The 344,596-nt window shown below is 47.9% G+C and carries 305 protein-coding genes, 7 tRNA genes, 2 pseudogenes, 3 riboswitches and 2 other annotated features; of the genes and pseudogenes, 103 read left to right on the top strand and 211 right to left on the bottom strand.

Annotation, left to right across the window (positions count from 1 at the left end; all coding sequences use genetic code 11):
• Positions 1-352 precede the first annotated feature (352 nt).
• Entirely contained in the window at positions 353-1,681 is a 1,329-nt protein-coding gene (locus tag AXX12_RS13960; RefSeq protein ID WP_066243888.1) for an aspartate aminotransferase family protein, read from the bottom strand.
• Positions 1,682-1,843: 162 nt separating this feature from the next.
• Between AXX12_RS13960 and AXX12_RS13955 the strand changes: the two genes are divergently transcribed.
• On the top strand, positions 1,844-2,722 hold the full coding sequence (locus tag AXX12_RS13955) for a LysR family transcriptional regulator (RefSeq protein ID WP_066243885.1): 879 nt from the start codon (positions 1,844-1,846) through the stop codon (positions 2,720-2,722).
• Positions 2,723-2,733: 11 nt separating this feature from the next.
• Here the strand turns inward: AXX12_RS13955 and AXX12_RS13950 are convergent, their stop codons facing one another.
• The 12 genes from AXX12_RS13950 to ric all read right to left on the bottom strand — a co-directional run bounded on the left by AXX12_RS13950 (position 2,734) and on the right by ric (position 17,146).
• On the bottom strand, positions 2,734-3,723 hold the full coding sequence (locus AXX12_RS13950; protein ID WP_066243883.1) for a LysR family transcriptional regulator: 990 nt from the start codon (positions 3,721-3,723) through the stop codon (positions 2,734-2,736).
• A 167-nt stretch (positions 3,724-3,890) separates the two neighbouring features.
• Positions 3,891-4,622, bottom strand: a complete 732-nt coding sequence (locus tag AXX12_RS13945; protein ID WP_066243880.1) for a FadR/GntR family transcriptional regulator — start codon at positions 4,620-4,622, stop codon at positions 3,891-3,893.
• A gap of 92 nt (positions 4,623-4,714) precedes the next feature.
• Positions 4,715-5,983, bottom strand: a complete 1,269-nt coding sequence (locus tag AXX12_RS13940; protein ID WP_066243879.1) for a nickel pincer cofactor-dependent isomerase, group 22 — start codon at positions 5,981-5,983, stop codon at positions 4,715-4,717.
• 29 nt (positions 5,984-6,012) lie between these two features.
• Positions 6,013-7,185 carry a UxaA family hydrolase gene (locus tag AXX12_RS13935; RefSeq protein WP_066243877.1) on the bottom strand — a complete coding sequence of 391 codons (1,173 nt, stop codon included), beginning with the start codon at positions 7,183-7,185 and terminating at the stop codon, positions 6,013-6,015.
• Positions 7,185-7,499 carry a UxaA family hydrolase gene (locus AXX12_RS13930; RefSeq protein ID WP_082816879.1) on the bottom strand — a complete coding sequence of 105 codons (315 nt, stop codon included), beginning with the start codon at positions 7,497-7,499 and terminating at the stop codon, positions 7,185-7,187. Before AXX12_RS13930 ends, AXX12_RS13935 begins: the two co-directional genes overlap by 1 nt.
• A 77-nt stretch (positions 7,500-7,576) precedes the next feature.
• Complete coding sequence (locus AXX12_RS13925; RefSeq protein ID WP_066243876.1) at positions 7,577-8,365, bottom strand: SDR family oxidoreductase; 789 nt, start codon at positions 8,363-8,365, stop codon at positions 7,577-7,579.
• A gap of 141 nt (positions 8,366-8,506) precedes the next feature.
• Positions 8,507-9,388 (bottom strand): fumarylacetoacetate hydrolase family protein, encoded by an 882-nt coding sequence (locus AXX12_RS13920; protein ID WP_066243869.1) that lies wholly within the window; start codon positions 9,386-9,388, stop codon positions 8,507-8,509.
• A gap of 715 nt (positions 9,389-10,103) precedes the next feature.
• On the bottom strand, positions 10,104-11,774 hold the full coding sequence (gene ilvD, locus AXX12_RS13915; RefSeq protein ID WP_156478670.1) for a dihydroxy-acid dehydratase: 1,671 nt from the start codon (positions 11,772-11,774) through the stop codon (positions 10,104-10,106).
• Between the two features lie 52 nt (positions 11,775-11,826).
• On the bottom strand, positions 11,827-13,230 hold the full coding sequence (locus AXX12_RS13910) for an anion permease (protein WP_066243867.1): 1,404 nt from the start codon (positions 13,228-13,230) through the stop codon (positions 11,827-11,829).
• A 62-nt stretch (positions 13,231-13,292) separates the two neighbouring features.
• The gene (locus tag AXX12_RS13905) at positions 13,293-14,552 is read right to left on the bottom strand and encodes a nickel pincer cofactor-dependent isomerase, group 22 (RefSeq protein ID WP_066243862.1); all 1,260 of its coding nucleotides are present in this window, start codon (positions 14,550-14,552) and stop codon (positions 13,293-13,295) included.
• A gap of 414 nt (positions 14,553-14,966) precedes the next feature.
• Positions 14,967-16,157, bottom strand: coding sequence for an anaerobic nitric oxide reductase flavorubredoxin (locus tag AXX12_RS13900; RefSeq protein WP_066243861.1), 1,191 nt, complete (start codon positions 16,155-16,157; stop codon positions 14,967-14,969).
• A 284-nt stretch (positions 16,158-16,441) separates the two neighbouring features.
• Positions 16,442-17,146, bottom strand: a complete 705-nt coding sequence (gene ric / locus AXX12_RS13895; protein ID WP_066243858.1) for an iron-sulfur cluster repair di-iron protein — start codon at positions 17,144-17,146, stop codon at positions 16,442-16,444.
• Positions 17,147-17,615: 469 nt separating this feature from the next.
• On the opposite strand from ric, the gene AXX12_RS13890 reads away from it, so the two are divergent.
• The gene (locus AXX12_RS13890) at positions 17,616-17,927 is read left to right on the top strand and encodes a YtxH domain-containing protein (protein ID WP_066243855.1); all 312 of its coding nucleotides are present in this window, start codon (positions 17,616-17,618) and stop codon (positions 17,925-17,927) included.
• A 73-nt stretch (positions 17,928-18,000) separates the two neighbouring features.
• A complete protein-coding gene (locus AXX12_RS13885; protein WP_066243854.1) occupies positions 18,001-18,360 on the top strand; it encodes a hypothetical protein in 360 nt (119 codons plus the stop codon).
• Between the two features lie 13 nt (positions 18,361-18,373).
• On the opposite strand, the gene AXX12_RS20030 is transcribed toward AXX12_RS13885, so the two are convergent.
• Positions 18,374-19,558, bottom strand: a complete 1,185-nt coding sequence (locus AXX12_RS20030) for a methyl-accepting chemotaxis protein (protein ID WP_066243852.1) — start codon at positions 19,556-19,558, stop codon at positions 18,374-18,376.
• A 296-nt stretch (positions 19,559-19,854) separates the two neighbouring features.
• Here AXX12_RS20030 and AXX12_RS13875 point away from each other — a divergent pair, with 296 nt between their 5' ends.
• Entirely contained in the window at positions 19,855-20,556 is a 702-nt protein-coding gene (locus AXX12_RS13875; protein WP_066243849.1) for an MBL fold metallo-hydrolase, read from the top strand.
• A gap of 226 nt (positions 20,557-20,782) precedes the next feature.
• On the opposite strand, the gene AXX12_RS13870 is transcribed toward AXX12_RS13875, so the two are convergent.
• Positions 20,783-23,185 (bottom strand): sensor domain-containing protein, encoded by a 2,403-nt coding sequence (locus AXX12_RS13870; RefSeq protein ID WP_082816878.1) that lies wholly within the window; start codon positions 23,183-23,185, stop codon positions 20,783-20,785.
• A 514-nt stretch (positions 23,186-23,699) separates the two neighbouring features.
• Here AXX12_RS13870 and AXX12_RS13865 point away from each other — a divergent pair.
• The 4 genes from AXX12_RS13865 (at position 23,700) to panD (ending at position 27,062) form a co-directional block, all read left to right on the top strand.
• Positions 23,700-24,572 carry a Rossmann-like and DUF2520 domain-containing protein gene (locus tag AXX12_RS13865; RefSeq protein ID WP_066243845.1) on the top strand — a complete coding sequence of 291 codons (873 nt, stop codon included), beginning with the start codon at positions 23,700-23,702 and terminating at the stop codon, positions 24,570-24,572.
• Between the two features lie 179 nt (positions 24,573-24,751).
• Entirely contained in the window at positions 24,752-25,588 is an 837-nt protein-coding gene (gene panB, locus AXX12_RS13860; protein WP_066243841.1) for a 3-methyl-2-oxobutanoate hydroxymethyltransferase, read from the top strand.
• 240 nt (positions 25,589-25,828) lie between these two features.
• Positions 25,829-26,698: a pantoate--beta-alanine ligase gene (panC, locus tag AXX12_RS13855; protein WP_066243837.1), complete on the top strand. Its 870-nt coding sequence runs from the start codon at positions 25,829-25,831 to the stop codon at positions 26,696-26,698.
• A complete protein-coding gene (gene panD, locus AXX12_RS13850) occupies positions 26,679-27,062 on the top strand; it encodes an aspartate 1-decarboxylase (protein WP_066243835.1) in 384 nt (127 codons plus the stop codon). Before panC ends, panD begins: the two co-directional genes overlap by 20 nt.
• A gap of 215 nt (positions 27,063-27,277) precedes the next feature.
• Here panD and AXX12_RS13845 read toward each other — a convergent pair whose 3' ends face one another.
• Positions 27,278-28,264: an asparaginase gene (locus AXX12_RS13845; protein WP_066243832.1), complete on the bottom strand. Its 987-nt coding sequence runs from the start codon at positions 28,262-28,264 to the stop codon at positions 27,278-27,280.
• A gap of 32 nt (positions 28,265-28,296) precedes the next feature.
• Positions 28,297-29,184, bottom strand: coding sequence for a LysR family transcriptional regulator (locus AXX12_RS13840; protein ID WP_066243830.1), 888 nt, complete (start codon positions 29,182-29,184; stop codon positions 28,297-28,299).
• Positions 29,185-29,662: 478 nt separating this feature from the next.
• Here AXX12_RS13840 and pxpB (AXX12_RS13835) point away from each other — a divergent pair, with 478 nt between their 5' ends.
• The 15 genes from pxpB (AXX12_RS13835) to AXX12_RS13765 all read left to right on the top strand — a co-directional run bounded on the left by pxpB (AXX12_RS13835) (position 29,663) and on the right by AXX12_RS13765 (position 48,339).
• Positions 29,663-30,406 carry a 5-oxoprolinase subunit PxpB gene (gene pxpB / locus AXX12_RS13835; RefSeq protein WP_066243827.1) on the top strand — a complete coding sequence of 248 codons (744 nt, stop codon included), beginning with the start codon at positions 29,663-29,665 and terminating at the stop codon, positions 30,404-30,406.
• A gap of 411 nt (positions 30,407-30,817) precedes the next feature.
• Positions 30,818-31,609 (top strand): putative hydro-lyase, encoded by a 792-nt coding sequence (locus AXX12_RS13830; RefSeq protein ID WP_156478669.1) that lies wholly within the window; start codon positions 30,818-30,820, stop codon positions 31,607-31,609.
• A 213-nt stretch (positions 31,610-31,822) separates the two neighbouring features.
• Complete coding sequence (locus AXX12_RS13825) at positions 31,823-33,046, top strand: NRAMP family divalent metal transporter (RefSeq protein WP_066243820.1); 1,224 nt, start codon at positions 31,823-31,825, stop codon at positions 33,044-33,046.
• A gap of 172 nt (positions 33,047-33,218) precedes the next feature.
• Positions 33,219-33,968: a 5-oxoprolinase subunit PxpB gene (pxpB, locus tag AXX12_RS13820; RefSeq protein WP_066243816.1), complete on the top strand. Its 750-nt coding sequence runs from the start codon at positions 33,219-33,221 to the stop codon at positions 33,966-33,968.
• Between the two features lie 5 nt (positions 33,969-33,973).
• Positions 33,974-35,005 (top strand): 5-oxoprolinase subunit C family protein, encoded by a 1,032-nt coding sequence (locus AXX12_RS13815; RefSeq protein ID WP_066243813.1) that lies wholly within the window; start codon positions 33,974-33,976, stop codon positions 35,003-35,005.
• Positions 35,006-35,018: 13 nt separating this feature from the next.
• Positions 35,019-35,780 carry a LamB/YcsF family protein gene (locus tag AXX12_RS13810; protein ID WP_066243810.1) on the top strand — a complete coding sequence of 254 codons (762 nt, stop codon included), beginning with the start codon at positions 35,019-35,021 and terminating at the stop codon, positions 35,778-35,780.
• Positions 35,781-36,042: 262 nt separating this feature from the next.
• Positions 36,043-37,737, top strand: a complete 1,695-nt coding sequence (locus AXX12_RS13805; protein WP_066243809.1) for a LytS/YhcK type 5TM receptor domain-containing protein — start codon at positions 36,043-36,045, stop codon at positions 37,735-37,737.
• Complete coding sequence (locus AXX12_RS13800; RefSeq protein WP_066243806.1) at positions 37,727-38,455, top strand: LytR/AlgR family response regulator transcription factor; 729 nt, start codon at positions 37,727-37,729, stop codon at positions 38,453-38,455. Before AXX12_RS13805 ends, AXX12_RS13800 begins: the two co-directional genes overlap by 11 nt.
• Positions 38,456-38,753: 298 nt before the next feature.
• Positions 38,754-40,253 carry a DASS family sodium-coupled anion symporter gene (locus tag AXX12_RS13795; RefSeq protein ID WP_066243804.1) on the top strand — a complete coding sequence of 500 codons (1,500 nt, stop codon included), beginning with the start codon at positions 38,754-38,756 and terminating at the stop codon, positions 40,251-40,253.
• Between the two features lie 666 nt (positions 40,254-40,919).
• Positions 40,920-41,942: a 3-oxoacyl-ACP synthase gene (locus AXX12_RS13790; protein WP_066243800.1), complete on the top strand. Its 1,023-nt coding sequence runs from the start codon at positions 40,920-40,922 to the stop codon at positions 41,940-41,942.
• 30 nt (positions 41,943-41,972) lie between these two features.
• Positions 41,973-43,268 carry an acetyl-CoA hydrolase/transferase family protein gene (locus AXX12_RS13785; RefSeq protein WP_066243798.1) on the top strand — a complete coding sequence of 432 codons (1,296 nt, stop codon included), beginning with the start codon at positions 41,973-41,975 and terminating at the stop codon, positions 43,266-43,268.
• Between the two features lie 27 nt (positions 43,269-43,295).
• Positions 43,296-44,567, top strand: a complete 1,272-nt coding sequence (locus AXX12_RS13780) for an MFS transporter (RefSeq protein ID WP_082816876.1) — start codon at positions 43,296-43,298, stop codon at positions 44,565-44,567.
• Between the two features lie 79 nt (positions 44,568-44,646).
• Entirely contained in the window at positions 44,647-46,044 is a 1,398-nt protein-coding gene (locus AXX12_RS13775) for a sigma-54 interaction domain-containing protein (RefSeq protein ID WP_066243791.1), read from the top strand.
• Between the two features lie 16 nt (positions 46,045-46,060).
• Positions 46,061-46,693 carry a flavodoxin family protein gene (locus AXX12_RS13770; protein ID WP_066243789.1) on the top strand — a complete coding sequence of 211 codons (633 nt, stop codon included), beginning with the start codon at positions 46,061-46,063 and terminating at the stop codon, positions 46,691-46,693.
• A gap of 314 nt (positions 46,694-47,007) precedes the next feature.
• Positions 47,008-48,339, top strand: coding sequence for a M20/M25/M40 family metallo-hydrolase (locus tag AXX12_RS13765; RefSeq protein WP_197470726.1), 1,332 nt, complete (start codon positions 47,008-47,010; stop codon positions 48,337-48,339).
• Between the two features lie 298 nt (positions 48,340-48,637).
• On the opposite strand, the gene AXX12_RS18830 is transcribed toward AXX12_RS13765, so the two are convergent.
• From AXX12_RS18830 to AXX12_RS13700, 14 genes are all read right to left on the bottom strand, one after another.
• A complete protein-coding gene (locus AXX12_RS18830) occupies positions 48,638-48,760 on the bottom strand; it encodes a hypothetical protein (RefSeq protein WP_082816875.1) in 123 nt (40 codons plus the stop codon).
• Between the two features lie 115 nt (positions 48,761-48,875).
• A complete protein-coding gene (gene ilvN / locus AXX12_RS13760) occupies positions 48,876-49,373 on the bottom strand; it encodes an acetolactate synthase small subunit (RefSeq protein ID WP_066243787.1) in 498 nt (165 codons plus the stop codon).
• 4 nt (positions 49,374-49,377) lie between these two features.
• Positions 49,378-51,072, bottom strand: a complete 1,695-nt coding sequence (gene ilvB / locus AXX12_RS13755; protein ID WP_066243786.1) for a biosynthetic-type acetolactate synthase large subunit — start codon at positions 51,070-51,072, stop codon at positions 49,378-49,380.
• A gap of 47 nt (positions 51,073-51,119) precedes the next feature.
• Positions 51,120-51,380: a binding site (T-box leader), on the bottom strand.
• Positions 51,381-51,629: 249 nt separating this feature from the next.
• Entirely contained in the window at positions 51,630-52,499 is an 870-nt protein-coding gene (gene sdaAA, locus AXX12_RS13750; RefSeq protein ID WP_066243783.1) for an L-serine ammonia-lyase, iron-sulfur-dependent, subunit alpha, read from the bottom strand.
• Positions 52,496-53,155 (bottom strand): L-serine ammonia-lyase, iron-sulfur-dependent subunit beta, encoded by a 660-nt coding sequence (gene sdaAB / locus AXX12_RS13745; RefSeq protein ID WP_066243780.1) that lies wholly within the window; start codon positions 53,153-53,155, stop codon positions 52,496-52,498. The genes sdaAA and sdaAB overlap by 4 nt, the downstream gene beginning before the upstream one ends.
• Positions 53,156-53,169: 14 nt before the next feature.
• Positions 53,170-54,564: a dihydrolipoyl dehydrogenase gene (lpdA, locus tag AXX12_RS13740; RefSeq protein ID WP_066243778.1), complete on the bottom strand. Its 1,395-nt coding sequence runs from the start codon at positions 54,562-54,564 to the stop codon at positions 53,170-53,172.
• A gap of 33 nt (positions 54,565-54,597) precedes the next feature.
• Positions 54,598-56,049, bottom strand: coding sequence for an aminomethyl-transferring glycine dehydrogenase subunit GcvPB (gcvPB, locus tag AXX12_RS13735; protein ID WP_066243777.1), 1,452 nt, complete (start codon positions 56,047-56,049; stop codon positions 54,598-54,600).
• Entirely contained in the window at positions 56,046-57,392 is a 1,347-nt protein-coding gene (gene gcvPA, locus AXX12_RS13730; protein ID WP_066243774.1) for an aminomethyl-transferring glycine dehydrogenase subunit GcvPA, read from the bottom strand. The genes gcvPB and gcvPA overlap by 4 nt, the downstream gene beginning before the upstream one ends.
• A 1-nt stretch (position 57,393) precedes the next feature.
• A complete protein-coding gene (gcvH, locus tag AXX12_RS13725) occupies positions 57,394-57,783 on the bottom strand; it encodes a glycine cleavage system protein GcvH (RefSeq protein WP_066243772.1) in 390 nt (129 codons plus the stop codon).
• A gap of 2 nt (positions 57,784-57,785) precedes the next feature.
• Positions 57,786-58,886, bottom strand: coding sequence for a glycine cleavage system aminomethyltransferase GcvT (gene gcvT / locus AXX12_RS13720; RefSeq protein WP_066243769.1), 1,101 nt, complete (start codon positions 58,884-58,886; stop codon positions 57,786-57,788).
• Positions 58,887-59,043: 157 nt separating this feature from the next.
• A riboswitch (glycine riboswitch) is annotated at positions 59,044-59,132 on the bottom strand.
• Between the two features lie 73 nt (positions 59,133-59,205).
• Positions 59,206-59,733 carry a 2-oxoacid:acceptor oxidoreductase family protein gene (locus tag AXX12_RS13715; RefSeq protein ID WP_066243766.1) on the bottom strand — a complete coding sequence of 176 codons (528 nt, stop codon included), beginning with the start codon at positions 59,731-59,733 and terminating at the stop codon, positions 59,206-59,208.
• Between the two features lies 1 nt (position 59,734).
• Positions 59,735-60,556 (bottom strand): 2-oxoacid:ferredoxin oxidoreductase subunit beta, encoded by an 822-nt coding sequence (locus AXX12_RS13710; protein ID WP_066243956.1) that lies wholly within the window; start codon positions 60,554-60,556, stop codon positions 59,735-59,737.
• 28 nt (positions 60,557-60,584) lie between these two features.
• Entirely contained in the window at positions 60,585-61,718 is a 1,134-nt protein-coding gene (locus AXX12_RS13705) for a 2-oxoacid:acceptor oxidoreductase subunit alpha (protein WP_066243764.1), read from the bottom strand.
• Between the two features lie 14 nt (positions 61,719-61,732).
• Positions 61,733-61,918, bottom strand: a complete 186-nt coding sequence (locus AXX12_RS13700) for a 4Fe-4S binding protein (protein ID WP_066243762.1) — start codon at positions 61,916-61,918, stop codon at positions 61,733-61,735.
• A 369-nt stretch (positions 61,919-62,287) separates the two neighbouring features.
• On the opposite strand from AXX12_RS13700, the gene AXX12_RS13695 reads away from it, so the two are divergent.
• Positions 62,288-63,196, top strand: a complete 909-nt coding sequence (locus AXX12_RS13695; RefSeq protein WP_066243760.1) for a LysR family transcriptional regulator — start codon at positions 62,288-62,290, stop codon at positions 63,194-63,196.
• A gap of 175 nt (positions 63,197-63,371) precedes the next feature.
• Here AXX12_RS13695 and AXX12_RS19615 read toward each other — a convergent pair whose 3' ends face one another.
• Entirely contained in the window at positions 63,372-64,121 is a 750-nt protein-coding gene (locus AXX12_RS19615) for a CoA-binding protein (protein ID WP_066243757.1), read from the bottom strand.
• Between the two features lie 79 nt (positions 64,122-64,200).
• Between AXX12_RS19615 and AXX12_RS13685 the strand changes: the two genes are divergently transcribed.
• On the top strand, positions 64,201-64,473 hold the full coding sequence (locus tag AXX12_RS13685) for a hypothetical protein (protein ID WP_066243754.1): 273 nt from the start codon (positions 64,201-64,203) through the stop codon (positions 64,471-64,473).
• 115 nt (positions 64,474-64,588) lie between these two features.
• Here AXX12_RS13685 and trpA read toward each other — a convergent pair whose 3' ends face one another.
• From trpA to AXX12_RS13645, 8 genes are all read right to left on the bottom strand, one after another.
• Positions 64,589-65,395, bottom strand: a complete 807-nt coding sequence (gene trpA / locus AXX12_RS13680; protein WP_066243753.1) for a tryptophan synthase subunit alpha — start codon at positions 65,393-65,395, stop codon at positions 64,589-64,591.
• Complete coding sequence (gene trpB / locus AXX12_RS13675) at positions 65,395-66,579, bottom strand: tryptophan synthase subunit beta (RefSeq protein WP_066243751.1); 1,185 nt, start codon at positions 66,577-66,579, stop codon at positions 65,395-65,397. Before trpB ends, trpA begins: the two co-directional genes overlap by 1 nt.
• A complete protein-coding gene (locus tag AXX12_RS13670; RefSeq protein WP_066243748.1) occupies positions 66,566-67,189 on the bottom strand; it encodes a phosphoribosylanthranilate isomerase in 624 nt (207 codons plus the stop codon). Before AXX12_RS13670 ends, trpB begins: the two co-directional genes overlap by 14 nt.
• Positions 67,186-67,968 (bottom strand): indole-3-glycerol phosphate synthase TrpC, encoded by a 783-nt coding sequence (gene trpC, locus AXX12_RS13665; RefSeq protein ID WP_066243745.1) that lies wholly within the window; start codon positions 67,966-67,968, stop codon positions 67,186-67,188. The genes AXX12_RS13670 and trpC overlap by 4 nt, the downstream gene beginning before the upstream one ends.
• A complete protein-coding gene (trpD, locus tag AXX12_RS13660; protein WP_066243742.1) occupies positions 67,965-68,981 on the bottom strand; it encodes an anthranilate phosphoribosyltransferase in 1,017 nt (338 codons plus the stop codon). Before trpD ends, trpC begins: the two co-directional genes overlap by 4 nt.
• The gene (locus AXX12_RS13655; RefSeq protein WP_066243739.1) at positions 68,981-69,553 is read right to left on the bottom strand and encodes an anthranilate synthase component II; all 573 of its coding nucleotides are present in this window, start codon (positions 69,551-69,553) and stop codon (positions 68,981-68,983) included. The genes trpD and AXX12_RS13655 overlap by 1 nt, the downstream gene beginning before the upstream one ends.
• Positions 69,550-71,010 carry an anthranilate synthase component I gene (trpE, locus tag AXX12_RS13650; RefSeq protein ID WP_066243737.1) on the bottom strand — a complete coding sequence of 487 codons (1,461 nt, stop codon included), beginning with the start codon at positions 71,008-71,010 and terminating at the stop codon, positions 69,550-69,552. Before trpE ends, AXX12_RS13655 begins: the two co-directional genes overlap by 4 nt.
• 172 nt (positions 71,011-71,182) lie before the next feature.
• Positions 71,183-71,427, bottom strand: a binding site (T-box leader).
• A gap of 36 nt (positions 71,428-71,463) precedes the next feature.
• Positions 71,464-73,476, bottom strand: coding sequence for a putative bifunctional diguanylate cyclase/phosphodiesterase (locus AXX12_RS13645; RefSeq protein ID WP_082816873.1), 2,013 nt, complete (start codon positions 73,474-73,476; stop codon positions 71,464-71,466).
• A gap of 226 nt (positions 73,477-73,702) precedes the next feature.
• Here AXX12_RS13645 and AXX12_RS13640 point away from each other — a divergent pair, with 226 nt between their 5' ends.
• From AXX12_RS13640 to bioA, 5 genes are all read left to right on the top strand, one after another.
• Positions 73,703-74,719, top strand: coding sequence for a PAS domain-containing protein (locus tag AXX12_RS13640; RefSeq protein WP_066243735.1), 1,017 nt, complete (start codon positions 73,703-73,705; stop codon positions 74,717-74,719).
• A 337-nt stretch (positions 74,720-75,056) separates the two neighbouring features.
• Complete coding sequence (locus AXX12_RS13635) at positions 75,057-75,623, top strand: biotin transporter BioY (RefSeq protein WP_197470725.1); 567 nt, start codon at positions 75,057-75,059, stop codon at positions 75,621-75,623.
• A gap of 1 nt (position 75,624) precedes the next feature.
• The gene (gene bioB, locus AXX12_RS13630; protein ID WP_066243733.1) at positions 75,625-76,590 is read left to right on the top strand and encodes a biotin synthase BioB; all 966 of its coding nucleotides are present in this window, start codon (positions 75,625-75,627) and stop codon (positions 76,588-76,590) included.
• Positions 76,587-77,273: a dethiobiotin synthase gene (gene bioD / locus AXX12_RS13625; RefSeq protein ID WP_066243731.1), complete on the top strand. Its 687-nt coding sequence runs from the start codon at positions 76,587-76,589 to the stop codon at positions 77,271-77,273. Before bioB ends, bioD begins: the two co-directional genes overlap by 4 nt.
• A gap of 4 nt (positions 77,274-77,277) precedes the next feature.
• Positions 77,278-78,618: an adenosylmethionine--8-amino-7-oxononanoate transaminase gene (gene bioA, locus AXX12_RS13620; RefSeq protein WP_066243726.1), complete on the top strand. Its 1,341-nt coding sequence runs from the start codon at positions 77,278-77,280 to the stop codon at positions 78,616-78,618.
• A gap of 238 nt (positions 78,619-78,856) precedes the next feature.
• Here bioA and AXX12_RS13615 read toward each other — a convergent pair whose 3' ends face one another.
• The 3 genes from AXX12_RS13615 to AXX12_RS13605 are packed head-to-tail and all read right to left on the bottom strand — an operon-like array spanning position 78,857 to position 81,551.
• The gene (locus AXX12_RS13615; RefSeq protein WP_066243724.1) at positions 78,857-79,534 is read right to left on the bottom strand and encodes a 3-oxoacid CoA-transferase subunit B; all 678 of its coding nucleotides are present in this window, start codon (positions 79,532-79,534) and stop codon (positions 78,857-78,859) included.
• A 12-nt stretch (positions 79,535-79,546) separates the two neighbouring features.
• A complete protein-coding gene (locus AXX12_RS13610) occupies positions 79,547-80,272 on the bottom strand; it encodes a CoA transferase subunit A (protein WP_066243721.1) in 726 nt (241 codons plus the stop codon).
• 46 nt (positions 80,273-80,318) lie between these two features.
• A complete protein-coding gene (locus AXX12_RS13605) occupies positions 80,319-81,551 on the bottom strand; it encodes an L-lactate MFS transporter (protein WP_066243719.1) in 1,233 nt (410 codons plus the stop codon).
• A gap of 280 nt (positions 81,552-81,831) precedes the next feature.
• On the opposite strand from AXX12_RS13605, the gene AXX12_RS13600 reads away from it, so the two are divergent.
• The 3 genes from AXX12_RS13600 (at position 81,832) to AXX12_RS13590 (ending at position 85,855) form a co-directional block, all read left to right on the top strand.
• Entirely contained in the window at positions 81,832-83,196 is a 1,365-nt protein-coding gene (locus tag AXX12_RS13600; protein WP_156478668.1) for a sigma 54-interacting transcriptional regulator, read from the top strand.
• Between the two features lie 41 nt (positions 83,197-83,237).
• Positions 83,238-84,890 (top strand): Cache 3/Cache 2 fusion domain-containing protein, encoded by a 1,653-nt coding sequence (locus AXX12_RS13595; RefSeq protein WP_066243713.1) that lies wholly within the window; start codon positions 83,238-83,240, stop codon positions 84,888-84,890.
• A 185-nt stretch (positions 84,891-85,075) separates the two neighbouring features.
• Positions 85,076-85,855, top strand: coding sequence for an SDR family NAD(P)-dependent oxidoreductase (locus AXX12_RS13590; RefSeq protein WP_066243710.1), 780 nt, complete (start codon positions 85,076-85,078; stop codon positions 85,853-85,855).
• 131 nt (positions 85,856-85,986) lie between these two features.
• Here the strand turns inward: AXX12_RS13590 and AXX12_RS13585 are convergent, their stop codons facing one another.
• Entirely contained in the window at positions 85,987-87,837 is a 1,851-nt protein-coding gene (locus tag AXX12_RS13585) for an APC family permease (RefSeq protein WP_066243707.1), read from the bottom strand.
• Between the two features lie 191 nt (positions 87,838-88,028).
• Here AXX12_RS13585 and AXX12_RS20295 point away from each other — a divergent pair.
• Positions 88,029-88,236: pseudogene (locus tag AXX12_RS20295) on the top strand (GntT/GntP/DsdX family permease); the annotation flags it as partial.
• Positions 88,237-88,355: 119 nt separating this feature from the next.
• Here AXX12_RS20295 and AXX12_RS13580 read toward each other — a convergent pair.
• The 5 genes from AXX12_RS13580 to AXX12_RS13560 form a co-directional block, all read right to left on the bottom strand.
• Positions 88,356-88,949: a manganese catalase family protein gene (locus AXX12_RS13580; protein ID WP_066243705.1), complete on the bottom strand. Its 594-nt coding sequence runs from the start codon at positions 88,947-88,949 to the stop codon at positions 88,356-88,358.
• 18 nt (positions 88,950-88,967) lie between these two features.
• Positions 88,968-89,225 (bottom strand): spore coat protein CotJB, encoded by a 258-nt coding sequence (locus AXX12_RS13575; RefSeq protein WP_082816872.1) that lies wholly within the window; start codon positions 89,223-89,225, stop codon positions 88,968-88,970.
• Between the two features lie 21 nt (positions 89,226-89,246).
• The gene (locus AXX12_RS19050; RefSeq protein ID WP_231881893.1) at positions 89,247-89,516 is read right to left on the bottom strand and encodes a spore coat associated protein CotJA; all 270 of its coding nucleotides are present in this window, start codon (positions 89,514-89,516) and stop codon (positions 89,247-89,249) included.
• A gap of 438 nt (positions 89,517-89,954) precedes the next feature.
• Positions 89,955-90,236, bottom strand: a complete 282-nt coding sequence (locus tag AXX12_RS13565) for a PspC domain-containing protein (RefSeq protein ID WP_066243703.1) — start codon at positions 90,234-90,236, stop codon at positions 89,955-89,957.
• 30 nt (positions 90,237-90,266) lie between these two features.
• Positions 90,267-91,445, bottom strand: coding sequence for an FtsW/RodA/SpoVE family cell cycle protein (locus tag AXX12_RS13560; protein ID WP_066243944.1), 1,179 nt, complete (start codon positions 91,443-91,445; stop codon positions 90,267-90,269).
• Positions 91,446-91,837: 392 nt separating this feature from the next.
• Here AXX12_RS13560 and AXX12_RS13555 point away from each other — a divergent pair, with 392 nt between their 5' ends.
• Complete coding sequence (locus AXX12_RS13555; protein ID WP_066243700.1) at positions 91,838-92,794, top strand: YncE family protein; 957 nt, start codon at positions 91,838-91,840, stop codon at positions 92,792-92,794.
• Between the two features lie 204 nt (positions 92,795-92,998).
• Here the strand turns inward: AXX12_RS13555 and AXX12_RS13550 are convergent, their stop codons facing one another.
• From AXX12_RS13550 to AXX12_RS13540, 3 genes are all read right to left on the bottom strand, one after another.
• Entirely contained in the window at positions 92,999-94,177 is a 1,179-nt protein-coding gene (locus AXX12_RS13550; protein ID WP_066243698.1) for a DUF2935 domain-containing protein, read from the bottom strand.
• A 364-nt stretch (positions 94,178-94,541) separates the two neighbouring features.
• The gene (trmB, locus tag AXX12_RS13545; RefSeq protein WP_066243695.1) at positions 94,542-95,180 is read right to left on the bottom strand and encodes a tRNA (guanosine(46)-N7)-methyltransferase TrmB; all 639 of its coding nucleotides are present in this window, start codon (positions 95,178-95,180) and stop codon (positions 94,542-94,544) included.
• A 6-nt stretch (positions 95,181-95,186) separates the two neighbouring features.
• Complete coding sequence (locus tag AXX12_RS13540) at positions 95,187-97,055, bottom strand: sigma-54-dependent Fis family transcriptional regulator (RefSeq protein WP_066243692.1); 1,869 nt, start codon at positions 97,053-97,055, stop codon at positions 95,187-95,189.
• 272 nt (positions 97,056-97,327) lie between these two features.
• Between AXX12_RS13540 and nrdD (AXX12_RS13535) the strand changes: the two genes are divergently transcribed.
• Positions 97,328-97,603 (top strand): anaerobic ribonucleoside-triphosphate reductase, encoded by a 276-nt coding sequence (nrdD, locus tag AXX12_RS13535; protein WP_066243687.1) that lies wholly within the window; start codon positions 97,328-97,330, stop codon positions 97,601-97,603.
• Positions 97,604-97,896: 293 nt separating this feature from the next.
• Here the strand turns inward: nrdD (AXX12_RS13535) and AXX12_RS13530 are convergent, their stop codons facing one another.
• Complete coding sequence (locus tag AXX12_RS13530) at positions 97,897-99,693, bottom strand: heme NO-binding domain-containing protein (protein WP_066243684.1); 1,797 nt, start codon at positions 99,691-99,693, stop codon at positions 97,897-97,899.
• A gap of 234 nt (positions 99,694-99,927) precedes the next feature.
• On the opposite strand from AXX12_RS13530, the gene AXX12_RS13525 reads away from it, so the two are divergent.
• Complete coding sequence (locus AXX12_RS13525) at positions 99,928-100,770, top strand: flavodoxin family protein (protein WP_066243681.1); 843 nt, start codon at positions 99,928-99,930, stop codon at positions 100,768-100,770.
• A 101-nt stretch (positions 100,771-100,871) separates the two neighbouring features.
• Here the strand turns inward: AXX12_RS13525 and AXX12_RS13520 are convergent, their stop codons facing one another.
• The gene (locus AXX12_RS13520; RefSeq protein WP_066243679.1) at positions 100,872-102,050 is read right to left on the bottom strand and encodes a thiolase family protein; all 1,179 of its coding nucleotides are present in this window, start codon (positions 102,048-102,050) and stop codon (positions 100,872-100,874) included.
• A 151-nt stretch (positions 102,051-102,201) separates the two neighbouring features.
• On the opposite strand from AXX12_RS13520, the gene AXX12_RS13515 reads away from it, so the two are divergent.
• Positions 102,202-102,537, top strand: a complete 336-nt coding sequence (locus AXX12_RS13515) for a L,D-transpeptidase (RefSeq protein WP_066243676.1) — start codon at positions 102,202-102,204, stop codon at positions 102,535-102,537.
• Between the two features lie 184 nt (positions 102,538-102,721).
• Here the strand turns inward: AXX12_RS13515 and AXX12_RS13510 are convergent, their stop codons facing one another.
• The 19 genes from AXX12_RS13510 to AXX12_RS13420 all read right to left on the bottom strand — a co-directional run bounded on the left by AXX12_RS13510 (position 102,722) and on the right by AXX12_RS13420 (position 124,253).
• A complete protein-coding gene (locus tag AXX12_RS13510; RefSeq protein ID WP_066243673.1) occupies positions 102,722-103,570 on the bottom strand; it encodes an alpha/beta hydrolase in 849 nt (282 codons plus the stop codon).
• 339 nt (positions 103,571-103,909) lie between these two features.
• The gene (locus tag AXX12_RS13505; protein ID WP_066243669.1) at positions 103,910-105,322 is read right to left on the bottom strand and encodes an S-layer homology domain-containing protein; all 1,413 of its coding nucleotides are present in this window, start codon (positions 105,320-105,322) and stop codon (positions 103,910-103,912) included.
• A gap of 138 nt (positions 105,323-105,460) precedes the next feature.
• Positions 105,461-106,450 carry a 3-oxoacyl-ACP synthase III family protein gene (locus AXX12_RS13500; protein ID WP_066243666.1) on the bottom strand — a complete coding sequence of 330 codons (990 nt, stop codon included), beginning with the start codon at positions 106,448-106,450 and terminating at the stop codon, positions 105,461-105,463.
• A gap of 176 nt (positions 106,451-106,626) precedes the next feature.
• On the bottom strand, positions 106,627-107,373 hold the full coding sequence (locus AXX12_RS13495) for an alpha/beta fold hydrolase (protein WP_066243663.1): 747 nt from the start codon (positions 107,371-107,373) through the stop codon (positions 106,627-106,629).
• Positions 107,374-107,388: 15 nt separating this feature from the next.
• Positions 107,389-108,099: an ABC transporter ATP-binding protein gene (locus AXX12_RS13490; RefSeq protein WP_066243661.1), complete on the bottom strand. Its 711-nt coding sequence runs from the start codon at positions 108,097-108,099 to the stop codon at positions 107,389-107,391.
• On the bottom strand, positions 108,092-108,865 hold the full coding sequence (locus AXX12_RS13485; protein WP_066243658.1) for an ABC transporter ATP-binding protein: 774 nt from the start codon (positions 108,863-108,865) through the stop codon (positions 108,092-108,094). Before AXX12_RS13485 ends, AXX12_RS13490 begins: the two co-directional genes overlap by 8 nt.
• A complete protein-coding gene (locus AXX12_RS13480; RefSeq protein WP_066243656.1) occupies positions 108,856-109,869 on the bottom strand; it encodes a branched-chain amino acid ABC transporter permease in 1,014 nt (337 codons plus the stop codon). The genes AXX12_RS13485 and AXX12_RS13480 overlap by 10 nt, the downstream gene beginning before the upstream one ends.
• Before the next feature lies 1 nt (position 109,870).
• Positions 109,871-110,740 (bottom strand): branched-chain amino acid ABC transporter permease, encoded by an 870-nt coding sequence (locus tag AXX12_RS13475; RefSeq protein ID WP_197470723.1) that lies wholly within the window; start codon positions 110,738-110,740, stop codon positions 109,871-109,873.
• A 162-nt stretch (positions 110,741-110,902) separates the two neighbouring features.
• On the bottom strand, positions 110,903-112,108 hold the full coding sequence (locus AXX12_RS13470; protein WP_066243653.1) for an ABC transporter substrate-binding protein: 1,206 nt from the start codon (positions 112,106-112,108) through the stop codon (positions 110,903-110,905).
• A gap of 112 nt (positions 112,109-112,220) precedes the next feature.
• Complete coding sequence (locus AXX12_RS20025; protein ID WP_066243649.1) at positions 112,221-113,054, bottom strand: methyl-accepting chemotaxis protein; 834 nt, start codon at positions 113,052-113,054, stop codon at positions 112,221-112,223.
• Between the two features lie 329 nt (positions 113,055-113,383).
• Positions 113,384-114,631, bottom strand: a complete 1,248-nt coding sequence (locus AXX12_RS13460; protein ID WP_066243647.1) for an ABC transporter substrate-binding protein — start codon at positions 114,629-114,631, stop codon at positions 113,384-113,386.
• A 214-nt stretch (positions 114,632-114,845) separates the two neighbouring features.
• Entirely contained in the window at positions 114,846-115,553 is a 708-nt protein-coding gene (locus AXX12_RS13455; protein WP_066243644.1) for an ABC transporter ATP-binding protein, read from the bottom strand.
• Positions 115,531-116,292: an ABC transporter ATP-binding protein gene (locus AXX12_RS13450; RefSeq protein ID WP_066243640.1), complete on the bottom strand. Its 762-nt coding sequence runs from the start codon at positions 116,290-116,292 to the stop codon at positions 115,531-115,533. Before AXX12_RS13450 ends, AXX12_RS13455 begins: the two co-directional genes overlap by 23 nt.
• On the bottom strand, positions 116,273-117,241 hold the full coding sequence (locus AXX12_RS13445) for a branched-chain amino acid ABC transporter permease (RefSeq protein ID WP_082816866.1): 969 nt from the start codon (positions 117,239-117,241) through the stop codon (positions 116,273-116,275). The genes AXX12_RS13450 and AXX12_RS13445 overlap by 20 nt, the downstream gene beginning before the upstream one ends.
• A gap of 2 nt (positions 117,242-117,243) precedes the next feature.
• Positions 117,244-118,101: a branched-chain amino acid ABC transporter permease gene (locus AXX12_RS13440; RefSeq protein ID WP_082816865.1), complete on the bottom strand. Its 858-nt coding sequence runs from the start codon at positions 118,099-118,101 to the stop codon at positions 117,244-117,246.
• A 109-nt stretch (positions 118,102-118,210) separates the two neighbouring features.
• Positions 118,211-118,393 (bottom strand): hypothetical protein, encoded by a 183-nt coding sequence (locus AXX12_RS13435; protein WP_066243635.1) that lies wholly within the window; start codon positions 118,391-118,393, stop codon positions 118,211-118,213.
• 4 nt (positions 118,394-118,397) lie between these two features.
• Complete coding sequence (locus AXX12_RS13430; RefSeq protein WP_066243633.1) at positions 118,398-119,693, bottom strand: acetyl-CoA hydrolase/transferase family protein; 1,296 nt, start codon at positions 119,691-119,693, stop codon at positions 118,398-118,400.
• A gap of 186 nt (positions 119,694-119,879) precedes the next feature.
• Entirely contained in the window at positions 119,880-120,914 is a 1,035-nt protein-coding gene (locus AXX12_RS13425; RefSeq protein ID WP_066243631.1) for a 3-oxoacyl-ACP synthase, read from the bottom strand.
• Between the two features lie 114 nt (positions 120,915-121,028).
• Positions 121,029-124,253, bottom strand: a complete 3,225-nt coding sequence (locus AXX12_RS13420; protein ID WP_066243629.1) for a BTAD domain-containing putative transcriptional regulator — start codon at positions 124,251-124,253, stop codon at positions 121,029-121,031.
• Between the two features lie 190 nt (positions 124,254-124,443).
• On the opposite strand from AXX12_RS13420, the gene AXX12_RS13415 reads away from it, so the two are divergent.
• Positions 124,444-124,959, top strand: coding sequence for a hypothetical protein (locus tag AXX12_RS13415; protein WP_066243627.1), 516 nt, complete (start codon positions 124,444-124,446; stop codon positions 124,957-124,959).
• A gap of 26 nt (positions 124,960-124,985) precedes the next feature.
• On the opposite strand, the gene AXX12_RS13410 is transcribed toward AXX12_RS13415, so the two are convergent.
• From AXX12_RS13410 to AXX12_RS13400, 3 genes are all read right to left on the bottom strand, one after another.
• A complete protein-coding gene (locus AXX12_RS13410) occupies positions 124,986-125,891 on the bottom strand; it encodes a 5'-nucleotidase (RefSeq protein WP_066243624.1) in 906 nt (301 codons plus the stop codon).
• 312 nt (positions 125,892-126,203) lie between these two features.
• On the bottom strand, positions 126,204-126,506 hold the full coding sequence (locus tag AXX12_RS13405; protein WP_066243621.1) for a hypothetical protein: 303 nt from the start codon (positions 126,504-126,506) through the stop codon (positions 126,204-126,206).
• Between the two features lie 109 nt (positions 126,507-126,615).
• Positions 126,616-126,691: transfer RNA gene (locus AXX12_RS13400), tRNA-Thr, on the bottom strand.
• A gap of 153 nt (positions 126,692-126,844) precedes the next feature.
• On the opposite strand from AXX12_RS13400, the gene AXX12_RS13395 reads away from it, so the two are divergent.
• Positions 126,845-127,741, top strand: coding sequence for a DMT family transporter (locus AXX12_RS13395; RefSeq protein WP_066243618.1), 897 nt, complete (start codon positions 126,845-126,847; stop codon positions 127,739-127,741).
• A 377-nt stretch (positions 127,742-128,118) separates the two neighbouring features.
• On the opposite strand, the gene AXX12_RS13390 is transcribed toward AXX12_RS13395, so the two are convergent.
• The 8 genes from AXX12_RS13390 to AXX12_RS13355 all read right to left on the bottom strand — a co-directional run bounded on the left by AXX12_RS13390 (position 128,119) and on the right by AXX12_RS13355 (position 140,835).
• Entirely contained in the window at positions 128,119-129,348 is a 1,230-nt protein-coding gene (locus tag AXX12_RS13390; RefSeq protein ID WP_066243615.1) for an amidohydrolase family protein, read from the bottom strand.
• A 29-nt stretch (positions 129,349-129,377) separates the two neighbouring features.
• Positions 129,378-130,628 carry a citrate transporter gene (locus AXX12_RS13385; protein ID WP_156478667.1) on the bottom strand — a complete coding sequence of 417 codons (1,251 nt, stop codon included), beginning with the start codon at positions 130,626-130,628 and terminating at the stop codon, positions 129,378-129,380.
• A 45-nt stretch (positions 130,629-130,673) separates the two neighbouring features.
• Complete coding sequence (gene arcC, locus AXX12_RS13380; protein ID WP_066243611.1) at positions 130,674-131,615, bottom strand: carbamate kinase; 942 nt, start codon at positions 131,613-131,615, stop codon at positions 130,674-130,676.
• A gap of 18 nt (positions 131,616-131,633) precedes the next feature.
• Positions 131,634-133,070 (bottom strand): YlbE family protein, encoded by a 1,437-nt coding sequence (locus tag AXX12_RS13375; protein WP_066243608.1) that lies wholly within the window; start codon positions 133,068-133,070, stop codon positions 131,634-131,636.
• A 5-nt stretch (positions 133,071-133,075) separates the two neighbouring features.
• Positions 133,076-134,629 (bottom strand): acyl-CoA synthetase FdrA, encoded by a 1,554-nt coding sequence (gene fdrA, locus AXX12_RS13370; RefSeq protein WP_197470721.1) that lies wholly within the window; start codon positions 134,627-134,629, stop codon positions 133,076-133,078.
• A gap of 219 nt (positions 134,630-134,848) precedes the next feature.
• Complete coding sequence (locus AXX12_RS13365; protein ID WP_066243601.1) at positions 134,849-136,534, bottom strand: PucR family transcriptional regulator; 1,686 nt, start codon at positions 136,532-136,534, stop codon at positions 134,849-134,851.
• 102 nt (positions 136,535-136,636) lie between these two features.
• Positions 136,637-139,687 carry an AAA family ATPase gene (locus AXX12_RS13360; RefSeq protein ID WP_066243599.1) on the bottom strand — a complete coding sequence of 1,017 codons (3,051 nt, stop codon included), beginning with the start codon at positions 139,685-139,687 and terminating at the stop codon, positions 136,637-136,639.
• Positions 139,684-140,835 carry an exonuclease SbcCD subunit D gene (locus AXX12_RS13355; protein WP_066243597.1) on the bottom strand — a complete coding sequence of 384 codons (1,152 nt, stop codon included), beginning with the start codon at positions 140,833-140,835 and terminating at the stop codon, positions 139,684-139,686. The genes AXX12_RS13360 and AXX12_RS13355 overlap by 4 nt, the downstream gene beginning before the upstream one ends.
• 199 nt (positions 140,836-141,034) lie before the next feature.
• Between AXX12_RS13355 and AXX12_RS13350 the strand changes: the two genes are divergently transcribed.
• From AXX12_RS13350 to AXX12_RS13340, 3 genes are all read left to right on the top strand, one after another.
• Positions 141,035-141,349 (top strand): YkgJ family cysteine cluster protein, encoded by a 315-nt coding sequence (locus AXX12_RS13350; RefSeq protein WP_066243594.1) that lies wholly within the window; start codon positions 141,035-141,037, stop codon positions 141,347-141,349.
• 289 nt (positions 141,350-141,638) lie between these two features.
• A complete protein-coding gene (locus AXX12_RS13345; protein ID WP_066243592.1) occupies positions 141,639-142,901 on the top strand; it encodes a glutamate carboxypeptidase in 1,263 nt (420 codons plus the stop codon).
• A 146-nt stretch (positions 142,902-143,047) separates the two neighbouring features.
• Positions 143,048-143,338 carry a hypothetical protein gene (locus AXX12_RS13340; RefSeq protein WP_066243589.1) on the top strand — a complete coding sequence of 97 codons (291 nt, stop codon included), beginning with the start codon at positions 143,048-143,050 and terminating at the stop codon, positions 143,336-143,338.
• Positions 143,339-143,579: 241 nt separating this feature from the next.
• Here the strand turns inward: AXX12_RS13340 and AXX12_RS13335 are convergent, their stop codons facing one another.
• From AXX12_RS13335 to AXX12_RS13320, 4 genes are all read right to left on the bottom strand, one after another.
• Positions 143,580-144,203, bottom strand: coding sequence for an HD domain-containing protein (locus tag AXX12_RS13335; RefSeq protein WP_197470720.1), 624 nt, complete (start codon positions 144,201-144,203; stop codon positions 143,580-143,582).
• Positions 144,204-144,478: 275 nt separating this feature from the next.
• Positions 144,479-145,270 carry an amino acid ABC transporter substrate-binding protein gene (locus AXX12_RS13330; RefSeq protein ID WP_066243586.1) on the bottom strand — a complete coding sequence of 264 codons (792 nt, stop codon included), beginning with the start codon at positions 145,268-145,270 and terminating at the stop codon, positions 144,479-144,481.
• A gap of 243 nt (positions 145,271-145,513) precedes the next feature.
• A tRNA-Gly gene (locus AXX12_RS13325) sits at positions 145,514-145,588 on the bottom strand.
• An 891-nt stretch (positions 145,589-146,479) separates the two neighbouring features.
• Entirely contained in the window at positions 146,480-148,957 is a 2,478-nt protein-coding gene (locus tag AXX12_RS13320) for an NACHT domain-containing protein (protein WP_066243583.1), read from the bottom strand.
• A 430-nt stretch (positions 148,958-149,387) separates the two neighbouring features.
• Here AXX12_RS13320 and AXX12_RS13315 point away from each other — a divergent pair, with 430 nt between their 5' ends.
• The gene (locus tag AXX12_RS13315; protein WP_066243579.1) at positions 149,388-149,948 is read left to right on the top strand and encodes a recombinase family protein; all 561 of its coding nucleotides are present in this window, start codon (positions 149,388-149,390) and stop codon (positions 149,946-149,948) included.
• Between the two features lie 1,057 nt (positions 149,949-151,005).
• Here the strand turns inward: AXX12_RS13315 and AXX12_RS13310 are convergent.
• The 21 genes from AXX12_RS13310 to AXX12_RS13210 form a co-directional block, all read right to left on the bottom strand.
• Positions 151,006-151,905: a hypothetical protein gene (locus tag AXX12_RS13310; protein ID WP_066243577.1), complete on the bottom strand. Its 900-nt coding sequence runs from the start codon at positions 151,903-151,905 to the stop codon at positions 151,006-151,008.
• Between the two features lie 569 nt (positions 151,906-152,474).
• On the bottom strand, positions 152,475-153,446 hold the full coding sequence (locus AXX12_RS13305; protein ID WP_197470719.1) for a tyrosine-type recombinase/integrase: 972 nt from the start codon (positions 153,444-153,446) through the stop codon (positions 152,475-152,477).
• Between the two features lie 431 nt (positions 153,447-153,877).
• On the bottom strand, positions 153,878-154,666 hold the full coding sequence (locus AXX12_RS13300) for an outer membrane beta-barrel protein (RefSeq protein WP_066243575.1): 789 nt from the start codon (positions 154,664-154,666) through the stop codon (positions 153,878-153,880).
• Between the two features lie 389 nt (positions 154,667-155,055).
• A complete protein-coding gene (locus tag AXX12_RS13295; protein WP_066243574.1) occupies positions 155,056-155,886 on the bottom strand; it encodes an ATP-binding protein in 831 nt (276 codons plus the stop codon).
• A 153-nt stretch (positions 155,887-156,039) separates the two neighbouring features.
• Positions 156,040-156,115: transfer RNA gene (locus AXX12_RS13290), tRNA-Phe, on the bottom strand.
• A 9-nt stretch (positions 156,116-156,124) separates the two neighbouring features.
• Positions 156,125-156,201 (bottom strand) — tRNA-Asp (locus AXX12_RS13285).
• 15 nt (positions 156,202-156,216) lie between these two features.
• A tRNA-Val gene (locus tag AXX12_RS13280) sits at positions 156,217-156,292 on the bottom strand.
• Between the two features lie 5 nt (positions 156,293-156,297).
• Positions 156,298-156,372 (bottom strand) — tRNA-Glu (locus AXX12_RS13275).
• Between the two features lie 28 nt (positions 156,373-156,400).
• A tRNA-Lys gene (locus AXX12_RS13270) sits at positions 156,401-156,476 on the bottom strand.
• Between the two features lie 236 nt (positions 156,477-156,712).
• Positions 156,713-157,996: an adenylosuccinate synthase gene (locus tag AXX12_RS13265; protein WP_066243570.1), complete on the bottom strand. Its 1,284-nt coding sequence runs from the start codon at positions 157,994-157,996 to the stop codon at positions 156,713-156,715.
• Between the two features lie 240 nt (positions 157,997-158,236).
• Positions 158,237-159,529, bottom strand: coding sequence for an adenylosuccinate lyase (gene purB, locus AXX12_RS13260; RefSeq protein ID WP_066243567.1), 1,293 nt, complete (start codon positions 159,527-159,529; stop codon positions 158,237-158,239).
• Positions 159,530-159,875: 346 nt separating this feature from the next.
• Positions 159,876-161,141: a uracil permease gene (gene uraA / locus AXX12_RS13255; RefSeq protein WP_066243565.1), complete on the bottom strand. Its 1,266-nt coding sequence runs from the start codon at positions 161,139-161,141 to the stop codon at positions 159,876-159,878.
• A 164-nt stretch (positions 161,142-161,305) separates the two neighbouring features.
• Positions 161,306-162,265 (bottom strand): aldo/keto reductase, encoded by a 960-nt coding sequence (locus tag AXX12_RS13250; RefSeq protein WP_066243562.1) that lies wholly within the window; start codon positions 162,263-162,265, stop codon positions 161,306-161,308.
• 31 nt (positions 162,266-162,296) lie between these two features.
• On the bottom strand, positions 162,297-163,010 hold the full coding sequence (locus tag AXX12_RS13245) for an ABC transporter ATP-binding protein (protein WP_066243559.1): 714 nt from the start codon (positions 163,008-163,010) through the stop codon (positions 162,297-162,299).
• Positions 163,004-163,780, bottom strand: coding sequence for an ABC transporter ATP-binding protein (locus AXX12_RS13240; RefSeq protein WP_231881892.1), 777 nt, complete (start codon positions 163,778-163,780; stop codon positions 163,004-163,006). The genes AXX12_RS13245 and AXX12_RS13240 overlap by 7 nt, the downstream gene beginning before the upstream one ends.
• On the bottom strand, positions 163,764-164,720 hold the full coding sequence (locus AXX12_RS13235; protein WP_066243557.1) for a branched-chain amino acid ABC transporter permease: 957 nt from the start codon (positions 164,718-164,720) through the stop codon (positions 163,764-163,766). Before AXX12_RS13235 ends, AXX12_RS13240 begins: the two co-directional genes overlap by 17 nt.
• A 10-nt stretch (positions 164,721-164,730) precedes the next feature.
• Positions 164,731-165,621: a branched-chain amino acid ABC transporter permease gene (locus AXX12_RS13230; RefSeq protein WP_066243554.1), complete on the bottom strand. Its 891-nt coding sequence runs from the start codon at positions 165,619-165,621 to the stop codon at positions 164,731-164,733.
• Between the two features lie 107 nt (positions 165,622-165,728).
• Complete coding sequence (locus AXX12_RS13225; protein WP_066243550.1) at positions 165,729-166,898, bottom strand: ABC transporter substrate-binding protein; 1,170 nt, start codon at positions 166,896-166,898, stop codon at positions 165,729-165,731.
• Positions 166,899-166,971: 73 nt separating this feature from the next.
• Complete coding sequence (gene dapA / locus AXX12_RS13220; RefSeq protein ID WP_066243548.1) at positions 166,972-167,856, bottom strand: 4-hydroxy-tetrahydrodipicolinate synthase; 885 nt, start codon at positions 167,854-167,856, stop codon at positions 166,972-166,974.
• Between the two features lie 158 nt (positions 167,857-168,014).
• A complete protein-coding gene (locus AXX12_RS13215) occupies positions 168,015-168,818 on the bottom strand; it encodes an IclR family transcriptional regulator (RefSeq protein WP_066243546.1) in 804 nt (267 codons plus the stop codon).
• Positions 168,819-169,053: 235 nt separating this feature from the next.
• Positions 169,054-171,012 carry a fructose-bisphosphatase class III gene (locus AXX12_RS13210; protein ID WP_066243543.1) on the bottom strand — a complete coding sequence of 653 codons (1,959 nt, stop codon included), beginning with the start codon at positions 171,010-171,012 and terminating at the stop codon, positions 169,054-169,056.
• 310 nt (positions 171,013-171,322) lie between these two features.
• On the opposite strand from AXX12_RS13210, the gene AXX12_RS13205 reads away from it, so the two are divergent.
• A complete protein-coding gene (locus AXX12_RS13205) occupies positions 171,323-172,027 on the top strand; it encodes a DUF2225 domain-containing protein (RefSeq protein WP_066243541.1) in 705 nt (234 codons plus the stop codon).
• 730 nt (positions 172,028-172,757) lie between these two features.
• On the opposite strand, the gene AXX12_RS13195 is transcribed toward AXX12_RS13205, so the two are convergent.
• The 11 genes from AXX12_RS13195 to AXX12_RS13150 form a co-directional block, all read right to left on the bottom strand.
• The gene (locus tag AXX12_RS13195) at positions 172,758-173,042 is read right to left on the bottom strand and encodes a hypothetical protein (protein WP_066243535.1); all 285 of its coding nucleotides are present in this window, start codon (positions 173,040-173,042) and stop codon (positions 172,758-172,760) included.
• A 119-nt stretch (positions 173,043-173,161) separates the two neighbouring features.
• Complete coding sequence (dnaB, locus tag AXX12_RS13190) at positions 173,162-174,493, bottom strand: replicative DNA helicase (RefSeq protein WP_066243533.1); 1,332 nt, start codon at positions 174,491-174,493, stop codon at positions 173,162-173,164.
• A 221-nt stretch (positions 174,494-174,714) separates the two neighbouring features.
• Complete coding sequence (gene lonC / locus AXX12_RS13185) at positions 174,715-176,640, bottom strand: Lon family ATP-dependent protease (protein ID WP_066243530.1); 1,926 nt, start codon at positions 176,638-176,640, stop codon at positions 174,715-174,717.
• 221 nt (positions 176,641-176,861) lie between these two features.
• Positions 176,862-177,308 (bottom strand): 50S ribosomal protein L9, encoded by a 447-nt coding sequence (rplI, locus tag AXX12_RS13180; RefSeq protein WP_066243528.1) that lies wholly within the window; start codon positions 177,306-177,308, stop codon positions 176,862-176,864.
• A complete protein-coding gene (locus tag AXX12_RS13175) occupies positions 177,268-179,295 on the bottom strand; it encodes a DHH family phosphoesterase (protein ID WP_066243524.1) in 2,028 nt (675 codons plus the stop codon). The genes rplI and AXX12_RS13175 overlap by 41 nt, the downstream gene beginning before the upstream one ends.
• A gap of 15 nt (positions 179,296-179,310) precedes the next feature.
• Complete coding sequence (locus tag AXX12_RS13170) at positions 179,311-180,270, bottom strand: YybS family protein (RefSeq protein WP_066243523.1); 960 nt, start codon at positions 180,268-180,270, stop codon at positions 179,311-179,313.
• A gap of 4 nt (positions 180,271-180,274) precedes the next feature.
• On the bottom strand, positions 180,275-180,580 hold the full coding sequence (locus tag AXX12_RS13165) for a MazG-like family protein (protein WP_066243521.1): 306 nt from the start codon (positions 180,578-180,580) through the stop codon (positions 180,275-180,277).
• A 149-nt stretch (positions 180,581-180,729) separates the two neighbouring features.
• A complete protein-coding gene (locus AXX12_RS19395; protein WP_156478666.1) occupies positions 180,730-180,894 on the bottom strand; it encodes a hypothetical protein in 165 nt (54 codons plus the stop codon).
• A complete protein-coding gene (locus AXX12_RS13160; protein ID WP_066243518.1) occupies positions 180,894-182,177 on the bottom strand; it encodes a Ger(x)C family spore germination protein in 1,284 nt (427 codons plus the stop codon). The genes AXX12_RS19395 and AXX12_RS13160 overlap by 1 nt, the downstream gene beginning before the upstream one ends.
• A complete protein-coding gene (locus tag AXX12_RS13155) occupies positions 182,162-183,274 on the bottom strand; it encodes a GerAB/ArcD/ProY family transporter (RefSeq protein WP_066243515.1) in 1,113 nt (370 codons plus the stop codon). The genes AXX12_RS13160 and AXX12_RS13155 overlap by 16 nt, the downstream gene beginning before the upstream one ends.
• A complete protein-coding gene (locus AXX12_RS13150) occupies positions 183,271-185,148 on the bottom strand; it encodes a spore germination protein (RefSeq protein ID WP_066243514.1) in 1,878 nt (625 codons plus the stop codon). Before AXX12_RS13150 ends, AXX12_RS13155 begins: the two co-directional genes overlap by 4 nt.
• A gap of 159 nt (positions 185,149-185,307) precedes the next feature.
• On the opposite strand from AXX12_RS13150, the gene AXX12_RS13145 reads away from it, so the two are divergent.
• A complete protein-coding gene (locus AXX12_RS13145) occupies positions 185,308-185,598 on the top strand; it encodes a hypothetical protein (RefSeq protein WP_066243510.1) in 291 nt (96 codons plus the stop codon).
• Between the two features lie 91 nt (positions 185,599-185,689).
• On the top strand, positions 185,690-185,878 hold the full coding sequence (locus AXX12_RS13140; protein WP_066243507.1) for a hypothetical protein: 189 nt from the start codon (positions 185,690-185,692) through the stop codon (positions 185,876-185,878).
• 220 nt (positions 185,879-186,098) lie between these two features.
• Here the strand turns inward: AXX12_RS13140 and dprA are convergent, their stop codons facing one another.
• The 12 genes from dprA to AXX12_RS13080 all read right to left on the bottom strand — a co-directional run bounded on the left by dprA (position 186,099) and on the right by AXX12_RS13080 (position 194,683).
• The gene (gene dprA / locus AXX12_RS13135; RefSeq protein WP_066243504.1) at positions 186,099-187,007 is read right to left on the bottom strand and encodes a DNA-processing protein DprA; all 909 of its coding nucleotides are present in this window, start codon (positions 187,005-187,007) and stop codon (positions 186,099-186,101) included.
• A 181-nt stretch (positions 187,008-187,188) separates the two neighbouring features.
• Positions 187,189-187,422: a 30S ribosomal protein S18 gene (gene rpsR, locus AXX12_RS13130; RefSeq protein WP_066243925.1), complete on the bottom strand. Its 234-nt coding sequence runs from the start codon at positions 187,420-187,422 to the stop codon at positions 187,189-187,191.
• Positions 187,423-187,444: 22 nt separating this feature from the next.
• Positions 187,445-187,876: a single-stranded DNA-binding protein gene (locus AXX12_RS13125; RefSeq protein WP_066243501.1), complete on the bottom strand. Its 432-nt coding sequence runs from the start codon at positions 187,874-187,876 to the stop codon at positions 187,445-187,447.
• Between the two features lie 20 nt (positions 187,877-187,896).
• The gene (gene rpsF / locus AXX12_RS13120) at positions 187,897-188,181 is read right to left on the bottom strand and encodes a 30S ribosomal protein S6 (protein ID WP_066243498.1); all 285 of its coding nucleotides are present in this window, start codon (positions 188,179-188,181) and stop codon (positions 187,897-187,899) included.
• Positions 188,182-188,457: 276 nt separating this feature from the next.
• Complete coding sequence (locus AXX12_RS13115) at positions 188,458-189,009, bottom strand: cysteine hydrolase family protein (protein WP_066243495.1); 552 nt, start codon at positions 189,007-189,009, stop codon at positions 188,458-188,460.
• Between the two features lie 13 nt (positions 189,010-189,022).
• On the bottom strand, positions 189,023-189,727 hold the full coding sequence (locus AXX12_RS13110; RefSeq protein ID WP_197470718.1) for an FRG domain-containing protein: 705 nt from the start codon (positions 189,725-189,727) through the stop codon (positions 189,023-189,025).
• 9 nt (positions 189,728-189,736) lie between these two features.
• Positions 189,737-190,258 (bottom strand): GNAT family N-acetyltransferase, encoded by a 522-nt coding sequence (locus AXX12_RS13105; protein WP_197470717.1) that lies wholly within the window; start codon positions 190,256-190,258, stop codon positions 189,737-189,739.
• 11 nt (positions 190,259-190,269) lie between these two features.
• Positions 190,270-191,040: a glutamate racemase gene (gene murI, locus AXX12_RS13100; protein WP_066243490.1), complete on the bottom strand. Its 771-nt coding sequence runs from the start codon at positions 191,038-191,040 to the stop codon at positions 190,270-190,272.
• A 104-nt stretch (positions 191,041-191,144) separates the two neighbouring features.
• Positions 191,145-191,789 carry an HAD family hydrolase gene (locus AXX12_RS13095; protein ID WP_066243487.1) on the bottom strand — a complete coding sequence of 215 codons (645 nt, stop codon included), beginning with the start codon at positions 191,787-191,789 and terminating at the stop codon, positions 191,145-191,147.
• Between the two features lie 19 nt (positions 191,790-191,808).
• Entirely contained in the window at positions 191,809-192,357 is a 549-nt protein-coding gene (gene thpR, locus AXX12_RS13090) for an RNA 2',3'-cyclic phosphodiesterase (RefSeq protein WP_066243484.1), read from the bottom strand.
• A 282-nt stretch (positions 192,358-192,639) separates the two neighbouring features.
• A complete protein-coding gene (gene ychF / locus AXX12_RS13085; RefSeq protein WP_066243481.1) occupies positions 192,640-193,746 on the bottom strand; it encodes a redox-regulated ATPase YchF in 1,107 nt (368 codons plus the stop codon).
• 229 nt (positions 193,747-193,975) lie between these two features.
• On the bottom strand, positions 193,976-194,683 hold the full coding sequence (locus AXX12_RS13080) for a Crp/Fnr family transcriptional regulator (RefSeq protein WP_066243478.1): 708 nt from the start codon (positions 194,681-194,683) through the stop codon (positions 193,976-193,978).
• Positions 194,684-194,811: 128 nt separating this feature from the next.
• On the opposite strand from AXX12_RS13080, the gene AXX12_RS13075 reads away from it, so the two are divergent.
• Positions 194,812-195,441 carry a DUF6448 family protein gene (locus AXX12_RS13075; protein WP_082816862.1) on the top strand — a complete coding sequence of 210 codons (630 nt, stop codon included), beginning with the start codon at positions 194,812-194,814 and terminating at the stop codon, positions 195,439-195,441.
• Between the two features lie 119 nt (positions 195,442-195,560).
• Here the strand turns inward: AXX12_RS13075 and pflA are convergent, their stop codons facing one another.
• The 7 genes from pflA to selD all read right to left on the bottom strand — a co-directional run bounded on the left by pflA (position 195,561) and on the right by selD (position 201,793).
• Positions 195,561-196,292, bottom strand: a complete 732-nt coding sequence (gene pflA / locus AXX12_RS13070) for a pyruvate formate-lyase-activating protein (protein ID WP_066243475.1) — start codon at positions 196,290-196,292, stop codon at positions 195,561-195,563.
• Positions 196,282-198,507, bottom strand: coding sequence for a formate C-acetyltransferase (pflB, locus tag AXX12_RS13065; RefSeq protein ID WP_066243472.1), 2,226 nt, complete (start codon positions 198,505-198,507; stop codon positions 196,282-196,284). The genes pflA and pflB overlap by 11 nt, the downstream gene beginning before the upstream one ends.
• A gap of 51 nt (positions 198,508-198,558) precedes the next feature.
• A riboswitch (ZMP/ZTP riboswitch) is annotated at positions 198,559-198,641 on the bottom strand.
• Between the two features lie 214 nt (positions 198,642-198,855).
• The gene (locus AXX12_RS13060; protein ID WP_066243468.1) at positions 198,856-199,059 is read right to left on the bottom strand and encodes a DUF951 domain-containing protein; all 204 of its coding nucleotides are present in this window, start codon (positions 199,057-199,059) and stop codon (positions 198,856-198,858) included.
• Positions 199,056-199,904, bottom strand: coding sequence for a mechanosensitive ion channel family protein (locus AXX12_RS13055; protein ID WP_066243467.1), 849 nt, complete (start codon positions 199,902-199,904; stop codon positions 199,056-199,058). The genes AXX12_RS13060 and AXX12_RS13055 overlap by 4 nt, the downstream gene beginning before the upstream one ends.
• Positions 199,901-200,179 (bottom strand): DUF3343 domain-containing protein, encoded by a 279-nt coding sequence (locus AXX12_RS13050; RefSeq protein WP_066243464.1) that lies wholly within the window; start codon positions 200,177-200,179, stop codon positions 199,901-199,903. The genes AXX12_RS13055 and AXX12_RS13050 overlap by 4 nt, the downstream gene beginning before the upstream one ends.
• Entirely contained in the window at positions 200,176-200,766 is a 591-nt protein-coding gene (yedF, locus tag AXX12_RS13045; RefSeq protein WP_066243461.1) for a sulfurtransferase-like selenium metabolism protein YedF, read from the bottom strand. Before yedF ends, AXX12_RS13050 begins: the two co-directional genes overlap by 4 nt.
• Entirely contained in the window at positions 200,759-201,793 is a 1,035-nt protein-coding gene (gene selD / locus AXX12_RS13040) for a selenide, water dikinase SelD (protein WP_082816861.1), read from the bottom strand. The genes yedF and selD overlap by 8 nt, the downstream gene beginning before the upstream one ends.
• A gap of 289 nt (positions 201,794-202,082) precedes the next feature.
• Between selD and AXX12_RS13035 the strand changes: the two genes are divergently transcribed.
• Complete coding sequence (locus AXX12_RS13035; RefSeq protein ID WP_066243453.1) at positions 202,083-202,628, top strand: hypothetical protein; 546 nt, start codon at positions 202,083-202,085, stop codon at positions 202,626-202,628.
• Here AXX12_RS13035 and AXX12_RS13030 read toward each other — a convergent pair.
• The 12 genes from AXX12_RS13030 to selA form a co-directional block, all read right to left on the bottom strand.
• Positions 202,625-203,536: a cation diffusion facilitator family transporter gene (locus AXX12_RS13030; RefSeq protein ID WP_231881891.1), complete on the bottom strand. Its 912-nt coding sequence runs from the start codon at positions 203,534-203,536 to the stop codon at positions 202,625-202,627. The genes AXX12_RS13035 and AXX12_RS13030 overlap by 4 nt on opposite strands.
• Before the next feature lie 424 nt (positions 203,537-203,960).
• Positions 203,961-204,617, bottom strand: coding sequence for a CBS and ACT domain-containing protein (locus AXX12_RS13025; protein WP_066243448.1), 657 nt, complete (start codon positions 204,615-204,617; stop codon positions 203,961-203,963).
• Positions 204,618-204,647: 30 nt separating this feature from the next.
• Positions 204,648-205,352, bottom strand: coding sequence for an ABC transporter ATP-binding protein (locus AXX12_RS13020; protein WP_066243446.1), 705 nt, complete (start codon positions 205,350-205,352; stop codon positions 204,648-204,650).
• On the bottom strand, positions 205,352-206,119 hold the full coding sequence (locus tag AXX12_RS13015) for an ABC transporter ATP-binding protein (protein WP_066243445.1): 768 nt from the start codon (positions 206,117-206,119) through the stop codon (positions 205,352-205,354). Before AXX12_RS13015 ends, AXX12_RS13020 begins: the two co-directional genes overlap by 1 nt.
• Entirely contained in the window at positions 206,100-207,059 is a 960-nt protein-coding gene (locus AXX12_RS13010) for a branched-chain amino acid ABC transporter permease (RefSeq protein ID WP_066243442.1), read from the bottom strand. The genes AXX12_RS13015 and AXX12_RS13010 overlap by 20 nt, the downstream gene beginning before the upstream one ends.
• Positions 207,060-207,068: 9 nt before the next feature.
• Positions 207,069-207,965 carry a branched-chain amino acid ABC transporter permease gene (locus AXX12_RS13005; protein ID WP_066243440.1) on the bottom strand — a complete coding sequence of 299 codons (897 nt, stop codon included), beginning with the start codon at positions 207,963-207,965 and terminating at the stop codon, positions 207,069-207,071.
• A 369-nt stretch (positions 207,966-208,334) separates the two neighbouring features.
• The gene (locus AXX12_RS13000) at positions 208,335-209,504 is read right to left on the bottom strand and encodes an ABC transporter substrate-binding protein (RefSeq protein ID WP_066243437.1); all 1,170 of its coding nucleotides are present in this window, start codon (positions 209,502-209,504) and stop codon (positions 208,335-208,337) included.
• A gap of 392 nt (positions 209,505-209,896) precedes the next feature.
• Entirely contained in the window at positions 209,897-212,221 is a 2,325-nt protein-coding gene (locus tag AXX12_RS12995; RefSeq protein ID WP_066243434.1) for an FAD-dependent oxidoreductase, read from the bottom strand.
• 15 nt (positions 212,222-212,236) lie between these two features.
• Positions 212,237-213,874, bottom strand: coding sequence for a glutamate synthase-related protein (locus AXX12_RS12990; protein ID WP_066243431.1), 1,638 nt, complete (start codon positions 213,872-213,874; stop codon positions 212,237-212,239).
• A complete protein-coding gene (locus AXX12_RS12985; protein ID WP_066243428.1) occupies positions 213,862-214,968 on the bottom strand; it encodes a class II glutamine amidotransferase domain-containing protein in 1,107 nt (368 codons plus the stop codon). The genes AXX12_RS12990 and AXX12_RS12985 overlap by 13 nt, the downstream gene beginning before the upstream one ends.
• A gap of 241 nt (positions 214,969-215,209) precedes the next feature.
• A riboswitch (guanidine-I (ykkC/yxkD leader) is annotated at positions 215,210-215,311 on the bottom strand.
• A 215-nt stretch (positions 215,312-215,526) separates the two neighbouring features.
• Entirely contained in the window at positions 215,527-217,392 is a 1,866-nt protein-coding gene (gene selB, locus AXX12_RS12980; RefSeq protein ID WP_066243425.1) for a selenocysteine-specific translation elongation factor, read from the bottom strand.
• The gene (gene selA, locus AXX12_RS12975) at positions 217,389-218,783 is read right to left on the bottom strand and encodes an L-seryl-tRNA(Sec) selenium transferase (RefSeq protein WP_156478665.1); all 1,395 of its coding nucleotides are present in this window, start codon (positions 218,781-218,783) and stop codon (positions 217,389-217,391) included. Before selA ends, selB begins: the two co-directional genes overlap by 4 nt.
• A gap of 254 nt (positions 218,784-219,037) precedes the next feature.
• On the opposite strand from selA, the gene yyaC reads away from it, so the two are divergent.
• Positions 219,038-219,622: a spore protease YyaC gene (gene yyaC, locus AXX12_RS12970; RefSeq protein ID WP_066243418.1), complete on the top strand. Its 585-nt coding sequence runs from the start codon at positions 219,038-219,040 to the stop codon at positions 219,620-219,622.
• A gap of 258 nt (positions 219,623-219,880) precedes the next feature.
• Here yyaC and AXX12_RS12965 read toward each other — a convergent pair whose 3' ends face one another.
• From AXX12_RS12965 to AXX12_RS12920, 10 genes are all read right to left on the bottom strand, one after another.
• Positions 219,881-220,111: a YkuS family protein gene (locus AXX12_RS12965; RefSeq protein WP_066243414.1), complete on the bottom strand. Its 231-nt coding sequence runs from the start codon at positions 220,109-220,111 to the stop codon at positions 219,881-219,883.
• A 114-nt stretch (positions 220,112-220,225) separates the two neighbouring features.
• Positions 220,226-220,645 (bottom strand): bactofilin family protein, encoded by a 420-nt coding sequence (locus AXX12_RS12960; protein ID WP_066243412.1) that lies wholly within the window; start codon positions 220,643-220,645, stop codon positions 220,226-220,228.
• Positions 220,646-220,668: 23 nt separating this feature from the next.
• Positions 220,669-221,646 (bottom strand): M23 family metallopeptidase, encoded by a 978-nt coding sequence (locus tag AXX12_RS12955; protein ID WP_082816860.1) that lies wholly within the window; start codon positions 221,644-221,646, stop codon positions 220,669-220,671.
• A gap of 207 nt (positions 221,647-221,853) precedes the next feature.
• A complete protein-coding gene (locus AXX12_RS12950; RefSeq protein WP_066243408.1) occupies positions 221,854-222,486 on the bottom strand; it encodes a DUF4446 family protein in 633 nt (210 codons plus the stop codon).
• 106 nt (positions 222,487-222,592) lie between these two features.
• A complete protein-coding gene (locus tag AXX12_RS12945; protein ID WP_066243405.1) occupies positions 222,593-223,270 on the bottom strand; it encodes a DUF554 domain-containing protein in 678 nt (225 codons plus the stop codon).
• A 94-nt stretch (positions 223,271-223,364) separates the two neighbouring features.
• Positions 223,365-224,501, bottom strand: coding sequence for an aminotransferase class V-fold PLP-dependent enzyme (locus AXX12_RS12940; RefSeq protein ID WP_066243402.1), 1,137 nt, complete (start codon positions 224,499-224,501; stop codon positions 223,365-223,367).
• Positions 224,498-225,730, bottom strand: coding sequence for a [FeFe] hydrogenase H-cluster maturation GTPase HydF (gene hydF / locus AXX12_RS12935; protein WP_066243399.1), 1,233 nt, complete (start codon positions 225,728-225,730; stop codon positions 224,498-224,500). Before hydF ends, AXX12_RS12940 begins: the two co-directional genes overlap by 4 nt.
• 32 nt (positions 225,731-225,762) lie before the next feature.
• A complete protein-coding gene (locus AXX12_RS12930) occupies positions 225,763-227,151 on the bottom strand; it encodes an aspartate ammonia-lyase (protein ID WP_231881890.1) in 1,389 nt (462 codons plus the stop codon).
• Positions 227,152-227,183: 32 nt separating this feature from the next.
• Positions 227,184-228,083: a ParB/RepB/Spo0J family partition protein gene (locus tag AXX12_RS12925; RefSeq protein WP_066243394.1), complete on the bottom strand. Its 900-nt coding sequence runs from the start codon at positions 228,081-228,083 to the stop codon at positions 227,184-227,186.
• Entirely contained in the window at positions 228,073-228,846 is a 774-nt protein-coding gene (locus tag AXX12_RS12920) for a ParA family protein (protein WP_066243392.1), read from the bottom strand. Before AXX12_RS12920 ends, AXX12_RS12925 begins: the two co-directional genes overlap by 11 nt.
• 332 nt (positions 228,847-229,178) lie before the next feature.
• Between AXX12_RS12920 and AXX12_RS12915 the strand changes: the two genes are divergently transcribed.
• Complete coding sequence (locus AXX12_RS12915; RefSeq protein WP_066243389.1) at positions 229,179-231,587, top strand: homocysteine S-methyltransferase family protein; 2,409 nt, start codon at positions 229,179-229,181, stop codon at positions 231,585-231,587.
• A 452-nt stretch (positions 231,588-232,039) separates the two neighbouring features.
• Here the strand turns inward: AXX12_RS12915 and noc are convergent, their stop codons facing one another.
• From noc to rpmH, 9 genes are all read right to left on the bottom strand, one after another.
• A complete protein-coding gene (noc, locus tag AXX12_RS12910) occupies positions 232,040-232,969 on the bottom strand; it encodes a nucleoid occlusion protein (protein WP_066243386.1) in 930 nt (309 codons plus the stop codon).
• Positions 232,970-233,041: 72 nt separating this feature from the next.
• Entirely contained in the window at positions 233,042-233,761 is a 720-nt protein-coding gene (gene rsmG, locus AXX12_RS12905) for a 16S rRNA (guanine(527)-N(7))-methyltransferase RsmG (RefSeq protein ID WP_066243384.1), read from the bottom strand.
• Positions 233,761-235,653, bottom strand: coding sequence for a tRNA uridine-5-carboxymethylaminomethyl(34) synthesis enzyme MnmG (gene mnmG / locus AXX12_RS12900; protein WP_066243381.1), 1,893 nt, complete (start codon positions 235,651-235,653; stop codon positions 233,761-233,763). The genes rsmG and mnmG overlap by 1 nt, the downstream gene beginning before the upstream one ends.
• A gap of 20 nt (positions 235,654-235,673) precedes the next feature.
• Positions 235,674-237,056: a tRNA uridine-5-carboxymethylaminomethyl(34) synthesis GTPase MnmE gene (mnmE, locus tag AXX12_RS12895; RefSeq protein WP_066243379.1), complete on the bottom strand. Its 1,383-nt coding sequence runs from the start codon at positions 237,054-237,056 to the stop codon at positions 235,674-235,676.
• Positions 237,057-237,193: 137 nt separating this feature from the next.
• A complete protein-coding gene (gene jag / locus AXX12_RS12890; RefSeq protein WP_066243377.1) occupies positions 237,194-237,820 on the bottom strand; it encodes an RNA-binding cell elongation regulator Jag/EloR in 627 nt (208 codons plus the stop codon).
• Positions 237,820-238,503: a YidC/Oxa1 family membrane protein insertase gene (locus AXX12_RS12885; RefSeq protein WP_066243376.1), complete on the bottom strand. Its 684-nt coding sequence runs from the start codon at positions 238,501-238,503 to the stop codon at positions 237,820-237,822. The genes jag and AXX12_RS12885 overlap by 1 nt, the downstream gene beginning before the upstream one ends.
• A gap of 35 nt (positions 238,504-238,538) precedes the next feature.
• Entirely contained in the window at positions 238,539-238,754 is a 216-nt protein-coding gene (gene yidD, locus AXX12_RS18820; protein ID WP_074431371.1) for a membrane protein insertion efficiency factor YidD, read from the bottom strand.
• Entirely contained in the window at positions 238,751-239,116 is a 366-nt protein-coding gene (rnpA, locus tag AXX12_RS12880; RefSeq protein WP_066243374.1) for a ribonuclease P protein component, read from the bottom strand. Before rnpA ends, yidD begins: the two co-directional genes overlap by 4 nt.
• Positions 239,117-239,221: 105 nt before the next feature.
• Positions 239,222-239,356 (bottom strand): 50S ribosomal protein L34, encoded by a 135-nt coding sequence (gene rpmH / locus AXX12_RS12875; RefSeq protein ID WP_066243371.1) that lies wholly within the window; start codon positions 239,354-239,356, stop codon positions 239,222-239,224.
• 641 nt (positions 239,357-239,997) lie between these two features.
• On the opposite strand from rpmH, the gene dnaA reads away from it, so the two are divergent.
• The 7 genes from dnaA (at position 239,998) to gyrB (ending at position 247,197) form a co-directional block, all read left to right on the top strand.
• Positions 239,998-241,425 carry a chromosomal replication initiator protein DnaA gene (gene dnaA / locus AXX12_RS12870; RefSeq protein ID WP_066243369.1) on the top strand — a complete coding sequence of 476 codons (1,428 nt, stop codon included), beginning with the start codon at positions 239,998-240,000 and terminating at the stop codon, positions 241,423-241,425.
• Positions 241,426-241,696: 271 nt separating this feature from the next.
• Positions 241,697-242,809 carry a DNA polymerase III subunit beta gene (gene dnaN / locus AXX12_RS12865; RefSeq protein WP_066243368.1) on the top strand — a complete coding sequence of 371 codons (1,113 nt, stop codon included), beginning with the start codon at positions 241,697-241,699 and terminating at the stop codon, positions 242,807-242,809.
• Positions 242,810-242,828: 19 nt separating this feature from the next.
• Positions 242,829-243,044: an RNA-binding S4 domain-containing protein gene (locus AXX12_RS12860; protein ID WP_066243912.1), complete on the top strand. Its 216-nt coding sequence runs from the start codon at positions 242,829-242,831 to the stop codon at positions 243,042-243,044.
• Between the two features lie 24 nt (positions 243,045-243,068).
• Positions 243,069-244,175, top strand: a complete 1,107-nt coding sequence (recF, locus tag AXX12_RS12855; RefSeq protein ID WP_066243367.1) for a DNA replication/repair protein RecF — start codon at positions 243,069-243,071, stop codon at positions 244,173-244,175.
• 4 nt (positions 244,176-244,179) lie between these two features.
• Entirely contained in the window at positions 244,180-245,025 is an 846-nt protein-coding gene (locus tag AXX12_RS12850; protein WP_066243364.1) for a DciA family protein, read from the top strand.
• A complete protein-coding gene (gene remB / locus AXX12_RS12845) occupies positions 245,003-245,260 on the top strand; it encodes an extracellular matrix regulator RemB (RefSeq protein ID WP_066243362.1) in 258 nt (85 codons plus the stop codon). Before AXX12_RS12850 ends, remB begins: the two co-directional genes overlap by 23 nt.
• Positions 245,261-245,283: 23 nt before the next feature.
• Complete coding sequence (gene gyrB, locus AXX12_RS12840; protein ID WP_066243359.1) at positions 245,284-247,197, top strand: DNA topoisomerase (ATP-hydrolyzing) subunit B; 1,914 nt, start codon at positions 245,284-245,286, stop codon at positions 247,195-247,197.
• Between the two features lie 130 nt (positions 247,198-247,327).
• On the opposite strand, the gene AXX12_RS19390 is transcribed toward gyrB, so the two are convergent.
• The 4 genes and pseudogenes from AXX12_RS19390 to nrdD (AXX12_RS20290) all read right to left on the bottom strand — a co-directional run.
• On the bottom strand, positions 247,328-247,465 hold the full coding sequence (locus tag AXX12_RS19390) for a hypothetical protein (protein WP_156478664.1): 138 nt from the start codon (positions 247,463-247,465) through the stop codon (positions 247,328-247,330).
• Positions 247,466-247,852: 387 nt separating this feature from the next.
• Entirely contained in the window at positions 247,853-247,990 is a 138-nt protein-coding gene (locus tag AXX12_RS19385) for a hypothetical protein (RefSeq protein ID WP_156478663.1), read from the bottom strand.
• A 171-nt stretch (positions 247,991-248,161) separates the two neighbouring features.
• The gene (locus tag AXX12_RS19380; protein WP_331711625.1) at positions 248,162-248,296 is read right to left on the bottom strand and encodes a hypothetical protein; all 135 of its coding nucleotides are present in this window, start codon (positions 248,294-248,296) and stop codon (positions 248,162-248,164) included.
• A 22-nt stretch (positions 248,297-248,318) separates the two neighbouring features.
• Positions 248,319-248,486: pseudogene (nrdD, locus tag AXX12_RS20290) on the bottom strand (anaerobic ribonucleoside-triphosphate reductase); the annotation flags it as partial.
• Between the two features lie 675 nt (positions 248,487-249,161).
• On the opposite strand from nrdD (AXX12_RS20290), the gene AXX12_RS12830 reads away from it, so the two are divergent.
• From AXX12_RS12830 to AXX12_RS12820, 3 genes are read left to right on the top strand one after another with little or no spacing between them, the layout of a single operon-like run.
• On the top strand, positions 249,162-251,867 hold the full coding sequence (locus AXX12_RS12830) for a sensor histidine kinase (protein WP_066243353.1): 2,706 nt from the start codon (positions 249,162-249,164) through the stop codon (positions 251,865-251,867).
• The gene (locus tag AXX12_RS12825) at positions 251,864-252,553 is read left to right on the top strand and encodes a response regulator (RefSeq protein ID WP_066243350.1); all 690 of its coding nucleotides are present in this window, start codon (positions 251,864-251,866) and stop codon (positions 252,551-252,553) included. The genes AXX12_RS12830 and AXX12_RS12825 overlap by 4 nt, the downstream gene beginning before the upstream one ends.
• 35 nt (positions 252,554-252,588) lie before the next feature.
• Complete coding sequence (locus AXX12_RS12820) at positions 252,589-254,424, top strand: APC family permease (RefSeq protein ID WP_066243347.1); 1,836 nt, start codon at positions 252,589-252,591, stop codon at positions 254,422-254,424.
• 131 nt (positions 254,425-254,555) lie between these two features.
• Here AXX12_RS12820 and nrdG read toward each other — a convergent pair whose 3' ends face one another.
• Entirely contained in the window at positions 254,556-255,056 is a 501-nt protein-coding gene (nrdG, locus tag AXX12_RS12815) for an anaerobic ribonucleoside-triphosphate reductase activating protein (RefSeq protein ID WP_066243908.1), read from the bottom strand.
• 2 nt (positions 255,057-255,058) lie between these two features.
• On the bottom strand, positions 255,059-257,416 hold the full coding sequence (locus tag AXX12_RS12810) for an anaerobic ribonucleoside triphosphate reductase (protein WP_066243905.1): 2,358 nt from the start codon (positions 257,414-257,416) through the stop codon (positions 255,059-255,061).
• A 399-nt stretch (positions 257,417-257,815) separates the two neighbouring features.
• Here AXX12_RS12810 and AXX12_RS12805 point away from each other — a divergent pair, with 399 nt between their 5' ends.
• Positions 257,816-258,382 carry a phosphatase PAP2 family protein gene (locus AXX12_RS12805; protein ID WP_066243344.1) on the top strand — a complete coding sequence of 189 codons (567 nt, stop codon included), beginning with the start codon at positions 257,816-257,818 and terminating at the stop codon, positions 258,380-258,382.
• A 97-nt stretch (positions 258,383-258,479) separates the two neighbouring features.
• Here AXX12_RS12805 and AXX12_RS12800 read toward each other — a convergent pair whose 3' ends face one another.
• Entirely contained in the window at positions 258,480-259,304 is an 825-nt protein-coding gene (locus AXX12_RS12800) for a DUF2935 domain-containing protein (protein ID WP_082816857.1), read from the bottom strand.
• Between the two features lie 456 nt (positions 259,305-259,760).
• On the opposite strand from AXX12_RS12800, the gene AXX12_RS12795 reads away from it, so the two are divergent.
• Together AXX12_RS12795 and AXX12_RS19600 are read left to right on the top strand one after the other, a co-directional pair.
• The gene (locus tag AXX12_RS12795) at positions 259,761-261,422 is read left to right on the top strand and encodes an ATP-binding protein (RefSeq protein WP_197470714.1); all 1,662 of its coding nucleotides are present in this window, start codon (positions 259,761-259,763) and stop codon (positions 261,420-261,422) included.
• 153 nt (positions 261,423-261,575) lie between these two features.
• Complete coding sequence (locus AXX12_RS19600; protein ID WP_197470713.1) at positions 261,576-261,731, top strand: zinc ribbon domain-containing protein; 156 nt, start codon at positions 261,576-261,578, stop codon at positions 261,729-261,731.
• A 155-nt stretch (positions 261,732-261,886) separates the two neighbouring features.
• Here AXX12_RS19600 and AXX12_RS12785 read toward each other — a convergent pair whose 3' ends face one another.
• From AXX12_RS12785 to AXX12_RS12760, 6 genes are all read right to left on the bottom strand, one after another.
• The gene (locus tag AXX12_RS12785) at positions 261,887-262,591 is read right to left on the bottom strand and encodes an ABC transporter ATP-binding protein (protein WP_066243337.1); all 705 of its coding nucleotides are present in this window, start codon (positions 262,589-262,591) and stop codon (positions 261,887-261,889) included.
• Positions 262,578-263,354: an ABC transporter ATP-binding protein gene (locus AXX12_RS12780; RefSeq protein ID WP_066243334.1), complete on the bottom strand. Its 777-nt coding sequence runs from the start codon at positions 263,352-263,354 to the stop codon at positions 262,578-262,580. Before AXX12_RS12780 ends, AXX12_RS12785 begins: the two co-directional genes overlap by 14 nt.
• A complete protein-coding gene (locus tag AXX12_RS12775; RefSeq protein WP_082816881.1) occupies positions 263,326-264,351 on the bottom strand; it encodes a branched-chain amino acid ABC transporter permease in 1,026 nt (341 codons plus the stop codon). Before AXX12_RS12775 ends, AXX12_RS12780 begins: the two co-directional genes overlap by 29 nt.
• 11 nt (positions 264,352-264,362) lie before the next feature.
• Positions 264,363-265,247: a branched-chain amino acid ABC transporter permease gene (locus tag AXX12_RS12770; RefSeq protein WP_066243330.1), complete on the bottom strand. Its 885-nt coding sequence runs from the start codon at positions 265,245-265,247 to the stop codon at positions 264,363-264,365.
• Positions 265,248-265,304: 57 nt separating this feature from the next.
• A complete protein-coding gene (locus AXX12_RS12765) occupies positions 265,305-266,453 on the bottom strand; it encodes an ABC transporter substrate-binding protein (protein WP_066243327.1) in 1,149 nt (382 codons plus the stop codon).
• Between the two features lie 289 nt (positions 266,454-266,742).
• Positions 266,743-267,051 (bottom strand): Glu/Leu/Phe/Val dehydrogenase, encoded by a 309-nt coding sequence (locus AXX12_RS12760; protein ID WP_066243325.1) that lies wholly within the window; start codon positions 267,049-267,051, stop codon positions 266,743-266,745.
• 138 nt (positions 267,052-267,189) lie between these two features.
• Between AXX12_RS12760 and AXX12_RS12755 the strand changes: the two genes are divergently transcribed.
• A complete protein-coding gene (locus AXX12_RS12755; protein ID WP_066243321.1) occupies positions 267,190-270,135 on the top strand; it encodes a PEP/pyruvate-binding domain-containing protein in 2,946 nt (981 codons plus the stop codon).
• Between the two features lie 95 nt (positions 270,136-270,230).
• Here the strand turns inward: AXX12_RS12755 and gdhA are convergent, their stop codons facing one another.
• Together gdhA and AXX12_RS12745 are read right to left on the bottom strand one after the other, a co-directional pair.
• Positions 270,231-271,586: an NADP-specific glutamate dehydrogenase gene (gene gdhA, locus AXX12_RS12750; protein ID WP_066243318.1), complete on the bottom strand. Its 1,356-nt coding sequence runs from the start codon at positions 271,584-271,586 to the stop codon at positions 270,231-270,233.
• Between the two features lie 160 nt (positions 271,587-271,746).
• Entirely contained in the window at positions 271,747-272,976 is a 1,230-nt protein-coding gene (locus AXX12_RS12745) for a pyridoxal phosphate-dependent aminotransferase (RefSeq protein WP_066243316.1), read from the bottom strand.
• Positions 272,977-273,325: 349 nt separating this feature from the next.
• Between AXX12_RS12745 and AXX12_RS12740 the strand changes: the two genes are divergently transcribed.
• Both AXX12_RS12740 and AXX12_RS12735 read left to right on the top strand, forming a co-directional pair.
• The gene (locus AXX12_RS12740; RefSeq protein ID WP_066243313.1) at positions 273,326-273,667 is read left to right on the top strand and encodes a DUF898 family protein; all 342 of its coding nucleotides are present in this window, start codon (positions 273,326-273,328) and stop codon (positions 273,665-273,667) included.
• Between the two features lie 31 nt (positions 273,668-273,698).
• Positions 273,699-273,995: a putative quinol monooxygenase gene (locus tag AXX12_RS12735; protein WP_066243310.1), complete on the top strand. Its 297-nt coding sequence runs from the start codon at positions 273,699-273,701 to the stop codon at positions 273,993-273,995.
• 396 nt (positions 273,996-274,391) lie between these two features.
• On the opposite strand, the gene AXX12_RS12725 is transcribed toward AXX12_RS12735, so the two are convergent.
• The 4 genes from AXX12_RS12725 to AXX12_RS12710 all read right to left on the bottom strand — a co-directional run bounded on the left by AXX12_RS12725 (position 274,392) and on the right by AXX12_RS12710 (position 279,267).
• Positions 274,392-276,440: a putative bifunctional diguanylate cyclase/phosphodiesterase gene (locus AXX12_RS12725; protein ID WP_066243303.1), complete on the bottom strand. Its 2,049-nt coding sequence runs from the start codon at positions 276,438-276,440 to the stop codon at positions 274,392-274,394.
• A 154-nt stretch (positions 276,441-276,594) separates the two neighbouring features.
• A complete protein-coding gene (locus AXX12_RS12720; protein WP_066243300.1) occupies positions 276,595-277,560 on the bottom strand; it encodes an ABC transporter substrate-binding protein in 966 nt (321 codons plus the stop codon).
• Between the two features lie 140 nt (positions 277,561-277,700).
• Positions 277,701-278,501, bottom strand: a complete 801-nt coding sequence (locus AXX12_RS12715; protein ID WP_066243298.1) for an ABC transporter ATP-binding protein — start codon at positions 278,499-278,501, stop codon at positions 277,701-277,703.
• Positions 278,488-279,267 carry an ABC transporter permease gene (locus AXX12_RS12710; RefSeq protein ID WP_066243295.1) on the bottom strand — a complete coding sequence of 260 codons (780 nt, stop codon included), beginning with the start codon at positions 279,265-279,267 and terminating at the stop codon, positions 278,488-278,490. The genes AXX12_RS12715 and AXX12_RS12710 overlap by 14 nt, the downstream gene beginning before the upstream one ends.
• 264 nt (positions 279,268-279,531) lie before the next feature.
• On the opposite strand from AXX12_RS12710, the gene AXX12_RS12705 reads away from it, so the two are divergent.
• The 9 genes from AXX12_RS12705 to AXX12_RS12665 all read left to right on the top strand — a co-directional run bounded on the left by AXX12_RS12705 (position 279,532) and on the right by AXX12_RS12665 (position 290,484).
• Positions 279,532-280,791 (top strand): SLC13 family permease, encoded by a 1,260-nt coding sequence (locus AXX12_RS12705; protein ID WP_066243292.1) that lies wholly within the window; start codon positions 279,532-279,534, stop codon positions 280,789-280,791.
• 592 nt (positions 280,792-281,383) lie between these two features.
• The gene (locus AXX12_RS12700; RefSeq protein ID WP_066243286.1) at positions 281,384-282,814 is read left to right on the top strand and encodes a sigma-54 interaction domain-containing protein; all 1,431 of its coding nucleotides are present in this window, start codon (positions 281,384-281,386) and stop codon (positions 282,812-282,814) included.
• 212 nt (positions 282,815-283,026) lie between these two features.
• Positions 283,027-284,337: a GntP family permease gene (locus tag AXX12_RS12695; RefSeq protein WP_066243283.1), complete on the top strand. Its 1,311-nt coding sequence runs from the start codon at positions 283,027-283,029 to the stop codon at positions 284,335-284,337.
• 56 nt (positions 284,338-284,393) lie between these two features.
• Positions 284,394-285,620, top strand: a complete 1,227-nt coding sequence (locus AXX12_RS12690; protein WP_066243280.1) for a thiolase family protein — start codon at positions 284,394-284,396, stop codon at positions 285,618-285,620.
• A complete protein-coding gene (locus AXX12_RS12685) occupies positions 285,620-287,185 on the top strand; it encodes an acyl CoA:acetate/3-ketoacid CoA transferase (RefSeq protein ID WP_066243279.1) in 1,566 nt (521 codons plus the stop codon). Before AXX12_RS12690 ends, AXX12_RS12685 begins: the two co-directional genes overlap by 1 nt.
• Before the next feature lie 26 nt (positions 287,186-287,211).
• A complete protein-coding gene (gene fabG / locus AXX12_RS12680) occupies positions 287,212-287,952 on the top strand; it encodes a 3-oxoacyl-ACP reductase FabG (RefSeq protein WP_066243276.1) in 741 nt (246 codons plus the stop codon).
• A gap of 148 nt (positions 287,953-288,100) precedes the next feature.
• Positions 288,101-288,877, top strand: coding sequence for an enoyl-CoA hydratase/isomerase family protein (locus AXX12_RS12675; RefSeq protein WP_066243274.1), 777 nt, complete (start codon positions 288,101-288,103; stop codon positions 288,875-288,877).
• 14 nt (positions 288,878-288,891) lie between these two features.
• On the top strand, positions 288,892-290,028 hold the full coding sequence (locus AXX12_RS12670) for an acyl-CoA dehydrogenase family protein (protein ID WP_066243272.1): 1,137 nt from the start codon (positions 288,892-288,894) through the stop codon (positions 290,026-290,028).
• A 39-nt stretch (positions 290,029-290,067) separates the two neighbouring features.
• On the top strand, positions 290,068-290,484 hold the full coding sequence (locus AXX12_RS12665; protein ID WP_066243269.1) for a MaoC family dehydratase: 417 nt from the start codon (positions 290,068-290,070) through the stop codon (positions 290,482-290,484).
• A gap of 91 nt (positions 290,485-290,575) precedes the next feature.
• Here AXX12_RS12665 and AXX12_RS12660 read toward each other — a convergent pair whose 3' ends face one another.
• Positions 290,576-291,106 (bottom strand): hypothetical protein, encoded by a 531-nt coding sequence (locus tag AXX12_RS12660; RefSeq protein ID WP_066243266.1) that lies wholly within the window; start codon positions 291,104-291,106, stop codon positions 290,576-290,578.
• A gap of 32 nt (positions 291,107-291,138) precedes the next feature.
• Here AXX12_RS12660 and AXX12_RS12655 point away from each other — a divergent pair, with 32 nt between their 5' ends.
• The 3 genes from AXX12_RS12655 (at position 291,139) to AXX12_RS12645 (ending at position 294,540) form a co-directional block, all read left to right on the top strand.
• The gene (locus AXX12_RS12655) at positions 291,139-292,275 is read left to right on the top strand and encodes a GGDEF domain-containing protein (RefSeq protein ID WP_066243263.1); all 1,137 of its coding nucleotides are present in this window, start codon (positions 291,139-291,141) and stop codon (positions 292,273-292,275) included.
• A 198-nt stretch (positions 292,276-292,473) separates the two neighbouring features.
• Positions 292,474-293,685, top strand: coding sequence for a Tm-1-like ATP-binding domain-containing protein (locus tag AXX12_RS12650; protein WP_066243260.1), 1,212 nt, complete (start codon positions 292,474-292,476; stop codon positions 293,683-293,685).
• A 24-nt stretch (positions 293,686-293,709) separates the two neighbouring features.
• On the top strand, positions 293,710-294,540 hold the full coding sequence (locus AXX12_RS12645) for a phosphoenolpyruvate hydrolase family protein (protein ID WP_066243258.1): 831 nt from the start codon (positions 293,710-293,712) through the stop codon (positions 294,538-294,540).
• Positions 294,541-294,645: 105 nt separating this feature from the next.
• Here AXX12_RS12645 and AXX12_RS12640 read toward each other — a convergent pair whose 3' ends face one another.
• The gene (locus AXX12_RS12640) at positions 294,646-296,517 is read right to left on the bottom strand and encodes a sigma-54-dependent Fis family transcriptional regulator (RefSeq protein WP_066243254.1); all 1,872 of its coding nucleotides are present in this window, start codon (positions 296,515-296,517) and stop codon (positions 294,646-294,648) included.
• Between the two features lie 272 nt (positions 296,518-296,789).
• Here AXX12_RS12640 and AXX12_RS12635 point away from each other — a divergent pair, with 272 nt between their 5' ends.
• The 6 genes from AXX12_RS12635 to AXX12_RS12610 all read left to right on the top strand — a co-directional run bounded on the left by AXX12_RS12635 (position 296,790) and on the right by AXX12_RS12610 (position 302,680).
• A complete protein-coding gene (locus tag AXX12_RS12635; protein WP_066243250.1) occupies positions 296,790-297,482 on the top strand; it encodes an RraA family protein in 693 nt (230 codons plus the stop codon).
• Between the two features lie 77 nt (positions 297,483-297,559).
• Complete coding sequence (locus AXX12_RS12630; protein WP_066243247.1) at positions 297,560-298,009, top strand: tripartite tricarboxylate transporter TctB family protein; 450 nt, start codon at positions 297,560-297,562, stop codon at positions 298,007-298,009.
• A 12-nt stretch (positions 298,010-298,021) separates the two neighbouring features.
• Entirely contained in the window at positions 298,022-299,521 is a 1,500-nt protein-coding gene (locus AXX12_RS12625; RefSeq protein WP_066243244.1) for a tripartite tricarboxylate transporter permease, read from the top strand.
• 119 nt (positions 299,522-299,640) lie between these two features.
• Complete coding sequence (locus tag AXX12_RS12620) at positions 299,641-300,639, top strand: tripartite tricarboxylate transporter substrate binding protein (protein ID WP_066243239.1); 999 nt, start codon at positions 299,641-299,643, stop codon at positions 300,637-300,639.
• A 38-nt stretch (positions 300,640-300,677) separates the two neighbouring features.
• On the top strand, positions 300,678-301,724 hold the full coding sequence (locus tag AXX12_RS12615) for an Ldh family oxidoreductase (protein ID WP_066243235.1): 1,047 nt from the start codon (positions 300,678-300,680) through the stop codon (positions 301,722-301,724).
• Between the two features lie 83 nt (positions 301,725-301,807).
• Positions 301,808-302,680 (top strand): NAD(P)-dependent oxidoreductase, encoded by an 873-nt coding sequence (locus AXX12_RS12610; protein ID WP_082816851.1) that lies wholly within the window; start codon positions 301,808-301,810, stop codon positions 302,678-302,680.
• A gap of 161 nt (positions 302,681-302,841) precedes the next feature.
• Here AXX12_RS12610 and AXX12_RS12605 read toward each other — a convergent pair whose 3' ends face one another.
• Positions 302,842-304,707: a sigma 54-interacting transcriptional regulator gene (locus AXX12_RS12605; RefSeq protein WP_066243229.1), complete on the bottom strand. Its 1,866-nt coding sequence runs from the start codon at positions 304,705-304,707 to the stop codon at positions 302,842-302,844.
• 442 nt (positions 304,708-305,149) lie between these two features.
• On the opposite strand from AXX12_RS12605, the gene AXX12_RS12600 reads away from it, so the two are divergent.
• The 3 genes from AXX12_RS12600 to AXX12_RS12590 all read left to right on the top strand — a co-directional run bounded on the left by AXX12_RS12600 (position 305,150) and on the right by AXX12_RS12590 (position 308,696).
• Positions 305,150-306,094: a hydroxymethylglutaryl-CoA lyase gene (locus AXX12_RS12600; protein ID WP_197470728.1), complete on the top strand. Its 945-nt coding sequence runs from the start codon at positions 305,150-305,152 to the stop codon at positions 306,092-306,094.
• Positions 306,095-306,126: 32 nt separating this feature from the next.
• Positions 306,127-307,320 (top strand): CaiB/BaiF CoA transferase family protein, encoded by a 1,194-nt coding sequence (locus AXX12_RS12595; RefSeq protein ID WP_066243226.1) that lies wholly within the window; start codon positions 306,127-306,129, stop codon positions 307,318-307,320.
• Positions 307,321-307,394: 74 nt separating this feature from the next.
• Positions 307,395-308,696, top strand: a complete 1,302-nt coding sequence (locus AXX12_RS12590) for a CitMHS family transporter (RefSeq protein WP_066243223.1) — start codon at positions 307,395-307,397, stop codon at positions 308,694-308,696.
• Between the two features lie 130 nt (positions 308,697-308,826).
• On the opposite strand, the gene citF is transcribed toward AXX12_RS12590, so the two are convergent.
• The 5 genes from citF to AXX12_RS12565 all read right to left on the bottom strand — a co-directional run bounded on the left by citF (position 308,827) and on the right by AXX12_RS12565 (position 314,065).
• A complete protein-coding gene (citF, locus tag AXX12_RS12585) occupies positions 308,827-310,359 on the bottom strand; it encodes a citrate lyase subunit alpha (protein WP_066243219.1) in 1,533 nt (510 codons plus the stop codon).
• A 20-nt stretch (positions 310,360-310,379) separates the two neighbouring features.
• Complete coding sequence (locus AXX12_RS12580; protein ID WP_066243215.1) at positions 310,380-311,345, bottom strand: HpcH/HpaI aldolase/citrate lyase family protein; 966 nt, start codon at positions 311,343-311,345, stop codon at positions 310,380-310,382.
• Between the two features lie 33 nt (positions 311,346-311,378).
• A complete protein-coding gene (locus tag AXX12_RS12575; protein WP_066243212.1) occupies positions 311,379-311,612 on the bottom strand; it encodes a hypothetical protein in 234 nt (77 codons plus the stop codon).
• 11 nt (positions 311,613-311,623) lie between these two features.
• Positions 311,624-312,979 carry a TRAP transporter large permease subunit gene (locus tag AXX12_RS12570; RefSeq protein ID WP_066243210.1) on the bottom strand — a complete coding sequence of 452 codons (1,356 nt, stop codon included), beginning with the start codon at positions 312,977-312,979 and terminating at the stop codon, positions 311,624-311,626.
• 213 nt (positions 312,980-313,192) lie between these two features.
• Positions 313,193-314,065 (bottom strand): LysR family transcriptional regulator, encoded by an 873-nt coding sequence (locus tag AXX12_RS12565; RefSeq protein WP_066243208.1) that lies wholly within the window; start codon positions 314,063-314,065, stop codon positions 313,193-313,195.
• Between the two features lie 222 nt (positions 314,066-314,287).
• Here AXX12_RS12565 and AXX12_RS12560 point away from each other — a divergent pair, with 222 nt between their 5' ends.
• The 4 genes from AXX12_RS12560 (at position 314,288) to AXX12_RS12545 (ending at position 319,445) form a co-directional block, all read left to right on the top strand.
• Positions 314,288-315,931: a LytS/YhcK type 5TM receptor domain-containing protein gene (locus AXX12_RS12560; RefSeq protein ID WP_066243205.1), complete on the top strand. Its 1,644-nt coding sequence runs from the start codon at positions 314,288-314,290 to the stop codon at positions 315,929-315,931.
• Positions 315,928-316,668 carry a LytR/AlgR family response regulator transcription factor gene (locus AXX12_RS12555; protein WP_082816850.1) on the top strand — a complete coding sequence of 247 codons (741 nt, stop codon included), beginning with the start codon at positions 315,928-315,930 and terminating at the stop codon, positions 316,666-316,668. The genes AXX12_RS12560 and AXX12_RS12555 overlap by 4 nt, the downstream gene beginning before the upstream one ends.
• 133 nt (positions 316,669-316,801) lie before the next feature.
• On the top strand, positions 316,802-318,259 hold the full coding sequence (locus AXX12_RS12550) for an SLC13 family permease (RefSeq protein WP_066243200.1): 1,458 nt from the start codon (positions 316,802-316,804) through the stop codon (positions 318,257-318,259).
• Between the two features lie 52 nt (positions 318,260-318,311).
• Complete coding sequence (locus AXX12_RS12545; protein WP_066243198.1) at positions 318,312-319,445, top strand: NAD(P)/FAD-dependent oxidoreductase; 1,134 nt, start codon at positions 318,312-318,314, stop codon at positions 319,443-319,445.
• A gap of 32 nt (positions 319,446-319,477) precedes the next feature.
• Here the strand turns inward: AXX12_RS12545 and AXX12_RS12540 are convergent, their stop codons facing one another.
• The 4 genes from AXX12_RS12540 to AXX12_RS12525 all read right to left on the bottom strand — a co-directional run bounded on the left by AXX12_RS12540 (position 319,478) and on the right by AXX12_RS12525 (position 323,016).
• Positions 319,478-320,365, bottom strand: a complete 888-nt coding sequence (locus AXX12_RS12540) for a cation diffusion facilitator family transporter (protein ID WP_066243192.1) — start codon at positions 320,363-320,365, stop codon at positions 319,478-319,480.
• Positions 320,366-320,563: 198 nt separating this feature from the next.
• Positions 320,564-321,307, bottom strand: a complete 744-nt coding sequence (locus tag AXX12_RS12535; RefSeq protein ID WP_066243190.1) for an ABC transporter permease — start codon at positions 321,305-321,307, stop codon at positions 320,564-320,566.
• Positions 321,304-322,056 carry an ABC transporter ATP-binding protein gene (locus tag AXX12_RS12530; RefSeq protein WP_066243188.1) on the bottom strand — a complete coding sequence of 251 codons (753 nt, stop codon included), beginning with the start codon at positions 322,054-322,056 and terminating at the stop codon, positions 321,304-321,306. The genes AXX12_RS12535 and AXX12_RS12530 overlap by 4 nt, the downstream gene beginning before the upstream one ends.
• Positions 322,057-322,062: 6 nt before the next feature.
• Positions 322,063-323,016, bottom strand: coding sequence for an ABC transporter substrate-binding protein (locus AXX12_RS12525; protein ID WP_066243184.1), 954 nt, complete (start codon positions 323,014-323,016; stop codon positions 322,063-322,065).
• 189 nt (positions 323,017-323,205) lie between these two features.
• Between AXX12_RS12525 and AXX12_RS19370 the strand changes: the two genes are divergently transcribed.
• The 5 genes from AXX12_RS19370 (at position 323,206) to AXX12_RS12500 (ending at position 327,488) form a co-directional block, all read left to right on the top strand.
• Positions 323,206-323,376 carry a hypothetical protein gene (locus tag AXX12_RS19370; protein WP_156478662.1) on the top strand — a complete coding sequence of 57 codons (171 nt, stop codon included), beginning with the start codon at positions 323,206-323,208 and terminating at the stop codon, positions 323,374-323,376.
• A 437-nt stretch (positions 323,377-323,813) separates the two neighbouring features.
• Complete coding sequence (locus AXX12_RS12515) at positions 323,814-324,485, top strand: nucleoside recognition domain-containing protein (protein ID WP_066243178.1); 672 nt, start codon at positions 323,814-323,816, stop codon at positions 324,483-324,485.
• A gap of 12 nt (positions 324,486-324,497) precedes the next feature.
• Positions 324,498-324,977, top strand: a complete 480-nt coding sequence (locus AXX12_RS12510) for a YjiG family protein (RefSeq protein ID WP_066243176.1) — start codon at positions 324,498-324,500, stop codon at positions 324,975-324,977.
• Between the two features lie 59 nt (positions 324,978-325,036).
• The gene (gene iadA / locus AXX12_RS12505) at positions 325,037-326,212 is read left to right on the top strand and encodes a beta-aspartyl-peptidase (RefSeq protein WP_082816849.1); all 1,176 of its coding nucleotides are present in this window, start codon (positions 325,037-325,039) and stop codon (positions 326,210-326,212) included.
• A 217-nt stretch (positions 326,213-326,429) separates the two neighbouring features.
• Positions 326,430-327,488, top strand: a complete 1,059-nt coding sequence (locus AXX12_RS12500) for an HD-GYP domain-containing protein (protein WP_066243172.1) — start codon at positions 326,430-326,432, stop codon at positions 327,486-327,488.
• A gap of 54 nt (positions 327,489-327,542) precedes the next feature.
• On the opposite strand, the gene AXX12_RS12495 is transcribed toward AXX12_RS12500, so the two are convergent.
• The 6 genes from AXX12_RS12495 to AXX12_RS12470 form a co-directional block, all read right to left on the bottom strand.
• Positions 327,543-328,481 (bottom strand): porin, encoded by a 939-nt coding sequence (locus AXX12_RS12495; protein WP_066243169.1) that lies wholly within the window; start codon positions 328,479-328,481, stop codon positions 327,543-327,545.
• Between the two features lie 171 nt (positions 328,482-328,652).
• Positions 328,653-331,025 (bottom strand): ferrous iron transport protein B, encoded by a 2,373-nt coding sequence (feoB, locus tag AXX12_RS12490; protein WP_066243166.1) that lies wholly within the window; start codon positions 331,023-331,025, stop codon positions 328,653-328,655.
• Between the two features lie 21 nt (positions 331,026-331,046).
• Positions 331,047-331,268, bottom strand: a complete 222-nt coding sequence (locus tag AXX12_RS12485) for a FeoA family protein (RefSeq protein ID WP_066243164.1) — start codon at positions 331,266-331,268, stop codon at positions 331,047-331,049.
• On the bottom strand, positions 331,240-331,512 hold the full coding sequence (locus AXX12_RS12480) for a FeoA family protein (protein ID WP_066243161.1): 273 nt from the start codon (positions 331,510-331,512) through the stop codon (positions 331,240-331,242). Before AXX12_RS12480 ends, AXX12_RS12485 begins: the two co-directional genes overlap by 29 nt.
• 78 nt (positions 331,513-331,590) lie before the next feature.
• Complete coding sequence (locus tag AXX12_RS12475) at positions 331,591-332,199, bottom strand: HD-GYP domain-containing protein (protein ID WP_066243158.1); 609 nt, start codon at positions 332,197-332,199, stop codon at positions 331,591-331,593.
• A 21-nt stretch (positions 332,200-332,220) separates the two neighbouring features.
• Positions 332,221-333,318 (bottom strand): GGDEF domain-containing protein, encoded by a 1,098-nt coding sequence (locus AXX12_RS12470; RefSeq protein WP_066243156.1) that lies wholly within the window; start codon positions 333,316-333,318, stop codon positions 332,221-332,223.
• 225 nt (positions 333,319-333,543) lie between these two features.
• Between AXX12_RS12470 and AXX12_RS12465 the strand changes: the two genes are divergently transcribed.
• A complete protein-coding gene (locus AXX12_RS12465; RefSeq protein WP_066243154.1) occupies positions 333,544-334,803 on the top strand; it encodes an HD-GYP domain-containing protein in 1,260 nt (419 codons plus the stop codon).
• Between the two features lie 3 nt (positions 334,804-334,806).
• On the opposite strand, the gene AXX12_RS12460 is transcribed toward AXX12_RS12465, so the two are convergent.
• Both AXX12_RS12460 and AXX12_RS12455 read right to left on the bottom strand, forming a co-directional pair.
• Positions 334,807-335,241, bottom strand: coding sequence for an EamA family transporter (locus tag AXX12_RS12460; protein WP_066243150.1), 435 nt, complete (start codon positions 335,239-335,241; stop codon positions 334,807-334,809).
• Between the two features lie 204 nt (positions 335,242-335,445).
• Positions 335,446-335,883, bottom strand: a complete 438-nt coding sequence (locus AXX12_RS12455; protein WP_066243147.1) for a hypothetical protein — start codon at positions 335,881-335,883, stop codon at positions 335,446-335,448.
• A 210-nt stretch (positions 335,884-336,093) separates the two neighbouring features.
• Here AXX12_RS12455 and AXX12_RS12450 point away from each other — a divergent pair, with 210 nt between their 5' ends.
• Positions 336,094-336,369: a DUF1653 domain-containing protein gene (locus AXX12_RS12450; protein WP_066243144.1), complete on the top strand. Its 276-nt coding sequence runs from the start codon at positions 336,094-336,096 to the stop codon at positions 336,367-336,369.
• Between the two features lie 198 nt (positions 336,370-336,567).
• On the opposite strand, the gene AXX12_RS12445 is transcribed toward AXX12_RS12450, so the two are convergent.
• Positions 336,568-337,269: a TerC family protein gene (locus AXX12_RS12445; RefSeq protein ID WP_066243141.1), complete on the bottom strand. Its 702-nt coding sequence runs from the start codon at positions 337,267-337,269 to the stop codon at positions 336,568-336,570.
• Positions 337,270-337,529: 260 nt separating this feature from the next.
• On the opposite strand from AXX12_RS12445, the gene AXX12_RS12440 reads away from it, so the two are divergent.
• On the top strand, positions 337,530-338,516 hold the full coding sequence (locus AXX12_RS12440; RefSeq protein WP_066243138.1) for an N-acetylglucosamine kinase: 987 nt from the start codon (positions 337,530-337,532) through the stop codon (positions 338,514-338,516).
• Positions 338,517-338,582: 66 nt separating this feature from the next.
• Positions 338,583-339,527: a tetratricopeptide repeat protein gene (locus tag AXX12_RS12435; RefSeq protein WP_066243137.1), complete on the top strand. Its 945-nt coding sequence runs from the start codon at positions 338,583-338,585 to the stop codon at positions 339,525-339,527.
• A 263-nt stretch (positions 339,528-339,790) separates the two neighbouring features.
• Here AXX12_RS12435 and AXX12_RS12430 read toward each other — a convergent pair whose 3' ends face one another.
• Complete coding sequence (locus AXX12_RS12430) at positions 339,791-340,429, bottom strand: manganese efflux pump (protein ID WP_074431368.1); 639 nt, start codon at positions 340,427-340,429, stop codon at positions 339,791-339,793.
• Positions 340,430-340,600: 171 nt separating this feature from the next.
• On the opposite strand from AXX12_RS12430, the gene mutY reads away from it, so the two are divergent.
• Together mutY and gyrA are read left to right on the top strand one after the other, a co-directional pair.
• Entirely contained in the window at positions 340,601-341,692 is a 1,092-nt protein-coding gene (gene mutY, locus AXX12_RS12425; RefSeq protein WP_231881888.1) for an A/G-specific adenine glycosylase, read from the top strand.
• Positions 341,693-341,757: 65 nt separating this feature from the next.
• On the top strand, positions 341,758-344,193 hold the full coding sequence (gyrA, locus tag AXX12_RS12420; protein ID WP_066243131.1) for a DNA gyrase subunit A: 2,436 nt from the start codon (positions 341,758-341,760) through the stop codon (positions 344,191-344,193).
• Positions 344,194-344,596: the final 403 nt, after the last annotated feature.

Here is a 344,596-nt window from a genome sequence, read left to right as displayed (position 1 = left end):
ACTCCCTGCCGCATAATGGCTCTGTTATCAACATGATCAATACCGCGGGGCTGACGCATGCGAATTCTTACAAGCACTTCTTTTGGTGTACGGTTGTCATTCCCGTGTTCGTCTCCGTGTTCAGTATTGTCTTTGTCGAAATGGGCATTATATGAGTGATTCCTGTCGTCTGTTCAGGTAGCAGCCAAGTTCAAGCCGTCTGCTTTCTTGAGCAGCAATGCCATCTAAGGGCAGATCCCCCGCTCCAGAAACTACCCGCGGTTCGTGCGCGAAACGCATTACCCTTTAGTTAGCTGGTTATAAAAGAGCTAGCGCAAGCCTGCATTGATATGTGCAGCTTGCACTAGCTCTTTTACCCGATGATTTTCGCAAATTCGCTAAATCCCTTCGTCATCGCCGCAACCAATTCATCCACCTGGTCTTTTGTAATAATCAGCGGCGGCGCCAGCAGGAACTGGTCCCCATTTTCGCCGTCGGCGTTGCCAGTGCCGGGGTAGACAACAACGCCATGTTTGACTAAGGTGACTGTCAATTTTTCGGCCATACCCATCTTCACCGGGTATGGTTCTTTAGTCTGTTTGTCTTTAACAATTTCGACACCCAGCATAAGCCCCTTGCCCCGTACATCTCCCACATACGAGAACGGCAGCAGTTTCTCCTGCAATTGTGCCAGCAAATACGCGCCAACTGTCCGGGAGTTCTCTACCAATTTATCTGCAATCAATGTTTTTACCACCGCTAAGGCCACTGCACCTGACAGGGGATTGCCACCATAGGTGTGACCATGCACAAATATGCCTGAGCCTTGTTTGAACGCATTAAAAATTTCTTCTTTAGCGATCACCGCGCCGAGCGGCGAATAGCCGGCGCTCATGCCTTTGGCTGCGCAGATCATATCAGGAATTACGCCAAAATCGTCGATGCTAAACATCGATCCTGTCCGGCCAAAACCGGCCATAACTTCATCATCGATCATCAGAATATCGTAATGGTCGCAAATCTGGCGGATAATTTTAAAGTAATCTTTATGCGGGACAATCGCACCACAGGCTGCACCGCCGACCGGCTCGGCGATAAAGCCTGCCACATACTCCGCACCTTCCATTTTAATCGTCCGTTCGAGGTCTAAGGCGCAATCCACCTGACAAGTATCCTGACACTTGCCAAACGGGCAGCGATAACAATAAGCTGGCGCAATATGCGGGAAGTTTAACAGCAGCGGTGTATACTTTTTCCGACGTTTATCGCCGGTCATCGATAATGCTCCGATCGTGTTGCCGTGGAAGCTTTTCCAGCGAGAGATTATGCGGTACTTTGAGCTCTGACCATCACGCTCAACATAGTACTGACGCGCCATCTTTAGCGCCGCTTCGGTCGCTTCCGATCCGCCGGACACTAAATAAAGCTTGTTTAACGAGCCAGGCGCCAACTTGGCCACCAGATCACCTAATTCTTGAATTGGACGAGATGTCCAACGCGATAGATGACTGAATGCAACTTTTTGTGCCTGTTCGACTATCGCCTCGATAATCACGGGATGCCCATGGCCTAAATTGGACACAGCCGCACCGGAACAGGCATCAATATACTTATTGCCGTCGGTGTCATACAGATAGATACCCTCGCCGCGATCGACTTCGAGAAGTTTTTTGTTTACCGCCCGATAAAATACGTTATCCAATTCCCTCACCCCTCCACCTTAATTCAATATTCAACTATTTCTTTACGCCGAATCAGTGGACTTATCTCTCAGTTCACTATATCATGAAGTTAGTAATGAAAAAAATGACTGTTTTATATGATTTCAATCACTTTAACTGATACATAAAAGGACGGTGAGGTCATGGAATTGCGTCAATTGCAGATATTTTGCAGCGCCGCCGAAACGCTTAACTTTACTAAGGCCGGCCTGAAGTTAGGCTATGCCCAATCCAACATCACCGGGCAAATTCGGCAGTTGGAGGAAGAGCTGCAGGTAAAGCTGTTTGAACGTCTGGGACGGGGGATTCAACTGACCAGCGAGGGCAAAAAGTTTTTGGTCAATGCAAAACACATCCTGGAGTTATGCGACAAAGCGAAAGCAGAGATCGCTCCCCAGGTTTTTCGCGGCATCATTAACATTGGCACAGCGGAAACAATCTGCATTTACCGGCTGCCGCAGATCCTGATTGAATACCGCAAGCTGTATCCGCTGGTGGAAATCCGGGTGCAGACTGAGGCGTGCGATAACTTGTTTACCCTGCTTAAATCGAACGATATCGATATTGCCCTGGTACTGACTGACACCATCACCGCACCGGAAATGACGGTGCGTACACTCCAGGACGAACCGCTGGCTGTGGTCGTGAGCCCGCTGCATCCGCTGGCGGAAAAGAAAAAGATTACCCCCGGCGATTTCGCAGGCGAATGCTTGATTGTCACTCTGCCCGGCTGCGGCTATCGCCCGCTGATTCTCGCGATGCTGCGCGAACACAACGTAATTCCAGGCTCGCTGATGGAGTTATCCAGCATCGGCGCCATCAAGCAATGCACCATGTGCGGTTTAGGTATTGCCGTTATTCCTGAAGTGGCGGTACGAGATGAACTGGAACGGGGAAAATTACTTAAACTGGATTTCAGCGAAGCAAGCTTTGACGTAAAAGCACAGTTAATCTACCACCAGGAAAAATGGTTGACTCCGGCGATGCAGGCGTTTCTAGAACTGTGTAAGATGATGCGGTAAGATGACATTATCTATGGGGAAACGGGGAGACGGCTTTCGAGACCTATATAGCCTGCTATAAATTGGTCATGTTTTTGTATATGCTCTTGTAATAAACTGATAAATTCTTTGGCAAAATGCGGTTGATAACCATCTTTATGTGTAATTAAATCAATGCGAAGAAAATCTTTCATGCCGTAAAGCTTAAAAATCCGAAGTGGTTTATCATTTCTGTTATTTTGTTCAATTACTTTGTCTAAGCCTGTCTTGGGACAAAATGCAACTAATTGGCTTCTTATACATAAACTTATTTGTAATTCGTAATCGCTGACAGAAAGGACAATTTCTTGGTGTATATTACGGGAATCTAAATACCTTTTTACAAGGTTATTAAAAGAACTACCAATATAGTTCCCCGCAAACGGCAAATTCGGAAAATTCAATAAATCGATTTCGGCAGAGGAAATAGTTTGTTTGTAGGCATCAGGTGATACGGCGAATTTCTGTAGTATTGTTTCGGTGGCGATAAAGAATACTTCGTCTTGTCCTAATGGCAAAACATTAAAATCATTATTTGATATACAGTCAATGCCCAAAAACATATCGATCTTTCCATTCAATAATTTAGGAACTAGATTTCGCATGTCATCTAAAATAATTGACAAATTTACCAAAGGGAAACGTTGATGGTATTCTGTAAAAAGATCAGGTAATAAAACCCGCGCTCTTGTTGCGTTGATTCCAAATATAATTTTCCCTCTCATTTCGGTCTTAATCTCGGATAATTTCTCTATCATGGCTGATTCAGCAATTTGTATTTGACGTAATGAATAATATAAAGATTCTCCGGCTGGAGTCAAACGTAGTTGCGGTGTTCTTTCAAATAAATTGACATCATACTCTTCTTCTAGCTTTTTGATATGAGAGCTCAAACATTGCTGAGTTACAAAAGCCCTGCAAGCAGCTTTTGTAAAGTTCATTTCTTCCACCGCTAACAAAAACATTTTACACCCTAAATCCATCAGAGATCACCGCCTTAGAATTCCTTATCATTTAACATTAACTCGTCATCTCGCAAATCAAAAATACCCCCATAAACCGGATTACAATACGAGTATCTCGTTGCTACTCTGGTTTATGGGGGTATTTTTGTATTGGTAATGCGGCGAATTGTTGCTCTAGCAAGCTGCTATTGATCTTGTCTTTCGGCATCACCTTGTTTCAAAAGGACTTCTTCAATCATGTGATACGTACTTTCGAGATGGATGCCCATTTGTTTCTTAGCTGCTGCCGCTTGTCGTTTTTCAATTGCGTGCAAGATGGCACCGTGCTCAGAGAGAATACGGTCATAATCTTTCGGCTTGGACCAGTGCCAGCGGTTTGTATGTACCACTTGGTAGTAGAGTTCGTGCAGGCTGCTTATTACTGATAGGATAGTATTGTTTTTTGCTGCTCTGGCAACTCGATAATGAAAAGCGAAGTCGGAAGAAGCAGTATCTTTGCCTAGTGCGATATCTTGCGACATATCACGGAAAACTTGATGAAGCGCAACAATATCATCATCAGTTGCCCGTGAGGCAGCTAGCATGGCCACTTCACCCTCGAGAATCCGGCGTAATTCCATGAGTTCCAAAATAGCGGTGTCGTTACCGCCAAGCATAACCGTTAATGGTTCTATAGGATCATGACCATGAACTCTTTTTACATAAGTACCGCCACCGTGTTTGGTTGTTACCCAACCTTCTGCTTCTAAGACGGCCAAAGCTTCACGGACTGTTGTACGGCTAACACCGAAAATTTCGGCAATGCGCTTTTCTACCGGCAGTTTATCTCCATAGCCGAATTTACCGCTTTTTATCATTTCCTTAAGGCGACGTAAAATTTCTTCTGATAACTTGATTCTCTCGATTTTTTCCAGCATGTTGAACTCCCAAGCAGATGTATTTTGTTAATTAATTCAGCAATGGTTGGTATAATCCTGCTAATTGTAGCAATAGCGCATTACGAAACATTCTATAGTAGGTTGCCCTGGTCGTCGAAGGTCCAATCATAAGGTTCGCTGACAATTTCCAGATAGGGATGAGCTTCCACATACTTTCTGAGGCTGACGGAAACTTCAAGTTCTTCTAGGTGATTGGTGTTTTTCATTCTGAGGATAGCGACGTTTTCCTTATCCAGGCGGTTGCTGCACTTGATACAGGCCTGAATGGCTTGTTTATCGCTTTTTAGTACCATGGGAATTTTTACGCTCAACGGTACCGTCGAGGTTAGTGAGTTGGGATATGTATGCTCAAAGGATAGCTTCGCATAGGCTCGTTTAGTCGTATAGTCGGCAATGCCTAGGCCATTGGCGTTGCCGTGGGAGATATCGGTAATATCCAGTATGGCAAGTCGTTTCACATCAGGCCCGCCGCTGATAAAGGGAGTGTGATAGCGGCCGACTACGTTGGTATCGAAGCCGGTACCGCTAATGTCTTTGCCGATTTCGTCAATGATAACAGCATCAAGCTTGTTGAAATGGATGCGAGGGCAAAGTTCCTTGGCGGCCTCCTGCAGGACGGGTTCCATGGCGGCAATTTCTTCATTGGCGAGGACTTCAATACGGCAGGTTTCATGGAAGGGGTTTTCCAATACGCCAACAGCACAGAGAATGTTGGCCTTTTCCAGAGATACCTTGGCCATAGCCGGGATGTTAACAGCCATTTCGCCGAAGCCTAGCTCGTGGCAGATATCGGCGCCTTTTTGTTTGCCAAGGCCGATAGTAATCATTTTTTGCAGACCGCTCTCGACAGGACCGCGGAAAGCAACGTGAGGCTTAATACGGTTGGCGACGATGGTCCAATTGGCTCCATAGGCATTACGGTCAAAATAAACCGGGAATCCATTTTCGGATACGCCGATTTGGACCGGCTCTATATCCGACTTGATGGGCGCGTTAATGTACTCTTCCGTATAACCCATGCTTAGCGCCATTTCGTGCTGTCCTTGGTCTGTAGCTCCTCCATGACTGCCCATAGCCGGTACAAGGAATGGCTTTGCGCCACGCTGTTTCACTTGCTCGACAAGGGTTTTAATCAGAAGGGGCATGTTCGTAATGCCGCGGCTGCCAACGGTGATGGCTACGGTTTGACCAGGCTGAATTTTTGCGAATATGTCTTTGGCCTGCAGTTTGCTTTTTAGTTCTGCGACGACATCGGCAATTACAGGGCGGTCAAATCGTTGCCGTATACGAATCACTTTGGGTATGGCGATGGGGTCCAGGAGCCTGTCAATTGTACTCATCTATCTCACTCCTGTTTGTTTATTAGGCCTTAATCAGGCATCCGCCAGATGCAGAATTGCTCGTCATGGCCAAGTACTTCGGCTTTGGTCATCTTACCAGAAGCTACAGCTAAAATTTCCTGGTAAATTTCTTCGCCGACCTGCTGCAGTGATTTTTCACCGGTAATGACCGTTCCTGCGTTAATATCCAAATTCTCTTTCATGCGTTCATAAGTTCTCGGATTACCTGTTATTTTAATCACAGGTACGCCTGGGAAGCCTGATGGTGTACCGCGTCCGGTAGGAAAGCATACTATTTGGGCGCCAGCGGCAACTTGACCAGTGGTGACTTCACCGTCATGCCCTGGGCCGTCGAGCAGTAAAAGACCTTTCTTTGTCGGGTAATTTCCATATTTGAATACTTCAACAAATTGCGCATTGCCTGATTTCTTCATGCCGCCTAGTGATTTTTCAACAACACTGGAGAGGCCGCCATCAAAGTTACCGGTGGAAATAAGATTTTTGCGTTTTTCATTGCTAGAGTTTTGTGTTTGTCGTTTGAGGCGTTCTTCCATAGTGCGGATGGCGTTTAGAATATCTGCCGCAACGTCTTCGTTAACTGCTCTGCGAGCCAGGATGTGCTCTGTACCGATGAGCTCAGTCAGTTCGGTCAGGATCGACGATCCGCCTTGAGCAACCAGCTTGTCAGAGGCAATGCCCAGAGCGGGGTTAGCTACCAGTCCGGAGGTAGTGTCTGAGCCGCCGCAGTTTAGGCCGATCATCAGCTCGCTAACATCGCATTCTTCCCGGCGCTGAAGCGAGATAGTCTGCTGCATGTGACGGGCATAGCGGGTGCCTTGCTCAATGGCAGCAATCGAGTCGCCAATATCTTGAATTACAACGGTTTCAAGCATTTTACCTGTTGATGCGATACCATGTGCCAACTCGGCAGGAGTAAAACGCTCGCAACCAAGACCAACAACGACTACGCCGGCAAAATTAGGATTTCTGCCAACACCAATCAATGTCTTGGCTGTAATTTCCAGGTCTTCGCCTACCTGACTGCAGCCAACAGGATGAGTGAACGGGACGGCATTCGGGACATTCTGTGCAATTCGTTGTGCGACTTTAGCGGAGCAGAAAACAGAGGGAATAATGGCAATCTGGTTTCTAACTCCTATGCTGCCGTTTTCTCGGCGATATCCTAAAAATTTATCGCCCATTACTTCATCCCCCTGTCACAATACATGTTATGGTTATGAATCCAGCCGCCTTTGGGGAGGCCAATCTTCATTTTGCCAATTTCTTCGCCGTATTTGAATACAGGCTGATCTTTTTCCAAATCGGCGAGCGCGAACTTATGGCCAAAGGCGATATTCTCTACAACCGTTACTTCGTACTCAGTTCCGCTGTCTTCGATAACGGTACAAACGTCGCCAGCAGCCAGGTCGACTAAGGCGACGCCAGCATTGTCTTTCTGATCCAGTACAAGGGCAGTTTTTTTTCCGCTAATGGAGCTGAAAACCATATCGTTCATTACATTCACCTCATGGCTGCTTTCTTTTCCCAATAACTACTCAAGCCATCGACACGTAAAGCCAAAAAAGAGAAAATTTAAAACGCTTTGGTCATGCCGCCGTCGACTAACATGGTTTGACCGGTAATATAGGTGTTGGCTTCTGAACAGAGGAATACGGTAAGCTTAGCGTATTCCTCGGGAGTGCCATAGCGGCCAAGCGGAATACCCTTGATGGTGTTCTCATATACAGCTTCCACCGAGATACCGGCCTTGTCAGCACGCACTTTGTCCAGATAAGCGATACGGGCTGTGCCGATTCGCCCCGGACCCATGACGTTTACCAAGATGTTATCTTTACCCAGTTCTTGCGATAGTGTTTTGCTTAAACCGGCAACTCCCATTCGGAAAGTATTCGAAAGAATGAGGTTCTCTAGTACTTGTTTTACAGATGAAGAAGTGTAGTTGACGATGCGGCCATGACCAAGCTGGCGCATATACGGCAGAACCTCACGAATGCTGCGGATATAGGAAAGGAGGTTGAGCTCGTAAGCTTTCTGCCAGGCATCATCAGTAAAATTGTCAAAAGTGCCTGCCGGAGGTCCGCCCGCATTGTTTACCAAAGCAAAAATGGGACCGAATTTTTCCACGGTATTTCTTACTACCGTCGTAATATCATTGGCCTTAGTAATATCTCCGACTGTGTAGGCTGGCTCGCGGCCTGTGGCTGCTTTTATTTCAGTTTGGGCTTGGATAAGCTCTTCCTCAAAAGGGCTGAAGAGCATGACGTTGGCACCCTCTTTAGCAAACTCTAAAGCTGCTGCCTTGCCAAGCCCGGCACTAGAGGCCATAACGAGGACTGATTTTTCTCTTAATCCTAAATCCATATACTTTTCCACTCCTTTAATCATCTAGCGCATTTCTTTACCCGACCAGAAAGTATAAGTTTTCTTATCCTTTCTGTCTGGATAACGCAACTAAGGCTTCCGCCTGCGTCTAAAGACTTGGCGCAAGCCAAGTTTTGTTTATCACTTCTGGATTTTTAGATCCACGACAGGATTTTTCAAAGGCTCGAATCCGTCAATCCAGACTTCTGCTACATCGCCGTCTTTAATATGTACAGCTCGGGGCGTGCCGGTGGATATGACATCACCAGGCAGCATAGTAGCCACTTTGCTTTGGAAGGACACCAGGTAGGAGGGCGGGAAGGTCATATTGGAAACTATATTTTGTGCGTAGATTTCACCGTTAATAACAGTAGCTACCTTGAGTTTCATGACATCTTCAACTTCATCGGGAGTGACAAGCTCGGGACCGAAACTGAAGAAGGTGTCGAAATTCTTGGCGTGCGTGAGATAGCGCGGATTGATGCGGAGGATATCTTCCGCCGTCATGTCAATGATGGTCGTGTAGCCTGCCACTACGCTTAGCCAGTCTTTTTCTTCAACATCTTTGCATTTTTTGCCGAAAATAACGCCAAGCTCGCCTTCAGCAGTGGTTTTCTCTGATTGAACAGGAATTTTGATGATATCGTTCGGACCGATAATAGTTGTATCATACTTGGGGAAAGTGCCGGGGTATACAGTGGGAGCTTTCTCAGCGAGATCTCCAGCATGCTCAACATAGTTTAAGCCAATACCCCATATCTTCCTGGGGTGGCGATAGAGGGGGGCATATTGGGCTTCGTGTTTGGGGATAGCGTATTGGGATAAGCCTTCCAGTTCTGCTTTGCCGCCAGCACGATACCAGTCATTCATAGCCTCAAGCTGTCCGGTTTGAATAAGCTCGAACAGGTTAGTTGACCATTGTTTGCTGAGCTTCTCATTTACTGTTGCAACCGGAATCAGTCCGCATGCTGTCACGATACTGGCGACTTCCGCTCCATTCATGGTAATAGTGGATAGTCTCATTATCTTTCCTCTCCTCTCATTTGTCATGTAATCAGACAACTTTAAATAAAGTTCGGCGGGAAATCATTATCTTATTAATACCATTTTTTCGACTAGTTTGTCAATTCGAAATAGCAAACATTACAGGGCAATCGCTTACGGAGAAGAAGACGGCATCGTTTTGAAATAACCTGTTTTTTATCCTAGGAACTTGTTGCAAAAGTCGTAGAAGCTAAAAGGCGAAGAACGATTCCACAGAGTAAAGTGAGGAAAAATGAGGACACAGAGGCGAAAGAAGTTTACCGGCTACGCCGGCCAAAACATTCCCTCATTTACCTCATTTTATTTCGTAAGCGATTGTCCTGACAAACATTATAAGACAATACGTTAATTTGACAGTAATTTCAATAAGTTGTCTGATTACCATACAACTATGGAAAATGTAATTATTACTACATTTCTAAACCTGCGAAATGTGGAATAAGGGGCGTGCCGCTTTGCGTTTTTTAATAAACGTTTTGCGATACGTCCCTTTATCCTTCGCACAGCCTGTAAGACTCCGCCCTCTTAGGTCGGAGATAACAGGCTGTAGCTCGATTCCCCTAAAGGGAGCCTTCGGCTTAACGAAATCAAAGATTTCGAGCCTCAGTCTAAATTCGACTAAGCTTCAGATGGAGTTGAAACTCCACCTGAAGCAAGTCTACATTTATCCGATGACCACCCCTCTCAGCTTAGATCAATCATTCCAGTCATCTCTATAAAGCCAAACTGCCCCCTGTTCAGCGCCACCGACCCCATTCCTGTAAGCAGCTAATACGCCATTCAACTTTCGTGTCGGTTTCTGGATATTTTTCCTGCGCAATTCGACTTCAGCTTCCGACACTTTTAGCTCAATTAAGTTGCGCTCTAGGTCAATCTCGATGATATCACCGTCTTCTACCAAGGCAAGTGGACCGCCAACCCATGCTTCAGGTGTAATGTGGCCTACACATGGACCGCGAGTAGCCCCCGAGAAACGTCCGTCAGTAATCATCGCTACTGAGGTATGCAATCCCATACCCACTAACATTGCCGCCGGAATTGATAGCTCTCTCATGCCGGGTCCGCCCTTCGGTCCTTCATACCGAACAACCAGAACCGATCCGGGCTCCACCGTTTTATTGATTAGATAATCCCGCACCTCTTCTTCCGAGTTAAATACGACTGCCGGCCCGACATGATGATACATTTGCGGTTCGACGCCGCTCTTTTTCACAACCGCGCCTAGTGGAGCCAGGTTACCTTTTATAATGGAGAAGCAACCATCGGGCAGCAAAGCCTCTTCTTGAGTCTTGATAACATTTCTATCAATCGTTTCATCAAACTCATTCAGAAAAGCACCCAACGTCCCGCCCATAGCAAGAGGCGCGGAAAGATCAAGTTTATCCTTAATGGTAGCAAGTACAGCGGGAACTCCGCCGGCTTGATGGAAATCATTGATGTTCAAAGCTGCAGACGGTTTGAACTTGGCTACTACCGGAACGGACGACTGTACCTGGTCAAAATCCTGAAGATCAAACTTCACGTTCATTACTTTCGCCAATGCCAAGGTATGCAAAACCGCATTCGTCGAACCGCCGCTGGCCGAAATATGCTTAATCCCATTTCGTAAAGAAACATCATTCATAAAATGGGAAAAACGTTTACCTTCTTGTACAAGTTCAACAATTCGTTCCCCAACATTTCTAGCTTGTCTTGTCTTTCTTCCATCACAAAAGAGCATTGTTGACGATCCGAAAGGCGCAACCCCTGTCGCCTCTAAAAAGGCGCCCATCGTATTTGCGGTTCCATACATCGAACAAGTTCCCGCCGAAGAGCACATATTTTCCCGCCAACGATCAAAGGTTTTTTCGTCAATCTCTCCCTTTTTGAACTTACCAATGGCTTCTTTTAAATCACTGGTACAGTAAACTTTTCCCGCTTCCTGATAGGGCAGCATTGCTCCAGCTGTTAGAAAAATTGCCGGCAAATCAAGATGTGCTGCAGCCATCAACATGCCGGGTATAATTTTGTCGCAAGATCCTAAAAACACCAATCCATCAAAGCCGTGCGCCTCGACCATTGCCTCAACCGAGGCTGCAATCAGGTCGCGTTGCGGTAATATATAATGCATCCCAGGTCCTTGCGCCATTCCGTCACACGGTGCCGGAACGCCAAACTCGCCCGGCGTTCCGCCTGCCGCCCAAATTCCCTCTTTTACATACTGCACAAGCTCAGCAAATGGCTTATGTCCAGGATTCACATCGGTATATGAATTAATAATACCAATGATAGGCTTTTGAATATCCTTTTTTCTATAGCCTGCTGAACTCATCAAGCCAACAAAATACGCTTCTGTCATATCTTTTTCATTACCACGTCTGTTCATTTTATCATCTCCTAAAATCATTAATAGGTGTAAAACAAAGATGAATCACTAATTACCACAGACCAATTAGTTTCCACCAGAATGGGCCAATACCAAACCAGATAACTCCATTAAATACAGTAAAAATTAAACCTAATCTCCACCATTCTGCTTGGGTAACGTAACCAGGAGCGAATAATACCGGAGATGGCCCCATAGCATAATGAGTTAATCCTGCGCAAATTACACTGGCAAACCCTAAGACTAGCGCTGCATAGTAAGGTGGTGCACCTGCAGAAATTGCGACAGCTAAAAAAGCTCCGTACATTGCTGTAACATGTGAAGAAGTTCCTGCGAAAAAGTAGTGTGATACGATATAGACTATTGCCAGAACGTACAAAGCACTAATCCAAGAAACCCCGACAATCGAACTTCCAACAAGAGTAGCAAACCATTTGATAAAACCAAATTTTTCTAATAAGCCAGCAAGCCCAATCAATGTACCCATCCAAAGTAGATTATCCCAAGCCATCGATTCTCCTGCGGCGTCTTTATATGACATTGCACCAAGCCATATCATCGCTACTACAGCTAAGATAGCAACAATTGTAGCAGAAAGATTTGTCCATGAAGAGGTGGCCCATAATACCAATGCTGCAATAAAAATACAGGTAACGATCTTCTCTTTTTTGGTCATGGGTCCCATTTTTTCTAATTCCTTGGCAGCAAAGCGTTTTGCGTCTCCCGTTTCTTGAATTTCAGGGGGATATAATTTGTGCATAATAATTGGGACAAAGGCTAAACAAATTATGCCAGGTACACTAGCGGCAAAAGCCCAGGTAAACCAAGAAATTTCCACGTTGGCGATTCTTTTAGCAAACGTCACGGCCAAAGAGTTTGACGCTATCCCAGTGACAAACATCATTGAGGTGACAACCACGCTTTGGTACAGTGTTTGGGTTAAATAAGCTCCGAGTTTTTTTCGTGTTTCAGGATTTGGTTCTGAGTCAAATGCAGAAGCCAAGCTCCGTACAATCGGGAACAATATGCCTCCTGCACGCGCCGTATTTGAAGGAGTTGCGGGTGCGATAATTAAATCACTAATTAGCATTGCATAACCTAGTTTTAAGGAACTTCCACCAATCCCTTTTACTAACGTATAAGCAATTCGGGTTCCTAGACCGGAATTAATGAAGCCTCTTGCAAATAGAATTGCTGAAACAACTAACCAAATTGTTGAATCGCTATATCCTGATAGTGCTTCAGGGAGAGACGTTGTTTTTGTGATTACACAAAGAACGACACTGGTCAAGCCGATGGCTCCCATTGGAATAGGTTGTAATATATAACCTAATATTGTTGATGCAACAATAGCAAAAAGATGCCATGCTTTTACTGATAGGCCTGCTGGCACAGGCGAGAACCAGAGAGAAAGGCCAGTTATTAGGATTGCTGCAATACGAAAATTCTTGCCCATTATTACGCCTCCTAACGCTAATTGTAAACTTCATACTATTGAAAGATTAACCAGCATCTATTCTAGTGGCCAAATTTGATATTTTTCAGATTGCCGTCTGTATCGAATTCTAGTTGGATATTGTCCTCAACAACTTCAAGGTCATCCCGCTTTTTGACTTCCTCTGAAAATGCTTTTGATAGAAAAACATATTCAAGATAAAGTGTGTTAGGGACAATGCCCATACGAAGTGTTTCAGGATCTGATCTGCCCAAGCTGACAATTGAATTTTCAATGCTTTCTTTTTCTGTATCAAAGGTTAATGGAATAAAGCAGCGAGGTACAAAAGTGGATGTCAGAACGTTCAAGTAAGTGGCCTTAAAATCAATTTTGTTAACTAATTTTCTAGTTGTTAAGTCTGCAAGACCAATGCCGTTGCCATTGCCATGGGACGCTTCAGCTAAGTCAAGGACGACAACTCGCCTGATGAACGGTTTTTCAGGCTCAGGCTCACCCTGAACGCGAAATCTGCCAATGATATTGGTGTCCATGCCGGTACCGCTGTAATTTTTGCCCATTTCACCAATAACTAGAACATCCCATTCCTCAAAAGGCAACCGAGGCATTAACTGCAATGCCTGCCGAAACAGTGCCGGTTCTTCTTCAATAAATTTGTCGGCCCTAATTGCCTTGATGACAGCCGTGCGTTCATAGGCATTTTCCACAATCCCCAGCCCACCGATGATAGGACATTTATTAACCAAAACAGTGCCAATCTCACGAATAGATGAAGGTAATTGGGAAACACCGAGACTGTGAAATTGCTTTGCGCCGCTCGGACCACCCAAACCTACCACACACTTTTTTATCAAACCGCTTTGTATCTCACCGGTTAACGCTGTATGAGGCTTAATGCGGTTAATAACAATGACGCCTTGTGTTTCATATACATTCTTATTGATGTACGCAGATAGACCATTAGACGTTTTGCCAACCTCAATGGTTTCACTGCCCGCTAAGATGGGTGCCCCCATAGATTCTTCGGTAATTCCCAGACTCTCTAGAACTGCAAGTTGCCCCTCCGTTTTACCCTCGCCATGGCTTCCCATAGCAGCAAGAATACACGGTTTAAACCCTTGCTCTTTTAAATAATTTACAGCTGTTTTTAAGATAGTTACAATATTGTTAATCCCGCGACTTCCTGCCGTTATCCCAACTACTGCTCCCTGAGGCAGTTTTTCTTTTAGTTTAAATGTCTCTAATTCTTTGATAACTGTCAATGAGATATCTTTAATACTACAGTCTTCAAATTTTTGCCGAACAAGCATAAATTGTGGTAACATAAAATCGCCCCATTACTAATAATTGATTTTTAATTTTTGCCTTGGTAAAAGGGATCAGACTGATAATCAGTAAACCATTGGCGACATCTCCTTACATTTACATAAAATTTCTCGAAAGTCCCCTTCTATTGGGCATCTCCATTCATGAGATACCTTAAGCCAAACCCTCCTTTCTGTAATTATCGAATCTTGCGACTATTATTATAGTAAAATATTTGTTCATTAAATAAAAACAATAAAACAGAGTATCTGTCACAATAAAAAAATTGTGGCAAATACTCTGTTAATCTCATTTCGCAGGACTTAAAGGCAGGAGTTAGCAAACAGAATTCGTTTATTGAAAACTGAGGTCGTCTTCCGTTTATTTTCCCAATTAGCCCCCGACCAAAATTCCGTGCTTTCTGCCTTGACTGCTTACTTCACTGCCTTAGCAAACCCTTTGCCGAATTCCTGGCACTTGGCGATTGCTTCGTCGCCCGGGTACCACAACTCGCGCAGTCCCTCGTTGACTAGGGCAAAGCCAGCTTCCCCGATCATACCGTTGATGACTTTTACAGATTCGCCGCTCCATCCATAGGTGCCAAAGGCAGCAGCTTTTTTGTTTTTAAAGGCCAGACCCTTGATTTCGTCCATGATAGCAGCGATGGATGACAAGACCGTCTTATTCACTGTCGGCGCGCCGACCAAAATCGCTTTTGATTTAAATACTTCAGTGATGATATCGTTTTTGTCGGTGCGTGAGCTGCTGAATACTTTTACAGTAACATCGGCGTCAGCTTGTTTAATCCCGCAGGCGATTTCCTCCGCCATGCGGCGTGTTCCGTTCCACATCGTGTCATAGATAATTGTGATTTGATTTTCCTGGTAGTCGTTAGCCCATTTAGCGTACTGTTCAACAATTTGAAGTGGATTATCCCGCCATAAAATGCCATGGCTAGGGCAAATCATGTCTACCGGCAGGTTAAAGCCGACAACTTCCTTGATCTTTTTATCAACCAGTTTGCTGAAGGGGGTAAGAATGTTGGCATAGTACTTGATACATTCCTGATAGAGCTCTGCTTGGTCGACAAGGTCGTTGTACATCATCGAGCTGGCATAGTGCTGCCCAAAGGCATCATTGGGGAACAAGATGTTGTCGCCGGTCAGATAACAGAACATACTGTCAGGCCAGTGCAGCATCGGCGCTTCGACAAAGATTAGTTCTTTGCTACCCAAATTGAGCTTATCGCCTGTCTTGACGACTTTAAAGTTCCAATCCTGATGATACTGACCTGTAAGGGATTTCACCGCATTAGCTGTGCAATAAATTGGTGTATCAGGAATGTGCTTCATCAGTTCAGGCAGCGCACCGCTGTGATCAATCTCACCATGGTTGGCAACTATGTAGTCGATTTTCTTGAGGTCAATTGTTTTCGCCAGATTGTCCACAAATTGTTTGGCAAACGGTATCCAGACCGTGTCGATGAGGACCGTTTTCTCATCTTGAATCAGATAAGAGTTGTAGGACGAGCCGCGATGAGTAGAATACTCCTCGCCATGGAACCGCCGCAGTTCCCAATCGATTTTGCCAACCCAATTGACACCAGGTTTAATTTGAAAAGCCATTTCGAATCCTCCCAATATTTTCATTTGATTGTATGTAAAGTCGCTGATACAGTTCTTGAGGACTGGACTACTTTGCCGCAGAGTACACAGAGGTAACACAGAGGGTACCCCACAGAGTGATTACGCTGCATATAAAACATTTTTCCCACTCTGTGTAACTCGACGGATGAAACCTCTGTATCCTCTGTGCGACCTCCGTTTCCTCTGTGGAAAACGTAACCTTGCTTCTATCTTTTGGCGCTTATACTTTCGCTTTATGCGTCAGTGTTTCCGTCAAGAAGATCTTATAAATTTTTTAGGCGCGGATGCAAAATATTGTTCTCCAGGTGGATATGTTGGAACAAATCCGACTCCAGCTCGTGCAGTTTTTGGTAGGTCAGTCGGTATGACGTGCAGCCGTCAGTAGGCGCAGCATAGTGACCGGTCAACGCATCAAGCTCTTTTAGGATGTCACCAGCATTAGTGTGCTCGCTTTCGATCGTGTCAATCAAAATTACGACTGAAGCCAGCAATTCGGACGATGGATTAGCGGCGTACTGGATAATCTGGGGAAACAGTTCTTCCTCTTCCTTGATCAGATGCTGTTCCAGTTCCATTTTCAATAAATTAAACAGTCGGTGAACCTGGGACAACTCGCGATGTTTGGCGCCGTGAACACGGAGAATCTTTGTCGTTAGCTCACCAATAGCCGGCAATTCCTGTTTTAAATACGCATGGTGGGTTTTGACAATATGCTCAATCAAATTGCTAAAATCAGCGGTATTCCAGTCTGTTTCAACTTTAGCCGTACTCTTCCAGGTAATATAGGCTTGATTAAGTTCAGCAAGGACTGCTGCCCCATCCAGATCCTGTTCTCGCATGACTGCCACCAGTTGCCTATCGCCGCCGCAGCAAAAATCAATTTTATAGTGTTTGAACACTTCAGCCGCTCCCGGGAAGTCTGCTACTATCGCTCCTATAGCTTCAGTGCCATCAAATCTTTTATCCATTGTTATCCCTCCATAGAATAATATTGTCAGTCCGTGAATACAGCGGGTTGCAATCTCTACTACAAGAATAGCATATTCTCTGGGTCGGATAATTGACGGCAATCACAATTCCCCTACAGGATTATCTTTTTTCAGTCGAGATGTCTGCTACGGGACAAACACCTCTTAGCTGTGTTTGGGGCTGAATGAAGCAATATTGTCAATATTCCCCTTAAATAGCGAATTTTCCTGCCTTGACTCAAAGTTGCCTAGCATTAACGATGAGTTAAAAATTAAAGGTCTGGAATAAATTTAAATACAAGAAAAAAGCGTCTCTTGGCGCAGGCGTTTAACGTCTGTTGTGTCCTATAACGCAGTTTAATAGTATCTTTCCTCTATTTTTTCGTTTTTTCGACCAAAGCATTCACATCTTCCAGGATTTTCACATTTTTTGTCGAAAGAAGTAGTATCATGAATGGAGGTGGCCGCAATGTCTATTATGGGTATTCTTGAAAAAACGAAAAAAGCGAGAGAAAACAAGGCCCGCAAAAAGGTTTTGGCAGGCCTAGCGGTTGGCGCCGTGGTCGGAGCAGCCGCCGGAGTCTTACTCGCCCCCAAATCAGGTAAGGAAATACGCGAAGATATCGCCAACGCGGCAGCGAAATTTCCCGAGAAAGCGAAAGAAATTGCTGAGCTAGGCAAAGCAAAACTCGAAGAAGTTAATAAATGTCTAAAGGAAGGCAAAGAAATAACAGCGGCGGATTTAGAGACTGCTGCTACCCAAGTATCAGATAAAGAATAGTCAAGGCATGCATAAGCGGCCGGGCAACCGCCCGGCCGCTTATGCATATCATCTATGAAAGAAGGGGATTATATTGTACATTGCTCTGTCTGATATTGCTCTGATCATCTTGTTCCTGTTAGCCGCAGCAGTCGGCGTCTATCTAATCCTGGTTTTGAGCCAGGCGTTCAAGACCCTCTGCCGGATTCGGGGTATCCTTTCCGCCCAAGATTCTGCGATCCAGCAATCTCTAGCCCAATTACCAGGTCTGCTGGCAAATCTTAACGCATTGACGCTTTCGCTAAAGCAAAGTGCAGACATGGCCAATAATACCCTAGATTCATGGCAAACAGAGGTTGCTGGCACTGTCGACGACCTGCGGGATGGACTGGAAACGATTACTCTGTATTCAAAAGCAATTGGCGAGATCATCAAGGCTTTGTTCAGTAAATAGATAGTTTTAATAACTATTCCTGACGAATCGCCGCCGACAATTCCTCGCTCATTGCATTCAGTTGATCCAGTTCGCGCACTAAATCTTCCACTAGCGCCGCTTGCTTAGCTATGCCTACCGATATCTTGCTCATCTTATCCTCAATGCCGGTAATTCTATTGACTATTCTCTCCATCGCGGGCGCGACTTTTTTGGCGATTTCCTGAACGCCGGTGATTGATTTGCGGATGTCCTTAATCGAGTTATTGCTTTGCTCTGCAAGTTTGCGCACTTCCTGGGCGACAACTGCAAAGCCGCGGCCCGACTCGCCGGCCCGCGCTGCTTCAATCGCGGCGTTCAGCGCCAGCAGGTTGGTCTGTGAGGCGATACTTTGAATGGTCTCGGTGACGCCGCCGATGCTCTCCACTGCACCGGTTAGGCTTGTCGTATCTGCCGCTGTTGCTTTGATTTCTGCTACTTGCTGCTGCAATTGGGCGTTGATCTCTTGAGCAATCATGGTTGTGTCTGTAATCGACGCCGCCATTGTCTCGGCGACACTATTGGCCAGGGCTGCTATTTCGGCAGTCTTGCGCTTGAGATGGCCGGATATCCCGGTTAGTCGTTCCAACGATTTGTTATGCACCAGAGTTGAATACACACTGGCTAAGCGACTAATCGAATCCGAAGCGGCGATGCGGGGCGGACTGGCGACAATAACAGCATCCTTGGGCAGACAGCCGGAAAAACGGGTATATAAGGTTTTGCCCTCACCGACATAGGCAACCCCGCCGGTGATGTATTTAGCAGTGGCAAGTTTATCTGCAACCTGCTGTTGGCTCCATTCGTCATAGGGAACCACTTCGTAGTGGACATGATTCAAATTAAACTGTTTTAAATAATTCAATAACACCACCGTACCCGCCATGCTGTTATTGAACACTACCACGGTTTCGCCAGCGGGGATTTGACTAATTTTGATAAAGTACTCGGTCGGCGGAAGCAATTCTAGTCCGACAACTTTGTCGGTACCAAAGACACCAGCTACTTCCTGCTGGCGGTTAACCAGACAGATGTAAAGGTCAGCGTCTCTTTTTTGCTTATAGGTTTCCAGTGTTGCCGTTTCAATGGCCGCCATATTTCCTACTGTCGCGAGAACTACGGTTTTAACTTCTTCAATGTTAGTAGCATTGACTCCGATAGCTACTAGTTTTAATGCCATAGTATTTCTCCCTTCGCATAATTCTAAGACTCTTAGCGCTGGAATCCCGCCTGCAAAGATAGTTCAGCTTACCTATCGGGAGACAGGATGTTTTTATCAACTGCAACAAAACAGTTCTAAATTTTCACGTTATTCAGTTCAATTCGGGTTTTAGATTGCCGGTTCCTTCCTAAAACAAAAAAAATAGTTGTTAAGGATAACCCTAGTCTAAAACAGGATGATTGACGAAGGGCTAGCAGGATTTCCCCTAAACGGCGAGAAGCTAACAACCAGCAGGCTACAAAAGGAGGATTATCATGGATGATACCATCCGTATCACATATTTAGATCACAGCGGCTTTATCGTGGAGAGCGCCCGGCACACACTGGTCTTTGACTACTACCGCGACCCGGCGCAGGCGGCTACGTTAACCCCAGACAAACCTTTATATGTCTTTGCATCCCATGCTCATGGTGATCATTTTAATCCAGCCATTGCTGCCTGGAAAGAGCAAACTGCCGCCTATATTCTAAACAGCGATATCCGGTCAGCGGGTGGCCTGCCAACGGTGAATCACGCTAAGGTTCACTATTTAGCTCCCTATGAGGCGATAACCCTGGATGATTTGCACATAACCGCCTACGGTTCGACTGATGAGGGCGGTTCCTTTCTGGTCGAAGTCGATGGCTGGCGCATTTTCCATGCTGGCGATTTGAATTGGTGGCACTGGAAGGAAGACACACCGGAGAATATTGCCCAAGCTAAAACAGACTTCTTCCGCGAACTTCAATATTTAAACGGCCAGAAGTTTGATGTAGCCTTCTTCCCGGTAGACAGTCGCTTGGAAGAATACCGCGACCTCGGGATAAAAGAACTAGTCAAAGCGACACATATTAACCATTTGGTCACCATGCATGACTGCGGCCAACCGTGGACGCCGCCAGCCGACTTTGCCGGTTATCAAAAAAGCCTATGGGTTCCGGCTAAACCGGGTGAGGCACTGCAAGTAGATAAGTGACATGTTTTATCTTTCCCCCTACATAGAGAGCTGGCCTACCCTTATTAGGATAGGCCAGCTCAGACCGTTGATAAAGGCCAATCTGCGTTGTTAGCCCCGCCAACCCCTTGCTAGCGTACCCTTTAGTATGCGTCGCTGCTGGGCTGGCGGGGCTGCCTAGCATCTCGGCCTTTCTGAACGGCCTGCTTAATAGGCTTTTACGTTTTGGTAATAACGTATTCTATTCTCACCAGTCTAAAAACAACAGCGCTTCTTTCTCTGTAACCGGGCGGCTAAACACATAACCTTGTATGAAGTCGCACTGGCATTCCACCAGCTTTTCTAACTGTTCTTCCGTTTCTACACCTTCGGCAACAACAGCCAATCCCAATACATGCGCCATATTGATGATCGAGGAAATGAATTGTAATTGTCTGACATCAGACAGGATCTGGTCAATAAACGACTTGTCGAGTTTGAGTGTTCCCACCGGCAGACTTCTAAGATAGGTCAGCGAACTATAGCCAGTGCCAAAATCGTCAAGCGAAAGGCGCACACCAATGGCGCGCAGTTCTGATAGTCTACGAGTACTCTCTTCCATCGACGTGATCAGAACATTTTCGGTAATTTCGATCTCCAGTTGCTTAGGGTTGATCCCCTCGCGGTCGATTGTTTCGCGGACAAGGGCGACAAAGTCGTCAGCCGCGAGCTGGCGTGGCGAAACGTTGACTGATACGTGAATATCTTCGTTGCCCATTGCCGCAAGCTTGTGAATAAAGCGGCAAGATTCCTCGAGCACCCATTTGCCAATTCCCAGAATCATATCACTCTCTTCCGCCAATGGGATAAAGCGACTTGGCGGCACCACTCCATACGTTGAACTTGTCCAGCGCAGAAGCGCCTCAAAGCTGACTACACAGCCGCATTGGGCATCCACAAGCGGCTGGTAGTGCAAAGCTAACTCGCCACGCTCGACCGCTTCACGCAGGTCACGTCTTAGTAGCATGTTTTCATAAGCAATGAGTTGCGATTTTGCTTCACAGAATCGCCAGGCGTTTTTACCGCTTCGCTTCGCTTCGTAAAGAGCTAAATCTGCCTTTGTTAAGACATCTGCCGCTGTATCTCCATCCTCTGGATAAAAGGCGATACCCATACTGCCTGACATATGAACTTTAGATTCGCTAATTTCATATTCCCGGCAAAGTTGCTTGATCAAGCTATCGGCGATATGGGCAACCTTTCCACGGTCACTTTCGCCAAGTATGAGAATCGTAAATTCATCGCCGGCAACTCTAGCCACTAACGCGTTTTCTCCGGCCCCGGCCACAATATATTCGCCTGCCTTCGCGATAATTTCGTCGCCACAGGCATGCCCCAACGTGTCATTAATCAATTTCAAGTCATCTAGGTCAATATGCAAGATAGCACCGGTTGCCTCACCCCGGCGCGCTTTGTCCAATTCTGCGGACAAGCGTTCCTGAAAGTAGGTCCGGTTAGGCAGACCGGTTAAGGAGTCATAGTAGGCCAATCGCCAAATTGCTTGTTCTCGAACCTTGCGTTCCCGCAGCTCTTCCTCCAGTGAAGCGTTCAAAAGGGCGTTGTCTAAGGCAATTGAGGCCAGTTCGGCAAATTGACTCAAAATCTCGATTTCGTCTGCACCGAAAACTTTCTTCTTTTCACAATATGCCAGGCCGATTGTGCCAACAACCTGCCCGTTAGACTTCAGCGGTATCTGTAGTACTGAGTTCAATTCTCCAAACTGGGCTGAGGACTGATAACGGTTTCGCCAAACCGGATATTCGTTTACCACTACCGGCTCACCTGTCTGATAGACAGTACCGACGATACCTTCGGTGACCGGTATTTCGCGCCCAATATCAGTTTCATAGAGTCCCACCCCATGACTCCGGTAAAAAACGCCCTTATGCTTGTCTAAACGATAAATAAACCCATGGGGCGTACCGACGAGCCCGGCCGCACCGGTGACTATCTGCTGCAACAGCTCCTCCGGGTCAAGTCGATGCATAAGACCGATCGCTGTATCATGAAGTGATGTCAATATGCCATTTTGTCTACGGATCTCTGCGTCTCTACTTAGCAGCTCGTCAAATTGCTGTCTTAGCTCTTCCTCAGAGGCGGTAAGCTCTTCGTAAGTAGCGGTAAGCTCTTCGTGAGCTACCATAAGATCCTCGTAAGTCGCCGCCATTTCTTTATTGCGAAGCCATAATTCAGCCTCACTTTTTTTAAGAGCTGCTTCGGCTGCAACAGTTTCTGTGATATCGCGAACGATGCTAACAACCGCGTCGCCTGTTAAAAGCTGTACTCGCCGGGAGCTCACTTCCGCCGGAAATCGCTCACCATTTTTGCGTAAATAAACTGCGCGAAACAAAATCCCGTCTTGTTGGGCTCTTAATAATTGAGAGTCAATAGCGCCCCTCATTTCAGGAGACCGCAATTCGTGGACACACATCTGTCGAAGCTCGTCAAGTGAATAGCCGTAGGCGTTTACGGCTGCATGATTTGCCTCGATAATTCTGCCGTTTGTAGCAACAATAAAAATCATATCCCGCGCTTGCTCTAGTATGCTTTTATAAAAAACACTATCGATATAGTTCGTCGCTTCAGTCTGATTCTTGTCCTGCCCGCTCATACCTTCCCTCCCGCCATGAAACCCCTGACAGTGTAGCCCTAAATGGATTATTATAATAATACTATCATTTCTTTCGTATTCCTTTATAAATTGAAATATTTACATTATTTTGTCGAAAATTGTTGCGCTTGCAAGCCATCTAAGTCTGTGCTATTATCAATCCAGAATAAAGAAGACTTGACTCAGATGGAGCTTTTACATCATCTGAGTCCTAGTCGCACTTATCCAGGGACTTAGCCGTTCTTCAATCCCACTTAGTAGAAGATGGGATCCTTAGAACGGCTTGGTCATCGGGCAAAGATATGGCGGCATCCTATGGAGCTGCACGGTCTTTCGTCTTATAGCTTGATCGCAAAACTGAATTGTCATTTGAATCGACCGCTTGGATCTTAACTAGACCGAGACGGAAGGGTTCAGAAAACGTACGATAATGCGGATAGCTCTGCTTTGTCTTGTTTTCAACGCCTTTCGGCTTCGGCCAGAAAGGCGTTTTCGTTTTAAAGGAGGTTGTACAGTGCAAAAGCCAGCTATCGTAATTCTGGGGGTAGGGCGATTAGGCTCCGCGCTAGCTTGTCTTGCCAGAGACTATGGCTATCCATTGACAGCTATAACCGCCGGCCATAGAGAAACAGCTGTGGCATTTTCAGAGGCAACTAGTATTCCTGCTTACTTCGACAACGTGGAAGCTGCTGCTCAGGGTGACATTATACTCATCACCGTATCTGACCGGATCTTGCCTGTGGTGCTGGAAGAACTCATTGCCGGCAAGCGACTGCGGTCTGGGCAAGTCTTACTGCACACTAGCGGCGTTTTGGCGGGCGAAGCGCTGGCGGCGGCGCGTCAGTTCGGGACCTCGGTTGGCTCCATGCATCCGCTGCAGAGCTTTGCCGATATTGAAACAGCGCGAAGAAACCTGTCAGGCAGCGCCTTTGCGATCGATGGCGATCCGGAGGCGGTTGCTGCCGCCAGCCGTCTGGCGATTGATCTTGGCGGTAAACTGTTGCGGGTACCGCCAGAAGAGCGAGTCTTGTACCATGCTGCTGCTTGTATCGCTTCTAATTATCTGGTGGCTTTGCTGCATGTCGCCGAAAAGCTGCTGGCCCGCTGGACCACCGAAGACAAAGAGGCGCTGCAAGCCCTGCTTCCGCTCGTTGCCGGCACACTTCGCAATGTGGCCCAACAGGGAACATCTGCTGCTTTGACCGGTCCAATCATACGCGGTGATGCGTCCACTGTGGGGCAACATCTCAAGGCCTTGCCGCAAGACTTTTTGAATGTCTATCAGATTCTAGGCCAGGAGGCCTTAAAGTTATCCGGCGACCGTATTCCAGTGGCTGAACGGGAAGCCATTGCCAGCTTGTTGAGTGCGGATAAGAAAAACCACTGAGGCGGTCTTAGGGAAACGGGGACGTTAACCACAGAGTACACAGAGGGTTGCGGTATAATTATAATCAAGACAACGAATCCTCTGTGAACCCTTTGCATACTCTGCATACTCTGCGTACTCTGCGGTAAAACGCAGCCTTGCTCTTGAACTTTGAAATATTTAACAGGGAGGCTACTGTTATGTCAAACAAACGGATCAACACTGCTGCTATTCGGGAGAAAAAGGCCAAGGGTGAGGTTATTACGATGCTGACAGCCTATGACGCCGCATTTGCGCGGTTGCTGGATGAGGCTGGTGTGGATATGTTATTAGTCGGTGACTCATTAGGCAACACCATGCTGGGTTATGATTCAACTTTACCTGTCACGATGGAAGATATGCTCCATCATACCCGAGCCGTTTGTCGCGGCGCCAGCCACTCTCTAGTGGTTGCCGATATGCCGTTTATGAGCTACCAGGTATCAATCGAAGAAGCACTTCGCAACGCTGGTCGGTTTCTAAAAGAAACTGGCGCTCAGGCTGTCAAGCTGGAAGGCGGCAAAGAAGTTGCGCCTGCGGTAAAAGCGATGACAGCAGCAGGCATTCCGGTGGTAGGCCACCTTGGACTTACTCCCCAATCGGTTCACCAGTTAGGCGGCTTCAAGGTGCAAGGTAAAGATGTTGCTGCCGCGCAGCGCCTGATGGACGATGCCCGATCCCTGGAAGAAGCAGGCGCCTTCGCGGTGGTTCTAGAATGCGTGCCTGCGCCGCTGGCCACAAAAGTTAGTCAAACACTTGCAATTCCGACCATTGGCATTGGCGCGGGCAACGGATGCGATGGCCAGGTGCTGGTGATCCACGACGTACTTGGTCTGCTGCCTGGCTTCAAACCCAAGTTTGTCAAAGCCTACCGCACACTGCATACAGAGGTCAGCGCCGCTGTGCGCGAATATATTGACGAAGTCAAGACCCGCCAATTCCCCGGTCCGGAGCATAGCTTTGCCCTGGCGGATGAGGTACTGGAGAAACTCTACTAAGGCTAACAAAGACCAAGATCAATCTTACGGGAGGATGAAGCACGTTAACCGCAGAGTAAGCAGAGTACGCAGAGTACGCAGAGGCTCCGTTGAGGGTACGTTAACAGATTAAAGGATAATACGCTATTTTAACTTACTCATACCGTAACCCTCTATGTCCACTCTGCGAACTCTGTGTACTCTGCGGTAAAACGCAGCCTCGCTTTTTGGCATTATCTTATATAGAGGAGTGGGTTATTCATGCAAATTTTTGAGACAATCGCCGAACTTCGCGGCTTCTTACGCGAGGCGCGCTGCCAGGGGCAAAGTATCGGGCTGGTTCCCACGATGGGGGCCTTGCACGAAGGGCATCTTTCTTTAATGCGGACAGCCGCGGCAGAAAATGATATTGTAGTAGCCAGCATTTTTGTCAATCCTACGCAATTTGGTCCGCAAGAAGATTTAGCCGCTTATCCCCGTAATCTCGAGGCAGATGCGCGTCTTGCCGCCCAGGCGGGAGTAACCGCAGTGTTTCACCCCTCAGTTGAGGAGATGTATAAACCAGGCAACGCGACTTGGGTGGAGGTTGTCGGTTCTTTGACAGAAAGCTTGTGCGGGCGGACGCGGCCAGGACACTTTCGCGGCGTTACGACGGTGGTCAGCCGTCTGTTCAATATTATTCAACCTGACAGAGCCTATTTCGGCCAAAAGGATGCTCAACAGGTGCAGGTTCTCAAACGAATGACACAAGACCTTTGTTTTGATATACAGCTTCGCGTGCTGCCAATCGTGCGGGAAAGCGACGGACTAGCGATGAGTTCCCGCAACGCCTACCTGTCAGCTGCAGAACGTCAAGCGGCACTAGTTCTGTCCCGTAGTCTGGCTGAAGCCCGGCGCATGGTTGAGACTGGCGAGCGCGACACGGCTATGCTTGAAGCTACAGTGGCCGCGTTTATCCGGCAGGAGCCGCTGGCTGTTATCGACTATGTGGAACTTGTACATCCGGATGATCTGAAACGGCGTGAGCGTCTGGAGACAATCAGTCTGTTAGCGATTGCCGTCCGAATCGGGAAAACCCGTCTCATCGACAATACCCTTCTGGAGGTGCCGAATGTTCTTAACAGTATTTAAGTCAAAGATCCACCGGGCAACTGTTACCGAAGCAAACTTGCACTACATGGGCAGCATCACGATTGATGAAACTCTGCTTAAGGCTGCCGACATCTTACCAGGTGAAAAAGTGCAAGTGGTAGACAACAACAACGGGAACCGCCTAGAGACCTATGTGATTGCAGGCGAAGCCGACTCTGGTGTAATATGTTTAAATGGTGCGGCTGCCCGTTTAGTCCAGCCAGGGGATACAGTCATTATCATCACCTATGCCATGATGACACAGGAGGAAGCTCTCATCTATCAACCGCGAGTCGTAATGGTTGATGAGAAAAACCAGATGATTAAACTTCGTGGAACAGAACAGCATGGTGAAATTGCTTAATTACCCGGCAGCGTGTTTCAACTATACTCTCAGTGTATTGTAGAAAATCCCGTCCGCCTTCACAGGCGGCGGGATTTTTTCTAACTTCCGTCATTCTATGTTCTAATTTTGAGCAAAGCAAATCCTCGCATCATATCACGGAACGATGTAGCTTGATCGAGCATTTTGTCATGGATTCAGACTGTTCATCAGCCATCACTTCGTACCAGTCACAGTTAATATTCCCAAAACATCTTTTGTATCTTTAATGGATCACATGTTTCGAGCAGCGCCAGCATCAAAAGTATCCTCGCCTTTTGCGGACTCAGGGTATCCGCCGCCACGAAGCGGTTGGCATCATCATTTATCGCCCCGTTGCGAGTAACAATACCGTTGCTGACGCGAGTGCTGCGAACGATGACGACCCCCTGGGTTTGCAGCTCCTGCAATACCTTTTCCATTTTCTCCGACATATTGCCATTGCCGACGCCTGCGTACACCAAGCCCTTGGCACCGTCCCGCACTGCCGCTCTCGCCAGATTGCCGTTATCATCGACATGACCATAGAGAATATCCACTTGGGGAAATTCGCCGACATCTGCCACGTCGAAACCAGACGCAGCAGTGTGCCTGCGGGTGGGCGCACGGTAGAAGCTGGGCTGATTATCAATTAGGTAACCGAGATAGCCAAGCTCCGGCGCCTTAAAGGTATCCTGAAGCACAGTATTTGTCTTGGTCACATCACGGCTGGAATTGATCGCGTTGTTAAGCGCTACCAGCACACCTTTACCTCGGGCTTCAGGACTGGCTGCGAGCACAACTGCATTATACAGATTCAAGGGCCCATCAGAGCTGAGCGCGGTAGCTGGGCGCATTGCACCCACTAGTACGACCGGCTTTTCGCTTTTCACAACCAGATTTAAGAAATATGCTGTTTCCTCCAGCGTGTCTGTACCATGAGTGATAACAACTCCATCAACATCGGCCTGACGCAGCAAACCATTTACTTTCCTAGCCAGTAACAACCAGAGGTCATGGTTCATATCCGAACTGTCGACTTGCGCAATCTGTTCGCTGGTTATCGCCGCAATGCCTTCTAACGGTCCCACTCCCTGCAGCATCTGATCAATCGGCACAATGCCGGATTGATAACTTGTAGTATCAACCGCTGAGCCGGATACCCCGGCGATGGTTCCTCCGGTTGCCAGAATGACGATGTTCATAGTGAACTCCTTTCCTCACAGTTCGCGTGTACTTACCGAATCAATCTTTCCCCAACCAATTTAATAAACGCCCGCATCGGATAATTCACCCATTTCCCCTTGTGCTTCACCAGATACGCGTTAATTTGCATTTCAGGTCCTCGCCAGGGCAAAGCCACCAGTTCACCGGTAACAAGTTCTTTATGCACCGCCACCAGCGGCAACACAGATAGGCCTAGATTTTGCAGCACCAATTGCTTAATTGCTTGAATTTGCCCCACTTCGAGAATTGTTTTGGCGCGAACGTTAGCTTTTTCTAATATTTTCTCGAATGCAAGCCGATAGTTACTGCTGGCTTCACTTAAGACAAAAATTTGATTGCTTAAATCCATTGGTTCTACCGAATCAGACTTAGCGAGCGCATGCTCTGGTGAAGCGATCAGAACGATTGGCTCAGGCCACAAAAAAGTACTGTCAAGCTCAGAATCAGATACTGACTGTTCTAGTAAAATGGCGATATCCATAACATTCTTTCGTAGCAAGGCCCGAAAATCGCTAGCAGTCCCAAACTTCAAATTCAGCTCGACATCAGGATATAGCGAAGTGTATTCCTTTAATAAGGCTGGCATTCGATAAACACACAATGATTCCGGCATGCCAATGATCAGCGGACCGCGGGGGATGCTGGAGCGATTTAATACATTCTTCGCATCCTCTTCCAGCTTGACAATTCGTTCGGCGTAGTCATACAGCCGTTGACCATCTTCAGTCAAGGTGATCTGCTGACCAAAACGCTCAAACAGCAGGGTATTTAATTCTTTTTCCAGGAGTTGAATATGTGTTGTGACTGTGGATTGCGTATAACCTAAAAATTGAGCAGCTTGTGAGAAGTTTCCCAGCTTAACAATATTAATGAAGGTTTTTAGCTGCCGAATTTCCATACAGTCACCGTCCTCAGTAATTTCCCATAGTCAAGCTAATTAAATTGCGTTACACTAGTCCATAAGAGCTTTTCAAAAACACGCAAGCATAAAATTTGGGAGGCTGTTAGAAAATGTCCAGATGTTGTTGCATATGCGACTACAAACATCACTGTCGTACATAAGTTTAGTAGCATCACTAGGCGCGACGAGGATTATGCCACGTTGTTACCTATGCGATGTAACAGCAATTGTTGCCAACTGGTTAGTTAGCGTCACCGCGTACACGGGGTACGCAAGCAAATAACCACAGGAGCGATTGCGCAACTCTTGGCGCTTTAGCGCAGTAGAGTTGGCGGCATACCCCTTGCGGGTGCAACGGTCGAACGCTATGCCATCCTTGGCGCGTTCGACACTAGCGCATCCATGCGCGTCGCAGATGGGCGTTTTGTAACAGCCTCTATAAGTGTATCATAGTGAAAGGAGTTGCTGCAAACATATGGAACAACGCGCTATCCCAAACGTAAACATGCTTGTCGCTGGCGAGCAAGGCCTAGTTGCCGACTTTGGCAATGTCATATCAGAAGACGTAAATATGTTAGTGCAGCAACTGGCAAGACTTCTCACTGATCAACAAATACCTGGCATAACCGAGGTTGTGCCTACCTATCGCTCAGTTATGGTCTATTTTGACCCGGTGTTAATCACCCGTTCTGATCTAACTAAGACGATCTATTGTTTTCTAGATCAAATCGTCAGCAAGAGTAGTGAGCAAAATCCCCGTAAAGTTATCTCTGTACCGGTTTGCTATGGCGGCGTTTTTGGCCCAGATATGGATTTCGTCGTTCGCCGCACCGGTCTGTCGATACAAGAAGTCATCACTATTCATACATCCAAGTCCTATTTAATCTATATGTTAGGCTTTATACCTGCCTTTCCTTACTTAGGCGGATTACCTGAAGAGTTGGTCGTGCCGCGTTTAGGGAAGACGCGAGCAAGAATTCAGGAAGGGTCGGTTGGAATCGCTGCCAGGCAGACTGGCTTCTACACGGTCGAGAGCGCCGGTGAATGGCGGATCATTGGCCGTACGCCACTGAAAGCATTCAACCCTGAAGCTTCTAATCCGTTTGCTTTCGCAGCTGGTGATTACTTGCGGTTCACATCTGTATCGGTAGACGAATTCTTTGCCATCCGCCGCGAGGTTGAGGCCGGAACGTATATTCCCGAGATTCATCTTCAATAGAGAGAATCGTCTTGCATCAGCAATACGCAGACCGTTGATAAACACCCATCTGCGTTGTTAGGCCCGCCAACCCATTGCTAGCGTACCCTATAGTACGCGTCGCTACTGGGCTGGCGGGCCTTCCTAGCATCTGGGTATTTCTGAACGGTCTGAGTACGAGGTTTTTCTTTTTTTCGTCATTTTTCTGCTCTCTCAGCCGCCTTCAACAAAATTGAACCTGCCTATTGAATAATTCAAATATACGAATAGGCGCCTAAGGTGCTATGATAGGCTCATCAACCAAGCCGCAGAGGTTTTTTTGTAAACCATGCTTTGGCTTTGTCTTCTGGTAAAAGCTTTTTATGTATACAGGGCATATGCACCAGAAGATCATCAACAGCACCAAATAATAAAAATAAGGTGGGAATGCGTGTGAAACAATTAGCCACACTCGAGCCGCGGGAAATTCGCGCGATGATCCGCAAGGGCGAATTGGTTCGCCCGACCGCCGGTATGGCGAAAGGTTATGTCCAGGGGAATTTGGCAATAGTGCCTAAAGAGCTTGCTTATGATTTCTTGCTGTTTGCGCAACGGAATCCAAAGCCTTGCCCAATTCTTGACGTGACTGACGTCGGCTCAGCTGAGCCCAAGTTAGTAGCTCCCGGCGCTGATCTTCGGTTTGACATTCCCAAGTATCGTGTTTACAAGAATGGAGCCTTAGCAGATGAAGTGACCGATATTGCCTCATACTGGCGCGATGATCTTGTCGCTTTTCTCCTCGGCTGCAGCTTTACCTTTGAAACCGCTCTGCTCAGCGCAGGTCTGCCAATACGGCACATTGAACAAAACTGTAATGTACCCATGTATATCACTAACATTGAATGTGTGCCTGCAGGCGCATTCCATGGTAAGACGGTTGTCAGCATGCGGCCAATGCCCGCGAACCAAGTAGTCCGGGCTGTTCAGATTACTTCACGCTTTCCCGCCGTGCATGGCGCGCCAATCCATATTGGCGATCCGGCAGCGATTGGCATTAAGGATATCACGAAGCCTGATTTTGGCGACCCGGTCTTAATCAATCCCGGCGAAACGCCAGTGTTTTGGGCTTGCGGCGTAACACCGCAGGCTGTCGCAATGACAGTGAAGCCAGAGCTAATGATTACCCATGCACCTGGACACATGTTCATCTGCGATATCCGGGACGAGGAATTGGCAGCGCTTTGAGGAAAACCGCTGAGGAAATTACGGGGTACGTTAACCGCAGAGTACGCAGATTACGCAGAGGGTACTCGCACAGGCTACGTTTATGATAAAACATAGCTCCGTTCCCTCTGTGTGCTCGACGAACCCTCTGTGACCTCTGCGTTAAAATGAAACCTCGCTTCTCTCTTTGGACACTTATGAAACTAATCTATAAGTAAAACGGAGGGATTAACTATGGCAGGTCCGGTAATTACGAAACCAACACAGGGAAAAACCAACTGGTCGGTACTCCTAGGCGCGGCGTTCATCATGGCAACCTCAGCAATTGGCCCCGGTTTTTTAACCCAGACAACCGTTTTCACTGAAAAATTTATGGCAAACTTTGCATTCGCCATTCTTGCATCAATCATCATTGATATTGGTGCGCAAATGAACGTCTGGCGCGTTATCACTATGAGCCGCATGCGTGGCCAGGATGTCGCGAATACGGTACTACCAGGTCTAGGACATTTTGTAGCATTCTTAATCGTTCTTGGCGGACTGGCGTTCAATATTGGCAACATTGCTGGCTGCGGCATGGGCTTCAACGTTTTGTTTGGCATGTCAGAGCAAACTGGCGCCATTCTGTCGTGTGTTATCGCCATCGGCATTTTTGCTTCGAAAGAAGCTGGCGCTGCTATGGATACGGTGGCAAAGGTCCTCGGCGGTTTGATGATTATCCTCACCGCCTATGTTATGTTTGTTTCTAATCCACCAGTCGGTCAAGCAGTTGTAAGTTCTATTTTTCCCGATAACTATGGTGTTTTGATGCTACCAATGATCACCCTCGTCGGCGGTACAGTCGGCGGCTATATCACATTTGCTGGCGGCCATCGGCTGCTTGACGCCGGTATTGTTGGCTACGAAAATCTCCAGCAAGTGAACAAAAGCGCGATTACCGGAATAATAGTCACAGGCATTATGCGAGTGGTTCTGTTTTTGGCCGTACTTGGCGTAGTTTCTGTAGGCGGCAAACTGAATCCTGCCAATCCTCCGGCATCAGTTTTCCAAATCGCTGCCGGACAAATGGGCTATATGTTCTTCGGACTGGTACTATGGGCTGCCGCGATCACATCAGTAGTCGGCGCCGCCTATACTAGCGTCTCCTTCCTACGCTCTTTCTCGAAAACAATTGATAAATATAACTCCTATACCATCATGCTGTTCATCATCATCTCTACATTAGTATTTGTCACCATCGGCAGACCAATAAAAGTACTCATCCTTGCTGGATCCTTGAATGGTTTAATTCTGCCGGTTACCCTCGGAACTATGCTATTTGCTTGCCGCAATAAGAAAATCATTGGCGACCAATACGAGCACCCGACCTGGCTGTTTGTGTTCGGCATTCTCGCAGTACTGATTACCGCCTACGCAGGTATTACTTCACTGTCAGGCATGGCGGCGCTCTGGAAATAAGAGAAAGCATCCTTGGGACAGATCTTGCGGAAGAAACGAGAACTGGGTAACGTTAACCGCAGAGTACGCAGAGGGCAACCAATTGAAGAGAAATACATCGCAAACCCTCTGTGTCCTCTACGAATCCTCTGCGTACTCTGTGGCAAAACGTTCCCTTAGGAAGGGAAAAAGAATGAGCGAGATTCGATTTTTACAGGCGGGAGATCAAGGCTTAGTCGTCGAATTTGGCAATGAAATTAATGCCAAAATCAACCGACAGGTTCACAATTTGGCGCGGGCGCTCTCATCGCAAGCTCTGCCAAGTATCCTGGAAGTGATTCCAACCTACCGGTCTCTACTGGTTTACTTCGATCCGTTGCAAGTCAGTCGTTTAGCATTAACCAAGCGGATTAAGTCGTTACTAGACGCCCAGGATACTCCAGAAGCATCGCAAGCAGAACCAGAAGCTGCCCGTATCGTCCATATTCCGGTATGCTACGGCGGCGAGTTTGGTCCTGACTTAGAATTTGTTGCTCAGCATAATGGCCTTTCCACTGATGAGGTCATCCGCATCCACACATCAACCCCGTACCAAGTCTACATGCTGGGTTTCACCCCAGGCTTCCCTTACTTGGGGGGAATGTCTGATAAAATCGCCACACCCCGCCTGGAGAAGCCACGCGTGAAGATACCTGCCGGTTCAGTGGGAATTGCCGGTAGTCAAACCGGCTTCTATCCGATTGAAAGCCCTGGCGGCTGGCAATTAATTGGCCGTACACCAATTAATGGGTTTGATACGAATAGCCCCAATCCGTTTGCTTTTGCCGCCGGCGACTTTTTACAGTTCAAGAGTGTCGCATTAGACGAATTTTTCACCATTCGCAGGGAGGTAGAAGCAGGCGCTTACACTCCTGAATTCACTACTCTCTCGAGGGGGGAATAAAGCCAATGTTTACTGCCATCAGTCCAGGTTTTTTCACGACAATCCAAGATGAAGGACGCTGGGGTTATCAGGCATACGGCATGCCGGTCGCAGGCGCGATGGACCGTTACGCCTACCGGGCCGCAAATCTCTTGGTTGGCAACAAACCCAGCGCCGCTGTCATCGAAATGACCCTATTAGGCGCAGCCTTCAAATTTGACAAAGATCAGCTTATCGCCATCTGCGGCGCAGACATGCAGGCAAAGCTTGATGGTGTTAGTGTTAAAAATTGGTCTTCATTCCTAGTCACTAAAGGCAGTGAGCTCAAATTCGATTATGCCCAAGCCGGATGCAGGACCTATATGGCTGTGCGCGGCGGTATTGAGGTGCCCAGTGTTTTGGGCAGCCGCTCGACCTATACGCGAGCGAAAGTCGGTGGTTTGCAAGGAAGAGCGCTCATACAGGGAGATATTTTAGCTGTTGGTGAAGATGCGGAAAGCGAAGCCAGGCCCCGAACACTCGATTTAGTGTACATCCCCCAATACAGCCAGAGCATTTCCTTGCGCGTATTGCTAGGGCCACAAGACAATATGTTTACAGCAGAAGCAATAGCGACGTTTTTTCAGAACCAATATACAGTCACCGACGAAGCCGACCGAATGGGCTATCGGCTAGAAGGAGCAAAAATCAGTCATGTCGGTAAGGCGGACATCATTTCAGATGCGCTTTGCTTAGGGGCTATCCAGATCCCGGCTCACGGCATGCCGATCATCATGATGGCTGACCGACAGACAACCGGCGGCTACGCCAAAATCGGCACAGTCATTGGTCCTGATCTAAAAAAACTGGCTCAGGCAAAACCTGGTGATGTGGTGCGTTTCGAGCAGATCGAGGAAGCGGCTGCGGTTGAAGCGTTGCGCGAGGAAAGGCAAACCTATCTACAGATCGTAGAATCGTTTAAGGAAAAAGCCGTTCCCCCGCCAGCAAGCGCTAAACGCGTTTTGCAGATAGCTGTTAATGGTGTAACCTACCAGGTAGAAATTGAAGAAATGGTGTGAGGAGGAATAGTTCATGCGTATCGATCTGAATTGCGATATGGGAGAAAGCTTTGGCGTATACACTCTTGGCTATGATGAAGCAGCCATGCCTCATGTAACATCAATTAATGTTGCTTGCGGCTTTCACGCCTCAGATCCGCTAAATATGATCAATACTATCAAGTTAGCCAAGAAATATAATTTAGCCATTGGCGCCCATCCTGCTTTTCCTGATTTAGTCGGTTTTGGCAGACGGGTTATGGCCGCTTCAAAAGAAGAAATCTTCGCCGATGTGGTTTATCAAATTGGCGCTTTAGCTGGCGTCTGTCAGTCGCAAGGCCTGAAGCTACAGCATGTTAAGGTGCATGGCGCTATGTATAATATGGCCGAAAAAGACATCGCTGTTGGGACTGTGATCGCCGAAGCGATCAAGAGCGTTGATCCGAATCTGTATATGGTTTGCTCCTGCGCCTCACCGATGGTGAAAGCTGCGCAAAATGTCGGCGTTAACTATGTGGAAGAAGCCTTTGCCGACCGGGCGTATACCAAGGAAGGTACACTCGTGCCGCGTTCACAGCCCGGCGCCGTCATCCATGATGTAAAAGAAGTAGCTGAGCGGGTGCTAGGTTTGGTAAAAACCGGCAAGGTGCGCGCGATTGACGGCACAGAAATCGCCCTTAAGGCTGACACCATCTGCGTTCACGGCGACACACCAGGCGCTGTCGAGATGATTAAGGGGATCCGGGTAATGTTAGACCAAGAGGGCGTTACACTGAAAGCGTTTGGGGAAAAATAAAGATACCACTACAGGGGAAGACCGGGATACGGTTAACATGAGTGACACTAACAGCACTAGCGCCACAAACTGGGATTATAATTATACTTGTTCGTTAACAATGCTGCACTGGAGCAATACGGCTCCAGTGCTTTTTTCGCAACTTCATGTCTAGCGTTTTCAAGAAATTGTTAATCTTGACAGGAAATCTACTATAGAAATCGAATTAGTAAAAAAATACACTTGCATAAACATTCCTTCCAGGTTGCAACAGGAGGACTTCATGCGTTTTGACTTAATCTTAGACTTATCTGGCGATATGGCCTTAATCATCGTAGTCGCCTATTTAATTGGCCGCAGCCGATACATAGCAAACTGTGTGAATCAGCCACTGGCATTGCATAATTGGTTTTCCCTGACCTGTATTTTCTCGACCCTCTCGATTCTCGGGACCTATAATGGGGTTGAGATTGAGGGAGCTTTGGCCAATACCCGGCTGATCGGCACCTTGATGAGCGGCATTATGGGCGGTCCTTATGTTGGTTTTAGTGTTGGAGCTGTCAGCGGTCTGCACCGGTATTTCGTTGGCGGGTTTACGGCTGAGACCTGTGGCTTCGCCAGCGTTTTGGGCGGGCTGTTTGCCGGCTTGATCAGACAAAAAATCGGCCTCCATAACATGACTTGGAAAACAGCTGGCATGATTGCTCTGATTGCAGAGATTGTTCAAAAGACGATGGTTCTGCTCTTTGCCAAGCCATTCGCTGCCGCACTCGCCTTGGAGCAGGCAATCGCCATTCCAACCACTATCGTATCGGTAGTCGGTACAGTAGCCTTTATGTTCGTTATCAAAGATATTCAATTTCAACAAGAGGTACACGGAGCAAAGGCGGCTGAGCTTTCCCTGCAGATAGCCAGCCAAACCCTGCCCTACTTACGGCACGGTCTTAACGTGGATTCGGCAACAGCAACGGCCAGGATTATTTACGCACTAACCGGCGCTGATGCGGTATCCATAACTGACCGAGAAAATATTTTGTCCTTCATCGGCAAGGGGTCAGACCACCACCGCGCGGGTGAGCCAATTCTGACGCAATCCACCAAACGAGCGATTAGAGACGGTTGCCTGTCAGTACTGCACACGCACGAAGAACGCGGCTGCCCGGTAGCTGGCTGTCCACTCTGCTCAGGCGTGGTAGCGCCGCTTACGGCGTACGGTTCGGTGGTGGGCACGATCAAGCTGTCACGGGGCGGCACAGGCGGAGTATCTGAGATGGATATCCGGATTGCCAGCGGGATTGCGCAGCTGCTTTCTGTACAAATTGAACTGGCGGAAATCGATGCACAAAAAAAGATGAGTGAAAAAGCCGAACTTAAGGCTCTGCGCGCTCAAATCAGTCCCCACTTTTTGTTTAATACACTCAACATTATCATGTCGTTCTGCCGAACCGATCCGGAAATGGCTCGCAGTCTGCTTATCAACTTGGCTACGATTATGAAATATAGTTTTGCTAACCATGATGACTTTGTCACCATCGCCGAAGAAATGAACGAAATAAAAGCGTATCTGGAAATCGCCAAATCTCGCTTTGGCGAACGCCTGTCGGTATCCCTAGAAGTAGCAGACTCGATCCAGAGTACAAAAATTCCGGTCTTATCGATTCAGCCACTGGTTGAAAATGCGATCCAGCACGGCCTGTTCCCCAAACTCTCGGAGTGTCAGCTTACGATTACTGCCACCCACAGCGATGATGTTATCGCTATCACAGTGCAAGATAATGGCATCGGCATCGAGTCAGAAAAACTGCAGCAACTCTTCTCTACTGAGGCAGAAGGTGTTGGTGTGCAAAATGTGGCCCGTCGTCTGAAGGGACTCTACGGTGATAACTACGGGCTGTATCTAAATAGTGAACTTGGCAAGGGAACGCAAGCGACAATTCGCATTCCTTATGCAAAAGAGGTGGCCGAATATGCGAGTTAAAACCATTATCGTTGATGATGAGTTGCCAATCTGCGATGAAATTGAGTATTTGCTAAAGAGAGAACGCGACATTGAGATTGCCGCAAAATTTACAAATGCGCTCGAAGCTATGTCTTACCTGATGAAGAATGCGTGCGACCTCATCTTTTTAGATATTCAAATGCCGGGAATGTCAGGTCTCGATTTTGCCCAAAAACTAACTTCACTACAACGGCCGCCGCTAATTGTCTTCTGTACTGCGTTTCCCGAACACGCACTGGCGGCTTTCGAAACGCCGGCAATTGGCTATATCACCAAACCGATAACTGAGACGAGCTTGAAGAAGGTACTAGAGAAAGCAAGAGCCATCGGCGAAAGAATAAATGTCCGGCAGAAATTGGCTGTGAGCCGTTTTTGCGTCACAAAAAACGGCAAGTACATTCCTCTGGATCTGCCGGAAATTGTCTTTGTCTATGTGAAAGACAAAGAGGTTTATATCCGCACAAAGGGGGAGGAATATACCTCTAGCTTGACGATCCAGGAGATTGAGAATCTGCTGCCTGAGCAATCTTTTTTGCGGGTTCACCGCCAATATCTAGTCAACCTCGATAAAATCGGCGAAATTGTTCCCTGGTTTCACGGCTCCTATCTGTTGCGCATGGAGGATATTCAAACAACTGAGATCCCAGTCAGTCGCAACAAAACTAAAGAACTGAAATGCCGAGTGGGCTTGCCATAGAGCAAGCTTTTTCTTTATAGAATATAAAATTTTTAAGTCTTTTGAGATTAAAACAAGCAACAATGTATTGAACCGCCAAAACGCAACAGTCGATAGCGCACTGCGACGCGGTTCAGAAACCATCTCTGTCCTCCAAAGACTGCCCGTCTGAGGTTTTTCTTATTGCTATTCAGTTGCCAAAACCAACACATCAGTCACCAATTTATCCACCTCGGACAGATTCTGTTGCCGCGAGTAGAGTCAGGATTATATTATAAATGCGAATATTCCTTATAATTTCATAAAGGAGAGGATTCGCATGCAAAGTGTCAAAACAGCTGCTAGCCCGCCTATCCAACAAGAGTCTCTAGCCAAACGGTACGGCCTCATCCTTGGTCTGCTTGCTCTAGTCGCCATACTCGTCATGCCCACTCCCGCCGACTTACCAGTAGCCGGCAAAGTAATGCTTGGTATTTTGCTATTTTCGGTTATTGTTTGGATGACAGATTGCATCAGTTATCCTACCAGCGCCGCCATTATTACCGCTTTAATGGCATTTCTCGTCGGCATGTCACCTGATGTCGCCAACCCTAAGGTACTTTATGGCACCGCTAAGGGATTACAGATGGCGATCGCTGGGTTTAGCAACACGGCTCATACTTTGGTAGCTGGCGCCTTATTTATCGCCGCCGCCATGATGCTAACCGGCCTTGATAAGCGGATTGCCTTGTTCGTTCTTTCCAAGATCGGTGCCCGGACAAACCGGGTATTGGCAGGTGTCATTTTCGTCGGCTTTTTACTCAGCTTCTTCGTTCCCAGCACCACTGCCCGTGTATCCTGTTTGGTTCCTATCGTCCTCGGTATCATTACTGCCTTTGGCGTAGACAAAAAAAGCAAATTCGCCGGTGTCATGATGATCGCCACCGCCCAGGCGGACAGCATTTGGAATGTGGGTATCAAGACAGCTGCAGCGCAAAATATGGTTGCGATCGGTTTCATTGAAAAAATTCTCGGCAAGAACATTACTTGGCTGGAATGGTTTATTGCTGCCGCTCCCTTTGCCATTATCATGTCAGCTGTTCTTTATTATGTGCTGTTAAAAGTTATGCCACCGGAAATGGATGAGATCGCCGGTGGACAAGAAGCCGTCAGTCGCTCACTCGCTGAACTCGGCCCCATGAAGGCAAGTGAAAAGAAATTGATGGCTATCTCCCTGGCACTATTATTCTTCTGGTCAACAGAAAAGGTTCTCCATCCGTTTGACACATCTTCTACCACCATTGTGGCAATTGCGCTTATGCTGACACCCGGTATTGGGGTCATGAACTGGAAAGATGCCCAGGCAAAGATTCCCTGGGGTACAGTGATCCTGTTCGGCGTAGGCATCAGCCTGGGGTCGGCGCTACTATCAACCAAAGCCGCTGCCTGGCTAGCTAAGCTGTTCGTTACGACCTTTGGTCTGCAAACCATGCCCGCACTAGTCATACTCGGCGTATTAGCCGCGTTTTTGATCATTATCCACATGGGCTTTGCCAGTGCCACCGCCTTGGCGTCTGCCATGATTCCGATTGTCATCTCAGTCTTACAAAGCATTCAAACTCCTGGCATTAACATTGTCGGTATGACCATGATTCTGCAATATGTGGTTAGCTTCGGTTTCATTTTACCGGTCAACGCGCCGCAGAACATGATCGCCTATGGCACTGAAACCTTTGAAGTCAAGGACTTTGTCAAGACTGGCATCCCGCTTACGATTATCGCCTATCTGCTGATCTTACTGTTAGGCGCTACTTACTGGCGTTGGCTGGGATTGGTGTAATTACGTGAAAAAATCCCGGCGCAGTACTGCGTCCGGGATTTTTTTATACACTACAACGAGAAACAGCTTTTTCATTATCCTGCCTCCATCCATCGTGAAGTCGCGAGTGTATCTTATTACCAATATAACTGTGTAGTAGGAAATTCAAAACTGTGTCAGTAAAACTCATCACCTATTGGGGGTGAGTTTATTTTTTTGTCGATCAACCTCGTCTCTGATACCGACTCAAAGAGCAGATACACGAAAATAAATACTTTATAAAAGTTCCGAAACGCAATATTTTTCGGGACTTTTATTATTATTTTCAGTAACAAAACGAAACTAGTATCATTTTGTTACATTCCACTAATATACAGATTATTTGGATAAATCAAACACTAGTATCAAATCGTAACAAAATCTCGCGAATAAAGAACCTTACCTTTCCCTGGACTATATAAGCAAAATCTACTAGGACCAAAATGATTCTCTAGTAACAAAATGAAACTTCGTCATTCTCTGCATCCACGCCAGATTTGGAACAAAATGTTACAGGCCAACAAAGTCTGTATAGACTTGTTTAATAGCGTCAGTTGCTCATGTGCCAGTTGGCACATTTTTTGCTATAAAAAGAATCGAGTTGCGCAACTCGATTGATTCCATGTTAGGTTACAGGAGGTTTTACTTGTGAAACTCGATGTTCAAGTTGGCTTAGTCAGCTGGGGACTGTATCTGCCCAAGCAGTATATCACAGCTGAAGAACTATCGCCGCAAATCAACATTCCGGCAAATGTTATTAAAGAAAAGCTGGGTTTTGACAAAAAACCGCTAGGCGGTCCGGACGATCACGCCGTTGCCATGGGAATAAAGGCAGCTCAACAATGTATCGCAAAATCCGGTATCGGACCGGAAGAGATTGATCTGGTGCTTTGGGCTGGGGAGGATTATAAGGAGTATGTATGTTGGACTGCCGCCATCGCTGTCCAGCAGGCGATCGGCGCTACTGGAGCTTGGGCATTCGACCTGGCTCTGCGCTGTGCCGGAACACCCCTGGCGTTAAAAGTAGCAAAAGACTTGATGATCGCTAATCCAGAAATCAAAACGATTTTAATTGCAGGCGGCAATACGAATTGTTACCTCATCGATTATGCCCGACCTGAGCAGTCCTTCATGTTCGATATGGCTCCTGGAGGGCTAGCAATGCTGCTAAAGCGGGATTGGCCGGAAAACCAAGTCCTCGAAAGCCATATTATTACCGCCAATTCGATGTGCAACGATGTTCTGTCTGTCCGCGGCGGCACTCGACATCCTCTGACCCATGAAGATATTGACAATCAGGGGTGGAAAATCGTCGTTACCGATCCGGAGGGAATGAAGCAGCGTCTAGCTGAACATTCTCTACCATCCTTCACCGGAGTAGTTCGCCAAGCGGTGAACAAGAGCGGCTTGACACTCAGTGATGTCGGTTATGTCTGCCCAGTTCACATCAATCCCAAAGGTTATAAAGCAGTCATGGCTGAACTCGGTCTGCGGCCAGATCAGGGTTCTTATCTTCAACAATATGGACATTGCGGTCATGCCGACCAGATCATCGGTCTGGAAATGGGCTTGCGCGATGGCAAGATAACCGAAGGTTCGCATGTGGTTTTCCTGGGGGCGGGAACCGGTTACGCTTTCGCTGCCACCGTAATCCGCTGGGGAAAAATTTGATGCAGTTACTTGCAAAGGAGGATTTTGCTCATGCAATATCAAGAACTGTATAAGCAAAAATTGATTAGCATTGAAGAGGCTGTCCAAAAGGTGCATAGCAACGACGATGTGGTAATCCCGTTGGGACCGGCCGAACCGCCGGGTATTTTAAATAAACTGCATCTGGCCAAAGAACGGGTTACTGGCGTATCGGTGGTGATGACCTTGCCGCTTGGCGAGTACGATTTTTACATGAAGCCGGAAATGAAGGGCCACTTCGTAGCAAACACCTGGTATCACGGCGCCGGATGCCGCAAGGTCCACGACCAGGGAACGGCTTCGTATAATCCTTGTCATTTGCATAATGCCATCCAAAAGCGGCTGACTGTACGCAAACCAAACATTTTCTTCGGCACGGCGACGCCTCCGGATAAATACGGCTACTTCAATCTGTCATTAAGTTTAACCTACGAAAAAGAAGCCATTGAGGAAGCAGATTTGGTGATTCTCGAAGTCAACGAAAACCTGCCGCGGGTACATGGCGATACGCAGGTTCATCTGCGCGATGTGGATTTTGTTGTTGAAAATAGCAGACCTCTCCCTGCTTTGCCGGTGATTGTGCCCAGCGAGAAGGATAAGGTCATTGGACAGTATGTGGCCAGTCTTGTTGAAGATGGCGCCACTATCCAACTCGGCATTGGCGGAATTTCAAACGCCGCCGCCCTCTACTTGACCGAGAAAAAGGACCTTGGCGTACATACGGAAATGTTATCAGATCCAATCGTTGACCTAGTCGAAGCTGGCGTGGTCACCGGCAAACGCAAAACTCTATGGAAAGACAAGATTGTCGCCACCTTTTGCTTTGGTTCTCAGAAATTGTACGATTTCATCGATAACAATCCCTCCGTTGAACTACAGCGGGGCGGTCTTGTCAATGACCCGGCAATAGTCGGCAAAAATCATAAAATGACTTCCATCAACACGACTTTACAGGTGGATTTGTTTGGCCAATGCTGCTCTGAGTCAATCGGACACAGACAATACAGCGGCACAGGCGGCGCTGCCGATACGGCAATAGGTGCGCAAAAATCCGCAGGCGGCAAGTCGATTATGACCTTGTACTCTACCGCTAAGAATGACACTATATCTTCGATTGTTCCGCTATTGACTCCAGGCGCGACAGTCTCGATCTCACGCAATGATGTGGATTATGTGATTACAGAATACGGCATTGCCCATCTGCGCGGAACAAATATCGCGGAACGGGTTAAACGGCTGATTGGCATTGCCCACCCGAATTTCTGCGATATGCTGACAGAAGAAGCAAAGCGGCTGGCTCTTTGGTAATCAGTAAGATAACTTAAGGGAGGGTATATGATGAATGCCAAATACAAAGTAGGCGCAGTGGTAATCTTCTGTTATCTCGTTGCCTGGCTCGATCGCATGGCGATTAGCATGGCGGTGCCGAGCATGATGCAAGACCTGGGATTTTCGGCTACCACTGTCGGAACAATCATGAGCGCCTTTTTTGCAGGTTATGCGTTGTTCCAAATGCCGGGCGGCATGCTGAGTGATAAGATCGGGCCACATAAGGTTATCACCGGCGCTTTAGCTTGGTGGTCACTGTTTACGGCCTTCACCGGCATGGTGTCTTCGCTCAGCGCGATGCTGGTAATACGGTTTCTGTTCGGTGTCGGCGAGGGCGTTTTCCCGGGTCCGGTCTGGAAGATGATCGGTAACTGGTTCAGCAAAAAGGATCGGGCAACCGCCAACTCGGTCATTTTGATGACCGTCGCACTGGGGCCTGCGCTTACACCGCTGATTGTCGCTCCAATTTTGGCGCCCTATGGCTGGCGGGCTGTATTCTATATCCTGGGCGCACTTGGCGTTGTCTGTGTCCTATTATCCTGGCGCTACATCAGCAATACACCCTATGAGTGCAAAGGCATTAGCAAAAGTGAAATTGAGCAATTTGAGGCAGAGAAAGCAATCGATGCCAAAAATGCTGACAAGGCGATGGAGAAAGCCACTCTTGGCCAATTAATGGCTTCACCGGCGATTTGGATATTATTCGTCAGCGTCCTCGCGTTAACGATTACTATCTATGGCTATCTGACCTGGCTGCCAGCCTACTTGTCAAAGGCCCGCGGTATGTCTCTCGTCAAGGTTGGCGTCATGGCCTCTGTCCCCTTTTTCTTCGCTACGATCGGCATGGGACTTTCCGGCTGGCTATCTGACAAGTATTTTCGCAACAACAGAAAACTCTTAGTCATTGTCTCTGAGCTTTTAGGCGCCTTCGCGCTATATAAGTTTTTCAACGTGGTTGACATGGGAGAAGCGCAAATCTATCAATGTGTCGCCGCCTTCTTCTTATACATGGCGCTGGGATCGATCTGGTCATTGCCTGTGTTGATGATTCCGGAACACCTGATGGGATCGGGAACAGGCTTTGTCAACACCGGTGGCCAGCTTGGCGGTTTTATCGCGCCAATGGCTGTTGGCTTCATGATCGACTACTTTGGCGGTGACTATGTGGCCGGATTCAATGTGGTGATTGGCTCGGCTGTGCTGTCCGCCCTAATTGTCGCTATCTTCGTAAAAGACAAGAAAAAAGAAGTAGTAATGCCGACGATTGCCGCAGAGTAGACTGAACCTCTCGTGCCCATATTTCATCTGGACGTCTCTCTGATAATATGGTACAAATTAGGGAGATGGGAGTGGTAACATGAACTGTGACGGTAATACAAAGACTTCAGACGCACTGGAAGCAACCTTTGTTGGCAATGTATTTAAAATTTTTGACCATATGCCGATAGGGATAAACTTTGTCGATGAGACTGGCAGAATTGTACGGCTAAACAAAGCGATGCTGGATTACTTTGGCCTGACGCACGAAGCGGAAGGCAAGCATATCAGTGAGATCGAGCCTACGTCACGCCTTCCGGTCGTCCTAAAAACAGGTAAAGCGGAAACTGCCCACCGTCACACGTTCGCCAACGGACGGGAAGCGATTGTGCATCGCATACCTGTCATAGACAACGGGAAGATTCTTGGTGCGCTCGGCATCATTTTGTTTGGCGATTTACAGGAAGTTTATATATTAGCGGAAAAGAACAAGCTGCTTCGTGATAAACTGGCAGATTATGAACAAGATAAGCGAATCTATAAAACCAAGTATCACCTAGCCGATATCATTGGCGTTAGTCCTGAGAGCAAAGCCTGTAAGGAACAGGCGCAGCGCATCGCGCGCTCCAACTCAAACGTGCTTATTCTGGGCGAAAGCGGCGTGGGCAAAGAACTATTTGCCCACGCAATTCACGACGAGAGCGCCAGACGGACCGGCCCCTTCATCCGGGTAAACTGTGCCGCCATTCCGGAAACCTTACTGGAATCAGAGCTATTTGGCTATGAGGAAGGAGCTTTCACCGGTGCGAAGAAGGGCGGGCAACCAGGAAAATTCGAGCTAGCTGACGGCGGAACCCTTTTCTTAGATGAGGTCGGCGATATGCCGTATATCATGCAGGCCAAGATATTGCGAGTTCTGCAGGAGAGAGAGTTTGAACGGCTGGGCGGCAAGACCAGTGTGCGGATCAACGTACGCGTAATCGCCGCCACTAACGCAGACTTAGAAAAACTGATTGAAAGCGGCGCTTTCCGCAGCGATCTTTTTTACCGGCTTAATGTTCTGTCCTTAAAGATACCGCCACTTCGGGACCGACGCGATGATATCCCTAAACTGGTTTATCACTTTTTGGGCGTGATTTACCAAGAAAACGGCTTATATGCAACTTTTTCTCCCGAATGCATGACTGCCCTGACCCATTACGAGTGGCCGGGTAACATCCGCGAATTGCGCAATGTGGTGGAAAAAACGGCGCTGGAGGCAGAAGGTCGCGTGGCGCAGCCTGTTGACATACCACAATACATTCGCCGCAGCATTAAAATCCGCAAATCCCGGACCCATGAAGAAGAAGGACTCGTCCCTCTCTTGCAGCGTATTGAGGCCGAGGAGATCAGGCGCGCTATCGAGCTTTGCGGCGGCAATAAAATCAGGGCTGCTGAATATTTACAAATACCCAAGGTGCGATTATACCGGAAACTAAAGAAATTCGGCATCGAGTAGAACAGGAGGAAGTGACATGAAGACGATTGCCATTTGCGGTTCTCCCCGCGAAGGCGGCAACACCGAATTTTACCTGAAAACTATCTTGTACGAACTTGAACAGCGAGGCATCGAAACCGAGTTTATATCCTTACGGGGGCTTACCATTCGCCCCTGCACAGGTTGCTATGGCTGCCTCGAGAAAAAAGCCTGCGTGCAGGATGACGACTTTGAGGTCGTTTTTCAGAAGATGTATCAAGCAGACGGTATCCTGGTTGGTTCTCCGGTTTATGTTTCAAGAACCACTTCGCTGGTTTCTGCGTTTTTGGAGCGAGCAACCTTCTCAGGCCGCGGATCAGGCAGACTCTTATCCGGTAAGGTTGGCGCTCCGGTCACTGTCGCCCGTCGGGCCGGGCAGACACTTGCATTCAGTGAACTTCTGCTCTGGTATTTCATTAATGACATGATCATTCCGGGCTCGATGTACTGGAATGTCGGCGTAGCCGGGGCCAGAGGCGCCAAGGACGCCAACAATGACTTAGAAGGAATTGAAATCATGAAATATTTTGCAAAGAATATGTCAAAAGTTATGCACGCTTTAGCGCAATGCGACCCCTCCGGCGATAAGACAGAGACCGTCAGTGCGGATAAACTATTCTTTAAAAAGTAGGCTTTGCAACAAAGAATTACAAAGCGCCTTTAAAAAACCAAGTCCCGACTCCCTGGCAAGGGCGAGTCGGGACTTTCCAGTTCCGCTTTATCTGTTACACATCGAATTTACTTTGCTCCGATATAATACCGATTTATCCCATCCAGCAAATTCGCCGATCTTGGCAGCCAATCTCACGACTCCTCCTGGGTAGCCTTTTTGGGGAAGACTTACGCCGCCTGCACCAGTGACCTCATTTTTTTCGCCTGCCTAGCAGGAAGTGGAATTTATTTGAAGAATCACATAGCTAGATCCAAAAAATGGAGGCGAATTGCATGATAAATGGACGCCGGTCGCTAATTAACCTGTGTATTATCATGGCTACCTTATTTATCCTCATGACTTCGGCAGTCGCTGCCGGTCTTACCCCTGCTCTATCCCCCCAAGCTGAGGAGGCATTCTCAAAAATCCAAAATCACGCCAAGGTTCAGCAAGGACTAGAATTCATCAAGAACGATCACGCTAATACGATGGCTGATCAAAAAACGATTGTTGCCATTCCCGCACCGCCGTTCAAGGAGAAGATACGCGGCGAGTATTATCTGAAACGCCTGCAGGAACTAGGCCTAAAGGACGTAAAGATGGACAGCGAAGGTAATGTTTACGGAATCCGCCCTGGCACAGGCAACGGCCCAAAATTGTTTGTCGAAGCTCATCTTGACACCGTTTTCCCTGAGGGAACAAATACAAATCCGATCGAAAAAGAGGGAAAACTCTATGCCCCTGGCATTGCTGACGATAGTCGCGGTTTAGCAGCACTATTGTCTGTAATTAGGGCTTTTAACGAAACAGGCATCAACACCGTTGGCGACATTACTTTCTGCGGCACGGTCGGCGAAGAGGGTCTTGGCGACCTGAGAGGCATGAAAGCCTTTTTCCGCGACCACAATGATATTGCTGCTTCTGTCAACATTGACGGCACCAGCGTTTCTCGCATCACCTACTTAGCCACCGGCAGCCATCGCTATGAAGTGAATTTCAAAGGTCCTGGCGGCCATAGCTTTGGTGCGTTCGGTTTGCCTAGCGCCATTCACGCGATGGGACGGTCAATTGCCAAGATCGGCGATGTAGAGACTCCCAAACAACCTAAAACAACGTTCACCGTTGGCGTAGTCAATGGCGGCACCTCAGTCAATTCGATTGCCGCCGACGCGCAATTGCTGTTAGATATGCGCTCAAATAGTCAGGAAGAACTGCTTAAGGTAGAAGCCGTTATTCTGCCACTCTTCCAGCAGGGGGTTGACGAAGAAAATGCCCGCTGGGAGAGTGATAAAAAAGTGACTGTTGATATCAAGCTCGTCGGCGACCGTCCTGCTGGCAGCCAATCGCCTGATACGATGGTCGTTCAGGCCGCCTGGCTTGCTACCAAAGCGATCGGTCAAGAGCCTCAGCTAACTCCCGCCAGCAGCACAAACGCAAACCTGCCGATCAGCATCGGCGTACCGGCGATCACGATTGGTGGCGGCGGGGTCGACGGGCGCAATCACTCGCCTGATGAGTGGTTTGATCCGACAAACGCTTACCTTGGACCGCAGAAAGCATTTGTCACTATCCTGGGGCTCGCAGGGATTGACGGTGTAACCGCTCCTTTGTTGACCGCGAAGTAAATCTTACTCTGGTATGTTAAGGAAAACCGTTGCGATAGTCCTTGGGGAAGTACGGGGCACCATTCCACGGAGGGCACGGAGTGGTAAAGAGGGCACGGAGGTTTCATTTTTGGGGGCCAGCAGAGCTGGCAAACTAGGTACCGTTCCCTCTGTGTACTCCGTTTATCTCCGTGACCTCCGTGGAAAACGCAAACTCGTCCTCTTCGCAAACTAAAAATTCCTGATACGTTTAAAAAGCCTGCCAACAACTTTGTCGGCAGGCTGATTCATTCTTATGCTTTTTTCTTTCATATAAAACTCACGAATTCTTCTTAACCATCGGCTGTCCACAACAATGAATCTCGGGATTACCGCCTGCTTTAGTAACTGTTACTTCATTTCCACAGAGCGGACAGGTAAACACTTCTCCTAATTGAGCCATTTAGACCCCTCCTTTCTGGAAATAAAATCCTATAAAATAAGATTTCTATCATTTTATAGCAAATCCTGCTTATTATTTAAATCTTCTTACTTTTTTCGTTTCTGTATGAAAATCCTTACAACTCTTTCGCCGCGACCGGCCCCCGCGAAACAGCGATTTTTCCGGTGCGGACAATCTCAATAATGCCGAAATCAACCAACACCTCGCAAAGCGCGTCAATTTTGCTTTGCTCACCGGTAAGCTCAATGACCACGGTCTCCCGATTGACATCGACAATCCTGGCCCGGAAAATCTCGACAATGTCAACAAGGTCGGAACGATTGGTATTGCTGGCTTTGACCTTGATCAGCGCCAACTCTCGCTGAATCGAATCGACGTGAGTTAGATTAACGATTTTTATGACATCGATGAGTTTGGACAACTGGTTGACGACTTGTTCCAACTCCAATTCATCATCTACTTCGACATCAATCGTAATTCGAGTTGTATTGACTTCTTCAGTCCGGCTGGCGGCAATACTTTCTATGTTGAACGCACGCCGGCTGATTAAACCGGATATATGGGTCAGCACGCCTGGCCGATTTTCGACTAATACGGCTAAAGTGCATTTCATCGTATCATCCCCCTAAAACCATTTGATCTAACCGACCGCCTGGCGGCACCATAGGCAACACATCGGCGGTTGCCGGCACCATCACTTCAACAAGCACTGGTCCTTCAGTTGTCAGCGCCTGCTGCAATACTGAGTCTAGTTCCTCCAGCGTGGCGGCCCGCATGCCGGTGACGCCCATCGCTTCTGCGAGTTTAACAAAATCTGTACCGCCATGGGTGCTAGAGTGAGAATAGCGTTTGCCGTAAAACATGCGCTGCCATTGATTGACCATCCCTAAGACTTGGTTGTTTAAGACAATAATCGTAATCGGCAATCCATTATCCGCCACAGTGGCGAGTTCCTGACAGTTCATCATGATACTGCCGTCACCTGAAAACAAAACAACTGTCTTATCCGGCTGCGCAATCTGCGCACCCATCGCCGCCGGCAGACCGTAACCCATTGTTCCCAGTCCGCCTGAAGTTAACAGTGAACGCGGTTTGACAAAGTCATAATACTGCGCTGTCCACATTTGGTGTTGACCGACATCGGTAACAATTACCGCGTCGTCAGCAAGCAACGTCCGCACCTTCTCGATCACGCTGTGCGGCGCAACCCGCTCGGACGCAACAGCGCTCGGCAAGGGATTCTCCCGATTCCACTGCTGGCATTGGGCAAGCCACGGCGCTACCTGGCTCTGCCACTCGTTCGGCTCACGGGTAGCGGTTGCGAGTTTGCACAACAAAGGCAATGACCAGCGCAAATCAGCAACCACCTTTAGATCTGTCCGTACATTTTTATTCACTTCAGCCGGATCGATGTCAAAATGGATAATCTTCGCGCGGGGTGCAAAATCCTTAACTAGGCTGGTAACGCGGTCATCAAATCTAACGCCAATTCCTAACAGTAAATCGCACTCCATGGTTGCCATATTGGCGCCATAGGTTCCATGCATACCCACCATGCCCAGACTCTGCGGATGGCTGCTTGGCAAAGATCCTAAGCCCATCAAACTGCTAATGACAGGATAGCCGGTTAGCTCGACAAACTCGCGAAAACTATCAGCCGTATCGGATAAGCATACCCCGCCGCCAACAAACAGCAACGGTTTTTCCGCTAGCTGAAGCGCTGCGACAACTGCCTCCACATCAGCCGAGTTACCGGCGAAAGTTGGCGAATATCCCCTCATTTGTACGGTTTTCGGATATTCGAATTCAAACATTGCGTTAAATACATCTTTAGAGATATCGACAACTACCGGCCCTGGTCGTCCGGTACGCGCGATATGGAATGCTTCTTTCATGACCCTCGGCAGATCCTGCACCTTTTTAACCAAATAGTTGTGTTTGGTGATTGGGGTAGTGATGCCGCAGATGTCTGCTTCTTGAAACGCATCCTTACCAATATAAGGAACGCCAACCTGCCCAGTAATCGCCACCAAGGGAATCGAGTCCATATAAGCGGTGGCAATACCGGTCACAAGGTTCGTTCCGCCTGGACCTGAGGTGGCAATACAAACCCCCACCTTGCCGCTCGCCCGCGCATAGCCGTCAGCAGCATGCACCGCCCCCTGTTCATGACGGGTTAAAATATGCGGGAAATCGGCTTTGTATAAGGCATCATATAAGGTTAATACACAGCCGCCCGGATAACCGAAAACAACGTCTACGTTTTCTTGCTTCAAACACTCAATAACCGCTTCTGCACCTAACATTTTCATCACTACTCGCCCCTCTCTTACAAAAAATAAAAATCTCCGTCCCTTCTACAAGGGACGGAGATTAATCCGCGCTACCACCCAAATTACTATAGTTGCCCATAGTCTCTCAACGGTACGGAGTTTACACTCGATACCTCGCCACAATAACGGGTGGCGTTTCCTCAATCGAGGCCCGGCACAGCCTACTACATTCTTCGGTGTGCAACTCACGGAGGATATTCATGACAGCAGATAGTACTGGTTCACACCAAATCCAGTTCTCTGAAACTATCTCAGACTGTAACTACTGTTCCGTTCATCGTCATTTCACGATATATTATTGTAACTATTTTAGTATAACAATCAGTTTCTGTCAACACATATCTCTGCAAAGCGGACTGAATTTTTATAAAAGTCTCACTTTTTTTCTACTTATCAACCCGGCCGTAGTGTCGCACTCACTACCGCTTTATAGTAGCCGATACTTCTCAACAGGAACGTGTAGCAATGAAAATGTAAGGCGTCCTGGTAATTGAAGCAAAGACCTCCGGAAATCGGAGGTCTTTGTAGCTATCAGGCTAATTTGGTTTTGACAACCGTTCCGTTATCTCTATCCCTGTCGCCGTCTTTGCCAACCCACCCTCTGAAGTTTCCTTTAATGAACAAGGAAGCTCCGCCCCGATCCGGTTCATCGCGTCAATGACTTCATCAGCCGGGATTATGCTTTCAACTCCGGCAAGCGCCATCTGGGCGGCAGTTAGGGCGTGGACCGCAGCAAAGCCGTTGCGTTTTACGCAAGGCACCTCAACCAACCCTGCGACCGGGTCGCAGACAAGTCCTAACAGATTTTTCAAGGCTAACGCCAGGGCGTGTGAGGACTGGCGCGGCGTGCCGCCCAGCATCTCGACAACTGCCGCGGCAGCCATCGCCGCGGCAGCGCCGCATTCAGCCTGACAACCGCCGACTGCACCGGAGACGGTGGCATTAGCGGCAATTACCTCACCGATTCCCGCCGCCGTGAAAAGCGCTCGAACTAGCTTGTCATCACCGCATTGCAAGTGCTCGGCAATAGCCAGGATCGCCCCAGGCACGATGCCGCAAGATCCGGCAGTCGGACAGGCGACGATTTTCCCCATATTGGCATTGACTTCGCTGACCGCTATCGCATTAGCGGCTGCGCGCATGACAACTGGGCCGATAAAGCTATTCGTTGTTGCTAATCGGTACGCATCCCCGCCGACTAAGCCGCTAAACGACTTCTCCCGCTGGATTAAGCCTTGTGCCGCAGCCTGTTGCATCACTGCCAGCCGGGACGCCATTTCTCGCCATATGGCCTCTGGCTGGCTGGCGCTGCGTTCTGTTTCCCACTGCCAAACAACGTCTGCGATCGGCTGTCCCATTTCTTCCGCCAGAGCTACCAGCTCAGCAATACTCGTAAAACTCATCATAACGGTTTCACCAACAATGCAGATTCAATGGCAGGCACGGGGCTTATTGCTGCCAGCACTTCCTCAGGTATCGGATGATCTGTTTCCAAGACCATCAGCGCCTGCACACCTTTTTGCTTTCTCGACACCTTCATAAAGGCGATGTTTACATTCTGTTGAGCCAGTATCTGCGTAATCATCGCGATAATCCCCGGTTTATCTTGATGAAGCGTAATTAACGTATAATAATCGCCGGTAATTTCCACATCATAGCCGTCGATTTGCGTGATGACGATTCTACCGCCGCCGATGGAAGCCCCGGTAACCTTTACCGATTTTCCAGAAATCCCTTTAAGCTGCATCTGAGCTGTATTAGGATGAAAATCGCCTCCCTCTACTATCCGAAAGGTAACGTGGAGATTGGCTTGAGCAGCTAGATTGATCGCGTCCTTAATCCGGGTGTCTTCTGCCGAAAACCCTAACAGGCCCGCGACTAACGCTTTGTCGGTGCCATGCCCTTTATAGGTTCGGGCGAACGAACCATATAAATTAATGGTCACCGCCACCGGCGCTTCGCCTAAAATCGTTCGCGCCATTTTACCCAGCCGGACTGCGCCGGCAGTGTGAGAACTTGACGGCCCGATCATGACCGGGCCGACAATATCAAATACACCCATAGAAAGCCTCCAACTTACTTCATCTTCACCTGATGCACAATGTCGCCGTCAATTCCATGCGCGCATTCCATAATCGCTTCCGACAGACTGGGATGGGGGTGAATAGTTTGTGCTAAGTCCTTAGCTGAGAGCTTATTTTGGATTGCCAGCGCGCCTTCCATAATTAAATCACTGGCGTGAGCGCCAAGGATGTGCATTCCTAATACAGCGCCAGTCAGCTTATCAGCAATGATCTTAACCAGTCCATCTGGTTCGCCCATCGATACGGCTTTGCCATTGGCGGCAAAGTTAAATTTGCTGACTTTAATTTCTTTACCCTGAGCCAGCGCGTCCTGTTCGGTCAGTCCGGTCATCGCCGCCTCTGGCGTCGTATAGATACAACCCGGAACTGCCTTGTAGTCGACTGCTGCCTGCTTGCCGCAAGCATTTTCCGCAGCAGCCATCCCAGCGGCGGATGCGGCATGGGCCCACATATACTTGCCGGTGACATCACCGATTGCATAAATACCTGTAATATTTGTCTCCATTTTTTCATTGACCGTAATTCCTTTACGGCTATAGGCAATGCCGACTTCATCCAGTCCTAGTCCAGAAACTAGTGGGAACCTGCCGATTGATGCCAGCACCTTTTCTGTGGCGATTTCCTGGGTTTTGTCTCCACTGCAAACTTCGACAACGACACCGTCGTCACCGGATTTAATCCCAATCACACGGGTATTTGTCATAAATTTAATCCCTTGCTTGCGCAAGAGCAGTGCCATGCGCTTGACAATTTCGCTGTCGACATTTGGCAAGATGGCGGGCATCATTTCAATCACGGTGACATTACAGCCAAATGCCTGAAAAATCGCTGCAAACTCGATTCCGACTGCGCCTGCGCCAATCACAACCATGCTCTTTGGTACTTCAGTCATGGCTAGCAGCTGATCGCTATTGATCACGCCGGCCAAGTCACCGCCCGGCACAGGCAAAGCCATCGGCGCCGAACCGGTCGCTAGTATAATCTTACTAGCGGAATATTGCTTCTCTCCTTCGGCTGTGCTGACACAGATTTGATCCTTAGCGATAAGCTTCGCTGTGCCAAATTCGAGATCAATCGCATTGCTCTTTACCAACTTCAGAATGCCCTCACGCATTTGCTCCACAACCTGGTTCTTGCGAGCATTTACTGCATTATAATCAAAGCTAATGCTTTCCGCCTTCAGGCCGAACTGGCTGCAACGCTGCAGATCATGCCACTTCTCGGCGCTCTTCAGCAAGGTCTTGGTCGGAATGCAGCCTCGATTCAAGCATACTCCGCCTAGTTGATCTTTTTCAACGAGCAGAACCTTTGCCCCTAATTGAGCCGCCCGGATGGCTGCGACATATCCGCCCGGACCGCCGCCCAAAACAGCTACATCGTAATTCATATTTTCTCCCCCCAGAGTTCTGTTGCCAAGTCGTTACGCTTTCCAGCGTACGACCGGCTTGCGCGCCGCTGTCGTTTCATCAAGTCTTCCCACCACTGTGTTGCTAGGAGAGCTGAGGATTTGCGACACATCGGTTTTTGCTTCTGTGGCGATTGCGCGCATAGCCTGAATAAAGCCATCCAGCGTTTCTTTGCTTTCCGTCTCCGTCGGTTCAATCATGATTGCTTCTTCAACAATCAACGGAAAATAGATTGTTGGCGGATGGTAGCCATAGTCTAGCAGCCGTTTGGCGATATCGAGCGTCTTTACGCCGAACTGTTTTTGATTTTTCGACGTAACAATGCATTCATGCATACAGTAACGGTCAAACGGAGAGTAAAAGTCTTCTTTTAACTGACTCAAACAATAGTTTGCATTCAACACAGCATCCTCGCTAGCTTGACGCAGACCATCCGGTCCCATCGCCAGAATATAGGCATAGGCCCGGACAATGACGCCAAAGTTGCCATAGAACGAGTGCATCCGTCCGATAGACTGCGGCCGATCATAATCGAGAGCATAGTTTTTGCCATCAAAAGCAATCACCGGTGTCGGTAAAAACGGAATCAGTGTTTTTTTCACGCCAACAGGACCGGAACCAGGACCGCCGCCGCCGTGGGGAGTGGAAAATGTTTTATGGAGATTGAAATGCACGACATCAAAGCCCATATCACCAGGTCGGACAATGCCCATTACTGCGTTTGCGTTAGCGCCATCATAATACAACAAGCCGCCGGCGGCGTGAACAATGTTCGCAATCTCTTCAATATTTGTTTCAAACAAGCCTAATGTACTTGGGTTAGTCAGCATCAGCGCGGCTGTATCGGGACCGACTGCAGCCTTCAGTGCCTCCAGATCGACTGAACCGTCGGCATGGGACTTGATTTCAACAATTTCCAGACCGCAAACTGTCGCACTGGCCGGATTTGTACCATGGGCCGAATCGGGTACAATCACCTTGGTTCTGGCTTCACCTCGGGAGCGATGATAGGCTCTGATGAGTTTTAGCCCGGCCAGCTCACCGTGCGCACCTGCTGCCGGCTGCAGGGTAACTGCATCCATGCCGGCAATTTCCGCCAGATACTGTTCCATCGTATAGAGCAGCTCTAACGCACCTTGGCTTGACTCGCTGTCTTGCAGTGGGTGAATGTGTGCAAATCCTGGATAACGGGCAACATCTTCATTCACTTTGGGATTATACTTCATCGTACACGATCCTAACGGGTAAAAACCTGAATCAAGGCCAAAGTTCCGCTTTGATAAATTGGTATAATGCCGTATCAAGTCAGGTTGGCTAACCTCCGGCAACTGGGCGTCAGCCTTCCGCAAAAACTCGGCGGGAATCAGTGTTTCGATTTCTAAAGTGGGGACATCGCATTGCGGTAAATTCAGCGCCTGCCGTCCCGGTACGCTCATTTCAAAGATTATCGCCTGGTTTCTGTTCATAATATTGCCCCCATTTCACTGACCAAACGGTCTATTTCTGCTTTAGACCTTTTTTCCGTCACGCAGAGCAACATGCAGTTATCCATGCCGGGGTAATAGCTGCCAAGATCAAGACCACCAACAATTCCCTTGGCGCGAAGCGCTTTATTCACTTTGGCAACCGGCTTCGAAAGCCGGACGACAAATTCTTTGAAAAATGGCGCGCTAAAGACGACTTCACAGCCATTCAGTTTTTGCAGCTCACGATAAGCGTAATTTGCTTTTTGCACACACTGGGATGCCACTTCGCGGAAGCCCTGCTTGCCGACTGTGCTGAGATAAATAGCGGCAGTCAAAGCGCACAACGCTTGATTGGAGCAAATATTAGAGGTCGCCTTTTCGCGGCGGATATGCTGTTCCCGCGCCTGCAAGGTTAAAACAAAGCCACGGTTGCCAGCATGATCTTGCGTTTGACCAACGATCCGGCCAGGTAATTTACGCATTAACTTCTCGGTAGCCGCGAAAAAGCCGAGGTATGGCCCGCCATAGGCTAACGCCAATCCCAGACCCTGTCCTTCGCCGACGACGATATCTACGCCTAAAGCACCCGGTGACTCCAGCAATCCTAACGAAATCGGATCAACGACAGTAATCAGATACGCTCCCCTCGCATGAGCGATTTGTGCTAATGTCTTAATATCTTCGATAGATCCAAAGAAGTTCGGCGACTGGATAATGACGGCTGCCGTGGAATCGTCCAGCATTTTTTCTAGTTGATCACGGTCGGTTACACCATCAACAAAGCCAGCCTCGCTGCTGATAAAGCCTCGGTCTAGTCCATAGCTCTCGAGAATATTCCGGTAGTGGGGATGTACTGCAGCGGCTGTGATCACCTTATTGCGGCCTGATGCCGCGCAAGCCATCATCGCCGCTTCCGCCACTGCTGTGCCGCCATCATACATGGATGCGTTGGCTACTGCCATGCCGGTAATTTCACAGATCAGCGATTGGAATTCCCATAACGCCTGTAGATAGCCTTGTGCTATCTCAGGCTGGTATTGCGTATAGGCTGTGTAAAATTCTGAGCGGCGGATAATATGGTCGATCACGCTGGGGATGAAATGATCATAAGCTCCTGCACCGAGAAAACATACCGCATCTTCCATGCTGATATTTGCCTTTGCCAGCGCCTGCAAATTCTTGATCAGCTCCGGTTCCGACAAGGCGGGCGGCAGGTCTAACGGCCGGTTTAAGCGCAGGTTTGCCGGAACATCTTGAAACAGGTCATCTGTCGCAGCAACGCCAATAGCCGCTAGCATTGCCTTGCGATCATTATCGGTATGGGGCAGATAACTCCAGCCCATCTTAGTGGCCTCCCTTCTCAACGATCTCGCTATAGGCAGCATCATCCAAAAGGCCAGTTAGTTCTTTCGGATTGGAAAGTTCGATGACTAATATCCAACCGTCGCCGTAAGGAGATTGATTCACCAATTCTGGTGCATCGTTGAGTTCTTGATTAGTTCTAATGACTTTGCCAGATAAGGGACTAATAATATCAGAAACAGCCTTAACCGATTCGATGACAGATATCCGCTGACCTGCTTTGGCTGAATCGCCCTCATTCGGCAGTTCGACAAAAACGACATCACCAAGCTGTGACTGCGCAAAATCAGTCACGCCAATTATCGCTGTGTTCCCTTCTACTCTAACCCATTCATGATCTGTAGAATACTTCAGTTCTGCCGGAATACTCATGATTATTTCCCCTCTCGTTTATAAAATGGTTTAGCAATGATTTCAGCAGAAAGCTGCTTACCACGAATATCAATCTCGATCGTTTGGCCAATTTTAGCATAATCAGCTTGAATTAGGGCTAAGCCCAAATTTTTATTAAGTGTAGGAGTATAGGAGCCGGTCGTCACTACGCCGATATGTACGCCTGCAGCCAAAACCGGATATTCAGCTCTGGCAATTCCGCGGTCAACCATGACAAAACCGACGATCTTGCGTTTCGTTCCATTCGTTTTTTGCTCTTGTAAGACTTCCCGTCCGTTAAAGTCGCCTTTATCCAGCTTGACAAAAAATCCGATACCTGCCTCAATTGGTGACATAGTGGCTGACAGCTCGTGTCCGTAAAGTGGCAAGCACGCTTCAAATCGCAGCGTATCGCGGCAGCCTAAGCCTGCGGGCAGCAATCCGAACGGCCGCCCAGCTTCCATGATCGCTTCCCACAAAAACGATGCATCCTCAGGCTTACAATAGATTTCAAAGCCGTCTTCTCCAGTATACCCGGTCCGTGATACCAATACTGTTTTACCGGCAACGCTGACTTCAGGCATAAACCAATAATATTTGATTTCTGCTAGCGGCGCGTCAGTCAGCTTGGCTAAAATCGTTTCTGCCAGCGGTCCTTGCAGAGCCAACTGCGCTGTTGCATCAGAGAGATTGGTCAGTGTAGCCTCAAAGCCTTTCACATTTTCTTGCATCCATTGCCAATCTTTCTCTATATTCGCCGCATTGATGACCAGTAGATATTCATTGTCAGCTTGCTTGTAGACCAACAGATCGTCAACCGTACCCCCATCCAGGTAACACATCGGCGTGTAAAGAATTTGATTGATTTGCAATTTAGCGACATCATTTGTCACCAGTTTTTGCAGAAAAGCCAACGCGTCTGGCCCGCTTACCAGCACTTCACCCATATGTGACACATCAAATAAACCAGCTTTAGTTCTTACCGCGTGATGCTCTTCCTTAATACCGGAGTATTGAACCGGCAGCAACCAACCGCCAAACTCAACGATTTTGCCGCCATAACGCACATGCGTCTCATACAGCGGCGTTTGCTTTGCTGACATAAAAGCCACCTCTCTCTTTTCTTGCAAAATAAAAGGACAAAGAAACAAAAGTGTAAAAACACTTTTGTTCTCTGTCCCTTATACCTGAGAGATTCGCCTGCGACAGGCGCCCCATCGGTGACACTTCTTTAACAAAGAAGCATACTCTCCAGAGTTCGGTCCGGTTACAGTATGTTTACCTGAGAGTTTGAACAAAGCTTTGCCCCATCGGCGCCGCCAAATTGCGGACTCTCCCATAACCATCATTCCTATTCATTTTTCAAAGAATTTCTAATCAACATATTACCGCTGAGCGCTTTTAGTGTCAAGAAATTATTTGTTATCCAACTAAATCCATGCCCAATTTTAGAGCTTTTTCATTAACCGCTTCCGTACCCTTCGGCACTCTGGCTAGCACGGCTTTGGTCAGCGATTCGATCGAGACCACGCCGGTTATTTTGGCGATGGCGCCCAATGCGATGATGTTGGCGAATAAGGCTTTACCTAAACTGTCTTGGGCAGTATGAGTGATCGGCAGTTCATAGACCTTCTTAAACTGTTTGTCAGGCAGTTGCTGGACAAACAGGCTGTCGGTAATCAGAATGCCGTCAGCAGGGAGATCAATCGTGTATTTTTTGCAGGCTTCCTGGCTCATAGCCAGGACTACGTTTGGTACGGTGATCTTCGGATAATGAATCTTGCCCTCAGAGATGATGACCTCGGATTTGCTAGAACCGCCGCGGGCTTCCGGGCCATAGGACTGGGACTGGATGGCTTGTTTTCCGTCCATCAGGGCTGCTTCGGCCAGGATGATGCCAGCCAGGATCAGCCCCTGGCCGCCGGTTCCGGATAAGCGCAGTTGCTGCATGTTATTTCGCTCCTTTCTGGACTCTGGCGATCACTTTGTCGTATTCAGCGCTATATTCGGGCGCTTCGGTTTTATACAGAACACCAATCGGGAATTTGCCCTCTTTTTGTTCATCAGTCATTTTTTCATAGGCGGCCAGCATGACGCCACGGTCTTTTTGCCATTTCATCATATCAGGAGCGCCGCCCATTTTATTCTGACGACCAAAAGAGATTGGGCAGGCAGTGATAGCTTCAATGAGGCTGAAGCCTTCGTGCTGGATGCCTTGGGCGATCACATCCACTAACAGCTGGGTATGGAAAGTGGTGGAACGGGCAACGAAGGTAGCGCCTGCGCCTTTGGCCAGCTCGGTGACGTCAAAGGGACGGTCAACTGTGCCGTAGGGGGCGGTGGTTGCTTTGGAGTTGGCTGGAGTGAGCGGTGAGTATTGGCCACCAGTCATGCCATAGATGTTGTTATTAAAGAGTACGACGGTGAGGTCGATGTTGCGGCGGGCAGCATGGATGAAGTGGTTGCCGCCGATGGCGGTAGCATCGCCGTCACCGGTGACGACAATGACTTTCAGCCGTGGTTGGCCAAGTTTGACGCCGGTGGCTACCGGCAGGGCGCGGCCGTGGGCTGAGTGGACGGTGTTGAAGTCAAGGTAGCCGGAGGCGCGGCTGGAGCAGCCAATGCCGGAAACAACGGCTACGTCGTTTTTTTCTAAAGCGAGTTTGTCAACAGCTTTGACGATAGCGCCGGTGATGATGCCGTTGCCGCAGCCGGGGCACCAGATGTGGGGCAGGCGTCCGGGGCGGAAGTATTTATCAATAATTTGTTCCATTTCCATGGGGTGCACATCCTTTCTGCGGTTATTTCAGGCTTTCGATTCTTGCCAGCAGCTCGTCCGGCGTAATCGCTTCACTGTTGTATTTGGCGTGGAGGGTTACCGGAGCTTTGCCGGCAACGGCACGTTCGACTTCGATGACATATTGGCCATAGTTCATTTCGGCAACAATGATGTGTTTGGCTTTGCCAGCGATCTCGGCAATTTGTTTTGCCGGGAACGGCCACATGGTGATCGGGCGGAACAGGCCGGCTTTGATGCCTTTAGCGCGGGCGGCGTCGACGGCGGCATAGGCAGAACGAGCTGTGCCACCGTAGGCGATGACAACAGTTTCGGCATCGTCCATGCAGTAGTTTTCATAGAGGACTATGTCGTCAAGATTGTTGTTGATTTTCTCATGCAACCGGTCCAGACATTTCTGGGTGGCAGCCGGTGAGCCATTGGGGAAGCCGTATTCGTCATGCACCAGGCCGGTGACGTGCCAACGGTAGCCGCTGCCAAACGGAGCCATGGCAGGTACGAGGTCAGCGTCGGCTTGATAGGCTTTGTATTCTTCAGGGGGAACTTGCGGCAGTTTGCGCTGCGGCTTGGCGATTTCATCATAGTTGTCAGGCAGCTCGATTTTCTCGCGCATGTGGCCGATGATTTCATCCAGCAGCAGAATGACCGGGGTACGGTATTTCTCGGAGAATTCATAGGCTTTGATCGTTAGGTCAAAGCACTCAGGTACAGAGCCCGGGGTCAGGGCAATGATCGGATGGTCGCCGTGGGTTCCCCAGCGGGCTTGCATCACGTCACCTTGCGCCGGTGCGGTCGGTTGGCCGGTAGAGGGGCCCACGCGCTGTACGTTGACGATGACCATCGGGATTTCGGCAATACAGGCATAGCCGATGAGTTCTTGTTTAAGGGAGAAGCCGGGGCCGCTGGTAGCGGTCATGACTTTCATGCCGGTTAGGGATGCGCCGATGATGACGCCGATGCCGGCGATTTCATCTTCCATCTGAATGAATTTGCCGCCGACAGTTGGCAGCATTTTAGCTAGCGATTCAGCGACTTCAGTTGACGGCGTGATCGGATAACCGCCGAAAAATTTAACGCCGGCGGCAATTGCGCCTTCAGCGACTGCCTGGTTGCCTTGCATTAGATAAACTTTGGACACTCTGTTTCACTCCTTTATTCCTTGTGTACAAAAATGGCGAAGTCCGGACAGCGCATTTCACATTGACGGCACATGATACAGTCTTTCTCTTTGACTACTTCAACCTTTTCCAGTTGGCTGACAGCCAGTACTTTTTTCGGGCAGAACTCGACGCAGATGCCACAACCTTTGCAACGATTGGCGTGAATTTTCAGACTCATTTTTGTTCACCTCTCTCCTTTTTTAAAAAAATTATACGTTAAAAAGATGTAAAACACACTTGACTCAATATTTCGTCTTCTATATGATTGTATCAAGACTTTTATTATGCGTAAAATACTATTTTTCGCTTCTTATCATACTAATTAGGTATGGCAAAAGAGGCTGTTGCGGTAATCTTTACTAACTGAGAAACGATTTTGAACCGCATTAAGCACTTTACGCTTATTGTTTATTTTTTTCGTGTTCCCTTCGTGCAGGCGCTATGCGGCCTTTCGCGTTTTCGCGGCCAATATTAGCTTCGTGCTTTATCTGGCTTTTTAGCCGCAAAAAATTAATACCGCTCCGGCGATCTTTGGGAGGCACTCATTGTGGATATTCGTGATATTAAGTATTTTCTCGCCATTGCTGAAGAGGGTAATATCACAGCAGCGGCCAAACGTCTCCATATTGCACAACCGCCGCTAAGCCGACATATGAAAGAACTAGAAGACCAATTGGGAGTCCAGTTGTTTGAAAGAGGCAAGCGCAAGGTAAAACTGACTGAAGCAGGGATTTTTCTACGCACACGAGCAGAGCAAATTATCGATCTATTGAATGCAACTACAACCGAATTAAAGGACTTTTATATTGGGGATCGCGGTACCTTAGCCATCGGGGCTGTGACCTCAGTAGCCGGTACGCTGCTGCCGCAATTGATTAAAATTTTTCGCGAGCGTTATCCGCACGTAGTTTTTCGGTTGCGCGAAGGCGAAAGCCGGCGAATTACCGAGCTTCTCGACAGCGGCATTATCGATCTGGGCATGGTAAAGCTGCCGTTTGACACAGATCTTTACGATTCGATCAGTCTGCCAAATGAGCCGCTGGTGGCGGTATTTCGACCTGAGCATCCGCACGCGATCTGTTCGGATTCAGACAGCATCAACTTACGAGAACTTGTCGATAAGCAATTGTTGATTCATCGCAAATTTGAAGCGATGATCACCAAAAGTTATGAGCAACTTGGCCTGACCCCTAGTATTCTTTGCGAAAGCGATGATGTCATGCCGCTTTTAGCCTGGGCAGACGCCGGCATCGGCATGGCAATTGTTCCGAAGTCTGCATTCAGTCTCATCCATAGCACAAGACTAATTGCCAAAGAGATTGTCAATCCCTCTTTAGTAACCGGCGGCGCCGTCATCTGGGTTCGCAATCGGTATCTTCCAGCCACTGCCCATCACTTTCTGGGCCTGTTCGGCAACAGAAATATCGAAGGTAAACGAGTGCTAGCAGGACAGTAAGAATAATCACTAGGCGGTCAGTACTGGAACGTTAACCGCAGAGTACACAGAGTTCGCAGAGGGCTAGGGTTTATTAGACAAAATAAATCCGAAACCCTCAGTGTACTTATATCAAGCCGCCTAATCGGGCGGCTTGATAACTTTATAAACGTTGCGATGGATTTAAATAATCTTTTTATTCCAATTCCTCGAGCACACTGGCATGATGAACAATGATCAGATTCAACGAAAGACCTAACGTAATGAGCTCTTCCGTTTCTGCCCCTGGCTGAAGCCAGACATACTCGATGCCAGCCGCCTTGCATTCCCGCAAGGCTTGCTCTGTTATCGAAGCAGGACCGGCAATGAGGGCGACTGCTGGCTTTTGCGGCAAATCAGCAAAGAGCGGCGCGTCTACACGCGTTTCGCCGGAAACAGATATAACCGACAGCGACGCCACGTTATAGCCCCGGTTTCGCAACCGGTCAAAGAGCATGCTGTCCTCTGATGAACGAGCTGACTCGCCGAGCACAGCCCAGTTTTTTTCCTTTAGCATGGCAATCTTACTGCTTTCAACCATGGCGCAGTATTGATAAATCACATTCAGCCCTAAATCTTTCGCCTTAGCAACCACTTCTGGCTTATTTACTCCCGGTTGCAGCCAGACATTAGCAATACCTAGTGACGCACATTCTGCCAACCCCTCTAGGGCGACCGCTGGTGGCACCACAAAATCCACCACATTGGGAACTACCGGCAGCGCTGCGATCGAGGGAAAACACGGCTCGCCATCAATCATGCTTTCCCTGGAATTTACCGGATAAACCTCGTAGCCATAGCGTTTGAGGACTTTAAAGATACGATAACCGAATTTGTCAGGGTTTGCTGAAGCGCCGAGCACAGCCCATCGTTGTCGTTGAAGCATGTCCTTAACTTGCGGGTTCATCTGTCAGCCTCCTTCTCTCGTTCAGCTTCGCCATTCTTTATTAATTATACCTTGAAACATGGACTAACGGTAGCTGAAGTTGGCTTTCACGCAAAAGTTTGGTATTACGAAACAGCCAGCCCTGGGTTGCGCCTATGGCTGTAATGGCTTGCTCACAGAAGAAAGCGCCTATCTTATCGCCGGCAGCCTTGACGCCGTATTTCACGAAGTCTTGAAGGCAAGCCCTGTCTTATCGACAATGGATCGATTACCTTTGAATGGAAAGGTAATCATCGACCAGATACATACAGAAAAAGACCTGGCAGAGCTAGCCGAGCAGCTAAATCTACTATTAGGCTTTGCCAAATGCTGATTTTTTCTAAGACCAGGACAACTGAAATGACCACCCGCTATGCGGCGTGGCCATTTCAGTTTGTCGATAGCCTCTCACCCAGACTGTTATACGCTTTTCCTACGTCCCTCACTCACTAGCGAATGGCATTCTTCAAACTCTTTGCAAACTCACCAACTTTGCTGATCAGCATCTCTGTACCGAGATATTGCTCCAGCACGGTAATGACAGCACTGCCGACAATTACACCATCTGCCAACACAGCAATAGCGGCGGCTTGATCAGGCGTGGAAATACCGAAGCCTACCGCTAAGGGAAGCTCGGTCTGACTCCGCACCCTTGCGAGAAACTTTTGCAATCCACTGTCCACAGTGCTTTGCGCACCAGTAACGCCAGCCACAGACACGCAGTATAAAAAGCCGCGTGAAGCTTCGGCAATACGGGCGATCCGCTCAGTTGGCGTAGTCGGCGCAATTAGCAAGATCACATTAATCCCCTGTGCATCACCTTGCTGACGCAATTCTTCGCTTTCTTCCAACGGCAAATCCGGGATAATTAGCCCATCTACGCCGACCGCAGCGCAGGTACTGATAAATTTTTCGATACCATATTGCAGTAGAGAATTGTAATACGCCATCAAAACCAACGGGATTTGCGTGTCCTGACGCAAAGAAGCGATCAAGCCAAAAATGGCTTCAATGCTTACGCCATTCTGCAAAGCCCGTAATGAAGCTTGCTGAATGACTGGTCCATCTGCTATCGGGTCAGAATAGGGTATGCCCAATTCAATAATATCGACCCCATTTGCGGCCATAGACAGCACCAGTTTTCTGGTCGTATTCAGGTCTGGGTCACCAGCTGAAATGTAGGTAATAAGTGCTTTATTGCCTGACTGTTGTAGTTTCTGAAAGGTAGCGCCAATGGCGCTTTTTCTATTTTGCATTACCGCACCTCCTCATATGCAGCCACTTGGTCCACATCTTTATCACCCCGACCTGATAAACAGACGACCAGGATATGCTCTTTGGGCAAAGTCGGCGCTAGTTTAATCGCATAGGCCATCGCATGGGCACTCTCCAGCGCGGGAATAATCCCTTCGCTACGAGCCAAGAGATAAAAGGCGTCTAGCGCTGCGGTATCAGTTACAGCTGCATATTCTACCCGGCCTGAATCCTTTAGATAAGCATGCTCGGGGCCAACCCCAGGATAATCGAGACCTGCCGAGATAGAGTGGGCCGGCAGTATCTGGCCGTCTTTGTCTTGAAGCAGATAACTGAATGCTCCGTGCAAAACTCCCTTGCTGCCCAGCGTCAACGTTGCCGCATGTTCACGAGTGTCAAGCCCTTTACCAGCCGCTTCTACACCATAGAGTTTCACGCTATCATCTGTTAAAAATGGGTAAAACATGCCCATCGAGTTGCTGCCGCCGCCGACGCAAGCAATCACGCTGTCTGGCAATCGTCCCTCTATGGCTATCATCTGTTTACGGGTTTCCTCGCCAATAACTTGTTGAAAATCCCTAACCATAGCCGGATACGGGTGAGGTCCGACGACTGAGCCAATAACATAAAACGTATCCCGGACATGGGCCACCCAATAGCGCAACGCTTCGTTGGTTGCATCCTTTAACGTGCGGCTGCCGCTGGTTACCGGCACCACTTCAGCGCCGAGCATTTGCATGCGAAATACGTTCAGCGCCTGCCGTTTTACGTCCTCTTCTCCCATGAACACCTTACAGTCCATGCCAAACAGCGCAGCAACCGTAGCGGTAGCCACGCCATGCTGGCCAGCTCCAGTCTCAGCAATTATACTTTTTTTCCCCATCCGCTTGGCTATTAACGCCTGGCCAATGGTATTATTAATCTTGTGCGCACCGGTATGATTGAGATCTTCCCGTTTTAGGTAGATCTTCGCCCCGCCTAATTGGTTGGTCAGCTTCTGGGCAAAATATAACATAGAAGGTCTGCCAATATACTGTTGAAAGTAAAAAGCCAGCGCCTGCTGAAAGCTTTTGTCCTGACGCGCGCTTTCATAGACAGCTTCGAGTTCATCTAACGCTGGAATCAATGTTTCCGGCACATAGCGCCCACCAAATTCTCCGTAGCGTCCTTTCTTAATCAGACCCATGATACTCCCACCTCCGAATTGTTGTAATAAATTCTTTGATTTTCTTGCTATCTTTGACTCCGTTACTTTCTACCCCGCTGCTGACGTCGACAGCAAAGGGTTGCACCGCCCGGATTGCTGCAAGCACATTATCAGTCGACAAGCCGCCTGCCAAAATGATTCTATATTCTTGACTGACCTTACGAGCTATTTCCCATGGGAATACATGGCCAGTTCCGCCCATCTGTCCAGCCGAGTAGCTATCGAGCAATAAAGTATAGTTTCTAAACCCTGACAACTTGGCCAGTGAACCTTGATCTTTCATTTGAAACGCCTTAATCACAGTTTGCGGGAACTGACTACAGTAGTCTGCAGTTTCCTGGCCATGAAACTGCAAGGTATCCAGACCGCACATTGCGACGATTTCTTTGACCAGCCCCTCCTTAGCATCAACGAAAACGCCGACTTTACTGACAAATGGTGGCAAAGCCTGACATATTTCCCGGGCAATCGTTGGCTGAACTTGTCGTTTGCTCGGCGCGAAGACCATTCCTATCGCATCGGCTCCCGCCTCGGCTGCCTCCAGTGCTGTAGCTATATCTTGCAGCCCGCAGATCTTTATCCGAATCAATGGCGATCACCTGCCAATTCGCGTAGCTTCTGGCCAGGCGAGGGACTGCGCATCAGTGCTTCACCAACTAACACGGCATTGACGCCGCAGGTAGCCAGATTCGCGATATCTGCCTTTGTGTTGATCCCGCTTTCACTGATAAGAATTCTGTCAGGCGGGATATACTTCGCCAGTTCAAATGTAGTTTCCAGCCTGGTTTCAAATGTGCCTAAGTTGCGGTTATTGATCCCGATTATCTGTGCACCGCTAGCAAGTGCGACCTCGATTTCCGCTTTGGTATGGGCCTCCACCAGGCAGTCGAGAGACAACTCTTGCGCCTGCTGCAGCAAGTAAGTTAGCCGCTGTTGCCCAAGCGCGGCAACGATAAGCAGCACCGCATCAGCGCCATAGACGCGCGCTTCAATCAGTTGGTATTCGTCAATGATAAAGTCCTTGCGCAGCAAAGGTATGTTGGTGATTTTCCGGGCCTGCGACAAGTAGCTTACATTTCCCTTAAAAAACTGCGGCTCAGTTAAAACAGAAATCGCCGCAGCCCCATTGTCGGCGTAGGCTGAGATCACTGCCTCTGGCGTTAAATCCTGACGAATGATGCCTTTAGAAGGCGAAGCCTGTTTGAACTCAGCAATGATCTGAACTTGGCCGGGGATTGCCAATGCCTTCCGAAAGCCGCAAGTGGCGGGGAGATGTTTCATTTGCTTGTCAAGCACAGCTTGCGGCTGGTTTTGTTTTCTCAGTTCCAGGTCGTGACGAACTGATGCGAGAATCTTCTCTAGTATCATTGCAGCGCCTCGCTTTGAAACAGCTTTAGCTCTGTGAATTTTGCCAGTGCCTGACCGCTGTCAATACTGGCAGCCGCCAGAGCCACCCCTTCACGCAAACTGTCGGCTTTGTCACCGGCGACCAGAGCGGCTGCTGCATTGAACAAAACGACTTCCCGTCGCGGACCCTGCTCTCCCTGCAGAATGTTCAGCAGAATCTGCCCATTCTCAGCAGCATTGCCGCCAATGATGACTGACATATCTGCCCGCTGGAAGCCCACATCCTCAGGACTGATATAATAGGTGTAAATCTGTCCGGCTTTTAATTCTGTTACCTTCGTGGGAGCAGATATTGATACCTCATCCAGGCCGTCCATGCCATGCACAACCAGTGCATGTTCTGCCCCTAGCCGCTGCAATACTCCGGCGAGCATCTCAGTCAGTTCAGGCTGAAAAACTCCGAGCAGTTGACAGCTAGCCCCTGAGGGATTGGTTAATGGCCCTAATATATTAAAAATGGTGCGAATGCCGATTTCCCGGCGCGGTCCGACAACAGTCTTCATCGCCTGATGGAATTGGGGAGCAAACAAAAAACCGATGTTTACTTTCCGTAAACTTTCTGCTACAGCCGTAGCATCAAGGTTGATCGGAATACCAAGCGACTCCAATACATCAGAGCTGCCGCACTTGCTGGAAACGGATCGGTTGCCATGCTTCGCAACTGTCAGCCCAGCTCCTGCAACCACAAACGCCGCTGTTGTCGAGATGTTGAAGGTGTTCTTTTTGTCTCCGCCAGTACCGCAGGTATCAACTACCCGTCCCGGCGTACTGACCGGCGTAGCCTTGCGTCGCATTACCCGTGCACAGCCGGCAATTTCTTCAATGGTTTCACCTTTGATACTCAGCGCGGTAAGCATACTGCCAATCTGCGCCGCCGTGGCGCTGCCCTCCACGATCGTCTCCATCATACATTCTGCTTCTGGCTCACTCAGGTTCTCTCCCAAGACGACGCGTTGCAAGATGGTTTGAAACATTATGCACTCCTCCTCATTAAAAAATTGCGTATTAGGGCTAACCCCTGATCGGTAAGGATGGATTCCGGATGAAACTGAACCCCCTCCACTGGATACTGTTTATGACGCAGGCCCATGACGACTCCATCCTCTGTATGAGCAGTGATCTGCAGGCATTCGGGAATTGTCTCACGGTCGACAATGAGTGAATGATAGCGGGTAGCCGTAAATGGGCTATCAAAGCCGTAATAGATTCCCTGCCCATCATGATGGATGGTTGAAACCTTGCCATGCATCGGCACCTCGGCTCTGCGCACCACTGCGCCAAATACTTCGCCAATCGCCTGGTGCCCCAGACAAACGCCAAGCACAGAAGTATGCGGCCCGCATTGGCTAATCACTGCTTTTGAAATACCAGCCTGTTGCGGCGTGCCTGGCCCTGGGGAGATAATGATGTGTGATGGCCGCAAGTCTTGCAGTTCATCAACCGTAATTGCGTCATTGCGATAAACGGCAATGTCTGCAGCCAATATTCCCAGGTACTGCACTAGGTTATAGGTAAAGGAATCATAATTATCAATAACGGCAATCATGCTATTCCCTCCTCGGTACTGAACAATGCCTGAAGTAATCCTTGGGCCTTGTTCAACGTTTCCTCATATTCCGCTTCCGGCGATGAGTCGGCAACGACGCCGCCGCCAGCCTGGACATGAATTTTGCCGTCGGCAATGACAAATGTTCGGATCGTAATACAGGTATCCATACTGCCGGAAAAGCCTAAATAACCCACCGCGCCAGCATACGGCCCGCGTTTGGTCTGCTCCAATTCCCTGATGATTTCCATTGCCCTCACCTTTGGAGCGCCAGATACAGTTCCGGCCGGGAAGCAGGCTGTCAGCGCATCGATTGCGTCTTTTCCCGGTTGCAACTGGCCACTAACCGAGGAAACTATATGCATGACATGCGAGTATTTCTCTACCGCCATCAAGGTGGGCACTTGCACCGTACCGTAAGCGGCGATCTTGCCAATATCATTTCGGCCTAGATCGACGAGCATGATGTGTTCAGCCCGCTCCTTCGCATCGGCGAGCAGTTCGGCGGCAAGTTGTTCATCCTCTTGTAACGTCTTACCGCGCCGCCGCGTCCCGGCGATTGGCCGAGTCTCGACAACGCCGTGTTCCAGCCGGACAAGCATTTCCGGTGAGGAGCCGACAATTTGCAGCTCACCAAAATTCAAATAATACAGATAGGGCGAAGGATTGGCTGAGCGCAAGGTACGGTACACGGCAAACGGCGGCACCTGCAAATTGGCTGACAAACGCTGGGATGGCACAACCTGAAAGATATCACCAGCGGCAATATACTCTTTGGCCTTGATAACCATCTTCATGTATTCCTCTTTCGTTCGGTTTGATGTCACGACCGAGCGCACACAGGCAGGTTTAGCAGTAATGTCCAGCGGCTTGGCCAAACTTTCTTTCATCTCTTGCAGCAGCCCAATTGCCTGTTGGTAGTGAGTTGCAACATCGCCTTCAATCCGCACACAAACGATGAGTTGAATGGTGTGCTTGACATGATCAAACGCTACCACCACTTCCGGAAACATCAGGCAGCAATCTGGCAGTCCCAGTTCATCCCGCTCTGCCGCGGGTACTCTCTCCAGATGTTCCACCATGTCAAAGCCAAAATATCCGACTGCACCGCCAGAAAACCGCGGCAACCCTGCAATCTCTACCGGAATAAACTCCTGCATGACCGTCCGCAGAACCGTGAATGGATTCTCCTCACTCTTCCGGGTTGCGTGTTTGTCTGTTATTGTGCAGACAGGTCCGCGAATGGTTACTGTTCGGAAAGGACGCAGACCGATAAAGGAATAGCGACCTAGATGTTCGCCGCCGTCAACACTCTCCAAAATAAACCCCTGTTCCTCCCCGACTAGTTTGCAATAGACAGAAATCGGCGTTTCGGTATCTGCCTTTATAACTAACGAGAGTGGAACCAGATTGCCTTGCCTTGCTAATTCACTGAATTCCTCTAGCGATGGGATCATAGATGCTACCTCCTTTAATAAAAAAACCCTTTCGTCCTCTAAATAAGGACGAAAGGGTTACTTCCGCTGTGCCACCTTAGTATAGGCGATTAAGCCTCACTGGTACGGGACAAACTGATAGCCAAAAAACGACTCATGCCTACCACGTCAGAAAACAAAAAATCTTTCGTCCTGTAAGGACGAAAGATACTCTTCCGTGGTACCACCTTGTTAGGCATGATAGCCTCGCTCTCAGGTACAGGATGCTGTCCGATACCCTGTCTCTACATAACGGTGAGACACTCCGACTAAGCCTACTATTATTTCGGTTAGCAGCTCAAGGGCCCATTCACCAAAAAGATACCTGCGGAGCTTACACTCCCCCCCGCTCGCTGAAAAGCTCGTTTTTTGACTACTCTTCCCTATCCACGCTTTTATGGTGTTTATTCGATTGCTTATACTATAGCACTGGTTTTAGACTTTTGCAAACAAATCTTTATTGAAAGTTAACAGAATTGCTTCTTTTTCCGCAAGCGGCCGGCTAAAAACGTAACCTTGGATGAAATCACACTGGCACTGCACCAGCTTTGCTAGCTGTTCTTCAGTCTCCACTCCCTCCGCGACAACAGTCAAGCCTAATACATGTGCCATATTGACGATAGAGCAGATAAACTGAAGTTGTACTGCATCAGATACCATCGGATCAATAAATGACTTATCAATTTTCAGTGTTCCCACCGGTAAATTCCTCAGGTAGGTCAAAGAACTATACCCGGTACCGAAGTCGTCGAGCGAAAGACCCACTCCGATGTTTCGCAACTCCCTTAGCTTTTGGGTGCTGTCTTCAAGCGAAGCAATAAGAGCATTCTCTGTAATTTCAACTTCTAGTTGACTTGGACTAATCCCTGCGCGATCGATCGCTTGGCATACAACGGCGACAAAGTCGTCAGCAATTATCTGCCGTGGCGAAACGTTGACCGAAACACGGATATCACATTTCCCCATTTCCGCTAGCTGGCGGGCGAACCGACAAGCTTCTTCGATAACCCATTTGCCGACTCTCTGAATGGTATCATTCTCTTCCGCCAATGGGATAAAGCGGCTTGGCGGCACCGCTCCATAAGCGGAGTTCGTCCAGCGTAGCAGTGCCTCAAAGCTGACTATACGGCCGCTGCCTGCGTCAACAATCGGCTGATAATACAAGGATAACTCCTCATGTTCGATAGCCTCACGGAGCTCTTGCTTCAGCACCATATTTTCATAGGCGACGATTTGCAATTTCGCTTTGCAAAACCGCCAGGTGTTTTTACCGCTTATCTTCGCTTCGTGAAGAGCTAAATCCGCCTTCTTTAAGACATCTGCCGCTGTATCCCCATCATCGGGGTAGAAGGCGATGCCAATACTGCCTGACATGTGAACTCTGGATTCACCGATCGCATACTCCCGGCTAAGTTGCCTAACCACCGTATCAGCGATGTGGGCAACCTTCTCCCGGTCACTTTCGCCAACTAATAGGATCATAAATTCGTCGCCGGCAATTCTAGCCACTAGTGCGTGTTCTCCGGCTCCGGCCACGATATATTCCCCCGCTTTAACGATAATTTCGTCACCAATGGAATGTCCCAATGTATCGTTGATCAATTTCAAGTCGTCCAGGTCGATATGAAGGATAGCGCCGCTCGTCTTGCCCCGGCCTGCTTTATCGAATTCTTCGGCCAGTCGTGCATACACATACGCCCGGTTTGGCAGACCAGTTAAGGAATCATAGTAGGCCAGTCGCCAATTTTTTTGTTCTTGAACCCTGCGTTCCCTCAACTCCTTCTCCAGCGAATCAACCAAAAGGGCATTGTCTAAAGCCATTGAGGCCAGTTGAGCAAACTGAACTAACAAAGAAATCTCCTGGTCACTAAAACTGCGGTCAGGTTCAAGAAAAGACAAACCGAAAATAGCGATCACTGTATCGTCTCGTTTTAGAGGAACCAAGACAACTTGATTGATGTGGTCAAAGAAGGAGCCGTCCAAACGACGGTTCGATGCACTGTAGTCATCAACGACTGTTATCGCACCAGATTTATAGACTTGTCCACCAAAGCCTTCTGTCAGTTTGATCTTTCGGCCAATGTCCTGGGCATAATGCCCTAACCCGACTTTGCGTTCAAAAACCCCTTGTTCTGCATCGAGAATATTGATAAAGCCATGCGAGGTACCGATTAAATCATTTGCGTGAGAAACAATCGCTGTAAGCACATCTTTCAAGGCAACTCGTTTCATCAGCCCCATCGCCGTTTCGTGCAGCGATGTCAGGATACTATTTTGGCGGCGAATATCTTCTTCGCGCCTAAGCAACTCATCGCATTGCTGCCTTAGCTCTTCTTCCGAGGCAGTTATTTCTTCGTAAGCCGCTGTGAGTTCTTCATGCAGTAGGCGAAACTCGTCTTCTCTTTTTCCGCCCGCTGTATCAGTGTGAGTATTGTCTTTTTCAGCCATTCTTTTTGTCCTTCCCCGCCTTCAGGTCAATGGTAATATATGAACAATACAGAGCATTATATTAGGTATTATACGATAAAACTGCTGATAATCCTGTTTACCTTGGATTACTTTGACGAAAAAGCGTATAAAATAGCATATCTTGTAGTATAACTCTTTACGAAAGCCCTCGTATGTATTAAAATAAACCAGAATATCTATCGGGAGAAAGGAACTACTTTTAAATATGAACTCTTCCTTTGGGGAAAATGTAGCAAATCTACGTGTTGCTTTAAAGTTATCACAAGATGACTTAGCACAACATGCAGGCATAAGTCGTTCGATGCTGTCAAAAATTGAGCGAGGTGAGGTTAACCCCACCATTTTAATTGCCGGAAAACTTGCTCGAAGTCTGAATACCACTGTATCTACTCTGCTGGGAGAACAGCCTAGTCAACAAGACCGTGTTGGCAACATTCAAAAATTTGTCGAAGCTCTCAAAACTGCTGACGAACAGTTAGAAAAGATTATTGCCTGTCGCAAAGAAATTGAAACAGACTTTCAAGCAACCTTCCACCAAACACACGTGTTTGATAAGGAGGGCCGCTATTTATTTGTTAGCCTACTAGGAGCACGGTATATCGGAAGAAGCTCTGATGATATGGTAGGTAAGCACTGGCGCGACTTGGAGCTGCCTACCGCATTCATGAAAGCCTTTGAGCAGCACATTATGACCGTGTTTTCTACGGAAAAACCACTAACTACTGAAATTGTCTATCCTACGCCAAATGGACTTCGCTACTTTGAGTATCGTATTAAGCCACTTATTAATGAGAACGGCAGCGTCGAAGCTGTTATTGTGTCTTCAAGAGATACTACAAATAACAGGATTGCTCAGTTTGAGCTGGCAAATCAGATCAGCAAACTTAACCAGTTGATCGAAATCTGCCCAATAGGAATTATTACTGTAGACCGCCACGGGATCATCAGCATCGTAAACCAAAGTGTGCAAACACTTTTATCGCCGCATTCCTCCGATAATTGGGTTGGTAAAGACATGAATGAGCTGTTAGATTGGGCTGGTCTCGACCATGATCAAGCGCCGCTTGCCAAAGCATTACGCGGAGAAGCAGTGAATCTTGAATTTCAGAATGACAGAGGAGTATGCTGGCAGACGTCCGCTTTCCCGCTGCGAGATATCACCGGTCAAATTTACGGGGCAATTGCGTTTTTTCAAAATGCTAGCGATGTGTTACCGAGATGAACGGAGTGAACTGTTGTTTCACTTAAATCGAGAAGAAATTGTTTTTGCCATGTAAAAGAGACTATCTTAAAAGCAGCACTGCTTTTAACACCCCTCAGTTTGTTGAGCAACCTATTTGCTAGGACGCTGATAAAGACGGATATGCTGTGCATTCACGGTGCAACGCTAATCGTCCGATATCAACGTCCTTTTTTTACAGTCTTCCAATCTGCGCATTGTTCGTTAACCAATATTTAATTGTTGGTTGACAATCAGTGCATTATCATTATAATGAAGTATGACTGAATTCAGTTGGCAGCTAAATGTTGGATGTACATAGCAGGAGGCGAATCTCACATTGTCATTGGCAATCGTAAAAAACCGCACCGCTTCTCTCATTATTTGCGCACTGTTTTCCGCATTGATTGCGGTAGGCGCCTTTATCAAAGTGCCCATCCCGGCCGTTCCCTTCACATTACAATTCTTATTTACAACCTTAGCCGGCTTGTTGCTCGGCGCAAGACTTGGCTCACTCTCTGTCGCAGTGTATATTGCGGTCGGATTGTTAGGCATTCCTGTATTTACACAAGGCGGCGGTATCGGCTATATTCTCCAGCCGACTTTCGGCTATATCATCGGGTTTTATCTCGGCACCTATATAACAGGGGCTATTGCGCAAACCTCCAGCCAACCCACCGTAAAAAGGCTGCTTATAGCCAACTTTGCCGGTTTAGCTGTTGTTTACCTTGTCGGTATGATCTACTACTATGTTGTGGCCAACTACTATATCCAACAACCCATCGGTATTTGGCCGCTCATTTTGTATTGCTTTATTTTGGCCTTACCTGGTGATATTGCTATTTGCTTTGTCAGTGCATTTCTCGGCAAACGCCTGATTCCTATTCTAAACAGAGGAGTTCGATAAAATGAGTGTTGTTCAACAGTTGAAGTCAGCTATCCTTACTGATTATCGAGTAACAAAGCCAGACGCGTTGCAGCTTTGCAGTGAGCCGCTTGACGAATTATGCTCCGCTGCCAATGAACTACGGGAGCATTTTTGCGGCAACTCCTTTGATATCTGTACCATCATTAACGGCAAAAGCGGCAGATGCTCAGAAAACTGCAAGTATTGCGCCCAGTCAGGCCATTACTGCACCGAGGTTGAGGAATATCCTCTGCTTGCTAGCGATACCATCTTGAAGGAAGCAAACTATAATCACACACGAGGAATACTCCGCTTCTCGATCGTAACTTCAGGCCGCAATCTGTCTGACACGGAAATGGACGAGGTTTGTGAAAGTTATCGCGCAATCCAGGAGAACTGCGACATCTCGATCTGCGCTTCCCACGGGCTGTTATCGTTTGAGCAGTTCCAGCAACTAAAAGCGGCAGGCGTCTCACGCTATCACAACAATTTGGAAACCTCACGTCGAAACTTCCCTAACATCTGCACTACCCATACCTATGACGACAAAATCCAGGCAATCAAAAATGCCCAGGCGGCAGGTCTCGCGGTTTGCAGCGGTGGGATTATGGGACTTGGTGAAACCATGGAAGACCGCATTGACATGGCTCTGGATATCCGGGATTTAGGGATAAAGTCTATTCCCGTCAATGTGCTTAATCCAATCAAGGGAACACCCTTTGAGAACCTTCCCAAACTGGCAGACGATGAAGTACGTCGCATTATTGCTATATTCCGTTTCATCCTGCCAGATGGCGCAGTCCGCTTGGCTGGTGGACGCGGCTTATTGGCGGATAAGGGCAAGGCAGCGTTTCAGTCCGGCGCTAACGCGGCGATCTCCGGCGATATGCTGACAACCTCGGGAATCAGTATCAGTGACGATATGGCCATGCTGAAAGACTTGCAGTTCGAGGCTAGGCTGTTGTGAGCAAGGGGATTTATATCACCGCAACCGGAACAGATATCGGCAAAACCTATGTCACAGGCTTACTAGTAAAACTACTACGCAACAGCGGAATCAACGCCGGCTACTACAAACCGGCACTCAGCGGCGCGGCAGTCGTGGACGGAGAAGTGATACCCGGTGACTGTAAATTCGTAGCCGACACGGCCGGGCTTACTGACCAGCCCCATACTTTAGCCTCCTATATTTACAAAACAGCGGTATCCCCCCACCTTGCCGCGCAAATGGAAAACCGGCCGATTGAACCAGTGGTCATTGTTGCTGATTTTGCCAAAGCCAAACAGCACTTCGACTATATCACGGTTGAGGGCTGCGGCGGCATTGTCTGTCCCTTGCGGTTAGATGAACAGACATTGCTGCAGACCGATATCATCAAACTCTTGAACCTAGATGTCCTGATCGTGGCCTCTGCCGAACTAGGCACAATCAATAGTGTTGTGTTGACCATAGATTACGCCAGGAATCAGGGTATTGTTGTAAAAGGTATCATTCTCAACAAGTACGATGATAGCAAATTTTTACACAGAGACAATAAGCAGGTCATCGAGCGACTGACTCAACTGCCTGTCGTTGCCTGTGTCGGCACCAATGCTACAGACCTTGCTATGGATGCAAAGATTCTTTGCGAATACTATAAGGAGGTCTAGCCAAATGAACTTATTGGAAAAGGATTTGCAGCATATCTGGCATCCCTGCTCGCAAATGAAGGATTACGAAGAACTTCCCCCCATTGTCGTCGACCATGCTAAAGGCATGTATCTGTATGACATCGAGGGCAAACGCTATGTTGATGTTGTTAGTTCCTGGTGGTGCAATCTATTAGGTCACTGCAACGAGCGAATCAACACAGCTGTTAAAACGCAAATTGACCAATTAGAACATGTTATTTTCGCAAACTTCTCCCACGTCCCCGCGATTAGACTCTGCGACCAATTGTCACAGATTTTGCCGGCAGGATTGACGAAATTTTTCTTTACCGATAACGGTTCTTCCGCAGTAGAAGCAGCCATGAAAATGAGCTTTCAGTATCATTACCAAACAGGCGCGCCGCAGAAAAATCGGTTTATGGCGTTGAGCGATGCATATCATGGTGAAACGGTAGGGGCGCTTTCGCTTGGCGGTGTTGATCTATATTCCGAAATCTATAAACCCATGTTGCTTGATATTATCAGGGTAGACGGTCCGGACTGCTATCGCTGCCAGTATGGTCAGCACCGCGAAAGCTGCAACGCCGAATGCTTTGCAGCAGCAGAAAAGAACTTTGCCCAATATGGCGATGAGGTATGCGCGTTTGTCGTTGAGCCGCTCGTACAGGCGGCAGCCGGCATGAAAATCTATCCGCCTGTTTATCTAAAGAAGCTGCGACAGGCTTGTGATAATCACAATGTTCATCTGATTGCCGACGAAATTGCCACAGGTTTCGGCAGAACAGGCAAGCTGTTTGCCTGCAACCACGCCGGAATCTCACCTGATATTATCTGTCTGTCTAAAGGACTGACAGGCGGTTATATGCCGATGGCGCTAGCGGTAACCACCCAGAAAATCTATGATGCGTTTTATGCGGATTACAGCGAGGGTAAGGCCTTTATGCACAGCCATACCTATAGCGGCAATCCCTTGGCCTGCTCGGCAGCTATTGAGGTGCTTGCCATCATGCAAGAAGAGAACATTTTAGCCAAGGCTAATGAGAATGCCGTGTATTTTAAGCAGTTGGTTCACGAAAAGCTGAGCGATCACCAATATGTTGGCGACATCCGCTCCATTGGTCTGATTAATGCCATTGAATTGGTGGAAGACAAAGAAAGCAAACGTCCCTTTGACTCAAAACACAGAGTTGGCTATCAAATTTACAAACAGGCGCTGGCCAAAGGAGTTGTCCTGAGGCCCCTAGGGGATGTATTGTACTTCAATCCGCCACTGACAATTAGCCGTGCAGATATGGATTTCGTAGTACAGGTATGCGCAGACTGTATTGCGGAAGTTCTAGTCTAAGAAACCGCCTAGTCCGGCGCCGCCGGTACGGATTTTCTCTATCCACGTCCATCGGAAAAAACTCCACTTCGATCTCGCCGCGTCGTAAAAAAATAGGGTCTTACAATCAACCAGCCTCCCGGATGTAACATCCGGGAGGCTGGCCTTCTCAAAACAGCATGATCTTTCTGTTTTGCAACTTGGTTTGACTAAGCTTCAGATGGAGTAAAAACTCCACCTGAAAGCAAGTCTAGATCTATTATGCGTTAATACCACTCATACGATAGTCTTTCAGATCTGGAGATACAGTAAATTCAGCTTCAGTGCAAGCCTTGAGGTCTTCTACTGATAGCGCCGGATCCTTTTCGATCAATACAAGAGTTCCGTCAACGACATTAAACACTGCCTTTTCCGTAATGATAACATTGACCACGCCACGTCCGGTTACAGCCAATTGACACTTTTTCAGAATCTTGGATTCCCCTTTTTTATCGTTGTGCTGCAAAGTAGCCACAATCTTCTGGGCGCCTCGCACCAAATCCATCGCACCACCCATCCCTGGCGAAAAGTCGCCCTTGGCTGCATTCTTTGCCCAGTTGGCGATATTTCCTTCCTGGTCTACTTCCAGTGCGCCCAAAATCGCAGTATTCACATGACCGCCCCGAATAATGGCAAAAGATTCGCATAGGTCAAAAATGGCAGCACCCGGAAGCAAGGTGATCGGCTGCCCTCCAGCATTCGCATTGTCCGGGTCCGCTTCCCCGACATAAGGAGTGGGACCAGTCATCAAGCAGCCATTTTCCGATTGTAGAGTAACCTGTATCCCTTTGGGCAGATAGTTCGGTACCGCAGTGGGCATGCCAAAGCCTAAGTTTACAAATTCTCCATCATTTAATTCCAGTGCCGCCCGACGAGCAATTCTTTCTCTTACATCCATGAAATATTCCCCCTAATTCTTTCTCTTTAATTGTCCGATTTCTTCCCAATGTTGGTTGAACACCTGTACGTGCTCGTCAAAGCTATAGCCCTGCACCACCGCATTGACATATATACCCGGTGTACCTACGTGATTGGGATCAATTCCGCCGACTTCGACGATTTCATTGACTTCGGCTACTGTGTACTTTGCCGCTGCTGCAATGACCTTATTGCAATTGACAGATACGCCGCGATATTCAACATTGCCTATTTTGTCGCCGCGATATCCTTTAATAAACGCAAACTCTGCCGACAATGGTAATTCCAGCAAGTATTCTTTGCCGTTGATGGTTAACTTCTGTTTTCCTTCTTCCACCTTTGTGCCCACTCCGGTTGGCGTCAAGACACCACCCAAGCCAGCACCAGCCGCGCGGACTTTTTCGGCCCAGGTGCCCATGGGATAGAGTTCCACCTCTAAACGTCCTGCTTTATATTCCTCCAAAAGCTCCGGGCAAGTGCCAATGTGCGAGGTAATGATTTTTTTCACCTGGCGGTTCTTAAATAAGATGGCCATATCAAAGCCGCCGCCAGGCATTCCGCTTACCTCGCTAATAATGGTTAAATCTTTTTTCCCAGATGCCGCCAGTTTTTCAATGCATTTCAATGGCGAGCCCACCCCTAAAAATCCACCCAAAAAAATGCTTGCGCCGTCCTGCACCTTCTCAATAACCTGATCAAGTTCCACTACCTTGTTCATAACCTGTCTCCCTTCTTAATCTTATTTAGATTTCCAAAGCCGGTGTTTACGCTGCTTTTAAAGCGTCGGCTTTTTTCTTGTTGTACTGAAGGATAAATGTCAGCATTACACCAATGACGCTAAGGCCTGCGGCGATTAGAAATGCCTGAGTATAGTCCCCTTTGTTGATTTCTTTGAAATGACCGGCCATGAGCGGCCCTACTATGCCTGCGGCGCCCCAGGCGGTGAAAATGATGCCATAGTTCATACCCAAGTTTTTGGCGCCAAAGGCGTCCGCAGTGATCGATGGGAATATCCCCATAACTCCGCCGAAGCAAAGACCGATAGCCATAAGAACGATCACAAAGGGTACAAATGTAGTTACTTGTGTCAAGGTGAACATCATGAGACCCGCGAGTATGAACATAATCTTCACCGCATTATAGCGGCCAATCTTATCAGAGACCCAGCCCCAAAAGATCCGGCCGGCGGTATTGGCCAGCGCCAGAAAGCCGACACACATGGCCGCAGTCGCAGGACTGAGCTTGATGACCTCCTGGCCGATAGGCGATGCATGGCCGATGATCATCAAGCCGGAAACACAGCCAATGAGGTATATACTCCATAAGACGTAAAACATGGGATCTGACAGCATTTCCCGCCAGTTTTTATCAGTGCCGGTTATTGTTGTGGCCGTAGGAGGCGGAGGAGTCCAACCCGCCGGTCTATAGCCGGGCGGCGCAGTTTTCACAAGAGTCGTACAAGCCGATATTAAAACAAGATAGGCGACCCCGAGAATTTTAAAGGTAGCCAGAACGCCATAGGACTCAATTAAAGCCGATGATAGCGGAGCGAGAACAACAGCTCCAGAGCCAAAGCCTGCTACAACAAGCCCTGATGCGAGTCCCCGTTTATCCGGAAAAAACTTAACTGTATTGGCGACTGTACAGGCGTAGACAGTACCAATTCCTATACCGCCAAGCACGCCGTAGGTCATATACAGAAACGAGAGGCTATTAGTAAAACCGGCGCCGATAATACCCAGGCCAAAAATAATCCCGCCGCCGAATATAACCATTTTAGGACCTTTCTGATCCTGGATTTTTCCTGCTACGATCATTGCTAGCGGCACAAGGACGCAGGAAAGAGTAAATGCAAGTGAAGTTTCCTTGGTAGACCATTTAAACATGGCAATGAGTGGTTTTTGGTACACGCTCCACGCGTAGGCCGATCCGATACATAGATTAATCAGAATACCAGATAACAGGACTAGCCAGCGGTTAGTCGACTTTTCGGTCATAAAATCACCCCTTCAGATTTTTTTACCCAGGCAACGGTATAAGATGCAAATCTCATGCCAATGCCTAAAGCCTGAAAAACACAAGGGGTAGTCTCTCTTAATTGTACAGCTTTTTGGAAAAGTGTCAAAATCATTAGAATCTAATAAATACAGGAAAAGCAGCGTCACATGCCTAATTATTGAAGGAACCGGGCAAATACACGCAATTTTGCCTAATTAGACAGTCTTATGCTGCGCAATAAGGTGTTGGCATTAATTTTGCATTGGTCTTGAGGGAGAGGTGATACAGCTGAATATCCGACAAATAATGGACTGCAGTTTTACGCTTTGTCACTCACACGATACCGTCAAAGCAGCAATTCAAAAGATGATTAGTGATCAAACATCATACGCCATCATAGCAGATGAAAAAAGCATCTACCAAGGGGTTCTAACGGCTGGAGCACTGCTGCAGACGAAAGACTTTGAACTGTTAGTTGAGCAGGTCATGCAGGATGCCGAGCCTTTAAACGAAGACGGTTCTATAGCCGATATCAGGCCTAGTCTTTTAGAGATTATTCCCGTCGTAAACCACATAAAAACAGTGGTCGGTGTTATCAGTATTAGGAGCGCCTTTCAATACCTGCCTGAAGCATTATCAAGCCTAGACACTGGGCGATCGTCCGGTTTTCGTCGCACTCCTCAGTTGAGCGCGAAATATACCATCAATGATATCGTAGGTCAGAGCAAGCCTATTCTGCTGATGAAAGAACAGATTATCGCAGCCGCTAAAACCAGATCTACTGTGATGGTGTTAGGGGAAACGGGAACTGGAAAAGAGCTTGCTGCGCATTCCATTCATCGACTGAGCAGCCGCCGTCACAACGCCTTTGTTCGGGTTAACTGCGCTGCTATTCCTGACAACTTATTAGAGTCAGAGCTGTTCGGCTACGAAGCGGGAGCTTTTACCGGCGCGGTAAAGGGCGGTCAGGTTGGCAAATTCGAGGCGGCTGACGGCGGCACAATATTTCTTGATGAAATTGGCGATATGCCACTTACGCTGCAATCGAAAATCCTGCGGGTTCTTCAGGAGAAAGAGATTGAAAAGGTGGGAGGACGTGCTCCGATCGCTATCGATGTACGAATCATTGCGGCCACTCACCGTAATCTTCGTGAACTGGTCAGGGAACAAAAATTCAGAGAGGATTTGTACTACCGGCTGCACGTCATCCCCATTCAGATGCCGCCGCTTAGGGAGCATCGTGAAGATATTCCGATGCTGGTGGACTTCTTTTTAACAAAGCAGGCAGAAGAGCTTGGCATTGACAGACCTGATACAGACCGCGACTTTATGGCAGCGTTAATTGAATATGACTGGCCGGGAAATGTACGGGAACTGGCAAACATCATAGAACTGGCCATAAGCATGTCTCATGGAACGATAACCAAAGATTTGCTGCCGCCTTCTATGCTGCCCGAACTATTCTCATACCGTTCTGACGATGAAGCCGCGGTTTTGCGGAGCTATACCGAAGAGGCGGAGAAAGAAGCGATTATCAAAGCGCTTGAAATCTATGGCGGCAACAAAATCAAGGTGTGTGACTCACTCGGGATTTCGCGAAGCAGTTTGTACAACAAATTGAAGAAATACGACATTGACGCCTGAGCTGAAAAAAGAGATTGTGCAAATACAAGGAGGCCGATGGGGTGAATACACGGATAAGATTATTCATTTGGTTTATATTGATATCTGTTATACCACTGCTGATTATGGGTGGCTTTAGTTACTACCTAATTTCAGAAAAAATTTCCAAACAAAATGAAGAAAATATTAATAATATCAATAAAGGTATCTATAACATGGTTGACACCCAGCAGAAAGTATTAACTCAATGGCTGGCAAGTGCCGCGGCAGCATTTGATGAAAAGCTGGTTTCACTAGGGCAAAGTCATTTTGATTACTCTAATATGGTCGAAATAGGCGGTTACAGACTGCCAACCTGGTACATCGGCAGTCAGAAGATTACCGGCGAGAATACTCTAGTTGACATTCTGATTGCCAAACAAAAGTTGCCGGCGACCATATTCCAGTTCAAGGACAATAAGTTTATCAGGGTCGCCAGCAATGTGCGTCAGGATGACGGTCACCGTATCGTTGACACCTTGATCGAATCAGGGCCGATATACGAAAAGTTGATCAATAGCCAGCTGTTCCAAGGCCGCGGCAGCGTAGAAGGAATTATGCATGCACTGATTTATCAGCCTATTTTTGATAGAGAGGGCAAGCTAATTGGGGCGTTTGTGCTAGGCCGTCGGGAACAAGAATACGAGTTGCTAGACGCAATAAAGAACATCGTGGTTGGCGAAACCGGTTATGCAACTGTCATGGATCCAAAAGGCACCTTTATTATCCACCCGCAAAATCAGGGGAAGAGCGCTGCCGGTTACGCATGGGCACAGGAAATACTGCAGAAGAAAAACGGGTCAATCACCTATGATTATAATGAACGCCAAAAAGTCGCCTATTATATGTATTACGAGCCATGGAACTGGTATATCGTCACCGGGAGTTACACCACAGAGATCTTCAATACGACCAGAGAACTGTTTAATGGTCTGCTCCTGGTATGCCTGCTGGTTATTTTGATTTCCGCCGCGCTGGCCTATGTTATGTCCAGCACTTTCTTCCACCCGATCAATGAATTGGCCGGAGTAATGCGACAGGTTCAAAGCGGCAACCTTACTGTCAGGCTCCACCATAACTCAACCGATGAATTCAAGACAGTCGGTAACGCGCTGAATGCCATGCTTAATAACATCTCGCTTCTGGTAGGCAGAATTTTAAATAATTCGCTGACATTAAAAGAATCATCTCACAACCTGCTTGATGATATAACCGATGCAAGAGAAGCGTTAAAAAGCATGGAAAGCGGAGTAGACAGCTTAAGGCAAAGTGCTCAGGTTTCGAGCCAGACTCTAACTTCAGGGAACAACCCCAATGATGAAATTCTGCATGCCATTGAGGAAGTAAAAGATGCGGTTAACAAGATGAAAGTGATGGTTGCAGACGGCAGCGTTGAGGGGCTAATCAGCGTTCAGGACGCATCAGAGAAGATCGAACTGCTAAGGCGTAAGTTCCTGGTTCAGTCTGTCATTGACCAAAATGTCAGCATCCCATTTTCTTTGCAGAATAAAATCAATAATCTGGATGTCGAACTGGCCAAACTGAAGATGCTGACAAAGCACATCTCCACATCTGCCGCTAGCCTTGATGAAATAGCGCTGTCGTTGGATAGGAATGTGAATATTTTCAAGGTAGAGGAGCCAGCGAACGAAGAAAAACCAATATCAAACAGTTGAAAATAGGTTCCTATACATAAATCAACCAGCCTCCCAAGATGCAACATCCGGGAGGCTGATTGATTTATCCTAATGTATCTCATCTCTTCTATTTATACGCAGGAAAATGGCATCTTATTAAAGAAGGTAATTTAATATGAGAAGATATAGAACACCCGTGAGATAACTGTCAGGAGGCGTACAATATGCAAACAGTAAAAAATAAGATTGTATTTATTAGCGGCGCTTCGAGCGGCATTGGCAAAGCCTGCGCGGAGTCATTTGCCCAGGCAGGCGCGAAGATCATCTTATGCGCCAGAAACACGAAAAAAATACAGGAAATAGCCAATGCGTTAACAGCGCAATACCAGACCGAGGTCTTGGCAATACCGTTAGATGTGCAAGAAAAACATGCTGTCACCAATGCCATTGATTCGCTGCCAGCTGAGTGGCAAGCCATCGATATTCTCGTCAATAATGCCGGTTTGTCTCTCGGTTTAGAAAAACTCCAGCAAGGAGATATCGCAGATTGGGATGCTATGATAGATACAAACATTAAAGGACTGTTATATCTCACGCGAAAGATTGTCCCGCAGATGATAGAGAACAAATTAAACGGACATGTCATCAATATCGGCTCTATTGCCGGAATTCATGCATATCCCGGCGGCGCAGTGTACTGTGCTACCAAATCAGCTGTAAAAGTGCTCAGCGACGGATTGCGAATGGACGTCGTCGACACTCCAATACGCGTAACCAACATCCAACCTGGTATGGTTGAAACGAATTTTAGCGTAATCCGCTTCCACGGTGATCAACAAAAAGCGGCTGCTGTCTATGACGGCATTCAACCGCTAACGGCAGAGGATATTGCAGATATTGTCTTGTATGCCGCCAGTGCACCAGCGCATGTGCAAATTTGCGAAGTAACGGTAACACCTGTCCATCAGGCTACCGGCCGTGTTATTTATAAAGAAAAAAAGTAAGCGCAGGCCAACAGCGCTAGAATCTAAACTTCTAAAAGTCCAAAAGAGAGAGTCCTAGCTCGCTAACAGCAGCCGGAACTCTCTCTTTTCCTATCTACTTATCTTAGTTGCAAACAGTCTCTGACTTCCAGCTACTGTTTCAAATGATACGGCACTGTGGTTACGATAACATTTTCCCGCCAGATTAATGTATTACGTAGAAACCAGCCAGTTTGATTATGGAGCAGCCGATGCCAAGACTTCCTCGTTTCAAACTCTGGAATGATGACTGTTATATAGTCTTCTGGAGCTTTCTCACGAGCCTTCTTCTCAATAAAGTGAAGGAGCGGACGCATCAGCAATCGGTAGGGAGAATGAATTACCGTCAGCTCTACGCCGGGGTCCCAAAGATTCCATTTTTCAGCAACCTTTTTGCCCATCTCTTCATCATTCGATACGTGAACGGCAATAATGTTATCACCGATCATCTTAGCATACTTGATAGTTTCATAGACAACACGCGTTGGCGTTGACACAGGAACAATGACAATATGCTTACCCTTTGGCGGAAATACGGCCGCTCCCTCGTGATAAGATTCTTCGGGCAGATGCAGTTGTTGAGACATGGTGTTATAGTGAGCGCGGATTGATTTAAATATATAAATCATAGCTGGAATAAAAAGCAGAACAATCCATGCTCCATAGATAAACTTAGTTACAGTGATAATAACAACAACCAATCCGGTGGCAGCGGCGCCTACCCCATTCAATATTGCCCGCATTTGCCACCCGCTGTCGCGATGCCGACTCCAATGAACAACCATGCTTGTTTGAGCAATCGTAAACGAGATAAATACCCCTATGGCATATAGAGAAATCAGTTGGTCTGTATCTCCATTGAAGGCTATAATCAGAATCGCCGCCGCTACTGTCAGCAAAATAATCCCATTAGAAAATGTTAAGCGTTCACCTCTTGTCGCCAGATAGCGGGGCATGTATCCATCCTTGGCCACAATCGACAAAAGTATCGGCAATCCGTTATAGGCTGTATTGGCTGCCAAATACAGCACTAACATGGTCGTTATCTGGATATAAAAATAAGCAGTCGAGCGGCCGAAGATCTTTTCTGCCAGCTGGGACATCGCCGTCACGTCCGTAATCGGCATAATATGATAGTGCATAATCAGGTATGTTATACCAATAAGCATGAAGCCGAGAATGCCTGCCATCCAGTAGGTCGTAATCGTTGCGTTGCGGGCCTCCGGGCTTTTAAACATCGGTACGCTATCCGCAATCGCTTCTAGGCCAGTCATGGAACTGCAGCCATTCGCAAAAGCCCTAAGAATCAGAAACAACATAGCCCAATCGAGTTGCTGCCGCGCAACAGACTCGGGCGGCAAAATTAACGCCACGTCAGTCATGGAGTTCCACACACCTGTTACAATCAAAACGACTACGCCGAGTAAGAAGGCGTATGTAGGAATGACAAATGCATTGGACGACTCCCGCACGCCGCGTAAATTGACCAGCATCAGCAAACCGAACAGTACAAGTAAATCAATTGAAACTTCATTACCGGCTAACCCGGGGAATGCGGAAATAATGGCTGCAGTACCAGCCGAAACGCTGACAGCAGCTGTTAATACATAGTCTGCAAAAACCGACCCCGCCGCGATAAGTGCGGGCATCTCGCCTAAATTCTTTTTCGCTACGGCATAAGCGCCACCGCCGCCGGGATTGGCTTTCGCAACCTGAACATAGGATAGAGCAACAATAACCAATAGCAATAGAATCGATAAAGCAATCGGAGCCATGTACCCATACGCGATAATTCCAGGAATAGCGACTAATGTGAGCATAATTTGTTCCGGCCCGTAGGCGACAGATGATAAGGCATCTGACGAGAAGATAGAAAGAGCTTTCCACTTCGGCAGTCGTTCATGGGCTAATTCCCGGTTGTGAAGCGGTTTGCCGATTAATAAGCGGCGTATTAAGCGCATCATAGGTAAATAAGAGGCCTCCTAGCTATTTAAACGTATTTTTAGCGCATATTAACATTATATCGATTTGCCACAAGAAGGGAACGTCCGCTTTCGGCGAACCTAGCTAATGGCGGCTCACGGCGAGCGAAAAAGTGCCCATAAGCTGCTTAGGGCTTAGTATTGCTGATTAATTCGTTATTAATCTTCCCCTTTTGTCATCCTTAAACCCTGTACTTATGGTTTTAGCTACTGCGGCAGGTAGTATACATTGACACATATAAACGACGCATCATTTTGGCTCTTCAAAGAGTACTTTAATTTTTCTATCAAAAATACCTTTAAGACATGGGAATACTCGAATTAGTTAATTCTATAGTGGGATTACTAGTCGTATTGATTTTAAGTCTTATTATTCACTAATTATCCTTTGCGAAAGAATGATTTACCATCATCTGCAGTTGTCAACTATTCCTTGATAACTGCTAAAAAGACAGCTTCCCGTTTTCTTCGGGTCGCTGTCCTTTTCATTCGTAAATCCCCTACTTCATCTTATGCCCATGCCACATATGCTGTTTATCTGCCATATACATCTGCACTGTATTCAGCATCTCGCCAAATCGCTGAAAATGAACAACTTCACGCTGCCACAGGAAACGCAGTGTATCTTTTACACAGGGGTCGTCAGTGCACTGAATCAGATGCTCATAGGTGACCCGGGCTTTTTGCTCAGCTGCCATATTTTCCGTCAGATCGGCGATTGGATCGCCGAGGCAGGCAATGTACTTGGCGCTCCAGGGCACGCCGTTGGCGTCTGTCCAAAATAGTCCATGGTTATGCTGTACATACTGTCCTTCCCAGCCTGCTTCTTTGAAGTCTTCGCAGTCGGCGCACTCGGTCAGTTTATAGACCAGAGCTGCGATCATTTCCATATGAGCGAGTTCTTCAGTGCCGATATCAGTCAGTAACGCTTTAGCCGTATCTGTTGGCATACTATACCGCTGGTTCAGATACCGCAGCGACGCTCCGAGTTCTCCGTCCGGGCCGCCGTATTGGGTGATGACCATCTTGGCGAACTTAACGTCAGGACAGCTTACCCTTACGGGATGTTCAAGTTTCTTTTCATATAGCCACATATTCACCAGTCCCTTTCATTACATTTCCCAGGGCCATGGCCCCTCTGCCCAGTCCCAGTTATCACCGGTATAATGTGGGCTTAGCGCGATTAGGCTTCCAAATTCGGTTTCATATTCCATGATATACTTGTGCAGCGCTTCAACCGCGCATCGATAATCATTCAGTGCGTCTTGATCACAGGGATGTGTGTCAAGATACAGTTGCAGTTCGATAGAGACGAATTGCATCTCCTGAATCTTCATCAGCATTGCCATTTGTCTATCGTCACATTTCACGCGTCTTCACCTCCGTCATGCTTACTCCGGTATCGGATAAACTCCCCACAGTTCAGGGAACAGCGTGCCTTTCATGAGCGCCTCTTCCGGGCAGAACGCTCTTGTATAGTGCTGCCAAAGAACATAGGAATGTGCGAGCACCATATGTTCACAGATATCCTCCGGAACACAGGGAAGTTCGTCGCATTCGGGTTCCGGCGGCATCATTTTTTTTGCTTTCATCGTTTTCATTGACATTTCATCCACCTCATCCATGTCGTGATGCCATTTGCTATCTGTCTTTTTTTTCAAAGTTTGCCCTCCTCTCCAGATCGACCTGATACATATTATGTTTTGTCGCTGGATAAGGTGAGAATGGTTTTAAAAAGCCTGAGGCTTGTGGAAATATCCCACAAGCCTCAGGCTTTTTAATTTTGCCGAAGTTGAGTCTCAGTATTCAATGCCAACCGTTCTAGAGCGTTCAGAAGGGTTCAGAAGCTAGGAAGCCCCGGAAATCCAGCCTTAGCTCGTTACATATGAGACTTGCTAGAGCATGATGCATGAAGCTTTTTAGCATCGCGCGTACAATACGGGTACGCAAGCAATGGAGTTCCGGGGCTATTGCGCAACTCTTGGCGTTTTAGCGCCTTCGTCGCTCTCGGCCATCCATGGCCTGCGCGACACCTGAACGTCCTGTTCAATGGAGTTGGCGGCATACCCCTTGCGGGTGCCAACGCAGATGATCCCTTATCAGCGCTCTAGAACAGGCATGATAAGAAATGCCAGTATGTACAAAGCCACTCCGGCGCCGCGGTAAAAAACGGCCGCTACCCAGAGAAAGCGAATCATAGTGACATCGATACCTGTATAGTTACTCAGGCCGGAACAAACGCCAAAAACCATGCCGTTAGCTGAATCTAGCGCTAGCGCTTTGTGCGACAGTATACCGCCAACCGGTTCCGTTCCCTGTAAAACCTGCCAAGCTGTCAATCCACCGACGAGATAGATTCCGAGTCGGAAAAGCCAGACCATATTGCGCCTCCGTCCCTGCTTTTCCGCTTATTATTCCCCTTTTTGGGGGATTCCAAACTTAGGGCGGCTAACAACTGAAAGGTGGGGACGCTTGGACTCCTCAGGCTGCGACTCCTCAAGCTCTGGTTGCCGGCAGCTTCGCCCCACGCTAATCAAGAAAGCGAGTGCCAGCAAATTAATCATCAGCGATGTCCCGCCATAGCTGATAAAAGGCAGCGGTACGCCAGCTACCGGGATAACCCCACAGACCATGGCGATGTTGCCTAATGCTTGTCCTAAGATAAGGACGATAACTCCAATCGCCAGCATCATGCCTTGTTTATCTCTGGCAGCAAGTGCAATTTTTATGCCATAAAAGCCGAGTCCGGCCAGCAAAGTCAGCACCAAAGTTGCGCCAATAAAGCCAACTTCCTGGCAAAGAACGGCGAAGGCGAAGTCAGTATGCGCCTCCGGGAGATAGTAAAATTTACTGGCCCCTTTGCCAAAGCCGACACCGGATAACCCGCCAGAGCCGATGGCTAACAGAGACTGAACAGACTGATAACCGATCCCTTGCTGGTAGTTCCACGGATTAAGCCAAGCCCAAATCCGGTCAGCCCGGTAGGCAGCAGCGAATATAAAATAAGTAAAGACTCCAGTGCCGACAAAGGCCAAGCCAACAATCTCTTTGCGCGGTATACCGGCAATTAAATGCATCACAATGCCCAATCCCACGATAACAGCGGCAGTCCCCATGTCCGGTTGCCGAAGTACCAGGAAGCCAATTGCTAACGTAATATACATAGGTGGTGAAAACAGGGAAATGGGCAGTCGCTTCTCCAGCCTGCCTCCCAGATATACTGCGGTCATAATGATAACTGCCAATTTAGCCAGCTCTGAAGGCTGAAACTTTATTCCAATGCGTATCCATCGTCTGGCGCCATTCGCATCTTCGCCAAAAACTAGCACTGCGACCAGTAATCCGATAGTGGCTAAGATGAGAAGTGGCGTAAATGCGGCCACGCGCCGATAACCTAACCAGGCGATCAGCGAGAAGCCGAGCATTCCTGCTGCGAATGCCTTAGCGTGCTGCAACAGAAAATAATAACTGTCATCCATCATTTCAGCTGCTAAGACAAAGCTGGCACTGAAGATATTGACAGAACCGATAATAAGCAGAATGAGAGATATGACCAGCACAGCCTCGTTCGGACCAAGCCAAAATGCCATTTTGCGCACGCTGTAACCTCCTAGCAAGCGGACAAGTGTCAAGAATGAGCTGTTCCAGCCATACCCGTCCATATCCTATTATACGGCTAGAGGCAAACATTGCCAAGACCGGGTATAAAAAACCGTGATGGCGGTCTAGATAAAATTTAGCCGTGAAAACGCGAAAGGCGCTATGCGCCTACACAAGGGATCGCGCAGATATTATACATACGCCTGAAATCCTCCTGTCACTTCGCAGATATCCCCCTTTTTCAATAGGGATAATGCTCCTTGGCGGCGTATGTAGGCACATGCATCTTGGCGGTTCAATATCATTCGCTATTCCATCTTGCAGTAGCGAATTCATCGATTCTATCATATACTGAAGTATCCTTTTGGACGGAGGTAAAAGTATGGATACTGTGCCATACAAACTCCTGGTAGTGGACACAGAGAATTCCACCGTTCTCTTAACTGATGGCGAAAGCGGTGAAATTATCAGAGAGTGGCCTTTCCCAGGTGAGTATTCCCCGGTGGATATTCAGCTCACGGCTGACTCAGCCATTGCCTACATACCGACAAGCAACAACCAAGGGCGGGGAACGCTTTTCTCCATTTCCCTCCCCGCAGGTCAATTAATGCAATTGCCTCTTGACCTGCCTCCCATCGAGCGCTTTGCCGCCGGACCGCAACTTGGTCAAGCAGTGGTCGCGACTCGGGATGGCGCATTATTCTTATTAGATATCGAAAAACGCAGCCTTACTCTCTTAGGTCGCAGCGGAGAGCCGACTGCATGCGTCGGCTTGGCAACAGATGACAACGCTGTGTATACTGTTTGGCAACATGATCAGAATGGTGTTTTGGCCATTTTCTCGCCAGACGGCCAACTTCAGGACGAACGATTTTTACCTGGGCTGCCGACTAATTTATCGCAGAGTGAGCGGTACTTGTATATTCCGTTCACAACAGCCAGTGCTGGCGAAGAAGGCATGATTCTGCTGCCAAAACAAATCTCCGAGGCTGCGCTAAGAGCAATTTCGTTGCATCATTGTCCCAGCGAAGCCTCATTCCGAATTTATCCCTGCCAGGTTGCAATCACTCCTGATGAATCAACAGCCTATGTTGTCCATGAGGACAGTGCTAATGTTTCGGTCATCGATATCGCCAGCGCGACCGTAAGCGGCTATATCCCTGTTGGCAGATCACTGTCATGTTTAACACTGTTGCCTGATTCGCAATTCGCAGTAGCTGGCAGCTATATGTTCGCTGATTTATCCTTGATCGACTTAGTGAATCGGCGACTGCTGTCGTTGACAGATGGGGAGCGTGAACTATTCGGCCAAGTCGCCGTCCTCCATAGCGGGCGTTGATAAGGGCCCATCTGCGTTGCACCCGTAAAGGGTATGCCGCCAACTCTACGGCACTAAAGTGCCAAGAGTTGCGCAATCAGCCCCGAAAATCCATTGCTTGCGTACCCGTATAGTACGCGGCGCGGCTGGATTTCCGGGGCTGCCTAGCATCTGGACCCTTCTGAACGCCCTTAGGAACGGAATAAACACTACCCTTAAGTTAGCCTACTTCTCCTCGCCTAACGGGCGTGGCCAAGCTGTGCTCCAGGTGTATTTATTCTTTGACGGCGAATTTGGCGTGTTTACCGGGGGCACAACCGGGGCCATGATCGGCTCATCATCATCGATCTCCTCTAACACTTCGCTGTCAAAACCGATATTTTGCTGGTATTGAGGAGCTTCGCAGTCTGTCTGCATGGCTTTTTGTTTCAGCGCTGCCAGCTTCGCCTCAGCAGCAAGATTGTTTGCTATTACGGTGCTTGTATTTGGCATGATAACCGTCGCTTCGGTTGCGGGTTCTCCCACTTCCATATCTACCATCGCTTCTTCGATGTCTTCCTCCGCCATTGGCATGATCACGCTATTCGCGCCAGTGTAGCCGGAGGTCTGCATATCGTTTTCTAACATAGCCGCAATCATGAGGAAGTGATCTGCTTCACGACGCACATGGTCAGCGAACAGCGGACTCATCAGTCCAAGCACCTTTTTCTCCTCCAGCATGCAATGAAGAGCGCGTTTAAAATCGCGTAATCGCATACCGGCAACGCGTGAATCCTGCAGGAAACGCCCGAAGGCTGGAACGCCGCCAGTAGCCCCACGCAGCATTGAGGAAAAGTCCACCGATTGGCGAAACAGCCCATCAAACTCACTGGTAAATCCCTCTGTCGTTTCAATCAAAATGACTTCTGAGGGATCAAGCATTTGCCGGATAAAATCACTGTGATCACTCATCAGGCGAATCCAAAAGCTAACCTCTTTTGTCTTTGGCCAAAGCCGGAATGCCTTGCAATCATTCATCGACTCTAACAGCCGTAGGAAATACTCGGCTTCCCGAGAAAAGTGATCTAGCAGCGACGGATACAGCGTTCCGCCTAACTCACCGCGTAACGCTATTTGCAATAAACGGCGCTTGAAACGGTAAAACTCTTCGACCTTCTCCGCTGACTGTCGAATCAATTCTTTAAATTTCTTTTCACTACTGATTTCAGCGGCTTTAGCGAGCAGCGCGCCAAAGATACGGTAGAATTCTTGGGCTTGTTGAATCGCTTCTTTTCTATTGGCAGGCAGCCCTGCTTTAATAAACAGAGCATGTTCCTGCATTATGGACAGCCAGAACTTTAGCTCTTCCAGATTCACCGAAATACCCGGACGGCTGTCACTAGGCTGTACTGGCGGTCTCGTCATGACATACACTCCCCTACTTTTGGTTAGTACATTGTATGCTCGACTCTGCAATTTAGTTCTAAATAACATAAATCCGGGCGTTGATAAGGGCCCATCTGCGTTGTTACCCCTGAAAACCCATTGCTAGCGTACTTCCAGTACGCGTCGCGGCTGGTTTTTCAGGAGTGCCTAGCATCTGGACCCTTCTGAACGCCCTCGGGGAGACAGATTCTAAACGAATGCTGCGGAGGAACCCCCGTCCCCCAAAGCTGAAGGCGTTCAGATGCCCCAGATACTAGGCAGCCCCGTGATCCCTGCCGCGCCGCGTACGTTCGCAGGTACGCAAGCAAGGGGATCACGGGGCTAACAACGTAGATGGGAAATATCAACGCCCGAAGCGGGCTTCGCAGCGGAAGATCTTGCTCCCTTTTGCACTAAACCGCGCTTCGTATTCAGTCATGATGTTGCCTTCGAAGTCACTGTTGTGTAGATCAAACGTAATATTTGACAAGCCCAGCCCGAAGGCGGCAAATTGATTTAGTGAAAACTCGAATAGCTTTTCGTTATCTGTCTTGAAACACAGTCGTCCCCCGGGCTTAAGGATTTGTTGATACTTGGCCAAAAAGCCTTCATGGGTTAAGCGGCGTTTCGCATGGCGCCGTTTGTGCCAAGGATCGCTGAAGTTTAGATATAATTGGTCCACTTCGCCCAGCGCAAACAATGTTTCAATAGTAATAGCGTTGAACACCAGTAGCTGAACGTTTTTCAGGCCCTTTCTACGAACCTTTCTTGCTGCATCGTACAACACATCCTGGGACGCTTCAATACCAATAAATAATTTATCTGGATGCTGCTCAGCCATGCCGCTGATAAATCGCCCTCGGCCTGTTCCAATTTCAATATGAAGTTCTTTACCGCCGTAACGGCTCAGCCATTGGCCAAGGTTCACCGCTCCGTCAGTAACCACAATATCACTGTACTCGAGTAAGGCCTCGGATATCCAAGGCTTTTTCCGCAGACGCACTGAAATTTACTCCTTTTCTAATCCATACTTTCGCAAGTAGCGATAGAGGGTGACGCGACTGACGTCAAGCATGAGCGCCAAACGGCTAATATTGCCGCCAGCAGCTTTCCATGCCTCGATAAAAGCTTCCCGGTTCTCTTTCCAGGCGCGGCCTGGTCCGGTCTCACCAGGCAACTTCAGATCGTCGGCGTCTAGGATATCGCTGTTGTTATGAAAAAATGCAGTTTCAATAACTTCTTGAAGCTGTTTGGTATTACCTGGCCAATCAAAAGACATCAGCAAGGCCTCAGCTGCTGGAGTTAATTTTTTACTTGGCATCTGATTCTGTTCAGCCAATTCAACCATAATATGTTCGGCCAACAGCGGAATATCTTCGCGGCGACTGGCCAAACCGGGTATTTTGATTACGGTGCGTCCGAGTTGTTCATAAAGCGCTAGTGTGAAGATTCCTTTATCCGCCAGGCGCTTTAAGTCACTGTCACAAGCTGCGATCACCCGAATATCCAGCGTGATCTTTGACCCATCTGGGCGAACGATTTCATTTGCTTCTAAGACAATCGCCAAGCGCTCTGCCAAGCTTGTGGGTAGCTTTTCCACCTCATCGATAAACAGGGTACCACCATTGGCCAGTTCAACCTTGCCTGGCACGTCGGTTTCACCGAATAGCTCAAGAGCTAAGCTGCGTTCTGTTCCGCCGCCGCAGCGCACTGTGATCAGCGGTCCAGCTGCCCGGGGGCTGGCTTGATGAATGCCGTGAGCCATACGTTGCTTGCCTGTGCCAGGTTCGCCTTGCAGTACTACATGGTGATGACCGCGCGCAGTACGAGCAGCCTTCTCCTTAACTGCGGTAAAAGCCGGTGCTATCCCGACCATTGCTGACAGATGGTAGCGAGCACGGTAGCCTGCCGCATGAGCGGCCAGCATTCTTAACTCTTCGAGCGGTAAGGAGACCGCAACAATACCTTCCACTTCATCCTGATGGGAAATCGGAATAACGGTGGTAATATCCTCATAAATCTTTCCCGGCATGATCCAGGTCATTTCTTTATTAAACGACGGAATACCCATAAAACCTTTCGCTAAGGGAGAGCGTTTATAGTTGCTAAGCTTCTGGCTAAGCGATGCTTGATAGCCTTCTTTGCCAAGACGGTCAAGACCCCGGCGATTTGCATAAGAAACTTCTCCCCCGGGCAGAAAATGAAAAGCCGCGTAGGGAATCGCGTCCAGCATCATGTGTTTTGCATTTAATCGTGACATTAAACTAAGGTGTTGCTCAAGCGCGAACCGCATAGACAACAGCAAGGCGACCATCGCATTATATGGCAGTTCATCAGGCTCGAGCGCCACGATGGTTAAAATATAACGCAAGTCGTTATCTACTAGAATCGGTGCCGAGCATGCGTCACCTGTATGACTATCCTCGGTCCACATCTCGGGTCCGAACAGCAAGAACGGAATCTGTCTGGCATAAGCCAGACTAATGCTTGACGTACCGATATCTTGTTCAGAAAGTCGGGCTCCTTCTACCTCGTCCACCGTCTTTTGGAAAAACGGCAATGCGTAGTTCTTCAATACATAGCAGTCACGATCTACTAACAACAGACTAAGATTATAAGCGCTAAAATGCTCTTGCAATGTCAGATATAGAGAGTCGATAAAAGCAACAGCCGCGCTGTTGTCTTGTCGGCGAATCGCCAGTTCCTCTCGCGTCAACTTATGTGTTAAGCACATTCGTTCATGCGGCACACTAGCAGCACGGCTACTCTCCCATGACTCTGCGACCCAGGGATGAACGTTGGGATCCATGACCCCTTGATCAACAAACTTACGATAATATTGTTCTAACTTTTCTTTACTGCGTCGTTCTCTTATCATGTCAAACCTCCACAATACAGTATGTACAGATAAGCCGCTACGGCACCTTATCCAGCATTTAACGTATTATTACTAAGAATACCATAGTTTCGCACTTGAAGCTAATATTTAGTTGCATCACAAGATATAGTGAAAAGCTTCGAAATATCAACCATATATAGCGCAGTTAGCAATAGATTAGTATAATTGTCCAAAATGGAACTTTTGTCTGATAGCAATAATAGTTCTCCGTATGCTACAATTACTGCAGATAAGATTGGGAGGGAGTCATTATGACTATCAACGGAATTCAAATCGTAGCTGACCCATCGCTGACAAATGAGGAAATTACTATGCTCGTGGCAGAAGAACAAGCCCTGTGGCATGAGCGCCATAAAGCAATCGCTTATATGGAAATTACCCGCGATGGCGAAGAAGTAATTATTAACGCCTCCGAGAAATCTCCCATCCGCCGCGTCCGCCGCATCACTGGCTACTTAAGCAACATCGACAACTTCAACGATGCAAAAAAACAGGAATGTGACCGTCGCTTCGTCCACGCTAGCTAAATTGCACTACATTTGGACAAGCATACATAGTATATGTTGAAATTAGGCCGACAGACAACAGTCTGTCGGCCATTTTGTTTTTCGAACCGCTACGGTTCCGAGGTTCTTCGGCCTAAGGCTGTTCAGAAATGCCGAGATGCTAGGCAGCCCGAGGAGATGAACGCGGACAGTACTGGCAAGTACGGCAAGCTCACCCCCGCAGGGCTGATTGCGCAACTCTTGGCGCTTCAGCGCCTTAGAGTTGGCAGCATACCCCTTGCGGGTGCAACGCAGATTGGCGTTTATCAACAGCCTTACGTCCGGTATTGGTTGATGTCTTCGCCGAAGTGGGCTATCACCGTCTTAAACTCGCGAATCTTATCCATCATGTCCCGAAGCTTATCATTATAATCCTGAACCGAAGCGCTGACTTCCTCAGTGGCAGCAGAATTCTCTTCCGATATCGCAGCCAGAGATTCAATCTTGCCATACACCTGGTTCAGCCCAGCCATCTCATGCTCCAATTTATCAATCATATCCACGATATTGTTGGCAACTCCGTGGATATTGCCGACATGATCGCTGGTGTTGCGGACAACCGCGTCGAGTTGGTGGCTTTCCGCGGCGAGAATATCATATTCAGCTTCAATTAGCGAAACCACGCCGCCAATTGTTCCCATGAGAACCTTCAGATCGTCGGAGATACTGTCTGAGTGGTGTTGCGACTGTTCTGCCAGTTTGCGCACTTCTTCAGCGACGACCGCAAAACCGCGCCCCTGCTCTCCCGCCCTTGCCGCTTCGATGGCGGCGTTAAGCGCGAGCAGGTTGGTCTGACCGGCAATTGCCGCCACCATACCGGTAATTTCATTAATCTTGGTTGCCTGCACTTCGAGCGCCTCGGCAGACTCTTTAACCGATACAAACTTATCCAGGCTATTGGTCAAATTTGTACTTGATGATTGAACCTCGGCAAAGCCTTTGTTAATCTCGCTGACAGCAACCTCTAGTTGTTGCTTGTTGCGGCTCTGACCGGCGACAACTGAACGCAGGGTTTCCAAATTGCCGCTAAGAATGCCGACCGCCACTTCGGTCTCTGCTGCCTGATTAGTAGCTGCAGTCGCCACATCATGAACAACACCCGAAATTTCATTTGAAGTTTGCCGCATCCGGTCAGCCAGTCCGTTAAAGTTCTGCGCATACTTATCCATCTCGTCAGTGACGCCCTTGAAGCCAATAAAGTCACGCTTGACGCGTTGCTTATACAGGGTCAACATCTCGGTCAGCAGTTCAAACTCATCACCTGACCGCAGCGTAATTTCCTCAAAATAGCGCCGGTCTTGAACCGCCTTAATCTGTTCGCCAATAAAGCCAAATGGCCGCAGCAGCAGCGCCGCTCCTAACCAGGCCGAAATTCCGGTCACAACCGGTTGCCAGAGAGGAGCGCTCAATCCGCCCAGTGACAGTATGGCTTGCACAGCAACGGTAACCAGCGCTGCGACGACACCAATTTTCACCGACAGATTTCTTAGCACGCCGAAAGAAAATAGTGTATTTAGCCGATACGTCTTAGTTCGCTTGATCGCCGTTGGGAAGGTAATCGCAATTTTCATGTGCTCGGCCGATGATTCAAGTACTTCGGTTGTGATATTCTCGCCAAAGTGTTCAGCCGCACCTGCCAATAAGCCGCGCAAATAGCCAAACATGCCGCGTTTTGAGCGGTAGCTAAGCACAGCTTGGTTTTCTGCGACCGGCTCGATCAGCAGTTCCGGTGGATTAGCGCCCGGGATCCGCTTAACCATCACTACATGCACATCATACATTGACCGCAAAAAAGAGTATAAGTTCTCCTGGCGAAAAAATGCTGGGTAGTCTTCGAAAAACGTTTTTAAATTGTCTTTGCCAATGGCAAGCCAAATGTCATCTTCACTTTTCTGCAGGTTTTTTGCCAGAAAGCCAACAAATTGCCTTGGCTTAGTGTCATCGACATCTTCTGTCGGCAGGAACATTTTATCCCGGCTCCAGCCTGCATGTTGCATAGCTTCAGCAGTAACCTCGCTGCCCCAGAGCTTGCGGGATGTGTTTATCCAGGTACCGATTACGGTTCCCTTCATCGCGACCACCTCATCCAATTATCCTAATTTGTAGATATTCTCTATCCGCACCTATTTTCCTGTTTTTTCAACAAAATCTTCCAAATATTTATCCTTATTTCATTAATATCTGACCATGGCTTTCAAAAATGCGAAAACAGAGCAGGCATGATATACTTAAGGCATAACCTGCGGCGATGGTCGAGCGCTACGATGAAATCAATGACCATCCTGCATGAATCAGGAGGGATTTGGTTGAATATCTTGGGATTGGTGGCCTCCGGACGAAAGCTGGGTAACAGCGAGATCCTGGCGAAGGAAATGCTAGGAACTCTGGCAGGCGAAAAGCGACTGTTACGACTGAGCGAGCTGTTGGTTGAGCCTTGCCGAGCTTGTTATGCTTGTCTACCTTCTGGCAAACCCTGTATCATTAATGATGATCTAACGTTTTTCTTACAGCAAATTGAGTGGGCTGATGTTGTAGTGATTGCTTCACCTTGCTATTTTCTTGGCTCGCATACCAGCATCAAGCTGATCGGCGACCGCCTAATTTCTATTTTAAATGATGGCAAGAGATTTCAGGGCAAACGCTGTGTGGCAGCAGTAAGCTACGGTGTAGCTGATTGGGAAGGCTATGCTCGGGAAGCTGTAATGAACTTTGCGCGCTTTTTACACCTCGACCTAATGGGAACGCTCGTCGTGCGCGCTGCCAATCCTGGTGAAGTCGTGCAGTCAGAGATTTTAGCTGAGGCAAGAGCTTTGGCAGGCAAATTAGTCGAAGGCGGCGACCATAGCTGCCAACAACAAGAGGCGCACACCTGCCAAGGCTGTGGTTCAAGCTTATTGCAGATTACACCCGCCGGAGAGGTGCGTTGCGTCATGTGTGGCATGACCGGGCAGTTGACGGTAGAAGCTAGCGGCTTTGCGCTGACCTTCAACCCGCCGGAACACAGCCGTTTTTCATTGCATGGCATGGCCGAGCACGGGCAGAGGTTAGAAGATATCAAAGAAGAATATATCGCCAGACGTAAGGATTTGCTTGCACTGCGCAAACAGTACCAGGAACAGGACGAGTGGTGGATACGTCCACCGCGTTGAGTGTATGATATAGCTACCAAGCTTTGAAGGAATATAATCTAGTGACTAAAAAAGGGAAGACTCTGCGCTGCGCAGCAGTCTTCCCTGCTTTTTACCGGGACTTATAGTTTTTCAACCACGCTGGCGATTGCCGGGCCGCCGCCGACGCAAAGCGAAGCTACCCCATAACGCACATCGCGCCGCTGCATCTCATAAATCAAGGATACGATAATCCGCGCTGCTGTGCAACCCACCGGATGTCCAAGCCCGATGCCTGAGCCGTTGGCATTAACCTTCGCCATATCAAGCTTCAATTCACGGTTAACCGCTAAGAACTGAGCGGCAAAGGCTTCGTTAATCTCGTAATAGCCGATATCATCGGCAGTAAGGCCTGCAAGCTTAATCGCCTTTGGCACCGAATACGCCGGGCCGATGCCCATGACTTCCGGTGCTACGCCAACGTTAGCTGTAGAAACTAATCTCGCCAACGGCTTAATTCCGAGTTCTTTCGCTTTATCTGCCGACATCAGCACTAGCGCGGCCGCGCCGTCATTGACACCTGAAGCATTGCCGGCTGTAACTGTGCCAGTCTTTTTGAAGGCTGGTTTCATGGCGGTCAACTTGTCCAGAGAAATATCTCGCCGCGGGTGTTCATCAGTATCAACAACTACGGTTCCTTTGCGGGTTTCAATCTTGACCGGAACGATCTCGTCAGCAAAGACCTGTTTGTCGATGGCCGCAATCGCCCGCTGATGACTGAGCAACGCCAATTCGTCCTGCTCCTGCCGCGTGATCTGGTATTTCTCAGCCAAATTCTCTGCGGTAAGGCCCATGTGATAGCCCATCATCGCACAGATGAGACCGTCATACAACATGGAATCAACCATTTCACCATGTCCCATACGGAAGCCTTCACGCGCATTCTTCAATAAATAGGGCGCCTGTGTCATGCTTTCCACACCGACAGCTACCGCAATATCGGTTTTGCCTAGCATAATGGACTGACTGGCCAACTCAACCGCCTTCATGCCTGAGCCGCACTGCTGATCAACTGTGTAGGCATAGCCTTCTACCGGCATACCGCATTTGAGTTGGATTTGCCGTCCGGGGTTACCCTTGACTCCTGCCTTATAGATCATACCGCAAGCGACTTCCTGAACCTGATCTGGCGAGACGCCTGCTTGGCTGAGCGCAGCGTTAACAGCAATCACACCTAAATCCACCGCGCTAACATCTTTGAGCTTACCAAGAAAATCGCCGATTGGCGTCCGCTTTGCCCCTACAATTACAACCTCTGTCATATGCTCCCCCCATTAAAGGATTACTAGCTATTATTAAAATATTCTGTATATAATACCCGATTCCTGCCTACTTAAATGAAGGAAATTTGGCCTTAAAAAGTCGAACCGATTCGCGTTGCGGTGAATACACTGCAAAAGCGAGGTGATTAAAATGGCGTATTCGATAACCATCTCTCTATCAGCCCGCCAGTTGCGATTGTATCAAGATAGAGCTTTAATTCGTAGTTATCCAATTGGTGTCGGCAAATCCACTACCCCGACTCCGATTGGCACGTTTGCGATTGCTAGTAAAAATCCCAATCCTGGCGGCCCATTTGGCGCGATGTGGCTGGGGCTTAGTGTTCCTCATTACGGCATTCACGGCACGAACAACCCCGCTTCAATCGGCGGATTTGTGTCTCACGGCTGTATTCGCATGCATAATCGGGATGTGTTGGCGGTGGCGAGGATCGTCCCCCTCGGCACGCAGGTGACAATCGGGCGTTAAGAAGACCCCTTCTATGCTTGCATATGCAAAGGTACAAGACACCATTAAACAAGACATTCAAGCGTCGCGAAGGCCACGCGGCCAAGAGCGACGAAGGAGCTGTGTTTTCACACAGCCCCTTTTTATTGAAAAACTATTTCTCAGCCTAGTCCTTCCCAGCCCCGACCGGGCTGAAGGATCCGCCTCATTTCTTCGAGGCTTCGACTAGGTTATCTTTGACGGATTGGTACTGCAATTCCATCGACGCAGGATGGATACGCAGTTCATCGTGATTCAGAGTCAGTTTTTGCTCGACATTAATCGGATGATTGACGCCACCTTTAATCGCTGGACTGTCTTTGATCTTTTCGCTCTTGAAGGCGGTGTCATATATGCCTGTGCCATCATATATGGTAACATGCTTGATCGGCGCAGGGTTCTCGGCTGGGCTGTTTAGAGCCTGTAGCCAGGGGCTGTTTGGATAGAGTTCGTCACAGACAACATTGATGCCAGGGGCGCAAAGTTCCATGCCGTGGTTGGCGCCGGCGATCATGACATGGGTGCCGATTACTTCCTCAAGGGCGTAGACTTGGATTGACTTGCGGACAATCGTTGGGCCTAAGGAATGGGAGATAACATCGACCTTCTTGACATTTGAGTTAATGGTTTGCGCATAGCGCAACACTTCTTCGATAAAGTTGCGGATGTCGCCGATGTTCTCGTCATTGGCGTCGACATTCTGAATAGAACTATTGCCCCAGCTTAGAGTCCATAGCTCATTCGGCGTATAGCCTTTGCTGAGAAAATATTTGTAGACAGGCAGCCAATCGTTGGCGTTACGGGTATTGCCGTGAACAAAAATGACCGGGTTGTGGGTAATCGCACCAGAGCCACCGCCGTAGCCGCCGATCGGTGTGCCTTTGGTATCGTCAACCGGTGCAGTAAAACCTTTAGGGAAGCCGGTCGGGACTTGGGGTTCGGCAGCGAAGGCGGCAAAGGGAACGAACAAGGTGAGAGCGAACGTTAGCAGGCAAAGTAGAGATAGTTTCTTCATGATTATCCCTCCAGTTTAGTAATTATTTAACCCCCAGACTGGGGGATTCAGGTCAATGTCATTTTGGAAAGTGCATTGGCAGTTGGAGACATGGAAGATTGCTCGGCACAAGGCCTCGCAATGAAACGTAAAACTGCTCAATCTCTTTTACCGTCATCCGCAATGATGGCCATAGATGACATAGCGTTCGGGGCCGAAGCGGGGCGATCTTCTCTCGCCCTTTCGAACTTCGCATTATTGAAAAACAGTCTTCGAAAGCAACTCTTACCTAATTGTAAAAGGCGCAAAGCCCCGGTGGTTAGCCGGGGCCTTCCCCTACTAAATTGAGTTTGAGGAGGATTAGAAGAAGAAGTTGAAAGTGGATTGATAGCTGTTGTTGGTCCAGTCGCCTTGAGTACCTTTGTCAAGCGGCTGGCTACGGTCATAAGAGAAGGTCCATTGGACGTTCTTCCAAGGAACGTATATGTAGTCAAAACGCCAAGCTTTAACACCATTATAGTTGTTCTGCCAGGTTCCATCGTTGTCAGTGGTTAGCGGTACCCAACTGAAAGCTCCTGCATTGGCGAAACCTGCTACGCCCGGCTCGAGTCGACGATAGGACACGGCCCAGCCATGATCACCTTGGACGAAAGGATTAACCATTGAGGTGTAAAGAGCAGGCATGTAGTTGGTAGCTTTGTATTTGGATTGCAGAGCGACGAAAAAGCCAGTTTGGCCACCCTTCATCTCAGCAATGCCCGGGATAAGCACTGTGTCATCTACGTGGTTTTTGCCCCATTCAAATGATAACGCGAGACCACCAGTATTAGGAATCTCAGCAGCACCGTTTACCGCGAACATCTTCATATTTTTATAGTCTGCTGCACTTGTGAAACCGGAAGTATTCTCTAGCATGTAGAAGCCGAGGTCAGCTGTTTTATCAAATTTGTAACTGAATTCGGCAAAGGCAACTTTATTTTCCTTAGAGGCTCCTGGTGCGGCAGGAGCGTTGGCTGCGGTGCCCTTACGTCCACCGCCGAGGCGCATAGCCAGTTTATCAAAGTCACGGGAATAGTAAATGCCTTCAAAGTCACCGGTATCACCATAGAATGTACCTTTACCAGGATAAAGCATCATCTTACCGATCTCAACTTTACCATCAAGAATATTCTTGCCAGTCAACCAGAAGCGGTCCATCCGGAAGGAAGTATCACTAGAGTTGTTGATGTTGAATTTAGCTTGTACCACACGGGAATTCCACTCCCAAGTATCGCCAACCGGCACGTTCATGTACATACGGATACGTTCCATGAATTGATGCTGTTGATCGATGTTGTTAGTACCACCAAATGCGGCACCTTTGTCGCCTGGCTTCAAGCTAGTATAGTTATACTGAATCCGATTATCAAAGAAGAAGTTAACCTTCGATTTAGCTTCTACCTTCGCCAGTCTTGCGCCCAACTTAGTCAGTTCTGCATTATACTCGCGGGACAACTTATCGATGAGCTTCTTTTGTTCAGCATCAGCTTTTTCGATTTTCGTCATAGCGTTGCCGACCAGCACTGCCATTTCGTAGCGGGTAAGTCCTTTGTCGCCATTAAAGCGACCAGCGTCGCCGACGATGATTCCGTCTTGGGTGAGTTTCTTCACGGCTTGGTACGACCAATGATTAGCGGGTACATCGGAGAATACGTCGGCCTCGGCCGCAAACGCCGGGACACTGAAGACAAGTAGACAAAGCGCCGCCATAATGAGAACTATTTTCTTGTTCATTGCGGTTTCTCCTCCTTATTTTTTGGTCATCCGACGGCGTAGTAAAAGTGTCCAAGTTTCCTTTCTCTACCTTCCGTCTATGAACAGCGGCTTTTCGTTCATTCCCTCCTTTGTCTTTCACCGCTGCGGATTTCGAACTTACCATCGAAATATGACTGCGCCTGAGGATAGGCCAACCCCTGAACCCACCATGACAACTATGTCACCTGGCTGAATGCTGCCTGCCTCAACGGCCTCATGCAAGGCAATCGGGATGCAGGCTGAGCCGGTATAGCCATACTTATCCATAGAACAGGTTGTCTGACTCATTGGCAGGCCGAGAATGCCCATGACTTCTTCGATGACAGATTTGTTAATCTGGGTAAACAGCAGATGTTTGACCTCAGCCAGCGTCAGTCCTGCCCGCTTAAGTGCTTCATCAATTAACGGCGGCCAGAGCTTGACATTGCGGTCCCCAGGCAATGGTTTAAGGAAGGTCAGCAGATGTTCACCTTTATCAATGGCTTCATGGCTGATCGGGTTTTTCGTGCCACCAGCATAGATGCCGAGGAAGTCATACTGGGTGCCATCTGCCACCAGCTTGGCTGACAGGTAGCCGGAGCCATCCGCCTCAGTGGCTGACAGTACCACCGCGCCGCCACCGTCGGCAAAGATGGGAGCAACTTTCTCGTTGGTAAAATCAACAAACTTGGTCATGTTATAAGTACCGACAACCAGGATATGTTTGTAGGTTTGGTCATAGCCGATCATGCGGGAAGCCAAATCCAACGTGGCCACAAAGCCGGTGCAGGAGGCGTTGACATCAAAGATGCCTGCGTTGACTGCCCCCAATCTACCCTGCACAACCGCTGAGGTCGGCGGACTGATGTACTCTGGCGTGTCAGAGGTGACAATTACCATATCAATATCTTCCGGATTTAAGCCTGCATTGGCCAGAGCCGCCTTGGCAGCTTCTGTACCCAGATCAGCACTGGAGAAATCATCACCAGTGATGTGGCGGGCTTTGATACCCAGTTTCGTCTCAATATTCAGCGGAACCGGCTTACCCATGCGTACGCCTAGTTCCTCATTAGTCAATCGCAGCGGTGGGACCCACATGCCCACACCGGAAATTCTCGCTCGTCTCATATGGTCCTCCTTATTAGAGCGTGTTTCAAGAAACGCGCAACCATAAATAGGGCGGCTGTTAGAAAATGTTCAGAGGCTAGGCGCCAGAGCCGGCGAGGCCGGAGGCGTACAGCGCAGGTACGTTGAGGACCTCAACGGCTCTGGCAACGACGCATATGGGCATTTTATAACAGCCGCTACAATGTCCGGACGAAGTCTCCTAACAATTGTGTAAATGTCGCGGCGTCCTCTACCTGCGGGTTGTGTCCGACTCCTGCCACGACCGCTAACTGACCTTTCGGATAGGCAGCGACTGCTTTCTCAGCCTCGGCGACGGGAACCACTCTATCCTGTTCACCATGGATGACCAGCACAGGCTTAGCAAAGGCACGAGCGGCAGCCGTAAAGTCGGCGCCGTCAAGCGCGCGGGTGTTGGCCATCACCGATTTGGCGCCAAGCAGACAATCCTCAGCAAAGCCGGCCCAGACTTCTTCCGATACTGGCTTGACTAGGGTAGACTTGAGCGCTGCCAGCAGAATCATCTGATTATCCAGCATCATCTGCACCAGGTCATATTTGATATCTTTCATGCCATCGACCGGAGCAGAATCAACGAGCACCAGCCCCTCAAGCATGTCAGGATATAAGGCTGCGAACTGCATGGCCACCGCGCCGCCGAGCGAATGACCGACCAGAGTGAACGGGGCGAATTCTTCAATTTTTACCAGTTCGGCAATATCTGCCGCATGATCTACCAGACTGACTGTTGCCAGTCCCTCCGGACTTTTGCCATAGCCCCGTAAATCAAGCGCCAATAGTTCAAATTCCTCAGCCATGATATTGATAACGCCTTGCCACCAACGAGTGGAGGCCATGTTGCCATGAATCAGGACAATTCGTTTCGCTCCAGGTTTGCCCTTGCGTAAAGTGTAGAGAGTGCTCATTGACTATTCCCCCTATCAGCCATGTCCGCCCAAATACGAGCGCCGAATTCTATCGTCTTTGAGCAGTACAGACGCTTCTCCCGCCATTACAACCCGTCCTATTTCCAGTACATAGGCGTAATCGGCAGTTTTTAACGCCATATTAGCATTTTGTTCCACCAGCAAAACGGTAGTTCCTTCTTTATTTAGTCTTCTTATTATGGTGAATATATCAGCGACAATTTTGGGCGCCAAACCCAGTGAAGGCTCATCTAGTATCAGTAATCGCGGTTTCCCCATCAAACCTCTGGCAATTGCCAGCATTTGCTGTTCGCCACCGGAAAGGGTACCACCTTTTTGCGCCAAACGAGTTGCCAAAGCCGGGAAATAATTCAGGGCATGTTCTAGCTCGGTTTTGAAATTCCACTTATCTTTACGCGCATATAGCCCGATTCTAAGGTTCTCTTCTACAGTCAGGTGAGCAAAAATTTGTCTTCCCTCAGGGACATGGATGACTCCCAGACTGACAATCTCTTCAGCAGGAACGCCATTTAACGGTTTGCCGATAAAGCTGATTTCTCCTTGGGCGACCGGTAGAATACCGGATACGGCTTTAAGAGTAGTCGATTTGCCTGCCCCATTCGCGCCAAGCAATGTAACGATTTTTCCTTCCGGGACATGGATGGATACTCCATCGAGCGCCCTGACCCGGCCATAGTAGACATCAATGCCGGTAATGTTAAGCACTCGCCTCGCCCTCCCCCAGATAGGCTTTGATGACAGCAGGATTGTTTTGAATAGTCTTAGCGTCACCTTCGGCAATCTTGCGGCCGAATTCCATTACCGTGATGGTATCGCAAATCCTCATGACCAAAGACATGTCGTGTTCCACAAGTAGTATCGTAATCCCTAGCTTATCTTTCAGTTCGACGATCAGATCGCCTAAATGACTGGTTTCCTGCGGATTGAGTCCAGCCGCCGGTTCATCTAAGAGCAGCAGCTTTGGCTTTGATACCAAGGCCCGGGCAAATTCGATCAGTTTCTGTTTACCATAGGGTAGAGAGCCAACAAGGGAATTCGCCGTATCAGCCAGCCCCAGAAACTCAAGAGCCTCCATGGCCGCCTGACGCCGCGCCGACTCTGCCTGCTTCACCTTGCTGGTTGCAAACAGATCGCCGAAGAAACCGCTGCCTCCCAGGCTGTGCTGGCCGACCAGCACGTTTTCGAGCGCTGTCATGCCACGAAATAATTCAACATTTTGAAAGGTCCGGGCAATACCGAGATTCATAACTTGGTCTGAGCGGAGCGCTAACAAGTCCCGCCCAGCAAAGTCTATTTTTCCGACTGCCGGTTGATAAAAGCGGCTGAGGCAATTGAATACCGTGCTTTTGCCTGCCCCGTTAGGGCCGATTAACCCGTGGATGGTCTTTTCGGCTACCGCAAAGCTTAATTCATTAACGGCTGTCAATCCGCCAAACTGTACGGTTACTCCGTCAAGCTGCATTAGCGGCATGATGATTTTTCCCCCTCTCCTGCTATCCTGCGAAATTTCAAACGCTCGGAAAGGGAAGACCATATTTGAACAAGCCCCCGTGGCAGATATAACACGACCAAGATGAGAATCACGCCTGTCAATACCTGCGGCAAATTCTGGGCCACGGCTTTCATACCTGCCGGAAAGCCCCGACTGACTGAATTAAGAACATGCGGCAAAGCGACAATAAAACCTGCGCCAGCAACAAATCCAGGGATGCTGACCAGACCGCCGACAACAATCATGGTCAGATAGTTGACTGACATTCCCAGATGGAAATCTGTCGCGCCGATGAACCGGACCAGGTGTGCGTAAAGTCCGCCTGCCAGACCGGCATACGCTGCGCTCAATGCAAAGGCCAAGGTTTTGTAATGAGTGAGATTGATGCCCATTGCCTGAGCGGCAGTTTCACTGTCCCGGACTGCGATGAAGGCGCGTCCGGTGCGGCTGTTAACAATATTTTTTGCCAGCCAAACTGCGATAACTAAACAGACAAGCACTAGATAAAAGTAGTCTTCTTCTGCTGACAGCTTATAGCCGAACAACAGCGGCGCAGCGGGTTTGAGTCCGTCAAAGCCGCCTGAGACGGTTTCCCATTTGACTAAAATCTGCGGCACGGCCACACCAAAGCCAAGGGTTGCAATCGCCAGATACTGCCCAGACAGGCGCAGCGCCGGGAAACCGAGAGCATAGCCAGCAAGACCGGCTACCAGTGATGACAAGGGTAAAGCCAGCCAGAACGACCACCCCAGTTTGAGGGTTGTGAACCCGCAAAAGAAAGCGCCAATGGCAGTAAAGGCGGCATGGCCCATGGATATTTGCCCGGCAAAGCCGATTAACAAGCCAAGCCCGAGCGCCCCTATGGCGAAAATGCCCATCAGATCAATGAGATAAAAGTAATAGGATGGTTCGGTGAAGTATGGAACGGCTTGCGGCAGTAAAATTACTATAAGCAGAAGCAGCCATCGTAAGTATCGTTTCATGCTACACCTTTTTCCTTTCCACCGTGCCAAGAATACCGGTTGGCCTCACGCAGAGAACGGCGACGATTAGTGCAAAGGCAAATGACCCCTTCATCTCAGTTGAGATGTAGCCAGCTACCAAGTTTTCCAGCACGCCTAGACTCAAACCGCCCAACACCGCGCCAGGCAGGCTGTTGAAGCCGCCAAGCACTGCGGCGGTAAAGGCTTTAATAATGACCTCTGACATCATATTGATATCCAAGAAGGTAACCGGAGCAATAAACACGCCAGCTATCCCGCCAAGCATGGCGCCAACCGCCCAGGTGGTCGACAATACGCGGTTAACCTTGACACCCATCAAGCGGGCTGCCAGGCGGTTTTCCGCAACGGCTCGCATCGCAATGCCGACCAGAGAATATTTGAATACTGCATAGAAGATTACCATAATGACACAGGTCACCACTAAGTTCAAAACATCAGGCAGAGTAATGACAAGCTGGCCAATTTTCACCGGTTGACCACTGACCGCAGTCGGAAAATTGTGTGGCTCAAAGCCCCAAATCCAACCCGCGAGACCATTAATCACCATCATCAGGGCGATGGTCATGATTAGGACATTTAAGAGCGACGCCTTGGCCAGCGGCCGGATAAAAGCTTTCTCAAGAAATACGCCTAAGAGAGCGGCAACCGCCAGCGCACCTGCCAACGCCAGCCAAAACGGCGTATGCAAAGAAAGCAGACTAAAAGCGACAAAGGTACAGAACATTGCCATCTCGCCTTGAGCGAAGTTGACAACGTCGGTTGTTTTATAAATAAGAACCAGCCCCAAAGCAGTCAACGCGTAGAGGCAACCGGTGGCAAGGCCGCTGATAACTTGTTGAATGAAAATCACAGTGTTTTCTCCCTTCAGGAGCGAATCTGGCGAAATAGGCTACGATAACCGCAGAGTACACAGAGGGTGCGTTGAGTACACGAAGGGTTTGGGATTCATTTTGTATAATAAACCGCAGCCCTCTGCGATCCCTCCGCGTACTCTGCGGTTCGAATCCCTGGTCTACTGTTTCAGTACAAACCGATCTTTTGACACCATGTCGAATTTGCCGTTTTCCACCTTAATCAGCAGCAAGTATTTAACGCCTGAGTGAGAGTCGGCTGTATAGGTGATGCCGTTGGCAAGAATGCCGTTAAAGTCTTTAAAGCTTTCCAACGCTTTGATCAGGCCATCGCGATCTATATCCTTACCAGCGCGTTTGAGGCCTTCTACCAGGATTTCCCCGGCGATGAAGCCGGCTGTGGCGAAACCGCTCGGCATTTCGGTCGTGTTGTTGTATTTCTGATAAATCTCGGTGAACTTTTTGAATGCTGGCTCGTTGGGGTCAGCGATAGGCACCCAACCGCCAAGTAGCAAACCATTCGCGGCGTCGCCAGCCAACTTGATGATATTCAGATCAGCGTTGGTATAGGTGGTCAGAAAGTTGGCGTTATAGCCTTGTTTTTGCGCTTCCTTGAGAATGCCGGCGCATTGTCCGACCACTGTGTAGAGCACAACGGTATCCGCGCCTGCGGCTTTGGCTTTCAGTATGTGAGTGCTGAAATCGACGTCTTTGACATCATGAGCGCCATCGTATACCAGGGTGACGTTAGCCTTATCAAGCTGTGCTTTCACACCCTCGAGACCCTGCTTGCCAATATCCGAGTTCTGCCAAAGGACGGCGACCTTCTTCGCGCCCATCTTGTCGGCTGCATACTGGGTCAGAATTCTGCCTTCGTCATTATAGTTGGGCTGCACAGTGAAGGTATTCTTGCGCAGCGGATATGCTGGTTGGCTAGCGCCAGTCATCGGATAAACGAATGGGACACTCTTATCTGTCAGATAATCAAGGGTCGCTAGAACGCCAGGCGTACCCAGTGATGGCGAAATAGCGAACACTTTGTCTTGCTCAACCAGTTTCTTGACCGCTGCTAGTGCATTAGCCGGATTGAACTGGTCGTCTTCGATCAGGAGCTCAATCTTGCGGCCATGCACACCGCCTTGCTCGTTCACATATTTGATGTATGCTTCCATCCCTTTCTTAACCGGAACGCCGACCGCAGCTACCGGACCGGACAGTGCCATAAAGGAACCGATTTTAATGCTGGTGTCAGTCACGCCGGGAACCGTTTTCTTCGGTGCCCCACCGCCACAGCCAGCAACCAACACACCAACAAAGACAAACAGCGCCAGCCATGCTGTCAGCCGAGTAAGTTTGGACAGTTTCATGATAATCCTCCCCATATAGGTTTTTTGTCATCTTCATTGTAGACAATGCTAGTTACAGACCAGTTACAACTTTGGGAATATTCTATAATTTAGTGAATTATTCTGATTTTAATTAAGAAGATTGATCTAGCAAGTTCCGCATGCTGTTAATGAGCGCTTGTAATCCTTCCATACCGGCCAATATCTGCTGCGTAGAAGCAGCCTGATCGCCGGAAGCTCGGCCGACTTCCCGCGAGACTGTCGAAAGTCGGTCGGTTTCGGCGCGAAGCATCTGGAACCCCTTTGCAATCTCTTGCACCGATTTCTCACTTTGGTTTGCAAGAGTGCGAACTTCTGAGGCGACTACATTAAAGGCTCGGCCCTGTTGCCCCAGACGCGCCGCCTCAATGGCTGCGTTTAGGCCAAGCAGTTGTGTCTGATCAGCGATATAGCGAATCAGCCCTAGGGTATCGTCTGTGTGCTTCATCTGATTCAACACCATTGCAGACACATCGCCAATTTGGCCGCCAGCGGCGGCTAACCCCTCCGCTCGCACCGCTATTTCACGCACCGCAGTCACAGACTGCACCATCACGGTATCTGCCTGCTCAGACAGCTCTCTGAGCATACTTTCGCGTTGTGTCGCTTCTGTCAAAACGATTGAGCCTACGACCTCGCCGCTATCCTCAATTAGCGGCACGCCGACTGCCCTATAGGGAATGTTCCAGGCACTGGCTTCTGCCGTTACCTCGGAGATAATCTTGCGCCGCTCGCTGATAACCCGATAGCCAAGGTGGCATTGCTGCAGCAAATCACCTGCCCTGACGCCGAAATCGATCTTTTTGCCTGGCAGGTATATAAGACACTTTTGAACATCATTAACCGATACCGTGAAATCACCTTGCTGCAGCGCCTGGATCACCGGAGCCGCGGCCACAAAGTGGTCTAAGATGCTGCTTACCTGCATGGTTACCTCCTCCATGAATGCAGCGTCCACTACATATAATCAGCCCGGCAAGCCGGGCTGACCCAATCTATCAAGACCCCGTTCCCAGATCGTTCAGAAACGTCCAGGTGCTAGGCAGGTCCGTCGACCCAGCAGCGACGCGTACGAAAGGGTACGCTAGCAATGGGGCGACGGGCCTATTGCGCAACTCTTGGCGCTTTAGCGCCCTTCGCCGCTCTCGGCCGTCCATGGCCTTCGCGGCACCTGAACGTCCTGTTCAATGGAGTTGGCGGCATACCCCTTGCGGGTGCCAACGCAGATGGGCGTTTATCAACGATCTGACTACTACCTTACTTATTAATCCAGGACGGCAGCTTATACTCCGCATTCGCAAACTCTTTCGGATACACCGCATAGCGTTGGCCGTCTTCGGCAAATTGGAAGAAGACGAAGCGGGCATTTGAACCGCCGTACACCAAGTCATGATCCTTCGTGAACTTGATTGGTGATGCCCCCTTATAGTCAGTGGCTTCGAGCGCTTTAATCAGCGGGTCGGTATCAAAGGTTTTAGCTCGTTCGGCAGCATCTTTCAGTACATAGAGAGCATCATAGGCTGGGTATGCAATGAAGTTTGCCGAGTGACCATATTTTTCTTTGAACTTTTTGGCAAAGGCCAGAGTTTTCGGTGTCAGCGGCGCGGGGCCCGAGTTCGGGTTAGCGGTTGTCTCAAAGGCTGCTTTACCACCGGTTTCCTTGAAAAATTCATCTTTCGTGCCAAAAGCGATGGCGCCGACAATAGGCAGAGGAACTTTGTTGTCATTCCATTGTTTCACATAGGTAATGCCTTCCGGTCCGAGGATCGTGTTGATGATAAACTCAGCGCCTGCCTTTTGTGCGTTGGTAAAGTTTGGCGAAAAGTCGGTGGTGTCAGAATTGAAGTATTCGCGATAGACTACTTTCAACCCAGCAGCCTCGATTTTCTTGGCAACCGCCTCGCTGATATCTTGCGAGTACTTTAGATTGGTAGAGAGAATAGCCGCTTTGGTCATGCCGTGTTTTTTATTCAGAACGTCAACGATGAACTCAGCGATGGAATTCCCTTGATTTGTCGAGTCCAGGGTACCAACCCGGAAGTAATATTTATACTTCTCATAGTCTTTGGCTATTCGTTCGATGAGGACTGGAGTGGCTGCGCCCGTACCCAGCCAGATCTTCTTGTTTTGCGCCATGACATCCATCATGCCGTTAACCACGCCGGAACCGACGCCGCCCATCAGGAGGTCGACTTTGTCCTGGGTGTAGAGCTTTTTCAACGCTGCGAGACCTTTTTCGGCTGAGTTTTCGTCGTCGCCGTAGACTAATTCAATTTTCCGGCCATTGATGCCGCCAGTAGCATTGATTTCCTCAGCCGCCAGCATTGCCGATTCCTTAATGGCTACCCCGTGCTCAGTCTGAAACGGCCCGATCACGCCGACTTTTAGCGGCGCATCCGCCTTGGTCGCCGCCGGCTTGCCGCCGCAGCCGCCTAACAACAGAATGCTCAGACTAAACACAACCGCCAGAAACAGGGCCACGCTTTTCTTACCTTTGCCTACCATACATTTCCCCTCCAACTTTTTATTCATTTTGAAGTTTTGGAAACGAGGGTACGTTTTACCGCAGAGTACACAGAGGTCGCAGAGTGGACACAGAGGGAACGAGGGATAGGTTATTTATAACTCTAAACCATACTCAGTAACCCTCTGCGCACCCTCTGTGTTACTCTGCGTACTCTGCGGTTAATGTGCCCCAACGTACCTCTAACTGTCTCTCCTAAATCCCCAAATATAAATCCCGTATGTGCGTGTCACGCGACAGCTCAGCCGGAGTTCCTTCCGCCGCCACCCGGCCGTGTTCCAGCACATACAGCCGGTCAGCAATACCGAGCGCCATGTTGGAATCCTGCTCCACCAGCAGGATGGTGACGCCGAGTTGCTTGATCTCAGCGACGCCCTGGAAGATTTGTTCTTTAACAATCTGTGCCAGTCCAATGGATGGTTCATCCAGCATCAGCAGTCGCGGTCTGGCCATGATGGCTCGAGCGATGGCTACCATCTGCTGTTCGCCGCCGCTCATGGTGCGAGCCATCTGGTTCAGTCTTTCCTTGAGACGGGGAAAAATGCTGTAGCAGCGCTCCAAATCTGCCTCGACTTCGGCTTTATCCTGCCGTAAGAATGCGCCCATTGCGAGGTTTTCTTTAACTGTGAAATCTGGGAAGAGCCGCCTATGCTCCGGGCAGTGAACAATACCCTTTTTCACCAACTCATGCGCCCGGTAGCGACTGACCTCCTCGCCTAGATAAGTAATTGAGCCCGAGACTGGCGCCACTCTTGAGATAGCCCTGAGCAAAGTCGTCTTGCCTGCGCCGTTTGGCCCCAGTACAGCCACGCACTCTTTTTCCTCTACAAACAGCGAGATGTCTTCAAGGATCAGCGCGCTGTCATAACGGACGGAAAGATTACGGGTTTCCAATACTGGCAAGTGCAGCGCCCCCTTTCCCTAAGTAGGCTTCAATCACCAACGGATTATTAACAATATCGCGGGGTGTCCCTTCGGCAATCTTCTCGCCATAATTCAGGGCGATAACTCTATGTACCAGCTTCATGAATTCTTTAAGCTTGTGTTCGATAATCAGCACAGTCAGTCCATGTTCTTGATTGAGCTTGCGCACTGACTCGGCGATAGGGGCGACTTCCTGCACCCCCAGACCGGCAAACGGTTCATCCAGCATAATTAATTGCGGCTTCAAAGCCAGCGCCTTGGCCAGCTCCAGTTTCTTCAGTTCCCCATGAGTCAGCTTTTCCACTGCCAAATCTGCTTTGTCATCCAGACTAACGGTTATCAGCACAGCCTTGGCCCAGTCTTTCGCATATTTCCGTCCGCCAATCAATCCGGTTGCCCGCGGCGAATAGCAGGGAACCAGCACGTTTTCGAGCACAGTTAGGCCATGCAGCGGCCGCGGAATCTGAAAAGTCCGGGCCAGCCCGAGATTGGCTACTGCGTGCGCGCTGCGTCCGGTTATATCTTGTCCAGCGAACACGATTGCGCCTGCCGTCGGAGCGAAACTGCCGGCGATTTGATTGAAAAGAGTGGTTTTACCAGCCCCATTAGGCCCCAGAATGCCGAGTATCTCGCCTTGCTGAACCGTAAAACTGACATCCTTTGTTGCCTCTAAGCCGCCGAACCGTTTGTATAGAGAGCTAACCTCCAAGATGTTCATGAACGCCGCCTCCCTTCACCGCCGAGCCGGTTGTCAGTCTTGCTCCCAGAGTGGAGAAAATACCTTTTGGCATGAACAGGAGGACTAGAATTAACAGCGATGTATAAATGAGAAGGTGATATTCGCCAAAGTGTTTTAGATAATCAGCCGCCACAGCCAGCACGAACGCGCCCAGCGCGGCGTTGATGATCGACCCCGCTCCGCCGACAACCGCCATAATGATGATGTTGAGCGAGATGTGAGAAGCTAGCACGGCATCCGGACCCACATAGCCCAGGTAATGGGCATTGAACGCGCCAGCCATGCCGCCGAACCAGGCGCTGACAACAAAGGCGGCAACTTTATAGAGAGTGGTGTTTACGCCGCCAGCCTCGGCGGCTGCCTCATCCTCACGGATCGCTTTAAGCAGCAAGCCGATGTGTGAGCGACCAATCATATACAGAATACTAACACTTACCACCATGAATACTAGCGCCGCGTAGTAGTCTGTCAACGGATCGCCAGTCAAAAACTCCACACCATAAATTCCGTCTTCGCCGCCGGTGTATTTGGAAAAGATGATTGCTAACCGGTCGGCAATAGCGGCAGCAGCCAGAGTAGCCAAAGCTAGGTAAGGTCCCTTCAGTCGCAGGCAAGGGATTCCGAGCGCCAGTCCGATGCTGGCGGCAGCCAGACCGCCCAGAAGAATTCCCCAAAGCGGGGCGATTCCACCGCCGAATTTGGTGATAAAGCCGACAAGGTAAGCGCCTGTGCCAATGAATAGGGCGAAGCCGAAGTTTTCCTGTCCGGTGAAGCCTGACAGTAGATCCCAGGCCGCTACATATACGGTATAGATGCAAGCCAGAACCAGAACGCTCATTAAGTAGGCGTCATCATACACCAACGGAAACAAGAATAACGCGGCGACCAGCAAAGAGAGAAGCTTGCTTGAAACTGTCATGTTCTTCATAACTACGCCCTCCCCGCTTTACCCATCAGGCCAGACGGTTTAACGATGAGAACCACCAGTACAACTGCCAAGAAAACCAATTCCCGCAAATTGGTGGATATGGCAAGCGATACAAAAGTTTCGATATAGCCTAAAAGAAAAGATACAATCACACTGCCTTCCAGACTGCCTAACCCGCCAAGGATAACAATTGCAAACGCTTTAATCAGCGGGAACAGCCACATGGCTGGCTCAACTGTTAGAAAAGGCGCGACCAGAACACCAGCCGACGCAGCTAGGAAAGCGGAAATGGCGGTGGTTAAGAGATATGCCCGGTCGGCATTGACTCCCATAAATGTCGCAGCCAGTTTATCCTGCGCCACCGCCATGATCGCCCTGCCAGTTGAAGTGCGACGGATAAAGTGCCATAGCCAGACGATCAATACAATCGATACGACGAAGGCAAGCGCACGGGTTGAAGGAACGACCACACCGAACACGTTGATACTACCCTCAACAAATCCCTTAACATTCAGATATTTCGCGCCAAAAATAATTCTAACCAGGTATTGGGTGAAACTAGCCAGCCCCAAAGTCAGAATCATCACCGTGGTTGCCGACTGGCGAACCCGGCTGATGACATAGCGATCAAGGAATAGGGCTATAGCCACCACCGATGCGAGCGAAGTCAATGCTGCAAGCAACAGCGGCAGACCGGCAAACACACTATAGACATAATAGAAATAGGCCCCTAAGAGATAATACGAGCCATGATAAAGATTCACAATCCTGGCTACTCCGAACATCAGGCAGAATCCGAGCGCGAGCAGCGCGTAGAAGGCGCCGTTGACACTGCCGCCGATTAACAGATCAGCAATCATGATATGCCTCCTTTATCGGCCGTTGCTATGCCCTCAGCATCTGAACGGCCTAGATACGGATGATTGTGATACGAAAGATTACGGCACGGAGGGTGCCCTTGACATCGATTTATTGACCTGACTCTTCCTGCGCTTCTTTCATTTGCTGCCCGATATAGTCGAAGGCATCTTCAAGGCTGCTGAAATGGTGTTCTTCGCCGCTGGCGATTTGGCGGGTGAAGACCCGGAAGCAGCCATTGGGTTCTACCGTGCAGCGGACCATATAGGACATGACGATACTGTTTTGATCCATACTATCACCAAATCTGCAGCCTTTCCGCCTCAGCGGCTAGCTGGTCGCGGAAGGCTGGATGCGCGATGGCGATTAGACGGCTTACGCGCTGACGCACCGAGGTGCCGCGCAGTTGGGCAACGCCGTATTCGGTAACAACATAGTCCACATCATTGCGCTGCAGGGACACAACCGCTCCCGGAGTCAATAATGGCACAATCTTTGAAATCGAGTCATTTTTAGTTGTTGAATAGAGGGCAATGATTGACTTGCCGCCTGGAGACAACTGAGCGCCGATGGCAGTATCTGCCTGACCGCCTGTGCCGCTAAATTGACTGTGGCCGATTGACTCTGAGCAGCACTGGCCGGTTAGGTCAATCTCCATCGTGGTATTAATCGATACCATTTTATAATTCTGACCGATAACAAAGGGGTCGTTGACCTGGCAGCCTCGCATCAATGCCACTGCCGGATTATCGTCAATGAAGTCATAGAGTTTTTTCGTTCCTAGAGCGAACGTCGCCACCATCTTGCCGCGATGCAGCGTTTTTTTTCGGTTGGTGATAACTCCAGCCTGGTACAGATCCACCATACCGTCGGTGAACATCTCGGTATGAATACCCAGGTCTTTCTTACTCATTAGTCCTTGCGCGACAGCGTTCGGGATACCGCCGATGCCGAGCTGGATGGTCGAGCCGTCCTCGACCAAATCGGCGATATATTCCCCGATCCGCCGATCCTTCTCACTTGGCTCAATCACCGCTAATTCAGGCACCGGTATCGTGTGTTCAATAAAAAAGTCGACTGCCGACACATGTACTGCCGTTTCGCCAAGGGTGCGCGGCATATTTGCATTCACTTCGAGAATAACCAGATCGGCGTTTTCGATCATTTCCTGTTCATAGGTCAAGCTCAAGCTTAAAGAAACATAGCCATGCTTGTCAGGCGGAGTACAGATGCCGACAAAGATGCTAGGTTTGCGGTGTGCCAGCCGCTTGCTGCCGGCAAAGTGCAGGTTGTTAGGAATAAAGGACACGGTTTGCTGAGCCTGCGCCTTGCGCATGGCCGGGTTGTAAAACCAGCCTTCATTGAGGAAATGGCCTTTCATGGCAGGGTCAACGAAGAATGGGTAATTCTGCATGTTCAAACAAGTGGAAATGACCACATCTTTGACTCGTGGCGAGCAAGTGTGCAATGCGCTCATAAAACCCTGCGGCTCCGCACCCGCCATGGCGACCACGATATGATCGCCTGTCTTCACTTTGTCCAGGGCTTGCTCCCTGCTGATCTGTTTGTTACGAAACATCGCCTGATGATCCATCAATAACGCCTCCTGATTTTTGGCAATAAGAAAGCAAGGCACCCTGGTTAGGCGCCTTGCTTACTAACCTTGGCACTTAAAATTATCGTTTTCTATTTACGCTGGCAATCGACATATATTCCACTCCCGCTATGCATTGGCGGCTGTTTCCAACTAGCAATGCACACAAGAGCGGCATAGCCGAAGCTAGGAAACAGGTCCCCATTTAATGATATTCGCTGCCCAGGCATAACCAATTCCGGCCGCGATCATGGCAATAACGGTTCCGTCTTGAACCTTGCCTTGTTCGAGTGCCAGTTGCAGCGAGAGGATTTGGTCAATCTGTCCGATATGACCGAATTCAGATAGATAGACAGACTGTTCTTCCGACAGTCCAAGTAGCTCCAGCATGTGCTTATGCATGGAATACTTAAAATGCAATACAGCCAGATAGCTGATGTCACGGCGAGTCAAGCCGGACTCTTCAGCTGCCTGATCGATGCACAACAGCCAGTTATCCATAGACACCACATTTAAGCGGTCTTTCATATGCTTTTCATCAAAAATTTGCAAGGATTTATACGCTTTACCCAGGTTTTCCCCGCTAATCGGTTCAGCCGTACCGCCATAGCGCACGCCAACATCACGCGCTAACGACCCATCTGTCATCAGATGCGAACCCAGCAGTGCATTGCGGCCATAGTCCTTTTTCAGGATGATCGCGCCGCCGCCTGCGGCTAGATTATACATCATCGACATCGCAGGGTCCTGGTAGTTGACAAAGTCGCCATTACGATAACCGCCAACAACCATTACGGTGTTAAGCTTCGGATCAGCCAGCATCATATCTTTGGCAATTTTCATGGCAGCCACGCAACTGCAGCAGCGTTGCTGCACATCAATCGCCCAGGCGCGGCAGGCGCCGATCTGCTCCTGAATATAGATGCCAGATGTAGTCAGTGGATACTCTTTCCACTCCTCACCAATGCAAAGTATCAGATCGAGCTCCTGAGGGTCAACGCCGGTTCGCAGCAAGCAATCGTTAGCTGCGCGCACGCCCATGTCTTGCGTGCCGTCATCCAGACCGGGAATCGTTTTTTTGCTAAAGCCAAGCTTGCTGACGACATCAGCCTCAGCCCAACGTCCGCCAGTGGCTTCTGCCACTTCTTTGGCGGTCATGTATGTCGCCGGCAGATACACTCCGGTGCCAACAACGCCGATATGCCTTGCCGCCTTAGTCATAAACTCACTCCTCTCCCAAACGCTGCAAACAGAGTAAATTCGCCGCTCTCGCTTGCGTTTAACCTAAGTTTAGAGAGGAGTAGTTACAATTGAGTTACAAAAATTCCAATAATTCTAAATGTTCTCGTCAGAAACAGATAGTTTTTTAAATAATTCACTTGTTTCCTTGGCTGGAGGCACGCCCAATTCAGACATCAAATTATCGCGGCACTGGCGATACACCCGGATAACCATGGCCCGGTTGTTCTGCCGATAGTAACACTGCATCAACAGGCGGTATGCCTCCTCCCAACAGCTGTCCTTGCCAATAATACGCAGGCACAGGGAAATACACTCCTCGCTTTCGCCTCTCTCGAACAGCATGTGCGCCATGCGCTCTGCAGTTGTGATGTAGAGCATCAATAGCCGTTCCCGCTCTTCCTGACACCAATCTTCATAACAGCACTCAGGCAGAAAATCGCCTTTGTATTGATTGAGCGCCAGGCGATATAGGCGAATGGCCTGCTCAGGGTCCTTAGCTGCGATGCGGGCGCCGCGTGAAATATAACTTTCAAATTCGTCCACATCCAGCTGAATTCCGGTGGCCAAGTTCAGACCATACGAGCTGCTCTGCTTCAAAATATAAAAAGAATTAGTCCTTGCGCTGCGCGAAGGCTCAAGCGCGTTGATCAAAGCGTTCATCGCCACTTTAAAGTCCCCGTCTGAACCGGCTTCACCCCATAAAGCTTCAACTAGCTGCTCTTTATGAATCAGTTGCTTGCGGCAGGTAACGAAATACTGCAGCAGCTGTTTAGCTTTTTCTCGCTGCCATTCTTTAGCACGAATTTCCTCAAGACCGCGCCAGACGCGAAACTGGCCCAGGGCCTGCACCCGCAGCGTATAGCCGGGGTGTCGCTCAAGACCGGCGGTTGATCCTAAGTCTGCCAGCAAGGCAGTTACATATGTCCGGCAAATACCTTCCTGTTCGGCCAGCAACAACAGCGGTATGACTTCCTGCGGATCGCGCAGCCCTAAAATGGTTGGCCGGGTAAACAGAAAATCAAGATCATTGGCCTGAGTCCGGGTTAAAAGACTTTCGCCGACGCGGCGAAAAGTCGCTTGCTCACCAGTCACAGCCGCTGTCATTGCCAACCAAAACATGGCCACTGTCGACAGGTAGCTATCGCCGCAACGCACAAACGACTGGTGAGCGCGGTCAGCCCAACCTTGAGCTTGTTCATAGGACGCAGATTTATAATAAGCGATCGCGATTGCCAATTCGTTCATCGCTACCATCCAGTCATCTTTTGCTTGCTTGCTGACCCGCAGTCCCTCCATACCATAGCGCAAGGCAATTTCCTGACTGCCATGATGGCCGTATAGTACACACAAGCCAAATAACGGCTCAGCCTTGCCTTTTTCCACTCCCAGTGAAGAAACAATATCCAGCGCCTGTTGGTAGCATTCAACGGCTTCCGTCATTTCAGTCCAGGACTTTAGCTGCTTGGCGTGTCCTAACCGCATATAGGCGACAGCCTGCACAAACACGGCTTTCATACTGAGGCCGATATTCAGGCCTTCCTGAGCATTGGCCCAGGCTTCATCCACTTCGCCCATAAACGCGTTCAGCAATCCGAGCAGCAGCGGCGTCTCACGGTGTGAGCGGGGCAATGGATACGGATTGCGCCTGCCTGTCTGGCGGTTCAATATGCTTTTCGCCATATGAAGTCGCCCGGTTCGCAGATTCATCCGCGCTTCCACGTCACCACGGCTGTCTTCCATGAACAGTTCATTGGCCTGGTGAAACAGAGAAGCAGCCTCTTCAGCCCGGCCCTGATTAACCATATTTTCCGCTAACAGTTGATAGAGACGCGCCCTCTCTTGAGCGCGGCTTTTATCCACCAAGTCAAGCGCCTGCATTAAATACCGCTCAGCCAGCACCGGCTGCACAGTGTCGAGATACACCAACGCGTACGCTTTGGCCACCTGATAATGGCCCACTACACTGCCCAAATTGGTAAAGCCAGCTTCAGCCAAAGCGTAGCACTCTTGCGCGGCGGCAAAATCTCCGGCTAGGCGGTACATATCGCCACGACATAAAATAAGTTCTGGCGCCGACGACAACAATTCAGCAGGCAGTAAATCAAGCCATCGCTGCAGTTCCCCCTGCAGCCCACTGGTCATCAACTCGCCAGTCATGCCCTTCATGAGTTCAATGGCATCACTGTAAAACTTTCCTGCCAGCAGATGTTCTACCGCTTGCCTACGGTCATCTTTTTGCCTGTAGCGGGCCGCAGCTTTATAATGTAGCTTGGCCAACTCGGCTGGTGTAAAGCCTGACATCCGCCGCAAATAACCACGGAACAAGTGATGGTAGCGATACATGCCATCGCCGATACGAAAAGTAAACAAACCCTTGGTTTCGAGACTCTTTAGTAATTCGGATGATTTTTCCCTGTCAAAAATCGCATCACAATCTTCACCCTGCATCAGTTCAAGCACAGCAGTCTGACGCAGGAATAGGCGGGTCTGTTCTGATTGATTCGCTAAGTAGTCAGCCAGTAAGTATTCGAACAGCTCCATCATCGACTGCGGCAAAGAGGCCAACGCTGACTCCCAGGAACAGCCCTTGCGCATTAGCTGGCCTAACATATGTAAAGCCATAATCCAGCCTTCCGTCTTTGCGGACAGGCTAGCTGCCATTCGCTCATCCAGCGGCAAAGCATATTGAGTTTGAAATAGCTCCTGAATTTCGGTTTGTTTAAAGGCCATATCTGTCTCATCGATATCAAGGACCAATCCGTTGGCTCGCTTAATCGCGAGCCCGGGCAGAGGCGCCTTCTCCCTGGAAGCAATAATGACGTGAATCCGGTCAGTCAGTTGCTCGACAAATTGCTCCACCAGTTTGTGAACTGCGGAGTGATCGTCAACCATCTGGTAATCGTCAAGAACAATGACTGTGTCACGGTTCAGCTTCCGCCCTAACTGTTCAGCTAGTTCGCCAATCGCTGCTGCCGGATCGACAGAGCCTTGCCGCTCATCCCAGGTTAACATGTGCAAAGTATGTTCGCCGATCTCTGGAAAGCGCCTAAGCAGGGCGTGAGCGACATGCAGCAAAAACGTCTGCGCCGCACTGTCCTCCTCACTGCAATTGATCCAAAGCACGTCAGCCTGTTTATCGCTAAAAGCCTGATTTAGCAAGGTTGTCTTGCCATAGCCCGCACCTGCACGGATCACTGTCAACGGAACCCGCGTGGCTTCTCTTACCTTTTGCACGATCTGGGGCCGCTCAATCACATGTTTGGCCAGCTTAGGCCGCAAAAACTTCGCAGCAAATAAAGGAGTATATACATTTGCCATTTCACAACCACCTGTCTTGCCGTTGGCCGGTCTATCTGTTTGAATATTCTCGTTATAGAAAAAAATTCCTGCAAAAAATTGGGACTTATTGTTTGGAAACTGCTTCTCTTACTCTCGGCGGTAAATTCAAGCAGGACTTCAACCCTCGTTGCCGAATAATGGCAAAAAAGAGTTTCGGGAGGGATTCAGTGTGTTGGCTCGAATGACGAGGATTTGGATTGGAGTGGCGGTTCTGCTGCTATTATCTATGCCGATGACGTTCGCGGGATCACCGCGAGAAATGGATTTTGACGGAATCCAAATTACGCTTGGACAAGCGAGCAACCAAGCTTTGTCACACTTACATGGCACATTTGACCTGCAACCGGTCAGTGGGCAGTCTGGTTCTTATACGGTTCAGACCAAGGGCAAGTCAGGCAAGGTGCTTGGCATAGTCACTTTTCAAAATGGAAAAGTTGTTCAACTTGAGCGCGAACGTGGCAATGTCTTTGATGTCGGTCAGGGAAAAATAATAACCACTCTGATGAATGAACTTGTAAAAGAAGGCAATACCCATGCTGAGTTTGCGATGGACAAGCGGCTGATAAACGGCGTCAGCCATGACATCATTATCGTAAAACTTCCGGGCAAGCGTCTCTATATTAATATCAGCAACCCAGCGACAGGCAGCGGGCAGATTATTTTCCGTGAAATACTAGTAGAATGAATAAGGTGAGGCCTTAAGGCCTCACCTTATTCATTCTTTACGCCGCTCGGCACATGCCCTGTCGGCGCTACTCTTGACGCGCTTTGGCAATACGTCTGTTGGTCGTCAAAGAATATATGCGGCTTAAACTTATCCAAGATCGGCGCCTTGTCTAAGCCGCCGAGGAAGAACGCCTCATCAATGCGCACTCCCCAAGACCGCAGCGTCTTAATCGCTCGTTTATGGGACGGCGCACTGCGGGCCGTCACGAGCGCGGTGCGGATCGGCATCTCCGCCGAGTTGCGGTAAGATCGCTGGACTTTGTTAAGCGCTTCAAGAAATGGCTTAAACGGTCCTGGCGGCAATGGGATGTCACTTTTCTCGACTTCATGTCGCACGAACTCTGCCAGCCCATGCTCTTGATACACCCGCTCAGCTTCATCACTGAAAATTACCGCATCACCGTCAAAGGCGATTCGGATTTCACCGCTTTCGTCATCAGTAAATTGCAAATCAGTATAAATAGTCGCACTGGCATAACCGTTCGCCAGTGCTAACCGTACATCATCCGGGTTAGCGGACAAAAACAGATCTGCTCGAAAGGCACTGAGATATTGATACGGCGAGCGGCCGTTGGTGAAGGCAGCCCGTGTGATATCTAACCGATGATGCTCAATGGAATTAAAAACCCGCAGCCCGGTGTTGGGGTCATTCTTTGACACCAAGACGATCTCCACCGCCGGTTCTTGCGTCTCCGGATAACGTAACGCCAACAGCCGTCGAATCAACGGGAAGGCAACACCGCAATCCAATGTCTCCTCTTCATGCTGCATTTGGTAGCGGGCATAGGCTTCTACCCCTTCGTTCTCAAACAGCCGGTTGCTCTCATCTAAATCAAACAACGCCCGCGATGAAATCGCGACCACTAGTTTATTGTCTAATGTTGTCGGCATAATTGATCCTCCCACACATAGATAAGTAGAGCTTTCCCTGTCAGGTCTGGAATTTCCTGCTCTAGCTTCTGACATGGTTAAGAAAGACCACTGACGTGTCTTTGGAGGGACGAAGAACGTATAGCGGTTAAAGTGATCGCGAAGAGTCGAAGAGCGCAAAGGCATTTTATATAGTAAAAATACCGCTTTGCGAAGCTTGCGCGCTTCGCGGGCTTCGCGCTAACGAACTTCTACTGTTATAGTCTTTAGACGGTCGAAAAAGGGCCCTAGCCAATCGCTAGAGCCCTCATTGTATTTCTCTCTATATAGCAACTACTTAATTGCACTTACGGCTTTTACCACCAGCGGATAAACGGCTTGAATCACCTGAAAAGCAGCAAAGCAAATGATTAAAGCCCCACATCCCTGAACTACTCGTGTGAATATCCTTGTCGTCCGGAACAGGCACCTCTTTTGCAACGCTCTGCTTCCATACTTACCCAGTAGCGCTACTGCGCAAAAAAGAATTAACAGAAATCCGAACTGGCCTGGGGCAAAGAAGCCAATCGTGCCTTCCCACAAGATTTTGGTAAACTCCCATACATAGGCTGCACTACGGACAAGAATATCATACATACACGCACTCCCCCCTTTACTAGTATATATGTCGTAATGGGGTTTGGCAGACTTGATGATTTGAGGATATGAAAAAAGATTCTAGCAAATAGCTAGAACCCCGTTTTCTTGGAGCCGATAGTCGGACTCGAACCGACGACCTACGCATTACGAATGCGTTGCTCTACCAGCTGAGCTACATCGGCGTATAATACGTTATATAGTATACTGCGTAGCGTTCGTAAAGTCAATATCGGCGAACCATCGACCTACGCATTATGAATGCAGAAGTGGCGGGCAGGATTTCTGTCAGCCATGTGGAAATCAGATTACATTCAGCTGTGAAAGGAAACCCGCTAATGAAACTAAGTCCTATTTACGCCGAATACATTCTAATCTTTGTCGCGTTTGTCTGGGGCTCAAATCCGCCAGTTATGAAGTGGAGCCTGCAGTATATCGACCCGATGTCCTTTAACGCCATGCGCATGATGGTCGCTTGTATCTTATCCAGCGCTCTTGCCCTGCTTCGCAAATCGTCTCAACCGTTGCGGCGAGAAGACGTACCCGCCTTATTTAAGATTAGTGCATTCGGCTTTTTTGTCTTTCAGATTTTCCTTACACTTGGCGTAACCCGGACTACGGCTGGTAATACTTCATTATTGCTGGGAATGCTACCAATTTCTGTCGCAATCATTAATGCCATTACCGGCTTAGAACGAATTACACGAAGAATCATGATCAGTATCGCCTTAACTTTGCTGGGCGTGATCGTAATTGTTTTAGGCTCAGGCCAAGAACTAAGCTTGGCAGGCGACCATCTTGTTGGCGCCGCTTTTCTCCTGTGCGCGCAATGCGGGTACGGCTATTACACAGTCTTCTCCCGTAAACTGACTGAGAAGTATTCACCTTATCAGATTAATGCCTGCGTGTTTGCCATAACCACCGCATTGTTTGCGTTGATCGCTCTACCGTCAATGATCGTGGCTGACTGGAGTCAGGTAGCTTTATCTGCTTGGGGCGGCATCATTTACTCAGGAGTCTTTCCTTTATGGATCGGCAACATTCTCTGGGTATGGGGCGTTGGCGTAGTCGGCAGCGCCAAAGCGTCATTGTTCAACAACCTGGCACCAGTGTTTGCGATTCTGATTAGTTATCTGTTGTTGGGCGAAGCCTTCGGCCTGATCCAAGCATTAGGGGCGGCAATCATTTATGCGGGCCTACATATTGGACGAAAGCAGCCTGAAACTGCAGAGTGACTATTGGCTCTACGAGGGAAAAGAGCCCTAGTGCTATGTCAAAGGTTCTAAACCACTAGATTTCCATTCTTCAGTTTGTCGAGAAACCCTGTTTCAGACCGTTTAGAAATGTCAAGATGTTGTTACCTATGAGACTAGCAACTAACTGACGCAGGAAAACGGAGTAGCATCACTAGGCAGGCCCGCCGACCCAGCAGCGATGCGTACTTAAGGGTACGCTAGCAATGGGGTGGCGGGCCTATTGCGCAACTCTTGGCGCTTTAGCGCCTTAGTGTTGGCGGCATACCCCTTGCGGGTACCAACGCAGATGGGCGTTTATCAACGGTCTGGGGAATGGGCTATGCAGAAACTGCGTTTCGGCATAGCCCCATTCTTAATTAAATTGAGTATCTTCTTTCCGTTTGCCGCTGCGTCTTGATAATGACCTTGCCGCCTTTGATGACATACAGCTTATCCGGCAAGTCGATGATGGCGTCGCTGACCTTTTTGGTATCCAGAAGCACCACGTCGGCATTGCAGCCCTCTTTTAATCCATAGTTGCTAATATTCAGCGCCTTAGCCACGCGGGTTGTAATCATCGGCAGCACACTAGGCAGATCATCAGCGCCGCCTAGGTGCGCGGTGGGAATGGCTAGCATGGCGATTTGGAATAAGTCGCCGTTACCATATGGCGTAAACGCATTGCGAATATTATTGGAACCCAGACAGACATTTACGCCCGCTTTGTTCAGCGCACGCACCGGCGTCAAAGCGCGGCGCACATTATAGGTATCGTTCCGTCCGCCCAGATGTAAATCTGTCGCCGGTAAACACATGACGTTAATCTGCGCCTCAGCCATCAATTCCAACAGTGGATGCAACTGGTCGGGAGGAAATGCTCCTAAACTGGTCATATGGCCGACGCTTACCCTGCCTTGATAACCTTCAGCAATGGTTTTTCTGCACAGGTACTCGATTGACGTTCCGGCAATATCATCCTTAAAATCCTGGTGGAAATCAAGCGGCATCTGATACTTTTTAGCAATCTCGAAAACTAGGTCAATATGATCGTTGGCAGAAAAATCATTATAGGGAATTCCGCCGACTACATCGGCTCCCATTTTAACGGCTTCATGCATCATGGCTTCGGTGCCGGGGGCTTTCATAATGCCCTCCTGTGGGAAGGCAACCACCTGCATGTCGATAACATGCTTATACTTTTCTTTGAGTTCAAGAATAACCTTAAAACCGGTAAAGCCGCCGGCCGGGTCAAACTCCGAATGCGTGCGTACATGGGTAGCGCCATTCTTGATAATCATTTGCAATGCCTTTTCAGCGCGTTCCCTCACATCTTCCTTTGTAAATGAAGGCTTAAGCGCAGCAGTAACCGTTATTGCCTCTTGCAGTGTACCGGAACGATTAGGTTTACGATCGGCAATCAATGCTTTATCCAGATGCAGATGACTTTCGACCAGACCTGGAATGAGCACTCTCCCGTCGGCCTCGATGATCTCGGCAGCGTCCATGCCGAGTTCTGGCGCAATGGCGGCGATTTTCCCCGCGCAAAGCCCTACATCAACCAGTGGCTGATTGTCTTCCAACCTTACTTTTCTCAAGATAATATCCATACTCTTCACCCCTCTAACCATTGTTTATACTACACCAATACCAGTGACATAACCAGGAGAATGGCCATACACATCAGAACCCAGGGCGAATTGCCCTTGGACACCTGCTCAATCGGTATCTGGAAGCCAGATGACAGAGCTTGCATGGTAATGTTAACGAAACTCATCTGACTGCCAAGCCCGACGCCCATGACTACAAAACCCATAGAAAGCGGCGAGAACTTGAGTGCAACGGTTACCGGAATAATCATAGCCAAAACGGTTCCGACGTACGCTCCAGCCGGCACACCAATCAGGAAACCGGCCAGCACAGCGGCAGGGTTCATCAACCAGTCGGGAGCGGCCTGGGCGATGCTCGCGATGGTTTTGAATGCACCAATCTTTTCAATCATGTAGATAAAGGTCAGAAAGAAGCCAACACCGAACAGTCGGGTCAGGATATAGCTTGAGCCATCCATCAGAGCATTGAACGAATCATTTATCTTCATCTTGGTGCAAACAGCAATTAACAGAATAGTCGTAATGCTGTACACAAGCGGGCTGAGCAACGGCATGCCCACCGCCTTATTGACGAAAGGCCCCGCCAGCACGGAGAACAGCAGGAATATAGCGGGAAGCGTAGTACGCCATAGCTCAGCATCAGTCGATGTATTTTGCTCAACCGGCGATCCCGGTTGCACCAGCACGCCGCGTTTTTTCGCTCCATAGTAAGCAATGCCGAGTGCAATCAGAGAGAAAATTATCCAGTATGGCCGCATAAAACTCACATAATCCTGTACCCCTACTCCGGTCAGTTTAGAATAGATACTGGATTCGAGCGATGCCGGTGAAGTGGTGAACGAAACGGCAGCCGCGATCGACATGCCGGCGATGACCTCGGGAATAACGCCAACTGCGGCAAATGCCAGCGGCGCGAGAACGACAGCGGTGCCGCCGCCGATTCCTGACATATAGGTGGCAGCAGCCTGCAAAAATACGATAAAGACAGCCATCATCTCGACGCGCCCGTTCACAGCTCGATTCATCAGCGTAAGAGCGGAGGTGTAACCGCCGGATTTGAACACAGCAAATGCGATAGCCGAATTGATGATAGGAACCATGATGGTCAGCAGCAGCGGCATAGTGTCGAGGAAAATCTTGTTCGCAGCTGCGAGCGAGATACCGCCGATCAGCATGGCGAGAATACCTCCTACCAAGCCGGCGGCAATCATGTTTACCCGTTTGAACAAGAGCACAAGAATAACAATGAGAGGCAACACACTAATTAATGCATTTATCAAGTAAATCTCTCCCTTACTCATTATTAGTGAGACCAGATACGCTTTTTATGGCGTTATTACCGTCCCCCCCTCCAGTCCATGTTGAATTTGTTCTAGTGATGTAATCAGCGCAGTATTGCCGCTGCTGCGGACAAAGGCCACTGCTGCCGCAATTTTCGGTCCCATGCTGCCTGGTGGGAAATGACCTTGATCATAATACAGCTGAGCTTCTGCAACTGTCATTTTATCCAGATAGCGAACGTCCGGCTTGCCGAAGTTGATCGCGACTTTATCTACGCCTGTGACTAAGACCAATATGTCAGCATGAATTTCTTCAGCTAAAACGGCAGAAGCGAAGTCTTTGTCAATGACAGCCTCTACACCTTCTAGATCTCCGGTTGGGCCTTCAATAACCGGAATACCGCCACCGCCGCAGGCGATAACAACCTTCCCTGCCTTAGCCAATTCTTCAATTGCTGACTTTTCAATGATACTGATCGGCTTGGGCGATGGGACAATTCTTCGATATCCTCTCCCGCTATCCTCAGCAAATATAAAACCTTTTTTAGCGGTCGCAATTTCAGCAGCCTCTTTGGTTAAAAACGGACCAATCGGTTTCGTGGGGTGAAGAAAAGCAGAATCGCGCGGATCAACCATCACGTGTGTTAGCACGGTGACAACATCGCGCTTTACGCCTCGCTGCTTAAGTCCATTGAGGCATGAACGCTGGATGAGATAACCAAGTTGTCCTTGACTCTCTGCTCCGCAAACATCTAACGGCATGGGAGGGATAGTTTCTTTAGCCGCTTCAACCTGCAACAAAATATTGCCTACCTGCGGCCCATTCCCATGAGTCAATACGACGTTGTTCCCACTGGCAATCAGATTGACAACTCCAGACAGGCCTATTTCGATATTTTTTACCATCTCATCGAGTGTGCCTTTTTGGTTTTCCTTGGTGATTGCGTTGCCGCCAATAGCGACAACTATCAGCGTCTGTTCTGGCATTGTTTCACCTCATGCCTGTTATTCGCCATCAAGTGGAAACGCTTTGAGCGCTTTAACAAAAGCAGCCATCGGCGGATTCACGATACCTGCGCCGATTTGGCCTACTCCCGGCTGCTTGTGTGCAACGCCCGTGTTGATAATCGGCAATATGCCGGTTTCAACTACCTTGCAAATGTCAATACCGGCGGCTACGCCCTTAAAATCGAGATTCGGCATTGGCATGTTCGGATTGCGGTCAATCACAATATCACCCATGGTGAGGCTGTATTGTATAGCGTCCTCTACCGAGCCGGCGCCAACAAAATTAACAACCGCCGGGGCGCATCCCATGGCCATGCCACCGATGCCGATACATTCCGTAATCGAGCTGTCTCCCATGTCCAGGTTTGCGTCCTCTTTTGTAAACCCTGGGAAATACATGCCTTGCACCTCATTGCAGGGTCCGGTAAACCATTGGGAGCCCAAACCGCTGACTTGAATCCCGAATTCCACTCCATTGCGGCTCATGCAGGTAACCATCGTACTGTAAGGAATATCTCGTGTGGGATCCATAATCGATTTCGCGGCAGCCATCGCTATATTCAGGAAAAACTGCTCATTGCCTTTGACGACAAATTCTACGATCTTCCTGGACTGCCCATGATCCTTGACCACTTCTGCCAATTCGCCAGCTATTTGCTTATAGAACTGCAGACTGGCCGCCACATTGCGTTGATGCATTTCGTCACCCATAGCCAACGCTTGCGCCATGATCGGGTTCAGCTTGACGCCGCCTGCCATGGCAATCGCTTCATCCAACACTGGCGCAAGAACCATTTCCAGCCACTTCAAGTGTTTGATGACTGCGTCGCTATTGGCGCCGAATCGCATGACCTTACCCAGTCCCTCATTGATCGTGCAATATGCATAATTGCCAAAGGTAATGTTCTTGACAACAAATACCGGCATCGAGTAACTAATAATGCCTGTCATTGGACCGACTGCCTGGTGATGATGATTAGGGCCATAATCGATGCCGCCCTCATCCATCAGCTTGATAGCGTCTGCTTCTGTTTTCGCTAAACCCTCATAGCGGATAGCGCCAATAAAGGCAGCGCGCATCGGTCCGCACATATCTTGCCACTGAACAGGGGGGCCGGCATGAAAAATCATGTTTTTCTTCATGCCGGGAAATGCTTCATTTGCCGTTTTTATGCCGACCATGACTGCCTGGCCGGCTTTAAGACGCTCATGCGCTTCACGATTGGCGCGGTCAACCACAGTTAACCCGTTCTCATCACAGGGCAGGGACTTGAGTTTGAAGAGGATATCAATCAACTCTTTATCTCCTCCGGCAGGAGGCTTCCAGTTTAAGTGGCAGTATTCAGTGCCGTTTTGTTTAAATGCCTCAGTGAAATGTTCGAGGCCGATATTCACCACATTTGGCTTTTCTGTAAAGAGTCCTTTTGCCGCCATTTGCACTAGCCCCTTTCCCTTGTTTGTATAACATCGCATGCCAGTTTTGCCGCTAAATCATTAGACGGCAGGATAATTACGCCAGCATCCTGCAGTTTTTTGATCTGGTCGCTGCGACTGGGAACATCTTTTTCAGTGCCAGTTACAGAGGCAATCAGACACGGCAGGCTGTGTTTTTTGCCGGCTGTCTTGATAATACCGGCTAAATCACCAGCCTGATCCGGGAAAGCACCATGACCAATGACTACATCAAACAGGACGACAGCAACCTGAGGATCGGCCAGTTCTTCGGCAATACGCTTATGTTTGCTTGTCGGATCAATCATCGGATGCGGTTTGCCAACCGTAAATTCATCTTCGCCCATGTCTAAAAAGGTATGCCCGATGCTGCGTTGCAGATTAGCCAAGCGGTTCATGTTCTTCAATGGAATGTTGGAATAAATGCTGGCAGGATCGATTACTTTCCCAAAGATATCTAGAGCTTCATAGCATAAAGTGCCGCCGCCGAAAATACCTCTTAGGAACCTGCCATCTGTCGCTTTATCAACAGCATCCTGTACTTTCTGCTGATAAACAGCGTCATCAATGAGAGAGGCTGCAATACCGCCAGCCAGCTTGACCGCCAACAACGCCGTGTGCGCCAGTGTCGCCGCTGTTTTTGCTCCAGCTGCTGTTTCCAGTCCATAGTCGTCACTGCCTACATAGTGCACAACCACCGGCTTTGTTGTTTGCTGAATTAGCTCGGCAATCTTGGCTCTGACCGAATCATGCGGAGGTTTTGAAATCAGTACAATAACCTTGGTGGCATCATGCTGAATAAGGTATTGAAGTCCTGTGATAAAGCTTATACCGCCGACTTCTTGCTTGAGATCGCGCCCGCCAGTGCCGATAGCCTGACTGATGCCCTGCCCCATTTGATCGATGATACATGTTACTTCCTGGGTACCTGTACCGGAGGCGCCAACCACGCCAATACAGCCTTCAGCTACATTATTGGCAAACGCCAGGGGGACACCATTGATGATTGCCGTGCCGCAGTCAGGCCCCATGACAATTCTCCCGGTATCCCGCGCCATTTCTTTTAATCTGCGTTCATCAGCTATACTGATATTATCGCTATACAACATGACATCCAGATTGTTGCGCAACGCTTTGGCTGCTTCATAGGCCGCATAATCACCAGCCACTGAAATCAGCGCCATGTTGCGTCCTGAATCAGCAGCGAGTGCCTGTTCCAACCGTTCAGGAGTTTTGCTGCCATTAGACTGCTTTTTCTCTTGATTGGAGGTAGAAATCATGTCTACAGCAACATGTATCCCCGCCTCTGCCTGTTCTTGGGTTTGCGCAATCAGAGAAATAGCCAGATCATCCGGTTTGGCATTTTGAATTTGCACTGTCATCAAGCCTGCCGTCTGAAACAATTCTTTGTTCCGCTCTGTAGCCATCATCACAGAAGCCATTTCAACACCGGCTAACTGGCTTAATTGGCTGGAGACTTTCATTAAAAATACTGAATCACGATAAGAGCCTGCGACTACTAATGACTTAACATGTCCCAATAGAATCCCTCCTGGTGTATTTCCCAACATTAATCGGCATTTGCCCCGACATAAGTTGTTGAAATATTTTTTCTATTATCTCTCAATAAAACTATATCATTAACTTGCGCCAGTCGTCATTGTGCATACTTGTTGAATCCAAAAACCTTTTTTATGCATTGTGCTAAAAATGAAGAAAGACCGTGATCCACTTAAGTGGATCACGGTCTTTCTTCGCATTTACGTCTCGCGATTATCCATTACTTTTTTCATTTTCATCATTAGCAGGAGAAACATCCGGACATTATTGTTAGCTAAGTCAAGATTAATGATTTCGCGAATCTTATCCATCCGATAGGTTAGGGTATTCCGATGGATATATAGAATCTGCGCGGTATTGGAAAGATTGAAGCCATTGTCGAAAAATGTCCGGAGTGTTTTAACCAACTCCATTTTGGCATTTTTCCGGTCGAAATCTTCTAGCTGCCCAAGAGTATCTTTGTACAAGAATTCGTATTTGCTCCAATCTGCGTCAGCCAGCAAATACTCGATAATGTAGTCTTCAAAATAATATATTCCATCTCTTGTCACACTCGATGAACCGCGGCCAATGCGCATTGCCTCCAGTGCCGAGTTGTAACTCTTTGACACATTGATTGCCGAACCCGCCAGGCCGATTCCCGCGGACACAGTCAGCCACGGAGCGCAACTTTGTTTAATCTCACATTTGATTGAATCCACAATCTCAGTAATAGTGTCTTTAGCGTTGGCGGCAAACATTGAATACGGCAGCAGCAGTACGATTTGGTCGCTTTTACTAAAACTGGATATTGATAAACCTGCTTGTTCGATCACATTGTCGGCAATGTGAGTGATTTCTTTTTTCAATTTTTGTACAGATGTTTCGTTTCCCGAGAACGTATTAAGAAAAATATGATTAAAGTGATCTATCCCAAAGACCAAACACAAATATTTTTCATCAGCGTTGATGCCAAATTGGGCGCCACGGCGCTCCAGCACCGCTTTCGACTTAATATTGCCGCCCAGATAGTCGTTGAAAAAGTCCGCTCGCAGATTTTGTTGCATTTCCCGTTGTATCTTTCTCTTTAGCAATTCGAGCCCAACAACCATGGCGGCCTGCTCAATTGCCGCCCGATCCGATACTCCCGCCGTTTGCATGGTATTAATAATAAATATGTAGCCCATTAAACGCATATCATGAATAACCGGAAAAGACTCCATCGCAATGTGTTTGCCGTTAACGTGTGCGCTGGAAGCTTGATGGCCGGGCTGAGCATCTCCTGCCCGTGTTGTCTTGACGAAATCCTCCAAATTGATTTCATCGAGAATTGTAGGTAATGCGATTACCGATTGCTTCGACTGAGACTGGCAGAGTATATTCCAACTATCATCACAGATAACAACACTATTTTGTACAAATGAAACCAGCAAATCGGAGATATTCTGCAACGTGCCGCCTTTTAAGACGGCTGTAGTAAAGCAATTATGCACGTCATAGGCGTGTTTTAATAGCGCTGCTTGTTTATTGACAATCTCCCCCATTAATTCATTCATAACGATAGAAATGTTCTTATCGGCGGGGATCTCAATAAGCGGAAACTGCAGCTGATTGGCAAGATCGATCATGTCTTGCGGGATGGTGCGAAAAAAGCGTTTGACTTTAATTGCTAACCCCGCGCAGCCTCTGTCGTTGAGGTCTGTCAGCAATTGTTTTTGCTCATTCACATTATTGCGGATAAAGTATCCGGTTGTAAGAATCATTTGATTGGGCGCTACCCAATCGACGACGTCCGGAACATCCATCTGATTTAATGACTCGATTGGCCTGTTCCCGCCGCCCAAGCCGCCGACAAGGACGCAATCCGCCAAGGCGGCCGTTTGCAGGGCCTCGTTTACTGTCAGCATGGCAAGACCTCCGAAATAGCGTAGTTTATTCATGCCTAACGCGGCAAATATCCTTTACGCACTGCGCCCCCCGATTACTTCTGCGACCAAGACGCACCCCTGTCAGCTCACTCTAAATACTGCGGTACTGCCTTTCGCCGAAACTGCAATCTCCAACCGGGCGTCAATTCGGTCCTTCAACTCCGGCACATGGGAGATGATACCGACCAGACGTCCGCCTTGCTGCAGAGCGATCAGCGCTTGTAGAGCGAACTCCAGCGTCTCGGGGTCGAGAGTGCCGAAGCCTTCATCGACGAAGATCGCATCAAGGTGGATCCCGCCAGCATAGGACTGGACGACGTCAGCCAGCCCCAGTGCCAGCGACAGAGAGGCCAGGAACGTCTCGCCGCCGCTGAGGGTAGTGACCGGGCGGGCAACGCCGGTATAGTTGTCAAACACCTCTAGCTCCAAGCCGCCGGCAGAATTCCGGCGCGCTCGGTCCATGGTGCGCTGCAGTTGGTAGCGGCTCCGGCTCATCGTCTTCAACCGTTCGTTGGCGGCGATGGCAACATCATCAAGGAGAGCGCCGAGTACGAAGCGCTGAAAGGTTAGACCGAATTCGTTTTTGCCATTGGCGACTTCAGACAGGCGGCCAAAAACAGCATAGCGGGCTTCCAACTGGTTTAAGACTTGCTGTAGTTCTTGCAGACGTCGCAACCATTGTTCGGTCTGCTTAACTTGCCCGGCTAGGCTCGTGTGCTCAGCCAGGGCTGTTTCATAGGCGGCTTTGGCAGACTCAATTCCACTCTGTAATCCCGCCAGATCAGGCGGATTCAGCTGTTCAACTGCGACTTGGGCGCGGTTGTTGCGCTCCCGAGCGGCGGCAAGCTGCTTATCGAACATGCTAATCTGTTGCTCCAGTTGGTTCAGGCGGTCAGGTTGCCGCTTGGCTTGTTGAAAATCTGCCATCGTAGCAAATCCTGCAGCCGTAACGCGCTCAAACAGACTTTTACTTTCCGAAATCAACCGGGTCGAAAGAGTCGCCAGCGCCGACTGAGCGGCTGAGCGCGCAGTCTCTAGTTGGGCAACTGTTCGATTGGCTTGTTCTGCCTCTTTTTGCGCCTGCTCAAAGGCATTTTTCAGCTGTTTATGCTGGTTTGCGGCGGCAAATTGCGCCCTTTTCACCAGTTCAACATCACGGAACTGGAGTGGCACGGCCGCTTGCCGTTCAGCAACCACTGTCTCGGCAGCCTTTAGCCTACCCTCAGCCTCGCGTTGCTCACTGTCAAGGCGTTCGAGCGCCTCGGCTGCGTTTTTCTGCATTTCGGTCAGTTGTTCCAAGCGCGAAGCCAGCGTCTTACTATCCCGCTCGGCAATGACTGCCTGCTGATAGCGTTCACGCGCCTGCTGCAGTGTGGCAGTAAGCTGCGCCAATCCCGTATCGGCGGCATCCTGTAGCTCTTGCGCCAAATCACTAACCCGACTGGCCAGCAAGTCTCGCTCGCTATCCGCTTTAGCGCTTTGCTGACGCAGCTTTTCCCGGCTGGCTTCTGCTCGCTGCAATTGACTCTGCCTGTCTTTGATCACCTGGCTGTCTGGTAGCGGCCCGCGGCTTTGCGCTTTATCGGGGTGGTGCAGAGAACCGCATACAGGACAAGCGGCACCTTCGGTAATCGACGCAGCAAGGATGGCGGCCTGTCCGTTCTCCCATGCTTCTTGCAGCACAGTAAGTTGCTGCTTAGCTGCTAGCAATGCAGCATCTTCTGCGCGCAAACGCTCGGCCAGAGCATTTGCCTGAGTTTGCGCTACAGTCAGTTCACCGCGCGCCACCTCAAGCAGCTTACGGCGGGTAATCTTCCGTTCGGCTTCTTCGACCGCCAGACTTCTGCCTTGTGCTTCTGCTGCAATTCTCAAAGCCTGTTGATATTGACCAGTCTTAGCGGTTGTTTCTTCCTGAGAATTTTTTAGCAGCAGACTGGTTTTGTTTTTATTGGCTGCAGCCTGTTCTGCCAGCAGTCTGGCCTGTCCTACCGCCGTCTCGGCTTGTTGCAGTTCAGCGGCTTTTATTTCTACATCGCTTAGATATTGAATTTGGCGAATTGCTTCTTCCCTCACCGATTCACGGCCAACTTCTTCCGCCAGCTGACGGGCCGCTTCCGTTTGCCGGCTTACCGCCAGCTCGAACTTCTCACTTATATGGGCAACATCTGACTTTCCTTTCTCGACATCAGCGGCCAATATAGCCACAGCCCGCTCGGCGTCGATAAGCGCCGCCGCCTTGAGTCCATTTGCCAATTCTTCACGTTGTTGGCTAACCTGCGGCAGCTTTTCCTCCAGGCCTTGCAACGCCTGCGCGGCAGCCGCCGCCTCGGCAAACTTGGCTTGCAGCATCTGGCCTTGTGTCAGCTTTTCCCGGGCCTGTTTAAGCTCTTGGTCGGCTTGTCCCAATGCGGCAGACAAGCGAATCGCCTGCTCGCGATCGGCATTCAGCCGTAAGCTCAGCTCTTCGCCGGAGCCGGCCGCCGCTTCTTTGAGAACCCAGTTCGCTTCTTGGCTCGAGACGTCATACTGTTGCTTCAGCTCTTGGGCTTTACTCTTGAGCTTTTCCTCAATAATTTGAAACAGCTCAGTTTTAAACAGAGTCTGCATAATTTCCTGGCGTTCTGCGGAATTTGCCGTCAATAGTCGGCGAAAATCTCCCTGTGGCAGCAGCACTACCTGACGGAATTGACTGCTCTTGAAGCCTAGCAGCCGCTCCACATAACGAGTCACTGCTTCCCATCCGGTTTCCAGCACCTCTTCCTGGTCGCCGACCAAGCGCCATAGCGTGGCTTCCGGTTTGACCTTAGTTTTTCCCTGACCACTCTTCTTGGGACGTTCTTGCTCCGGTCGGCGCTCCACCCGATAAATCGCCTCGCCAATAGCAAAGTCAAAGCAGACCTGGGTAAGCTGATCCTCACTGGCGTGATCGCTGCGCATCGCTTTGCCGTCGCGAACCGCGCCGCTGGTATCGCCATACAAGGCGTAGCACATCGCATCCAAAATCGTGGTTTTGCCAGAGCCGGTTGGTCCATGAATCAGAAAAAATGAGCGGTCTTGCAGTTCGCGAAAGTCGAGTTCCTGTTTGTCGGCATATGGACCGAAAGCATGCATAGTTAAAGTGACTGGCTTCATCCTGCCACCTCCCGGCGGTCTCGATAAACTTCCTCAAGAGCAGCGGCAAAGCCAGCCTCCTGCTCGCTGTTCAGTTTAACCCCTGTAACTTGCTCAAAAAATGAGGCAAACAGATCATGATCAGTCAGGCGGCGATGGTCGGCAACCGGACCACGCAGCTCACCAGTGGCGTTCAACTGAGTTCGCTGGATTTCCAGCACATTCGGATAGATCGCCCGCAGACGGCCCATCGGATCCAGTACCGGCCCATCATCCTGCAGAGTAATCTGTAGATAATCTTCAACCGACTCACCTAACTTCGGTCTCTTCAAGAAATCTTCCAGCATCCCCTCCACACAGCGTACATCTCTTCTGGGAGCCAGCTTGATTCTTTCTGTTGAAACCTCGCCTTGCTGATTGATGTCGACTAGGTATAGCCCCTTCTCATGATCCGACTCTGAAAACGAGTATTTTAGCAGCGAACCCGAATAGCGAATATTTGGCTTGCCCACTGTCTGCGGTTTATGCAGATGCCCAAGCGCAGTATAGTTGAAACGCGAAAATACCCCTGCCGTCACCGTTTCTACCCCACCGACCGAAAGAAACCGCTCTGACTCGCTTGATTCTCCACCGCTGATGAACGAGTGAGCAATCGCTACCGTCCTCGCGTCAGCCGGGACCTGCCGCAAAACATGATTGATCTGCGCCTGCATCGCCCGCTCGCAATCAGCCGCATTTTCATCCAGCAGTGAGCGCACGACAGCCGATTCGGCATACGGCATAGGCAAGAAGTACACCGGCCCGGCCGCATCATTGATCACTACGGGATCGTTCATCGATGCCAGCGGGCCAACCACATGAAGCCCTTGGCGGGACAACAGGCGATTGCCAAACCCCAGCCGTTCCGGGCTGTCGTGATTACCGGCGATCATGATCACAGGTATCTGGTAGTCGAGCAGAATCCGCGACAGCGTTTCGTCGAGCAGCTGCACTGCTTCCGGCGGTGGTACCGCCCGGTCGAACACATCGCCAGCGATGACCACTGCGTCTGGTTTGCTATCACCGACCAAGTTCACGAACTGATCCAGGACAACTGCCTGATCCTCGGTCAAATGGACGCCATGAAAGATGCGTCCTAAATGCCAGTCAGATGTATGAAGAAAGCGCAAAATATTACACTCCTATCGTCTATCAAGATTCTTTCTTAACTTCGCCAAAGACTGTGAGCAACCCTTCCTTAAGAGCAGCACTGCCGCCAGGAAGAAAAGACTTTCGCAATGGAAAAGGATACCAGCGCGGAACAGAGAACGATATTACATACAGTTGAAAGTCCCTTTACACAAGCAACATCGAATGGAGGCCTGTTGAATGAGCAAATCTGCCGATCAAGAGCCTGCCTGTACTGATGTGATCGTTGAGGCATGTACCAGTTGCAAGAACAAAGACTGCTGCAAAGAGTTCCTGGTCTATCTTAGCCCATCAGAGCGCCTACGTCTTAAAAACCATGAGGACTATTCGCAAAGCATCGATCCTGACGCCCTTGCCTTTTTGGCAAAACGAGAAAACGGTGAATGCTATTACTTGACGTCCACAGGCTGTTCCATCTGGTCTAGACGTCCTAGTGCCTGTCGTGAATACTCTTGCCAGGAGCATGACTTTCTCCAGGTTTCGATAAAGTTATAATGAGGCTGTTACAAAACGCCCATCTGCGTTGTTGCTCCTGCGGTTACTTGCTTGCGTACCCCGCGTACGCGGCGCGGCGTAATCCTCGTCACGCCTAGCATCTGGACATTTTCTAACAGCCTCCATTTCTATGGTTGCGTGTTTTTGAAACACACTTAATAAGCCTTTTCTATAATCGGTCCTCCGTAAAGCGCGAATTTACATTCGTCCGGGAGGATTTTCCTTTTAATTACAGAAAATAGTTATTGAAACAGGCTGCAATCATGCAGCACAAAAAGGAGTGTTGTTAATGACACGGTATTCCGGCAGACTCGCAAAATCGCTGGCAGTCACATTAACCATCCTATTTCTCATTTGCAGTATCTTACCGCAGGCGCAAGCTGCCCGCAATGATGCCCTCTATGAAAAGTGTGTTGTCCAAAAAGACACTTTATTGGCCGATCTAGCCGCTTTTGTCAACATTGACAGCGGCAGCACCTATGAGCCCGGCCTGAAAAAGTATCAGGGTCTGCTGATTGAGCGCCTGAAAGAGCTGGGAGCAGAAGTTGAATACCAAGAAGTCGCTAAGCCACAAGCAGGCTATAACATTGTTGCCACCTTCCGCGGCACCGGCAAAGGCACTGCCTTGCTCCTCGCCCACGCTGACACCGTTTGGGCAGCCGGCACAGCCGAGAAGCGCCCCTTCCGAATTGATGGCGACAAAGCCTACGGGCCAGGCGTATCTGACGAAAAAGGCGGTATGACCCTAGTTCTGCATGCGCTCAGCCTATTAAAAGAGATGAATTTCCAGGATTATGATCGCATTACGTTTGTCATTAACCCGGACGAAGAAAAAAGCTCGCTCATGTCTCGCGAAGTCATCATGCAACAAGCAAAGCTGCATAAATACGCCTTATCGGTTGAGCCGGGAATTCCTGGTGATGCGGTGATGAACTGGCGAAAAGGCATTGGCCGCCTGACCATGGAAGTATCCGGCCGTAACGCCCACGCTGGCATTGAACCGGAAAAAGGCCGTAACGCCACTGTCGAGCTGGCGCATCAGATTGTCCAGCTCTCTAATTTGGGCAATGCCGAGAAAATGACCACAGTCAACTGGACCCTGCTCGACAAAACCAAAACTCCGGTCAATGTTATTCCCGACTACGCTTGGGCGCAAGCCGATATCCGGGTCATGTACCCCGAAGAGTATGACCGCATCATGAGCGACGCCCAGAAGATTGCTGCCTCTACACTTATCCCTGATACTAAAATCAAATTCGATTTGTTCCGCGGACGACCGCCCTTCTCCAAAAATGATAAAACCGATGCTCTCGTTGCCAGCATGCAAAAGATCTATGCTGATGAGCTCGGAATGACGCTCAAGGTTGAAGGCTCGGGCGGCGGCTCTGACGCCAACTACGCCGCCATCGTCGGCGCTATCGCAGTCGACGGCCTCGGCATCGTCGGAGGCAATGACCACAATCCGGACGAATACATTGAGCTCAACAGCGTCGTCCCCCGTCTGTATTTGTTGACCCGTACCCTGATGGATATTGGCAGCGGCAAGCTGTAACCAAAGAGAAAGTCTTCCGGCGCGCCGGAAGACTTTCTCTTTTTGTTTGTTGTTCGAATCGCACCTTGGCATTGCAATGGCATAGAATGATGTGAATACCCTACGTCGTGTATGCAACGCAAATCAACTAGTGTGAGGCACTCGTAATGGAACAGTCTGCATTTTTTTCGCTGGGACCTGATGAGCAAGTTACACTGGCAGCAATTTTAGCCATTTTTTTGTCGAAGGGGCTTAATGCTGACCAACTTGGAATTCTCGGTAATTTCTTGCTCGGAATCGGGCAGAACCTGCTGATCATTCAAGCCGTCGTCTCCAGCCAGCCGGAGGCCGACCCGCCGTGTTTAGCGTCAACTTGCCAAGACACGGCTAAGACTCTCGCCGAACTGCGGAAAGAGGTTGAGGTATTAAAGGTGAAAGTCGCAAAGCTGGAAGGTTAAGAAAAACAGTTGTGCGACGGTCTTCGGGAAATAAGATTGCGTAGCACAAGCTGCACAAACGCCACTAGCGCCACTATGGACGGTTAGCATTCTCATTGCAGAAGACTTACGCATATCGTTTCTTGTTGTAGGTTCCCTTAGCGCAGGCGCACAGCGCCTTTCGCGTTTTCGTGGCCAATCATTTCTACCTACAGAATCTCCGTGTCACTCCGTTCCCTTCGTGGCAAAACGTATCTAATCGCTATCGCGGCAGAAAACCTTGCCTGATAGAATCTTCGATGATTTCGTCAACCAGCGTTGCCAAGTCTGCCGAAATCTCTTTCGTCCGCTTATTCCGTTCCACCACTTTGCTGCTGGATATGCCATGCTCATGCCATGACCGCCCGTCAGTGTGATATTGCAGCAGTAATGGCTGCAGCCGGTCAATCGCGTCGGCGAACCGCGCCTCCGGCGTAACTCTTGCTTCGAATTCTTGCCAAAGCGTTGTGAACTCATCAGCCTGATCCGGCGGCAGCATGCCAAACAACCGCTCAGCCGCCTTCTCTTCCCGCTCTTCTTTATCAAGCAAGCCTTGCTGATCGTAACAATAGGTATCGCCTGCATCGATTTCTACTAAGTCATGGACCAGAACCATTTTTAGCGCTCGGACTGGATCGACGACCATGTCGGTGTGCTCCGCCAACAGCATCGCCATGACCGCCAAATGCCACGAATGTTCGGCGTCGGTCTCATTACGTGATCCCTGGGTGATATAGTTTTGACGGTAAATGCTCTTCATTTTGTCGATCTCAACAATGAAGGCAATTTGTTGCTTTAACCGCTCGTACTTATTCAGGATGATCTCTCCTCTCGTTTTAGCAGACAATCTACAGGTACTTCCAGCTAAGCAAAAGAATCTCCTGCTACGGATAAGGTATGATTGTTAGTGCTTGTCCCCTTTGCAAAGAGGGACAAACCAAGCGACAGAGAATCTCACCTGTGCGCATATTATCCCTTTTTCTCGCGTTCCCTTAGCGCAGGCGCATAGCGCCCTTCGCGTTTTCGCGGCTAATAAGAGGTCCCTAGCTGACTGGCTCTTCCGCCTCAACAATAATCAAGCCTTCCGGCAATGCCGGAAGGCTTGATTTACCTGGAGCAAAATTACCTTACAATGTCTGCACCAAACCATTGTTTAGATATTTTTGCCGATGTCCCGTCTTTCTTCATTTCATTGAGTGCAGCCTGCACTTTATCACGAAGTTCTTTATCATCTTTTCTGAAGCCAACGCCATAGACACCCACTTCACCCATCGGCTTTTCAATGGCTACATACTTGCCAGCTTCTTTGGACATGTAGTATCTGCCCAGTATTTCATCAGTAACAATAGCATCTATTCGGCCTGCTTTAAGATCAAGAAATGCAGCAATACAGTCAGGATACTTTTTAAGATCTTTTAAGGAAGCCTTCAGCTTAGCGTCCTTTGACACTACTTCATCACCAATGCTGGATTCCTGAACACCAACGGCTTTACCGGCCAGGTCGGCAGCACCTTTAATCGGGGAACCGGCCAGCACGAAAATCAGTTGTTTGCTTTCCATGTACGGGTCACTGAACAGCACGTTCTTTTTGCGTTCTTCAGTTATATTCATGGCATTCCATAAGGCATCAATGCGTTTGCCGTTCAGTTCCATTTCCTTAGCGCTCCAGTCGATCGGCTTGAACTCGACCTCGACATTCAGTCTTTTTGCAGCTTCTTTAGCCATATCGATATCAAACCCGACGATGTTATTCTTATCATCTCTAAAGCCCATCGGCGGGAAGCTGTCATCTAAACCGATGACAATCTTTTTCTTCGTCTGTGCTGCTGGCGCTTTCGTATCCGCACCGCCGCAACCTGCAAAGATCGCACCAGCCATAATCACCAATAGCACCAGTCCAATTATCTTTTTCATATAAACCCCTCCAGTTAAATATCATGCATAATTGCAATCGATAATGTTATTATACTTTAGTTAGATGAAATAGTAAAGGGGTAATTAGTTAAGATTTTAAAATAGTCCTTAGTGGCGCTTGCGCGTTTCGTAGCGCTAGCGTCCGTTCCGTTGCGTTTTAAGGCTTCGCGGCACCTTGATCCTCATAGATTCTGAGAGTCAGAAAAAGCCTTCCGACACAATTGCCGAAAGGCTTGAATTACCTGGAGCGGGCAAAGGGATTCGAACCCTCGACCCACGGCTTGGGAAGCCGGTACTCTACCACTGAGCTACGCCCGCACCTATTAGGAAACACAAGGGTTTCAGACTCACAGTCCAAAATGTATACTCTGAGGTATACTACCCAACGCAAATAATCATACCATAGAAATTCAGCGAAATCAAGGCACGGGAGGCATTTCTTACCCGCTTCCCAAAGCAACCTCCCTCTTGCATAAGACAGCATAAATATACAAGCGTGTTATCGCATACCCTTTCTACGAAAGGCTACGCTGTCGAGGGTTCGAATCCCTTTGCCCGCCTAACTCCAGGTAAGCTCAAGGCCTCTGGCGAGACTACACAAGAAGTACTTTTCCATTCTATAGAAGCGTACAAGCAATAAAAATCTCCTAACTAATTTTGACGTAAGTAAGGGAAGTCCTATAATAATAGTATAGATAGGGTTTACCCCAATTTCCGTCATTTCGCTTGTAATCCCCCGAATGACTCTTTTTTCCAATTGTAAAAATCTCAGCATACTCATTTATTTTTAAACATACCAAGTCCAATAGGTTTTGAACGACAGGGCAAAGGAATAAGAAAAACCCCCTTCAAGAGAAGGCGGCCTCTCGTTATCTCTCAATATTAAAGTCCCATACAAGGTCTACCCCGAGTTACAAAAAATTGAGAAAAATTTTTTAAGCCATTTATATTTGAATGCTCTAGGATTAATGTCGTACATGTGTGAGAAATGGCTACCCCCATTTGGAAGCCCCACCCCTCCCCATTGTAATCGTAAAATGTAATATACAGATATGTTGCCTTTCTAGACATAAGGATTTACGCAACTATACAAGAAGTTCAGTCTTTCTTCTGAAGATGCAATGCTTATGCATATTTCATTTTACGAGAGGCGATGCCTGTGTTATGCAATCATTCACCTAGCCACAGCTGCCCGAACAAAGATGCTAGCTATTTTGGTATCCTTTTAGATTTCTTCAACATAGCATCAGACTGCTGGGTAAAGCACCTAATAATTTCATCAGTAATCATACTGCTTGGAGTGTTCTCTAAAAATGGCAGATCTTTACTCTCCTCTTCTTTTAAGTACTCCAAGAAAATCAGTACACGCTTTAAACGCCATTCTAAAGACTGCTTAGGATACTCATAGGTGACTAGTTTGTCTGTAATCTCATGCATCTTTCTGAAATACTCCATAGAATGAATATGCGTATCTTCACAAAGTCTCTCCAAATATGCAAAGTTCTTCATTAACACAGTAATATAATAATAACCTGACGATGTTAATTTTACATATTGAGCATCATGCCCGCTATTATTGACACCATTGTCAGCCTGTATTAATCGTCTTCTGAGTAAGGGGGTAATTATTTCTCTAAAACTAAACTGACTTTTACAAACATCATTAAAAACATCGTATAATCTGTCTACATTAAAATATCCTTTACCAGCAGGACTATCCAAGCTTTTCTTCTCACTTAAGTAATAGAGAATTCGAACTTTAGTAAAATGAGAATAAAATCCATCGTCATCAATAGTAAACATATTAAGCATTAAGCTTTTATCAGAATGATAATACATATAATCCCCTAAAGCTATACTTCTGACAAAAGCGTGAAACGGAATTTTATAATTACCTTGTGTTAAATAAATCTCTATATATTCACGTGTATTTGTATGCCCAGAAGTCAAAAAAGTTCCTAAAAGGTCAGCTGCTAATCTTAAATTGCCCGCTGATAATGCCTCAAATAATTCGATATTAATTGTATCATTTTTTTGGTATAGCGACTCTTTTATTATATTTAAGAAGTTTTCTGTTTTGATTTCGCATCTTATACCATTCTCACTATTAAGATACAACATTTGCTTTCCTACACGTCTAATAGCAGCTTCAATTCTTTTTGCTAAAATTGCCGAGACCGAGGGAGCAGAGATATGATATGCATAGCAATTATATGCATCGAAAGGCTTTGTATTTCTTAACCGCCAATAAGAATCTTCTCTCATAGATAGCAAAATAAGACTATTAATTCTTTTTGAAAAATCATAAGCTGCAGTTACACATTTTTTTTGAAACTCTTCACTAAGTTGGTCTGCATTATCAATTGTAAGACATATCATTTTTTTATAGCGTTGGTTCATAGATAAAAATTTCAAAACATCTTCACAGAACTGAGCTTCGTTTAAAGTCTTATTTAGCAAATGCTCGGATACTTTAATGTCAAAATCTGTTTTATTCTGCTCAAACAATGGCTTTAATACGCCATTTTGCATTCTAACTATTTCAGAACGATATATTTCCTGTAAAGTTTCCCAACCATCAATATTTAGAAAGCTGTATCGTTCTCTTAATTGCTGAAGAATTTCCTTAAGGATATAGTTTTTAACATCAATAGATTCACTTGACTGTTGAGTAAAATCAATATATAACCAAATAACTTGCGCTCTTAATGTTTGGGGCAGTATCGACTTAAAGTATCTATGTATAAACGTTGTTTTTCCAGAACCAACTCCTCCAACAATAATCATCAAATCAGATTTCTTATAATCCTCAATAAAAGCCTTTTTTTGCCTTCTAAAATCTTCATCAAAGAAATCCGAATCTTGTATCGGCAAATCTAACCGTGGGATTTCATCAATTATTAGATCGGTTAACTGTTTATCATATTGTGGGATTCGTTCATTTATGCAATAACATTCTTCTAATAAATCTAATTTATCATCAGATACTAAATCAGTAAAAAAGTGATTAATTATTTGTTTAATGCTTATGTCTAATTGATTTCGATTCATTCTAGCATCAGCGTTGTAGGTTATATCATTCATACTCTTACTGAATTGTGGCAATTGACGTATCGGCTTATCAGCGTCATCTAGCAGTTTGCATAAACTATCAACTCCGTCTAAGTATGGACAAAATATATTAAAAAAATTAGTAAAGTTGTTAATAATGTCATCTATCCCATTAAAAAGATACGTGTCATATTTTCTTTTATGGCTATTTATAAGAAATACAGCAAATTGCAATCCATTAGAAATACACCCTATTTTTTTATTATTAAAAACACAGTATTCATATGCCTGATTTAATGCTTTAAGAGTATTGTTATCTTTAGAAATTATGCCTGTTCTTTTACATCTTTTCACTTGATTGGGCAAATTAAAATAAATACCCGCTTTTTTAGCTTCAATTATAAAACTATTTTTATTTGATTCAAAACAGTAATCTATGTACTTTGTATTTTCTTCACTTTTGATACTTTCTTCTCTCTTGATACAATTTTCGTCCCAACCTAAGATATCTCTAAAAATATAATCAATTATTTTGCTACGAGTATCACTTTCAGTTAAAGATTGTGCGGAATACTCCAGCAACATTCCTCTGCTTTTTACTAATTTATCATGTTTTTGGTCAATAGATTCTATCATTATATCCCTCCTATCTAATCCACAAAACACAAAAAAAGAATACTGTTATTAAAATATCACACAGTACTCGAATATCCTCTTTTAAAGTCGATTTATTTAGAATATTTTATATATCTTTGCATTTTACGTTAAAATCATTATAAATAAAGATCTATCTAACTAAAGTAAGTAGAAAATGCTAACAGAGTTGCTAACCTATAGTTTAAAACCAGAAAACTCTTTCAGGAAAATATACTTGAATCTGTAAGTTATTATTTACATATGTGTCACACGTCCTAAAATGTGTACTTTTTTAAACAGTGAGTAACATGCTCAATTTACGTTTATTAAACTTATTGAAGAATTTTATAAACGTTTGTAAATTGTTGTTGACTTTTATAAACTTCCTTGTTACTCTGAAAACAACAGTTAGCGTAGGAGGTTTTATAAAATGAATATTGCCTACATAAGAGTTTCAACAGTTGAACAAAACACTGGCAGACAGCATGAAGCATTGAAAGCACACAATATAGAAAAAGTCTTTGAAGAGAAAGTATCAGGTAAAGACACCAACAGACCACAGCTTAAGGCAATGCTCGAATTTGCCAGACAAAGTGACACTATTTATATTGAGTCAATCAGTAGACTAGCTAGAAATACACTAGACTTCCTAAAGATCGTTGAACAGCTAACAGCCAAGAGCGTAAGTCTTATCAGTTTGAAAGAGAATATTAACACAAGTACACCACAAGGCAAATTCATGTTGTCAGTATTTGCGGCTCTTAGCCAGCTAGAGCGAGATACGATCAAGCAGAGGCAACGTGAAGGAATTGATTTAGCACTTAAAGAAGGCCGAGCATATGGCAGACCTAAGATCAATATCAGCGACAAGTTCAAAGAAGTTTACAAACGCTGGAAAGCGAAAGAGATAACAGCAGTAGAAGCGATGAAGCTGACAGGGACTAAAAAGAATACCTTTTACAATCATGTGAAAGAAATAGAACAGGCGTAACAGCCTGTTTTTATTTATACCAATGCATTATTAAGTAGAATAAGTAATATTTCTTATGGAGTTTTCTGAATCTCTAAGTCTATACGATACTTGAGCATATTCATACATTCGCCATCGGTGAGATGAGCAATCAACTTATTCAGTTCTAGTGTTTGTTTTTACTTAGGTTTTATTAGGTACTCTGTTTATAATGCTAGCTTTATTAGTAAGGTTTTATAAAGTTCCCAATATGGTAACAAGTTTTTAAACAGGTTATCACAGGTTGTAATTCTATAGGCTTGGAGTTGTACCTACCCTATCTATAATTACATTAGTTAGCTAAATAACTAGCACAGCCAACTATAATTTACTACAAAGTTTGCGTACAAGGTAGGTCTTTATTAATCATATTCAAGCTTTATTATAACTTGTATGCCAAAATCAGGGCGAAGCCCTATACCCGACGTAGGAGGGTATCAATACATCATTTAGTTTGCGTACAAGGTATTGAATCTTTATTGTTCATAACTTTGTAACTGATGGCGAAAGATAATTCCCTTCGCTCTGCTACGCAGGGCTTACGCCCTGCTACATCGCTTAGGGAATATGCCCTTACGGGCATGTTTTTTTTACAGGTTGTGAACTATTCTTCTATTCTTTTAAGGGATAATTGCTCAAACCCTTGCCATTACTGGGTTTTCATTTGATTTTAGAACCTATAAAGTTCTAAAATTAATCAGTCCTTGGCAACCCTAACCAATCCTGTAATAAATGCCTCATTCTAGAACTTGGAATATACAGATTGACAGTTTTACCCTCCCTTAATGCTGATCTAAAAAGGAATTGTAACATCAATGATAGAGCATACCTTTCCTCTTGCTCTCTAGTTATCTCGATTCCATGGTTTCTAAAGAACGCTTTTAGCATTGGATTTATGAATACGTTGACTAAATATGCTATGTTTATTCTGTCTTTATACTTGTTTGTTGCTCTTTGATTCCAAGCCGCGAACCCTCCTTTATAGCCATTTCCTTCTATTTTCACTTGATAATCTTTGAAAACTGCCCATAAGGTCAGATCACTTGGTGAGCTTTAAGTCATTCTTAAAATATCCTCCAGTGTTGTTTTTAATTCTTTTCAACTGACTTGCATCTGCCTTTTCATACCAACTACAACTTAAATTGAAGTACGGATCAATCTTTACATTCTGTCCTCTCTTGCCTTTCTTCACCGTTCCCAATGTTCCAATTTCGTTTTTCTTACCGCCAAGAATATTTATATTGATTTTGCTCGTGTCTCCATCGTCACCATTATGAGGTACTAGATTGTATTTTCCCCCATTATTTACCAGTTGGAATCGCTCATACAGAATTGCCTTTAGGTCGAAGTAATATCTTAGAAGTTGCACATCAAACATGTACGTCAAAATATACGTCTCACTAAAACAATTAAAGATATCATCAGGAAACACCCATACTAAAGCAGTGTCATTGGTGACCTCAATATTCTTTGTCTCGCAGAGTCTTTTTACATCAGCATACCTACCGTTGTGTGAATCCTTATCCCAAACTAAATATCCTGTAGCGGGGTCTACATGTGCACAATTCGATTTTAACAATATGTTCAAATCATCGTCTTGGAGATTTTCAACTGATATTACTTCAAGTACCTCGTCAAGGATTAAGGTGTAATCCGATTTCTTGAGTAATTTCATAGTTTCCTTTGTCATTAACTTGAATAGCGCATGGGTACTAACTATGCTTTTCCCTGCCGTTATCAATTGATTTAAGCTATCAGTTTTTCGTTGCCCATTTTTGTCATCTGGCTCTTCAAAGCCAACACAACTCGCTTTAATCCTACCTACCTCCTCTAAATACGGTGTAATAAACATATACTTTTTACTTGGATTATCATTCATCATTTGAATTGCAAAGGAAGTCTTGCCACTACCCATAATTGAATCTACAACTTCTACCATTGTTAATCCCCTCCATTTTTAATTGCATTTTTTTCAACTAAGAAGTTGGTATAACGTCACTTTAGCCGCCTGTATGCATTTAAAATCCTTGCGTTTTACAAAGATCTTCTAAAATACCCCTAAAATGCAAACTACCCCGATCTAAAGGTGCAACACCCTTAAATCGAGGTAACTAGTGAATTTAGAAGCTGTATTCGATTGATGCCTCAAGGTCAGTTGCCGAACATAGCAACTACAACTGCTGTACCGCATAGTAATCCCCCCTTTCTTCTGTTGCTTTCACACATTCAATAGTCTCGAACAAGGATATTCCTCTAGACTTACCAAATCCAGGTCAATTGTAGAAGACCTTTCTTATTTTTTGCCCATTTACAACAGTGACCTCAAACTTAAGGCAGTTAACCTTAAATCTGAGGTACACAATTATTCTAATACCGACCAAAAAATAGAGTATCCTACAAAACATATTATAAACTACTTGTCGGTCATTGTCAAATATTTACCATATTTGTATTTTCCTGTTAAGAAAGATCTTTCTAAATTGCCCCTTACAAACATGTCAATCATTACTAAATCTTCCTAACCACGTCTTTCCTTATAAAGATATTGCTTAAAGGGGAGGCCTTCTCATGACTGGCTTTAATATCCGCTTGAACCAACTCGACATAGTTTCTGGTCATATCCAACTTTGTATGTCCCATAATCTTCTGTAAGGCAAATAGATTCCCGCCATTTCTAATGAACCACAAAGCAAAGACGTGGCGTAAGTGATAAGGCGTAATATTAACCCCTAACTGCTTTGAATACTGTCGAAATCTTTCTTGGAAATTATGACTCGTTAATCTATTACCGCTAAAACTGGAGAATACAGGAGTATCCATGCTCCAGTCTTCATGTCGGGCATAAATTAACCTTTTGATTACCTGTACGGTTTGTATTGATATTGGCAATGTTCTCATTTGCCTAGTCTTTGAATACTCTTCACGAACGATTAGCTGGACATTAATTAAGTCAACGTCTCTTATGCAGATTTGCAACAGTTCATTAGGTCGAATCCCTGTATCAAGCATGGTCAAGATAAAAGCGTAGTCCCTCAGGCCAGCAAACGTAGACTGGTCGGGTAAGGTAAGCAATGCTCGTATTACAGACTGGTCATGCTGAACAATTCTTGCCGTCTCTCTTTTGAAACGAATGCCCTCGCAGGGATTCCGCTTTAGAATTTGTTCACAGATACAATAGTCAAAGAACTGTCGTAACGCTTGCAATAACTTGTTATAATACCCCGCTTTTTTATCAGACAAGAAAATTGTTACCGCCTGATTGAGTTTCTGGTCATTTCTAATATTACCCTTGTACGCCGTAAAAAACTGTGTAAGTGCACTTCTAAGACTAGATAGGGTAAAACTCGTAATCCCTTGGGCTTTCCGAGCGTTTAAGAAATCGATAATTAAAGAAAACGGATTCAAGTCTTGCTCAATACCAATTAGTTTACTGCCTTTTTTAGCCATAAAAAAACACAGTCCTTTCACTGGACTGTGCATATTCTTGCTTCCTTTGTTTCCCATATATGGAATTTCACGGCTTGGGAAGCCGGTACTCTACCACTGAGCTACGCCCGCACCTATTGAGTTGACGACTATTACTATACCATATTACTGATCGGTTATCAATAGCCGGCGCCACAAACTACCCATGCAGTTTATCGATAGCCAACGCAGTTAAACTGCTGAGGTGGTCTAGGAAATACGGGGATCGTTAACCGCAGAGTACGCAAAGATCGCAGAGGGAACCGCAGAGGGCTACGGTTTATTATACAAAATAACCCGAATCCCTCTGCGTGGCGCACTCTCTGTGTACTCTGTGGTAGAACCAGAACCCGTTATTCCCTCGCACTTAGAATTCCTGCTGCTCAAAAAAAACGCTCCTTACGGAGCGCAATGCGAGAGTATAGTTTGAGAGTGGAGTTACAGAATCAGAATTTATAGGTTACGCCGAAGCCCCATCCCTTAACTTTTGTATCAGTTTTGACGTCGAAATTTCCATCAGGAGTCGAAATGCCTGCAACGGTCATGTTATCAACTTTCATATCACGGTAGTTCACGTTTAACTCTAAGTTTTTGGCAATTTCATAGCCCAGGCCAGCTTCCCAGTTACGGTAATCGCTACCAAAAGACGCAAGACCGTAGGCTGTGAGTTTGTCGGCTAACGGCGCGCTTGCCACGAAACCAAATTGCCAGATGTTTTTATCATGACCCTGAATTGCAAGATCGCCGCTGTAATTATCTTCCCACCCAAGTTGTACTCCTGCATTTACTTTGAATCTAGGAGATGCTTTTACGAGACCGGTGAACAGAGAGAAATTCTTATCCAGCTTATACAAAACGTTATATTCTTCTAATCTGGTTTTTGCCTCAAGATTTACATTAGCTGCGGTAATATATGAACTCCTACTCATCTCCTCAGGTTGAGAAATGCTGTCATCAATAAGGCTCAGTGTTCCTTTTGGAGTTGCTTGACGATATTGCAATGCCCAATTGTTCCCAATACCGTAAGTAAATCCCCATTCAAAATTGTTCTTACCATCAAACGACTCGCCGATTTTGCCAACTCCATTGATTCCTGCATTAACATCATAAGTAGAGTTATTCCGATAGTTGATATCAAGCGCTGCATTTCCTTTGGAGTAGTCTGTTAACGGACTGGCCAAGGCCACGCTGGACATAGCGCATACCAACAGGACTACTAATACAATTTTTTTCATTTTCTTACCTCCTATAGTATTCACACACACCTCAAACCACTACTCTCGCTAATCATCCATATATATACTTTTAGTCCGGAACTTATGCACTTTTGGTAACCACCTCCCCAGGAATTACAGGATAATTTTTACAAATATTTTCTTTTTGATTTTGTAGATTCTGTATGGTTTAATGATCAATAAATCCGGTTAAATGCATGAAAAAAGAACAAAGACCACCTCTGCATTAGAAATGCAGGTGGTCTTTGTGACAGCATAAGACTCCTAGTTTAAGCCATGATTCTTATGCCGTATATAGCTGCCGAGAGAACTGTCGGAAAATAAAATACGGCTTCTCAGCTAATAGCTGAGAAGCCGTTATCTATATAGTGGCAGCCCTACCCTTTTTGTCAGCGGTCATTAGTTTCTGCCATCGGAAACAAGACATAAAACGTCGTTCCCTGCGGCCCTGTTTGAAACGCTAGATCGGCATGATGGCGTTCGACAATGTGGCGGCAAACCGCCAACCCGATGCCGGTTCCTTTTTCCTTGGTGGTAAAGAAGGCTGTACCCAGCTTGTGCTGTACCTCCGGAGCAATGCCAGGCCCTTGGTCGGCAATAGATAGCACAACCCGACCTGCTTCTACATAGGTGCGAATGCTCACTTGCCCACCATGCGGCGTAACCTCAGAGGCATTCCTGACCAAGTTTAAAATCAATTGTCGGATGTCGCGTTCTGCCATCAATATTGGCGGCACAGGCCCACCCTTAAAAATCACCGTCGTGCCGGCCATTAACGCGCCAGCATCCAACATCGGCATGAGTATGTCAACCACCGCATCCAGTCGGCCCGCACTCTGATTACTAGGTTTGTTCTTGGCGATGGACAAAAACTCGCTGATGATGCTATTGGCGCGATCAAGCTCCTCAACCATTAAGTCAAAATGAGATGCAAAGCTTGCCAATTCTTTTTTAGCGCGTAGCATTTGCAAAAAACCTCTAACTGTCGTCATGGGATTGCGAACCTCATGGCCAATACTTGCCGCCATCTCGCCGATCAAATTCAGCCGGTCGAGTCGAGCCATTTCCTCAATCGTGTGGCTCTTTTCGCCAGTATCAATTCTCGGTTTGCCCTCAGTATGGAGAAAAAGCAAGTCTGTGCAGCCATCTATCGTCGTTGAGCTTTCTGGCTGGTCGGCAGTAAATTGAGTCTGCTGCTCTGACTCAAAATGAGAATACACCTAAGCTCACCTCCCATGGGGGCCCTTGGAAGCGCTCCCCCAACCTTGCTTATTCTGCAAATCGTTTGTAAAATCCTGTTTAGATAATCTATAAATTGAATATTCTTTTAAATAGATAAAGCTCTGCGCATTTCTGCACAGAGCTTTATCTATTGGTGCCGCAGGGCGGAATCGAACCGTCGACACGAGGATTTTCAGTCCTCTGCTCTACCGACTGAGCTACCGCGGCAAATAAAAATGGCGACCCTGAACGGATTTGAACCGTCGATCTCCGCCGTGACAGGGCGGCATGTTAGACCGCTACACCACAGGGCCGCATAGCAAAGGAAATGGTGGGCGATGACGGGATCGAACCGCCGACATCCTGCTTGTAAGGCAGGCGCTCTCCCGGCTGAGCTAATCGCCCGGGAATGGTGACCCGTGGGGGATTCGAACCCCCGTAATCGCCGTGAAAGGGCGGTGTCTTAACCGCTTGACCAACGGGCCATTTGAAGGTTGTGAGATATTCCAAAAGTGGTGACCCACGATGGACTCGAACCATCGACACCCTGATTAAAAGTCAGGTGCTCTACCAACTGAGCTAGTGGGTCATCGGTCTCACAAGATAAGATTATATCGGAATATGGGTTGCTTGTCAACACTTTGGCTCAATGGATTTTTATGGTAACTTGCAACCCGCAAATTGAGAAGACAGGATTGCCAAACTGCAGAGTACGCAGAGTATGCGGAGGGTCCCACAGAGGGAACCGGATACTTATAGTAGCCCTCTGCGACCACTCTACGATCTCTGCGTACTCTGTGGTTAAGCGTCGCTTATACTCGTGTCTTAAAACATATCCTTCAAGATGATCGTCTGTTCCCGACCGGGGCCGACCGAGACGATGCCAATTTTAATGCCGGTTGCTTCACTGATTGCTTCAACATAGCGACGAGCGTTGACAGGAAGATCCTCATAGCGCTTAATGCCCGAAATCGGCTGTTCCCAACCAGGAAGTTCCTGATATATGGGCTCAACCTGGCCTAATACTTTTAGGCTGGCAGGGAACTCCTTCAACAATTGTCCTTTATATTTATAGCCAGTGCAAATCTTCAAGGTTTTCATTTGATCGAGGATGTCTAAGCGTGTAATCGCCATATAATTGATGCCGCTAAGCAGACCTGCATAGCGAACAACAGCAGCATCTAGCCAACCGCAGCGGCGCGGCCGCCCGGTAACAGTGCCGAATTCACGACCCTGGTTGCGAATATAGTCACCATCCGCATCGAGAAGCTCTGTCGGAAATGGTCCTTCACCTACTCTAGTCGTGTAAGCTTTGACAACACCGACAACGGTATTAATACGGGTTGGGCCTATACCTGCGCCAACGCAAACACCACCGGCAATGGGGTGTGATGATGTTACATAGGGATAAGTGCCATGATCTAAGTCGAGCATGGTCGCCTGAGCACCTTCGAACAGCACTTTTGCACCAGCGTCGAGGGCTTCATTCAACACGCACATCGTATCAGTGACATAGGGGCGAAGTTCTTCAGCATAGGCGAGATATTCTTGCTTCACAGCTTCGTAATCAAAGCCTTCCAAGCCATATACTGCCTGCAGCAGATGATTCTTTGCCGCAATGTTGATTTTCAATTTTTCCGAAAACTCTTCCTCATCCATCAGATCAACGACGCGAATACCGGTACGAGCATTTTGATCCATATAGCAAGGCCCAATGCCGCGCTTAGTGGTACCAATCTTGTTGTCACCACGATATTTTTCTTCTGCCTCGTCCAGCAAGCGATGATATGGCATAACGACATGGGCTCGATTAGAAATCTTTAGTCCAGAGGCATCAACACCCTTGGCTTTCATGCCCTGAATCTCTTCTAGCATAACTTGCGGATCAACAACCACGCCATTACCGACAATACACATCTTGCCATTATAAAGTATGCCTGACGGCAAAAGACGTAGCTTAAACTCTTGCCCATTCACCACTACAGTATGCCCAGCATTACTGCCGCCTTGATAACGTACAACAACATCGGCTTTTTCCGCCAAGTAATCAACGATTTTGCCTTTTCCCTCATCACCCCACTGGGTGCCCATAACAACTACTGATGACATATTCTCCACTCCTTATATAGCCAAAATTCCTGCCAGAGGCATTACCTGCAAATATCGACTCTAGGCCGCTCAGATGCAAGCAAGACTAGGCGCGTGCTGGGCTGGTCCCGGAGTCGTACTGGAAAGTACGTCGAGGATACCAGCACTAAAGCAAGTGCGTAGTTCTTGGCGCTTTAGCGCCTTAGAACACGGCCTGCCCTTGCGGGTACAACGTATTGCGCCGCATATCAGCGGCCGGCACTATAAACCAAAGCGGGCCATGATTGTATCTACATGTCGTAGGAAGAACGAGGGATCAAAACACACCTCAATATCCTCCGACGAGAGGTATTTCTGAATATCTGGATCATTTTTGACATTTTCTTTGAAGTCGGCATTAGCCAGCCATCTGGCCATTGCATTGCGTTGTACCCAGACATAAGCAGTCTCCCGAACAACGCCCTTGTCTACCAAGGCCAGCATCAGTCGCTGACTAAAGATCAGACCGCCGGTTTTGTTCATGTTGGCCTGCATGGCGTCAGGATAGACCAACAGCTTATCGATGATATCTGTCATTAGCCGCAACATGTAATCGAGCAGTGTGGTGCTGTCAGGCAGAATAACCCGTTCGACCGAAGAATGCGAAATGTCACGTTCATGCCAGAGAGCCACATTTTCGAGCGAAGCCATGGCGTTGCCACGCAGCACCCGCGCTAGTCCGCTGATCCGTTCGCAGGTGATTGGATTGCGTTTGTGAGGCATGGCTGATGAGCCTTTTTGCCCGGGGTGGAAAAACTCTTCTGCCTCGCGAATATCGGTACGCTGCAGATTACGGATTTCTGTAGCGAATTTATCGAGCGAACTTCCAATAATGGCCAGAGTGGTCAGGAACTCAGCATGACGGTCGCGTTGAATGACTTGGGTGGCGAGACGAGCAGCCTTTATGCCTAGCTTGTCGCAAACATAGGTTTCAACCGCGGGATCAATGTTAGAGTAAGTACCTACCGCGCCGGAAAGTTTGCCGACAGCGATCGTCTCACGCGCTGTTTCCAGACGGCGAATGTTGCGCTCGGTCTCGTCTAGCCAGAGAGCAAATTTCAACCCTAGTGTCATCGGCTCGGCATGAATGCCATGCGTTCTGCCGACCATGACGGTATATTTGTGCTCCGCAGCTCGCCGTTTGAGGACTGAGTGCAGTTTCTCCAGCCGTTCAAGAATAATGCCGGCAGCTTGCTTCATCATGACTGCTAATGCCGTATCTTTGACATCGCTGGAGGTAAGACCCATATGAATATATTTTGCTTCATCACCAACATTTTCGGCGACAGCTGTCAGAAATGCCAGTATGTCATGACGTGTTTCTTTTTCAATCTCACGAATGCGTTCGACCGTGAAGCGAGCTTTTTCCCGAATAACCGGAACTGCTTCTTTCGGGATATTGCCTAACTCTGCCATGCATTCACAGGCGTAAATTTCAATGTCAAGCATAGTCTGAAACTCATTTTCATCTGTCCAAATTCGTCCCATGGCCGGGTTTGTATAGCGTTTAATCAATAGCGACGCTCCCTTTCAAGCCTGTTGGCGCTTTGGTTACTAGTATTCTTCTCCATGAGGAAAAAAACACACAAAGAGAGTACTTGAACTGCAGACACAACAATAAGCCCATTGTCCTGGTTCTGATCGTAGAACCGGAGAACGAGGGCGACGTTGCAATTGCGGCAGTCAGCTACTTTCCCTTGCTTATCATAGCATGATGCTTTTGAAGTGTCAATAAAAGTTCGAATGATTTCCTTTAATTCGCCATCAATGTTCGATTAGCAGTTGGTCCTGTTTTCAACTTCTCGAAATGGCCGACAGAGCCTTTCAGTTCGTGATCATCCGCCCAGCCTCCTTGGCATTATCAGCCGTTTCCATCGTCCTGGTCATTAGACAACCCGAACTTATCGAGGATGGCGAAGGACAAACTCAGGATAATCGCCACAACAGTGGCGAGCGCCATGCCTTTTAGCGTCACTGTGCCGATATTGATGTACGCGCCGCTGACGCCAATGATTAGGACCGTCGAGGTCAGGATTAGGTTTCTGCCTTTGTTATAATCCACCTGCTCCTCCACCAGCATCCTGATCCCTGATGTAGCGATAACTCCAAACAAGAGCAGCGACACTCCCCCCATGACCGGCGTAGGTATACTCTGAATTGCCGCCGCCAGCTTGCCGACAAACGACAGGATGATGGCAATGACCGCCGCCCCGCCGATAACCCAGGTGCTGTATACTTTGCTGAGCGCCATGACGCCGATATTCTCCCCATAGGTCGTATTCGGAGTCGATCCGAAGAATCCGGATAGCAGTGTAGACAGCCCATTGCCCAATAGAGACCTGCTGAGCCCAGGGTCTTTGATCAAGTCCTTGCCGACAATATTGCCGGTTACAATCAAATGACCGATATGCTCGGCAATCACGACCAACGCCGCCGGGGTGATGATCGCAAGGGCATTCCAGTTAAATACTGGGGTGTAAACGGTCGGAAGCGCAAACCATGGGGCGCTGGCAATCGCGCTTATATCAACGAGCCCCATGAATAACGCCAGCGAATAGCCGGCCAGCACGCCAATCAAAATTGGGATAATCCCCAGAAAACCTCTGAGCAACACTGAACCATAAACTGTAATCACAAGGGTGAATATTGAGACAGTGATGACTTTGAGGTCTAGCGTCTTGGCCGTCAATCCGGCCATCTCTGCGGCCACAGGTGCGAGTTCTAGTCCAATGACTGCAACAATCGCGCCCATGCCTGCAGTGGGAAAAACATAGTCAATCCAGCGCATGCCCATAACCCCAATCAACAGTGCCACGACGCAGAATATTGCTCCCACAGCAATGAATCCGCCTAACGCCGCCTCATAACCATACAGGGGCAGTACAACGAAGACAGGCGACAGAAAGGCAAAACTTGAGCCTAGATAGCCTGGTATCCTCCCTTTAGAAATAACGATATATAACAGTGTGCCAATACCGTTAAACAGCAGAATGGTTGCAGGATTAACCTTAAACAGTATGGGAACCAGCACTGTCGCGCCAAACATAGCAAACAGATGCTGCAGACTCAGTGGAATAGTTTCCCATAGCGTTGGTCGTTCATCAACTTGAATGATCCGTCGTTCCATGTGCATTCCCCCTGTTTAGTTATTTTTGAGCTAAACTGTCTGTTTTTATCCGCAAGGAAAATGCAAAAATGTCCTAAAGCCTCAACACATGAGGCTTTAGGACATAGGCGTCTGGGGAAGACAGCCCTCTGGCTGACCCCCAGACATTAAATATGGAATTAGATTTAAGCACCATCGTGCAAGAACTCCACATCTTTCTGCGCAGCAAATTCTTTGAACAAGGCGGACTGCTTCACTTTCTCAATAATAGATAGATCTTCTTCCGTTAGCTCAAGATTATTCAATACACTAATAGCGTCAATGAGGTTTCGCGGCTTCCCCGTACCATAAACCACCGTGGTAACCTCGTCATGACTCAGGCACCATTTAAGAGCTGCGTGGGCTACCTTGGACTTGTCTGCACCAATCTCTTCTGCCATTTTGAAAAGCTTTCCCTTCATATAGGCTTCCCGGCAGACTACTCCCATTCCTTTGCTTTGGGCTGCAGGCAGAACTTTATTTATGCTCTGATAGTCCCCGAAGTTGCAATTGATATAGACCACGTCAAAGCAGCCGGCCTCGATTTGCTTTAAATATGTATATTCACCGGAAAATGTATCAGCGCAAGCAAAGCGGATTAGCCCTTCTCTTTTTAATGCCTCAATATTGTACTTAATTTTCACCAGATAATCTGGATCATTATCTAATGCGGTCTTCATAAATGGCAGATTCAAGAATTCAATCTGGTCCCGGTCAAGCAGCTTTACAATTCTCTGAACCTCCGCCCGAAGCAGATCGTACTGAGCCATTTTTACGTTATTGCGGTCATACGTATAGCCCATTCCTTCCGGCCTTGTTTGAATGAAGACATCATATGGCGGACGCATTTCTTTTAAGTTTCTACCCAACGCTTCCTTCTCTGAGTCCATAGTCACATCGAACAGATTAATTCCGTTCTCAAATGCGACGGCTAATACTTGTTTTCTGGCATCTTGCCCAAAGCCGTCAAAGATGTAATTAGGCTTTATCGCTAGCTCAAAGTCTTCGTTGAATCCTCGCGATGCGCCGGTAGGCAAATACTCATGCCCTCCCATCGCAAGTCGCGAAATCTCTACATCTAGATTGCCCAGTTTCTTATATATCATATTTCCTCCATATATATGAAATTAGTTCAAGCTAGTGCTGTCCCTTAAAATAAGATTTGATCATCTCTTCATCCTGTCGCAAAACACATGATTCACCTTCATTGACAATACCGCCAACTGATAGAATATATGCATAATTAGCAACTTGTAGAGCCATATTGGTGTTTTGCTCAACCAACAGAATAGTCATGCCTGACTTATTAATTTGCGCAATGGTCTCATAAATCTGATCAACAATAATCGGAGCCAGTCCCATTGATGGCTCATCTAGCATTAATAGCTTGGGATGCGCCATAAGCCCTCTGATGATTGCCAGCATTTGCTGTTCGCCGCCCGAAAGAGTGCCTGCCATTTGAGACATCCGCTCTTTAAACTTCGGAAATAGTTCTACCAGGCGCTCGATGTCACTATTGGTCTCTTTCTTTGAATTTCTCAAGTAGGCACCCATAATTAAGTTTTCCTTAATTGTTAATCCAGGAAAAACCCCACGGCCTTGCGGAACATGCACTAGCCCGCGAGCAACTATAGCCTCGGGCTTTAAACGTTCAATCCGCTCTCCTAGAAACTCAATTTGCGTTTGGGCTGATGTTTTTACCAGGCCAGAAATGGACATCATTGTTGTCGTTTTTCCTGCTCCATTGGGTCCTAATAGAGCGACAAATTGTCCTTCCTTAACCTCGATATCAACGTCATGGAGCACTTGCGCCTTTCCGTAGTACGAATCCAAATGTTTAATTGTTAGCATGTCTTGGCTGCTCCTTTTCCCAAATATGCCTCTATGACTTCCTGATTTCTTTCAATTTCTTCAAATGAACCTGCTGCAATTTTGACGCCATAGCTAAGTACAATAACTCTGTCTGTTACGCCACGGACCAAATCCATAATGTGCTCAATCAAGATAATAGTTAGGCCTGTCTGCCTTAAGGTTTTTATCAGTTGTATGAGATGGGCGATTTCCTCACTGTTCATGCCTGCAGCCGGCTCATCCAGCAGTAAAACTTGTGGTTGCGTTGCTAACGCTCTGGCTATCTCTAAAAGTCTCTGCTGGGCATAGGGCAAACTCTGGGCTACGACATTTTCCTTGCCTCGTAAGCCAACTACCTCTAACAGCTTTGCCGCATCTTCCCGGAAGGTTTTCTCTTCTTCACGAAAACGACGGCCTTTACCGAGAACGTTAGCCAAGCTGGATTTAAACGCATGATTAAAGCCAATCAAAACATTGTCTAAAACAGAAAGTTGCTTGAATAAACGGATGTTCTGAAAGGTTCGCGCGATTCCGGAGGTGCAGATTTCGGCAGAATTGTGTCCGTCAATTCTCTTGCCCCCCAAGGTGATCTCGCCGCTAGTCGGTACATATACTCCTGTTATTAGATTCAAAAGAGTCGTTTTGCCAGAACCATTGGGACCGATAACGGCTAGAACTTCACCTCGACTGACCTCTAAACTAACCTCTTTTAGAGCAACAATTCCGCCAAACGACTTCGATAATTTATTTATCTCAAGAACGATACTCAACGGCTTTCACCTCTCTCTTGGAGCCAGATTCTGCTTTCTCAATTAGCGTATCCCAAGGCAGGAGCACAACCAGCAGTACGATTAAACTGAAGATCATGATATAATACTCCTGCAAAAATCGCATATATTCAGGTGCAATAGTTAAGGCAATGCCAGACCAAAGTGAACCGATAATTGATTCTTGACCACCTACAATCGCCATACTGAACAGATTAAAAGATTGTTCACCAGTAATAATCTCTGGCGACAAATATCCCGCAAAGTGCGCATAGAGTCCGCCCGAAAGACCCGCAAAAAATGCCGCGCTTACAAAGGCGAATGTCTTCATCCGGCGAATATTGATTCCCATGATCTCAGCCGCAATCTCATCTTCCCGGATTGCAGCCAATGCCCTACCGATATAAGAGTTTTTAATTCGAAGCCCCAGAACGGCAAGCAGACACATGGCAACCAGCAGAATGTAATACCAATGTAGCTCTTTAACAATGCGGAATCCTCCAATAACTACCGGAGGAATGTTATACAATCCATAAGGGCCGTTGGTCAACGGTTCCAGGTTGATTACCAACAATCTTACAACCTCGCCAAAGGCGACCGTACTGATTGATAAGAAGGGCCCGCTTAACTTAAATGATGGGATACTGAGCAACGCGCCCCAAATACAGGAGAACAAAACTCCTAGCGGGATTGTAATAAACGGCGACCATTCTAATCGAATTGCCAGAATTGACGAGGTATAGGCCGACAAAGCAAAGAAGGCAACATGGCCTAAACTGATCTGGCCAGCTATGCCGAAAAGAATGACTAAGCCGATAACAGCGATTGCATTGGCAAAGCCGCGGTTAAACACGTAGATATAGTAATTATTTGTTAATACGACCGGCAATACGGCAAAAAAGGCTAACAGTACCCATAGCCAATTAGATTTTAGTTTCTGCATGCTAAATCACCTATACCTTGTCTACGATATCTAGCTTAAATAAACCCTTTGGCTTAAATAAGAGAAAGAGCAAGAGCAGTGTAAACGTGATTACATCTTTGTACATCGATGAAATGAAGCTAGCGCCCAGTGTTTCAGTTACGCCAAGGATTAACCCGCCAACGATGGCCCCCATCGGGTTTCCAAAGCCGCCAATAATATTTGCCGCAAAGGCCTTTGTGCCGAACATAATTCCCATATCGAGTGTTATGAAGAAAACCGCTCCCGAAAGAGCACCGGCAATACCTGCGATAATGGAAGATAGACCGAATACTAAGCTTACCATCCAACTAGTATTCACACCCATCAAAGCGGCAACAGTCCGGTTTTGAGTTGTTGCCCGCATAGCTATTCCCAATTTTGTCGCCTTGAAGAGTGCCAGCAACAGTAACATGACCACAACGCAGATGCCGATTATCCAGATAGAATGCGGCATGACAAAAATCCCTGGGAGCAGTTCGAAAGGTTTAGACCCAAAGGGATTTTCTATCGTCCGTGGCGCCGTGCCCCAAACAAATCGGGCAGCATTACGAATAAAGATTGATAAGGCAATAAACGAGACCAGAGCCTTAATAGCTGGTGCGTTTTGCCGCCTAAGCGTATTAACGATCGTCTTCTCTATTAGTACTCCAAATAGAAACATAAAGCAGACTGTTATCAAAAGCGCTCCGACAAACGGCAGTTTCATGGAAAGGTACAGGGTATAGATCATAAAACTGCTGATCATGACAAACTCACCATTGGCGAAATTAAAGACGCCCGCGGCATTCCAAATCAGTGTAATTCCTAGCGCCGGCAGGGCATACAGGGCACCGATAGACAACCCTCCGATCAATAATTGTACAAATGTTGTAAACTCCATTACTTCTCCTCCAAACAAATTCTGCTAGAAGTACAACTAAGGTAATAGGATTTTCCATTGCCTAAATTTACGTTCGGCGGAGATTCCCCGCCGAACGTAAACTCTGATTATTTGCCTAGCGAATCAGTTACAGTCCAAACCCCGTTCTTAAAATCACCAACAACCTGTTTAGTTACTAAGTCGCCAGACGCACTTCCTTTATATGCGCTTTGAATGCCAACATAATTGACTTCTTTTAACCCTTTAGTTATGGCTTCTTTTGTCGTACCGTTCTTGTTCATGATATCTGCAACCATTTTGACTGCATCATAGTAACAAGCAACGTGGGTCTCGGGTTCTTCGTTTTTGTAAAGCTTTTTGTATTTATTAACCCATTCCTGAACTTTCGGATCAGGGTCGCTTGGCAGGAAGTGTGTTACGATCTTGACACCTTCCATTGCGCCGCCGGCTAGTTCTACCACATAGTCAAGTCCTAACGGTGAACCGCCGAACATCTGAACTTTTAAGCCAAGCTCTTTACTTTGGCGTAGAAACTTAGCGGTTTCGATTTCTTTGCCCAATGCTAGAACGGTATCAACGCCTTTGTTCTTAAGGCTCAAGATTTGAGCCGTAAAGTCGGTATCGCCGATATTGCAAGTCTCAAGTCCTATGGCGCCGTTCTTTTGCGCCTGCAGATTCTTTTGAATTTCTTCCATGAATCCTTTGCCATAATCTTCGTTGGTATACATGATTCCGACTTTCTTGAAGCCTTTGCCAGTTACATAATCGGCTAGAATCTTGGCTGCCACAGCATCATCGGCCCGCATTCTGAATATTGTCGGCACGTTTTGCCGGGTAATACGAACGTTAGTGGCGGAAACAACCTGAGGAACACCTTCTTTTGCAGCAAAAGGCATACTTGCAAGAACCAGTCCGCTAGAGTCAGAGCCTAGAATGACAGGGACCTTGAGATCATCGACCGCTTTTTTTACTGCGTTGATGGCTTCGCTAGACTTAACCTGGTCGTCAAGAAATACTGCCTCCAGCTTCCGGCCTTTTACGCCACCACTTGAGTTTACTTCTTCCAGAGCCATCTTTACAGCGTTGGTGATATACTCACCATTTTTGGTCAAGGGGCCAGTTAAGGAAGTGACTATAACCGCAATCTTAACTGGTCCTTTTTCTTCGGCTGGGGCTTTAGCGGCTTCTTGACCGCCACAGCCTGCAGTTACTATCATGCTGAATAGCATGATTGCCGCTGCTAAGATTCCGATGGCTTTTCGTAAACTTACCTTCATTCTCTTGCCCTCCCTTTTTATATCCCATGTAGATCTTACATGAAATTACAAGTAGCGTCTGACCCTGTTCTTACTAGCAGAGATTCATTTTCTTCAATACTTCAGTCAACCGACTGCGGTTCTCAGGAGTTAATGGCTGAATCGGCGCTCTGGCGCCTCCGACATCAAAGCCCATAATATCTAACGCTTCTTTAACAACTATAGGAAAGCTGCCTAAGCTAAACGCCATCCTAAGTGGCGCCAGCTCGAACTGAGCTTTCCGCGCCGCGTCATAGTCGCCGCTCTGGACATAGTTGTATAGATCAACAATTAGTTTTGGCGCTACGTTGGCCGATGCCGGAACCGCGCCCCTGCCACCTGCGGTCAGGATATTAAATATCACAGTATCTTTACCCGATAGGATGCTAAAATCAGTCCCGATTGAACGCATTACCTCATTGACATAAGTAAGATTGCCGCCGCTGTCTTTCATTCCGACAATATTATCGATTTCCGCTAGTCTCTTAATTGTATCGACCGGAATATCGTACCCGGTGCGGTCAGGGTTATTGTAGAGCAGAACCGGCAAATGGGTCGCCTTGGCAATCGCTTTGTAATGCTGATAAAGCTCTTGTCCGTTCGGCGTAATGAAAAAGGGGGAAATAACAGAAACAGCGTCACAGCCCACACTCTCAGCAGCTTGTGTCAGTAGGACCGTCTCAGACGTCGAAACTGCTGCTGTACCAGCATAAACCGGCACTCTTCCATTTACTTCATCGACGGCAATCTCAAACAAAGAGATTCTCTCTTGTCTCTCTAGCGAGAAAAACTCCCCTTGACTGCCTGCAATAAACACCCCATGCACTCCTGCGTTAATGACATGGTTAATAATTTTACGAAACATAGTTGCGTTAATTGAGCCATCCTTGGCAAACGGCGTTACTAGCGGCGGTATAATCCCTCTAACCTCTGTTTTCATAGTAAAATTCCTCCGATCAATTTTGTATGATGGGTTTCAGATTCTGTTGAATCTGGCATCACCTTATGAGTAGACAATACCTTTCATTCCGCATAATGGAATGGCGTTCCAAATATTTTATATTTTTTTAGAAGCTTCTTCTTCTACAAAAGCTCCTATCAAGTCCCTCTATTTGCCCACCCAAGGCATCTCGACAGTTGATTCGCAGCATTCATAACACAATCAGCGATTTGCGGAACCCCTTTGGATTTGATGCGCCCCTTAGGTCCAGAGGCTGTTATTGCCGCAAAAGCCTTCCCTTCACTATCGCGAACCGGTGCTGAGATGCAAAGCTGGTCTTCCACAATTTCCTCATCATCAACAGCAAACCCGCGACGGCGTATTTCCGGCAACTGGTCAATGAGTTCTTGCGGATCAGTAATCGTATAATTAGTAAATCGCAAGAGTGGCGCCTTAGCCAGAATCTGTTCTACAATATGCACCGGTTGGAATGCTAACAGGGCTTTCCCGCTACCGGAACAATGTATTGGACATCGTTTCCCAATTTGGGAGGTGACTCTCATGGCCTGAAAGCTCTCCAATTTCTCAACAATTACCGTTTCAATGCCATCCAATATAGAAACACTGACAGTTTCGCCGCAGTTTTGCATGAGCACCTGCAGTATCGGTACTGCTTCAGATTCTAAATTGCGAGTCTCAATTACCTTTTCGCCTAAAACACGCAATCGCAGTCCAAGCCGGTAATTCCTGGAAGTTGGCACTTGCTCGATAAAGCCTTGATATTCAAGAGTCATTAACAAGCGATGTATTGTACTTTTGGGTAGATTCAGAACTGCACTGAGTTCTCTAATGCTTAGTTCAGGACTGCTAGTCTCAAACGCGGTTAAGATTTGCAATGCCCGATCAACCGACTGTACTATTTGATTATCCACAGTTTTTACGACTCGACATTTTTTTTCCATCTTTCAGTCCTTAATGCTCCATTATCGGAAATATATGTTATTGACTAAATTATATGAATATTTATTATATTTTGTCAATCCCAACTATCCATATTCTTTATTCATTTGGTAATTATCACTGTCTTTATAGAAATCCAAGCTTCTTCCTGCTCTCCTCGCAACGGCTTTTTGGACAAAAAAGGGGCCGTCTAAAAGCAAAATGCTCTTAGACGGCCCCTTCTCTCGACAATACTACTTACTGTTCTTTTATCAATCCCGCTCTATATGCCCCCAACAGTTCTCGTAATTCGTCAATCTGGCGTTGTATCTCCCGCCCGTCATCGGTGTCTTTCACCCGCATTCGGGTCGGATGACTTTCGATGATTTCGGTTTCCGAATCAATATCTAGTTCCTCTGAGATCGCTTTTTGCATGGATTCAAATGGACGATGGGCGGCAAGCAACAGCCCGATGGAATTTGAGATTAGTGTGTAGCCGGCGATGCCAGTTTCACGCTGGTAGGCACGCGAGAAGCCGCCGTCAATTACGATCATCCTGCCGTTAGCTTTGATTGGCGACTCACCTTTTTTGACCTTGACTGGCACATGGCCATTGATTATATGACTCCGCTTCGGATCAAGCCCAAATTCCTCCAGAATCTTACACGCGGTCTCCTCTTGGTCGCGCAAATCATAGTAAGGATTGCGCTTTTCCACATGAGTAGCCGGATCGGCGATAAAATAGCGTTCAAAGGTTGTCATTTCTTCTTTGCCGAACAGCGGTGACTGCGGTGTGCACCACAAAAACCACATCGCATCCACACCATATTGTTTCTGTTCAGGATTGTCAACGGTGAAATATCCTTGCCGAGCCAGACGATCAACCCTATCGAGAAATGCCTTGCCGGCAAAGGTTTGCCCATCGACGTTAAAGCCCTTAAACGAGCCGTCTTCATTCATCGCAATACAGCCGTGATACAAGAGATTGCCATTACAAATGTGATAGATGCTGCCTTTTGAAAATAAAAAACGGACATGCTGCTGCAGCTTTTTACTATTGGTGAAGGAAAGTTTCAGTTTGTCGACGACAAGCTGTTCGGCTGCGCTCAGACTATAGACATCGTTAGGATCAATGGTTGGGAAATACGTATCCAGCAGAGGATACTCGTTTTGGTCCAGGCGAATGGTTCCCCGTTCATAATCGATTTTGTCCAGCAATAAGCGGTGCTCCATCTGATAGTGAGGCCGCCGCTTAATCATTTGTCCCTCCAGTTTAAACTGGATGATCGCCATCGCTTTGTGCATCTGCGCCATCAGCCTGAGCTCGGGATTTGTGAAATCACCTTTATTAAGAACCTTGGGCATAAAACGGTCACACGGATCCGCCGTATAGGTCTCCAGAGCAAATGATGCTAACGGCAATAGGCTAATGCCATAGCCATTTTCCAGCGCTTCCATGTGGCCATAACGCAAGCAGATCCGGATAACATTCGCCATGCAAGCTTCACTGCCAGCCGCGGCGCCCATCCAGATAATATCATGGTTACCCCATTGCAGGTCTACATGGTGGTATTCCATCAGCGCATCAAGAATCAGATGCGCCCCCGGCCCGCGATCATAAATGTCGCCAAGCACATGCAGTCTGGCAATGGCCAAACGCTGAATCAGTTCAGCCAGAGTAATGATGAACGTCGGGGCGCTGCCAGTAGCAACAACAGTATCGATCAGACTATTATAATACTCTTCTTTGCTTTCAAGGTCTTCTTGCTCATACAGCAATTCCTCAATAATCGCTGCCGCCTGTTCTGGCAAATATTTGCGAACTGTTTCCAAGCGGTATTTTGAGGTCAGCAGACGACAGAGCCTAATTAAGTGAAACAGGGTCTGCCTGCTCCACTCCGTCTGATCAGGCACCGTTTTCAGCAGCAACGGCAGTTTCTGCTCAGGATAATAGATCAAAGTTGCCAGATTGCGTTGCTCCTTCTTTGACAAAGTACTGCCAAACATCTCTTCAATCTTACGCCAGATAGAGCCTGCTCCATTCTTAATCACATGCCTAAACGCTTCATATTCGCCATGCACATCAGACAGAAAGTGTTCTGTGCCTTTTGGCAGCTGCAGAAGCGCGGATAATCTGATCATCGCGTTTGACGCGGCCTGAATCGTAGGATATTGTTCTGACAAAAGCCGTAAGTAGCGTAATTGGCTATCGTCCATTATTGGACACCTCCACTGCAAGAACTATTGGGAAAGTCTTTAGGAAAAATCGAGTATGCCAGCCACAGAGTACGCAGAGTATTCAGAGGCACCCGCGCCAGGCTATGTGTTGCCTTTTATCATTAATAAATTACAGATGTTGAATAGCTTCTCGTTCACAACTGCCATTTCCTTTATTTATGCATAGCCTGAATAAAGGATGACAAAAGTCCTATTTTTATATTTCCAGCAGGAATGACACACAAGAAGTAGAAAGAAATACGAATAGCTGGAAAATTAGCGCAGATACCATCTTCTGGGGTGATGTGGAATGGCAGATATTCTTTATACAGTGGAAAAGAAATGTCCATTGTGCGACAGAACGTTCTCTACAACAAAGGTTCGTAATAGCTTGAAGATGGTCAAGCAAGATACCGACTTTTGTACTTATTATCAGCAGGTTAATCCATATTATTATACGATTTGGGTGTGCCCTCACTGCGGCTACGCCGCGCAGGATGTGTATTTTGAAGAAGTGCTACCGACAGCAGCCGCCAATACCCTGCGGACATTCCTGCAAGCACGGGAAGTAAATGTCGACTTTGGCGGAGTTAGAACCCGCGAGCAAGCAATCGCCACCTACAAGTTAGCTATCTTCTATGCCGAAATGACGCTGACGCTGGCAAGCCGCCTGGCCGGGCTTTGGATCAAGCTAGCCTGGCTGTTCCGCGAAGGCGAACAGACGGCAGAAGAGCAATTCGCTATGACTAAGGCGCTTACTTACTACGAAAAAGCATCGCTAAAAGAAGCATTACCTATTGGCGGCTTAACCGAAATTGCGCTGCAATACCTAATGGGTGAACTGCTCCGACGAACAGGGAAGATCGATGACGCGATCACCTATTTAGGCCGCCTAGTCTCAGATCCACGTGCTCGTTCAGAAAGACGAATCGTTGATCTGGCCCGCCAATGCTGGCATTTGGCCCGGGAAGAGAAAGGCCAAGAGGAAGTTAGCGCTACTGAAGAGAGCAAATGATCGTTATAAAAAAGACCTGTAAGGATTTAAGGAGAAATCTTTGCAGGCCTTTTTACTTTTAGATCACTTCGTGTGTTTGCTAACAGCAGCAACTGATACATACAACCACCAGCTTTATTAAACTTGCTCTTCAAGCCTTGTTCACCAACAGAATTCGCTGCAACCGAGATGGTAATAATTGAACCTGCCGCGGTTAGGCCATGCACATTTAACTAGTTCCACCCGGCAGATCTTGATTTAACCATATTATAATCATATATCTCCTATCCGATATATATATTTTTAATATATTAAAAATATGGTTATAATGAACTTAGCAACAAACAATACCAGTTTCAAATTAACAACAAAACGAAAGGATGTCTGTTATGAAAAATACAATTAAATCATGGTTAGGTAGTTTAGTCAATATCTTCGCTTTTGTTCTAGTACTTTTATTTTCAGCTGTATTATCGATTCTATAAGTTATGCACAACACTCAAATTAGTATAATCCAGAATGTAGACAAAACCAGCTTTCAGCGCACGGGCTTGAAAGCTGGTTTTGTCATAAAAGCTGTGTTTTACCCATAAGGTGAAAGGGCCTTTAACGCGAGGCAAACAATGAGCGCTAGTGCTCCGCACCTTATATTACAAGGCTTTAGGGGCTCTGGAAACTTATAAAGTTAGACGTTATAAAGAAGACCTGCAAAGATCTCAGAGAAATCCTTGCAGGCCTTTTTACTTTTGGCTCATTTCGATTGTTTACTGACCGAGGCAATCTGATACATACAACCGCCAGCTTCGTTAAGCTTGCTCTTCAGGCCTTTTTCATCAATAGAATTCGCTGCAACCGAGATGGTAATAATCGAACCTGCCGCATTCAGCCCAGTCGCTTTGCGGGACAGCTCCACTCGGACTACTGGTTCGCCGTAACTCTTAATATCGCTGATGATCTCTTCCACTGAACGCTCGGTGTCGCCAACCTCAACGCTATATTGGTCCAGTGTGCCACTATTGCTCTGAGTATTGTTCAATGAAATCACCCCTTTCATTACTAGTATATATTTCGAATCTACTTCGGCATTACCCTCTAAGCCTGACTCATAATTTGAATTTGTCTTATCCGGACTATTATTGCCGAAGTAACAATACTCTACCCTGCCTGATTCGACAAATCCGAGAACTTGGTAAATTGTTTATGGAAGAACAATTGTACAGTATCAACCGGGCCATTACGGTGTTTAGCAAGAATAACTTCGGTGATGTTTTTCCTTTCGCTATCCGGATTGTAGTAATCATCGCGGTAAAGGAAGGATACGATATCGGCGTCTTGCTCGAGTGAACCGGATTCGCGAAGGTCGCTGAGCATCGGGCGTTTAACTTGGCGAGATTCGACGCTACGGGAGAGCTGGGATAGAGCGATGACTGGAACGTTAAGTTCCCGGGCCAGTTGTTTTAAAAAGCGGGATATCTCCGAGATTTCCTGCTGGCGATTTTCGCCTTTGCCGTTGCCGCTACCTTGCATTAACTGAAGATAGTCGATGATGATTAGCTTCAGGTCGTGTTCAATTTTCAGTCTGCGGGCTTTAGCCCGCATCTCAACAGCAGTTATACCAGCCGTATCGTCAATGAACACTGGCGCACCTGACAGACGGTCGGCGGCTTTGACCAGACGACCCCAGTCGTTTTCCTCAAGTTCACCGATACGCAGACGCTGCGCGTCAATCGGCGCTTCGGCGCAGAGCATTCTCTGCACAAGCTGTTCTTTCGACATTTCCAGGCTGAAGATAGCTACCGCCTGTTTTTCGCGAATTGCCACATTTTGAGCAATATTTAAGACAAAGGCAGTTTTACCCATACTAGGACGGGCGGCGATCAGAATCAAATCTGACGGCTGCAAGCCGGACATCAGTTTATCGAGATCCTTAAAGCCTGTGGGTATGCCGGTAATGCCACCTTTTGAATTATAAAGGCTTTCGATTTTATCGAGGGTGTTGAGAATGATGGTCTTGATCGGCATAAAGTCTTTACCGACCTTACGATTGGCAACTTCAAGGATCAGTTGCTCTGCCTTGTCAAGAATCATCTCTACTTCTTCATTATCATCATAGCCCATCGTGGCGACCTGAGTCGCAGCATTGATTAACTGGCGCAGTAGCGCCTTCTCTTCAACAATACGGCAATGGAACATCACGTTGGCTGCCGTCGGAACGCAGTTAGCCAGATAGGTAACATAGGAAATGCCGCCAACAGCTTCGAGCTTATCCTCTTTACGCAGTTGCTCGACAACAGTAATCATGTCAACATTCTCGTTGCGCCCTGACACTTCCATAACTGCATCAAACACGATTCGGTGCGACTCACGATAAAAGTCCTTTGATTGCAGGACTTCCGAGGCCTTGGAAATGGCCTCTTTCTCTATTAGGATCGCGCCAAGCACAGCTTGCTCAGCTTCGATATTTTGCGGGGGTACGCGATCGATCATGTAAACTCCTCCTTATCGGCCGTTGATAAGGCCCCATCTGCGTTGTTGGCCCTGCGGGAGCTCGCTTGCCGTACCACCGTGTACTATCTGCGCTCGCTTCCTCGGGCCGCCTAGCATCTGGGGCCTTCTGAACGGCCTAAGCCTAACGGATCTCTATAATCTCTAGGTCAAACTGAGTACCCTCTTTAAAGGGGTGAGCCAAGCGACGGAGTGTATAGGAATTAGGCGATTGCTTCGCTCGCTTTTTCCGCCAGTAGGACGGCCAGCGCGGCTTCTACGGTTTCTACAGAATGTATCTCTAGGCCTAGGTGGCCTGCGGGAATGTCTTTCTCGTTTTCTTTGGGGATAATAAGGGTCGATATCCCTGCTTGGCGGGCGCCGTAGGCTTTTTCAAATACGCCGCCGACAGCCTTGACTTTGCCTTGAATCGATAGTTCACCAGTCACTGCCACGTCCTGACGCACCGGCTGTTTGGTGATCGCTGAGATAATCGCTGCCAAAATCGCTGTACCGGCTGACGGACCGTCAATCTGGCCGCCGCCGATGACATTGACGTGAATGTCATAGCCGTGGATGTCTTGGCCGGTAATGGCACGAACGACCGCACCGGCATTGAAGACTGAGTCTTTTGCCATGCTGCCGGCAGTGTCATTAAAGCGGATAGTTCCTTTACCCTTTTCGCTAACCGGGAAGGCAACTGCCTCAATTTCAATGACTGAGCCTAAATAGCCAGCCACGCCCAGGCCGAAGACTCGGCCAATTTCCGGTGTTGCTGACGCTTTGCGGCTGACATAGGGAGTGAGGCGGCTGACCTGGGTTACAGAGTAGATATCCTCAACACGAATCTTCTGCTCAGTATCTTTGCGTCCAAGAGCCAAACCATAGGCGTCAGCGAAGATGCCTATTGCCTTTCGACCTTCAATGGTATATTCGCTGATCAGTTCCGGCACACCGTCTTCAAACTCGACATTTAGCTTATTAGCCGCTTGCCGGACAATGGCCTCTATATGCTTTGGTGTCAGCGGTTCAAAGTAGATTTCGGCGCAACGCGAGCGAATCGCCGGTGTAATGTCACTGCGGTCGCGGGTAGTCGCACCAATCAGAATAAAGTCGGCAGGCGCGCCTTCTTCAAATAGCTTTTTGACATATTTGGGTACATTCGCGTCACTGGGATCATAATAGGCAGAGTCGAAATAGACCCGCTTATCTTCTAGCACCTTAAGCAGCTTGTTTTGCAGCATGGGGTCCATCTCGCCGATCTCGTCAATGAACAGGATACCGCCATGGGCTTCTGTCACCATACCGGGTTTAGGTTCCGGCACGCCGGTTTCCGCCAAGTCGCGTCTGGCGCCCTGGTAGATCGGATCATGTACCGAGCCGAGCAGTGGATTGGTGATATCGCGCGGATCCCAGCGCAGTGTTGTACCGTCAACTTCAATAAACGGAGCATCAGCGGCAAATGGGGTATATTGCAGTTTCTTTGCTTCGTCGAGCGCCAATCGGGCAGTTGTCGTCTTGCCGACTCCAGGTGGTCCATAAAGAATAATATGTTGCGGATAGGGTGATGCCAGCTTGGCCCGCAGAGCGGCAATCGCCCGTTCTTGGCCAACGACTTCTGACAGATCACCTGGGCGTAACAGCTCGCCAGCAGATTTAGTCAGCTTGGTTGTCTCTAGCTTCTCGAGTTGGGCATATTTCTTCAAAGTTTGCGGATTTTCCGGGTTAGGAACATCTTCTTTCAGTACTTGCATCTTGATTTCCCGCACATATTCCTGGTGACGCTCTTCCATCTTATCAGCAATCTTTTTCTCGATTCGTTCTTCTACTTCACGACGCGCCAGCATATCTGCCAGCTCATCTTCTACCTCATCGAGAATTGCGGGAATATCTGAGCGAGAAGGAATCTTCTCCACTGTCGGGTCTTCAAATACAAGCTTTTGCAAGCCCAAAACCCGCTCTGCTAGATCTTGCGAGCGAATCAGTTCGAGCGCATCCAGCTTGCCGGCTTTAAGCACAACTTTTTCGGGGCCGATGACTGAGGAATATAGGCTATACAATGAGGTCACCCTGCGTTTGAGGCTATCATCAGGAGAGACAACCTTCTCGGTTGGGTGCCAACGAATAAGTTTACTAAATAGATTTTTCATTTACCGTTTCCTTTCTGGTAGGCTGGATTAACAGCCTGAATATATGTTGGGAAAGGAACCCGGATCTTGGTATCCAAACGAATTCCTAGGAATAATCGCGGTCTGCGAAGAAATGCGGCACGTAACCACAGAGTACGCAGAGTACACAGAGGTCACCGCAGATGGCTACGGTTATTTTATAAGGCAAATCCGAAACCCTCTGTGTACTCTGCGGTTTCCATCTATTCTCCGACGACATTCACGCTTACTTGAGCGCTGACATCAGGATGAATGCGAACAGTGGCATTATAGGTGCCGATAGACTTAACCGAGTCCTTCAATTCCACTTTGCGTTTATCGATAGTCAGTCCATGCTGACGTTCAATCGCATCAGCAACATCTTTGCCGGTGACTGAGCCAAATAGCTTGCCACCTTCGCCGGTTTTCACACCGATGGTGACTGAGACTTTTGATAGTTGGCTGGCCAGCATTCTGGCTTCATCCATTGCTTGCTGCTCGCGTCGCGCTTGGGCTGCTTGTTGATCTTTAATCTGCTTGACAGTAGAGTCAGTCGCAGGCAAAGCCAGTTTCTTAGGTAGAAGGAAGTTGCGGGCATAGCCTTCCGATACTTCCACAATCGCGTCTTTTTTACCGAGACCTTTCACTTCTTGTTGCAGAATGAGTTTCATCTGCTTCACTCTCCTCTATTTGTTTCTGAACCAGTTCGACCAGGCGTTGCCTGACTTCTTCCATGGTTATATTTTTTAATTGTGCTCCAGCCATGGTCTGGTGTCCGCCGCCACCAAAACTCTCCATCAGTACTTGGACGTTGACGTCTCCTTGAGAGCGGGCGCTAATGTTGATCATATCATCGGCGGCAAACAAGACAAAACTAACTTGTACTCCCTCTAAGTTCAAAAGCATATCAGCCGCCTGGGCGGCCACCATTTGTATATTTTTAACTCCTGATGGACATTCGGCAACAATGATTCCACCGGGAAGTTGGGTGGCGTTGCCAATAATCTCTGCCCTATGCCGCAAAGATTCCAGATCAACCCGAAATAATTGGCGGACCAACCGTGGATCAGCGCCAATACGCCGTAAATAGGAAGCAGCTTCAAAGGTACGTACTCCTGTCTGGACGGCGAAATTCTTGGTGTCAACAACAATACCAGCGTACAGGGCGGAAGCCTCAAGCCGGTTCATATCGATATTGTCATCAAAGTAAGTTAGCAACTCGGTGACCAGTTCGCTGGTTGAGGATGCTGACGGTTCGAGATAGACCAGCAGCGGACTGGTAATAAAATCCTCTGCCCGACGGTGATGGTCAATGACGATTACCTTCTCGACTTCTGACAACAGCTCTGGAGCAGCCGTCAAATCCGGTCGATGCGTATCTGAAACAAACAACAGTGTTTTGTCAGAATTAGCTTCTTTCAGAATGCTGGCAGCCTGCGCCGGACTGATAAAAATCGTGCGGTATTCTTCATAGTCTGCCAACAGCTCAGAGAGCTTATCGACTGCGCTGCCTGGTTGACTGAGCACAATATAGGTAGGCTTTTCGAGGTGTCTGGCCATAACGGCTAGACCGATAGCTGAGCCAAGGCTGTCAAAGTCTTCATGCGCGTGCCCCATGATAAGAACCAGTTCAGCGTCTTCAATCAATTCGTGAATAGCTTGTGACACAACTCGGGCCTTGACCCGTGTATTCTTCTCTACTGCTTTGGCTTTGCCGCCATAAAACTGCATTTTTCCATTCGCATATACGGCAGCCTGATCGCCGCCTCTGCCCAAGGCCAGATCGAGGCCAGCCTGCGCCTTCTGCCCGAGCAGCAGAATGGACTCTTCTTCAGCCGAAACGCCAATACTCAGGGTGACCGGAATCTTGTTGCCGCCCTGAATCGCTCGAATCCGATCAAGAATATCGAATTTGTCGTTAAGTATTTTATCCAGTGACTGGCGGTTGAAGATAGCCAGATACATATCTTCGGCAAAACGTTTTATATAACTGTCTGTCTCGCTGGCCCACTCAGCTAGCTTGGTGTTCACTGCAGCAATGATGCCGCTGCGCTGGGTCTCACTTAGCCCTTTCAAAACATCGCTGAGATTATCAATCTGGATATAGGCAAAAACCGGCATAGCGGCTTGGCTTTTCAAACGGGTGCACTCACTGGCGCTCACATCGCTGATATAGGCGGTAAACAGTCGTTTCTCGCCAGATTCGCCAACCTCCGTCGGTTTACAGGTAATCTGCAGATACCGTTCGCCTGAGACAATAATCCGGGTCTGACTCTTTTCCCAATTTCTAATCATCGCCAACTCCGGGCAAACCTGGCCAATATCATCACCGGCACAGAAGTTTCTATCCAGCCAATCCGCACCCAGTTGATTGCGCCAATGCACTTTGCCAGCCTCATCAAAGACAATAATGGCCATCGGCAAGTGATGCAACGCGTAGAGCCCCGCTTGATCAATATGAAATGAAAGCGATTCCACATAGGCGGCGAAGGCCTGTTGCTGTGCTTTATGACGTTCTCGGGACCGGTGATATAAGGCAAAAAACAGAATCGCCGTTAAGGCAGACAATGACAGGTTGTAATAAGCCAACGCCATCAGGACGACTGCTCCGGCAAACATATGCAAGCGGCTGACGCGAAATAGCGACCCATGAAGCATGAATCATTCCTCCTGTTAGGTCGGACGGGACTCTTTTAGTTTCCGATAATCAAAAATCAGATCAAAAGCACCGGCGAACATTAGCGCCTGTGTCAATATACCATTAGTCAATACTAAGAATAGTATAACGTTACGGACAAGGCGTGACAAATTGTATTTCTCGGCAAGGAAGTAAAATAAAGCTAACCCCTGGCAGAGGAGCACCACGGTGGCGAGGATTTGGATATTGAGGCTGATCTTTGAGAGCAACTCGTACTTGTACATGCCAGCCAACAATGCGACTCCGCTGGAAATAGCCCAGACATAGATAGTCGCGTACGGGACGCTCCAGTACTTAAACGCCAAAAACGGATTAAACTGATGGCCAAGCTTTTTGAGCACGGCCCGAGCGATAATAAAGTTGAGCCAAGTTTCAAATACAGCAGCGATGGCAAACCCGGCCGGCAGAATAACTTTCATGATATCGAGAGTGGTTTTCATCATCTCCGACATCTTGCCTAAATCTTCTTCCTTCATCCCAAAACTACGGTATATACTGATTACCTGTTCAAGAGCTTTGGTCATTGACTCATCCTGCAGATTGAGCGGGTTTGTTCCCATCACCAGCATGCTGATCCCGATAACAGCGATCTTAGACACGAGTGAGGCTAATGAGCCAAATGCCAATGTCTTCACTGTACCTAGTCCGTGACGGATACATAGACCAAGTACGATACCGGTCAGGGCAAAGCCAACAACTACAGAAACGGCGTGCAGGGGATGCAGCAGCATAGCGGTGATCAGACCGGCTACCACGGTAGCCATGATGCTCCATTTGTGACCATGGCGGGCGCCTAAGAGCGCTAACGGCACCGGCCAGATGATGTTGACAAAAGCGCCTAACACCGGTACATAGGCGCTAATAATCGCAAAAAGTATGGCGATAGCGGATAGTATACCGCTTTCGACCATCGGTTTAACCCGGGGTTGACTCATGCAGTCACCTCTTCTGCCGGAGATAACGCTCAAGCTCGGCATAGTCTCCGGTCCATTTATCAATATCATGTTCTTTGCTGGTATAACGAGCCAGCCACGCGGCAATTTCCTTGTCAAGTTTGTCGAAATCGAGCCCCAATCGGCGCCCCAATACATAGGAGGTAACGATAAGCGCCGCCAGCGCCTCAGCCATAGCGCGCTCGCTGTTTCTGACAATCGCATGCAACAGTGCGGCCAAGTTAGAGGCTAGTTCCGCCTTCAGCCATTCAATAAAGCGAAGTTTGCGCAGGATGTCTGAATCGTGTGCCATGAGAGCCCTCCTCCTTGCGTAACTTACTGTATTCGGTTTTCGTAGCCGAGTTTCCTGCTTAAGGATATAGGAAACAGTAGGGAAAAGTTTTTAGACAGCGAGTGCTTTGGTCTAGGCGTTACTCCGTTTCTCACAAGAAACGCGCCGGCTTATGGCGCGTTAAAGAAGCGATATAGCGGCAGAGCGGCGCCGGCGCCGGCGAACAGCATAACGGCGAAAGCTCCTGGTCGATTGTTGTGCTGTTTCAGCCACTTTGCATAAGTATAGGCGTGAAACCCGGCCACTATCCCCAAAACGGGTAGAACGTAATCCATTAACTCACTTCCCTTTTCTTCTCTGTCCCCTTATCTTTACCCGGCAGCGGCGACGTTTTCCACAATAGTCCGGTACGACGAATGATCGTTTTTACCGATAGCGTAATCTCTGCTTTTTGATACAGTTTTTCGAAATCAAGTTGGGCAAATTCGTCATAAAGAGTAAATTGAGAACGGGCATAACGACCAAAACCTACGGCATCTGAACCGAGTTCCTGTGTCTTCCTCAGCATGTTGCTCATCTCCTCTTCGATTACTCTGCTCACCTGACTTTCGAGCATTCCACTGTATTCAGGGGCCTCGTAATTCACGCCACTTGGCAAAGCAGAGATTTCGGCCTCCAGCAGGATATCTGCATTGATCTTCGGTATCCCATCTTGAAACTCACACTTGATACGAGGCGAGCGTCCAAGGCGGATATAGACATTAGCATTCTTCTCCTGCGCCATTGGATCAGTCACGACCATAAAGCCACGGCCGAATTTTCCTCTGAGAATGGCAACCATTCGCGTCTCTTGGTTTGTGAGAGTACCAACCATTTTATCGTCGACGAAAAGCGCCATTCCCATTATCTCTGCAGGGTTAGATTCTCCCTCACGCGGCATCATGCCTGCTGTGTATTCCTTGGCCTTATCGCCCTCTTCCACAATTCCCTGCGGCTGACCCCGCCCGGTCTGCGGATTGACGCCAACAAGCATGGCGGTCGGTGAGCCGTTATTTGTTTTTAGCCGCCGGTAAAACTCGTGCATCTGGACCGGTAGGTAATATGAGCTCTCGTCAGCAGTGGCAATCATGCTTTCAAAGTATTTAGACGGCAGCTTCTCTACCTTGGGCGAGTTTTTTGATAAGAATTCTTCTGCTGTGCCATTATTCACTACGCCAATGTACATCGTGCCACGGAATTCGCGAAATCGCATCACCACTGACATTATATCTGTGAGTCCCTGCCGCGCCAAATCCTCGCCAATGATAAAGCCTTTGACGTGCGACAAATTGATGGAACGAGACTCAACCGAGTTCAGCAGGTTGCGTGCTTCCCCCAGATTAGCAGCCTCAATCGTCACTAATTCCGTTTGCTTACCGCCTGCTTCGCCCTCTTTGCCGCCTCCCCCCATAGTACCTGTCGAGACGACGACATAGGTGGCTCTTATATTTTTCCCCGTGCCTTTGTCTATCCCGATGGCAACCACATACGTCACCTCGTCTGTCTCTCGTCCGCTGACACAACCGCCGGACAATAGCGATACAACAAGCAGACTGACTACCATCACGATGCGGAGCATGGCGGCTTCCTCCTTTTCTTTGTGCCCTGCCAAAGTGATGCCAGAAACAGTACGCCGGGAATTCCGTACAGACCGACGTTAAACATGATACGGAACATCTGTACCTCGGTTTGGATAACAGCAGTCACATCAGTCGGCAGCGATGCAAGCGACACAATCAGGATAACGGTTGTGGGAATAAGAGGTCGCATGGTCTCGAGCTTGAACAAACGGGTAGAGAGATATAACCCAACATAGAGATTCATGGCGATGGTGAGAATGCCGAAAATCACCCATAGCACGATAAAAAGTGCTTCTACTCGCTGGAAGAAGCGCCCCAGGTAGACGAGTCTTGCCATCTCGTAAAACGGCAGCACCTTTTCCTGACCTACACTAACGCCGACAACGATGAGGAATACGAATGCTGTCATCACTTTGACAGCGACGCTGATGCCTAACCCAAACAGCGAGCCGCTCATCCAGGTCTTCGAATTATGAAACGTCGGTGAGAGGATAGCTGGTGCAACGCAAGCCGCATTGCTGCCGCCTGCCAACAGGCTTTTGCTGACCAACACCCCGAGACCGTTGCCCTGCCAGGGGAGGAGCTCATAAAAATCATAAGTTGGCATTAACATTAAGAGTACAATGATGAGACCGGCAATCCCTGCCGGCATAATGATATAGGCAGTCCGGCAAATCGGTTCAAGGCCGATACGAAGGATAATGACTATTGCCAGCCCGTAAATCAACAGCAGCTGGGTGAATTCTGTCTCGTGCAAAGCGGTGAGCAGGGTATTTTCGGCATATTGACGCGTAAGCAGCGTCGCATCAGTAAAAAACATGCTGATATAGAACAGGCCAATAATCCATTTAGCCGGCCGCCCTAGATAGTCCTCAGCAAGATCTAGCAAATCGCCTGAGTAACCGCGGAATGCCCTGTTCAAAAGGAGTAGCATCACCATGGCCGCTATCCCGGTTAACAGCACCGACAACCAGGATAGATTCGCTTGCTCTGCCAGCACCCGCGACGGCGCGGTCAAAAAAGTCCGCGTAAAAGTCATCATAAAGACAAAGGCCAAACATTCGGCCATCCCCATCTTGCCGCTGTGATAGCTCATGACAAGTCCTCCTTCTTGATTGGTTTTTCTTGCGTCCAGGAACGCGAAATGGCTGGTTGGCGCGTGGGATCTTGTGTATTTAGCTCGTCCGGACGCCTCTCCATCTGGAAAACACTGCCGCGTTTGATAACATCATAATTAGCTATTGTCTTTGGCCCGACTGGCGCCATGTAAGGCATACCAAAAGATTTCATACTGCACAGTTCAACCGTTAACACCAGTAGGCCGAGAGCCAGTCCGACCAGCCCCAGCGTTGCCGAGAGAAATAGAAACGCAAAACGCAGAATACGCAGCGCAAACGCAATCCGGTAATCAGGAATGGCGAAGGACGCGAGGCCGGTAATCGCGATAATGACCACCATAATTGGGCTGACCAAGTTGGCCGAGACTGCTGCCTGGCCTAGGATGATGGCGCCGACGATGCCGATGGTTGAGCCTAGTACCCCGGGCACTCTAATCCCTGCTTCCCGTATCAGCTCAAATGAAAACTCCATCATCAAAATTTCAAAAAAAGCGGGAAAGGGCACACTTTCCCGAGCAGCAGCCAACGCCAGGATAAGCTCTGTTGGCAAAGCCTCTGGATGGTAATAACTAATTCCAAGGTACAGTGACGGAAGGATCAGAGCAAACAGCGTACCGAACCAGCGGATGATGCGCATGAAGGTACCGGCTGACGCTTTTAGGCTCCAGTCTTCACCAGAGTGGAAGAAACTGAATAAACTCACCGGTAGAATGTACCCAAACGGGGTGCCATCCAAGAACAACGCCATACGACCCTCTGCCAACGAAGACGCCACCCGGTCAGGTCGCTCTGTGGAAAGCATCTGCGGTAAGGGGATAGTCGGATGGTCTTCAATAAATTGTTCAAGCACGCCCATGTTTACGATATAATCGGTCGATATACCCTCTATTCGCCGCTTGACCTCTGCTACCAAGGCCGGATTGGTTAGAGAGCGCAAATACATCACTGCACACCTTTTCGGAATGCGAGTACCTATGTCAAAGATGTCGGTGACCAGATCGCTAGTCTGCAGTATAGATCGCATCAGGCCGGTATTGACTCGCAGGCCTTCGCTGAAGGCAACTTGCGCACCCTGTATCGTTTGTTCGATCTGCGGCCGGTCTAGGCTACGCTGTTTATATCCCTTGACGTCTACCAACAGCGCCGCGCCAACTCCTTCAACAAATAGCGCGGCATCGCCTGCGTTGATTCCTTTGACACAATCAACAAATTGCTTGACCTGGGCTGTCTGATTGGACGGCAGATACTCACTACTCAAAATCGCAAATATCTCACTTTCAGCCGCGTCGCCCATCCCGCTAAAATACATAAGCGGCTGCAGAATGCTCTGGTTGATCAGCAGCTTGTCGACCATTCCCTCTAGATAGACTAACATGGCCTTCCGCTGCTTACTGCCGCGAATTTCCAGTTCTCTAACGACGACATCTTTATTCTCAGGCCGCCCATAGATTTCGTCGATGGTCTTCACGTTCTCTTTAAGACTTGCACTGATCAGCCGTTTATCAAAGTTCTCTTTACTGCTTTCATACGAAAGAAAGATGGCATTCAAGTCTTCATGCTGACGCTCAATCGCCTCTAGTTCGAAGGCGATTGAGCGCAGGCGATCATGATCATTTTCAGCGAGCGCCGTTTTGCTATCTTCCATGACTTTGAGCAAACTACGCGCGGCGCGCAGCAGCACTTCAAGCTCGCGACGACTCTCTCTGAGCTTACCATAGCGCTTCTCTTGCTCAGGTTTCGTATCGTCAGGCTTAAATTCATCCAGCACAAACTGGGTAGGCAATTCTGGTTCGTGGAAGACCAGGATATCACGAATTGCCCGGTACATTTGTTGTATTAGTGTTTCAGTCATCCCAGGCCCTCCCCCTGTTCTGACAGTTAGTATTTACAAAATCACCAATTTTTAGTAGAGACCAAGATTTGCTCCTACATTGCATATCTTTTTGCAGACAGCGCATAGTAGAGTAGCAAGATTCATCTAGTTTTACGGTAAAGCGAAAGGAGATTTTCTATGAACATCTTCCCTCCGACTTCCTTAGCTTCTAGTCTGCTGGCTATGCTTGGACTTGTTCTAGGCCTAAGAAAAAGCCGAGTCTGGTTTTTGCTTAGCGCGCTGGCGGGATTCCTGCTATTGCTTCACATGCATCACGACCGGTATGGACAGACTGTACATCGCCGGCTCGGCGCTCGAAAAGCAGATGAGGTTGAAGTGACAAAAGCCAGTTTAAGCCAAATACGCGATAAATATGCTGACAATAGTGAGTGGCGCACCAGGCATATCAAGGAAGATCCAGGAATATAAGTGGTGATATTTGTCCGGTATTGATGATTAGCGTAGCGACATACTAACTGTGGCGCCAAAAAATCATTCAATTAAAGGGAGGGGTATTGTCGTGGACAAAAAAATGAAGCAGCAACAATCAAAATCCGAGTATGGGACCATGACTGCTAAGTTTGATGCCAACGGTGAATACGGTGCGTCCTCGAGCGTCCCTACGAATGCTGCCGGTAACCAGCAATCCAGCAAAGCAAAATATGGAACGCTGACTGCCAAAGCCGACGCTAATAACGAATACGAATAATTGGATGATGGTGTCAAACAAGAAAGACCGCGCTCATTGCGCGGTCTTTCTTGACATATGGAACGTATAATTGCTGGGAATTTCGAAGGCTTGCAACGCTGGGAATGGAACACAAGCGCCACGAGGCGACACCAGCGCCACTAAGGATAACCGTTTTGTGTCGCTCGTGCAGCGTTAGTGCCGCTCGTGTTCATCGTACAATCATGCACTCCATCTTAATTTAAAACAATGTCCCGATTTCTCCACTCTGTCCAGGCTGCATCGCCCGAATCATCTCGATTGCTTCCTCTACGCTTGTCACCGCCTCCGCCCCAGTGGCGAGCAGCTTTTGATTGCCAGACGCCTGTTGGCTGTCGTTTAGGCTAGTTGGCGAAAAAACCAGCACTCTTCGCCCCTGACGCTTCGCGAAGCGAGCTGTATGCATAGCACCGCCTTGAATGTCACTCTCGACAACGATGACCACATCGCTCAGTCCGCTCTGTAGCCGGTCGCGCTCAACAAAGCGGTAGCGAGCCGGCCGAATCCCAGGCGGGTACTCGCTCAAGAGACAGCCTGTCGCGGCAATTCGCGCAGCCAACTCCTGATTTTGCGGCGGATAAATCGTATCAAGCCCTGACGGCAAAACAGCCGCCGTGTAACCACCTTGCTCCAAACAGCCGCGATGCGCCGCCGCATCACAGCCCAAGGCCAAGCCGCTAACCACGGCTGCTCGTAATTTCGCTAGCTGCCGCCCCAGAAAATAGGCTGTCGCCTCTGCCGCCGGCGAAGGGGCGCGAGTACCAATTACCGCCACACTAGGAAACGCGCTCAGACCCGCAGTATCTCCATGGCAGTACAGCAAAACAGGTGGATCGGAGATCTGCTGCAGGCGGCAGGGAAAGCCGGGGTCTAGCTTATTGACTATTTGCCAGCCGTGTTCGTGACAGAGGCTGATGCTGGCCGCCGCGCTGCGTACCGCTTGCTCAATAGCAGTCTGGGTAACCGACTTCGGCAACAGACCCTTGGCAGTCAGCGCACCAAGTCCAGCCTCAATAATGGCTAACGAATTGTGAGTACAGATAAATTCCGCCTTGCGTCTGCCAATTCGGCCAAGTCCCAGCAGAGTCATGAGCAAGTGACTTCGTTCCACCGCGCTTCCCCCTAGAGATATTTATTCTAAAAAGGGTTCGACTGCAGATGCAAATATCCCTGCTAGGAGACACGAACCACAGAGTGCGCAGTGTACTCTGTGGTTAAAATAGCAATCCTAACTCGCTCTCTGACACGACTAAAAAAGCGCCAGCTTTACGCTGACGCTTTTCATACAGGTTTTATTCCGCCGTGAACGGCAGCAACGCGATGTTGCGAGCACGTTTGATGGCGAGAGTGACTTGGCGCTGGTGTTTCGCGCAATTGCCCGAAATACGGCGCGGCAGGATCTTGCCGCGTTCAGTAATGTACCGGCGCAGTTTGGGAATCTCTTTGTAGTCGATGTCTTTTACTTTATCAACGCAGAAGCTGCAAATCTTTTTCTTTGGTCTTCTGCCTTTTTCACGCCTGACCATGGCCATACTGCTTTACCTCCCTCTAAAATGGAATTTCTTCTTCCGGAGGGAATACTTCCCTTCCGCCAAATGCCTTGGCCGCATCATTAGACCGACTCACAGGAGCGGCTGTCGTACGCGGTCCGGCTGTTTCAAAATTTTGAGCAACGAGATCGGCAACGACCTCAGACACTCTACGTTTTTGGCCATCTTGTGTTTCATACGAACGGACCTGCAGACGTCCCTGCACGAGGACACGAGTGCCCTTCGCGAGGTTATTGCCACACATCTCTGCCAGCTTGTCCCATGCCACGATTGGTATAAAGTCGGCAGGGTCCTTTTCGTTAGAGTCCCGCTGCGCAGAGTAGGAATTACGATTAACCGCCACAGTAAACGAGGCTACCGCCTTTCCTGTCTTGGTATAGCGCACTTCAGGATCCTGAGCTAGACGACCGACTAATACTACTTGATTCATGGCGAAACATCCTTTCCGGCTTATTCGTCTTCTTTAATGACCATGTGCCGTAAAATATCATCTGAAATCTTCATGACGCGCTCTAGCTCGAAAACAGCTTTAGGCTCAGCGGTAAAGTAGATCAGCACATATACGCCTTCACTATGGTCCTTTACCTCGTAGGCTAAACGTCTCTTGCCCCAACGATCAATCTTATCAACATTACCGCCGTTAGTGTTGATTAGGTTCTCATACTTCGCGACCGTCGCGTTGATGGAATCCTCTTCAGCCGGCTTAATGATGAATATGACTTCGTATTTCCTCACGAAATCACCTCCTCCTTTGGACTAATGGCCCCACATAGGGGCAGGGAAGGTTTTCAAATATGAATTTGAAACCCACTTGGACTAAATAAGTATAGCACTTCTTAGTAGAGAAAATCAAGCGTTTCGTAGTGATTTTCTTACGTTGTCACGTGTAAGGCTAGAGGGGTCAATACAAAGTCACGTTTTACCGCAGAGGACATAGAGGAATCATAGAGTAAACAGAGGGCCGTATTATTGATTAAAATACAACCGTTACCCTCTGTCGGTTGACGTACCCTATTCAAGTTCGGAGATGTACTCCCCGACGCTAGCAACTTTCGCATAACCGGCTGCGAGTCCAGCGAGATATGCTGCATGAACCGCATTAGCAGCTATGGTTAGCCCATCGAACGTCAAATCCTTTGTTGCACAGGCATCATGGAGAACCACACATTCAAATCCCAGGTCGACGGCAGCGCGAACCGTTGCTTCGACACACATATGAGTCATCATGCCAGCTACTGCTAACCGTCTGATCTGCTTTTGCCGCAGGCAATCGAGAAGCGCTGTCTCGCGAAAACTATTTGGAAAGTGCTTTTCAATTATACCTTCGTCTAATACCGGTCTGACGCAAGCGTGAATCTCTGCTCCTGCCGTACCAGGCAGGAAAAAGGTTGCGCCCGGCCGCAGCGAAGTATGACGAACATGGAAAATCGGTATTCCTTTTTCTCTAGCCCATTCCAACACTCGCCTTGCGTTTTCGCCGGCCTTAGTGCTGCCAACCAATTCAGCCTTTCCTCCTGGAAAGTAATCATTTTGGATATCAATCAGAAGCAGCCCTGTGTCCATGCTATCCTCCTCATCATGTCGTACTCCCACTGAGGCTATCGCGCCCATGACGGCTCGATATCATCATATACCAGTTGACATGGCGCGATAACCCGTCAAGGTCTGGGAATAAGGTTAGCCGATTGATTCCGTAATAGGATAATTCCTCTAACAAAGTCTGGCGATAGCTCTGGGAAATTACGATCGTCTCTAGTCTGTCCGAACTGTTCCTCTGCTCAGACAGACATAAATCTGGCGGGTTGTGAATGGTAAAGATGCCGCTTTGCCGAGTTATCCGCTGCAAAAGGCCCTTGGGCTTTACTTTGTTGATCCCCTGCGCGGCGAAAGGCGCTACAGTCTCTGTATCAATATTCTTCTCATTATAGTAAGCGTAAATCACCGCATCCTGCTCACAGTCATGCTCGACAGCAAAAAAGGCTGCCGCCAGCGGATTGTACGTCCAATCCAGCAAGCGGGTCGCCAGCCCGTAGTGCTGGGCAATCGCCAGCCAATCCCAGTCATCCTGAAAGCTTAGCTCGGTAAATTCGACAGCCCGCCGCTTCCACTCGCTGAAATACTGTTCGTCATTGTCGACAGCATAAGGCTCGCGGCCTGCCTTAGGCAAAAGCCGCCAATCTGTCTGGCTCTGACCGCGAAATACCCATACACCCTGCTCGCGATATAGGCTAATTTTTTGATGCAGTTGGTCAAAGTTGCTGATCCTTGTTGTTTTCATCATTGGCCTGTGTCAAACTTCCTTAAACAATTCCGGGTAAACAACAGTTCCCTGCACTGCTTTTAGCACCCCAGGGCTTAGCACAAGCACCATAAAAACTTCATCAGGCACCGGAAAGGGACAACGAATTCCAAACCTTGACGCTGGTTGGAAGCCAAAGTGAGGATAATATTCGGCATGCCCCAAAACAATGATGATGCGATGGCCAAACTTATGGCAAGTCAGTATTCCTTGCTCAACAAGAGCAGCACCAACTCCCTGGCACTGTCGATCAGGGATCACAGCCAACGGTGCCAGTGCCAAGGCTGGAATCCAGTTCCCTTCTGACTCGATGGCAATTAGACTGAAAAGAATATGGCCAACAATCCGATTTTCATCGACTGCAACTAGTGATAGTCCGGGATGATACGCAGGCGCATCCCGCAGTCGTTCTACTAGTCTGCCTTCATTATCACGCCCAAAGGCCAGTCGATGGACTTCAGTAATCGCTTCATAATCGTCGTTTTGCTCAGGTCGAATACGTATTGGTCTCACCCCCACTGCCATTAATCAGGTATTGTTTGCGCAATTGCGAATGCCCGCTGTAGTCTGGCGATATCTTGCTCACCGCCAGATGAATAAAAGGCAATATCTCCTTTGCCTGTATCAGTCGGGATACCTGCTTCCTCTAATTTATGCATCAAATGACGCAAAGTCCCCTCTGTTCCGTCGATAATATCTGTCTCAGGCGCCAGAACTTGACGCAAACTATTCCGAAAAAATGCAAAATGAGTACAGCCAAGTACGACCGTCCCATAGCTGGCCAAATCGAGCGAAGCGAACTTCTGCCGCAGACAAGGCACGACAATCGCCTCATCAAAGATCAGTTGCTCGGCAAATTCAACCAGCTCAGGCATGGGTAGGCTGTCAACAATATGTTCAGGATCAACCACTGACACCAAATCCTTAAACTTCGCTTCTTTCAGCGTGAGCGCCGTCGCTAGCGCCAGTACCCGCTTACCGCTGTCTGTGTTTTTAACTGCAGGCTTTACCGCTGGCTCCATGCCAATAATCGGGAATTTATACCTTCCCCGTAAGTCGTTGACCGCGACACTAGTCGCGGTATTACAGGCAACCACCAGCGCTTTAATGCCGCATTCGGCTAAATAATCGACCGCGTCAACAATGTAGCCTTTCACCTCTGCTTTGGGTTTTGGTCCGTAAGGCACATGCAACGTATCCGCATAATAAATATAGTCTTCGTGCGGCAGCAGCTTCATGGCCTCAGATAATACCGTGACTCCACCTACCCCCGAATCAAAAAAGGCGATTTTCATACCCGCACCTCGCATTAGCAAAATCAACTGTGTTCTTGTTTTTCCTTGTGGTATTATATGCGTTTTACCTACTATCAGCCCACTATTCGCTATTTCCCGGGTAATTACGACATAGCCAAGTTCGGCTTAACCCAATCAATAAACTCAGCCACTGATGTAAAAACCCCGTCCGGCTTAGCAGCCTGGATTCCGGCAAGGTCAGCGGTTGCCGACCAAGCGGCGCTCAAGGCAATCACGCCAGCCTCCCGCGAGGCGACGACATCTGATGCAACATCACCGACATAGGCGATCTCGTGGGCCGCTAAACCCCAATGCCGCAGAACACGGCCAATAATCTCCGGTTTTATTGCTCCGGCCTCCGAGCCTACCTCAAGCAATTCGAAGTATGGCTTCAGACCGGTAATTTCAAGCGATGCCATCAAGCTGCTATGACCTTTACCTGTGCCGATAGCCAAGCGGATACCCTTATCCCGCAGCAGATTTAGCACCTGTTCAATACCAGTAAACGGTCTGGCAGGATGATGAAGACGGTATTCCTGCAGATAGTCGGCAAAGCAGCTTTCCCATCGGTCAGGGATTAGTTTCTTGATTACGCCCTCTTCAGTCGGACCAAATAGCGCTTCAATCTCTTGATCACTGTATTCCTTGCTCAGATGGGTGCGAAGGCAATGACGGAACGCAATACGGATTGCCGGCATTGTGTCAGCTAATGTCCCATCAAAATCAAAAATAATGCCTTTAAGTTGCATGATCCCTCTCCCTGTGTCTCTATTTCTGTGCTAATGAGAAACTATGCAGCGTAGTATATAGCCGCTTTCTGTCCCTCTCTTCACTCAATACCAATGCGAATTCCCGCACGGAAAACGGCAAGTCAGGCAAGCTTTGCGGCAAATACGGTTTCCCCGGCAGCGGCGTCACATCCTGTGCCAAGGTTATATGCGGCGAGTAAGGCCTTTTTTCTGAGGCAAAGCCGATTGCTGAGCATGCCTTTTCCACTGCCTGCTGCAGACTATATAACCTTTCAGTATCCCCAGCCAGTCCCTGCCAAATCACCCGGATTGGCGGGCGAGCACCAAACACGCCGACTTGTCCCAATCGCAGACTAAATTCTTGCTGACCTTTTGCTGCCTCGCTTAATCGTTCAACCAGTCTGTCCAATGTTTCGTGCGGCGTCTCACCAAGAAACTTCAGCGTTAGATGGAAATTCTCACTGCGTTTGAAGCGGCCTCGCTCCACTTTAGCGCGAATCTCACGTTGCAGTTCTGTCAGCGCTGCTAAAATATCGGCAGGAAATTCTACAGATATGAATAATCGCATCTAGCTATTCACCCATTCCCATTATATAACATGTTAAATTCGTTATCCATAGTATTCCACTTATGCTTAAATTAATCGATTTTACGTAAGAAAAAACCACTGCGGCGGTCGTTGGGAGACGAAGAACGTAGGACAATGATCGCAAAGAATCGAAGATCGCAAAGGGATTTTTTTAGTAATTATTCGCTTTGCGACGCTTGCGCGCTTCGCGCTAACGTACTTCTACATTATAGTTTCTAAACGTTACAAAAAAATCACCCTCTCAGGGTGATTTTTCGTGTGTTATACGTTAAACCGGAAATATGTTACATCGCCGTCCTGCATTACATATTCCTTGCCCTCCAAGCGAACAAGGCCTTGCTCGCGGGCTGCATTCTGGCTGCCGGCTTTCATCAGGTCATTAAAGGAAACAATTTCGGCGCGGATAAAGCCGCGTTCGATATCACTATGGATTTTGCCTGCCGCCTGCGGCGCTTTGGTGCCGCGCACAATTGTCCAGGCGCGTACTTCCTGTTCGCCTGCGGTCAGGAACGTCATCAGTCCCAGCAGCTTGAAGCTGACTCGAATCAGTTTATCCAGGCCAGACTCGGCCAGACCGAGGTCGGCGAGAAACGCTTTTGCTTCGTCGTCATCCAGCTCAGCGATTTCCGCCTCCAGCTTAGCGCAAACGGCGATTACTTCGGCATTTTCTTCGGCTGCGAACGCCTGCACCTTTTGCACATAAGGATTCGCTTCCGCATCAGCAATCTCGTCTTCACTGACATTAGTTACATAAAGTACCGGTTTTAATGTTAATAAATTCAAATCCCGCAACAGGAGCTTCTCATCGTCGCTAAAGCCAGCGCGACGAGCCGGAACGGCGTCTCCCAAAATCTTGAGCAAGCGTTGCAATACCTCAATCTCAGCCTGTACCTTTTTGTCGCCGCTCTTTAAGAGCTTCTGCGAACGCTCAATGCGTTTCTCAACACCCTCGATGTCAGCCAGACAGAGTTCTGTATTGATGATCTCAATATCCCGCAGCGGGTCGATACCGCCTTCGACATGAGTAACATTCTCGTCAGCAAAACAGCGTACTACCTGAGCAATGGCATCCACCTGGCGAATATGGGCTAAGAACTTGTTACCAAGCCCCTCCCCTTTAGACGCGCCTTTGACTAGGCCGGCGATATCGACAAATCGCATCGCTGTCGGCAGGATTCGCTTAGGCTTGTAGATGGCAGCCAGTTTGCCCAGCCGCTCGTCAGGCACTTCAACTACGCCGACATTGGGCTCAATGGTGCAGAACGGATAATTGGCAGCTTCCGCTCCCGCCTTGGTAATCGCGTTAAACAGTGTGCTTTTGCCGACATTCGGCAAGCCGACAATGCCCACTTCTAAATTTGTGCTCATATATATTCACCAACGCTTTCATACAAGTTAACCTATTAATTTTAGAATATCCCGGCGCTAAATGCAATACCCGAGCCGGGATAAGAAAAACGGCGGCAAGTTTCTTTGCAGGAAACGAGGAACGATAACCGCAGAGTTCGCAGAGGGACACAAAGGGTTCGGTGTAAAGACTGTGTCCACGCTCTACTTGGCCCAGGGCAAGGTTAGTAGGCTAAGAAGAGGATAGGGATTACTCATTTGTCAACGCCAGCAGCCGGTCGATATCCTTCACAATAATTCCTTTATGCCCATCGACTACGATTAACCCGTCCTCTTGCATTACCGTTAATACTCGACTGATGGTTTCCCGGGAAGTGCCTACAAGATTGGCCACTTCGCTGCGTGACAACCCGAGAGTAATCCGAATCTCTTTTGACTGCTTTTCCCCATTGCTGACAGCAAGATCATACAACAAGCGAGCCAAGCGCTGATCTACGCTTCGTAACGCAAGATTGCCGATATTTTGTTCCGCATCGGCAAGCCGGTTTACCAAAGCCTGAATGACCGAATACGAGATTTTCGCGTTGCGGGCAAACAATTCTCTGACCTTCTCCTTCTCCAGCATGCACAAGCCGGTGTCTTCCATTGCCTCGGCGTAGAATAGCCGAAAGCTTTCATTAAATAAAGCGTATTCGCCAAAGAAGTCTCCTGGCTTAAGTATCCGAATCGTTTGCTGGCGACCATCGGCGGATAAATCATATAGCTTAACCCGGCCAAGACGGACGATGCAGAGACTCTCAGCTTTGTCTCCTTTATTGAACAGCGTGGCCCCTTTCGGGTACTCCCTTTTAATGATTAACGCATTGATTTGCTGCAACTCTGCGAGTTCCAAGTTCTGAAATATGGGAACCAGGCTCGCGCAGATATGCGGTACCTTCTCGTCAGTATGAACACACATTATTTTCCCCTCCCTGAATTAATTTCAAAATTTTGATTATTATCACATAATGCCAGCTAATTATCTTGTATTCTAAAACCAGATCATCCGGAAGATCTAAAGCGTATAAAAAAGAAAGAGGGATGAAAATGAACAATATGTATGGATGGATTTTAGGGGTTGCTATCATGGGATTTGTCGCTTTAATGCCAAATACGGCTGAGGCTCACTGCGACACGTTGGACGGCCCAGTGGTTACGGCGGCGCAACAGGCGCTAGACAGCAAAGACATCAATCGCGTTCTTCCTTTCATTCCCAAGAACGGTGAGCCAGAACTTAAAGAGGCCTTCGCTAAGGTTCTTGCCGCTAGAACAGGCGGCAAATCAGCTCAGGAAGTCGCAGACCGCTATTTCTTTGAAACCACAGTTCGAATACACAGAGCTGGCGAAGGAGCAGCTTTTACCGGCTTACAGCCGGCAGGCATGGATTTTGGCCCTGCTCTGCCTGCATCAGAGAAAGCCATCCAGACAGGATCGCTGACCGAGTTAAACCAAATTATGGCGCATGAACTAGCCGAAGTTCTTGAATTGCGATTGCATAAAATCCAAGAGCTGAAGGCCAGAACACCAGCCGGCGATGTTGACGCCGTACGCAAGCTAACCAGTGAAGAGCTGCAATTCCAGATTTTCGTTCACGAACTGTATGAAAAAATCCGCGAAGGCGGCGCTGAAAACTCGCATCAATCAGAAAAAGAGCCGAGACGCGAACACAGCCACTAGTCAACATAGTTACCCTATAGTTTCAACTCAATTCGGGAAACTCCTCTGACAACATAAGCAAAAGAATTAAGAGGTCTTAATTCTTTTGCTTATTCTCTGAACGCAGGCGCTTCTTTCGCTCAGGCGCCAACTACTCCCCTTGCACTCAGAAGTTTGGCAGCTCTCGTGATATCGTCCGCCGTTGCCGAAGCCACGCCATCAAGCGGATAAACTAGCGACAGCTGTTGCCACTTTTGTCGTCCTGCCTGATGGTAGGGCAGCAGTTCCACTCTCGGCTGAATCGGTAACGAGCAAATCAACTCGGCAAACTCAGCTAACTCCTGTTCCGTGTCAGTGATGCCAGGTATGATAACATGACGGACGATCAAGGGAGTTGTTAGCGCAACCAACCGCAAGTTCTCGATAATGTCGCGCCGCTCTTGCCCGGTCAAGCGTAAATGGGTAGCACGATTCGCCGCCTTAACCGAAAACATAACCAGGTCGGTATAAGGCAAAACCTTCTCGAGCGCATTTGGTGCACAAAACCCGGCTGTGTCCAGCGTGGTGTGGATGCCCTGCTCGCGGCAGGCTTGAAACAGCGCACCGACAAAATCCGGCTGCAGCAGCGGTTCGCCCCCGCTTATTGTCAGGCCACCGCCAGAGGCGTCATAAAAGCTGCGGTATTTCTCATAATCGGCCAGCACCTCCGTCACGCTGATCGTCTTGTTGCCAAACTCCCAGGTATCCCGGTTGTGACAAAAGATGCAGCCGAGTGTGCATCCGGACAAAAACAGCACATAGCGCATACCTGGCCCATCAACTGTGCCAAACGTTTCGACAGAGTGAAGATAGCCTGTCTGCTCACGATTCATAGAAGGTCCGGCTGATGACTTCCTGCTGATGCAGCGGTGAAAGCTTAATAAAGTTAACTGCATAGCCAGATACGCGGATGGTAAGCTGCGGATAGTCTTCCGGCTTGGCCATTGCCGCTTGCAGCAGGGCTCGGTCTAGTACATTGACATTGATATGGTGTCCGCCCTTAATCGCGTAACCATCTAAGAGAGCAGTCAGGTTCTTTTCCCTGGCTGCTTTGGTTTTGCCCAGCGCAGACGGGACGACAGTAAACGTATAGGAGATGCCATCCTGGCAGTCGGCGTAGGATAACTTTGCGACAGACGACGCTGCAGCGAGCGCGCCGCGCTTGTCCCGTCCATGCATGGGATTGGCGCCTGGGGCAAAGGGCTGACCTGCCTGACGCCCGTCAGGAGTTGCACCGGTTTTGCCGCCATACATGACGTTTGACGTGATCGTGAGAATGGATAAGGTATGTTTTGCATCACGGTATGCTGGGTGAAGCTTTAGCTTGGCGCTAAATTCGGCGCAGAGACCTGATGCAATCTGGTCAACCCGATCATCATCATTACCATAACACGGGTAATCGCCCGCAATTTCAAAACCAGTCGCAATACCGCGCTCATCCCGCACCGCTTTCACCTTGGCATGCTTGATAGCGCTGAGTGAGTCGGCGGCAACAGACAGTCCGGCGATACCAAACGCCATTAGCCTGCCTGGTTCGCTATCGTGCAAAGCCATCTGCAAACTTTCATAGGCATAGGTGTCGTGCATGCGATGAATCAGATTCATCGTGTTGACATAGAGTCCGGTCAGCCAATCAAGCACGATCGACAAATTGACTCTTACTGTATCATAATCTAAGGTCTCAGCCGTTAGCAGTGGCAGCTTCGGGCCGATTTGCTCACCGCTGACTTCATCCCGACCGCCGTTGATGGCGAGCAGCAGAGCTTTAGCCAGATTGGCACGGGCGCCGAAAAACTGCATTTGTTTGCCGACCGTCATAGCTGACACACAGCACGCAATCGCATAGTCGTCGCCATACTCTGGACGCATCAGTTCGTCATTCTCATACTGGATGGCGCTGCTGCTAATCGAGACTGCGGCAGAAAACTGCTTAAAGCCTTCAGGCAGCGCAGGTGACCATAGGACAGTCAGGTTCGGCTCAGGCGCAGGGCCGAGGTTGGCTAAGGTATGGAGAAAACGGAATGAGGTCTGCGTAACCAAGGTCCGGCCATCGCGTCCCATACCACCAATGGCTTCAGTAACCCACAGCGGGTCACCGGCAAATAATTCGTTATAGTCAGGGGTGCGCAAATGCCGCGCCAGACGCAGCTTAATAATCAGTTGATCAATCAATTCCTGTGCGCCCGATTCATCAAGCCGGCCCTCGTTCAGGTCGCGGATAATATAGATATCCAAAAAGGTCGATACCCGGCCAAGCGACATCGCGGCGCCGTTTTGCTCCTTGATCGCGCCAAGGTAGGCGAAGTATAGCCATTGAATCGCCTCTTGCGCATCCTCTGCCGGGCGCGAGATATCAAATCCGTATTGTTTTGCCATCAGCGCCAGATCAGCAAGAGCATGCAGTTGCTGGGCGATTTCCTCACGGGTCCGGATCACCGCTTCAGTCATTGGACTGTCGGCTAGTGCCGTCAAATCGTCCTGTTTTTCCTGAATCAGTCGCTCGGTGCCATACAGCGCTATTCGACGGTAATCACCAATGATTCGGCCCCGTCCATATGCATCAGGCAGACCGGTGATCATGCCCAGTCGGCGCGCTTGCTTCATTTCCTCGGTATATGCCTCAAACACTGCTGTGTTGTGCGTCTTGCGGTGATTGTGGTAGATGTCGCTAATCTGCGGGTTCAGTTTCCTGCCATAAGCCTCGCAGGCCTGTTCAGCCATCCGAACACCGCCGTTAACGATGACTCCCCGTTTAAGCGGCGCATCTGTCTGTAGGCCGACAATCAGCTCTAATTCTTTAGCAATATAGCCAGCGGCATGTGATGTGATGGTAGAAACGACTTCTGTATCAATATCAAGCACCCCGTCCGAATCCCGCTCCACTTTCAACAGACGAGTGCATTCTTCCCACAGCCGCTTGGTTTGGAACGTCGCCGCCGCCAAAAAGCTGGCATCACCTTCGTATGGTGTATAGTTCTTTTGAATAAAATCTCGCACATCGACACTTGTCTGCCAAACTCCATCTGTAAAGCCTCTCCACTGATCCATTGGAAGACCTCCCCTGAAAAATATTAAAACCGCCTGAACATCACAAAAACTATGCAATGCCCAGGCGGTCGGCTTTCATCTCCGCTACAGTCCACGTGGTTCAACCCACTAATCCGCCAGTCCTGTATCGGGTTCTATACGATTGTACAAACGGTTTGTACTCTTATTCTACCGAATACGCCCTTATTCGTCAAGAACTAAAATCCAATCTAATCTCCTAGTCAGTGCTAATCCCAAGGGCGTTCAGAAATGCCCAGATGCTAGGCAGCCCCGCCGACCCAGCAGCGACGCGTACGTCCGGTACGCTAGCAATGGGTTGGCGGGGCTAACAACGCAGATGGGCGTTTATCAACGCCCGACATCTTCCTTTTGGCTGACGATGGCCTTAACCGCCTTCTCAAACTTTGGTCTGGGCATGAGGACAAAGTGATTGCACTTTTGGCACTTTAGGCCAAAGTCAATGCCGGTTCGCGTGATTTCCCAGAGGTCAGAACCGCAGGGATGCGTTTTTTTGGTTTTAACAATATCGCCGATTTGGTAGCGGACAATCATGACTTGCCCCCTCTGTTTTCTGCGAGTTTTACTCCAGGTACTTGTGCCGCGGCTGGCAAGGGAATAGCGGCTGCGTCAAATAGTGTCTTGATTTTTTGCCGAATCGCCGCCTCCACCCCTCCCTGTTCCATGGGCAGGGTTTTTACAACGATTCGCATGACAAGTTCACCAGGCCGAAAGTCGACGATGCCCAATAGTTTGGGGGCTTCAATGATCTGCGGCAATTCCTTGACTGATTCGCAGGCTTCCGCTAATAACAACTGTACCTGATTAATATCTGCGTCATAGGCTACAGGCACATTGACAACAGCCTGCATGTGACCGCGCGTATAGTTAGTTACTTTGGTAATGGCACCGTTAGGGATGATATGCAGTACACCGTTCGTGCCACGCAGTTTGGTGATGCGAAAACCGACGTCTTCGACCGTGCCTGCCATGTCGCCATTTTCCACATAATCTCCCACCGAATATTGATCTTCCAGAATGATAAAGAAGCCGGTGATGACATCTTTGACCAACGTCTGCGCGCCAAAGCCGATCGCCAAGCCGATAACACCCGCGCCAGCAATAATTGACGTGGTGTCAATTTGGAATTCCTGCAGAATCATGACTAAGGTGACGAAGTAGACCATATACTGGACAATACTTTTTAATAGCGAGCTGAGTGTGCGAGCGCGTTTCTCCTCCAGGTAAAAATGCTTACCATCGGCCTTAGGCATAAAGAAACGATCAACAATTAGCTTGAAAAACCGCATCGCTAAGCCTGAGCCAATGACAATCAGACATAAGCGTAACACTCTATTGCCAATCACTAATAGATAATCCGGTGAAAACAGCTCGCTCATAGGTTCCTCCCATACTCAGACAACAATTCATATACTCTTTGCTGTTGGTCCCTACTGTAAAGCTTTGACCACAGGACATCCGCCTGAGCCAATACAGCCAGTGCCTGCTGCTGGTCTTTAGCTGCCAGCAATAGGCACTGGCCGCAGCTAATTGATATTTCGCGCGGGGTGGGCAGAGCAGTGACAGCAACGCCTGCTTCAGTCAGCAGCTTTTCGGCCTTGATGGCATGATGCACTGAGGCAAAGCTAATCAGCCGGTCTTTGGCCTCGCTCAAAGGGTGACCGCCCTGCCGGTCGCCAGCGCTTCAACGATCGTATACATATTGGTAATACCACCAACAGCTAGCCTTTCTTTTACTCCATAATAATCAAGGCAGGTCCCGCAAGACAAGACCTCGACACCACGTCCGGCTAGTGTCTCAATGTGCGCCAAAACTGGTGAATCCTGCAAGGTTAGTAATACGCCACTGTTTATGAACAATACTTTACTGGGCAGTTCCCGCTCTGTCAGTGTGTAAAAGAACGATTTCATGAGTACAGATCCCAGTTCTTTGTTGCCATGGCCGAGACTATCCTGGGTAATCAGCCAGACCCCACTGACCGATGACGCGGCGGTCCCAACAGGCGTAATCACCGCAGCCGGTATCCCTGACTTCGTAATCCGAATGCTAAAGTCTCCGTCCTGGCCCTCAACACTGACACCGCATTGCTGGGCAGTGGCGAATTTGACCACATTCTCCTTGGCGACTTGGTTATCAACTAGTACGGTTAGCGCTTCGCCATTTAAGCCAGCGAGCGCTTTTTTTGTTTCAATGACAGGCAGAGGGCAGGCCAGCCCCCTGCAGTCGAGTTGATTATTCAACAGTAATCTCTCCTTTACCTGTTCCGGTAACTTGGCCGATACAGGCTGCTGCCGACACTCCGCCGGCATGGAGTGCTGCCAGCAGCGCATTTGCCTGCCGAGCCGGCAAACTGATCAGCAGGCCGCCTGAGGTCTGAGGATCCCATAACAAATCTGCCGCTTGTTCCGGCACATGGGCCGCGATACGGATCCCTTTAGTACTAAAGTACTCCCGGTTGGCATAAGCGCCGCCTGGAACCAAACCCATAGCAGCAGCCTCAGCCGCTTCTGGCAGAAAGGGAACAGCAGTATGTTCAACAAGAATACTGACGCCCGATCCAGCTGCCATCTCAGAGAGATGGCCTAGTAGACCAAAGCCGGTGACATCAGTACAAGCACTAACAGCAAACGGCTCAAGCGCCTCTGCCGCAACCCGGTTAAGAGTTGTCATGCTATTAATCGCTGCCTGCCAGCCTTCGTTAAACATCTCAGCGCGAGAGGCAGTTGCCAAAATCCCTGTCCCTAATGGTTTGGTAAGGATTATCGCGTCGCCCGGTTTAGCACCAGCGTTTTTTAATATCTTGGCTGGGTGAACTACCCCGGTAACACTAAGTCCGTATTTGGGCTCAAGATCATCAATCGTATGTCCGCCGACAATGACTGCTCCGGCTTCCTTCACTTTATCCTGTCCGCCTTCCAGTATAGCTGGCAGGATTCCTTCATTCAATAAAGAGACCGGAAAGGCGACAATGTTCATCGCCGTCAACGGCCTGCCACCCATGGCATACACATCGCTGAGGCTGTTAGCAGCGGCAATTTGACCGAAGGTATAAGGGTCATCAACAATCGGCGTAAAGAAGTCCAGCGTCTGAATCAACGCTGTTTTTTCATCCAACAAATAGACTCCCGCGTCATCTGAAGTTTCTATTCCTACTAAGAGACGTGGGTGTTGCGGTCGTTCCAAATGACGCAGCACGTGCGCCAGGGCCCCTGGCCCAATTTTAGCAGCTCAACCGCCTCGTTTTGTATATTGAGTCAACTTCACCACTTTATACGCCTCCTTTGTTACCTATTATCGGGAAGCTGGAGGACGAAGACACGCTTAACCACAGATTACGCAGAGGTCACAGAGGGTTCACGGAGGGTCACGCTTAATGAAAAAAACACACCGTAGCCCTCTGGGTACCCTCAGCGTACTCTGCGTACTCTGCGGTTAACGTACCCCGTCTTCTCCTGTATATATTTTCTGCCAGCCGAAAGAAACTCCTCTTTTTCGCTAAGTCACCTCAGTAAACTATTTCGCATACCTTAGTGGTAGTAGCTGAGAGGTGATCGTCATGGCAAGCGAACAACGGCCCATTGTAGATACAATTCTTGGCGATGTTGCTGCCCTTGTTCCCCAGTTTTCCTCGATTGTCGCTTCTTACCGGCTACTGGTCGGCTCGGCCGAGGAACTGAGCCGGACCAGAGGCGTCTGTGAGGAGATCACTGAGCGAGCAATTATACGCGCCGACCGGGCTGGTGCTCTCATTGACATGTTATTGGAAATACTATGCTGCAAGGTTTCCTTCAGTACCAATTTCCTGGCCGTTAGCTGTGCTCCGGTCGATATTTTTCGGCTGTTGGCGTTGACCTGTACGGCCGATCCGTCCCGGCTAACTGCTGAGCAGATTATCGAGCTTGAAGCACTGCGCCAGCTATTGTGCCGGGAGCGGTCTGATTGTTGTTTTGTCGATAAAACCACTGGTCCTTGCACGCCGCCACCAGTAACCGCCAAGGAAGCTCCGACGCAAATTCCTTCCGATATCGCCGAAGAGCTCGAAACAGAGGTTATCCAAGAACTAGCCTCGATTGTCTCTCCGCAAAGACCAACGCCAATCTAACTTTCTTTAGACCTCTCCCGCTCGTGCGAACCAGCTGGCTCAGGATGAATAACCACATCGCAGCTGCCTAACTGACTTTCCAGTTCGGCTTCAACCTGATCGCAAATAGCGTGCGCCCGATCCAGACGCAGCCCCGGATCAAGCAATACATGCACGTCAATTTGACGTAGACTGCCACTGCGCCGGGTGCGCAGCCGGTGATGAGACACGACTTCCGGATGGGTGGCAAGAATATCATGGATAAGGTCGCGCTCGTGATGCGGCAGGCTGATATCAGTCAGCTCATACAAACTGTTCCAGGTCATATTCCAGCCAGCCTTAAAGATGATAGCTGCGACAACAATGGCAATGGCCGGATCAATCCAAGTCAACCCTGTCAGCTTCATTGCCACCAATCCCAAAAAAACGCCAATCGAGGTCCAGACATCTGTCTTCAGATGCAGAGCGTCTGCCGCCAATGCGTGGGAATGAGTTTGGTCAGCAACTGTTTGCAGCCGGCTGGATACCCACCAGTTCACACCGGCTGAAAATAGCATAACCGCCATTCCATAACCTACCAGCTCTGTCGGCTGTGGCGACCGCAGCTTATCGACCGATTCCCAAACTATCCAGATTGAGACCAGCACAATCAGGGCTGCTTCAATCATACCGGAGACATTTTCGATTTTACCGTGTCCGTAGGCATGCACGGCGTCTGGCTCTTTACCAGATTTACGCACTGCAACAAAAGCAATCAGCGCAGCCAATAGATCAACCGCTGAGTGAGCCGCCTCAGAAATAATACTGACCGAACCGCTCATCCAGCCCACTGCCAGTTTTAGTACAACCAACAGAGAATTAGAAGCAACCGATAATTTTGCTGTATTCGTCTTTACGGTGTTAATGTCTTGTATAACATCGTGGGACAAAGAGTTGTTCCCCCCCCCCGGAATGAAGTAAAAACCTGCGCCCATTGCTGGTCACGCAGGTTTTCCCTGTTGCAAGAAGCATCCGGCTGCGTCGCCTCCGGCTACCTATTGCTAATTTTGCCTTTTTAGCGTTTTCTTATACGGATATCAACTTCCATACGTCTACTGTATCTCTTTACCCACCCCCACGCCATTCAGACCGTTGAGGTGGCCCTAGATGCTAGGCAGCCCCGTTGCTCCCGCCGCGACGCGTACGATGCGGGTAGGTACGCTAGCAAGGGGGTAACGGGGCTGATTGCGCAACTCTTGGCGCTTTAGCGCCTTTCGCCGCTCTCGGCCGTCCATGGCCTTCGCGGCACCTGAACGTCCTGTTCAATGGAGTTGGCGGCATACCCTTTACGGGTGCAACGCAGATAGGGTCAGATCAACGGTCTGAATGGCCGATGTGAGCTATATGCTTGACCGGGCAGCCTATCGCTTCCAATCGATCAGTCAGCTGCTTTGTCTCTTTGACATCAGCCCGGATAACTAACTCAGAATCGCCATTGGCCAACGGATAGATCGCCAAACTGCCAATATTGATGTTTAGTTCAGCGAAGATGCGGGTGATCTCGTGCAATCGGCCCACTTCGTCTGACACGTCAATGGTTAACCGTGTTTTGCCCTTTTCCAGTCCCATGATCTCAATAAAGCATTTAAATATGTCGGTTTCGGTAATGAGACCGGTTACTGCTCCACCCTGACCAACAACGACCAGACCACCGATCCTGCTGCTGGTCATCAGCAAGGCGGCCTCCTCAATCGTAGCGTCCTGAGGGATGGTCACAACCTGCTTTTTCATGACGTCCTTAACAAGCATTTTGGCCAACAGATAGTTGAGTTCATAAATGGAGAGTGTTGTCGCCGGTGATGGCGAAACTTCTCTCAGGTCGCGATCGGTTACAATGCCCACCAGTTTTCCGTTATCGACAACAGGCAAACGGCGAAACTTGTTGGTCCTCATGATGTGGGCCGCGTCAGCCACCGAAGTCGTGGAAGTAATCGTAACCGGGTTGGGGGTCATCCGTGCAGCGACAAACATCATTCATCTCTCCTTACCTTTTACTCTCTCTTAGCCGCCAAGGTATGCTTTGCGCACCGCTTCACTCTCAGACAGCTCTTGAGCTGTGCCGGCCAGGGTGATACGTCCGGTTTCTAAAACATAGGCCTTGTGTGCAATCGAAAGCGCCATATTCGCATTCTGCTCAACCAGTAGGATGGTTGTGCCGCTCTCGTTGATTTCTTTAATAATCTTAAATATTTCCTTAACCAACAGCGGAGCCAATCCCATGGATGGTTCATCCAACAGCAGCAAGCGAGGGCGACTCATTAGCGCTCTGCCCATTGCCAGCATTTGCTGTTCACCGCCTGATAGAGTGCCTGCCAGTTGCGACTTGCGTTCAGCCAGCCGGGGAAAGCGCTCAAAGACTGTATCCATATCTTTCTTAATCTCGGATTTGTCACTTCTAATATACGCGCCCAGCTCTAAATTTTCAAGTACCGACATATTGGCGAAAATCCGCCGTCCCTCAGGCACTTGACTGATGCCAAGCTTTACGATAGATTGCGCTGCCATAGCTGCGATATCTTGGCCTTCAAAGGTAATCTGACCAGTCTTTGGTTTCAACAGACCGGAAACAGTCCGTAAAGTAGTGCTCTTGCCGGCGCCGTTTGCCCCGATTAACGTGACAATCTCTCCTTCAGCGACAGATACGCTGATGCCCTTTAATGCATGGATAGCGCCATAGTATACGTTAATATTATCAATTGTCAGCATCAGTTTACCTCCTCACCGAGGTAGGCCTCGATAACCCGCGGGTTGCTCTTAATCTCGGCAGGCGTGCCGGACGCGATAATCTGGCCATAGTCGAGTACATAAATCCGCTCACATACACCCATGACCAAGCTCATATCATGTTCAATCAGCAATATGGTCAGGTCAAAGCGTTGTCGTATCCAGCGAATCATTTCCATTAGTTCGTGGGTTTCCTGCGGATTCATGCCTGCTGCCGGCTCGTCAAGGAGCAGCAACTTAGGCTGCGCAGCCAGGGCGCGAGCAATCTCCAGACGGCGCTGCTCGCCATAGGGGAGATTTTTAGCGATTTCATCTTTTTTATCTTCGAGATTAAAGATCTTGAGAAATTCTACAGCCTTCGCCGTAATCTCGGCTTCTTCCGGATAGTAGCGGCCAATGCGGAAAACCGACTCCAGCAAACCGTACTTCACATGAAAATGGTATGCGATCTTTACATTATCAAGCACCGACAAATCAGCGAACAGCCGGATATTCTGAAAGGTTCTGGCAATGCCGCGCTGGGTAATCTGATAGGGTTTCAGCCCAACTACGCTTTTGTCGTCAAACTCAATCGTTCCATCTGTCGGCTCATACACTCCGGTTAGCAGATTAAACGCGGTTGTTTTACCAGCACCGTTAGGGCCGATCAAGCCTACCAGCTCACCTGGTTGAATATCAATCGTAAAATTTGAAACAGCCCGCAAGCCGCCGAATACTTTTGATAATTTATCAGTCTTTAGCATGCTCACGCTTGCCACCTCCTGTAAACCGGCTGAACAGCTTTAGGCTGAGTTCTTTACTGCCAAATATCCCCTGCGGTCTGTACAGCATGAGTATGATCAATAGCAGCGAGTAAATAACCATCCGCCACTCGGGGTAGCTGGCTAGTGCGGCTGAAATGAAGGTTAAGAGAATCGCCCCAGCGATTGAGCCAGTCAGACTGCCTAAGCCACCGAGAACAACCATAGTCAGAATATCAAATGACCGCATAAAGGTGAACGAAGCCGGATGAGCAATATAGAAATAGTGGGAAAACAACGCACCGGCAACGCCAGCGAAAGACGCGCCAATGGTAAACGCCAGCACCTTGTATTTCGTCGTATCAACCCCCATTGCCTCGGCGGCAATCTCGTTCTCACGAACCGAGATACAGGCGCGGCCATGACTGGAGTTGATGAAGTTCTTAATAAAGAACAAGGTGAACAGCATGATGAAGAATGCCCAGGTAAAGGTTGTGTGACGAGGAATGCCCATGAAGCCGGACGCACCGCCAACATAGGGAATGTTCAGAATGGTAATACGGATGATCTCACCTAGTCCTAGTGTCGCAATCGCCAAATAGTCGCCGCGCAGTCGCAGCGTCGGCAAACCGATGACAAAGCCCAGGAAGCCTGCTCCCAGGCCACCGGCTAGGATGGCAACGAGAAACGGCATCTGCATCTTCACGCTAAGCACTGCGGAAAGGTACGCGCCTACAGCCATAAAGCCAGCGTGGCCGATGGAGAATTGACCGGTAAAACCGTTAATCAAGTTGAGACTAGCGGATAAAATGACGTTGATACAAATCAGAATTACATTCAACAGCCAAAATGCGCCGATGAATTCAACCTCGATTAGGCCCTGTATTACAGCATAGACAAGTATACTGGCGCCTAGAATGTATAGGTCGTTCTTTTTCGTTGTATTCATGCCCTTCACCTACACTTTCTCGCGCACGTTCTTGCCCATCAAGCCAGAGGGCTTAAACAGCAGAATAATGATCAAGATACCAAAAGCTGCCGCATCGCGGAAAGTCGAGGAAATGAAACCAGACACCAGCGCTTCGATAACGCCCAAGATAACACCGCCCGCCATAGCCCCAGGAATGACGCCGATGCCACCCAGCACTGCCGCGACGAATGCTTTCAGACCAGGCATAACCCCCATCAGTGGGTCAATCGAGTTGTAGTATACGCCAACCAGAACACCGGCAGCAGCAGCCAGTCCAGAACCAATCGCAAACGTGAACGAGATGACTCTGTCCACATTAATTCCCATCAACCGCGCCGCGTCTGTATCATAGGATACAGCTCGCATCGCTTTGCCGATCTTAGTATGATGCACAACATAGGTTAATACAACCATTAATAAGAGCGATACAACCAGAATGACGATCTGTTGACTATTGACAATGATGCCGCCAAATTTGAATGTCATCGTGGTGAACAGTGTCGGAAACGTCCGAGGCTGCGGCGTAACCAGCAGCATTCCGCCATATTCCAATAGTAGCGATACGCCGATCGCGGTGATCAGGACCGCGATTTTAGGTGCGTTGCGAAGCGGTCGATATGCGGCCCGCTCGATCAGTACGCCGACTAGTGCTGAACCAGCCATGGCCAGCAGCAGCGCCGGCAGGAAGGACAGCTTAAACACTGTTGTCGTAAAATAGGCAATATAGGCACCCAACATGTAAATATCGCCATGGGCAAAGTTTATGAGCCGAATAATGCCGTAAACCATGGTGTAGCCCAGCGCGATGAGCGCATAAATGCTGCCAAGGGAAATCCCGTTGATCAACTGTTGTCCCAACTGTTGGAGAAATGAGTTTACTTCCACGCGCTCCCCTCCTTACTTCCTAAACATATTTGCTTCGAATCTGCGCTCGTGGTCTGTTGCCACATTAATAAAGAAGAGACTGTAGCCAGATGCAGGTATTTTGGCGCCAGTCCCTCGCATTCAATGTCTGCAGACAGCTTCGTCCACTTGCTATAAACATTGTGTCCCTGATGTGAATATTATAAATGCGGCATGTACATGTGTCAAGAGATACTGCTACAAAACTGCTCCAATGTCCTCTCTGTACAGACAAAGGTTTGTCACGATAGAAACTCGAAGGGCAATGCAGCGACAGCCGTTTTTATAGTAGTCTGCAAAAGAGGATAGGGCCTGTATCCCTATCCCCATCATGGTACTGACCACTATCTGCTATGGATTAATTTTTTCTTTAAATACCTGCTTACCTTCTTTCATTTCAATAACTACCGCGCTCTTAATAGGGTTGTGGTTTGAATCAAGATTGATCAGACCTGTTACAACCTGCAGATCCTTGGTCTGTGCTAAAGCGTCCTTGATTTTGCCAGGTTCAGTACTGTTGGCGCGTTTAATGGCGTCGGCAGCCATAAGCGCTGCGTCATAACCAAGAGCCGCCATTGCATCAGGAACTTGTCCGTATTCTTTTTTATACGATTCAACGAATTTTACAACGCGCGGATCCTTATCTTCCGGTGAGTAGTGGTTGCTAAAATACCCGTTTTCAAGAGAAGCGGCGCCAGCAATTTCAACCAGCTTCGGCGAATCCCAGCCATCGCCGCCGAGCAGAGGCTGCGTGATACCTAACTCACGGGCTTGCTTGACGATTTTCCCAACTTCTTCGTAATAACCGGGAATGAAGATGACCTCTGGATTGGATGCTTTAAGCTTCGTCAGAGTCGCTTTGAAATCCTGATCTTTTTGCAAAAATGCTTCTTTGGCAACAATCTTACCGCCATTCTTTATGAAGGATTCCTCAAAGAATTGGGCCAGACCCTTTGAATAGTCAGAGCTATTGTCAATATATACCGCAGCCGTTTTAGCTTTCAATGACTTGCTGGCAAAGTTGGCCATTACCGTACCCTGAAAGGGGTCAATAAAGCAAGCCCGAAATGCGTAATCTCTTACTTTGCCGCCATCGACTGTTACTTTGGGGTTGGTGGACGTCGTGCTAATGAACGGAACCTTATTGTCGTGTGCTACCTGTGAAGCAGCCAAGGTGTTGGAGCTCGCAACCGCACCAAGGACTGTTACCACTTTATCTTGGGTAATCAGTTTCGTTATTGCGTTGGTCGATTCTGATGGTTCTGATTTATTGTCAGCTACGATAAAGGTCAATTGTTTTCCCAGGACGCCGCCGGCAGCATTAATTTCCTTAATAGCAAGTTTGATGCCATTAGCAGTGGACTGACCAAATGTAGCGATACCGCCAGTCAATTCCAAGTTTCCACCAATCTTAATGTCTTTCGCTTCCGGCTTAGCAGCTCCGCCACAGCCTGATAATACGGCGGCCAGCAGAATTACACTTGTCAACACGCTGAAAATAGTCACCCATCTCTTGGACATGAATACTCCCCCTACTCATTTTTAGCTTGGGTTTGTGCAATCCTTGCCGACTCACTGCATTAGCCGGCTTACGTCAGTAGAATAATGGGTTTTATAGAACAATTATATGTGTAACTATTTTTGCGTGTCAATAAATATTTATAATATATTGTATACACTGTTTTTACCGAGAGAACTATAGTTCGCACTTTCACAAACAAGGTCCAGGATAAAGATAACGAAAACACAGAGGATGCGTAGGGTCAGACTCCTGTGTGCCCTGTCCTTTTTCGCAGAAAGAAAGGATTCGCATTACACGAATCCTTTCCTGCTTTGTGACGTCTCGCGCTTCGCGGTCTTGCGCTAACGTACCTAATGCTACTTTCTATACGTTGAACTGTTTTTATGCAAAATTAGCTGGCGACAGTGGTTTTATACATCAAGATCGGCTCGGAGTTCGCGTTCATCGTCCAGACACCGCAGGGGCAAACACCAGCGCAGATGCCACAGCCGATGCAGCGCTGGGCGTCTGATGCATATTGGTAGGATCCATCAGCGGTAGTGCGGCTAATGGCTTTCTCCGGGCAGGACTTTTCGCACATATGGCAGTCGCGGCAAGTACCGCAGCTAATGCAGCGTTGATGGTCTTGCTCAGCGGCTGGCAGCTCACAAGCGCCGCACTTGGCAAAATATGCAGTATGCAATCGTCCAGCCGGTATGATGGTTTTCTTGGGTGGCGCATATTCGCCGCTCGTCAGCCAAGCGTGAATTGACTCTGCAGCCTGGTTTGCCATACCGATAGCGTCGACTAACCGCCCAGGGCGAATGGTATCCCCGGCTGTAAACACTCCGGCGGCAATGCCATAATCACCTGCAGGTTGCAAACAGCCCCGCTCCAGAGGAATCTCCGCGGGCAAGAAGCCTAAATCAGGCGTTTCGCCAACTGTAATGATGACCGTATCAGCCGGATAGACGCGACCATCAGTCGCAACCAGCCCTTCGGCGGTAATCTCCTTAGTCATGACTGGCCACAACAGCACACCGCCAAGTGTCTCCACATGCTCGATTTCCTTAGCAAAGGCTGCCGGTTTCTGCACATCAATGCAGGTAACCTGTTCAGCCCCCATTTGGTAGGCGCCGACAGCGGCGTCCATACCAGAATTACCACAGCCGATGACGACTACTTTCTTGCCAACGGGTGGCCGCTCACCGCGATTAACCGCTTTTAAGAAATCGAGCCCTTTAACAACCCGTTCATTCCCCGGCCAAGGGAAGACACGCGGAATGTGCGCGCCGGTCGCTACTACAACAGCATCGTTTGCATCCCTAAGTGTAGCAAACAGTGCCTGATCAACCCGCACGCCGGTGCGGAATTTGACGCCCATCGCTTCAATTCGTTTCAGCTCGCGTGCTAAAATTTCTGGCAATAGGCGGCTGCGAGGAATAACCTGTTCCATTTTTCCGCCCATGCGTTGATCTTGTTCATAGACTGTCACTTGATGACCTTTGCGCGCCAGTTGCCAGGCTACACTCAGACCTGCCGCCCCACCGCCGATGACAGCCACACTGCGTCCGGTTTCCAACTCAGGCTTCGGCGGGCTGACCTCCTGGGAGTACAAGCCTAATTGACCAATCTGAGCTGACAAATCAAGGCTCTGTCGAGTGCAGTCATCCATACAGGGATTCGGGCAGACTGAGCCACACACCGATCCTGGGAATGGCGTATAGTCAAGCACCAGCTTATAGGCTTCATCGATCTTGCCTTCACGCAGTAAATTGAATCTGGTTTGCGTCGGAATTGACGCCGGGCAGTTGAACTCACACGGGGCACTATAGCGACTGTTTTCCCAGACGGGAACCCGTTGTCGGTATAGTCCGTTTGCCACCAGGCCAACCACTTGATAGTCGTCAACACAGACATCACCGAAGATGCCGCCTTGAACCCATTGTTGCGTACGGAAAGATCGAATATCAGTATTGGCTTTTTTGGGCCGTTCGTCATAACTGAGAGGAACAATTTTTTTCCACTCAGACCAGTCAGTCAACTCAGTAGCCAACTCCGGGCGATCAATATAGGATAAAAAGTTATTCATCCCACTCTGCAGATAGGCGATATCGGGCGCCGCCAAGGACTGTATTTTCACATCTTTTTTAGAAACACCAGTGACAGGACCCCGCACGTACAGGACTCCCCCTACCATGCCGACACAGGAGCGGTCACCCAATACGGACTCGTCAGAACTGGAGCCATACCCGCAGATAACGGCAATACCGCCAGACATGAATTCAAACGAGAAGCTGCCACAGCTTTTCAGTACCCAAAATTCAGGCGGATCATATAGCGGATCATGCTTCATCATCGATCCTGAACGCGTCCCGGCTCTGCCGCCAACATAGATTTTACCTGATGCTGCGCAATGGGCAGTCGTGTCGCCGCCATCGCCTTTAACGGTGATGGTTCCGCCGGCGTTTAACCAGCCGACATCAGCCGAAGCCGGACCCTCGACAAGGATCTCTGTTCCCGGTAGACACATGGAGCCAACCCGCTGACCAGGATTGACAACGCGAAACTTGATCGTCTTCCCTTCAGGATGCCATAATGGTCCGCCAATGTCGTGCTGACCGGACGCTTCAATGAAAAAGTCTGTCTCACCCGCCGCCAGCGCCGCGTTAATCGCCTCGAGGAGGTCTTGGGTGGACATCCGTTTATTGCCTTCAGTTGCATAAATGCTAAACATTTGTCATTACCCCCCTTAACACGCGTACTGGATCGCAAGCTTATCGGCCACAGCTTTGTCAGTCGTGACCAGCGCGTCAGAACGTCCTACCGGCAGCGAGCTGTTGCCAACCGGGGCCATTAACTTTCTTAACTCACTATCAAACGCCAACATATAGTCGACAATGTTTTGCGCGCCTTTATCAATATCCAGCCGTTTGACCAAACGCGGATCTTGCGTACAGATCCCTGTCGGACAAAGACCGGTGTTACAAGCATTGCAACGCCCTCGCTCATTGCCGACACAGCCCAGCAGCTGAGCCAGCAGTTTGCCCATAAACACGCCGTTGGCGCCCAGGCAAATCATTTTGAAGACGTCAGCCGCGGCATTGCCAGTCATGCCAACGCCGCCGCCTGCCCATAACGGGATTTGGCCTTGCCGCCCCTGCTTGACTGCCGCTTGATAGCATTCACGCAGTTTCGAGACAATCGGATGCCCAGTATGATCAAGTGAAACTTCATTAGCTGCTCCGGTACCACCTTGGATACCGTCGAGGAAAAAGCCACCGCAAATATAGTACGGATCACGCAACAGGTTGTTGTATACCGACACCGACGTGGCCGAAGCGGCGCATTTGATCGCCACCGGCACGCGAAATTTAAAGGCAGCGTTTAAGGACATGTGCATTTTCTGCACCGACTCTTCAATCGAGTACAAACCTTGATGATTAGGCGGTGACATCAGGTCTGCCTTGGGTACACCGCGGATAGCCTGAACGTGTTCAGCCACTTTGGCGGCTGGCAACAGGCCACCGTCACCCGGCTTAGCCCCCTGACCAATCTTAATGAGAATGCCGCCTGGCTCGACTTTCATCTTTGGCATTGCTTTGATAATCCGGTTCCAACCAAAATGCCCGGAGGCAATTTGAATAATAGAGTATTTTAGGTAATCAGACTCCATTAACTTAACCGGCATACCGCCCTCGCCTGAGCTCATCCGGATTGGCATGCCGTACTTTTCGTTCAGATAGGCGGTAGCCATGGCGACTGCCTCCCAGGCACGCGTCGATAAGGCACCAATTGACATATCACTAAAAATTACCGGATATATCCAATTAACTGGCGGCATCTTACCGTTCATTTCTAGTGATTCGCCGTTTATCGAGAATGGCAGTTGGCTGGGTGGCAGCACCCGCCCGAACGGCGCAAGCACGTCAAAGGTGTGGCGCTCCGAGTCAAGTGCAGGGTCGGTCATCTGCGATATACGTCCGACCACAATTTTATCTAACACCCGGTCTGCTGTCCCCAGATTTGCCCGTCCACCGCGTTTTAGCGGCGCGCCGCCAGAACGCGCTAACAGATTGGCCCGCGAATCCGCATTTCTCTCTGTGCGGATCGCCTGATTGGGGCATACCTTCTCGCACATGCCACAGCCGACACAGGCATGAGCGATAGAGCGTTTCTGCTTGATCGCCGGCGCCGCTAAATGACGGCGACTGGGATCAGGAACAGTGCCGGTGGACACGGTAATAGAACGTCTCTCGACAACAGCCTCAATTGCTTGAAACGTGCAAGCCGCAACACAGCTGCCGCACATCGTGCAGCGATCCGATGACCACTCCACTTTCCAGGGCAGGTCGTTGGCGGAGATGTCTTGCGTCTTTACTGTTTCCATCGCTCTACCTCCATGTCAGGTTTAATCAGGACAACTTCCCTTTCGTTCGGGTAAATATCTTTTTCCGGATCTCGGCCAGGGAGAATCGCATGCAGTCCACAAACTTCAGAGGAAATGGCAATAGTGGTGCTATCACCGCCAATAACGACCGGACGCAGCTTCTTAGAGTCGCAACAGGTCATCATACTGCCATCTGGTAACATGGCAATGATCGTATTTGGACCATTGATCTCCAAGTGACCAAGCGATTGCCGGATAGCTCCTAACACTTGCCGATCCGGGCGGCGCTCGATTTCATCAAAGGGTAGCGGCGTAATCACATGTTTGTAATACACTAGTGGCCAGTTTAACTGTCGATGCACATAGTGAAGTGTATATAAGAAATTTTGCGAATCTGATTCAAAGCCAATATAACCACGGTGCAGCGACTTTTGGTATTCCTTATTCTTAGTGTAAAAGGTGTTCTCACCATTGGCGCATAGAGTGTAACCTTGCAGGAAAAACGGATGGGCGGCATAGCGGACAACTTCATAGTTGGTATTCTGGCGGCATTGCACTACGATGTTGCGAGCCATTAGATCGCCGTTGTCTTCCCACAAGCGAAAATAGGTGGCGATATCAGCCGGGTCACCGATCTCTTTGAGAGTCAGAACATCAGGCCAAAACGAGAATACATAGCCTTCCCCTGCTTCCTCCAGTATCTGTCGCAGCGCTAGCCTGGTATCAACCAGCAACTCTTCCTTTTCAGCTTGCGAACGGTGGCGATAGTATTCGGGGTATTCGTAGGCTCTAAAGACATAATAGGGCAGGGCTTGAATATCAAGTCCGGCGATGCGGTTCGGTTTGGGGATATACTCCTTGATTGGCGCAAAGTTATTGGCATCCATATAGTCTTGCACCAGCTTTAGTCCATCCTGCTTACAAGCCAGCGATAATAACGGCTTAGCCTTAAAGTCAGCAAACTCACCTTCAAGGTCTTGCATCACCATGGCAAAACCTGAGTTATCATGCCCCTCCTGCTGTGGCAGCATCAAATGTAGTGCCTGGGAAGGATGAAGAGGGTTCTTTGACTTGATTGCTCCAATCCTACACATTAAACATCCCGCCTTTTAAAAAATTACTAATTACTCAAAAAATCACGCGGGGACAGTTGTTAGGGATATGAGGAATGGGTAAACGCTAATCACAGAGTAAGCGAAGGGCACCCGCAGAGGGCTGCGGTTTCACACCTACGTTTATCCTCTTTAGTAAAGCGCAACCTTTCTCCCTAACCATCTAATACCCTCTTAGGGATAAAAAAGCCTGGCGGAAGGTGCTGGAAATCCTCCAGGACCTTCCGCCAGGGTCTTTTATCCCCACGGTGTAGTGCAGCGCTGCACCCGTGCCGCTCGGTCCAGACCACAGCGCTAACTGTGCGGAACCCTAGGCACGCTCCTAAATATTTCATACTTTTGTCCCTATAGGGAACACTAAATTGTTACAGATTCATTATAGATACGAATTGTTATACTGTCAATATGTATATTAATTGATTGTTTATTCTGATAAAATCTAGGCTTTACTGTAAGGAAATATAGAGTTGGCGAGCCGTTATGTACACAAAATACACATTATGAATAGGAAAATCGGATACCTTGATCCAGGGGCGCTTATCAAGGTTTTCTCGAGCCAACTCGGCGGACATCACCATTTCTCAATGTATATTTATGCATATCACTGTACTCTAATAGCGGGATGAGCAACTTGCGCGTTGTCTGCAGTAAATCTCGCAATTCTGCCACTGTAGCCGTCACTGAATCCTGCAAATATGCTTGAATACGCGAAACATTGTATTGCAATGTTTTACGGTATACAAAAATCTCGCCCAATCGGACTAAATCTCCAGCCTGTAACAGGCAGTCATAAATCGGCTTAGCATCAGACGGCTTAATCGCCAACTCCCGAGCCAAAACTTCGCCATCGATGGCAATTAGGTTAGTTGTTCCCAACGCCTGCTCTACTCTGTTTTTAACGTCCTCCAGCCATACGCCATGCGCAACCCTATGCTCGGGCAGAGCTACCACTGCCCCGTTTGTGGCTAGAAGCCGCTTCTGTTCCCATAACAGCAGTAAATGATCAAACCACTTTTCCTCAAGCCCTACAGATTGTCTGGCTTCCTCCCTCACTAATCCCGCTGCTGCCGGAGCGGCCGCGTGCGCCTGTTTCAGTCGCAGTTGTAGTTGCTCACAGAGCTGAGCAGCTTTGATCGAGGACAGATAACTGTCACCTAGTCGCAGGATTTTTTCTTGCTGTTCCAAACTCTCCAAAAGCAATAAACAGCTTTGATCATCAAGATAACCAGCAGCTCGTCGTATTTCTGCCAGTGACAGCGGCTTTGGCGACCCTGTCACCATTGTTGCTAAAAATGCTGCCCTGTCCCCCCGCTTCATGGCGATAACTAGATTTTCCAAAGAGCCTGGCGAGCGATGCACTGGCGCCGTTGCTAATAGGGTTATGCCACCAATCAACACCTGTGGCGAATACAACCTTACAATTCCGCGTTCACCAGCTCCTCCTGGTAGTGTCCGTTCCAGGCTGAGACGGACCATGCCAGTTGGCAGCAGCCGTGGGCGACGTACGCGCCCGATCCATTCTCCAGTACCGATATGCAACCTAATCCGGGTTCCACTTTTGACTTCACTGCTCCAGTCTGCTGTGACATCCCACAGCTTGCTGACCTGAGACCGCTCCGGGCAGCTAAGCAGCATGCCACGTTCGACCTGGCTGCCGTCAACGCCTGATAGATTGATCGCGGCTCGTTGACCGGCAAAGGACTGGCTGGTTGTTTTTCCGTGACATTCTAGCCCTCGTACTTTGACCGCCGCGCCTAACGGCTCTAGTCGCAGCACCTGTCCTGTGACAACCGAACCACTGAGAATGGAGCCGGTAACGACAACACCATGACCCTTTACTAAAAATACGCGGTCAATCCAAAGCCGAAACGGCGCATTTCCATCTCTGCCTGTCACTGAGTCCGCGGCGTTTACCAGACCGTGCCGCAGTTCATGCATACCCTGACCAGTCAGCGAAGAAACAGGAAACACCGGCGCGGTAGCCAGAAAAGTGTCTTTCGTTAATCGGCCGATTTCCTCAATTATCAACTCAAGCCATTGGCTATCCGTTTTGTCGATTTTTGTGACAGCAACAATGCCTGTCTTAACTTCATATTGGTTTAACATGGCCAAATGCTCGATCGTTTGCGGCATGACGCCCTCATCTGCGGCGACCACCAGCAACGCTAGGTCAATACCGCCAGCGCCAGCCAGCATGTTCTTTAGGAAGCGTTCATGCCCTGGCACATCAACAATTGACGCATCAAGCTGATTTGTCAGCGGTAAATGAGCAAAACCAATATCTATGGAAATTCCTCGCTCTTTTTCTTCTTTTAACCGATCTGTGTCTTGTCCAGTTAGAGCTTTGACAAGAGCTGTCTTGCCATGATCAACATGACCGGCGGTGCCAATAATGACATGTTTCACTCGCTTGCCACCCCCGCGAGCGATAAGCAGGCAGTTCGAATGATTTTCATATCTTCTTCACTGACACAACGAACATCCAGATATATCGCATTTTCTTGCAAACGGCAAATGATCGGCGTGGTCCAGCTTCGCAATGCTAACTCGATTTCGTTGATGCTGCGTCCCTCGACCGTCAGTCGCACCCCGAAACTAGCTATCTCCACCGCCGGAAACGCACCGCCGCCTGATTGCGCCTGCATCGGCGCTGCTTTGGCAAACCAACCCTTGGCGCGTATCGCCCCCAGTTGATGTGCCAGATGCTCAGCTTGGTGCTTAACCTCTTCAACCGGCCGCGTCAATAACCGCAACGCCGGAATATCGATTTTCGGATCACCAATCTCGTAATCCAAAAGAGTGCCTTCCAGAGCGGCCAAAGTCAGCTTATCCACGCGCAACGCTCGTAAAAGTGGGTGCTTCTTGATTTTGGCGATACAATCTTGTTTGCCGGCGATGATGCCAGCCTGGCTGCCACCCAATAACTTATCACCGCTAAATGTTACCACATCCATGCCTGCCGCGATCCGTTCCAAAACAGCAGGCTCACGCCAGCCGCCCAACTCGAGGGGCAACAATGTTCCACTGCCTAAATCATCCAGCAGCACAATTCTCTGCTCTCTGGCTAGTGCGCAGAGCTCCGCATCTGTTGGTTGCTCAGTAAAGCCACATATCCGAAAGTTACTGGTATGGACTTTCATGATGGCGGCAGTTTCCGGCGTGATTGCCTCCTGATAATCAGCAATCCGGGTTCGATTGGTTGTACCGACCTCGACTAGCTTCACACCACTTTGGCGCATCACATCCGGTATTCGGAATGATCCCCCCACTTCAACGAGTTGGCCTCGACTAACTAGGACTTCCTTGCCTGCTGCCAAAGCCGCCAGGGTCAGCAAAACGGCTGCTGCATTATTGTTGACCACTAGCGCGGCCTCAGCCCCGGTCAACCGTGATAGCCGATCTGCCACATGATCATAGCGGCTACCGCGGCCGCCTGACTCTACGTCATACTCCAACGTGCTATACCCTTCCAGTATAGCCTGAGTTCGTTCTGCGGCGCGTCTGCTTAACGGCGCCCGGCCAAGGTTGGTATGCAAGACCAAGCCAGTGGCATTAATCACCCGCTTCAAGCTGGGCATAGCTAGCTGCATTGCCTGTCTTCTGGCGGCGGCCAGCAACGCTTCAGTCGATATATCAACCCGACCTCCAGCCAGCAACGTTTGTCGAGCCATCGTCAAAGTCTCCCGCACAGCCTGTAAGACAACAGTTCGCGGTAGCCCCAAAACTGCCGAAGCCAGAGATGGCATATTTAGCAATTTATCAACAGAGGGAATGTTTCTCAGGTTTAAGTCAGACATTGTTTTCCTCCCCATAGCAAGGTCAGTTTAGTCCTAGTAGTAATTTCCGCATTGTCCTATATTTTCCTTTTCGTTATGTATAGAAATCTTGTGAACTACGTATAATACAGTAAAGAAGACTTGATCCAGGTGGGCCCGCCTGGATCAAGTCGCACTTATCCAGGGGCCTAGCCGCTTTTAACTCCTACTTGGCAGAAGATGGGGGTCTTAGAACGGCTTGGTCATCGGTAAATATGATAACCGGAGACGTAGGTATGACACCACTTTTTGATATATGCTCTCCCACTACTAAAGAGCATCGCTACCCTATCCAAAGCCCAGGCAGCACGTTTGATCTAGCTTCTGGTATACGCTTGCTGGTGCGCGAGGTCAAACCTGTTGGCCGAGAAGTTGTTGTCGTTTGCATTGGCTCTGATCGCTCCACCGGTGATTCGCTAGGCCCTTTGACTGGCAGCAAATTACAGTCATTACACCGCTATCCTCATGTATTCGGCACTCTCGACGAGCCGGTGCATGCGACCAATTTGGCAGAAACGCTCGATCGACTGCATCGCCAGTTTGAAAGTCCCTTTCTGATTGCGGTTGACGCTTGTCTTGGCCGCCTTGACAGTGTAGGCTGCGTAACCATTGGCAAAGGCGCGTTGAAACCTGGCGCCGCAGTCAAAAAGGAACTGCCGCCTGTCGGTGATGTCTATGTAACAGGCATTGTTAACGTTGGCGGTTTCATGGAACATCTAGTTCTGCAAAGCACTCGGCTACAACTGGTGATGAAAATGGCGGAAACGATTGCATCGGCAATCGCCTTCGGTTTGCATACTGGGTCACGGGAACAAGTTTAAAAACCGACGAGGCAGTCCCTTGGGGAGACGGGGTAACGCCACAAGCGCCACTATGGACGGCCATATAACGCAATGTGAACGGATGGGTATTCTACCCCGCTTTGCGGTGCTTGCGCACACTTTAACCGGGCTTCGCGCTAACGTACTTCTACTGTTATAGTTTCTGGACGTTTAAGAAAACAGATCGCCACGCATCACACGATGATCCTGTAATGTCATCGCGAGCGAAGCGCGGCGATCATTTCCATCCTGCTCACTCTACAGATTATCCAACCGATCAACGACTGCGTCTGGTGTCAACCCTTGTGCGTTGATCAGCATAGTACCCTCGGGTCCGTGAGTGCAGACGCTGTTCACCGCGGCCCCACCAGAATATACAACTGCCTCTACAGCGGAGTAGCAGTTTTCCATCGCCACCACTTCATAGCCGCGTTCAGCCAGCCTCTGCTTGATTGGGTCAAGGCCTGTTTCTACCGATACTTTCCGCATGGTAATACACCTCCGCGCTATTGCTGAGGCGGGCTAATGTGCCAGTCCTTTAGCTAATAATTAAGCCGACCTCTGCAGTGTTTAGTATCTGCTGAGGTCGGCTTGTTATACGAATTATTTATTATTCTTCTTTCCAGATGGCGTACCAGCTGGTGTCGCTTCACTCTCCTGACGCATTTCGCAGGCTCCCTTATACACAGCACCTTCGCCAATAACGAGAACACCGACTTTAACATCCCCTTGTACGGTGGCTGTAGGCGAAAGTTCTAATTTCTCCGTTATATTCACATTGCCGATGACTCGTCCAGCAACAACAGCATTGCGAGCGTTTATTTGCGCTTCAGCAATTCCCGTTGGACCGACAATCACATCACTGCTGGTCGTAATTTCACCTTCGATTTTCCCATCAATGCGAATACCGCTATTGGATGAGATTGTACCTCTGAATATAGTGTCTTTGCCGATGATTGTCTCAACTTGGTTGTTAGGAACGCTGGTTCCCACGGCACTTGTATCTCGTTTGCCGCCAAACATTCGTTTGCTCTCCCCCTCAATAACTACAAAAAGTTAGCTGGATTTACGGCAGTACCATTCACGCGCACTTCGTAGTGCAGATGCGAACCAGTGCTTGCGCCTGTACTGCCCATATAGGCGATAACTTCGCCTTTCTTTACTGTCTGACCAACATCTGCAACAATTTGCGTATTGTGCCCATACAGAGTGACAATACCATGCCCATGATCGATCTGTATACATTTTCCATAGCCGCCAAACCAACCGCTCATCACGACTTTCCCATCCGCGGTTGCAACAATGGCAGTTCCATGGCTATTAGCGATGTCAATGCCAGGATGCCAATCGCTTCCCCAGCCAAATGGCGAATTCCGCCAGCCGAATCGCGATGTTACATCACCATTTGTTGGCCAAATTGATGGAGTTACAGCTAGCCTCGCATTGTGTGCAGCAATTTTCTGCTTCAACTCAGCTAGGCTTTGCTCTCTGACCTTCGCTACGGCCTGCAAATCCTCGACCAAGCTGTTCAATTGATCCACATTAGGCTTTGCCTCAGCGCCGCCTTGCCCGCTATAGCGAGAACGGTTGCCGCCGGAACGAGAAACTGGCTCTCCTTCGCCATCGACCATACGTCTAATTTCGGCGTCAAGCACATTCAAGCGACTAACATCTTCTTGCAGTAAAGCCGTTTTTTTCGCTAGCTGCTCAAGTTGGGCGTATTGGTAGCCTGCCTCTTGCCGCAGACGCATTAACTCAGACTTGTCAGCACTAGCCGTATTCAGTGTATACTGGTAGTTTATTAAGAAACCGGTAGCGGCTACCACCAGTGCACAAACCACCGCAGCTGAAACTTTTACTGCTATAATCGGGATTCTAAGACGTACTACAGACTCTCCCTGATGGGGAACAATCATTAGTGTGTATTCCCGTTTATCCGGGCTTTGGACTTCTTTACGTTGCGAATTAACCGCCTTATCCCATAGTTTTCTCAGAGACTTGAGGTTCGGGCGCAGTATCGCCATCCGATCACCACCTGCTAGTTGATTATCCACTTTCATAAATACTAATAAAAGTGCAAGCCCCGCGCAATGTTGCCGTAACAAGCAAATACGTTTTTTATGATTGTACTACTATCCGCCAGCAAATAAATTTCCTTTTTTATCCAATTGCCTAGACTGACCTTTTACTTATTCGTCAAAAAATTGAGATTTCCTTCCTTGAAACTAACATTATTTTCTGGTCCTGCTGCCAAGCAACTCTTTTTCTTCTGCAGTCACCCTATCATTACTGTCAACTATTCTACTGCCAACGCGCGCTGGCGAGGCTGTGGATTTGTTGGAAACAGTTATCGATGAAGCTGATTCCTTGGCTAAGTTGATTGCCTTTTGTTCTTCAGCAGATAAAACATACTTTGATTGCAAGTTGATCACTGGTTTGGCATAGATGCGAGATTCACTGCGACCGTAGAGACTAGACATCACTACTCCATTATTGCGCTCATCCAATAAAGCTAATGCAAAGCTAAGATCACTACCTGTATCTTCAAAAGCATTGAATCGAACCATTCCGACCCGTTGGATGCAAGATTGTAGAATATTTTCCAACCGGTTAGTCTCACCCTTTAGTCGTTCAACTGCCACTACAGCATCTTTAACCTCATCAATGTGTCCAAGCAGCATTCGCTCAATGTTTACTCCCTCTACCCCCTGCATCATCTGCTGATAGCGACGTTGCAGGCTATTCACTCTGGAGTGAAGGCTTATGACCATAACGAAGAGAATGAGTACCAGAATAATAAGTCCAATAAATAAAAATGGCGTATACTGTTGAGAATTTTGCAGGAGGTTATTCATATATTCCATAGTTTCACACCTTTCGAGCATTTTATACCTAAACTGACTAAAATTTGCTAGAGCGTGTTTCAAAAAGCACGCAACCATAGAAAAGAGAGGCTGTTAGAAGCCTCGACTAAACCCAATAGGTTGCTATGACTGCGGCAAATAGTATTGCTGGCAATAAATTTGCCACCTTAATTACTTTTAGTTCTAACATCAGCATAGCAATACCTACGATCAATATCCCGCCAACTGCCGTCATCTCGCGAATAACCGCTTCTCCCAGTACAGACGAAAGCTGGCCGGCCAGCAGGGTGATAGTTCCCTGATACAACAGAATCGTGATACTTGATAACGCAACTCCCGCTCCCATCGCCGAGGTTAGAACCACCGACGAAATACCGTCAAGCATCGACTTAGCGTAAAGCGTGGTAGCATCACCAGTCAACCCATCCTGGATCGAACCGACAATCGCCATGGCGCCAACGCAATAGATGAGACTGGCAGCTACAAAGCCCTGCCCAAGATCGCCATACCTTCCCTTGGTCTGTTCAGACAACCACGCGCCAAACCGGTTCAGACGAGCATCAATATCTGCCCATTCTCCCGCTAGACCGCCAATCACAAGACTTAAAATTACAATAAGGACATTTTTCGTCTTTAATGCCATTTCCAGGCCTATCAATAAAACTGCCAGACCCAGGCCTTGCATGACTGTCTTTTGGTAGCGCTCGGCAAAGCCGCTCCGCAGCAACAGTCCAAGTCCTGAACCCAGCAGCACAACGGCCGCATTAACCAGAGTTCCCTTCACTTTATCATCTTCTTTCTAGAAAGTATAAGTGCTCGTGAAACGGAGAGCGTTGGTAATGTAGCCCCGTTCCCAAGGACTGTATCAGCAGTTTCTCTTATGTCTTTAGCAACGCCCGGCAAGCTTTGATTGTTTGTTCAATCTCCTGACTGCTGTTAAAAAAACCGGGACTAAACCGCACTACGCCGCTTGCCAGCGTTCCTAGTGTTCTATGCGCCCACGGCGCGCACTGGAGCCCCGCCCTGCTGGCGATGCCGTATTCCTCAGCCAAACGCTGTGCAAACCAGCCGCTATCAAATCGGGAAAAGACAGCAGATACGACTGCTGTTTGTAGTTTGGGGTTTGACCATCCGAGTACCCGGACTCCATCCATCGATTGTAAAGCTCTTGCCAATACTACGGCAAATTCCTTTTCCTGCGCGGCAACTTTCTCAATCCCGGTTGCTCTGATAAAGCGAACTCCCTCGCGTAATCCGGCGATTCCTGGCGTATTTTGCGTACCACTTTCCAGACAATCCGGCATAAAGTCTGGTTGTATATCAGATTCCGATACACTGCCTGTGCCGCCATAGCGATATGGCTTTAGCTTTAGTCCAGGCTTTACATATAAACAACCGGTTCCCTGTGGACCAAGCAGTCCTTTGTGCCCGCTTGCTGCCAGCAAATCGATACCTAAGGCCTCGACTTGGATGTGCTCAACCCCGGCCGTCTGTGCCGCATCCACGATAAACAGCGTCCCCTTTGGCAGCAGTGTGCTAACGTCCTCAAGCGGCATAATGCCGCCGGTTACATTAGACGCATGAGCCATGACCAAAGCTTTGGGGGAGTCGGCAAGTGCGGCTTTCAACAAATCGAGCGGCAAGCTGCCATCAGACTGGCAGGGAATAATCCGCAGCTTGATGCCTTTTGTCTCAAGATAGCGCAGCGGCCGAGCAACAGCATTATGTTCCATCGATGTCGTGACAACTGTATCGCCGGCAGTAATACAGCCGGCTAATGCTGTATTGATCGCATCTGTGGCATTAGCAGTAAAACTAATCCGGCTGGAATCAGTGACACCCCATAGAGCGGCGATTTCTTCCCTAGCCTCAAACAATGTCCTGCCGGCTAGCATTGCCATACTATGGCCACCCCGGCCCGGACTGCCGCCCACACTGCGCAGGCAAGAGTCGACTGCTTGATATACCGCTTCCGGTTTAGGCCAACTGGTTGCCGCATTATCAAGATATATCATGGCTGTTCGTCTGTAAATAGGCTTGCCACCAGGGGAAATGGACGCAAAGCCCGTGGCAATATGCCGTGCAGCCAAGCTATTAACACTCCGTAATTGACAATCGGGATATTCTGTTCTCTGGCAACCGACAGCCGGTATACCATCTGCCGGCGATTTAACATGCAAGACCCGCAATGGATAATCAATTTATAGCGTGAGAGATCAGTCGGGAAATCCCCACCTGACACCCAGGTGAAATCGAGGTCCCCTCCCACCCTCTGCCGCAGCCAGCGAGGAATCTTCACTCGTCCAATATCATCCGCCTGGCGGTGGTGAGTACAGCCTTCAGCAACAAGTACAGAATCCCCTGGTTTCAGATCGTCAATCGCTTTTGCGCCAGCGGCCAAGGTGCTAAGATCGCCTTTATGTCTTGCCATCAAGATTGAGAATGAAGTTAGCCAGACATCTGGCGGCGTATCTGCCGACACTTTTAAAAATTCCTGCGAATCGGTGACTACTAACCGCGGCGGTCTTTTCATATTATCAATAACAGATCGCAATTCCCGTTCCTTAGCAACTATACAGATGGCGTCATTGTCTAGCGCGTCACGGATTGCCTGTACTTGCGGTAGAATTAGGCGTCCCTTGGGAGCTGCCAGGTCAATTGGTACAACCATGACAACAGTATCACCAGGCTGCAGCAAGTCTCCGATTAGCGGCTGACCTTCCCAGTCGTCAGGGGCGGCTTGGATGATGGCTTGTTTCAGCTTCTCTATCCCTAACCCGGAAACGGCGCTAGTTACAATAATCGGACAGTCTAGTGTTTTCCCCCACTGTGTTAGGTCTAGCAAAGGAGCTGAACTAACATCAGCTTTATTGATAACTGCCAATAACGGTATCTTTCTCTCACGAACCACTGCCGCAAGAGCGATTTCCTCATCACCTACGCCGGTGGCAGGATCGATAACAAGTAGCGCCAAATCGGTCTTATTTAAAACTTGCATCGTTCGCTCCACCCGCAAGGCGCCTAATTCACCGACATCGTCAATACCGGCGGTATCAATAAACATGACCGGGCCGACTGGCAGTAACTCCATTGCTTTATAGACAGGGTCTGTCGTCGTACCAGCTACATCTGAGACCAGTGCAATATCCTGACCGGTTAACGCATTAATCATACTCGATTTACCTGCGTTGCGGCGACCGAACAACGCGATATGCAGGCGGTCTCCCTTTGGTGTTTCCTGCATCATTACCACCTCACTGCCGTCTTATTCTAGCATCACTTGCCGCGCCCCGGCCGTGTCATGGCTTGAGGTCGCAGGATCGCCGCCAATTCCTCGGCGGTTAAGATGTTTTCCTCTAAGGCAATTTTCTCGATAGTCCGGCCGGAATGGTATGCCATTCGAGCCAACTCTGTCGCCTTATCATAACCAATATGCGGCGCCAGTGCTGTCGCAGTTGCGCCGCTACCTAACAATAATGCTTGGCAACGTTCTGGACAGGCGCTGATGCCTTGAATACAAGAGAAAGCCAGACTTTTGGCTGCGTTAGTCAGTATGCCTATACTGCCTAACAGATGATGCGCCAGTAACGGTAAAAATGCATTGAGTTCCAACTGGCCAGCCTGAGCAGCTAGCGTGATGGCCATATCAGATGCCATCACATGAAATGCCGCTTGGTTTACAGCCTCCGGAATTACGGGATTAACCTTACCTGGCATAATTGACGATCCTGCCTGCTTCTCCGGAAGCCGGATTTCCCCCAATCCGGCATAGGGACCGGATGCGAGCAAACGAAAATCATTGCAGATTTTTGTCAGATTAACAGCTAACGCTTTTAGCAGCCCCGATACTTCGACAAAAACATCAGCATTCTGCGTTGCATCGACCATATCCTCCGCTCTGGCTATGCCCACGCCCGCAAAGCGGCGAGTCTTCTCATTTACTAAATGGATATAGCGAATATCGGCGTTTAGTCCTGTCCCAATCGCAGTGCCGCCTAAATTTACTTGGCGCAGACGTTCTTCCGCTTTATATAAGCGCCAACGATCTCGTGCCACTGCCTGCGCGTAGGCCCCAAACTCCTGGCCTAAGAGTACAGGCACAGCGTCCTGGAGCTGTGTCCGCCCTACTTTAATGACACCGGCAAACTCCCGCTCTTTTGCTTGCAGTTCTTCCTGCAGTTGAGCGCAGGCGTCACAGAGCGATCGGATCAGCCAAATAGCTGCAATCCGTAACCCGGTTGGATATACGTCATTGGTTGATTGACCCAAATTTACGTGTTCCAGCGGATGAACGCGGTGATAATCACCCTTCTGAGCCCCAATCAGTTCACAAGCACGATTGGCTAGCACTTCGTTTACATTCATGTGTGTCGAAGTGCCTGCGCCGCCCTGCAGAGCATCGACAATAAACTGATCACTAAATTGTCCTGCCATCACTTCACTGGCTGCCTGCGAAATTGCGGCGCCAATTTCCTTATCGAGGAAGCCTAGTTCCATATTGGCTTCGGCTGCTGCTTTCTTAACTAGAGCGATTGCTTCGATTAAACGAGGGTGGCTGGGCAATCCACTAAGAGAAAAGTTTTCTCTCGCTCGCATTGTATGTATCCCATAGTAGGCATCTACCGGAATATCTTTTTCCCCAAGCAAATCATGCTCCCGTCTCACGACTTGCCCATCTGGGTGTTCCGCGTGAAACATTAGACAACAATCGGTCCGCGTAGCTTTGTGGCTGCCACCTGCTGCTGTGCAGATAAGCACTCGAGTATGCGTTCTAAGTCCTCTGAATTATAGAAGTCGATCTCAATCTTACTTTTCATCTTTCCTGGCTTAATCCGCACTTGAGTTCCTAGTGCCAGCTTGAATTTATCTTCCATTTCAGTGATGAAGAACTCGCGTTGATCACTCACTGGCGATTTAGCCTTTTTCTCCTTCTTGCTGCAGAGACGTTTTACCAACTCTTCCGCATCACGGGCATTGAGGTCTTCCTCAATAATCATCCGCGCCGCTTCACATTGGATCGCTGGATCTTCCACCGCTAACAGCGGTCTCGCTTGCCCCATCGATAATGTTCCACGTGAAACATATTCTTGGACTTCAGGTTGAAGGTTGAGTAAACGAAGCATATTGGCAACCATCGAACGACTCCGACCAATTTTGCGAGCTACCTCTTCTTGGGTAAGTCCAAATTCGGTCATTAACTGTTGAAAAGCAGCTGCTTCTTCCAACGCATTCAGGTCTTTGCGCTGTAGATTTTCGATCAACGCAATTTCGGTCATCTCGCTGTCAGTGTAATCGCGGACAACTGCCGGAATTACACTAAGTCCAGCCAGTTGTGAAGCACGCCAACGTCGCTCGCCAGCGACTAGATCATAGCCCTCCGGACTGCGCCGAACAATAATTGGCTGAATTACTCCATATTGTCTGATTGAGCGCGCCAGTTCATCCAAGGCTTCCTGATCAAATACCCGTCTAGGTTGAAACGGATTCGGCTTAATCAACTTAATTACCACTTCGAGTGTTTCATCGTGTTCAGTCACCGTATCAGCTGATGCGAAAAATGCTCCCAGTCCCTTACCTAAACCACGCTTAGCAGTCATCTCCCACTACCTCCTTGGCCAACTCACAATACACTTCGGCTCCTCTTGACTTTGGATCATAACGGGCAATTGGTTTACCATGACTTGGTGCTTCGCTCAGCCTGACATTACGAGGAATGATCGTTCGGTATACTTTGTGCCGAAAATGACGTTTAACTTCATCAACCACTTGAATCGACAGATTGGTTCGTCCATCAAACATGGTTAACACCACACCTTCAAGAGTTAACGCTGGATTCAGGTTTTTCTGCACTAATGTTACGGTATTCATTAATTGGGTTAGACCTTCTAACGCGTAAAATTCACACTGGATCGGTACCAAGACCGAATTAGCAGCTGTCAGAGCGTTAATTGTCAGCAAACCAAGTGACGGTGGACAATCAATCAACACATAATCAAACTGATGCTTTACTCGATCAAGCATTCGTTTAAGACGGCTCTCACGCGACATCACTGGAACAAGCTCAATTTCAGCACCTGCTAACTGAATTGTGGCAGGCAGAACCTTCAAATTCGGAATTTGCGTATCCAGGATCATCGAATCCATCGCAACATCATTAACCAAAGCATCATAAATGGATCGTTTAATAGCAGTTTTGCTAATGCCCAAACCACTGGTTGCGTTACCTTGCGGATCAGAGTCGATTAAGAGAACTTTTTTCTCTAAATCGGCTAAACAAGCGGATAAATTGACTGCGGTGGTTGTCTTGCCGACGCCGCCTTTTTGGTTGGCAATAGCGATTACTTTTACCACATGCCTCACCTTTCTGCTTTCCTTATTACATCTAGCTTAAATTCCACATACAAAACCGGGATTCCTGCACATAACTCATTCTGCAAAAGATATCGCTCCTTGACAGTGAATCTTAGCTATGGTAGCGTTAAGAAAAACCGTTCGTGGGGTACAGGAAACGATTCCACAGAGTACACAGAGGAACCCAGAGGGTACCCACAGAGTGATTAAGCTTTCCATCTGAAACATACTCATTTTCCGTGTCTGTGACCTCTGTGCGCCCTCCTTTACTCTGTGGAAATGCAATCCCATCCACTTCGTGAACTTATAAATACTCTTGCTATTTAGAAGGGAGATTGAAAATGATTTTATTTGATGGCGCAATGGGAACCATGCTGCAACAAGCAGGCCTTCCCGCCGGAGCCTGTCCGGAAGCTTGGTGTCTGGTCAAACCAGAACTAGTTACAGCAGTACACAAAAAATATGTCGATAGCGGTGCTACTGTTATCGAAACAAATACCTTTGGCGCTAGTCGCCCCAAATTGGCGCATTATGGCTTAGCCGATTCAGTTAAAGAGATCTGCTTTGCAGCAGTCCGGGCTGCTCGCGAGGCTTGTCAGCCCAATACGAGAATTGCAGGATCAGTCGGCCCAACTGGCCAGTTGCTGCAGCCATTAGGTGAATTAGCGTTTGAAGACGCTTACCAGGCCTTCGCCGAACAGATCTCTGCTCTTGACGAAGCGGGAGTAGACTATATTCTTATCGAAACTATCATTGACATTCAAGAAATGCGCGCAGCATTGTTAGCTGCAAAAGCGGTCAGCAAAAAACCTGTCATCTGCCAACTGACCTTCGAAAAAGATGGACGTACGGTAACAGGGACAGATCCCCAGACTGCAGCAGTCATTCTCGACAAGCTTGGGGCTGACATCATTGGTGCAAATTGTTCACTCGGGCCGTCGCAACTCGTTAGCGTCGTTGAAGCGATGTCTGCCATAACCCAAAAACCGATCATTGTCCAGCCTAATGCCGGCATGCCTGAATTAGAGAACGGAAAAACCCACTATCATATGAGTCCTGATGAATTTGCTGGTTGGATTCCTAAGCTCGCTGCTGCTGGCGCTACATATTTCGGCGGTTGCTGCGGCACAACGCCAGAACATATTCGAGCCGCACGCTACATAATTGATAACTTACAGACTTCAACTAAGAATTGGCCACAGCTAGTGAAGGCAGTTGTTTTAGCCAGTCGCAGCCAGCGTGTATATATAGGAAAGGATTTTCCAACCGCCATTATCGGTGAGCGGATTAACCCCACCGGCCGCAAGGCGATGGCTGCAGAACTGCAAGCAGGCAAATTCCAAGCGGTTAAACGCGAGGCTTTATTACAAATACAAGCAGGCGCTACTGTATTAGATATCAACATGGGAGTAGCCGGAATTGACCAGGCTCCCCTCATGCGGCGTGCGGTTGAGCAACTTGCCGTCATGACCAAAGTGCCACTGGCCATTGATACAACCGACCCTGCCGCCTTAGAGGCCGGGCTGCGTGCCTTCCCTGGACGCGCGCTCGTCAATTCTGTCAGCGCCGAACCGGAAAGAATTGAAGCCTTCTTACCGATCGCGAAAAAGTATGGCGCCGCAGTCCTTTGTCTGCCGCTCACACCAGGTGGCGTACCGGCAACTGCTGCCGAACGTGTCGCCATCATCCGCCAGATTATTGCTGCCGCAACAGGTGCCGGTTTAACGGAAAATGATTTACTACTTGATGCATTGGCGCTAACAGTCGCAGCAGATAGTCAAGCCGCGCTGGAGACGTTACATACCCTCACCGCTTATCGCGAAAATTTCGGTCTGCCGTCTGTCATGGGCCTGAGCAACGTTTCCTTCGGATTGCCTAGGCGTGATTTATTAAATGGAGCTTTTTGTGCTATGGCACTTGCAGCCGGCCTAGATGCACCGATTTTAAATCCATATGACCCCTTGATGAAAGACCTGCTTGCTGCATCTGCCGTACTACTCGGTAAAGACCAGCACGCAAAAAAATACAGTTCTTCCTACGTCCACTCAACTGCCGCGGTAGCTACTACCACAGATAAGCCAACTCAATTACCGATAACGCCTGCTTTGCAAAAAACTGATACACCAGACGTTCTCGAAACAATTAAACAATGTGTTATTACCGGTGAAAAGGACCGAGTACAACCTCTCGTTAAACAAGCTTTAGCCGATGGCCATACTCCCCTTACTATCACCGATATTTCACTGACCGGAGCTATGACTGAAATCGGTAAAGATTTTGGCGCCGGACTCACCTTTCTACCACAAGTGCTCTTATCAGCAGAAACGATGAAAGTTGCCTTCCAAGCCATTCGTGAGATAATGCCAGCGCATCAGACTGTTTCACGTGGAACAATCCTCTTAGCCACTGTGAAAGGTGATATCCATGATCTGGGAAAAAATATCGTAGCTGCCCTTATGGAAAATAATGGTTTTCAAGTGATCGACCTCGGCAAAGACGTAAGTTCAGAGAAAGTAGTTGCTGCCGCCTTAGAATACAAAGCCGATATTGTCGGATTATGCGCATTGATGACAACAACACTGCCTCAAATCGACATAACTATTCAAGAGTTACGAAAAGCTGGTTGCCAGATGGCAGTGATTGCAGGCGGTGCGGTGCTAACAGAAGAATATGCCAAAAGCGCCGGAGCAAGTTATGCCTCTGATGCTGTGGCCGCAGTAGCTATTTGCAAAAAAATCACAGGACATTAAACTGTATAGTAACAAAACGCCATTAAAAGAGCGCAGACGCCATCACCTAATGAGTGACAGCGTCTGCGCTCTTCGCTTCTATTGAAATAGGGATGCATTTCTTTGAACCGTCAAAACGCCATGCGTACTGCGTGCGCCGCCAAAATGTTCCGCTTTGCAGTCTTTAGTCGATGTTTAAGCGAGATCTTCCGAAATTTATATTGTGATCTTACTACACAGGGCTTTTGGGAAAGTACGGGGCACAAATCCACAGAGGGCGCAGAGCGGTAAAAAGGACACAACGGGGTACAGTTTAGGGCCAGCATAGCTGGCAAGCTATATAATACTCCTCTGTGAACTCTGTGTGACCTCCTTTCCTCTGTGGAAATGTAACCTCGTCCGCTTCGCGAGCTTAAACTTTTGGGTAGTTCAAAAAGGCCTTCCCTAAGAAAGGCCCTGATCAATAAATACAACTACTTTTTCTTCGGTATTTTCATCGTAAGGGTTACATATTCGTCATCTTGTTCCTGCTTCAAATTGACCAGCAACCCGGCCTTCTTCATGTCGGAAACAAGACTATTGATCGTATTGATGAAAATCCGCACATCCTTGATCAATCGAATCACATTGCGGCGTGGCTGATTGGGCATCTTTTCCCGGGAAATGTTTTCGACAATTTCTTCAATTGCAGTTTCAGTTTCCCTGACATTAAGCCCCTTATCACGAATTAGTTGCACCATTTCGCGCTGTGTCTGCGGCGTCTCGAGTTTCAGCAAGGCCCGAGCGTGCCGTTCGGTTAAACTAAACTCACGCAGACTAGCCCTCACATCTGGCTCCAATTTAAGCAACCGCAATTTATTGGCAACTGTCGACTGACTTTTACCAACCCGCTTAGCCATTTCATCCTGGGTTAAGCCAAATTGGGAGATCAGTAGCTGATACCCCTCCGCTTCCTCGAGAAAATGCAGATCCTCGCGTTGCAGATTTTCAATCATCGCCAATTCGGCCATCTCTTTGTCTGAAATTGACCGCACAATCACCGGCACAAACGGCAGCTCAGCCAAAATAGAGGCCCGCAGTCTCCGTTCACCAGCAATCAATTCCAGACCATCGGCAGTTTTGCGAACAATCAACGGCTGTAAAATGCCGAATTCACGAATCGACGCCGCCAATTCTTGTAGCGACTCCTCGTGAAAGGTCTTCCTTGGCTGAAAGGGATTTGGCCGTACGTCTTCCTGGCGCACATGAAGAATCTCACCCTCAGGTGTCTCATCCACCACAACAGCGGCTGACGCTAGCTCTTCTTGAACAGTAATATCAGGAACTTGATGCAATATAACTTTCGTCGGTTCTTGGTTAGCTTTATCAGATCCGATCCCCAGGAATCTGGCGATACTCTTCATAACGACACCGCCTTACAAAATTAGCTGAATACCTATTCGCCACGACTGCGAGATTTTCCTTCTTTTGGAAAATCATGGCAGTGGATTTTTTTCCGGGGTTCCCGGGCGGCGTGGATAAGCTGCCGGTGTCGCCTTAATCTTATCAATATAAATTACCCCACGGCTATCAGGCAAGCGCGGCAGTTTGATAGGTCGCAGTTCCCGTAGCCGTCCGCCCAACAAAGCGATAGCCGGTTCAGCCTCAACCGCTTCTTCACGAAACTGAGCGCCTTTCAGAGCGATAAAGCAGCCGCCAGGCTTAAGCAAAGGCAGACACAATTCAGCCAGAACATTCAAGCGAGCCACCGCTCGCGAAGTTGCCACAGCGAAGCTTTCGCGAAGCTTAGCTTGACGCCCCGCCTCTTCCGCTCTGGCGTGGACACAAGACACCTCAGACAACTGCAGTTCTGTGGTCAATAGCTCCAAGAAATTAATTCGCTTATTCAGCGAATCTAGAAGTGTCAGCGACAAATCAGGACGGAGAATTTTTAACGGTACGCCGGGAAATCCCGCCCCTGTCCCGACATCAATCACTGAGCAACCTAAAGGAAACACAGCCGGGTCATAGCAAGACAACGAGTCGATGATATGTTTAACCGCAACTTCTTCTGGTTCAGTAATCGCAGTCAAATTCACTTTTTGATTCCACTCTGTTAGCAATTGATAATAAACAGTAAATTGACCAACTTGGCGTTCGGTCAAGTCTATCCCATATTCAGCCGCCACCGCAGTCAAAATTTCGCTAAACGACACTACTCTGCCTCCTTCCGGCGCTGCTGCTCTAGATAAACCATTAGAATTGAGATATCAGCAGGTGAAACACCAGAAATTCGTGATGCCTGTCCAATTGATTGGGGCCGAATTTTCTCCAGCTTTTGCACAGCTTCCTTGGCTAACCCATGAATCGACTGATAGTCAATATTATCAGCTAAACGCTTAGACTCCAGCCGTGAGGCCCGGTCGACTTGTTCCATTTGCTTTTTGATATAGCCTTCATATTTTGCTGCAATTTCCACCTGTGTCTGTACAGCAACTTCAACCGGTGGCAGGCTAAAATGAGTAGCCAACAACGAATAGTTTACCTCGGTCCGTCGCAGCAAATCATAAAGACTAATACCAGAACGGATTTCCACCGTTCCCATGGCAGAAAGCTTTTCCTGATTTTCTGGCGTAGGACTGATGATTGTTTGTTTAAGAAATGCCGCAGCTTGCTCGATTCCATTACGCTTAGCCGTAAACCGATGATAGCGTTCATCACTGACCAACCCTAGCGAACGACCGATTTCCGTCAAGCGCAGATCAGCATTATCCTGACGCAGTACTAAACGATATTCAGCACGGGAAGTCATCATCCGATAGGGCTCTAACGTGCCTTTTGTCACCAAATCATCAATTAACACACCAATATAAGCGTCCGACCGACTGAGCACCAGCGGCTCTTTACCGTTTAGGAGTTGTGCAGCATTAATCCCGGCTAGCAAACCTTGGGCCGCTGCCTCCTCATAGCCAGAACTGCCATTTGTCTGTCCGGCGCAAAATAAGCCAGAGATCGCCTTTGTTTCCAAAGAAGGCTTTAATTGCGTCGGGTCGACACAATCATATTCAATTGCATAGGCGGGGCGCATGATTTGAACCTGCTCTAAGCCAGGGATGGTACGGAGAAACTGATACTGCACCTCCACCGGCAAACAACTCGACATCCCCTGCACATACATCTCATTTGTGTCTAGTCCCTCTGGCTCGATAAACAGTTGATGCGATTCTTTCTCGGCGAAGCGAACCACTTTATCTTCAATTGACGGGCAATAGCGCGGTCCAGTTCCCTCAATGACACCCATATATAAGGGTGACCGATGCAAATTAGACCGAATCACTGCATGAGTGCGCTCGTTGGTGTAGGTCAGCCAGCAGGGAACCTGCTCACGAGTCGTAGCATCAGTCATAAACGAAAAGCTATGCGCCTCTGTATCGCCATTTTGAATCAGCATTTTGCTGAAATCCAGACTGCGGCTGTCAACTCTAGCCGGGGTCCCTGTCTTAAACCGCATCAGCGAAAGACCAATCTCGCGCATCGACACTGACAACTTATCAGCAGAGCGCTGACCATTCGGGCCACCGGAATATTGAGTTTCGCCGAGGATTACTTTACCCCGCAAATAGGTGCCTGTCGCCAGAATCAAACAGCGGCAGGAAAATAACTCGCCTGTTTCTGTTTCTATGCCTGCAACCTTCCGGTTAGACAGGCAGATTTTTTCCACTAACAGTTGCTTAACATCAAGACCTGGCTGGTTTTCTACCGTCTGTTTCATCGCCGCTTGATACTGTTTTTTATCTGCTTGTGCACGCAAAGCGTGAACTGCTGGCCCCTTAGCCGTGTTGAGCATCCGCATCTGAATCAAAGTTTGATCAGCAATGACACCCATCTGGCCACCCAGAGCATCAATTTCCCGCACTAAATGCCCTTTTGCCGATCCGCCAATCGACGGGTTACAAGGGAGCATTGCAATATTATCCATAGTCAGGGTTGTTAATAACGTTTTCGCTCCCATGCGGGCTGCAGCCAAGGCTGCTTCACAACCGGCATGACCGGCGCCGACGACAATGACATCATAGTCACCGCAATGAAACGAATTGGACTCAGACATATATAACCACTCCTCAGAGCTTACTTACCAATGCAGAAGCGAGAGAATATTTCATCAATAATATCCTCTCCCACTGTGTCGCCGGAAATCATGCCAAGGGTCTCCCAGGCAGACCTTAGATCAATGACTACACAATCGATCGGCATGTTAGCGTCCATAGCACTCTGTGCACCTTGTAAATGATTCTGAACAGCGCGCAGAGTATTGGCGTGACGGACACTCGTAATAAACGCCCCTTCGCCTGTCTCAACTTGACCGCTATATACCAATCGTACAATCTCATCTTCCACTTTATCAAGACCGATGCCCGCTCGAACTGACACTTCCAGGACTGAGTGTTCTTTGGCCAGTTCACTGATTGCCGCAATATCCCACACTGCTGGCAAATCACTTTTATTGATCAAGATGATTGCTGTGCGATCAGCCAACAGACTAAATACTTCCTTGTCCTCATTAGACAGCGGCAGCGAACGATCGAGCATCAGGATAATCAAGTCCGCTTGGCTTGTCATGTCCCGGGCCCGTTCCACCCCGATCCGCTCAACCAGATCAGCTGTCGGCCGTATGCCTGCCGTATCGACTAATCGCAAAGGGATGCCGCGAACAGTCACATATTCTTCAATCGTATCCCGCGTTGTTCCCGGAACATCAGTAACAATTGCCCGCTCGTCCCTGACCAGGGCGTTTAGCAAGCTAGACTTGCCGACATTAGGCTTACCGATAATTACCGTACTCAAGCCATCCCGTAATATTCTTCCAGTGGCCGCTGTCGACAATAACTGGTCAACAGTATGTCGCAGTCGACTAACACCTGAGCGTGTTTCCGCCAAGCCTAACTCATCAATATCCTCTTCCGGAAAATCAATAACCGCTTCCAAATGAGCGATCAAGCCTAAGAGCTCTTGCCGCATTGCCCGCACCTGTTGAGAAAGCGCACCAGCTAAATGATTCACCGCCAAGCGTAGCGATACATCGGTTTTCGCGCGAATCACATCCATTACCGCTTCCGCCTGACTGAGATCCAAACGGCCATTCAGGAAGGCGCGCTTGGTAAATTCACCCGGCTCCGCCAAGCGGCATCCAGACTGAAGCGTCAAATCCAAAATGCGCCGTAAGGGGACCATCCCACCATGGCAATGGATCTCCACCACATCCTCACGTGTATAGGAATGAGGCGCTTTCATGACCAAAATCAGTGCTTCATCAATAGTAACTTCAGATTCAGGATCGACGATTGTTCCATAAGCAGCTTGAAACGGCTTTAGATCAGCCGCTTTTTTACCCTTCACGCTATGAAATAATTGCGAAGCAACTGCCACAGCTTCTGAACCGCTAATCCGGACAATACCGATCCCACCTTCTCCCGCCGCCGTCGCCACCGCACTTATCGTATCATCAAACATAGAACTCACCCCACGATCTTATCCCTTACCAATCTTCCCAAACACTCAGAAAGGCCCAGATGCTAGGCGCCCCCGAATTCCCCTTGCTAGCGTACTACCGTACGTGTCGCAGATGGGAATTCGGGGGCGATTCAGAACTATTGGCGTTTTAGGGCGATAATAACCTTTCGGTACGGCTCTTCGCCATCACTATATGTAGAAATCCTTGGATCATCCTGCAATGCCATATGAATAACTTTCCGCTCATTCGGCGTCATAGGCTCCAGAACTACCCTCTCGCCACGACGTTTAACCTGACTGGCAATCCGTTGCGCCAGACTAGTTAAAGCCTCAGCCCGGCGTTTGCGATAATCTTCTACATCAATAATTACTCTTGCCTTATCATCAGCATCACGATGAGCAGCTAAATTTGTTAGATATTGCAGCGCATCCAAAGTTTGTCCATGTTTACCGATCAGCATCCCTAAATTTTCACCACGTAAGCTGAAGAAGACGCCTTCATCTCGCTTACTCATCTCGATAGTCACATCAATACCCATGGCCTTAATCACTTTAACCAGAAAATCTCTAGCTAGATCTGCAACATACAGCTTTTTTACGGTGATACGAACTCGGGCTGGCTTTCCGCCAATCAGGCCAAATAAGCCTTTGCTAGCTTCCTCCAGCACCTCAACTTCGACCCGTTCAGGCGGTAATCCGAGTTCTGCCAGTCCGGCTTGAAGAGCCTCTTCCACGGTTTTGCCTGTTTTCTCGAGAAAATCCATTATTTTGCCTCCCCTTGAACCACGGCCGGTTTACGATACATCCACCACTGCTGCGCAATCTGCACCAGGTTACCGACGACCCAGTAAATGCCGAGACCAGCCGGGAAAGTAATCGTAATATAACCGATAAATATCGGCATAAATACCATCATCATCTTATTTTGGGCGCTGGTCATATCCGTAGTAGTCTGTTTTTGTTGAATATAGGTTGTCACAGCAGACAAAATGGGGAGAATATAATAAGGATCGCTTGGATTTGTAAAACTAGCCTCTTTCGTCGGATCGACGAATGTTAAGGTCTTCAGCCATAAAAATCCAGTGTCGCCCACATAGTTGTATTCTTTAATCGCAAAGAAAATGGCAATAAGAACAGGCATTTGCACAATCAGCGGCAAGCAGCCTGCTACTGGATTAACACCAGAAGTCTTATACAATTCTGCCATTTCTTTCGACAGCTTTTCCTTGTTATCTTTGTACTTTTCCTGAAGAGCCTTCATCTTAGGTTGAATATCTTGCATTGCTTTCATGGATTTGACTTGTTTCACGGTAAGCGGATATAATAGCATTTTTATCGCAATCGTCAATAAAATGATTGCTAACCCATAACTGGGAATACCGGCTGAAACAGTCAGATCATAAAATACAGTCAGCAGGTTTTTGATAATTCCACTCAAGAAATCCAATCAATTCACTCCTCAAAATATGTCTACTTGTCTATCTAAACAGGATCATAGCCACCGGGATGAAATGGGTGACATTTTAGAATCCTCTTAACAGTGAGGATTGCCCCCCGGAAAGCCCCATATTTTTCGATTGCCATTATTGCATATTGCGAACAGGTTGGAACAAATCGGCACGTCGGCGGTTTCAGCGGCGAAATGACTGTACGATACAACCAAATCAGCCCGATTAGCAGCCTTTTCGTTGTTCTCACTGCCTTTCTGCGTTAGTACGGAACATCCGCCCACATAAATTCAAAAAGGCGCTGGCAACTTCTTGGGTTTTAACCTCTACCACAGGTTTACGCCCTACCAAAATAAAATCATAGCCATGAGGCAATTTATCCCGATTAAGCCGAAACACCTCACGCATCATTCGTTTGACACGATTGCGAACAACAGCATTACCTAACTTTTTACCTGCGGCAAAACCAATTTTATTACTATTAGACTGATTGGGCAGCATATAAAGAACTAGCAACCGGTTTGACACCGATTTCCCTCCTTTATATACTGCCTGAAAACTTTTGTTTTTCCTGAGCTTATCAGATTTTTTAAGAGATAGCACAGAACACATCCTGTCCTAATGGTGTCCCAATGGTAAGAAAAGCTTGGCTTGCGCCAAGCCCAGGCAACGAAAACTGCCGCCTACTATTTTGTTGGAGAGTTGTTGGCGAAGTTACTATGCAGAAAGTTTTTTTCTACCCTTGGCGCGTCTTCTTTTCAAGACTTGACGGCCACCGAGTGAACTCATGCGCTCACGGAACCCGTGGGTTTTTTTCCGCCATGATACGTTCGGCTGAAACGTACGCTTCATCTATTTACACCTCCTCGGTCAAAAACAGCTAAAATCAATAGAAAAGACAGTTTGACACATACGATTATAGACCAGCATGTGCAGAAGTGTCAAGGAATTTGCATAAAGTAAGGCTTGATTCAGCTGGAGTTTTATTTCATCTAAATCTTAGTCGTAATTGTGACTGAGAGACGAAATCTTGATTTTTAAACCGAAGGCTCCTTTTTGGGGTTCGAGACACAGCCTGTTAAGTCCCAACCTAAAAGGCCGGGTGCTTACAGACTGTGAGAAGGATAAAATCCCCTTTGACAGGATATGACGATTTAGGCAAAAACCTGTTGATAACTATGCGGTTTTTTGATAACATGAAACCATCTAGATTATCCACAACCCTGTGTACAGTTTCAGTTTTTACAGATTAATCCCAGGATATACACAGATTATACCAGATACTCACAGGTTTATCCACATTTACTCTATATAGTGATGGATTCATAAGAGTGCGATACTGCGGACGCCGTCAGCCCGCCGGTATATTTTTTTTTCCTCAAAATCCCCTTTTTCCCGAAAATGTTATACACAGCTGTTAATAACTATGTGGATAACTTATGTTAATACCTTCTTTACAAACTAATTATTTTATGATTGAGAGGACTGAAGCCATGAATGACTCTTCCTATCTAGCATCTATTTGGGGACAAGCTCTCGACATTCTCGAAAAGGAAATCGTAAAGCCCATCTTCAATACATGGATAAAGTCAACTATCCCGTTATCAGTCAGTGACACAGTCTTTGAGTTAGGTACTCCTACACAGCTCTCCAAAGATTGGATTGAAACGCGTTATTTGGCAAAAATCCAGACGGCAGTACAATATGTCAGCAAACGACCGCTTGAGGTACGTTTCATTATATTGGACATGCCTGAGCAAAGCGCAAGCGAAGCAGCGGCGACCAAAGAAGATCTAGCGCAACCGCCGCTAGATGTCGTGTCAACGCCAACGGTACGCGCCCCGGAAAATAAACAACAGTACTCCAGAGCAATTGCCCCTGCTGTTGATGATGCTCCCTGTATCCTTAATCCTAAATATATATTTGAAACCTTTGTTATTGGCAATTCTAACCGTTTTGCCCATGCAGCCTCGTTGGCTGTCGCCGAAGTACCGGCCAAGGTCTATAATCCACTATTTCTCTATGGCGGCGTCGGTTTGGGAAAAACGCATTTGATGCATGCAATCGGTCATCGCATAAGACAACACCATCCTGATGTAAAAGTACTTTATATTTCCAGTGAAAAATTTACTAATGAATTAATCAACTCGATCCGGGATGGCAATCCGGAGAGTTTTCGTCAAAAATACCGCAATATTGACGTACTTTTAGTTGACGATATTCAGTTCCTTTCTAAAAAAGAGCATACACAAGAAGAATTCTTCCATACTTTTAACACCCTGCACGAAGCCAATAAACAAATTATTATCTCAAGCGACCGGCCGCCGCGAGAAATCCCGACATTAGAAGACAGGCTGCGGTCACGGTTTGAGTGGGGCCTCATTACCGATATTCAGGCGCCAGATCTAGAAACTAGAATTGCCATTCTCCGTAAAAAAGCGATTATCGAAAATCTCGATGTTCCCAATGATGTAATGGTATTTATCGCCAGCCGCATTGACAATAACATTCGCGAGCTTGAAGGCGCACTAATTCGAGTAATGGCTTATGCCTCACTCACCAATCGCTCCATCGACTTGGATTTAGCAACCGAGGCGCTAAAGGATATTTTCCCTCATGGTAAGCCCAAACGTATAACTATCGACTCAATCAAAGATATCGTAGCAGCCTACTTCAAAATTAAGCTTGATGATTTATCAGCAAAAAAACGAACTCGTAATATCACCTACCCTCGTCAAATCGCCATGTACCTCAGCCGGGAGATGACAGACTCATCGCTACCTAAAATAGGTGAAGAATTCGGAGGGCGCGATCATACTACCGTTATCCACGCACATGACAAGATTTCCCGTGAACGTAGTGATGACCACAAAATGCAACAAACCATTATCGAATTGATCAGGCGTATCGAATCCTCATAGTTTGACGAACCTTGTTGATAACTGCTGTATAATGTTGTGCACTGTCTGTTAATGATTTACGGATAGCATTTTATCCTCAAATGCCTGTGAATTATGTGGATAGAGTGACAAGTTTCGCTAACATGTTATACACAGGCCAGTTTGTCCCGATTACAGGCATCAACATAGTTTCCCACATATCGACAGGCCCTACGACTAATACGGCTAACTTATTATCTTATTAAGGGACTTACAGTAATATACCGGAAGATAATGAACGGAGGTAACCATCTTGAAATTTTATTGCAGTAAAGCCATGCTTCAGCATGCCGTGCAGGCAGTCCAAAAAGCGATTGCCACCAAAACACCATTGCCCATTCTAACTGGTATTTACTTATCAGCGGCAAACAATAGACTAGAGTTACAGACCACAGACTACGATATGGCTATCAGTTGTTCGATCGAGGCTAATATCGAACAACCTGGCAAAGCTGTTGTATCTGGGCGCTTCTTTCAAGAACTGGTAAGACGTCTACCTGGCGAAACTGTCGAAATATCCTCCAATCAAGAAGATTCAACTTTACGTATATCCTGCAATTCATCTAACTTTAATCTACTATGTTTTCCATATGAAGAATTTCCTGTTATCGAAAAAATTCAAACGTCGACGAATCAGCTGACACTCAAAGACAATGTGCTGAGGGATATTATCAAAAAAACCGTATTCGCATGTGCTACTGATGAATCCAGGCCAATATTTACCGGTGGCTTGTTTGAAGCAGAAAATGATTCGATTAAGATGGTAGGTACTAACACACATCGACTAGCGCTGAAGCAAGATATAATCGCTCCTGTCGAACTGCCAGCTAAAATGATTATTCCGGCTAAGCTGCTTAATGAATTGGCTCGTAGCTTATCTTCAGATGTTCCAGTTGATGTTAACATTTACTGGGAGAAGGGCCATGTTGCTTTTGAGTTTGATGATATTTATCTAAAATCTCGGCTAATCGAGGGTAGTTTCCCAGACTATAACCGGGTTATACCAGCAAAATTTGATACAGTCGTTTTCTTTGATACTCATGCCTTTCTCGATGCAGCTGAACGCGTATCACTCATGGCTAAAGACGGCGATTATAACATTATCAAATTCCGGTTTGAGCAGGATATGATTACATTGAGCTCGAATAATCCTGATGTAGGTAAAGCCAGTGAAACAGTCGCCGCGACCATGCAAGGGCCTGGTCTAGAAATCGCTTTTAATGCTAAATACGTCACAGACATTCTCAAAAATTTGGGCAGCGACAAGGCAACTCTATCACTGAATAATCCTCTCAGTCCGGCTTGTATAAGACCGGCTGATAGTGAAAAATATACCTATGTGATCACACCGGTTAGAACGAGTTAAAACGGAGATAAATATGAAAATAGAAGAAGTTAGCATTACTACCCCCATGATTCAGTTAGATCAGTTTTTAAAATGGGCTGGTATTGCCGAGACAGGCGGACATGCTAAAGAATTAGTTGAGGCAGGTTTAGTCACTGTCAACGGCGAATTAGTGCATGAGCGACGCAAAAAACTCTATCCCGGCGATATGATAAAGGTCGAAAACGGCGGTGTCTGGAAAGTGACCTCCGGCTGATCCTTTGCCGTGAAATGAGGGACTATGAAGGTAGACGAAATAGTATTACGCAGTTTTCGCAACTATACAACGGCGAAGGTAGCATTCTCTCCGACCGTTAACCTACTAGTAGGAGAAAATGCGCAAGGAAAGACAAATATTCTAGAGGCAATCTATTTTGCTGCATTAGGTACTTCGCACCGTAGCGCCGAAGATGCAGACATGGTGGCCTGGCAGGAACAGTCAGCTGCGATCGAGTTGAAGTTCGTTAGTCGCGATATCGATGGTTTACTGCAAATTCATCTGTTTAGTAACCGAAGAAAGCAAATCCGTCTCAATGGACAACCAGCGAAAATGCGGGATATTATGGGGACATTGAATGTCGTCCTCTTTTCACCCGAAGATTTATGGTTAATCAAAGGAGCGCCGGCTGTTCGTCGGCGCTTTTTAGATAATGAAATATCACAGGCGAATAAGTCGTATTACCAGAAATTGCTCCGCTATCAGCACAGTCTACTGCAACGGAATAATTTATTAAAAGCAATTCGCGATCACCGCTCTCCGATTGATCAATTAGATATTTGGGATGAACAATTGGCTACACTTGCTGCTGCTGTGACTGCTAAACGGTTGGAGTCCTTAAGAAAGCTAAATATGTTGGCTAATTTGATGCATCGTAAATTAACAAATGGCAAAGAAGGACTGACACTGCACTATACTATTCAACAGGTTCAAGCAGAATCGCCTCAAACTGCCAGTGAATTTGTCGCATGGTATCAAGAAAAATTGGCAGCAAATCGTCAGCAGGATATTGCTCGCGGCAGTACTAGTGTAGGGCCGCACCGCGATGACGTAATGATGGAGATAAATGGTCAAAATTTGCGAGCCTTTGGCTCACAGGGACAGCAACGAACAGGAGCTTTGGCACTAAAATTAGCTGAATTGGAATTTATCAAATCAGAAACAGGTGAATATCCGATTCTACTGTTAGATGATGTCATGAGCGAACTTGATGCCTCGCGTCGTGAACATCTATTAGGATTTATTAAAAACAGAATTCAAACTTTTATTACTGCCACTGATGCAACAAACTTTCCGGCTAGCTTTACCGGTCGTAAGTTTATTGTCAACCAGGGAACAATACAGGGGTGATGTTATGTTTAGCACTAAAGACATATTGCCTCTGACGCTAAAAAATCTCGGTGTTAAACGTCAGTTAGCTGTTCAGACAATCATATTGCACTGGCCAGATATTGTCGGCAATGACATTTCGCTGCAGTCTCGTCCCACTTCAGCCAAAAATGGCGTCTTATTTGTCGCTGTTAAAACCCCGGTCTGGGGACATCATCTATCGATGCTTAAAGAGCAGTTATTGGCAAAGATTCATGATTACCTGGGGCAAAAACTCTTGGCAGATATAAAGTTTTATGCAGGAAATTTTTCAAATTACGCGAATTCCATAGAGGATGAGCCAAAATTTGGTGTAAAGCTACGTTCAGTAACTCTCAGTAATGCCCAATGTATGGAAGTAAAAGAAATCGCGCATGCTGTCAATGATAGTCATCTTCGCTATCGCTTGCAGCGAGTGATGGTCAAAGACAAAAAGCGTCGCAGCCTTTTATTGCAGGAAGGCTGGCATCAATGTCTAACGTGTTCGGCTTTATGCCCACCAGAGGAAAAATATTGTACAAGCTGTGCTATTGATAATTCCAGGAGGAGACGTGAGGAAATTCGTCGCCTCCTTGCTGACGCGCCTTGGGTTGGTTACATAGAAACAAACTCCTGTGTTCCCTGCACTCGGACTGAATATATGCGTTCCAAGCAAGAACTAATTCAGAGTTTACTTTATAAGATTGACCCAAACAACCCTAACACGATTGATATATCTACCTTAGCCATGCTTTTATTTCGGATCATGCCGGAAAATGTAGACCATGAGAATATTGAAAAGACACTGCGATTTATCAGGAGGAACCGCTATGTTTTTGCACCTAGGCGCTGATACCATTATCCCTTTAAAAAATGTTATCCTTATTTCTGACCGCAAGGGCAATGCCTCAGGAATCAATAGTGAGTTTCTAAACCTCATGCAGGAAGAAGGAATGATTGTCGATGTATCTGTCGGCAATCCTAAAAGCTTTGTGATTGCTGATGATAAGGTATATTTATCAGCAATCTCGGCGTTTACGCTAAAAAAGCGGGCAGGTACAGTTATTGCTGATTTTGATGAAGAATAAGTTGATGAACCAGGGGGAAGAAAATGAGCACACAAGACACAACAGTTAATGGTCATTATGGGGCTGAACAAATTCAAGTTCTTGAGGGACTTGAGGCTGTCCGTAAACGTCCCGGCATGTACATCGGTAGTACCTCTTCGCGTGGCTTGCATCACCTTGTCTATGAAGTTGTTGATAATAGTATCGACGAAGCGATGGCAGGATATTGCGATACCGTTAATGTAACCATTCATCAGGACAACAGCATTACAGTCGTGGATAATGGGCGCGGCGTTCCTGTGGGTATGCATGAAACAGGTAAACCGGCGCTTGAAGTTGTTATGACCGTTTTGCACGCAGGCGGTAAATTCGGCGGTGAAGGCTATAAAGTATCAGGCGGCCTGCATGGTGTTGGCGTATCAGTTGTTAATGCGTTGAGCGAATGGATGGAAGTCAAAGTTAAACGGGAAGGCAAGATCCATTTCATTCGGTTTGAGCGCGGTCATACTGCTCAGCAAATGACTGTTATCGGTGAAACAGAAGAAACCGGCACAACTGTCACCTTTAAGCCTGACGGGCAAATTTTTGAAGAACTCGAATATCACTTTGACATACTAAAACAACGTTTGCGTGAACTGGCTTTTCTTAATAAAGGTATCATTATTACTTTGAGTGATGAACGTTCCGGCGATAGTCGCAACTTTCATTATGAAGGCGGTATAGTATCCTTTGTTAAGCATCTTAATCAAAATAAGGACATCCTTCATCCTGAGCCTATTTATGTCGAGGGAAATAGAGACACCACTGTAGCCGAAATTGCGTTGCAGTATAATGATAATTACACAGAAAATATCTTTTCCTTTGTGAATAATATCAACACTCAAGAAGGCGGCACCCATCTCAGCGGCTTCAAAACTGCTCTGACCCGGGCTATCAATGACTATGCCCGTAAGCTGAATATGCTGAAGGAAAGCGAAGAAAATCTGAGTGGTGAAGATGCCCGTGAAGGCTTAACAGCAGTCATTAGCATCAAACTGCAGAACCCGCAATTTGAAGGACAGACCAAGTCAAAACTCGGCAATAGCGAAGTCCGGGGGATTGTTGACACCATTCTTAATGAAGGCCTCAACGAATACTTTGAGGAAAACCCAGTCATTATCAAAAAGATTATTGAAAAAGCGATTATGGCTTCCCGCGCCCGCGATGCAGCTAGAAAAGCCCGCGACTTGACGCGCCGCAAAAGTGCTCTTGAGATCAGCTCACTGCCAGGAAAACTGGCAGATTGCTCAATGCGCGATCCAGAGCAGACAGAAATTTATATCGTCGAAGGTGATAGCGCTGGCGGCAGTGCTAAGCAAGGCCGTGACCGTCGCTTCCAGGCAATTCTGCCGCTCAGAGGCAAAATACTCAATGTCGAAAAAGCTCGCTTGGATAGAATCCTTGGCAATGCGGAAATTCGGGCGATGATAACCGCCTTCGGTTGTGGCATTGGTGAAGAATTTGATATTGAAAAAGCGCGTTATGGCAAGATCATTATCATGACTGACGCCGACGTCGACGGCGCGCATATCCGTACTCTCCTGCTCACCTTTTTCTATCGCTATATGAATCCATTAATCACAGCCGGCAAAGTCTATATTGCGCAACCTCCTCTCTATCTAGTCAAGAAAGGCAGAGAAAGCTGGTACCTATACAGCGACGATGAACTTGATCGTCTCTTAACTCGCATCGGCCGCGAAAATATCGGCGTTCAGCGTTACAAAGGCCTTGGTGAAATGAATCCTGAACAGCTTTGGGAAACGACGATGAATCCCGAGGGCCGTACTGTACTTCAGGTCCAGTTGGAGGATGCCATGGAAGCAGATTCTGTGTTCACCACTCTAATGGGCGATAAAGTTGAGCCGAGACGCCAATTTATTGAGGATTATGCTCATCGAGTGAGAAATTTGGATATTTAAGTAATGATGTATGTGTTTGGGTTTTCATTCTTGTGGTGCCGGAACTCCGGCATGTGGGTCTGAACAGTCTGCTAAAGAAGTTTTTAAACAGTCTGAGGCGCCGGAGATTTTCCGGCGCCTGATTGTTGCCTTATTTCTTTGTTATTGTTCCATCGCCAGCCGCCTTGTGGTAGTTAGCTGAATGGCTTGGCTGATTCGCCATTTTGGCTGAGGCTGAGTCTTTATTGGAGCCGCTATGCTTGGGGTCGGGCTGGGAATCTTTTGGCATTGGTTTCACCTCCTTGCAGGTTGTATTTACAGATGCATTGTCAGTTAGCCAGGCGACTTTGGATAAAGTCCTCATGTAGCAGGCGTTGCCATGCCACGATAGTTGGTACGGAAGCAAGTAGGTTTAGGCCTTTAACTCTCGAGAGCCGAAAGCTCCGAATACCTGGGGCTCGTGGCAAACGTAAACCCAAGCCTAATAGGTGCGTTGTAAAAACATACCGGCGAGATTCTTATCTTACTGCAATATAATGAAATATTCTTTCACCCATAAAGACATACTATAAAAGCTGCGGGCACCCGCGGCTTTTATAGTATGTAAAGTCTGTTTACTGAATCAGTATTGTAATTTTGGCGGACGCCGGAGATGCTCCGGCGCCAGATTGTTGCCTTATTTTTTAGTTTTTTGTTCATTGCCAGCCGACTTGTGGTATTCGACTGAATGACCTGGCTGATTTCCAATGTCGGCTGAGGATGAGCCTTTGTTGGAGCCGTTATGTTTAGGTTTGTTATCAAAATCTTTTGCCAATGGGTTCACCTCCTTGCAGGTAGTATTTGCAAAATGGTGAAAATAAATGAGGCATTATTTGACTTACACGACTGAACTTGCGGACATTGTTTAACGCCCTCCGCTGTCTCAAAACGAGACACTCGGAGGGCACTTTTAGTTAAATAACAATAAGAACAGCAGCATTTTTATTCAGTGATGCTTGTACATCAATTCCGATGATTTGCTCGGTAGTCGCCGTAAAACCGCCCTCAAAAGGCCAAGTATGTGCATTGTGTAACCGGAGCAGCGATGCAGGCAACCCTGCGAGAAGACGACAAAACGTATTCCAGGCCCGTCTACAATCTATTCACGGACAATGCCGGCAAGTTTGAGCATGCTCAAAGTGTTTCAGCTCCCTGCTGCTTTGCTCGACGTTAAGATGCTTAACTCTGTCTTCGACCTCAGCACGCTTGGCGTTGTTGAATCGATCAAGTGTGCCGACAAGATAGCCGGTTATGCGGCGAATTCGTTCAAATCACCGTCCGCCAGTACCAATATAAGAATAGCGCTGACCTTTGGGCAGTGATTTTGTTCTTGTACGTCAGCCAGATCTTCTTTTTCAAAAAAGGTACCGTTGTTTAATCTTTACTTTTTCTTTATGCAGACGCGATATATATTGACAGCGTCTTTACTTGGAGAGTGTTAATATAAAAGAAAGGTGGCTCCTGTATTGGATGCTGCTACGCTCATTGGGGGTGTGTCGGAGTGAATATAGCGACTGTAGCTATAATTTCTTTTTGCTTTGGTTTTGGCGTTGGCATGCTGGTATATCCTAAAATAGGAAATCACCTGTATTGATAAACATGAACTAACTAATTGTAGTGCTAGAACTGATAGTAGATTCAGCCGCCGGGTGCCGAACCGTTGATTTCGGAGCGCAGATAACTAGGAAAGTGGTATGATTGTTAGAGCGGATTGTGTAACAGTTAAGAATATTATTATTGATGGAATGATTGATTATCGAGATAAAATCTGCCAGGCTTGCCTTGGCCCATATAAAAAGTAGCAGAGCTTGCGTAGTTTACTTCGCGAGCTCTTGCAAGTTTATTAATATTTCAATAGCTGATTCGTACATTTCGATACCTTTCTGTGGCAATACAGGAGTAAAATAGAAGTGGCGATGACTATGCGAGTGCCAACGGGGTGAATTATGATCAACAATGACAACCAGCCGCCCGAAGAGCAAACAGGACTAGAGGAAAAAGGAAAACTAACCGTGTTTCTCGGGGCAGCTCCAGGCGTAGGTAAAACATATAAAATGTTAGAGACTGCTCGTCAGAGGCAAGAGGAAGGCGCTGACGTAATTATAGGCTGGGTTGAGACCCACGATATTCCCTCAGTTGAACAACTTGCTGCCGCTCTTCCACGGATTCCTGTCAAGAGCTGCATTCATCAAGGGAGATTGGTCCGTGAAATGGACGTTGACGCGATTCTAGAGCGAAAGCCGGAACTTGTTCTGATTGACGACATTGCCCACACCAATATTCCTGGTTCTCGGCACGTTCGCCGATTTCAGGATGTACAGGAGTTACTCAAGGCCGGGATAGATATCTACACTACTGTTAGTATCCAACATATCGAAAGTCTAAACGATATCGTTGCCCAGATAACGGGAATTACAGTAAAGGAAACTGTACCTGATTATATTCTCGAACAAGCTGATTCTCTTCAACTGATCGATATCCCTCCAAATGAATTGCTCAAGCGCATTAAAGAAGGTAAAGCTTATGCCGGAGAACAGCGTGAGCAAGAACTTAAGCAATTTTTCCGTTCTGGGAATATTACTGCGTTGCGGGAATTAGCGCTTCGTTTTACCGCGAATAGCGTGGATGAAGAATTAGAGCAATATATGAAACGACATCGGATTAATGGGCCGTGGCCGGCAGCTAGCCGAATAATGGTTTGTGTAAGCGCCAGTCCCTTTTCTTCGCAGCTCATTCGAGCAGCACACCGTTTATCCGTTGGGCTGCATTCCGAATTCATTGCAGTACATGTAGAAGCGTCTACACACAACTCCACTGATGATGAACAAAGAGTGCGCTTGGCTAGGAATCTGCGTCTGGCTGAAGAATTGGGAGCGACTACCTTGACCGTGGTGGGATGCGATTTACCGAATGAGCTTATCAAAGTTGCAAAAGCGCATAATGTAACCGCGATTGTTGTAGGAAAACCGCGTCATAGCTGGCTGCAAGAATTATTGCACGGATCGTTAGTTGAGCAATTGATTCGTCTTAGTGGCGGCATTAACGTGTATGTGATACAAGCTTCTGCTGAAACTAAAAAGTCGCCTAAAGTAGTGACAAAACTGCCAGCGGAAGAGCAGTCAAACTGGAAGAATTATCTTGGTGGACTGCTAATGGCTGGCTTGGTCTCAGTTGTTAGTTGGTTTTTTGCTGAAGAACTTCAGCCTGTCAACATTGCGCTCCTTTATTTGATGCCAGTCCTCTTATCAGCAGTTTGGTGGGGGCGTTGGCCTTCTTATGTAACAGCATTTTTAAGTGTACTTCTATTTGACTTCTTGTTTGTTCCGCCTATATTTACCTTTACAGTTGCAGATATCCCCTATGCCTGGAGCTTTCTCATTTTTCTCTTAGTGTCGTATTTTATTGGAGGTAGAACTGAGCTCCTGCGAGTACAGGCGAAAACCGCTTATCATCGCGAACGCATCACTCGTGCTCTATATGAATTTAGCCGCAAAATTGCATCAACTTCTGACTCTACCTCTATCGCGGAGCGTTTGGCAACACATGCGGCAGAGACATTTGGACGCCAGACATTAGTATTGCTACCAGACAATGAGGCAAAACTAAGTGTCAGGGGCGGTTTTGAACCTGAACAAGGTCGCTCTGAGGCTGATGCTAAAGAACTGCCTATAAATGAATCAGTCGTCGCCCAATGGGCCTTCGAGCAGGGACAGGTGGCGGGATGCTCTACAGATACCTTCTCTGAAATGCAATATATACATGTGCCCCTGTTAAGCCGCGGTAACGCGGTTGGTGTTATGAGTATTCGTATTTTAGGTATGCAGATAACGCCTGAGGAACAACGATGCATTGATGCCTGGGCTGGCCTAGCGGCAATTTCTGTAGAACGTGTCAAACTGACGGAAGCTGCTAGGGAAGCAGCTATGTTGGTTGAAGCCGACAAATTACACACTGCATTGTTCAACTCGATTTCCCATGAGTTGCGCACCCCATTATCATCAATCAGTGGCTCTGTTTCCACCTTGTTGGAGTCAGGAGCTATGTATAACAGGGAACAGCAGACAGAACTTCTCGAGACAATCCAGGAGGGGGCGTCTCGTATGGAGAGAATAGTGATTAATCTGTTGGATTCTGCACGACTAGAATCCGGAATGTTGACACTAAAAAAAGATTGGTGTGATATAGAGGATTTGATTGGTACAACGATTCGACGGTTCGGGAAGAAAAATACAGATCACATCATTGAAGTAGACGTATCACCAGATTTACCTCTCATCCAGGCGGATTTTGTCCTCTTGGAGCAGGTACTATTGAATTTGCTTGATAACGCCAAGAAGTATTCACCTACCGACAGTGTAATTACGATTGCCGCCAAGCAAGAAGCGGACAGTATCGTAATGTCTGTTCAAGACCAGGGTGCAGGTATCCCCAATGATGAGTTAGTGCGGGTGTTTGATAAGTTTTTCAGGGTCCGTCAGGACCGGCAGATTCCGGGAACAGGTCTGGGTTTGTCTATTTGTAAGGGCATTGTTGAAGCGCATCGCGGACGCATTTGGGCAGAAAACCGACCGGACGGCGGCACTGATCTATATATCTCGCTACCCACCTGTAAGTATGCCCCGATAATGGAAGCAGAGGATGAGGCAAAATGAGTGCTAGTGGCTACAAAGTTCTGATTATTGATGATGACCCACCGATCCGCAAGCTGCTAAAGGTTTCACTTGGCGCGCATGGTTATTTGCTCGATGAGGCCGCTTGCGCTCAGGACGGCATTACCCGCGCTGCTTTTTTTCATCCTGATATAATTATTTTAGATTTAGGACTGCCAGATTTCGACGGTAAAAAGGCCATCAAAGAAATCCGGGAATGGGCAAAAACGCCAATTATTATTCTTACTGCTCGAGATCAGGAAGCGGAAAAGATCGAAGCACTTGACGCCGGTGCTGATGATTATCTCACTAAGCCCTTCGGAATAGGTGAATTACTCGCCCGGATGCGGGTTTGTCTTCGTCGATCAAGCCGAGCTGACAGTGAACCTATCGTGCAATGCGGTGATCTCTCTGTCGATTTCGTTCAGCGCCGTGTCCTGGTTGGAGAACGAGAAATCAAACTAACTCCAACAGAGTACGAGTTGGTGAAAATCTTGGCGCAAAATGCTGGCCGGGTAATGACCCATCAACAATTACTAAAGGCAATATGGGGCAATGCCTACTCTGAAGACACGCATTATATCAGAGTCTACATTGGTCAGCTTCGGCGAAAGATTGAGCCTGATCCGACTCAGCCCCGGTACATTGTCACTGAATCTGGCGTTGGCTATCGTTTGTTATGCCAATAATTTATCTGAACAAGTAAAGGTGGTTTTGACCTAATATGTTACGATCATTGAGACGCCTACTGATTGGCAGGCCTCTCCACAATCAAGAAGAGGCGGGAGAAAGACTGCCAAAATGGAAAGCGCTGCCGATTTTTTCCTCAGACGCTCTTTCATCTGTCGGCTATGGTCCTGAGCAAATTGCGTTGACGCTTGCGGTGCCTGGTCTTTTAATGTATGGATACTTCTCGTATGCCGCAATCGCTGTTATTGCGTTGCTGCTCCTCGTAACCATTTCCTACGCCCAGGTTGCTAGAGCCAACCCAGGAGGCGGCGGGTCATATTCCATTGCTATGCATTACTTAGGCGAGACGCCAGCTTTAGTTGCTGGAGCTGCGCTGTTTGCTGACTACACATTGACTGTCGCAGTCAGCATTTCTTCCGGCACTGAGGCAATTGTGTCGGCTTTTCCAGCCTTGTTGGGTTACGAAGTAACGATTGACCTACTCGTCCTGTTCGGCATATTAATGCTAATAAACCTGCGCGGAGTTAGGGAATCCTCTAACGTCTTCGTAGCACCAACCTATTTGTTTATTTTTGGTATGCTGGCCTTGATTGGCTCTGGATTGTACCAGGCGCTTACCCAAGGAGGACCACTGATTCCGTCGGAATCTATGGTCAAACAGCAGTTTGATTGGATGGTTCTTGTCCTCATTCTACGTGCATTTTCCAACGGCTGCAGTTCAATGACCGGCGTAGAGGCGATTTCGAACGGGGTGCCGATGTTCAAAAAACCTGAAGTCGAAAACGCTATTAAGACGACCTATTGGATGTCAGGTATGTTGGCCGTCATGCTGGCAGGAATATCTTTTCTCATTTTGCACTACCACATTGTACCTGCCGCTAATGTTACAGTTCTGTCCCAGGTCGTGGAATCAGCAGTAGGTCGGGGCTGGCTCTATTTTTACATTCAAATTACGACTATGCTGGTCCTTTATTTGGCTGCAAATACGTCATATAACGGACTGCCGCCACTTCTCTCAATTATGGCCAGAGACGGGTACATGCCGCGCTATCTTGGAGCTCGCGGCGAACGATTGAGCTTTTCAAACGGAATTTTTCTGCTTAGTATAATAGCCGGGATTCTGATTGCCGGATTCAAGGGCAATGTTGAACAGCTTATTTCTCTTTACGCCATTGGGGTCTTTCTCTCTTTCACCATTGCCCAAACTAGTCTTGTCGTCAAGTGGAATCGCGAGCGGCCTGAGAAATGGGTGTCTCACGCTATCATTAACGGAGTTGGCGCCGTCATTACTGGTCTGGTGGTTATAATTATTGCCGTGACCAAGTTCTTTTACGGAGCTTGGATTGTACTGGTGTTCATCCCGGCGATGATCGTTGTTTTCCGAGCGATTCGCCGCCACTACCGCGATATGGCAGAACAGCTTCACTTGCCGTTAGATGAGCAACCGGCAGATCATAAGCCGATCAAGAATATCGTTGTCGTTCCGGTGGCGAGTCCGACGCGGGTTGTTATGGAAACGATGAAATATGCCAGGACGATCGGGACGGAGATCATAGCACTACACATTTCGACTGACGCAGAAACCGGGAGGAAAGTGGCGCAGAAGTGGGCTGATTGGAATCCGCATGTACGGCTAGTGACTGTGAATTCTCCCTATCGTTTGGTAATTCAGCCTCTCATTGATTATATTGATGAACTGCAGGCAAATAAGGATCCAGAAGACTTTATTACGGTCCTGATCCCGGAGTTTGAGACAAGGAAGGGCTGGCACAGACTGCTTCATAACCAGACAGGCTGGATATTGCGAACTCTGCTCATCTTTCGCGAAAACGTGGTAGTCGCCACGATTCCGTTTCACTTGAAGAAGTAATCAAATTGTGTCCGATAGCAATATCTGTAGTGAGTCCCCGATAAAGGATTACTTTTGAATCATGTAGTAGTGCCATTATCTATCGCAGCGATATAAAGAAGAATGCCCTCCGTTGTGGAGGGCATTCTCACTTAAATGGCAATAAGAACAGCAGCATTTTTTTTCAGTGATGCTTGTACATCAATGACTCGTTGATTGGCCGAGCCGGTAAAATTGAGTTCGTAGCTTTGGTTTTCCTTGATAAAAGGGCCGTCAATCAGAATATCTGTCTGACCAAGTAATACCTGCACATCCGGCTCTGAGCGCTTCTTTTCCAGTAGCTTTTCGAAAGTAAAGCCTGTGTAGGTAATGACGTTAAGTCCCTTGCTATGAACGGCTTTCGCCAATTCTGCCATGGCAGCACTCTGGCAGAAAGGTTCACCTCCGCTCAGAGTAATGCCTGTTAGCAATGGATTTTTGTGCATCTCTCCGATGATTTGCTCGGTTGTCGCCGTAAAACCGCCCTCAAAAGGCCAGGTATGTGCATTGTGGCAACCGGAGCAGCGATGCGGGCAACCCTGCGAGAAGACGACAAACCGTATCCCGGGCCCGTCTACAATCGATTCACGGACAATGCCGGCAAGTTTGAGCATGCTCAAAGTGTTTCCAGCTCCCTGCTGCTTTGCTCGACGTTAAGATGCTTAACTCTGTCTTCGACCTCAGCACGCTTGGCGTTGTTAAATCGATCAAGTGTGCCGACAAGATAGCCGGTTATCCGGCGAATTCGTTCAAATGACCGTCCGCCCGATTCTCTGCGTCCGCATTTCGGGCAGGTGTCGTTGATAATTCCGTTATAGCCGCAAAGCGGATCGCGGTCGACAGGATGATTGATTGAGCCATAGCCCACCCCTTGCTCTTTCATGCTGCGTATCACCGATTCAAATGCCTCGAGATTCTTGGTTGGATCGCCATCAAGCTCGATGTAGGTGATATGTCCGCCATTAGTCAACGGATGGTATGCTGCCTCCAGGCGAATTTTGTCATAGGTGCTGATCGGATAATAGACCGGGATATGGAAAGAATTTGTATAGTATTCACGGTCAGTTACACCTGGAATACTGCCGAATCGTTTTCTGTCGATCTCGACGAACCGGCCAGAAAGGCCCTCTGCCGGCGTTGCGATCAGTGAAAAATTCAGTCTGTATTTTGCTGCCGCTTCGTCCATTCTCCTACGCATATAGCTGACTATTTCCAGGCCGAGCGTTTGGGCATGCTTTGATTCACCATGGTGCTCGCCAATTAGTGTTTTGAGACATTCAGCGAGGCCGATAAAACCGACAGTCAGAGTGCCATGTTTGAGCACTTCGCGGATTTCGTCGTCCGGTCCCAACTTTTCCGAGTCTAGCCACACTCCGTCGCCCATAAGGAACGGGAAATTGCGTACCTTTTTTCTGCACTGGATTTCAAACCGGTCGAGCAATTGATCGATACACAGATTAATTAAATGGTCAAGCTCTGCATAAAACTTTGGAACGCTGCCGGCGCTCAAAATTCCGAGCCGCGGCAAGTTGATCGAAGTGAAGCTAAGGTTGCCGCGGCTGTATACGGTTTCGCGCGATGGGTCGTTGATATTGCCGATGACACGGGTGCGGCAACCCATATAGGCAATCTCAGTTTCAGGATGACCTTCTTTATAATACTGCAAATTGAAGGGTGCATCGATAAACGAAAAGTTCGGGAAAAGGCGTTTGGCGCTGACGCGGCAGGCGAGTTTAAACAGGTCGTAATTTGGCTCGCCAGGGTTATAGTTAACCCCTTCTTTGATTTTGAATATCTGGATAGGAAAGATCGGCGTTTCACCATAGCCAAGGCCGGATTCTGTCGCGAGCATAATGTTCTTTATTACCAGCCGGCCTTCGGGAGAAGTGTCAGTACCATAATTAATTGAGCTGAACGGCACCTGCGCACCGGCGCGGCTATGCATTGTATTTAAATTATGAATCAGCGCTTCCATTGCCTGATAGGTAGCTCTGTCTGTTTCCTCCAGTGCGCGTTCCTGGGAAAAGGCTTGTGCCCTTTTAAGCAGTAAAGGGTCAATGATGCCAGACAAGAGACGATATTCCTCAGCAGCATAACCATTTTTATTCGCTACATCTGGCGCCAGACGGAGACGAGTGGCAATATCTTTCGCCACTTCATTAACTGATCCTGCTATGCCGTCTTTTTTATCAAGTGAAAACTCCAGCGTCCGAATTAGATTTTCCTTATACTTTCTAGCATAGGTTTTTCGTACACCATCTGCCAGGCCATAATCGAAATTGGGAATACTCTGGCCTCCATGCTGATCGTTTTGATTCGACTGGATGGCGATGCAGGCAAGAGCCGAATAGCTGGCAATATCATTGGGTTCGCGCAAAAAGCCATGTCCGGTGGAGAAACCGCCGTTAAACAACGTTTGAATGTCAATTTGACAGCAGGTCGTAGTCAGAGTATAAAAATCAAAATCGTGAATATGTATGTCGCCGTCGCGGTGGGCTTTCGCATGCTCCGGCTTGAGTATATACATCTCATTATAGATCTTGGCGCCCTCGGAGCCGTATTTTAACATAGAACCCATGGCGGTATCACCGTCAATATTGGCATTATCCCGTTTTAGATTGCTTTCCTTTGAATCCTGATGGGTAATCTCTTCATAGGTTCTCATTAGTCGTGTGTTCATTTCGCGGGCTCTGGTACGCTCTGCGCGATAGAGTATGTATGCTTTGGCAGCTTTCGACAAATCGGCGTCGATTAGAACGCTTTCAACGATATCCTGAATATCCTCAACCGTAGGCGAAGCACTTTTGGAATAGCTTTCTTGACTGGCCTGCTTCGTGACCCTGGCCGCAAGTTCAAGCGCCAGTTTTTCGTCACCGCTTCCGGCCGCCTGCAGCGCTTTATAAATGGCATTGCTGATCTTTTCCAGATTGAAGGGGACCTCACGTCCATCTCTTTTTACTATTGTTGTAATCATAACCATCAGGCCGAGACAGTTTTTCGCTTACGGCCCTTTCCTCCCTCACATCAATAAGTACGAATACCAATATCTTACCATATATTGTACAATTCGACAATATATGATCAATATATAGTGTATTTGCGATTAGAGTTTATGATTGGAAATGATTGGAGTCATGAATAAAGTCTCGTTTTCTGTTGTAGCTAGCGAATGTATCATACTTGCTAAAGTAATCAGTTCTTCGAGAGGCCTGTTCTGGAAAAAGGAGTGTCTGCGTTTTGCTTCGCCGATTTCCGTTTATACTAAGCTAGACTATACATAGCTATTGGATAATCGGCCTGTCTACGGTAGGTATAAGGATTGAGCGCGGAGGATAATGATGAAGAATCGGCAAATGTTTCCTGGAGTGATACTATGATAAAAGTAGACTCCAAGACTGCCTATAAAAAGAATTTACGCATTGCCCTTATTGCTGCTACGCTGTTTGGCCTGGCTACAATTTTGGTGGTTTTGCTTTTTAATGCAAGCGGCAATCCCATGATATACTCAATCGCAGTAGGATTTAGTTATACTGGTAACGATGTCTTCTTATTGACTTCTAATGCACTGATTATCGGCTGGGCTTGGAGAAAACGATTGCGCAGCGTGATTAAGCTGATATTGTGGATGAACTTCTTTGTTTGGTTTAGTGTTCATCTGATTAAGCTTGTCCCATTTGGCGAATGGGCTTTGCGGCCGGGGGATCTCCCCGGCGGTTTTCCCAGCGGACATGCAACTCATGCCTTTGTTATGGCATTTGCTTTAACAAGCTGTTTTCCGCGATTCTGGTGGTTATGGAATCTGATCGCGGCTGTAATTTCATGGTCACGGGTTGAAGTTGGTGATCACACTGGGTTTCAGGTTACCGTTGGGGTGTGTTTTGGCATTCTTATCGCTTGGGCCTTTACTAGCCGCTGGATTAAGCTCGAAGAAAGTAACTAACGAAACCAATTGAAGGAGTGGCGAACCTCGTTATACTGTAATAGCCAGAGTGAATACACAAAGAGCGAGGGCTACTACCCCCGCTCTTAATGTATTGTTAGTCACAGCAGACTAGCTTTGCTGGCATTTGGGCTAAATCCTCTTCGATGAGTTCTAATATTTCAAGGAAATGATCTGCCTCACGCCGAACATGATCTGCCAGTAGTGGCGGGAATAATGCTAAAGCAGCGCAGCGTTCCAACAGTTCATTGGCTGCAGCCTTGAAGTCTCGAAGTCTGGTAGTAGCTTTCTCCACCGTATCCTCAAAGCGGGCAAGATCATTATTGGGCCTAAAGTGCCAGAGCATACTGTCTAAGTCGCGGGCGTGCAGCTGAAGTTGGTCAAATTCGTCGCTAAATGCGTCTGCTTGCCCAATTAACTCTCGTTCTGAAGGGTCAAGCAAGCCGCGAACAAACTTAACATGGTCAGCCATAATTCTCAGCCAGAAAACATTCTCGCTCACAATGGAGTCGACAGGATATTGCATTTCACCATCATGCACTTTCCCTAAAATCTTCAGGAAGTACATTGCTTCGCGTGAGATATGGTCGAGAAGCAGCGGATAATTGGTTGTTCCAACAATTTTGCACTCAACGTAACAATGGAGCAGATGTCGCTTAAATGTGAATATATGCGTCACTGCAATTTTTACATCATCAATAAAGCGTCGAAAGTTGGCGTCGCAATTAACCGCCCGGCTGGATCTCTCTAGGTCTTCAAACAGCTTGTAAAACCTTTCTGACTCTTGAATGAGCTCTTCCTGGTCACATGGCAGGCCGAGCTTGATAAATAGGGAGTGTTCCTTCATGATTCGCAGCCAGAAGCAGATCTCGTGCATATTTGGGCAGACATAAGGAGTCACCTCATGGCAGAAAATATCCAAATCTATCCCTTCCTTTAACGATAAAGTAGTCTTCTGCTATATGTTATGTTGATTAATAGCTTATGGCTACATCTTAGGTAAATGAGATCCCGAAAGCGGCATATGCCGCTTTCAGGGTCTCATTGCAGCGTGGCTTTTATATTTAATAAAATTCTTCTTTGTTGTCGAATTATGTAACAAAATAAATCACAATTATTGGCTTTAATTGGCAGGATACCCCATATCTGGAGCGAATAATGACAGATCATGGATAATGTTTGTCTAACAAAATGGGGTGTTAACATGCCGATGATATACAGCATAAGAATCTGCAGGCTATTTCTTTTGCTGTTGCTGTTAATAGTAACGTCAATCCAATGTTCGTATGCTGAAAAAGTTGAACAGGCCAAAAAAGTCTTGATCCTTTACTCACAGAGTCAGGACTTTCCGTCCCATCGCCAATTTGAAGAGACATTCATGAACCGTCTTGAACATTTGGTTAATGCCAAGGTCGAATTATCCTATGAGTATCTTGAGATGGCTAAATATTCTTCAAACCCAGCTTACACGGGAAACTTAACGCAATTTTTACGCGAGAAATATGTCATGCATCAGCCTGATCTTGTCATCACATACCGTTACCCTGCAGCAAAATTTATCGTGCAATACGGAGAAAGAATCTTTCCCGGCGTGCCTGCTATCCTCACTATGGATGAGGCAGAAGGAGTAATCAACACAAATTTGCCACTAAACTATAAAGCGGTTATTGGGATCTATGATAGAAAAAAGGCCGTGAATCTGATCCTACAGGCACAGCCGAGCACAGAAAAGATCTATGTTGTGATCGGAAACGCGGAAAGTGAAAAAAAGACACTAGCGGAGTTTTCCAAAGAAGCAGCATCTTTTGCAGGGCAAGTGCAATTTATCTATATCAATCAACTGTCTGTTCCTCAAATGTTGGAAACAATAAAAACGATCGATGGCAACTCGGTCATTCTGTATTTTTCTTTTATGAGAGATTGGTCTGGCAATGCCTTTATCGCTTCGGAGGTTTTACAGAGGATATACCGTGAAGCTCGTGTACCGATTTATGGTACGTATTTGCGTTATTTAAACGAGGGAGCAGTCGGCGGCTATATGGCAAGCGGGAAGATATTGGCCCAGAAAGCTGTTGAAGTAGGACACGACGCTCTTGATGGACACATAGATTCTTATCCTCGCGTGGAGAAAACCCTGGCAGCTGAATATGCTTTTAATTGGAAGGAGCTGAAGCGCTGGGGAATCGATGAAGCTAGGCTGCCTGTTGGTAGCAAAATCGAATTTAGGCAGCGTACTGCCTGGGAGTCGTACCGATGGTACATAGTAAGCGGAATCTTTATCGTACTACTGGAAGCGGTGCTGATTCTAGGGTTAATTGCCAGTCGAATTAAGCAAAGAAGAACAGAAGTAGAGAATCAGAAACTAGAGGCCGAATTGGCCCAGCTGGATAGGATCAATCTCGTGGGCCAAATGGCTGCCGGTATCGGTCATGAAATCCGCAACCCCATGACCACCGTACGCGGTTATTTGCAAATGTTCCAAAGAAAAGGCGAGTTTACAAATTATCAAGGGCAAATCGACACTATGATCGAAGAATTGGACCGGGCGAACTCGATTATCACTGAGTTCTTATCGCTTGCCAAAAATAAAGCTGTGAAGATGAAACTTGGAAATTTAAACCAAGTGGTGCTTGCCCTGTTTCCTCTGCTCCAGGCAGATGCATTCCGAAGGGGTCATCAACTGTATGCCGAATACGGAACTATTCCAGATAGCGAATTTGATGAGAAGGAAATTCGTCAACTCATTTTGAACCTTGCCAACAACGCCTTCGAAGCAATGGAAAATAGCGGTGAGGTAACAATCAGGACTTATATGGAGAACGAACGTATAGTGCTGGCGGTAAGGGACACTGGAACCGGTATTTCACAAGATGTATTGACTAAACTGGGTATTCCATTTGTGACGACAAAGGAAAAGGGAACCGGACTAGGACTCCCAGTATGCTACAGAATTGCTGAAAGGCATGGTGCGAAAATTAGTGTCGATACTGGCTGCCAAGGTACAACTTTTAGCGTGAGCTTTCTTCTGACGAATGCTTGATGTGAAAGTAATTTAATTATAATAAAAGGAGCTGTGTTGAAACGTAGCCTCAACACAGCTCCTTCCATAATACTGGAACCGAGACGATTAACTCCCGCTTAGCAGAACGCAGCGCGATTACATCCATCTTGTGAATTAGAGGAAGGATTTGTAATGGACAAGTTTTGTCAAAGCTGTGGTATGCCGCTGAATGGGGCCGAGTTAATCGGTAGACAGTCAGATGGTACCAAAACCGAAGAGTATTGCCTGTACTGCTATCAGGAAGGAAAATTCGCCCAGCCTGAATTAACCTTAGCAGATAATGATTGAAGTCTGTGCCGCACATGAAAGAACACGGTTTAACCGAGCCGGTTGCGAGAAGACTGTTAAGCGATCAATTGCCAAAATCGAAACGTTGGGGCAAATAAGCGATTATGGTTTACACCCTAAAACCGCTGGCACGGGCCAGCGGTTTTAGGCTATTATCACTCACCCAGATAGGCCCGGCGCACCTGGTCATTCGCACTCAGGTCGCAGGCGTCACCACTAAACAGAACGCTGCCAGTCTCAAGCGCATACCCTCGCCTGGCAATAGACAACGCCATGCGGGCATTCTGCTCAACTAACAGGATGGTCATGCCTAGAGCATTGATTTGTTGAATGACCGAAAATATCTGCTTCACCAGCACAGGCGCAAGACCCATTGAGGGTTCATCTAACAAAAGTAGGCGCGGGCGGCTCATCAGTCCGCGTCCCATCGCTAGCATTTGCTGCTCGCCACCAGAAAGCGTACCTGCCGGTTGCGTTTTGCGCTCAGCTAGGCGGGGAAACATTTCGTAGATTCCGACCAGATCAGTTTGAACAGTTCCTTTGTCTTTGCGCGCATATGCGCCAAGAATTAGATTGTCGGCAACAGACAGACGCGGAAACACGCGTCGACCTTCCGGCACGAGCGCGATGCCGCCTTGTACAATGGCGGCAGTGGACAGAGAACTGATCTCTTTCCCGAAAAATGTAATGCTTCCAGTCCGGCTGCGCAATAGTCCGACAATTGTCTTGAGGATGGTCGTCTTGCCAGCGCCGTTTGAGCCGACGACAGTAACAATTTCCCCTTCATTGATCGTAAGACTTACACCGCGGATAGCTTGTACGTTGCCGTAGAATACGTTACTATCTTCAATGTGTAGCACAGACTTCCACCTCACTTCCGATGTAAGCTTCAATCACCTTCGGGTCATTGCGGACCGCCTCCGGCAAGCCATCGCCAATTTTAACGCCGTGATCAAATACCACTAGACGTTCGGCAATTCCCATAACCAGTCGCATCTGATGTTCGATCAAAAGGATCGTTAGCCCAGATGCTTTGAGCTTGCGAATAGTATCCAACAGGCCCTCGACTTCTTTCGGGTTCATACCAGCCGCAGGCTCATCGAGCAATAACAAGACCGGATCGCTTGCCAGCGCCCGTGCAATTTCGAGTCGCCTTTGCGCGCCATATGGCAGGTTTTTTGCCGTCACGTTCTGGCTTGCAGTTAAGCCCATGAAGTCCATCAGACGTTGCGCCCTCTCTTCTTGATCCTTTTCTTCCGCTTTTAGTCTGTGGGAATAGACAAGACCGTCCCATACGCCGGAAGAGCCTTTGGTATAGGCGCCGATGGTGATATTGTCTCTTACTGTCAAATTAGGGAACAACCGAATATTTTGAAACGTGCGGGCCATGCCGCGGCTAGTTATCTCGAAGGATTTGGCGGTAGTTATATCCTGATCCTGAAAATAAATTTTCCCCGAGGTGGCAGCCAAGATACCGGTAATTGCATTAAAAAATGTGGTTTTCCCAGAACCGTTCGGACCAATGATGGCAACAACTTCACTCTTTTCAATATGAAAGTCGACTTCATTCACTGCCACCAGTCCGCCGAATCGCTTAGTGAGTTTTTCTATTCGTAGCAACATACTGCTTCCCCCTGCCAAGCTCTAATCCGCGCCGGAAGATGGTTTCCGCCCCCAGTATGCCTTGGGGACGGATTCGCATCATGACCATGAGTAGAAAACCGAATAAGACCAGCCATGGGTCATAACTGAGCCCAAATATATCCTTCAAATAACGCAACGCCTCAGGCAGTAAAGTTAAGAGAAACGCCCCCAGGAATGATCCCGGAATGCTACGGACGCCGCCGACAACAACCATTGTCAACATCGTAATGGATTCATTCGACCCTAATGCGTCAGGGCTGACAAAAGAGAGATAATGAACAAACAAACTGCCTGCGAGACCGGCGAAGAAAGCGGAAAAGACAAATGCTAACAGTTTGTAATAGGCGGGATTAATCCCCATGGCGCCAGCCGCGATTTCATCTTCGCGCACAGCGCTAAATGCATGGCCAATTCGGGAATTCTCCATACGGGACATGAAAAAGGCAATAAAGATCGCGAGTAGTAAAGCGCAGACAATAAATGCCTCTTTGCCTGTTGACCCCATGTCACTGAAGTTTAGTCCCAAGACAGATGGGGAAACCAGACCCGGCAAGCCAGCCGGTCCGCCGGTAATATCGAGGTTAATGGCAATATACTTAAACACTTCGCCGCATCCGTAGGTTACAACAACCAGGAATGGTCCTCTGATTCGCAACGCTGGCGCCCCAAGCGGCAAACCGACTAGAGCAGCAACGATACCTGCGGCTAAAAAGGCAACGCCAAAAGACCACCCTGCGTTTTGGGTTAATAGGGCTGATACATATCCGCCCAGCCCGAAAAAGGCCGCATGGCCTAAGGATACCTGTCCAATTGATCCGGTAACGAAGTTTAGACTGAGAGTGACTGCGCTATAGATGAGACACATGAACAAAATATGTTTTACGTAGGGGCTAAAAAGATATTCAGGCGTCAGGTTGAGCGAATCGATAAAGGTGACGGCAAGAATGACTAGGCTGAAGAGTGCAGCTTTTTTCATTTCCGTGCCTCCTATACCTTTTCCTCAAACTTAAAGCCCATTAATCCTGTGGGCTTAATAATTAACGTCAAGATCATGATTACAAATGCGATGGCATCGCGGTAGCCGGAGGAAATATACACAGAGGAGATGTTCTCGGCGACCCCTAGAAGTAACCCGGCCACCATCGCGCCGCTAATGTTGCCCACTCCGCCCAGCACGGCCACGGCCCAGCCTTTGAGGCCGGCCATCGCTCCCATCATCGGATCAATCGCGTATAGAACTCCAACTAAGAAGCCGGCGGCGCCGCCTAGCATTCCGCTGACGATAAAGGTTATTTTGACAAGATTCTCTGCCTCTACTCCCATCAGACTCACCATCTCGAAATCTTGGGAAGCGGCAAGCATGGCCTTTCCCATCATGGTGCGAGTAATAAACCACTCTAAGAAAATCATGATAACTAGTGTGACGCCAAAAATTATTAGTTGCAGACTATTGACGGTTACCGTGCCGCCGCCGACGGAGAAATTCATGATTGACGCGCTAAGCGTTGCTGGATAGGCGCGGGCATGCGGTTCCCAGAACAACGCGGCAAGGTTGCGCAAGAACATGGAGGCCCCGAGCGCCGTAATGAAGACAGCCAGCCGAGGCCCATTGCGCAATGGACGATAGGCTAATCGATCAATTAGAAAAGCCGTCAGACCACTGGCGAGCATCGCCAAAATGAGCGCGATAAATAAGTTCATTTGGAAAATCGAAATCAGGAAGTATCCGACAAATGCACCAATCATAAAGACTTCGCCATGAGTCCAATTGATGAGACCGACTACGCCAAAGACGACAGTCCAGCCAATGGCAATCAGTGAATATACACCGCCGAGAGCAAGTCCATTAATGATTTGCTGCAATAATACCATATGCTCACCTCACCAAAAATGAAATACGGGAAGCGACAGACGCTTCCCGTTTGCAGTTTATTTCCTAAACAGCACAAACTTACCGTCGCGAACTGTAATATGAAGATATGGTCTCACCCAGTCTCCTTTATCATTAAAGTTAACAGAACCGGTGATTCCTTTGTAGTCGGTTTTAGCCATTGCTTCCTGCAAGCTTTCGCGAGTAATTGGCCCTCTCTCGGCCGCTTTCTCCATCGCTTTGGCCAGCACGTACATTTGGTCATAAGCAAGAGCCGCGAAGGTATCAGGCTCGATATTGTATTTCTCTTTATACTTTTTGACGAAGTCCTGAACTGCAGGCTCTGGGTTGGAAGCAACGAACGCACCCAAGAAGATAGCGCCTTCAGCGGCAGGGCCAGCAATCTCAATCAGTTTCGGGCTGTACAGCCCAGGAGGCCCAACCATGGGAATATTCATGCCCATTTCACGGCTTTGTTTGGCAATCAGCGCGCTATCTGTATAGGTTCCGGCTAAAGCCAGTGCTTCCGCGCCTTCAGATTTAATGACAGTTAAGAGTGCAGAATAGTCTTTATCAGTAGCCAGATACGATTTATTGGCAACAACGGTAACGCCATTTTTCTTGAGCTGTTCTTCCGTCGAAGCAGCCAGGCCCTTGCCATAGTCATTGTTCGGATAGAGGATTGCAGCTTTTTTCGCTTTGACTTCTTTGCTAATGAAGTCGCCAATCAGTACGCCGACTTGCGCGTCCTGAACAGCCATACGGAAGAAATACTTACTGGCGCCGCTGAGTTTTGGTGTACTCGATGAGACGACCGTATGGGTCACATGCGCCTTATCAAGGATAGGCACCATCGCTAGCGTGTTGGAGCTGAGGCAAGAGCCGGCTATTGCCAATAGGCTTTTTTGGTCAGCGAACTTTTGGGCGCCGGCTGCTGCTTGCTTGGGATCTCCTGCGTCATCGTGAAAAACAGACTCAATCTTCTGTCCTTTAATGCCGCCTGCTTTGTTGATTTCTTCTCTAGCTAATTCAAAGCCATTCTTGTGACTGATGCCATAGGTTGCACTATCGCCGCTAAACGGATTGACCATCCCTACCAGGAGAGCGCTGTCCAGCTTCTTCTCGCCGCCACCGCCGCAGCCTGCTGTGACTACTAACAAGCACAACAGTACAGCTAGTGTTACCGCCTGAAATTTGTTCAACTTCATCTTACTCACTCCTATATCGCTTTTTTTTCGGGAATATGTTGCGTAGACTTGATCAGATCTCTTGCCAATTTGTAATTGATTGGAAAATATTGTAATTTTGGAAATTCGATGGTCAGGAATGTAATTCCTGCCTAATATAATTTTTAAATATATATTTTAAAAGTGAGTAATATTCTCTGTCTCTCGGCAAGCTAAAGAATTGAAACATTAGAGTAAAAATAAGCAATTATGGTTTAAAAACAATGAAGCCGCTGGCATGGGCCAGCGACTTCATTGTTTTTACTCTAACTCAGGAGAAATTTCCTCTGAGTTTTTTCGCTTTGACGACTCTGTCGAGAGCATAGGCAGCCATCCGCATCGACACTGCTTTCAGTATGAACCATTCAAACTTCTTCAAACGCTTTTTTCTTAGCTTTTTCCAGGTTGTTATTAATATAGTCTTCATCCCACATGAAGGACTCTTGTTTTGTACCCATTCGAAGTAGGAAACGACTAGGCCGCCGGCATTGCCGAGAATATCGGGAACCATAACGCCTTTTTGCGGCAGGATTGCGTCAGCGTCTTTGGTGGTAGGTCCGTTAGCACCTTCAATCTGCACCCGGCGAATCCACCCCAAACAGAAAATAAACTGAAAATTCGAGATTCCCAAAGATGCAATGATTCAAAATCAATCCAATTTAGTATATACTGAATATTGAGGGTTGTTGAGAAGATCTCAAGGGTTAGGAGAATGATTATGGAGAAATTCGTTGACATGAAGACCCGTTTTTCGGGAGTTCATGACCTGATGAAATTCAGGGTTACAGAAATACTTCTGATATCTACAGAGTACGACGCGTATGTCCTTGAAGAAGATGGGCAGTTAGCCGAGCAGATTTACCATCAGTTCAACGACTTGAGTATTCCGTTTATACCCAGAATTCATTGGGTAGCCAACAGTGAAGAGGCTTTCGAAGAGCTGAAAATGAGAACAATCCACCTGATCATTACCATGTCGCGTATAAGCGATATGAGCTCATTTGAGGTTGAAACAACAATACATGAAGCCTATCCAACCATCCCGATTGTTATGCTTTCTTATGATCGGCTAACTCCGGAAATGATTGCCAAGATCCGAGGAATTTCTTGTATCAACAGGGTGTTCCACTGGTCCGGAGATAATAAAGTTCTGTTAGCTATCATTAAATACATTGAAGACCAGCAAAATGTAGAAGCGGACAGTAGGTTGGGAGTTCAGGCCATCCTGTTGGTTGATGATTCTCCTGTGTATTACTCACAGATTTTGCCTATCATCTATACAGAAATTTTGACACAGACCCGGTGCCTGTTGTTGCATGCCATGAATGTCAGCCACGGTTTGCTTAGAGTTCGCCTTAGGCCGAAGATTCTTCTCGCAGAAACCTATGAAGAAGCAATGGAAATTATTAGAACTTATCGCTATAATTTACTGGGGGTAATTTCTGATGTGAGATTTCCCAAGGATGGTGCGCTAAATCCCTCGTCCGGTTTTGAACTGGCACAAAGCGTGGGGGAGATGATCACCAACTTTCCGTTTTTGCTGCAGTCGGAAGAACTGGAAAATGCTGAAAAAGCCAAATCATTAAATTTGCACTTTCTGAATAAAAACTCACCCAACCTACTGCATGATTTGCGCACTTATATTCTGGAAAACTATGGATTCGGTTCTTTTGTGTTTAAGTATCCGGATGGCAGAGTCATTGCCGAAGCGTCTGACATCACGAATCTGGAAAGGATAATTCGTGACCTGCCTGATGAGAGTCTGTACTATCATGCGTCCAACTATCACTTTTCGCGCTGGTTCCGCGCCCGGGCCGAAGTTGAAGTCGCGGATAAACTGCGGTTTGTGGACCCGAAGGAATTCGGCAGTATTTCTGATATGCGGAACTATATCCTGAAAGTCTTGAATGATTATTTTTTAAAATACCAATCTGGTTTGATTCTTGATTTCGAAGGGCTTTCCAAAAAAGATATGGAGAATGCTTTCATCAAACTAGGGACAGGTTCTTTGGGTGGAAAAGCCAGAGGGATTGCCTTTATGAATTCGATGATTGCCAAATCTCGCCTGGCGGATAAATATGAAGATATTAAAGTCAAGGTGCCCCGCTCGTTTGTCATTGGTAGTGATGTTTTTGAAAGATTTATTGAAGAGAATAATTTGTATTCCTTTATTGCCTGTTGTCCAAAGGAAGAGGAAATTGCGCAAAAATTTACGGAAAGTTTTTTACCGGCCACTGCGCAAGTAAACTTGCGACTCTTGACCCAATATATAAAATGTCCGCTCGCCGTCCGTTCGTCGAGCATCCTGGAGGATTCGAGAGTACTGCCTTTTGCCGGTATCTACCACACCTATGTAGTACCAAACAGTCATGAAGACCCTGAAGTTCGATTCAAACAGCTTTCGGACGCGGTTAAACTGGTTTATGCCTCGGTGTTTTACGCAGCTCCTGTGCAATATGCCAAGAATGCAGACATTCGCATTCAAGAGGAAAAGATGGCTGTCCTGATCCAGGAATTGGTCGGAGAACGCTACGGCGATCTCTATTACCCAGCTATTTCCGGCGTAGCCCAATCCTATAACTTTTATCCATATAATCCGATGAAGCCGGAAGAAGGAACAGTCAGTCTGGCCCTGGGCTTAGGAAAAGCCATCGTTGAGGGTGAGCGGGTATACCGGTTTTCACCGGCTCATCCCAAGCTAAACCCGCTAATTTCAAGTCCGGATGAATATCTGAAAAAATCGCAAAATGCGTTTTATGCTGTCAATCTCAAGGCATCTGCCGACATCACGCTGCGGGCTGACGAAGACTATATCTACGAGAAACTGCCGATTTCCCAGGCTAACAAAGATCAGTCACTGGAGTATATTGGCAGCACCTATTCTGCTGAAAATGACTGCATATTTGATACTGTATATCAACCAGGGCCTAAACTGGTGACGTTTGCACCCATTCTTAAGTATAACAGGCTGCCGCTGACGCAAATTATTAACGACTTGCTGAGTTTGGGAATGAAATCGTTTGGCGCAAATGTTGAAATCGAATTTGCGGTCAATATTCCTAAGGATAAGAGCAAACCAAAGGAATTCAATTTCTTGCAGATCAGGCCGATGGTGATCGGCAGAGAAGCTCTTCAGGTTAACCTTGATGAACCGAGGGAATCCTGGTGTTTCAGCCAGCGAACCATTGGTAACAGGTTCTTTCAAAGCATCCACGATATCATTTTTGTGAATCCTGAGACGTTTCAATTGCAGGACAGTGTTCAAATTGCTAGTGAGATCGGTGAGCTAAACAACCTTCTGTTTAAGGAAGGCCGCCGATGCATACTGATTGGATTTGGACGCATGGGAACGTCGGACCGGTGGTTAGGTATTCCTTTGTCATGGGAGCAAATGTCTCAGGCTCTTATCATCGTGGAAGTCGATCGTAAGGACCTTCGCCCTGAACCTTCGCTAGGCAGTCACTTCTTTCATAATCTGACTGCCACGAATATGGGATACTTCCACATTCAGTATGATAATGAAGATCAGGGGAAAGTTGATTGGGATTGGTTACTTAATCAACCTGTCCTACAGCAAACAAAATATGTAAAACTGGTTAGAAGAGATGAGGCCTTTGAGGCGAAAATTGACGGGAGAAGCTTTAAGGGGATTATCTACAAATAAGATTGGCTTAATGCCAACTAAAACGCAGGGGATATTCGTGCCGAATTCGGCTTCGAATATCCCCTGCGTTTCAAACTACCACAGATTGACTTCTTCTATACCAGACCTTGTGCTTTCATTGCTTCAGCGATTTTAATAAATCCAGCAATGTTGGCGCCGATAACCAGATTGTCCTTGTGGCCATATTCTTCTGCTGCCTGTCTGGAGTTTTTATAGATATTGAGCATGATATCTTTGAGTTTGGCATCGACTTCTTCGAACGACCAGGCCAACCGCATGCTGTTCTGGGTCATTTCAAGGCCGGAAACGGACACTCCACCCGCATTGGCTGCTTTTGACGGCCCAACATATACGCCGTGTTCCAGGAAGTAATCAACGGCTTCGTTTGTACAAGGCATATTTGCGCCTTCGCAAACATATTTCACTCCGTTGGCGACGATTTTCTTGGCATCTTCAAGATGGATATCATTTTGAGTAGCACATGGAATGATTACATCAACTTTAACGCCCCATGGTTTTTCGCCTGGGAAGAACTTAACACCGAATTTGTCAGCATAATCCTGAACCTTGTCACGGCCGGACGCTCTCATTTCGAGCAGATATTCAATCTTCTCGCCGCTGACGCCGTCGGGATCGTAGATATATCCGTCAGGACCTGAAAGGGTAACAATCTTGCCGCCCAATTCAGTAACCTTTATTGCAGTACCCCATGTAACGTTGCCGAAACCGGACAGGGCAACCGTCTTGCCGTCAAAGGACGTGCCTTTGGTTTTTAACATCTCCTGGCAAAAATAACTGATTCCAAAGCCCGTGGCTTCCGGGCGAGCCAAGCTACCGCCAAAAGGAATGCCTTTTCCGGTTAAAACGCCGTTTTCATAATTGCCTTTTATTCTCTTATATTGTCCAAACAGGTAGCCAATTTCCCTGCCGCCGACGCCAAGGTCACCTGCCGGCACATCGGTATCAGGACCGATATGTCGATACAGCTCTGTCATGAAGCTCTGGCAGAATCGCATAACTTCCGCATCAGACTTGCCTCTCGGATCAAAGTCGGAACCGCCTTTGCCGCCGCCCATCGGCAGGCTCGTCAGTGAATCCTTGAAAGTCTGCTCAAAACCGAGGAACTTGATGATGCCAAGGTTGACAGACGGGTGAAAACGCAGACCTCCCTTGTATGGCCCGATAGCACTGTTGAACTGAACCCGAAAGCCCCGGTTTACTCGTACCTTACCGGAGTCATCCATCCAAGGCACCCGGAAGACAATTTGCCGCTCCGGCTCGACGATCCGCTCCATGATTCCCAACTCAATATATTCAGGATGTTTCTCCAGCACATCCACCAAAGAACCAAGCACTTCCTTGACTGTTTGGTGGAATTCCGGTTCGTTCGCATTTCGTTCAACAACGCGTTGATAGAGATCGTCACAATACTTTTGAGCATTTGTAGCCATTAAATTCAACCTCCTCTTATTTATAGGCTGGAGGTACGTTTTACCACAGCGTACTTGGAGCTTAATAAAGTTCGCGTGGGTAGTTCCCTGCGATCCCCTATGAGCTCTTTTTGTACTATGCGGTTAGTTCTCCGCCTTCCCCAACAACGTCTCAGTGGACTTACTTAACTGACTCGGCGACTTTTGCCGCCAGACCGCGGATTTTATTGACTGGCACTGCGCAAACAGCGATGCGCAGACCTTTTGCCATCGGCACAACGAAGATATTGCTTTGCCGTAAGATATTGCTAGCCGCTACCGGGTCATCTGTCGGAATCGTGATAAAGAAGCCAGCCGTATAGGGCAGGAAGTTGAGCCCAGCAGTTTTGGCCTCAGCCACAAACAGATCAGCCCGTTGCTGTAGTATGGCTGCGTATTGACGGCGCTCTTGATCAACTTGCGCCAATAAGGCTTTGTCCTTATAGATTTCAGCCAAAGTCCGCATCGCGGCACGACTGAGATTTGACCAGCGAGTGCGGCAGGTGATTACTGAAGCGTTGACAAACTCGTCGATTGCCTGTTTGTCCTTTGATACGCCGATCAGGGCTCCCATTCTTTGCCCGTATAGGGTAAAGCCTTTTGACATACTAAACGCAAATGCGCCAAATACATTGGGTGCTAGGGTATCGAATTTTTTCATAAAGGTACGACATTGGTTAGGATCAGCCGCATAATCGATATAGGCAATATCAGCCATAATCGCGATGGTTTTTTTGCCGGTGGCGTTTTGGTTGACAACAGCGATTACCTGATCCCACTCGGCATCAGTCAGACTGTAGCCGGTCGGATTGTGATTAGGCGTGTTCAGGATGATAACTAGATTATCCTGTTTGGCAATCAGTTCACGGACTTTGCTTTCAAACGATTTGATATTGAACTTCTGATTTTCATCGAAAAACGCAAATGTTTCTAGCCGGCGCATGATGTCACTGCAAAGCACGGAATAAGGCTGCCAGTGCCAATCGTGGGTTAACACCGCATCGCCGAGATTGGAAAAATTCCAGATAAAATTATGGATTGCCCCAGTGCCGCCGGAGGTGGCAACTGCCTCAATATAGGCATCTGGTTTGCTGTTCTTAAAGGTTTGCTCAATAGCTGCTGACAGATATTCGGGAAAACCTCTTACACTGGCATATCCGGCGATATCATCGCTGTTTAAGTTGCGAAAGACGTTTTCCACTGTTGGCAGTAAAACGAGTTTTTCTTGCTCATCACATAATGAGCCAATAGTTGCGTTAAGAACGTTTGCTTTACCAAATTGCGTGGTGGCGCGGCCGACGGCAGCGACTGCATCAAATACTTCATCAACAAAAACTTTTCCCTGGGCATGACTTGCGAGCCGACTTGACATACAATCTCTCCTCCTTTGGTTGTATTCGATTGATTGACTGAAAAAAAGATTTTGAATCCAATTCACGCTACTGTTAACTACCGCAAATAAGTAGCTAAAATCGCAAGTTTTTGTATACATTATACAATAATTATCTGACAATTATAATGTTATAGTAAAATGAGGCATAATTCAACTGTTTTTTTTTGAGTTATAGTGTAGTATATTGAATTTTAGTTTATGTCATTTAGGCTTATCAAATACCGGAGCAGGGAGTTTATAGCATTCTGGCGAAGTTATTGTATATCTTGTAGTTAAAGAAAAATCTTTCCCCTGTTTTGACATGTTGGTAAGTATGGAGGTTAAATAAATGGCAAAGTGTGCATTTGAATTCCGTGGCTCCGGATTTGGCTATCTCTGGTTACTGCTGTGGACAACAGTCGTCAGTCTTATCACTCTTGGCCTATACTTTCCCTGGGCGTATTCGGCTCAGCAACGCTGGATTGCTGCTAACACATATGTCAATGGTCGCCAATTGGTTTTTAACGGCACTGGTGTAGGCTTCCTCGGGCATTGGTTAATCATTCTAGTCCTGCTCTTTGTGACGCTCGGCCTTTACACTCCATGGGCGTATTGTCAACTCAAGCGTTGGGAGACAGATAATACCGATTTCGCTGATGAAAATCAGTCAGTAATAACAGTTAGTCATTGAAAGCCCTAGAAAGTTTAAAGGAGGTTAAATTATGATTGTTGTGGTTGCCAAGTTTAAGGTCAAGCTAGGAAAGAAGGCTGAATTGCTGGCGGTGGCAAAGGATCTCATCGCTGCCACACGTCAAGAAACTGGCTGCATCAGCTATTCTTTGCTCGAGGATCCATATGTTGAAAACAGCTTCAGTTTTATCGAGGAATGGTCAGACAAAGCGGTGCTACAGAGTCACTTCACCACACCGCATATCGCCGAGTGGCAGCAAAAGTCCGCAGATCTCCGCGATGGACAGACAGTTCTTACTATATACCAAGCGGAAGAAACGAAGCTGTAAAGCACCCTCCTGAGGTCTTTAGGGTAACGGAAAATGCGAACCGCAGAGTACGCAGAGTGCGCTGAGTGCGCTGAGGGCAACGCAGAGGATTTCCGGGTCCGTGTAGCAAAAGCGGCGCCAAAGGATCTTTGTTATTTTATCATAGTGGTGCTAGTGGTTCCGTTCCTTGTGCACAAGGATTCGGAACGCCTGGAATTTTATAAATTCTACGTTACAAAAAAGGGGACGCCGGTGTGGCGTCCCCTTTTCATAATCTCTGCGGGTGTCCTCTACATACTCCGCGCACTCTGCGGTTAAACGTACCCGATCTTCCGAAGTAACCCTCCGTCCCCTCCACAAGCCCTCCTCGACCCTCTGCGGTTAGTGTTTCTAATTCGGTCCTACCACTCTTTCTGATCACAGCTTCGATTTAACCAATACGTCAGTAATCTCATCCACAGGCAATGGTTTGCTAAATAAGTATCCCTGCATATGGTCACACTCTAGGCCCTGCAAAAAGGCAAATTGCTCAGCGGTTTCGACTCCTTCGGCTACAACCAGATGGTTGAGATTCTTGGCCAGAGCCAGTATGGCCCGGGCGATGGCCGAACCTTCCGAGTTCGTGTGAATATCTTGGATGAACGAGCGATCAATCTTTAGTGAGTTGATGGGAAATCGCTTCAGATAAATCAATGAAGAATAGCCTATGCCGAAATCATCGAGCGCGATTTGGACTCCCATCGATTGTAGCGCTTGCAGTACTTGGATCGTATAGTCGGCATCTTTCATGGCAATGGTTTCGGTAATTTCCAAAACAAGATTTTGGGGGTCAATTCCTGATTCCTTAATCGTTTCTGAGATGACTGTCAGCAGGTCTTGCTGGTGGAACTGACGCGCCGAGAGATTTACCGCCACCAATAGTGGTGGCAATCCAGCATCCTGCCAGATTTTGCTTTGACGGCAGGCTGTTTGTAATACCCATTCGCCGATTTTTGTGATCAGTCCGGTCTCTTCGGCGAGGGGGATAAAGTTAAGTGGTGGAATTAGCCCTTTCGTTGGGTGCTGCCAGCGGAGTAATGCTTCAACCCCGACAATCTGTCTGTTTCTATCGACTTGTGGTTGATAATGCAGGACGAACTGTTGCTGCTTTATCGCGTTATGAAGATCGGCTTCCATTTCCAGGCGCCGGGAAAGCTGAGCTTCCATATCTGACACGTAATACTGATAAAACCCTTGGCCAAGTTTTTTTGCCTTATACATTGCTATGTCTGCTTGCTTAATCAGAGTATCAGCATCTTGGCTGTTGTCAGAAAATACGGTTATTCCTAACTTGCAGGATATATGATAGGACATATCGTTGTAATGCCAAGGCTCTCCCACTGCTTTAATCAGTTTCTCAGCAATCACAGTGACGTTGTCGAGTAAGCTGATACTTTCCACAATAATCATAAACTCGTCTCCGCCCAAACGAGCAACCGTATCTTGTTTGTAAAGTGTAGCAGACAATCTTTCTCCGATGACTTTGAGCAGTTCATCACCGGCAAAATGGCCAAGGGTATCGTTAATCAGCTTAAAGTCATCTAAATCAATGAGAAAAACAGCTAGTTTTTCCTGATTACTGGCGGCATTGGTAATGGCCTTTTGTAGCCGGTCTCGCAGTAAATAGCGGTTTGGCAAACCGGTTAATGCATCGTAATAGGCCATGTGCTCAATTTTTTCCTGATGCTTGATGCGTTCTGTACAGTCTAAAAACTGAATAGCGAACTTACCAATCTCTGGGCAATATGCTTCGACTTCAAAATATCGGTTAATATCTTGCGAAAACTGGATAATCGAGCGAGGTTCGCCGCCAAGGGCAACTTCTCCACATATTTCAATCCAATATGGTTCTGTATTTGGTAAGATCTCTAATGCGGTTTTTCCGACTACGGTCTTAGCCTCTAAGCTTGTAAGTCGCTCAAACGCGGGATTCACAGCTAAAAAGCGGTAATCAATCGGGTTTCCGTTGGCATCGCAAATAATTTCGTGCAGCGCAAAGGCATTCAACATATTATCAAACAAATTGCGATAATTGAAATCACTAATGGTTAAGGCATTTGCTTGCTGTTCAAGTTCGCTAAATTGCTGCCTTAGTTCTTCTTCGGTAGCAATAATCTCTTCATAGGAAAGCTCCAGCTCCTGATGGGCAGTAAAGAGCTTTTGGTTAGAAATAAGGAGTTGTTGCAAAAAGTAGCGATTTAACCAGCAAAGCAGCAGAGAAGTGATAAGAATGAACGCCCAGCCCTTATAGGTATTGATACGGACAAATTCATCCATATCTGTTACGAAAACAGCGACAAGACGATCGGAAAATAGGATCCACAAGGCTCCTAAAATCAAATACAATGAGCAGATTTTTAAGCCAATTCTGTATCCGGCGAATTTGTCTGCAAAGTACTTCTCCTTGTCGTATAGGATTAGGGACATAAATAGCTCCCTCCCGTTCTCGAGATCGCCATTAACAAAATAGTTCTTTGACTAGCAATATTCGACAAATTTACCAATAAACCTTTTTGGGCAATAACGCTTCTCTTGGCGCAACTAAAATAAAAAAGGACGCTATTTGGCGTCCTTTGCTGCTTCACTTCGCAATCAGTTCTTCTATCGAGATGGCCTTTGCCTGCATGCCGTTTTTCATCAGGAAGTCTTGCGTCTTCTTCAGTTCTTCGATATCAGATGGCTTGATCGTTGAGTTGAAATCATACCAGGGATACATTTTATTTACCATATCTATGGCCAGGCCGGTTTCGGCTGTTGTGATTGCCAGAACGTCTTGTTGATTGGTCTTCAAGTACTCCTGGGTGGCTTGGTGGGTTTTTACAAAACGTTTGACCAGATCAGGATATTTTCGCAAGAACTCGCCCCTGACGGCGGTAACAATCGTGGCTTCGATTAAACCCTCACCAGTGGTGATGATTCTGGCTCCCGCCTGTTCGGCCCGCAAAGCGTCAGGGCCTGCGGCCAGTGCGAAGTCGACACTGCCATTCATCAGCGCAGCAACAGATCCGGGAATATCCATAGCGACAAACTGGACATCGTCAGCTTGTAGTGAGTTCTTAGTTAAAGCGGTTAATAGCAGTTGGTGCAGCACGGTTCCTTTTGGCCCGGCGACCTTTTTGCCTTTTAGATCGGCTAAGCTTTTTATACTGGGGTCTTTAGCCAGCAGCACAAAGGCTTTTGGCGCTCGGCTGTATATGCCGATAATCTTTAAGTCCACTCCATTGGCTGCCGCCATGATCGCCGTCGTGCCGCCCAAGCCGTGGGCAAAATCGACAGCCCCGGCTGCCATCGCTTCGGTTTGCTTTGGCCCGACGGTTATTTCCGGCAGCTCAATTTTAATGTTGTCAGGCCCAAATTCTTTATCAAATAGGCCCAGTTTCTTTTCGACGATGGAAGGAACATTCAACGGCGCTTTAACATATGTAATCGAAATGACTTTAGGTTTCTCCGGCGTAGCCGGTTTATTTTCTGAACCACATCCGACCACGATGAATACGAGTAGCAAGCTAATAGCAAGTACGACAAACTTTTTTGATGATAGTGACATTTATAAAGCCTCCAATCAAAATATAGGAACAATGAGGAGTTCGCAGAGTACGCGGAGGGCACTCAGAGGTACATTAACATAGAAAGATATTTCTCTGTCAACTTACTAGTCACGAATAATACCCTCCGACACCCTCTGTGTTACTCTGTGTACTTTGTGGTTAACGTACCCCTATTTCTCCAAAGTTCCGTGGGTCCTTCCTGCGTCTGCCCGCCAAGACAGCTGAGAATTTCCTGCTGTATTGCCAAACATTCGGCTGAATTGGCCTCGCGGTGATACGGCAGGTCTACCGGGATATCACAGACCACTTTTCCAGAATCCATCACAATGACTTTCTGACCGAGATAAACGGCTTCGGTGACATCATGGGTGACAAAAACAATCGTCTTCTTTTGCGTAAGAAATAAATCAACAATCTCACGCTGCAGATTTTTGCGAGTAAAATAATCTAAAGCGCCAAACGGCTCGTCCATTAATATTAGATCAGGGTCATAGCACAGAGTTCGACCGAGTGCAGTCCGCTGCGCCATGCCGCCTGACAATTGTCCTGGATAGGCGTTTTGAAACTCTGCTAGCCCCAGCAGGGTTAGGTACTTGGTCACAGTTTGCTCAGCCTTGGTTTGGTCGGGATCGGCTTTAAGCGAGAAGGCCATATTCTCTCTGACAGTCAACCATGGCATTAAACGGTGTTCTTGAAAGACCATGCCAACGCGGTGATTGACCGAATCTGTTTGGGAATATGCAAAGCTGATATCACCTGCTGACTTCTCTTCTAAGCCGGCTAACAACCTGAGCAGGGTAGTTTTGCCGCAGCCGCTTTTGCCAACAATGGCGGTAATGCTGCCGTCAGGAATGGTCATCGTGATTTGCTGCAAGGCATAAAAAACCTTGTCGTTGAGTTGATAGTGTTTAGATAAATTGTCGATTTCAACCCCTGCCATATTCTGTTGTCTCACCCGCTTTCCATGGTATTGCCCTCTTGGTTATCCATAAGAACAGCCAGTCAATTAGAGTGCCGACAATACCAATTGTTAAAATGCCGACCACGACAACATCTGGCCGAGAAAGTTGTTCAGCATCGAGTATCATATAGCCGATACCTGATGAGGCTGCGATCAGTTCAGCTCCCACCAAAGCCCGCCAACTATAGCCAAGTCCTAATTGCATACCGAGCAGTACTGACGGTAAAGCTGCTGGCAGCACGATTCGGCAAAATTGTTGCCAGTTGCTCAGCTTAAATGTTTTTCCGACCTCCAGCCATTTCTCGTCACAATTTGCAACTCCATATAGGATATTTAAAAAGATCGGAAAGAATGTTGCCAATACGACAATCAGCAATTTCGGGGTTTCGCCGATGCCAAACCAGAGAATCAGCATGGGGACAGTCGCGAGCGGCGGCACATGGCGAACAAATTCTAACAGCGGACCGAGATAATCGCCGCAGCTACGCTTCATTCCTAACAGTACCCCCAGCGGGAACGCCAGTATGAAGGCTACCGAAAAGCCCAGAAGCACGCGATACAGGCTGACTGAGATATGCTTATACAGCGTCCCGTGTGCCAGCATTTGCTGCACTGCGGTGAGTACTGTACTTGGCGATGGGATAACATAGGCGTTCCAAAGCGATTGCCATGACCCGAGAACCCATATGGCAAAAAGGATTGCAGGCAAGTACAATCCTCTCAGCAGGCGTTTTCCTATTAGCATAATCTGCACACCTCGTTGCCATCACAGTAGCTCGTAGCAGCCTAGAGAGCTCGCTGAAAAGACTAATAATTGAGAATAATTATCATATAAATAGTATCTTTGATACCCAAGCTTGTCAAGATAAAATATTCGCTTTTCCACTGTGAGCCCTCGTCTTTGATTTTTTATCAATTCACCTAATTAAATTTTTTCTGACAGGAAAAGTCTAACTATTGTCGAAGGCCATAATATGTGAAAGATTTACCTAATTAAGGAGGCATTATTTTGAGCATCTCAGTCATTTCACTAATCGCACTTGTTTTTGCTTTGATCATCAGTTGTGTATCGCCCAAGAACATCGGTGTGCTGGCGATTGGTCTGGCCTTCGGGGTTAGTATCCTCGGCGGGGTCAAGACGAGTGTATTGACCAGCAGCTTCCCTCTCACCCTGTTCATGACTCTCGCCGGGGTGACCTATTTATTCGGTATTGCTCAGGCAAATGGAACCATTGATAAGATCACTAAGTATGCTGTCAAGGCAGTCGGCGGCAAAGTCGCAGTTCTGCCGATCATTCTGTTTTTTGTTGCCTTTACTTTGGCAGCTATGGGCCCTGGACAAATCTCTATTCTGGCGCTTATGGCACCAGCGGTTATGATTCTGGCTGAAGAAACCGGTATTCCACCGCTGTTGATGGCTCTGATGGTGGGTAACGGCGGTCAGGCAGGCGCAATGTCGCCGATTGCTCCTACCGGTTTGATAGCTGATGGCTTGGTAAGCAAAATCGGCTTGACCGGATTGGGTGGGAAAATGTTCTTTAGTGCTTTCCTCGGCCACTTCTCGGTTGCGGTTCTTGCCTATTTGCTATTTGGTGGAATTGCGCTTTGGAAGCAAAAGGGCAATTCAGCTGCAGTTAACGCAGTGCTAAATGTACCTGTCGCTCCATTCACAAAAAATCAGTTGCTTACTCTTTGCGGTATAATCAGTCTGGTATTGGCGGCACTGGTGTTCAAATTTGATGTCGGCTTCTCCGCCTTTGCCATTGGCGCAATTCTTACCTTGTTAAACGTTGCTGATGAGAACCAGGCCATTAAAAACATGCCGTGGGGAACCATTCTGATGGTTTGCGGTGTGACAGTCCTGATCGGCCTGATGAAGAATGTCGGTGGTATGGCGCTGTTCTCTGGCATCATTGCCAATTTCTCCACGCCAAACACTGCCACCTTGGTTCTCGGCTTTATTGCCGCTATCATTTCCGTCTATGCCAGTACCTCTGGTGTCATTTTACCAGCCTTCATTCCGCTGATTCCTGATCTGATTACCAAAATGGGCGGCGGTGACCCGGTTGCGTTGGTTATGACAGTCGTGGTTGCCGGTCATCTTGTCGATATCAGCCCGCTCTCAACCTCGGGCGCTCTCATGATCGGCGCGGCAGGACCCAAGGCGGATAAGCAAAAATTGTTCCGCAACATGCTTGCCTGGGGCTTCTCGATGTCAGTCGTCGGTGCTGTGTTAAGTTGGCTGTTCTTTACGGTGCTAAAGTTCTAAAATCGTAACGTTTGTTTATTGATCCATAAAAATACAACCCAGGCCGAGCAGGCTTGGGTTGTATTCATGTGCGCCCAGCATGGGCGCTTACTAGTTGGTGAAAGTCCAATACGGGGTTTGATAGTGCCAACCGTTAGCTTAAGACAAGGGTGTCCACTGCGAGATGGAGTCTGAAGGAAGGCGGTGGCAAAGCTCCGGTCTGAGGAACACGAACCACATATAAGGCATAAGTCTGCGGGCTAGTTTGCATTTATCGGATTCGCATTTTACCACAAGAAAGGTGAATTGGGAATACGGGTACACCCGAAGCCTGCTAAGAAATTCAAGCAGAAGCTGAAGGAAATAACAGGAAGAAGCAGCGCCATGAGCATGGAAGAGGCCATTCATCCTGTTGAACCGCCGTATACCGAACGGTACATACTACGGTGGTGTGAGAGGTCGGCTACTCAAATAATGTGTAGCCTCCTATTCGATTAGACCTTCTAGAGAGTTGTATAATACGAATTAGACTAAAGGATTTAGCTTATAAGGTGAAGTATATCTGTACATAATATTTAATTTCTTACATTCAAGATAAGGTGGGTGTGAATAGATGGCGAACATTTTGCAAGACACGGATTCACAAGGAAACGCTGTAATGCAGAACTTAAGTGAAACGGTTACTCTTGATCAGATTTTTGATAACTCTTATGACTCGATATGGGTTATTGACCGTTTCGGCAAGGTGGTAATGGCGAATCGGGCGGCAAGCCGGATGTTGCAAGTCGATCATGAGGACATCATTGGGAAAAACGTCAGAGAACTGGTGGAAAAGGGAGTATATCGCCCTTCGACTGCACTGGCAGCTATTGAGAGCAGGACAATGGTTACTGGTCTCGTCAGAACGGCGCATGGTCTCAATCTCATGTCAACAAGCACTCCCCTAATTGATGAAAACGGGGAGATTACGATGGTCGTCACTAATAGCCGGGATAAAGACTCGGTCGATAAATTTATCGCAACATTAGAACAAGAACGGGCTCAAACTAACCGTTATAAAAGCGCTGTCAATTATTTGGGCGATTTTAAGCTGGATAACAAACAACTGATAGCGGAAAGTACAGCTATGCGACAAATCCTTTACAAAATTGGAATAATCGCTAAAACAGATAGCACGATAATTCTTTTTGGCGAGTCAGGGACAGGCAAGGAGGTTATCGCCAGGCATATCCACCGCAATAGTCCCCGGGTTAAAGAACCGTTTATTCCGGTAAATTGTGCTGCTATCCCCAATGAGTTATTGGAATCGGAATTCTTTGGCTACACAAGAGGAGCATTTACCGGTGCTAACTCACAAGGGAAGCCGGGTCTATTTGAGCTTGCCGATAAGGGGACATTGTTCCTCGATGAGATTGGCGAAATGCCGCTATCGCTGCAATCTAAGCTGTTACGAGTATTAGAAACGGGGGAAGTGCAACGCGTGGGCGGAACCACGGTGCAAAAAGTGGATGTGCGATTATTGTCCGCAACCAATCGAGACCTTAAGCACATGGTTAGCCAAAAGTCATTTCGTGGCGATTTGTATTACCGGCTTAATGTGATCCCTGTCCATATACCGCCGTTAAGAGACCGGTCAGAAGATGTCGTAGCTCTGTCCCGGTGCTTTTTAGAAGAGTTCAATAAAAAATATGGTTATGCGAAAGTTCTGCGTCAGCAAATACTGGATGTCTTTCTTGCATACAACTGGCCAGGAAATGTGCGGGAACTACGCAATGTTATTGAAAGGCTTGTTCTCACATCGCCTACCGACGATCTTGACTTTGAGGAGGAATTTGGCCTAAGTGCAAAAGATTCATCACCACTATCGCTGGATCGTAATGAGACCAAAATATCCTATAGCGGCAGCCTAAAAAGCGTTCTGCAAGCAGTCGAGGAAGAATATATCCATCAAGTTCTCGCAGAATGTAATGGAAAGATTGCGGAGGCCGCAAAAAAACTCGGCATCCACCGTACGGTTTTATACCGCAAAGTACAAGATAAATAGGGGTGTCGTTGCGAAACAACAAATTCGCTGAATTGCGACAATTTTAGTAGCGTAATAGCTACAAAAAATAATGGTAAGTCCATCTGTTTATCTAACCCCAGCAAAACCTTGGCTTTTAGTCAAGGCTTTGCTGGGGTTTTCTCATTTCTATTTTGGCATGATCCTTGCACTATATCATGATCAGTCGCAAAAAAAATACAAGGAGGGTTTTTATGTTATTAAGTGTCGTCGGTATTTTACTTTCTCTAGCGGTCATTGTCATTCTTGCCTTGCGGGGAATGGGAATTATGCTGATCGCGCCTTTGGCAGTAGTCATTGTTTCCGTTTTTTCCGATATGGGAGTGCTGGACACCTTAATGGGCCCATACATGAAGGGCTTTGTGAACTACGCCAGCAAGTTTTACTTTGTTTTCCTATTTGCATCAGTCTTTGGCAAATATATGGACGATAGTGGGGCTGCCAAATCGGTTGCGGCAGGGATACTGAAGATAATCGGCCATAATAAGCCGCTGTATGTACTGCTGGCGATTGCCTTTATCACCCTGACTCTGACGCTGGGTGGAGTAAGCTTGTTTGTCGTCATTTTTGCGGTAATGCCAATCGCCAGGCCGCTATTTAAAGAGATGAACATTCCTTGGCACATGTTTATCGCGGCGTTCATTTTTGGCATTGGCTCAATCTCGATGACGATGATGCCAGGCTCACCATCGATTTTGAACATCATGCCGATGAAATACCTGGGAACAACAGCTACCGCAGCGCCTCTGCTAGGGCTAATTGCCGCAGCGCTTATCACCTTATGGAATGTTGCGTACATGAAGTATGCCTTAGAGAAATGCAATGCCCGCGGTGAAGGCTATGAAAGTAATGAGATTGCTGCTACTGTGGCTACTGCTGCTGCGGAGGCCACGGCTACCCGCGTACTACCGGGAGTATTCACCAGTCTGATTCCACCGATTGTGCTAATCGCCGCATTGAATGTGTTTAAAGTGGATATCGTCTGGGCGTTGATTATCGGTTGCCTGGTGGCGGCTGTGATCTTTTGGCAGTATGTAGCGAATCCGATGGCCACTTGGAATGCAGGCGCCAGTAATACCGCCATCCCTGTTATCAATACATGCGCTGACGTAGGGTATGGCATGACTGTTGCCGCTAGTTCCGGGTTCAAAGTGATTACCGACTTTTTGATGTCAATTCCCGGCCACCCTACGATTTCGTTATCGGTAGCGACATTTCTGATGACAGCCATCACCGGTTCGGCGTCAGGTGGCATGGCGATAGTACTGGAGACATTGGTTGGCAAATACGCCGCCATGGGGTTAAACCCCGAGATGTTGCATCGGATTGTGGCAATATCTGCCGGCACCTTTGATGCTATGCCACATAATGGGGTTATCATCACTTCTTTAGCTGTTGCCGGATTAACCCACAAGCAAGCCTATAAACACGTTTGGTGGGGGCATTGTGTAGGCACGTTCTTTGTGATGGTAGCAGTGGTCTTTGTTGGTGTGGTCCTTTACTAGTCGTGTGAGGTACTCTGATTCATACAAAGGGACAAACAATTTTGGAGGAATGTAATATGGAACAATGTGTAATAACTAGCGCCGCTCGGACAGCAGTCGGATCGTATCTTGGCTCTTTAAAAACCGTACCAGTGCAGACGTTGGCTAGCGCTGTAATTAAAGAAGCCATAAAACGGTCAAAACTCGAGCCTGAGCACATCGATTCAGTCATCATGGGCCACGCTTTGCCCTCAGCCGAAGCCCCGAATATGGCGCGGGTCGCGTCCTTACTGGCTGGCCTTAATGAAGCCACACCTGCCTTTACGGTTGACCGTCAGTGTGGCTCCGGTCTGCAGGCAATTATCTCCGCAACGCAAGAGATCCAGACTGGGAATGCTGAGATTCTGATCGCTGGCGGTGCAGAGAGCATGTCCCGCGCTGTGTATTATATGCAGCCTTCCGCACGCTATGAGGGTTTTCGTATGGGACATTCGATGGTTTACGACGCATTTGCCAAAGGGGTTGAAAACTGCCAGCCGCCTGAGCTATATCCCGGCGTCAACATGGGCATTACCGCAGAGAACGTCGTTGCCCGGCACGGCATTTCCCGTCAAGATCAGGATGAGTTTGCCCTTACTAGTCAGCGCAAAGCCGTGGCGGCCATCAGTGCGGGTAGATTTACAGAGGAGATTGTCCCGTTTGAAGTGGTCAGCAAGAAAGAAAAGATCATTTTTGAAACGGATGAGTATCCGAAGCCGAATGCCAGTCTGGATGCATTGGCGAAACTGAAGCCAGCATTTCAGAAAGACGGGACGGTGACTGCTGGTAATGCCTCAGGGATGAATGACGGCGCTTCTGCAGTTGTTGTCATGTCTGAAACAAAATGCCGTGAGTTAGGACTGGATCCTTTGGCACGGATTGTTGCTCACGCGGTTACTGGTTTGGACCCGCGTGTGATGGGCCTTGGGCCGGTGAGCGCTATCCAGACTGTCTTGAAAAAGGCCGGGCTGCAGGTAGAGGATATCGATCTGTTCGAAATCAATGAAGCCTTTTCGGGACAGGCGCTCGGCGTGTTGAAGGAACTCGGAATGTATCCTGGCAGCCCGTTATATGAGCGAGTCAATGTTAATGGTGGCGCTGTTGCGCTGGGGCATGCGCTGGGGTCTAGCGGCAGCCGGATCCTAACGACACTCATTTATGAACTGAAACGTCGTGGTGGACGGTATGGCGTTGCCAGCCTCTGTATCGGCGGCGGTCAAGGAATTGCCATGCTAGTAGAAACAGTTCCCAAGGAGGGCGAGTAATGATTAAAGTAATTGCATCGAATGCAGTTGGCGAGCTAGTTCACGATGACGCGACAATTTATACTTGCGGCTTTGGACTTGCCGGTTATGCGGAGGAAGTAGCAATTGGCATTAAAGAAAGCTTCCTTGCGACTGGCCATCCTCGTAATTTGACGGTCTATCACGCTGCTGGTATCGGCAACTGCAGGGATCGTGGCATACAGCATTTCGCAAAGGAAGGTTTGCTCAAGCGTATTGTTGCTGGGCACTTCGGCGTAGGCGGACAAGACATTAACCAGCTGATTATAGAGAATAGGATTGAAGCATATAACTTGCCGCAAGGTGTTTTGACACTGATGCCGAGAAATATAGCTGGCAAGCGGCCAGGCTTGATAACAAAAGTAGGGTTAGGCACATTTGTCGATCCGCGGGTGGAAGGCGGAAAAATTACTAACAAGGCTGTCGAAGATCTCGTGCAGGTTGTGGAGTTTGATGCAGAAGAATGGCTGTATTACAAAGCGCCTAAAGTCGATGTGGCAATTATTCGCGGCTCTATAGCAGATGAAGATGGCAATCTGACGCTTCATCGTGAAGGCATATTGTTAGAAACGATTTCTGTTGCGCAAGCGGCTAAAGCCTGTGGCGGCATCGTCATTGCCCAAGTGGAGCATATCGTAAAGGCTGGCAGCTTACATCCGAAGATGGTTAAAGTGCCGGGGCTGTTTGTCGATTACCTGGTTGTCGCTAAGCCGGAAAACCATTATCAGACCATGGGTACCTATTTTAATCCTGCTTTTGCCGGCGACATTAAAGTGCCTGTTGATTCCATCAAACCGCTGGAGATGGATGAACGGAAGATTATCGCCCGTAGAGCAGCCATGGAACTTGTGTCCAATGCGGCCGTTAACTTAGGAATCGGCATGCCGGAGGGTATTGCCGGTGTAGCGGCAGAAGAAAAGGTAGATTATCTGATGACCTTGACCACCGAGGCAGGGATGATTGGCGGCATACCGGCTGGTGGGCTGGATTTTGGTCATGGCGTGAATGCCGAGGCAGTCATCGAAATGGCCTACCAGTTTGATTTTTATGATGGCGGCGGCATTGATGTCGGCTTTTTGGGACTGGCGCAAATGGACCGCTTCGGCAATATCAATGTCAGCAAGTTTGGTCCTAAGACAGCAGGCTGTGGCGGTTTCATCAATATAACCCAAACTGCCAAAAAAGTCGTGTACTGCGGTACGTTCACCGCCGGTGGTCTCAAGGTTAAGGTGGAGAATAGCAAGCTCGTCATTGTGCAGGAAGGAAAGAATAAAAAATTCCTCCAAGACGTGGAACAGATCACGTTTAGCGGTAAATACGCCGCCAAAGTAGGTCAGCCCGTGTTGTATGTAACAGAACGCGCCGTCTTCCAATTGACAGCGGCGGGTGTAGAACTGATTGAGGTTGCCCCAGGCATTGATATTGAGAAGGATATTCTGCAGCACATGGACTTCAAACCGATTATAAATCAGGTAAAGCAGATGGACCCGGCTATCTTCCAGGAGATATGGGGCGGCCTGGCAGCAATCATTAACGCTCATTCATAACAGTAAAAATAAAGGAGAGATAGAATATGCGAGGACTACAGGGTAAAGTGGTTATTGTCACTGGCGGTGCTAACGGTATCGGACGGGCTACAGCAGTTCGGTTTGCTGAGGAAGGCGCTAAAATTGTCGTGGCTGATTTTGCTGACGGAGCAGCCGTACTGGCCGAGATTGCGGCTATCGGCGGTGAGGCAGCGTATGTGCAAGTTGATGTTACAAAACCGGAGAGCGTACAGGCGATGGTTGATCTCGCGTTAGAGAAGTTTGGACAGATTGATGTATTGGTCAATAACGCGGGTATCACGAAAGATGCAATGATGAAAAAGATGACTAAGGAAGTGTTTGATCTCGTCATCAATGTCAATCTAAATGGTGTATTTAACTGCGCATCGGCGGTTTTGCCCCATATGCTTAGCCGAAAAGCCGGCGTTGTGCTGACCGCATCATCCATTGCCGGCATTTATGGAAATCTGGGTCAGACCAATTACGCGGCTACTAAGTGGGCAGTCATCGGTATGACGAAAACCTGGGCCAAAGAAATGGCCAAAGACGGACTCCGGTTCAATTGTGTGGCTCCTGGCGTTATTGCTACTGAAATGGTCAAGAAAATCCCGGAACAGGTGCTAAAGGAAAAATTACTGATTAAAGTGCCAGCCGGTCGCCTGGGTGAACCGGAAGAAATTGCCGCCGCCTATGCTTTCTTGGCTTCTGATGATGCGAAGTATATCAATGGAACGGTGCTCAGCATTGATGGAGCAATGACTATTTAATAATATTCCTGCTGCGAGCGGTGCCGCCTGCAGCAGGAACCTCACCAGAGAAGGGGTGAAGTTTCTGTTTGAGTCAGATAGCCAGATGTTGAAGTCTTTTGAACAGTTGCTTCCCTATATAAAAGAGTGGTGAAGGGAGAGTGGCTAAATGGATAAATTCGTATCGTGCGCTAAGCAGGACCGGGTTGTAACAATTACAATAAGTCGCCCCAATGCCCTAAATGCGTTAAGTGTTAGCGTGTGCGAACAACTTACTGAAACCATGCAAGCCATTATTGCTGATGAAACAGTACATGCTGTCATCATACAGGGAGAGGGCGAAAATTTTATCGCAGGCGCTGATATTAGCAGCATGGCTACCGCAAATGTGCTTGAGGCTGAAGCGTACGCAAGGCTGGTAGGTCGGTGCCTGCAAACGGTATCCGAGTGCCCTGTGCCCGTAATAGCCAGCATTCGCGGCTATGCGCTCGGCGGAGGCATGGAACTGGCGTTGGCCTGCGACCTGCGTCTGGCTGGCCAAAGTGCCAAGTTAGGATTTCCTGAAATTAATCTAGGTATCATACCGGGAGCTGGCGGTACGCAAAGGCTGCCGCGAGTAACGGGGACAGCTAAAGCCATGGAATTGATTCTGCTCGGACAGATTATTGATGCGCAAACAGCACTTTCTATGGGCCTGCTTAATGCGGTTTACCTGGATGACATCTTGACGGCAAAGACAACCGAATTGGCAGCCAAAATTGCAGCTAAACCTTTACAAGCCGTAAAAAAAGTAAAGCAAGCCGTTCAAGCCGCTCTGAATTTAGATATACGCCAAGGCCTAGCTTATGAAATTAGCTGTCTAATTCCTCTCTTTAGTACGTATGACCAAAAAGAAGGAATGGCAGCATTCGTAGAAAAAAGAAAGCCCATTTTCATTGGAAAATAGAGGAGGTTATAACCATGTTCAACATGTCCTTTAGCGATGAACAAAAAGATTTGCAAAAGCTGGTAAGGGAATTTACCCAAAAACGCATTTTCCCAGAGGCTAAGGAACTTGACCGTGCAGGAGAGTTCGCCGGAGAACTATTTAAAGAAATTGTGGAAATGGGCTTGCATTGTATGAATGCGCCACAAGAGTATGATGGTCCGGGTTTCGATTCTGTTACTTGCGTCATGCTCACCGAGGAACTGGCCAAGGGTGATGTGGGCTTTGCCACAACCGTAGCAGCCAACGGGTTGGCTGCATACCCCGTGTTGTTAGCGGGAACAGCTGAACAGAAGAAGTTGTTCTTTGACATCATTAATCAAGGAAAACTTGCCGCCTTTTGCCTTACCGAGCCTAATGCCGGGTCAGACGCTGGCTCGGTAGCAACCATAGCACGCCGGGAGGGCGACGAATATATATTGGATGGGACGAAATGTTTTATTACCAATGGCGGCGTGGCCGATGTATACACAGTGTTTGCCACGGTGGATCGCAGCAAAGGCTTGAAAGGTCTCAGCGCCTTCTTAGTGGAGCGGGGCAGAGCGGGTGTATCGGTTGGTAAAGAAGAAGACAAGATGGGAATTAGGACCTCGAATACGACCGAAGTTATTTTTCAAAATGTGAGGATTCCAGCAAGCAACCTGTTGGGTAAAGAAGGCAACGGATTTAAAATCGCCATGGAAACATTAGATATTTCCCGCCCGGTTGTTGGCGCCTTAGGCGTAGGCCTTGGGCAGGCGGCAGTGGAAATGTCTGCAAAGTACGCTATAGAAAGATCGCAATTTGGCAAACCGATCGGATCCTTCCAGGCTATTCAATTCATGCTTGCTGATATGGCCATTCAAGTCGAAGCCGCAAGATGGCTAACCTATCGCGCTGCATATTTGAGAGATGCGGGGCAGCCGTTTACGAAGGAAGCGGCCATGGCCAAGACACTAGCGAGTGATGTCGCCATGAAAGTCAGCGTAGACGCTGTCCAAATCTTTGGCGGGTATGGCTATAGCCGGGAATATCCAGTCGAGAAACTCATGCGGGATGCGAAGATTTTGCAGCTTTTTGAAGGAACTAACCAAGTCCAACGCATGGTTATCGCTGGACAACTGCTAAAATAATGTTTTGATCAGCCTTGCACAAAGGAGTGAGTATAAATCATGTACGAAAAGAAAGCGTTTGCACAATTCCATATCGGCGACAAAGAGAGTTTTTCCAAAACGGTTACTGAGGCCGATGTTATCAACTTTGCCGGAATAAGTGGTGATTTTAATCCGTTGCACATGAATGTTGAATATGCAAAAACGACAATGTTTAAAGCCAGGATTGCGCATGGAGCGCTTGTCAGCAGTTTTATTTCGACTGCAGGTGCCATGTTTATTGGTCTAGGGGGCATTTATGTATCCCAACTTTCGAAGTTTAAGGCGCCGGTATATATTGGTGATACCATTACCGCGACGATGGAGGTTGTTGACACAATTCCCACCAAAAACATGTTGAAAATGCATACATACTGTATGAATCAGAACGGGAAAGTCGTCATCGACGGCGAAGCGGTCGTAATGGTATCGGCATAATAAAAAACTCGGCCTCGCTATAGCGTTTTCTACTACCCATACTAAGAAAAGACTGCCGCGGCAGTCTTTTCTTAGTAATTTTCAAACTGGTTTATGCGTAATTGCGCAATACATGATCAACAAAGAGTTTGCCTTCAGGCTTCTCCAGGATATCGTGGTTATAGATCATGATCGTTCTTCGCAGCATGGCCTGTCCATCCTGCCAAACAACCGGACTCGAATAAAGCGAGCGGCGATTGACAATGTGGATTTTGGCGCAATGTACCAGCCGATCCGTGTGAAACCAGTTGAATACAGGCTTCGACCGAGTCCACTTTAATAATATTGGGCAGCGGACAGGCAAACTGCTCTTGCCACCAGGCGCATTGCTGTTCCTCTGTTTTGGTAATTGTCGACGCATCATAGCGAATACCAGCAGCGTCACTCGTCCGCCGATGGTTCCGCCCGATGCTGGGGTCCAGCCTATTTTTAACCCTAAGTCAGCCGCAATCGCTTCTACTGGTATACCGCAGGTTGTATCGGTCGGCGCAATTCTGCTGATAAAAGGCGTATCTTTGCGTTTGCACGCTAAGTAATTAGGCAGGAATTCTTCAATAAAAAGCGAATTCCGCAAGTATTGCAAGAATTGCGCCGATTGCGGATAGAGGTGAGTACATGCCTGTCGTAGATATCAGCACAGTCATTATTGTATTGATTCTAGGTCACTGTCTCTCTATCTTTTTTTTGGCATTTGATCTTTTCCAATATGAAACCACAAAGTACGATTATCTGTTTCTATTGGGAAGAGCCCTGCAAGCGATTGCATGGGGGCTGATCGTGGCGAGAGAAGTCTTGCCAATCTGGCTTTCCTTCTCTGTCGGTAACAGTGTTTTGTTTTTGGGTTGGATGATGGAGTCGCTAGCTGTCATCTCTTTGAAGTATGTTGTAACAACTCGCTGCACTGCTGTGTATGCGAGCATTGTCGCTTTTTCGCAACTGGCACTGTGGCCTATTTTTGGCATGGAGCAGACCGTGGCAGTGCTTGTTGCTTCTTTTCTCTCCGCTTTTATGTTCTTAATTCCAGGGAGAGTGTTATTGTTTTCGCGACACAGATCTTCACCCCTGCAAAAAATATTAGGAGCAATGTATTGTCTTTGCTGTTCTGCTGTACTGTGGAGGGGCGTAGATGTGTGGATACAGGGTGGCTATCGTCTCTTTGCCGCCAAACCATCGCAGGTTGTTCCTTTACTGGCGCTTGGAGGCTTACTGCTGATCGGCTGCCTAGGCTATGTGCTGGTAAAAAAGGAAAAACTAAGCCGGGAGATGAAAACATACGCCGACACGGATCTTCTGACCAACCTCTATAATCGCCGTGCGTTTTTGCTGTTAGCTAATCAATTGATCAAGTCGGCAATTCGCAAGAATGAAAGTGTTGCTTTAATGATCATCGATATTGATCATTTTAAACGAATAAATGATAGGTACGGTCATGGCGTTGGCGACGGAATTATCGCCAACCTAGCTCAGGTGATGCGGGTAAATATGCGACAGTCAGATATTGCCTGCCGCTATGGCGGCGAAGAGTTTGTGATTCTACTGCCTGATTGTGATAAAACCACTGCTGTTCAGGCTGCAGAGCGATTGCGCCTGGCAGTTGAAAGGGCAACCCCCGACTTCATCTTCTATACGGTAAGTATTGGCGTTTCCGCTGCCACCGGCAAGCAGATTCGGCTGGAGAACGTCATTAACCAGGCGGATATGGCGATGTACAAAGCGAAAGATATGGGTAGAAACCGCGTGCAAAGCGAATGAAGTCAAAGATTCGCTATAGCCGCGGTTTCTTTTACTTCACCGCGGCATTCAACCTATTGCAGTCAGATCTGCTTCTGATCGTTAGTGCCCCATGTATTAGCAGACCTCCTTTTTATTTTTATGGATTACATATTAGAAGGAATTAATCGATAATTCTGGAATAATATGGTAAGACTATAAAGGAGGCGAGGGAAGACTGTGGCTAAGGTAGTGCTGTTAGGTACGCTGGATACCAAGGGACAGGAGTTTCAGTACATCAGAGACATTATTACAGGCGCCGGTCTTGGTACTGTCACTGTGGATGCGGGTGTGAAGGGATCGCCGTATTTTACTCCTGACATTGACAATGCCGCGGTTGCCGAAGCTGGTGGAACAAGCTTATTTGAACTGCAGGCCAAGGATGACCGGGGCTTGGCCATGGCGGTTATGACACGAGGTGCGGCCAAAGTGGTCAGCGAACTGTACGAGAATGGCGAAGTGGCAGGCATCATTAGCCTGGGCGGCAGCGCCGGTACGACTATTGGCACAACGGCAATGCAGGCTCTGCCTGTGGGAGTTCCTAAGGTGATGGTTTCTACTCTGGCATCTGGCGATACCAGGCCGTACGTAGGGGTTAAAGACATTTGCATGATGTATTCTGTTGTCGACATCTCCGGACTTAACAGTCTGTCGCGGCAGATTTTGGCGAATGCGGCGCATGCTGTCGCCGGGATGGTCAAAGGTGGCGCGCCGCCTGTCGCTGCAGAAAAGCCACTTCTGGCGGCCACCATGTTCGGTGTGACCACTCCTTGTGTGACCAAAGCAAGGGAATATTTAGAGGATCAGGGCTATGAAGTATTGGTATTCCATGCCACAGGTACAGGCGGCCAGGCGATGGAAGACCTTATCGATGCCGGGTTCATCAAAGGCGTGTTAGACGTGACGACTACCGAATGGGCGGATGAATTGGTCGGCGGTGTGCTGGCAGCCGGTCCGCATCGTCTGGAGGCGGCTGGCAAGGCAGGTATTCCGCAGGTTGTATCAGTTGGCGCTCTTGATATGGTCAATTTTGGCCCGATGGACACCATACCGGAAAAATTCAAAACAAGGAAGTTTTATCCGCATAATCCGACTGTAACGCTGATGCGTACGACCCAAACAGAGTGTGTTGAGCTAGGTAAAATTATTAGCGGGAAAATCAATGCAGCCAAAGGCCCAACAGCGCTATTCCTACCTCTCAAGGGCGTATCTCTGATTGATGTGGCAGGCAAGCCCTTTTACGGTCCGGAGGAAGACGCCGCTTTATTTGATACACTGCGGCAGACGATTGACCGGAATAGCGTAGAGCTAATTGAACTGGATATGGATATCAATGACGATGAGTTTGCTCTGGCCATGGCGAAGAAACTGGTCAGCATGTTAAAGCAGTAACACAAAAATGAAGGAGGAATGATTATGGCGATGACAAGAAGCGAGATATTGGCGAAACTGAGAAAACAGGTTGCGGCAGGAAAACCAATCATCGGCGCTGGCGCTGGTACCGGCATTTCGGCCAAAAGCGCTGAAGCTGGCGGTGTAGATCTGATGGTCATTTATAACTCTGGTCGCTATCGCATGGCGGGACGCGGTTCTTTGGCCGGATTAATGCCATACGGTGACGCCAATGCCATCGTAGTCGAGATGGCCAGTGAAGTACTGCCTGTTGTCCGCAATACGCCAGTGCTGGCCGGTGTTTGCGGCACAGACCCTTTCCGTCTAATGGATGTATTTTTGAAGCAACTGAAGGAAATCGGTTTTGCCGGCGTGCAGAACTTCCCAACAGTTGGCCTAATTGACGGCACCTTTCGGCAAAACTTAGAGGAGACTGGCATGGGCTATGATCTAGAAGTTGAAATGATTGCCAAAGCGCATGCCCTAGATATGTTGACCTCCCCCTATGTGTTCAATGACGAGGGTGCGAAAAAAATGACCAGAGCAGGCGCTGATCTGCTGGTAGCACACATGGGATTGACTACTAAAGGCACAATTGGTGCAAAGACGGCGTTGACGCTGGACGACTGCGTCAAACGTATTCAAAGCATGCATGATGCTGCGAAGGCAATTAATCCAGATATCATGGTGATCTGTCATGGCGGCCCGATTGCCGAGCCAGCTGATGCTCAATACATCCTAGCCCATACCCAAGGCGTTGTGGGTTTCTACGGCGCCTCCAGCATGGAACGCCTGCCGACCGAAAAAGCCATTGCCGCACAAGTGAGAGAGTTTACGGAAATGAGTTTTCAATAATATAATGCTACTTAAATAATCAAGCGGACGGATCAAACATAAAATTAAATGGGCTGGAATCCACTATTTATAGGGGATTTCCAGCCCATTGGCGCATTATTAAAGTTAATACTCGATGCCGAGTTTTTGCATCCTCCGCCGCAACGTCATGCGATGAATACCTAATAATTTCGCTGCGGCAGAGTAATTGCCTTTGGTTTCCGCAAGCGCAGTTTTAATTTCATCTATTAAGCGGCTGTTTCGAGACGGAACCGGCGATGAGCCGGTTCTATTGTGTTTTAAAATTGGTGTCAACAGTGCGCGGTCGATCACAGCGGTTTTCGTGGTAACAGTTAGGCGCTGGATCAGGTTTTTTAGCTCGCGGATATTCCCCGGCCAAGGATATTCCTCAAGACACTGCATCGCGTCGCGACTGAGGCTGAATTTGCGGCTTAAACCTGCAGAACATTCCTGTAAGAACGTATTTGCATATAGCCGGATGTCTGTTGTTCGCGTACGAAGCGGCGGCAGCTCCAGGCTTAGCACATTGAGACGATAATACAAATCATCGCGAAATTTGTTTTCGCTAATTAGCAAATCCAAGTCTTTGTTTGTTGCCGCAATGATGCGTACATCGACAGGCAGCACTTTGTGGCTGCCTAAACGGACAACGGTTTTTTCCTGGAGTACTCGTAATAATCTGCCTTGGTTAACATAGTCCATTTCGGCAATTTCGTCTAAAAAGATGGTGCCGCCATGGGCGACCTCGAACACACCTGGCTTACCCTCTTTGCTGGCGCCAGTAAAGGCGCCGCTGACATAGCCAAACAATTCGCTCTCGAGAATTTGCGCCGGTAAGGCAGCACAGTTTATCGCTACAAATGGACCTTTGGCTCGTTTGCTCATATTGTGAATGCTTTGGGCGAACACTTCTTTACCAGTGCCGGTTTCGCCTAATATCAATATGCTGAAATCTGTGGCGGCAAAATCTGTAGCGTTTTCAATTGCTGTCACCATTTCGGTGCTCTCGCCGACAACATCGGAAAAATGGAGTTTGGCAATATGGCCTCGAGCATAAATTTCTTGGCGGATGATCGCTTCCATCTGTTGAATCTTGCTGATTTCCTGAAAAGTAGCCACAGCGCCAAATGATTTACCGTTAACGATGATGGGAACTTTATTGCACATAATCCTGACGCCATTTAGATCAATAATTCGGTGGATATCATCTTGTTTGGTTTTAGAAACAGTCCCCAGACGAAGCTGAGGCATAATCTGCTCAATTGGTTGTCCTAATGCCTTAGACTTATTCACTTTGAGAATGTTTTGGGCAGCTGGATTGAAGGCAGTAATGGTATTCTCCTTATCAATTGTTACGATTCCGTCATAGGCGTAATCTAATATGGTGCTGAAAAAACCGCGCTTAGCGGTTTCGATTTCTAGCGCCTGTTGAATTTGTTTTGCCTCGCGCGCTGCCTGCAAGAGACTTTCTTTGCCTATTTTTATTAAAGAAGCAGGAATGTTCAGACGCTTAGCAGCTTCTACTACTCTAGCTCCGCCTAGAATGACTTCTGCTCCGTCTTGGAAAGCCTCTAATACAGCTGATTCATAATTCTGGTTATTCCTCATCGTATACTGGAAGAATTTTGAATTTAATAGTTCGGCAAGAGAATCGATTCCCAAAATCATCTCAGAGTAGGTGACAATTGCAATGTCTTTTGCATATAAGTTATCTTCGTGAACCACACGCATAATATCAAAGCTGGTAATCGGAATTTCAACGACAGATATGTTTAATTGAGCCTGTTTGATCGACAAAGCAGTTCCAGCTCTGGCGGCAACTACCTCTACTCCTTTGGCAATACGGCTTGGCAACAGTTCAACTGCTTTTGTAAAAAATGCTGTTTCAAGTTCGATATCAGGGTAGCCGGCTGCAAGGACTTCTCTGGCATATTTTATCATTGCATCGTCCGACACCAGAAATAGTATATTTGCCATGTGCATCACTCCACATCAAGTTGTAGCAGAATATATCATACCTCTGTGCAAATTGTACCAAACAATGGAAATGGATTCAAGATGTAATTTTTTTCTAACTATGAGTGGGAGGCAGATAAGTCAGTAAATAAGGGTGTAATTTACGGATTAATATATTTTTTTGAAAAATCAGATATTGGCATACATCATGCAATAGTGTATCTATAGGCTCAGTCGTAAAGCCATAAGGTTTGTCGCAATATACAATTCGATTACGAAAAGGAGAGATTGTTATGTCAAATGCCGGATTCCGAATTTTTAAGAAGGTCAATCGTCCTGACAAAGATCTAATCGAGCAGTTTAAGGGGTTACCGGTAGCTAATATTGCTGATGAAATGAACCGATTTAGTTGCGTGGACGCGCGGATTAAACGGGTAAACAGCACTCCGCTGCTAGGTCCGGCTCTTACCGTTAAAGCACGAATCGGTGATAATATGATGTTTCACAAAGCATTGGATTTAGCTCAACCCGGAGACGTCATTGTGGTGGATGTGCAAGGCGATTTGGTTAACTCGCTCACCGGTGAAATCATGATGCGCCAGGCGCTTAAGAAAGGATTGGCCGGAATCGTCATCGACGGTGCCGTGCGTGATGTGGAGGCCTTGCAGGTAATGGATATGGCGATTTATGCCGCTGGTGTTACGCCCAAAGGGCCGTTTAAGGACGGCCCCGGAGAAATCAATGTACCGGTGAGCTGTGGTGGTGTCGTGGTAAACCCTGGCGACATCCTGGTAGGGGATGCTGATGGCATTGTGGTCATCAGACCGCAAGATGCTCCGGTAATTGCTAAGAAAGCTAGGGCCAAGCAGGCAAAAGAGCAGGACACTTTTAAAGCAATCGAGGCAGGTACGCTGGACCGGTCGATGTATTCAGACGAGGTGTTCCTAAAGAAGGGCTGCGAAATTATCGACGACTACTATAAATGAGAAAACGACAAGCTGGCTCCTTGTAACGCCTGACTGGAGCTGGTAAATGCATAAGGCGATAAGTGAGGGGGGTCCAATTGAAAAATATTGAAGTATATGTAAGCGCTTTTTTCATTCTGGTTGGCGGTGTGTTTTTTTACCAGGCATCTGAAATGCAGTATTTTAGTGAATATGGTCCCGGGCCCGGGCTGCTGCCAATGTGGGTTACAGGGTTCATGGTTCTTCTCGCTGCAGTTAATCTCGTTATGTCACTAAAAAGAAATAATACTCATTTTGCGGAGCTTATGCCAAAAGGCACAGATTTAATGAATTTAATAACCTGTATCGGCTCCTTTATTCTGTTTATGCTTATTGTCGAGCATGTCGGGTTTGCTGTTTCCAGTATTCTCATGCTGTTTATCTTGTTCTTGCGCGGGTATAAATGGTATTGGGGACTAGGTATGTCTATCGTGGTAACGGGCGTCTCATTATTTATCTTCGGCTCAGTTTTAGGTATTCCATTACCTGTCAATCAATTTGGATGGTAAAGGAGAGCGGCTGTGGACACTTTAGGATATTTATTGCTGGGGTTTGATACAGCGACTAGTGGCTGGAACTTATTGTATGCCTTGATCGGTGTAACCTTCGGCCAGTTTGTCGGCGTATTGCCAGGGCTAGGGCCTGTAGCCGGCACTGCTCTTCTCCTGCCTCTTACATTTGGCATGTCGCCGGTTTCGGCGGTAATTATGTTGGCAGGCATCTATTACGGCGCCATGTATGGCGGAACTATCACCTCGGTACTCATTAATACCCCCGGTGAGTCAGCTTCACTCATGACTTGCGTAGACGGCTACCCCCTAGCTCGTCAAGGACGAGCCGGAACTGCGCTGGGTGTTGCCGCGATCGGGTCGTTTATTGGCGGATTATTTTCTCTCTTCGCTCTCATTCTGGTGGGACCGGTAATTGCCAAGTACGCGCTTAAATTTGGACCGCCTGAGTATTTTGCTTTGGTTGTTGTCGGCTTAGCGTTATTGATAGGCCTAATGGGTAAATCACTAGTTCGAGGGCTGATCTCAGCGCTCTTTGGTTTAACCCTGGCGTTCATTGGCATGGATCAGTTAACAGGAACAATTCGATTTGCTTTTGGCGAGGCACACTTAGAAGATGGCTTTGAGTTTATATCCATTGCAATGGGGCTATTTGGTCTGTCGGAGGTATTTACCACTGCTGAAGAAAATTTAAATGCTCAAGCCCAAAAGCCTCCTAAAATTCAGAATATGCTGCCCAGACGCGATGAGTGGATTCCCACGCTAAAGGCTATTTTGAGAGGCAGCGGCATAGGTATGCTGCTGGGTCTGGTTCCGGGGACCAACTCAACGATTTCTACCATACTGAGTTACACTGTAGAGAAAAAGGTGGCTAAAGATCCGTCGCGTTTCGGCAAAGGCGCCATAGAAGGAGTTGCCGGGCCAGAAACGGCAAACAATGCATTCGCCGGAGCCGCGCTGATACCGTTGTTTACATTAGGTATCCCTAGTTCCCCCGCCATCGCAGTATTGCTCGGAGCGTTCATCATGCATGGGCTTACGCCAGGCCCGACGCTGATGCAGAAGAATCCTGAATTTGTCTGGGGTGTTATTGCTAGTATGTTTATCGGCAATCTCATACTACTTATAATGAATTTGCCGCTGGCAAACGCATGGGCCAGGATTACCATGGTTCCCTTTAAGATTTTACTGCCGAACATTATCATTATCATGATTATTGGGGCATACAGCCTCAGCAACAGCATTTTTGATGTTGCAGCCATGCTGGCATTCGGCATTCTGGGTTATTTAATGAAAAAGGTAGAGTTTCCTTTAGCGCCGGTCTTGCTGTCTTTTGTCCTAGGTAAGATATTAGAGTCTTCCCTGCTTAAGTCCCTAACGATTTTTAGCGGCAGCTTTATGCCGTTCTTTCAGCGGCCAATCGCGGCAACGCTATTAGCCATTGCTTTTGCGATTATAGCTTTCAGCCTGTATTTTGGACGCAAAGAGAAGGGCGCCGAGGCGGAAATGTAAGCATTGGACGGCAAATTACTGCTTGAATTTCTTTTCTGTAAAGGGGGGATCAGTTCCCGCATGGAGTAGTCTGGCTCTGGGCGAATAATCAATAATCTATGAATATGGAGGGGAAAACGATGAAAAAGATGCTTGTGATTATAACGGTGCTTATGTTGGTTATGGGGACAATTGCCGGCTGCGGCGGTAAAGATTCGGCGGCTCCAAAAGCGAGTGCGCCGAAGAGCGACTATCCTAATAAGCCGATTACTATCATTATATCTTTTGCCGCAGGCGGAGGAACTGACTTGGGCGCTCGCACTTTAGTTCCCTTTCTAGAAAAAGAGCTGGGAGTACCGATAGTGATTGAAAACAAACCGGGGGCAAATGGTTGGATAGGCTATTCTGATCTGCTAAAAGCCAAACCGGATGGTTATACGCTCGGATACTTCAATACCCCAGGATTGGTTCAGGGTGAACTAAATCCTTCTGTAAAAAGACCTGGTTATGAAAGCTTTGACTACATTGCAAATCATGTTATTGACCCTGCGGTTATCGCTGTCCGGGCTGATGAAAAACGGTTTACAAATCTTAAAGAAATGGTGGAGTACGCCAAGACTCACGAGTTGACTGCAACATCGAACGGAGTAGGCTCTAGCAACCATCTTGCTGTTTTGACAATTAATGAGAAAATGGGCGTAAAAATTAAGCCGGTTCAATTTGGTGGAGCCTCAGAATCGTTGACAGCTGTTCTTGGCGGCCATGTTGATCTGTTTACCGTAAAGGTAGGAGAAATCCTGGAGCCAATGCGAGAGGGACAGTTTAAAGTTTTGGGGGTCATGACGAAGGAGCGTAATCCGCAGATCCCCACTGTACCAACATTTAAAGAGGCGTTGGGAGTGGAAGTAATAAATTACACGACGAGAGGTCTTGGAGCTCCCAAAGGGCTGGATTCTCAAGTATTGGCAAAGCTCCAGACTGTTGTTGGCAACGCCATGAAAAATCCGGATCATGTTGAGAAAATGAAGAAAATGGGTCTTGTCGTTGACGGTCGTACGGGTGAAGACTATAAAAAGCTGGTAACGGAAGAAGAACAGGCATTAAGAAGCCTTGTACACCTATTAGGCTGGAAAAAATAATTGGGTATAATGAATTCCAATATAAAGAGGGATTTGGAATGAGTGAAAAATCAATCGTTACGCTTGATCGTTTAGAAAAGTTTTGCAGCGAAGTATTAATTAAAGCTGGATTAGAGCTGTCTGACGCAGCAATTCTCACTGAATCGCTGCTATGTGCAGAACTTCGCGGTGTCAGCTCTCACGGAGTAGTGAGGCTTTCTACTTACTTAAATCGAATTGCCGCCGGTGTGATGGATATAAACTCAAAGATGACCATTGAAAAGGAGTTTCCCGCCTCAGCCTTGCTCAATGCCAATAATGGCTTTGGCCAAATCGCGGGAGCGAAGGCGATGGATATCGCTGTTAGTAAAGCCAAAACTAGCGGTGCATCTGTCGTGGCAGTGAAAAATTCCAATCATTTTGGTGTTGCGGCTTACTTTGGCCTGCGGGCAGTAAGGGAGAATATGGTGGGTTTGGTTATCACTAATTCTTCGCCCGCGATGACCCCATATAACACCAAGACGCCACTACTGGGAACAAATCCGCTGGCGATCGCTATCCCTGCGGGTGAGCAGAAGCCGATTGTACTTGATATGTCCACCTCGGTGGTAGCTCGCGGCAAAATTCGCTATGCATCTCTCGTCGGCGAGAAAATACCGCTTGGCTGGGCGGTTGACTCCGACGGTAGACCGACCGAGGATGCCAAGGCAGCGCTGAAGGGAAGCCTGGAGCCCATCGGTGGACCAAAAGGAGCAGGTCTGTCCCTGTGCATTGATCTGCTATGCGGGGTGCTGACCGGCACCGCGTTAACCGGCGAAGTGATCAATGTCACCGATACGTCTGGCCCGTCAAAAACTGGACACCTGTTTATCGCCATCAATGTCGCCAGTTTTATCAATCCCCAGTTCTTCGCGCAAAATGTTGACAAGGTCATTACTCATATTAAGTCACTGCCGTCCGCTAGCGGCGGACAAGTGTATATGCCGGGAGAAATCGAGTTCAACCTGGAAGCAAAGCGGCTAAAAGAAGGTATTCCGTTAGCAAATGATGTGCTTGCAGACCTCGGCAGACTGGCTGAACGTTATGAGGTGTCGAAGTTAATTTAATGCAAGCGAGGAAAGTCATGAATTTCGAAGCGGTAAAGTCTTTTCGAGGAGCGAGCTAACGGATTCAAGGGAGGTCATGTATCATGCAGCTGAAAATTGGTTTTATCGGCTTTGGCGAAGCTTCATTTCACATAGCCAAAGGTTTAGCCAGCGAAGGATTGGCTGATATCATAGCGTACGATAAGTTTTGGGATATTTCACCGCAGTCAGAACTCATTCAGAAGCGGGCTCAAGAGGCCGGAGCGACACTCACGCCTAGCCTGGAAAATTTGATCGCGACCACAGAGATTGTTTTTTCTTCGGTAAGCGCCAACATGGTAGTACCGCTTGCCCAAGCCAGCGCGCCACAGCTTCAGCCTGGACAAATCTATGTAGATATAAACTCCGCTGGTCCGGATACGAAAGTGAAAGCAGATGCGATTGTTTCCCCTCATGCCTTGTTTGTTGATGCAGCCGTCATGGGACCGGTTCCAACTAGCGGTCATAGAGTGCCCATACTGGCATCGGGCGCTGGCGCGGCTCTATTCGTTGAGAAGATGAAGCCTTATGGGATGAATCTTACCTTGCTGGAGGGCCCTGCTGGCAAGTCCTCGGCGTCGAAGATGTTCCGCAGCATATTTATGAAAGGCTTTGTTGCTTTATTGTTGGAGACGATAGTAGCCGGACATAAGTATGGAATCGAAGACGATGTCTTGGCATCGGTTGAAGAAACATTAACAGCAGGTCCGTTCCTGGAAGTAACAAATGGACTGCTCGCCAGAGGCGCAATTCACTCCGAACGCCGGGAGCATGAGATGGATGAGGTAATTGCGACACTTAAGGGTATTGACGTAGACAGCACGATGTCAGAGGCCACCAAGGCAAAACTCCATTGGTGTACCAATCTTAAGCTGAAGGAATACTTCAAAGGAGTTCCGCCCAAGGATTTTCATGAAATTTTCGCGGCAATGAAATAGTGGTTACCAAACAAGAGGGATGAGCAAACCCAAGGTTTGTACAAAGATTATGCCATTATAAACTACTCATGCTGATCACATGACGCAATGCATTTAATTGCACAAACACCTCCACTGTGTAAATGGTAGTAATACTATTACATAGTGGAGGTGTTTTGTTTTTAATATTCGATTTTCAATCGCTGCATTCTGCGCCACAGAGTCGAACGATTGATGCCTAATGCCTCCGCTGCAAGAGTGTAATTGCCACCAGCATCCTCGAGGGCTTTTTTTATTTCTCGTGTTAGCCGTTTTTCTTTGGCTGATTGCGCTTTTTCGGGAGTGGCTTTTGGGTTGAGCATTTCGCCAATCAGCATGCTGGTTATTACTTCGTTTTTAGCAACGACAGCCAGCCTTTCCATGAGGTTTCGTAGTTCACGAATATTACCCGGCCAAGGATACTCTTGTAAATATTGCACCGCATCACTCGATAATTTAAAGGTTTTACCAGAGTTAACGGCAAAATCCCGCAAAAATAGTTCCGCATATAAGGCGATATCCACTTTGCGTTCTCGCAGTGGCGGAATATCCAACCTGAGAACATTGAGGCGATAAAAGAGATCGAGGCGGAATGTGTTTTGCTGAACAAGCAATTCCAAATCTTTATTTGTCGCCGCAATGATACGAACGTCAACAGGTGTTACTTTATAGCTGCCCAGCCGAACCACCGCTTTTTCCTGCAGCACGCGCAGCAAGCGCCCCTGGTTGGCATAGTCCATTTCCGTGACTTCGTCTAAAAAGATTGTCCCACCATGCGCTACCTCGAACAGGCCTGGCTTGCCTTCTTTACTCGCTCCCGTAAATGCGCCGCCGACATAGCCAAACAGTTCGCTTTCAAGGATTTGCGCTGGTAAAGCCGCGCAGTTGATGGCTACGAATGGTTCTTTCGCGCGTTTGCTTGCGTTATGAATGCTTTGCGCAAATAGTTCTTTGCCGGTTCCGGATTCTCCTAATATAAGGATGCTGGAATTTGCTGCGGCATAATCGGTAGCGGTTTCAACGGCTTTCGTTATTTTCGGTCCTGTACCAATGACATCCGCAAAAGTATATTTGGCGTAATGGCCTGAGGCATAGATTTCTTTACGGATCATTGCCTCCATTTGCTGAATCTTGCTGATCTCCTGCAAGGTAATCACGGAGCCGAACGACTTATTGTTAACTAAGATAGGTACGCTATTGCACATGACCTTCGTTCCTTGCACGCTGATTAAACTGTGCGGGTTACCTTCTTTCTCAAAGTTTTCTACGTTGAATTGAGGTAAAACCATTTCGATAGATTGTCCCAAGACGGTTGCCTTATTTACATGAATAAGCTTTTGAGCGACTGGATTAATCGCAGTAATGTTATGATCTTTGTCAATCGTAATAACTCCGTCGCGGGAGTGATCCAAAATAGTGCTAAAAAAACCGTACTTAGCTGATTCGGCTTCCAGGGCGGCTTGAAGCTGCACTGCTTCTTGAGCAGCCTGCAAAAGGCTTTCGCTGCCAAATTTAATCAAAGAGCATGGAATGCCATGACGGCTAGCTGCTGTTACGGCCAAAGCGCCTCCCAAAATAACTTCTGCGCCGTCAGCGATGGCCTCCAAGGTTAGCTTTTCATAATCTTGGCCATAGGCTAAGGCGTAATGACGTATTTCTACGCCGAGTTCTTTGGCTAGAAATTCAATTCCCAGAACCAGTGCTGAATGGGCGACAACAGCAATCCGTTTACCTTTGGCTTTCGCTTCATTGATGGCGCGGATGATATCAAAACCGGTGATCGGGATGGTAACAACAGTAACACCCAATTGAGCCTGTTTAAGAGCCGCCGCGGTGACGGCTCTGGCGGCAACGATCTCAATTCCCTGGTTGATGCGATTTTGAACAAGTTGAACAGCGTCTCTAGGATTGGCTAAAGCGATTTCGATATCAGGATAGTTAGGTGCCAAAACTTCCTTTACATGCGGAATCATCGTTTCGTAGGGAATAAAAAAAAGAATTTTAGACAAATGACGTCACCCCCCGCACTGTAATGCAACAATTTGCAACTTACATATTCTTCTCATTATAGCAAAATCAGCGCTTCGTCTCAAGTTGCAACATGCGATCGTTGGCGATAATCACTGTGCCGCTATGATTTTATGATCAAGCTATGAACGAATTATTGATAATGTTTCCTACATAGTTGATGATAATAGACATAGCCAGTTTGTGCCTTATCCCGTCAAATGCACAAAACTGCAATGAAATGCAACAAACGACTGGTTAAAGTTAGAGACAAGCAATATTTTGGCACACAAACAGCTAATTCTCTCTTTTAAAAAAGCACCCCAAAAGCCTATAACACAAGGAATTTACAAAATAATTTAATGATTTACGTCAATTAGACGGAATTGGCATGACTTATGCAATACTGTTAAGCATAACAGAAAGGATGATGTTAGCATGGACATGAAAAAGGTGTGGCCGAGTAAAGTTACCATTTGTGAGGTTGGTCTGCGTGACGGCCTGCAAAATGAGAAAAAAATACTTAGCGTGGAAGAAAAACTGCAATTGCTGGATATGGCCGTGGACTCTGGTGTAAGAATCATTGAAATTGGCTCTTTCGTTCATCCAAAAGCAGTTCCGCAAATGGCTGACACAGATCAAGTCGTTCAGAAAATGCAAAAGGTTGATGGGGTTGAATACCGGGCATTAGTTGCCAACCTCAAAGGAGTGGAACGCGCTCATGCAGCTGGTTTGAGTAAGGTTAAGCTAACCGTGTCGGCAAGTGAGGCTCACTGCATCAATAATTTTAACAAGACGCCTGTCGAAATGATTGAAGGGTTCGCCAGTTGCATGGAGTTTATCTCTAAGAACAATATGGAAGTATCGGGCGCAATCTCGACTTCGTTTGGATGTCCATTCCAAGGTAAGGTACCAGTTGAACAGGTGGAAAACGCTGTCCGCGGTTTCTTAAAGCTCGGCATTACGGAATTATCTCTGTCAGATACCACAGGTATGGCTAACCCGCGTCAGGTTTATGAATTGGGCAGTTATATGGTAAAGGCTTTTCCCCAGGTTCAGTGGGTATTGCACTTTCATAATACGCGCGACATGGCGTTGGCGAACATTGCTGCCGGCATCGAGGCGGGAGTTAGGACTTTTGACGGCGCCTTCGCCGGATTAGGCGGCTGTCCCTTCGCTCCTGGTGCGTCTGGTAATGTTGCTACCGAAGACGTGGTTCATATGTTGCATGAAATGGGAATCGACACCGGCATTAATTTACTGAAAGCGATGGACACAGCCAGAATGGCCGCTAAGTTAGTAGGGCATGAAGCAGCAAGCGCTGTGCTTAAAGCCGGCCGCTGTGAGGATATTACCAAAGAGAAGGTTCAACATCAAAGCAATAAATAAAGATTATCGTAATAATTATAGGAGGATTTGTTATGGCAGGGTTATTAGAAGGAGTTCGGGTATTGGATGTTTCTACAGTCATTGCGGCACCGTTCGCTGCAGGGTTAATGGCGGATTTTGGCGCAGACGTAATCAAAGTTGAGCAACCCAATGGAGGGGATCCATTCCGCAAGCTTGGGCCTTATTATGGTAACGAAGGATTGCGATGGCCTGCAATGGGTCGCAACAAGCGGTGTGTTACATTAGATTTGCGCAAAGAGGAAGGCAAAAGTCTGTTTCTGCAGCTCGTGTCTCAATGCGATGTGTTAATTGAAAATTTCCGTACCGGTACGCTTGATAAATGGGGGCTGGATGCAGAGACGATTCGCCAGGCGAATCCAAATATTGTAATCACCAGGGTTACCGGTTACGGCCAAACAGGACCGAATGCTCATGTAGCAGGTTTTGGTACTCCCGCCACTGCTTTTTCGGGCATGACATTCATTACCGGTTACAAAGATCGACCGCCTGTTAGTCCGTCATTCTCTTTGGTGGATTACATTACCGGACTTTATGCTGTGATGTCTACCATGATGGCGCTTTATCACCGCGATGCGCTGCATGGTAAAGGACAGGAGATTGATGTCAGTCTCTATGAAGGTATTTTCCGCATGATGGAAATCCTAGTTGCTGAATATCACAAAAACGGACGCATCCGTCAACGCACACCAAAACTTAGTGGTACCTCAAGCCCTGGCGGCACCTATCAGACCAAAGATGAAAAGTGGGTTGTCTTGGTTTGCAGCACAGATCGGACTTATGAATATCTGACCCGGGCCATGCAGCGTCCCGAGCTGTTAACAAATCCGCTCTTCTCAACGATGAAAGCACGGGTGGAGAATGATCCGGCGATAGATGCCATTGTTAGCGAATGGATTGCTTCTTTATGTTATAAGGATTTGAAGGAAATCGTTGACCGCGAGGGTGTTCCCGTTAGCCTGGTATACGATGCAGAAGATATCTTTAATGATCCTCATTATGCAGCTAGAGGAAATATTGTTGAAATGCCTCATCCAACATTAGGTACCATTAAAATGCCTGGCATTACCCCTGTATTCAGTGAAACACCTGGTGAGATTAAGTGGGTTGGTCCGCGACTGGGAGAACACAATCAACAAGTTTACAGTGAATTGCTTGGACTGGATGATGCGCAACTGCAAGAGCTAAAGAGTAAAGAAATCATCTAAACGATGAAAAGATATATAATATCTTCTTAAGCGATCCTGCATGTAACTATTAGGAAATACAGGAGGAACGAGTAATGACCCTATTGGCTACGGTTGGTTTTATCATGGTGGCAGTCTTTATGATTCTAATTATGACAAAGCGGTTACACCCTGTTACTGCGCTAATCCTGGTACCTTTTGTAGTGGCTCTTGGATTTGGGTGGGGTCCACAGTCAGGCAAGTGGATAGTAGCTGGCATTAAACAAGTCGTGCCTACTAGTGTTATGTTGTGCTTTGCTATTCTATACTTTGGAATTTTAATTGATGTTGGTTTTTTTGATCCTCTAGTTAATAGAATCGTAAAATTTGTCAAAGGGGACCCTGCCAAACTTTGTGTTGGTACAGCGATTCTGGCTGCGATTGTTGCACTGGATGGCGATGGAGCTACTACCTATATGGTAACATGTACAGCTTTGTATCCATTGCATAAACGGATGCAGATTAAACCGATGATTCTGCCTGCGTTATGCTTAATGCAAGTTAGTATAATGAATATCCTGCCGTGGGGCGGCCCTTCTGGCCGTGTGCTAATCATAACAGAAACCAGTGTTTCACAACTTTTCGGTGCACTTGGTCCAAGCATGGTCGTCGGCCTCGTTTGGGTGTGTTTGGTGGCTTACTATTGGGGCTTACAGGAAAGAAAGCGCTTAGGCATTATGAATGTTGAAGGAGTAGATTTTTCGGCGCATGCCGGTGAGGACCGCAAAGACAGGCCAGTGCAGTCACAGTATGTACAGTGGCTTAACTTAGGTCTAACATTAGGGCTGATCGTTATGCTCCTGAAAGAAGTCATTCCATTGTCTGCAATGTTTATGATTGCCGCTGCTCTGGCATTGATCATAAACTATCCGAAGGTTAAAGATCAATCAAGAATAATGTCTGAAATTGCTCCCGACTGTTTGAATATCGTTATATTGACATTTGCCGCAGGTGCTTTTGTTGGTATCATGCAGGGTAGCAAAATGATTGATTCTATGGCTAAGGCGATGGTGCTTGCTATTCCAGAATCGTTGGGATCTCACTTAGGCTTTATCTCTAGTTTCTTGAGTATTCCGGGAACCTATTTTCTTACTAATGATGCTTACTATTATGGCGTCCTGCCGATTTTCTTACAAGCAGCTAAAGTATATTCCATTACTCCGGTTGCCATGGGGATTGCCGCTCTTATTGGACAAGGTGTACATCTATTAAGTCCCCTAGTTGCATCCACCTATTTGCTGGTGGGATTGACTAAAGTTGATTATGGCGATTTTCAAAAATTCACGTTAATTCCTTGTCTTTCAATATCAATAGTTATGTTAATTGTTGCGATGATCTTTGGTCACATTACGTTCTAGAGTACTATAACCGTTGCAAAGGCTATGGTATCTGCGCCGAATTCTGACCGAAAGAAGTACTGGCTGTCAACCAACTGGAAAAAGCTCGCGCCACGAGGACGCGAGCTTTTTTATCGGATTTTTCACTTCACTAACTTATTTTCCTGATTACGTCAATAATCGTTCCATCCCTGTATTCGACTAAGCCGACAACATCACCGCCAGCCGGAGCCGGATCTGGCGTTCCTGTAAGCTCATAGGCCAATCGCTGCAAGTCTTCGATAAGCATGAGCGGCAAACCAGAATCCTTCAAGTTACGGATTAAATCTTTGCGGAGGGGATTGATCGCTACTCCCCGGTCGGTCACAACAACATCGACAGTGTCACCAGGTGTGACTATCGTGTGAACGGATTCTCGGATAACCGGGAAGTTCTTGCGCAAAAGCGGCAGAGCAACGATGCAAAGGTTCGAACCAGCTGCCGTATCGGGATGTCCGCCAGGAGCCCCCATCAACTTACCGTTTGAACCGGTTAGCACATTTACGTTGAAGTTGATATCGACTTCAGTTGCACTAAGAATCACAGCATCTACATTGTTTACGATGGGGCTGCCTGTTCCTGGGCTCGCGTAATAGGATGCTGACATTTCCAAATGTCGAGCATTTTTTCGCAGAGATTGAATGGACGCACTATCAAAGCTTTGTGCATCAAATAAGAGGTTGACCAGCCCCTGTTCCATCATTTCGACAAAAACACCAGTAATGCCGCCAACGCCAAACGCTGCAGTGATGCCCTTAGCCCGCATTTTTTCCTGAATAAATTTGGCCGCTGATAAGGAAGCGCCACCGCTACCCAGTTGGAGTGAAAAATTGTTCCGGAAATAGCCGGAATACTCAATAACTGTCGCCGCATATTCAGAGATTAACAACTCTTTCGGGTCTGTGCTGATCCGCAAAGAGCCGGTACTAATGCCTTTTGGATCGCCAATCGAATCCAACTTAACAATAAAGTCAACCTGTGTTTGCGGAATGCTAATACGCTGAAGCGGATGGGGAACCAGATTATCGGTAATGGCCACCACTTTGTCAGCGCAAGCAGCGTCTACGATGGCGTAGCCAAGTGATCCGCACGCCGCGGGGCCATCAACACCGTTGATATTTCCGTATGTGTCACAGGTCGGTGCGCCGATAAACGCAACATCGATGGGGAGTTCACCCGACTCGATCGCTCTGGCCCGGCCACCGTGGGTTCGAATCATGACTGGTTGTGGTAGTTTCCCGGCCGAGACAAATTTGCCGATTTCACCCCGTATGCCGCTGGTATCAATAGCGACAATGACCCCAGACTCAATGTGTGGCATAATGGCATCTTGGACAGCGCTTAGTGAGCTGGCGGATAGTTTCAACCCGCGTATTCCCTTGCGAGCAATCGCATCAATGACCAGTTTCATGACATAGTCGCCATTCCGCAGGTGGTGATGGAAAGAGATTGTCATCCCATCCCGTAACCCGACCGCGTCGATGGCTTCGTCGATGGATTTGAGAAGTTTCTCCGAGGCTGAGACATCGACACCCTTACCACCGCTGGATTGGCGAGAGGGAATACACGTCCACGGCCCCTGGTAGGGAGAAACTTTGCAGCCAGCGACAAATTCAGGAATGTCACGACCAACAGCATTTTTCATTAGATGGTACCTTCCTTTGCTTATTCCGTCTTTCGTACCGGAGCGATAGTGAGCGCGACTGCTTCTCTCGCCGCTTTCTTTTTCAATTCAAATTTTTCGATCATTGCATGTCGTGCAAAGACTTGTTTAGCTCTGTCGTAGTGGACATAATCAATCATTTTTCCCTCAAATGTGGTAGATGCTCTGCCTATTGCCAGAGCGGCCTCAAAGGCAGCCATCACTTGTTTGGAGCGCTCGATCTCCGCTGGACTGGGCGAAAATGCTTTGTTCAAGATCTCTACATTACCGGGATGAATGCAACTGGCGCCAGTATAGCCATGTTTATAGGCAAGTACAGCGCTTTTTTCAAAAGCGTTAGTGTCGCCATAGTTGGCCAGACTGCCGATTAAGCCGAGCGGCGCTTTTCCATGTGCACGGGCAGTAAGCACAAGCTGCATACGAGGGACTAATAAGGCGTGATACGTATCCTCTGTTTCTACCATGCCAGTTTCCCGCAAGAAATCTTCATTGCCAATGGTAACTGTGTCAATTCGCTCACTGGCCTGGGCAATTTCATTCAAGTTAACATAGCCTTTACAGGATTCGATCAGTACGGATATCTTGATCTGACCGGCAGGGATGCCTCTCTTTTGTTCTAACTCAGCGATCTGCTGTTCAATGGCTTGAACTTCAGCGGCACTTTCTACTTTCGGAACAATAATGCCTTCTACTCCCGGCCAGATAGCAGCCTCAATATCACTGTTGAGTAACTCTCCCGTGTTGTTGACCCTGACAAATACATCGCTGCCGCCTTTGCCGACAACCGGAATCAACTCTTTAATCAGTGCTCGCGTAGCCAGCTTTTCCGCTTGTGGAATGCTGTCTTCCAGATCGAGGACAACGGCATCGGCGTTCCGCAAATAGGCCTTTTCAACAAACTTTGGCGCATTGGCCGGCATGATTAATCTTGATCTACGAACAGTGTCTTTCGTGTAATTGACTGTCATTACTTAAACCCTCCTGGTTCTATTAAGGAGCTACTAATCGCCCATTTCCCATCCGTTTATATAGCCTTGGACAAATCCAATCAGTCCAGTTACTGTTGCAATTATGAAGGCAGGCTTACCTAGAGCTTTTGATATATTTATCGCGAGCGCCCCATTAGCGACAATTATGCCATAAAATTGGACAGCAACAATAATTGTACCTAGTGCCATAAAGCCGAAAACGCCGCAAACAAACAATACACTTAGTATCTTTTTCAGCAATTCCATGTCTTTTCCCCCTACATTACCATAGTTGGCAGTATTCCCAATGCAATAAGAACGCCTATAATCAGGATGGGTATAACGTAATATGCGATCAATGGTAAGAATGTTTTAACAGGGTCTACATTGGCAATGCCGCATGCAATAAAAATGGGTGCCGCTCCGGGAGGCGTAGCTCCTTCAGTGGAAGAAAAAATCAGGATAACGGCTGCGGCTGTAGCCGGGTCTACTCCGGCATAGGTGAGTGCAGAGAAGGAAACTGAGCCAATTGCTACAACTGTTGCAGTTGATGTCAGCGGACCGCCAATTAACGTTACCAGAATGCCAACCAGAATGATCATCATGATTGGTGAAAGATTGAGCGCCTGCAAAATTGACATCATGTCTTTTGCGAGGCCTAGATCAGTCATCACATCGCCAGCAGCAAACGCAAAAAACAAAGTTGCACCGACGACGACGTAACGCTTCGCAGAAGATTGAACCAGGTTATATAACCCAGCGGCTGTTTTCGGCAAATACTTCCGACCTTCGAAGAAAGCGATCCAGCTAATTAACACGGGAATCCAAACTATGATCGAAATACTTTTCAAGCCTTTTGGGCCAAAGCTCTTTATCGCCTCTAAGTAATCCGCAACCGGCCCAATTGTCAGGCCGACAGGGAGCAGGATTCCTACGAATATCAGCAATGATGTCCAACCATCACGCAAAGTTTGCGCAAGCGGTTTTAGCATTTCCGGCGGCAGTGGTTGAATATTGTACTTATAAACGAACCAACGTACTAAAATCAGACGATACAGCAGAGTCCACAATCCGCCTGTCAGAAGAGCGATATATAGGGAGCCGGTGGTGACTTTCGCGGCGACGACCCCCAGACCCAGCAGCAGAAACATTGATGAGCATGGCGGCAATGCAATGCCTAGGCCGGCGTTGCCGGCGACCATTGTAGCGCTTAACTTCGAGGACCAGTTGGATTTAACCATCCAAGGGATTGTTACCGCACCGACTGACGCGGCATTGCCGGAGCCAGACCCGGAAATCAGCCCCATTAGGGCGCTCGCCAACGTCGAGATATAACCGGCACCGCCAGCAACCCTGCCTAAAGTTGAATTAAGAATATCTACCATTCGGTTTACCAGTCCGGTCTTTGTCATAACAAAAGCCATGAATACAAAGGCGAGCGCCGCATATACGGTTTCCTGTGTGGCCGCAAAAATTATACTTTTAGTTGCTAAATCAAAAAACTTACTTCCGCCAAACAGCAGGACGGCTACCCAACCCGCTATCATAGCCTCGCCGATATTTCGCTTTAGACCTGCGTTCCAAACAATAATCGTAATGATGTACGCTAGTAATGACCAAATACTTAGTCCCATTCTGTTGCCTCCATTTCATCTATTTCGGTTTGACTAAGGAGATATGTGAAACATGTTTCGTGCCAATAATACAGTTAATTCAGAAAAATAAAAAATATATAAAATTGATATCAACCATCAGAAATAAGTATTTCATCGATTTGCCGTAACATTAAGAAATCCTATAACCCTTGCAGGCTATAGGATTTCTTGAAAAAATAGCATATTCGCCGTCTACAATAAATGATTAAAATCTACGGTTTTAGCAAAGTTCACAAACAAGTTTACCATCTTCAATTCCAGTATTTCCGTTTGATAAAGCATTATTGTTTTTCTTAATATAGGGTTACCTGCTTTATCGGTTATCGGAATCTGATGTAAAGGCTCAACATCATAAAAAATCGTGCTGGGCAATATTCCATAACCTAAGCCGTTTACGACCATGGCTTTACAGATATCCAGTTGACCAACCGTCATGCTAATTCTCGGTGGTCGTGAAAAATTCTCACTCCACCAGGTATTGAGGAATGTCTTATATGAAGTATCGGTATGATAATCAATTCGCGCTAGCTGGGGAAGATCTTTAAGACTAATTTCTTTTTTCGAGGCAATGCATAGTGGCTCCTCATGTAAAATATGCTTTTCACCGTTCCAACTATTGTCTGTTCGGACAAACCCCACCTGTACGTCTTGGTTATATAATAGACTGCAGATATCACGACTCCAGGCATTAATGACATCAAACTCAACATTTGGATATCGTTCTTTAAAAAGTCCGAGCAGCCGGGGCAGCTTAAACTTAGCTAGATAATTAGGAGCAGCCAATCGTAGTGTTCCTCTTATCTCGGCGCTCATATTAACAACTTGTTCTTTTATATGACGAATATTTGTTAGCATATCTTGAGCGCGTTGCGCCAGGTAATCACCCTCGGGTGTGAAATGAATACCTCTGCTGCCACGATAGATCATTTTAACGCCGAATTCATCTTCTATGTGGCGTATGCGAGCAGTAAGTGAGGGCTGAGAGATGAATAATGCTTGCGCTGTTTTCGTGACATTTTTATTCTCCTGCAACACTTTGATGATTAACCAATCTCGGTCTTCCATTAAAACCTCCCAATGCAGCAGTTAGTCACACACTGCTTGTCAAACAGAATATTCGATGAATGTATGTCTATTCCTGCAGGTATCGTGTCAAGGGAAGTTATAGCCGTAATAATCGGTGCTCCGCCTCCTGCTGCCAGTCTGCAGGATTTTTTGTCTCTTGATGGAACTAAGTCCATGTGTAAGTAAAATAGCAGAGGAACTGACGGCAAAGGAGGTTAGCTTGTGAGCATCAATTGGTCTTTGGTCCTTGATATTAGCAGAAATGTGGCGCTCATCGGCATTTGTGCTTATCTGACAACCCGGCTGCCCGCAATTCGTAGGGCGTTGGCACAGTTAGAGTTTCGTTTACGAGATAAGCTAGTCTTGGCGCTGGTCTTTGGCCTCTTTTCTGCTGTTGGCAACTGGATGGGCATTCCGGTCATGGGCTCGATGGCAAACACGCGAATTGTCGGTCCGATTGCCGGCGGCTTAATTGGCGGCCCGCTCGTCGGCATTGGTGCAGGAATTATCGGTGCGATCCCTCGCTATTTTATGGGCGGATATACCATGTGGGCTTCGGTTCTTGCTAATATCATCGCCGGTGTGGTCAGTGGAATGGCATACCGATTCTTGGGCTTTCGGAGGCTTGAGGTGAAGTCGGCTTTATGCACCGGCTTTGTATGCGAACTGATCCTAAAAGGCATGGTTCTGGCTCTTTCAAAACCGTTTGAACAAGCTTGGGAGCTAGAAAAAATTATCGGCGTGCCAACAGTTATCGCTAATTCTTTAGCCGTTGGCTTATTTGTCTATATCATACATGATGTGTTTCAGGAGCAGAAGAAGGTTCAAGCTCAGTCAGCGCAGCAGGCGATGCGGATGATTCAACAGACGACAGAATTTCTACGTGAGGGCTTCAATGAAAAAACGGCTTTAGCGGTTGTCCACATTCTGCTGGAAGAGACCAAAGCCGCCGCAATCGCGATCACCGATACCGAAAAGGTGATTGCTTTTGTTGGGGTAGGCGCCGATCATCATGTCGTCGGCTCTCCTATCGTCACCCGGGTTACACAACAGGCTCTGCAAACGCAGCAAACCGTTATTGTTAATAAACCGGGAGATATAGCCTGTCCGCACCCGGGTTGTCAGATTACCGCAATGATCGATGCGCCGATAGTAGTCGATGGACAACTTTCGGGTTCATTGAAGCTTTGTAAAATAAACTACGAGACGATCACCCCGTATGAAGCGGAAGTTGAGTATCGGATGCTAAAAGCTCAGGTCAATCCTCACTTTCTATTTAACACACTTGGGGCAGTCCGCTCCCTTATCCGGATTAGTCCAGAACTTGCCCGAGCCTGCGTTAAGGACTTATCCGATTTACTGCGGCGCGCGCTCGAACATGGCGAAGCGATGGTTTCTCTACGCGAGGAGATGGAGTTGGTTCACGCTTATGTGCGATTGGAAAAGGCTCGTTTTGGCGAACGAATCCGCCTGGAAGAATTCTTTGCTGATACGGCGTTAAATTGTAAAGTGCCGGTTTTCACACTGCAACCCCTGGTCGAAAACGCCATAAGACACGGCTTATCTCCCAAGATAGAGGGCGGTCTTCTTACTATTCGCATTTTGCGCGAGGATCATCATTTGTTCATCGAAATCGAAGATGATGGAGTGGGCATTTCTGCCGACAGATTGACTGATATCGCCCGCTTTGATGGTTCTTCCACTAAACATACATCTGGCGCTGGCATTGGGCTGAACAATGTGCATATGCGTTTGCGTTTGGCGTTCGGTTCGAACTACGGGTTAAACATTACCAGTCAAGAAGGCCAGGGCACGCGCATTCGCGCCCTGATTCCAGATGGGCAGGCGAAGGAGGAATCGGCTTGAGCAAGCTGAGAGCGCTTATTGTTGATGACGAACTCTTAATTTGCGATGAACTGCGCTGCGTCTTAGAAACTATCCAGGATATTGAAGTGCAGGGGATTGCGTATAATGCCCAAGACGCCGCGAGAATAGTAGCGGCAAAGCAGGTTGATGTTGTGTTTCTTGATATTCACATGCCTGGCATGAGTGGTCTCGAATTGGCAAAAAAGCTGTCAAGCGCACCACGTCCTCCGCTTATCGTTTTCGTAACCGCATATAGCGATTTCGCCGTTGATGCCTTTGGCGTCGATGCGGTGGATTATATTTTGAAACCTTTTGACGAGAATGATATTGCTCGTGTCTTAAAGAAAGTCCGACTCTGGCGGCAGGCCAGGTCTCAGCCTCAGGCGCCTCGCGCTTACGCCGCAGTTCGCAAATTATGCGTCGTGGCTGGCGATCGCCTTGAAGTCATTGACGTTAGCCGGATTCAGCTCATTCAGGCGGACGACCGGCAGGTTTTTCTCCGCACGGTGGAAGGACAGACATTTGGGGTGCGGCGGAGGCTTCATGAATTGGAAGAAATGCTTGACCCAAAAGATTTTTATCGCTGTCACCGTAATTATATCGTGAATGTGAATCAAATCCGGCAAATTGCTAACTGGTTTAATCGCGGCTATCTGCTAATTATGAAAGATCCGCCGTCAGAAATTCCCGTCGGGCGAGTATACGCATCTAAACTAAAAGAATATTTACCGGTATAGTATTTGTCTGAACATTCGTGCTTCTAGAGAGCGGTTCATACGTAGTTTTCTGTTGTTGGGATGAAATTGCTTTAATATTCTTCCCTTTCTGCCATATGCTGTATATAGAACATATGGGAGGAGGGATATTCTTGTGACTTTCGAACAATGGGGCAAAAAGTACGGTTTTGTTCTATCAGTCGTGGTTTTCTTTCTCATCTGGGCTTTGCCCACGCCAGTCGGCATGAAGGTGGTTCAACACAAACTGCTGGCCATATTCGGCGGGGCAATAATCATGTGGATTACCATCGGAGTCAACTTCGCGGTCAGCACCTTTATAACCACTGTATTATTGTATTTTTGGGTAGGTAACGCGACCAGCGCGGTGGCGAAAGACGGAAGTCTTATTCACAACGCTGCCTTTGCACTCAGCGGCTTTGGCTCATCTTCTTTGTGGCTTTTGATTACTGGCTTTGTTATTTCAATAGCCATGACCCGAACTGGAGTTGCCAAAAGAATTGCCTTATTGATCATGAAGAGTCTCGGCCGCACACCAGCTGGCGCAATCGCCGCATCAATGATGGCCAACTTTGCGATTGCTCCGTTGACTCCTTCGAATACGGCGCGGACGGCGGCCATGTTACCTATTGTTGAAGGGATAGCGGCAGCATATGAGGCTAAACCGGGTAAATCCAACTTCGGTAAAGCGCTAGCGTTATCAGCAACCTTTACTTCGAATATCACCGGTTCCGCTTTCATGACAGGCACCATCCCCAATCCGGTCGCTATCGGCCTCATCGCAGCGGCGGCAGGCGGGACTGCCTTTACCACCTGGAGCTATTGGGCTTTAGCAGCTGTTCCCACCAATATTGTCATTCTGGCTGCCACCCTTTGGCTATGCCTCAAACTTTATCCACCTGAAGTGAAAAGCCTTCCCGGCGGTCTTACCTATGTTGATCAGCAATTGGCGGAAATGGGCCCAATTACTCTTCCAGAGAAAAAAGCCATTGCCTATTTTGCTTTGGCGCTGATCCTTTGGTCCACAGACGCCATTCACAAATTTGATTCAAGCATGGTCGCCTTTTTTGTCGCACTGCTCATCTTTATGCCAAAAATCGGCGTGCTCGAATGGCGGGATACAGAAAAATCATTGCCGTGGGAATTGTTTGTGTATTTTGGTGGTGTGCTAACCCTCAGTGGCGTATTAATGCAAACGAAATCATTTGAATGGCTAATTAAAACTGGTATGGCCGCGCTCGGACTGGAGTCTATGGGGATGATGCCGTTACTGATCATCTTGCTTGGATTCTCTATCTTTAGCCATGCAATCTGGTCGACTACAACCGCAATGACCGGCGTCATGATGCCTATTTACATCGGTCTGGCGCAGGCTCTCGGTTTTCCTATCATCAGCTTCTGTATGCCTCTTGCGCTCATGATGGCTTATGCGCTATTCCTGCCGTTCAACACGATGGGTAACATCATTATGTTCGGGACCGGTTACTACACTGTTACCGAGCAGGTTAAAGCCTCAATCCTGCTTGGCCTAATTATCTGGGGGCTATGGATTGTCACTGCATTCACTTGGTGGCAATGGATCGGACTGCTGTAACAGAAGTCATATATGGATAATTTGCACCAGACTATCTAAAGGAGGTTTTTTCATGGACAAGATTGATGTCATTATCATTGGCGCAGGCGTAGTTGGTTTGTCGACTGCCGCTGAACTTTGCCGCAAGTTTCCGGATGCTTGTATTGGTGTCCTAGACAAAGAGCAACAATTTGGCTGGCATACCTCCAGCCGCAACAGCGAAGTTATCCATGGTGGCATGTACTATCCGACTGGCTCGTTAAAAGCAAAGCTGTGTGTGGAGGGGCGTCCTCTGCTATATGAGTTCTGCGAGCAGCATCAGATTCCGCATCAGCGAATCGGCAAGCTTATTATCGCCCGTGAAGAAAGCGAAATCGCAGCCATCGAGGGCATAGCCAAACAAGGCGCTATCAATGGCGTTGATGATCTCGTTTTAATTGACAAAGCCAAAGTCATGCAAATGGAACCCCACATCAAAGCCGTGGCAGCTATTCACTCACCATCTACTGGCATCATTGACAGCCACAAATTAATGGCAAAATTTGAAGCAATGATTCAGTCCAACGATAACGCGTTTATCGGCTATAAGCATGAGGTCATAGGCGTCGAATTCACTGGGACGGAATATATCGTCACATACCGAGGACCGGACGGAAAAACCGACCAGCTAGCTTGCGACTGGCTGATTAATTGCGCCGGACTATGGTCTGATGTGGTGTCTGGTTGGCTGGGCATTGATGTCGAAAAGGAAGGCTACAAGGTCTATTGGGTTAAAGGTGAGTACTTCTCTATTTCCGCCTCCAAATCAAAACTATTGAATCATCTGGTCTATCCGCCACCCTTAAAAGCGCTAAAAGGACTTGGTATTCATGTCACCAAGAGCATGGATGGCCGGGCGCGTCTTGGCCCCAGCGCGTTTTATGTTGATGGCATTAATTACGATGTCGACCCAGATCACGGAAATGAGTTCTACACCGCTGCCAGCCTCTACCTTCCCTTTGTTGGACGTGACGATGTGGCGCCAGATATGGCCGGCATCCGTCCGAAGATCCAAGCTCCGACCGATCCGGTTAAGGATTTCGTCATTCGCCATGAAACTGACAAAGGCTTGCCAGGCTTTATCAACCTGGTTGGCATAGAATCCCCTGGTTTGACAGCCGCCATCGCTATCGGGCGTATGGCAGCCGGATGGGTAGAAGTAAAATAAGAAGAAGCTCGCGTTACGGCGCGAGCTTCTTTTTATTTTGTTATTCCCGGCAGCCCCTTATACGGTTCAGTGTGAATCAACGCCTGAATAGTAGGATTAATTTCTTCTTTTAGTTTTTCTTCGATCTGATGCACAAGCTCGTGAGCCTCCTCTATGCTCATCAACGGATCAATTTCGATATGCATATCAATGAACAGGGCGCTTTCGCTGCCCCGGCTTCGTATTCCGTGGACATCCTTCACTTGCGAAAAGGTCATCGTGACACTTTCAATCAAAACTAAATCTACCGCAGCCCTGTCTACTAGTATATCGCTGGTAGACTTTATGATTTCGAGTGCGGCGTGGGCGATAAAGCCGGCGACAATGATTGAGGCTATCGGGTCAAGCAACGGCGGCGCTCCTAGTTTAATGCCGAGTAACGTCAGCAATACTCCCAGCGAAACATAGATATCACTTCGCGTATGCAAGGAATCTGCAATTAAGATATAACTGTTCAGACGCTGGCCCTGCCTGTATTCATATACGCTAACAATAACATTGATAACCAGGGTTGCGACCAGTGCTGCAATGGTGTCGGCGCCGAATTGCGGGGTAACAGGCTCGAGGATCTTAGCAATTGCCTCCAGTATGATGTTAGTTGTGATCACTAGCAGCATGCCACCAATGAACAGACCGGTAAGGAATTCAAATTTTTTATGTCCATAGGGGTGGTCTGAATCGACTGGCTTAGCGGCGAAAGCAATACCAATTAGTCCGACAACATTCGATACGCCGTCGGTTAAAGAATGATAGCCGTCTGCCGTCATGCTGGTGCTTTGAATGCTATTGCCGATGAATATTTTTGTTACCGCGACAAGCAAATTGGCGGCAAGAATCAGCCAGAGCACTTTCTTCACTTGTCTTACGGAGTTCTGAGGCATGTTTGCTCCCTCCTTGGCATATAAAAAAGCCATGACACAATCATAAAAGACTGTCCCATGGTTTCAACCATTGCCCTATAAGGCCCAATCGCCCGACTTGAGTCGTGACGATCTGACGAGTTATCTATTAAGCTAGATAGTTCGTTTATACCATATATCATAGCATATGCACGAGCACATGTAAACGCTATGGGGATTTCAACGATACTGCCAGTGGCAGAGCCTTCTTTCCAGCCAATCAATAGTAACAAATAGCATCAGGCCGATACAGCTTAAGACAATAATACCTGAATACATTTCTAAATAGTTCACCCGCATCCAGGCATCCATAATGAAAAATCCCATTCCATATTCTGTGCCAAAGGTTTCTGTGAAGAACAGGACCGATATGGCGGTGGCCATGGCAATGCGCAAGGCGGTGAGAAACTTTGGCAGTGAAGCCGGGATGAGAATTTCGCGCAGTATATCGGCAAAACCTGCACCGAGAGAGTACAAGGGATAATAGGTTTCTTTGGGGATGCTTTTAACACTGTCTCTTACCGCGACAATGACTTGAAAGATAATGATCAAGAAGATCATGAAGATTTTTGACAAGTCGCCTAGGCCAAATAGTAGCATGATTATTGGAAGCAGAGCAATTTTGGGGATCGGATAGCTGAGGTAGATAATCGGCGATAACGCCTTGTCCCAGCGGCTAAAGTAGCCCATGCACAGTCCAATGGGGATGCCAATAATGACTGACAAGATAACCCCGGCAGCAATGCGCCACAGGCTAAAAAGGCTGTGAACAGCGATGTGAGAATAGAAGATCTGCGACAGCGTCAGCATGACAGTGGCGGGTGAAGGGATAATGGGTAGCTTCAGCATGCTGGCGACAGCCTGCCATAGAACCAGAAACATCACAAAACCATATAAATATGCCCTGATGCCCTTTGCTGTCATAGTGTCCACTCCTCCTTCAACTTCTTCCGCAACTCAAGACACAATTGAAAGAAGTCACGGCTAGAACGGATGTCTGACACGCCAAATAAGGGATTTTCGATGACTGTGTTAAGGAATCCAGGCCTGCCGGTGAGAATCACGATTTTTCGGCCGAGATAAACGGCTTCCTCTACATGGTGGGTAACGAGAACGGTAGAAACCGGACGTTGCCGCCAGGCATTGAGGAATACAGCCTGTATTTCCTCCCGGGTGATGGCATCAAGGGCGGAAAATGGCTCATCCATCAGCAGCAAATCAGGCTTTAAAAGAAAGGAACGGGCTAAGGCAACCCGTTGTTGCTGACCGCCACTCAATTCACCCGGATAGCGGTTTTCTAGCCCTTTCAGGCCTAGTTGCTGCAGCAGGACTGATAGAGCCTCTGTATCATCTGCAGCCTGCCTGCTCTTGATTTTCACCCCAAGCAGGATATTCTGCGCAACATTTTTCCAAGGTAACAGGCCGTAATTTTGCGGAATGAAGCCAATCCTTTGTTGGTGGGGCGTAATTGGCTGGCCGTTAATTGCTACCGCACCGCTGAAATCGGTAATGATGCCTGCCAACACCCGTAGCAGGGTGGATTTGCCGCAACCGGAAGGGCCGACAATGGCACAGGTCTCCCCCCCTGCCAGCTCAAGCGAAATATGCCGCAATGCTTCATATTGTTCGGGTGCTAATCCATAGCTCACAGACAAGTTCTTGATTGTGATCATATTAGATTACCGGACAAAGCCAGTGTCAACTAAGTCTTGATATGTATAGGCTTTTTTGATTAATTGCTTGGTCTGCAGCCACTCTACCACTGATTCGATTTCTTTCGGTGCAGGCGCTGTTGCTTTGGTATAAGCAGGCAATACAATATTGCCCTTTACTTCCTTCGGGAAGCCGCCTTTTTCAATCAGCAGATCAATATAGTTTGCCGCTGGTTCACGTGACAGGTAGTCAACTGCTTTATTGTAGGCCTGGTACATGGCCTGGATTTCTTTGCTCTTTTCTTTGGTCGACTTGGCGGTAAACAACAAGACGCCGGGATTTACTCCGAGTTTGTCAGAACTATTAAGAATCTTAGCACCGTTATTGACAGCGATAGTGGCTAACGGCTCTGGCAGCGTGGCGGCAGCAATCTTGCCATTCTTTAGCATTTCCAAGCGGGCAGGCATCTGGGGAATGATTGCTTTATTAATATCGCCTGAGGTTAACCCAGCCTCTGTCAGCATCTTATCTGTCACATATTCGATAATTGTATTCTTGGAAATCCCGACATCCTTGCCTTTTAGGTCTTTAATTGAGGCGGCGCTGACATCTTTGTGGATAATCAATTTGTAGCTGCCGTTGGTTAGTGAAGTAATGACTGTGCTAAAACCGCCTTCTTTAGCAAACGCTGCAGCTAATATGTCAGAAACCGCGCCGTCCAGATTGCCGCTTTGCAGGGCGCTATCGCGGTCCATGGCGCTTTTAAACGACTGTAGCTTGACTGTTAGTCCCTGTTCGCGAAAGAATCCCTTCTCTTGGGCGATAATAAACGGAATCGAATCAACGTCTGGCAGAATTCCCAGGGTAATCGTCTGTAGTTGCTCAGGCTTTTGCACAGTCGTGTCGTTCTTGTTTACCGAGCAGGCGGCAAGTACAAATGTTGCGGTAATGACTAAGCAGATAGTTAACAGCTTTTTCACGAAAGATCCTCCATTCAAGTTAACCCGCATTATATGTCTAAATGAGGGTTCGCTCTGCAGCGAGGCTAATCCTGCAAAAAAAGAATCGCGAAAAACATCCTTGTTCTAAACACGGTGGGATTAAACTAAAGATTATGACGGTTTCTAACGATACTATAATGAGGGATATTTTCTAAGGAGGATGATACTATGGATATGATGATTAATAGAATAATTCCGGTTCAAAAAGTGTTGTCTATCTCTAGACGCAACTCCCAGTTATCCCAAGACCGAAGAAAGAAAAAAGAGCAGGATTCCGCCGGAACCAAGTTTACGCCAATTGAAAAGGGAAAACTAAATACAAATAAAAGAAATGCGTAGCAGCGGCTTCAATAGCTTAGACAACAAGCGACAGGAACACATCTGACAAGTATGTGTTCCTGTCGCTTGTTGTTATAAATAATGAACTGCCGGGTTTATCGTATTCGATGACGGCCGTTTGTCTTTGTATATTCGTTTGCACTGTGAAAATTCCTGTAACTGTCGGGAGCTGCTTCGCAATTGGAACGCTAGGCTCTCGACATAGCGAATTTTCCGATGGGAAACTGTCTTCTAGAGGCCATCCTCTATGAGTGGGGAGCGGATTTGTCCGATTATGTTGACAAGATGTTATTGAATATGGGCAAATATGGTAGTACAATGATGCTGCGAGATACTGTTCCGCCGGACATTGTTCCAATGGAGGTGGTTGTTTTTTTGTTTGGACCTAACCGGCTGGGAGATCTGGGAGACAAGATCATAAAGGGAGATGAGATTTTATGCAGGGAAAGGAAACTCAATCCACTCAAATTAGTTGGGTAAGTTATGCAGCATTTTTATTTGCTATTGTATTTTTCTCAGGCGTATTTGCCTCAGCCAAAGACTGGACACAGGTTCTGGACTTTAGTGTACTTAATGGTGCATATGGAAAGATTACCGGCGAGGCTGGCAAGATATTTACTTTCCGCGGAACCGGTGGCGGTGGGGCGCGCGATGGCTTTATGTTTTCGCTGGAACTGATGCCTCCAGTCATCTTCGCGCTGGGCGTTATCGCTGTTGTCGACGGTCTGGGCGGATTGCGGGTAGCGCAGAAATTGATGACTCCGTTGCTAAAGCCGCTACTGGGTATTCCCGGGGTCTGCGGTCTGGCGCTAATCGCCAACCTTCAAAGCACTGATGCTGGTGCAGGCATGATCAAGGAATTGGTGGAGCGCGGCGAGATCACTGACAACGAGCGCACCATCTTCGCAACTTATCAAATCAGCGCCAGTGCGACGGTTACTAACTACTTCTCTTCTGGCGTTGCTCTGTTTGGCTTCATCACTGTGCCCATTCTGTTGCCATTAGTGATGATGTTTTTCTTTAAAATACTGGGCGCAAATATGGTTCGGTTCTACATTAAGGCCATGCAGAAGCGTGAGACAGTAAATACCATAGGGGTAGGGAAATAGGAGGTGGCGACTATGTCAACAACAAATGTAACTGTCAAGAAGAATGTACTCGATATGTTTGTCGATGGAGCCCGGCGTGGCTTCAACATTGCCACCACAAACTTACTGCCCAATGTGGTGATGGCGTTTATCTTTATTAAGGCATTGCAGGTATCAGGTCTGTTGGATCTCATCGGCAGGGCATTTGGCCCCATCATGGCGCTTTGGGGTATGCCTGGCCAGGCGGCAACAGTGCTGGTAGCGGCCTTTATGAGCATGGGCGGCGGTGTTGGCGTTGCTGCCAGTCTGTACACAACAGGAATATTAACTCCGGCAGATGTTACCGCTTTGCTGCCGGCAATTTACATCATGGGCAATCCGGTGCAAAATGTAGGTCGCTGCCTGGGAACGGCGGAAGTTGATACAAAATACTACACAGGGATTACTCTCATTTGTGTAATCAATTCACTGCTTTGCATGTGGGTAATGAAGGCTTTGATGATGTTCTTTTAGGGATTAGGCTCTGCATACTCCGCGGTTACGTATTCTTTGGTTTTAGGGAGGCTAGGCTGATGTTGTTCACTCTGTTAAAAAACTGTGACGTCTATACGCCAGAGCATATAGGCCATAATGACATACTGATTATCGGGGACAGGATTGCCAGAATCGCGCCCCGGATTGACATTTGCAGCGGCGTATTTCAGGTTGAATTTATCGACGTTGAAGGCAGAAAGGTTGTTCCGGGGTTCATTGATCCACATGTTCACATGATCGGCGGCGGTGGTGAGGCGGGCTTTTACAGCCGGGTTCCTGAAATCATGCTGTCAGGGATAATTAGCTCAGGCATTACGACCCTGGTGGGAGTCCTGGGAACTGATGGCACGACAAGACATTTGGAGTCACTGCTAGCCAAGGCCAGAGGACTGGAGACCGAGGGCGTTACAACCTATATGTTCACAGGCTCGTATGAACTGCCGCCTTTGAACATAACCGGCAGTGTTAGACGCGATATCATTATCATTGATAAAATCGTCGGCGTTGGCGAGGTGGCGGTGTCTGATCACCGTTCCTCCGAACCCACAGTCCAGGAACTAAAACGATTGGCGACTGAAGCCCGCCTCGGCGGCATGCTCAGCGGTAAGCCAGGGATCGCCCACTTCCATATGGGCAGCGGTAAAGATGGTCTGAGTAAGATCGTTGAAGCCGTCGAAACCAGTGAAATTCCCGCTCGGCATTTTTACCCGACTCATATTAATCGGAAACGGGAGTTGCTGGACGAGGCAATGGAGTTTGCCAAGCTTGGCGGCTATATTGATATGACGGCAGGCGTCAGTCCGCAAAATGGATTTACCGGAACGGTCAAACCCAGTCGGGCTGTGATCGAATGCCTGGATAAGGGAGTTCCGCTCAACCGGATAACCATGAGCTCTGACGGTAACGGTAGCATGGCTGTGTACAACGAGGCAGGGAAAGTAGAGCGCCTCCTGGTCACTACTCTTGACTCGATTCATAAAGAATTTAAGGATCTGGTGTTGCAGGATGGCCTTGACCTGACCCGGGCATTACATACGGTTTCTACAAATACTGCAGCTTTGCTCGGTCTGTATCCACTGAAGGGAGCCATTGCGATTGACAGCCATGCAGACCTAGTTGTGCTAAATGATAAGCTGGACGTTGACATGGTTTTTGCTAAGGGTGTTAGGATGATGGAAAATGGCGTAGTCATCAAGAAGGGAACGTTTGAGTAATCTATTACAGGCAATAGTAAAAAGAAACAGGAAGAAGCCGTCAGGGTATTCTTCCTGTTTCTTTTTACTCAATGAAAGAATAATGAGACTTTTAGGACTTTTGTACTGGTTAATTATGGAGGAATTTGAAAAATAATGGCGAAAGAAGGTAAAAGCGGTAAAGAAAGAATAGTGACACATCCATCGTTATGTTTGCAGCGCTGGAGGGGGACTGCTTGTGAGCCACCGAACTATACAGATTGATAAACTTATTGCGGGAATGGTTGTTTCACAACCGGTTCTTTCTGGTGACGGACAGGTTCTATTAGAGCAAGGCACGATGCTGACCGGCGACATGATTCGATATTTACGGTCGTGGCGGGTCCCACTAGTGGATGTAGTCGTGCCGAAAAAGAATTGGTTGGAGAAACCGGTTCTTAGCGAAGTTTATACTGAAACTCTGGAGATCATTAGTCAGACCTTTGAGAAGGTGAGATTATTTCATGAGGTTCCAGTTGATGAATGCAAAGAATTAGTCGGGAAATATATAGAAATCATGATTGATATCCCTGGTGTGGTGAATAGTCTGCATCGAGTCAAAGGACACAGCGAGTATACGTACAGGCACTCACTGAACGTATCAATTATTGCTGGCCTTCTGGGTAAATGGTTAGGCTATAAGGGCCAAGAACTGCAGGATATCATGCTCGCCGGACTGTTGCACGATGTTGGCAAAGCCTTTATTTCTAAGAGTATTTTGGATAAACCAGCCAAGCTAACAGACGAAGAAATAGATATTATGCGCAGGCACTCGCTACAAGGATATCAATTGATCGATCGCTCAGATGGCGTTTCAATTGCAGTTAAACTTGCCATCCTGCAGCACCATGAACGCGATGACGGCAGTGGCTACCCGTTAGGTCTGCATTGCACCAATATCAGCGAGTACGGTAAAATTATCGCCATTGCTGACCTTTATGATGCAATGACCAGCGATAGGGCATACAGGCGGAAATTGCCGCCATTTACGGCGGTAGAGACAATTTTGGGCGAAATGTATGGGAAGCTAGATCCGCAACTTTGTCTGACCTTCACTTCGCGCCTCAGTCAGCACCTTGTCGGCGCGTTGGTAGAGCTAAATGATGGCAATATAGCCCGTGTGGTAATGCTCAACGATGTCTTAGCATCGCGGCCTGTGGTTCAAATGAGGAATGGCATGAGCATCGACTTAGAGAGAAGACGGGATCTTTCGATTGTCGCTTTGCTGGAGGACGAGGTAGCGACAGGCACTGGTTGAACCTAGTAAATAAAACACCGCAAGCGTTAGTTCGGCGCTTGCGGTGTTTTCATATTAAAACGTATATGTAGTTTCGATTGCGGCGATTCGCTCTTTATTCTGTGTGTCAATGGTCTTTGCCCATTCGTGGCTGAGCTTAACGCTCCAACGATCAGTGAGACTCTTTTCCCAGGCCAGTTCTATACCTTTCGTATTGGCGTCGTAGGTAGCCAGGCCGGTGACGACCGAATTGGCTTTGAGATTGCGGTAGGTTGCGCTGATGGTTTCTTTTTCCGTTGCCGCGTAGGTTACGCCGGCCAGCATCCCGGAGGCAGCTTGGTCAGCTGAAGAGCGCAGCCCTTCAAAGGCGAACTCCCATTTGTCCACAGCGGTTTTTAGTCCTAACCCGTAAACTGAGTTGACGCTGGGATTATTGCTTACATGCAGATATTCGCCAGATACTGTCACGTCGCCGAAGACTTTGCTAACTTCGAGACCTGTTACTGTTTTGTTGTTATTGGTCTCAAGCAAGTTTTTATCGACTTTGCCAACTAATAGCTTGAGATTTTTTTGTTCACTTTCACTGGCCCAGGTTGCGCCGCGAAACATGTTATCCCGTCCAACTTCAGTCAGATCGGCCAGACCGGAGAGTGTTCCGAGCTCTGCCTCTTGCGAACCGAGAGTCAGCGTGCCGCCAGGAGCTTCATAGATCAGGCCGAATTGGTCAACTTCGTGGATGGAATCATCTATATTATCGCCGCCAAAATTCCGGTAAGCAAATCGTGCGTATGCAGATACGTTATCTGACAGTGGCTGGCTGAAGTTGAGGATAAATGTTTGCTCGCCAGTGTGGCTGTCAGGATCAGCTTTGGGTTTTACTCTTTCCCACTGCAGTGTTGCTTCACCAGAGACGGAGAGAGTTCTATTGTCTGCCGCTTCAGCCGCCAAAGCAGTAGTAGCGGTTGCAGTAATAACCAGTGCAGTAAGCAGTGATGACAATGCAGCTTTTTTCATGATAATTCCTCCTATTATTTTAACTACCGGCAATTATAAGTTTGCGAAGATGCCGGGGTTACGGTTTCAAAAGTACACGAAGTAGTACGAGAAGAAGTACGATAGCGCGAGGCCCACGAGGGACACAAGCCGCAAAGCAGACTTTCTAAAAACTAAACACTAAACTAAATGCTAGAATCCTAGTAAACCGCCGATGGTGTAGACCAGGAAGCTGACTACCCAGGCGACAACGATCGTATATACCATGGTGAACAAAGACCATTTCCAGGAATTCGTTTCCCGCCGAATAACGGCAAGGGCAGCAAAGCAAGGTGAGTATAACAGCACAAACACCATTAGCGTGTAGGCTACCAGAGGACTAAACACCGGGTCGGCAACCAAGGCTTCCTGCAGGGCGACAGATGTTTCATCCGCTTCGCCGACGCTATAGATGGTTCCTAACGTGCTTACCAGCACTTCTTTGGCGGCAACTCCAGCAAAGAGACCAATGCTGATTTTCCAATCAAAGCCTAGGGGTTTGACTAATGGCTCGATGGCTTGACCAATACGGCCAGCATAACTGGCGACGAGCTTCTCTGCTGCTTGCTCTTGCTCAAGAGCCGCTACTTCGTCTTCTGCGGTTGCTTTGAGCTCCTGATAACGCTCTGCGAGGCTAAAGAGTTTTTCGTTTTCTGCCTTTAATGCGGCAAACTGCTCTTCTTTCGCCAATTCAATGGCGGCAAATTCAGGACTGTCAGACTCAAGTTCTGCTGTTTGCTTTTCAAAGTCTTCATCAATTGCTTGCGCTTTTTCTAGCAAAGCCATAAAGTCCTGGTGTTGTTCGATGTTCTCAACTTGGAGAGCGGGAGCAATTTCCTTGGCAGCCTGTTCTTCAAACAGAGTCTGCGACTGGGTAATTAGAGTGTCGTAATCTTTGCTGTACTGTACTTCGCTGGGATAATTGGTTAAAAACCAGATCAGCACTGAGACGGCGAGAATAATTGTACCGGCTTTCCGCAAATAGAGAACTCCGCGTTCCCACATCTGTATCAGCACACTGCGCAAGGTCGGCAGGTGATAAGGTGGCAGCTCCATGACAAACGGTTCGACAGCGCCCTTAAAGAGAAAGCTGCGGAAAATACGAGCCATGAGTACTGCGATGACAATGCCGAGAACATAGATGGAAAACAAAACGCTGCCAGCAGATTCCTTGCTAAAAAAGGCGGAAATCAGCACTGTATATACAGGCAGACGAGCGCTGCAGCTCATGAACGGGGAAACCAGGATGGTGACTAAGCGGTCCCGCGGGTTTTCGAGCGTCCTTGTTGCCATTACCGCCGGCACCGTGCAGCCAAAGCCTAACAACATCGGAATGAATGATTTACCATGCAGACCAACAGAGCGTAGCACTCTATCCATGATGAAGGCAGCTCTGGCCATATAGCCGCTTCCCTCGAGCAAGGCAATACCAAAGAATAATAGCAATATTTGCGGTAAAAAGACTATTACGCCGCCAACGCCGCCAATGATGCCATCGACAAGCAAAGAACGTAAATCACCTTCTGCCATATGTGCGCCAACCCAGGTTCCTAGAGCCGCTGCGCCGTCTTCCAGCCATGACTGGGGAGCTTCGGCCAACGTAAATACGAGATTAAAAAGAAGCCACATGAGAGCGAAAAAGATTGGCAAACCAAATATCCGGTTTGTTAAGACTTTATCAATTTTGTCAGAGGTAGTTTGGTTTTTATCTGACTGGACGGTGAGAATCCGGCTGAGGACTTTGCCGACAAACTGATAACGGCGGTCAGCAATGGTCAGCTCCGGGTCTTCGTCATTTTTTGTCTGGAGCTCTTGCCGAAGTTTGGCTGCCCGATGAATGATTGTTTGCCCAGCGCTAAGGTCGCGTATCAGACGCAGTATTTCTTCATCGTTTTCGAGCAGCTTGATTGCCAGCCAACGAACCGGAAATCGCAAGCCTTCGCCGTTGGCGGTGAGTTCGTGGCTGAGTTGTTCGATCGCAGATTCAAGGTTGCCGTAGTCAATCCGCCAGGATTGGTGTTGCTGTCCGGCCGATGCGGCACACGCGGCTAGTATTTCTTTCGTGCCTTGATTACGGCTGCCGACTGTCCGGACAACCGGTGAGGCGAAGACTTCTTCCAGGGCCTTGTTATTAATCGAGTAACCGCGTCCGCTAGCGACGTCGATCATATTTAACACTAGTACTGTCGGCTGTTCCAGTTCAAGCAGCTGAGCGGTGAGATAAAGGTTCCGCTCCAGGTTGGATGCATCGATAATATTGGCAACGACATCCGGTTTTTCTTCGACAATAAAACGTCTGGCAACCACTTCGTCTTCTGAGTAAGCGGTCAGACTATAGGTTCCCGGCAAGTCGACAATGCGGAATTCCTTATTATCACTGCCGGCAAAGCCCTCGCGTTTTTCCACGGTTACACCGGGATAGTTGCCTACATGTTGGCTTGAGCCGGTTAAGTTATTAAAGACAGTGGATTTACCCGAGTTCGGGTTGCCTGCTAAGGCGACTGTCCAGCGATGTGTAGCTTTCATCTTGATCCTCCGTTTCATTTCTCAATTTAGTTCACTGACGCAGATGCAGCATGCAGCGCCGCTATCGAGCGCGATGCGGCAATCGCGTACACAAACAATAACTGCTGAACCGCATTTGCCTACGACTGTCACTGGTTCGCCGGCGGTAAATCCTAAATTCGTTAACCGTCTGGATACATCAGCTGGTCCCTGGACTGCAGAGACCCGGCAGTGCTCACCGGTTTTCATCAGACTTAATGGCATGATGCTCCTCCTTCACTGGAATATCCAGTTCAATGAATTCGGCTTCTGCCTTGCGCAGCGAGAGATTAAAGCCTTTTACTCTGACCTCCACCGGGTCGCCGAGAGGAGCAAACTTTAGCATCTCAATCGGTGTACCGGCCACCACTCCCATATCGATAATTCTCCGTTGAATGGAACCACCGCCCCGCACCTTGGCGACAATGCCGGTCTCACCGGGGGCAAGTTGGTTTAATGTTGTTCGCATCAAATCTACCTCCTGTACTTTCTTTAAACAAGAGAATGAAATCCATTCTCAATAGATGAGGAAAAAAATAAGTTCATCTTAATTAGTGACAGCGACGAAACTGGCAAATGACGAACTTTTCAACATTTGACTAAAGGCGGTTACAATATTCGGATCGAACTGGGTTCCCGCACACCGCCACAATTCAGCCAGTGCCTGCTCTCCGGAAATGCAGGTTCGATAAGAGCGATTGCTAGTCATGGCATCGAACGCATCACAGACGGCAATAATACGTGAGCCAAGAGGAATAGCATCGCCAACTAAACATCCCGGGTATCCCTGTCCATCCATTCTTTCGTGGTGATGCAAAATGATTTGCGCCACTTCAGCCAGCAAGGTTACTTTGTTAACAATCGAAAAGCCGATGACTGGATGCGTTTTAATGATCGCAAATTCCTCCGGTGTCAATCGGCCTGGCTTTAACAGCACCGAGTCTGGTATGCCAATCTTGCCGATATCATGGAGGTGGGCGGCGATATCGAGCGATTGCTGCTCTGCTATTGAAAGTCGTAACTGTTGAGCGATAGCTTGGCATAAACCGGCTACTCGGCAGGAATGCCCGCAGGTATAGTCATTTTTTGCGTCAAGAGCGGCTGTGAGAGCATCAACAATTTGGTGAAGGTCAGCTAGAGAAAAGTGAGAAATCATGCGACAGAATCCTTTGCTGCTTCAATTTGTTTTAGATCGAGTTATGTATGGCTGGAATGCTGCGGGCGCTATTTTATTTATTGAATGACTTGCCGGGTCGTAACGGCAGATGCCGTTTCTCCCCTCCTGTTTGCAGCAATACAAAGCCTGATCTGCATAATGGACAAACACATCTAAAGCCGGATAGGGAGAATTGGGATTCAGACTGCACATTCCTAACGACGCGGTAACCCGAGTCCCTGGATTCTCCGGCAATTCAAAAGCCTGCTGGTTAATCGCGGCATAGATACGATTAGCTATGGTCGAAGCGCCGGAATAATCTGTTTCTGGCAATAACAAAGCAAATTCTTCGCCGCCAATGCGCGCTGCTATGTCTGAATGCCTGATGCAAGCGCGCAAACGTGATGCCAGTTCGATCAATACCCAGTCACCGGCTTGGTGTCCGTACTGATCATTTATTTGTTTGAAGTGATCGATATCTAGCATTAATAATGAAACTGGACGCTTTTCTCGCTGAGCAAAAGTAAGGATATGATGGAAAGAATCAAAGAAGGAGCGCCGGTTCGCGATTTGCGTTAACGCATCTGTCATTGCCAATAGATGCATCTGGGCAAACGCCTGCTCAAGTTCAGTCTTTTGAGCCTGAAGTTGCATTTGCGCCAGCTTCAAGGAAGAATTCGCCTGTTCCAAGTGTAACGATTTTTCGCGAATTTCGCGATGCGACTCAGATAATTCGTTGATCGAGCGGTGTAGCTCTTTTTCACGATTGCCAATGCGATGCGCCATCCAGTTTAAGTCGCGCATCAGATTGATCATCTCATTCTCCTCATCTTTATCACGACTCTCGTTGGGCACTGGCAGTGTGCTCTCGTATTCGCCCTCTCTTATTTTTCTGCAAAATTTTTCAATTCGCTTGATCTGGTGCAGAAATATCCATTGTTGAGTGATCCATGGCCCGGTAAAGGCAATAAACAAGGCAGCAATAATCCCTGAAGCCATAAGTTGGTTGAATAGGGGGTCTTGTTCTAAACGTGTTTGATATCCCAGCCATAAGATTAATGCCAGCGGACTTAGTGAGAAGACCAAATACATCCAGCGCAGTTTCGTGTATATTTTCATGTAAAGTCTCCGCATTACTGGTGGACATTGAGAATGATTATCATTGCTATTTTATCTTCGCAATATGCTCTTGTCAAGAAAAATATGATTCGTCTGTGTTTAACGTTGAGGGAGTTCTGCTCAGGCAGGATTTTTATGTACATGACGAGAATTGCCACATATTATTGCCTGCTCTTTGGGAGCGGGCGATGCTATGGGGTTATATAGATAGGAAAGGTGGATAACATGATCAGGGAAATGCAAATACCTATATTGCAGTTGGTTTCCTCTATTGCCAGCACTACAGACCTCATGAGTCCATTGCTGGCTAATCATCATAAGCTGGTCGCCTATATAGCTTTTTGTATCTCGAAAGAACTAGGCTTTTCACATAAAGAACGCAAAAACATCCTATTGGCCGGAGCGCTTCATGACCTGGGTGCGCTTTCACTGACAGACAGAGTGAAAGTCCTGGATTTTGAAGTGAAGGACCCTCACCGACACGCTGAAGTGGGCTATCGCTTACTTAAGCTGCTGGATCCTTTTGATGGCATCTCTGATATTGTACGCTATCATCATGTTTCATGGCATCACGGGAAAGGCTGTGAACATGAAGGCGGTAAGGCGCCTGAGCATAGTCATATCATTCATCTGGCTGATCGAATCGCTGTACTGATTAACCAGGATGTAGATTTAAGTGAGCAAGCCAATGCCATTGTCGCTAAGGTGGGCGAGCTTTCTGGAACCGAGTTCAAGCCAGAACATGTCGAAGCCTTTTCCGGACTGGCGGCAAAAGAGTATTTTTGGCTTGATATCAGGCACCGGTTGACGGCATCGTTTCTTCAGCGTTTAGTCAAAGATGAGACAGCTATCTTTGATAACCAGGGGCTAACCCGCCTGGCTCAGTTCTTTGCACAAATGATTGATTTCCGCAGTCCATTCACTGCCACGCATTCAACGGGAGTTGCAGCTAGCGCTGTTGCCATCGCTGAATTAATGGCCTTCTCTGAACAAGAATGTTTGACCATGCAAATCGCCGGCTATCTGCACGATCTGGGGAAACTGGCTGTGCCTACAGAAATTCTTGAAAAACCCGGGAAGTTAACAGCTGATGAATGGCGAATCATTAAGGCTCACACTTATCACGGCTATCGGACGCTTGAGCCGATAGCCGATCTGAAAACCATTAATGCTTGGGGAAGTTTTCATCACGAGCGGCTTGACGGCAAGGGCTACCCGTTCCATTTAAATAGAAACTGTCTGTCCCTTGGCTCGCGGATCATGGCGGTAGCTGACATATTCACCGCAGTTACGGAAGATCGCCCTTATCGCAAAGGTATGACTAACAGTGAAGTGATGAAGATCATCAAACAGCATTGTTTGGACGGAGCTCTAGATGCTAATGTTGTAGCTACCCTAGAGAAGTATTTTGATGATATAAATTATCGAAGAATAACCGCACAGGACGCATCAATATCTGATTATAAATTCTTCATTGCACAGTGAAGTTCAGCCAAGTGCGACCATGATTGCGCCAACGCCGATCAGTAATATCCCCAAGCCGCTGATCATGCTGATCTTCTCGCCTAAGAAGCCGATCGCTAATACAGTCGCAACCACTACACTAAGTTTGTCAATCGGGGCGACTTGTGACACCTTGCCATATTTCAATGCTAAGAAATAGAAAAGCCAGGATGAAGCACCGGCGATGCCGCTGAGAAAAATAAATGAAATTGCCTTCTTATCCGCGAAAATCACGGGAAGTTTGCTAAGATTGCCTTGCAAGGCGACGACTAACACAAGGAACGCGGCCATGATGATTGAGCGGATTGCAGTGGCGGAATTGGCATCAATTGACTGAAGGCCAATTTTGCCGAAGATCGATACTAGGGCGGCGGTTAACGCCGCCAGCAAAGCATAAATTAGCCAGAGATATTGTTCCATACGCTTTCCCTCCCACGCAGAGATAGTAAGTTTATTCTATGTATGATTATAACTCGAAACTATATTGTGATCATAGTATACGGCGATCATTCGTCTGGAAATCAAAGGTGAGCAAAGATGTTAAAAATGAAGAAGATCGCCGCGCTACGCGGCGATCTTCCTAGTCGCTTTACTCAACTACTTTGTCAGATGATCCATACAGATTTACCGTACTGTTACCCAGAAGTCAATTGCCCGGTCAGTTTCTGTATAGTTCGGAATGATTTGAAGTTTGCCTTTGCCAGGCGCTTTGGCAACAAAGACCAGCTTGCTGTTATCAGTTTTAACCTGTTCCATGACGTCATTGAAAAAGTTTTCGCCGCTAGACAGGAAACGGGTCTTTTTTGTTAAACCGGCAGCAGGTTCAAGGATCAGTGTTTGGCCTTTTTGCAAGGTGATGTTATTTGCCGACAAGGTAACGTTGCCGCTGTCGCTGTAATTATAGGTCACTTTTACCGCCTCAGCGTTCGGTGTGGTGCTTGGAGCGGTTGGGGTCTGTGAATCAATCGGCCTGACATCAGAGCATCCGCCCAGAAATAAAGTGAATGCTAATATTAAGCCCATCATGGCAATAAAGGTAGTGCGTTGGTTTCGCATTTTCATCAGTAGCCTCCTGTAAAATAAGTTATTGAGACGAACGCGTTTGCGCTGCTCAAGTATATTAACGCTGCAAGATTAAGAAGGTAACGCAATTATGTAAAGTTAATTGCTTGTATAGGAGAAACCGGTATTTGCAGCCGCTAAAAAGCGATATCAGGGGGATTTTGCCGCAGAAAGTAAAGTAGTGTATAAGGCGCAGGGAGGAGATCTTTGATGGTAGCACAGCAATCAACTGAAAAAATACAAAAAGGCCGTTACCGACATTACAAGGGTGGTGAGTACTTTGTAATTGACCAAGCGACTCATTCAGAAACCGGAGAGCGCTTTGTTGTTTATCGTGCTTTATATGGCGATCAGGGGCTTTGGATTCGGCCGTATACAATGTTTTTTGAGACGGTAGTTATAAATGGACAAGCGGTCCCGCGATTTGCGTGGTTGGGAGATGAAACTTCTGACTCGTCTACCACCCTAGGGCGTCTTGATCAATAAAGTCGGCGGCATGCATACCCTTTACAGGTCCAACGCAGAACACAAGCGACACAAATATACCGCTATTATTATTCGATTATCATGCGCGTGCTAGTGTTCCGCCCCTTACGCTACGAGACCTCAACGTGCCTGCAAACTTATCGGTTCTAGTGCAAAAAGGCCCTGCCGTAATACGGCAGGGCTGGGTAACCCAAATATCTAAAGTTCTGATTCTGACTGAGGAATTTCTTCTGTTGTCGAGAGTCGATTCTTATAGGCTGCGGCACCGAGAATACCGCCAATGATAACGACGGCGAGAATCCACTTTACGTAAGGGTCTGCGGTCCACGCAGCCAGGAAGGGTTCGCCGACAATCATTTTTGCTGCTGTCCAGCCAAGAACAGCGGCGCCTAAGTCAATAATGATGGGGAAGCGCTCAACAAGCTTAATGACTAGTGTGCTGCTAAACACGACGATTGGAATGCTGATCATGAGTCCTAAGATCACGAGGGTGAAGTTGCCTTGTGCCGCGCCAGCAACACCAAGCACATTATCTAACCCCATGCAGGCATCAGCGATGATGATGGTTCTAACGGCGTCAAACAGGTTACTCTTAGCGGCAACTGCTTCTTCTACTTTCTCGTTTTTGTCTGTAAGCAGTTTGAAGGCAATCCAGATTAGCATCAAGCCGCCAGCCAAGAGCAAGCCAGGAACCTGGAGTAGCCAGACAACAAATACGGTAGCACAGATTCGGATAACGACTGCGCCAAAGGTTCCTAACAAAATAGCCTTCTTTTGCTGGAGCTTGGGCAAGTTTCTGGCTGCCAAGCCGATAACGATCGCGTTATCGCCAGCCAATACAATGTCAATAACAACAATAGCGAATACAGCAGACCACAGCTCGAGAGAAAACATGCGAATCCACCCCTTTCTAATTTGGCAATGATGACAGATGCGTTAAGTACTTACCTGTGGGGCAAGGTTAGCAACGATCATGTTTGCCAAACATGGACTGGCAACGCGAGGCTGTCAGTAAACTCCATATATTCTGATAGTACTGCTGCTTGTCTAGAGAGTCAACTGTTATATGCAAGCAGAATAACTTAAAAAAGACTATATGATCGTATTGGAATAGGAGATGCTCAAATTACAGGCGATTACGACTCCGGGGAGGGATTTAGATGACAATGTTAGCGGGAGGGACTGTACTGGCAATAGATGCTGGTGGTACGTCTTGTCGGGCCCTATTATGTAGTCAATCTGGTGAAGTCCTGGGCTACGCTCAGGGTGGTCCGGCAAATTATCACAGTATTGGTGAAGGGCAAGCAAGAAAAGTCATTACTAAACTGTTGCAGTCCTTACCGTGCAGACCGTCGTCAGTCGAGTGCGCAGTCTTTGGGCTGGCTGGCCTGGATACTCGCAAAGATCGTGAGGTTCTGACCGCCGTGGCAGTGGATACACTGCGTGCCGCGGCCATCCAGACGGACCAACTGCTGCTAGAGAATGATGGAATGGTAACCTTGATTGGTGCAACTGGTGGCTCTGACGGTTTGTTAATTATTGCAGGGACAGGATCTATCGCCTGTGGCGTCGCTCTTGATGGACGTAGGGTGAGGGTAGGCGGTTGGGGGAGCCGCGCAGGAGATGAGGGAAGCGGCTATTGTATCGGAATGGACGCATTGCGCCATGCGCTGCGAACAGCTGATGGCAGAGAGAAGCAATCAGGCATTTGTGCGGTAATACTGCAGGAAAAAGGCATGGTCGATGTCGAAGAACTGATTAATTGGCTGTATAGTTCCGATTTTTCGGTTGATTCAGTGGCTGCCCTTGCGCCGGCTATTTTTACTTTGGCTGATAATGGAGACTGGCAGGCCAGAACCATTGTCAACAACGCGCTAAATGAGCTGAGTCTGATGGCTGCCACTGTAATTGATAAACTAGCTCTTAGTGATACTAATCTGCACACAGTATTAGCAGGCGGCATTCTAGAGAAGAATTCCTGGTTGAGGGAGAAGTTAGCGCACTCCATCCAAAAACTAGCGCCGCAGGCGCATTTTGCGCCAGCCGTTTACCCGCCGATTGTCGGCGGACTGCTGCTGGGACTGCGAGCCAGCGGTGGTTTAGTTCTTCCCGGCACGCTGCAAAGAATCATGGCCGGCATTCCCTAACCTTTATTTCTATCTTCATGTTTCCCCCAATGCCTGTCCTCAATGCTGCCCAAAGGAGGTATGTCAGTGGAACCTGTTCAGCAGCCCCATCAGTCTAACAGCAGGAGACTGCTCATACTCTCGGTTGCAGCGATCCTGTTATTGTCAACATGTTTCTTTTTTTTGCTACAGCATCGTCAAAATCCAAATCGAGCCCCAATTACGGCAGCCGAGCTGGACAACCGGCTGATGGAGACCGGAGGGGAAGAATTTGTGCAATTGCCGGCGCCAAGTCCGGCAGATCGTAAGCTGATCGAAGCACAGGAGGCGCTCGCTGCTCGCCAACCGGATAGAGCTCTACAGTTAGCTAATGAGATGCTAGCTGTTGACGCGAAGAATGTCACAGCTCATATTATTCTTGGTCGCTCCTATTTCCGTACCGGGGAGTTAGATAAAGCAGCTAAAGCGTTTTCTAAAGCGATAGAGATTAAGCCCGACTTGCCGGAAGCCTACCTGTATCGCGGACACCTTCATAAAGCGAATAAGCGCTATGATCAGGCGCTTGCAGATTATAACCAAGCATTAGGACTCAATCCTGAATTGTCAGCTGCTTATTATCATCGTGGTGACGTTGGCTTGCTCACAAATGAACTTGATGATGCAATGGCCGATTTCACGCTGGCTATTGTCAAAAAGAGCGGTGTAACCAACCCTCCGCCCACCCCCTACTTTAAACGCGGCTATCTGCTGTATTTGCAGCAAGACCATAAGGCAGCAATTAAGGATCTAAGCCGAGCGATCGAACTGGCACCAGCGATGTACGAAGCCTATCTCTATCGGGCCAATGCGTTGTGCGCTTTGCGGCGTCATGACATGGCAATCCGCGATTACAATACATTAATTCAGTTGAAACCGGATTTCGCTCTCGCCTATTACGGCAGGGCACTCGCTCTGCGGGAAAAAGGCGACACGGAAAAGGCGGACACGGATTTCCGCAAAGCAGAACAGTTGGGGATAAAACGCCTGCAGTAGATAATTTTTATTTTCAACGGCCAGACTCCAAGGGCGTTCAGAAAGGTCGAGATGTTGTTACCTATGAGACTACTAAACATTTGATGCAACATAGTAGAGTAGCATCACTAGGCACCCCGGAAACTCAGCGGCGACGCGTACGCGGGGTACGCTAGCAATGAGTTTCCGGGGGTAACAACGGCCTAATGCTGTGCCATCCATGGCGCATTCGGCACTAGCGCATCCGTGCGCGTCACAGATTGGCCCGTGCTTGAAGAGCCCGGCTAAGCTAAGCGCAATAAGCCTAGCACTATCAACATCGTCCCCGGTAAAAAGGGGAACCGCCTTTTCCATTCATCAGACACAAAGCGGTCTGATAGCACAACCCCACCGCCAATACAGATAATGTGAATAATCCCGATTATCAAGGGAGTGTAAAGCGGCAACGCACCGGTTAAGGCTGCGGCAAAGGTACCTACTGCCGCGTCGGCGCCAACCGCCAGCCCCAAAAATACCGCCTCTAATGGACTAATTACTCCCAAGTGATCAACGTCAGCGGACTCCGGTCTAGCCATAATGCTAATGACCAGATGACCGATTGAAAAAGTCAGCTTGCCGGCTGTGACCTCTCCTTCCACCTCATAAGTGGGAATGTTCTTGGTTAAGTATTGGTGGAATACGTTCCACGCTCCTAAAAGAATTAACAGGATACCGCCGAGGACCATCGCTAGAAATGTATCAATATATTGTCCCAGCATAGCTGCTGCACCCATCGCGAACGCAGACGCGACAGCAGTGACGGCCCCAACAATCAGGAATGAGCTTAATGGAATACGGATGCTACGCAGACCATAGGCTACGCCTGCCATTAGACCGTCAATGCTGACAGCGACCCCTAGCAGTAGCACATAAAAGAAATTCACGTTGTTCAACTCCTTTGGAGAAAGCACATCTTCAAATTACTATATGGCGGAAGCATAATTTTGCTCACCAGCCACAGCATTCTGCCTAGCTTTCAGGCAGGAATTTTTAACTAGGAAGGTGAATACTATTCAAGTTAAGACTTTACTACGTTTATGAGGAAAGCCAATCAATTGAAAAAACAACAAAGAACCGCTGTTAAGTCAAGCCAACGTTCTATTATCGCTGATAAGCTTTTGGCTTGGTATGACGCATGCGGCAGAGAACTTTCTTGGCGTCAAGATACTACCCTGTATAAAGTCTGGGTTTCTGAAATCATGCTCCAACAAACCCGGGTTGAAGCGGTTGAGCCTTACTACAGGCGCTTCCTCGACCGCTTTCCGGATATGAGAACGTTAGCAGATGCCCCTGAAGAAGATGTACTACACGCATGGCAAGGCCTTGGCTATTATAGCCGCGCCCGCAACCTGCAGACAGGGGTCAGAGAAGCGCTGGAACGCTATGACGGCGTTTTGCCGCAAACCCGGCAAGAGGTTGAAAGCCTCAGCGGTGTCGGCAGCTACACCGCCGGCGCACTGCTGAGCATTGTTCATGGACAGCCTGAGCCTGCCGTTGACGGCAATGTGCTCAGAGTATTCAGCCGTCTGTTTTGTCTAAAACAGCTGATAACCTCATCAATTGGTAAACAGGCTGTGACAGCAAAGGTTCGCGAGGTTATCCCCTCCGACCGTCCAGGCGATTTCAATCAGGCGGTTATGGACCTTGGTTCATCTGTTTGTGGTCGAGTGCCGCGCTGCTCGCTTTGTCCGCTGGCTGATGAATGCATCGCATATAAGGAGGGCTGTCAATCGGAACTACCGCGTAAAGCAAAAAAAGCTGAGCCTCGCCCGGTTAAGATGGCGGTCGGCATCGTGAAAAATCAGTGTCAGCAATTTTTTGTGCGAAAGCGGCCTAAGAGTGGTTTGCTGGCTGGCATGTGGGAGTTCCCGACGATTGAAGCGGTGGATAGCGATCCAGAAACAGCGCTTCGGTCTCTTTTTGCCAAGAGCGGGCAAACTGTTGCTTCGCTAACCCAGTGGCGCAATCTGCAGCATGTATTCAGTCACCGGACCTGGGATTTGCAAATTTATCAAGGCTCAGGCACGGGATATAACAATGAACGCCGCGAAGACGGTTGCTGGATGACGTTAGACGAACTCGCAGCCGTACCTTTGGGCAAACCGCATCAGACGATGGCCAATTGGCTGGCAGAAGCAGCGCTATAAAGAATTTACTATGGTAATGTAAATAAGTGGATAGACTATGGATAATGATGGTCTGAGGTGAGGAAATGGATTTTGGTTTAGGAAAAGTTTTGCCGATTAGCCTTGACGAAGAAATGAAGAACTCGTATATCGACTATGCGATGAGTGTTATCGTTATGCGGGCTTTGCCTGACGTTAGGGATGGCTTGAAGCCAGTGCACCGACGGATTCTCTATGCAATGCATGAAGCTGGAATGGCTTCTAATAAAGCCCACAAAAAATCAGCCCGTATCGTCGGTGAAGTTCTCGGTAAATATCATCCCCACGGCGATAGCTCGGTCTATGATGCGATCGTACGCTTGGCACAGGATTTCTCTACCCGGTATCTGATGGTTGATGGCCATGGTAACTTCGGATCGGTTGACGGTGACTCAGCGGCAGCCATGCGTTATACGGAAGTCCGCATGTCGCGTATTGCCGAAGAAATGCTAGAAGACATTGAGAAAGATACAGTTGACTTTGCACCAAACTATGACGAGTCGCTCAAAGAACCAACTGTACTGCCAGCCAAGATCCCCAACCTACTGGTTAATGGTTCGTCAGGCATTGCCGTTGGCATGGCTACTAATATACCGCCGCACAATTTGGGTGAAGTGGTTGATGCGCTTGTTGTGATGATCGACAATCCTGACATCACGATACCCGAATTAATGCAATACATAAAAGGTCCGGATTTCCCAACCGGCGCCCTGATTCTTGGGCGGGAAGGGATACGGCAAGCCTATACGACAGGACGCGGTTCAGTGAAAATGCGAGCCCAGGCGCGTATTGAACGCATGTCTAATGGCAAAACTCGCATACTGGTCACAGAACTTCCCTATCAAGTTAATAAAGCCAGGCTAATCGAAAAGATTGCCGAACTGGTGCGCGACAAAACGATTGATGGCATCACTGACCTGCGCGACGAAAGCGACCGCACAGGGATGAGAGTTGTTATTGAGTTAAGGCGTGATGCCAACGGTGACGTCGTTCTCAATCAATTATATAAGCATACGCAATTGCAGGAGACCTTCGGGGTCAACATGCTGGCCTTAGTTGATGGCCGTCCGCAAGTTCTTAACCTCCAACAGGTACTTTACTATTATCTTGAACATCAAAAAGTAGTTATTGTTCGTCGGACCCGGTTTGAGTTGGCGAAGGCCAAGGCTAGAGAGCATATCTTACAAGGTCTAAAGATTGCGCTTGATCACCTGGATGCAGTTATTCGTACCATCCGGCAGTCACAGACGGCTGATATTGCCCGGAATGCTTTGATGGAAACCTTCTCACTCAGTGAAAAGCAGGCACAGGCAATTCTAGACATGCGTCTGCAACGCCTGACAGGTCTGGAGAGAGAAAAAATTGAGCAAGAGTACAAAGATGTGCTCGAGACCATTGAGTGGCTGGAGGCTGTTTTGGCTGACGAGCATAAAGTTTTGCAATTGATTAAAGAAGAACTGCTCGATGTCAGAAAGCGTTTCGCCGATGAACGGCGTACCGTGATTACCAGCGACGTGTCGAAAATCGAAATCGAAGATTTAATTGCTCAGGAAGATATTATTATCACAATTACCCATAACGGTTATGTGAAACGACTGTCTGCTGACACCTATCGCAGCCAGAAGCGCGGCGGTCGGGGGGTCACTGGCATGGGGACCAAGGAAGAAGACTTTGTTGAGCATCTGTTTGTCGCTACTACTCACCACAACATCTTGTTCTTCACGAATCGTGGTCGGGTATATCGCCTGAAAGGCTACGAGTTGCCTGATGCAGGTCGGACAGCTAAAGGCACGGCGATCATCAATTTGCTACCGCTCGAGAATAAAGAATTGATAACAGCAGTCATCCCACTGAAAGAATTTGCTGCCAATAAACATCTGTTTATGGCGACAAAAAATGGTGTCGTCAAGAAAACTGAACTGATGGAGTTTGACACAGAACGCAAGGTTGGCCTTATTGCGATTTCTCTTGATGAGGATGATGATCTGATTGGCGTGCGGCTTACTGATGGCAACCAACATGTGATCTTGGGGACAGAACATGGAATGGCGATCTGCTTTAATGAACAAAATGTGCGCAGCATGGGCCGTACGGCTCGTGGCGTCCGTGGGATTTCGCTTGAAGATGCTGATGTCGTCATCGGTATGGAGACAATCTTCAAAGGCGGTGAAGTACTTACTGTAACTGCTGAGGGATATGGCAAACGCACTCCTACCGAAGAATACAAATCGCAAAATCGGGGCGGCAAAGGTGTTATTAACCATAAGCTAACCGATAAGACTGGTGTAGTGGTCGGTCTCAAAATCGTAAAACCCGGCCAGGAGCTAATGCTCATATCCGGAGACGGTATCATCATCCGTATGGAAGTTGATGAGATCTCGGTAGTTGGGCGAAATACACAAGGTGTACGCCTAATGAGAATCGGCGAGAATGACAAAGTCGTTGCTTTAGCGGCGGTAGAGAAGAAAACCGATAATGAGTAATCGTGGGGGCGACTTTTAAGTCGCCCTGCTTTTTAAAATTTTTGAATGTATATAATTCTAGAATCTGTGCCACACTATGCTTTGCGGAGGTTTCGTTAGACGAATACTGGTAGATGAGTGATTGACAAGCTATTGCCAGTATGGTATATTAGTGTTCCCAGAAGGGTGAGTCTCCTAGTGATAGCTAATCAAACTTAGCTTCACAGTTAAATAAGGCTAAAAACCTTGTTGACATAGTACAAGCCCCTATGGTATACTGAATAAGTTGTCGCTAAGCGATGGCAATCAGTACCCGAAAGAAACAAAAACTACATATTGACACAATGCTAGTGCTTATGTTAATATGTAATAACGTCGCTGGTAACGGCAACGGCGGTTGAGAGCAGCGAAGCTGCTGGCAGCC

This window comes from Anaerosporomusa subterranea, from assembly GCF_001611555.1.
Classification (GTDB): domain Bacteria; phylum Bacillota; class Negativicutes; order Sporomusales; family Acetonemataceae; genus Anaerosporomusa; species Anaerosporomusa subterranea.
This window is presented reverse-complemented; position numbering and strand designations above follow the sequence as displayed.

Excerpts from the sequence above, each read along its gene's own strand:
- AXX12_RS13320 (WP_066243583.1), bottom strand. The coding sequence starts at position 148,957 with ATGATAGAATCTATTGACCAAAAACATGATAAATTAGTAAAAAGCAGA.
- rpsR (WP_066243925.1), bottom strand. The coding sequence starts at position 187,422 with ATGGTCAGGCGTGAAAAAGGCAGAAGACCAAAGAAAAAGATTTGCAGC.
- AXX12_RS13265 (WP_066243570.1), bottom strand. The coding sequence starts at position 157,996 with ATGTCATCAGTAGTTGTTATGGGCACCCAGTGGGGTGATGAGGGAAAA.
- fabG (WP_066243276.1), top strand. The coding sequence starts at position 287,212 with ATGCGAGGACTACAGGGTAAAGTGGTTATTGTCACTGGCGGTGCTAAC.
- AXX12_RS13805 (WP_066243809.1), top strand. The coding sequence starts at position 36,043 with ATGCGTTTTGACTTAATCTTAGACTTATCTGGCGATATGGCCTTAATC.
- AXX12_RS12570 (WP_066243210.1), bottom strand. The coding sequence starts at position 312,979 with ATGGGACTAAGTATTTGGTCATTACTAGCGTACATCATTACGATTATT.
- AXX12_RS12985 (WP_066243428.1), bottom strand. The coding sequence starts at position 214,968 with ATGTGTAGGATTGGAGCAATCAAGTCAAAGAACCCTCTTCATCCTTCC.
- AXX12_RS12810 (WP_066243905.1), bottom strand. The coding sequence starts at position 257,416 with ATGATTACAACAATAGTAAAAAGAGATGGACGTGAGGTCCCCTTCAAT.
- AXX12_RS13145 (WP_066243510.1), top strand. The coding sequence starts at position 185,308 with ATGAACATCTTCCCTCCGACTTCCTTAGCTTCTAGTCTGCTGGCTATG.
- AXX12_RS13930 (WP_082816879.1), bottom strand. The coding sequence starts at position 7,499 with ATGAACGATATGGTTTTCAGCTCCATTAGCGGAAAAAAAACTGCCCTT.
- AXX12_RS13215 (WP_066243546.1), bottom strand. The coding sequence starts at position 168,818 with ATGGAAAAAAAATGTCGAGTCGTAAAAACTGTGGATAATCAAATAGTA.
- uraA (WP_066243565.1), bottom strand. The coding sequence starts at position 161,141 with ATGGAACGACGGATCATTCAAGTTGATGAACGACCAACGCTATGGGAA.
- AXX12_RS13440 (WP_082816865.1), bottom strand. The coding sequence starts at position 118,101 with ATGATTGCTGATCTGTTAATCGGCGGCAGTGTCAACGGCGCCTTCTAC.
- AXX12_RS13945 (WP_066243880.1), bottom strand. The coding sequence starts at position 4,622 with ATGCTGGAAAAAATCGAGAGAATCAAGTTATCAGAAGAAATTTTACGT.
- AXX12_RS12635 (WP_066243250.1), top strand. The coding sequence starts at position 296,790 with ATGTCAAATGCCGGATTCCGAATTTTTAAGAAGGTCAATCGTCCTGAC.
- gdhA (WP_066243318.1), bottom strand. The coding sequence starts at position 271,586 with ATGGCTACAAATGCTCAAAAGTATTGTGACGATCTCTATCAACGCGTT.
- AXX12_RS13225 (WP_066243550.1), bottom strand. The coding sequence starts at position 166,898 with ATGAAGGTAAGTTTACGAAAAGCCATCGGAATCTTAGCAGCGGCAATC.
- pflB (WP_066243472.1), bottom strand. The coding sequence starts at position 198,507 with ATGGATCAGTGGAGAGGCTTTACAGATGGAGTTTGGCAGACAAGTGTC.
- trpB (WP_066243751.1), bottom strand. The coding sequence starts at position 66,579 with ATGGGTCTGATTAAGAAAGGACGCTACGGAGAATTTGGTGGGCGCTAT.
- AXX12_RS12720 (WP_066243300.1), bottom strand. The coding sequence starts at position 277,560 with ATGTCACTATCATCAAAAAAGTTTGTCGTACTTGCTATTAGCTTGCTA.
- AXX12_RS12725 (WP_066243303.1), bottom strand. The coding sequence starts at position 276,440 with ATGTCCCTAATCCTATACGACAAGGAGAAGTACTTTGCAGACAAATTC.
- AXX12_RS13520 (WP_066243679.1), bottom strand. The coding sequence starts at position 102,050 with ATGACAGAGGTTGTAATTGTAGGGGCAAAGCGGACGCCAATCGGCGAT.
- AXX12_RS13170 (WP_066243523.1), bottom strand. The coding sequence starts at position 180,270 with ATGAGTCAACCCCGGGTTAAACCGATGGTCGAAAGCGGTATACTATCC.
- noc (WP_066243386.1), bottom strand. The coding sequence starts at position 232,969 with ATGAAGAGTATCGCCAGATTCCTGGGGATCGGATCTGATAAAGCTAAC.
- AXX12_RS20030 (WP_066243852.1), bottom strand. The coding sequence starts at position 19,558 with ATGGCATTAAAACTAGTAGCTATCGGAGTCAATGCTACTAACATTGAA.
- bioB (WP_066243733.1), top strand. The coding sequence starts at position 75,625 with ATGAGTGTTGTTCAACAGTTGAAGTCAGCTATCCTTACTGATTATCGA.
- AXX12_RS13150 (WP_066243514.1), bottom strand. The coding sequence starts at position 185,148 with ATGACTGAAACACTAATACAACAAATGTACCGGGCAATTCGTGATATC.
- jag (WP_066243377.1), bottom strand. The coding sequence starts at position 237,820 with ATGGATTTTCTCGAGAAAACAGGCAAAACCGTGGAAGAGGCTCTTCAA.
- AXX12_RS12545 (WP_066243198.1), top strand. The coding sequence starts at position 318,312 with ATGGACAAGATTGATGTCATTATCATTGGCGCAGGCGTAGTTGGTTTG.
- panC (WP_066243837.1), top strand. The coding sequence starts at position 25,829 with ATGCAAATTTTTGAGACAATCGCCGAACTTCGCGGCTTCTTACGCGAG.
- recF (WP_066243367.1), top strand. The coding sequence starts at position 243,069 with ATGAAGGTAGACGAAATAGTATTACGCAGTTTTCGCAACTATACAACG.
- thpR (WP_066243484.1), bottom strand. The coding sequence starts at position 192,357 with ATGCGATTATTCATATCTGTAGAATTTCCTGCCGATATTTTAGCAGCG.
- AXX12_RS12745 (WP_066243316.1), bottom strand. The coding sequence starts at position 272,976 with ATGTCAAGTCGGCTCGCAAGTCATGCCCAGGGAAAAGTTTTTGTTGAT.
- AXX12_RS13125 (WP_066243501.1), bottom strand. The coding sequence starts at position 187,876 with ATGAATCAAGTAGTATTAGTCGGTCGTCTAGCTCAGGATCCTGAAGTG.
- AXX12_RS13775 (WP_066243791.1), top strand. The coding sequence starts at position 44,647 with ATGAACTGTGACGGTAATACAAAGACTTCAGACGCACTGGAAGCAACC.
- AXX12_RS12640 (WP_066243254.1), bottom strand. The coding sequence starts at position 296,517 with ATGGCAAATATACTATTTCTGGTGTCGGACGATGCAATGATAAAATAT.
- AXX12_RS13840 (WP_066243830.1), bottom strand. The coding sequence starts at position 29,184 with ATGGAAATTCGGCAGCTAAAAACCTTCATTAATATTGTTAAGCTGGGA.
- AXX12_RS12440 (WP_066243138.1), top strand. The coding sequence starts at position 337,530 with ATGACAATGTTAGCGGGAGGGACTGTACTGGCAATAGATGCTGGTGGT.
- AXX12_RS19615 (WP_066243757.1), bottom strand. The coding sequence starts at position 64,121 with ATGAACCCGCAAGTTAAGGACATGCTTCAACGACAACGATGGGCTGTG.
- AXX12_RS13345 (WP_066243592.1), top strand. The coding sequence starts at position 141,639 with ATGACACGGTATTCCGGCAGACTCGCAAAATCGCTGGCAGTCACATTA.
- AXX12_RS12925 (WP_066243394.1), bottom strand. The coding sequence starts at position 228,083 with ATGACTGCTAAGCGTGGTTTAGGTAAGGGACTGGGAGCATTTTTCGCA.
- AXX12_RS12535 (WP_066243190.1), bottom strand. The coding sequence starts at position 321,307 with ATGACAGCAAAGGGCATCAGGGCATATTTATATGGTTTTGTGATGTTT.
- AXX12_RS13825 (WP_066243820.1), top strand. The coding sequence starts at position 31,823 with ATGGCAGGTCCGGTAATTACGAAACCAACACAGGGAAAAACCAACTGG.
- AXX12_RS12540 (WP_066243192.1), bottom strand. The coding sequence starts at position 320,365 with ATGCCTCAGAACTCCGTAAGACAAGTGAAGAAAGTGCTCTGGCTGATT.
- dnaA (WP_066243369.1), top strand. The coding sequence starts at position 239,998 with ATGAATGACTCTTCCTATCTAGCATCTATTTGGGGACAAGCTCTCGAC.
- AXX12_RS13205 (WP_066243541.1), top strand. The coding sequence starts at position 171,323 with ATGGCAGATATTCTTTATACAGTGGAAAAGAAATGTCCATTGTGCGAC.
- AXX12_RS12600 (WP_197470728.1), top strand. The coding sequence starts at position 305,150 with ATGAAAAAGGTGTGGCCGAGTAAAGTTACCATTTGTGAGGTTGGTCTG.
- AXX12_RS13405 (WP_066243621.1), bottom strand. The coding sequence starts at position 126,506 with ATGTATGATATTCTTGTCCGTAGTGCAGCCTATGTATGGGAGTTTACC.
- AXX12_RS13795 (WP_066243804.1), top strand. The coding sequence starts at position 38,754 with ATGCAAAGTGTCAAAACAGCTGCTAGCCCGCCTATCCAACAAGAGTCT.
- ilvD (WP_156478670.1), bottom strand. The coding sequence starts at position 11,774 with ATGAACAGACGTGGTAATGAAAAAGATATGACAGAAGCGTATTTTGTT.
- panB (WP_066243841.1), top strand. The coding sequence starts at position 24,752 with ATGTCAAACAAACGGATCAACACTGCTGCTATTCGGGAGAAAAAGGCC.
- AXX12_RS13700 (WP_066243762.1), bottom strand. The coding sequence starts at position 61,918 with ATGAGTCTGAAAATTCACGCCAATCGTTGCAAAGGTTGTGGCATCTGC.
- AXX12_RS12740 (WP_066243313.1), top strand. The coding sequence starts at position 273,326 with ATGGCAAAGTGTGCATTTGAATTCCGTGGCTCCGGATTTGGCTATCTC.
- AXX12_RS12475 (WP_066243158.1), bottom strand. The coding sequence starts at position 332,199 with ATGATTTCTCACTTTTCTCTAGCTGACCTTCACCAAATTGTTGATGCT.
- AXX12_RS12795 (WP_197470714.1), top strand. The coding sequence starts at position 259,761 with ATGAACCGTCTTGAACATTTGGTTAATGCCAAGGTCGAATTATCCTAT.
- trpE (WP_066243737.1), bottom strand. The coding sequence starts at position 71,010 with ATGATCCCATCGCTAGAGGAATTCAGTGAATTAGCAAGGCAAGGCAAT.
- AXX12_RS13340 (WP_066243589.1), top strand. The coding sequence starts at position 143,048 with ATGGAACAGTCTGCATTTTTTTCGCTGGGACCTGATGAGCAAGTTACA.
- AXX12_RS13480 (WP_066243656.1), bottom strand. The coding sequence starts at position 109,869 with ATGAAACGATACTTACGATGGCTGCTTCTGCTTATAGTAATTTTACTG.
- AXX12_RS13395 (WP_066243618.1), top strand. The coding sequence starts at position 126,845 with ATGAAACTAAGTCCTATTTACGCCGAATACATTCTAATCTTTGTCGCG.
- AXX12_RS13510 (WP_066243673.1), bottom strand. The coding sequence starts at position 103,570 with ATGAAGAAACTATCTCTACTTTGCCTGCTAACGTTCGCTCTCACCTTG.
- AXX12_RS12530 (WP_066243188.1), bottom strand. The coding sequence starts at position 322,056 with ATGATCACAATCAAGAACTTGTCTGTGAGCTATGGATTAGCACCCGAA.
- AXX12_RS13425 (WP_066243631.1), bottom strand. The coding sequence starts at position 120,914 with ATGACTAAGGCGGCAAGGCATATCGGCGTTGTTGGCACCGGAGTGTAT.
- pxpB (WP_066243827.1), top strand. The coding sequence starts at position 29,663 with ATGGAACAACGCGCTATCCCAAACGTAAACATGCTTGTCGCTGGCGAG.
- AXX12_RS12770 (WP_066243330.1), bottom strand. The coding sequence starts at position 265,247 with ATGGTATTATTGCAGCAAATCATTAATGGACTTGCTCTCGGCGGTGTA.
- AXX12_RS12825 (WP_066243350.1), top strand. The coding sequence starts at position 251,864 with ATGAGTGCTAGTGGCTACAAAGTTCTGATTATTGATGATGACCCACCG.
- lonC (WP_066243530.1), bottom strand. The coding sequence starts at position 176,640 with ATGAAAAATCTATTTAGTAAACTTATTCGTTGGCACCCAACCGAGAAG.
- AXX12_RS13020 (WP_066243446.1), bottom strand. The coding sequence starts at position 205,352 with ATGCTGACAATTGATAATATTAACGTATACTATGGCGCTATCCATGCA.
- AXX12_RS13815 (WP_066243813.1), top strand. The coding sequence starts at position 33,974 with ATGTTTACTGCCATCAGTCCAGGTTTTTTCACGACAATCCAAGATGAA.
- AXX12_RS12675 (WP_066243274.1), top strand. The coding sequence starts at position 288,101 with ATGGATAAATTCGTATCGTGCGCTAAGCAGGACCGGGTTGTAACAATT.
- AXX12_RS13160 (WP_066243518.1), bottom strand. The coding sequence starts at position 182,177 with ATGCTCCGCATCGTGATGGTAGTCAGTCTGCTTGTTGTATCGCTATTG.
- AXX12_RS12765 (WP_066243327.1), bottom strand. The coding sequence starts at position 266,453 with ATGAAGTTGAACAAATTTCAGGCGGTAACACTAGCTGTACTGTTGTGC.
- AXX12_RS13900 (WP_066243861.1), bottom strand. The coding sequence starts at position 16,157 with ATGGCTTTTCAAATTAAACCTGGTGTCAATTGGGTTGGCAAAATCGAT.
- AXX12_RS13800 (WP_066243806.1), top strand. The coding sequence starts at position 37,727 with ATGCGAGTTAAAACCATTATCGTTGATGATGAGTTGCCAATCTGCGAT.
- AXX12_RS13540 (WP_066243692.1), bottom strand. The coding sequence starts at position 97,055 with ATGATAAGAGAACGACGCAGTAAAGAAAAGTTAGAACAATATTATCGT.
- murI (WP_066243490.1), bottom strand. The coding sequence starts at position 191,040 with ATGAAAATCGCCTTTTTTGATTCGGGGGTAGGTGGAGTCACGGTATTA.
- AXX12_RS13905 (WP_066243862.1), bottom strand. The coding sequence starts at position 14,552 with ATGTTACCACAATTTATGCTTGTTCGGCAAAAATTTGAAGACTGTAGT.
- AXX12_RS12580 (WP_066243215.1), bottom strand. The coding sequence starts at position 311,345 with ATGACAGTCAATTACACGAAAGACACTGTTCGTAGATCAAGATTAATC.
- AXX12_RS13950 (WP_066243883.1), bottom strand. The coding sequence starts at position 3,723 with ATGGATTTAGGGTGTAAAATGTTTTTGTTAGCGGTGGAAGAAATGAAC.
- hydF (WP_066243399.1), bottom strand. The coding sequence starts at position 225,730 with ATGCAGGAAACACCAAAGGGAGACCGCCTGCATATCGCGTTGTTCGGT.
- AXX12_RS13410 (WP_066243624.1), bottom strand. The coding sequence starts at position 125,891 with ATGCCGACAACATTAGACAATAAACTAGTGGTCGCGATTTCATCGCGG.
- AXX12_RS12715 (WP_066243298.1), bottom strand. The coding sequence starts at position 278,501 with ATGGCAGGGGTTGAAATCGACAATTTATCTAAACACTATCAACTCAAC.
- AXX12_RS13875 (WP_066243849.1), top strand. The coding sequence starts at position 19,855 with ATGGATGATACCATCCGTATCACATATTTAGATCACAGCGGCTTTATC.
- rnpA (WP_066243374.1), bottom strand. The coding sequence starts at position 239,116 with ATGTGTTCTGTGCTATCTCTTAAAAAATCTGATAAGCTCAGGAAAAAC.
- AXX12_RS12710 (WP_066243295.1), bottom strand. The coding sequence starts at position 279,267 with ATGCTAATAGGAAAACGCCTGCTGAGAGGATTGTACTTGCCTGCAATC.
- AXX12_RS13155 (WP_066243515.1), bottom strand. The coding sequence starts at position 183,274 with ATGAGCTATCACAGCGGCAAGATGGGGATGGCCGAATGTTTGGCCTTT.
- ilvB (WP_066243786.1), bottom strand. The coding sequence starts at position 51,072 with ATGAAAATGTTAGGTGCAGAAGCGGTTATTGAGTGTTTGAAGCAAGAA.
- AXX12_RS12655 (WP_066243263.1), top strand. The coding sequence starts at position 291,139 with ATGCCTGTCGTAGATATCAGCACAGTCATTATTGTATTGATTCTAGGT.
- AXX12_RS13025 (WP_066243448.1), bottom strand. The coding sequence starts at position 204,617 with ATGTTTGTCGCTGCACGGATGACCCCCAACCCGGTTACGATTACTTCC.
- gyrB (WP_066243359.1), top strand. The coding sequence starts at position 245,284 with ATGAGCACACAAGACACAACAGTTAATGGTCATTATGGGGCTGAACAA.
- AXX12_RS13110 (WP_197470718.1), bottom strand. The coding sequence starts at position 189,727 with ATGATGAAAACAACAAGGATCAGCAACTTTGACCAACTGCATCAAAAA.
- AXX12_RS12465 (WP_066243154.1), top strand. The coding sequence starts at position 333,544 with ATGATCAGGGAAATGCAAATACCTATATTGCAGTTGGTTTCCTCTATT.
- AXX12_RS13235 (WP_066243557.1), bottom strand. The coding sequence starts at position 164,720 with ATGCAGAAACTAAAATCTAATTGGCTATGGGTACTGTTAGCCTTTTTT.
- AXX12_RS13390 (WP_066243615.1), bottom strand. The coding sequence starts at position 129,348 with ATGGATATTATCTTGAGAAAAGTAAGGTTGGAAGACAATCAGCCACTG.
- AXX12_RS13230 (WP_066243554.1), bottom strand. The coding sequence starts at position 165,621 with ATGGAGTTTACAACATTTGTACAATTATTGATCGGAGGGTTGTCTATC.
- iadA (WP_082816849.1), top strand. The coding sequence starts at position 325,037 with ATGTTGTTCACTCTGTTAAAAAACTGTGACGTCTATACGCCAGAGCAT.
- mnmE (WP_066243379.1), bottom strand. The coding sequence starts at position 237,056 with ATGTTTGATGATACGATAAGTGCGGTGGCGACGGCGGCGGGAGAAGGT.
- ilvN (WP_066243787.1), bottom strand. The coding sequence starts at position 49,373 with ATGAAATGCACTTTAGCCGTATTAGTCGAAAATCGGCCAGGCGTGCTG.
- AXX12_RS13555 (WP_066243700.1), top strand. The coding sequence starts at position 91,838 with ATGGATACTGTGCCATACAAACTCCTGGTAGTGGACACAGAGAATTCC.
- citF (WP_066243219.1), bottom strand. The coding sequence starts at position 310,359 with ATGAAAAATGCTGTTGGTCGTGACATTCCTGAATTTGTCGCTGGCTGC.
- AXX12_RS13330 (WP_066243586.1), bottom strand. The coding sequence starts at position 145,270 with ATGAAAAAGATAATTGGACTGGTGCTATTGGTGATTATGGCTGGTGCG.
- AXX12_RS12995 (WP_066243434.1), bottom strand. The coding sequence starts at position 212,221 with ATGTTTAGCATTTATGCAACTGAAGGCAATAAACGGATGTCCACCCAA.
- AXX12_RS13955 (WP_066243885.1), top strand. The coding sequence starts at position 1,844 with ATGGAATTGCGTCAATTGCAGATATTTTGCAGCGCCGCCGAAACGCTT.
- trpC (WP_066243745.1), bottom strand. The coding sequence starts at position 67,968 with ATGATACTAGAGAAGATTCTCGCATCAGTTCGTCACGACCTGGAACTG.
- AXX12_RS12510 (WP_066243176.1), top strand. The coding sequence starts at position 324,498 with ATGTCAACAACAAATGTAACTGTCAAGAAGAATGTACTCGATATGTTT.
- AXX12_RS12610 (WP_082816851.1), top strand. The coding sequence starts at position 301,808 with ATGCAGCTGAAAATTGGTTTTATCGGCTTTGGCGAAGCTTCATTTCAC.
- AXX12_RS13580 (WP_066243705.1), bottom strand. The coding sequence starts at position 88,949 with ATGTGGCTATATGAAAAGAAACTTGAACATCCCGTAAGGGTAAGCTGT.
- AXX12_RS13165 (WP_066243521.1), bottom strand. The coding sequence starts at position 180,580 with ATGGCACACGATTCAGACATCCTGCGCAAACTTCGCTTTATTGAATGG.
- AXX12_RS19390 (WP_156478664.1), bottom strand. The coding sequence starts at position 247,465 with ATGCCAAAAGATTCCCAGCCCGACCCCAAGCATAGCGGCTCCAATAAA.
- AXX12_RS13115 (WP_066243495.1), bottom strand. The coding sequence starts at position 189,009 with ATGGACACAGGGCTGCTTCTGATTGATATCCAAAATGATTACTTTCCA.
- AXX12_RS12450 (WP_066243144.1), top strand. The coding sequence starts at position 336,094 with ATGGTAGCACAGCAATCAACTGAAAAAATACAAAAAGGCCGTTACCGA.
- AXX12_RS12565 (WP_066243208.1), bottom strand. The coding sequence starts at position 314,065 with ATGGAAGACCGAGATTGGTTAATCATCAAAGTGTTGCAGGAGAATAAA.
- AXX12_RS13000 (WP_066243437.1), bottom strand. The coding sequence starts at position 209,504 with ATGTCCAAGAGATGGGTGACTATTTTCAGCGTGTTGACAAGTGTAATT.
- AXX12_RS13095 (WP_066243487.1), bottom strand. The coding sequence starts at position 191,789 with ATGCAACTTAAAGGCATTATTTTTGATTTTGATGGGACATTAGCTGAC.
- AXX12_RS13055 (WP_066243467.1), bottom strand. The coding sequence starts at position 199,904 with ATGAGCGAGCTGTTTTCACCGGATTATCTATTAGTGATTGGCAATAGA.
- AXX12_RS12480 (WP_066243161.1), bottom strand. The coding sequence starts at position 331,512 with ATGCGAACAACATTAAACCAACTTGCCCCCGGTGAGACCGGCATTGTC.
- AXX12_RS12590 (WP_066243223.1), top strand. The coding sequence starts at position 307,395 with ATGACCCTATTGGCTACGGTTGGTTTTATCATGGTGGCAGTCTTTATG.
- AXX12_RS12460 (WP_066243150.1), bottom strand. The coding sequence starts at position 335,241 with ATGGAACAATATCTCTGGCTAATTTATGCTTTGCTGGCGGCGTTAACC.
- AXX12_RS12955 (WP_082816860.1), bottom strand. The coding sequence starts at position 221,646 with ATGGCGATACTGCGCCCGAACCTCAAGTCTCTGAGAAAACTATGGGAT.
- AXX12_RS12495 (WP_066243169.1), bottom strand. The coding sequence starts at position 328,481 with ATGAAAAAAGCTGCATTGTCATCACTGCTTACTGCACTGGTTATTACT.
- AXX12_RS13515 (WP_066243676.1), top strand. The coding sequence starts at position 102,202 with ATGGCGTATTCGATAACCATCTCTCTATCAGCCCGCCAGTTGCGATTG.
- AXX12_RS12485 (WP_066243164.1), bottom strand. The coding sequence starts at position 331,268 with ATGCCATTAAGTCTGATGAAAACCGGTGAGCACTGCCGGGTCTCTGCA.
- AXX12_RS13765 (WP_197470726.1), top strand. The coding sequence starts at position 47,008 with ATGATAAATGGACGCCGGTCGCTAATTAACCTGTGTATTATCATGGCT.
- AXX12_RS13785 (WP_066243798.1), top strand. The coding sequence starts at position 41,973 with ATGCAATATCAAGAACTGTATAAGCAAAAATTGATTAGCATTGAAGAG.
- AXX12_RS12470 (WP_066243156.1), bottom strand. The coding sequence starts at position 333,318 with ATGAAAATATACACGAAACTGCGCTGGATGTATTTGGTCTTCTCACTA.
- AXX12_RS12960 (WP_066243412.1), bottom strand. The coding sequence starts at position 220,645 with ATGTTTGGCGGCAAACGAGATACAAGTGCCGTGGGAACCAGCGTTCCT.
- rpmH (WP_066243371.1), bottom strand. The coding sequence starts at position 239,356 with ATGAAGCGTACGTTTCAGCCGAACGTATCATGGCGGAAAAAAACCCAC.
- selA (WP_156478665.1), bottom strand. The coding sequence starts at position 218,783 with ATGTCTGACTTAAACCTGAGAAACATTCCCTCTGTTGATAAATTGCTA.
- AXX12_RS18830 (WP_082816875.1), bottom strand. The coding sequence starts at position 48,760 with ATGGCTCAATTAGGAGAAGTGTTTACCTGTCCGCTCTGTGGAAATGAA.
- AXX12_RS12820 (WP_066243347.1), top strand. The coding sequence starts at position 252,589 with ATGTTACGATCATTGAGACGCCTACTGATTGGCAGGCCTCTCCACAAT.
- AXX12_RS13560 (WP_066243944.1), bottom strand. The coding sequence starts at position 91,445 with ATGGCATTTTGGCTTGGTCCGAACGAGGCTGTGCTGGTCATATCTCTC.
- AXX12_RS13845 (WP_066243832.1), bottom strand. The coding sequence starts at position 28,264 with ATGAACATCGTCATTCTGGCAACCGGAGGAACCATCGCCGGGGTATCC.
- AXX12_RS13210 (WP_066243543.1), bottom strand. The coding sequence starts at position 171,012 with ATGGACGATAGCCAATTACGCTACTTACGGCTTTTGTCAGAACAATAT.
- AXX12_RS12575 (WP_066243212.1), bottom strand. The coding sequence starts at position 311,612 with ATGGAATTGCTGAAAAAGATACTAAGTGTATTGTTTGTTTGCGGCGTT.
- AXX12_RS13450 (WP_066243640.1), bottom strand. The coding sequence starts at position 116,292 with ATGAACATCTTGGAGGTTAGCTCTCTATACAAACGGTTCGGCGGCTTA.
- AXX12_RS12805 (WP_066243344.1), top strand. The coding sequence starts at position 257,816 with ATGATAAAAGTAGACTCCAAGACTGCCTATAAAAAGAATTTACGCATT.
- AXX12_RS13605 (WP_066243719.1), bottom strand. The coding sequence starts at position 81,551 with ATGACCGAAAAGTCGACTAACCGCTGGCTAGTCCTGTTATCTGGTATT.
- AXX12_RS13060 (WP_066243468.1), bottom strand. The coding sequence starts at position 199,059 with ATGATTGTCCGCTACCAAATCGGCGATATTGTTAAAACCAAAAAAACG.
- AXX12_RS12755 (WP_066243321.1), top strand. The coding sequence starts at position 267,190 with ATGGAGAAATTCGTTGACATGAAGACCCGTTTTTCGGGAGTTCATGAC.
- AXX12_RS19600 (WP_197470713.1), top strand. The coding sequence starts at position 261,576 with ATGGACAAGTTTTGTCAAAGCTGTGGTATGCCGCTGAATGGGGCCGAG.
- AXX12_RS12950 (WP_066243408.1), bottom strand. The coding sequence starts at position 222,486 with ATGGAATATATGAATAACCTCCTGCAAAATTCTCAACAGTATACGCCA.
- AXX12_RS13245 (WP_066243559.1), bottom strand. The coding sequence starts at position 163,010 with ATGCTAACAATTAAACATTTGGATTCGTACTACGGAAAGGCGCAAGTG.
- AXX12_RS13500 (WP_066243666.1), bottom strand. The coding sequence starts at position 106,450 with ATGAGACGAGCGAGAATTTCCGGTGTGGGCATGTGGGTCCCACCGCTG.
- AXX12_RS13460 (WP_066243647.1), bottom strand. The coding sequence starts at position 114,631 with ATGGTAGGCAAAGGTAAGAAAAGCGTGGCCCTGTTTCTGGCGGTTGTG.
- AXX12_RS13590 (WP_066243710.1), top strand. The coding sequence starts at position 85,076 with ATGCAAACAGTAAAAAATAAGATTGTATTTATTAGCGGCGCTTCGAGC.
- AXX12_RS12830 (WP_066243353.1), top strand. The coding sequence starts at position 249,162 with ATGATCAACAATGACAACCAGCCGCCCGAAGAGCAAACAGGACTAGAG.
- AXX12_RS13310 (WP_066243577.1), bottom strand. The coding sequence starts at position 151,905 with ATGGTAGAAGTTGTAGATTCAATTATGGGTAGTGGCAAGACTTCCTTT.
- AXX12_RS13585 (WP_066243707.1), bottom strand. The coding sequence starts at position 87,837 with ATGATGCGCTTAATACGCCGCTTATTAATCGGCAAACCGCTTCACAAC.
- AXX12_RS20025 (WP_066243649.1), bottom strand. The coding sequence starts at position 113,054 with ATGCAGGTAAGCAGCATCTTAGACCACTTTGTGGCCGCGGCTCCGGTG.
- AXX12_RS19370 (WP_156478662.1), top strand. The coding sequence starts at position 323,206 with ATGGATATGATGATTAATAGAATAATTCCGGTTCAAAAAGTGTTGTCT.
- gcvT (WP_066243769.1), bottom strand. The coding sequence starts at position 58,886 with ATGTCAGCAAAGCAAACGCCGCTGTATGAGACGCATGTGCGTTATGGC.
- AXX12_RS13655 (WP_066243739.1), bottom strand. The coding sequence starts at position 69,553 with ATGATTGCCGTTATTGATAATTATGATTCCTTTACCTATAACCTAGTG.
- AXX12_RS13940 (WP_066243879.1), bottom strand. The coding sequence starts at position 5,983 with ATGAGTACAATTGACAGGCTCCTGGACCCCATCGCCATACCCAAAGTG.
- AXX12_RS12685 (WP_066243279.1), top strand. The coding sequence starts at position 285,620 with ATGATTAAAGTAATTGCATCGAATGCAGTTGGCGAGCTAGTTCACGAT.
- AXX12_RS13430 (WP_066243633.1), bottom strand. The coding sequence starts at position 119,693 with ATGGATCATCAGGCGATGTTTCGTAACAAACAGATCAGCAGGGAGCAA.
- feoB (WP_066243166.1), bottom strand. The coding sequence starts at position 331,025 with ATGAAAGCTACACATCGCTGGACAGTCGCCTTAGCAGGCAACCCGAAC.
- AXX12_RS13565 (WP_066243703.1), bottom strand. The coding sequence starts at position 90,236 with ATGGTCTGGCTTTTCCGACTCGGAATCTATCTCGTCGGTGGATTGACA.
- AXX12_RS12690 (WP_066243280.1), top strand. The coding sequence starts at position 284,394 with ATGGAACAATGTGTAATAACTAGCGCCGCTCGGACAGCAGTCGGATCG.
- AXX12_RS13080 (WP_066243478.1), bottom strand. The coding sequence starts at position 194,683 with ATGTGTGTTCATACTGACGAGAAGGTACCGCATATCTGCGCGAGCCTG.
- pflA (WP_066243475.1), bottom strand. The coding sequence starts at position 196,292 with ATGAATCGTGAGCAGACAGGCTATCTTCACTCTGTCGAAACGTTTGGC.
- AXX12_RS13375 (WP_066243608.1), bottom strand. The coding sequence starts at position 133,070 with ATGGCGGCAAAAGGACTCTTTACAGAAAAGCCAAATGTGGTGAATATC.
- AXX12_RS13445 (WP_082816866.1), bottom strand. The coding sequence starts at position 117,241 with ATGAAGAACATGACAGTTTCAAGCAAGCTTCTCTCTTTGCTGGTCGCC.
- AXX12_RS13470 (WP_066243653.1), bottom strand. The coding sequence starts at position 112,108 with ATGAAACTGTCCAAACTTACTCGGCTGACAGCATGGCTGGCGCTGTTT.
- AXX12_RS13920 (WP_066243869.1), bottom strand. The coding sequence starts at position 9,388 with ATGAGACTATCCACTATTACCATGAATGGAGCGGAAGTCGCCAGTATC.
- AXX12_RS13715 (WP_066243766.1), bottom strand. The coding sequence starts at position 59,733 with ATGCAGCAACTGCGCTTATCCGGAACCGGCGGCCAGGGGCTGATCCTG.
- AXX12_RS12735 (WP_066243310.1), top strand. The coding sequence starts at position 273,699 with ATGATTGTTGTGGTTGCCAAGTTTAAGGTCAAGCTAGGAAAGAAGGCT.
- sdaAB (WP_066243780.1), bottom strand. The coding sequence starts at position 53,155 with ATGGGTGTATTTGATATTGTCGGCCCGGTCATGATCGGGCCGTCAAGT.
- AXX12_RS13925 (WP_066243876.1), bottom strand. The coding sequence starts at position 8,365 with ATGGATTTAGGATTAAGAGAAAAATCAGTCCTCGTTATGGCCTCTAGT.
- AXX12_RS13305 (WP_197470719.1), bottom strand. The coding sequence starts at position 153,446 with ATGCACAGTCCAGTGAAAGGACTGTGTTTTTTTATGGCTAAAAAAGGC.
- AXX12_RS12775 (WP_082816881.1), bottom strand. The coding sequence starts at position 264,351 with ATGAAAAAAGCTGCACTCTTCAGCCTAGTCATTCTTGCCGTCACCTTT.
- AXX12_RS13890 (WP_066243855.1), top strand. The coding sequence starts at position 17,616 with ATGTCTATTATGGGTATTCTTGAAAAAACGAAAAAAGCGAGAGAAAAC.
- AXX12_RS13810 (WP_066243810.1), top strand. The coding sequence starts at position 35,019 with ATGCGTATCGATCTGAATTGCGATATGGGAGAAAGCTTTGGCGTATAC.
- AXX12_RS13250 (WP_066243562.1), bottom strand. The coding sequence starts at position 162,265 with ATGATATATAAGAAACTGGGCAATCTAGATGTAGAGATTTCGCGACTT.
- AXX12_RS13035 (WP_066243453.1), top strand. The coding sequence starts at position 202,083 with ATGGCAAGCGAACAACGGCCCATTGTAGATACAATTCTTGGCGATGTT.
- AXX12_RS13485 (WP_066243658.1), bottom strand. The coding sequence starts at position 108,865 with ATGCCGCTAATGCAGCTTGACGGAGTAACCGTACAGTTTGGCGGATTG.
- AXX12_RS12700 (WP_066243286.1), top strand. The coding sequence starts at position 281,384 with ATGGCGAACATTTTGCAAGACACGGATTCACAAGGAAACGCTGTAATG.
- AXX12_RS13870 (WP_082816878.1), bottom strand. The coding sequence starts at position 23,185 with ATGAGCGGGCAGGACAAGAATCAGACTGAAGCGACGAACTATATCGAT.
- AXX12_RS12595 (WP_066243226.1), top strand. The coding sequence starts at position 306,127 with ATGGCAGGGTTATTAGAAGGAGTTCGGGTATTGGATGTTTCTACAGTC.
- AXX12_RS19395 (WP_156478666.1), bottom strand. The coding sequence starts at position 180,894 with ATGGATTACGTTCTACCCGTTTTGGGGATAGTGGCCGGGTTTCACGCC.
- AXX12_RS12965 (WP_066243414.1), bottom strand. The coding sequence starts at position 220,111 with ATGCGGAAAGTATCGGTAGAAACAGGCCTTGACCCAATCAAGCAGAGG.
- lpdA (WP_066243778.1), bottom strand. The coding sequence starts at position 54,564 with ATGAATTACGATGTAGCTGTTTTGGGCGGCGGTCCGGGCGGATATGTC.
- gyrA (WP_066243131.1), top strand. The coding sequence starts at position 341,758 with ATGGATTTTGGTTTAGGAAAAGTTTTGCCGATTAGCCTTGACGAAGAA.
- AXX12_RS12670 (WP_066243272.1), top strand. The coding sequence starts at position 288,892 with ATGTTCAACATGTCCTTTAGCGATGAACAAAAAGATTTGCAAAAGCTG.
- AXX12_RS13530 (WP_066243684.1), bottom strand. The coding sequence starts at position 99,693 with ATGAAGGGAACCGTAATCGGTACCTGGATAAACACATCCCGCAAGCTC.
- AXX12_RS13910 (WP_066243867.1), bottom strand. The coding sequence starts at position 13,230 with ATGGGCAAGAATTTTCGTATTGCAGCAATCCTAATAACTGGCCTTTCT.
- AXX12_RS12850 (WP_066243364.1), top strand. The coding sequence starts at position 244,180 with ATGTTTAGCACTAAAGACATATTGCCTCTGACGCTAAAAAATCTCGGT.
- AXX12_RS12615 (WP_066243235.1), top strand. The coding sequence starts at position 300,678 with ATGAGTGAAAAATCAATCGTTACGCTTGATCGTTTAGAAAAGTTTTGC.
- AXX12_RS13360 (WP_066243599.1), bottom strand. The coding sequence starts at position 139,687 with ATGAAGCCAGTCACTTTAACTATGCATGCTTTCGGTCCATATGCCGAC.
- panD (WP_066243835.1), top strand. The coding sequence starts at position 26,679 with ATGTTCTTAACAGTATTTAAGTCAAAGATCCACCGGGCAACTGTTACC.
- AXX12_RS12645 (WP_066243258.1), top strand. The coding sequence starts at position 293,710 with ATGGCGATGACAAGAAGCGAGATATTGGCGAAACTGAGAAAACAGGTT.
- AXX12_RS12940 (WP_066243402.1), bottom strand. The coding sequence starts at position 224,501 with ATGATATATCTTGATAATGCGGCAACCAGTTGGCCTAAACCGGAAGCG.
- AXX12_RS13640 (WP_066243735.1), top strand. The coding sequence starts at position 73,703 with ATGAACTCTTCCTTTGGGGAAAATGTAGCAAATCTACGTGTTGCTTTA.
- AXX12_RS12695 (WP_066243283.1), top strand. The coding sequence starts at position 283,027 with ATGTTATTAAGTGTCGTCGGTATTTTACTTTCTCTAGCGGTCATTGTC.
- ric (WP_066243858.1), bottom strand. The coding sequence starts at position 17,146 with ATGGATAAAAGATTTGATGGCACTGAAGCTATAGGAGCGATAGTAGCA.
- AXX12_RS12915 (WP_066243389.1), top strand. The coding sequence starts at position 229,179 with ATGATTTTATTTGATGGCGCAATGGGAACCATGCTGCAACAAGCAGGC.
- AXX12_RS12665 (WP_066243269.1), top strand. The coding sequence starts at position 290,068 with ATGTACGAAAAGAAAGCGTTTGCACAATTCCATATCGGCGACAAAGAG.
- AXX12_RS12990 (WP_066243431.1), bottom strand. The coding sequence starts at position 213,874 with ATGGAAACAGTAAAGACGCAAGACATCTCCGCCAACGACCTGCCCTGG.
- AXX12_RS13615 (WP_066243724.1), bottom strand. The coding sequence starts at position 79,534 with ATGGATGTAAGAGAAAGAATTGCTCGTCGGGCGGCACTGGAATTAAAT.
- AXX12_RS12620 (WP_066243239.1), top strand. The coding sequence starts at position 299,641 with ATGAAAAAGATGCTTGTGATTATAACGGTGCTTATGTTGGTTATGGGG.
- AXX12_RS13315 (WP_066243579.1), top strand. The coding sequence starts at position 149,388 with ATGAATATTGCCTACATAAGAGTTTCAACAGTTGAACAAAACACTGGC.
- AXX12_RS13300 (WP_066243575.1), bottom strand. The coding sequence starts at position 154,666 with ATGAAAAAAATTGTATTAGTAGTCCTGTTGGTATGCGCTATGTCCAGC.
- pxpB (WP_066243816.1), top strand. The coding sequence starts at position 33,219 with ATGAGCGAGATTCGATTTTTACAGGCGGGAGATCAAGGCTTAGTCGTC.
- AXX12_RS13645 (WP_082816873.1), bottom strand. The coding sequence starts at position 73,476 with ATGGCTGAAAAAGACAATACTCACACTGATACAGCGGGCGGAAAAAGA.
- bioA (WP_066243726.1), top strand. The coding sequence starts at position 77,278 with ATGAACTTATTGGAAAAGGATTTGCAGCATATCTGGCATCCCTGCTCG.
- AXX12_RS13010 (WP_066243442.1), bottom strand. The coding sequence starts at position 207,059 with ATGAATACAACGAAAAAGAACGACCTATACATTCTAGGCGCCAGTATA.
- AXX12_RS13075 (WP_082816862.1), top strand. The coding sequence starts at position 194,812 with ATGAACAATATGTATGGATGGATTTTAGGGGTTGCTATCATGGGATTT.
- AXX12_RS13175 (WP_066243524.1), bottom strand. The coding sequence starts at position 179,295 with ATGCTTCATGGGTCGCTATTTCGCGTCAGCCGCTTGCATATGTTTGCC.
- AXX12_RS13435 (WP_066243635.1), bottom strand. The coding sequence starts at position 118,393 with ATGGATCAAAACAGTATCGTCATGTCCTATATGGTCCGCTGCACGGTA.
- dapA (WP_066243548.1), bottom strand. The coding sequence starts at position 167,856 with ATGAAAACAGAGGTTAGAGGGATTATACCGCCGCTAGTAACGCCGTTT.
- AXX12_RS13550 (WP_066243698.1), bottom strand. The coding sequence starts at position 94,177 with ATGACGAGACCGCCAGTACAGCCTAGTGACAGCCGTCCGGGTATTTCG.
- AXX12_RS13610 (WP_066243721.1), bottom strand. The coding sequence starts at position 80,272 with ATGAACAAGGTAGTGGAACTTGATCAGGTTATTGAGAAGGTGCAGGAC.
- trpA (WP_066243753.1), bottom strand. The coding sequence starts at position 65,395 with ATGCAAAATAGAAAAAGCGCCATTGGCGCTACCTTTCAGAAACTACAA.
- trpD (WP_066243742.1), bottom strand. The coding sequence starts at position 68,981 with ATGTTTCAAACCATCTTGCAACGCGTCGTCTTGGGAGAGAACCTGAGT.
- AXX12_RS13350 (WP_066243594.1), top strand. The coding sequence starts at position 141,035 with ATGAGCAAATCTGCCGATCAAGAGCCTGCCTGTACTGATGTGATCGTT.
- gcvPA (WP_066243774.1), bottom strand. The coding sequence starts at position 57,392 with ATGGGCTGGAGTTATCTGCCCCATACCGATAATGATCGCAAGGCAATG.
- remB (WP_066243362.1), top strand. The coding sequence starts at position 245,003 with ATGTTTTTGCACCTAGGCGCTGATACCATTATCCCTTTAAAAAATGTT.
- yyaC (WP_066243418.1), top strand. The coding sequence starts at position 219,038 with ATGACACCACTTTTTGATATATGCTCTCCCACTACTAAAGAGCATCGC.
- ychF (WP_066243481.1), bottom strand. The coding sequence starts at position 193,746 with ATGAGCACAAATTTAGAAGTGGGCATTGTCGGCTTGCCGAATGTCGGC.
- AXX12_RS13505 (WP_066243669.1), bottom strand. The coding sequence starts at position 105,322 with ATGAACAAGAAAATAGTTCTCATTATGGCGGCGCTTTGTCTACTTGTC.
- AXX12_RS13495 (WP_066243663.1), bottom strand. The coding sequence starts at position 107,373 with ATGAGCACTCTCTACACTTTACGCAAGGGCAAACCTGGAGCGAAACGA.
- AXX12_RS12455 (WP_066243147.1), bottom strand. The coding sequence starts at position 335,883 with ATGAAAATGCGAAACCAACGCACTACCTTTATTGCCATGATGGGCTTA.
- AXX12_RS13770 (WP_066243789.1), top strand. The coding sequence starts at position 46,061 with ATGAAGACGATTGCCATTTGCGGTTCTCCCCGCGAAGGCGGCAACACC.
- AXX12_RS13780 (WP_082816876.1), top strand. The coding sequence starts at position 43,296 with ATGATGAATGCCAAATACAAAGTAGGCGCAGTGGTAATCTTCTGTTAT.
- AXX12_RS12780 (WP_066243334.1), bottom strand. The coding sequence starts at position 263,354 with ATGTTGCTACGAATAGAAAAACTCACTAAGCGATTCGGCGGACTGGTG.
- AXX12_RS13420 (WP_066243629.1), bottom strand. The coding sequence starts at position 124,253 with ATGGCAAATGTATATACTCCTTTATTTGCTGCGAAGTTTTTGCGGCCT.
- AXX12_RS13710 (WP_066243956.1), bottom strand. The coding sequence starts at position 60,556 with ATGGAACAAATTATTGATAAATACTTCCGCCCCGGACGCCTGCCCCAC.
- mnmG (WP_066243381.1), bottom strand. The coding sequence starts at position 235,653 with ATGTCTGAGTCCAATTCGTTTCATTGCGGTGACTATGATGTCATTGTC.
- AXX12_RS13365 (WP_066243601.1), bottom strand. The coding sequence starts at position 136,534 with ATGCTGACAGTAAACGAGGCCCTGCAAACGGCCGCCTTGGCGGATTGC.
- arcC (WP_066243611.1), bottom strand. The coding sequence starts at position 131,615 with ATGCCAGAACAGACGCTGATAGTTGTCGCTATTGGCGGCAACGCAATC.
- nrdD (WP_066243687.1), top strand. The coding sequence starts at position 97,328 with ATGACTATCAACGGAATTCAAATCGTAGCTGACCCATCGCTGACAAAT.
- gcvPB (WP_066243777.1), bottom strand. The coding sequence starts at position 56,049 with ATGAACAGAAACCAGGCGATAATCTTTGAAATGAGCGTACCGGGACGG.
- dnaB (WP_066243533.1), bottom strand. The coding sequence starts at position 174,493 with ATGATCGATCGCGTACCCCCGCAAAATATCGAAGCTGAGCAAGCTGTG.
- gcvH (WP_066243772.1), bottom strand. The coding sequence starts at position 57,783 with ATGAGTATTCCGGCAGAACTGAAGTATTCTACAGATCATGAATGGGTT.
- AXX12_RS12515 (WP_066243178.1), top strand. The coding sequence starts at position 323,814 with ATGCAGGGAAAGGAAACTCAATCCACTCAAATTAGTTGGGTAAGTTAT.
- sdaAA (WP_066243783.1), bottom strand. The coding sequence starts at position 52,499 with ATGATGAGTTTTACGAGTATTGCTGAGCTGGTAGCTCTGGCGGAAGAA.
- nrdG (WP_066243908.1), bottom strand. The coding sequence starts at position 255,056 with ATGCTCAAACTTGCCGGCATTGTCCGTGAATCGATTGTAGACGGGCCC.
- AXX12_RS13935 (WP_066243877.1), bottom strand. The coding sequence starts at position 7,185 with ATGGGCGATAAATTTTTAGGATATCGCCGAGAAAACGGCAGCATAGGA.
- rplI (WP_066243528.1), bottom strand. The coding sequence starts at position 177,308 with ATGAAACTCATTCTGCAACAAGAAGTGAAAGGTCTCGGTAAAAAAGAC.